Origin of the sequence: Streptomyces canus, assembly GCF_041435015.1 — a bacterium.
Classification (GTDB): Bacteria; Actinomycetota; Actinomycetes; order Streptomycetales; family Streptomycetaceae; genus Streptomyces; species Streptomyces canus_G.
Window position 1 is genome coordinate 8,559,138 of sequence record NZ_CP107989.1, and the last position, 460,352, is coordinate 9,019,489.

The 460,352-nt window shown below is 70.7% G+C and carries 387 protein-coding genes, 15 pseudogenes and 1 riboswitch (2 of these 403 cut by a window edge); of the genes and pseudogenes, 217 read left to right on the plus strand and 185 right to left on the minus strand.

The features are described 5' to 3' along the window. The 3 genes from OG841_RS39100 to OG841_RS39110 form a co-directional block, all read right to left on the minus strand. On the minus strand, positions 1-509 hold the 5' portion of the coding sequence (locus OG841_RS39100) for a 4-hydroxybenzoate 3-monooxygenase (protein ID WP_328637079.1). 709 nt of this gene lie to the left of the window's left edge; 509 of the gene's 1,218 nt are visible here — the first part of the coding sequence; it begins with the start codon at positions 507-509; the stop codon falls past the left edge of the window. An 87-nt stretch (positions 510-596) separates the two neighbouring features. Continuing rightward, a complete protein-coding gene (locus OG841_RS39105) occupies positions 597-2,234 on the minus strand; it encodes an APC family permease (RefSeq protein WP_328637078.1) in 1,638 nt (545 codons plus the stop codon). Positions 2,235-2,385: 151 nt separating this feature from the next. Continuing rightward, complete coding sequence (locus OG841_RS39110) at positions 2,386-2,793, minus strand: CoA-binding protein (protein ID WP_328637077.1); 408 nt, start codon at positions 2,791-2,793, stop codon at positions 2,386-2,388. Positions 2,794-2,988: 195 nt separating this feature from the next. Between OG841_RS39110 and OG841_RS39115 the strand changes: the two genes are divergently transcribed. From OG841_RS39115 to OG841_RS39135, 5 genes are all read left to right on the plus strand, one after another. Further along, a complete protein-coding gene (locus OG841_RS39115; protein ID WP_328637076.1) occupies positions 2,989-3,705 on the plus strand; it encodes a hypothetical protein in 717 nt (238 codons plus the stop codon). Further along, on the plus strand, positions 3,702-4,244 hold the full coding sequence (locus OG841_RS39120; protein ID WP_328637075.1) for a SixA phosphatase family protein: 543 nt from the start codon (positions 3,702-3,704) through the stop codon (positions 4,242-4,244). The genes OG841_RS39115 and OG841_RS39120 overlap by 4 nt, the downstream gene beginning before the upstream one ends. A gap of 44 nt (positions 4,245-4,288) precedes the next feature. Beyond that, positions 4,289-4,915 carry a YigZ family protein gene (locus OG841_RS39125; RefSeq protein ID WP_365121130.1) on the plus strand — a complete coding sequence of 209 codons (627 nt, stop codon included), beginning with the start codon at positions 4,289-4,291 and terminating at the stop codon, positions 4,913-4,915. A 430-nt stretch (positions 4,916-5,345) separates the two neighbouring features. Beyond that, positions 5,346-6,509, plus strand: coding sequence for an exonuclease SbcCD subunit D (locus OG841_RS39130; protein ID WP_365121133.1), 1,164 nt, complete (start codon positions 5,346-5,348; stop codon positions 6,507-6,509). Next, positions 6,506-9,499: an SMC family ATPase gene (locus OG841_RS39135; protein ID WP_328637072.1), complete on the plus strand. Its 2,994-nt coding sequence runs from the start codon at positions 6,506-6,508 to the stop codon at positions 9,497-9,499. Before OG841_RS39130 ends, OG841_RS39135 begins: the two co-directional genes overlap by 4 nt. A 2-nt stretch (positions 9,500-9,501) precedes the next feature. Here the strand turns inward: OG841_RS39135 and OG841_RS39140 are convergent, their stop codons facing one another. After that, the gene (locus tag OG841_RS39140; protein WP_328637071.1) at positions 9,502-9,948 is read right to left on the minus strand and encodes an Lrp/AsnC family transcriptional regulator; all 447 of its coding nucleotides are present in this window, start codon (positions 9,946-9,948) and stop codon (positions 9,502-9,504) included. A gap of 94 nt (positions 9,949-10,042) precedes the next feature. Between OG841_RS39140 and OG841_RS39145 the strand changes: the two genes are divergently transcribed. Continuing rightward, positions 10,043-10,528, plus strand: a complete 486-nt coding sequence (locus OG841_RS39145) for a rhodanese-like domain-containing protein (RefSeq protein ID WP_365121137.1) — start codon at positions 10,043-10,045, stop codon at positions 10,526-10,528. Positions 10,529-10,599: 71 nt separating this feature from the next. After that, entirely contained in the window at positions 10,600-11,115 is a 516-nt protein-coding gene (locus OG841_RS39150; RefSeq protein ID WP_328637069.1) for an immunity 21 family protein, read from the plus strand. A 93-nt stretch (positions 11,116-11,208) separates the two neighbouring features. Here the strand turns inward: OG841_RS39150 and OG841_RS39155 are convergent, their stop codons facing one another. Both OG841_RS39155 and OG841_RS39160 read right to left on the minus strand, forming a co-directional pair. Then, positions 11,209-12,900 carry a DUF885 domain-containing protein gene (locus tag OG841_RS39155; protein ID WP_328637068.1) on the minus strand — a complete coding sequence of 564 codons (1,692 nt, stop codon included), beginning with the start codon at positions 12,898-12,900 and terminating at the stop codon, positions 11,209-11,211. A gap of 33 nt (positions 12,901-12,933) precedes the next feature. Next, a complete protein-coding gene (locus OG841_RS39160; RefSeq protein WP_328637067.1) occupies positions 12,934-13,428 on the minus strand; it encodes an Lrp/AsnC family transcriptional regulator in 495 nt (164 codons plus the stop codon). Between the two features lie 60 nt (positions 13,429-13,488). On the opposite strand from OG841_RS39160, the gene OG841_RS39165 reads away from it, so the two are divergent. After that, a complete protein-coding gene (locus OG841_RS39165; RefSeq protein ID WP_365121142.1) occupies positions 13,489-14,667 on the plus strand; it encodes a trans-sulfuration enzyme family protein in 1,179 nt (392 codons plus the stop codon). On the opposite strand, the gene OG841_RS39170 is transcribed toward OG841_RS39165, so the two are convergent. The 3 genes from OG841_RS39170 to pdxR all read right to left on the minus strand — a co-directional run bounded on the left by OG841_RS39170 (position 14,645) and on the right by pdxR (position 19,386). Further along, the gene (locus OG841_RS39170) at positions 14,645-16,039 is read right to left on the minus strand and encodes a GNAT family N-acetyltransferase (protein ID WP_371569062.1); all 1,395 of its coding nucleotides are present in this window, start codon (positions 16,037-16,039) and stop codon (positions 14,645-14,647) included. The genes OG841_RS39165 and OG841_RS39170 overlap by 23 nt on opposite strands. A gap of 170 nt (positions 16,040-16,209) precedes the next feature. Then, positions 16,210-17,796, minus strand: coding sequence for an alkaline phosphatase D family protein (locus OG841_RS39175; protein WP_371569065.1), 1,587 nt, complete (start codon positions 17,794-17,796; stop codon positions 16,210-16,212). A 132-nt stretch (positions 17,797-17,928) separates the two neighbouring features. Beyond that, entirely contained in the window at positions 17,929-19,386 is a 1,458-nt protein-coding gene (gene pdxR / locus OG841_RS39180; RefSeq protein ID WP_328637063.1) for a MocR-like pyridoxine biosynthesis transcription factor PdxR, read from the minus strand. A gap of 47 nt (positions 19,387-19,433) precedes the next feature. Here pdxR and OG841_RS48675 point away from each other — a divergent pair. Beyond that, positions 19,434-19,787, plus strand: a pseudogene (locus OG841_RS48675) (EamA family transporter); the annotation flags it as partial. A 525-nt stretch (positions 19,788-20,312) separates the two neighbouring features. Here OG841_RS48675 and OG841_RS39190 read toward each other — a convergent pair. Then, a complete protein-coding gene (locus tag OG841_RS39190) occupies positions 20,313-21,143 on the minus strand; it encodes an alpha/beta fold hydrolase (RefSeq protein WP_371569068.1) in 831 nt (276 codons plus the stop codon). A 167-nt stretch (positions 21,144-21,310) separates the two neighbouring features. Between OG841_RS39190 and OG841_RS39195 the strand changes: the two genes are divergently transcribed. Continuing rightward, a complete protein-coding gene (locus tag OG841_RS39195) occupies positions 21,311-22,195 on the plus strand; it encodes an RNA polymerase sigma-70 factor (protein ID WP_365121151.1) in 885 nt (294 codons plus the stop codon). A gap of 122 nt (positions 22,196-22,317) precedes the next feature. Continuing rightward, positions 22,318-23,079, plus strand: a complete 762-nt coding sequence (locus OG841_RS39200) for a GntR family transcriptional regulator (protein WP_328637060.1) — start codon at positions 22,318-22,320, stop codon at positions 23,077-23,079. A 74-nt stretch (positions 23,080-23,153) separates the two neighbouring features. Here OG841_RS39200 and OG841_RS39205 read toward each other — a convergent pair whose 3' ends face one another. The 3 genes from OG841_RS39205 to OG841_RS39215 form a co-directional block, all read right to left on the minus strand. Next, entirely contained in the window at positions 23,154-24,311 is a 1,158-nt protein-coding gene (locus OG841_RS39205) for an ROK family transcriptional regulator (RefSeq protein WP_266568098.1), read from the minus strand. Between the two features lie 85 nt (positions 24,312-24,396). Continuing rightward, a complete protein-coding gene (locus OG841_RS39210; RefSeq protein WP_328637059.1) occupies positions 24,397-25,059 on the minus strand; it encodes a response regulator transcription factor in 663 nt (220 codons plus the stop codon). 14 nt (positions 25,060-25,073) lie between these two features. Then, complete coding sequence (locus OG841_RS39215) at positions 25,074-26,243, minus strand: sensor histidine kinase (protein ID WP_371569073.1); 1,170 nt, start codon at positions 26,241-26,243, stop codon at positions 25,074-25,076. Between the two features lie 108 nt (positions 26,244-26,351). On the opposite strand from OG841_RS39215, the gene OG841_RS39220 reads away from it, so the two are divergent. From OG841_RS39220 to OG841_RS39230, 3 genes are all read left to right on the plus strand, one after another. Beyond that, positions 26,352-27,272, plus strand: a complete 921-nt coding sequence (locus OG841_RS39220) for an ABC transporter ATP-binding protein (RefSeq protein WP_365121162.1) — start codon at positions 26,352-26,354, stop codon at positions 27,270-27,272. Between the two features lies 1 nt (position 27,273). Further along, positions 27,274-28,023 carry an ABC transporter permease gene (locus OG841_RS39225; protein WP_365121165.1) on the plus strand — a complete coding sequence of 250 codons (750 nt, stop codon included), beginning with the start codon at positions 27,274-27,276 and terminating at the stop codon, positions 28,021-28,023. Positions 28,024-28,441: 418 nt separating this feature from the next. Continuing rightward, the gene (locus tag OG841_RS39230; protein ID WP_328637055.1) at positions 28,442-28,888 is read left to right on the plus strand and encodes a hypothetical protein; all 447 of its coding nucleotides are present in this window, start codon (positions 28,442-28,444) and stop codon (positions 28,886-28,888) included. Positions 28,889-28,892: 4 nt separating this feature from the next. On the opposite strand, the gene mug is transcribed toward OG841_RS39230, so the two are convergent. The 10 genes and pseudogenes from mug to OG841_RS39280 form a co-directional block, all read right to left on the minus strand. Next, entirely contained in the window at positions 28,893-29,441 is a 549-nt protein-coding gene (gene mug / locus OG841_RS39235; protein ID WP_365121168.1) for a G/U mismatch-specific DNA glycosylase, read from the minus strand. Positions 29,442-29,454: 13 nt separating this feature from the next. Then, on the minus strand, positions 29,455-30,897 hold the full coding sequence (purB, locus tag OG841_RS39240) for an adenylosuccinate lyase (RefSeq protein WP_328637053.1): 1,443 nt from the start codon (positions 30,895-30,897) through the stop codon (positions 29,455-29,457). Positions 30,898-30,956: 59 nt separating this feature from the next. Continuing rightward, positions 30,957-31,299: pseudogene (locus OG841_RS39245) on the minus strand (DUF4326 domain-containing protein). A gap of 6 nt (positions 31,300-31,305) precedes the next feature. Next, positions 31,306-32,079: an SGNH/GDSL hydrolase family protein gene (locus OG841_RS39250; protein WP_371569078.1), complete on the minus strand. Its 774-nt coding sequence runs from the start codon at positions 32,077-32,079 to the stop codon at positions 31,306-31,308. Between the two features lie 94 nt (positions 32,080-32,173). After that, positions 32,174-33,187 (minus strand): hemolysin family protein, encoded by a 1,014-nt coding sequence (locus tag OG841_RS39255; protein WP_328637050.1) that lies wholly within the window; start codon positions 33,185-33,187, stop codon positions 32,174-32,176. After that, the gene (locus OG841_RS39260; RefSeq protein ID WP_371569081.1) at positions 33,184-34,509 is read right to left on the minus strand and encodes a hemolysin family protein; all 1,326 of its coding nucleotides are present in this window, start codon (positions 34,507-34,509) and stop codon (positions 33,184-33,186) included. Before OG841_RS39260 ends, OG841_RS39255 begins: the two co-directional genes overlap by 4 nt. Positions 34,510-34,558: 49 nt before the next feature. After that, a complete protein-coding gene (locus OG841_RS39265; RefSeq protein ID WP_328637048.1) occupies positions 34,559-34,984 on the minus strand; it encodes a GNAT family N-acetyltransferase in 426 nt (141 codons plus the stop codon). 57 nt (positions 34,985-35,041) lie between these two features. Beyond that, positions 35,042-35,932 carry an LLM class F420-dependent oxidoreductase gene (locus tag OG841_RS39270; RefSeq protein ID WP_328637047.1) on the minus strand — a complete coding sequence of 297 codons (891 nt, stop codon included), beginning with the start codon at positions 35,930-35,932 and terminating at the stop codon, positions 35,042-35,044. A gap of 49 nt (positions 35,933-35,981) precedes the next feature. Further along, a complete protein-coding gene (locus tag OG841_RS39275) occupies positions 35,982-38,549 on the minus strand; it encodes an ABC transporter permease (protein WP_371569084.1) in 2,568 nt (855 codons plus the stop codon). Positions 38,550-38,553: 4 nt separating this feature from the next. Further along, positions 38,554-39,366, minus strand: a complete 813-nt coding sequence (locus OG841_RS39280; RefSeq protein ID WP_371569086.1) for an ABC transporter ATP-binding protein — start codon at positions 39,364-39,366, stop codon at positions 38,554-38,556. A gap of 209 nt (positions 39,367-39,575) precedes the next feature. Here OG841_RS39280 and OG841_RS39285 point away from each other — a divergent pair, with 209 nt between their 5' ends. Further along, positions 39,576-39,800 (plus strand): hypothetical protein, encoded by a 225-nt coding sequence (locus OG841_RS39285; protein WP_007380443.1) that lies wholly within the window; start codon positions 39,576-39,578, stop codon positions 39,798-39,800. Continuing rightward, positions 39,797-40,171, plus strand: a complete 375-nt coding sequence (locus OG841_RS39290) for a fic family toxin-antitoxin system, toxin component (protein WP_328637044.1) — start codon at positions 39,797-39,799, stop codon at positions 40,169-40,171. Before OG841_RS39285 ends, OG841_RS39290 begins: the two co-directional genes overlap by 4 nt. On the opposite strand, the gene OG841_RS39295 is transcribed toward OG841_RS39290, so the two are convergent. From OG841_RS39295 to bioB, 4 genes are all read right to left on the minus strand, one after another. Further along, positions 40,172-40,861, minus strand: coding sequence for a class I SAM-dependent methyltransferase (locus OG841_RS39295; RefSeq protein ID WP_328637043.1), 690 nt, complete (start codon positions 40,859-40,861; stop codon positions 40,172-40,174). It abuts the gene before it with no gap. Positions 40,862-40,985: 124 nt separating this feature from the next. Further along, a complete protein-coding gene (gene bioD, locus OG841_RS39300; RefSeq protein ID WP_328637042.1) occupies positions 40,986-41,702 on the minus strand; it encodes a dethiobiotin synthase in 717 nt (238 codons plus the stop codon). Between the two features lies 1 nt (position 41,703). Beyond that, the gene (locus OG841_RS39305; protein ID WP_328637041.1) at positions 41,704-42,990 is read right to left on the minus strand and encodes an adenosylmethionine--8-amino-7-oxononanoate transaminase; all 1,287 of its coding nucleotides are present in this window, start codon (positions 42,988-42,990) and stop codon (positions 41,704-41,706) included. Then, the gene (bioB, locus tag OG841_RS39310) at positions 42,983-44,182 is read right to left on the minus strand and encodes a biotin synthase BioB (RefSeq protein WP_328637040.1); all 1,200 of its coding nucleotides are present in this window, start codon (positions 44,180-44,182) and stop codon (positions 42,983-42,985) included. Before bioB ends, OG841_RS39305 begins: the two co-directional genes overlap by 8 nt. Before the next feature lie 148 nt (positions 44,183-44,330). Here bioB and OG841_RS39315 point away from each other — a divergent pair, with 148 nt between their 5' ends. Next, positions 44,331-45,458 (plus strand): 8-amino-7-oxononanoate synthase, encoded by a 1,128-nt coding sequence (locus OG841_RS39315; protein WP_328637039.1) that lies wholly within the window; start codon positions 44,331-44,333, stop codon positions 45,456-45,458. Positions 45,459-45,496: 38 nt separating this feature from the next. Here OG841_RS39315 and OG841_RS39320 read toward each other — a convergent pair whose 3' ends face one another. Beyond that, a complete protein-coding gene (locus OG841_RS39320; protein ID WP_328637038.1) occupies positions 45,497-45,718 on the minus strand; it encodes a DUF397 domain-containing protein in 222 nt (73 codons plus the stop codon). A gap of 9 nt (positions 45,719-45,727) precedes the next feature. After that, positions 45,728-46,588, minus strand: a complete 861-nt coding sequence (locus OG841_RS39325) for a helix-turn-helix domain-containing protein (protein ID WP_371569092.1) — start codon at positions 46,586-46,588, stop codon at positions 45,728-45,730. 214 nt (positions 46,589-46,802) lie between these two features. Between OG841_RS39325 and OG841_RS39330 the strand changes: the two genes are divergently transcribed. Beyond that, positions 46,803-47,270 carry an ATP-binding protein gene (locus tag OG841_RS39330; RefSeq protein ID WP_328637036.1) on the plus strand — a complete coding sequence of 156 codons (468 nt, stop codon included), beginning with the start codon at positions 46,803-46,805 and terminating at the stop codon, positions 47,268-47,270. A 188-nt stretch (positions 47,271-47,458) separates the two neighbouring features. Here OG841_RS39330 and OG841_RS39335 read toward each other — a convergent pair. From OG841_RS39335 to OG841_RS39350, 4 genes and pseudogenes are all read right to left on the minus strand, one after another. Next, positions 47,459-47,905: pseudogene (locus OG841_RS39335) on the minus strand (DUF6328 family protein); the annotation flags it as partial. A 67-nt stretch (positions 47,906-47,972) separates the two neighbouring features. Further along, positions 47,973-48,446, minus strand: coding sequence for a C40 family peptidase (locus OG841_RS39340; RefSeq protein WP_326670602.1), 474 nt, complete (start codon positions 48,444-48,446; stop codon positions 47,973-47,975). 3 nt (positions 48,447-48,449) lie between these two features. Beyond that, positions 48,450-48,629: riboswitch (cyclic di-AMP (ydaO/yuaA leader) on the minus strand. 369 nt (positions 48,630-48,998) lie between these two features. Next, the gene (locus OG841_RS39345) at positions 48,999-49,304 is read right to left on the minus strand and encodes a hypothetical protein (protein WP_059207616.1); all 306 of its coding nucleotides are present in this window, start codon (positions 49,302-49,304) and stop codon (positions 48,999-49,001) included. Between the two features lie 7 nt (positions 49,305-49,311). Continuing rightward, positions 49,312-49,947 (minus strand): ATP-dependent Clp protease proteolytic subunit, encoded by a 636-nt coding sequence (locus tag OG841_RS39350; RefSeq protein WP_328637035.1) that lies wholly within the window; start codon positions 49,945-49,947, stop codon positions 49,312-49,314. 70 nt (positions 49,948-50,017) lie between these two features. On the opposite strand from OG841_RS39350, the gene OG841_RS39355 reads away from it, so the two are divergent. Beyond that, complete coding sequence (locus tag OG841_RS39355; RefSeq protein ID WP_328637034.1) at positions 50,018-50,296, plus strand: type II toxin-antitoxin system Phd/YefM family antitoxin; 279 nt, start codon at positions 50,018-50,020, stop codon at positions 50,294-50,296. A gap of 53 nt (positions 50,297-50,349) precedes the next feature. On the opposite strand, the gene OG841_RS39360 is transcribed toward OG841_RS39355, so the two are convergent. Next, complete coding sequence (locus tag OG841_RS39360; RefSeq protein WP_328637033.1) at positions 50,350-51,333, minus strand: ABC transporter permease; 984 nt, start codon at positions 51,331-51,333, stop codon at positions 50,350-50,352. A gap of 125 nt (positions 51,334-51,458) precedes the next feature. On the opposite strand from OG841_RS39360, the gene OG841_RS39365 reads away from it, so the two are divergent. The 8 genes from OG841_RS39365 to OG841_RS39400 all read left to right on the plus strand — a co-directional run bounded on the left by OG841_RS39365 (position 51,459) and on the right by OG841_RS39400 (position 58,485). After that, positions 51,459-52,109 carry a TetR/AcrR family transcriptional regulator gene (locus OG841_RS39365; RefSeq protein WP_328637032.1) on the plus strand — a complete coding sequence of 217 codons (651 nt, stop codon included), beginning with the start codon at positions 51,459-51,461 and terminating at the stop codon, positions 52,107-52,109. Between the two features lie 88 nt (positions 52,110-52,197). After that, positions 52,198-52,500 carry an urease subunit gamma gene (locus OG841_RS39370; protein WP_037782101.1) on the plus strand — a complete coding sequence of 101 codons (303 nt, stop codon included), beginning with the start codon at positions 52,198-52,200 and terminating at the stop codon, positions 52,498-52,500. Positions 52,501-52,509: 9 nt separating this feature from the next. Then, on the plus strand, positions 52,510-52,821 hold the full coding sequence (locus OG841_RS39375) for an urease subunit beta (RefSeq protein ID WP_328637031.1): 312 nt from the start codon (positions 52,510-52,512) through the stop codon (positions 52,819-52,821). Next, positions 52,814-54,535: an urease subunit alpha gene (locus OG841_RS39380; protein ID WP_328637030.1), complete on the plus strand. Its 1,722-nt coding sequence runs from the start codon at positions 52,814-52,816 to the stop codon at positions 54,533-54,535. The genes OG841_RS39375 and OG841_RS39380 overlap by 8 nt, the downstream gene beginning before the upstream one ends. Further along, entirely contained in the window at positions 54,535-55,209 is a 675-nt protein-coding gene (locus OG841_RS39385) for an urease accessory protein UreF (protein WP_328637029.1), read from the plus strand. The genes OG841_RS39380 and OG841_RS39385 overlap by 1 nt, the downstream gene beginning before the upstream one ends. Before the next feature lie 92 nt (positions 55,210-55,301). Then, complete coding sequence (gene ureG, locus OG841_RS39390) at positions 55,302-55,979, plus strand: urease accessory protein UreG (protein WP_280867626.1); 678 nt, start codon at positions 55,302-55,304, stop codon at positions 55,977-55,979. Continuing rightward, positions 55,967-56,743, plus strand: a complete 777-nt coding sequence (locus OG841_RS39395; protein ID WP_371569101.1) for an urease accessory protein UreD — start codon at positions 55,967-55,969, stop codon at positions 56,741-56,743. The genes ureG and OG841_RS39395 overlap by 13 nt, the downstream gene beginning before the upstream one ends. A gap of 128 nt (positions 56,744-56,871) precedes the next feature. Then, positions 56,872-58,485 (plus strand): alpha/beta hydrolase, encoded by a 1,614-nt coding sequence (locus OG841_RS39400; protein WP_371569103.1) that lies wholly within the window; start codon positions 56,872-56,874, stop codon positions 58,483-58,485. A gap of 59 nt (positions 58,486-58,544) precedes the next feature. On the opposite strand, the gene OG841_RS39405 is transcribed toward OG841_RS39400, so the two are convergent. From OG841_RS39405 to OG841_RS39435, 7 genes are all read right to left on the minus strand, one after another. Continuing rightward, positions 58,545-59,570, minus strand: coding sequence for an NAD-dependent epimerase/dehydratase family protein (locus OG841_RS39405; RefSeq protein WP_371570945.1), 1,026 nt, complete (start codon positions 59,568-59,570; stop codon positions 58,545-58,547). A gap of 74 nt (positions 59,571-59,644) precedes the next feature. Continuing rightward, on the minus strand, positions 59,645-60,370 hold the full coding sequence (locus OG841_RS39410; protein ID WP_328637025.1) for a lysophospholipid acyltransferase family protein: 726 nt from the start codon (positions 60,368-60,370) through the stop codon (positions 59,645-59,647). A 236-nt stretch (positions 60,371-60,606) separates the two neighbouring features. Continuing rightward, complete coding sequence (locus tag OG841_RS39415; protein WP_371569106.1) at positions 60,607-61,851, minus strand: PP2C family protein-serine/threonine phosphatase; 1,245 nt, start codon at positions 61,849-61,851, stop codon at positions 60,607-60,609. 57 nt (positions 61,852-61,908) lie between these two features. Further along, positions 61,909-64,341: a SpoIIE family protein phosphatase gene (locus tag OG841_RS39420; RefSeq protein WP_371569109.1), complete on the minus strand. Its 2,433-nt coding sequence runs from the start codon at positions 64,339-64,341 to the stop codon at positions 61,909-61,911. Between the two features lie 110 nt (positions 64,342-64,451). Further along, entirely contained in the window at positions 64,452-65,672 is a 1,221-nt protein-coding gene (rocD, locus tag OG841_RS39425) for an ornithine--oxo-acid transaminase (RefSeq protein WP_328637022.1), read from the minus strand. Continuing rightward, positions 65,669-66,481 carry a dimethylargininase gene (gene ddaH / locus OG841_RS39430; protein ID WP_365121196.1) on the minus strand — a complete coding sequence of 271 codons (813 nt, stop codon included), beginning with the start codon at positions 66,479-66,481 and terminating at the stop codon, positions 65,669-65,671. The genes rocD and ddaH overlap by 4 nt, the downstream gene beginning before the upstream one ends. Before the next feature lie 151 nt (positions 66,482-66,632). Then, positions 66,633-67,121: an Lrp/AsnC family transcriptional regulator gene (locus tag OG841_RS39435; RefSeq protein WP_266524583.1), complete on the minus strand. Its 489-nt coding sequence runs from the start codon at positions 67,119-67,121 to the stop codon at positions 66,633-66,635. A 78-nt stretch (positions 67,122-67,199) separates the two neighbouring features. Here OG841_RS39435 and OG841_RS39440 point away from each other — a divergent pair, with 78 nt between their 5' ends. The 4 genes from OG841_RS39440 to OG841_RS39455 are packed head-to-tail and all read left to right on the plus strand — an operon-like array spanning position 67,200 to position 71,222. Continuing rightward, on the plus strand, positions 67,200-67,949 hold the full coding sequence (locus tag OG841_RS39440; RefSeq protein ID WP_365121199.1) for a LytR/AlgR family response regulator transcription factor: 750 nt from the start codon (positions 67,200-67,202) through the stop codon (positions 67,947-67,949). Positions 67,950-67,951: 2 nt separating this feature from the next. Beyond that, entirely contained in the window at positions 67,952-68,311 is a 360-nt protein-coding gene (locus tag OG841_RS39445) for a hypothetical protein (protein ID WP_057610623.1), read from the plus strand. Beyond that, the gene (locus tag OG841_RS39450) at positions 68,308-70,020 is read left to right on the plus strand and encodes a sodium/solute symporter (RefSeq protein ID WP_328637019.1); all 1,713 of its coding nucleotides are present in this window, start codon (positions 68,308-68,310) and stop codon (positions 70,018-70,020) included. Before OG841_RS39445 ends, OG841_RS39450 begins: the two co-directional genes overlap by 4 nt. After that, the gene (locus OG841_RS39455) at positions 70,017-71,222 is read left to right on the plus strand and encodes a sensor histidine kinase (protein WP_328637018.1); all 1,206 of its coding nucleotides are present in this window, start codon (positions 70,017-70,019) and stop codon (positions 71,220-71,222) included. The genes OG841_RS39450 and OG841_RS39455 overlap by 4 nt, the downstream gene beginning before the upstream one ends. A gap of 2 nt (positions 71,223-71,224) precedes the next feature. On the opposite strand, the gene OG841_RS39460 is transcribed toward OG841_RS39455, so the two are convergent. From OG841_RS39460 to OG841_RS39490, 7 genes are all read right to left on the minus strand, one after another. After that, the gene (locus OG841_RS39460) at positions 71,225-71,401 is read right to left on the minus strand and encodes a hypothetical protein (RefSeq protein ID WP_031053721.1); all 177 of its coding nucleotides are present in this window, start codon (positions 71,399-71,401) and stop codon (positions 71,225-71,227) included. 13 nt (positions 71,402-71,414) lie between these two features. Next, positions 71,415-73,262, minus strand: coding sequence for a serine/threonine-protein kinase (locus tag OG841_RS39465; RefSeq protein WP_371569115.1), 1,848 nt, complete (start codon positions 73,260-73,262; stop codon positions 71,415-71,417). A 46-nt stretch (positions 73,263-73,308) separates the two neighbouring features. After that, positions 73,309-74,685, minus strand: coding sequence for a DUF6777 domain-containing protein (locus tag OG841_RS39470; RefSeq protein WP_371569119.1), 1,377 nt, complete (start codon positions 74,683-74,685; stop codon positions 73,309-73,311). Between the two features lie 86 nt (positions 74,686-74,771). Next, positions 74,772-75,722 (minus strand): cytochrome c oxidase assembly protein, encoded by a 951-nt coding sequence (locus tag OG841_RS39475; RefSeq protein ID WP_328637015.1) that lies wholly within the window; start codon positions 75,720-75,722, stop codon positions 74,772-74,774. 103 nt (positions 75,723-75,825) lie between these two features. Then, positions 75,826-76,851 carry a 6-phosphofructokinase gene (locus OG841_RS39480; protein WP_266551851.1) on the minus strand — a complete coding sequence of 342 codons (1,026 nt, stop codon included), beginning with the start codon at positions 76,849-76,851 and terminating at the stop codon, positions 75,826-75,828. A gap of 197 nt (positions 76,852-77,048) precedes the next feature. After that, positions 77,049-77,777: a type 1 glutamine amidotransferase gene (locus OG841_RS39485; protein WP_266551853.1), complete on the minus strand. Its 729-nt coding sequence runs from the start codon at positions 77,775-77,777 to the stop codon at positions 77,049-77,051. 16 nt (positions 77,778-77,793) lie between these two features. Continuing rightward, complete coding sequence (locus OG841_RS39490) at positions 77,794-79,032, minus strand: MurT ligase domain-containing protein (RefSeq protein ID WP_371569123.1); 1,239 nt, start codon at positions 79,030-79,032, stop codon at positions 77,794-77,796. A gap of 112 nt (positions 79,033-79,144) precedes the next feature. Here OG841_RS39490 and def point away from each other — a divergent pair, with 112 nt between their 5' ends. Then, positions 79,145-79,690: a peptide deformylase gene (gene def, locus OG841_RS39495; protein WP_328637014.1), complete on the plus strand. Its 546-nt coding sequence runs from the start codon at positions 79,145-79,147 to the stop codon at positions 79,688-79,690. A gap of 94 nt (positions 79,691-79,784) precedes the next feature. Here the strand turns inward: def and OG841_RS39500 are convergent, their stop codons facing one another. Then, positions 79,785-80,429: a TetR family transcriptional regulator gene (locus OG841_RS39500; RefSeq protein WP_328637013.1), complete on the minus strand. Its 645-nt coding sequence runs from the start codon at positions 80,427-80,429 to the stop codon at positions 79,785-79,787. A gap of 172 nt (positions 80,430-80,601) precedes the next feature. On the opposite strand from OG841_RS39500, the gene OG841_RS39505 reads away from it, so the two are divergent. Continuing rightward, positions 80,602-81,828, plus strand: a complete 1,227-nt coding sequence (locus OG841_RS39505) for an acyl-CoA dehydrogenase family protein (RefSeq protein ID WP_057610634.1) — start codon at positions 80,602-80,604, stop codon at positions 81,826-81,828. A 75-nt stretch (positions 81,829-81,903) separates the two neighbouring features. Here the strand turns inward: OG841_RS39505 and OG841_RS39510 are convergent, their stop codons facing one another. The 5 genes from OG841_RS39510 to OG841_RS39530 all read right to left on the minus strand — a co-directional run bounded on the left by OG841_RS39510 (position 81,904) and on the right by OG841_RS39530 (position 86,595). Next, a complete protein-coding gene (locus tag OG841_RS39510; protein ID WP_328637012.1) occupies positions 81,904-82,140 on the minus strand; it encodes a DUF6213 family protein in 237 nt (78 codons plus the stop codon). 25 nt (positions 82,141-82,165) lie between these two features. Next, entirely contained in the window at positions 82,166-83,551 is a 1,386-nt protein-coding gene (locus OG841_RS39515) for an NADP-dependent succinic semialdehyde dehydrogenase (RefSeq protein ID WP_371569128.1), read from the minus strand. 71 nt (positions 83,552-83,622) lie between these two features. Then, a complete protein-coding gene (locus tag OG841_RS39520) occupies positions 83,623-84,084 on the minus strand; it encodes an NUDIX domain-containing protein (protein ID WP_328637010.1) in 462 nt (153 codons plus the stop codon). Next, a complete protein-coding gene (locus OG841_RS39525; RefSeq protein WP_328637009.1) occupies positions 84,081-85,619 on the minus strand; it encodes an ATP-dependent DNA ligase in 1,539 nt (512 codons plus the stop codon). The genes OG841_RS39520 and OG841_RS39525 overlap by 4 nt, the downstream gene beginning before the upstream one ends. Before the next feature lie 40 nt (positions 85,620-85,659). Then, positions 85,660-86,595, minus strand: coding sequence for an NAD(P)/FAD-dependent oxidoreductase (locus tag OG841_RS39530; RefSeq protein ID WP_365121213.1), 936 nt, complete (start codon positions 86,593-86,595; stop codon positions 85,660-85,662). A gap of 64 nt (positions 86,596-86,659) precedes the next feature. Between OG841_RS39530 and OG841_RS39535 the strand changes: the two genes are divergently transcribed. The 8 genes from OG841_RS39535 to OG841_RS39570 all read left to right on the plus strand — a co-directional run bounded on the left by OG841_RS39535 (position 86,660) and on the right by OG841_RS39570 (position 94,617). Then, the gene (locus OG841_RS39535; RefSeq protein WP_328637007.1) at positions 86,660-87,232 is read left to right on the plus strand and encodes a helix-turn-helix domain-containing protein; all 573 of its coding nucleotides are present in this window, start codon (positions 86,660-86,662) and stop codon (positions 87,230-87,232) included. Positions 87,233-87,340: 108 nt separating this feature from the next. After that, positions 87,341-88,999, plus strand: coding sequence for a dolichyl-phosphate-mannose--protein mannosyltransferase (locus OG841_RS39540; RefSeq protein WP_371569134.1), 1,659 nt, complete (start codon positions 87,341-87,343; stop codon positions 88,997-88,999). A 61-nt stretch (positions 89,000-89,060) separates the two neighbouring features. Next, positions 89,061-89,897 (plus strand): prephenate dehydratase, encoded by an 837-nt coding sequence (locus OG841_RS39545; protein WP_328637005.1) that lies wholly within the window; start codon positions 89,061-89,063, stop codon positions 89,895-89,897. 129 nt (positions 89,898-90,026) lie between these two features. Beyond that, a complete protein-coding gene (locus OG841_RS39550) occupies positions 90,027-90,995 on the plus strand; it encodes an NADPH:quinone oxidoreductase family protein (protein ID WP_328637004.1) in 969 nt (322 codons plus the stop codon). Beyond that, entirely contained in the window at positions 90,992-92,173 is a 1,182-nt protein-coding gene (locus OG841_RS39555; protein WP_328637003.1) for an acyl-CoA dehydrogenase family protein, read from the plus strand. Before OG841_RS39550 ends, OG841_RS39555 begins: the two co-directional genes overlap by 4 nt. Beyond that, on the plus strand, positions 92,170-93,252 hold the full coding sequence (locus OG841_RS39560) for an acyl-CoA dehydrogenase family protein (RefSeq protein ID WP_328637002.1): 1,083 nt from the start codon (positions 92,170-92,172) through the stop codon (positions 93,250-93,252). Before OG841_RS39555 ends, OG841_RS39560 begins: the two co-directional genes overlap by 4 nt. Positions 93,253-93,433: 181 nt before the next feature. After that, positions 93,434-94,291 carry a phosphatidylinositol-specific phospholipase C/glycerophosphodiester phosphodiesterase family protein gene (locus OG841_RS39565; RefSeq protein WP_328637001.1) on the plus strand — a complete coding sequence of 286 codons (858 nt, stop codon included), beginning with the start codon at positions 93,434-93,436 and terminating at the stop codon, positions 94,289-94,291. Between the two features lie 131 nt (positions 94,292-94,422). Further along, positions 94,423-94,617 carry a hypothetical protein gene (locus OG841_RS39570; RefSeq protein ID WP_328637000.1) on the plus strand — a complete coding sequence of 65 codons (195 nt, stop codon included), beginning with the start codon at positions 94,423-94,425 and terminating at the stop codon, positions 94,615-94,617. 2 nt (positions 94,618-94,619) lie between these two features. Here OG841_RS39570 and OG841_RS39575 read toward each other — a convergent pair whose 3' ends face one another. The 4 genes from OG841_RS39575 to OG841_RS39590 all read right to left on the minus strand — a co-directional run bounded on the left by OG841_RS39575 (position 94,620) and on the right by OG841_RS39590 (position 97,975). Next, positions 94,620-95,858, minus strand: a complete 1,239-nt coding sequence (locus tag OG841_RS39575) for a phosphodiester glycosidase family protein (RefSeq protein WP_328636999.1) — start codon at positions 95,856-95,858, stop codon at positions 94,620-94,622. 74 nt (positions 95,859-95,932) lie between these two features. Next, positions 95,933-96,316 carry a DUF779 domain-containing protein gene (locus OG841_RS39580; RefSeq protein ID WP_328636998.1) on the minus strand — a complete coding sequence of 128 codons (384 nt, stop codon included), beginning with the start codon at positions 96,314-96,316 and terminating at the stop codon, positions 95,933-95,935. A gap of 66 nt (positions 96,317-96,382) precedes the next feature. Then, entirely contained in the window at positions 96,383-96,634 is a 252-nt protein-coding gene (locus tag OG841_RS39585; protein WP_328636997.1) for a hypothetical protein, read from the minus strand. A gap of 174 nt (positions 96,635-96,808) precedes the next feature. Further along, a complete protein-coding gene (locus OG841_RS39590; RefSeq protein WP_328636996.1) occupies positions 96,809-97,975 on the minus strand; it encodes a bifunctional class I SAM-dependent methyltransferase/NUDIX hydrolase in 1,167 nt (388 codons plus the stop codon). A gap of 177 nt (positions 97,976-98,152) precedes the next feature. On the opposite strand from OG841_RS39590, the gene OG841_RS39595 reads away from it, so the two are divergent. The 9 genes from OG841_RS39595 to OG841_RS39635 all read left to right on the plus strand — a co-directional run bounded on the left by OG841_RS39595 (position 98,153) and on the right by OG841_RS39635 (position 110,473). Next, complete coding sequence (locus OG841_RS39595) at positions 98,153-99,802, plus strand: cellulase family glycosylhydrolase (RefSeq protein ID WP_371569141.1); 1,650 nt, start codon at positions 98,153-98,155, stop codon at positions 99,800-99,802. Positions 99,803-99,959: 157 nt separating this feature from the next. Next, entirely contained in the window at positions 99,960-102,011 is a 2,052-nt protein-coding gene (locus OG841_RS39600; RefSeq protein ID WP_328636994.1) for a galactose-binding domain-containing protein, read from the plus strand. A 22-nt stretch (positions 102,012-102,033) separates the two neighbouring features. Then, positions 102,034-102,624, plus strand: a complete 591-nt coding sequence (locus tag OG841_RS39605; protein ID WP_328636993.1) for a TetR/AcrR family transcriptional regulator — start codon at positions 102,034-102,036, stop codon at positions 102,622-102,624. Positions 102,625-102,678: 54 nt separating this feature from the next. After that, positions 102,679-103,026 carry a VOC family protein gene (locus OG841_RS39610; RefSeq protein ID WP_328636992.1) on the plus strand — a complete coding sequence of 116 codons (348 nt, stop codon included), beginning with the start codon at positions 102,679-102,681 and terminating at the stop codon, positions 103,024-103,026. 54 nt (positions 103,027-103,080) lie between these two features. Then, positions 103,081-105,459 carry an excinuclease ABC subunit UvrA gene (locus OG841_RS39615; RefSeq protein ID WP_328636991.1) on the plus strand — a complete coding sequence of 793 codons (2,379 nt, stop codon included), beginning with the start codon at positions 103,081-103,083 and terminating at the stop codon, positions 105,457-105,459. 1,029 nt (positions 105,460-106,488) lie between these two features. Beyond that, the gene (locus OG841_RS39620; RefSeq protein WP_371569146.1) at positions 106,489-107,574 is read left to right on the plus strand and encodes an S-(hydroxymethyl)mycothiol dehydrogenase; all 1,086 of its coding nucleotides are present in this window, start codon (positions 106,489-106,491) and stop codon (positions 107,572-107,574) included. Positions 107,575-107,737: 163 nt separating this feature from the next. Continuing rightward, the gene (locus OG841_RS39625; RefSeq protein WP_059207582.1) at positions 107,738-108,100 is read left to right on the plus strand and encodes a bifunctional 3-phenylpropionate/cinnamic acid dioxygenase ferredoxin subunit; all 363 of its coding nucleotides are present in this window, start codon (positions 107,738-107,740) and stop codon (positions 108,098-108,100) included. Beyond that, positions 108,097-109,257: an NAD(P)/FAD-dependent oxidoreductase gene (locus OG841_RS39630; RefSeq protein WP_328636989.1), complete on the plus strand. Its 1,161-nt coding sequence runs from the start codon at positions 108,097-108,099 to the stop codon at positions 109,255-109,257. The genes OG841_RS39625 and OG841_RS39630 overlap by 4 nt, the downstream gene beginning before the upstream one ends. Before the next feature lie 88 nt (positions 109,258-109,345). Further along, on the plus strand, positions 109,346-110,473 hold the full coding sequence (locus OG841_RS39635) for an aromatic ring-hydroxylating oxygenase subunit alpha (RefSeq protein ID WP_371569150.1): 1,128 nt from the start codon (positions 109,346-109,348) through the stop codon (positions 110,471-110,473). Here the strand turns inward: OG841_RS39635 and OG841_RS39640 are convergent. Next, positions 110,461-111,207, minus strand: a complete 747-nt coding sequence (locus tag OG841_RS39640) for an IclR family transcriptional regulator (protein WP_069762380.1) — start codon at positions 111,205-111,207, stop codon at positions 110,461-110,463. The two genes, OG841_RS39635 and OG841_RS39640, sit on opposite strands and share 13 nt — an antisense overlap. A 159-nt stretch (positions 111,208-111,366) precedes the next feature. Continuing rightward, positions 111,367-113,025, minus strand: a complete 1,659-nt coding sequence (locus OG841_RS39645) for a PucR family transcriptional regulator (RefSeq protein ID WP_371569153.1) — start codon at positions 113,023-113,025, stop codon at positions 111,367-111,369. 234 nt (positions 113,026-113,259) lie between these two features. Here OG841_RS39645 and OG841_RS39650 point away from each other — a divergent pair, with 234 nt between their 5' ends. The 13 genes and pseudogenes from OG841_RS39650 to OG841_RS39710 all read left to right on the plus strand — a co-directional run bounded on the left by OG841_RS39650 (position 113,260) and on the right by OG841_RS39710 (position 132,224). Continuing rightward, positions 113,260-114,528 carry an aspartate aminotransferase family protein gene (locus OG841_RS39650; RefSeq protein WP_328636986.1) on the plus strand — a complete coding sequence of 423 codons (1,269 nt, stop codon included), beginning with the start codon at positions 113,260-113,262 and terminating at the stop codon, positions 114,526-114,528. Beyond that, positions 114,525-117,401 carry an FAD-binding and (Fe-S)-binding domain-containing protein gene (locus OG841_RS39655; protein ID WP_365121240.1) on the plus strand — a complete coding sequence of 959 codons (2,877 nt, stop codon included), beginning with the start codon at positions 114,525-114,527 and terminating at the stop codon, positions 117,399-117,401. Before OG841_RS39650 ends, OG841_RS39655 begins: the two co-directional genes overlap by 4 nt. Next, positions 117,398-118,837, plus strand: a complete 1,440-nt coding sequence (locus OG841_RS39660; RefSeq protein ID WP_365121243.1) for an NAD-dependent succinate-semialdehyde dehydrogenase — start codon at positions 117,398-117,400, stop codon at positions 118,835-118,837. Before OG841_RS39655 ends, OG841_RS39660 begins: the two co-directional genes overlap by 4 nt. 117 nt (positions 118,838-118,954) lie before the next feature. Further along, positions 118,955-119,881 carry a pirin family protein gene (locus OG841_RS39665; RefSeq protein ID WP_365121246.1) on the plus strand — a complete coding sequence of 309 codons (927 nt, stop codon included), beginning with the start codon at positions 118,955-118,957 and terminating at the stop codon, positions 119,879-119,881. 40 nt (positions 119,882-119,921) lie between these two features. Continuing rightward, positions 119,922-120,194 (plus strand): annotated as a pseudogene (locus OG841_RS39670) (GNAT family N-acetyltransferase). 174 nt (positions 120,195-120,368) lie between these two features. Continuing rightward, positions 120,369-121,475, plus strand: a complete 1,107-nt coding sequence (locus tag OG841_RS39675; RefSeq protein ID WP_365121248.1) for an LLM class flavin-dependent oxidoreductase — start codon at positions 120,369-120,371, stop codon at positions 121,473-121,475. Positions 121,476-121,585: 110 nt separating this feature from the next. After that, positions 121,586-122,017, plus strand: a complete 432-nt coding sequence (locus tag OG841_RS39680) for a tetratricopeptide repeat protein (RefSeq protein WP_328636981.1) — start codon at positions 121,586-121,588, stop codon at positions 122,015-122,017. A 153-nt stretch (positions 122,018-122,170) separates the two neighbouring features. Further along, the gene (gene betA / locus OG841_RS39685) at positions 122,171-123,841 is read left to right on the plus strand and encodes a choline dehydrogenase (RefSeq protein ID WP_328636980.1); all 1,671 of its coding nucleotides are present in this window, start codon (positions 122,171-122,173) and stop codon (positions 123,839-123,841) included. 196 nt (positions 123,842-124,037) lie between these two features. After that, positions 124,038-125,507, plus strand: a complete 1,470-nt coding sequence (locus OG841_RS39690; RefSeq protein ID WP_328636979.1) for an aldehyde dehydrogenase family protein — start codon at positions 124,038-124,040, stop codon at positions 125,505-125,507. A gap of 20 nt (positions 125,508-125,527) precedes the next feature. Then, a complete protein-coding gene (locus OG841_RS39695; RefSeq protein WP_328636978.1) occupies positions 125,528-126,616 on the plus strand; it encodes a quaternary amine ABC transporter ATP-binding protein in 1,089 nt (362 codons plus the stop codon). Continuing rightward, positions 126,616-128,625, plus strand: coding sequence for an ABC transporter permease (locus OG841_RS39700; protein ID WP_328636977.1), 2,010 nt, complete (start codon positions 126,616-126,618; stop codon positions 128,623-128,625). The genes OG841_RS39695 and OG841_RS39700 overlap by 1 nt, the downstream gene beginning before the upstream one ends. Positions 128,626-128,638: 13 nt before the next feature. Continuing rightward, positions 128,639-129,604 (plus strand): ABC transporter substrate-binding protein, encoded by a 966-nt coding sequence (locus OG841_RS39705; protein WP_328636976.1) that lies wholly within the window; start codon positions 128,639-128,641, stop codon positions 129,602-129,604. 181 nt (positions 129,605-129,785) lie between these two features. Further along, positions 129,786-132,224: a GcvT family protein gene (locus OG841_RS39710; RefSeq protein WP_371569162.1), complete on the plus strand. Its 2,439-nt coding sequence runs from the start codon at positions 129,786-129,788 to the stop codon at positions 132,222-132,224. Positions 132,225-132,267: 43 nt separating this feature from the next. Here the strand turns inward: OG841_RS39710 and OG841_RS39715 are convergent, their stop codons facing one another. Then, the gene (locus OG841_RS39715; RefSeq protein WP_328636974.1) at positions 132,268-133,059 is read right to left on the minus strand and encodes an IclR family transcriptional regulator; all 792 of its coding nucleotides are present in this window, start codon (positions 133,057-133,059) and stop codon (positions 132,268-132,270) included. Between the two features lie 270 nt (positions 133,060-133,329). On the opposite strand from OG841_RS39715, the pseudogene OG841_RS39720 reads away from it, so the two are divergent. Then, positions 133,330-133,521: pseudogene (locus OG841_RS39720) on the plus strand (transcriptional regulator); the annotation flags it as partial. 80 nt (positions 133,522-133,601) lie between these two features. Here the strand turns inward: OG841_RS39720 and OG841_RS39725 are convergent. Then, positions 133,602-137,207: a LamG-like jellyroll fold domain-containing protein gene (locus tag OG841_RS39725; RefSeq protein WP_328643480.1), complete on the minus strand. Its 3,606-nt coding sequence runs from the start codon at positions 137,205-137,207 to the stop codon at positions 133,602-133,604. 404 nt (positions 137,208-137,611) lie between these two features. Between OG841_RS39725 and OG841_RS39730 the strand changes: the two genes are divergently transcribed. The 5 genes from OG841_RS39730 (at position 137,612) to OG841_RS39750 (ending at position 143,581) form a co-directional block, all read left to right on the plus strand. Then, on the plus strand, positions 137,612-138,643 hold the full coding sequence (locus tag OG841_RS39730; protein ID WP_328636973.1) for a LacI family DNA-binding transcriptional regulator: 1,032 nt from the start codon (positions 137,612-137,614) through the stop codon (positions 138,641-138,643). Between the two features lie 125 nt (positions 138,644-138,768). Then, positions 138,769-140,010, plus strand: a complete 1,242-nt coding sequence (locus OG841_RS39735; protein ID WP_328636972.1) for a sugar ABC transporter substrate-binding protein — start codon at positions 138,769-138,771, stop codon at positions 140,008-140,010. Between the two features lie 20 nt (positions 140,011-140,030). After that, positions 140,031-140,984 (plus strand): carbohydrate ABC transporter permease, encoded by a 954-nt coding sequence (locus OG841_RS39740; RefSeq protein WP_371569167.1) that lies wholly within the window; start codon positions 140,031-140,033, stop codon positions 140,982-140,984. After that, entirely contained in the window at positions 140,981-141,790 is an 810-nt protein-coding gene (locus OG841_RS39745) for a carbohydrate ABC transporter permease (protein WP_371563825.1), read from the plus strand. Before OG841_RS39740 ends, OG841_RS39745 begins: the two co-directional genes overlap by 4 nt. A gap of 57 nt (positions 141,791-141,847) precedes the next feature. Then, the gene (locus tag OG841_RS39750; RefSeq protein ID WP_371569170.1) at positions 141,848-143,581 is read left to right on the plus strand and encodes an amylo-alpha-1,6-glucosidase; all 1,734 of its coding nucleotides are present in this window, start codon (positions 141,848-141,850) and stop codon (positions 143,579-143,581) included. 129 nt (positions 143,582-143,710) lie between these two features. On the opposite strand, the gene OG841_RS39755 is transcribed toward OG841_RS39750, so the two are convergent. Then, positions 143,711-144,118, minus strand: a complete 408-nt coding sequence (locus OG841_RS39755; protein WP_371570949.1) for a RidA family protein — start codon at positions 144,116-144,118, stop codon at positions 143,711-143,713. 295 nt (positions 144,119-144,413) lie between these two features. Between OG841_RS39755 and OG841_RS39760 the strand changes: the two genes are divergently transcribed. The 5 genes from OG841_RS39760 to OG841_RS39780 all read left to right on the plus strand — a co-directional run bounded on the left by OG841_RS39760 (position 144,414) and on the right by OG841_RS39780 (position 151,537). Continuing rightward, the gene (locus OG841_RS39760; protein WP_371570952.1) at positions 144,414-144,704 is read left to right on the plus strand and encodes a hypothetical protein; all 291 of its coding nucleotides are present in this window, start codon (positions 144,414-144,416) and stop codon (positions 144,702-144,704) included. A gap of 77 nt (positions 144,705-144,781) precedes the next feature. After that, positions 144,782-145,768, plus strand: coding sequence for a hypothetical protein (locus OG841_RS39765; RefSeq protein WP_365123218.1), 987 nt, complete (start codon positions 144,782-144,784; stop codon positions 145,766-145,768). Positions 145,769-145,817: 49 nt separating this feature from the next. Beyond that, positions 145,818-147,674, plus strand: coding sequence for an HSP90 family protein (locus OG841_RS39770; protein ID WP_328636967.1), 1,857 nt, complete (start codon positions 145,818-145,820; stop codon positions 147,672-147,674). A 2-nt stretch (positions 147,675-147,676) separates the two neighbouring features. Beyond that, positions 147,677-150,622 (plus strand): hypothetical protein, encoded by a 2,946-nt coding sequence (locus OG841_RS39775; protein ID WP_365123221.1) that lies wholly within the window; start codon positions 147,677-147,679, stop codon positions 150,620-150,622. Between the two features lie 66 nt (positions 150,623-150,688). Continuing rightward, positions 150,689-151,537, plus strand: a complete 849-nt coding sequence (locus OG841_RS39780; RefSeq protein ID WP_328636965.1) for an endonuclease/exonuclease/phosphatase family protein — start codon at positions 150,689-150,691, stop codon at positions 151,535-151,537. 31 nt (positions 151,538-151,568) lie between these two features. On the opposite strand, the gene OG841_RS39785 is transcribed toward OG841_RS39780, so the two are convergent. Beyond that, on the minus strand, positions 151,569-152,789 hold the full coding sequence (locus OG841_RS39785; RefSeq protein WP_365123224.1) for a metallophosphoesterase: 1,221 nt from the start codon (positions 152,787-152,789) through the stop codon (positions 151,569-151,571). A gap of 137 nt (positions 152,790-152,926) precedes the next feature. Then, the gene (locus OG841_RS39790; RefSeq protein ID WP_328636963.1) at positions 152,927-154,393 is read right to left on the minus strand and encodes a non-reducing end alpha-L-arabinofuranosidase family hydrolase; all 1,467 of its coding nucleotides are present in this window, start codon (positions 154,391-154,393) and stop codon (positions 152,927-152,929) included. A gap of 363 nt (positions 154,394-154,756) precedes the next feature. On the opposite strand from OG841_RS39790, the gene OG841_RS39795 reads away from it, so the two are divergent. The 10 genes from OG841_RS39795 (at position 154,757) to OG841_RS39840 (ending at position 165,802) form a co-directional block, all read left to right on the plus strand. Further along, complete coding sequence (locus OG841_RS39795) at positions 154,757-156,187, plus strand: endo-1,4-beta-xylanase (RefSeq protein WP_328636962.1); 1,431 nt, start codon at positions 154,757-154,759, stop codon at positions 156,185-156,187. A gap of 118 nt (positions 156,188-156,305) precedes the next feature. Beyond that, a complete protein-coding gene (locus OG841_RS39800; protein WP_328636961.1) occupies positions 156,306-156,590 on the plus strand; it encodes a hypothetical protein in 285 nt (94 codons plus the stop codon). A gap of 363 nt (positions 156,591-156,953) precedes the next feature. Further along, positions 156,954-157,790 (plus strand): SDR family oxidoreductase, encoded by an 837-nt coding sequence (locus OG841_RS39805; RefSeq protein WP_328636960.1) that lies wholly within the window; start codon positions 156,954-156,956, stop codon positions 157,788-157,790. A gap of 6 nt (positions 157,791-157,796) precedes the next feature. Beyond that, entirely contained in the window at positions 157,797-159,116 is a 1,320-nt protein-coding gene (locus tag OG841_RS39810) for an NAD(P)/FAD-dependent oxidoreductase (RefSeq protein WP_328636959.1), read from the plus strand. Between the two features lie 54 nt (positions 159,117-159,170). Further along, positions 159,171-160,655 carry a cytochrome ubiquinol oxidase subunit I gene (locus OG841_RS39815; RefSeq protein ID WP_328636958.1) on the plus strand — a complete coding sequence of 495 codons (1,485 nt, stop codon included), beginning with the start codon at positions 159,171-159,173 and terminating at the stop codon, positions 160,653-160,655. Then, the gene (locus tag OG841_RS39820; protein ID WP_365123230.1) at positions 160,655-161,695 is read left to right on the plus strand and encodes a cytochrome d ubiquinol oxidase subunit II; all 1,041 of its coding nucleotides are present in this window, start codon (positions 160,655-160,657) and stop codon (positions 161,693-161,695) included. Before OG841_RS39815 ends, OG841_RS39820 begins: the two co-directional genes overlap by 1 nt. Before the next feature lie 53 nt (positions 161,696-161,748). After that, on the plus strand, positions 161,749-162,669 hold the full coding sequence (locus OG841_RS39825) for an aldose 1-epimerase family protein (protein ID WP_365123232.1): 921 nt from the start codon (positions 161,749-161,751) through the stop codon (positions 162,667-162,669). A gap of 76 nt (positions 162,670-162,745) precedes the next feature. After that, positions 162,746-164,524 (plus strand): cation:proton antiporter, encoded by a 1,779-nt coding sequence (locus tag OG841_RS39830; protein ID WP_328636955.1) that lies wholly within the window; start codon positions 162,746-162,748, stop codon positions 164,522-164,524. Between the two features lie 285 nt (positions 164,525-164,809). Beyond that, a complete protein-coding gene (locus OG841_RS39835) occupies positions 164,810-165,229 on the plus strand; it encodes a DUF7144 family membrane protein (protein ID WP_328636954.1) in 420 nt (139 codons plus the stop codon). Between the two features lie 12 nt (positions 165,230-165,241). Continuing rightward, positions 165,242-165,802, plus strand: a complete 561-nt coding sequence (locus tag OG841_RS39840) for a gluconokinase (RefSeq protein ID WP_371569184.1) — start codon at positions 165,242-165,244, stop codon at positions 165,800-165,802. A 118-nt stretch (positions 165,803-165,920) separates the two neighbouring features. Here OG841_RS39840 and OG841_RS39845 read toward each other — a convergent pair. Next, positions 165,921-166,893 (minus strand): annotated as a pseudogene (locus tag OG841_RS39845) (DUF389 domain-containing protein). Positions 166,894-167,023: 130 nt separating this feature from the next. Between OG841_RS39845 and OG841_RS39850 the strand changes: the two are divergent. The 7 genes from OG841_RS39850 to OG841_RS39880 all read left to right on the plus strand — a co-directional run bounded on the left by OG841_RS39850 (position 167,024) and on the right by OG841_RS39880 (position 176,384). Next, positions 167,024-167,956: a cyclase family protein gene (locus OG841_RS39850; RefSeq protein WP_365123236.1), complete on the plus strand. Its 933-nt coding sequence runs from the start codon at positions 167,024-167,026 to the stop codon at positions 167,954-167,956. 320 nt (positions 167,957-168,276) lie between these two features. Beyond that, on the plus strand, positions 168,277-169,140 hold the full coding sequence (locus OG841_RS39855) for a YhjD/YihY/BrkB family envelope integrity protein (protein WP_328636950.1): 864 nt from the start codon (positions 168,277-168,279) through the stop codon (positions 169,138-169,140). A 79-nt stretch (positions 169,141-169,219) separates the two neighbouring features. After that, a complete protein-coding gene (locus tag OG841_RS39860; protein ID WP_328636949.1) occupies positions 169,220-170,806 on the plus strand; it encodes a GMC family oxidoreductase in 1,587 nt (528 codons plus the stop codon). Then, a complete protein-coding gene (locus tag OG841_RS39865; protein ID WP_328636948.1) occupies positions 170,803-172,221 on the plus strand; it encodes a DUF2252 domain-containing protein in 1,419 nt (472 codons plus the stop codon). The genes OG841_RS39860 and OG841_RS39865 overlap by 4 nt, the downstream gene beginning before the upstream one ends. Before the next feature lie 25 nt (positions 172,222-172,246). Continuing rightward, positions 172,247-174,064, plus strand: coding sequence for a glycoside hydrolase family 15 protein (locus OG841_RS39870; RefSeq protein WP_371569189.1), 1,818 nt, complete (start codon positions 172,247-172,249; stop codon positions 174,062-174,064). 312 nt (positions 174,065-174,376) lie between these two features. Continuing rightward, complete coding sequence (locus OG841_RS39875; protein WP_371569192.1) at positions 174,377-174,517, plus strand: hypothetical protein; 141 nt, start codon at positions 174,377-174,379, stop codon at positions 174,515-174,517. Positions 174,518-174,743: 226 nt separating this feature from the next. Continuing rightward, positions 174,744-176,384 carry a thiamine pyrophosphate-dependent enzyme gene (locus tag OG841_RS39880; protein WP_328636945.1) on the plus strand — a complete coding sequence of 547 codons (1,641 nt, stop codon included), beginning with the start codon at positions 174,744-174,746 and terminating at the stop codon, positions 176,382-176,384. Between the two features lie 295 nt (positions 176,385-176,679). Here OG841_RS39880 and OG841_RS39885 read toward each other — a convergent pair whose 3' ends face one another. Then, the gene (locus tag OG841_RS39885; protein ID WP_328636944.1) at positions 176,680-176,847 is read right to left on the minus strand and encodes a hypothetical protein; all 168 of its coding nucleotides are present in this window, start codon (positions 176,845-176,847) and stop codon (positions 176,680-176,682) included. A 22-nt stretch (positions 176,848-176,869) separates the two neighbouring features. On the opposite strand from OG841_RS39885, the gene OG841_RS39890 reads away from it, so the two are divergent. Continuing rightward, complete coding sequence (locus tag OG841_RS39890) at positions 176,870-177,292, plus strand: hypothetical protein (protein ID WP_328636943.1); 423 nt, start codon at positions 176,870-176,872, stop codon at positions 177,290-177,292. Here OG841_RS39890 and OG841_RS39895 read toward each other — a convergent pair. From OG841_RS39895 to OG841_RS39905, 3 genes are read right to left on the minus strand one after another with little or no spacing between them, the layout of a single operon-like run. Further along, positions 177,206-177,724, minus strand: coding sequence for an HIT family protein (locus tag OG841_RS39895; RefSeq protein WP_328636942.1), 519 nt, complete (start codon positions 177,722-177,724; stop codon positions 177,206-177,208). The genes OG841_RS39890 and OG841_RS39895 overlap by 87 nt on opposite strands. 23 nt (positions 177,725-177,747) lie before the next feature. Continuing rightward, entirely contained in the window at positions 177,748-179,460 is a 1,713-nt protein-coding gene (locus OG841_RS39900) for a TIR domain-containing protein (RefSeq protein ID WP_328636941.1), read from the minus strand. Continuing rightward, the gene (locus OG841_RS39905) at positions 179,457-180,551 is read right to left on the minus strand and encodes a toll/interleukin-1 receptor domain-containing protein (RefSeq protein ID WP_328636940.1); all 1,095 of its coding nucleotides are present in this window, start codon (positions 180,549-180,551) and stop codon (positions 179,457-179,459) included. The genes OG841_RS39900 and OG841_RS39905 overlap by 4 nt, the downstream gene beginning before the upstream one ends. Before the next feature lie 354 nt (positions 180,552-180,905). Here OG841_RS39905 and OG841_RS39910 point away from each other — a divergent pair, with 354 nt between their 5' ends. The 7 genes from OG841_RS39910 (at position 180,906) to OG841_RS39940 (ending at position 190,424) form a co-directional block, all read left to right on the plus strand. Continuing rightward, positions 180,906-181,094: a hypothetical protein gene (locus OG841_RS39910; RefSeq protein ID WP_328636939.1), complete on the plus strand. Its 189-nt coding sequence runs from the start codon at positions 180,906-180,908 to the stop codon at positions 181,092-181,094. A gap of 43 nt (positions 181,095-181,137) precedes the next feature. Further along, the gene (locus OG841_RS39915; RefSeq protein ID WP_328636938.1) at positions 181,138-182,295 is read left to right on the plus strand and encodes an FxsB family cyclophane-forming radical SAM/SPASM peptide maturase; all 1,158 of its coding nucleotides are present in this window, start codon (positions 181,138-181,140) and stop codon (positions 182,293-182,295) included. Next, complete coding sequence (locus OG841_RS39920) at positions 182,292-183,071, plus strand: hypothetical protein (RefSeq protein ID WP_328636937.1); 780 nt, start codon at positions 182,292-182,294, stop codon at positions 183,069-183,071. The genes OG841_RS39915 and OG841_RS39920 overlap by 4 nt, the downstream gene beginning before the upstream one ends. A 25-nt stretch (positions 183,072-183,096) precedes the next feature. Further along, complete coding sequence (fxsT, locus tag OG841_RS39925) at positions 183,097-187,014, plus strand: FxSxx-COOH system tetratricopeptide repeat protein (protein WP_328636936.1); 3,918 nt, start codon at positions 183,097-183,099, stop codon at positions 187,012-187,014. 28 nt (positions 187,015-187,042) lie between these two features. Continuing rightward, complete coding sequence (locus tag OG841_RS39930) at positions 187,043-187,876, plus strand: MinD/ParA family ATP-binding protein (protein ID WP_328636935.1); 834 nt, start codon at positions 187,043-187,045, stop codon at positions 187,874-187,876. A 55-nt stretch (positions 187,877-187,931) separates the two neighbouring features. Beyond that, a complete protein-coding gene (locus OG841_RS39935) occupies positions 187,932-188,891 on the plus strand; it encodes a hypothetical protein (RefSeq protein WP_328636934.1) in 960 nt (319 codons plus the stop codon). Between the two features lie 132 nt (positions 188,892-189,023). Then, the gene (locus tag OG841_RS39940; RefSeq protein WP_328636933.1) at positions 189,024-190,424 is read left to right on the plus strand and encodes a hypothetical protein; all 1,401 of its coding nucleotides are present in this window, start codon (positions 189,024-189,026) and stop codon (positions 190,422-190,424) included. A 156-nt stretch (positions 190,425-190,580) separates the two neighbouring features. Here OG841_RS39940 and OG841_RS39945 read toward each other — a convergent pair whose 3' ends face one another. Beyond that, entirely contained in the window at positions 190,581-191,315 is a 735-nt protein-coding gene (locus OG841_RS39945; protein ID WP_365123254.1) for a M15 family metallopeptidase, read from the minus strand. Between OG841_RS39945 and OG841_RS39950 the strand changes: the two genes are divergently transcribed. From OG841_RS39950 to OG841_RS39975, 6 genes are all read left to right on the plus strand, one after another. Beyond that, positions 191,274-191,972 carry an LUD domain-containing protein gene (locus tag OG841_RS39950; RefSeq protein WP_371569204.1) on the plus strand — a complete coding sequence of 233 codons (699 nt, stop codon included), beginning with the start codon at positions 191,274-191,276 and terminating at the stop codon, positions 191,970-191,972. The two genes, OG841_RS39945 and OG841_RS39950, sit on opposite strands and share 42 nt — an antisense overlap. A gap of 320 nt (positions 191,973-192,292) precedes the next feature. Next, positions 192,293-194,353: an alpha-L-fucosidase gene (locus tag OG841_RS39955; protein ID WP_371569207.1), complete on the plus strand. Its 2,061-nt coding sequence runs from the start codon at positions 192,293-192,295 to the stop codon at positions 194,351-194,353. A 173-nt stretch (positions 194,354-194,526) separates the two neighbouring features. Continuing rightward, complete coding sequence (locus tag OG841_RS39960) at positions 194,527-196,161, plus strand: GDSL-type esterase/lipase family protein (RefSeq protein ID WP_371569209.1); 1,635 nt, start codon at positions 194,527-194,529, stop codon at positions 196,159-196,161. A gap of 133 nt (positions 196,162-196,294) precedes the next feature. Next, the gene (locus OG841_RS39965; protein WP_328636928.1) at positions 196,295-196,612 is read left to right on the plus strand and encodes a hypothetical protein; all 318 of its coding nucleotides are present in this window, start codon (positions 196,295-196,297) and stop codon (positions 196,610-196,612) included. 694 nt (positions 196,613-197,306) lie between these two features. Continuing rightward, the gene (locus tag OG841_RS39970; RefSeq protein WP_371569213.1) at positions 197,307-198,353 is read left to right on the plus strand and encodes a GDSL-type esterase/lipase family protein; all 1,047 of its coding nucleotides are present in this window, start codon (positions 197,307-197,309) and stop codon (positions 198,351-198,353) included. Positions 198,354-198,651: 298 nt separating this feature from the next. Next, entirely contained in the window at positions 198,652-200,001 is a 1,350-nt protein-coding gene (locus OG841_RS39975; protein ID WP_365123827.1) for a cyclopropane-fatty-acyl-phospholipid synthase family protein, read from the plus strand. 283 nt (positions 200,002-200,284) lie between these two features. On the opposite strand, the pseudogene OG841_RS39980 reads toward OG841_RS39975, so the two are convergent. Both OG841_RS39980 and OG841_RS39985 read right to left on the minus strand, forming a co-directional pair. Then, positions 200,285-200,404, minus strand: a pseudogene (locus OG841_RS39980) (IS6 family transposase); the annotation flags it as partial. Positions 200,405-200,511: 107 nt separating this feature from the next. Beyond that, positions 200,512-201,342 (minus strand): intradiol ring-cleavage dioxygenase, encoded by an 831-nt coding sequence (locus OG841_RS39985; RefSeq protein WP_328636925.1) that lies wholly within the window; start codon positions 201,340-201,342, stop codon positions 200,512-200,514. Between the two features lie 430 nt (positions 201,343-201,772). Between OG841_RS39985 and OG841_RS39990 the strand changes: the two are divergent. After that, positions 201,773-201,877 (plus strand): annotated as a pseudogene (locus OG841_RS39990) (IS6 family transposase); the annotation flags it as partial. 166 nt (positions 201,878-202,043) lie between these two features. Beyond that, positions 202,044-202,631 (plus strand): annotated as a pseudogene (locus OG841_RS39995) (ISAzo13 family transposase); the annotation flags it as partial. Here the strand turns inward: OG841_RS39995 and OG841_RS40000 are convergent. Then, a complete protein-coding gene (locus OG841_RS40000; RefSeq protein ID WP_371569215.1) occupies positions 202,597-203,493 on the minus strand; it encodes a hypothetical protein in 897 nt (298 codons plus the stop codon). The pseudogene OG841_RS39995 and the gene OG841_RS40000 sit on opposite strands and share 35 nt — an antisense overlap. Before the next feature lie 65 nt (positions 203,494-203,558). Between OG841_RS40000 and OG841_RS40005 the strand changes: the two genes are divergently transcribed. The 7 genes from OG841_RS40005 to OG841_RS40035 all read left to right on the plus strand — a co-directional run bounded on the left by OG841_RS40005 (position 203,559) and on the right by OG841_RS40035 (position 209,556). Beyond that, complete coding sequence (locus OG841_RS40005) at positions 203,559-203,891, plus strand: transposase (RefSeq protein WP_328636923.1); 333 nt, start codon at positions 203,559-203,561, stop codon at positions 203,889-203,891. A gap of 338 nt (positions 203,892-204,229) precedes the next feature. After that, entirely contained in the window at positions 204,230-205,444 is a 1,215-nt protein-coding gene (locus tag OG841_RS40010) for a sensor histidine kinase (protein ID WP_328636922.1), read from the plus strand. Further along, positions 205,441-206,109: a response regulator transcription factor gene (locus tag OG841_RS40015; protein WP_328636921.1), complete on the plus strand. Its 669-nt coding sequence runs from the start codon at positions 205,441-205,443 to the stop codon at positions 206,107-206,109. The genes OG841_RS40010 and OG841_RS40015 overlap by 4 nt, the downstream gene beginning before the upstream one ends. A 169-nt stretch (positions 206,110-206,278) precedes the next feature. Next, on the plus strand, positions 206,279-207,256 hold the full coding sequence (locus OG841_RS40020; RefSeq protein WP_328636920.1) for an ABC transporter ATP-binding protein: 978 nt from the start codon (positions 206,279-206,281) through the stop codon (positions 207,254-207,256). Then, positions 207,256-208,086: an ABC transporter permease gene (locus OG841_RS40025; RefSeq protein ID WP_328636919.1), complete on the plus strand. Its 831-nt coding sequence runs from the start codon at positions 207,256-207,258 to the stop codon at positions 208,084-208,086. Before OG841_RS40020 ends, OG841_RS40025 begins: the two co-directional genes overlap by 1 nt. Positions 208,087-208,423: 337 nt before the next feature. Beyond that, positions 208,424-208,783, plus strand: a complete 360-nt coding sequence (locus OG841_RS40030; RefSeq protein ID WP_371569220.1) for a transposase — start codon at positions 208,424-208,426, stop codon at positions 208,781-208,783. Positions 208,784-208,938: 155 nt separating this feature from the next. After that, the gene (locus tag OG841_RS40035; RefSeq protein ID WP_328636918.1) at positions 208,939-209,556 is read left to right on the plus strand and encodes a transposase family protein; all 618 of its coding nucleotides are present in this window, start codon (positions 208,939-208,941) and stop codon (positions 209,554-209,556) included. 180 nt (positions 209,557-209,736) lie between these two features. On the opposite strand, the gene OG841_RS40040 is transcribed toward OG841_RS40035, so the two are convergent. Continuing rightward, positions 209,737-210,492 (minus strand): helix-turn-helix transcriptional regulator, encoded by a 756-nt coding sequence (locus OG841_RS40040; RefSeq protein ID WP_328636917.1) that lies wholly within the window; start codon positions 210,490-210,492, stop codon positions 209,737-209,739. Between the two features lie 213 nt (positions 210,493-210,705). On the opposite strand from OG841_RS40040, the gene OG841_RS40045 reads away from it, so the two are divergent. From OG841_RS40045 to OG841_RS40060, 4 genes and pseudogenes are all read left to right on the plus strand, one after another. Beyond that, complete coding sequence (locus tag OG841_RS40045; protein ID WP_328636916.1) at positions 210,706-211,503, plus strand: siderophore-interacting protein; 798 nt, start codon at positions 210,706-210,708, stop codon at positions 211,501-211,503. Between the two features lie 218 nt (positions 211,504-211,721). Continuing rightward, positions 211,722-212,878, plus strand: a pseudogene (locus OG841_RS40050) (FAD-dependent oxidoreductase). 36 nt (positions 212,879-212,914) lie between these two features. Then, on the plus strand, positions 212,915-213,064 hold the full coding sequence (locus tag OG841_RS40055) for a hypothetical protein (protein ID WP_328636915.1): 150 nt from the start codon (positions 212,915-212,917) through the stop codon (positions 213,062-213,064). A 43-nt stretch (positions 213,065-213,107) separates the two neighbouring features. Beyond that, positions 213,108-213,425: a hypothetical protein gene (locus OG841_RS40060; protein ID WP_328636914.1), complete on the plus strand. Its 318-nt coding sequence runs from the start codon at positions 213,108-213,110 to the stop codon at positions 213,423-213,425. A 515-nt stretch (positions 213,426-213,940) separates the two neighbouring features. Here the strand turns inward: OG841_RS40060 and OG841_RS40065 are convergent. The 4 genes and pseudogenes from OG841_RS40065 to OG841_RS40080 form a co-directional block, all read right to left on the minus strand. Next, complete coding sequence (locus OG841_RS40065) at positions 213,941-214,501, minus strand: tyrosine-type recombinase/integrase (protein ID WP_328636913.1); 561 nt, start codon at positions 214,499-214,501, stop codon at positions 213,941-213,943. A 297-nt stretch (positions 214,502-214,798) separates the two neighbouring features. Beyond that, positions 214,799-215,789 (minus strand): annotated as a pseudogene (locus OG841_RS40070) (aldo/keto reductase). An 8-nt stretch (positions 215,790-215,797) separates the two neighbouring features. Further along, positions 215,798-216,564 (minus strand): annotated as a pseudogene (locus OG841_RS40075) (SDR family NAD(P)-dependent oxidoreductase). Beyond that, complete coding sequence (locus OG841_RS40080; protein WP_328636912.1) at positions 216,561-217,916, minus strand: L-fuconate dehydratase; 1,356 nt, start codon at positions 217,914-217,916, stop codon at positions 216,561-216,563. The pseudogene OG841_RS40075 and the gene OG841_RS40080 overlap by 4 nt, the downstream one beginning before the upstream one ends. A gap of 799 nt (positions 217,917-218,715) precedes the next feature. On the opposite strand from OG841_RS40080, the gene OG841_RS40085 reads away from it, so the two are divergent. The 7 genes and pseudogenes from OG841_RS40085 to OG841_RS40115 form a co-directional block, all read left to right on the plus strand. Further along, a complete protein-coding gene (locus OG841_RS40085; RefSeq protein ID WP_328636911.1) occupies positions 218,716-220,083 on the plus strand; it encodes an ABC transporter substrate-binding protein in 1,368 nt (455 codons plus the stop codon). Positions 220,084-220,125: 42 nt separating this feature from the next. Continuing rightward, the gene (locus tag OG841_RS40090; protein WP_231884873.1) at positions 220,126-221,139 is read left to right on the plus strand and encodes a carbohydrate ABC transporter permease; all 1,014 of its coding nucleotides are present in this window, start codon (positions 220,126-220,128) and stop codon (positions 221,137-221,139) included. Then, on the plus strand, positions 221,139-221,975 hold the full coding sequence (locus tag OG841_RS40095; RefSeq protein ID WP_328636910.1) for a carbohydrate ABC transporter permease: 837 nt from the start codon (positions 221,139-221,141) through the stop codon (positions 221,973-221,975). Before OG841_RS40090 ends, OG841_RS40095 begins: the two co-directional genes overlap by 1 nt. Next, positions 221,972-224,506 carry a glycosyl hydrolase family 95 catalytic domain-containing protein gene (locus OG841_RS40100; RefSeq protein WP_365123717.1) on the plus strand — a complete coding sequence of 845 codons (2,535 nt, stop codon included), beginning with the start codon at positions 221,972-221,974 and terminating at the stop codon, positions 224,504-224,506. The genes OG841_RS40095 and OG841_RS40100 overlap by 4 nt, the downstream gene beginning before the upstream one ends. Next, a complete protein-coding gene (locus OG841_RS40105) occupies positions 224,491-224,646 on the plus strand; it encodes a hypothetical protein (RefSeq protein ID WP_005476711.1) in 156 nt (51 codons plus the stop codon). The genes OG841_RS40100 and OG841_RS40105 overlap by 16 nt, the downstream gene beginning before the upstream one ends. Before the next feature lie 916 nt (positions 224,647-225,562). After that, positions 225,563-228,349, plus strand: a complete 2,787-nt coding sequence (locus OG841_RS40110) for a BNR repeat-containing protein (RefSeq protein WP_371569228.1) — start codon at positions 225,563-225,565, stop codon at positions 228,347-228,349. 265 nt (positions 228,350-228,614) lie between these two features. Then, positions 228,615-228,978, plus strand: a pseudogene (locus OG841_RS40115) (AbfB domain-containing protein); the annotation flags it as partial. A 206-nt stretch (positions 228,979-229,184) separates the two neighbouring features. On the opposite strand, the gene OG841_RS40120 reads toward OG841_RS40115, so the two are convergent. Then, entirely contained in the window at positions 229,185-230,318 is a 1,134-nt protein-coding gene (locus OG841_RS40120) for a helix-turn-helix domain-containing protein (protein WP_328636907.1), read from the minus strand. A 249-nt stretch (positions 230,319-230,567) separates the two neighbouring features. Further along, positions 230,568-231,542 (minus strand): alpha/beta hydrolase, encoded by a 975-nt coding sequence (locus OG841_RS40125; protein WP_328636906.1) that lies wholly within the window; start codon positions 231,540-231,542, stop codon positions 230,568-230,570. Positions 231,543-231,768: 226 nt separating this feature from the next. Here OG841_RS40125 and OG841_RS40130 point away from each other — a divergent pair, with 226 nt between their 5' ends. Beyond that, positions 231,769-232,227, plus strand: a complete 459-nt coding sequence (locus tag OG841_RS40130) for a hypothetical protein (RefSeq protein ID WP_371571078.1) — start codon at positions 231,769-231,771, stop codon at positions 232,225-232,227. Positions 232,228-232,294: 67 nt separating this feature from the next. Here the strand turns inward: OG841_RS40130 and OG841_RS40135 are convergent. Beyond that, positions 232,295-232,462: pseudogene (locus tag OG841_RS40135) on the minus strand (cellulose binding domain-containing protein); the annotation flags it as partial. Positions 232,463-232,473: 11 nt separating this feature from the next. Between OG841_RS40135 and OG841_RS40140 the strand changes: the two are divergent. Further along, positions 232,474-233,010: a hypothetical protein gene (locus tag OG841_RS40140; protein ID WP_328636904.1), complete on the plus strand. Its 537-nt coding sequence runs from the start codon at positions 232,474-232,476 to the stop codon at positions 233,008-233,010. A 160-nt stretch (positions 233,011-233,170) separates the two neighbouring features. Here the strand turns inward: OG841_RS40140 and adh are convergent, their stop codons facing one another. The 6 genes from adh to xylB form a co-directional block, all read right to left on the minus strand. After that, on the minus strand, positions 233,171-234,694 hold the full coding sequence (adh, locus tag OG841_RS40145) for an aldehyde dehydrogenase (RefSeq protein WP_371569231.1): 1,524 nt from the start codon (positions 234,692-234,694) through the stop codon (positions 233,171-233,173). Positions 234,695-234,749: 55 nt separating this feature from the next. Further along, a complete protein-coding gene (locus OG841_RS40150; RefSeq protein ID WP_328636902.1) occupies positions 234,750-236,030 on the minus strand; it encodes a GAF domain-containing protein in 1,281 nt (426 codons plus the stop codon). A gap of 97 nt (positions 236,031-236,127) precedes the next feature. Then, a complete protein-coding gene (locus OG841_RS40155) occupies positions 236,128-236,727 on the minus strand; it encodes an N-acetylmuramoyl-L-alanine amidase (RefSeq protein ID WP_328636901.1) in 600 nt (199 codons plus the stop codon). 29 nt (positions 236,728-236,756) lie between these two features. Further along, on the minus strand, positions 236,757-237,770 hold the full coding sequence (locus OG841_RS40160) for an acetamidase/formamidase family protein (RefSeq protein WP_328636900.1): 1,014 nt from the start codon (positions 237,768-237,770) through the stop codon (positions 236,757-236,759). 263 nt (positions 237,771-238,033) lie between these two features. Continuing rightward, positions 238,034-239,242, minus strand: a complete 1,209-nt coding sequence (locus tag OG841_RS40165) for an ROK family transcriptional regulator (RefSeq protein WP_328636899.1) — start codon at positions 239,240-239,242, stop codon at positions 238,034-238,036. Positions 239,243-239,249: 7 nt separating this feature from the next. Then, positions 239,250-240,695: a xylulokinase gene (xylB, locus tag OG841_RS40170; protein WP_328636898.1), complete on the minus strand. Its 1,446-nt coding sequence runs from the start codon at positions 240,693-240,695 to the stop codon at positions 239,250-239,252. A gap of 162 nt (positions 240,696-240,857) precedes the next feature. Between xylB and xylA the strand changes: the two genes are divergently transcribed. Together xylA and OG841_RS40180 are read left to right on the plus strand one after the other, a co-directional pair. Further along, positions 240,858-242,024, plus strand: coding sequence for a xylose isomerase (xylA, locus tag OG841_RS40175; RefSeq protein ID WP_328636897.1), 1,167 nt, complete (start codon positions 240,858-240,860; stop codon positions 242,022-242,024). 180 nt (positions 242,025-242,204) lie between these two features. Further along, positions 242,205-242,660, plus strand: a complete 456-nt coding sequence (locus tag OG841_RS40180; protein ID WP_328636896.1) for a hypothetical protein — start codon at positions 242,205-242,207, stop codon at positions 242,658-242,660. A gap of 1 nt (position 242,661) precedes the next feature. On the opposite strand, the gene OG841_RS40185 is transcribed toward OG841_RS40180, so the two are convergent. Then, positions 242,662-244,002 (minus strand): esterase-like activity of phytase family protein, encoded by a 1,341-nt coding sequence (locus tag OG841_RS40185; RefSeq protein ID WP_328636895.1) that lies wholly within the window; start codon positions 244,000-244,002, stop codon positions 242,662-242,664. A gap of 137 nt (positions 244,003-244,139) precedes the next feature. Continuing rightward, positions 244,140-244,820, minus strand: coding sequence for a TetR/AcrR family transcriptional regulator (locus tag OG841_RS40190; protein ID WP_328636894.1), 681 nt, complete (start codon positions 244,818-244,820; stop codon positions 244,140-244,142). 102 nt (positions 244,821-244,922) lie between these two features. Between OG841_RS40190 and OG841_RS40195 the strand changes: the two genes are divergently transcribed. Further along, positions 244,923-245,768 carry a patatin-like phospholipase family protein gene (locus OG841_RS40195; RefSeq protein ID WP_328636893.1) on the plus strand — a complete coding sequence of 282 codons (846 nt, stop codon included), beginning with the start codon at positions 244,923-244,925 and terminating at the stop codon, positions 245,766-245,768. A 52-nt stretch (positions 245,769-245,820) separates the two neighbouring features. Beyond that, positions 245,821-246,996 (plus strand): cytochrome P450 family protein, encoded by a 1,176-nt coding sequence (locus OG841_RS40200; protein ID WP_328636892.1) that lies wholly within the window; start codon positions 245,821-245,823, stop codon positions 246,994-246,996. Here OG841_RS40200 and OG841_RS40205 read toward each other — a convergent pair. Continuing rightward, the gene (locus tag OG841_RS40205) at positions 246,976-248,244 is read right to left on the minus strand and encodes an SWIM zinc finger family protein (protein WP_328636891.1); all 1,269 of its coding nucleotides are present in this window, start codon (positions 248,242-248,244) and stop codon (positions 246,976-246,978) included. The genes OG841_RS40200 and OG841_RS40205 overlap by 21 nt on opposite strands. Continuing rightward, a complete protein-coding gene (locus OG841_RS40210; protein WP_371569238.1) occupies positions 248,241-251,012 on the minus strand; it encodes a DEAD/DEAH box helicase in 2,772 nt (923 codons plus the stop codon). Before OG841_RS40210 ends, OG841_RS40205 begins: the two co-directional genes overlap by 4 nt. A 297-nt stretch (positions 251,013-251,309) precedes the next feature. Between OG841_RS40210 and OG841_RS40215 the strand changes: the two genes are divergently transcribed. Both OG841_RS40215 and OG841_RS40220 read left to right on the plus strand, forming a co-directional pair. Next, entirely contained in the window at positions 251,310-252,368 is a 1,059-nt protein-coding gene (locus OG841_RS40215) for an acyl-CoA desaturase (protein WP_371569241.1), read from the plus strand. Between the two features lie 135 nt (positions 252,369-252,503). Continuing rightward, positions 252,504-252,686: a hypothetical protein gene (locus OG841_RS40220; protein WP_328636889.1), complete on the plus strand. Its 183-nt coding sequence runs from the start codon at positions 252,504-252,506 to the stop codon at positions 252,684-252,686. Positions 252,687-252,739: 53 nt separating this feature from the next. Here OG841_RS40220 and OG841_RS40225 read toward each other — a convergent pair whose 3' ends face one another. After that, positions 252,740-253,717, minus strand: coding sequence for a hypothetical protein (locus tag OG841_RS40225; RefSeq protein ID WP_371569244.1), 978 nt, complete (start codon positions 253,715-253,717; stop codon positions 252,740-252,742). A 135-nt stretch (positions 253,718-253,852) separates the two neighbouring features. Then, positions 253,853-254,149 (minus strand): hypothetical protein, encoded by a 297-nt coding sequence (locus OG841_RS40230; protein ID WP_328636887.1) that lies wholly within the window; start codon positions 254,147-254,149, stop codon positions 253,853-253,855. A 348-nt stretch (positions 254,150-254,497) separates the two neighbouring features. Between OG841_RS40230 and OG841_RS40235 the strand changes: the two genes are divergently transcribed. After that, positions 254,498-255,859, plus strand: a complete 1,362-nt coding sequence (locus OG841_RS40235) for an FAD-dependent oxidoreductase (protein ID WP_371570955.1) — start codon at positions 254,498-254,500, stop codon at positions 255,857-255,859. Between the two features lie 55 nt (positions 255,860-255,914). On the opposite strand, the gene OG841_RS40240 is transcribed toward OG841_RS40235, so the two are convergent. After that, positions 255,915-256,448: a PadR family transcriptional regulator gene (locus tag OG841_RS40240; protein WP_328636886.1), complete on the minus strand. Its 534-nt coding sequence runs from the start codon at positions 256,446-256,448 to the stop codon at positions 255,915-255,917. Positions 256,449-256,556: 108 nt separating this feature from the next. Between OG841_RS40240 and OG841_RS40245 the strand changes: the two genes are divergently transcribed. After that, positions 256,557-257,312, plus strand: a complete 756-nt coding sequence (locus OG841_RS40245; RefSeq protein WP_371569247.1) for an alpha/beta fold hydrolase — start codon at positions 256,557-256,559, stop codon at positions 257,310-257,312. A 6-nt stretch (positions 257,313-257,318) separates the two neighbouring features. On the opposite strand, the gene OG841_RS40250 is transcribed toward OG841_RS40245, so the two are convergent. Then, positions 257,319-257,918, minus strand: a complete 600-nt coding sequence (locus OG841_RS40250) for a class I SAM-dependent methyltransferase (RefSeq protein WP_328636884.1) — start codon at positions 257,916-257,918, stop codon at positions 257,319-257,321. A gap of 153 nt (positions 257,919-258,071) precedes the next feature. Between OG841_RS40250 and OG841_RS40255 the strand changes: the two genes are divergently transcribed. The 5 genes from OG841_RS40255 to OG841_RS40275 all read left to right on the plus strand — a co-directional run bounded on the left by OG841_RS40255 (position 258,072) and on the right by OG841_RS40275 (position 263,143). Then, positions 258,072-258,845, plus strand: a complete 774-nt coding sequence (locus OG841_RS40255) for an MHYT domain-containing protein (RefSeq protein WP_328636883.1) — start codon at positions 258,072-258,074, stop codon at positions 258,843-258,845. Positions 258,846-258,907: 62 nt separating this feature from the next. Then, positions 258,908-261,433, plus strand: coding sequence for a sensor histidine kinase (locus OG841_RS40260; protein WP_371569250.1), 2,526 nt, complete (start codon positions 258,908-258,910; stop codon positions 261,431-261,433). Then, positions 261,430-261,903 carry a roadblock/LC7 domain-containing protein gene (locus tag OG841_RS40265; protein ID WP_371569253.1) on the plus strand — a complete coding sequence of 158 codons (474 nt, stop codon included), beginning with the start codon at positions 261,430-261,432 and terminating at the stop codon, positions 261,901-261,903. Before OG841_RS40260 ends, OG841_RS40265 begins: the two co-directional genes overlap by 4 nt. Positions 261,904-261,925: 22 nt before the next feature. Beyond that, positions 261,926-262,339: a DUF742 domain-containing protein gene (locus OG841_RS40270; protein ID WP_328636881.1), complete on the plus strand. Its 414-nt coding sequence runs from the start codon at positions 261,926-261,928 to the stop codon at positions 262,337-262,339. A gap of 198 nt (positions 262,340-262,537) precedes the next feature. After that, complete coding sequence (locus OG841_RS40275) at positions 262,538-263,143, plus strand: GTP-binding protein (protein WP_328636880.1); 606 nt, start codon at positions 262,538-262,540, stop codon at positions 263,141-263,143. Positions 263,144-263,171: 28 nt separating this feature from the next. Here the strand turns inward: OG841_RS40275 and OG841_RS40280 are convergent, their stop codons facing one another. Beyond that, the gene (locus OG841_RS40280; protein WP_371569257.1) at positions 263,172-263,600 is read right to left on the minus strand and encodes a PPOX class F420-dependent oxidoreductase; all 429 of its coding nucleotides are present in this window, start codon (positions 263,598-263,600) and stop codon (positions 263,172-263,174) included. A 94-nt stretch (positions 263,601-263,694) separates the two neighbouring features. Here OG841_RS40280 and OG841_RS40285 point away from each other — a divergent pair, with 94 nt between their 5' ends. Both OG841_RS40285 and OG841_RS40290 read left to right on the plus strand, forming a co-directional pair. Next, complete coding sequence (locus OG841_RS40285; RefSeq protein ID WP_266524309.1) at positions 263,695-264,108, plus strand: roadblock/LC7 domain-containing protein; 414 nt, start codon at positions 263,695-263,697, stop codon at positions 264,106-264,108. 125 nt (positions 264,109-264,233) lie between these two features. Next, positions 264,234-265,118 (plus strand): DUF6397 family protein, encoded by an 885-nt coding sequence (locus OG841_RS40290; RefSeq protein ID WP_328636878.1) that lies wholly within the window; start codon positions 264,234-264,236, stop codon positions 265,116-265,118. A 1-nt stretch (position 265,119) separates the two neighbouring features. Here the strand turns inward: OG841_RS40290 and OG841_RS40295 are convergent, their stop codons facing one another. Continuing rightward, positions 265,120-265,986 carry an acyl-CoA thioesterase gene (locus tag OG841_RS40295; protein ID WP_371569260.1) on the minus strand — a complete coding sequence of 289 codons (867 nt, stop codon included), beginning with the start codon at positions 265,984-265,986 and terminating at the stop codon, positions 265,120-265,122. A gap of 19 nt (positions 265,987-266,005) precedes the next feature. Continuing rightward, entirely contained in the window at positions 266,006-268,519 is a 2,514-nt protein-coding gene (locus OG841_RS40300; protein WP_328636876.1) for a DEAD/DEAH box helicase, read from the minus strand. A 145-nt stretch (positions 268,520-268,664) separates the two neighbouring features. On the opposite strand from OG841_RS40300, the gene OG841_RS40305 reads away from it, so the two are divergent. After that, positions 268,665-269,459 carry a metal-dependent hydrolase gene (locus OG841_RS40305; RefSeq protein WP_371569263.1) on the plus strand — a complete coding sequence of 265 codons (795 nt, stop codon included), beginning with the start codon at positions 268,665-268,667 and terminating at the stop codon, positions 269,457-269,459. A 23-nt stretch (positions 269,460-269,482) separates the two neighbouring features. Here the strand turns inward: OG841_RS40305 and OG841_RS40310 are convergent, their stop codons facing one another. The 4 genes from OG841_RS40310 to OG841_RS40325 form a co-directional block, all read right to left on the minus strand. Then, positions 269,483-269,743: a type B 50S ribosomal protein L31 gene (locus tag OG841_RS40310; protein ID WP_062051008.1), complete on the minus strand. Its 261-nt coding sequence runs from the start codon at positions 269,741-269,743 to the stop codon at positions 269,483-269,485. Between the two features lie 78 nt (positions 269,744-269,821). Then, positions 269,822-270,292: a DUF5709 domain-containing protein gene (locus OG841_RS40315; protein WP_328636874.1), complete on the minus strand. Its 471-nt coding sequence runs from the start codon at positions 270,290-270,292 to the stop codon at positions 269,822-269,824. A gap of 1,219 nt (positions 270,293-271,511) precedes the next feature. Continuing rightward, positions 271,512-273,293 carry an ABC transporter ATP-binding protein gene (locus tag OG841_RS40320; protein ID WP_328636873.1) on the minus strand — a complete coding sequence of 594 codons (1,782 nt, stop codon included), beginning with the start codon at positions 273,291-273,293 and terminating at the stop codon, positions 271,512-271,514. After that, positions 273,290-275,086: an ABC transporter ATP-binding protein gene (locus OG841_RS40325; protein ID WP_328636872.1), complete on the minus strand. Its 1,797-nt coding sequence runs from the start codon at positions 275,084-275,086 to the stop codon at positions 273,290-273,292. Before OG841_RS40325 ends, OG841_RS40320 begins: the two co-directional genes overlap by 4 nt. Before the next feature lie 179 nt (positions 275,087-275,265). Here OG841_RS40325 and OG841_RS40330 point away from each other — a divergent pair, with 179 nt between their 5' ends. The 3 genes from OG841_RS40330 to OG841_RS40340 all read left to right on the plus strand — a co-directional run bounded on the left by OG841_RS40330 (position 275,266) and on the right by OG841_RS40340 (position 279,210). Next, a complete protein-coding gene (locus OG841_RS40330) occupies positions 275,266-275,991 on the plus strand; it encodes a hypothetical protein (protein WP_328636871.1) in 726 nt (241 codons plus the stop codon). 56 nt (positions 275,992-276,047) lie between these two features. Then, positions 276,048-277,670 (plus strand): peptide-N4-asparagine amidase, encoded by a 1,623-nt coding sequence (locus OG841_RS40335; protein WP_328636870.1) that lies wholly within the window; start codon positions 276,048-276,050, stop codon positions 277,668-277,670. Positions 277,671-277,839: 169 nt separating this feature from the next. Next, entirely contained in the window at positions 277,840-279,210 is a 1,371-nt protein-coding gene (locus tag OG841_RS40340; protein WP_328636869.1) for a cation:dicarboxylate symporter family transporter, read from the plus strand. A gap of 61 nt (positions 279,211-279,271) precedes the next feature. Here OG841_RS40340 and OG841_RS40345 read toward each other — a convergent pair whose 3' ends face one another. Then, positions 279,272-279,709 carry a MarR family winged helix-turn-helix transcriptional regulator gene (locus tag OG841_RS40345; RefSeq protein ID WP_328636868.1) on the minus strand — a complete coding sequence of 146 codons (438 nt, stop codon included), beginning with the start codon at positions 279,707-279,709 and terminating at the stop codon, positions 279,272-279,274. 94 nt (positions 279,710-279,803) lie between these two features. On the opposite strand from OG841_RS40345, the gene OG841_RS40350 reads away from it, so the two are divergent. Together OG841_RS40350 and mltG are read left to right on the plus strand one after the other, a co-directional pair. Then, positions 279,804-281,642 carry an ABC transporter ATP-binding protein gene (locus tag OG841_RS40350; RefSeq protein WP_371569271.1) on the plus strand — a complete coding sequence of 613 codons (1,839 nt, stop codon included), beginning with the start codon at positions 279,804-279,806 and terminating at the stop codon, positions 281,640-281,642. Positions 281,643-281,704: 62 nt separating this feature from the next. Further along, positions 281,705-282,553, plus strand: coding sequence for an endolytic transglycosylase MltG (gene mltG / locus OG841_RS40355; RefSeq protein WP_328636866.1), 849 nt, complete (start codon positions 281,705-281,707; stop codon positions 282,551-282,553). A 13-nt stretch (positions 282,554-282,566) separates the two neighbouring features. On the opposite strand, the gene OG841_RS40360 is transcribed toward mltG, so the two are convergent. The 5 genes from OG841_RS40360 to OG841_RS40380 all read right to left on the minus strand — a co-directional run bounded on the left by OG841_RS40360 (position 282,567) and on the right by OG841_RS40380 (position 286,688). After that, the gene (locus tag OG841_RS40360; RefSeq protein ID WP_371569274.1) at positions 282,567-283,643 is read right to left on the minus strand and encodes an NAD(P)-binding domain-containing protein; all 1,077 of its coding nucleotides are present in this window, start codon (positions 283,641-283,643) and stop codon (positions 282,567-282,569) included. A gap of 45 nt (positions 283,644-283,688) precedes the next feature. Beyond that, positions 283,689-284,714: an ABC transporter substrate-binding protein gene (locus OG841_RS40365; RefSeq protein WP_371569277.1), complete on the minus strand. Its 1,026-nt coding sequence runs from the start codon at positions 284,712-284,714 to the stop codon at positions 283,689-283,691. 42 nt (positions 284,715-284,756) lie between these two features. Next, complete coding sequence (locus OG841_RS40370; RefSeq protein ID WP_328636863.1) at positions 284,757-285,584, minus strand: ABC transporter ATP-binding protein; 828 nt, start codon at positions 285,582-285,584, stop codon at positions 284,757-284,759. Continuing rightward, a complete protein-coding gene (locus tag OG841_RS40375; protein WP_328636862.1) occupies positions 285,557-286,462 on the minus strand; it encodes an ABC transporter permease in 906 nt (301 codons plus the stop codon). Before OG841_RS40375 ends, OG841_RS40370 begins: the two co-directional genes overlap by 28 nt. Before the next feature lie 124 nt (positions 286,463-286,586). Continuing rightward, complete coding sequence (locus OG841_RS40380; RefSeq protein ID WP_365119706.1) at positions 286,587-286,688, minus strand: putative leader peptide; 102 nt, start codon at positions 286,686-286,688, stop codon at positions 286,587-286,589. Between the two features lie 104 nt (positions 286,689-286,792). Here OG841_RS40380 and OG841_RS40385 point away from each other — a divergent pair, with 104 nt between their 5' ends. Continuing rightward, positions 286,793-287,221: a YjbQ family protein gene (locus OG841_RS40385; protein ID WP_328636861.1), complete on the plus strand. Its 429-nt coding sequence runs from the start codon at positions 286,793-286,795 to the stop codon at positions 287,219-287,221. Positions 287,222-287,244: 23 nt separating this feature from the next. Here the strand turns inward: OG841_RS40385 and OG841_RS40390 are convergent, their stop codons facing one another. From OG841_RS40390 to OG841_RS40400, 3 genes are all read right to left on the minus strand, one after another. Beyond that, positions 287,245-287,919, minus strand: a complete 675-nt coding sequence (locus tag OG841_RS40390) for a polysaccharide lyase family 7 protein (protein WP_328636860.1) — start codon at positions 287,917-287,919, stop codon at positions 287,245-287,247. A 169-nt stretch (positions 287,920-288,088) separates the two neighbouring features. Next, the gene (locus OG841_RS40395; protein WP_371569283.1) at positions 288,089-289,576 is read right to left on the minus strand and encodes an extracellular catalytic domain type 1 short-chain-length polyhydroxyalkanoate depolymerase; all 1,488 of its coding nucleotides are present in this window, start codon (positions 289,574-289,576) and stop codon (positions 288,089-288,091) included. Positions 289,577-290,003: 427 nt separating this feature from the next. Beyond that, a complete protein-coding gene (locus OG841_RS40400) occupies positions 290,004-290,384 on the minus strand; it encodes a helix-turn-helix transcriptional regulator (RefSeq protein ID WP_328636859.1) in 381 nt (126 codons plus the stop codon). Positions 290,385-290,828: 444 nt separating this feature from the next. On the opposite strand from OG841_RS40400, the gene OG841_RS40405 reads away from it, so the two are divergent. The 6 genes from OG841_RS40405 to OG841_RS40430 all read left to right on the plus strand — a co-directional run bounded on the left by OG841_RS40405 (position 290,829) and on the right by OG841_RS40430 (position 296,370). After that, positions 290,829-291,644 carry an oxidoreductase gene (locus tag OG841_RS40405; RefSeq protein ID WP_328636858.1) on the plus strand — a complete coding sequence of 272 codons (816 nt, stop codon included), beginning with the start codon at positions 290,829-290,831 and terminating at the stop codon, positions 291,642-291,644. A 124-nt stretch (positions 291,645-291,768) separates the two neighbouring features. Beyond that, on the plus strand, positions 291,769-292,866 hold the full coding sequence (locus tag OG841_RS40410; RefSeq protein WP_328636857.1) for a hypothetical protein: 1,098 nt from the start codon (positions 291,769-291,771) through the stop codon (positions 292,864-292,866). Between the two features lie 55 nt (positions 292,867-292,921). Beyond that, positions 292,922-293,512, plus strand: coding sequence for a TetR/AcrR family transcriptional regulator (locus OG841_RS40415; protein WP_328643474.1), 591 nt, complete (start codon positions 292,922-292,924; stop codon positions 293,510-293,512). Between the two features lie 120 nt (positions 293,513-293,632). Continuing rightward, entirely contained in the window at positions 293,633-293,851 is a 219-nt protein-coding gene (locus OG841_RS40420; RefSeq protein WP_371570958.1) for a DoxX family protein, read from the plus strand. Between the two features lie 226 nt (positions 293,852-294,077). After that, positions 294,078-295,358 (plus strand): MFS transporter, encoded by a 1,281-nt coding sequence (locus tag OG841_RS40425; RefSeq protein ID WP_371569287.1) that lies wholly within the window; start codon positions 294,078-294,080, stop codon positions 295,356-295,358. Between the two features lie 106 nt (positions 295,359-295,464). Further along, complete coding sequence (locus OG841_RS40430) at positions 295,465-296,370, plus strand: helix-turn-helix domain-containing protein (protein WP_328636855.1); 906 nt, start codon at positions 295,465-295,467, stop codon at positions 296,368-296,370. Positions 296,371-296,389: 19 nt separating this feature from the next. Here the strand turns inward: OG841_RS40430 and OG841_RS40435 are convergent, their stop codons facing one another. The 3 genes from OG841_RS40435 to OG841_RS40445 form a co-directional block, all read right to left on the minus strand. Next, positions 296,390-297,214 carry an SAM-dependent methyltransferase gene (locus OG841_RS40435; protein WP_371569291.1) on the minus strand — a complete coding sequence of 275 codons (825 nt, stop codon included), beginning with the start codon at positions 297,212-297,214 and terminating at the stop codon, positions 296,390-296,392. Between the two features lie 207 nt (positions 297,215-297,421). Then, on the minus strand, positions 297,422-300,775 hold the full coding sequence (locus OG841_RS40440; protein ID WP_371569294.1) for a S8 family serine peptidase: 3,354 nt from the start codon (positions 300,773-300,775) through the stop codon (positions 297,422-297,424). 31 nt (positions 300,776-300,806) lie between these two features. Beyond that, the gene (locus tag OG841_RS40445) at positions 300,807-301,559 is read right to left on the minus strand and encodes a DUF3152 domain-containing protein (RefSeq protein WP_371570961.1); all 753 of its coding nucleotides are present in this window, start codon (positions 301,557-301,559) and stop codon (positions 300,807-300,809) included. Between the two features lie 173 nt (positions 301,560-301,732). Here OG841_RS40445 and OG841_RS40450 point away from each other — a divergent pair, with 173 nt between their 5' ends. The 3 genes from OG841_RS40450 to OG841_RS40460 are packed head-to-tail and all read left to right on the plus strand — an operon-like array spanning position 301,733 to position 304,424. Next, complete coding sequence (locus tag OG841_RS40450) at positions 301,733-302,428, plus strand: response regulator transcription factor (RefSeq protein ID WP_328636851.1); 696 nt, start codon at positions 301,733-301,735, stop codon at positions 302,426-302,428. Then, complete coding sequence (locus OG841_RS40455) at positions 302,425-303,885, plus strand: sensor histidine kinase (protein ID WP_328636850.1); 1,461 nt, start codon at positions 302,425-302,427, stop codon at positions 303,883-303,885. Before OG841_RS40450 ends, OG841_RS40455 begins: the two co-directional genes overlap by 4 nt. Next, positions 303,882-304,424, plus strand: coding sequence for a hypothetical protein (locus tag OG841_RS40460; protein WP_371569297.1), 543 nt, complete (start codon positions 303,882-303,884; stop codon positions 304,422-304,424). Before OG841_RS40455 ends, OG841_RS40460 begins: the two co-directional genes overlap by 4 nt. 12 nt (positions 304,425-304,436) lie before the next feature. Here the strand turns inward: OG841_RS40460 and OG841_RS40465 are convergent, their stop codons facing one another. The 3 genes from OG841_RS40465 to OG841_RS40475 all read right to left on the minus strand — a co-directional run bounded on the left by OG841_RS40465 (position 304,437) and on the right by OG841_RS40475 (position 306,208). After that, complete coding sequence (locus tag OG841_RS40465; protein WP_371569299.1) at positions 304,437-304,829, minus strand: PP2C family protein-serine/threonine phosphatase; 393 nt, start codon at positions 304,827-304,829, stop codon at positions 304,437-304,439. Between the two features lie 273 nt (positions 304,830-305,102). Beyond that, a complete protein-coding gene (locus tag OG841_RS40470; protein WP_371570962.1) occupies positions 305,103-305,372 on the minus strand; it encodes a hypothetical protein in 270 nt (89 codons plus the stop codon). 14 nt (positions 305,373-305,386) lie between these two features. Further along, on the minus strand, positions 305,387-306,208 hold the full coding sequence (locus tag OG841_RS40475; protein WP_328636845.1) for a phytanoyl-CoA dioxygenase family protein: 822 nt from the start codon (positions 306,206-306,208) through the stop codon (positions 305,387-305,389). Positions 306,209-306,278: 70 nt separating this feature from the next. On the opposite strand from OG841_RS40475, the gene OG841_RS40480 reads away from it, so the two are divergent. Further along, a complete protein-coding gene (locus tag OG841_RS40480) occupies positions 306,279-307,061 on the plus strand; it encodes an AraC family transcriptional regulator (protein ID WP_328636844.1) in 783 nt (260 codons plus the stop codon). Positions 307,062-307,421: 360 nt separating this feature from the next. Here the strand turns inward: OG841_RS40480 and OG841_RS40485 are convergent, their stop codons facing one another. The 4 genes from OG841_RS40485 to OG841_RS40500 all read right to left on the minus strand — a co-directional run bounded on the left by OG841_RS40485 (position 307,422) and on the right by OG841_RS40500 (position 312,842). Beyond that, positions 307,422-308,321: an amidohydrolase family protein gene (locus OG841_RS40485; RefSeq protein WP_371569304.1), complete on the minus strand. Its 900-nt coding sequence runs from the start codon at positions 308,319-308,321 to the stop codon at positions 307,422-307,424. Between the two features lie 146 nt (positions 308,322-308,467). Beyond that, positions 308,468-309,718 carry a vWA domain-containing protein gene (locus tag OG841_RS40490; protein WP_328636842.1) on the minus strand — a complete coding sequence of 417 codons (1,251 nt, stop codon included), beginning with the start codon at positions 309,716-309,718 and terminating at the stop codon, positions 308,468-308,470. After that, positions 309,715-310,935: an AAA family ATPase gene (locus OG841_RS40495; RefSeq protein WP_328636841.1), complete on the minus strand. Its 1,221-nt coding sequence runs from the start codon at positions 310,933-310,935 to the stop codon at positions 309,715-309,717. Before OG841_RS40495 ends, OG841_RS40490 begins: the two co-directional genes overlap by 4 nt. 59 nt (positions 310,936-310,994) lie before the next feature. Further along, positions 310,995-312,842 (minus strand): hypothetical protein, encoded by a 1,848-nt coding sequence (locus tag OG841_RS40500; RefSeq protein WP_365119727.1) that lies wholly within the window; start codon positions 312,840-312,842, stop codon positions 310,995-310,997. A 121-nt stretch (positions 312,843-312,963) separates the two neighbouring features. On the opposite strand from OG841_RS40500, the gene OG841_RS40505 reads away from it, so the two are divergent. After that, complete coding sequence (locus OG841_RS40505; protein ID WP_328636839.1) at positions 312,964-314,121, plus strand: cytochrome P450; 1,158 nt, start codon at positions 312,964-312,966, stop codon at positions 314,119-314,121. Positions 314,122-314,172: 51 nt separating this feature from the next. On the opposite strand, the gene OG841_RS40510 is transcribed toward OG841_RS40505, so the two are convergent. The 3 genes from OG841_RS40510 to OG841_RS40520 form a co-directional block, all read right to left on the minus strand. After that, on the minus strand, positions 314,173-314,949 hold the full coding sequence (locus OG841_RS40510) for a hypothetical protein (RefSeq protein ID WP_328636838.1): 777 nt from the start codon (positions 314,947-314,949) through the stop codon (positions 314,173-314,175). Beyond that, positions 314,946-316,205 carry a glycosyltransferase family 4 protein gene (locus OG841_RS40515; RefSeq protein WP_365119730.1) on the minus strand — a complete coding sequence of 420 codons (1,260 nt, stop codon included), beginning with the start codon at positions 316,203-316,205 and terminating at the stop codon, positions 314,946-314,948. Before OG841_RS40515 ends, OG841_RS40510 begins: the two co-directional genes overlap by 4 nt. A 74-nt stretch (positions 316,206-316,279) precedes the next feature. Continuing rightward, a complete protein-coding gene (locus OG841_RS40520; protein ID WP_328636836.1) occupies positions 316,280-317,353 on the minus strand; it encodes an alkene reductase in 1,074 nt (357 codons plus the stop codon). Between the two features lie 100 nt (positions 317,354-317,453). On the opposite strand from OG841_RS40520, the gene OG841_RS40525 reads away from it, so the two are divergent. The 7 genes from OG841_RS40525 to OG841_RS40555 all read left to right on the plus strand — a co-directional run bounded on the left by OG841_RS40525 (position 317,454) and on the right by OG841_RS40555 (position 329,234). Beyond that, positions 317,454-317,822, plus strand: coding sequence for a MerR family transcriptional regulator (locus OG841_RS40525; protein ID WP_328636835.1), 369 nt, complete (start codon positions 317,454-317,456; stop codon positions 317,820-317,822). Positions 317,823-317,865: 43 nt separating this feature from the next. Next, positions 317,866-319,062, plus strand: coding sequence for a cysteine desulfurase-like protein (locus tag OG841_RS40530; protein WP_371569312.1), 1,197 nt, complete (start codon positions 317,866-317,868; stop codon positions 319,060-319,062). A 13-nt stretch (positions 319,063-319,075) separates the two neighbouring features. Next, on the plus strand, positions 319,076-319,864 hold the full coding sequence (locus OG841_RS40535) for a DUF427 domain-containing protein (RefSeq protein WP_365119734.1): 789 nt from the start codon (positions 319,076-319,078) through the stop codon (positions 319,862-319,864). A gap of 149 nt (positions 319,865-320,013) precedes the next feature. Next, the gene (locus OG841_RS40540) at positions 320,014-323,391 is read left to right on the plus strand and encodes a pyruvate carboxylase (RefSeq protein ID WP_371569315.1); all 3,378 of its coding nucleotides are present in this window, start codon (positions 320,014-320,016) and stop codon (positions 323,389-323,391) included. A gap of 103 nt (positions 323,392-323,494) precedes the next feature. Continuing rightward, positions 323,495-326,209: an MGH1-like glycoside hydrolase domain-containing protein gene (locus OG841_RS40545; protein WP_371569317.1), complete on the plus strand. Its 2,715-nt coding sequence runs from the start codon at positions 323,495-323,497 to the stop codon at positions 326,207-326,209. After that, complete coding sequence (locus OG841_RS40550; RefSeq protein WP_371569319.1) at positions 326,206-327,651, plus strand: alpha-amylase family glycosyl hydrolase; 1,446 nt, start codon at positions 326,206-326,208, stop codon at positions 327,649-327,651. Before OG841_RS40545 ends, OG841_RS40550 begins: the two co-directional genes overlap by 4 nt. 107 nt (positions 327,652-327,758) lie before the next feature. Further along, entirely contained in the window at positions 327,759-329,234 is a 1,476-nt protein-coding gene (locus tag OG841_RS40555) for an MFS transporter (protein ID WP_371570965.1), read from the plus strand. On the opposite strand, the gene OG841_RS40560 is transcribed toward OG841_RS40555, so the two are convergent. The 9 genes from OG841_RS40560 to OG841_RS40600 form a co-directional block, all read right to left on the minus strand. Next, complete coding sequence (locus OG841_RS40560; RefSeq protein WP_328636828.1) at positions 329,209-329,979, minus strand: response regulator transcription factor; 771 nt, start codon at positions 329,977-329,979, stop codon at positions 329,209-329,211. The genes OG841_RS40555 and OG841_RS40560 overlap by 26 nt on opposite strands. Positions 329,980-330,187: 208 nt before the next feature. Continuing rightward, positions 330,188-333,091 carry a glycosyl hydrolase 115 family protein gene (locus OG841_RS40565; protein ID WP_371570968.1) on the minus strand — a complete coding sequence of 968 codons (2,904 nt, stop codon included), beginning with the start codon at positions 333,089-333,091 and terminating at the stop codon, positions 330,188-330,190. A 167-nt stretch (positions 333,092-333,258) separates the two neighbouring features. Beyond that, positions 333,259-334,920 carry an NlpC/P60 family protein gene (locus OG841_RS40570; protein WP_328636827.1) on the minus strand — a complete coding sequence of 554 codons (1,662 nt, stop codon included), beginning with the start codon at positions 334,918-334,920 and terminating at the stop codon, positions 333,259-333,261. A gap of 137 nt (positions 334,921-335,057) precedes the next feature. After that, a complete protein-coding gene (locus tag OG841_RS40575; RefSeq protein ID WP_328636826.1) occupies positions 335,058-336,113 on the minus strand; it encodes an NAD-dependent epimerase/dehydratase family protein in 1,056 nt (351 codons plus the stop codon). A gap of 401 nt (positions 336,114-336,514) precedes the next feature. Next, positions 336,515-337,768, minus strand: a complete 1,254-nt coding sequence (locus OG841_RS40580) for a glucarate dehydratase family protein (RefSeq protein WP_328636825.1) — start codon at positions 337,766-337,768, stop codon at positions 336,515-336,517. Continuing rightward, positions 337,765-338,673, minus strand: a complete 909-nt coding sequence (locus tag OG841_RS40585; protein WP_328636824.1) for a 5-dehydro-4-deoxyglucarate dehydratase — start codon at positions 338,671-338,673, stop codon at positions 337,765-337,767. Before OG841_RS40585 ends, OG841_RS40580 begins: the two co-directional genes overlap by 4 nt. Positions 338,674-338,700: 27 nt before the next feature. Continuing rightward, on the minus strand, positions 338,701-339,645 hold the full coding sequence (locus tag OG841_RS40590) for a carbohydrate ABC transporter permease (protein ID WP_328636823.1): 945 nt from the start codon (positions 339,643-339,645) through the stop codon (positions 338,701-338,703). Continuing rightward, positions 339,642-340,562, minus strand: a complete 921-nt coding sequence (locus tag OG841_RS40595) for a carbohydrate ABC transporter permease (protein ID WP_328636822.1) — start codon at positions 340,560-340,562, stop codon at positions 339,642-339,644. The genes OG841_RS40590 and OG841_RS40595 overlap by 4 nt, the downstream gene beginning before the upstream one ends. Then, on the minus strand, positions 340,559-341,893 hold the full coding sequence (locus OG841_RS40600) for a sugar ABC transporter substrate-binding protein (RefSeq protein ID WP_328636821.1): 1,335 nt from the start codon (positions 341,891-341,893) through the stop codon (positions 340,559-340,561). Before OG841_RS40600 ends, OG841_RS40595 begins: the two co-directional genes overlap by 4 nt. Positions 341,894-342,084: 191 nt before the next feature. On the opposite strand from OG841_RS40600, the gene OG841_RS40605 reads away from it, so the two are divergent. Beyond that, the gene (locus OG841_RS40605; protein WP_328636820.1) at positions 342,085-342,960 is read left to right on the plus strand and encodes a fructosamine kinase family protein; all 876 of its coding nucleotides are present in this window, start codon (positions 342,085-342,087) and stop codon (positions 342,958-342,960) included. A gap of 263 nt (positions 342,961-343,223) precedes the next feature. Here OG841_RS40605 and OG841_RS40610 read toward each other — a convergent pair whose 3' ends face one another. Together OG841_RS40610 and OG841_RS40615 are read right to left on the minus strand one after the other, a co-directional pair. Next, positions 343,224-345,395 (minus strand): hypothetical protein, encoded by a 2,172-nt coding sequence (locus OG841_RS40610; protein ID WP_365119746.1) that lies wholly within the window; start codon positions 345,393-345,395, stop codon positions 343,224-343,226. Between the two features lie 91 nt (positions 345,396-345,486). Continuing rightward, on the minus strand, positions 345,487-345,870 hold the full coding sequence (locus OG841_RS40615; protein ID WP_057609788.1) for a DUF5997 family protein: 384 nt from the start codon (positions 345,868-345,870) through the stop codon (positions 345,487-345,489). A gap of 58 nt (positions 345,871-345,928) precedes the next feature. Between OG841_RS40615 and OG841_RS40620 the strand changes: the two genes are divergently transcribed. Next, positions 345,929-346,738: a LysR substrate-binding domain-containing protein gene (locus OG841_RS40620; RefSeq protein ID WP_365119748.1), complete on the plus strand. Its 810-nt coding sequence runs from the start codon at positions 345,929-345,931 to the stop codon at positions 346,736-346,738. A gap of 351 nt (positions 346,739-347,089) precedes the next feature. On the opposite strand, the gene OG841_RS40625 is transcribed toward OG841_RS40620, so the two are convergent. Continuing rightward, positions 347,090-348,259 (minus strand): GDSL-type esterase/lipase family protein, encoded by a 1,170-nt coding sequence (locus OG841_RS40625; RefSeq protein WP_365119750.1) that lies wholly within the window; start codon positions 348,257-348,259, stop codon positions 347,090-347,092. 4 nt (positions 348,260-348,263) lie between these two features. After that, positions 348,264-348,845: a TetR/AcrR family transcriptional regulator gene (locus OG841_RS40630; protein ID WP_365119752.1), complete on the minus strand. Its 582-nt coding sequence runs from the start codon at positions 348,843-348,845 to the stop codon at positions 348,264-348,266. Positions 348,846-348,915: 70 nt separating this feature from the next. Here OG841_RS40630 and OG841_RS40635 point away from each other — a divergent pair, with 70 nt between their 5' ends. Next, entirely contained in the window at positions 348,916-349,413 is a 498-nt protein-coding gene (locus OG841_RS40635) for an FBP domain-containing protein (protein WP_365119754.1), read from the plus strand. Between the two features lie 305 nt (positions 349,414-349,718). On the opposite strand, the pseudogene OG841_RS40640 reads toward OG841_RS40635, so the two are convergent. Further along, positions 349,719-349,850, minus strand: a pseudogene (locus tag OG841_RS40640) (GntR family transcriptional regulator); the annotation flags it as partial. A 166-nt stretch (positions 349,851-350,016) separates the two neighbouring features. Between OG841_RS40640 and OG841_RS40645 the strand changes: the two are divergent. From OG841_RS40645 to OG841_RS40660, 4 genes are all read left to right on the plus strand, one after another. Next, positions 350,017-350,469, plus strand: a complete 453-nt coding sequence (locus tag OG841_RS40645) for a hypothetical protein (RefSeq protein WP_365119757.1) — start codon at positions 350,017-350,019, stop codon at positions 350,467-350,469. Between the two features lie 395 nt (positions 350,470-350,864). Beyond that, a complete protein-coding gene (locus OG841_RS40650) occupies positions 350,865-351,983 on the plus strand; it encodes an endonuclease NucS domain-containing protein (protein WP_365119758.1) in 1,119 nt (372 codons plus the stop codon). A gap of 699 nt (positions 351,984-352,682) precedes the next feature. Then, the gene (locus OG841_RS40655; protein ID WP_371569330.1) at positions 352,683-355,364 is read left to right on the plus strand and encodes an ATP-binding protein; all 2,682 of its coding nucleotides are present in this window, start codon (positions 352,683-352,685) and stop codon (positions 355,362-355,364) included. A gap of 100 nt (positions 355,365-355,464) precedes the next feature. Further along, complete coding sequence (locus OG841_RS40660) at positions 355,465-356,880, plus strand: FAD-binding oxidoreductase (protein ID WP_328636811.1); 1,416 nt, start codon at positions 355,465-355,467, stop codon at positions 356,878-356,880. 40 nt (positions 356,881-356,920) lie between these two features. Here OG841_RS40660 and OG841_RS40665 read toward each other — a convergent pair whose 3' ends face one another. Together OG841_RS40665 and OG841_RS40670 are read right to left on the minus strand one after the other, a co-directional pair. Beyond that, on the minus strand, positions 356,921-357,610 hold the full coding sequence (locus tag OG841_RS40665; RefSeq protein WP_328636810.1) for an HAD family hydrolase: 690 nt from the start codon (positions 357,608-357,610) through the stop codon (positions 356,921-356,923). A gap of 20 nt (positions 357,611-357,630) precedes the next feature. Next, the gene (locus OG841_RS40670; protein ID WP_328636809.1) at positions 357,631-358,107 is read right to left on the minus strand and encodes an Lrp/AsnC family transcriptional regulator; all 477 of its coding nucleotides are present in this window, start codon (positions 358,105-358,107) and stop codon (positions 357,631-357,633) included. Positions 358,108-358,335: 228 nt separating this feature from the next. On the opposite strand from OG841_RS40670, the gene OG841_RS40675 reads away from it, so the two are divergent. Then, positions 358,336-359,805, plus strand: a complete 1,470-nt coding sequence (locus OG841_RS40675) for an FUSC family protein (RefSeq protein ID WP_371570971.1) — start codon at positions 358,336-358,338, stop codon at positions 359,803-359,805. A gap of 113 nt (positions 359,806-359,918) precedes the next feature. Further along, positions 359,919-360,950 carry a lactonase family protein gene (locus OG841_RS40680; protein ID WP_328636808.1) on the plus strand — a complete coding sequence of 344 codons (1,032 nt, stop codon included), beginning with the start codon at positions 359,919-359,921 and terminating at the stop codon, positions 360,948-360,950. 77 nt (positions 360,951-361,027) lie between these two features. On the opposite strand, the gene OG841_RS40685 is transcribed toward OG841_RS40680, so the two are convergent. Both OG841_RS40685 and OG841_RS40690 read right to left on the minus strand, forming a co-directional pair. Beyond that, a complete protein-coding gene (locus OG841_RS40685; RefSeq protein ID WP_328636807.1) occupies positions 361,028-361,951 on the minus strand; it encodes a sirohydrochlorin chelatase in 924 nt (307 codons plus the stop codon). Between the two features lie 95 nt (positions 361,952-362,046). Continuing rightward, positions 362,047-363,039, minus strand: a complete 993-nt coding sequence (locus OG841_RS40690) for an N-acetylglucosamine kinase (RefSeq protein ID WP_371569335.1) — start codon at positions 363,037-363,039, stop codon at positions 362,047-362,049. An 80-nt stretch (positions 363,040-363,119) separates the two neighbouring features. Here OG841_RS40690 and OG841_RS40695 point away from each other — a divergent pair, with 80 nt between their 5' ends. After that, positions 363,120-363,797 carry a uracil-DNA glycosylase gene (locus tag OG841_RS40695; protein WP_057609776.1) on the plus strand — a complete coding sequence of 226 codons (678 nt, stop codon included), beginning with the start codon at positions 363,120-363,122 and terminating at the stop codon, positions 363,795-363,797. Between the two features lie 95 nt (positions 363,798-363,892). On the opposite strand, the gene OG841_RS40700 is transcribed toward OG841_RS40695, so the two are convergent. The 12 genes from OG841_RS40700 to OG841_RS40755 all read right to left on the minus strand — a co-directional run bounded on the left by OG841_RS40700 (position 363,893) and on the right by OG841_RS40755 (position 389,385). Beyond that, positions 363,893-366,991: an alpha-N-acetylglucosaminidase gene (locus tag OG841_RS40700; protein WP_328636805.1), complete on the minus strand. Its 3,099-nt coding sequence runs from the start codon at positions 366,989-366,991 to the stop codon at positions 363,893-363,895. Between the two features lie 20 nt (positions 366,992-367,011). Further along, positions 367,012-367,917 carry a beta-glucosidase gene (locus tag OG841_RS40705; protein WP_328636804.1) on the minus strand — a complete coding sequence of 302 codons (906 nt, stop codon included), beginning with the start codon at positions 367,915-367,917 and terminating at the stop codon, positions 367,012-367,014. Beyond that, the gene (locus tag OG841_RS40710) at positions 367,914-368,867 is read right to left on the minus strand and encodes a hypothetical protein (protein ID WP_328636803.1); all 954 of its coding nucleotides are present in this window, start codon (positions 368,865-368,867) and stop codon (positions 367,914-367,916) included. The genes OG841_RS40705 and OG841_RS40710 overlap by 4 nt, the downstream gene beginning before the upstream one ends. Next, positions 368,864-370,312: an alpha-L-fucosidase gene (locus tag OG841_RS40715; protein WP_328636802.1), complete on the minus strand. Its 1,449-nt coding sequence runs from the start codon at positions 370,310-370,312 to the stop codon at positions 368,864-368,866. The genes OG841_RS40710 and OG841_RS40715 overlap by 4 nt, the downstream gene beginning before the upstream one ends. An 11-nt stretch (positions 370,313-370,323) precedes the next feature. Further along, entirely contained in the window at positions 370,324-372,471 is a 2,148-nt protein-coding gene (locus OG841_RS40720) for a GDSL-type esterase/lipase family protein (RefSeq protein WP_371569341.1), read from the minus strand. 9 nt (positions 372,472-372,480) lie between these two features. Further along, a complete protein-coding gene (locus OG841_RS40725) occupies positions 372,481-373,701 on the minus strand; it encodes an SGNH/GDSL hydrolase family protein (RefSeq protein ID WP_328636800.1) in 1,221 nt (406 codons plus the stop codon). Between the two features lie 11 nt (positions 373,702-373,712). Continuing rightward, a complete protein-coding gene (locus OG841_RS40730) occupies positions 373,713-375,710 on the minus strand; it encodes a TIM-barrel domain-containing protein (protein ID WP_371569343.1) in 1,998 nt (665 codons plus the stop codon). Between the two features lie 11 nt (positions 375,711-375,721). After that, positions 375,722-379,447: a beta-galactosidase gene (locus OG841_RS40735; protein ID WP_371569346.1), complete on the minus strand. Its 3,726-nt coding sequence runs from the start codon at positions 379,445-379,447 to the stop codon at positions 375,722-375,724. Continuing rightward, the gene (locus OG841_RS40740) at positions 379,444-383,091 is read right to left on the minus strand and encodes a beta-galactosidase (protein ID WP_371569349.1); all 3,648 of its coding nucleotides are present in this window, start codon (positions 383,089-383,091) and stop codon (positions 379,444-379,446) included. The genes OG841_RS40735 and OG841_RS40740 overlap by 4 nt, the downstream gene beginning before the upstream one ends. Beyond that, complete coding sequence (locus tag OG841_RS40745; RefSeq protein WP_328636796.1) at positions 383,088-384,956, minus strand: DUF4091 domain-containing protein; 1,869 nt, start codon at positions 384,954-384,956, stop codon at positions 383,088-383,090. Before OG841_RS40745 ends, OG841_RS40740 begins: the two co-directional genes overlap by 4 nt. Positions 384,957-385,108: 152 nt before the next feature. Next, positions 385,109-388,069, minus strand: a complete 2,961-nt coding sequence (locus OG841_RS40750; RefSeq protein ID WP_371570974.1) for a TIM-barrel domain-containing protein — start codon at positions 388,067-388,069, stop codon at positions 385,109-385,111. Between the two features lie 416 nt (positions 388,070-388,485). Continuing rightward, the gene (locus tag OG841_RS40755) at positions 388,486-389,385 is read right to left on the minus strand and encodes an SIS domain-containing protein (protein ID WP_371569353.1); all 900 of its coding nucleotides are present in this window, start codon (positions 389,383-389,385) and stop codon (positions 388,486-388,488) included. Between the two features lie 194 nt (positions 389,386-389,579). Here OG841_RS40755 and OG841_RS40760 point away from each other — a divergent pair, with 194 nt between their 5' ends. From OG841_RS40760 to OG841_RS40770, 3 genes are read left to right on the plus strand one after another with little or no spacing between them, the layout of a single operon-like run. Beyond that, the gene (locus OG841_RS40760; RefSeq protein WP_371569356.1) at positions 389,580-390,839 is read left to right on the plus strand and encodes an extracellular solute-binding protein; all 1,260 of its coding nucleotides are present in this window, start codon (positions 389,580-389,582) and stop codon (positions 390,837-390,839) included. Between the two features lie 5 nt (positions 390,840-390,844). Continuing rightward, complete coding sequence (locus OG841_RS40765) at positions 390,845-391,810, plus strand: carbohydrate ABC transporter permease (RefSeq protein WP_371569358.1); 966 nt, start codon at positions 390,845-390,847, stop codon at positions 391,808-391,810. A 56-nt stretch (positions 391,811-391,866) separates the two neighbouring features. Continuing rightward, positions 391,867-392,694, plus strand: coding sequence for a carbohydrate ABC transporter permease (locus OG841_RS40770; RefSeq protein WP_326671072.1), 828 nt, complete (start codon positions 391,867-391,869; stop codon positions 392,692-392,694). A gap of 62 nt (positions 392,695-392,756) precedes the next feature. Here OG841_RS40770 and OG841_RS40775 read toward each other — a convergent pair whose 3' ends face one another. Further along, positions 392,757-393,545, minus strand: coding sequence for a DeoR/GlpR family DNA-binding transcription regulator (locus OG841_RS40775; RefSeq protein ID WP_371569363.1), 789 nt, complete (start codon positions 393,543-393,545; stop codon positions 392,757-392,759). A gap of 176 nt (positions 393,546-393,721) precedes the next feature. On the opposite strand from OG841_RS40775, the gene OG841_RS40780 reads away from it, so the two are divergent. Continuing rightward, on the plus strand, positions 393,722-394,576 hold the full coding sequence (locus OG841_RS40780) for a class II fructose-bisphosphate aldolase (protein WP_371569366.1): 855 nt from the start codon (positions 393,722-393,724) through the stop codon (positions 394,574-394,576). Between the two features lie 104 nt (positions 394,577-394,680). Here the strand turns inward: OG841_RS40780 and OG841_RS40785 are convergent, their stop codons facing one another. After that, complete coding sequence (locus OG841_RS40785; protein ID WP_266552420.1) at positions 394,681-395,766, minus strand: WD40/YVTN/BNR-like repeat-containing protein; 1,086 nt, start codon at positions 395,764-395,766, stop codon at positions 394,681-394,683. Between the two features lie 286 nt (positions 395,767-396,052). Between OG841_RS40785 and OG841_RS40790 the strand changes: the two genes are divergently transcribed. Then, positions 396,053-396,640, plus strand: a complete 588-nt coding sequence (locus OG841_RS40790; protein WP_326671075.1) for an Rv1733c family protein — start codon at positions 396,053-396,055, stop codon at positions 396,638-396,640. A 112-nt stretch (positions 396,641-396,752) separates the two neighbouring features. Here OG841_RS40790 and OG841_RS40795 read toward each other — a convergent pair whose 3' ends face one another. Both OG841_RS40795 and OG841_RS40800 read right to left on the minus strand, forming a co-directional pair. Beyond that, positions 396,753-398,774, minus strand: coding sequence for a HEAT repeat domain-containing protein (locus OG841_RS40795; RefSeq protein WP_365119794.1), 2,022 nt, complete (start codon positions 398,772-398,774; stop codon positions 396,753-396,755). A 108-nt stretch (positions 398,775-398,882) separates the two neighbouring features. After that, positions 398,883-400,538 carry an acyl-CoA dehydrogenase family protein gene (locus OG841_RS40800; RefSeq protein ID WP_371569371.1) on the minus strand — a complete coding sequence of 552 codons (1,656 nt, stop codon included), beginning with the start codon at positions 400,536-400,538 and terminating at the stop codon, positions 398,883-398,885. A gap of 72 nt (positions 400,539-400,610) precedes the next feature. On the opposite strand from OG841_RS40800, the gene OG841_RS40805 reads away from it, so the two are divergent. Further along, positions 400,611-401,369: a PaaX family transcriptional regulator C-terminal domain-containing protein gene (locus OG841_RS40805; RefSeq protein WP_328636788.1), complete on the plus strand. Its 759-nt coding sequence runs from the start codon at positions 400,611-400,613 to the stop codon at positions 401,367-401,369. Positions 401,370-401,433: 64 nt separating this feature from the next. Here OG841_RS40805 and OG841_RS40810 read toward each other — a convergent pair whose 3' ends face one another. Further along, positions 401,434-402,237 carry a pectate lyase gene (locus OG841_RS40810; protein WP_328636787.1) on the minus strand — a complete coding sequence of 268 codons (804 nt, stop codon included), beginning with the start codon at positions 402,235-402,237 and terminating at the stop codon, positions 401,434-401,436. A gap of 47 nt (positions 402,238-402,284) precedes the next feature. Further along, a complete protein-coding gene (locus tag OG841_RS40815; protein WP_371569376.1) occupies positions 402,285-403,262 on the minus strand; it encodes a pectate lyase family protein in 978 nt (325 codons plus the stop codon). 341 nt (positions 403,263-403,603) lie between these two features. Here OG841_RS40815 and OG841_RS40820 point away from each other — a divergent pair, with 341 nt between their 5' ends. Together OG841_RS40820 and OG841_RS40825 are read left to right on the plus strand one after the other, a co-directional pair. Further along, positions 403,604-403,726, plus strand: coding sequence for a hypothetical protein (locus tag OG841_RS40820; RefSeq protein ID WP_328636785.1), 123 nt, complete (start codon positions 403,604-403,606; stop codon positions 403,724-403,726). Positions 403,727-403,831: 105 nt separating this feature from the next. Further along, positions 403,832-405,124: an extracellular catalytic domain type 1 short-chain-length polyhydroxyalkanoate depolymerase gene (locus OG841_RS40825; protein WP_371569379.1), complete on the plus strand. Its 1,293-nt coding sequence runs from the start codon at positions 403,832-403,834 to the stop codon at positions 405,122-405,124. A gap of 4 nt (positions 405,125-405,128) precedes the next feature. Here OG841_RS40825 and OG841_RS40830 read toward each other — a convergent pair whose 3' ends face one another. Then, positions 405,129-405,308, minus strand: coding sequence for a hypothetical protein (locus OG841_RS40830; RefSeq protein WP_328636783.1), 180 nt, complete (start codon positions 405,306-405,308; stop codon positions 405,129-405,131). Positions 405,309-405,595: 287 nt separating this feature from the next. After that, positions 405,596-406,675, minus strand: coding sequence for an NADH:flavin oxidoreductase/NADH oxidase (locus tag OG841_RS40835; protein ID WP_328636782.1), 1,080 nt, complete (start codon positions 406,673-406,675; stop codon positions 405,596-405,598). A 160-nt stretch (positions 406,676-406,835) separates the two neighbouring features. On the opposite strand from OG841_RS40835, the gene OG841_RS40840 reads away from it, so the two are divergent. Beyond that, on the plus strand, positions 406,836-407,189 hold the full coding sequence (locus OG841_RS40840; protein WP_328636781.1) for an ArsR/SmtB family transcription factor: 354 nt from the start codon (positions 406,836-406,838) through the stop codon (positions 407,187-407,189). Here the strand turns inward: OG841_RS40840 and OG841_RS40845 are convergent. Next, entirely contained in the window at positions 407,109-408,497 is a 1,389-nt protein-coding gene (locus OG841_RS40845) for a nucleobase:cation symporter-2 family protein (protein ID WP_328636780.1), read from the minus strand. The two genes, OG841_RS40840 and OG841_RS40845, sit on opposite strands and share 81 nt — an antisense overlap. A gap of 90 nt (positions 408,498-408,587) precedes the next feature. Next, positions 408,588-409,928 carry an FAD-dependent oxidoreductase gene (locus OG841_RS40850; RefSeq protein ID WP_365119802.1) on the minus strand — a complete coding sequence of 447 codons (1,341 nt, stop codon included), beginning with the start codon at positions 409,926-409,928 and terminating at the stop codon, positions 408,588-408,590. A 159-nt stretch (positions 409,929-410,087) separates the two neighbouring features. On the opposite strand from OG841_RS40850, the gene OG841_RS40855 reads away from it, so the two are divergent. Continuing rightward, on the plus strand, positions 410,088-410,543 hold the full coding sequence (locus tag OG841_RS40855; protein ID WP_328636778.1) for a DUF6214 family protein: 456 nt from the start codon (positions 410,088-410,090) through the stop codon (positions 410,541-410,543). A gap of 27 nt (positions 410,544-410,570) precedes the next feature. Here the strand turns inward: OG841_RS40855 and OG841_RS40860 are convergent, their stop codons facing one another. After that, positions 410,571-411,239: a DUF305 domain-containing protein gene (locus tag OG841_RS40860; RefSeq protein WP_365119835.1), complete on the minus strand. Its 669-nt coding sequence runs from the start codon at positions 411,237-411,239 to the stop codon at positions 410,571-410,573. Positions 411,240-411,335: 96 nt separating this feature from the next. Between OG841_RS40860 and OG841_RS40865 the strand changes: the two genes are divergently transcribed. Continuing rightward, positions 411,336-412,838 (plus strand): LVIVD repeat-containing protein, encoded by a 1,503-nt coding sequence (locus OG841_RS40865; protein WP_328636777.1) that lies wholly within the window; start codon positions 411,336-411,338, stop codon positions 412,836-412,838. Here the strand turns inward: OG841_RS40865 and OG841_RS40870 are convergent. From OG841_RS40870 to OG841_RS40890, 5 genes are all read right to left on the minus strand, one after another. After that, on the minus strand, positions 412,826-413,500 hold the full coding sequence (locus tag OG841_RS40870) for a TetR/AcrR family transcriptional regulator (RefSeq protein WP_328636776.1): 675 nt from the start codon (positions 413,498-413,500) through the stop codon (positions 412,826-412,828). The genes OG841_RS40865 and OG841_RS40870 overlap by 13 nt on opposite strands. A 240-nt stretch (positions 413,501-413,740) precedes the next feature. Further along, positions 413,741-414,433, minus strand: coding sequence for an HAD family hydrolase (locus tag OG841_RS40875; protein WP_365119804.1), 693 nt, complete (start codon positions 414,431-414,433; stop codon positions 413,741-413,743). Positions 414,434-414,442: 9 nt separating this feature from the next. Continuing rightward, positions 414,443-414,961, minus strand: coding sequence for a hypothetical protein (locus tag OG841_RS40880; RefSeq protein ID WP_371569385.1), 519 nt, complete (start codon positions 414,959-414,961; stop codon positions 414,443-414,445). Beyond that, entirely contained in the window at positions 414,958-415,629 is a 672-nt protein-coding gene (locus OG841_RS40885) for a phosphatase PAP2 family protein (RefSeq protein WP_365119809.1), read from the minus strand. Before OG841_RS40885 ends, OG841_RS40880 begins: the two co-directional genes overlap by 4 nt. A gap of 144 nt (positions 415,630-415,773) precedes the next feature. Beyond that, a complete protein-coding gene (locus OG841_RS40890; RefSeq protein WP_328636772.1) occupies positions 415,774-416,304 on the minus strand; it encodes a DUF5134 domain-containing protein in 531 nt (176 codons plus the stop codon). A gap of 159 nt (positions 416,305-416,463) precedes the next feature. On the opposite strand from OG841_RS40890, the gene OG841_RS40895 reads away from it, so the two are divergent. The 3 genes from OG841_RS40895 to OG841_RS40905 all read left to right on the plus strand — a co-directional run bounded on the left by OG841_RS40895 (position 416,464) and on the right by OG841_RS40905 (position 421,351). Continuing rightward, on the plus strand, positions 416,464-418,086 hold the full coding sequence (locus OG841_RS40895; protein ID WP_371569389.1) for an FUSC family protein: 1,623 nt from the start codon (positions 416,464-416,466) through the stop codon (positions 418,084-418,086). Further along, complete coding sequence (locus OG841_RS40900) at positions 418,083-418,622, plus strand: MarR family winged helix-turn-helix transcriptional regulator (RefSeq protein ID WP_266552469.1); 540 nt, start codon at positions 418,083-418,085, stop codon at positions 418,620-418,622. Before OG841_RS40895 ends, OG841_RS40900 begins: the two co-directional genes overlap by 4 nt. 125 nt (positions 418,623-418,747) lie before the next feature. Beyond that, positions 418,748-421,351: a cellulosome protein gene (locus OG841_RS40905; protein WP_371569392.1), complete on the plus strand. Its 2,604-nt coding sequence runs from the start codon at positions 418,748-418,750 to the stop codon at positions 421,349-421,351. Between the two features lie 16 nt (positions 421,352-421,367). Here OG841_RS40905 and OG841_RS40910 read toward each other — a convergent pair whose 3' ends face one another. After that, complete coding sequence (locus OG841_RS40910; protein WP_328636768.1) at positions 421,368-422,690, minus strand: diacylglycerol/lipid kinase family protein; 1,323 nt, start codon at positions 422,688-422,690, stop codon at positions 421,368-421,370. Positions 422,691-422,798: 108 nt separating this feature from the next. After that, the gene (locus OG841_RS40915; RefSeq protein ID WP_328636767.1) at positions 422,799-423,191 is read right to left on the minus strand and encodes a VOC family protein; all 393 of its coding nucleotides are present in this window, start codon (positions 423,189-423,191) and stop codon (positions 422,799-422,801) included. Between the two features lie 71 nt (positions 423,192-423,262). Here OG841_RS40915 and OG841_RS40920 point away from each other — a divergent pair, with 71 nt between their 5' ends. Further along, positions 423,263-423,799: a GNAT family N-acetyltransferase gene (locus tag OG841_RS40920; RefSeq protein WP_328636766.1), complete on the plus strand. Its 537-nt coding sequence runs from the start codon at positions 423,263-423,265 to the stop codon at positions 423,797-423,799. Between the two features lie 33 nt (positions 423,800-423,832). Here OG841_RS40920 and OG841_RS40925 read toward each other — a convergent pair whose 3' ends face one another. Next, the gene (locus OG841_RS40925) at positions 423,833-424,516 is read right to left on the minus strand and encodes a glycerophosphodiester phosphodiesterase (RefSeq protein WP_328636765.1); all 684 of its coding nucleotides are present in this window, start codon (positions 424,514-424,516) and stop codon (positions 423,833-423,835) included. 271 nt (positions 424,517-424,787) lie between these two features. Here OG841_RS40925 and OG841_RS40930 point away from each other — a divergent pair, with 271 nt between their 5' ends. From OG841_RS40930 to OG841_RS40955, 6 genes are all read left to right on the plus strand, one after another. Continuing rightward, positions 424,788-426,185: a DUF6421 family protein gene (locus tag OG841_RS40930; RefSeq protein WP_371569397.1), complete on the plus strand. Its 1,398-nt coding sequence runs from the start codon at positions 424,788-424,790 to the stop codon at positions 426,183-426,185. 62 nt (positions 426,186-426,247) lie between these two features. Continuing rightward, the gene (locus tag OG841_RS40935) at positions 426,248-426,997 is read left to right on the plus strand and encodes an SDR family NAD(P)-dependent oxidoreductase (RefSeq protein WP_371569400.1); all 750 of its coding nucleotides are present in this window, start codon (positions 426,248-426,250) and stop codon (positions 426,995-426,997) included. Beyond that, positions 426,994-428,064, plus strand: a complete 1,071-nt coding sequence (locus tag OG841_RS40940) for a threonine aldolase family protein (RefSeq protein ID WP_365119817.1) — start codon at positions 426,994-426,996, stop codon at positions 428,062-428,064. Before OG841_RS40935 ends, OG841_RS40940 begins: the two co-directional genes overlap by 4 nt. A 41-nt stretch (positions 428,065-428,105) precedes the next feature. Further along, on the plus strand, positions 428,106-428,618 hold the full coding sequence (locus tag OG841_RS40945) for a GNAT family N-acetyltransferase (protein WP_328636761.1): 513 nt from the start codon (positions 428,106-428,108) through the stop codon (positions 428,616-428,618). A gap of 61 nt (positions 428,619-428,679) precedes the next feature. After that, complete coding sequence (locus OG841_RS40950; RefSeq protein ID WP_328636760.1) at positions 428,680-429,252, plus strand: transglutaminase domain-containing protein; 573 nt, start codon at positions 428,680-428,682, stop codon at positions 429,250-429,252. 8 nt (positions 429,253-429,260) lie between these two features. Beyond that, positions 429,261-429,950 (plus strand): B3/B4 domain-containing protein, encoded by a 690-nt coding sequence (locus tag OG841_RS40955; RefSeq protein ID WP_371569405.1) that lies wholly within the window; start codon positions 429,261-429,263, stop codon positions 429,948-429,950. 20 nt (positions 429,951-429,970) lie between these two features. Here OG841_RS40955 and OG841_RS40960 read toward each other — a convergent pair whose 3' ends face one another. Next, positions 429,971-430,699 (minus strand): lysophospholipid acyltransferase family protein, encoded by a 729-nt coding sequence (locus OG841_RS40960; protein WP_328636758.1) that lies wholly within the window; start codon positions 430,697-430,699, stop codon positions 429,971-429,973. A gap of 183 nt (positions 430,700-430,882) precedes the next feature. Further along, positions 430,883-431,299: a DUF4395 domain-containing protein gene (locus tag OG841_RS40965; protein ID WP_365119824.1), complete on the minus strand. Its 417-nt coding sequence runs from the start codon at positions 431,297-431,299 to the stop codon at positions 430,883-430,885. A gap of 74 nt (positions 431,300-431,373) precedes the next feature. On the opposite strand from OG841_RS40965, the gene OG841_RS40970 reads away from it, so the two are divergent. The 4 genes from OG841_RS40970 (at position 431,374) to OG841_RS40985 (ending at position 434,555) form a co-directional block, all read left to right on the plus strand. Beyond that, complete coding sequence (locus OG841_RS40970; RefSeq protein ID WP_062051245.1) at positions 431,374-431,787, plus strand: TlpA family protein disulfide reductase; 414 nt, start codon at positions 431,374-431,376, stop codon at positions 431,785-431,787. A 208-nt stretch (positions 431,788-431,995) separates the two neighbouring features. Continuing rightward, complete coding sequence (locus OG841_RS40975; RefSeq protein WP_328636756.1) at positions 431,996-432,505, plus strand: flavin reductase family protein; 510 nt, start codon at positions 431,996-431,998, stop codon at positions 432,503-432,505. A gap of 226 nt (positions 432,506-432,731) precedes the next feature. After that, the gene (locus tag OG841_RS40980) at positions 432,732-433,520 is read left to right on the plus strand and encodes an electron transfer flavoprotein subunit beta/FixA family protein (protein WP_328636755.1); all 789 of its coding nucleotides are present in this window, start codon (positions 432,732-432,734) and stop codon (positions 433,518-433,520) included. 72 nt (positions 433,521-433,592) lie between these two features. Next, positions 433,593-434,555 (plus strand): electron transfer flavoprotein subunit alpha/FixB family protein, encoded by a 963-nt coding sequence (locus OG841_RS40985; RefSeq protein ID WP_328636754.1) that lies wholly within the window; start codon positions 433,593-433,595, stop codon positions 434,553-434,555. Positions 434,556-434,613: 58 nt separating this feature from the next. Here OG841_RS40985 and OG841_RS40990 read toward each other — a convergent pair whose 3' ends face one another. Further along, a complete protein-coding gene (locus OG841_RS40990) occupies positions 434,614-435,477 on the minus strand; it encodes an endonuclease/exonuclease/phosphatase family protein (protein ID WP_371569413.1) in 864 nt (287 codons plus the stop codon). A 218-nt stretch (positions 435,478-435,695) separates the two neighbouring features. Here OG841_RS40990 and OG841_RS40995 point away from each other — a divergent pair, with 218 nt between their 5' ends. Together OG841_RS40995 and OG841_RS41000 are read left to right on the plus strand one after the other, a co-directional pair. Further along, complete coding sequence (locus OG841_RS40995; RefSeq protein WP_328636752.1) at positions 435,696-437,000, plus strand: DUF6986 family protein; 1,305 nt, start codon at positions 435,696-435,698, stop codon at positions 436,998-437,000. Positions 437,001-437,118: 118 nt separating this feature from the next. Continuing rightward, positions 437,119-439,290, plus strand: a complete 2,172-nt coding sequence (locus tag OG841_RS41000; protein ID WP_371569416.1) for a serine/threonine-protein kinase — start codon at positions 437,119-437,121, stop codon at positions 439,288-439,290. On the opposite strand, the gene OG841_RS41005 is transcribed toward OG841_RS41000, so the two are convergent. Beyond that, a complete protein-coding gene (locus OG841_RS41005) occupies positions 439,236-440,036 on the minus strand; it encodes a hypothetical protein (RefSeq protein WP_371569419.1) in 801 nt (266 codons plus the stop codon). The two genes, OG841_RS41000 and OG841_RS41005, sit on opposite strands and share 55 nt — an antisense overlap. Before the next feature lie 6 nt (positions 440,037-440,042). Beyond that, a complete protein-coding gene (locus OG841_RS41010) occupies positions 440,043-441,092 on the minus strand; it encodes a LacI family DNA-binding transcriptional regulator (RefSeq protein ID WP_328636749.1) in 1,050 nt (349 codons plus the stop codon). Between the two features lie 195 nt (positions 441,093-441,287). Here OG841_RS41010 and OG841_RS41015 point away from each other — a divergent pair, with 195 nt between their 5' ends. Beyond that, entirely contained in the window at positions 441,288-442,238 is a 951-nt protein-coding gene (locus OG841_RS41015) for an ROK family protein (RefSeq protein WP_328636748.1), read from the plus strand. Positions 442,239-442,322: 84 nt separating this feature from the next. On the opposite strand, the gene OG841_RS41020 is transcribed toward OG841_RS41015, so the two are convergent. Beyond that, entirely contained in the window at positions 442,323-444,335 is a 2,013-nt protein-coding gene (locus tag OG841_RS41020; protein WP_328636747.1) for an NPCBM/NEW2 domain-containing protein, read from the minus strand. Positions 444,336-444,488: 153 nt separating this feature from the next. On the opposite strand from OG841_RS41020, the gene OG841_RS41025 reads away from it, so the two are divergent. The 7 genes from OG841_RS41025 (at position 444,489) to OG841_RS41055 (ending at position 452,269) form a co-directional block, all read left to right on the plus strand. After that, positions 444,489-444,683, plus strand: coding sequence for a hypothetical protein (locus OG841_RS41025; protein WP_328636746.1), 195 nt, complete (start codon positions 444,489-444,491; stop codon positions 444,681-444,683). Between the two features lie 143 nt (positions 444,684-444,826). Further along, positions 444,827-445,867 carry an NUDIX hydrolase gene (locus OG841_RS41030; protein WP_328636745.1) on the plus strand — a complete coding sequence of 347 codons (1,041 nt, stop codon included), beginning with the start codon at positions 444,827-444,829 and terminating at the stop codon, positions 445,865-445,867. 339 nt (positions 445,868-446,206) lie between these two features. Beyond that, positions 446,207-447,235 carry an ABC transporter permease gene (locus OG841_RS41035; RefSeq protein WP_328636744.1) on the plus strand — a complete coding sequence of 343 codons (1,029 nt, stop codon included), beginning with the start codon at positions 446,207-446,209 and terminating at the stop codon, positions 447,233-447,235. Positions 447,236-447,313: 78 nt separating this feature from the next. Then, positions 447,314-448,981, plus strand: coding sequence for an ABC transporter substrate-binding protein (locus OG841_RS41040; protein ID WP_328636743.1), 1,668 nt, complete (start codon positions 447,314-447,316; stop codon positions 448,979-448,981). Positions 448,982-449,053: 72 nt separating this feature from the next. Further along, positions 449,054-450,046 (plus strand): ABC transporter permease, encoded by a 993-nt coding sequence (locus tag OG841_RS41045; RefSeq protein ID WP_328636742.1) that lies wholly within the window; start codon positions 449,054-449,056, stop codon positions 450,044-450,046. A gap of 28 nt (positions 450,047-450,074) precedes the next feature. Beyond that, entirely contained in the window at positions 450,075-451,151 is a 1,077-nt protein-coding gene (locus tag OG841_RS41050; protein ID WP_328636741.1) for an ABC transporter ATP-binding protein, read from the plus strand. Next, on the plus strand, positions 451,148-452,269 hold the full coding sequence (locus OG841_RS41055) for an ABC transporter ATP-binding protein (protein WP_328636740.1): 1,122 nt from the start codon (positions 451,148-451,150) through the stop codon (positions 452,267-452,269). Before OG841_RS41050 ends, OG841_RS41055 begins: the two co-directional genes overlap by 4 nt. Here OG841_RS41055 and OG841_RS41060 read toward each other — a convergent pair. After that, positions 452,170-453,276 carry a protein kinase family protein gene (locus OG841_RS41060; RefSeq protein ID WP_365123378.1) on the minus strand — a complete coding sequence of 369 codons (1,107 nt, stop codon included), beginning with the start codon at positions 453,274-453,276 and terminating at the stop codon, positions 452,170-452,172. The two genes, OG841_RS41055 and OG841_RS41060, sit on opposite strands and share 100 nt — an antisense overlap. A gap of 202 nt (positions 453,277-453,478) precedes the next feature. Here OG841_RS41060 and OG841_RS41065 point away from each other — a divergent pair, with 202 nt between their 5' ends. After that, positions 453,479-453,649: a hypothetical protein gene (locus OG841_RS41065; RefSeq protein ID WP_365123380.1), complete on the plus strand. Its 171-nt coding sequence runs from the start codon at positions 453,479-453,481 to the stop codon at positions 453,647-453,649. Positions 453,650-453,713: 64 nt separating this feature from the next. On the opposite strand, the gene OG841_RS41070 is transcribed toward OG841_RS41065, so the two are convergent. Further along, complete coding sequence (locus tag OG841_RS41070; RefSeq protein ID WP_328636738.1) at positions 453,714-455,069, minus strand: dipeptidase; 1,356 nt, start codon at positions 455,067-455,069, stop codon at positions 453,714-453,716. A gap of 133 nt (positions 455,070-455,202) precedes the next feature. On the opposite strand from OG841_RS41070, the gene OG841_RS41075 reads away from it, so the two are divergent. Further along, positions 455,203-456,474 carry a geranylgeranyl reductase family protein gene (locus OG841_RS41075; protein ID WP_328636737.1) on the plus strand — a complete coding sequence of 424 codons (1,272 nt, stop codon included), beginning with the start codon at positions 455,203-455,205 and terminating at the stop codon, positions 456,472-456,474. On the opposite strand, the gene OG841_RS41080 is transcribed toward OG841_RS41075, so the two are convergent. Beyond that, positions 456,464-456,913 carry a nitroreductase family deazaflavin-dependent oxidoreductase gene (locus tag OG841_RS41080; RefSeq protein ID WP_371569430.1) on the minus strand — a complete coding sequence of 150 codons (450 nt, stop codon included), beginning with the start codon at positions 456,911-456,913 and terminating at the stop codon, positions 456,464-456,466. The genes OG841_RS41075 and OG841_RS41080 overlap by 11 nt on opposite strands. A 147-nt stretch (positions 456,914-457,060) precedes the next feature. On the opposite strand from OG841_RS41080, the gene OG841_RS41085 reads away from it, so the two are divergent. The 3 genes from OG841_RS41085 (at position 457,061) to OG841_RS41095 (ending at position 459,774) form a co-directional block, all read left to right on the plus strand. After that, positions 457,061-457,747, plus strand: coding sequence for a TetR/AcrR family transcriptional regulator (locus tag OG841_RS41085; RefSeq protein ID WP_371569431.1), 687 nt, complete (start codon positions 457,061-457,063; stop codon positions 457,745-457,747). Between the two features lie 126 nt (positions 457,748-457,873). Further along, positions 457,874-459,112, plus strand: coding sequence for a sensor histidine kinase (locus tag OG841_RS41090; RefSeq protein WP_328636734.1), 1,239 nt, complete (start codon positions 457,874-457,876; stop codon positions 459,110-459,112). Continuing rightward, a complete protein-coding gene (locus OG841_RS41095) occupies positions 459,109-459,774 on the plus strand; it encodes a response regulator transcription factor (RefSeq protein WP_328636733.1) in 666 nt (221 codons plus the stop codon). The genes OG841_RS41090 and OG841_RS41095 overlap by 4 nt, the downstream gene beginning before the upstream one ends. On the opposite strand, the gene OG841_RS41100 is transcribed toward OG841_RS41095, so the two are convergent. Next, positions 459,735-460,022 carry a DUF6332 family protein gene (locus tag OG841_RS41100; RefSeq protein ID WP_371569434.1) on the minus strand — a complete coding sequence of 96 codons (288 nt, stop codon included), beginning with the start codon at positions 460,020-460,022 and terminating at the stop codon, positions 459,735-459,737. The two genes, OG841_RS41095 and OG841_RS41100, sit on opposite strands and share 40 nt — an antisense overlap. 10 nt (positions 460,023-460,032) lie before the next feature. Next, on the minus strand, positions 460,033-460,352 hold the 3' end of the coding sequence (locus OG841_RS41105) for an MFS transporter (RefSeq protein ID WP_371569436.1). Its footprint extends 1,231 nt past the window's final position; only the last 320 of its 1,551 coding nucleotides appear in the window; the start codon falls outside the window, past its right edge; its stop codon occupies positions 460,033-460,035.

A 460,352-nucleotide genomic window follows, 5' to 3' on the forward strand; every position in this document is an offset into this window, starting at 1 on the left:
GCCACGAACTCGCAACCGACCAGCTGTCGTTCGCCCGTGCCGGCATCGGTGTACGACACCGACGGCCGGGACGTCTCCAGGTCGTGCAGCTGGATGTCCCGCACGCCGAAGCGGATCTCGCCGCCCCGGACGTCGGCGTACTCGCGCACCAGGTCCGTCACCAACAGCGGCTGCGGATACACGAAGTGGTGCTGTCCCGTCAGCTCGCCGTAGGCGAAGCGGAAGCGCTCGCCGGCGAAGCGGAACTCGCACTCGGTGTGCAACTGGGCGCGCTCCAGCAGGGTGTCGGCGAGGCCGCGCCGCTGGAGACCGCGTACGGCCCACTCCTCGATGACGCCCGCCCGCGGCCGCTGCTCGATGAACTCGCGGGTCTCCGCCTCCAGCACGAGGCAGTCCACGCCCGCGGCTCGCAGGATGTTGCCGATGGTGAGTCCGGCGGGTCCGGCGCCGACGACTACGACCGGAAAGCGTTGTGGGGCAGCGGAGTTGGAGGGGGAGGCGGAGGTCACCCGAACATTATGTCGGTGCCCTGCGGAGGGTGGGAGTGGTGCCGGGGCGCCGCCACACGCGGAGGCGCCCCGTCCGTACTGCTTTCCTCAGTGCGCGGCCGCCTCGGTGACGACGACCTCGTCGATGCTCCGCTCGATGTCCTCGGGTCGGGAGGCGGTCGCCTTGGCCCAGTAGTAGATCACCAGGGAGAAGGCGGTGACGACCAGCATGTCCCACCACAGGCCCAGATGCCCCTGGCCGCCGAAGCCGCCCTGCCAGGAGATCAGACCGAGACCCAGCAGGTAGACCGGCAGCCACTGTGCGGCCTTCCAGTCGAGCCGGGGCGCGTCGGGCAGTCCGGCGGCCACCGCGTACCAGGCGTACACGCCGAGCAGCAGGTATCCGAGGACGATGGCCACCCCGAGCCGCCACAGGGTGTCCCAACCCGCCCAGTAGATGATCAGGTTGGCCACCACGAAGGACAGCGGGGCGATCACCTTGCCGGCGGGGAGCCGGTACGGGCGCTCCAGGTGGGGCAGCCGCTCGGCGAACACGCCGTACGCGAGCGGCGCGCCGGCGTACATGAGGACGCTCGCCGAGGTGATGAAGCCGACCAGTTCCTGCCAGCTGGGGAAGGGCAGGAAGCAGACCACGCCCGTCACGAAGGACATGATCAGGCCGAACCACGGCACGCCCCGCCGGTCGGTGCGGGCGAACACCTTCGGCGCGTAGCCGTTCTTGGCCAGACCGAAGGAGACGCGGGAGGTCGCGGTCGTGTAGATCAAGCCGGTGCCGCCGGGGGAGATCACCGCGTCGAGGTAGAGCACCGCGCTCAGCCAGCCGAGGCCCACGAGGGTCGCAAGGCCGGCCCAGGGCCCGCTGATGCCCTCGAAGTTCAGCTTCGCCCAGCCGTGGGCGAAGGCGGAGTGCGGGAGGGCGGCGATGAACACCAGTTGGAGCAGGACGTAGATGACGGCGCCGATCGCGACCGAGCCGAGGGTCGCCCGGGGCAGGTCCCGCTTCGGGTCACGGCTCTCGCCGGCGAGCTGGATCGCCTGCTCGAAGCCCAGCAGCGCGAAGATGATGCCGCTGGAACTGATCGCGCTCAGCACGCCCTTGGCGCCGAACGGCGCGAAGCCCTCCGAAGTGAAGTTGCCCGGATGGAAGTTGCCGACCGCGATGACGAAGATGGCGATGAGTGGCACCGCTATCTTCCACCAGGTGGCCGCGCTGTTGGTGAACGCGAGCACCCGGACGCCGAAGAAGTTCACGGCCACGAACACGGCCATGAGAAACACGGCGACCGCGAGACCACTGGTGGTGAGTGTGCCGTCGGCGTGCTGGAAGCCTTGCGCCCAACTCCAGTGCCCGGCGTACCCGATCATCGCCTCGACCTCGATCGGCGCCACGGTCGCCGCCTGGAGCCACGAGAACCAGCCGAAGGACATTCCTGCCAGGCCGCCGAACGCGTAGTGCGGATAGCGTGCCGTACCGCCCGCCACCGGGAACATGCCGCCCAGTTCGGCGTGCACCAGGGCCAGCAGGACAATGGCGACCGCGCCGATGATCCACGAGATGATCGCCGCGGGGCCGGCCATGACGACCGCCTTTTCGGCGCCGTAGAGCCAGCCGGAGCCGATGATGGACCCCACCGAGGCCCACATGAGCCCGATCAGCCCCACGTCCCGCCGCAGGCCGCCGCCCGGCTTTCCCTTTGTCTCAGGTGCTGAATCGACGCTTACCATAAATTAAGGGGCCTCTCACGAATTACACACATTTGCTGTGTGGGCGGCCCCAGATTACGAATCAACCGCCTTTGGGCTAAAGGCGGTTGTCGCATATTTGACTTCTTGGCGGGGAATTCCTTGCGAGTGTTTCAGGAATTCGGGAAAGACATCAGTGCAGGCGGGGGATCTCGATCGCCGGGCACCGGTCCATGACCATGTCGAGGCCGGCGGCGCGGGTCCGGTCGTAGGCCGCCTCGTCGATGACGTCCAACTGGAACCAGACGGCCTTCGCGCCCTTGGTCACGGCCTCGTCGGCGACCGCTCCCGCGAGGTCGCTGTTCACGAACACGTCGACCACGTCCACGTCGAAGGGAATGTCCGAGAGGGAGGCGTACCCCTGCTCGCCGTGCACCGTCTCCGCCTTGGGGTGGACCGGTACGATCCGCTTGCCGTGGCGCTGGAGCACCTCGGCGACCCCGTAGGCCGCGCGCCGCTGGTTCGACGACAGGCCCACGATCGCCCAGGTGTCGCCGAGCTCGGTGAGGATCCTGCGGACAATTGCTGAGTCGCCGTACACGTTCGGCTCCTTGCTCTGGATGCGAGGACTGTTCTGAGCGGGAACAGCCGTCGGGTGCGGTTGATTCCGGGCGGCGGAGAGGGGAGAGCGTCAGAGGCCCGGCCAAGGCGGGCACGGTTGGTTGAATCCCGTACCCGTGTCCGGAATACCGGTCAGTCACCTGCGCGGAGCCCTCCGTCCGCCTACGCTCGCCCCGTGCTGCGCATCACCGACGCCCGAACCGGCCGCCCCGTGGACGCCGTCCCCGCCCGCAGGGGCCTGACCCGAGTCGAAGCCCATGTACGGGGCTACGACCTCTCCGCCCTCCGAGTCCTGCTCGTCGCCGACCTCCTCGCCAGGGCCCTGGAGATCGGCGGCACGCCCGTGTGGGCGCTGCTCACCGGCGATCGCGAACAGGCGGAGCTGCACGCGGCCGCCGCCGCCCTGGGCATCCGGCCCTTCGAGGACCGCCGGGACGTCGGACCCGGGTGGGGCGAGTCCCAGGTCGTCCATGTGGTGGGTGCGGACGGTGCTGCCCCGGACGGCGTACGGGTCGCCGTCGCGCCCGTCGAGACGCCGGACCTTCCGGAGGGCGCCGACCCCGCCGTGGTCCGCCTCGCCCTGCTCGTCCCGCCCCGGAGTACGCCCGCACGGCTCGACGAGGCGATCCTGGGCGAGGCCCACGACACCCTCGTACGCTGGCGCCGGGCCGTCTCCGCCTGGGCACGGCATCCGTCACGGCCCGTCCCCGACAAGGTGCGCGGACGGCTCCGTACCGCCTGGGAGGACGACCTGGACGTACCCGAGGTGTTGAGGGTGCTGCGGTGGGTCGAGGACTCGGACCTGCCGGAGGGCGCCCGCTTCGAGACGTACGCCCACGCGGACCGGTTGCTCGGACTCGAACTCACCCGCGACCTGGGATCCCCGGCATGACGGCGCGCACCGGAGCGGGCCCGCTGCGCCGCCTGGTCGTGCTGAGACACGCCAAGTCCGCCTGGCCCGAGGGCGTCGCCGACCATGACCGCCCACTGGGACCCCGCGGCCGCCGGGACGCGCCCGAGGCGGGCCGTGCTCTCGCCGCCTCCGACCTGCTCCCCGACCTCGCCCTGTGCTCCACCGCCGTACGCGCCAGGCAGACCTGGGAGCTGGCGTCCGCCCAGTGGGGCACCCCACCGCCGGTGCGCCTGGACCCGGAGCTGTACGGGGCCGACGTACCGGAGCTGCTGGCGACCGTGCACGAGACGCCTCCCCAGGTCGTGACGCTGCTCCTGGTCGGACACAACCCCGGTCTGGAGGAGCTCGTCCTCTCGCTGGCCGGGGACGGCCTCGACGACGCGCTGGACCAGGTGCGGGTGAAGTTCCCGACCTCGGCGATCGCGGTGCTGAGCTGGCACGGCATGTCCTGGCGGGCCCTGGAGCCGGGGACGGCGCTGCTCACGTCCGTGATGGTGCCGCGGGGCAGGATGCGATGAGCCCGCCCGTCGGGACGCCCGCGCCGACGGATTAGGCTGACCGGATGCAGGACGCGTACCGCACAGTGGCCCACCCAGGTGTGCACGAGACCGAGGTCAACCGCTCCCGCTTCCTGTGCGCCCTCGCCCCGGCGGCCACCGAGAAGGAGGCCCAGGACTTCGTCGCGGCCGTCCGCAAGGAGCACGCCGACGCCACCCACAACTGCTACGCCTACGTCATCGGCGCCGACGCCGCGATCCAGAAGGCGAGCGACGACGGCGAACCCGGCGGCACCGCAGGGGTCCCCATGCTCCAGATGCTGCTGCGCCGCGACATGCGGTACGTCGCCGCCGTCGTCACCCGCTACTACGGCGGCGTCAAGCTCGGCGCGGGCGGACTCATCAGGGCGTACGGGGGCGCCGTCGGTGAGGCACTGGACGCGGTGGGCACCCTCACCCGCCGCCGGTTCCGCCTCGCCACGGTGACCGTCGACCACCAGCGTGCCGGCAAGGTGCAGAACGACCTGCGCTCGACCGGACGCGAGGTGCGGGACGTGCGGTACGGCGAGGCCGTCACCATCGAGATCGGGCTGCCGGACGCCGACGTGGACGCCTTCCGGGGGTGGCTCGCCGACGCCACCGCGGGGACGGCCGGGTTCGAGCTGGGCGGGGAGGCCTACGGCGACGCGTGAATCAGGTGGGCAAGGGCTCCGGCGTCAGACCCTCCTCGCCGATCTGGCGATCTACCGATCTGCCGATCTGCCGATCCGACTGGTAGATGGTCACGGCCTTGCCGACCGCGCGCGGATCCGCTCCATCGCGCGCGCACCGGCGGCCCAGCCGGACCTGCCCGCCTCCTGCCCCGCCGTCTCCAGCGCTCCCTTCACCACGAGAGCCACACCTGCAGCCGCGACGGCCGTCGCAGTGGTGCTTCTTTTCACATGGGCGGCCCGAAGTCGCTGAACCTGTTTCCCGGCCGGTGCGTGAAGGCCGTTCTGCCAAGCGTTTGCCCAGGCAGGCGAGTTGGCTTGAATGCGGCGAGTGGGCACAAAGAGCGTGGTGGCGGACGATTACGGGAGTAACCGTCCGTGATGTCAGACCCGGCCGTTAGTCTCGGGGATCATGAGGCTGCTGCACACTTCCGACTGGCATCTCGGCCGGGCGTTCCACCGGGTCAACATGCTCGGGGCCCAGGCCGAGTTCATCGGTCACCTCGTGACGACCGTGCGGGAGCACGGGGTGGACGCGGTGGTCGTGTCGGGAGACGTGTACGACCGCGCGGTGCCGCCGCTCGCCGCGGTAGAGCTGTTCGACGCCGCCCTGCACCGGCTCGCCGACCTCGGCGTGCCGACGGTGATGATCTCCGGGAATCACGACTCCGCCCGCCGCCTGGGTGTCGGCGCGGGGCTGATCGGTCGCGCCGGCATCCATCTGCGCACCGACCCGGCGGCGTGCGGGACGCCCGTGGTCCTCTCAGATGTCCATGGTGACGTGGCCTTCTACGGGCTGCCGTATCTCGAACCCGCCCTGGTGAAGGACGGGTTCGGCGTGGAGAAGGCGGGCCACGAGGCGGTGCTCGCCGCCGCCATGGACCGTGTGCGCGCCGACCTCGCGACGCGCGCGCGGGGGACGCGGTCCGTCGTGCTCGCCCACGCCTTCGTCACGGGCGGCGAGACCAGCGACAGCGAGCGGGACATCACCGTCGGCGGGGTGGCCGCCGTGCCCTCCGGGGTCTTCGACGGGGTCGACTACGCGGCCCTCGGGCATCTGCACGGCAGCCAGACCATCACCGAGCGCGTGCGCTACTCCGGCTCCCCGCTGCCCTACTCCTTCTCGGAGACCGACCACCGCAAGAGCATGTGGCTGGTCGACCTGGATGCCGAGGGCGCGGTCACCGCCGTGCGCGTCGACTGCCCGGTGCCGCGGGCATTGGCCCGGATCCGGGGGACGCTGGAGGAACTCCTCGCCGACCCGCGGCTCGTCCCTCAGGAGGAGGCGTGGGTCGAGGCGACTCTCACCGACCCGGTCCGCCCCGCGGAACCCATGTCCCGGCTCTGTGAGCGCTTCCCGCACACGCTCAGCCTCGTGTTCGATCCCGAGCGGACCCCGGACGACCCCGATGTGTCGTACGCCCGGCGGCTGGCCGGGCGCAGCGACCAGGAGATCGCCGAGGACTTCGTGGCCCATGTGCGCGGCGCCGGGCCCGACGAGGGTGAACAGACCGTGCTGCGGGACGCGTTCGACGCCGTCCGCGCGGACGAGACCGTGCGGGAGGTGGCGCGGTGAGGCTGCACCGGCTGGACATCACGGCCTTCGGGCCGTTCGGCGGCTCCCAGACGGTCGACTTCGACGAGCTGTCGGCGGCGGGTCTGTTCCTGCTGCACGGGCCGACGGGGGCGGGCAAGACGTCGGTGCTGGACGCCGTGTGCTATGCGCTGTACGGCGCCGTCCCGGGAGCCCGTCAGAGCGGACAGGGCATGACTCTGCGAAGCGATCACGCCGTCGCGAGTACCCGCACCGAGGTCCGCCTCGAACTCACCGTCGCCGGACGCCGGTTGGAGATCACCCGGCAGCCGCCGTGGGCGCGCCCTAAGAAGCGCGGTTCCGGTACGACGCTCGACAAGGCGCAGAGCTGGCTGCGCGAGTACGACGGGGCAGGCGGGGCGTGGAAGGACCTGAGCCGGTCCCACCAGGAGATCGGTGAGGAGATCACCCAGCTGCTCGGCATGAGCCGCGAGCAGTTCTGCCAGGTCGTGCTGTTGCCCCAGGGCGACTTCGCGCGCTTCCTGCGGGCCGACGCCGAAGCGCGCGGCAAGCTGCTGGGACGGCTCTTCGACACCCATCGGTTCGCCGAGGTCGAGAAGCGGCTGACCGAGCGGCGCCGTGCCGCCGAGGCGCAGGTGCGTGAGGGGGATGCCGCGCTGCTGGCCGACGCGCACCGCATGCAGCAGGCGGCCGGAGAGGCCATGGAGCTGCCCGAGCTGGCGCCCGGTGAGCCGGGTCTTGCCGAGGCCGTCCTGAGCGCGGCCGCCGTGGCCCGCAGCACCGCCCGTGAGCAGCTGACGATCGCCCACTGCGGACTCGGGGCCGCGGAGTCCGCCCAGGCCGCCGCCGAGCGGGCCCTGACCGACGTACGCGAAGTCGACCGGCTGCAACGCCGGTTCGCCCAGGCGCACGAGCGGGCAGCGCTGCTCGAGGAGCGCGCCGACGGCTACCACCAGGCGCAGGCCAGGATGGAGCGGTCCCGCAAGGCGGAGGCGGTGGCGCCCGCGCTGGAGCTGCGGGAGGCGGCGGAGGCGGAGCACCGCCGGGCGGCCGTGGCCGAGGCACGCGCGCGTGGGCTGCTGCCGGACACCTTCGCGGGAGCGGGCGCCGCCGGACTCGCCGCCGCCGCACGCCGCGCGGCCGAGGAGCTGGGCGGCCTGGACTCGGCCCGGCGCGCCGAGCAGCGCCTGGCCGAACTCGTCGCGGAGCGCGCCGACCTGGACCGCCAGGAGCGCTCCGACGAGGAGGTTCTCCAGGAGGCCGAGGCATGGCTGGCCGGGTGGGAGCAGGCCCGCGCGGGTCTTCGCCGCGGCGTCGAGTCCGCCCAGGAGGCGGCCACCCGCGCCGAACAGCTGGCCGTGCAGCGGGAGCCCGCCCGCAAGCGGCTCGCCGCCGCACGCCAGCGCGACCAGTTCGCCCGGGACACCGACGATGCCCAGCAGCGGGTCATCGACGCGACGGACCGCGCGCTGAAGGCCCGCGCCGAGTGGCTGGACGTCAAGGAGCAGCGGCTGAACGGCATCGCCGCCGAGCTGGCCGCACAGCTCACCGCCGGCGAGCCCTGCGCGGTCTGCGGCGCCACCGAGCACCCCGCCCCCGCTCGCAAGGACGCCGGACACGTCGACCGGGAGACCGAGGAGCGCGCGCTCGCCACCTCGCAGCACGCCGACGATCAGCGCGCCGAGGCCGAGCGGCGCCTCGCCTTCGTCCAGCGGGCCCTGGCTGCCGCCCAGGGCGAGGCCGGGGACACCTCCACCGAGGAACTCACCGTCCAGGCCGACGAGTTGGAGCGCGAATACGCCCAGGTCCGCACCGCCGCCTCGGCGCTGCACACCGCGACGGAACAGCTGCGGCAGGCCGAGCGGGAGCGTGAACAGCGTCTGTCGGCCCAGCAGGACGCCGTCGTACGCACCGCGACCCGCGGCGCCCGCCGGGACGCCCTGGACCGGGAACGCACCAGCCTGGAAGCGGAGTTGACCGAAGCACGCGGTGCCGCCGACAGCGTGGCCGCCCGCGCCGCCCAGCTGGAGCGGCAGGCCGCACTGCTCACCGACGCCGCCGACACCGCGCGCGTCGCCGAGGACACCGCCCAGCGGCTCAAGGACGCCGACGCCCGGCTCGCCGACGCCGCCTTCCGGGCCGGCTTCGACACCCCGCAGGCCGCGGCGGCCGCCCTCCTCGACGAGACGGCCCACCGCGACCTGCAGCACCGGCTGGACGCCTGGCAGGCCGAGGAGGCCGGCGTACGAGCCGTACTCGCCGAGACCGACACCGCCGACGCCGCCCAGCAGGAGCCCGCCGACGTGGCGCGGGCGGAGCAGGCCGCCGCCGACGCGGGCCGCCGGGTCCGCGAGGCCGCCTCCGCGTGCGACGCGGCCGCCCGGCGCTGCGCCGAACTCGACCGGCTCTCCGCCCGCTCGGCCACCGGCCTCAGGCTGCTGGCGCCGCTGCGCGAGGAGTACGACCGGGTGGCCCGGCTGTCCGCGCTCGCCGCGGGCACCTCCGCGAACAACGAACGCAAGATGCGGCTGGAGGCCTATGTGCTCGCGGCCCGCCTGGAGCAGGTGGCGGCCGCCGCGACCGCGCGCCTGCAACGCATGTCCTCCGGCCGCTACACCCTCGTCCACTCCGACGACCGCACCGGACGCGGCCGCAGCGGACTCGGGCTGCACGTCGTCGACGCCTGGACCGGACGCGAGCGGGACACAGCGACCCTGTCGGGCGGGGAGACCTTCTTCGCCTCCCTCGCGCTGGCCCTCGGCCTCGCGGACGTCGTCACCGACGAGGCCGGCGGGGTCCGGCTCGACACCCTCTTCATCGACGAGGGCTTCGGCAGCCTCGACGACCAGACCCTGGACGAGGTCCTCGACGTCCTGGACTCACTGCGGGAGCGCGACCGCAGCGTGGGCATCGTGAGCCATGTGGCCGACCTGCGCCGGCGGATCCACGCCCAGCTGGAGGTCGTGAAGGGGCGCTCGGGGTCGGTGCTGACACAGCGGGGCGGAGGCTGAGGTCAGCGCCCCAGGGGCCGCCGGGGGAGCGGGGAGGAGTAGACGACGCTCGTGGTCACCGAGCCCAGCGTGCCGATCTTGCCCGACACCTCCTCCAGGTGACGCATCGAGCGGGCGGCCACCTTGATGACGAAGCAGTCGTCGCCGGTCACGTGGTGCGCCTCCAGGATCTCGGGCGTCACGGCGACCAGGTCGTGGAAGGGCTTGTAGTTGCCGTTGGGGTACCGAAGGCGGACGAACGCCAGGATCGGCAGGCCCAGCCGGTCGGGGTCGACGACCGCGGCGTACCCCTGGATGACCCCTGCCTCCTCCAGCCGCCGCACCCGCTCGGTGACCGCGCTCGCGGACATCGACACGGCCCGGGCGAGTTCGGCATAACTCGCCCGGCCCTCCCGCTGGAGGACTTCTAGGATGCGCCAGTCGGTGGCGTCCGGGGAATACGCGGTCATGCCCGAGAAATAGCAGGGATATCCCGGGCCGAGCAAGGCCCGCGCCGTGGAATCTCCCTTCTGGTCGTTGATCGCCGACCGTAGATTTCTGGCCATGACGACAACCGACGCACTCACCCCGAACGCCGTTCTGCGCGTCGCCCCCGCCACCCCGGCCGAGGCCGCCGCCTACTTCCGTGCCAGTCTCGTCTTCCACGCCGACGTGTCCGACGTCGGCGCCGCGCTCGCCGCCGACGGCGACCCCGGCTTCGTCGTCCTCGACTCCCGCTCCACCGCCGCCTGGGACCAGGGCCATGTCCCGGGTGCGGTCCATCTGCCCACCGCGCTCATCCCCGAGCAGGCCGGACAACTCCTCGACAGGTCCGTGCCCGTCGTGACGTACTGCTGGGGCCCGGGCTGCAACGGTGCCACCCGCGCCGCGTCGGCTCTCGCCGAACTCGGCTTCCAGGTCAAGGAGATGCTCGGCGGCTTCGAGTACTGGGTGCGCGAGGGCTTCGAGTTCGAGACCTGGGAGGGCCGCGAGCGCCGCGCCGCGGACCCGTTGACCGCCCCGTCCGGCTCGGAGGACTGCGGTTGCTGAGCCCCGGGGATTCCGGTGCGGTTCCTGTGCAGGTGCAACCCTGAGGTTCCTGTGCGTGTAGGTTCTGGCGCATGGTGCGATACGCGGAGCCGGGCGCGGTGGAGTGGGTCGAGTCGGGCGGCGGCCCGCTCATAGTGGTTCCGGAGACGGTGCTGCCGTTCTGGGCGGGCGCCGACGGCGACGAGACGGCCTCCGACTACGACCGGGCCTGTGAAGTGGACGGCTTTGTGGGCCTGTTGCCGGTCGGCGACGCCGCCGCTCTGGTCCTCGGGGACGAGCCTGCTTCGACCTCCTACCTCCCCGACCACGACACTTTCGTACGGTGGTGTGCCGCCGACTCCGAGGACGAACTCCTCGCCGAAGTCCCCGCCGCCCTCGCCACGGCCGCCTGGGAGGACGAGGTGAACTGGTCGGTACCCGGCCCGGTCGTCCTCTTCGACGCGGCCTGGCCCGGCAACGACTCCGTGAACACCGACCACTTGAAGGTCTCGCTGGCCCCGGGCCGGTACGCGGTACGCGCCGCCAACGTACGGCCCGGGCCGGAGACCTGGCTGGGTCTCGTCCAGCTGCGCCGGCTCCCGGACTGAGTGCCGTTCACGTGCGCGACGCCGCCGGGTGAACGGCTGCGGCCGGTGACCGACTTGGACCATGGGTTCGAGTCGGTCACCTGATCCGGAGCGTCAGAGCCGCGCCAGTTCGTCCACCAGGTCGTCCAGTCCCAACGAGCCCTGCGACAGCGCCGCCATGTGCCAGGCCTTCAGGTCGAAGGCGTCGCCGTGCCGTTCGCGGGCCTTCTCCCGGCCCAGCAGCCAGGCCCGCTCGCCCAGCTTGTAGCCGATCGCCTGGCCGGGGATCGTGAGGTAGCGGGTCAGTTCACTCTCCACGAAGTCCGCCGGACGGCTGCTGTGCGCACCGAAGAACTCCTGCGCCAGCTCGGGGGTCCAGCGCTCGCCCGGGTGGAAGGGGGAGTCCGCCGGGATCTCCAGCTCCAGATGCATGCCGATGTCGACGATGACGCGGGCGGCCCGCATCATCTGCGCGTCGAGATAGCCGAGCCGCTGCTCCGGGTCCGTGAGGAAGCCCAGTTCGTCCATCAGCCGCTCCGCGTACAGCGCCCAGCCCTCCGCGTTGGCGCTGACCCCGCCCACCGCTGCCTGGTAGCGGGAGAGGTTCTCCGCGACATGGGCCCACTGGGCGAGCTGGAGGTGATGGCCGGGGACGCCCTCGTGGTACCAGGTGGAGACGAGGTCGTAGACCGGGAAACGGGTCTGGCCCATGGTCGGCAGCCAGGTGCGGCCGGGACGCGAGAAGTCCTCCGACGGGGGCGTGTAGTACGGCGCCGCCGCACCACCGGGCGGCGCGATGCAGGACTCCACCTTCCGTACCCGCTCGGCGAGTTCGAAGTGGGTGCCGTCGAGCGAGTCGATCGCCTGGTCCATCAGGCCCTGGAGCCAGTCGCGGACCTCGTCGACACCTTCGATGTGCTTGCCGTGCTCGTCGAGGTGGGCGAGCGCCACCCAGGGCGTCCCGGCGCCGGGCAGGATCTTCTCGGCCTCCCGCTCCATCTCGGCGAGCAGCCGGTGGTACTCGGACCAGCCGTACGCGTACGCCTCGTCCAGGTCGAGGTCCGTGCCGTTGAAGTAGCGCGCCCAGCGGGCGTACCGCTCCCGGCCCACCGTGTTCGAGGCGCCCTCGATCATCGGCGTGTACACGTCCCGCATCCAGTCGCGCAGTTCCACCACGGAGGCCGTCGCGGCGCGGGCGGCCTCGTCCAGCTCCGCGCGCAGCGCCTCGGGGCCCGCCGAGACGAAGTCCTCGAACCAGCCACGGCCGTTGCCGTCGGTGTCCGCCCACTCGGTGAGCTGCTCGACGAAGGTGGCGGTCGGACGCGGCGCCGCGTACAGCTTGCGCTCCAGACCGAGCGCGAGGGACTCGCGGTAACCCGCGTACGCGGTCGGTACCTCCCGCAGCCGCTCCGCGATCGCCGCCCAGTCCTGCTCCGTCTCCGTCGGGGTGACGGTGAAGACCTCGCGGATCGAGTGGGCGGGCGTGGCCATGTTGCCGACCGCGCGCAGCCCCTCGTCCGCCTCGTGCACGGCGAGTTCGGCCGTCAGGCGCTCCCGCAACAGCCGACCGCACCGGCGCTCGATGTCACTGTCCGCGCCGGACCGCCGCTCGGCCTCGTCGAGCTTCGCGAGCGTGGCCCGCTGGAGCTCCGCGAGCGCCTCCTGTCCCGCCGGCGAGGTATCGGGAAGCTTGCTCGAACTCTCCTTCACACCCAGGTAGGTACCGGTGATCGGATCGAGGGCGATGAGCTCGTCGACGTAGGCGTCGGCGACCTGACGGGGCAGCGGGCTCTGAGTCTCAGACATGCGGTCCATCCTCATACGGGGACCTCGCGGGAGTCACCCCGATTCCGCTGTCGGCGTGGCAGGCGGCAGGAGGGGTCCGCACTCCCACTGCTGGAAGATCAACCGGGTCTCCACCCGGGCCACCTCGCGCCGGGACGTGAACTCGTCCAGCACCATCCGCTGCAGATCCGTCATGTCCGCCACGGCCACGTGCACGAGGTAGTCGTCGGGGCCGGTCAGATGGAAGACGGTCCGCGACTCCGGCAGCGCCCTGATGCGCTCCACGAACGGCCCCACCAGCTCCCGCCGATGCGGCCTGACCTGCACCGACAGCAGCGCCTCCAGGCCCCGGCCCAGCTTCCCCGGATCCAGCCGCAGCTGATGACCGAGGATGACGCCCGAGCGGCGCAGCCGGGTCACCCGGTCCAGACAGGTCGACGGCGCGACACCGACCTGCGCGGCGAGGTCGCGGTAGGTGGTCCGGGCGTCGTTCTGCAACAGCCGCAGCAGATGCAGGTCCACCGGGTCCAGTACGACAGATTCGGCCATTGGCCGAACGTAGCACGGGCTTCGGCGCGAGAACGCCGGTCGGTGTTCACTCTTGCGGGCATGGACTCAGCGCGCATCGCCACCGCCTCTCGTACGCCGCTCAGAGCACTGGCCACCGAGGCCGTCCACGCCGGCCGCGACGACCTCGCCCGGCAGGGCCTGCACGCCCCGCCCATCGATCTGTCGACGACCTACCCGTCCTACGACAGCCGCGGCGAGGCCGCCCGCATCGACGCCTTCGCGGCGACCGGAGCCGAGCCGGACGGCCCGCCCGTGTACGGGCGCCTCGGCAACCCCACCGTCGCCCGCTTCGAGACCGCCCTGGCCCGGCTGGAGGGGACCGAGTCCGCGGTCGCCTTCGCCAGCGGCATGGCCGCGCTCACGGCCGTCCTTCTCGTACGGGCCTCCCTGGGCCTGCGCCACGTCGTCGCCGTACGCCCCCTGTACGGATGCAGCGACCACCTCCTGACCGCGGGACTTCTCGGCACGGAGGTCACCTGGACCGACCCGGCGGGGGTCGCCGACGCGCTGCGCCCGGACACGGGCCTGGTCCTGGTCGAAACCCCGGCCAACCCCACCCTCGCCGAGATCGACCTGCGGGCCCTGGCCCACTCCTGCGGCTCCGTGCCCCTCCTCGCGGACAACACCTTCGCCACACCCGTGCTCCAGCGCCCCGCGGAACACGGCGCCCGCCTGGTGCTGCACAGTGCCACCAAGTACCTCGGCGGCCACGGGGACGTGATGGCGGGCGTGGTGGCCTGTGACGAGGGGTTCGCCGGGCACCTGCGGCAGGTTCGCTTCGCGACGGGCGGCGTCCTGCACCCCCTCGCCGGCTACCTGCTGCTGCGAGGCCTCGCGACTCTTCCCGTACGGGTGCGGGCGGCCTCCGCGAGCGCCGCCGAACTCGCCCGCCGCCTGGCAGCCGATCCCCGTGTCACCCGTGTCCACTACCCGCGCATCGGCGGCGCGATGATCGCCTTCGAGGTCGACGGCGACCCGCACGGGGTGATCGAGCGGGTCCGCCTGATCACCCCTGCGGTGAGCCTGGGCAGTGTGGACACCCTCATCCAGCACCCGGCGTCGATCAGCCACCGCATCGTGGACGCGGAGGACCGCAGGGGTGCGGGCGTGAGTGACCGATTGCTCCGTCTGTCGGTGGGCCTGGAGGACGTGGAGGACCTGTGGACGGATCTGGACGCGGCGCTGGAGTGCTCCGTCAGGGCCGCGGGCCTGTATTGACCTGCGGCTCCGCGACTCCCACAGCAGGTTCGGGCTCTCCCTGAGGAGCGATACGCGCGGTGATCACCAGGGTCCCCTCCTCGATCTGATAGTCGAGGGGGAGCCCCAGCCCCCGCATCGCGGCGACCATCCCCGTGTTGGAGGACTGGGTCACGGCGTACACGCTCTCGCACCCGGCCTCGACAGCCAGCGCCACCAGCCGCTCCAGCAACTCCGCGCCGATCCCACGCCGCTGCCACGCGTCCTCGACGAGCAGCGCCACCTCGGTCTCGTCACCGTCCCACAGCAGATGCCCGAGCCCCACGATCCGACCCGAAGCGGTCTGTACGGCCAGGGTGCGGCCGAACCGGGGACTGAGCAGGTGGTTGAGATAGCGGTCGGCGTCACCGACGGGCCCGTGGTAGCGCATGGTCAACGTCCGCGGCGAGCACCGCTCGTGCATCGCCACCGCGGCCTCCAGGTCCTCGGTGTCGGCCCGGCGCACGGTGATGTCGTGGCCTTCCGGCAGCGTCAGTGCGTCCTGGCTGCGCGGCACCCGCGGACCCAGCCGGGCGTCCAGCTCGACCAGGGCCCGGGCCCGGGCGAACTCCGTCGGCGTGAACGGCAGATACGGCCGTTCCACGGTGATCACTCCGCCTTCCGGTGCCCGCAACCGCATCACGGTGTCCTCCAGAGCTCCTTCCACGGGCACACTCTCCGAACCGCGACCGCCTCCCACCGGAACGGCCGGCAAGGACCGGATCGTGCACCGGCCCAGCAACTGCCGCAACGCCAGCGGCAGTTCCGCCGCGTCCAGGGCGGTCCGGGTGGCGAGGCCCAGCACCCGGGTCGGGGCGTCCACCAGGTCGTGCGTGTCGGCCCGCTCGATCCAGGTGTCGGAGCCGCCGGCCAGCGCGACGGCCCGGGTGATCTCGGAGCCCTCCAGCGCACCGGGGGCACGCAGCAGGAACTCGTCGACCGTGCCCTCGGCCAGTGGGTGGGTCTGCAGGCTGAGGATGTCCACCCGGTGCGCGGCGAGGGCCGTGCAGAGGGCGGCCAGCGAACCCGGTTCGTCCTTCACCGTGGTGCGCATCCGCCACAGCGTGCTCTCCGCGGCCACGGGGTCCGAGGTGCGCGACGGCTGGTCGGACGGCCCGGCCTGCTCCCCCTGGGGCAGCGGCCGGGTGCCGGTATCACCCGTCGGGGGTGCGTGACCGTGGCGGCGTGCCCACCATGTGTGGAATCCGGCGGTGGCGGCCAGGGTCACCGCCGAGATCACCAGCAGCGCGGCACCGTCGGGGCCGTGCCCGATCAGGTTCGCGACGGTGTCGACCACCGCGACGGCCGTGAACAGGGCCGCGAGTTCGATCAGGTCGCGCCGCCAGTGGTGCACGGGGCGACCGTGTTTCGCACGGGTCACATCAGACATGTCTCGAGTCATGCAGCCACTGTGGAGGAACGGTGTTGCGTGATCACGAACGCATTGTGACTGATCGGTAAAGCGCGGTTCTGTGCTTTTGTGCCTTTTTCAACTGTTCGGGCGTGAGTGACGTTGCCGAGAAGTCACTGGCCCACCCGACCCGGCTGGAGCGCCTGCGTGAACAGCACCGTGCCGTCCTGCTCGCGCAGACGCACCGTCAGCTCACCGCTGTGGCCGTCGATGTCGACCTCGCCGAAGAACTGGTAGCCGCCCGCGGGGGAGACGTTCGAGGCGGTCGGTGCCTTCACGAACACCCGCTCGGGGCCGAAGGTGCCGTCGAGCGCGCTGGCCGGGAAGGCACCCGCGTTCAGCGGACCCGAGACGAACTCCCAGAACGGCTCGAAGTCGGTGAACGCGGCCCGCGACGGCTGGTAGTGCTGGGCCGAGGTGTGGTGCACGTCGGCGGTCAGCCATACCGTGCCGGTGATCCGCCGGTGCTTGATGTACCGCAGCAGCTCGGCGATCTGCAGCTCACGTCCGAGCGGGGCGCCCGGGTCGCCCTGCGCCACCGCCTCGATGTTCGCCCTGCCCTCCGTGGTGTCGGGCACGACCAGGCCGAGCGGCATGTCGGAGGCGATCACCTTCCACACCGCCCTCGAGCGCGACAGCTCCCGCTTGAGCCATTCCAACTGCTCCCGGCCGAGGATGCCCTGCGGGTCCACGGTCTGGTCGTCGGGCGAGTTGGCGTTGCGGTAGGTCCGCATGTCCAGCACGAACACGTCGAGCAGCGGACCCTGGGGCAGCACCCGGTACACCCGGCCGTCCCGCGCACCCGGCCGCAGCGTGGAGATCGGGAAGTACTCGCTGAACGCGCGCCGGGCTCGGCCCGCGAGCACGTCGACGCTCTTCTCGGTGTAGCGGGCGTCGGAGTCGAGGATCGTCTGGCCCGGGTACCAGTTGTTGCGCACCTCGTGGTCGTCCCACTGAATGACGGACGGCACCTGGGCGTTGAAGGCCCGGAGGTTGTGGTCGAGCAGGTTGTAGCGGAAGTTGCCGCGGAACTCGGCCAGGGTCTCGGCGACCTTGGACTTCTCCTCGGTGGTGATGTTCCGCCAGGTGCTGCCGTCGGGCAGGGCGGCGGTCGCCGCGATCGGGCCGTCGGCGTAGATGTTGTCGCCGCTGCACAGGAAGAAGTCCGGGTCGAGCTGGGCCATCGCCCGGTAGATCGTGTAGCCGCCGAAGTCCGGGTTGATGCCCCAGCCCTGCCCGGCGAGGTCGCCGGACCACAGGAACCGCACCCCGTCACGGCGTTTGTGGGACACCGTGCGGAAGGTGCCGGCGACCGGCTCGCCGGTGCGGCGCGGGTCGTCCGGGTCGGCCAGCAGCACGCGGTAGTGGATCTGCTCGCCCGACGGCAGACCGCGCAGCCGGGTCGTACCGGTGAAGTCGGTGTCCGCGCCGAGCAGCGGGCCGTGCCATCTGCGGGGGTTGCGGAACGACTCGGTCGCCGACGTCTCCACGATCATCCGGGCCGGACGGTCGGAACGCACCCACACCAGGCCGGAGTCGGAGGTCACGTCTCCCGTCTGCACCCCCCAGCCCGCCCCGGGGCGCCCGGAGAGCGCGAAGGCCGGTGCGGCTCCGGAGACCGTCGGCAGGGTGAGGGCGGCCGATGCGGCCAGGGAGCCGCGCAGCACGCTGCGGCGGCCGGGGAACGGACGGTGTGACATGGATGCGCCTCCAAGGACGGGATCCGGCCGGTGTGCGATGCCAGAACTACTGGGGCACCGCAGCGCACACGCAAACCACAGATGAACAACTGGCCGCGGGAACAAGGGAACCCGTGTGCGAAATGGCGTGGGTCAGCCGCGGGCGGCCTCGGCCATCAGGCGTACGCCGTCCCGGATCCGGGTCTCAGGCAGGTGTGCGTAGCCGAGGACCAGCCGCACGCCCCGCTTCTCGTCGGGCTCGGCACGCGCGTGTGCGTAGTCCGTCAGCGGGCGGACGGTCACACCGGCCGCCGCCAGGCGCGCGAGGAACCTCTCCTGGGGGCCGTACCGCTGCGGCAGCGTGGCGATGACGTGCAGCCCGGCGGCGATCCCGGACACCTCCGTGCCGGGGAGGTGCTCGTCCAGCGCGGAGACCAGCGCGTCACGCCGCTCCCGGTAGGCGCGCTGGCAGCGGCGCAGTTGGCGGTCGTAGTCGCCGCGCTCCACGAACCGGGCGAACAGCGCCTGGTCGAGTGTGGGATGACCGAGGTCCATGGTCCGCTTCCGTTCGACGACCTCGTCGGCCAGCGCTTCCGGCACCAGCAGCCAGCCGAGCCGCAGTCCGGGAGCCAGGGACTTGCTGACCGATCCCGCGTAGGCCACCCGATCCGGGTCGAGCCCCTGGAGCGCGCCGACGGGGGCCCGGTCATAGCGGAAGTCGCCGTCGTAGTCGTCCTCCAGGACGAAGCCGTCGACGGAACGCGCCCAGTCGAGCAGTTCCGCACGGCGCCGCGCGGAGTAGGCGATGCCGGTCGGGAACTGGTGCGAGGGCGTCGTGACCACGGCACGCACGCCCGAGTCGTACAGGGGACCGAGGGAGATTCCGTCCTCGTCCAGCGGTATGGGAACGATGGCGACGCCGGCCGCCGCGTACAGGGCGTCGTGCTGCGGGCTGCCGGGATCCTCCACGCCGACGGTCGGCAACCCGCGCGCATGGAGCGCGAATCCGAGCAGCGTCGTCGCCTGCGCCACGCCGGAGACGACCACGATCCGCTCCGGGTCCGCGACCACACCCCTGCGGCGGGCCAGCAGCTCGGCCAAGGCGGCGCGCAGCCGGGGCAGCCCGCGCGGGTCGGGATAACCGAGGTCCTGGTGCGGCAGTTCCGCCAGCACACCGCGGTGTGCCGTGGCCCAGGCGGTGCGGGGGAACAACGACAGGTCGGGCGTCCCGGCCACGAAGTCCGCGCGGCTGCCCCGAGACCGCGGGGCCAGGTCACGCGCGCGTGGGTGAGCGGCCCGCACGGCACCGCCGACCCAGGTGCCCGCACCCCGGCCGCTGCGCAGATAACCCTCCGCCGTCAGCTGCTCGTACGCCTCGGTGACCAGCCCACGCGACACACCGAGGTCGGCCGCCAGATCCCGGCTCGACGGCAGCCGCGTCCCCGGCATGAGCCGTCCGGTCCGCACCGCCTCCCGCAGCGCCGCCTGCAGGGAACGGCCACGCGTGCGTGCCGGCGCGGAGACGGCGGGCAGCAGCAGCTCCCAGGCAGGCGACGCGGCGGATTCCGGAACGTCCGGCTTCCCCTCCGGATTGGTCCGCGATGACGTCATGGGAATGGACCTTAAACCGGACCACCACGCTTCCTAGCGTCACTGCCATGAACACCACCACGCGCGGATACTTCCTCGCCACGCTCGCCTGCGTCCTCGTCGGAGCCTCCTTCACCGCCAACAGCCTGCTCGGCGACTACCCCTACGCGGGCGGCCAGTTCCTGCGCTACGGCCTCGCCGCGCTGTTGCTCGTTCCGTCGGCCGCGAGGGGCGCCGCGTCACGGTTGCGGGCACTCGGGTTCCGTCAGTGGACCCGTCTCGCGCTTCTCGCCGCCGTGGGCATGGTCGGCTTCAACCTCTCCGTCATCGCCGCCGAACGCACCGCGGAACCGGCCGTCCCGGGCGTCTTCGTGGGCTGCGCCCCCGTGCTGGTGGCCGTTCTCGTGCCGCTGCTCGACGGACGCCGACCCCGAGCCCGCGTCCTGCGGGGCGCGTTGCTCGTCGCCCTCGGCGCCTTCGCCGTACAGGGCTGGGGCCGTACGGACGGGACGGGCATCGCTTTCTCCGTGGGCGCGCTGGCCGGTGAGGTCGGTTTCGCGGTGCTCGCCGTACCCGTGCTGCGGCCCCTGGGACCACGGTTGTTGTCCGCCACCGTCTGCGCGGTCGCCGCCGTCGAGGCCGCGGTGGTCGGACCGTTCCTGGACGGCACCGCGTGGCTGCGCCGCCCCGACACCGCCGAGGCCGCCGCGCTGCTGTGGCAGGCGGCGGTCGTCACCGTCGTCGGGTTCGTGTGCTGGTACATGGGCATGCAGCGGATCGGCGCGGAGCGCGCCACGCTGTTCTCCGGGCTCATCCCGGTCGCGGCCGCCGGTACCGCGCCCCTTGTCGGAACGGGTTCCTACGGTGCGGCCCAGGCCGTGGGCAGTGCCTTGGTCGGCGCCGGAGTCGCCTTCGGATCAGGGGCGTTGAGCCGGCGGCGGAAGGACTCAGCGGCTGCCGTCGAGGATGACGCGCGCGACCAGAGCGGGGTCGTCGTTCATCGGGCAGTGGCCGCAGCCGGGCAGCCGCACGAGCCGGGCCCGGGGAATGATCTGCTTGGCCCGCACCCCCTGCCGACGCACGAGCAGCATGTCCCTGGTGCCCCAGGCCACCGTGACCGGCAGCCCCGGGACGTCGTCGCCGAACTGGACGGCGGTACCGGCCCTGAGGGTCGCGTCGAACCCCGTGGCCTGCGCCAGGGCGAGCGTCTCGGCGACCACGGCCTCGGGTGAACGCAGACCCGGGCGCGCATAGATGGTGCTCGTGAGGATCGTACGGCCGGCCGCACTGCGCGACAGCCGCTCGACCAGCGGCAGTGGCAGCCGCCGGGAGATGTGCCGCATCGCGAGCAGTACCCCGAACGCGTAGCGCCGCTCGGCCGGCGACCAGAACCCGGCGGGAGACAGCGCGGTGACGGACCGTACGAGCTGCTCGCGACCGAGTTCCAGGGCCAGCAGACCGCCGAGGGAGTTGCCCGCCACGTGCGGGCGGTCCAGCTCCAGGGCCTCGCAGAACGCCCCGAACACGGACGTCGTGGTGGCCAGGTCGTACGACAGCCCCTCGGGCAGCCCCGGCGACGCGCCGAACCCGGGCAGGTCCACGGCGATCACGTCGCGCTCGGTCGCCAGGATGTCCACCACCGGGTCCCAGGCCTGCCGGTGGTGACCTATGCCGTGCAGCAGGAGCAGCGGCTCACCGCGGCCCACGCGCGCGTAGGAGACGGTCACGGGCTGCGGCCCCTCGGCGGAGGGGACTTTGAAGGAGACGGTGGTGGACATGAGGGCTCCTTGACGGCGACTCACGGGCTGAGGCAGGCGCACGGCGGACGCGCTGTAGACAGCTTGTCAGCAATTGCTACTGGCGGGTAGACCCCTCGGATCCCCAGGGACCCGCCGCCCGGCCATATCGCCTGGACACGAACCGGCGTCTGGGTTGGGATGAACCCGTGGCCACTGACACCGAGACCGATGTCTTCGAAGAGCACCGTCCCGTCCTCATGGGCGTCGCCTACCGCATGCTCGGGCGCGTCACCGACGCCGAGGACGTGGTGCAGGACGCCTGGCTGCGCTGGTCGGCGGCCGATCGGAGCGAGGTGCGCGAACCGCGCGCCTACCTGGTCCGCGTCACCACCCGCCTGGCGATCGACCGGCTGCGCCAGGTCAAGGCGCGCGGCGAGACGTACGTCGGCCCCTGGCTGCCCGAGCCGTATGTGACCGACTTCGGGGACACCGTGCCCGACACCGCCGAGCAGGCCGTCCTCGCCGACTCGGTCTCCCTCGCGGTCCTGGTCGTCATGGAGTCGCTGTCACCGCTGGAGCGGGCGGTGTTCGTCCTCAGGGAGGCCTTCGGCTACCCCTACGCCGACATCGCCGCCATGCTCGACCGCGGCGAACCCGCCGTACGGCAGCTCGCGGGGCGGGCCCGCAGGCACGTCGAGGAACGACGGCCGCGCTACGAGGTCGACCCGGTCCGGCGCCGCGATCTGACGGAGCGTTTCCTCGCCGCCGCGGGCGGAGGCGACCTGGAGGGGCTGATGTCGCTGCTCGCCCCGGACGTCCGGCTCGTCGGGGACAGCGGCGGCAAGACCAAGGCGCCGCTGCGGGTCCTGGAGTCGGCCGACCACGTGGGTCGTTTCCTCGTCGGCGTCGCCGAAAAGGGCGTCCCGGACATCAGCTGGCGCTTCCTGGAGCTCAACGGCGGACCGGCGGTGCTCGTCCTGTCGGGCGGAAAGCCCGACTCCGTCTTCCAGCTGGACGTCCTGGACGGCCGCATCCAGTCCGTCTATGTCATCCGCAACCCCGACAAGCTGCGCTCCCTGCCTGCTGCCTGAGGGATCGAGGATTGGTCTTGACCAAGGGTGGGGGCCGCCCTATGGTCGCAGAGAAGTGCAACAACCTTTAATAAACAAGGGCGCTAAAACGCCGCCGGACCACGGCGATTGCGGAGGACAGGGTGGGGACCACGCAGCTGGAAACGGTGCCGGAACCGAAGTACTGGCATCTCAAGACGGTGCTCAGTGAAGCACTGGACTCCGAATTCTCCGTGGGCGAGATCCTGCCGAACGAGCGCGATCTCGCCGCCCGTTTCGGTGTCGCCCGTGCCACGCTCCGTCAGGCCCTGGAGCAGTTGGAGCTGGAAGGCAGGCTGCAGCGCCGCCGCGGTGTCGGGACGACCGTCGCGCCGCCGCGCGTGGGCGTGGCCGTCGGCAGCGAGCAGCACGCGTGGCCCGGTGCTGCCGGAGACGACTGGCAGGCCGTCGACTGCGCCGCCGCGGTGCCGCCCGCGGCCGTCGCGGACGCCCTCGGGACCGACCGCGAGCAGCCGGTGCACATCGTGCGCCGCTCCCGTATGACCCACGGTCAGCCTGTCGCCGCCGAGCTGCTGTACATCCCCGAGGCGTCGGTGCCGGAGCTCTCCGCCATAGACACTCCGTCCGGGGCGGCACGCGCGCGTGCCGTGCTGCGCGAACTGCAGCGCCTGGAGCTGGAGAGCCGGGAGAACGCCGTCGAACTCGGCTCGGCCCGCGCGGACGACGCGAAGGAACTGGACCGCCTGCCCGGGGCCCCGGTCCTCGTCGTCACCACCCGCTACCTGGCGGGGGGCCGCACCGCGGCCGTCTCGGTGGCCACCTACCGTGCGGACACCTGCCGGCTGACCTTCGGGGACTCCGGCGCGGTGGAGATCCACGAGGGCCCCGAGCGCCGGGCCTCCTGAGCAGCACTGCGGCGGTGCCCCGGACCCCGGTCCGGGACACCGCCGTATGTCATCGCGCGCCGCCCGGGGACGGCTCACCGCCGCGCCGTGACCGTGCCCTCCACCGCGAACAACTGCTCCTCCACATGGTCGAGAGCAAGGCGCAGCGCGCCCGTCGCCACGGCCGCCTCGCCCAGCAGCGACAGGGTGACCTTCGGCGGCCGCAGACAGTAGCGGGCCAACTCGCGCCGCAGCGGCTCCAGTACGCCGTCCAGGCCGGCCGCCCAGCCGCCGACCACGACGAGTTCCGGGTCGAGGGCCAGGACGAGCGCCGCCACGTCGTGGACGAGCCGCTGGATGAACCGGTCCACGGCCGCGCGGGCCCGCTGGTCGCCCTCCCGGGCCTGCGCGAAGACCGCGGCGACCGCCTGCTCGTCGAGCGGGTGCAAAGGCTCGTCCGTGGTGGACAGCAGTGTCTCGGGGGTGACCTCGCGGCCGAGCAGATGCAACGCGCCGATCTCCCCGGCCGCCCCGCCGTACCCCCGGTGCAACCGCCCGCCGATCAGCGAACCGGCCCCCGGACTCAGCCCGGCCAGCACGAACACCACGTCGTCGGACTCGGTGGCGGAGCCCTTCCAGTGCTCGGCGACCGCGGCCGCGTTGGCGTCGTTCTCCACCAGCACCGGGCACTTGAAGGAACGGCTCAGCCGCTCGCCGAGACGCAGCCCCGTCCACTCGGGCAGCGCCGCGCACAGCCGTATGGTCCCGTCCGCCTCCACGATGCCCGGCGAGGCGACCCCCACGGCCCACAGCGAGTCGCGCGCGACCCCGGCCCGGCGCAGCAGTTCGGCGACCGCAGTGCGCAGCCGCTCCAGACGTTCGTCGGCCGAGGCCGTCTCGTCGACGTCCTTGGCCACCGCGCCGAGCACCCGGCCGTCGAGGTCGGACAGGAGCGCGGCGACCCGGTGGGGCCCGATGTCCAGGCCCAGCAGGTGCCCGGCCTCGGCCCGGAACCGGAACCGCCGCGCGGGCCGTCCCTGCCGCCGGGCGACGCTCTCGTCCGCCGCCTTCTCGACCACCAGGCCGCTCTCGATGAGCCCCTCGACGACCCCCTCGACCGTCGGCCGGGACAGGCCCGTCACCCGGGTGATCTCGGTCAGCGTCGCGCAGTCCGTGGCGCGCAGCGCGTGCAGTACCACCGCGGAATTGATTCTTCGCAGGAGTGAGGGATCCCCGCCGGTCAGTCGCCCCAACGTCCGTCCTCCCAGCTCGTGCGCGTGTGGGGCGGATGGTACAGGTCGCTCCGCCGCCCTGCCGCCCCGCCGGCCGATTCGCCGGTCACCCCGGCGCCACGAACCCCGACTCGTACGCCGCGATCACCGCCTGCGTCCGGTCCCGCGCCCCCAGCTTCGCCAGGACGCCGCTGACGTGCGACTTCACGGTCTCCGTGCCGACGATCAACCGTGTGGCGATCTCCGCGTTGGACAGACCGCGCGCCATCAGCCGCAGCACCTCGGCCTCCCGCTCGGTCAGCTGGGCCCGCTCCATCGCGGCCCGGGCGGCACGGTTGCCGCCCTCCTCGCCGTACTGGGCGGCCAGCTGTCGTACCGAGGCGGGGAACAGCAGGGACTCGCCCTCGGCGACCAGCCGCACCGCGTGCACGATCTCGGCCGGCCGGGCCCGCTTCAGCAGAAACCCGTCGGCACCGGCCCGCAGTGCCTCGTACACGTACTCGTCGTTCTCGAACGTCGTCACCACGAGGATCTTCGGCGGCTTGTCGACCGTCCGCAGTACCGCGCGCGTGGCCTCGATACCGTCCAGCAGCGGCATCCGTACGTCCATGGCGACCACGTCGGGCCGCAGCTGCCGTACCAGGGGGATCACCGCCGCCCCGTCGGCCGCCTCGCCGACGACCTCGATGTCGGGCTGCGCCTCGAGCACCGCCCGCAGACCGGCGCGTACGAGGGGTTCGTCGTCGACGAGGAGAACGGTGACCGGCATCCCGTCAGCGTAGATCAGCGGAGCGGCAACTCGGCATGCACCTGCCAGTCACCCCGGTCGGGCCCGGTGCGCGCGCGGCCGCCGAGCAGGGCCGCCCGTTCGCGTATCCCGCGCAGCCCGCTGCCCCGTCCGGGGCCGGGTATGTCGGCCGTCAGCGGATTGCGGACCTCCAGGGCGAGTGCCTCGCCCGTGACCTCGATACGGATCCGGACCGGGACGGCTCCCGCGTGCCGCAGCACATTGGTCAGCGACTCCTGGAGGATCCGGTAGCCCTCCCGGGAGACCGGCCCGGGCACGGTGTCCACCGGCCCGGTCAGTTCGGCCTCCACCTTGGCGCCGGACGCGCGCGCGGACTCCAGGAGCCGGTCGGCGTCCGTCAGCGTGGGCCGGCCGCTCACCGGCCGGTCGGACTCGCGCAGGATGCCGAGGACACGCTCCAGGTCCTCCAGCGCGGCCCGGCCGGTCTCCTCGATGGCGTCCAGGGCACGGTCCGTGAAGGCCGGATCGCCGGCCGCCCGCGCGGCGCCCGCCTGGACGACGGCGACGGTCAGGGCGTGCCCGATGGAGTCGTGCAGCTCGCGCGCGATGCGGGTGCGCTCCAGGAGCTGCTCGGTGCGCTCCTCCATGGCGGCCAGGCGCTCGGCCGGGGAGGGACCGAGGAGCCGGAGCGCGAGCGCGGTGATCAGACGGCCCGAACCGACCACGGTCGCCGCCAGCGCGGCCAGCGACAGGGGCGCGAGCAGGACGTGCCACCACCGGTGGCCGTCGAGGAGGATCAGGACGCCCTCGTCGACGTCACGTCCTAAGGCCGACGCCACCAGGTCCACCGAGCTGATGAGCAGTTGCATGCTCAACATCGCCGTCGCGTAGCCGAGCAGCAGCCGCGCCTCCAGCCACAGGACCAGCCGTCCCCGGTCGCTCCAGGACGCCGACGGCGCGACGACGATGTCGCTGCTCTCGCTGTTGTGCCGGTGCCCTGTCAGCAGCAGCCTCGCCTGCAGCCCCTCCACGGTGCGCATCGCGGGCACCAGAGCCGCGGGCGCGAGCGTCACGGCCGCCACCAGCCAGGTCCACCACGCTTCCTCGACGAACATCCACATGGCCGGCCACACGACGGCGATGAACAGATGCAGCCATCGTGTGTACGTCACCGCCCGACGGAACGGGCGCAGCAAGCGGACCATGTGGTCATCGTGCCAGCCGCCACCGACAACGAGCCTCCCCCGCACGGGGGAGACGATCTCCCCACGCGGGGGAGGCCCCGCCCCCGCGGCACCGGTCAGGCTGCTGCCATGACCAGCATCGAAGTCCAAGCCCTCACCAAGGAGTTCGGCACCCGACGAGCCGTGGACGACGTCACCTTCCGTGTCCTGCCCGGCCGTGTCACCGGCTTCCTCGGGCCCAACGGCGCCGGAAAGTCCACCACCATGCGACTCGTCCTCGGCCTCGACCGCCCGACCTCCGGGACGGCCACCATCGGCGGCCGCGCCTACGTCACACTCGACGAACCCCTGCGCCATGTGGGCGCCCTGCTCGACGCCCAGGCCGCGCACGGCTCCCGCTGCGGCCGCGACCACCTGCGCACGCTGGCGGCGAGCAACCGCATCCCCGACCGCCGGGTCGAGGAGGTGCTGGAGCGGACGGGGCTGGCCTCGGTCGCGAGGCGCCGGGTGAAGACGTACTCCCTGGGCATGCGGCAGCGGCTCGGCATCGCGGCCGCTCTGCTCGGCGACCCCGGCGTGGTCATGCTCGACGAGCCCTCGAACGGCCTCGACCCCGAAGGCATCATCTGGATCCGCGAGTTGCTGCGCCGGCTGGCCGGAGAGGGCCGCACGGTGCTGGTCTCCAGCCACCTGATGAACGAGACCGCGTCCTTCGCCGACCACCTCGTCGTCCTGGGCCGGGGGCGCCTGCTCGCCGACACACCGATGCGGGAATTCATCCACGCACGCGTGCGGCCCGGCGTCCGCATCCGCACGACGGACCCCACCGCCCTCAAGAGCGCCCTCGCCCGGCACGGTCACGACGCCGTGGAGCACGAGGACGGGCACTGGACCGTGCAGCACGCGCGCGTGGACGAGATCGGCGCCCTCGTCTCCGCCGCGCGCGTGCCGCTCCTCGAACTGGCCACACAGGAAGCCACTCTGGAACAGGCCTACCTGGATCTGACCGCGACCGAGACCGAGTTCACCGCACAGCCGCAGGAGGCCTGACATGTCGTCCCCACCCACCCCCCGCTCCTTCGCCCCGGTCCTCCGCTCCGAGTGGCTGAAGATCCGTACGCTGCGCTCGCTCCTCGGCGCGCTGCTCGCCCTGTTCGCGGCGACCACCGCCTTCTCCGCGATCGCCGGAGTCTCGAACACTTCGGACCCCGAGTTCGATCCGCTGTTCATGGCGCTGTCCGGGGTCGCCCCGGGCCAGATCGCGGCCATCTCCTTCGGGGCCATGGCGGTGTCGTCGGAGTTCCACGGGGGTGGGCTCCGGCTGTCGCTGGCCGCGGTGCCGCGGCGGGGGCGGTGGTTCGCGGCGAAGCTGCTCGCGATCGGCCTGCCGGCGCTGGCCGTCGGGCTGGTCACCGCGTTCGCGGCGCTCGTCGTGGCACGGGCCGGGCTCGGGGACGCGGCGAGCGGCCTCTCCATGGGAGAGCAGACGCGCGGTGTGGTCGGCTGCGCGGTCTACCTGACACTGATGGCTTTGCTCGCGGCCGGAGTCGCGGCCCTGTTGCGCAGTGGTGTGGGCGCCCTCTCCCTGATCATCCCGTTCGTCCTCGTCGTCTCGTTCGTGATCGGAGACGCGGCCGGGGGCGGTGTCGCCGACTTCCTCCCCGACAGGGCCGGACAGGCCGTTCTGTACGAGACCCCCGACCGGACTCTGGGACCGTGGGCCGGACTCGGCGTCACCGCCCTGTGGACGGCGGCAGCCGTCGCGGCGGGCGCGTGGAGCTTGCGCCGCCGGGATGCCTGACCCCGGGGCGGGTCCGGGGTCAGGATGTCCGCCACCATGACCGGTCCGTGGCCGGGACGCGTGACCTACGGTTGGCCCGTCGCCTGGGATGTCCGACCCCACGACCGGCCTGAGGCCGGGACACGCGGCCGTGGCGTCTGACTCCACGGTGGGTCTGTCGCCGGGATGCCCTAGCCCATGACCGGTCCGTGGCCGTGGCGTCTGACTCCCCGGCGGTTCGTGGCCGGGGTGCGACCTCACGGCCGGTCGGTCCCCGGGGACGCCAGAGCCTCGCGACCGGTCCGTCGTCGGAACGTGCGGTCCCGGCGGGGCCGTGGCCGCGATGCCCGACCCCGCGACCGGCCTGTCGCCGGGACGCCCGGCCCCGAGTCACTTGACGCTCCGCCAAATGTCAGTGGTGGCCGGTTTACTGGATCACATGGACAGTGCGAAGTACCTCGCCGCGATCGACTCGCTGTGCGCCCGCGACCTGACCGCGGCGGACGGCGAGCCGGTGCCCTACGGGGCGGGACCCGGTTACCGCATCGAGTCGTTAGAGGTGAGCCACGGGACACGGACCGGTGACGCGGCGCGCCGCATGGCGACCGTGGCGGACTTCTACGCCCTGAAGAGCTCCATAGCGCAGCAGTTGGACGACCGCTGGGGCAGGCAGCAGCCGCTCTGGGGCATGGGCACGCTCCGGGTGCACAGCGAGCGGGGCGAGGAGATACCCGAACCCTGGGCCACGACGAGCTCCGTGGCGGACGACCTGGAGCTGTGGCAACCCCCGGGCTCGGACCGCTGGATCGCCCTCGGCGTGGGCTACCGGGACACCACCGACGAGGTCCACGTCCTGGCCGTGGCCTCGGACATCGACCCGGTCTGACCCGCTAGCCGTCCCCCGCCGTCACCCGCAGCCGGGCGAACTCCTCCGCCATCGTCGCCGCCGACCAGTGTGCGTTGAGGCCACTCGGATTCGGCAGCACCCACACGCGCGTCTCCCCGATCGTCCGCTCCTGCGGCCCGACCTTCGCCTTCCTGTCGTCGAAGGCCGCGCGATAGGCGGTGACCCCCACCACGGCCAGCCAGCGGGGCCTGAGCCGCGCCACCTTCTCGGCCAGCAGCCGCCCGCCCTCGCGGTACTCCTCGGCGCTCAGCTCGTCCGCCCGCGCGGACGCCCGGGCCACGACATTGGTGATCCCGAGCCCGTACGACAGCAACTCCCGCTGCTCCGACGGCTTCAGGAGCCTCGGGGTGAACCCGGACAGGTGGAGCACCGGCCAGAACCGGTTGCCGGGCCGGGCGAAGTGATCCCCCGTCGCGGCCGTCATCAGACCGGGGTTGATGCCGCAGAACAGCACACGCAGACCGTCCGCGACCACGTCCGGTACGACACGGTCGCGGGCGGCCTCCAACTCCTCGGGGGTGAAGCGCGTCATCGCGTGAGGAGCGTCAGAGGATCGCCCCGGGCGTGTAACCCGCGGCGGCCGGATGCTGCTTGACGATCTCCTCGATCCGGCCGACGACGACGGCGACCTGGTCGGCCGCGGCGCCCGTGAAGGACAGCTTGTCGGCCATCAGCGAGTCCAGCCCGGCCCGGTCGAGCGGAATGCGCTCGTCCGCGGCCAGCTTGTCGAGGAGTTCGTTGCGCTCGGCGCCCTGCTCGCGCATCGCGAGGGCGGAGGCGACGGCGTTCTCCTTGATCGCCTCGTGCGCGACCTCACGGCCTACACCCGCGCGCACCGCGCCCATCAGCACCTTGGTGGTGGCGAGGAACGGCAGGTAGCGGTCCAGCTCGCGCGCGACGACGGCCGGGAAGGCGCCGAACTCGTCGAGGACCGTCAGGAAGGTCTCCAGGAGACCGTCGAGAGCGAAGAACGCGTCCGGCAGCGCGACCCGGCGCACCACCGAGCAGGACACATCGCCTTCGTTCCACTGGTCGCCCGCCAGCTCGCCGGTCATCGAGGCGTAGCCGCGCAGGATGACCATCAGGCCGTTGACGCGCTCGCAGGACCGCGTGTTCATCTTGTGCGGCATCGCGGAGGAGCCGACCTGGCCCGGCTTGAACCCCTCGGTCACCAGCTCGTGCCCGGCCATCAGCCGGATCGTCTTCGCCAGCGACGACGGGGCCGCCGCCACCTGCACCAGCGCGGTGACGACCTCGTAGTCCAGGGAGCGCGGGTAGACCTGGCCGACCGAGGTGAACGCCTGCGAGAAGCCCAGGTGACCGGCGATCCGCTGCTCCAGCTCCGCCAGCTTCGAGGCGTCCCCGCCCAGCAGGTCCAGCATGTCCTGCGCGGTACCGACCGGGCCCTTGATGCCGCGCAGCGGGTAGCGGGCGAGAAGCTCCTCGACCCGGCCGTAGGCGACGAGCAGCTCGTCCGCGGCGGTCGCGAAACGCTTGCCGAGCGTGGTGGCCTGCGCGGCCACGTTGTGGGAGCGGCCGGCCATGACCAGCTCGCCGTACTCGCCGGCCAGCTTGCCGAGGCGCGCCAGGACGGCCACGCTGCGGTCCCGGATCAGTTCCAGGGAGAGCCGGATCTGGAGCTGCTCGACGTTCTCCGTGAGGTCCCGGGACGTCATGCCCTTGTGGACCTGCTCGTGCCCGGCGAGGTCGTTGAACTCCTCGATCCGTGCCTTCACGTCGTGCCGCGTGACCTTCTCGCGCTCGGCGATGGAGGCCAGGTCGACGGTGTCCAGGACCCGCTCGTAGTCGGCGAGCGCCTCCTCGGGCACCTCGATCCCGAGGTCCTTCTGGGCCCGCAGCACGGCGAGCCAGAGCTGACGCTCGAGCTTCACCTTCTGCTCGGGCGACCAGAGCGTGGCGAGCTCGGCGGAGGCGTAGCGTCCGGCGAGGACGTTCGGGATGCGGGGCTTGGCGGGAGCGGAAGTCACGTGTACGGATTCTACTGGCGATTCGTGCAGGCCAGCGCCCGGGCCCCGTTCGTCGGAACCTACGAGAGGTCTTCCGCGAGCTCCGCCAGCACATCGGCGTGACACGGTTCGGGCGCGCACCAGCAGGCCAGGGCCCTGCCGCGCAGTCTCGGGAACAGAGCGAGCAGATCCGGTCGTCGCAGTAGATACACCCGGTACTTCGCCATGACCTCGGCCCGCGTGCCGTCCCGGCGGCGCGAGGGGGTGTCGTAGGCGAAGGGGTGGTGCAGCGGGTGCTTCGGCAGGTCCCAGCCGCCCATGGTCCAGCGTCGGCCGACATAGGCGAGGTCGGCGGGCGCGTGTTCGAGGCGGGGGCCGTACTCGTGGATACGGCCCCCTGACGTTGACCACGCGCGTGTGCACGGCGTCCTAGGGCTCGTAGGGCCGCAGGTCGGGCCGCTTCGGCGGCAGGCCGTCGCCCGACGACCGCCCCGTCAGCCGGCGGCCGATCCACGGAAGCAGGTGCTGCCTGGCGAAGCGGGCGTCCGCGACGCGCCGCGCGACCCACCGCGGTGGGACCGTCGCCGGGACCGGTGTACGCCACTCCGTGTCCTCGGGGTCGTAGCCGAGCGTCTGCCACACGGCCTCGGCGACGCGGCGGTGGCCCTCGGCCGTCAGATGCAGCCGGTCCACGTCCCACAGGCGCGGGTCGGAGAGCGAGGGGGCGCCGTACAGGTCGACGACCACCGCGCCGTGCCGTGCGGCGAGCTCGTCGACGACCGTGAACAGCTCCTCCATGCGGGGCCGGAACCGCTCCAGGACCGGGCCCTGGCGGCCGGGGCTGCGCATCAGGACGAGCTGTTTGCAGGCGGGGGACAGCCGCTCCACGGCCTCCGTCAGCAGGTCGCGCACGCGGACCATGTCGCACTTGGGCCGCAGGGTGTCGTTGAGGCCGCCCACCAGCGTGATCACGTCCGCCTGCATCGCTGCCGCCACGTCGACCTGCTCGTCGACGATCTGCTGGATCAGCTTGCCGCGCACGGCGAGGTTGGCGTACCGGAAGCCGGGCGTCACGGCGGCCATCCGGCCGGCGAGGAGGTCGGCCCAGCCCCGGTAGGAGCCGTCCGGCAGCAGGTCCGACATGCCCTCGGTGAAGGAGTCGCCGACCGCGACCAGGCTGGAGTAAGTGGGATTAGTCTGCATGGCGGAAGAAATGGTAACCGCTGCACATACCCGGCGGTCGGTCACCCTGGGGCCCGGAACGGCCGTTCAGGCCCCACCCCGCCCGCACCGCCCCTCACACCTGCTGTCCGAACAGTTCCCGCAGCACGTCCTCCATCGTCACCAGCCCCGCCAGCCGACCGTCCTCGCCGAGCACCGCCGCCAGATGGGTACGGCTGCGCCGCATCGCCGTCAGTACGTCGTCCAGTGGCGTGCTCTCCCGGATCCGCGCGATCGGCCGCATGTCCCGCACCGGGAACGGCAGATCCCGCGGCGAGGCGTCCAGCGCGTCCTTGACGTGGAGGTAGCCGACGATCCGCCGCACCTCGTCCACCACCGGGAACCGTGAGAACCCGGACTCGTTCGACAGCGCCTCCAGCTGTTCCGGTGTGACGCCCACGCGCGCGTAGACGACCCTTTCCAGGGGCAGCACCACGTCCCGCACGGGCCGTCGCCCCAGTTCCAGCGCGTCGTGCAGCCGCTCCCGCGCCCGCTCGTCGATCAGGCCCGCCTCGCCGGAGTCCCGCACGATCCGGGCCAGCTCGGCGTCCGAGAAGGTCGCCGTGACCTCGTCTCTGGTCTCCACGCGCAGCAGCTTCAGCAGGGCGTTCGCGAAGGCGTTGATCGCGAAGATCACCGGACGCAGCCCGCGCGCCAGCGTCACCAGCGGCGGCCCGAGCAGCAGCGCGCTGCGCACCGGCTCCGCGAGGGCGATGTTCTTCGGGACCATCTCGCCCAGAAGCATGTGCAGATAGGTCGCCACGGTCAGCGCGATCACGAAGGACACCGCGTGCCCCGCGCCCTTCGGCACACCCACCGCGTGAAACACCGGCTCCAGCAGATGCGCGATCGCCGGCTCCGCGACCACACCCAGGACCAGCGTGCACAACGTGATCCCGAGCTGCGCGGCCGCCATCAGCGCGGAGACGTGCTCCAGCCCCCACAGCACGCTCTTCGCACGCCGGTCGCCCTGATCGGCGTGGGGCTCGATCTGGCTGCGCCGCACCGAGATCAGCGCGAACTCGGCACCCACGAAGAAGGCGTTGACGACGAGACTCGCCAGACCGATCAGCAACTGGACGACGGTCATGACTCCGTCGCCTCCCCGGGCAGGGGTGCGTGCAGCAGTACCCGCGCGGCCCGGCGGCCCTGCGCGTCCACCACGTCGAGCCGCCAGCCGGCGACCTCCACCGAGTCGCCGACGGACGGAATCCGGCCGAGCTCCGTCGCCAGCAGTCCGGCCAGCGTCTCGTACGGCCCCTCGGGCGCCCGCAGGCCCACGCGCGCGAGCTGGTCCATGCGTGCCGAACCGTCGGCCCGGAAGAGCTCCCTGCCCTCCTCGTCGGTGCCCGCGGGAGCCAGGTCGGACGTCTCGTGAGGATCGTGCTCGTCCCGTACCTCGCCGACGACCTCCTCGACGATGTCCTCCAGCGTGGCCACGCCCGCCGTGCCGCCGTACTCGTCGATGACGACCGCCATCGTGCGCTTGCCGGACAGCCGGTCCAGGAGCCGGTCCACCGTCAGCGACTCGGGCACCAGCAGCGGCTCGCGCAGCAGCTCGGCGACCGAGGTGCGGGCTCGGCGTTCGGCCGGTACCGCCAGGACGTCCTTGATGTGTGCGATGCCGACGACCGAGTCGAGGCCGCCGCGGTAGACGGGGAACCGGGACAGGCCGGTCGCACGCGTCGCGTTCGCCACGTCCTCGCAGGTCGCCTGGACGTCCAGGGCGATCACCTGCACCCTCGGGGTCATCACGTTCTCCGCGGTCAGGTCGGCGAGATTGAGCGTCCGCACGAACAGCTCGGCGGTGTCCGCCTCCAGCGCGCCCGCCCGGGCGGAGTGCCGGGCCAGCGCGGCCAGCTCCTGCGGCCCGCGAGCCGAGGCCAGCTCCTCGGCGGGCTCCAGACCGAAGCGGCGCACCACCCGGTTGGCCATGTTGTTGAGGTGCGTGATGAAGGGGCGGAAGGCCGCGCTGAACCAGCTCTGCGCGGTGCCCACCCGCTTGGCCATGGCCAACGGCGAGGAGATCGCCCAGTTCTTGGGCACCAGCTCGCCGACCACCATCAGGAACACCGTCGACAGCGCGGTGCCCAGCACCAGCGCCAGCGACCGGGAGGTGGACGGCGAGACACCGAGCGACTCCAGCGGCCCCGCGATCAGGGCCGCGATCGACGGTTCGGCGAGCATGCCGACGACCAGGTTGGTGACGGTGATCCCGAGTTGCGCCCCGGACAGCTGGAACGTCAGATGCCGTACGGCCTTCAGGGCGCCGGCCGCGCCCCGCTCGCCGCGCTCCACCGCCCGCTCCAGCTGCCCGCGCTCCACCGTGGTCAGCGAGAACTCCGCCGCCACGAAGGCACCGCAGGCCAGCGAGAGCAGGATCGCCACCAGCAGGAGGAGCACTTCGGTCATCGGGTCACCTCCGTCCCATGATCGGACAGGGTCCCCAGGATCGCCCGTCCTAGCCGGCGAAGGGTTTCACCCACCGCCGCCAGTGTTCCTCGGGCGCATACCCCGCCGCGCGCCACGCGTGCTGTGCAGTTTCGTTGCGGACCAGCACCATCGCGTCCCCGCGCCGCCCGCCGAGCCGCACGAACCGCTCCTCCGCGGCCGTGAGCAGTGCCGCCCCGATGCCCCGCCGCCGGCGCTCCGGGTGCACCGCGAGCCGGTACAGATGACACCGCCAGCCGTCGAAGCCCGCGATCACCGTGCCCACCAGTTCGCCGTCGAGCTCGGCGAGGATCAGCGCCTCGGGGTCCCGGGTGACGAGCCGCTCCACGCCGTCCCGGTCGTCGCTGATGCTCGTCCCCTCGGCGGCCTGCTTCCAGAAGGTCAGGACGATGTCGAGGTCGTCGGGCGTCGCGGCCCGTATCCGCAGGTCGGTCATGCGGCGATCCCACCACGCCCGTCCCGCCCGGGACGCGCAATTCCAGGATCCGGACGGTTACCGGCCGCGCAGCTGCGCCATCACCGGTGCGAACGCCTCCATGGAGGCCTCCAGCACCGTCAGATAGGTGAAGCCGTACCGCTCGCGCTGCGCCAGCACCTGGGCGACGATCTCCTCGACCGTGCCGATCAGCATGATGGGCAGGTCCAGCGCCTGCTTCAGGGTCAGGTCCGGCACCCGGTGCAGGAACGGCGTGGCCACCGCCTCGCGGTCGTCGGTGACCACCACCATCTGGATGAGCAGGTTCAGTTCGGCCGGTTCCTTGCGTCCCGCAGCCAGGTGCAGATAGCGCCCGACGCGCTCGTCGAGCTGCTCGGCGGTGGTCGGGGTCAGCTTGCCGGTCGTGTTCCCCGGCACCAGGGTCGCCCCGGTGAAGGCCGCGATGTCGGCGTGCTCGGCGGACAGTTGCAGCATCCGGTTGCCTATGCCGCCGATCAGCAGGGGCACCCGGGGCCGCTGCACCGGCTGCGGCACATGGTCCTCCGAGGACAACAGCCGCTCCAACTCCTCGACCGTGCACCGGAGATGGTCCACCCGCTCGCCCGCAGAACCGAAGGGCAGCCCTGCCTGGTCGTGCTCGGACTGCACATAGCCGGCGCCCAGGCCGAGTTCGAGGCGGCCGCCGGTGAGGGCGTCCACCGTGGCGACCTCGCGGGCGAGCAGCGTCGGGTTCCAGAAGCCCGCGTTGAGGACGAACGTGCCGAGGCGCGGGCGCTCGGTGACCTGCGCCGCCGCGACCAGCGCGGGGAAGGGCGCGACCTTGCCGAGATGGTCGGGGACCAGGATCACGTCGTAACCGAGTTCCTCGGCCCGCCGGCACTTGGCGCGCCAGTCCTCGTCGGTGGCGGCGGCGGTCAGGTTGACGGCGAAGCGAAACGGGCGGGGCATGAACTCTCCTCAGCGATAAGCGACTTGAGTTGTCTGCCCCGCGATTCCATCACTCGTGCGCGATCGCCGCCAGTACGTTCATGCGCGATGCACGCAAGGCCGGCAGCAGTGCCGCCACGATGCCCACCACCGCCGAGCCGACGACCACCGCGACGATCGTGCCCCAGGGGATCGCCAGCGCGTTCAAGCCCTGAAGCGCCAGCACCTGCTGGGTGCACACCCCCCACACCAGCCCGAGCGCGAGCCCGAGGACCGCGCCGAACACGGCGATCACCACCGACTCCAGCCGGATCATCCGGCGCAGCTGACGCCGGGCGAGCCCGATCGCGCGCAGCAGTCCGATCTCCCGGGTGCGCTCCACGACCGACAGGGCGAGGGTGTTGACCACACCGAGCACGGCGATGACGATCGCGAGCCCGAGCAGCGCGTACACGAGGTAGAGCAGGACGGCGATCTGGTCGTGGACCAGGTCCTTGTAGTCGGCGAGGTCGCGTACCTGGACCTGCGGATACGGGTCGAGTGTCTTCTCCAGCGCCGCGCGCAGACGGTCGGCGTCGGCGCCGGAGGCCGTGTTCACATACAGCGCGGAGTCCTGGCCGCCCGGCGCGAACCGCTCCAGGGTGGACAGGCCGAGGTAGATGCCGCCCTGCGTCCCGAACCCGTCAGCGGAGTCCTGCTCGGTGAGGGCGCCCACGGTCAGTTCGGTCCGGCGCCCGCCCTGGAACTCGACCGGGACCCTGCTGCCGACCTTCACGTCGTGGTCGCGCGCGAAGTCCAAATCCATGGCCAGCTGCCCGGATGCGAGCGCGGCCGCGGTGTCGCCCTGCGCGTAGGTGATGTGGGCGACCTCGTCGAGCTGCGGGTCGTACCCCGCGGCGGTGGTCTCGACGCGCTTGCCGTCCGGCAGTCGTACGGCGATGGGCGCGAACCTCGACCGTACGACGAGCCCGGCACCTTCGGTCCTGCGCACCGCCTCCGTGACCTCCTGCGGGAACGGCAGGAAGTTGCCGTTCTGCACGACGTAGTCGGCGCCCAGCGTCTTGTCGATCTGATCGTCGAAGGACTTGGACATCGAGGCGCTGGCCACGGACATCCCGCCGACCAGGGCGAGTCCCACCATCAGGGCGGCCGCGGTGGCGCCGGTACGGCGGGGATTGCGCAGGGCGTTGCGCTGGCTCATCCGCCCGACCGAGCCGAACAGGGCGGGGAAGGCGCCGCCCAGCACCCGGATCACCGGCCGCACCAGCAGCGGGCCCGCGATCACGGTGGCGAGGAGCGTCAGGACGACGCCGAGGCCCAGCAGAGAGGCCGCGGACGCCGTCTTCGACGCGGTGACACAGCCCACCAGCGCGGCCGCGCCCGCCGCGCCGACGATCCCGCCCACGATCGCCCGCGTGCGCAGCGGCTTTCCGATCCCGGCGATCTCGGCGTCCGCCAGGGCGGCCATGGGGGAGACGCCGGCCGCGCGCCGAGCCGGGAGATAGGCCGCGACGAAGGTGACGCCCACCCCGACGACGTAGGCCGCCACCGGTGTTCCCCAGCCGATGACCATCTCGCTCGTTCGGATGTTCATGCCGAAGGCGTTCATCAGCGAGATGAGCCCGACGGCCAGCCCGATACCCGTGCCGAGCCCGACCGTGGAGCCGACCAGGCCCAGCAGGGTCGCCTCGGTGAGCACCGAGCGCCGGACCTGGCGCCGGTCGGCACCCAGCGCGCGCAACAGGCCCAGCTCACGGGTGCGTTGGGCGATCAGCATCGAGAAGGTGTTGACGATCAGGAAGATACCGACCAGGACGGCGATCCCGGCGAAGCCCAACATGACGTACTTGATGACGTCGAGGAATCCGCCCAGTTGGTCGACGTCCGACTTCGCCTGCTCGTCGGCGGTCCGGTACTCGTAGGTGCCCGTCCCGAGCGCGGCGGCCACGCGCTGCTTGAGCCGGTCGTTGCCGACGCCCTTCGCCGCGTCGACGGAGATGCTGGTGGCGGCCTTCGAGGAACCGAGCAGTTTGGCCTGCGCGGTCGGTGGGTCCAGGTACAGCAGCGTGGCACCCGGGTTGGTGGTGGTGAACGTGACGATGCCGACGATCCGGACCTTGAAGGAGCCCGGCGCCGCGATCACGGTGAGTGGGTCGCCGATGTGCAGGCCCTTGCGGTCGGCGGTCTCCGAGTCGAGCAGCGCCTCGGACGGTCCGTGCGGGGCGTGGCCCGAGGTGAGCTTCACGGGGCTGCGCGAGGTCGGGCTCCAGTCGGTGCCGATGGTGGGGGCGCCGGTGGTCGAGCCCACCGACTCGTTCTCGGAGTCGGCGACGGTGATCCCGTCGTCCTCGGCGTCGAAGCGCGCGGCGGCGACCCCCTCGACCCGGGCCACACGGTCCGCGAGCGCGGCCGGCAGGGTGGCCGTCGTCCCGGACGGGATGGCCTCGCTCAGGTCCTCCTTGGGGCTGACCGTGAGGTCCGGCGCGGTCGAGGCGAAGAGCCGGTCGAAGGTGTGGCTCAGCGTGTCGGAGAAGATCAGGCTGCCCGAGACGAACGCCACGGACAGCACCACGGACAGCGCGGAGAGCACCAGCCGTCCCTTGTGCGCGAGGAAACTGCGGAGCGTCGCCTTCAGCACGGCGTCAGGCCTCCCCGGCCTCGGGTGCGCTTTGGGTCTGACTCCGGATCACGTCGAATCGCTTCATGCGTTCGAGTACGGCCTCCGCGGTGGGCTGCTCCATGCGGTCCACGACCCGCCCGTCCCCGAGGAACAGCACGACGTCCGAGTGGGCCGCGGCGCCCGGGTCGTGGGTGACCATGACGACCGTCTGCCCGAGCTGGTCGACGGCCTCGCGCAGGAACCCGAGGACCTCCAGTCCCGCCCGTGAGTCGAGGTTGCCGGTCGGCTCGTCCGCGAAGATCAGCTCGGGCCGGGAGGCGAGCGCGCGGGCACAGGCGACGCGCTGCTGCTGACCGCCCGAGAGCTGCGACGGCCGGTGCTTCAGCCGGTCTCGCAGCCCCAGGGTGTCGATGACCTGGTCCAGCCACTTCTCGTCGGGCTTCTTGCCCGCGATGTCCATGGGCAGGGTGATGTTCTCCGCCGCGTTCAGCGTCGGGATCAGGTTGAACGACTGGAACATGAAGCCGATCCGGTCCCGGCGCAGCCTGGTCAGCTCGCGGTCCTTCAGCCCCGTGATCTCGGTGTCGCCGAGCCACACCTGACCGGCCGACACGGTGTCGAGCCCCGCCAGGCAGTGCATCAACGTGGACTTCCCCGAGCCCGAGGGCCCCATGACCGCGGTGAAGCGGCCTCGGGCGATGTCCACGTCCACCGAGTCCAGGGCGAGCACGGCCGTCTCGCCCGAGCCGTAGGCCTTGGTCAGACCGCGGGCGCGGGCCGCGATCCCGTCGGCCGGAACGGCACCGGGAGCGTGCTCGGCAGCAGCTGTGGACAAGGCTCTCTCCTCGCTCGTGGACGGTGCTCGCGGACCGGGTGGCCCCCATCCGGCCGAGCGTAATGTGATCCACCCCACACCGGGTATCCCCCGTGCGGTCGAGAAGGTCTCCACCCCAGGTCGGGCCCCCGACACCGATGTAAGGGACACATTCCACCCGGGGGTGGACCCTCTTGCGGGTGCTAGCGTTTCGGCGCTAGCTTCGAACCATGGCGAAGACTCAGTTGAACGTGCGGGTGGACGAGGGCACCGCCCGCGCCGCCCGTGAACGTGCCCTCGCCCGTGGCGTGAGCGTCAACCGCTACATCGAGGAGCTGGTCATGAAGGACACCGGTGAAGCGGGCCAGGCCTTCGTGGAGGCCGCGGCCGACTTCATGAAGCAGTACGAATCCGTCTTCGCGGAGGAGTTCGGCAAGGATCACGAGACTCGTTGAGCGATCTGCACATCGATCTCGCCTGGCTTCTGATGCTCGCCGAGCAGAAGACCCCGGGTGATCCCCAGGTCATCGACTGGGGCGCCCTGGTCGCCGCCGTGGCGCGCCACCAGGCGGAGATATTCGACATCCCCGTCTACGACAGCCCGCATCTGCGGGCCGCCGCGCTGCTGCAACTGCTCATCCACGTTCCGGCGTTGGAGCGCACCAACGCGCTCTTCGCATGTGCGGTCGCGTACGCCTATCTCGTCGCGAGCGGACTCAGGGTGGTCACCTCGCCGGAGCTCGTCCGTGACCTCGCCAAGGTGGCCAAGAAGGGCGACGCCTCCGTGCACGACATCGCACGCGAGCTGCAGAGGTGGACCCTGTGATCAGCGCTCCGCCGCCGGGGGCCGCCAGGCGGTGCCCAGCACGCAGAAGGACGTAGGCAGCGTGGGCCCCTTCTCCGGCATCGACACCCGTCGGTAGGGGCCGAGTTCGAACCCGGCGTCCCGCAGCGCGGCGACCGGGTCGCGGGCCAGGTGACAGCCGCCGTTCAGCGGAGGCCACACCGTGCGGTCCAGGGCGCGCTGGGTGAAGCGCATCGCCGGGCCGCCGCCCCTGCCGTGCTCGAAGAACCGTACGGTCCCGCCGGGCCGCAGCACCCGGCGCACCTCGCCGAGCGCGCGCGGCAGATCACGCACACTGCACAGCACCAGGGAGATCACCACGGCGTCAAAGGCCTCGCTCTTGACGGGCAGCGCCTCCGCGGCGCCGGGCACCACGTCGACCGGCACCTCGCAGCGCAGGGCGGCCTCCACCGCCAGCTGCCTGAGCCGGCGCTCCGGTTCGATCGCCACGACCTCGGAGACCGTGCCGGGATAGTGCGAGAAGTTCAGGCCGTTGCCCGCGCCGATCTCGATCACCCGCCCGGACAGCCCGGTGAGCAGCCGTTCACGCACCCGGGCCATGCCCCACCTGCTCTCGGCGGTGACACTGACCCGGGCGTAGTACCGGGCGAACAGCGGATGGTGGACGGGGTCCCGGGACACCTTGCCGGAACCGGCGGACCGCAGCGCCATGGCAGCCTCCCTCACCGGACAGGACCGACCTCACCGCAATTGTCCCCCGCGGGACCCCGTCGCACCCCTGCGGACGCTCACCGCATGAAGCCGCGCACCTGCCCGTGGCTCAGCGGGGGGTGGTTCAGGGAGCCTCACGCACCCCGAACGCCTCCGCGTCCCACGTCCCGTCCAGGCGCGGGGCCAGCCAACCCGGCGCCGCGGCACGGAAGTGGGCCGGGGCCGGCCTGCCGGCGCCGGCAGGCAGGGCGCCGAGCAGCGGAGCCCCGGACACGTCCGGCAGGTCCGCGAGGTTGCAACGGGAGGCGAGATCGGGGGAGTCGGGCCAACTGCCGATCACCACGCCCGCCAGCTCCAGCTTCCGGCGGCGCAGTTCACGGGCCGTCAGCTCCGTGGTGTTCAGCGTGCCCAGACCCGCCGACGCGACGAGCAGCACCGGCGCCCGCAGCAGCTCCGCCGCGTGGGCCAGGGTCCCGCCCTCGTGGTCGAAGCGGACGAGCAGTCCGCCGGCCCCCTCCACGAGCACCAGGTCGTGCGCGGTGGCCAGTTTGGCGGCGGCCTCGGCGACCTCATGAGGGCGCACCGGCTCCAGACCGGCCCGCCGAGCGGCCGTGGCCGGGGCCAACGGCTCGGGATAGCGGGCGACCTCGGCCTTCGTCACGGCACCCGCGAGCCGCGCCACCTCGTCGGCGTCCCCGGGCTCGTCCGGCCCTACGCCGGTCTGCGCGGCCTTGAGGACGGCGACCGTCCGTCCGGCGGCGAGCGCCGCGGCGGCGACGGCGGCCGTGGCGACGGTCTTGCCGACCTCCGTGCCCGTCCCCGTGATCACCAGTACCGGCATGTCATCCCTCCAGAGCGGCGGCGCACACCGCACGCGCGATCCGTGCCACGTCCTCGTCTCCCGTGACGTACGGCGGCATCGTGTAGACGAGGTCGCGGAACGGCCGCAGCCACACGCCCTCGCGTACGGCGGCCTGGGTCGCGGCCTTCATGTCGACGTCGTGGTCCAGCTGCACGACCCCGATGGCGCCCAGGACCCGTACGTCCCGCACGCCCGGCAGGTCACGAGCCGGCTCCAGCCCCTCTCGCAGCCCCGCCTCGATCCTTTTGACCTCCGCGAGCCAGTCCTGACCGAGCAGCAGCCCGATCGAGGCGCAGGCCACCGACGCGGCGAGCGGATTGCCCATGAAGGTGGGGCCGTGGGCCAGTACCGGTACCTCGCCCCGCGAGATGCCGTCGGCCACGCGAGGCGTGCACAGGGTCGCCGCCATCGTCATGTAGCCGCCGGTCAGCGCCTTGCCCACACACATCACGTCCGGCGTGACCGCGGCGTGCTCGGCGGCGAACAGGGCGCCCGTGCGCCCGAATCCGGTCGCGATCTCGTCGAACACCAGGAGCACGTCGTGCGCGTCGCACGCCTCGCGCAGCACCCGCAGATACGCGGGGGAGTGGAACCGCATCCCGCCCGCACCCTGCACCACTGGCTCCACGATCACCGCGGCCAGCTCGTCGGCGTGCCGCCCGATCGCCGCGCGCAGCTCGTCGGCGTACGACTCGTCGTACTCGGCCGGAGGAGCGTCCACGAACACCTGGCGAGGCAGGACCCCGGCCCACAGCTCGTGCATCCCGCCCTCGGGGTCGCACACCGACATGGGCTGCCAGGTGTCACCGTGGTAGCCGCCGCGCCAGGTCAGCAGGCGCTGCTTGCGCGTACGGCCCAGCGAGCGCCAGTACTGCAGACACATCTTCACCGCGACCTCGACCGACACCGACCCCGAGTCGGTGAGGAAGACATGCTCGAGGCCATCGGGAGACATGTCGACAAGGAGCTTCGCCAGCCGGACGGCGGGCTCGTGGGTGAGCCCGCCGAACATCACATGGCTCATCCGCCCGAGCTGCTCCCGCGCCGCGTCGTTCAGTACCGGATGGTTGTAGCCGTGGACGGCCGACCACCAGGAGGACATCCCGTCGACCAGCTCCGGGCCCTCGGCGAGCTTCAACCGCACCCCGCTCGCCGACTCCACGACGAGCGGGTCGACCCGGCCGGGCATCGGACCGTACGGATGCCACACGTGCCGCCGGTCGAGCGCCAGCAGCTCCGTCAGCGGCAGGCCGGGCAGATCAGGCATTGGGCGCGAGATCCGTTCCGGCGCCCCGGCGGCGTACGGCGACCAGATCGGTCCGCGCCTCGTTGGCTGCGGTGGCCGGGACCGCCGTACCGCAGACCCCGTCGCTCTCGTGGCTCGCGTGCGATCCGCACCCCGCGCCCTCGTGGGACCCGCAGCCCGCGGATTCATGGGCCCCGCACCCGCTCGCCGCCCGGTGCTCCGGCAGCGTCACCTCGCCCGCGCCCTCCACCTCGAACCCGGCGTCCGCGATCATCTCCAGGTCGGCCTTGCCGGCCTGGCCCTCGGTGGTGAGGTAGTCGCCGAGGAAGATCGAGTTCGCGAGGTTCAGGGCGAGGGGCTGCATGGTGCGCAGATGGACCTCGCGGCCGCCCGCGATGCGTACCTCGACGTCCGGGCAGACGAAGCGGACCATCGCCAGAATGCGCAGGCAGCGCTGCGGGGTGAGGTTCCACTCCTTGGCCAGCGGGGTGCCCTCGACCGGGATCAGGAAGTTGACCGGAACGGAGTCGGGGTCCAGCTCGCGCAGCGAGTAGACGACGTCGACCAGGTCCTCGTCGCTCTCGCCCATGCCGGCGATCAGGCCCGAACAGGCCGACAGACCGGCCGCGTGCGCCTTGGTCACGGTGTCGACCCGGTCGGCGTAGGTGTGCGTGGTCGTGATGTCGCCGTAGGTCGACTCGGACGTGTTGAGGTTGTGGTTGTAGGCGTCCGCGCCGGCCTCGCGCAGCCGCTCGGCCTGGCCGTCGGAGAGCAGACCGAGACAGGCGCACACCTCGACGCCCTCGTTCTGGTCCTTGATGGCCTTGATGGTGCCGGCGACCCGGTCCACGTCACGGTCGGTCGGGCCGCGCCCGGAGGCCACCAGACAGACCCGTTTGGCGCCCCCCGCGAGGCCGGCCGCCGCGGCCTTGGAGGCCTCGTCCGGCTTGAGCCAGGTGTACTTCAGGATGCCCGTCGAGGAGCCGAGCCGCTGCGAGCAGTAGGAGCAGTCCTCGGGGCACAGCCCGGACTTCAGGTTGACGAGATAGTTGAGTTTCACCCGCCGCCCGAACCAGTGCCGGCGCACCTTCCCGGCCGCGGCCACCACATCGAGCAGCTCGTCGTCGGACGTGGCCAGCACGGCCAGCGCCTCCTCGCGGGTCGGCAGCTCGCGCCGAAGCCCCTTGTCCACCAGCGTGTTCAGCAGGTCCATGAGAGCCGATCCTGTCGTACGGACCCGCCTCGGGCCAAGGTAGGGATCGCACAACACACCCGCTGTGACGTGTGGGTATTGCCACACCGTGGGTAGCGTTTGCTGCCGCTAGGGTCTGTCCGTTGTCTACAAAAGCCCCGGAGGACCCATGGCGTTCGGCTGGATCGACGAGCAGGCGGCGGCGCGCCGACGGGCCGGACTCGTACGGACCCTGCGGCCGCGTCCGGCCGACTCGCCGCTGCTCGATCTCGCGAGCAACGACTACCTGGGCCTGGCCCGCCATCCCGAGGTCGTCGAGGGCGCCGCGGCGGCCGCGCGGACCTGGGGCGGCGGTGCGACCGGGTCGCGACTCGTCACCGGCACGACCGAGCTGCACGGCGAACTCGAACGCGAGCTGGCCGACTTCTGCGGTTTCGAGGCGGCGCTCGTCTTCTCCTCCGGATACGCGGCGAACCTGGCCGCCGTCACCGCGCTCGCGCCGCACGGCTCGCTGATCGTCTCCGACGCGGGCAACCACGCCTCACTCATCGACGGCTGCCGGCTGGCCCGCGGCACGACCCAGGTCGTCGCGCACGCCGACCCGGACGCGGTGCGCAAGGCGCTCGGCACGCACGACGGGCCCGCCGTCGCCGTGTCCGACACGGTCTTCTCGGTGGACGGCGACGAGGCGCCCCTGGCCGGCCTCGCCAGGGCGTGTCGGGAACACGGCGCGGGCCTGGTCGTCGACGACGCCCACGGCCTGGGGGTGCTCGGCGCCGGCGGCCGCGGGGCCCCGTACGCCGCGGGACTCGCGGGCGCCGACGACGTGGTCGTCACGGTCACGCTGTCCAAGTCGCTCGGCAGCCAGGGCGGTGCCGTCCTCGGCCCCGCACGGGTCGTCGAGCACCTGGTCAACGCGGCGCGGACGTTCATCTTCGACACCGGCCTGGCCCCCGCGTCGGCGGGAGCCGCCCTCGCGGCCCTGCGGCTGCTCGGCCGTGAGCCCGAGCGGGCCGCACGCGCGCGCGAGGTGGCGACCGGACTGCACGCACGGCTGACCGCCGCGGGTCTGGAAGCGGTACGTCCGGACGCCGCGGTGGTCTCGGTGCGCGCGCCCTCCCCGGAGGAGGCCGTTCAGTGGGCGGCCGACTGCCGTGCCGCCGGGCTCTTCGTGGGCTGTTTCCGGCCCCCTTCCGTGCCCGACGGCATCTCACGGCTCAGGCTGACCGCCCGCGCGGACCTCTCCGAGGAGCAGATCGAACGCGCTGTGCGTGTGATCGGCGAAACACGACCATGAGTCGGCGTGACACGGCCGTGCTCCTGGTGGACTGAGGGTCAGAACGCGGCTGTGAAGCCCGCCCAGCTCTCGGGGGAGAAGAGCAGCGCGGGTCCGTCCGGATTCTTGGAGTCGCGTACGGCGAGCAGCCCGGCCCATGGCCCGGCCGACGGCCTCGCCGTCTCGACGCAGTTGTTCGCTCCGGTGCTGTAACTGCTGCGCAGCCAGCGCACCTCGGGCAGTTCGGTACTGGAGATGACGTTCCGAGGCAGTGCAGACATGGTGCCTCCTTACGCGCCGTCACCCATCACGGCGAGGTAATCCAACGAGTCCTCGGGCGAAAGGGCGTGGATCCGAAGGGTGTTGAAGGCCTCGGTGTAGGCCTGGAGGTCTTCTTTCCGCTCGAGGTAGAGGCTACTCGTCAAGTGGTCGAGAACAACCACATCCAGATCAGAAGTGCGCGAAAATGAGAAGATTACGAAAGGCCCGGTGATACCCACATGCGCCCCGGCCGTGAACGGCAGTACCTGCAGCCGCACTTGAGGCAGCCGCCCCGCCTCCAGGAGCCTCTTGAGCTGCCGGGCCATCACCTCGGGGCCGCCCACCTCCCGCCGCAGCACCGCCTCGTCGAGCACGGCGCTCAACTCCAGTGGCGGCTGCGCGCGGAGGATGTCCTGCCGGGCCAGCCGGACCTCGACCAGCGCGTCGAGACGTTCGTCGTCGAGGCCGTCCACCGCGGCCCGGGTCACCGCGCGGGCGTACTCGGGCGTCTGCAGCAGCCCGGGCACGACGGACGTCTCCAGCGTGCGCATCGCGCTCGCCTGTGACTCCAGACTGATGAAGTCCCGGTAGGTCGGCGGCAGGACACCGCGGTACGCGTGCCACCAGTGGTGCCGGCCACCGCTCTCGTCGGAGCCCGCCAGTACCAGCAGCAGCTCCCTCAGATTCGCGTCCGCCACGCGGTAGGCGTCGAGGAGAAACCGCACATCGGCCGGCTTCACCCCGCTGGCACCGGTCTCGATGCGGCTCACTTTCGACTGGTGCCAGCCCACTAACCGGGCCGCCTCACCGCTGGTGAGCCCCGCACTCGTGCGCAGCGCGCGCAGTTCGGCGCCCAGCTTCCGGCGGCGCACCGCGGGACCGTGCTGCATGGCGCTACTCCTTACTCCTTACGAGCCGCCCAAATACGGTCTCGCGTCGCAGAGTTCACCGCTTTGAGCGACAGATATATGCACATCTTGGTGGATCGGCACTCGTCACGGCCTCGGTGATGGCACTCTGACGAAGAACCACCAGTCCGGGACCGTACTCGAACCATCCGCACCGTGTCGGGCTTCGGTCCCGTGGGAAAGGGACGACGTCGCCATGGCAGACCACCTGGAAGCATCCGTCACCCTGCCGAGCGAACCCGCTTCGGTCTCCGCGGCCCGCACCTATGTCCTGAGCACACTGGCGGAGTGGGGGCTGCCGTCCACCACGGACGCCGCCGAGACCGTCCGGCTCATCGTCTCCGAACTCACCACCAACGCCGTACAGCACACCTTCGGGCAGTCGCCCACCTTCACGGTGGACATCGAGCTGGACCGTGACGAACACCTGCGCATCGGGGTGACCGACAGCCATCCCCGCTTCCCCAAGCGCCTCCCGGCCGCGGTCCAGCAGGACAACGGACGGGGGATGGTGATCATCCGCTGGCTCGCCGCCGAGTGCGGGGGCAAGCTGAGAGTCAGGCCCACACGGGAAGGCGGCAAGACCGTCTCCATCGAACTCCCGTGGACGGTACCGGTGCAGCCGGTCACGGCGGCGGTACAGCAGGAGCCGGGTCCACGCTGATCGTGGTCGTTCTCGCGGTGGTGTGGAAGCCGGCGGTGGCCGTGCTCGTGGACCGGACGGGGCGGTGGCTGCGCCGGCGTGGGCGGTCCGGGCCGTCGCCGGGGTCGCCGCAGGCGCGTTGACCGTTCCCGGAGTGGTGCTCCCGGCCGAGCCGCTGCTCGCGGCCCGACCATCTCGTGCTTCGCCGACGGAGGCGCCAGGTGCGGCCGTGCCGTCCTGCGCTCCTCGGCGAGTCCCGCCCGCCGGACCAGCCGGGGGAGCAGCCCCCACAGGCCCAGGCACACCGGCAGGGTCGCCGCGCCCGCGGCCACTCCGCCGACCCGGCCCGTCGTCACGTCCACCACGAGCAGCACCGACCCGGTGAACGCGAGCACCAGGACCGCCATGCCGGCCGTGCCGAGCCGGGAGGAGACCTGCACGATGAGGGCCTTGGCGCCGCGTGGGAAGAGCGAGCGGTGCAGGGCGGCGGGCGCGGTGAACAGGGCCGCCGCGAGGACCGCGAAGAGCACTGTGATGACGTACGCGGCGCGCTGGAAGGTGTCGAGGGACGGGAAGCGCTGGGTGAAGGCCAGGGTCAGCAGGAAGGCGAAGAGGACCTGCGCCCCGGTCTGGATGACGCGCCGTTCCTGGAGCAGCTCGCCGAAGTGCCCGGAGACCCGAGGGGGCGGCGGGAGGTCAGGTCGCCGCCGCCCCCTCGGGGCGTCACTTGACCCGGCCGTACCAGACGCTCTTCGTCCAGATCTTCTGCAGCCTCACCACGTCCCCGGTCTTGGGGGCGTGCCAGATCTTTCCCTTCCCGGCGTAGATGCCGACGTGGTAGACGCTCGAACCCGAGTGGAAGAACACCAGGTCGCCGGCCTTACGGCTGCCCGCGCCGATGTGGCGGGTCTTGTTGTACTGCTGAGCCGCCGTACGAGGGAGCTTCTTGCCCGCCTTCTTGAACGAGTACAGCGTGAGCCCTGAGCAGTCGAAGCGGCGGGGCCCCGTGGCGCCGTACCTGTACGGCGAGCCCTTCTTGGAAGCCGCGACCTTGAGTGCCTTCGTCGCCGGCGTCGCGGCGGCGGCGTCGGCTGCGACACCCGGGACCACGACGGAGCCGCCCACGGCGGCGATGGCGAAGGCCGAGGCCGTACCGGCCCGGACCATCAGCGACGGGACACGATTGAGCGCAGTCATGCGCAACCCTTCGTCAGCCGCCTGTGAAGGATGACCTGTCGGATTCGGGCTGACAAAGTTGCCCGGCCGCTGACGCGGCTTCACCCCAAGGGCTGCTCGGCCCGGTCATGGCGTGACCGTCCCGGCGACCCGTCGTGCCTGGGTCCTCCACTCCTGCCGATCCACTTCTGTCGACCGGTCATCCGGGCGGCGGCAGGACTCGGCGTCCGCCCGGACCGCCCCGCCGCTGCGGCGGGGGCTTGTCGTCAGACAGGGATCTTGGCGCACGCATGTCCCAAAAACCCAACGGAACCGGGGGTTTGTGTTGTTACTCACCACTCACCCGTTCGGGTGGACACCTCTTCGAACGAAGGGGTGTCGAGGGCCTCAAGAGCCCCCGGACCAGCACAGGAACTCCTCATTCCGCTTCCGTACTACGCGCGTTGCGCAACTTGAGGGGTCGTGAAAAAGGAGCCGCGCCTCCTGCAAATGGTGGTACGTCGTTTGGTCCGTTTCAAAGGCCCTCCGGACGCCCCGTCAGACCGCTGGACGCCCGGGAGCGCTGGCGGTGCGTCAATTGCCGGGTTCGGGCGGCACGGTGACCCGGGACGTGCGCCGCTCGCCGTCCAGAACCCGAAGCGCTCGTGCCAGCGTCGCGGCGTGCAGCTCGCGCTCACCCCGGCCGTGCATCAGTACGAGCGCGTCGCGCAGCTCGGCCGCCCTGCTCACCAGCGCCTGCGCCGCGCGCAGTCCGCCATAGGTGTCCTCGCGCCGGGCCGGGTTGATCCGACCCAGCAGGTCGACCACGTCGAGATAACGGTCGATCAGCTCGCCCTCGGCGCGCGTGAGCGCGGGCAGCGGTGGAAGGTCCGGCACCATCTACGGCTCACCACGCGTCCGGCGTGATGCGCGAGGACTTGCGGCTCGGGACGATCGCGTCCGCGAGGCCGTAGTCCAGGGCGCCCCGCGCGTCCAGGATCTTGTCCCGCTCGATGTCCACGCTCACCTGCTCGGGGCTGCGCCCGGTGTGCCGGACGAGCATCTCCTCCAGGCGGCCCCGCACCCGGATCAGTTCGTCGGCCTGGATGGCCAGATCGCTCGCCTGCCCCTGGACCGGCTCGCTCAGCGCGGGCTGGTGGATCACCACCCGCGCACCCGGCAGCACGGAACGCTTGCCCGGGGTGCCGGCGGCCAGCAGAACGGCCGCGGAGGAGCCGGCCTGGCCGAGGCATGTCGTCTCCACGTCGCAACTGACGTACTGCATCGTGTCGTAGATCGCCGACATCGCGCTGAACGAGCCGCCGGGGGAGTTGATGTACAGCGAGATGTCCCGGTCCGGGTCCTGGTACTCGAGGTACATGAACTGCGCCATCAGATCGTTCGCCGAGATGTCGTCGATCGGGGTCCCGAGGAAGACGATCCGCTCCTCCAGCAGCTTCGAGTACGGATCCATCGTCTTGTGCCCGGAGCTCGTTCGCTCGTGGAACTCGGGCAGGACGTAACGGGCGGTGGGTCGGGCCATGGCGTACCCCTCCTGGCGGCAGGCTGTCTGTAAAAAATGTACAGGACGTACGTGACGTTATGATGGGGGTATGGCCTACGAGATTCCGGTGACGCAAGCCAGGGCTGAACTCGCCGACCTGATCAACCGGGTGGTGTACGGCGGTGAGCGCGTGGTGGTCACACGGCATGGAAAGCCGCTGGTCGCCCTGGTCTCCGCGGCCGACCTCGAACAGCTGGAGGAGCTCCAGAAGCCCGTCGAGGAGCAGGTGGTCAGTGCGGTCTCGACCGTGCGGGAGGTCGCGTCCGCTCCCCGCGAACAGCAGCGGTTCGGTATCGCGGCGCATCACCGGGGGCCCGGCGCGTCGTAGCGACGCGGGCGCCCCCGACCAGAGGGGCCGGGGGTGCGGAAGAGCGGGTTCGGTCAGCCGACGGAGGTGAGGTCACGCTCGCCGGCAGGCACGGTGCCCTTCGCCCGCGCCTTCAGCGCGTTCCCGAGGATCACGGCGCCCAGGCCCAGCGCGGCCCACCAGGTGAGGGTCAGGACGGGGCCGGTCGCCGTCGCGCCGTCGAAGAACGACACCGAGCGCAGCAGGGTCGCGCTCGCGCCCGGCGGCAGCCACTGGCCGATCGTGCCGACGGGGTCGGGCAGCAGCTGCGGAGCCGAGGCGGCACCCGAGAACGGGTTGCCGAGGAACATCACCACAAGTGCCACCGCGCCGATCCCCGCGTATCCGACGAGGGCGGCGAGTCCCGCCACGGCCGCGCTCACCGCCAGGCTCGACAGCCCGAACGTCCCGGCCTCCGCCCACCAGTTCCCGGTCAGGACGCCGAGCCAGCTGTGGGCCAGTGCGGCCCCGACGACGCCCACCAGTGCGGCGCTGACGACCAGCGCGGTCACCGCGCGGAATCCGCGCAGCCCGTGCAGCGTCACCATGGCGCCCGCGATGATCCCGGCGAGGGCCAGCGGCAGCACGGAGCTGCTCAGGGTGGCCCCCCTCGGGTCGGACGCCGGGGTGGGGACGACGTCCACCGTCCTCACCCCGGTGCCGCTCGCGGCGGCCTGCCGGCCGACGGCCTGCTGGAGGAGCTGGGCCACGACCGGGCTCGCGGCCGATGCCGTGAGCAGCTCCGGGCCCCGCGCGGTCGCGACGACCGCGCCGTATACGGTCCGGTCCTCGATCGCCGTCCGCGCTGCCGCCTCGTCGGCGTAGTGATGGATCTCGAAGGCGCCCTCGTGCTGCCGCAGCTGTTTCTCCATCTGCGCGGTCGCGGTGGCCGGCCCGGCCACGCCGAGCGGCAGGTCGCGGGGGGCGGTGCGGGCGGCGGGCCAGGCGAAGGCCCACAGTGCCAGGGCGGCGAGCAGCGGCACGAGGACGACGACCGCGATCGTGCGACGGGTGGACATGCGGGTCCTCTCCGGGGTCCAGTGGGCCCCGTCGAAAAGAAGGATCGTTCGTTTTAGCTTCGCTTCCCACCGTCCCGCCGTTGCCGCGCCTTGTCAAGAAGGAATGTTCGTTTTAGTTTGTGGCCATGGCTCGCGTATCCCAGGCACACCTCGACGCCCGGCGTCGTCAGATCCTCGACGGCGCCGCGGTCTGCTTCGCCCGCAACGGCTTCCACGCCACGTCCATGCAGGACGTCCTGAAGGAGGCCGACCTCTCGGCCGGGGCCGTGTACCGCTACTTCAGCGGCAAGGAGGAGCTCATCGGCGCGATCGTCGGGGAGGTGCTCGGACAGGTCCACGAGGGTTTCGAGGAGGCGACCCACAGCAGCCCGCCCCCGCCTCCGGACCTCCTGGTGGCGTCCGTGCTCAGCCGCGTCCTCGCCACCAAGGAGTCCCTGACCGTGGACGGGCGGCCGGCGTTTCCCCGGCTGGTCGTCCAGGTGTGGACCGAGACCCTCCGCAACGACGAGCTCGCGGCCCTCCTGCGCGAGGGCTACGGCGCCGTGCGCGAGACCTGGACCCGGATCGTCGGGGCGTACCAGGAGGCCGGGATCATGCGGCGGGACGTGCCCCCGGAGGACGTGGCCCGCACGATGATGGCGGCCGCGATGGGCTTCCTCGCCCAGCAGGCCCTGTTCGGACCGACGCCCGCCGAGTCCCTGCGGGACGGTCTACGGGCGTTGATGAGCATGCGGGATCACGGCTTGGTTAACGTGCCTGAAACCGGATCCAACTAGCCTGCGGATCCACGCCACCAGGGACTTTGCCCCGGGGCTGCGGCAGCCGGACCCCGCACGGTCCGGAGCGAGGACTGTGAGGTGGGACGTGCAACTGACCCCGCACGAACAAGAGAGGCTGCTCATCCATGTGGCGGCCGACGTGGCCGAGAAGCGCCGGGCCCGCGGGCTCAGGCTCAACCACCCCGAGGCGGTCGCCCTCATCACGTCGCACATCCTCGAAGGCGCGCGTGACGGCCGTACCGTCGCCGAGCTCATGGCCTCCGGGCGCAAGCTGCTCACCCGGGACGACGTCATGGAGGGCATCCCCGAGATGATCCATGACGTCCAGGTCGAGGCGACCTTCCCGGACGGCACCAAACTCGTCACCGTCCACGACCCGATCGTCTGAGGGGCCCCGATGATTCCCGGAGAGATCCTCTTCGCCGAGGGGCCGATCGCCTACAACGAGGGCCGTGAGGTCACGTCGCTGACCGTCCTCAACGCCGCCGACCGTCCCGTCCAGGTCGGCTCCCACTACCACTTCGCCGAGGCCAACCCGGGCCTGGAGTTCGACCGCGGCGCCGCGCGCGGCAAGCGGCTGAACGTCGCCGCCGGCACCGCCGTGCGCTTCGAGCCCGGCATCCCGGTCGAGGTGGAACTCGTCCCGCTCACCGGTGCCCGTGTGGTGCCGGGGCTGCGCGGGGAGACCGGAGGTGCCCTCGATGCCTGAGATCTCTCGTGCCGCCTACGCCGACCTGTTCGGCCCGACCACCGGCGACCGCATCCGGCTCGCCGACACCGATCTGCTGATCGAGGTCGAGGAGGATCGTTCCGGCGGTCCCGGACTCGCCGGTGACGAGGCCGTGTTCGGCGGCGGCAAAGTCATCCGCGAGTCGATGGGCCAGTCACGTGCCACCCGTGCGGAAGGCACCCCGGACACCGTCATCACGGGCGCGGTCGTCGTCGACCACTGGGGTGTGGTGAAGGCCGACGTCGGCATTCGCGACGGCCGGATCACCGGCATCGGCAAGGCCGGCAACCCCGACACCATGGACGGGGTCCACCCGGACCTGGTGATCGGCCCGGAGACCGAGATCATCGCGGGCAACGGCCGGATCCTGACCGCCGGCGCCATCGACGCGCACGTCCACTTCATCTGTCCGCAGATCGCCGACGAGGCGCTGGCGTCCGGGGTGACGACCCTGGTCGGTGGCGGCACCGGCCCCGCCGAGGGCTCCAAGGCCACCACCGTCACCCCCGGCCCCTGGCACCTCGCCCGGATGCTGGAGGCGATGGAGCAGTACCCGCTCAACATCGGCTTCCTCGGCAAGGGCAACACCGTCTCGCACGACGCGATGCTGTCGCAGATCCGCGGGGGCGCCCTCGGCCTGAAGCTGCACGAGGACTGGGGCTCGACCCCCGCCGTCATCGACGCCTCGCTGACCGTCGCCGAGCGGACCGGCATCCAGGTCGCCATCCACACGGACACCCTCAACGAGGCCGGTTTCGTGGGGGACACGCTCGCCGCGATCGCCGGGCGGGGCATCCACGCCTACCACACCGAGGGCGCGGGCGGCGGGCACGCTCCGGACATCATGACCGTGGTCTCCCAGCCGCACGTGCTGCCCAGCTCGACCAACCCGACCCGTCCCTTCACCGTCAACACCGCCGAGGAACACCTCGACATGCTGATGGTGTGCCACCACCTCAACGCGGCGGTGCCAGAGGACCTCGCCTTCGCCGAGTCCCGCATCCGGCCCACGACCATCGGCGCCGAGGACATCCTGCACGACCTGGGCGCCATCTCGATCATCTCCTCCGACGCCCAGGCCATGGGGCGCGTGGGCGAGGTCATCATGCGGACCTGGCAGACCGCGCATGTCATGAAGCGGCGCCGGGGTGCGCTGCCCGGGGACGGACGCGCCGACAACCATCGCGTACGGCGCTATGTCGCCAAGTACACGATCAACCCCGCCGTCGCTCAGGGGCTCGCTCACGAGGTGGGTTCGGTGGAGACGGGCAAGCTGGCCGACCTGGTGCTGTGGGAGCCCGCGTTCTTCGGCGTCAAGCCGCATCTGGTGATCAAGGGCGGACAGATCGCCTACGCGCAGATGGGCGACGCGAACGCCTCGATTCCGACCCCGCAGCCGATCCTTCCCCGGCCGATGTACGGGGCGATCGGGCGGGCTCCCGCGTCCAACTCCTTCAACTTCGTGGCACCCCTCGCCATCGAGGACGGGCTGCCGGAGCGGCTCCAGCTCGGGAAGCGGTTCGTGGCCATCGAGTCGACGCGCGGGGTCACCAAGGCCGACATGCGGGAGAACGACGCGCGGCCCGACGTACGGGTCGACCCCGACAGCTTCGCCGTACACATCGACGGGGAGTTGGTGGAGGCCACGCCGGCAGCCGAACTGCCCATGGCCCAGCGTTACTTCCTCTTCTGATGTCCAGGGCTGCACTTCTGGTCCTGGCCGACGGCCGCTTCCCCGCCGGAGGGCACGCGCACTCCGGCGGGGCCGAGGCGGCGGTCAAGGCGGGGCGGATCACCGGGGCGGAGAGTCTGGAGTCCTTCTGCCGGGGACGGCTGCACACGGTGGGGCTGGTGTCGGCCGCGCTGGCCGCGGCGGCCGTGCTCGGCGCCGACCCGCGGCTGTTGGACGAGGCCGCGGACGCCCGCACCCCGTCCCCCGCACTGCGGACGGCCGCACGCAAGCTGGGCCGTCAGCTGATGCGGGCGGCCCGGGCGACCTGGCCGTCGGCCGAACTCGACTCCCTGGCAAGGGAGTTCCCCAAGGGAGCGCACCAGCCGGTGGTCCTGGGGCTGGCAGCCCGGGCGGCGGGCCTCGAGGCCGTGGACGCGGCGTACTGCGCGGTGTACGAGAGCGTGAGCGGGCCTTCGAGTGCGACGGTCCGGCTGCTGAGCCTCGATCCTTTCGACGCGACGGGCGTACTCGCCCGGTTGTCGCCAGAGCTGGACCGGGTCGCGGATCGGGCGCTGGAGGCAGCGCGGAGGGTTGCCGACGAGGGCGTCGACGCATTGCCGTCGGCGTCGGCGCCGTTGCTGGAAATCGGAGCAGAGGCGCACGCGGCATGGCCAGTACGCCTGTTCGCATCATAAGAGGGCCACCGCAACCTGCTTAGGGGCGCGGGGAACTGCGCGACCAGCCCCCACGGACCCGCACCCGACCATGACCCCCCCAGGAGCCGTACATGCATCTCGACCACCATCACGACACCCCCGCCGCTCTCAGCGCGGACGCCCACCGACCCGACGGCACCCGCAGAGCCCTCCGCATCGGCCTCGGCGGCCCCGTCGGCTCCGGCAAGACCGCCACCGTCGCCGCCCTCTGCCGGGCCCTGCGCGACGAACTGTCCCTCGCCGTCGTCACCAACGACATCTACACCCGCGAGGACGCCGAGTTCCTGCTCAGGGAAGCCGTGCTGCCTCCCGAGCGGATCACCGCGGTGGAGACCGGCGCCTGTCCGCACACCGCGATCCGGGACGACATCTCCGCCAACCTCGAAGCCGTGGAGGACCTGGAGGACGAGGTCGGCCCCCTGGACCTCATCCTTGTGGAGAGCGGCGGAGACAACCTCACCGCCACCTTCTCCAAGGGGCTCGTCGACGCGCAGATCTTCGTCATCGACGTGGCGGGAGGAGACGACATCCCGCGCAAGGGCGGCCCCGGCGTCACCACCGCCGACCTGCTCATCGTCAACAAGACCGACCTGGCCCCGTACGTCGGCTCCGACCTCGCGCGGATGGCCGCCGACGCCAAGGCCCAGCGGGCCGAACTGCCGGTCGTCCTCCAGTCGCTCCGCGGCGAGGCCGGGGTCACGGACGTCGCCGACTGGGTCCGGGCGCAGCTCGCCGCGTGGACGGCGTGACCGCGCCCGGGGCAGGGGTACGCGCCACCGCGCGGATCGTCGCGCGGGACGACGGGCGCGGCGGTACGGCTCTGCCCGTGCTGGAGAGCGACGGGCCGCTGGCGCTGCGGCGCACCCGGGGGAGCGGTGCCGAGACGCGGGTCATCCTCGTCGGCGCGATGAGTGGGCCCCTCGGCGGCGACCACTTCACCGTGGAGGCCGACGTCCGGGAAGGTGCTCGACTGCGCCTCGGATCGGCCGCGGCCACCATCGCCCTGCCGGGGCAGACCAAGGGCGAGGCCCGCTACGACGTCAGGCTCACCGTCGCCGACGGCGGCGAACTTCACTGGCTGCCCGAGCAGTTGATCTCCGCCGGGGGCAGCGATCTGTATGTCACCACACGGATCCACCTCGGGGCGACGAGTCGGCTCGTGCTGCGCGAGGAACAGGTCCTCGGGCGGTCGGGGGAGGAGCCCGGGCGGCTCAGCAGCAGGCTCGTGCTGCGCGTGGCGGGACGCACCGTGCTCGATCAGGAACTGGCCTGCGGGCCCGGGGCGCCGGGCGGCTGGGACGGGCCCGCCGTGCTCGCTGGACATCGGGCCGCCGGTCAACTTCTTGTCGCACGACCGGAGTTCGCCGGCAATCCGGTGACGGCTCAGGTGCTCGGCGAGGGCGCCGCCGTCGTACCGTTGGCAGGGCCCGCCGCGCTCGTCACCGCCGTGGCGCCGGACGCCCTGCTGTTGCGCCGGGTGCTGGACGAGGCGCTGGCGACCCTTAGCGCCTAGTCCGCCCAGCGAACGACCCCTTCCGTTTATCGGATTGGCAAAGAAGGTCCCGCCCCCCTGTTCACAGAGTCTCCATAGCCAGGAGGATCCCCGTACGAATCGAAACGACGTACGGGGAGGGATCCCTCTTGAGGGAGACGAGACCGAAGTGGCGGACGACCGCACTCGGTTCGGCCGGAGTACTCATCACGGCCACACTCATATCCGGTGCCGTCGCGGCACCCGCGTCCGGCGCCAACACGCAGGCGGGCGCGAGCCGGCAGGGACAGGACCGTGCGTCCGTCGGTGCCGCGATCGCCGCCGCCCGTGCCGCGAAGGCCGGGATCGACTGGGCCGACTGCCCCGCCGACTGGGGGATCGCGAAGCCGGTCCAGTGCGGCTGGGTCAGCGTGCCGCTGGACTACACCAAGCCGAACGGCAAGCAGATCAAGCTGGCCGTCGACCACATCGGCAACACCGGCACCAAGGCGGAGCGTCAGGGCGCCCTCGTCTACAACCCGGGCGGGCCCGGTGCCTCGGGCATGCGCTTCCCCCTCCGCGTCACGACCAAGAACCCGATCTGGGCCAACGCGGCCAAGGCGTACGACTTCGTGGGCTTCGACCCGCGCGGTGTCGGCCACTCCGCGCCCATCTCCTGCATGGACCCGCAGGAGTTCGTGAAGGCACCCAAGATGGACCCGGTGCCGGACTCCGAGGCCGACAAGCGCGCGCAGCGCAAGCTGGCCCGTGAGTACGCCGAGGGCTGCGCCGAGCGCACCGGCAAGGCGATGCTCGCGCAGATGACCACGCCCAACACCGTGCGCGACCTGGACGTCATCCGCGCCGCACTCGGTGAGAAGAAGCTCAACTACCTGGGCGTCTCCTACGGCACCTACATCGGCGCCGTCTACGGCACGATGTTCCCCGGCCATGTCCGCCGCATGGTCGTCGACAGCGTCGTCAACCCGTCCCGGGAGAAGATCTGGTACGAGGCCAACCTCGATCAGGACATCGCCTTCGAGGGCCGCTGGAAGGACTGGGAGGACTGGGTCGCCGCCAACGACGCCGCCTTCCACCTCGGCACCACCCGTGCCGCGGTCCAGGCGAAGTGGCTCGAACTGCGCGCCACCGCCAAGAAGAACCCCATCGGCGGGGTCGTCGGCCCGGCCGAACTGATCGGCTTCTTCCAGAGCGCCCCGTACTACGACTCCTCGTGGGTGCCGGTCGCGACGGTGTTCAGCAAGTACGTCGCCGGTGACACCCAGGCGCTCGTCGACGCGGCCGCCCCGGACCTGTCGGACACCGCGGGCAACATCTCCTCGGAGAACGGCAACGCCGTCTACACGGCCGTCGAGTGCACCGACGCCAAGTGGCCCACCAGCTGGAAGAAGTGGGACAAGGACAACACCGCGCTCAACAAGAAGTACCCGTTCATGACCTGGGCCAACGCCTGGCTGAACCTGCCCTGCGCCACCTGGCCGGTCAAGCAGCAGACCCCGGTCGAGGTCCGCACCGGCAAGGGCCTGCCGGGCGTGCTCATCGTGCAGTCCGAGCGTGACGCGGCCACCCCGTACGAGGGCGGCGTCGAACTGCACAAGCGCTTCAAGGGCTCCCGCCTGATCACCGAGAAGGACGCGGGCTCGCACGGCGTGACCGGTCTGGTCAACCCGTGCATCAACCCGCGGGTGGACGCCTACCTGCTCACCGGCAAGCTGGACAAGGCCGACGTGACGTGCACCCCGCACGCCACGCCCAAGCCGTAGCACGCACCACGGGACAAGGCGGCCGGAGCCACCGGCCGCCTTTTCTCATGCGCCGGTTCTCATGTGCCGAGCGAGTCGAGATACGCGTCCTCCGCCGCGTAGTCGAAGAGGTCGCCGTAGGTCTGGAACATCCTCGGGTACGCCTCCCGCCAGTCCCCTCCGGCCAGTTGCCGCTCGATCCAGGCGACGGTCTCCGGCAGCCGGTCCGCGTACCGCGCCACCACCGGGCGGTACCCCAGCTCGCGTTCGGCGGCGGACATGTCGAAGACGACCGGTACCGGCACCGACCACGGCGTGTCCCCCACGGTCGGCGAGGGCGGTGGGCCGTCGATCAGCACGCTCTGCGTCTCGACGCCCATCACGGAGTCGATCGCGGCGGCGATCTCCGCCACCGTCGGGGCGTCCGGGTCCACGGCGTTCAGAGCCCTGCTGCCGGGCTTCGCGGCGGCCAGCCGGACGAGTTCGGCGATGTTGTGGACGTTCGCCGGGTGGAACCGGCTCATGCCGCCGTACGGCAGGAGTCGCCGAGGCCGGCCGTCCAGGTTGCGTTTGACGAAGTACAGCTCGCGCGGCGTCCGGCAGTGCGGTCCGTGGATCGCTCCGGCACGCAGCAGTGTCGTGGGCAACCGGTCGCCGGCGGCGAGGAGTTCACGCTCCAGGCCGGCCTTGCGGGTGCTGTAGGAGTCCTCGCCGGGCGCGATCGTCCGCTGGTCCTCCGTCACCCCCACGGGGAACTCGGGAAAGCCCCCCGGCTCGCCCTGGGTGTCGAAGCTGCGGCCCTTGTCGTCCTCGTACACCGACACGCTGGAGATCACCACGGCCGAGCCCACCCGGTCGGCCAGCGATACCAACTGCCGTGCGTGAGCCGGTCCGTAGGCGACCATGTCCACCAGGACCTCGCAGCCGTCGCCCACCGCGGCGGCCAGGGCCGAGTCGTCCGCCCGGTCGGCCCGCGCGGTACGCACCTGCGCGGGCCAGCTCTCGTCCCGTCCGCCGCCCCGGGAGACGGCCGTCACCTCCCAGCCGTCCCGGGCCAGCGCCCCCACGGCCGCCCGCCCGATCTGTCCCGTCGCTCCGATCACCACAGCATGTCGTGTCATGCGGCGACCGTACGGCGGTCAACTCCGGTTCCTCCAGGGGGTTCTGCCGACGGCAGACCTCAGCTCAGCGGAATTCGGGGGAACTTGCGCTCCTTCTCCTTGCGCGCGGCCGTCTCCTCCGCCTTCACCACGGCCGCGTACTGGTCGACATACTCCTGGTCGGACAGCTTCAGGATGGCGTACATGATCTCGTCCGTGATGGCCCGCAGGATCGCCTTCTCGTTCTCCATCCCGGCGTAGCGGGAGAAGTCCAGCGGCTTGCCGAAGCGGATCACCACCGGGTGGATGTTGGGGATGACCTTGCCGGGCGGCTGCGCCTCGAAGGTGCCGATCATCGCGCACGGGATCACCGGCACCTGGGCCTTGAGCGCCATCACCGCGACGCCGACCTTGCCCTTGTAGAGGCGGCCGTCGTGGGAGCGAGTGCCCTCCGGGTAGATGCCGAGCAGTTCGTCCTTGCGCAGGACGCCGAGACCCTCGCGGATGGCGGCCTGGCCCGCTTCCTTGCCGGAGCGGTCGACCGGGATCTGCCCGGCGCTGCGGAAGAAGAAGGCGGTCAGCCGACCCTTGACGCCGGGGCCGGTGAAGTACTCGGCCTTCGCCAGGAAGGTGATGCGCCGCTTGAGCACCGCGGGCATCAGGAAGTGGTCGGAGAAGGACAGGTGGTTGCCGGCGACGATGGCCGCACCCGACTCCGGGATGTGCTCCAGACCCTCTATTCGAGGCCGGAAAACCAGTCTCAGCAACGGCCCCAACAGCACGTATTTGAGCAGGTAGTAGAACAAGAGGGGGCGCTCCTCGGTCGGGCGGACGGCTCAACTCCGCGTTCTGGCTGGTCAACCGGCGTGAGGCGGGGCTGTCAGTGTAGGCGCAGGGCACGACGGCCGGAACAGGGCCGGACGCCTGACCAGCTTGATGCCGGCGGGCGGAGCGCGGCAACCCGACCGGGCGCTGTGGCGTGAAGCGCGGGGGCGGTCGGCCAAAGGGCCGCTCTTGATTCCCGGGCGGGATCCTGTCGCGTTCAAAGCCGCACGATCACCAGCGCCGTGTCGTCCGTGGCGCCGCCGGGCGGGAGCAGCTCCAGCAGGACCGCGTCCGCGAGGGTCTCGGGGTCGTCCTCGCGGTGCCGGGCGAGGGAGTCGGCGAGCCGGGCGAGCCCGGTGTCGATGTCCTCGCGACGCCGCTCCACCAGGCCGTCGGTGTACAGGGCGAGGGTGGCGCCGCTGGTGAAGGTGGTCGCGGCCTGCACCCGGGGCATCGGGTCGGGACGGGCGTCGAGCGGCGGGTCGGTCGCCTTGTCCAGGCACTCCACTCGGCCGTCCGGGTGCACCAGCATCGGCGGTGGATGCCCGGCGCTGCTGTAGGTGAGGGTGCCGTGGTCGAGGTCGATGAACGTGGTGACCGCGGTCGCCGACTCGGCGCCGTCCACGACGTGGGCGTACCGGCCCAGCACGTTCAGGGCCTCGGCCGGACCCCCGGCCACCCGGGAGGCGGCGCTCAGGGCGCTGCGCAGCTGGCCCATCACCCCGGCGGCCGGGAGCCCGTGGCCCACCACGTCACCGACCGAGACGCCGACGCGGTGGCCGCCCACCAGGTCGACGAGGTCGTACCAGTCCCCGCACACGTTCAGCGTGCCGACCGCGGGCCGGTAGCGCACGGCGGCGCTGTGGTGCGACCTCTGCCGGCCGGTGGGCAGCATGGCCTCCTGGAGTGTCAACGCGACCTCGCGGTCCCGGGCGTGGGCCTGCCGCAACCGTTCGTTGACCTCCTGGAGTTCACGGGCGCGGGTGTACAGCTCGGCCTCCAGGACCCGGTCCCGGCCGGCGCGCCCGCGGCCGCGGGCCCGGATCAGCTCGGTGACCTCCTCGACCCGGTGCACGAGCAGCTCGACCTTGCCGTCCGTGCCGAGGATGGGGGCGTTGACGGGGCTCCAGTACCGCTCCTCCCACTCACCCGGCCGACCGGGTGTCTCGACGTCGTACCGCTGAAGGGCCATGGAGTCGCGCTCCCCGGTCTCCAGCACCCGGCGCAGGGAGGCGGCCAGATTGCGCATGCCGGTCGCCGCGGGGTCGTTCGGGTTGTCCGGGAAGACGTCGAAGAGATAGCGGCCCACGATCTCCTCGCGTTGGCGGCCGGCCATGCGCAGGAACTCGGCGTTGGCGTCCGCGTACACCAGGTCGGGCGTGAGCAGCGCGACCATGCCGGGCAGTGCCTGGAACACGGCCGAGTAGTCGATGGCGTCGGTGTCGCCGGGTCTGTCGCTCATGGCTGCCGCCTCACGCCTGGATCGCACCATTTTCCCACGGTATGCACGATTCGGGGATCAGTCCGGCGGTTCCTCGAGCGACTGCTCGGCCCAGATGATCTTCCCTTCGGGCGCGAACCGGGTACCCCAGCGCTGGGCGAACTGGGAGACCAGCAGCAGCCCCCGCCCGCCCTCGTCCGTGGTGCGCGGGTGGCGCAGATGGGGCGCGGTGTCGCCGCTGTCGAACACCTCGCAGACCAGGGACCGCTCCCGGATCAGCCGGAGCCGGATCGGGCCGACCGCGTGCCGGATGGCGTTGGTGACGAGTTCGCTGACGACCAGTTCCGTGGTGAAGGCGAACTCCTCCAGGCCCCACTCCGTCAGCTGCCGGGACGCCGTCTTGCGGGCCTCGGCGACGAGGGCCGGGTCGACGGGCACGTCCCAGTCCGCGACCTGGTCGGGACCCAGCAGCCGGGTGCGGGCCATGAGCAGCGCCACGTCGTCGTGCGGCCGGTCGGGGGCCAGGGCGTCCACCACGGCCCGGCAGTGCAGGTCGAGCGTGGGCGCGGGCCTCTCCAGGGCCTGGCGCAGCCGGTCCCGGCCCGCGTCCACGGCCCACTCCTCGCCGTGGGCGAGCAGCCCGTCGGTGTGCAGCGCAAGTGTGCTGCCCGCCGCCAGGGCCAGCTCGACCGACTCGAAGGGGGGACCGCCGACGCCGAGCGACGGCCCCTGCGGAAGGTCCACGAAGGCGACCGTGCCGTCGGGAAGGATCACGGCGGGCGCGGGATGGCCGGCGGCGGCCATCGTGCACTGCCCGTCGACCGGGTCGTAGACGACGTACACACATCCGGAGCCCTGGGCGCTGTCGGTGTCCTCCGTCCCCGGCCCCACACCCTCCTCGCGCGCCGTCCGGGCGACCAGGTCGTCGAGGTGACCCAGTACCTCCTCGGGGGGCAGATCCAGCGCCGCCAGCGTCCGTACGGCGGTGCGCAGCCGGCCCATCGAGGCGGCGGCGCCGATGCCGTGCCCGGGTACCTCGCCGACCACGAGGGCGACCCGCGCGCCGGAGAGCTGGATGAGGTCGTACCAGTCGCCGCCCAGGCCCGTCAGCTCGTCGGCGGGCCGGTAGCAGGCGGTCACCTCCACGGCGTCCTGCTCGGGCAGCCGGTGGGGGAGCAGACTGCGCTGCAAGACCAGCGCGGCCTCGCGCTCGCGGGTGTAGCGCCGGGCGTTGTCCACGCAGACGGCCGCTCGCGAGACGAGATCCTCGGCGAGGTTCAGGTCCCCCGCGTCGAAGGGTTCCTGGCGGCGCCGGCGGAAGAAGGTGGTGACGCCGAGGGTGACGCCCCGGGCGCGGATCGGCACCACCAGCACGCTGTGCAGGCCCAGCTCCAGAAAGGTGGCCTTCCGCCCGCCGGGGATGTCGGTCGCCCACTCCGCGGCCAGCGGGTCCAGGCGCGCCTGCCGCCAGGGCTCGCCCGAGTCGAGACAGCGCAGCGGGGGCGACCCGGGCCGGTAGGCGGCCACGTCACCGACCTCGACGACGGCCTCCGGAACACCCTCGTTCACCGACTGCTGCCCGGACCGCAGCAGCGGCACATGCGTGGTGGGTTCCGCTCCCCGCAGCACCGACTCCAGCAGGTCCACGGTGACGTAGTCGGCCAGCGCGGGTACGGCCACGTCGGCAAGCTCCTGTGCGGTGCGCCGGATGTCCAGGCTGCGGCCGATGTACTCGCCGGCCCGGTCGAGCAGAGCGAGGCGCTGCCGGGCCCGGTGCCGCTCGGTGATGTCGACGACCGTGTAGTAGACGCCGATCGGGTGACCCCGGTCGTCGTCGATCCGGGTGAACGACATCGTGTGCGCGGTCTCGCGGTGCGGGGCGGAGCGGACCCGGCCGACGTGCTCGTACTCCACGACCGGTTCACCTGTCTCCAGTACGCGCCGCATCTGCGCCTCTATCGCCTCGGCGTCCAGGCCCGGCTGGATCTCCGCGAACCGCAGCCCCAGCCGCTGCTGGGCCGGGGCGCTGCCGAACTGTTCCAGGGCCGGGTTGGACCACACACAGCGCAGGTCCGTGTCCACGATCGCGATGCCGATGGGCGAGCGGGTGACCATCTGCTCCAGCACCCGGCGGCTCATGTCCCAACCGGGGGCCTCCGCCATCTCGGACAGCAGCACCAGCCAGCGTTCCGAGTCGTCGGAGTCGTCGGCCACCGTGATCCGGACCATGACCGGGACCGGCCGGCCGTGTCGGTGCAGGGCGGTCAGCAGCCCCGCCCAACTCCCGTCGCTCCGGCAGCGCGCGGTGATCTCCGGCAGCCGGCGGGCGTCCTCGGGGGCGAGAAGGGCGGCGACGCTCTGTCCTACGGCTTCGGTGGCGGGATAGTCCAGCAGGCGCTCGGCGTCCTTGGTCCAGCCGGTCACCGTGCCGTGGGCGTCGAGCAGCAGGGGCGCGGCATCGGCCACGTCGAACCGGTGCCGCGCGGTCTCGTGCTCCTCCTGAGCGCCCACGGACGACCTCTCTGTCGCTGAGAGTGGTCTATCACCTCTTCGTCACATCTTCACCCGGTCTGGTGGAGTGCGCGGCCGGGGAGGGAGTTCTGCCGTAGGGTGCGTGCGGGTCAGCGCCTGAGTACCTTCTCCAGTACTCCCAGGGCCGATTCCAGTTCCTCCGCCGTGATCGTCAGCGGCGGTGCCAGCCTGATCGTCGAGCCATGGGTGTCCTTGACCAGGACGCCCTCGCGCATCAGCAGCTTGCTGACCTCGCGGCCCGTGCCGAGGGACGGGTCGATGTCGACGCCGGCCCACAGACCCCGTGCGCGGAAGCCGACGACACCCTTGCCCACCAGTCCTGTCAGGCCGTCCCGCAGGACGGTGCCCAGGTCGGCGGCCCGGCGCTGGAACTCTCCCGTCTCCAGCAGCTCGACCACCGCCGTGCCCACCGCCGCCGCGAGCGGGTTGCCGCCGAACGTGGAGCCGTGCTCGCCCGGGCGCAGTACGCCGAGGACGTCACGGCGGGCGACCACCGCGGAGACCGGGACGATGCCGCCGCCCAGTGCCTTGCCCAGGAGCAGGACGTCCGGGACGACTCCCTCGTGCTCCACGGCGAGGGTGCGGCCCGTGCGGCCGAGGCCCGACTGGATCTCGTCCGCGACGAAGAGACAGCCCGTGCGGCGGGTCAGCTCGCGGACGCCGGTCAGGTAGCCGTCGTCCGGGATGACCACGCCCGCCTCGCCCTGGATGGGTTCGAGGAGCACCGCGGCCGTGGTCTCGTCGACCGCCGCCTCCAGCGCCGCCAGGTCGTTGTACGGCACGATCCGGAAGCCCGGCGTGAAGGGACCGAAGCCCGCCCGGGCCGTCTCGTCCGTGGAGAACGACACGATCGTCGTCGTACGGCCGTGGAAGTTCTCCGCCGCCACCACGATCGTGGCCCGGTCGGCCGGGACGCCCTTGACCTCGTACGCCCACTTGCGGGCCACCTTGATGCCGCTCTCCACCGCCTCGGCGCCGGTGTTCATCGGCAGCACCATGTCCAGCCCCGTCAGCTCGGCGAGGCGCTCCGCGAACTCGGCGAGCCGGTCGTTGTGGAAGGCCCTGGACGTCAGCGTCAGCCGGTCCAGCTGCCGGTGCGCCGCCTCGATCAGGGCCGGGTGGCGGTGGCCGAAGTTGAGGGCGGAGTAACCGGCCAGCATGTCGAGGTAGCGGCGGCCCTCCACGTCCTGCACCCAGGTGCCTTCGGCCTGGGCGACGACCACGGGCAGCGGGTGGTAGTTGTGCGCGAGGACCGGCTCCTCGGCACGGATGAGATCGGCGGAGGAACGCGAGGTCACGGGTGCGGTCATGAGCGGATCTCCTGGGTGCAGCACTTGATGCCGCCGCCGGCCTTGTGGAACTCGGAGAGGTCGACGGGGACGGGGACATAGCCGTGGTCGTCGAGGCGCACGGCGAGGGCCTCGGCCTGCGGGGCGATGAAGACGTGCCGGCCGTCGGACACGGAGTTCAGGCCGAACGCCATCGCGTCGTCACGGGTCGCGAGCACCGCGTCCGGGTACAGCCGTGCGAGTACCTCGCGACTGCCCTGCGAAAAGGCCTCCGGGTAGTACACGATGTTGGCGTCGTCGAGAACGAACAGCGCGGTGTCCAGGTGGTAGAAGTGCGGGTCCACCAGCGTCAGGCTGATCACCGGGTGGCCGAAGAACTCCTGCACCTCGCGGTGCGCCTCCCGGGTCGTGCGGAACCCGGTTCCGGCCAGCACGTACCGGCCCGTCCAGACGAGATCGCCCTCGCCCTCGCAGACCGCGACGGGACGGTGGACGTCGTAGCCCGCCGTCTTGAACCACAGGTCGTAGTGCGTGGACTCGGGGCGTCGCTGGGGCGCGTGGAAGAGGGAGCCGAAGACGCGGCCGCCGACGACGACCGCCGAGTTCGCGGCGAAGACCATGTCCGGGAGACCGGGGACCGGCTCCACGGCCGCGACATCGTGACCGTGCGCCTCATAGGTGCGGATCAGCGTCCGCCACTGCTCCTGCGCCAGGTCCACGTCGACATGGGTGTCGGGATGCATCCAGGGATTGATCGCGTACTGCACGGCGAAGTGTCTGGGTTCGCAGACGAGGAAACGCCGTCGGCGCGGCACACGGGAGTCGGTCACAGAGGGGTTCCTCCGCTTCCTGCGGTGTCTACTGAGGGTTGACACCAAGGTAGAAAACGGGTGGCGGGCCCGACAAGCAACAAGAATTGCGCGTCTGTGCAGGAATGCTGCGTGTTCATCCGGTGAAACGCACGGTTGGTGCGTTTAGCGGCTACGCCTCCGGTGCGGGCTGGCTCGCCCCCGCCTCGGGGCTTTCCGGGAGGAGATGGGACAGCACCATCACGCTGATCGTCTTCCGGATGAACGGCTCGACGCGGATGCGTTCCAGCACCTCCTCGAAGTGCTCCACGTCCCGCGCCCGTACATGCAACAGGGCGTCCGCGCCGCCGGTCACCGTCATCGCCGCGGTGATCTCCGGATGGTTGCGGACCACCTCCGCGAGCCGCCGCGGCGGGGCCGCGCCCTCGCAGTACACCTCGACGTACGCCTCCGTACGCCAGCCCAGCGCCGACGGCTCCACCGTGGCCGTGAACCCGGTGATGACCCCGGTCTCGCGCAGCCGGTCCACGCGCCGCTTCACCGCCGTGGACGACAGCCCGATCGCCGAACCGATCTCCGCGAAGGACGTCCGCGCGTTCGCCATCAGCGCGGTGATGATCTTCCGGTCCAGCTCGTCGAAGGCGACGGTCCTGCTGCTCATGTCGGCACTGTATCCAGCGGGGGCGTCCGCACCTCCGCACGTGTCCAGTCGTACGAATTACTCCTACACTCCGGGTTCATGCTGCGCGCCCTGGCTGTCGACGACGAACGCCCCTCGCTGGAGGAACTTCTCTATCTCCTGAGCGCCGACCCCCGGATCGGCAGTGTGGAGGGCGCCGGTGACGCCACCGAGGCGCTGCGCCGCATCAACCGCGCTCTGGAGTCGGGACCCGGCGGGCCCGAGGCGATCGACGTCGTCTTCCTCGACATCAACATGCCCGGCCTCGACGGCCTCGACCTCGCCCGGCTGCTGACCGGGTTCGCCACCCCGCCGCTCGTCGTGTTCGTCACCGCCCACGAGGGCTTCGCCGTCCAGGCCTTCGACCTCAAGGCCGTCGACTACGTGCTCAAACCGGTGCGCAAGGAACGCCTCGCGGAGGCCGTCCGCCGCGCCGCCGAACGCCTCGGCAGCGCGCCCCGGATTCCCGTGCACGAACCCGACCCCGACCACATACCCGTCGAGCTCGGCGGCGTGACCCGGTTCGTCGCCGTCGACGACATCACCCACGTCGAGGCCCAGGGCGACTACGCCCGCCTCCACACCGACAAGGGCAGCCACCTCGTCCGGATCCCGCTGTCCACCCTGGAGGAACGCTGGCGCTTCCGAGGCTTCGTCCGCATCCACCGCCGCCACCTGGTCGCCCTGCGCCACGTCGGCGAACTCCGCCTGGACGCGGGCACGGTGAGCGTCGTCGTCGGCGGCGAGGAACTCCAGGTCAGCCGCCGCCACACGCGTGAGCTGCGGGACCTGCTGATGAGGAGGCCGTAGTCATGCCGCAGGACCCCGTCGAGCGGCGCGTCGTCGTCACCGGCCCGCCCCGCCGCAGCCGCCCCGCGTCCGGCTACTACCGGCCGCGCACCGAGATCGACGAACAGACCACCCTCGGCCACACCTACGTCCGCTCCCTGATGCGCACCCAACTGCGCGCCGCCCTCGCGGTGTTCGCCTTCCTCGGACTGCTCATAGGGCCGCTCCCGCTGCTCTTCGCGGCCATGCCGGACGCCCACCGCCTCGAATGGGGCGTCCTCGGCTTCGGCCTCTACGTCCCGATGGTCCTGCTGGCCCGCTGGTACGTACGCCGCGCCGAACGCAACGAACGGGACTTCGTGCGGCTGGTCGAGGACCGATGAACTCCAGTTACTCGGTCCCCGCCGTCGCGCTCGTCGTGGTGGCCACCGTGCTCGTCGGGGCGTTCGGCCTGCGCATCTCCCGCACCACGTCCGACTTCTACGTCGCCTCCCGCACCGTCGGCCCCCGCCTGAACGCGGCCGCCATCAGCGGTGAGTACCTCTCCGCCGCGTCCTTCCTGGGTATCGCGGGCCTGGTCCTCGTCCAGGGCCCCGACATGCTCTGGTACCCCGTCGGCTACACGGCCGGCTATCTCGTCCTGCTCCTGTTCGTCGCCGCCCCCCTGCGCCGCTCCGGCGCCTACACCCTGCCCGACTTCGCCGAGGCACGGCTCGCCTCCCAGGCCGTGCGACGGCTCGCGGGCGCCTTCGTGGTCGGCGTCGGCTGGCTCTACCTGCTGCCCCAACTCCAGGGCGCCGGACTGACGCTGACCGTTCTGACCGGGGCGCCCCAGTGGCTCGGCGGAGTGATCGTCGCGGCCGTCGTGGTCGCCACCGTCGCCGCGGGCGGCATGCGCAGCATCACCTTCGTGCAGGCCTTCCAGTACTGGCTCAAGCTCACCGCCCTGCTCGTGCCCGCCCTCTTCCTCATCCTCGCCTGGCAGGGCGACGGCGCCCCCAGCCATGCCTTCGAGGAACCGACGACCTTCCGCGAACAGCGGGTGGTCCGCGTCGACTCCACCCTCGACCTCAAGCTGGAGAACCCCCTGACCGTCACGGTCACCGGCACGGTCGACGGCCGCCGCCACGAGGACCAGCAGCTCCGACTCCCCGCGGGCACGCACCACATCGACCGGGGCACCGAGCTGACCTTCGCCAAGGGCACCACCGTCCCCGCCGCCGACCGCGGCACCAGCGACGGCATGTCGACCTCCCTCGCCGCGGGCCGCGAGGACCGGCCCCTGTACGCCACGTACGGACTGATCCTCGCCACCTTCCTCGGCACCATGGGCCTGCCGCACGTCGTGGTCCGCTTCTACACCAGCCCGCACGGCGTCGCCGCCCGCCGCACCACGGTCGCCGTACTCGGCCTGATCGGCTGCTTCTACCTCCTGCCCCCGGTCTACGGCGCCCTCGGTCGCCTGTACGCCCCCGAACTCACCCTCACCGGAGACGCCGACGCCGCGGTCCTGCTGCTCCCGGAGCGGATGATCGGCGGCCTCGGCGGCGACCTGCTGGGCGCGTTGGTGGCGGGCGGGGCCTTCGCGGCGTTCCTGTCGACGGCCTCCGGACTCACCATGGCCGTGGCGGGCGTGCTCACCCAGGACGTCCTGCCCTCGCGCGGCGTACGGCACTTCCGGCTCGGCACGGTCCTCGCGATGTGCGCCCCGCTGGCCGCGAGCGTCCTGGTCGGCGGGCTGCCGGTCGCCGACGCGGTAGGGCTCGCCTTCGCCGTCTCCGCGTCCTCCTTCTGCCCGCTGCTCGTGCTCGGCATCTGGTGGCGACGGCTGACCCCGCCGGGCGCGGCCGCGGGCATGCTGGTCGGGGGCGGCTCCGCGTTCCTCGCCGTGGCCGCGACCATGGCCGGCTTCCCGGCCGGCGGCCCGCTGCACGCCCTGCTCGCCTGGCCCGCGCTCTGGTCGGTGCCGCTCGGCTTCCTCACCATGGTGCTGGTGTCCCTGGCCACCGCGGGCCGGGTACCGGCGGGCACGGCGGCGATCCTGGCCCGCTTCCACCTGCCGGAGGAACTGCGGGAGGAGGTGAAGGCATGAGCGGATTCCTGGCCGGATTGTGTGTGGCGGTCCTCCCGCTGCTGGCCGCCGGCTTCTGGCTCGGCCGGCGTACGGCCCGACCGCAGACCCTGGGCGGCCTCGGCACCCCCGTCGAGCACGCCACCTTCGAGACCCTGCACACCGCCTCCCTGGCGGCGCCCCCGCTGCGGGCGGGGCTGACGGAGGAGACCGCCCGCAAGTCGGCGCGCAGACTGCGCTCACTGCTCGGCACGGACGCGCTGTGCCTCACCGATCAGAAACAGGTCCTGGTCTGGGACGGCGTGGGCAGCCACCACCGCAGCGAGATCATGGAACGCCTCGCGGGCCCGCTGGAGACCGGCCGCGGTGAGGCCTTCCCGCTGACCTGCGACGCCCCCGACTGCCCGGTCCGCTGGGCGGTCGTCGCCCCGCTCACCGTCGACGACCGCGTCCACGGCACCCTGGTCGCCTGCGCGCCCCGCGAGTCGGCCGTCCTGGTCCGCGCGGCCGGGGAGGTCGCCCGCTGGGTGAGCGTCCAGCTGGAGTTGGCGGACCTGGACCAGTCCCGGACCCGCCTGATCGAGGCCGAGATCAAGGCACTTCGGGCCCAGATCTCCCCGCACTTCATCTTCAACTCGCTCGCGGTGATCGCCTCGTTCGTCCGCACCGACCCCGAGCGCGCCCGCGAACTGCTCCTCGAATTCGCCGACTTCACCCGCTACTCGTTCCGCAGGCACGGCGACTTCACCACCCTCGCCGACGAACTCCACGCCATCGACCACTACTTGGCGCTGGTGCGGGCCCGCTTCGGCGACCGTCTCTCCGTCACCCTGCAGATCGCCCCGGAGGTACTGCCGGTCGCCCTGCCGTTCCTGTGCCTGCAGCCCCTGGTCGAGAACGCCATCAAGCACGGCCTGGAGGGCAAGACCGAGAAGTGCCGGCTCCAGATCACCGCCCAGGACACCGGCGCCGAGGCCCTGGTCGTCATCGAGGACGACGGCGCCGGAATGGACCCGGTCCTGCTCCGCCGTATCCTCGCGGGCGAGGTCAGCCCCTCGGGCGGCATCGGCCTGTCCAACGTCGACGACCGGCTCCGCCAGGTGTACGGCGACTCCTACGGCCTCGTCATCGAGACCGCCGTCGGCGCGGGCATGAGGATCACCGCCCGGCTGCCCAAGTACCAGCCGGGCGTGCACTCGGCGGGCCGTCTCACGGACGGCTGACCTCAGGTGCTGCGGGTGGCCACCATCCCGAGGGTGATCAGGCCCAGCACGACCCAGCCGAACCACAGCCAGCCGTTGCTGCCGAGCGCCACCGTGTAGGCGGTCACCGCGACGAGACCGCCGACGGTGAGCACCCCCATCGTGCGGGTCGAGCCATCCGTGGAACCGGTACCGGGCATCGCAACACCCTCCTCAGGATTCGTCCCCCTCCATGGTGCCCCCGTTCTGCCTGCGGACGGTGCACACGACGAAATGTGTGCCGTTCTTCCAGGGCCCCGCACTGGTCCAGGAGCCCGCCGTGTAGACGGACGGATCGAAGCCGTAGTCGCCCGGCGGGACCTCACGCGCGCACGCCGTGTCCGACTCGGTCCGCGCCTCGGACAGCGTGACGTCGGGGTCCAGACGGGTGAATCCGAGCACCTGCTCGTCGTGGGAGCTCCCGCAGGAGGCCAGCCGGGCGTCCCGGTTGGTGCGTACGTCCAGACAGTCCCGCCGCTGCATGGTCGCCGTGTCCGCGAACCCCGAGCCCAGCCTGCGATGGGTACCGATCGGCCCGTACACCGGCCCGTTCCCGCCCAGCACCAGACACGCGGTGCGCCGTCCCGCCGCCTCGAAGCCCCCGTCGGTCGGCACGACGGCCTGGCTGCGGACGTCCGCGAGCCGGTCCCGGATCTCCCGCGTCCGCTCCTCGCACCGCGCCGCTCCCGTCCGACGCGCCTCGTCGGCCGAGGCGGTCGTCACGAACGCCATCACCTGGCCGTCCGGGGCCGTCCCGCAGGTGGGGTCCGGCCGCAGCCGGGGTGTGCCCCGGAAACGCTCCGGGCCCGGCCAGTCGGCGATGACGCAGTCGCCGTCCCGCAGGGGTTTCGTGAGCCCGACCGTCTCGCCGTACGGCTGCCGGGAGCCCTGTTGTCCGCCCCTGCGGTCCGAGGCCCGGTCGGCCATGGCGTACCAGACACCGCCCAGGGCCAGCAGCAGCCCGAGACCGCAGGCGAGGACGGCCCGCAGGGCGTGCGAGCGCTCCCGCCGCCGACGGCCGCCCTGCGGCGAGGGGAGCCCTTCGGTCAGCGGCCGCTGTCCCTTCGGCGGCGCACCGGGCGGCGGAACCTCCGCCCCGGCCCAGGGCGGCTGGGAACCGAGGTCGGTCCGCGTGCGGACGTACGGCTCGGCCTGCGGCGTCACGATCCGCGACAGCGCTGTCTCCGCCTCCGCCGCCGACCATCGCTGCCCGGGATCCTTGGCGAGCAGCGCTCGCAGTACGGGACCCAGCGCACCGGCGCGCACGGCGGGCCGCGGCTCCTCCATGACCACCGCGGTCACCTCGGCGAGATGCGACTCCCGCTCGAAGGCACCCACACCCTCCACGGCGTGGTACAGGGTGCAGCCCAGCGAGAACAGGTCGGCGGCCGGGGTGGGCGCTCCGCCCGTGGCCCGCTCGGGCGCCAGATAGCCCGACGTGCCCACCAGCACCGACGCCAGCGTGTACCGGGTCTCCCCGGCGTCCGGCTGCACGGAGATGCCGTAGTCGGTGAGCAGGACGCGTCCGTACGGCGATCCCACGCGGTCCGGCGCCAGCAGGATGTTCGCCGGCTTCACGTCCCGGTGCATCACGCCCCGCTGATGCCCGGCGGTCAGCGCGTCCAGCACGGCGAGGCCGATCCGGGCGCACTCCGCCGGGGCGAGCGGTCCGCGGGAGTCGACCAGGTCACGCAGGTCCACCGCGTTCGCCACGTACTCCATGACGATCCACGGCAGCCCCTCGTGCTCCAGCACGTCGTGCACGGTCACCACGTGCGGATGGCCGCGCAGCCCCGCCGCGTGCCGGGCCTCCGCGCGAGCCCGTGCCACCCGGGCCTCCCGCTCGTGGTCCGCCTCCACCGGGTCACGGAACACGATCTCCTTGAGAGCGACCTCGCAGTCGAGTCTCCGGTCGTGGGCGAGCCACACATGGCCCATGCCGCCGCTGCCGAGCGGGTTCAGCAACAGATAGCGGCCGGCGATGACCCGGCCCACTCCCGAGATCGGTGATCCTGAAGACATCCGGTGACTCTCCGGTTCTGCGGGTTCCTCGGGTTCCTCGGGGGTGCTACGCGGCGACCGTGGTGCTCGGCCCGTCGCTGAGGGGGGCACTGGTGACGGGCTCAGCGGTGGCGGGCTCGGTGGTCGCGGGACCGCTGCTGGGCGGCTCCCGGGTGGCGGGCGCGCTGGTCGTCGTCGCTGGCGCCGGCGGTGGTGCGCTGCTGGTGACCGGGGCGCCGGTCGGCGGTGAACCGGTCGAGGGAGGTGGGCTCGGCGGACCGTTCGACTTGCCGGGCGACGGCGAGCCGGGAGCCGTACCCGACGACGGCGGTGACGAGGACCCCCCGGGCCTGCCGCTCGACGAGGACGGAGGTGGTGAGGAGGCCTTGCCGGGCCGTCCGCCGGACGATCCCGGGGGCCCCGACGCCGGCGGGGCACTCGTGGGCGGTGTCTTCGCCCCCGAGGAGGGCGGCGGGGGAGTGGTCGTGGGCCCGGTCTCCCCGCCGGAGGTGCTCGTGCCACCCCCTGCCACGGTCAGCATCACGTACTGCCCGAACGGCAGCCGCGCCCCCGCGGGCGGGTCGGTCGCCGTGACCTTCGCGCCGTCGGACGGCACCCCCTGCCCGGTGTACCCGGCCGCCAGCCCGGCGTCGATCAGCTCCCGACCGGCCCGGGCGAAGGTCGTCCCGGCCAGGTCCGGCACCGTGCGCCGCTTCTTCGCGTTGAAGGTGGTGTCCTTCTCGCCGGTGCTGCCGACCGGACGGTTGATGCCGCGGGCGGGTTCCTGGACGTCGACGAGAGCGATCCGTGCCAGTTTCCGGGGAGCGGGCTTCACGGCCACCACCGACTCCCGCTGGTATCCCGCCCACTTCTTGGTGCCGTCCTCGAACTGGACGGAAATCCGGCCGGTGTCACCCTGGAAGGGCCGCAGTGGATTTCCACACGAGCACTTCACAGCCGGAAGCCCTTGTTCATCGACAAGAATCGAGATTCCCGCCTGGAGCAAGGAGTTGTACGGGACGGCCTTTTCCCTCTTGTAGTCGTGGTTCTTGACGAGAGTGTCGTGACGCAGCAGAACCGGTGTGAGTCGATCCAGGTATTCCGGTATCCCGTCCGTGCCGATGTTCAGTACGCCGGCCCACGCCTGTGCCTTTTTGTGATTCCTGGGATCGGTGAGGAATCGTTCGAGTTTGGCGACGTCACAGATGGTCGGCTGCTTGCTGCCGCCGTACAGGCCTGGCGTGTCCCCCTGCTGGAGACTTCCCTGCACGGGCTGCGACCGCACGGTGGTGGTGGCGTCCCTGCCCAGCCCGCTGTTCTCCTCGAAGAACGGAGCGAGCGAGGGCGCACCGGCGGCGACCGCCCTGACCACCGTCAGTGGATTTCCCTTCTCACAACCGCTCAGCAGCAGTGAGAAAATCGCCAGGACGGCGATCCTGTGCATAAATGCGCGAAGTGTCATGACCGCTCCCCCCGGCGGTTCCCCCAACGCGCTTCATGCTACTGAATGCTTCGGAAAGACGAAGCCTTTCAACGCCCGCGTGCGTTCAATGAGGCCAAATACGCGTTGTACGCCTCGAGATCCTTGTCGCCGTCGCGGTCGGCGGCCCGGTCCGTGCGCTTGGCCTGTCGCTGTTCGGAGCCGTACCACTGGAACAGCAGTGCGATCAGGACCAGTACGGAGGGAATCTCGCTGAACGCCCAGGCGATACCGCCGGCGTAGTTCTGGTCGGAGAGGGCGTCGATGCCGAGCGAGGCGGGCGGGTTCTTGAACGTCTCCACCATGGGCTCGGACGCCATCATCAGCGCGATGCCGAAGAAGGCGTGGAACGGCATCCCGGCGAACAGCTCCAGCATCCGCATCAGATACCCGGGCCGCTGCGGTCCCGGGTCGACGCCGATGATCGGCCAGAAGAAGACGACACCGACGGCGAGGAAGTGCACCATCATCGCGACGTGACCGGTCTTCGACCCCATCAGGAAGTCGAAGATCGGAGTGAAGTACAGCGCGTACAGGCTCGCGATGAACAGCGGAATGGTGAACGCCGGGTGGGTGATGATCCGCATGTACCGGCTGTGCAGCAGTGCCAGCAGCAGCTCACGGGGTCCCTTGCGGCCCTTGCCCGCGACGGGCAGCGCCCGCAGAGCCAGGGTCACCGGGGCGCCGAGCAGGATGAGGATCGGCGACAGCATGCTGATCACCATGTGCTGCACCATGTGCACACTGAACATGACCATGCCGTAGTCGTTCAGCCTGGTGCACATCATCAGCCCTATGGACAGCACACCGGCCACGTAGGAAACGGTCCGCCCCACGGACCACGCGTCCCCCCGGCGCCGCAGCCGCACGACACCCCACGTGTACAGACCGAGCGCGAGAAGGCAGGCGACGAGGAAGAAGGGGTCGGCCGACCACTGAAGCCCTCGTCCCAGCGTGAACGGCGCCAAGTCGTGGGTCATGCCGTGCCCGCTGTGGTCCATCGCGGCGGCTCCTGATTCGTGGGGGTTGTGCGAGTCTGTCCGCCCCAGACTAAGACTGCCCCCGGTCGCATCCTGGACCGGGGGCACACAACCGCCGTACGACCTACAGCACGCACTCCGCCTCGGCGTACCGATCCTCCGGCACCGTCTTCAGCGTCTCGACGGCCTCCGCGAGCGGCACCATCACGATGTCGGTCCCCCGCAGAGCCGTCATGTGGCCGAACTCCTCACGGTGCACGGCCTCCACCGCGTGCCATCCGAACCGGGTGGCGAGGACGCGGTCGTACGCGGTCGGCGTACCACCCCGCTGCACATGCCCCAGGATGACCGGCCGGGCTTCCTTCCCCAGCCGCTCCTCCAGCTCGATCGACAGCTGACGGGCGATCCCGGCGAAGCGCTCGTGCCCGTAGATGTCCTTGGCACCCTCGTCGAAGGCCATGGAGCCGGGAGCCGGCTTGGCCCCCTCCGCGGCGACGACGATCGCGAACCGCTTCCCCGCCTCGAACCGCTCCCCGACCCGGCGGGCCAGCTCCTCGATGTCGAAGGGGCGCTCCGGTACGACGATGGCGTGAGCACCGGCCGCCATCCCGGAGTGCAGCGCTATCCACCCGGTGTGCCGCCCCATGACCTCGACGACGAGCACCCGCTGGTGGGACTCGGCGGTGGTCTTGAGCCGGTCGAGAGCCTCCGTCGCGACCCCCACCGCGGTGTCGAAGCCGAAGGTCACATCCGTGACCGCGATGTCGTTGTCGATGGTCTTGGGCACGCCCACGATGGGCAGACCGGCGTCCGACATCAGCCGGGCCGCCTTGAGCGTGCCCTCACCGCCGATGGGGATGATCGCGTCGAGCCCGAGCTCCTCGACATGCCCCTTGGCCCGCTCCACGCCGTCCCGCAGATGCGAGGGCTGGACCCGGGAGGAACCGAGGATCGTGCCGCCGCGGGCCAGGATGCCGCCCACCGCGTCGAGGTCGAGCTTGAGGTAGTCGCACTCCAGGAGGCCCTTCCAGCCGTCCCGGAAACCGATGACCTCGTCGCCGTGGTCGGCGACGGCACGGTGCACGACGGACCGGATGACGGCGTTCAGGCCGGGGCAGTCGCCGCCGGACGTGAGGACACCAATGCGCATAGCCGGAATAACCCTCTCACCGAATCAACGTGGGTCGGGTCCGGACCACGTCGTCCGGCTCGAACCCCGCCACCCTAGCGGCACAGGGGGGCGGGGCCGTAGGACGCGTCCGCCTGCTGGACGAGTCCGCTCACCTGTGCGGACTCCGCGTCAGACGGGCCGGTGACAGACGACTGGCACCTGGGTGAACTTCCTGCTCAGGCGGGCTGCTGAGCAGCGGTGATGCGCTCGTTGCGCAGGGCCTCGTACCAGCGGTCGTCGGTGGGCGGCAGCGCGTTCACGTCGAGCGCGAGCTTCAGCAGCAGGTCGGCGATGAGCGGATTGCGCGCGAGTACGGGTCCGTGCATGTACGTCCCGAAGACGGTGTCGTTGTACGCCCCCTCCGTACCGTCCCCGGTGCCATTGCCCTTGCCCAGCCGGACGTTGGCGAACGGACGGGCGGTGGGGCCGAGGTGGGTGACGCCCTGGTGGTTCTCGAAGCCGGTCAGCGGCGGCAGGCCGAGGCGCGGGTCGATGTCGGCCAGCACGTCACCGACGCAGCGCTCGCCCTCACCGCGCACGGAGACCACGTCGAGCAGGCCGAGGCCGGGCTCGCGCTGGCCGAGGTCGTTGATGAACTCGTGGCCGAGGATCTGGTAGCCGGCGCACACCGAGAAGACGATCGCGCCGTTGCCGACGGCCCGGTGCAGACCGCCGTCCCGGCGCAGCCGCTCGGCCGCGAGCCGCTGGGGCCGGTCCTCGCCGCCGCCGATCAGGTAGATGTCGCCGGAGGTCGGGATCGGCTGGTCGCTGCGCACGTCCAGGCGGGCCACGTCGAGGCCGCGCTGGCGGGCCCGGCGTTCGATGACGAGGGCGTTGCCCTGGTCGCCGTAGGTGCTGAGCAGGTCGGGGTAGATCCAGACGACCCGCAGGCTGTTGTCGCTCACAAAAGTCCCCTGTGTCTCAGTTGCCGACGCGGCGGCGCAGGTCCTGGAAGGCGGTGTAGTTCGCGATGACCTCGATACGGCCGTGCGGGCTCATCTGCACGGCCTGGTCGAGGTTGGCACAGACCTGGAAGTTCTGGTTCGCGACCTCGAGTCGGACCGCGAGGTCCAGCTTCCGGTCGCCGATCACGCAGATCGGGTGGCCGGTGAGCCGGGTGTAGTCGACGTCCCACAGCCAGGAGGTGTCGGTGCCGTCGGCGCCGCGGGCGTTGACGGAGAGGATCACCGGGGTGGGCGGCGGGTCGATCAGGCTGAACGTTTCGAGCCAGCCGGCCGGGTTCTTCGCGAGCAGCAGGCGCAGGTCGCGCTGCTGGAACTGGACGACGTCGTAACGCCCCGCCACGGCCTGCACCTGGTACATGCGTTCCAGGGCGACCTGCGGCGGCACGCCGAAGACGGCGGCCACGGCGGCGGAGGAGGCGGCGTTGGCCTTGTTGGCGCGGCCGGGCAGCTGGAGGTGGATGGGCCAGGCGGAGCCGTGCGGGTCGAGCACATGGTCGCCGGACAGGGCCCAGCTCGGCGTGGGACGCCGGAACCCGCACTCGCCGCAGAACCAGTCGTCGCCCGGCCGCTGCATCACACCACCGCAGGACGGGCACGACCAGGCGTCGTCCTTCCACATCTGTCCGGCGGCGACCCAGATGACGTTGGGGGAGGAGGAGGCGGCCCACACGACGAGCGGGTCGTCGGCGTTGGCCACGACGACGGCCTTCGAACCCGCGAGCCCCTCGCGCCAGTTCTCCGCGAGCATGCGGGTCTCGGCGGCGCGGTCGAGCTGGTCGCGGGAGAGGTTCAGCAGGGCGATGCACTTGGGGTCGGTGTCGCGGGCCACGCCCGCGAGGTACTTCTCGTCGACCTCGATGACGCCGTACCGGGCGTCCGAACCGCCCGCGAGGGCGGAGGTGATACCGGCGGGCATGTTGGCGCCGAGGGCGTTGGAGACGACGGGCCCGGCGGCGCCCAGTGCCTCCGCGATCAGCCGGGTGGTGGTGGTCTTTCCGTTGGTCGCCGAGACGAGAACGACGTCCAGGTTCTGGGCGAGCCGGGCAAGAAGGTCGGGGTCGAGTTTGAGGGCCACCCGGCCGCCGATGACCGAACCGCTGCCGCGCCCCGCGGCTCGGGATGCCGCCGCGACGGCCTTGCCCGCCGTCACGGCCAGCTTGGCCCGCGGCGAGAGCGGGTCCGAGTTGCCTGTCATCAGATCTCGATCCTCCTTGCGTACGCGCCGCGCCTCAGCCTCCGGCCACGTGGTGTGGACCTCAGCCTATCGAGATCCGTAAGCACTCCCGAATCGCCGTACCCTTGCGGCCATGCGAAACGGCTCCATTCCGGGCACGCGGGGGCGCGTCCGCGCGCTCACCCTGCTCGGCACCCCGGTGTTGCACACACCCTGCGAGGACGTCACCGACTTCGGCTCCGAACTGGCGACCCTGGTGGAGGACTTGTTCGCGACGATGTACGCGGCCGAGGGCGTGGGCCTCGCCGCCAACCAGATCGGCGTGCCGTTGCGCGTCTTCGTCTACGACTGCCCGGACGACGAGGAGGTCCGTCACCTGGGACATGTGGTGAACCCACGCCTGGTGGAGGTGGACGGTGTGGTGCTGAGGGGCCCCGAGGGCTGCCTGTCGTTGCCGGGCCTGGAGGCGGGAACGGAACGTCACGATCACGCGGTGGTGGAGGGTTTCACGGTGACGGGCGAGCCGGTGACGCTCCACGGCACAGGCTTCTTCGCAAGGTGCCTGCAACACGAGACGGACCACTTGGAGGGCAAGGTCTACGCGGACCACTTGACGGGCCGGCGCAGACGGAAGCTCCTGCGGCAAGTGGCCCGAACTTCTTGGCGCAGGTCCGGCTGAACCTGCTCAGGGGCGCGGGGCTGTATCGATATGCGGCTCCGCCGCGTGGGCGCGACCAGCCCGCGCCCACCGGGCCGCGCCCGACATGTGACCGTCAGAACCCCGGACCCCCCACCTTGTCCCCCGCCGCGGCGAGCCGCCCCCACAGCAGATCCGCCAGACTCCGTACCAACTCCGCCCGCGGGCAAGGCCGTTCCCCGAGCCACCAGTCACCCGCCGCGTACATCATCCCGACGATCCCGTGCCCCCACACCCGCGACAGCAACTGACTCCCGGGCCCGAGATCGAGCCGGTCCTCGATGACCTGCCCCAACTCTTCACCCATCCTGCGCAGCAAGGGCGCGGAATGCTTACCGACATCGAACCCCTGCTCCCCGACCTGGCCCCCCTCGGCGGGGTGCATCAGGAACCGGTACACCTGAGGCCGGGCCTCGATCGCGGCCAGGTACGTGTCCAACGTCGCCTCGACCCGCTCCCGCCGTTCCGCCGGAGCGTCCAGCGCGGCCCGGAGCGAGTCCAGCAGCGCATCCGTGTGCCGCTTGGCGAGGGCAGCGTAGAGTCCCCCCTTGTCACCGAAGTGCCGATACAGGATCGGCTTGGTGATGCCGGCTTCTGCGGCGATCGCGTTCATAGAGGCCTGCGGCCCGTCGCGCAGCACCACTCTGTCCGCGGCCTCCAGCAGTTCACGCCGGCGGCGGTCGGCGGACCGCTGCTGATCGGTCCGCTGTGTGGTGTCCATGAGCTCTCCCCACCCGTGCTGAATCGGTAACGCCTGCGCAAACTAACACCCGGCGGGCGATTGACATCGAACAGGCTGCTGACTGGTCATCGGGAGTTGACTTTTCCTACCCGTGGGTAACAGACTCGGGTTACCGCAAGTAACATGCACGTGCGTCGCCGCTGGAGGGGACATGGCCGAGTTCACCATGGAGCTCAACGACGAACAGAAGGAGGTCCGGGACTGGCTGCACGGCTTCGCCGCCGACGTCATCCGCCCCGCGGCCGCCGAATGGGACGAGCGTGAGGAGACTCCCTGGCCGGTCATCCAGGAGGCCGCGAAGGTAGGCATCTACTCCCTCGACTTCTACGCCCAGCAGTACTTCGACCCCACCGGGCTCGGTATCCCGATGGCGATGGAGGAGCTGTTCTGGGGCGACGCGGGCATCGCCCTGTCGATCGTGGGCACCGGTCTCGCCGCTGTCGGCGTTCTCGCCAACGGCACCGAGGAGCAGATCGGTACCTGGATCCCCCAGATGTACGGCGACGCGAACGATGTCAAGGTCGCCGCGTTCTGCTCGTCCGAGCCCGACGCCGGCTCCGACGTGGCCTCCATGCGCACGCGTGCCGTGTACGACGAGGCCAAGGACGAGTGGGTGCTCAACGGCACCAAGACCTGGGCGACCAACGGCGGTATCGCCAACGTCCACGTGGTCGTGGCGGTCGTCGACGCCGAGCTCGGCTCCAAGGGGCACGCGTCCTTCATCGTGCCGCCGAACACGCCGGGGCTGTCCCAGGGCCAGAAGTTCAAGAAGCACGGCATCCGCGCCTCGCACACCGCCGAGGTCGTGCTGGAGAACGTCCGGGTGCCCGGCTCCTGCCTCCTCGGTGGCAAGGAGAAGCTGGACCAGCGCCTCGCGCGGGCCCGGGAGCGGGCGAAGACCGGCGGGGAGCGGGTGAAGAACGCGGCGATGGCCACGTTCGAGGCGTCGCGGCCCGCCGTGGGCGCCATGGCCGTGGGCACAGCCCGGGCCGCCTACGAGGTCGCCCTCGACTACGCCAAGACGCGTGAGCAGTTCGGGCGGCCGATCATCGACAACCAGGGCGTGGCCTTTCAGCTCGCGGACATGCGCACCTCCATCGACGCGGCCCGTCTCCTCGTGTGGCGCGCTTCCTGGATGGCGATCAACGGAAAGCAGTTCACCGCCGCCGAGGGCTCGATGTCGAAGCTCTTCGCGAGTGAGACGGCGAAGAAGGTCACCGCGCAGGCGGTCCAGATCCTGGGCGGCAACGGCTACACCCGGGAGTACCCCGTGGAGCGCATGCACCGTGACGCCGCGATCTACACGATCTTCGAGGGCACGAGCGAGATCCAGCGACTGGTCATCGCCCGGACCCTGTCCGGCATGTCCATCCGCTGACGCAGTCCGAAAAGCACGGCTTCGCCGACTCGTCTGCCGGGTCGGCGAAGACGCAGGACAGCGAACGAGCAATCCCTACGGCGCACTACCGCTGCTGTGCGCGATACACGCCACATCGATCCGGTCGGCCAGCTTCGCCAGCTCGATCGTCAGCGTGGCGACCGTATCCTCGTCCAGCCCGTCGGCCCCGGCCTCGACCAGGTGCAACCACCGCCCGCCAAGACTGCGGAGCAACTTGCTCACATCGGCGGCAGCCACCTGAAGGGTCCCGCGGTCATCGACGATCAGAGGGAGAGTCACTTCGCGGTTCACACCGGGGATGTTAGCCGCGCAAGCGTCACGCTCCGTGCCAAACCGTGGTGATGTTGCAGAACTCCCTGATTCCGTGCCCGGACAGCTCACGCCCGTATCCGGACCGCTTGACCCCGCCGAACGGGAACGCCGGATGCGAGGCGGTCATCCCGTTGACGTACACGCCGCCGGCCTCCAGATCCCGTACGAACCGGTCGACCTCGGCCTCGTCCCGCGTCCATACGTTGGAACTCAGCCCGAACGGCGAGTCGTTGGCGATCAGCACCGCCTCGTCGAGGCCGTCCGCCCGGTACAGCGTGGCCACCGGCCCGAACGTCTCCTCGCGGTGGATGCGCATCTCGCGGTCCACGTCGGCGATGACGGTCGGCGGGTAGTACCAGCCGGGCCCGTCCGGCCGCTGCCCGCCGCACAGCACGCTCGCCCCGCTGCGCCTGGCGTCGTCGACGAGTTCCTCCAGGTCGGCCCGGCCCTGCTCGCTGGACAGCGGCCCGACCTCGGTGTCCTCCTCCAGCGGGTCGCCGACCTTGAGGGCCTTCATGCCCTCGACGAACCGCTCGGCGAAACGGTCGTAGACGTCCGTGTGCACGATGAACCGCTTGGCGGCGATGCAGGACTGCCCGTTGTTCTGCACCCGCGCGGTCACCGCGATCTCGGCGGCCCGGTCGATGTCCGCGGACGGCATCACGATGTACGGGTCGCTGCCGCCGAGCTCCAGCACCGTCTTCTTCACCATGTTCCCGGCGGTGGACGCCACGGCCCGCCCGGCGGGCTCACTCCCCGTGAGCGTGGCCGCCTTGACGCGTTCGTCGCGCAGGATGTCGTCGATCGCGCCGGACCCGACGAGCAGGGTCTGGAAACAGCCCTCCGGGTAGCCCGCCTGATGGAAGAGGTCCTCCAGGAACAGCGCGGTCTGCGGCACGTTCGAGGCGTGCTTGAGCAGGCCGACGTTGCCCGCCATCAGGGCGGGCGCGGCGAAGCGGATCACCTGCCACAACGGGAAGTTCCACGGCATCACCGCGAGCACGGGCCCCAGTGGCCGGTAGCGGACCAGGGCGCGGGAGGCGCCGGAGTCCTTGACGTCGTACTCGGCGGGCTCCTCGTCGGCCAGCAGCGACTCCGCGTGCTCGGAGTACCAGCGCATCGCCTTGGCGCACTTGGCGGCCTCCGCGCGGGCCTGCTTGACCGGCTTGCCCATCTCGGTGGTCATGACCCGGGCGATGTCCTGCTGGATGTCGTCGAGGAGCCCGGCGGCCCGGTCCAGGAGACGGGCGCGCTCGTCGAAGGACGTCGTCCGATAGGTACGGAACGTCGCCTCGGCGAGCTGGAGCCTGCGTTCGATCTCCTCCTCGCCCATGGCCTCGTACGTCTTGAGCGTCTCGCCGTTCGCCGGGTTCACCGTCGCGATGGGCATGACCGACCTCCTGAAGAGCTGACTGTGCTTCGACCTTCCCGCGCGGCGGGGGCGACCGCAACGCGTGGGCGTCAGGCCGAGTGCTCAGCCAGCCGGTCGAGAAACGCGGCCTGCGCCTTGACGATCACGGCCCGGGCCCGGTCGAGGCCGCACCACTCCACCCGGTCCAGCTCGGGAAACTCCCGCGTCTGCCCGGACTTCGGTGGCCACTCCATGCTGAACAGGCCCGGAACCACCGTCGCCGGATCCAGGTCCGCCTCGATCGCCCACGCCGTGACGACCTTGCCGTTCGTCTGCCGGACTTCACCCAGCGCCACGGCCTCCCCGTCGGGCGGCGGCAGGCCGAGCTCCTCCTGGAACTCGCGGCGGGCCGCGTCCCAGGGCGACTCCGAGTCCGGCTCGTACTCGCCCTTCGGAACCGTCCACGCTCCCGCGTCCCGCCGGGCGAAGAACGGGCCACCCATATGGCCCAGCAATACCTCCAGGCCGTGATCGGTGTGCCGGAACAACAGCAGGCCCGCGCTGGTCTTCACGGCCTCACCTCGGGATGCGCGGCCAGTAGTGTCTCCACGGTGTCGGCCTCCTCGGGGCGCTTGTCCTCGCGGTAGCGGACCACGCGCGCGAAGCGGAGGGTGACTCCGGCCGGGTAGCGGGTCGACTTCTGGAGGCCGTCGTAGGCGATCTCGACGACGAGTTCGGGCCGTACGGTCACCACGTGACCGCTGCTGTCGGCGGCCAGCTCCTGGAGCCGTTCGGTCTGCCAGGTGAGCATCGCGTCGGTCATGCCCTTGAAGGTCTTGCCGAGCATGGCGAAGCCGCCGTCCGCCGTACGGGCACCGAGGTGCAGGTTGGAGAGCTTGCCGGTGCGGCGGCCGTGGCCCCACTCGGCGGCCAGCACCACCAGGTCGAGGGTGTGCACGGGCTTGACCTTCAGCCAGGAGGCGCCGCGCCGGCCCGCGCTGTAGGAGGCGTCGAGGGACTTCACCACGACGCCCTCGTGGCCGCGCCTCAGGGTCTCGGCGAGGAACTCCTCGGCCGCCACCAGGTCCTGCGGACCGGACACCAGCGTGCGCCGGACCCGCATCGGCTCGGGCACCAACCGGGCCAGCTCCGCGTGCCGTTCGGCGAAGGGCAGGTCGAGGAGGTCGCGGTCGTCGACGGACAGGGCGTCGAAGAAGACGGGGGAGACGGGGACCGTCTCGGCGGCCGTCGTCACGTCCACGCGGGAGCCGACCCGGCCCGCGGTCTCCTGGAAGGAACGGGGGCGCCCGTCCTCGTCGAACGCGATCACCTCGCCGTCCAGGATGAACCGCTCGCCCCTCAACCCCAGCGCGGCAGCCGTCAGCTCGGGCAGCCGGTCGGTGATGTCGTCGAGGGTGCGCGTGTACAGCCGTACGGCATCCCCGTCCCGGTGGATCTGGACGCGGATGCCGTCCAGCTTCTCCTCGACCGCGCAGGTGCCGAGCTTCTCGACCGCCTCGGCCACCGAGGAGGCGCTGTGCGCCAGCATCGGCAGGACCGGGCGGCCGACGGTGAGGCGGAAACGGTCCAGGGCGGACGGGCCGTCGGTGAGCAGGGTCTCGGCCACCGTCTGGAGGGAGCCCGCCAGCATCACGGCACGCCGTACGTCGGCCGGAGGCGCCTCCGTCGCCAGGGCGAGCCCCTCCGTGGCGACCGCGTCCAGCGCCCCCTGCCGTACCTCTCCGCTGATCAGCCCGAACAGGAACCGCTGTTCGTCCTCGGTGGCCGCGCCCAGCAACTCACCCACCAGCCGGGCGCGTTCGGCCTGCGAGCCCGCGCCCGCGACCTTGCCCAGCTCGCTGAGCAGCGCGTCCACCTCGCGCACGGTCAGGGTCGGCTCGGCGGCCGGGGCGACCGGGCGGCTCAGCACCTTCCAGCCGACGCCGAGCCGGCCTTGCGGGAGCCGTCCGGCCAGGTACGGGATGACGATCGGGACGTCGTCCGCCTCGGCGTCCCGGAACAGTTCGGCGAGAAGTGCGATCTTCCGGGACCGCGCCGAGGTGGCGGCGACGTCCTGGGACACGTGTGCCAGCCGGGCAAGCAGCATGCAGCCATCGTGCACCGGAGGCGGCGGGTCCACACCCCGACTAACTTCCTATGGTCGCGTCGAGGTCGCTCATCAGCAGTTCCCCGTTGATCGTGGCCGCCGCCCGGTACCCGGCGCTCGCCGCGTTGATCACCTGCTCCGCGAAGCCGGCCGCGTTGCCCACGGCGTACACACCGGGCACGGTCGTCTGCCCGTTCCCGTCGACCACGGGGTAACTGCCGAAGGGCGTCTCCTGGAGCTCGGCTCCGAGCCGCTCCAGCAGGCCGTTCTGCGGGACGGCCCGGGGCGCGGTGAAGACGACCTCGCGTGCGTGCGTCGTGCCGTCCTCCAGCCGTACGGCCGTGAGCCGGTCGTCCGTCACGATCAGTTCGGCGACCTCGCCGGGCACCACGCCGACACCGGCCGCGGCCAGCCTGCGCAGATCGTCGTCCGAGAGCTCGGACTCGGCGACCGTGTGCAGGAAGAGCGTCACGTCCTTCGACCACTGGGAGACCATCAGCGCCTGGTGCACGCTGAGCAGAGTCGTGGCGAGCACGCCGAAGGCCTGGTCGCGGACCTCCCAGCCGTGGCAGTACGGGCAGTGCAGGACGTCCTTGCCGAAGCGCGCCGCGACACCGGGCACGTCCGGGAGCTCGTCCTTGAGGCCGGTCGCGACGACGAGGCGACGGGCCTTGAACACCCGCCCGCTCGCCAGCGTCACCGCGAAGCCCGGGGCGACCTCGACCACGCGATCCCGGACCAGCTCGACGCCGTACCCCTTGATCTCCTCGCGCCCGATCGCCAGGAACTCGGCGGGCGGCACGCCGTCCCGGGTGAGAAAGCCCTGCATGTGCGCGGCGGGCGTATTGCGTGGTTCGCCCGCGTCGACGACCAGGGTGTGGCGCCGGGCCCGGCCCAGGACCAGGGCGGCGGACAGGCCTGCCGCGCCGCCACCGACCACGATCACTTCGTATGTCTCGCCGTATGTCTCGGTCATGCCGCCACGGTCGCTCCGCGGGCGCGGGATTGACAAACAACTTTGCTGATTCTGCAATACGGGTATGAGTACCGACGACGTTCTCGCCGAAGTGGGTCCCAGGCTCAGGCGGCTGCGGAAGGACCGGGAGGTGACCCTCGCGGCGCTCTCGGAGACGACGGGCATCTCCGTGAGCACGCTCTCCCGGCTGGAGTCCGGTCTGCGCAAGCCCAGCCTGGAGCTGCTGCTGCCGATCGCCCAGGCCCACCAGGTGCCGCTCGACGAACTCGTCGGCGCCCCGCCGGTCGGCGATCCCCGGGTGCGGTCCGCACCGCTCGAACGGCACGGGCGCACCTTCTGGCCGCTCACCCGGCAGCCCGGCGGCCTGCAGGCCTTCAAGGTGCTGGTGCCGCGCCGCGAGGAGGAGCCGGAGCTGCGCACCCACGAGGGCTACGAGTGGCTGTACGTCCTGGCGGGGCGGCTGAGGGTGGTGCTGGGCGAGCACGACGTGGTGATGACGGCGGGCGAGGCGGCGGAGTTCGACACCCGGGTGCCGCACTGGTTCGGGTCGACGGGGGAGGGACCGGCGGAGTTCCTCAGTCTGTTCGGGCCGCAGGGGGAGCGGATGCACGTACGGGCGCGTCCCCGGAAGGCGTGAGCGGGCGTTCTCCCTCTCGTCGGGGACAACTGGACGATCACGCAGGTAGGTTCACCGGATGCACGAGATATCGCCCGGGGTCCACTCCGCGGCAGGGCAGGCCGCCCGGTGACCGATGTGACCCGTTCCCCCGTCGTCGGCACCCGTCCGACGACAGCGCCCCGCGACTGGCAGGCGCGCCTTCGCCGATTCGGGTACGCGGCCCGGCCGGGAACCGACCTCCGCGAACGTCTCGTTCCACGCTTTCCGAAGTCGTCGGTGTGGGACTGGCTGGGGCCGGTGCTGGTCGCCGTCCTGGCCGGGGCGATCCGCTTTTGGCACCTCGGCCGGCCGCGGGCCGTGATCTTCGACGAGACCTACTACGCCAAGGACGCCTGGTCCCTGCTGCGCCTCGGCTACGAGGGCAATTGGCCGGACCGGAAGATCGCCGATCCGCAGATCCTCGCCCACCCGCAGGTCGTCTCGCTCTCCGACACGGGGGCGTTCGTCGCGCACCCGCCGACGGGCAAGTGGGTGATCGCCCTCGGCGAGTGGATGTTCGGCCTCACCCCGTTCGGCTGGCGCTTCATGACGGCGGCCCTGGGCACCCTGTCGGTGCTCATGCTGTGCCGCATCGGACGCCGGCTGTTCCGTTCGACGCTGCTGGGCTGTCTGGCCGGCGTCTTCCTCGCGGTGGACGGTCTGCATGTGGTGATGAGCCGCACCGCCCTGCTGGACCTCGTCGTCATGTTCTTCGTCCTGGCGGCGTTCGGCTGCCTGCTGGTCGACCGGGACCACGCGCGGGGCCGGCTCGCGGCGGCCCTGCCGGTCGGCGAGGACGGCCGCGCGCGCCCGGACGAGCACACCGCCGACCACACCGGAACCGGACTGCGTCCCTGGCGACTCGCCGCCGGCGTCTTCCTGGGGCTGGCGGCCTCCTCCAAGTGGAACGGCCTGTACGTGCTGGTCTTCTTCGTGCTCCTGGCGGTGCTGTGGGATGTCGGCTCCCGCCGCGTGGCCGGGGCCAGTGACCCCTACCGGGCGGTGCTGCGCAAGGACCTCGGCCCGTCGGTCCTGTCCCTGGTCCCGGTCGCGTTGACGACCTATCTGGCGACCTGGACCGGCTGGTTCCTGTCCGACGACGGCTACGGACGCCACTGGGCCGACGGCCGCGGCGGCACCTGGTCATGGATCCCCGCCCCGCTCCGCAGCCTGTGGCACTACGAGTACCTGGTGTACGACTTCAACGTGGGGCTGCACACCCCGCACAAGTACCAGTCCAGCCCCTGGAGCTGGCTGGTCCAGGGCCGACCCGTGCTGTTCGACTACCAGTCGCCGAAACCCGGCCAGGACGGCTGCGCCACGTCGGTCGACTGCTCCCGGACCGTCCTCGCCCTCGGTACACCGCTGCTGTGGTGGGCGGCGTGCGGCGCCCTGCTCTATCTGCTCTTCCGCTGGGCGCTGCGCCGCGACTGGCGGGCCGGCGCCGTCCTGTGCGCGGTGGGCGCGGGATACCTGCCCTGGTTCCTGTACCAGGACCGTACGGCCTTCTCCTTCTATGCGGTGGTCTTCGTGCCGTATCTCTGCCTGGCCGTGGCGATGACGGTGGGCGCGATCCTGGGGCCCCCGGGGGCGGACCGCAGACGGCGCACCCAGGGCGCGGTGGCCGCGGGCGCCCTCGTCCTGCTCATCGCCTGGAACTTCATCTACTTCTTCCCGCTCTACACGGGGGAGACGATCCCGTACGCCGACTGGCACTCCAGGATGTGGCTGGACACCTGGATCTGAGGGCGAGCTTCCCTGATACGTTACGGAGCTTCTGCCGCCCGACGACAAGAGAACCAACCCCGTGACGACCGTCGCTTACCAAGGTGAACCCGGATCCAACTCGGCGACCGCCGCGCACACCCTGTACCCCGGGTGCGCCGAGCAGCCCTGCACGAGTTTCGAGCAGGCTCTGGACGCGGTGACGCTCGGCACCGCCGACCTCGCCGTGATCCCGGTGGACAACTCCGCGGCCGGTCGGGTGGCGGACGTCCACCATCTGCTGCCCGAGTCGGGGCTGTTCATCATCGCCGAGCACTTCCTCGCCATCCGCTTCGACCTGATGGGCGTGCCCGGGGCGACACCGGATCAGGTGGAGTGCGTGCGCAGCCATGTGCATGCCCTCGGGCAGTGCCGCAAGGTGCTGCGGGAGGGCGGCTGGCGCACCCTCGTCACCGACGACACGGCCGGAGCGGCGCGCGAGGTGGCCGAGCTGGGCGACCCGCGGCACGCGGCGCTCGCCCCGCCCGCCGCGGCCGGACTCTACGGTCTCGACGTGCTGCGTCCCGGGGTCGAGGACGATCCGGACAACACCACCCGGTTCGTCGTCCTGTCCCGCGAGTCCGTCGTGGCCCCGCACACCGGGGAACCGACGATGACGAGCCTGTTCTTCTCCGTGCGCAACATCCCCAGCGCGCTCTTCAAGGCGCTCGGCGGGTTCGCCACCAGCGGGGTGAACCTCACGAAGATCGAGAGCTATCAGATCGGCGCGGGGCTGAACGCCAGTCGCTTCTACGCCGAGATCGAGGGCCACCCCGACGAGCAGCACGTCGCCCTGGCCCTGCACGAACTGGGGTTCTTCTCCACCGAGGTACGCATCCTGGGTGTCTACCCGTCCCATCCGCACCGGCTGGAGCACTGAACGGCCGCGTTTCGTTCGTCAGGACACTTTCTCTCCATGGGCTGTTCCCTGATCGGCAAGCGACCGCTTAGTATGCGGGGAACCCCGGTCAGACCCCGGCATGACGACGCAGCCCCGTGGAGGCCCCCCATGCAGGCTTGGCAAGTGCACGAGAACGGCGAGCCGAGCGAGGTGATGCGCCTCGCGGACGTGGCGCAGCCCGTTCCCGGTGACGGCCAGGTCCTGCTGAAGGTGCGCGCCGCCAACATCAACTTCCCGGACGTGCTGATGTGCCGCGGCCACTACCAGGTCCGCCCGCCGCTGCCCTTCACGCCCGGCGTGGAGATCTGCGGCGAGACCGAGGACGGACGGCGCGTGATCGCCAACCCCGCACTGCCGCACGGCGGTTTCGCCGAGTACGCCGTCGCCGACGCCGCCGCTCTGCTGTCCGCACCCGACTCGCTGGACGACGCCGAGGCCGCCGCCCTGCACATCGGCTACCAGACGGGCTGGTTCGGGCTGCACCGACGGGCCCATCTGGAAGCCGGTGAGACGCTGCTCGTCCACGCTGCCGCGGGAGGGGTCGGCAGCGCGGCCGTGCAGCTCGGGAAGGCGGCCGGGGCCACCGTCATCGGTGTGGTCGGCGGTGCCGAGAAGGCGGCCGTCGCCCGGGAGCTGGGCTGCGACGTGGTGATCGACCGGCGGAGCGAGGACGTCGTCGCCGCCGCGAAGGAGGCCACCGGGGGCCGGGGCGCCGATGTGATCTACGACCCCGTGGGCGGCGAGGCCTACACGCAGTCGACCAAGGTCGTCGCCTTCGAAGGGCGGATCGTGGTCGTCGGCTTCGCCAGCGGGACCATCCCGAGCCCCGGTCTCAACCACGCCCTGGTGAAGAACTACGCGATCCTGGGCCTGCACTGGGGCCTCTACAACACCAAGAATCCGAAGCTGGTCCAGCACTGCCACGAGCAGCTCACCGAACTGGCCGCCCGGGGTGCGATCAAGCCGCTGGTCAGCGAGCGGGTGCCGCTCGCCGGGGCCGCGGACGCCGTGCAGCGCCTCGGCGACGGGGTGACCACCGGCCGGATCGCCGTCGTACCCACGGGAGCACAGGCATGACCGACGCAGCCGAACTCAAGCGCCGCACCGCCGAGTTGCTGGCCGCACACCCTCCCGCGACCACGGACCGGCTCGACTTCCTCAAGGCCCGTTTCGACGCGGGCCTCGCCTGGGTGCACTATCCGGAGGGCCTCGGGGGCCTGAACGCGCCCCGCTCTCTCCAGGCCGTCGTGGACGCCGAGTTGGAGGCCGCGGGCGCTCCCGACAACGACCCGCGGCGCAACGGCATCGGCCTCGGCATGGCCGCGCCGACGATCCTCAGGTACGGCACCGAGGAGCAGAAGCAGCGCTTCCTGCGGCCCCTGTGGGTGGGGGAGGAGGTCTGGTGCCAGCTGTTCAGCGAGCCCGGCGCCGGGTCCGACCTCGCCGCACTCGGCACCCGGGCCGTGCGGGAGGGCGACAGCTGGGTGGTCAACGGGCAGAAGGTGTGGACGTCCGGCGCCCACAACTCCCGCTGGGCCATCCTCATCGCCCGCACCGACCCGGACGTGCCCAAGCACGCGGGCATCACCTACTTCCTCTGCGACATGACCGACCCCGGTGTCGAGGTGCGGCCGCTGCGCCAGATCACCGGCGAGGCCGAGTTCAACGAGGTCTTCCTCACCGACGTCCGCATCCCCGACAGCCGCCGGCTCGGCGAGGTCGGCGACGGCTGGAAGGTCGCGCAGACCACGCTGAACAACGAGCGCGTCGCGATCGGCGGCATGCGGCTGCCCCGCGAGGGCGGCATGATCGGCCCGGTCTCCAAGACCTGGCGCGAGCGCCCCGAACTGCGCACCCAGGACCTGCACCAGCGCCTGCTGAAGCTCTGGGTCGACTCCGAGGTCGCCCGCCTCACCGCGGAGCGCCTGCGCCAGCAGCTCGTCGCCGGACAGCCGGGGCCCGAGGGCGCCGGCATGAAGCTCGCCTTCGCCCGCCTCAACCAGGAGATCAGCGGCCTGGAGGTCGAACTGCGCGGCGAGGAGGGCCTGTTGTACGACGACTGGACCTTGCGACGCCCGGAGCTGGTGGACTTCACCGGCCGCGACGCCGGCTACCGCTACCTGCGCTCCAAGGGCAACAGCATCGAGGGCGGGACCAGCGAGGTCCTGCTGAACATCGTCGCCGAGCGCGTCCTGGGCCTCCCGGCCGAGCCGCGTACCGACAAGGACGTCGCCTGGAAGGACCTGTCCCGATGAGCGCACAGCCCGACCTGCTGTACTCGGAGGAGGAAGAGGCGCTGCGGGCCGCCGTACGGGACCTCCTCGCCGACCACTGCGACGCGCCGGGTGTGATCGCCCGTACCGAGTCGGACACCCCGCACGACCTCGCGGCCTGGAAGGCCCTCACCGACGGCATGGGCCTCGCGGGGCTCCTGGTGCCCGAGGACAAGGGCGGTCAGGGCGCCACGCACCGCGAAGTCGCTGTGGTCCTGGAGGAGTTGGGCCGCGCGGTCGCTCCCGTGCCCTATCTCACCAGTGCGGTCGTCGCCACCGAGGCCCTGCTCGCCTGCGACACCGACGACCTCCTCTCCGAGCTCGCGTCCGGGCGGAGGATCGGCGCCCTCGCCGTCTCCCTGAGCGTCGCCCCGGGCGGCGCCTACAAGGTCGTACGCCACGAAGACGGGGGCCTGCACGGGGAGTTGACGGCGATCGCGGACGCTCAGGCGGCCGACGTGCTGCTCGTGCCCGCGGACGACGGCGGGCTGTACGCGGTGGAGGCCGCCTCCGCGACCGTCACTCCGCAGATCTCCTTCGACCTGACCCGTCCGCTCGCGACCGTCACCCTCGACGGGGCGCGGGGCCGCCCGCTGGGCGACGCCGAAGTCGCCGTGCACCGCGCGCTGCGGGCCGGCGCCGGACTGCTCGCCTCCGAGCAACTCGGTCTCGCCGACTGGACGTTGACCGAGACCGTGCGCTACCTCAAGGAGCGCAAGCAGTTCAACCGGCCCGTCGGCGGCTTCCAGGCGCTCAAGCACAGGCTCGCCCAGTTGTGGCTGGAGGTCGTCAACCTCCGTGCCGCCGCCCGGAACGCGGCCGACGCGCTCGCGACGGGTGAGGACGCCGACGTGGCGGTCGCCGTCGCGCAGGCCTACGCGGCCACCGTCGCGGTGCACGCCGCCGAGGAGGCGCTCCAGCTCCACGCGGGGATCGGCATGACCTGGGAGCACCCGGTGCACCTGTACCTCAAGCGGGCCAAGGCCGACTCGATCGCCTACGGCACGGCCGGCGCGCATCGCGCCCGGTTGGCCGAACTCGTCGACCTCCAGGCACCTTGAGCGTCACTCGCTGAACCTCGGTGAAGCCCGCCCCACCTGGGGCGGGCTTTTCCGTGCGCCCGCTCGGAAGGAGTGAACGAGCGACGGCAGTCCGGCCAACTCCTGGCATGTACAGGTTCATTGAGGGCCGAAGTGCCCCATACTCCCTGTGGTTTCGACCCGCCCCACAGGGAGGCAGAACATGGCCCTCATCACTCGTCGCAGAGCCCTCTCCACCCTCGGCGCCGCGGTCGCGGCGACGCTCGCCCCGCCCGTCGGCAGCGCATGGGCCGACAACCGGCCGCACCGCCCCCGTCCGTTGTGGCGCGCCCACGCCCACAACGACTACGAGCATCCGCGCCCCCTCCTCGACGCCCTCGACCACCGCTTCGGCAGCGTCGAGGCCGACATCTTCCTCGTCGGCGACCAGCTCCTCATCGGCCACACCGTGGACGACCTCGACCCGACACGCACCCTCGAGTCCCTCTACCTCGACCCGCTGGCCAGGATCGTCAAGGCCCACCGCGGTTCGGTGTACCGGGGTTACCGCCGTCCCCTGCAACTGCTCGTCGACATCAAGACCGAGGGCTCCTCGACCTACCTCGAACTCGACCGCCATCTGCGGCGCCACCGGCACCTGTTCACGACGTACGTACACGGCAAGGTCGTCCCCGGACCGGTGACCGCCGTGATCTCCGGCGACCGCGCCGCCCGTGTCCCGATGGAGGCCCAGGCCGTGCGCCGGGCGTTCTACGACGGTCGGCTCGCCGACCTCGGCACCTCGGCGCCCGCCTCCCTCATTCCGCTGATCAGCGACAACTGGACGCTCCACTTCACCTGGCTCGGTGAGGGCGTCTTCCCCGACGCCGAGCGGCAGAAGCTGCGGACCATCGTTCAGCAGGCCCACGCGCGCGGACAGAAGGTGCGGTTCTGGGCCACCCCGGACCTCGCGGGCCCCGCCCGGGACGCGCTGTGGGCCGAGCTTCTCGCCGCCGGCGTCGACTACTTCAACACCGACGACCTGGCAGGCCTGGAGGCCTTCCTGGACACCCACGGATAGGCGCCTCGGGACAGGCACGGACACCACTCGTTCGGAGGACCCTCCAGCCGCCCGGACGAACCCTCCGCTACGCCACACTTACGGCCGAACGCCGCGAAACGGACGTGGCGGCGTGGCGGAGGAGGCTGTCCATGGCGATTTCCATTTCTCTGGTGGTGCTGCTGCTGATCCTGGCGGTGATCTTCCTGCGCAGCGGCGGACTCAAGGTCTCCCACGCGCTGGTGTGCGCGCTGTTCGGCTTCTTGCTCGCCGGCACGAGCATCGCGCCCACCATCCACAGCGGCCTCATGGCGACGGCCGACATCGTCAGCGGTCTGCGCCCCTGACCTCAGCCCGTGGAGAAGACCCCGATGCCGTTCGGCACGGGCCGCTCGGCGCCGCCGGAGGGGTGGTTGAGGGCGGCGACGGAGCCCGTGCCCGGCATCCGGGCGGCCATGGTCGTGGAACCACCGCCGTCCAGGCTGAAAGCGTCGACGGAGCCCAACGTCCGCATGGTGTCCGCCACTTCGGCGATCGTCAGCCCACTGCGGTAGTCGGGCGCCCCGTCCAGCGCCAGGAGATACAGCCGCCGTCCGCCGTCCGCGACACCCACCGCCGTGCGCACGGCCGACGTCGTGTCGTCGAGGCCGGGCAGCGGGCGGCCGTCGTCGAGCACCGGGTAGCCGCCGAGCGCGAAGCGGTACGGGAGCTTCGCCGAGGCCGCGACCAGTTGGTGCTGCACCGTCACCGCCGCGCCGACGGACAGCTTCCGCAGGTGCTGCGCGCCGGCCTCCCGGCCGACGAGCACGGTGGTGCCGGCGGCGATCGCTCCGCTGCCCGGGGCGTCGGCCGTGGCCACGACCTTCCCGGCGCGGACCGTCACCTCGTAGGTGTCCGTGCTGCACGGGGCGGCCCGGTCGGTGTCCGTCCCGCAGGTCGACCGCACCCGGGAGGCGCTGCCCCAGTCCGAGGTGAACGCCCCGACCGAGCCCACGGGCAGCGCGTACTGGTTCAGCCCGCCCAGCGGCAGCTGTCCCTCGGGCGTCCGCACCGACCCGTCGAGCGCCAGGTCGTCGAGGCGGGCCAGACCGTCGGTGCCCACGCCGAACACGTCCTTGGTGCTCGTGCCGGACGGCAGCGCGGGCCCGAAGCGCTGACCGCGCGGCACCGCCGCCTTGAGCGCGCGGCCCTGCGCGATCGCCGGGCCCACGCTCGCGCCGGTGGCCTCGACGCCCGGGTGCTGGGACTCCGTGATGTTGAAGAAGTCGCCGTTCACCCCCGCGAGCGCGCCCTGCGCGGTGGCCAGCCGGGACACCGTGGCCCGCGCGGCCACCGCACCCGGATACAACAGCTCCATCCGCACCCCCGGATCGCTCAGGTCCACGCCGATCACATGGGCATGCGTCACGCCCGCGGCCGCGTCGATGTCGAACTCCTCGTACTGCACGCCGGTCGCGAGCCGTGTCCACCCCTGCACGGCGCCGGCCGGTGCCGCCCCCACCAGGGCCGCACCGGCCAGCGTGCCGAGTGCCGCTAGAAACGTCAGTACCGATCTGCCTGCGCCGAGCCGTCTTTGACGATGCGTCACAGCTCTCCCTGATGTCTCGTCAACTGTTGTCAGGACTCAGGAAGAGTGCATCAGACAGCGATGAAAGAGGGGAGCTAAGCGCCGACCACACGCGAACGGATGAGGAAACGCACCCCCTCGGGTGCCTCCAGCGAGAACCCACTGCCCCGGCCCGCGACCACGTCCACGATCAGCCGGGTGTGGCTCCACACCGCGTACTGGCTCCTCGACATCCAGAAGGTCACCGGCTCCTCGACCCCCGGCACGTCCAGCTCGGCGAGCAGTACGTCCGAGCCGCCGGTGCGGAACTCGCCCGCCGGGTAGCACATCGGTGCGCTGCCGTCGCAGCAGCCGCCGGACTGGTGGAACATCAGCGGCCCGTGCGCCTCGCGCAAACGGAGCAACAGCTCGGCGGCCGCGGGTGTGAGCTCGACGCGCGGCACCTCGTCGTACACGGCACGTGCGGAATCCTCGTCCATGGTCGTCGAGTGCAGCACGGGGAAGGTTGCGAGGGGGTTGCAGGCGAAGTGCTTCAGCGTGCGGCCTCACGACAGGTCGATGGGAGCCGGGTTCCACTTGTACCGCGCGTCCTCCTCGTCCTTGAGAAGAACTCCGGCCTGCGTCATCCGGTCCAGGATGTCCACCAGCATGTCGCCCAGCGGATACCCGTCCACCCAGAACATCCGCTTCACCGGGGAGAACTTCTGGTCCGGCGGAAAGACGCCCAGGAACATCCCGAGCCGGAACGCCGCGTCGTCGTAGTCCCGCCAGTCGGCCAGGATGTCCTTGAGCTCCATGCTGTCGTCCGTCCTCATTTTCTTGACCGCCGGCACGGCCGGGATGCAGCCGTCTCCCGGTCGCGCCCGGCGGCGTGCCACGGACGCCTCGCCCACCGCCGCCGATCCCGCCACGGCAGCCGCCCGAAGACATTGCCGAGTACTCCGGCAACTCACCCCGGAGCCGTTCTCCTCCTAGCCGGCGTACGGCGTGAAGTGGGCCGGAGTGTGGTCGATCGGCAGGTCCGGGCGCCATGCGGTCAGGCCCTGGGCGCTGCACACGAACAGGTTCTCGGGGAGCCGGTCCAGGGCGAACCAGCGCCAGTCGCCCACGCGTTCGTCGGGCTGGTCCGAGGGCTCGCCCCGCCAGGCGGTGACCCGGGCGGCCACGGTCATCCGCACCACGCCCTCCACGTCGTCGAGGAGCGTGCCCAGCAGCCGGACATCGGCCGGGCGGGCCTCGATGCCGGTCTCCTCGCGGAGTTCGCGCACGACCGTCTCCGCCAGTGACTCCCCGGCCTCCACCGTGCCGCCCGGCAACTCCCAGGTACCCCGGCGGTGCCGGCCGAGAAGCAGTCCGCGAGGGCCGTACAGGATGGCGCCGACGCCGATCGCCGCGTGTGGGATCGGCCCCCGGTTGGTGCGCGGGCGGGAGGAGACGCGGACCGGCCGGGTCGCCCGGAAGATCCGGTAGGAGGCGTGGTTGCCCTCCTCCGGGGCGTCGAGGACGTCGATACCCGCGACCCGCAGGCCGTGCTCGCCGAGCAGGTCCGTCCAGAGTTCCGGGGTCAGTACCCACATCCGTACGGCGACCTCCCCGCCTCCGGCGAGCCGCAGGATCTCGGGCCGGGACTCGAAGGCCGCCGAGGGACCCTCTCCCACGGAGTTGGTGTGCAGCACGGTGAAGCACAGCGTCCCGCCGGGCCGGAGCGCTGCGGCGAGGGCGGGCAGCAGCCGGCGGGGATCGACGTAGGGCACCGCGTTGACGGAGTAGACGACGTCGTACGGTTCCGCCGTGCCGAGGTGTTCGACGGCGTCCGCCCTGATCAGACGCAGTCCGGGCAGGGACCCGTAGCGTGCGAGGGCCCGTTCGTGCTGCGTGGGGGAGGAGTCGACCGCGTCCACCGAGGCGCCGTACGCCCGGACGAGATGCGCCGCGTGCCGAGCCGGGCCGCACCCGAGGTCCAGCACGCGCCGCCCGGCGAGCTCACCGAGGATCTCCGCGCCCGGCCCGATGCCCCGCAGGCCCCAGTCGAACCGCTCCAGCTCCGGCAGAACCGTGCCGCGCCGCAGATGGTGGTCGCCGTAGGTGTGCCAGGCCTCGGCGTTGACGGCGTCGGGGCCGACGGGTCGCGTGGTCAACGTGCCTCCCGGATGCGGTGGTCGAGGTGGGGAACCCTATGCGAGCTCGGGGCCACCGAGTTGCCGAGGGGCGCCGCCCATTTCTGTCCCTTGTCTTGACGTGTACTTGGCAGAGTGGCTTCTATGGGAGCGCTCCCATGCTTCTTTCCGACCGTCTCACCCATCCCTGGAGCCGCAGTGAGAAGAACAAGAAAGAGCCCCCTGAGCGCGTTACTGGCCCGACTGGCCGCCCTTGTCGGACTGGTGGTGCTCGGCGTCCTGTGCCCGAGCGCGGCCCAGGCCGCCGAGGAGCCCGGCGCCCAGGCCACAGGTCTGCACATCAGCGACGGTCGCCTGGTCGAAGGCAACGGCAACGACTTCGTCATGCGGGGCGTCAACCACGCCCACACCTGGTACCCGAACGAACTGGGGTCGCTGGCCGACATCAAGGCGCAGGGCGCCAACACCGTCCGGGTGGTCCTCGCCGACGGCCACCGCTGGACCGCCAACACCGCCTCGGACGTGGCCAACGTCATCGCCCAATGCAAGGCCAACCGGCTCATCTGCGTCCTGGAGGTGCACGACACCACCGGATACGGCGAGGACAGCGCGGCCGGCACCCTCGACCAGGCCGCCGACTACTGGATCGGCCTGAAGGACGTGCTCGCCGGCCAGGAGAACTACATCGTCATCAACATCGGCAACGAGCCCTGGGGCAACACCGACCCCGCCGGCTGGACCGCCCCGACGATCGCCGCGATCCAGAAGCTCCGGAACGCCGGCTTCGAGCACACGATCATGGTGGACGCCCCCAACTGGGGCCAGGACTGGCAGGGCGTCATGCGCGCCAACGCCCAGGCCGTGTACGCCGCCGACACCACCGGCAACCTGATCTTCTCGATCCACATGTACAGCGTCTTCGACACCGCGGCGGAGATCACCGACTATCTCAACGCCTTCGTCAGCGCCAAACTGCCCATCGTGATCGGGGAGTTCGGCGGCCCCGCCGACCAGTGGGGCGATCCGGACGAGGACACCATGATGGCCACCGCCGAGCAACTCGACATCGGTTACCTCGCCTGGTCCTGGAGCGGCAACACCGACCCGATCCTCGACCTCGTGCTCAACTTCGACCCGGCACAGATGACTTCATGGGGTCAGCGCATCTTCCACGGCGCCAACGGCATCGCGCAGACCGCCAAGGAAGCCACCGTTTTCGGCGGCGGTTCCGGTGACACCCAGGCCCCGACCGCTCCCGGCGCCCCGACCGCCTCGGCGGTGACGGCGACCTCCGCGAACCTCTCCTGGACGGCGTCCACTGACAACGTTGGCATCGCCGGATACGACGTCGTACGGGTCAGCGGTGGCAACGAGACGACGGTCGCGGCCTCGACGGCGAACTCGGTGACCGTGACGGGCCTGACGGCCGACACGGCGTACTCCTTCGCCGTTTACGCCCGTGATGCGGCCGGGAACCGGTCGGCCCGCTCGGCGACGGTGAGCGTCACCACCGCCGACATGCCCGCCGGGAGCTGCTCCGTCGGCTACCGCGTGGTCGGCGAGTGGCAGGGCGGTTTCCAGGGTGAGATCGCCGTCCGCAACACCGGCACGTCCGCCGTCAGCGGCTGGAAGCTCGCCTTCACCTTCGCCAACGGGCAGACCGTCTCCACCATGTGGGGCGGGACCGCCGCGCAGAGCGGTGGCTCGGTGACCGTCACGCCGGCCTCCTACACCAACACGATTCCGGCCGGGGGTTCGGTCACCGTCGGCTTCATCGGCAGCAAGGGCGCCACGAACACCGCCCCCTCCGCCTTCACACTCAACGGGGCGTCCTGCGTGAACGGTTGATGTCCTCGAGGTATCAGGTCAACTGTCCCGGACCCTTGACTCGGAACGTGCTCAGTCGCGATCCTCGACGCAACTATTGCGCCGGTCATGACAAATCCAAGGGCAGTCACAACGCCCTCGGTCGACGGCGCCTCCCGCCGACCGAGGGACGTGGGCCATGGCCGGACGCACCTGCCGCCGACGCAAGAACATCACCATCACCTCCCTGCTCTTCCTGGTACTGGCCACGATCCTGGGCCCCACGCCGAGTTCGGCGGCCACCGACTGGTGGACACCGACGGCCAGGCCCACCCCCGACGCCCAGGTCAACGTGACGGGAGCGCCCTTCACCGGCACCGACTCCGCGGGCGAGGTGAAAGGGTTCATCGACGCCCACAACCACCTCTTCTCCAACGAGGCCTTCGGCGGCCGGCTGATCTGCGGCAAGGTGTTCTCCGAGGCCGGAGTCGCCGACGCGCTCAAGGACTGTCCCGAGCACTACCCCGACGGCACCCTCGCGCTCTTCGACTACATCACCCACGGCGGCGACGGCAAGCACGACCCGGTGGGCTGGCCCTCCTTCAAGGACTGGCCGGCGTACGACTCCATGACCCATCAGGCCAACTACTACGCCTGGGTGGAGCGCGCCTGGCGCGGCGGGCAGCGGGTGCTGGTCAACGACCTCGTCACCAACGGCATGATCTGCTCCGTCTACCCGTTCAAGGACCGTAGTTGTGACGAGATGACCTCGATCCGCCTGCAGGCCAGGATGACGTACGACCTCCAGGCCTTCATCGACAAGATGTACGGCGGCACCGGAAAGGGCTGGTTCCGGATCGTCACCGACAGCGCGCAGGCCCGACAGGTCATCGAGCAGGGCAAGTTGGCGGTCGTGCTCGGTGTGGAGACCTCCGAGCCGTTCGGCTGCAAGCAGATCCTCGACATCGGGCAGTGCAGCAAGGCGGACATCGACAAGGGGCTCGACGAGCTGTACGGGCTGGGAGTGCGCTCCATGTTCCTGTGCCACAAGTTCGACAACGCCCTGTGCGGTGTCCGCTTCGACGAGGGCGGACTCGGAACCGCCATCAACGTAGGGCAGTTCCTGTCCACCGGCACCTTCTGGAAGACCGAGACCTGCAAGGGACCGCAGCACGACAACCCCATCGGTACGGCGGCCTCCGAGGCGGAGGACGACCTGCCGGCCGGTACCGAGGTCCCGGCGTACGACAAGTCCGCGCAGTGCAATGTCCGCGGGCTCACCGATCTCGGTGAGTACGCCGTGCGCGGCATGATGAAACGCAAGATGATGCTCGAGATCGACCACATGAGCGTCAAGGCCACCGGCCAGGTCCTCGACATCTTCGAGGCCGCGAACTACCCCGGCGTGCTCTCCTCGCACAGCTGGATGGATCTCAACTGGACCGAGCGGGTCTACTCGCTCGGCGGCTTCGTCGCCCAGTACATGCACGGCTCCGAAGGGTTCGCCGCGGAGGCGAAGCGCACCGACGCGCTGCGCGAGAAGTACGACGTGGGCTACGGCTACGGCACCGACTTCAACGGCATCGGCGACCACCCCGCACCACGCGGAGCGGACGCCGCGAACAAGGTGACGTACCCCTTCAAGAGCGTCGACGGCGGCTCGGTCATCGACAAACAGACCTCCGGACAGCGCACCTTCGACTTCAACACCGACGGGGCCGCCCATGTCGGCATGATCCCGGACTGGATCGAGGACATCCGGCTCGTCGGCGGCCAGGGTGTGGTGGACGACCTCTTCAGGGGCGCCGAGTCCTACCTCGACACCTGGGGCGCCGCCGAGCAGCACCAGGCGTCCGTCGACCTCGCCAAGGGGAAGACGGCCACGGCCAGTTCGTCCGAGTCCAACCCGTTCACCAGCTATCAGCCGGGGCGGGCCGTGGACGGCGACGACTCCAGCCGCTGGGCGAGCGACTGGAGCGACGACCAGTGGTGGCAGGTCGACCTGGGCTCCACGAACCGGGTCTCCAAGGTCACGCTCGACTGGGAGCGGGCGTACGGGAAGTCGTACCGGATCGAGCTCTCGACCGACGGGACGAACTGGCAGACCGTCTGGTCGACCACCTCCGGGGACGGCGGTCTGGACACCGCCAAGTTCACCGGTACTCCGGCCCGTTACGTGCGCGTCCACGGCCTCGACCGCGGCACCGACTGGGGATACTCGCTCAACGAGGTCGGCGTCCACAGCGCCTGACGTACGACAACGGGGGACACGCATGGCACGTATGCCGTCGGCCGAGCGACGCCGGCAGCTGACCGAGGCCGCGATCAGGGCGATGGCCCGGGACGGCGTCGCGAAGACGACGACCCGGTCCATCGCCGCCGAGGCCGGCGTGTCCCTCAGCGTCTTCCACTACTGCTTCGACTCCAAGCAGGCCCTGATCGAGGCCGTCATCACGACCCTCACCGACCACTCCGTCACCGTGGTCCAGGAGGCGCTGCGCCCCCGGGACACCCTGGAGGAGACCGTCGCCGCCGGGTTCCGGGCGTACTGGGACCATGTCCGCGCCCACCCCGAGGCGCACATGCTCACCTATGAGCTCACCCAGTACGCCCTGCGCGAGCCGGGATTCGAGCACCTGGCCAGGCGCCAGTACGAGCTGTACGGCGAGGCCTACGCCGAGCTCATCGAGCAGCTGCGCCGGGGCATGGATCTGGAGCTGCGGGTGCCCGTCTCCGTGCTGGCCCGCTATCTCGCGGCCATGACCGACGGGCTTACCCTGAACTACCTCGTCCTCGGTGACGCGGCCGCCTGGGCGGACATCCTCGACACGGTCACGGCGCACATCGCGGGTCTGGTGCGCTGAGACCGGTCAGGATTCGAGAAGCGCGGGCCGCGGGCCGTGGCTAGCGTGACGGCCATGGACATCACGATTCGGGCGAGCTTCCTCCCGCACGACGACCCGGAGGCGTCCCTGGCCTTCTACCGGGACGTGCTGGGCTTCGAGGTCCGCGGTGACGTCGGCCGCGACAGAACGCGCCGGCTCACGGTCGGGCCCGTCGGCCAGGCCGACACGTCGGTCGTGCTGCACCCGGTGACCGACGCCGCCGAGCTCCTGCTCGCCACCCCCGACCTCGACTCCGTCTTCGAGCGGCTCCAGGCCCGCGCAGAGGTGATCCAGGAGCCGATCGAGCAGCCGTACGGCATTCGGGACTGTGCCTTCCTCGACCCCGCGGGCAACATGATCCGCGTCCAGGAGCTGCGCTGAGGCGTGCGCGTCGACATAGTGTTCGAAGCTGTCGAATCGGGAGGACACGTCACCATGAGCAAGGCCACGAGGACGGACGCGCAGCACGCTGCCGACAGCCATGACCTGATCCGCGTGCACGGGGCACGCGAGAACAACCTCAAGGACGTCAGCATCGAGATCCCGAAGCGCCGGCTCACGGTCTTCACCGGAGTCTCCGGCTCCGGCAAGAGCTCGCTGGTGTTCGACACCATCGCCGCGGAGTCGCAGCGGTTGATCAACGAGACCTACAGCGCCTTCGTGCAGGGCTTCATGCCGACGCTCGCCCGCCCCGAGGTCGACGTCCTCGACGGCCTGACCACCGCCATCACCGTCGACCAGCAGCGCCTCGGCGGTGACCCGCGCTCCACCGTGGGCACCGTCACCGACACCAACGCGATGCTGCGGATCCTGTTCAGCAGACTCGGGACCCCGCACATCGGCTCGCCCAAGGCGTTCTCCTTCAACGTCGCCTCGATCAGCGGGGCGGGCGCGGTGACCATGGAACGCGGCGGACAGACCGTGAAGGAGCGCCGCAGCTTCAGCATCGTCGGCGGCATGTGCCCGCGCTGCGAGGGCCGGGGCACGGTCAACGACATCGACCTCACCCAGCTCTACGACGACTCCAAGTCGCTGAGCGAGGGCGCGATGACCATCCCGGGCTACAAGGCCGGCGGCTGGAACTACCGCCTCTACAGCGAGTCCGGCTTCTTCGACGCGGACAAGCCGATCCGGAGGTTCACCAAGCGGGAGCTCCAGGACTTCCTGTACCGCGAGCCGACCCGGATGAAGATCGCGGGCATCAACATGACCTACGAGGGTCTCGTCCCGCGGATCCAGAAGTCGATGCTCGCCAAGGACCGCGAGTCGATGCAGCCGCACATCCGCGAGTTCGTGGACCGTGCGATCACCTTCACGGTCTGTCCCGAGTGCGAGGGCACCCGGCTGAGCGAGGGCGCCCGGTCCTCGAAGATCAAGGGCATCAGCATCGCCGACGCCTGCGCGATGCAGATCAGCGACCTCGCCGAGTGGGTGCGAGCCCTGGACGAGCCGTCGGTCGGGCCGCTGCTGACGGCGCTGGGGGAGACCCTCGACTCGTTCGTGGAGATCGGGCTCGGCTATCTCTCCCTCGACCGGTCCTCGGGCACGCTGTCCGGGGGCGAGGCGCAGCGCACCAAGATGATCCGGCATCTCGGGTCCTCGCTCACCGATGTCACGTACGTCTTCGACGAGCCGACCATCGGGCTGCACCCCCATGACATCCAGCGCATGAACAACCTGCTGCTGCGCCTGCGGGACAAGGGCAACACGGTGCTCGTCGTGGAGCACAAGCCGGAGACGATCGCGATCGCCGACCATGTCGTCGACCTCGGTCCGGGGGCCGGTACGGCGGGCGGTTCGGTCTGCTTCGAGGGCACCGTCGAGGGGCTGCGGACCAGCGACACCGTCACCGGGCGCCACTTCGACGACCGGGCCGGTCTCAAGGACACGGTCCGCAAGGCGACCGGCGCGCTGGAGATCCGCGGTGCGAGCACGCACAACCTCCAGGGCGTCGACGTCGACATTCCGCTCGGGGTGCTGACCGTGATCACCGGGGTCGCGGGGTCCGGCAAGAGCTCACTCGTGCACGGGTCGATTCCGGCCACGGAGGGGGTCGTGTCCGTGGACCAGGGTGCGATCCGGGGCTCGCGGCGCAGCAACCCGGCGACGTACACCGGGCTCCTCGAACCGATCCGCAAGGCGTTCGCGAAGGCCAACGGCGTGAAGCCGGCGCTGTTCAGTGCCAACTCCGAGGGGGCGTGTCCCACCTGCAACGGGGCCGGGGTCGTCTACACCGACCTCGCGATGATGGCCGGGGTCGCCACCACCTGCGAGGAGTGCGAGGGGAAGCGGTTCCAGGCGTCGGTCCTCGAGTACCACCTCGGCGGGCGGGACATCAGCGAGGTGCTCGCGATGCCGGTGACGGAGGCCGAGGAGTTCTTCGGGGCCGGTGAGGCGCGCACGCCGACCGCGCACAAGATCCTGGAGCGCCTCTCCGACGTGGGGCTCGGCTATCTCACCCTCGGTCAGCCGCTCACCACGTTGTCCGGCGGTGAGCGGCAGCGGCTGAAGCTGGCGACGCACATGGGGGAGAAGGGCGGGGTGTACATCCTCGACGAACCGACCACCGGCCTTCACCTCGCCGACGTCGAGCAGTTGCTCGGCCTCCTCGACCGGCTCGTCGACTCCGGCAAGTCCGTCATCGTCGTCGAGCACCACCAGGCGGTCATGGCCCACGCCGACTGGATCATCGACCTCGGCCCGGGTGCGGGACACGACGGCGGGCGGATCGTGTTCGAGGGGACGCCGGGGGAGCTGATCGGCGCCGGGTCGACGATCACGGCGGAGCACTTGGCGGCTTACGTGGGGGAGTGACGGGGCGTCCGGTCGGCGGTCGGGGTCGTACGGGGCGATGGCCGGGGGCGCGGTGCCGTACGGCGTCGAAAGCGCCGGGCGCCTTCGGCGGTTGAGCAGGTCCTCGCGCGCGGCCGAAGGGCGCCTGGGTCCGGTCGCAGCCGAGCTCGACGACGCCGGTGTCTCGACGACGACCACGGCGTCCGGACGGCTTCCAGAAACACGCGGGGCCTCGTCGCGGCGCGGCCCCGTGGTGTGATCCCTGCGCCGGCGGTCTCTGATCCGGCCGCGCCTGAGGCGGCGATCCCTGTTGGCGGCGGTCTCAGGGCCCCCTGAAGCGGCGGCACCTGAGGCGGCGCCCCGTGAGGTGGCGGTTCCTGAGTCGGCGGTCTCAGGGGCCGCGGCGCCCGAGGCGTCCCGGCACGCGGCCGCGGCGGCTGGGGAGCGGCTCCGTCATGCGCCGCTTGGTTGGCGAGGCCGGGCCGCACCCCGCTGGCTGCGTCCTCGGCACCCGAGGCGGTGCTCCCTGAGGTGGTGCCCCCGAGGTGGCGGCACCCGAGGTGGCGGTGCCAGGGTCGGCGTCGCCCGGGGCAGCGGTGCCAGAGTTGGCGGCACCCTAGGGTGCTCCCTGCGGCGGGGCTCAGAGGTGAATCCCCAGGAGTGGCGGCACCTGAAGCGGCGGGACCCGAGGCGGTCGTCCCGGAGGGGGCGGCATCCGAGGCGGTCGTCCTGAAACGGCGGCACTCTAGGCGGCGGCCCCGGAGGGAGCGGGGTCCCGGGGGCGTGAGCCCGAGGCGGCGGCCCCGGAGGGAGCGGGGGCCCGGGGGCGTGAGCCCGAGGTTGTCCGTCCTGAGGCGGTCGGGTCCGATACGGCCGTTGGCGAGGAGGCCGCGCCGTGCCGGGCGTGCTGCCCTGCGGGTCCACTTCCAGCACGCCGCCCCGGCTGGAACCGACCCCTTGACCCCTGGCTCACCCTCCCCGATGCTCAGTTGCGCATGGTGATGCGTGTATCGGATGAGGCAACCCGCAGGTCTGTCGGAGGAGTGACCCATGACTCATGAGGTTCGTGCTGTCGTCGCCCGGGCGAAAGGCGCCCCCGTCTCCGTCGAGACGATCGTGGTGCCGGATCCGGGCCCCGGCGAGGCGCAGGTGAAGGTCGAGGCGTGCGGCGTCTGCCACACCGATCTCCACTACCGGGAGGGCGGGATCGGTGACGACTTCCCCTTCCTGCTCGGGCACGAGGCGGCCGGCCGCGTCGAAGCCGTCGGCGAGGGCGTCACCGGCGTCGAGCCGGGCGACTTCGTCATCCTCAACTGGCGTGCGGTCTGCGGTACGTGCCGGGCCTGCGCCAAGGGCAGGCCGTGGTACTGCTTCGCCACGCACAACGCGACCCAGCGGATGACGCTGCTCGACGGCACTCCGCTCACGCCCGCCCTCGGCATCGGCGCGTTCGCAGAGAAGACCCTGGTCGCCGCGGGGCAGTGCACCAAGGTGGACCCGGCCGCCCCGGCGACCGCCGCGGGACTCCTCGGCTGCGGTGTCATGGCGGGCTTCGGTGCGGCCGTGAACACCGGCGCCGTCGGCCGTGGGGACTCCGTCGCCGTCATCGGCTGCGGCGGGGTCGGTATGGCTGCGGTCGTGGGCGCACGGCTCGCCGGCGCGGCCAAGGTCATCGCCGTCGACGTCGACCCGCGCAAGCTGGAACGGGCCACGCGGATGGGCGCCACCCACACCGTCGACGGCTCCACGGCGGACGTCGTGGCAGCGGTGCGCGAGCTGACCGGCGGCTTCGGCGCCGACGTGGTCGTGGAGGCGGTCGGCCGCCCCGAGACGTACGAACAGGCCTTCTACGCCCGCGACCTCGCCGGCACCGTCGTCCTGGTCGGTGTGCCGACCCCGGAGATGAAGCTGGAGCTGCCGCTGCTCGACGTCTTCGGGCGGGGCGGCGCGCTGAAGTCCAGCTGGTACGGCGACTGTCTGCCCTCCCGCGACTTCCCTGCCCTCATCGACCTCTACCTGGGCGGACGCTTCGACCTGGACGCCTTCGTCTCCGAGACCGTCGACCTCGGGGACGTGGAGAAGGCGTTCGAGAAGATGCACCGCGGTGAGGTGCTGCGGTCCGTGGTGGTGCTGTGAGAGGCGGGCCCGATGTGTTCCCTATCGCGCACTCAGTTGCGTACAAGGCAACGTTGAGCAAAGCGTGTGTCCGTCCTCTGGACGCCTTGACAAGGGTTTGTGGGCGCCCTCAAACTGACGTTGCGTTCAACGCAATCCGTTTCGCTATACGCACCGAGGTGTCATGATGATTCCCGCGTGCCGTCTCGTGGATCTTCCTCGAGGCGAGGCCTACCGGCTCGACATCGATCCGCCGGTCTCGGTGTTCCACACCGACGACGGCGAGGTCTTCGCCATCGACGACACCTGCACCCATCAGGACGCCTCGCTCGCCGACGGCTGGCTGGAGGGCTGCGAGGTCGAATGCCCGCTGCACGCCTCGAAGTTCGACCTGCGGACGGGCGCCGTCGACGCCCCGCCGGCCAAGCGCCCGGTCCGCACCCACGAGGTCCACGTCGAGGACGGCATGATCTACGTCCAGCTGTCCCTGGACGCGCCCAACCTGCCGCCCTGCGTCGCGGCCCGGCTCGCCGGCGGACCCGCGTGAGGACGGTCGCCGTGGTCGGCGCCTCGCTCGCCGGTCTGTCGGCGGCGCGCTCGCTGCGGAAACAGGGCTACGACGGCCGGCTCGTCGTCATCGGCGACGAACTCCACCGCCCGTACGACAGGCCCCCGTTGTCCAAGGAGTTCCTGGCCGGCTCGCTGGCCGAGGCCGATCTCGCGCTGGAGCCGGACGCCGAGGACCTGCGGGCCGAGTGGCTGCTCGGCGTCCGCGCCGTCGGTCTCGACGGCCCGCAGCGCGCCGTACGGCTCGCCGACGGCAGCGAGGTACGGGCGGACGGCGTCGTCATAGCGACCGGCGCCGCCGCCCGGACCCTGCCCGGCACGGACGGCCTGGCCGGGGTGCACACCCTGCGCACCCTGGACGACGCCCGCGCCCTGCGCGACGAACTGACCCTCGGGGGACGGCTGGTGGTGATCGGTGGCGGCTTCATCGGCGCCGAGGTCGCCTCCACCGCGTACGCCCTCGGGCTCGACGTGACCGTGGTGGAAGCGGCCCCGACCCCGCTGGCCGGACCGCTCGGCGAGACCATGGGCACCATCGTCTCCGCCCTCCACGCGGACCACGGGGTACGGCTGTTGTGCGGGGTGGGCGTCAAGGGGCTGAGCGGCGAGAGCCGCGTCGACGCCGTCCTGCTGGAGGACGGCCGCAGCGTCCCCGCCGACATCGTGGTGGTGGGGGTCGGCGCCCGCCCGTGCGTCGAATGGCTCGCGGGCTCGGGCATCGAACTCGACGACGGCGTCAAGTGCGGCGCCGACGGCCGCACCGGCCTGGCCGGTGTGGTCGCGGTCGGTGACTGCGCCTCCTGGTACGACCCGCGCGCGGGCCTGCACCGCCGGGTCGAGCACTGGACCGGCGCACGGGAGCGGCCCGACGCCGCGGTGACCGCACTGCTGGCGGGCGGCGCGGTGGAACCGAGCGCGCCGAGGCCGCCGTACTTCTGGTCGGACCAGTACGGCGTGAAGATCCAGTTCGCCGGTCACGCCGCCGGTGCCGACAGTGTGACGATCGAGGAAGGCGCCCGGGACGACCGCAACGTCCTGGCCGTCTACCGGCGTTCCGGGCATCCGGTCGCCGTGCTCGGGATGAATCAGCCGCGGCTGTTCATGCGCTGGCGCAAGCAGCTCGCCACCGCGGCCTGACAGCACCGCCGCTGTCGCCCCGTTCAGAACGCCGTCCGCTCGTCCCGGCGTGCATCACCGGTCCACGACGTTCCCCGAGGAGTGCACTGTGACCTCGACCAGCCTGCCGGACAGTCTGATCGCCACCCTCCCCGGCGCCTCCTACACGGATCCCGGGATCTTCGCCCAGGAGCAGGAGCGCATCTTCGAGACGATGTGGTTCTGCGCCGTCCGCGCCCAGGACCTGCCCAAACCCGGTGCCTTCAAGACGGTTGAGGTGGGCCGCGAGAGCATCCTCGTCACGCGGGCCCGGGACAACTCGATCCGCGCCTACTTCAATGTCTGCCGGCACCGGGGCGCCAAGCTGTGCACCGAGGAGTCCGGCGAGGTCAAGCGAGCCTTCCAATGCCCGTACCACGCCTGGACGTACGACCTGACGGGCAAGCTCGTCGCCGCCCCCAACCTGACGAAGATGCCGGACGTGGGACGTACCGAGTACGGCCTCGCGAGCGTGGCGGTGCGCGAATGGCTGGGCTATGTGTGGGTGTGCCTCGCGGAGGACCCGCCGCCCTTCGACGAGGTCGTCCAGGACGTGGTCGCGCGCCTGGGCGACACCGAGTCGATCGAGCACTACGACATCGGGGGGCTGGAGGTCGGCCGGCGGATCGTCTATGACGTGAAGGCGAACTGGAAACTCATCGTCGAGAACTTCATGGAGTGCTACCACTGCGCGACGATCCACCCCGAACTCACCGAGGTGCTGCCGGAGTTCGCCGACGGATACGCGGCCCAGTACTACGTGGGCCACGGCGCGGAGTTCGGTGAGGACGTCAGGGGCTTCACCGTCGACGGCTCGGAGGGGCTGGACCGGATTCCCGGAGTCTCGAACGACCAGGACCGCCGCTACTACGCGATCACCGTGCGGCCGCAGGTGTTCATCAACCTCGTGCCCGACCATGTGATCTTCCACCGGATGTACCCGGTGGCCGCCGACCGCACGATCGTCGAGTGCGACTGGCTCTATCTGCCGCATGTCGTCGAGAGCGGCAAGGATGTCAGCAGGTCGGTGGAGCTCTTCGACCGGGTCAACCGGCAGGACTTCGACGCGTGCGAGCGCACGCAGCCCGGGATGAGCTCACGGCTGTACGCCAAGGGCGGCGTCCTGGTGCCCAGCGAGCACCACATCGGCGAGTTCCACGACTGGGTCCAGGCCCGGCTGGGGGCTCAGCCCAGGTAACCCATGCGGTGGCTGATCTCCTCGGCGCCCTTGACCAGTACCGGAGCGAGCTCGTGGAGGCGCTCCTCGGAGAAGCGGTACGCGGGTCCTGAGGCGCTGAGCGCCGCGATGACCTCTCCGTCCCGGTCGCGGACCGGCGCGGCCATGGCGTGCAGGCCGAGCTCCAACTCCTCCAGGGCCCAGGCGTAACCGCGCTCCCGGGCCTCGGCGAGGTTCTTCTCGAGCTTCGTCTTCGCGGTGATGGTGCGCGGGGTGACCTTCTTCAGGCCGGTCTCGGTCAACAGCGCGGCGCGCTCCTTGGCGGGCAGGTGGGCCAGCAGGATCTTGCCACTCGACGTGGCGTGCAACGGGGTCAGTTGGCCGACCCAGTTCTGCGCCGTGACGGCGCCCGGGCCGCGCACCTGGTAGAGGTTGACCGCGTAACGCTCCTGCATCACGGCGAGGTTCACGGTCTCGCCGATCTCCTCCGCCAGGTCCTCGCAGACCGGGCGGCTCTGCTGGGTGATGTCGATGCGTCCGGTGACCGCGCCGGCCAGGCGCACGATGCCGAAACCCAGACGGTACTTGCCGCGCTCACCCGCCTGTTCCACCAGGCCGCGCGCTTCCAGGGCGCCGAGGAGCCGGAACGCCGTGGACTTGTGAACGTCTATCTCGGCCGCCACCTCGCTGACGCCGGCCTCGCCGCGCTGGGCGAGGATCTCCATCACGTGAATGGCCCGGTCGACGGACTGCACCCCGCCGCTCGACGACCCTGTCGTTTCGTTATCCGGGTTGTAGTTGCTCACAACGCAACTATACGGGGAGTACGGAACGACCTGTTTACCCTCGTGACGCTGACCAGGGTGTTTTGCCTGGTAGGGGGTGTGCAGGTGTTGTGCGGTTGATCCGGGCGTTCAGTGAGGGGCACGCAGCACATCAAGTGCGGCCAGCGCCACGTGCAGTTCGGTGCGCTGTTCGCCGGACTCGAGGTCGCGGTGGAGGATGCGCTCGATGGCCCGAAGGCGTTGGTAGACGGTCTCCCGGGAGAGGTCGCCGCGGCGGGCGGCGGTGGTCTTGTTGCCGGCCGCGTCGAGGTAGTGGCGCAGGGTCGTCAGCAGGTCCGTGCCGTGCCGGGTGTCGTGATCGACGAGACGGCCGAGCTGCCGCTCGGCGTAGTCCTGGACGCGGATGTCCTCGCGGAGCGCGTACAGCAGTCGGCGCAGGCCGATGTCGGACAGCTCGTGGAAGGACCTGCCGTCGGGCAGGGCAAGCCCGGGCAGGGCGGACTCGGCCACGCGTTCGGCCTCGCGGAAGGAACGGGGGGCGTCGTAGAGGTCCGCGACCTCGGCACCGATGCTCACGACCGCCTCGGGGTCCAGGCCGAGTGCGGCCCGACCGAGCCGCTCCACCGTGGGCCGCCAGGACGGTGAGTGACGCAACGCCAGCAGCACGCCGAGCCGCCCGGGGGCCAGCGCGCCGACGAGTGCGGGCACGCCCGCGGTCCGTAGTTCCTGGGACAGGAGGGACTCCGGCCCGGCGCTGTCGTCTCCGCTGCGCAGGTCCACCAGCACCGCGACGAATCCACCCTCGGTGGGCAGACCCAGCGCGGCGAAGCGGGCGCGGGCGTCCTCGGGGGAGTGGTGGCGCTGTTCGGCGAGATCGCGCAGGGCGTTGCGGTGCGCGGCGCGTTCCCAGGGCGTGGCATGGATGAGACGGGCGATGGTCAGGGCCATCGCCGTCCGCTCCAGAACGGTCACGTCCTCGGGGGTGAAGGCCGGTGGCCCGCCAGAGGTGTCCGGGAGCATGGTCACGCGGCCCCAGCGATCGCCCTGGTACTCCACGGGCGCCATGAGCCAGCCCTCGGGACCGCACACTTCGGTGCGGTCCCGGGAGGGGACGGCTCTGGAGCGCTGTTCCCAGTCGGTGAGCGCCTCTTCGACCGTGCTGCCGGAGGCCTCGCAGATCAGCGCCTGGTGCACCAGGTTCTCCAGCACGACCGTGCGGCCGCTCATCTCCGCCGCCGCTCGCACCACGTCCTCGGGCCCCGCGCCGCGCAGCGTCAGGCCGGTGAACGCCTCGTGGATCCGCTGGGTACGGCGCATCGCGTCCGTCTGGTGACCGAGGAGGAGCGTGTGGACGACCTGGGTGACCTCCAGGAAGTTGACGTCCTTGGCGAGGGTGACGAGAGGCAGGTCGCGGGCCCGGCAGGCCTGGACGAGCGCGTCCGGCGGGCGGTGGTAGCGGCGTACGAGCTCGATGACCAGCGCCGCGGCTCCGACGTCGGTCAGTTCGTCCACGTACCGGCGTACTCCGGTCGGATCCTCGGGCAGGGGCATACCGGTGGTCAGGACCAGCTCGCCGCCCTTGAGGAAGGACGCCGGGTCCGTCAGCTCGGTGATGTGGACCCAGCGCACCGGTCGGTCGAGCCGGGTCACCCCGGTCACGACCTGCGGCTGCCCCATGGCCAGGACGGGCAGGGCCAGAACGTCGGCCACGGTGAGCGGCCGGCCGGCCGTGGCGGAGCCCCGGTCGTCCGGATCCGGCGGCCAGAAGGTGACGCCGTTCTCGCCCATAGTGCCTCCCTGCCTGCCCGGACACTGTGACAAGCCAGGCTGACCTGCGCAAGAGCCGCCCCGTGCGGGGCATCGCACCCCATGTGGCGGACCGCTGCCCGAGCCGCCTGACACAACGTCCGAACTCCGCGTCCCCGCTGGACAGATCAGGCGTTGTCGCCGCTCCGGCACCCCGAGATGCTCGGACCACGGGAGCAGACCACGCAGTCCACCACCCACGGCTTGGAGACGACCATGACCGCACTGTCGCCGCACCTTCGCCAGGCCACGCCCGTCGTGGCGGCCCGGGGCGAGGGCGTCCACCTCTACGGCGAGGACGGCCGCCGCTATCTCGACTTCACCGCCGGGATCGGCGTCACCAGCACCGGACACTGCCACCCGAAGGTCGTGGCGGCGGCGCAGGAGCAGGTGGGCACACTCGTCCACGGTCAGTACACGACCGTCATGCACCAGCCGCTGCGCCGGCTCGTCGACAAGCTCGGCGAGGTGCTGCCGACAGGACTGGACAGTCTGTTCTTCACGAACTCCGGCAGCGAGGCCGTGGAGGCGGCGCTGCGGCTGGCCCGGCAGGCCACCGGCCGCCCCAACATCCTGGTCTGCCACGGCGGCTTCCACGGACGGACCGTCGCCGCCGCCGCCATGACCACCTCCGGCATCCGCTTCCGGTCCGGTTTCTCCCCGCTGATGAGCGGAGTGGTCGTCACCCCCTTCCCGTCGGCCTACCGCTACGGCTGGGACGAGGAGACCGCCACGCGTTTCGCGCTCCAGGAGCTGGACTACACGCTCCAGACGATCTCCTCGCCCGCCGACACGGCCGCGGTCATCGTCGAGCCGGTGCTCGGTGAGGGCGGGTACGTCCCCGCGACCCGTGCCTTCCTGGAAGGGCTGCGCGAACGGGCCGACCGGCACGGCTTCCTCCTCATCCTGGACGAGGTGCAGACCGGCGTCGGTCGCACCGGCCGCTTCTGGGGCCACGACCACTTCGGGGTCACCCCGGACATCCTCGTCACCGCCAAGGGCCTGGCCAGCGGCTTCCCGCTGTCCGGCATCGCGGCCTCCGAGGAGCTGATGAGCAAGGCGTGGCCGGGATCGCAGGGCGGCACGTACGGCGCCAACGCGGTGGCCTGCGCGGCGGCCTGCGCCACGCTCGACGTCGTACGGGACGAGAAGCTCGTCGAGAACGCCGAGGCGATGGGAGCGCGGCTGCGGCAGGGCCTGGAGGCGGTCGCCGACCGGACACCGGCCATCGGGGACGTACGCGGCCTCGGGCTGATGCTGGCCAGCGAATTCGTCACCGAGGACGGCAGCCCGGACCCCGAGACCGCCGCCCGCGTACAGCGCGCCGCGGTCGACGAGGGCCTGCTGCTGTTGCTGTGCGGTGCCTGGAACCAGGTCGTGCGGATGATCCCGGCACTCGTGATCGACGAGACGGCGGTGGACGAGGGACTTCAGGCGTGGGCGACCGCCGTGGCGGCCGGTACCTCGGGAGCGGCGGACCGATGACCGGCGCTCTCGCGTCCCTCGTCGGTCGACTCGCCACGACCGCTCCCGGACTGCGGGTGGAGACCGGTCCGGGCCCCACGGGCCCGTACGCCTACGACGCGTCCAACTATCGGGTGCCGCCGCGGGCGGTGGCCTTCCCGCGCTCGGCCGAGGACGTGGTCGCGGTGCTGCGGGCCTGTCGGGAGACCGGTGTTCCGGTCACCGCGCGGGGCGGCGGCACCAGCATGGCCGGCAACGCCGTCGGACCGGGCGTCGTCCTGGACTTCTCCCGGTACATGAACCGGATCCTGGACATCGACGAGGGGACGGGTACCGCGCGCGTCGAGGCCGGAGTCGTCCTCGACGCGCTGCGGTCCGCGACCGCCCGGCACGGGCTCACGTTCGGCCCGGACCCGTCCTCGCACAGCCGCTGCACCCTCGGCGGCATGATCGGCAACGACGCGTGCGGCAACCGGTCGGTGCGGCACGGACGGACCGGCTCCCACATCGAGGCGCTGGAGATCGTGACGGCCGACGGCGTGCGAGCCGTTGCCGACCGCGTGGGGCTGCACCCGGTGGACCCCGCCGACACCGAGCGCGTCGCCCGCCTCGAAGCGGACGTACGCCGCCTGATCGGCGACAACCTGGCGCCGATCCGGACCGAGCTGGGCCGGATCCCCCGTCAGGTCTCCGGCTATCAACTGCACCATCTGCTGCCCGAGCGCGGGTTCGACATGGCCCGTGCTCTGGTCGGCACCGAGGGCTCCTGTGCGGTCGTCACCGCCGCGACGGTCCGCCTGGTGGCCACCGCACAGGCGTCGGCGCTGCTCACCCTCGGCTACGACGACGTCGTCGACGCCGCCGAGGACGTGACGGAGATCCTTCGCTGGAACCCCACCGCCGTGGAGGGCATGGACGAGGCGATCGTCGCCACCATGCGAGCGCGGCGCGGCCCGGACTCCGTCACCGGCCTGCCCGAGGGCCGCGCCTGGCTCTACGTCGAGCTCGACGGCGACGACGAGTCGGACGTGAACCGCCGTGCCGCCGCACTCCTCGACGTGCTCAAGGCGCAGGGGCGGATGACCGGCGGGCGGGTCGTGCAGAGCGCGGCCGAGCGGCGCTCGCTGTGGCGGGTCCGCGAGGACGGGGCCGGACTCGCCGCACGTCTCGTCGACGGCGGGGAGTCCTGGCCCGGTTGGGAGGACTCGGCGGTCGCCCCCGAGAGCCTGGCGGCCTATCTGCGGGACTTCCGCGATCTGCTGACCGCCCACGGGCTCACGGGCGTGATGTACGGCCACTTCGGCGCCGGATGCGTCCATGTGCGCATCGACTTCGACCTCGTCACGGACGCGGGACGCGCCGCCGCCCGTCGTTTCCTGCACGAGGCGGCCGCCCTGGTCGTCGAGCACGGCGGCACCCTGTCGGGCGAGCACGGCGACGGGCGCGCCCGCGGCGAGCTGCTGGAGGTCATGTACAGCCACCGGATGATCCGGGCGTTCGCCGCCTTCAAGGAGGCCTTCGACCCCGAGGGGCTGCTGAACCCGGGCGTCATCGTCGCGCCGGCCCCGCTCGACGCCGATCTCGCGCTGCACCAGATCCAGCCCCTGGCCACGGAGTTCACCTTCCCGCACGACGAGGACGGCTTCGCGGGCGCGGCCCGCCGCTGTGTCGGTGTCGGCCGCTGCCGCAGCGACGCGGGCGGCGTCATGTGTCCCAGCTACCGGGCCACGGGAGAGGAGAACGACTCCACGCGGGGCCGGGCGCGCCTGCTCCAGGAGATGGTGCGCGGTGACACGGTCCAGGACGGCTGGCGGTCCGCGGAGGTGCGTGACGCCCTCGACCTGTGCCTGTCCTGCAAGGCGTGCTCCAGCGACTGCCCGGTCGGCGTCGACATGGCCACGTACAAGGCGGAGTTCCTGCACCAGCATTACCGGGGCAGGGTCCGGCCGCGCTCGCACTACTCGCTGGGCTGGCTGCCCCTGACCTCGGCCCTCGCCGGATACGCCGCCCGGCCGCTCAACGCCCTCCTGCGCGGACCGGTCGGCAAGCTGCTCGCCCGCCTCGGAGGCGTGACCACGCAGCGCAGGATCCCGGCCTTCGCCTCCCGGCGCGTCCTGCGCGGGGTCCTGCGCGGGACGAAGACCGGCGAACCGGCGAAGGCCCTGCTCTTCGTGGACAGTTTCACGCGCGCCTTCCGCCCCGAGGTGGCCGGAGCCGCCGGGCGTGTCCTTGCCGACGCCGGGATCCCGTGCACGGCGGAGGACGGTCTGTGCTGCGGTCTGACCTGGGTCAGCACCGGCCAGCTGTCCGTGGCCCGCAGGATCATGGCCCGCACGGTCGCCCACCTCGACAACGGCGACGATCGGCCCGTCATCGTGGCCGAACCGAGCTGTGCCGCCGCGCTCAAGCGCGACGTGCCCGAGCTCCTCGGGACGGACGCCGCCCGGCGGGTCGCGGACCGCGTTCACACCTTCACGGGCGCCCTGACCGACCTGGCCGCCGCCGACTGGACGCCCCGTGAGCTCCCGGACGACATCGTCCTGCAGACCCATTGCCACGAGTACGCGACCTTCAAGGGCCGCCGCCCCGCCGACCTGCTGCGCCGGCTGGGCGTGGACAAGGTCGACGAGGCCGAGGGCTGCTGCGGCCTCGCCGGCAACTTCGGCTTCGAGGAGCAGCACTACGACACCTCGATGGCCGTCGCCGACCTGGCGCTGAAGCCTCGCCTCGACGCCATCGACGAGGCCCGGCGGGCCGTTGTCGTGGCCGACGGGTTCAGCTGCGCCACCCAGATCGACCATCTCGCCGGTGACCGGGGCATCCGTGCCCGGCACCTGGCGGAGCTGCTCGACCCCGCCGCCGATCAAGCCGCTCGATCAGGAGAGACCTCATGACCGACACACCCACGCAGCTGTTCATCGGCGGAGCCTGGCTGGACGCCGTCGACGGCGCCACCATGCCCGTCGACGACCCCGCGACCGGCGAGATCCTCTGCGACATCGCGGACGCCGGTCCCCAGGACGCCCGGCTCGCGGAGGAAGCGGCCGTCCAGGCGCAGCAGGAGTGGGCCCGTACGGCACCGCGGGCCCGCAGTGAGATCCTGCGCCGCGCCTACGAGATCATCCTCGAGCGCACCGACGAGCTCGCCCACCTGATGACCGCCGAGATGGGAAAGCCGCTGGCCGAGGCCAGGGGAGAGGTGGCGTACGCGGCGGAGTTCTTCCGCTGGTTCTCGGAGGAGGCCGTCCGTATCGACGGCGGTGCCGGCGTCCTGCCGGACGGCCGCAACCGCATGCTGCTCTCCCGCCGTCCGGTCGGCCCCTGTCTGCTGATCACCCCGTGGAACTTCCCCCTCGCGATGGGCACCCGCAAGATCGGCCCCGCGATCGCGGCAGGTTGCACGATGATCCTCAAGCCGGCCCCGCAGACCCCGCTCTCCAGCCTGGCCCTCGCCGCGATCCTCAAGGAGGCCGGGCTGCCGGACGGTGTGCTGAACGTCGTCACCACCTCCCGTGCGGGGGAGGTGTGCGAACCGCTCCTGCGCGGTGGGCGCATCCGCAAACTCTCCTTCACCGGCTCCACCGCCGTCGGGCGGCTGCTGCTGGCCCAGAGCGCGGAGGCGGTCGTACGGACGTCGATGGAGCTGGGCGGCAACGCGCCGTTCATCGTCTTCGAGGACGCCGACCTGGACAAGGCCGTCGACGGCGCGATGGTCGCCAAGATGCGCAACATGGGCGAGGCGTGCACCGCCGCCAACCGTTTCTTCCTACACCACTCGGTGGCGGAGGAGTTCGGACGGCGCCTGGCCGAGCGCATGGGCGCGCTCGTCGTGGGCCCCGGCACGCGGGACGGCGTCGAGGTCGGCCCGCTGATCGACAGGACGGGGCGGGGCAAGGTGGAGGCCCTGGTCGCCGACGCGGTGGAGCGCGGCGCCCGAGTCCTCGTCGGTGGCCGTACGCAAGAGGGGCCGGGCTGCTTCTACCCGCCGACCGTGCTCACGGACGTGTCCCCCGAGAGCCGCCTCATGGACACGGAGATCTTCGGTCCCGTCGCCGCGATCCTCACCTTCGACGACGAGGACGAGGTGATCCGGCGCGCCAACGACACCCCCTGGGGTCTGGTCGGCTACGTCTTCACCGAGGGCCTGGACCGCGCCCTGCGCGTCAGCGAGCGCCTGGAGGTCGGCATGGTCGGCCTCAACACCGGCCTCGTCTCCAACCCGGCCGCACCCTTCGGCGGGGTCAAGCAGTCCGGGCTGGGCCGTGAGGGCGGCCGGGTCGGGATCGACGAGTTCCTGGAGTACCAGTACCTTGCGGTGCCGGTGCGATGACGGCGGGAGCCCCGGGCCTGGCCGACGTCTCCGAGCGCGTCCTCGGCGAGCTGAAGGAGGAGCGCCTCGCGGCATGATGGTTGATATGACAACCAGAGCGTGTGGGTGGTGGTCCAGGTGAGCACCGTGGAGAGCGGAGTCGATGTGCTGTCCGCGCGGGATGTGCCGCTGGGCGGGCCGCGCGCGCTGCACGTGCGCCGGCCCCTGCCGCAGCGGGCGCGCACCCTGATCGGAGCCTGGTGCTTCGCCGATCACTACGGTCCCGTCGGCGCCACCGGCACGGGCATGGACGTGCCCCCGCATCCGCACACCGGCCTGCAGACCGTGAGCCGGCTGTTCAGCGGGGAGATCGAGCACCGCGACACCCTGGGCACCCACGCGCTCGTCCGGCCCGGCGAGATGAACCTCATGACCGGCGGGTACGGCATCGCCCACTCGGAGGTCTCCACGCCGAACACCACCGTCATCCATGGCGTCCAGCTGTGGGTGGCGCTGCCCGAGGAGCACCGCAACGCCGCGCGCGACTTCCAGCACCATGTTCCTGAGCCGGTGCGGGTCGACGGCGCCGAGGTCAGGGTCTTCCTGGGCTCGCTCGCAGGCAGCTCCTCCCCGGTGCGGACCTTCACCCCCTTGCTCGGCGCCGAGATCATCCTCGACCCGGGTGCGTCGCTCACGCTCGCCGTGGACACCGCCTTCGAGTACGGCCTCCTCGTCGACAGCGGGGACGTCCGCCTGCTCGACACGGCGCTGCGCCCGGCCGAACTCGGCTACGTCCCCCGGGGCACCGACACCCTGACGGTGGTGAACGACTCGGACGCTCCCGCGCGCACGATCCTGCTCGGGGGTCCTCCCTTCGAGGAGGAGATCGTCATGTGGTGGAACTTCATCGGCCGCAGTCACGAGGACATCGTCAAGGCGCGGGAGGACTGGCAGGCCGGCTCCGACCGCTTCGGCGAGGTCGAGGGTCACCCCGGGAGCCCCCTGCCCGCCCCGGAGCTGCCCAACGCCGTCATCACGCCGCGCGGCAATCCCCAGCGCCGCTGACCGCCGTTCGAAGGGCTCCCCAGGAACGAGCCCGCCGGCCATCCGGAGTGTCCAGGGCGTGGACGCCCGTCACGGGTACGAGATCCTGGTCGACGGCCGTCGCGCCGGTCTGGCGGCCTACCGCGACCGCGGTGCCCGGGGGGGGTCTTCTTCCACACGGGGTCGACGACGCCTTCGCCGGCCAGGGTCTGGGCGCCGAGTGCCGGTCTGCCCGTAGGGGGCCAAGTTCCTCAAGCGGTACGAAGACCTCGCCGACCTCGCCGACCCGGTGACTCCGGACGTGCTGAGCCGGCTGGAGGCGGAGCTCCGCTGAGGAGCGCGTCTCGTGCGACCTGCAGGCGGAGTCCCGCCTGTCTGCCGATGACTCCCCGGGTGCTGGTGATCCCTGCGGGGAGGCCGGGCGGCGCCGTGGGCGCGGAATAGCCCGGTGCCGGGCCGTGTTCCCGGGATGCGGTTGATACATCAACCACCAGGAAGGGTGAGGGCGATGCAGTTCGGCATCTTCACCGTCGGTGGCGTGGCCACCGACCCGCACACGGGTCGTACGCCGACCGAGCACGAGCGGATCAAGGCGATGACCGCGATCGCGCGGAAGGCCGAGGAGGTCGGACTCGACGTGTTCGCGACCGGTGAGCACCACAACCGGCCGTTCGTGCCCTCGTCGCCGACGACCCTGCTCGGTTACATCGCCGCGCGCACCGAGCGCATCATCCTGTCGACGTCCACCACGCTGATCACCACCAACGACCCGGTGAAGATCGCCGAGGACTACGCGATGCTCCAGCACCTGGCCGACGGGCGCGTCGACCTGATGATGGGCCGCGGGAACACCGGCCCGGTCTATCCGTGGTTCGGCAAGGACGTCCGCGACGGCATCGGTCTCGCGGTCGAGAACTACGCGTTGCTGCGCAGGCTGTGGCGCGAGGACGTCGTCGACTGGGAGGGGAAGTTCCGCACGCCGTTGCAGGGCTTCACCTCCACGCCGCGGCCGCTGGACGGGGTCCCGCCGTTCGTCTGGCACGGCTCCATCCGGTCCCCGGAGATAGCCGAGCAGGCCGCGTACTACGGCGACGGCTTCTTCCACAACAACATCTTCTGGCCCAAGGAGCACACCGGGAAGCTGATCGACCTCTACCGGCAGCGGTACGCGCACTACGGCCACGGCACGCCGGAGCAGGCCGTCGTCGGTCTCGGCGGCCAGGTCCACATGCGGCACAACTCCCAGGATGCCGTGCGGGAGTTCCGCCCGGTCTTCGACCACTCGCCGGTGATGGGCGGCGGCGTCTCGATGGAGGAGTACATGGAGCAGACCCCGCTGACCGTCGGCACGCCCGAGCAGGTCGTCGAGAAGACGCTCTCCTTCCGCGAGTACGCCGGTGACTACCAGCGCCAGCTGTTCGTGGTGGACGGCGGCGGCATCCCTCTGAAGACGGCACTGGAGCAGATCGACATACTCGGCGAGAAGGTCGTACCGGTGCTGCGCAAGGAGTTCGCGGCGGTGCGTCCGGCCGGAGTGCCCGACGCCCCCACTCACGCCTCCCTGCTCGCCGCCCGCGACACCGGGAGCGCGCAGACCGCCGAGCACGCGGACTGAGACCGTACGAAAGCATCTGACCGACGAACCCGCCGCCCGCGTCATCCGGGCCGGCGGCGAGTCACTCCGGTCCGCGTGAAGACGCGTCCGGGAGAGGAGAGGCAGGAACCATGACCGAGAACGTCAACGCGTACGCGGCCACCGACGGGGTGGCGCCCGACCGCTGGGCCAGCGCGCTGCACCTCTTCGACAACGGCGTCGGCGTGCCGCACGAGGAGACCACCGTCGAGCGCTGGGAGCGTGCCGGGCTGCTGTTCGAGGCGCGGGACTACAGCGGTGCCGCGAAGCTCCTCGCGGTCGTCGTCGAGGAGGCGCCGGAACAGACCGGTCCCCGGCTGTTGCTGGCCCGCGCCTACTACCACTCCGCACAACTGAAGCGCGCCGAGGAGCAGTTGCGCGTGATCGTCGAACGCGATCCGGTGGAGCACTACGCCCACCTGATGCTGGGACGCACGCTGCAGCGTCAGGGTCGCCAGGACGAGGCGGAGCCCTGGCTGCGGATGGCGGGCGCGTTCGCGGGCGAGTTCCCGGACGACGAGTGAGCGGTACGCCCCTCTGGGGCAGGCGGTAGTTCCGTCGGACCGGCCGCCGCCCTCGATGTGTCGTAGAAGTTGCGTGGCGCGCAACCTGGTGCGTATGACGCTACCCGTACTACCATGCCGCGCGTATCTACGGCGCGAGCGAGACGAGGCATCATGGCTCCTCAGCAGTACGACTTCGTCATCGTCGGCGGTGGATCGGCCGGCAGCGCACTGGCCAACCGGCTCTCCGTCGACCCGGGCGCCAAGGTGCTGGTGCTGGAGGCCGGCCGGCCCGACTATCCGTGGGACGTCTTCATCCACATGCCCGCGGCGCTGACCTACCCGATCGGCAGCCGCTTCTACGACTGGAAGTACGAGTCCGAACCCGAGCCGCACATGGGCGGCCGGCGCGTCTACCACGCCCGCGGCAAGGTGCTGGGCGGCTCCAGCAGCATCAACGGCATGATCTTCCAGCGCGGAAACCCCATGGACTACGAGCGCTGGGCCGCCGATCCCGGCATGGAGACCTGGGACTACGCGCACTGTCTGCCGTACTTCAAGCGCATGGAGAACTGTCTCGCGGCCGACCCCGACGACGAGTTCCGCGGCCACGACGGCCCGCTCGTCCTGGAACGCGGCCCGGCCACCAACCCGCTCTTCACCGCGTTCCAGAAGGCCACCGAGGAGGCCGGATACGCGCCCACGGACGACGTCAACGGCTACCGGCAGGAGGGCTTCGCCAAGTTCGACCGCAACGTCCACCGCGGGCGCCGCCTGTCGGCCTCGAAGGCCTATCTGAAGCCCGTCCGCAAACGCCCCAACCTCACGGTCACGACCCGCGCCCTCGTCACCCGCGTCCTGTTCGAGGGCAAGCGGGCGGTCGGCGTCGAGTACCGGCGCGGCAAGGGCGCGCCGCAGCAGGTGCGGGCCAAGGAGGTCATCCTCTGCGGTGGCGCGATCAACTCCCCGCAGCTGCTCCAGCTGTCCGGCGTGGGCAACGCCGGGGAACTGGGCGCGCTCGGCATCGACGTCGTCCACGACCTGCCGGGCGTCGGCGAGAACATGCAGGACCATCTGGAGGTGTACATCCAGTACGCCTGCAAGCAGCCCGTCTCCATGCAGCCGTACCTCGCGAAATGGCGCGCCCCCTTCATCGGCCTGCAGTGGCTCTTCCGCAAGGGCCCCGCCGCGACCAACCACTTCGAGGCCGGTGGCTTCGCCCGCAGCAACGAGGACGTGGACTACCCCAACCTGATGTTCCACTTCCTGCCCATCGCGGTCCGCTACGACGGCTCCGTGCCCGCCGGCGGACACGGTTACCAGGTGCATGTGGGGCCCATGTACTCCGACGCCCTCGGCTCGGTGAAGATCAGGAGCAGGAACCCGGAGGAACACCCGGCGCTGCGCTTCAACTATCTGTCCACCGAGCAGGACCGCCGCGAGTGGGTCGAGGCGATCCGTGTCGCGCGCAGGCTGCTCAACCAGCCCGCCCTCGCCCCCTACAACGGCGGGGAGGTCTCGCCAGGCCCGTCCGTCGAGAGCGACGAGGAGATCCTCGCCTGGGTCGCCAAGGACGGCGAGACGGCCCTGCACCCCTCCTGCACCTGCAAGATGGGCACCGACGAGATGGCCGTCGTGGACCCCGCCAGCATGCGCGTGCACGGAGTCGAGGGGCTGCGGGTCGTCGACGCGTCGGTGATGCCCTATGTCACCAACGGAAACATCTACGCGCCGGTGATGATGATCGCGGAGAAGGCGGCCGACCTCATCCTCGGCAAGGAGCCGCTCCCGCCCTCCGAGGCCGCGTACTACCGGCACCGGGACGCCCGGACGCAGGCGGGGTAACGCAGTTTTTTCACGGGGCCGCTTGCATCGGAAACCCGCCTCGCCGGCCCGCGATCAAGTCGCCCGCGCGGCCGTCCGATTGTCGAAACCGTCATCCCCCAACCCCTTGACGTGGGTTCATGCATTCTCCAGAGTGTTCCACCACAAGCAATGCGGTGCGCGATGCGCAACGAGAATCGCTCGAAGGGCTCCCCAGGTGGCAGACCTGTATGTGGACGGGAAGTGGCGGGAGCCGGTGGCCGGAGGCCATCGGGAGATCCGATGTCCCGCCGACGGCACGCTTTCGGCGACCGTGTCCGAAGGGGCCCGCCCCGACGCCGAGGCGGCGATCGCCGCCGCCCGCCGGGCCTTCGACGAAGGGCCCTGGCCGCGTACCCCCGAGCGTGAGCGGGGTGCCCTGCTGCTGCGCACCGCCGACCTGCTCGAGCGTGACGTCAAGGAGTTCGCCCGCGCCGAATCGCTGGACACCGGCAAGCGGCTGGTGGAGAGCGAGTACGACATCGCCGACGTCGTCTCCTGTCTTCGCTACTACGGCGGGCTGGGCGGCACCGACGCCGGCCGCGTGATCGACACCGGACGGGACGACGCCGTCAGCCGCGTGGTCTACGAGCCGATCGGTGTGTGCGGTCTGATCACACCGTGGAACTACCCACTTCTGCAAGCGAGTTGGAAAGTGGCTCCGGCCCTTCTGGCCGGTAACACCATCGTCCTCAAGCCCAGTGAGCTCACTCCTTCCACCGCGATCCTGCTGATGAAGGCGCTGGAGGAGGCCGGACTGCCCGCCGGTGCGGCCAACCTCGTCCTCGGTACCGGGCCCGAGGTGGGAGCGCCGCTCTCCGAGGATCCCCGGGTCGACATGGTCTCCTTCACCGGGGGCGTGGAGACCGGTAAACGGATCATGGCGACGGCCGCCGCGAGCGTGAAGAAGGTCGCGCTGGAACTCGGCGGCAAGAACCCCAATGTCGTCTTCGCCGACGCCGACTTCGAGACGGCCGTGGACTTCGCGCTCACGGCCGTCTTCCTGCATTCGGGTCAGGTCTGCTCGGCCGGTGCCCGGCTGATCGTCGAGGACTCCCTGCACGACCGGTTCGTCGACGAGGTGGTGCGCCGCGCCCGGCAGATCCGCCTCGGCGGGCCCTTCGATCCCGAGGCCGAGACCGGGGCGCTGATCTCGGCGCAGCACCTGGAGAAGGTCGAGGCGTACGTCGCCGCCGGGCTCGCCGAAGGTGCCGTCCTGCGCTGCGGCGGTGAGCGCCCCGACGACCCCGCCCTCGCGAACGGCCACTACTACCCGCCCACCGTGCTCGACGAGTGCCGGCAGGACATGCGGGTGGTGCACGAGGAGTCCTTCGGGCCGGTGCTGACCGTGGAACGCTTCTCCGATGAGGACGACGCCGTACGCATCGCCAATGACACGGAGTACGGACTCGCCGGTGCCGTCTGGACGCAGGACGCGGGGAAGGCCCAGCGGGTCGCCCGTCGGCTGCGGCACGGCACCGTCTGGATCAACGACTACCACCCCTATGTGCCCCAGGCCGAGTGGGGTGGCTTCGGGCACTCCGGTGTGGGCCGGGAACTGGGACCGACCGGCCTCGACGAGTACCGCGAGCCCAAGCACATCTGGCAGAACATCCAACCCCGGCCGCAGCACTGGTTCCGCGGCTGAACGCCGAGAAGAGGTCGACCATGACCCCAACCCAGACCGAGGTGCCGCCGCACCGCGGCACCCCCGAGGACGCGGCACCCACGCCCGTCATATCCGTACGCGGGCTGTGGAAGGTGTTCGGGCCGAAGGCGAACCAGGTACCGGACTCCGAGGAGCTGCGCGGGCTCACCCGCCGCGAACTCATGGACCGCGTCGGCTGCACCGCCGCCGTGCGGGACGTGAACTTCGAGGTCGCGCCCGGCGAGGTCTTCGTCGTCATGGGACTGTCCGGCTCCGGCAAGTCCACCCTGGTGCGCTGTCTGACCCGGCTGATCGAGCCCACCGCCGGTGAGATCGTCTTCGAGGGCGAGGACATCCGGGACGCCGACGAGCGGCGGCTGCGTGAACTGCGGCGCAGCAAGTTCTCCATGGTCTTCCAGCACTTCGGTCTGCTGCCCCACCGCCGCGTCGTCGACAACGTGGCGTTCGGCCTTGAGATCCGCGGCATGGGCCGGGCCGAGCGCACCAGGCGGGCGCTGGAGGTGGTCGAACTCGTGGGCCTGTCGGGGTACGAGAACTCCTATCCCGACCAGCTCTCCGGCGGTATGCAGCAACGCGTGGGCCTCGCAAGGGCGTTGGCCGGCGATCCGGACGTCCTCCTCTTCGACGAGCCGTTCTCCGCGCTCGACCCGCTGATCCGCCGTGACATGCAGAGCGAGGTCATCCGGCTGCACCACGAGGTCGGCAAGACGATGGTGTTCATCACCCACGACCTCTCCGAGGCGCTGAAACTCGGCGACCGGATCCTCATCATGCGCGACGGCAGGATGGTCCAGTGCGGCACCGGTGACGAACTCGTGGGCGCCCCCGCCGACGACTACGTACGCGACTTCGTGAAGGACGTGGCGCGCGGCGATGTGCTGACCCTGCGCTGGATCATGCGTCCGGCGACACCGGAAGACCCCCTGGACGGACCCGAGCTGGGCCCCGATGTCGTGGTGAAGGAGGCCACCCGGGCGGTGCTCGCGGCCGACAAGCCCGTCAAGGTCGTCGAGAACGGCAAGCTGATCGGCATCGTCGGCGACGAGGAGATCCTCGCGGTGGTCGCCGGGCAGGAAGGCGACGCGTGATGACCGTCGTCATGGAGAAACCCGGGCAACCGGGGCAGACGAAGCAGGCCGAACCGCCTCCGCCCGTAGCCCCCGTACGCAGGATCAGCCGGTCCATGGTGGTCGGCGCGATCCTGGTCGTCTGGCTCGTCCTCTTCGCCGTACTGCGCGGAAAGCAGACCCTGTCGCTGGCCGCGGCCGACCTCACCGATCTGCACCGCTGGCTCAACGACGTCAACGACTCCATCGGTGCCGACCGCAACTCCAACCCGCTCTTCCTGTACGGCTTCAACGAGATCAGGCTGGTCATCGACAACCTGGTGACCTTCGTCCAGGACCTGATCTCCCAGCCGTCCGGTGACCGCCCGCTCCCGCAGATCGGCTGGCTCGGAGTCGTCGGGCTCGCCGGGTATGTCTCCTGGGCGGTGGCCAACTGGCGGGTCGCGCTGCTGGCCGTGGCCGGCTTCACCTTCCTCGGGCTCCAGGGCCTGTGGCAGGAGAGCATGGACACCCTGTCCCTGACCCTCTCCGCGGTCCTGGTCGCGCTGCTGTTCGCCCTCCCGCTGGGCGTGTGGGCGGGCCTGTCCGAACGGGCCAACCGGATCGTCACCCCGTTCCTCGACTTCATGCAGACGATGCCGACCTTCGTCTACCTGGCGCCGCTGACCCTGTTCTTCCTGATCGGCGGGGCCTCCGCCACCATCGCCACCGTCATCTACGCGGCACCGCCGGCCATCCGTATCTCCGCGCACGCCATCCGTTCCGTGCCCGCGACGACGGTCGAGGCCGCCGCATCCATGGGCGCCACCCGCAGACAGTCCCTCCTGAAGGTCCTGCTGCCGATGTCCAAGCGGACCGTGGTGATGGGCATCAACCAGACCATCATGGCCGCCCTGGCCATGGTGACCATCGCCGCCCTGATCGACGCCCCCGGGCTCGGCAAGACCGTCGTCCAGGCCCTGCAGTCCCTCGACGTCGGTACGGCCTTCAACGCGGGCCTCGCCATCGTCGTCATGGCGATCGTCCTGGACCGGGTCACCACCGCGGCGAGCGGACGCGCGGAGGCGGCCAGGCGGTCCGGCAACCCGCTGCTCAAGTGGCGGCGGCACCTTCTCGTGGCCGGGGGAGTGGTGGCGGCCGTACTCGTGTATCTGTCGCACACCTATCTGTGGGCGGCCGAGTTCCCCGGCGACGGCGGCACCGGCAGCAACATCGCCAAAGCGGCCGACAACGTGACCACCTGGGCGCAGGACAACCTGTCGGGGCTGACCAACGGCTTCCGCGACGCCATCACCAACGGCCTGCTCAACCCCTTCCAGACGCTGCTGACCGACTCCCCGTGGTGGCTCGTCGGCGCCGCCCTGATCGGGATCGCGGTGGTGCTGGGCGGTTGGCGCGCCGGCGTCACCACCGCTGTGTGCGTGGGACTCCTGGTCGCCACCGGAGTGTGGTCGGACGGTATGACGACCCTGGCCTCGACCCTCGTGGCGACCGTGCTGGTCATGCTGCTCGGCGTCGTCGTCGGGGTGTGGATGGGCCGCAGCGCGCTGGTGGACCGGATGGTGCGGCCCACCCTCGACGCGGCCCAGGTCATGCCGCCGTTCGTCTATCTCGTGCCGTTCCTCGCCCTGTTCGGCGCGACCCGGTTCACGGCCATCGTCGCCGCGATCGTCTACGCGGCCCCGGTCGCCATCAAGATCATCGCCGACGGGGTGCGGACCGTGCCCGCGACCACGGTCGAGGCGGCGACCTCCACCGGGTGCAACACCTGGCAGATCATCACCAAGGTCCAGCTGCCGATGGCCCGCAGTGCCCTGACGCTCGCGACCAACCAGGGCCTGATCTACGTGCTGTCGATGGTCGTCGTCGGCGGCCTGGTCGGCGCCGGGGCGCTCGGCTACGACGTGGTCGCCGGCTTCTCGCAGGGACAGTTGTACGGCAAGGGCCTGGCGGCCGGGCTCGCCATCGTGCTGCTCGGCGTCATGTTCGACCGGATCACTCAAGCAGCGGCTCGCCGCACCAGTAATTGAGGAGCACGACACGATGGCAAGACACTGGCGAGCCGGCGCGGCCGGCCTGGCCGTCCTCGGCCTCACCCTCACGGCCTGCGGCGGCGCGAAGGTCGGTGACTCCTCGGAGGCCGGCGGCTCGGGCAGCTCCGGCAAGTGCGGCACCTTCAACCTCGCGGTCAACCCGTGGGTGGGCTACGAGGCCGACGCTGCGGTCGTCGCGTACGTCGCCGAGCACGACCTGAAATGCAAGGTCACCAAGAAGGACCTCAAGGAGGAGATCGCCTGGCAGGGCTTCGGGACCGGCGAGGTCGACACCGTCCTGGAGAACTGGGGCCACGACGACCTGAAGAAGAAGTACATCACCCAGCAGAAGACCGCCGTGGAGGCCGGCTCGACCGGCAACAAGGGCATCATCGGCTGGTACGTGCCGCCGTGGCTGGCCAAGGCCCACCCGGACATCACCGACTGGAAGAACCTCAACAAGTACGCCGCCGAGTTCAAGACCTCGGAGTCCGGTGGCAAGGGCCAGCTCCTGGACGGCGACCCGTCGTACGTCACCAACGACGAGGCGCTGGTGAAGAACCTGAAGCTGGACTTCAAGGTGGTGTACGCGGGCAGCGAGACCGCGCTGATCCAGGCGTACCGCAACGCCGAGAAGAACAAGCAGTGGGTGATCGGCTACTTCTACGAACCGCAGTGGTTCCTGTCCGAGGTGCCGCTGGTGAAGGTCGACCTGCCCGCGTACAAGTCGGGTTGCGACGCCGATGCGGCCAAGGTCGCCTGTGACTATCCCGTCTACGACCTCGACAAGATCGTCAGCGCCAAGTTCGCGAAGTCCGGCAGCCCGGCCTACGACCTGGTGAAGAAGTTCAACTGGACGAACGACGACCAGAACACCGTGGCCAAGTACATCGCGGTGGACAAGATGACGCCGGACGCGGCGGCCAAGAAGTGGGTCGAGGCCAACCGCGACAAGGTCGACGCCTGGATCAAGTAGCCCGCTCGTGGACGCCCGGTGGGCGGTGCGCACTCCCGCGCGCCGCCCACCGGGCGTTGCCGTTTTCCGGACCGTTCCGTGACGTCACCGGGCCTCTTGACACCCACCGGCACGGCGGGCACATTGAGTTGCGCAGCCTGAATCGTGTTGCGTACAAAGCAACTTAACCGGAGGTGCGGCGATGGCGGGACCCCGAGTGGTCATCATCGGAGCGGGCGTCGTCGGCGCGGCACTCGCCGACGAGATCTCCGCGCGCGGCTGGACCGAGGTGACCGTGGTCGACCAGGGCCCGCTCCCGGCCACCGGGGGATCGTCCTCGCACGCCCCGGGCCTCGTCTTCCAGGCCAACTCCTCCAAGACCATGACCGAGCTGGCCCGCTACACCGTCGAGAAGTTCTGTTCGCTCGACGTCGACGGACAGCCCTGCTTCCTCCAGGTCGGCGGCCTCGAGGTGGCGACCACGCCCGAGCGCGTCACCGAACTCCACCGCCGGCAGGGCTGGCTCACCTCCTGGGGCGTGGAGTCGCGGATCCTGACCGCCGACGAGTGTGTCGACCAGCATCCCCTGGTCAACCGCGACCGGGTCCTCGCCGGCCTCCACATCCCGACCGACGGCCTCGCCAAGGCCGTCCTCGCCGTCGAGGCGCAGATCCGCCGGGCCACCGGGCGCGGAGTGACCTTCCTGGCCCGCCACGAGGTCCTCGACGTCCTGCAGGCCGACGGGGAAGTGACGGGCGTCCGCACCGACCAGGGCGATCTGCAGGCCGACATCGTCGTGTGCTGCGCCGGCATCTGGGGCCCGAAGATCGCCCGCATGGTCGGCATGAACCTGCCGCTCACCCCGCTCGCCCACCAGCTCGCCTGGACAGGACCGGTCCCGGCGCTCGCGGGGCAGACCGAGGAGGCGGTGCGCCCGATCCTGCGCCACCAGGACGCCGACCTCTACTACCGTGACCGCCACGACACCCTCGGCATCGGCTACTACGGCCACCGGCCCATGCCCATCACCGCCGACGAGATCCTCTCCGTCGACGAGGCCGACGGGATGCCGTCGGTCCTGAAGTTCACCGAGGACGACTTCGCGGACGCCTGGACCGAGACGCAGTCCCTGCTGCCCGCCACTTGCGAGGCCAAGATCGAGGAGGCCATCAACGGCCTGTTCTCCTTCACGACCGACGGCCTGCCCCTCCTCGGCGAGTCCCCGGACGTCAAGGGCTTCTGGGTCGCCGAGGCCGTCTGGGTCACCCACTCCGCCGGCGTCGGACGAGCCGTCGCCGAATGGCTGGTCGACGGCCACTGCTCCTCCTTCGACCTCCACGAGTGCGATGTCAACCGCTTCGAGCCGCACCAGCTCGCCCCGGAGTACGTACGGGCCCGCGACTGCCAGAACTTCGTGGAGGTCTACGACATCCTCCATCCGCTCCAGCCGTCCGGTGCCCCGCGCCCGATCCGCACCAGCCCCTTCCACGCCCGCCAGCAGGAGCTGGGCGCCTTCTTCCTGGAGGCGAACGGCTGGGAGCGGCCGCACTGGTACGAGGCCAACGCGGGCCTGGTGGAAGGCCGTTCGATCGTCACCCCCAACGACTGGGCCGCGCGGTACTGGTCACCGATCGTCGGAGCCGAGGCCCAGGCCACCCGCGAGACCGTCGCGATGTACGACATGACGGCCCTCAAGCGTCTGGAGGTGAGCGGGCGGGGGGCGGGCGACTTGCTGGAGCGGCTGTGCACCGGCAAGGTAGCCAAGTCCGTCGGCTCGGTGACGTACACCTTGCTGCTGGACCACGACGGAGGCATTCGCAGCGACATCACCGTCGCACGGCTGGCCCCCGACCTCTTCCAGGTCGGCGCCAACGGCAATCTCGACCTCGACTGGTTCACCCGCCACCTCCCCGCCGACGGCACGGTCCAGGTCCGTGACATCACCCCCGGTACCTGCTGCATCGGCCTGTGGGGACCGCTCGCCCGGGACGTCCTCCAGCCGCTCACGGACGAGGACTTCTCGGCCGCGGGCCTGAAGTACTTCCGCGCCCAGCACGCTTACATCGGGTCCGTCCCGGTGACGGCCATGCGACTGTCGTACGTCGGTGAGCTCGGCTGGGAGCTGTACACCACCGCCGACCAGGGCCTGAAGCTGTGGGACACGCTGTGGCGGGCGGCCCGTCCGCTGGGCGGCATCGCGGCCGGGCGGGGGGCGTTCAACAGCCTCCGCCTGGAGAAGGGTTACCGCTCCTTCGGCACCGACATGACCTACGAGCACGACCCGTACGAGGCCGGGGTCGGCTTCGCCGTCAAGGCCGACAAGGAGGACTTCGTCGGGAAGGCGGCGCTGGAGCGACGCAAGGCCGACGTGCGGCGGAAGCTGACCTGCCTGACGATCGAGGACCCGCGGGCCGTCGTCATGGGCAAGGAGCCGGTGTACGACGGGCAGCGCCCGGTCGGTCATGTCACCAGCGCGGCCTTCGGCCACACGATCGGCAAGGGCATCGCGTACGCCTGGCTGCCCGCGGAGCTCGCCGTGGCCGGCCGCGCGCTGCACATCGGTTACTTCGACCAGCGCGTGGAGGCGGTCGTGGCCGAGGAGCCGCTGTTCGACCCGACGATGTCCCGCCTTCGGGGATGAGCGGGTCGTAGCCACGCTCCGGGCGCCCGGACGGCGCCCGGTGTCAGCCCAGATAGCCGAGCCGGTGGCTGAGTTCGTCGGCGCCCTCGATCAGCACCGGTGCCAGCTCGTGCATCCGCTCCTCGGTGAGACGGAAGGCGGGACCCGAGGCGGTGAGGGCGGCGACGACCTCGCCGTCACCGGAACGAACCGGCGCCGCCATGGCGTTGAGGCCCTCCTCGTACTCCTCGACCGTCAGGGCGTAACCCTGCTCGCGGACCCGGACCAGCTCCGCCTCCAGCTTCTGCCGGGAGGTCAGCGTGCGTGCGGTCATCCGGTCGAGCCCGGCCGCGGCGACGAGCTCGTCCCGGCGCTGCTCCGTGAGATGGGCGAGCAGGACCTTGCCGCTCGACGTGCAGTGCATCGGCGTCAGCCGGCCGACCCAGTTCTGCGCGGTGATGGCGGACCGGCCGCGCACCTGGTCGAGGTTGATCACGTGGTGGGACTCCAGGACCGCGATGTTCATCGTCTCGCCCAGTGTGTCGGCGAGGCGCTCGCAGATCCCGCGGCCGTGCTTGGTGACGTCGATGCGCCCGGTGACCGCACCGGCCAGGCGCACGATGCCGAAGCCGAGGCGGTACTTCCCGCGCTCGCCCTCCTGCTCCACCATCCCGTGCGCCTCCAGCGCACCCAGCAGACGGAACGCGGTGGACTTGTGGACGTCGATCGCCTCGGCCACTTCACTGACGCCTGCCTCGCCACGCTGGGCGAGGATCTCCAGCACGGTGACAGCCCGGTCGACGGACTGCACACCGCCGCTCGACGTGCCCCCGGACTCGGAACCGTTGCTGCTCATGGCGGAACTCTATGCGAGCAGGTCAACAGTCGTCGGACTGGTCACCCTCCGGCGTTCCCGGCGCTCCCTTCCGGGCCCGGTGGGCCCCGTCGGTCCTCTTGCGAGCGTCAACGGCCGGGTGGCCCCCGGCAAAGGCGGAGGCAAGATTTGCCCTCGTGGGCCGCCACTCCCGGCGCGACGGCCCGCTGGCCACACGGCGTTCACCCAAGTGCCGCCGAGACGCGCCAGGGTGCGGTCGTCGTCAGCCAGGGAGGGCACCATGACCGCACCGCCGTGGCCCGGGAAGGGCTGCGGCTCCTGGTGCAGGCCATCGAGAAACCGGACGCCGAGCCGGCACCGGCGGGCGACCCACCGGTCGAGCTCGTCGTACGCGCCTCGACGGCGCCCCCGCCGACGGGCGGACGGCGTCCGTCAACCGACTCGCGCGGTGCGGCCCACGCGTCCCCGACCGCCACCGGCTGAGCGACCGGAGCGGTCTCCCTCCCCGTCGGACAAGAGGGCCGGCACCGGCCGGCGGCGCCTGACGGCGCCGCCGGTGGTGATCACTTCTCCCGCGAGTACGGCGCCACGGTGATCCGGTCGATCAGCGGCGCGTACCGGGATCGGAGCAGCACCCCGGGGAAGGTCTCCGACGCGTAGGTCGTGCCGTCGAAGTTCGGCAGCTCCTCGGAGCGGAAGGCGATCGTGTTCTGTCCCTTCTTCAGGGTGACGGGGACGGTCAGCTCCCAGAAGTTGTTCTCGTGGAAGCTGTGCGGGAAGCCGACGCGCCGCGTCTCGCCGCCGTTGACGGTGATGTCGGCATGGCGGGCCAGCGGGTCCGGGTTGTAATGGGTGGCCTCGGACTGCTCCGGGTTGGAGTAGCGGACGCGCAGCGCGTACAGCCCGGCCCGGTCCGCGGTGACGGTGAACGTCGCGGTGTTGCCGTTGCCCGGGTCGCCGCCGATGCCGGTGATGGCCGTGCCGTCGGTCGCCAGGGACAGCGGGGTGAGTGTGGCCGAGCCGGCGAGTACCGCGTCCTGGGCCTCGTACGTACGGGCTTTCAGCGCGCCCCCGGTCGGTGTGACCGTCAGGCGGTCGACGAGCGTGGCCGACGAACCGCCCGTCAGCGTCACCTTGTTGACGCCGCCGGAGAGGGAGACCGCGACGCCGCTCCGGCCCTTGGCCAGACGCCGGACGTCGTGCCCGTTGACGGAGAGCCGTGCGCCGGAGCCATCGAGGGTGTCGACCTCGAGCGTGGCCTCACGGTCGGCGGGGGAGTACACCCAGAACGTCGCCGTCTGACCCTTGCCGATCCGGGCCGCGCCCGAGCCGGTGGCCGCCCGCTTGGGCAGGGTGTAGACGGGCTGTGCCCCGCCGCTCAGCCAGGCCAGTTCGCCCTCGTAGACCTGGGTGCCGGCCGAGGCCGCGGGAAGGGCGAGGGTGAGGCGGTCGACGATGGCGTCACCCTTCGTCGCACGCTTGCCGTCCAGGCTCTTCGCAGCGAGCGTCAGGGTGTGCTTGCCCTTGGTGAGCTTCACCTTGGTGTCGGTGTGGTCCCACACCACCCACTTGTAGCCGAGCGGCAGATACAGCTGCTGCTCGCCGGCGGCCTGGCCGTCCACGCGCAGGAAGACATTGGTGGGTCCCTGCTCCTTCACCTTGTCGAAGGTGTTGAGGGAGTTGGCGAAGACGCTCAGGTCGTAGGTGCCGTCCTCGGGCACGTCCACCGTGAAGTCGAGCGTGACGTCCGAGCCGGTGCGCAGTCCGCCCACGTCGTAGCCACCGGAGGTGTAGAACTTCGACACGTCGGAGGTGGAACCCTCCGGGCCGTTCTTCGTGTAGCCGGACCCGGTGTGGGCCGCGTCCTCCGCCTCGTACGAGCCCTGCCAACGTACCGGCGGCGACTGGGTGTTCGCCGACTTCCCGGCCGGGCTGAGGACGATCTCGTACGCTGAGGACTCCTTCAGCTTCGGCAGCGTGCCGTCACCGAAGTCGACGGTGACCGTGCCGTCGTCCGCGACCTTCAGGTTCGTCTCCGTGAGCAGCTTCGGGCCGGAGGAGTCGCCGACCTGTCCGCTCCACTCGATCTCCCGCACCCAGGCGTGCACACGGTCACCGAAGAGCTTCTTCGGGACGCCCGAGAAGGTGATGTGACCCTTGCCCGTGGAGCCGCCGAAGAGCAGCCGGGCCTGCTTCTTCTTCTGGTCCAGCGTGGCCACGCCCTGCATGGTGTAGTTCTCGCCGGGGAAGGGCGGGGTCACCGCCACCGTGTGCCCGCTCATCGAGGCATACGAATGGAGCAGCCACCACTGGCCGTTGCCGCGGTTGGACTGCACCGCGGAGTCGGAGAGGTTGCCGTCGATGTTCCAGTACGCGATGTCGGCGTCCACCTTGGACTCCTCGATCGCGGAGACCCACTGGATCATCTGACCGGGGACGGAGGTGTGGTAGTTGAAGGCGTACTCATTGATGTTGACGGGGAGTTGGGTGCCCTCGCGATCGGTGCCCTTGAACAACTCCTTCTCCCACATCCGGTACTTGGCGACGCTCGCGCGCACCGCCTCCGGGTGGCTCAGCTCGTGCCAGGTGATGACGTCCGGGAGGGTGCCTGCGGCCAGGGCATGGGTGAGGAAGCCCTTCACCTGGTCGTAGAGGATGCTGGTGTTGGGACCGGCGATACGGGCGTCCGGCATCTTGGTCTTGATGAGCTTGTACGCGGAGTCCCAGGCGGCGAAGTAGTCGTCGGGGTCGCTCAGCCAGCTGACCTTGTTGTAGCTCCACTGGCCCGTGCCGAACATGTTGCCCTCGGGCTCGTTGAACGGCACGAAGACGATGTTGTCCTGGTACTGCTTCGGCAGCTGGAGCACCTGGTCGACCTGCTTGGCTATCTTCTCCTCATAGAGCTTGAGCTTCTCCGCGGGGGTGTCGCCCGGCCACTCGTACGGGAAGCCGCGGTGGATGTCGGTCATGTAGATGTACACGTCGCCGTCGGTGGAGTCGGCCAGCGGCTTGACCACGTCCAGTGCGTCCGCACCGGGGTGCTGCGGGCCGTCCTGCGCCTTGGTGGAGACGGTGCGCAGGCCCATGCCCTCCATGAGGTTGTTGGTGGGGACGTCCGGTCCGTACACGCCGTAGAGGGTGCCGGAGGCGCCGCCGTGGAACGCGCCGGTGTCCGAGCCGAGGTCGACGTTGAGCTGCCCCTCGCGGACCACGGTGACGTTCGCCCGCACCGCGCGTCCCGCCGCCGTGCCGGCCACCGCGAAGGTCCCGGGCTTGGCGTACTTCTCGGGCGGTACGGCGTCCCAGGTGACAGGCGTGTCGCGGTCGTAACCGTCGGAGAAGCCGGCGCGGACGGCCGCCGGGAGGGTCGGGGCGGTCCCGTCGGTCGTACGGACGTCGAAGCTCGTCTTCGAGAGGTCCTGGAGGGTCGGCACCGTACCGACCAGGCCGGCCACCTGCTCGGCGGTGAGCGCCGAGTGCCACACGGCGAAGTCGTCGACGGCGCCCTTGAGCAGCGGGTCCGGGTAAAGGGACTTGCCTATGTAGCCGGCGGCGGTCGCCGAGCCGCTCAGCAGGTCCTTGGCCTTGATGGCGGTCGCGGCGGAGGAGACCGCCACCCCGTCGAGGTAGGTGGTGAGCCGGCCGGCGGTGGTGTCCAGGGTGACGGTGACCGTCCGCCATGCGTCCGCCGGCAGTGCCGCATAACCGCGGACCTGGGTCTCCGCCCCGCCTCCGCCGGTGGTCACGGAGGTCTGGAACAGCCCGTTGCCGTTGTACGGCGTGCTGAAGAGGTACTTGGTGGTGTCGGTGCCCAGATCGAAGATCCGCTGCCAGGACGACGTGTCGCCGCTCCACTTCACCCGGGCGGAGACCGTCAAGTCGGTTGCGTCGCCGACCACTTCACGGGGCAGGCGGACGTAGGCGCCGTCGGAGGTGGGGGCTCCGCCGGGCAGGGCCAGCGCCTTGCCGCCGTCCGTGCCCGCCACGGACCGGGCCGTCGAGCCGTTCACCAGGCTCGCCGTCAGGCCGTTGCCGGAACTGTCGGTGATCTTTCCGGAGGCGAGGTCGTCCTGGTCGAAGGTGTAGCGGGCGGCGGGCCCGGGCGCCTCGGCCGCGTGCGCGGATACGGCGGGCGCGGCCAGCAGGCCCGCGCCGAGGGCCAGCGCCATGGCGGCCGGCGCGCGTCGGCGCGTGGATCTGTCAGCGGATGACATGGATACGTCCTCAATCGTCGAGTAACGGGTTCCGTCGTCCCGTCTCAGTCGCCGTCGAATCGGTTCGATCCAGGCAGGTGCAGGGGGGAGGGGGTGTGTAGGGGGGATGTGGGTGCGGGTGCGGCGGCTCTGTGACGGTAGGTGCGAGGGAGTCCGCCCTGGGCGGCTGTGTCGAACCGGTTCGGCGAAGCTAGCACCGGGACATCGGGCCAGCAATCCCTTCGACACGGGGGATCTCGCCGTCTTTCCCACCCCGTCAGTGAATACGTTCAGGGTATTGACAGGCGTCGGGGCAGTTCCTACGTTCACTTCCACGCGAACCGGTTCGACAAGCCGGTCGCCCGTCCCAAGGAGTCGCCGTGAACATCGGTGAGATCGCCCGGCGGGCCGGTGTCTCGCGCAGCACCGTGTCCTACGCACTGAGCGGCAAGCGCCCGGTGTCGGAGGACACGCGCCGGAAGATCCAGCAGGTCGTCGACGAACTGGGCTACCAGCCCAGCGCCAGCGCCCGCGCCCTGGCCAACGGGCGGACCAGCACCATCGGCCTGGTCTTTCCGCCGGCCGGGAACCACTACACGGGGATGCAGCTGGACTTCATCGGCAGCGTGGTGGAGGCCGCCGCGGCCTACGACTACGACGTGCTGTTGTCGCCCAGCGGCATGGACAGCGACCGTTCCTTCCAGCGGCTGCTGGGGGAGCGGAGGGTCGACGGCGCGATCCTGATGGAGATCAGGCTGGAGGACGACCGGGCCGACCACCTGGCCGCGCTCGGCTTCCCCTCCGTCGCCATCGGCCGCACCGCCCACCCGGAGGACGGCTGGTACGTCGGCCTGGACCACACCGCGCTGGCGGCGGCCTGCGTCCATCACCTCGCGGACCTCGGCCACCGCCGAGTCGCCTTCGTCAACCGGCCCGAACAACTCCTGAGGACCGGATACGAGTCCGCCCACCGCGGACTGGACGGCTTCACGAAGGCCGCGGCCGAACGCGGGCTGACGGTGCGGACGTACTGCTGCGGGGACGACGCCGCCGCGGGCCAGGCCTGCGTGGAACGGATCCTGCACGACGACCCGGCCACCACGGCCCTGGTCACCCTGAACGAGGCCGCGCTGGGCGGCCTCTACCGGGGCCTCGCCCACGCGGGCCGCCATGTACCGCGCGACTTCTCCATCACGGGGGTCGTCGCCAACCGCTGGGCGGAGACGGTGACCCCGCAGCTCACCGCGGCGGACGTACCGGCGGCCGAGATGGGCCGGCTCGCCGTCGACCTGCTGGTGGAGCGGCTGGACCACTCCGACGCGCCGCCCCGGCAGCATCTGCTCATCCCACCGATCTCGCTGCGGGCCAGCACCGGGCCCGCGGGGCCTCCGCGGGCCGACACGACGGCCTGATCGCACCCCGGCACCACTCGTCACACCGCCGCACGTCCGCACACCACGGCGCTGCTCGCGGTGCCCTCATCTCCGTGTGACCCCCTGCCGCGGCACCCGCATGCCACAAACCGAAGGAACCCACCATGAACAGCTTCTCCAGACGGCGCCGTCCGGCCGCCGCGGTCCTGATCTCCCTGGCCGTCGCCACCGGCGTCACCGCCTGCGGCTCCGGCAGCAGCGGCACCAAGGGCGCCGACAGCGGCACGTACACCGTCTGGGACCCCTACCCGCAGTTCGCCAAGGGTTCGGCCTGGACGAACCTGCTGGACAAGTGCGGCACCGAGGCGGGCGTGAAGGTCAAGCGGACCGGCTTCGACACCAGCGATCTGACGAACAAGGCCCTGCTGGCCGCCCAGCAGGGCAACTCCTCTGACATCCTCATCGTCGACAACCCGGTCGTCTCGACCCTGGCCGAGGCGGGCGTCCTCACCACGACCGACGACAACAAGCTGGACACCTCGAAGGTCGACCCCAACCTCCTCGCGGCCGGCCAGTCGGGCGGCAAGACCTACGGCACCCCGATCGGCGCCAACACCCTCGCTCTCTACTACAACAAGAAGGTCCTGAAGGAAGCCGGCGTGGACATCGCCTCGGTGAAGGACTGGGCGTCCCTGACGGCGGCTCTGGAGAAGGTGAAGAAGGCCGGCAAGAAGGGCATCACCTTCTCCGCGATCGGCACCGAGGAGGGCAGCTTCCAGTTCCTGCCGTGGTTCTGGGGCGCGGGCGCGAAGCTGACCCAACTCGACTCCGCCCAGGGCGAGTCGGCGCTCTCCCTGTGGAAGGACTGGCTCAAGGGCGGCTACGCCCCCAACTCGGTCCTCAACAACACCCAGACGACCAGTTGGCAGGAGTTCGCGACCGGCGACTACGCCTTCGCGGAGAACGGCACCTGGCAGCTCGGCAACGCCAAGAAGGCCGGCTTCGACTACGGCGTGCTCCCGATACCCGGCGCCTCCGGCGGCAGCGCCGCCGCCCCGACCGGCGGCGAGTTCGTCACCCTCCCGGTACAGGACGACACCGGCCGCTACACCACCTCCCAGAAGCTGGCGACCTGCCTGACCAGCACCCAGAACCTGTACGACACCGACACCACCCTGTCCTACGTGGCCCCCACCAGCGAGGTCCAGGACAAGCAGGTGGCCGCGAACGCGGAGCTGAAGCCCTGGGTGGACGCGGTCAAGGCGGCCAAGGGACGGACCAGCGACGACCTCGGCACCAAGTACCCCAAGATCTCCGAGCAGATGTGGAAGGCCGTCCAGTCCGCGCTCAGCGGCTCGAAGTCCCCGAAGGACGCGCTGACCGACGCCCAGTCCGCCGTCAAGTGAGTGCACCTCGGGGCCAGTTGATGAGCCAGACGACACAAGTGCCGCGCCCGCGGACCGACTCCGAGGGCGCGGCCCCCGAGGCGCGGCGCCGCCCCGTCTCCCCGCAGTGGGCCGCCTGGGCCTTCCTGGCCCCGGTGACCCTCTACCTCGTCCTGTTCTACGCCTATCCGCTGTACCGCAACCTCGACCTGAGCCTGCGCCACTACACCGTGCGCTCGTTCGTGCGGGGCGATGCCCCGTTCACCGGCCTGGCGAACTACCGGACGGTCTTCGACGACCCGACCTTCGCCCCGGCCCTGCTGCACACGGTGGTGTTCACCGGCGTGTGCCTGGTCTTCCAGTACAGCATCGGCCTGGCGCTGGCCGTCTTCTTCAACCAGCACTTCCGGCTCTCCGCCACCCTGCGGGCGCTGTTCCTGGTGCCGTGGCTGCTGCCGCTGATCGTGTCCGCGTCGACCTGGTCGTGGATGCTCAACAGTGACTCCGGCATCGTCAACGCCGTCCTGCACGCCATCGGGATCGGCCCGGTGAACTGGCTGACCTCGCCGTCCTGGTCGCTGACCTCGGTGATCATCGCGAACATCTGGATCGGCGTCCCCTTCAACCTGGTCGTCCTCTACAGCGGCCTGCAGTCCATCCCCGGCAGCCTGTACGAGGCGGCGGCCATCGACGGCGCGGGCTCCTGGCGGCGCTTCTGGAGCATCACCTTCCCGCTGCTGCGCCCGGTCTCCGCCATCACCCTGCTGCTGGGCCTGGTCTACACACTCAAGGTCTTCGACATCATCTGGATCATGACCAAGGGCGGTCCGGCCGACTCGTCCACCACCTTCGCCACCTGGTCCTACCAGCTCGGCTTCGGCAACCTGCTGCCCGCCTTCGGCCCCGGCGCCGCCGTCGGCAACCTGCTGGTGGTCGCCGCCCTGGTCTTCGGCCTGGTCTACGTGCGGGTCCAGCGAAAGCAGGCGCTGTCATGAGAACACGGCTGAAGACCGTCCTTGGCCTGCTGCTGACCGGGATCATGCTCTTCCCGGTGTACTGGATGCTCAACGTGTCCCTCACCCGCGACCAGGACATGCGCAAGAGCCCACCGGACCTGTTCCCCTCCCACGTCACCCTGGAGGGCTACCGGGCCGTCGTCGACCAGCAGTTGCCCTACCTCGGCACCAGCCTCGTCATCGGTCTGGGCACCGTCGCCCTGACCGTGGCGCTGGCCGCCCCCGCCGGCTATGCGCTGGCCAAGCTGCGCCCGCGCGGCGGCGGAATCATGAGCTTCGTCCTGCTGGCCGCCCAGATGATCCCCGGGATCATCATGGCGATGGGCTTCTACGCCATCTACCTCCAACTCGGCCTGCTCCAGACCGTTCCCGGCCTGATCGTCGCCGACTCCACCCTGGCCGTCCCCTTCGCCGTCCTCATCTTCACCGCGTTCATGTCCGGCATCCCCGGCGAACTCCTCCAGGCCGCGAAGACGGACGGCGCGGGACCCCTGCGCACCTTCCGGTCCATCGTGCTGCCGATGAGCCGCAACGCCGTCGTCACGGTGTCCCTGTTCGCGTTCCTGTGGTCCTGGTCCGACTTCATCTTCGCCAGCACCCTGGTCAACGGCGGGACGCACGAGCCGATCACCCTGGGCATCTACCACTACATCGGCAACAACAACCAGCAGTGGAACGCCATCATGGCCACCGCCGTCGTGGCCTCCCTGCCCGCCGCGGTCATCCTCGTCCTCGCCCAGCGCTACGTCGCCGCCGGCGTGACCGCCGGCGCCGTCAAGGACTGACCTGCGCGGCGCAGCCCCTCCCCCTGACGATCCCTGCTCGAGAAACGAGTGCCCTTCATGACCGCCGCCCGATCCGGCCCGGCCTTCTCCGTCCACGACATCCCGTTCAGCACCTACGGATCCTGGTTCGGCATCTCGCCCGTGGTGGCGGAGAAGACGTACGCCGAGGACCTCCACCTCGTCTCCCACCAGAACGGCATGCACGCCGTCCTGGGCCTCGTGCCGCTCGACCCCGTGACCGGCGAACGGGCCGAGACCCGCGTCGAGGCGACTCCGGGCCTGCTCAGCTGGACCGGTGCGGACGGGCGCATCGACCTCGCCTACGAGTCGCCGGACACCGTACGACTGCGCGGTGCGGGCGCACCGCTGCGGATCTCGGCGGCGGCCCGGACGCTGACCCCGTTCAGCGGCACGTACTTCTACCGCGAACCGGCCGCCGACGCCTACGTGTTCACGTCGTACGAGACCGGACGGCGGTACCGTGTCACGGTGCTCTCCGGCACGGTCGCCGACGTGTTCGGCAGCCAGGCCCTGGGCAGCGCCGACCGCGGTGTCACCGTCGCCGACGCGGACGGCGGATGGGAGATCGCCCTCGAGGAACTCGACACCGCCCGCCCTCCCTACGTGTCGACGGCGGCCTTCGGCAAGGTCGTCGAGGCCGCGCGGAACTCCTTCGCGGACTTCGTCGACACCGTGGCCCCCTGGCGCTCGGCCGCCACCCCGGCCGCCGAACTCGCCGCCTACGTCCTGTGGTCGGCGACCGTACGCCCGGCCGGTCTGGTCACCCGGCCCGGCGTCCTGATGTCCAAGCACTGGATGGACAAGGTCTGGAGCTGGGACCACTGCTTCAACGCCCTGGCCCTGGCCCCCGGTTGCCCCGAACTTGCCCGGGACCAGTTCCAGTTGCCCTTCGACCACCAGGACGAGACCGGGGCGCTGCCCGACTCGGTCACCCACTCCGAGGTGCTCCACAACTTCGTCAAACCGCCCATCCACGGCTGGGCGTTCGGCCATCTGCGACGCCGGCTGCCCACGCCTCCCGACCGCGCGGAACTGACCGGTACCTACGACAGGCTGGAACGCTGGACGGACTTCTGGCTCACCGCCCGCCGTGCCCCCGGCGCGGCCCTGCCGCATTATCAGCACGGCAACGACAGCGGCTGGGACAACGCCACCACCTTCGATCCCGAACGCATGGTCGTCACCGCGGACCTCGCCGCCTTCCTCACCCTCCAACTGCGTGAACTCGCCGACCTGGCAACGCTTCTGGAGAGACCGGACGACGCCCGCCGGTGGACGCGGGCCGCCGAGGAGACGCAGCAGGCGATGCTCGACCAGCTCTGGACGGGCGACCGGTTCGTCGCCCGGGGCGTCGACAGCGGCGACACCTGGGGCACCTCCAGCCTGCTCGACCTGATGCCCATCGTGCTGGGCGAGCATCTGCCACCCGAGATCGGTGAGGTGCTGGCCGGCCGTATCGCGGCCCATCTCACCCCGTACGGCCTGGCCACCGAGCTGCCGGACTCGCCGCACTACCTCGCCGACGGCTACTGGCGCGGCCCGATCTGGGCCCCCGCCACGGTCCTCGTCGAGGACGGCCTGCGGCGCGGCGGCCACCACCGGCTGGCGGACGAGATCAGCGCCCGCTTCCGCGTTCTGTGCGAGGAGCACGGCTTCGCGGAGAACTTCGACGCCCTGACCGGCACGGGCCTGCGCGACCGCGCCTACACGTGGACGGCGGCTGCCTACCTCCTCCTCGCCGAGGCGCACGCACAGCGAGAGGGCCTGTGAGACCGATCAGGCCGGAGTGACCCCGACCGGCAGCTTCTTGACGCCGTTGACGACGTTCGAGCGCCCCCGGGGGGCCGCCGCATCGGCGACCTCGCGCGGGTGCGGCGCTCGTCCCGGCGGGACCCGTGCTCAGTCGAGGACCGCGGTGGCCTCGATCTCGACCAGGTGATCGAGGACGTCCAGTGCCGCGACGCCCAGCAGCGTGGCCGGCGCGACCGGGGTGACCCCCATTTTCGCGGCCGCCCGCGAGATCCCCTCCAGGAGCTGGGGCATCTTGTCGGGCGTCCAGTCGACGACGTGGACGTTCAGCTTCGCCACGTCGTCGAAGGAACCGCCGGCCGCGGCCAGGGCCGTGCCGACGTTGAGGTAGCACTGCTCGACCTGCGCGGCGAGGTCGCCCTCACCGATCGTGCGGCCCTCGGCGTCCCAGGCGACCTGTCCTGCGACGAAGACCAGCTTCGTACCGGACGCGATCGAGACCTGCCGGTAGACATCGATCTCCGGCAGTCCGCCGGGATTCAGCAAGGTGATGGCCATTCTCTGCTCCTCCATGGTCGGGCACCATGAGCCCGTGGTCTCCAGTGGTTACTGGGAAACCGTAGGAGAGCGGCCGCTGACATGGAAGAACGCACTTTTCAGTGACTGGGGAACCCGATGGTGACCCAGCAGCTCAGCGCCCTTCCCTGGGGGCGGCGTGCACGGGTGAGCGACCGTCCACCGCACCGTGGTGGCCCGTCGGCCGAGCAGCAGCGCCGACAGCGGTGAGTTCTCCGACGGCTTCAATACCACCGCAGCCGGCCGGCGTCAGCGGGAGGTTGCAGGGGAGGCCAACCTGCCGCCAGGAGAGCACAACGTCGTCTCCGGCAACGGACCCGTGCCCGGACGGGCCCTCGGCCTTCACCTCGACGTCGACATGCTCTCCTTCACCGGCCCCACCGCCTCGAACTCCCGGTCCTGCCAGCATGGTTCACCGCCGTCCAATGGCACTCGACACTCCCGTGCGCACCGCGCGACACGGCGGCTGACGCGGCCTGAGGGGCATCGCCCCCCGGGGACCGCACCTCCCTCACGAGCCGGAGTCGTAGAGCTGTCCGCGGGGACCGGACCGGTGAAGTGCTGGTGAAAACCCGGTGGAAGCGCTGTCAGTGGGGCCGCTTATGCTGCACCGGACGATCACGCGGGACCAGGGGAGGGCGCGGCATGTTCGGCAAGCTGTTCGGCAGGGATGCGGAGAGACCCGCGGCGGATCCGCACGCCCTGCCCGTCCCGCGCAGACCGAAGAACGGGATGTACACGCTGCGCGCGCTCGGGGACACGCGGGTGCTCGCGCTGGTGGAGACCGCCGACGCCGGTGACTGGGAGGCGGTCAAGGAAGCCCTTGCCCCCTTCGATCTCGGCCGCGACCACGCGGTCCTGGGCGAGCTCGCCGACCTGGACGGTGTGCAGGACTGGATCGGCCGGGCCGTACAGGAGGACAAGGAGCACCGGGCGACCGCCCTGCTGATATCCGGGGCGCGGCACATCAGCTGGGGATGGGAGGCGCGCACCTCCGCGCGCGCCGTGAACGTCACGCAGGAGCAGTGGCGCGTCTTCCACGAGCGGCTCGAGATCGCCGAGGAACAGCTGCTCGAGGCCGCCGAGCTGCGGCCGGACTGGGTCACCCCGTGGCGCCGCCTTCTCACCTCCGGCCGTGGCATGTCCCTGGGTCCGGCCGTGAACGAGACCCGGCGCGACGCCGCCCTGCGCCGCGACCCGCTGGACCTGGAGACCCACATCGAATGGGTCTCCCAGCTGCAGCCCCGATGGAGCGGTGAGCCGGGCCAGGCCCTGGCGTTCGCCCGCGAGGCCTTCGCCGGCGCGCCCGACGGGCACCGCCTCGGCTGTGTGATCGCCATGGCGCACATCGAGGAATGGGTGGAGTCGGACCGCAAGGACTGCCTCGTGACCCCCGAGATCCAGGACGAGTTGCTGGACGCGGCCGAGCGCAGCATCCTCCACCCCGCCTACGTCCGCCGCCCGGGCTGGCAGGGGGACTTCAACACCTTCGCGATGGCCCTGTCCCTGGCCTCCGAGAGCATTGCGCTGGCGCGCGTCTTCCAGGAGCTGCAAGGCGCCTACACGCCCTGGCCCTGGGAGTACATGGCACAGCCGGAAAAGATGTACGCCCGCGCCCGGCGCAACGCCTGACTCCGCCACCCCGCCTGCCACCCCTCGATCACCCACCCCGGACTGCCCGATGACTCTGCCCGACACCCCTTCGAGCCCGGCCGGCGCCGACCGCACCTTCCAGGTGGATCTGCGCGGCCTCGTCGATCTCCTCTCCCACCACCTCTACTCCAGTCCCCGCGTCTACCTGCGCGAACTCCTCCAGAACGCGGTGGACGCGCTGACCGCCCGGCAGAGCCTCGCGCCGGCCGGCCCCGCCGAGGCCTTCGGCATCCGCCTGTTCGCCGACGGCTCCGTGGTGCGCGTCGAGGACGACGGCGTCGGTCTCACCGAGGCCGACGTGCACAGCTTCCTCGCGACGATCGGCCGCAGCAGCAAGCGGGCCGAGCGGATCGCCGAGCAACGCGCCGACTTCATCGGCCAGTTCGGCATCGGCCTGCTCTCCTGCTTCCTGGTCGCGGACGAGATCCACGTCGTGAGCCGCTCCGCCCGCACCCCCGACGCCCCCGCCGTGGAATGGCGCGGACGCGGTGACGGCAGCTACACCGTCCGCACCCTGCCCGCCTCCGCCCGCCCCAGGCCCGGCACCACCGTCACCCTGACGCCCCGCGCCGACGCGGGCGAATGGACCCGCCCGGCCCAGGTGCACGCGCTGGCCCGGCACTTCGGCTCCCTGCTGCGCCACCCGGTGACCTTCGACGACGGCACCGGCGGGCCCGGCGGTCAGGGCGCGCCCGTCAACCCCGATCCCGCGCCCTGGGCGCGCACCCATCCCACCCCCGGAGCCCGCTCCCGCGCCCTGGCCGCCTACGGCGAGGAGGTCTTCGGGTTCACGCCGCTGGACACCATCGAGCTGGACCTGCCGGCCGTCGGTCTGAAGGGCATCGCGTGCGTGCTGCCCGAGGCGGTACCGGCCGGGCGCCGCCACGGCCACCGTGTGCACGTCAAAGGCATGCTGCTGTCCGAGCAGGCCGAGGAGATCCTGCCCGACTGGGCGTTCTTCGTCCGCTGTGTCGTCGACGCCGAAAGCCTGCGCCCGACGGCGTCCCGCGAGTCCCTGTACGAGGACGACACCCTGGCCGCCGTACGCGATGCGCTCGCCGAACGCCTGCGCGCGTGGATCGCCCGGGCCGCCGCCAGCGACCCCGAGTTGCTCGGCCGCTTCCTCCAGGTTCACCACCTGGCCGTGAAGTCGCTCGCGGTGCACGACGACGAGATCATGCGGATGCTGCTGCCGTGGCTGCCGTTCGAGACCACCGACGGGCACGCCACGCTCGACGAGTTCGCGCGCACCCACCGCACCGTCCTCGTGACCTCGAGCGTGGAGGAGTTCCGCCAGGTCGCCGCGATCGCCTCGGCCGCCGGGCTCGGCGTCGTCAACGGCGGCTACACCTACGACCGTGAACTGGTCCACCGGCTGCCCGAGATCAGGCCCGAGGTCAGCGTCGCCGACCTCGACCCGGGGACCCTCACCGCCCACCTCGACCCCGTCGACCGGGAGACGGAACTGGCCGCCGCGGCCTATCTCGCCCAGGCCCGCGACGCGCTCGCCGTCTTCGACTGCGACGTCGCGCTGCGCACCTTCCAGCCCGCCTCCGCCCCCGCCCTCCTCCTCGACAGCCGTGAGGCCCGGCACGAACGCACCCGCTCGCAGTTGGCCCGCGAGCAGCAGGGCGGCGTGTGGGGCGACATCCTCGGCGCCCTGCGCCAGGAGGCCCCGCGGGCCCAGCTGATCCTCAACCAGCTCAACCCGCTGGTGCGCACCGCCGTCACCATCGGCGAGCCCGAGCTGGCCCGCACCAGCGCCGAAGCCCTGTACGGGCAGGCCGCGATGCTGTCCCGCCGCCCGCTCAGGCCCGCCGAGTCGAGTCTCATCAACCGCTCCTTCCTCGACCTCCTCGCCCACGCCCTCCGCAAGGACAGCTGACGATGCCTACCGCGATCCAGACCACCGACGAGCTGTACCAGGCGCTCCAGGACAACGACGCGCGTCCCTACGGCCGTACCCGCACCGTCACCGCCGAGGAACTCGTCGACGCCGCCGAGCAGTTCGAGGAGCCCGTCCCACTCGTCCACGCCCTCCTCGAACTCCAGGAGGCGTACACCTACGGCTCCGAACCGCGGAAGTCTCCCGTCGTCTTCGCCCGTCTGCTCACCCTTTTCGACGAGCACCCCGACGTCTTCGACGACCGCCTGCGCCACCAGCTGTTCTGGCGTTTCAAGTGGGTGGGCCACGCCCTGCGCCAGCTGCCCGAGATACCGCTGGCCAGCCTGCGTCAGTGGCTGACGGAGATGCGCGACCGCTACGAGAAGGCCGGCCTCGGCCTCCAGCCCTACTACGGACAGGCGTACCAGCTCGCCGCCCATGTCGGCGAGGACACCGCTCTCGCCTACGAACTGTGGGCGGGCCGCGCCCGCACCCGGCTCAGCGACTGCGAGGCCTGCGAGATCTGCGAGCGCGCGCTGTTCCACCTCGCCGCCGGCGACGACGAACGGGCACTGCGCACCTGGGAGCCCGTCCTGGCGGGGAAGGAGTCCTGCCGGGAGGAGCCGGCCCGCTCCCTGTCGTACGCGCTGCTGCCCCTGCTGCGCACCGGCCACGCCGACCGGGCGCGCGAACTGCACCTCGTCGGCTACCGCGGCTGCCGCCGCAACCCCGCCATGTCCGGCGAGGTCGGCCGGCACCTGGAGTTCTGCGCGCTGACCGGCAACGAGGCCCGCGGCCTGGAACTGCTCGCCGAGAACCGGAACCTGTTCGACGAGGTCGACTCGCCCCTGGACCAGCTCGACTTCCTCACCGGCGTCGAGGTCCTCCTTCAGCGCGTCGAGCTCCTCGGCCACGGCGAACTGCCCGCGGCCGGATACGCCGGCCGTACCTGGACGGTGTCCGGGCTGCGTGCCGAGGTGCGGGGTCGCGCGGACGACCTCGCCGCCCGGTTCGACGCCCGCAACGGAACCTCGACCCACACCGACCGCCGCCGGGCCCGCCTCGACCGGGCACCCCTCCTGGACGCGCTGGAACTGACCCTGCGCACCCGCAGCCTCGACGATGTGGCCCCGGCCGCCCCAGCCGCCCCGGTCGCCGCGCCGGTCTCCCGTACGGCCGCCGCCGTTCCCGATGCGCTGCCCGAACTCATCAGCCAGGCAAGGAAGTTGGAGGAGCAAGGGCATCCGGACGCCGAGGCTTGCTTTGCGCGGCTGCGCACGCTCGTCGCCGCCCGCGACTACACCCACCCCGACGACCCTGCCGTGGGCCCGCTGGTCCGGCTGCGCGCCGACCTGCTGGCCGAAGAGGCGACCTCGGCGGCCGGCAAGGACGACTTCGCCGAGGCCGCCGCGCTCAACGAGGAGGCCGCGGCCCTCTACGACGACGCCTCGGAGCCCGGTCACGCGGCGGTCGCCCGCGCCGGCGCCCTGCTCGCCACCGCCCAGATCCCCGCGGAGGAGGCGGACGGAGCCGAGGCGAAGGCAGCCGCGCTGACCGCCGCCCACACGTCCATGGTCCGCCTGCACGAGGAGACGACCGGCAGCCTCGCTCCCTACCAGGAGGCCCGCCTGCTGCGGCTGCGGGCCACCGCGCTCGGCCTGCGCCTGCAGTTGACGGGAAGCAAGGAGTACGTCACGCCGGTGTTCGCCGAGACCGACCTGCTGCACGCGTTCGCCACCCGGCACGACATCGCCGGGCAGATCTCCGGCGCCCTGATGCTGCGGGCCAGCACACACGCCATCTCCGGCGACCTGCCCACCGCGGTCACCGAGATCGACGCCCTCCTCGGCCGGCTCAAGGCGCACGGCCCGGCCTGGCACCTGCCCCGCACCCTCGGACTGCGCGGCCGGCTCCAGCTGGCCCTCCGGGTCCCCGAGGCCGCGTACGCGGACCTCACCGAAGGTCTGCGACTGGCCGCCGACTGGCCGGCCGACACGGTCGACACCAGCCGCCTGCACGGCGATCTGGCCGAGGCCTGCATGCACCTGAGCCGCCCCGACGAGGCATTGCGGCACCTGACGCGTTCGGCGGAGGCGGACCTTCGCCACGGCAGCCGGATCGAGGCGTTCTGCACCTACAGCAACGCGGCCCAGCTCAGCCTCGACCTGGGCCGCGTCGAGGACTGCATCGCCCTGCTCGACTCCCTGCTGGCCGAACCGGACGTCGCCTCAGGGGAGTTGGACGACCGCCTCGCCGCGCAACTGCGCCTGACCCGGGCCCGGGCCCTGCGCGCGGGGGAGGACCTCAAGGCCGCCACGGCGGAGTTCGCCGCGCTCGCGGCCGAGTCCGCCGGCTGGGACGACGACCCGGGCAGCCACGCCATGATCGCTGCGGAGACGGCCGTACTCCTCGGCGAGTCCGGCGAGTTCGGCCCGGCCCGTGAGGCCGCTGACCAGGCCATCGCCGCCCATGCCCGGGACCCGCGCTACGAGCTGCTCAGCAACTCCCTGCGCGAACTCGCCCGCCTCCAGGCCCAGCAGCAGGGCGCCGAGGGCCTGGCCGACGCCCTCGCCTTCCTCGCCGACGCCGGCCGGATCGCCGACGAGGCCCGCGCCGCCGGGTACGAGGCCCGCGGCCGCTCCCTGGACAGCGCCCTCGCCTACGAACACGGGCGGGTCAACGCCTACGCCGGCGCGTACGAGGACGCACTGACCGCCCTGGAGAAGGCCCTCGCCCTGCTCGGCGAGCCGGCGCAGCAGGACGACCGGGTCGGCGAGTGGGCCGAGTGCGTGCGCCTCGCGGGCGCCGTGGAGGGCCTCTACCTGAAACGCCCCGCTCCCGCCCTCACCCGCCTCGACGCCGCCGTCTCCCACCTGACCGCCCTCGGCCACACCGAGGAGACCGAGCCGCTGACCTCCCTGGCGAGCCGGCTTCGCGACGAGGAGTGAGCCCCGTCCCATAAAATCGTTCATGCGGACGTCAGTTGCCCCCCATGGTTCCGCGTCGAGGAGGCGATGGTGCTCGGAAAGGGCACGTGGTTGGTCGTGGGCGCCCTGGTCCTGGCCTGGATGGTGCTCTCCGGACCCAGTGCACCCAGCGGTGCCCTCGACGCCAGGTCGCTGCCCGACAAAGCCGTCCGGGACGTCGTATCGAACCGGGTCGTGACGTGGAACCTCTGCAACCCCTGTGAGACGGGAAACGACGACCGGGCGGCGGAGATCGCCACGTTCGCGCCCCAGGTCATCGGTCTGCAGGAAGCGTGCGTCGGTGACGTCGAGAAGATCCGGGAGTATCTGGAGAACCTGCACGGGCTCGTCTACCACGTCGAGTACGGGCCGGTTCTCCAGAGCTGGGGCCGCTGCGGGGGAGCGCCGTGGGACCCGGGGGGCTACGGCGAGGCGATCCTCTCGGCGGCACCGATGACCGACGTCGTCACCGAGGAGTATCCCGACGGTGGCTCCGAGGACCGTGGGTACATGGCGGTCACCACCACGGTGGGCGGCCGCCAGGTCCGGCTCTTCAACACCCACCTCGCCGAACGACGTCAGGAGACGGTCCGGGCGGGCCAGGTCGGCGTACTCGCCAAGGAGGTCGCCCGGTACGACCGCGCGATCGTCATCGGTGACTTCAACGCGGTACCGGACGCCTCCGAACTCACCAGGATGTGGGCCCTGGCCAAGGACGCGGACCCGCAGTGCCACCCCTCGCCGACCGGCACCTGCGAGCCGACCACCGACTGGCAGAGCAAGTTCGACTACGTGTTCCTGCGAGGCTACGTCCCGATCGAGCAACGCGTGCATCCGAACCCGGTCTCGGACCACCACCTGGTGTACGCCGACCTGAACCCGGCTCCGCGCCGCTGACCTGCGTAAAACGTGGTTGGCCCGCCCGGTGCTACGGCGAGGTGGGCAGATGCGGGGAGCGGAGCACCAGCAGGGTGATCTCGCTGGGGGCGAAGACGCGGAACGGCGGGCCCCAGAAGCCGGTGCCGCGGCTGGTGTAGAGGAGGGTGCGGGCGCCGTGGTGGCTGAGGCCGGCGAGGGCGGGCTGGTCGATGCGGACCAGGTGGTGGAAGGGCCAGATCTGGCCGCCGTGGGTGTGGCCGGAGAGCTGGAGATCGATGCCGGCGGCTGCCGCCCGGTCGACGAACTTGGGCTGGTGCGCCAGGAGCAGGACGGGCAGGTCGGGGTCGGAGCCGTTCAACGCTCCGGCGAGGTGGGCGCGGTGGCCTGCCAGTCCGGAGGACTCGGCGGTGACGTCGTCCACGCCGGCGACCACGAGGGTGTCGCCTCCCCGTTCGAGCAGCAGATGGCGGTTGCGCAGCGGCTCCCAGCCCAGCTCGCCCATCAGGTCGACCCAGCCCTGGGCCTCGCTGTAGTACTCGTGGTTGCCCGTGACGTACACACAAGCCCGGGTGGCTTGCACGGTGCCGAGGGGGACGGCCTGGGTGCGACGGCGTTCGGCCGTGCCGTCCGCGATGTCGCCGGTGTGGCAGACCAGGTCGGCTTCCAGAGTGTTCACCGTCTCGCACACCCGAGCCGACCAGCGGGCGCGGTCGAGCGGGCCGTAGTGGGTGTCCGTGATGAGGACGACGCGGAGGCCGTCCAACCCGGCGCCCAGCCGCGGGAGTTGTACGTCGAGGCGGCGCACGCGCGGCACGCGGCGGGCCTCGGCGTACCCCCAGGCGAGCAGTACGGCGCTGGTCCCGAGGACGGCCCACGTGACGATGCGGGCCCGGTCCTGGCCCTCGCCGACGCCGAACACGGTCAGGGCGAGCCGTAGCAGGACGCCGAGGAGCACGGACCAGGTGAACAGAACCCACCCGGCGCCCAGCAGGGTGTCACCGACGATCGCCGCCCGGTCCTGCTGGCGACGACCGTGACCGCGCATCATCGCGAACGGCATGCCGACGAGGCCGAGGGCGAACAGGGCGGTGCCGGCGAGCGTGACGGGCAGCGGCCAGTGCTGGCCGGTGTACAGGAGCACCCAGCAGGGCACGGCCCACAGCAGGACGGGGGCGATCAGGGGCAGGTAGCGGATCAGGCGGAGCAGCCGGCTCTGCCGCGGAGCTTGCGCTTCGCTGTCGGCGGGTCGGGTGTTGCTGGTGTCGGTCACGCTTCGCCTCCTGACCAGGCTGCCGTCTCGCGCACTGTATCCGGTAGCCCTCGGGCCGACCGGACCGGCGTTCACCGAAGCCTGGCCTTGTCGCGTGACCCGGGCGGGCTCGGCCTTGCGCCGAGCCCGCCACGCCGTCAGCGCTGCAGTGTCAGCAGACCCGGACGGTAGGGCAGGAGGCCGTAGTCACCCCCGGAGTTGGGGCTGCGCCCCTGGTAGAGCAACTGCAGATTGCAGGGATCGACGGTCATGGTCTGGTCGGCGCCGGTGCGGATCAGTTCGCCATGGCTGATGTCGTTGGTCCAGGTGGCACCACTGTTGGCCTTGCCGGCGAAGGGATTGCTCTCGGTCGCGGCCTGGGGTGTCCAGGAGCCGTTCAGACTGGTGGCCGTGAACGAGCGGAAGTAGCGGCCCTGCGAGCCGATCGCCTCGACGATCATGAGATAGCGGTTCTGGCCTTGCAGCTTGTAGACCTGCGGGGCTTCGAACAGGTTGTTCGTCGTATCACTCATGACCACTGTCGAGGTCGCGCCGAAGCTGCCCGGGAAGTTCCCGATCGGCATACTGGCCCGGTAGATCTTGCCGTTGTCACCGGCGAAGAACAGGTACATGTTCGTCCCGTCACCGATGAGCGTCTGGTCGATGGGGCCTGTTCCGGATCCGGAGATGCTTCCGGAGAACAGCACCTGCGGGGACGACCAGCCATTCGGGTTGGTGGGGTCGCTCGACGTCCGGTAGGAGAAGGCGGTCCCGCCCCACTGGTAGGCGAGCACCCAGATGTTCTTCGGCGCGAAGTAGAAGAGTGTGGGCGCGACGGTGGAGGACGACATCTTGTTCTGGCTTGCCGAGGCCATCTCCGACCAATTGGTGAACAGGCCGAAGTTCATCGAACCCCAGCTCGTCCCCGTGTCGTGCGTCGTCGCATAGACGAGTTGCCTGCCGTTGTAAGGGACGACGGTGAAGTCCTTGAGCGAGACCCATCCCGACTTGGGCTGCGCCAGCGCGCCCGTCGATGTCCAGCGATAGGCCGACGGAAGATCGCATGTGCCGGGGGTGTCGCTGCCGGCCTTGACGAGCTGCCACTGCTGGTTGGTGCCGCCCCAGTCGTCGTACTGGACGATGTTCGCGCTGTCGGCGGTGGAGGCGCCTTGCACTTCGAGAGCCTTGTTGCTGTGGCGCGAGATGAGCCTCACGTAGCCGTCCGCGCTGTCGGCCAGCCGCCACTGCTGGTTGGTGGCGTTCAGGTCGGTCCACTGGACGATCGCGCCGCCGTTCGCGGTGGACCAGTTGGAGACGTCCAGCACCTTGCCCGAGTGGCGGGACTTGATGCGGTAGTAACCGCCCCCGGCATCGACGAACTGCCACTGCTGCTGGGCTTGGTCGTTCCTGGACCACTGGGTGATGCGGGCTCCGTCGTCGGTCGCCAGGTTGTAGACGTCCAGGGCCTTGCCGCTGTTGCGGTTGACCAGCACATACGAGGCGTTGGGGTCTACGGTCGCCGCGCCGGCGGGCTGGGCACCGAGGAAGGTGGCCACGAGCAGCAAGGGTGCGAGGACGACGAGTAAGCGTCTGAGACGGGCCGGGGGCGGGGGGCGAAACCACATCAGAGGGCCTCCTTTGGGGGCCGGGGGCGATCTCGAAAGTTTCGAAGAAATCCCGGATGCTTCGACGCCACAAGCTAGGAATGTGGGGGTCTCCGGTCAAGGTCTGTAGCCGATCTGTCTACAAACAGCGCCTCCATCGGCGCGCAGGAGTTTCGAATGTTTCGAACCAGAGGCGGAAACTTTTTCTGTGGCGAGTATTGACGATGCATCGTCAACGCCTCAATCATCCTGGTCTGAGAACCCGCATGGTTCGTATATCGAACAAGGTCGGCGTTGAGATCGTCCCGGGTTGCGGCCCGCCCCGTCCGTCTGCATTGCCCTGCGCTCCAGTCCTTCCGTGATTTCTACCTTGGAGGCACAGTCATGGGCTCGTATGCCCTTCCCGGATCCGGTGTCCGCCGGAAGATCCGCGGCCTGCTGTTGGCGCTGGTCGTCGGCGTGCTCGGTGCGGCCGCCGCACTGGTCGCGCCACCGAACGCACACGCCGCCGAGAGCACGCTCGGTGCCGCGGCGGCACAGAGCGGCCGCTACTTCGGCACCGCCATCGCCTCGGGCAGGCTGGGCGACTCGGCGTACACGACGATCGCGGGCCGCGAGTTCAACATGGTGACGCCCGAGAACGAGATGAAGATCGACGCCACCGAACCGCAGCGGGGCCAGTTCAACTTCACCGCCGGTGACCGCGTCTACAACTGGGCGGTACAGAACGGCAAGAAGGTGCGCGGCCACACCCTGGCCTGGCACTCCCAGCAGCCCGGCTGGATGCAGAGCCTCAGCGGCAGCACGCTGCGCCAGGCCATGATCGACCACATCAACGGCGTGATGGCCCACTACAAGGGCAAGATCGCCCAGTGGGACGTCGTGAACGAGGCCTTCGCCGACGGCAGTTCGGGAGCCCGGCGCGACTCCAACCTGCAGCGCACCGGGAACGACTGGATCGAGGTCGCCTTCCGCACCGCACGCGCCGCCGACCCGGCCGCCAAGCTCTGCTACAACGACTACAACGTCGAGGACTGGACCTGGGCCAAAACCCAGGCCATGTACGCCATGGTCCGGGACTTCAAGCAGCGCGGAGTGCCGATCGACTGCGTCGGCTTCCAGTCGCACTTCAACAGCGGCAGCCCCTACAACAGCAACTTCCGCACCACCCTGCAGAACTTCGCCGCTCTCGGCGTCGACGTGGCCATCACCGAACTCGACATCCAGGGCGCCTCGGCCACGACCTACGCCAACGTGACCAACGACTGCCTGGCCGTCTCGCGCTGCCTCGGCATCACCGTGTGGGGTGTGCGCGACACCGACTCCTGGCGATCGCAGGACACGCCGTTGCTCTTCAACGGCGACGGCAGCAAGAAGCCCGCTTACACCGCCGTCCTCAACGCACTCAACGGCGGCACCTCCACGCCCCCTTCGGGCTCGGGAACGATCAAGGGCGTCGGGTCGGGCCGCTGCCTGGACGTGCCCAGCAGCAGTACCACCGACGGCACCCAGCTCCAGCTGTGGGACTGCAACAACGGCACCAACCAGCAGTGGACGTACACCGCCGCCGGTGAGCTCACGGTCTACGGCAACAAGTGCCTGGACGCCGGCGGCACCGGCAACGGCACCAAAGTCCAGATCTACAGCTGCTGGGGCGGCGACAACCAGAAATGGCGCCTCAACTCCGACGGATCCATCGTCGGAGTCCAGTCCGGTCTCTGCCTCGACGCCGTCGCGGGCGGCACCGGCAACGGCACCCTGATCCAGCTCTACTCCTGCTCGAACGGCAGCAACCAGCACTGGACCCGCACCTGAGGGAGACCGTGCGGCGCCGCCGGGTGGCGGGTTGCCTGGAGGCCGACGCGGCCTCCAGGCAACCCGCGAGGCCGTTGGTCGGGATGCGAGGCGGCTCTCTCCGTCGGATGGTGGAGCCATGAACAAGGACTACCGCCAGTCTCAGCGGATGATCGAGATCGACACCCGGCTCATCAGGACCGGCGCCGTGCTCACCGCGGCCGGTGCCGCGGTGGCCTGCGCCGGCATGGGCGTCGCGGCCTTCGCCGTGTTCTCGGCAGGTCGACGCATGATCCGCGAGATGGACGTGCCCCCCTCCCAGCAGGCAGCCATGAAGTGGCGACAGGCCAAGGAGGCGTCCCTGGCGGGCGCGCGGGCGTGGCAGGCCGCGTCCGACGCCCAGAACGGGTCGCTCGCCCGCTAGGTCCGGCGCCGTCTCCCGGACGTGCCACGCGTGGACGCGATGGCCACGCGTTCCTCCGTTCGTGGCCGTGGTGGCCGTGGTGGCTGTGAGCCGGAACGCCTTTGCGGCGCCCCCGCGGCCGGCCGCCGTGGTTCTGGCCGTCATCAGGCCCGGTAGCCCGACGGTGTGACATGCCCCGCCGAAACCGGCGGCACCGTGTGCCGGTCGGTGCCGCCCGCCCCGCGGGGTGCTTTCGTCTGAGGCCGGGTGTGCGACGGCCGGCTCCTGTGTCTGTCCTGCCGGGTCGGCCGAGGCCCGGCCTTGCCTCATGCCTCGCCCGATTCCTGAGGGCGTGCCGTCCGAAACGCCCAAGGAGACATCGCGATGACAACGAAAGTCGAGAACCGCGGGACGACGTCCGCGCAGCTCCTCAAGGGCCAGAAGGCACTGGTGACCGGGGCCAACTCGGGCATCGGCCTGGCGACCGCCGTTGCCCTGGGCCGGGCCGGAGCGGACGTCGTGGTGAACTACGTCGCCGGAGCGCACGAGGCGGAGAACGTCGTGAAGGAGATCGAGAGCTTCGGCGTCCGTGCCTACGCCCACGAGGCCGACGTGTCCGACGAGGACCAGGTGACCGCCATGGTCGCCCGGATGGTCGAGGAGTTCGGCACCATCGACATCATGGTGGCCAACGCGGGCCTGCAGCGGGACGCGGCCGTGACGGAGATGACGCTCGCCGAGTGGCAGAAGGTCATCGACGTCAACCTGACCGGTCAGTTCCTGTGCGCGCGGGAGGCGGCCAAGGAGTTCATCCGGCGCGGCGTGGTGGAGGAGGTCTCCCGTTCGGCGGGAAAGATCATCTGCATGAGCTCGGTCCACCAGATCGTCCCGTGGGCGGGCCACGTGAACTACGCCTCCTCCAAGGGCGGTGTGGGCATGCTGATGCAGACCCTCGCCCAGGAGCTGGCGCCCCAGCGGATCAGGGTCAACGCCGTCGCACCCGGCGCCATCCGCACACCGATCAACCGCGACGCCTGGGACACCCCCGAGGCCGAGGCCGAGCTGCTGCGCCTGATCCCGTACCGCCGGGTGGGCGATCCGGACGACATCGCCAACGCCGTCGTCGCCATGGCGTCCGACCTGCTCGACTACGTCGTCGGCAGCACCCTCTACGTCGACGGCGGAATGACGCTCTTCCCCGGCTTCGCCACCGGGGGCTGATCTCCGATGCAGGATCACATCACGCCCCGCCGGGTGGTGATCCTCGGCGGGGGGTTCGCCGGACTGTTCGCCGCCCGTGCCCTGCGGAAGTCACCGGTCGCGGTGACCGTGGTCGACCGCCGCGCCCACCACCTCTTCCAGCCGCTGCTGTACCAGTGCGCCTCCGGGATCCTGTCCGAGGGGCAGATCGCCCAGCCGCTGCGCGGGGTCCTGCGGCGCCACCACAACGTGAGGTGCGTGCTCGCCGAGGCCACCGACGTGGACGCCGGCGCCCGGCTGGTCCACGCCCGGCGACCCGACGGCGGTGCCGTCGTGCTGCCGTACGACGAACTGATCCTCGCGGTGGGGATGCGCCAGTCCTACTTCGGGCACAACGAGTTCGCCGCGCACGCCCCCGGTATGAAGACCCTGGACGACGCGCTCGACATCCGCCGCCGGATCTACCGGGCGTTCGAGATGGCCGAAACGGCCGCGGACGACCGGGAACGGCAGCAGTGGCTCACCTTCGCGCTCGTCGGTGGTGGGCCGACCGGTGTGGAACTCGCGGGACAGATCCGGGAGATCGCAGGCCACACCCTCGACCGGGAGTTCCAGAAGATCGACTCCGCCAAGGCACGGGTGCTGCTCTTCGAGGGCTCCGACGCCGTGCTGGGCGCGTTCGGCCCGGCACTGGCCCATCGTGCGGCCCGAACCCTGGAGGGGCTCGGTGTGGAACTCCACCTGGGCGCGAGGGTCACCGACATCGACGCGCACGGCCTGACGGTACGAGACCACGAGGGCGCGACGACCCGGTTCGACGCGCGCACCGTGCTGTGGACGGCGGGCGTCGAGGCGCCGCCGATCGCGGCCGCCCTGGCCCGTGCGACCGGTGCCGAACAGGACCGGGCCGGACGCATCCTGGTCGACCCCGACCTCACGGTCCCCGGCCATCCGGAAATTTTCGTCACCGGCGACGTGATGAGCCTGAACCGTCTGCCGGGCCTGGCCGAGGTCGCCATGCAGTCGGGCGCCTACGCGGGCCGGACGGTGCGACATCAAGTCGAAGGCAGGACGAAGAAGCCGAAGCCCTTCACGTACGTGGATCTCGGCAGCGCCGCCTACATCGCCCGCGGTCGGGCCGTCGTCAAGGCCGGTCCGCTGCACCTCTCGGGGTTCACCGGCTGGCTGGCCTGGCTCTTCATCCACCTGGCCTTCCTCACCGGCTTCCGCAGCAGGCTGGGAGCGGTGCTCAGCTGGTCCGTCGCCTTCGCCACCAGCTCGCGTCGCGAACGCGCGTTCACCCTGACCGACACCGACGCTCCGGCCGCCGGGCCGCCCCCTCAGTAAACCCGTCCTTCCTCAGCCCCACCTGCTCATACGGGGCAGACCTCCGAGGCGCACATGTTCAGCACAGCGGTCCTTCTCGCGAACACGCCGGACCAACTCCTGCCCGCTCGTGAGCTGATGGCCTTCACCCTGGCCTCCCACATCCTGCTGGTCCCGTTCGGTGTGGCACTGCCGTTCATCACCCTGCTGATGCACCACCGGGGGCTGCGTCGCAACGATCCCGTCGCCCTGCTGCTCGCCCGGCGCTGGTCGGCGGTGATGGCCGTCCAGTTCGCCATCGGCATCATCACCGGCACCGTGCTGTCCTTCGAGTTCGGCCTGCTGTGGCCCGGCATGATGGGCCGCTGGGGCGACGTCTTCGGCCTCGGGTTCGGCGTCGAGGCATGGGCGTTCTTCCTGGAAGCCGTGCTGATCGCGATCTACCTCTACGGCTGGCGCCGGCTCAAGCCCTGGACGCACTTCTGGCTGGCCGTACCGCTGCCGCTGGCCGCCCTGATGGGGGCGTTCGGCATCATCGCGGCCAACTCCTGGATGAACACCCCCCAGGGCTTCGGCCTCGACGCCCAGGGCAAGCCGATCCACGTCGACGTGCGGCAGGCGATCTTCACGCCGATGTTCGGCCCGGAGTACTGGCACTTCGTGGTCGCGATGCTTCTGACCGCCGGCTACGTGGTCGCCGGCGTGTACGCGGTCGGCTGGCTGCGTGGGCGCCGGGACCGATACCACCGGCTCGGATTCACCGTGCCGTTCACCGTGGCCGCGATCCTCACGCCGGTCCAGTTCATGCTCGGCGACTCCGCCGCTCGCTCCGTCTTCCACAAGCAGCCGGTCAAGTTCGCCGCCCTGGAGATCGTCTGGAAGACCGACACCCACGTACCGGAGTACCTGTTCGGGCGTATGCATCCCGACGGGACGATCTCCGGCGGGATCAAGATCCCCCAGCTGGACTCGATCCTCGCCGGCTTCAAGCCCAGCACCCAGGTGACAGGCCTGACCTCGGTCCCCGCGAGCGACCGCCCGACGGCGACTCAGGCCACCATCGCCCACTGGGCGTTCGACATCATGGCCACCATCGGCAGTGTGCTGATCCTGCTTGCGCTCTGGTACGCCTGGTCCTGGTGGCGACACCGGGACAACCCCCGTGGCCGCTGGTTCTACCGCTGCGCCGCCAGCGCGGGCGTTGCCTGCCTCTTCACCGTGGAGTGCGGGTGGATCACCACGGAGGTCGGCCGCCAGCCCTGGATCGTCTACCAGCACATGCGGGTCTCGGAGGCGGTGACCAGCACCCACGCCGCGGGGATCTGGACCATGCTCGGCATCGTCATGGCCGTGTACGTGCTGGTGTTCGGGGCGTTCCTCGCCGTCGTCCTGAAGATGCGCACCCGATGGCGCATCGCCGACGAGGGCTCGGCCGCCGCGCGCGCCGATCTTCCCCCTGAGGCCGACACCCCGTACGGGCCCCGAAGCGAGCCCGAGCCCGCAGCCACCGGGGCCGCGCCCGATGGCGGGTCCGGCCACACGTCCGGCGGTGCGTCGTAATGGCCGAGTTCATCGCATGGGTACTGGTGCTCGCGATCGCCGCCTACGCCTGCGCCGGAGGCACCGACTACGGCGCGGGCTTCTGGGACCTCCTGGCCGGGGGCGCGGAGCGCGGCAAGCGGCCCCGCTGGCTCATCGACCACGCCATGGCACCGGTCTGGGAGGTCAACAACGTCTGGTTGATCTTCGTCCTGGTCATCATGTGGACCGGCTTCCCGACGGTGTTCCAGGCCGTCTTCTCCGCTTTGTGGCTGCCGCTCGCCCTCGCCGCCGTCGGCCTGGTGCTCCGCGGCGCCGGGTTCGCCCTGCGCAAGCCGACCCGACGTCTGGCCCAACGACGGGTCTACGGGGCGATGTTCGCCGTCTCGTCACTGGTGACGCCGTTCTTCCTGGGGGCGGTGCTCGGCGGCATCGCCTCGGGCCGGGTCAAGGTCGGCACGACCGCCTCCGCGGACGCCTGGGCCAACGGAACCTCCGTCCTCGTGGGCCTGCTGGCCGTCGCGGCCACCGCGTTCCTCGGGGCGGTCTTCCTCTGCTCCGACGCCCTGCGGTTCGGCGCGCACGATCTCGTCGACTACTTCCGCGTACGGGCGCTCATCGCCTTCAGCGCCGTGGTGGTCCTCGCGCTCATCGCCCTGCCCGTCACCCACGACGACGCCCGGTACGTCTGGGACGGCCTCACCGGGGGCCTGGGCCTGCTGCTGATCATCCTCGCCGCGGTCTGCGGACTGGCCACGGTGCTGCTTCTGCTGCGCCGGTCCCACGGCTGGACCCGCTACACCTCGGTGGCGAGTGTCGCCCTGACCGTCGGCGCCTGGGGCTGCGCGCAGCGGCCCTATGCGCTGCCCACCTCGCTGACGGTGGCCGAAGCGGCCGGCGCCGCTCACACCCTGCGGTGGCTGATGATCGTCACCGCCGTCGCGATCGTCCTGGTCGGTCCGGCGCTGGTGGTGCTCTACCGGCTCGACACGATGGGCGAGCTGGAGGAGCTCACCGACAGCGACACCGGGGCCGTCAGAGCAGCGGGGGACAACCTGTAGCGACCTCAGCCTGACACCACTGCGTCGAACCGTGCAGACCGAGGAGGTCACGCGTGCAGGAGACCCGCACCGGACGGCAACTGACCCTCCGTCACGGCACCCACCGTGCCGTCATCGTCGAGTTGGGCGCGGCCCTTCGGTCGTATGCGGTCGGTGAGCGCACCGTGGTCGACGGATTCGCCGCACAGGACCGGATCACCGGCGGGCGCGGCCAGATCCTGGTGCCGTGGCCCAACCGGATCCGCGACGGCCGATACCCCTGGGGCGGGCAGGATCTGCAACTGCCGCTCACCGAGCCGGCCGGCGGCAACGCCCTTCACGGGCTGCTGCGGTGGACCGCGTGGCGGATCGTGGAGGTGAGCGACAGCCGCGCCGTCCTGGAGGTCCCGCTGTGGCCGCAACCGGGCTATCCGTTCCACCTCCAGGTCCGCGCCGAGTACGCGCTGGGCGAGACCGGGCTCGCAGTCTCCGTCACCGCGCGCAATCTTGACGCGAACCCGGCACCGTACGGCTTCGGCCAGCATCCGTACGTCACCGCGGGCACCGCAGCCGTCGACCAGGCGGTGCTGACCGTTCCCGCACGGACATGGTTGCGCACCGACGAGCGCGGACTGCCGCTGACCGCCGAGCCGGTCGCCGGGACCGAGTACGACCTGCGAACGCCCCAAGCTGTCGGTGCGCGCCGGCTGGACACACCTTTCGGTGACCTCGACCGGGGCGCGGACGGCCGGGCCGTCGTACGCCTGGCCCACCCGTCGCAGGCGTTCGGTACGGACGTGTGGCTCGGTGAAGGCGCCGACTACGTCCAGCTCTACACCGGCGACACCCTCCCGCCGGGAGAGCGTCGCCGCGCGGTCGCCATCGAACCGATGACCTGTCCCCCTGACGCCTTCCGCAGCGGTACCGGGCTCGTCCGCCTCGGCCCCGGCGAGCAGCACACCGTGCGCTGGGGGATCGCGCCGTGGGGAGAGTGAGGGCCCGTCACGGCCTCCGACCCTGATCCACGGCAGGAGCACCGACTCGTCCCACCACGCATCGAAAGGCCACCTTGTGACAACCGACCAGGTGCTCATCGGCGTGGGCCTGATCCTCGTCCTGGCCGTCGGATCACAGGTCCTGGCCGACCGCCTGCGCATCCCTGCCCTCATTCTGCTGCTGCCGGTCGGCTTCGCCGCGGGCGCGTTGATCGACGACGTCGATCCGGAGCAGCTGCTGGGGGCGGCGTTCTCACCGCTGGTGTCGCTGGCCGTCGCCGTGATCCTCTACGACGCGGGCCTCGGGCTGGACCTGGCGCGGCTGAAGGGCCACACCCGCCGCGTCGTCGTCCGGCTGATCTGGATCGGTGTCCTGATCACCTGGTTGCTCGGCACGCTCCTCGCCGCGCCGCTGCTGGGGATGTCCCGACGGGCGGCCATCATGATCGGCGCGATCCTCGTGGTCTCGGGGCCGACGGTCGTGGGACCGCTGCTCGGCTTCGTGCGACCGAAGGACCGTCTCCAGCACATCCTCATCTGGGAGGGCTCCCTCATCGACCCGGTCGGTGGCGTCCTGGGGGCCCTGGTCTTCCACGCGGTCGTGGCGAGCTCGGGGCACCACCTCGGCAGCGGGACGGCGCAATTCCTGGCCAGCGTGGGCATCGGGGCGGCCGGAGGGGCCCTCGGGGCGGCTTTGCTCTGGCTGATGTTCCGGGTGCTGCGGCTCGGCGAGGTCCTCGGCACCACGGCACAGCTCGCCGCGGTGATCGGTGTGGCGGCCCTGTGCGATGTGCTGCGTGACGACACGGGACTCATCGCCGGCGTGGTGATGGGCCTGGCCGTCGCCAACCTCCCCGGCATGGGTGCACCCGCACGTCGGCCGTTCTTCGAGACCCTGGTCAGCCTGATCCTCGGCCTGCTGTTCATCTCCATCTCTGCCACCGTCACCCCGCACTCGCTGCGCCATGTGTGGCTGCCCGCGCTCGGGCTCGCCGCCTTTCTGGTGCTGGTCGTCAGGCCGCTGGTCGCGGCCGTGTCCACCCTCGGCACCGACCTGACGCGCGGCGAGCGCGGCTTCATCGGCTGGATGGCCCCGCGCGGCATCGTCGCGGCCGCCACGGCCTCGACGTTCTCGGCCGGCCTGGTCGCCAAGGGGATCGGCGGCGCGTCGAAGATCCTTCCGGCCACCTTCGTGGTCATCGTCGCGACCGTGACGCTCTACGGCCTGACCGCCTCGCCCGTCGCCCGGCGCCTGGGCGTCGTGCGCCCGTCCCGCTCCCGGCCCTTGCTCGTCGGGGGCGACCCCTGGGTGGTCGACCTGGGCGTGGCCCTGAGATCGGCAGGGCTGGAGGTCCTGATGTGGGCAGGGGAAGAGGAACAGCGCGAGCGCATCCGGCAGGCCGGGCTCGAGCTCGCGCCCGGTGAGCTGCTGGCCGCCGCCACGGGTGGGGCCGCCGAGCTGCAGGGCATCACGGCGGTCTACTTCCTCACCGCCGAGGACGACTTCAACGCATTGGCGGCGGTGCTTCTGCGAGGCGGCGTGGAGGGCACGGTCCACCGCCTGAACGCACCGGCCGACAGCCACGGCGTGGTGGCGCCGTTCATCGGCGGCGAGGTTCTGTTCGGCCCGGAACTGACCTGGCCGACGTTCTCCCGTAGATACGAGGAAGGGGCAGCCGTGCTCGGGCAGCCCGCCGCCGACGCCGTGCGGCCCGGCAGCGATCCGCTGTTCCTCGTACGGCGGGACGGCCGCCTCGATCCGGTCACGGCAGGCAGCACACCGCTGCCCCGGCCGGGGGACACGGTCGTCCTGCTGACACCGGGCGGACGGGCCGACGAGAGCCGGCCAGGGTAGGCAGGCCGTCTGCCGCTCGAGGCGAGTCACTCCCGGCGGGCCGTACTGCCGCGCCCTGTGCCGAGTGGCGGGCGCCGGCCCCCCGGTACGAACCGTGTGAACCCAGTTGCAATAAACAGCCGACTTCCGGCCGGGGTGCAATTCTCGGTGCACCGGTCTCTTTTATGGGAACACCGTATGCGTCTACTCATGTTCTGCCGGTCGGCGATTCTCGTGGCAAGCTGAAATATGGGCCACTGATCGGCTGCAGGTCAGTGGCGAGGTCTACGCTGGAGGATCCGGGAAATGACTACAGCGGGAATGCACCAACGCCGAACCGGGGGAGTGTGGGCGTCCGGTTGGACCGCTTTCGCCGGGGTCATGATGATCTTCGGCGGAGCGATGGCGATATTCGAAGGTATCGCCGCCATCGCCGAGGACGATGTTTTCGTCACCACTCGCAACTACACCTACAACTTCTCTCTGACGAGTTGGGGCTGGATCCACCTCGCCCTCGGCGTCCTCGTCGTGGCCGCCGGCATCGCCCTCTTCGGCGGAGCGGTCTGGGCGCGCGTGATCGGCATCGCGCTCGCGGGCCTGTCGATGATCGCCAACTTCATGTGGCTGCCGTACTACCCCGTCTGGGCCGTCGTGCTGATCGCCGTGGATGCCTTCGTCATCTGGGCGCTGTGCGTCGGAAGGAGCCGGGAGGCCCGCACCGGCTAGGACGGCTCAGCCGTGACGACCTGGGATCCTGCCGACACCGCCGACGGGCCACCGATCGTGGTGGTCCTGGGGGTCTCGGGTTCCGGGAAGACCACCGTCGGCAAGGCGGTCGCCGAGCAACTCGGAGTGCCGTTTCTCGAGGGTGACGACTTCCATCCGGCAGCGAACATCGCCAAGATGAGCGCCGGCCATCCTTTGGACGACGCCGACCGCGAGCCCTGGTTGCGTGCCCTCGCCGAGCGCATCCGTCAGTCCGCCGAGGCCCACGAGGGGCTGGTCATCGCCTGTTCGGCCCTCAAGCGTGCCTACCGCGACGCACTTCGGTCGTCGGCCGCCGGTGCCGGGCTGTGGTGTCTGTATCTCGCCCTGGACCGGGCCACCGCCTGGGACAGGGTGTCCCGGCGTACCGGTCACTTCATGCCCGCCGGGCTGGTCGCGTCGCAGTTCACAACGTTGGAGCCGCTGCAACCGGACGAGCCGGGCATGACCCTGGACGCCACCGCCGATCTTCCGGCGCTTCTCGGCCGGGCGCGGGCCGCTGTCACCCGCCGCGACGGGCTCGCAGGCAGCTGAAGGCCTGGTCGAGTCGGTCGGGTGTGGGGGCGGGGCGCGGTCGGCCGGTTCGCGCATCGCTACAAGCAGTGGAGCGGCGGAATGATCCTGGACATCGACGGCGATGGCAGCCCCGCTCCTACGCCGTCGGCCTGACCGCCCGTTCGCGTCGGCGTGCGCTCACCCGGCGCCAGATCGCCCGCTGACACTTGAGTGTGCCGGTCCCGACCACGATCAGTACGACGATGTTGAGCAGCAGTTGCAGCAGTGAGCCCCGGGCCTCGTCCCAGCTGGCGAACGCCGACGAGACGCCGATGTCCGCCGCCGCCGGAATCGTGGTCACCGAGATGAAGACACCGAGCAGCGCGCTCGTGCGGGCCTCGGCCAGCGAGACGATGCCGACGATCCCGGCCAGCACCGCCACCGCGGCGGAGAAGAAGTTGGGGGTGTCGATCAGACTCGAGACGGGCCTGAGCCCCAGCTCGAAGGCCCTCGGCTGGAGTCCGAGGCCCCGGACCGACAGGGCGAAGAGGAAGGTCGCGGCAATGGCCAGCAGGAAGCCCACGAGCAGCGCCATCAGGCCCTGCTCGATTCGCGGCCGCGCCCGGTGGCGCCCGGTGGTCGAATCCGAGCGCGACGCTGGTGATGGCCCCGTACTCGGGTCCGACCACCATGGCCGCGACGATGAGGATCTGCGAGTTGGTGATGATGCCCACCGCGCCGATGAGTCCGGCGATGACCAGGAACAGGTAGAAGCTCGGGGGGTACCTGCCCTCGGCCCGGATCCGGGCCTCCACCTGCTCCCACACCGGCGCACGCAGCCGGGCCCCGAGTTCCTCTGTCCCGGTCTTGGCCGCGAGGTCCGAGAACACCGTGTCCACCGGATCGAGGACGAGGGTGCCACGGTGTTCAAGGCCGAGGTCCCGCAGACCGCGCAGCACCTCGTTGGCGGCTCCGGTCAGCACGTCGCACTCGATGGCGTCGCCCTCGGGGTGGCGTACCCGGCCCGTCTGCAGATACAGGTTCAGCACGCATGCCTCGGCGCTCAGCAGGGCCATGGTGCGTTCGGTGAGGTCCGGCGGACACACCGCTCGGACATGGATCATGTCCATCCGGACCTCCGCGGATCGGTTCGCTGCGGCGGCCTACGGCCCCGGACGGGGCGCCCATCCATTAACGCGGCGGTCCCCGGCCCCGGCAACTCGGGGTGCCGGTGTCCGGCGTCCGTCGGAGAGTGGGGGTATGCGAACGTCCGACGAGCTGAGCGAGGCCGAATTCCGGTCGCTGTATCGCCACCTGCGCGCCACGGCCCCCGGCGGTGGCACTCCCCGGGGTGCCCTGGACACGATCACCGGGGAACAGGTGCTGGCGGCCGTCCGCGAGGTGCGGTCGGGACGTACGGTGTCGCTCGCGGCCCCGGTGAACACCCGTCCCGGACCGGACGACGCCGATCCGGCCGAACACCGGCTCACGGCTCCGGCAGACGCCGAACCGGCGGAGAAGGGCCTGGAATTCGCGCGGGACCGCCTCGCCATGAACATCCACGGTGACGTGAACAGTCACCTGGACGCACTGTGCCATGTCATCTACGACGGCACCCTGCACGGCGGTGCACCGGCGGCGGGTGCCCTGTCCCCGGCCGGAGCGAGCGCGCTCTCCGTCGACCTGGTCCGCGACGGCATCGTCGGACGCGGAGTCCTCCTCGACGTTCCCCGGCTGCACGGCGTCCCCTGGCTCGAGCCCGGAACGAGCGTGACAGCCGAGGACCTCGCCGCGGCCGAGGCCCGGCAGGAAGTCCGGGTCGGCCGGGGCGACATCGTCCTCGTGCGCGTCGGACACCGCCGACGCCGTGAGGAGCTCGGCCCCTGGGACGTGTCCGACGCCCGTGCCGGACTCCACCCGACCGCCGTGGAGTTCCTGGCCGAGCGGGAGGCGGCCGTACTCGGGAGTGACGGCAACAGCGACACGGCCCCCAGCCCGGTGGAGGGGGTCGCGTTCCCGGTGCATGTGCTCGCCGTCCACGCGATGGGACTGCATCTGCTCGACTACCTGCGGTTCGAGGACCTCGCGCCGATCTGCGCGCGGGAGGGCCGCTGGACGTTCCTCTGTGTGATCGCCCCCCTCCGGCTGCCCTCGGCCACCGGCTCCCCGGTCAACCCCCTCGCGATCCTGTGACGGCAGATGGCCGACGAGCGAGAGGTCGACATGCACTGTGGAGGGCCAACCCGGCCGCCGTCCACGGGGAGATCCGGACCTCGCCGGAGAGCGGGAATCACGCAAGGTCCCCTCGTCTCCCCGATGTCATCCGGAACGCCGCCACCGCTGGCCTCACCCGTACGGCACAGTCGTGCACGTGCCGCGGCCATCGTCGGCCGCCCGGGGCGGCACTCTGGTGAGGCGGTCACGCCCCGGGCGTGACGCCCGGACCGGACAGCGGGAGCAGCATGCGCGCAGACAGAGAATCCGGCCCGCCCGCAGATGGGGGGAAGAGCCGTTTGCGCGATCGGGCGGCGGATCTGAAGGTCCGGCTGCTGAGGCTGCGCAGCACCGCCGAGGAGCGGTTCCCGGTGATCACCCGCCTCACCGCCCACCTGATCGCGGTGAACCTGCTGGACTCCGCGACGCGGCTGGCGGCCCAGGCCTTCCTGACCGCCGTACCCCTGCTCTTCCTGGTCGCCTCCATCGCCCCGCAGAGCGTGCGCAACCAGATCATCAATTCTGTGCACGACCTCTTCGGCATCCATGGCGCCGCCGACCACGAGCTGAAGAAGGTCTACCAGGCCAACCCCGCCAATCTGCAGCAGAGCACCGGCGTGGTCAGCGCGCTGATGGTGCTGCTCTCCGCGACCGCCTGCAGCCGCGCGATGCAACGGTTGTGCCAACGCGCCTGGCACATGCCGAGTGCGGGCGCCCGGGTCGCCGCGTGGAGATGGCCCGTGTGGCTCGCGGTCTGGCTTGTCGTCGTCGTTCTGCAAGGGCCGTTGCGGGAGGGATTCGGCGCCGGACTGTGGCTGGGCGTGCCGCTTCTGCTGACCGTGGAGGTGGCCGTGTGGTGGTGGACCCAGCACCTGCTGCTGGCCGCGCGGCTCCCCTGGATGCCTCTGCTGCCCGGGGCGCTCCTCACCGGGGTCGCCATGACCGCCCTGTCGGTGATCGCGAAGTTCTACGTGCCGGCCGCGCTCAACCGCAGCCTGGACCGGTACGGGTCGCTCGGCGCGGTCTTCACCGTGCTGTCGTGGCTGATCGGGCTCTGCGTCGTGGTGGCCCTCGGCATCACCGTCGGCGCGGTCATCGCCCGGGAACCCGCCGTGGCCCGACGTCTTGGATCACCCGCTTGGCCCAACTCGCCGGAAAAGTGACCCAGGGATACGTTGGTACTGGATCAGGTGCCCCTTTCACCCGGCGGGACCGGAGCATGCTCCGAGGACGGTGGCCGGCATGACCGACGAGCTGCATTACGACGTCATCATCATCGGTACCGGTGCGGGCGGCGGCACCATCGCCCACCGCCTGGCCCCCACCGGAAAACGGATCCTCCTTCTCGAACGCGGCGACTATCTGCCCCGAGAACGAGACAACTGGGAATCCACCGCGGTCTTCGTGAAAGGCAAATACCGCGCTCCGGAGTTCTGGTACGACAAGAACGGAAACCAGTTCCCGCCCGAGGTCAATTACTACGTGGGCGGCAACACCAAGTTCTACGGCGCCGCGCTTTTCCGTCTGCGCCCCGAGGACTTCGGCGAACTCCGGCACCACGACGGCATCTCCCCGGCCTGGCCACTGAGCTACGAGGAGCTCGAGCCGTACTACACACAGGCCGAGCACCTCTACCTCGTCCACGGCCGGCACGGCGAGGACCCGTCCGAGGGCCCCACCAGCGCCCAGTACGCCTACCCGCCGGTCCAGCACGAGCCGCGCATCCAGCAGCTCAGCCACGATCTGGAGAAGCAGGGGCTGCACCCCTTCCACCTCCCGATCGGGGTGAACCTCACCCAGGACGACCGGGGCCGGGCCACACACACCAGCGCCTGCATCCGCTGCGATCGGGTCGACGGTTTCCCGTGCCTGGTCGGCGCCAAGTCCGACGCACAGGTCATCTGCGTCGATCCCGCCCTCGAACACGCCAACGTCGAGATGGTCACCCATGCGGACGTGCGGCGCCTCGACACGGACGGGACGGGTCGCAGTGTCACCTCGGTCGTCGCGACGGTGGGGGACGGGGACCCCGCCACCGTGGAGTTCAGTGCCGACGTCGTGGTCGTCGCCTGCGGTGCGGTCAACTCGGCGGCCCTGTTGCTGCGTTCGGCCAACGACCGGCATCCGCAGGGCCTGGGCAACAGCTCGGACGTGGTGGGCCGGCACTACATGCGGCACAACAACCTCGCCCTGATGGCCGTGTCCAAGGAACCCAACGACACCAAGTTCCAGAAGACCCTGGCGCTGCACGACTGGTATCTGGGATCCGACGACTGGGACTACCCCCTCGGCGGCATCCAGATGCTGGGCAAGTCCGACTCCGAGCAGATCCACGGCGAAGCGCCCCGCTGGGCCGGGGCCGTCGCCCCCGACATGCCCTTCGAGGTGCTCGCCCACCACGCGGTCGACTTCTGGTTGTGCGGAGAGGATCTGCCCCTCGCCGAGAACCGCGTCACCCTGGACCGGGACGGCGGCATCCACCTGGCCCTCGACGAGAAGAACAACATCGCCGGGCTGAAGCGCCTCCAGCACAAACTGCAAGGCATGCTCAGCCACTTGGGCATGCACGAACACCATCTGCTGTCGCACAGCATCTACCTGCACAAGGGCATGCCCATCGGCGCCACCGCGCATCAGGCGGGCACGGTCCGCTTCGGCCACGACCCCGAAAGCTCCGCCCTCGACGTCAACTGCAAGGCCCACGACCTCGACAACCTCTATGTCGTCGACACGAGCTTCTTCCCGAGCATCGGAGCGGTCAACCCTTCGTTGACCGCCATCGCCAACGCCCTTCGGGTCGGCGACCACATCGCGGAGCGACTTCAATGACGTCGAATCATCCGGACAACAGCCAAATCCGGCACCGCACCCCTCAGGAACGAGCCGAACGCGGCAAGGCCGCCCGGTCGTCCGTACCCCGCTCCAGCCACGCCGAGTTCGCGCCCACGGTGAAACGGCCCGACCCGGTGGACATCATCGACGCGCAGTCGGCGACGCGGGTTCCCGAGCTCGTACCGATCCGCTACGGGCGGATGACCGAGTCGCCGTTCCGCTTCTACCGCGGTGCCGCGGCCATCATGGCCGGAGACCTCGCCGACACCCCCGTGTCCGGGATCAGGGCGCAGTTGTGCGGGGACGCGCACCTGCTGAACTTCCGGCTGCTGGCCTCGCCCGAGCGCCGCATGATGTTCGACATCAACGACTTCGACGAGACGCTGCCCGGCCCGTGGGAGTGGGACGTCAAGCGTCTGTCCGCGAGTTTCGTCATCGCGGGCCGGGCGAACGGCTTCAGCACCAAGGAGCGGGCCGGCATCGTCCGGGCGACGGTGCGGTCCTACCGCGAGTGGATGCGACGCTTCGCCGAGATGGGCAATCTCGAGGTGTGGTATGCCCAGTTCGACCAGGCGTGGGTGCGGGAGCACTTCGGCGCGGAACTGAGCGCACGGGGCCGCGACCGCTGGTCGCAGGCGGTGACCAAGGCACGCAGCCGGGACAGTCTTCAGGCCTTCGGCAAGCTCACCCACGTCGTCGACGGGCAGGTCCGCATCGCCGCGGTCCCGCCGCTGATCACCCCGCTCCAGGACCTGCTTCAGGGCGTGGAACGCGACGCGCTGGAGAAGGAGATCCACCGGCTGATCGAACGGTACGGCCGCACCCTGCAGTCGGACCGGCGGTCCCTTCTGGAGCAGTACCGGGTGGCCGACATGGCCCGCAAGGTGGTCGGAGTCGGCAGTGTGGGCACCCGCTGCTGGATCGTGCTCCTGCTCGGCCGGGACGACCGGGATCCGCTGCTCATGCAGGCCAAGGAGGCCGACCAGTCGGTGCTGGCCCCCTTCGCCGGCGCCAGTTCCTACGGAACGCAGGGCGAGCGCGTGGTCTCCGGCCAGCGGCTCATGCAGGCCACCAGTGACATCTTCCTCGGCTGGGAGCGGGTCGAGGGGATCGACGGTCGCCGACGTGACTTCTATGTACGGCAGTTGCGGGACTGGAAGGGCATCGCCGAACCCGAGGCGATGGTGCCGGCCGGAATGCGGACCTTCGGCGAGCTGTGCGGTGCCACGCTGGCCCGCGCACACGCGCGGTCGGGCGACCGGATCGCCATCGCCGCGTACCTGGGCGGGGGTGACTCCTTCGACCGAGCGCTCGTGACCTTCGCCGAGCGCTACGCCGACCAGAACGAGAAGGACCACCAGGCACTCGTCGACGCCGTCCGCACGGGACGGGTAACCGCTCAAGCAGCCTGACGAGGCGATCAGCAGGGAGAACGCCATGGAACGCTACCCGCCCATCGCCGATCACGGACTCGTCGGGGATCTGCAGACCGCAGCCCTGGTGTCGTCCCAGGGCGTGATCGACTGGTTCGCGGCACCGCGCTTCGACTCGCCGAGTGTCTTCGCCGCTCTCCTGGACCACGACGGTGGCGGCCATTTCCTCCTCGCACCCGATCACCCCGAGGGCACCTGGAAACAGCTCTACTACCCGGACAGCGCCGTCGTGGTGACCCGGTTCATGTCACCCGACGGAGTCGGCGAGATCGTCGACCACATGCCGGTCCTGCCGGGCACGACGGCGACCGACCGGCACCAACTGGTGCGCGTCGTCCGCGCGGTGCGCGGCACCGTGCACTTCGCTCTCGAATGCCGGCCGCGGTTCGACTACGCGCGGGCCACCCACGACCTCGACCTGACGGACGGCACGGCCACCTTCCGGGCCCCGGGTACGACCGCCTACCTCCAGGGCAGCATCCCGCTCGAACGGGACGGCCAGGACGTCAGGGGCGGCATCACCCTCAGCGACGGAGACTCGGCAGCCGTGGTGTTCACGGTGTGCGCGCAGGACGGGCAGGCGCCACCGCCACCCACCACGGAGCAGATCACCGAAGGCCTCTGGAAGAACGTCGACTTCTGGCAGAAGTGGGTGCGCACCTCGAACTACCGCGGCCGCTGGATGGAGATGGTGCACCGCTCGGCGATCACCCTCAAGCTCCTCACCTACGCCCCCAGCGGCGCGCCGGTCGCCGCCGCCACCATGGGACTGCCCGAGCAGGTCGGTGGCGAGCGCAACTGGGACTACCGCTACACGTGGGTCCGGGACGGCTCCCTCTCGGTGCGGGCGCTGCTCGACCTCGGCTTCGTGGAGGAGGCGACCCGCTTCACCCACTGGCTCGGCGACCGTCTGGGGGCACGCGAAGGACCGGACGACGAGCCCCTCCAGATCATGTACCGGGTCGATGGCGACCCGCATCTGACCGAGGAGATCCTGGACCACTTCGAGGGCTATCGCGGCTCCTTCCCGGTCCGGGCCGGCAACGCCGCCTCCGACCAACTCCAGCTCGACATCTACGGCGAGGCCCTCTACGCCCTGGCCGAGGGCCGCCAGGTCGGCGAACAGGCGGGCTACCACGGGTGGAAGGGCATGACCCGCACCCTCGACTGGCTCGCCGACTCCTGGGACCGCCCCGACGAGGGCATCTGGGAGACCCGGGGCGGACGCAAGGACTTCACCTACAGCCGGGTGATGTGCTGGGCGGCCTTCGACCGCGGCCTGAAGATGGCAGCGGAGTTCAGCAGGCCGGCCGACACCGTGCGCTGGACACGGGCCCGCGACGAGATCCTCGAACAGGTCATGGAACGCGGCTGGAACAAGAAGGAGCAGGCATTGGTCCAGCACTACGGCGGAGACGTCCTGGACGCCTCCCTGCTGCTGGCCCCCCGGGTGGGTTTCGTGTCCCCCCGCAGCCCCGGCTGGCTCAACACCCTCGACGCCATGGAGCGGGTCCTCGTCTCCGACAGCCTCGTCTACCGCTACGACCCCCAGGCCTCCCCCGACGGACTGCGCGGTTCCGAAGGAACCTTCAGCCTGTGCACGTTCCTGTACGTCGACGCCCTGGCCCGCGCGGGCCGGCTCCCGCAGGCCCGCTACACCTTCGAGAAGATGCAGACGTACGCGAACCACGTCGGCCTGTTCGCCGAGGAGATCGGCCCGAGCGGCGAGCAACTCGGCAACTTCCCCCAGGCCTTCACCCACCTCTCCCTCATCATGGCCGCGACGACGCTGGACGAGGCGCTCGACCGGGCACCGCGCTGAACGGGGGGATTCCCGGCCTCACTCCGCAAGCCCGCACGGCGGCAGAGACGACGCGATGACCTTCACCTACGAGGCCCTGCCGATGCGGATGGTCTTCGGCACCGGCAGCCTGCGCCAACTGCCCTAGGATACCGAGCGGTTGGGCCTGCGGCGGCTCCCGGGACTGTCCACGCGGGCATGCTCCCGTACGCCGCCGCCTTCAACCTTCCCGCGGCACCGGCCGTCGAGCAGACCCTGCGACGTGCGCCGGCCACCGACGACGTGGCGAAGCACCTCGCGTGAGCCTCCGCCGAACTCGACGCCCCCCGCTCGATGGCCGAACTGGGCCTCGCCGAGCGCGACTTCGACGAGATCGTCGCCCAGACCCAGACCTACACCAACCCGAGCCCGGTCACCGGGCAAGCTCTCCGCTCCCTCCTCAAGGAGGCCCGGAAGGGAAGCCTCGCACCCTGACACGCAGCAGGGCCTGCGGTCCGCCCACCGGCCACGAGAGGGCGGTGTACGCGTCGATGCAGCCGATGCCGCCAGATTTCTGTGTTCATTGAACGGACAGCCCCCATTGTGGGTTGTCCGCGCGACTTCGATACTCACGGTCACCGGTCGCCGACCCGGCGGGCGGCCCGTGTCGTCGAGGGAGACACCCGTGTCAGGGACCGAGCCGGACCCACGGAAGGCCCGCATGATCAGGAACCAGCCGACCGAGCACGCTGCGGTCACCCGGCCGCGGAGCGTCCGCGACGCCGTACTCGATGTGCTGCGTCGCTTCGGGACGACCACGGTCTTCGGCAACCCGGGATCGACCGAGATCTCCTTCCTGGTCGGTTTCCCCGACGACGTGGAGTTCCGGCTGGCCCTGCACGAGGGTTCGGTGGTCGGCATGGCCACGGGCTGGGCGATCGCCCGGGGCCGGCCCGCGTTCGTCAACCTGCACACCACCGCCGGACTGGCCAACGCCGCCAGTGCGCTGGCCACCGCACGCGTCAACCGCGCACCGCTCGTGGTGGTGGTCGGCCAGCAGGACCGGCGGCACCTCGCCCACGAGCCGTTCCTCGCCGGACACCTCGACGGCCTCGTCGGCGAGTATCCCGTGTGGTCGAACACGCCATTGCGCCCGCAGGACGTGCCGGCCGCCGTCGCGCGAGCCCACCACGAGGCGATCACCGGAGCCGGACCGGCGATCGTCGTGGTCCCGATGGACGACTGGGAACAACCGGCCGCGCCCGAACGCGGTGCCGCGCCCCTGGCGGTGCACCGGGCCGCGCCCGCGGTGACCACGGTGATCGACGAGGTGGCCGAACTCGTCGACGCCGCCCGCAACCCGGTGATCGTGGCCGGTGCCGGCAACGACAGTGAACCGGCCTGGTCGGCGCTCGTGGACCTCGCGGAACGACTGGGTACGCCCGTGTGGCAGGAACCGTTCGGCGCACGCGCCGGCTTTCCCCAGGACCACCCGGCCTTCGCCGGCCACCTGCCGCCGGGCCGGGCGGGAGTGCGCGAGGTCCTCTCCCGCCATGACGCCCTGCTGGTGGTCGGCGCGCCGGTGCTGCGGCAGTACGCCTGGGAACCCGGTGATCTCCTTCCCGAAGGACTACGGGTCGTGCAGATCACCCAGTACTCCGAGGAAGCCCACGGCAGCGCAGCCGATCTCGCGCTGATCGCGGACCCCACCGAGGTCTGCCGTGCGCTGGCCGCCAAGGTCACCCCCCGCGCGGCCCGAGTGACCGGGCGGTCCGCGCCCGAACCGGTCCCTGCCCCGGGACCGGGCGAGCCGCTGATGCCGGCCCATGTCTTCGATCTCCTCGCCCGGCATCTCCCCGCCGATGCGATCCTGGTCGAAGAGTCCCCGTCCAGCCGCCCGGAACTGCACCGGCGTGTCCCGGCCCGCGCGCCCCTGGGATTCGTCAGCGCCGCTGCGGGCGGTCTGGGCTTCGGCCTGCCGGCAGCGATCGGACTGAAGATGGGCGCCCCGAGCCGCCCCGTCGTGGCCGTCCTGGGCGACGGGTCCTCCCTGTACGGAATACAAGGGCTGTGGAGCGCAGCCCACTACCGGACCGGTGTTCTCTTCGTCGTCATGTCCAACGGTGGATACGCGATCATGGACAAGCTCGCCGAGAACTCGGGTCGTGGCAAGGCTCCTTGGCCCTCGTTCGCCGAGATCACGATCTCCGGTGTGGCCGAGGCCCTGGCATGCCCGGCAGTGCGGGTCACCACCCACGGGCAGCTCGAGGCGACGCTCGCCGACGTACTCCCCGGCCTCGCTGAACGCAGCGGGCCTCTTGTGCTCGACATCCAGGTCGCCCGGGACCGCACCTACGGCTGAACGACACGTCAGCAAGTATCAGGTCGTGGAACGGCAGGCCGTCCTTGCCACCGGGGCCGGACTCCGGGTGTGCCGGGAGGAGTTGGAGGGGGTGCCGTTCACGACGGCGCCCCCTTCAGCCCGAACGCGGCCGGCCGGTCGCCGCGCTGTCGATCTCACGCTCGAAGAGCCGCATGTCCCCGAACGTCTCATCCTGACAGTGGCCGAACAGTAGGCGAAATCCCCGGCCAGAACGCTGACAGGCCCCATCATTCAGACCTGCACGACGGCGCTTGCTCGACTCCCACAGACGTCATCAGGACAGCAGGCCGCTGTGGTAGCGGTGCGGTCTGCGGAGGTTGCCGCGGATGCGGCCGCAATCGCGCGGGACGCGGGCCGGCCGGTCGGCGGTGCCGAACGTCATCAGGTCGCTGGCCTGGTCATCTTCCGCTACGTCGTCGAGACAGTAAGCTGCACAGCACATGAGTTGACACTGTGGGGGGCCGATGTCAGCAGACGATCAGTCACGACTGGACGACGACCGGATCCGGCATCTGGAGCTGATCCAGACGATCGTGGCCCGGATGGGGAACAACTCGTTCCTGATCAAGGGCTGGTCGCTGACCGTCACTGGTGCGCTGCTCGCCTACGCCGTAGGGAACGACAAGGGCTCCGTCGCCCTGGTGAGCTTCCTGCCCGTGCTGGCTTTCTGGCTCCTGGACGGCTACTTCCTGTACCAGGAACGGCTGTTTCGGCGGCTGTACGACCGGGTGCGACGCCAGGACACCTCCGTCGAGCCGTTCGCGATGGACGTGACACCGGGCCGAGAGGAGGCGGGCGTACTACGAGCGGCTGTCTCTCCCACCCTGTCGGGCTTTTACGGCGGCCTGGTTCTGGCCCTGGTATTCGCGCGGCTGTTCGTGCTGTGACGCGGTCTCCGCGCGCAGCCGCCGCGCGGACTCGTCCAGCAGCTCAGGTTCCGGCTCGATGTGCCCGGGCCACAGTCGTGGCATCCGGTCGCCCTCGTAGCGCGGCACGACATGGACGTGCAGATGGGGTACGGACTGCGTGGCCGCCGCCCCGGACGACTGGATGACGTTGAGGCCCTCGGGGCGGTGGACGGCCCGCACCGCGTGGGCGGCCCTGAGCACAGCCGCGCCGACCGCTGCCGCCGTAGCCGTGTCGAGCCCCCAGATGTCCGCGACATGGCGCCGGGGCACGACGAGCACATGCCCCGGGTGCACCGGATTCCGGGGCAGGAACGTCAGCGTGTCCGCGGTCTCGGCGACGACACGGGCCGGTTCGGACCCCGCTGCGATCCCGCAGAAGAGGCAGTCGGCGTCGTGATGATCGGGAGTCATGGGTCGACGATAGGGCGCCGGCGTCAGCGGCTGCTCTCGTTGACATCGCGGAACGCCAGAGGAACCCGCATCACCTTGTGCCGGTCGAGCTGGGGCAGAGGCGTAGCGGCTGCTTTGACCATGGCCCTGACGAGCGAACGCACATACTCCGTAAGCGGCTGGCCCTTGTCCCTGACCAGGTCGTAGACGTGCCCGTCGTACGCCTTCTCGCCGTCCCAGCGCACCCGGTGCTGGTACAGGCCGAAGTCCTCCGGCGTCCGCCACCCTTCCATCGGCCTGACCCAGAAGACCGGCAGGATGGCGATCGGCTCCTGGGACTGTGCGGCGTCGACGTTCGCCATGCGTTGCACCATGACGGCCCACTCGCGCCGGCACCACTCGCGGGTGAAGTAGTCCTCGGTGATCAGAGGGACCAGAATCCTCGTGGTGCGAATCGCCTCGACCAGCAGGGACTCCCATTTCGTCCCGGGCTCCATGTTCCAGTCGAGGAATCCGGTCTTCCCGAGCCGGGCCGGCAGTTTGACCGCCACCTCCTTCTCCAGTAACTGGTGGAAGTACTGCACCTCGTCTCCGTCGGCGTCCCGGTTGTGCCAGCTGGTGAAGAAGAAGGGGTACTCCTTCTCAGCCGTCGGCTCCGGCACCGACCGGGGCGGCGGCAGGGAGCGAGCTCGGGCCGGGTGATGGGCGAGTGGCGTCGGGGGAGCAGAGGTGCCGCGCTGGTCCTCCAGCAGTTCGTCGACGATCCGCCGTACGGTGGCGGCCATCTGCCGACCGGAGCCGGAACTCTCCGTCTCCTCCTCCACGGCGTCGGCCAGGACCCGCAGCGCTGCGGGGTCCTCCTGCTCGAACACCGCGTCCAGCAGCACATCGACCCGCTCCGCCATGGTCATGTCGGAGGTCAGCACATCGCGTGGGACGATTCCCGTCGTCCGTCGGCGCAGGGCCTCCGTGAAGCGCCCGTAGCTGCCGGAGTCCCGGCACACGGCCGAACGCAGCAGACAGGAGCGCAGGCTCGTGCGCACGCCGTCCGGCACGCCGGCCCGGCGCTGCGGGGGTGCCAGCCAGGCGATCTCCACCACGGTGGCGATCTCTTCCGCGGTGACCCGGCCCGCGAGGACGGCCTCGCCGGCCCGCACGATCTGCTTCGGGTGGCCGCCGAAGGTGTCCGCGAGGTGGGCGGCCTGCAGCTGGTCGAGGCTCATGTTCTCCTTGAGGAGCCGAACCGACTCCGCACGACCCAGCGGACCCACGCACACCCGTTCCCGCTCGTCCCACGTGCCGGTGAAGCGTGAGGTGACCAGGATGCGGGCGTTGCCCTCCGGGAAGTGGCGCCGTATGCCGTCGGGCTCCGCCACGTTGTCGTAGATGAAGAGCCAGTCGGCGGCTGTGGGACCGTCCAGCGGCTCACCGAGGCTCTTCTCGAACGCCTCGCTCAGCCGCTCCGTCTCCTTCTCGACACGGTCCGCCAGTCTGGCCGGGTCCGTCTCCTGGCCGCAGTCGAAGAGCCAGATCAGCTGGTAGTGCAGGGTGTAGAGGTGGCCATAGGAGATGGCCAGCTGGGAGGTGCCGTAGCCGTGCGGGCGGCCCTCCGGGTCGTGGACCAGCACGGTGACATGGTCGGTGAGCCGCTGGTGGGTGTCCGCGATCTCTTCGTCCCTGCCGACGAACGGCGCGGGGAGGGGCGGGAGGTTGGATATCGGCGGAAGCTGCCGGGGCTGGCGTCTTGGCACGCTCACCGGCCGCCCCTGCGATCCTGTGATGGCCGGCGTGTTCCGGGCAGCACCTCACCGATCCGCTGCTCGGCCTCCGCCAGATCCGTTCCCGCCAGGACGACGACCTGTGCGTCCCGCACCAGCAGCGGCCGGGGAGCGGCGTCGATCTGGACCAGCACGGAAGGCGACGGCCGGTCGGAGGCAGGAACGAACGCCTCCTCCCATTCGGTGGGGGCGGTGTCACCGGCGGCGAAGTAGTTGTGCGAGAAGATGACGAGCAGACTCTCGGCTGAATTGCGCGCCCGGGCGACCGCGTCGGGCAGCCGCTCCCGGCCGGCCCGCCAGCGCCACAGCTCGACCTCGTGACCCCGTTGCTCCAGCACGCCCATCATCCAGTCGGCCCACGGTTGGTCGGCACCCACATAACTGATCGCGACCGAACCCGGCCCGTGGCCGCGGGCGGCGGGGTCCCGGGCATCGAGCCAGCGACGTGCCCACCGCTCGCCGCCCTCCCCTTCCGGGAGCGGTCCGGGCGGCGGCGCGCTCTCGCTGCCGAACGCCGGAGGCAGCGTCCGCGCATCGGTCACGCCCAGTGGCTCCAGTTCCGTACCCCCGGACTCGGCAATAGTTTTGGCCAATTGTTCGACCAGGGCGTAGTACCGTACTTCGCCCTCTGCCTGTGTCGACGCGGCCAGCGACTCCAGGCCGTCCTGCCGCAGCCAGTCGAACGGACCGGGCTGCTCCACCGATTGACGTACCGATTCCGGTAAGTCGCCGTCGCGGACGGGCTTCCAGCACAGCGGGATCAGGCAGCCACGTGCCGCCATGCCCCGGGTGTCCTCGTGATGGCGCATCCGGGCCCCGAAAATCGCCCATTCGAGGCCCGCGCCCCGGTCCTTGAAGTACCGGGGCGAGTACAGTGCGATCATCACTCCGGCCCTGGTCACGTCGGACTCACGGGCCGATTCGGGCTCCATCAGCGCACCGATGACGCCGCTCACGCCGAACCCCTCCTGGATCCGCAGGTGGTACTCCAGGTCGGTGTGAAAACGCGTCAGCGCACGCCAGCCGTCAGCCCGTACACAACTCGTATAGAAGAAAGCGGCTGGATCCACGAGCCCCTCACAAGGTACGCCGGCAGTCCGGTAGGACGGACATTCGCGCAGACTCGGTCAGAACTGTTGCCCGATCGGTCAGCAACGGCTCCTCGGAGGCCGGTTCACTTACCCTCAGTATTCGTGAGGATAGGCTTACTCGGATACCGCCGATACACTCCGAAGTGTCCGAACGGGAGCGTTCGGCAAGCGCGTCGAGGTATTCACGAGCGGGGGCGAGCGGTCCGAGGACGCACGAGTCCTGGACTGTAGCAGCAACCACACAACTCCCCTGGCGCCTCGTCCGTTTGTTCGCGCACTCCTGCTCGGGCTTCGCTGAATCGCGCGGGTCCGGGACAGTCGGGGGGAGCCTGCATGATGGGACGTGAGGCGTTACTGCGCGCGGCGGACGGATCGGGACCGTCCGTGGAGAGCACCGTGCAGGCACTGCCGGACGCTCTGGATCTGCTCCGGCTGCCCCGCACCGCACTCGTCGAGGCCCTGCTGCGCAACGCGGGCCAGGACAGCGGACCCGAGCGGCCGAGGTGGCTCAGTGCGGTGTGAGACCGCGCCCCACGCCACCTCGCCGCCCGAAGAACCGGCGGCGATGTTCACTCAGTTCGTCGTCAAGCTCTACAGCCGCTGCAACTTCGGCTGCCCCGACTGCTACGTCTACGAGCACCGCGATCGCGGCTGGAGAGCCGAGCCGCTGATCATGAGTCCCGCCACGATGCGGCGGTTGTGCATCAGGATCGCCGAGCACCTGCGCCGCCACCGCCCGCAACGGGCTCAGGTGGCCTTGCACGGCGGCGAACCCTTACTGGCCGGACCTTTGGCCGTGGAACGCTTCGCTCGCGGTCTGCGCGACGAGACCGAGGGCCTGCCGACCCAAGTCGACCTCCTCGTACAGACCAACGCCTCGCTCCTCGACCGCGCCTTCCTGGACGTCTTCCGCCGCTACGGCATCACCGTCGGGGTCAGCGTCGACGGCACCCCGGAATCCCACGACCGGCGCCGCCCCGACCGAGGCGGCCAGGGCACGTACACCGAGGTGGCTCGCGCGCTGTCGCTGCTGCGCACACCACGTCACCGGCCCCTGTACCGGGGGCTGTTGTGCGTCATCGACATCGAGGCCGATCCGGTGGCCACGTACGAGGCGCTGCTGGAGCACGAACCACCCGCCGTCGATCTGCTGCTGCCGCTGGCGACCTGGCAGTTCCCTCCGCACCGTCCCCCGGGGGCCGGAGACGCGCCGTACGGCCATTGGCTCGCCGCCATGTTCGACCGCTGGTTCGACGCCGACCGCCGGGAGACCTCGGTCCGGCTCTTCGACTCCCTGCTCGACGTGCAGCTGGGCGGCACCAGCAGCAGTGAGATGTGGGGTCAGTACGGGGCGGACGTCGTGGTGATCCAGCCGTCCGGGCTGATCGAGTACAACGACGTTCTCAAGACGGTGAGTTCACTGGCCGGCCGGTCCCCGCTGCACATCGCCGCCCACGACTTCGACCACGCGGCCGCGGACCCCGGGTTCGCCGCGGAGCGCGCCGGTCTCGCCGGGCTCTGCGGGCAGTGCCGGTCCTGCCCGGTCGTCGACATCTGCGGGGGCGGGCTGCGCGCTCATCGCCACCGCCCGGACAACGGCTTCGACAATCCCTCGTGCTACTGCCCGGACCTGCGCTTCCTGATCGACCACGCGCGGAATCGGCTGACGAAGGGCGTCATCTCCCTGCGCGCGCGTCTTGACCGAAAGGGGATGAGCGCATGACCGGCCACCCCGGCAGTCCCAGCGCCCCCTACTACTACGTCAGCCACGCTCTGCCCGCGCCGACGGATCCATGGCTGCGGATGTTCAACACCGACCTTCAGGCCGAGATACACCGGCGCCTGGGCCCCGACCCGAGCCACACCGGCCTGCTCCCGGAACCCTCCCGCGACCTCACACCGGGGGAGTGCGACGTCACGCCCGCCATGCGCTGCCGTACCTTGCTCGCGTTGCTCACCGATCGCTACTACAAGGAACCACGCACACTGCGCGACCTCGCGGTGTTCCGCCGACGGCTGCTGTGGGAACAGCATCAGACCGGACAACGCTCGACGGCTCTGATTCCGATCCTGTGGACCACCAAGGGACTGCCTCCGCGCCAGGATCCGGACACGGTGGCAGTGCCGGTCGGCGACTACACCGCATCCGGTCTTGCCGGTCTGGTGGGAGCCCCGCACGTTCGCGGCGGATACCTCAGAGTGCTGCGTGCGGTCGTAGAACGGATCGTCACCGGAGCCCGTCTCTCGCCTCCCGTCATGAACCCCCAGGACCTCTGCTTCACCCTGTCCCCACAGGTATCTGGAATGCCGCGAATTTCGCTCTCGGACAGTTGCTTCCCCAATATGCCTTACACGCCGGTACGGGTACCGTGGCAGCCAACGCACGCCGCACGACCGTCCCTTCACCCGGAACCCCGGCGGGACGCATCCCCCCACAGATCCTGGTTCTCCCCCGTGGAGAACGACGACCGGCCGATCCTGCGGGGGCCTCACAGCTGACGCACCGAGGTTGGAGCGACAACCGATGAGCAGTGCCGCGCAGTCTGGGTCCGAACAGGGCCGCAACCGGGCGACTGTCGTGACCTTCTACTCGCACAAGGGCGGAGTCGGGCGGACCATGGCTCTGGCCAATGTCGCCTGGCTTCTGGCTGATGCGGGGCATCGCGTCCTCATCGTCGACTGGGATCTGGAATCGCCCGGGCTGAACCGCTTCGTGCGGCCGTTCCTGCCCGACCCCGAACTGCGCGAGTCAACCGGCGTGGTGGAGATGATCCTGGACTACGGCCGGGCTGTGGACGCCCTGGAGGCCCGGGGGCTGTCCGGGGAGGTGTTCAGCGCCCGGCTGGCAGAGCTGCTTGAGCGGCATACCCAGGTCGGCAACCACACCGACCGGCTCAAGTACCGGTTCACGCGGCCCGAGGGCCGTATGGACTTCCTCGGGCCGGGCCTTCAGGACAGCCTCTACAGCGAACGGGTCGCGACCTTCGAGTGGAACCGCTTCTACCGGGAGCAGGGAGGCCGGCGCTTCGCGGAAGCACTGCGAGAGAGCCTGCGCACCAGCGACTACGACTACGTCCTCATCGACAGCCGCACCGGCCACTCCGACAACGCGAGCCTGTGCACGCTGATTCTGCCCGACGTGGTCGTCGTCGGATTCAACCTCAGCAACCAGTCCATCGACGGCTCGGCCTCCGTCGCCCGCCAAGTGCGGGAACGGTCCGCCGGTGGCGTCAGGGTCCTGCCGGTCCCCATGCGCGTGGACGACTCCAAACCGGAACAGGCCGAGCGGCGCAGGGCACGCGCCAGAAGTCAGTTCGAGGGCGCGTGCGGGCCGATTCTGCACAGCGGTGAGCTGCAGTATTGGCGCGAGGTCGAAGTCAAGCACCTGCCGAACCTCGCCTATGAGGAGGTACTCATCCCGTTCGCGCTGCCGAACTTCGAGCCCTCGGTGCAGAAGCAGGCGTACGAACGTCTCGCCCAGGAGATCAGCGGCGACCGCACGCTGCGCTTCGCGCCCCTCCCGGACACCGTCCGCTCCCAGTACATGGGGGCGTTCACCGAGGTGCCCGCACCGCCCCGCCTGGTGCGCTTGGTGTTCGAGCCGCAGGATCGTGCCTATGCGGACTGGATCCGCGCGGAGCTCAACGCGAACGCGGTGCCCTGCGACTTCGACCCGGGCCCCGGGGACCGGGCCGCCCGCACGGACGCGCCGGGCACCTTTCTCGTCCTGATGTCCTCTGCCATGGTCTCCTCCCCCCAACTCACCGCACTGGCAGCGCACTTGCCCAAGCAGGACGCCCTGGCCAACGGGGCGTGGGTGGACGTCGCCTGGCTCGAGGACGTCGAGGTCCAGAAGGCGTTTCGTAACCGGCCGGGTCCCAAGCTGTACACGCTGGACGAGGCATCCGCACGTACCGCCCTGCTGACCCACTACATCTCCGCCGAGCGGCGCCCCGCGGCCTGGGCGGACCGGCTGGGGCGCGGACCGCGCTTCCCCCGCAGGCACCCGCGGGAATGGCATGTTCCGCATCAGCGCCAAGGCGAGTTCCTGGGCCGGGAAGGGTATCTGCGCACCCTGCGGAACGCCCTGCAGCCCGGCGAAGCGGCCCAGCCGGTCGTGCTGCACGGGCAGGCCGGGGTGGGCAAGCGGACCCTCGCCACGGAGTACGTCCACCGGTTCGGCGCGGACTACGACGTCGTGTGGTGGATGCCGGCCGACAGCGCCGATCGAGTCGAGCGGGAGCTGGTACAGCTGAGCGTGCGCCTCGGTGCCGCCCGGCCGTCCTCACCGCGGGCCGTCGAGGCGCTGCGCGAGCAGCTTGAAGGCCGCCGCGCCGGGGCCGAACGCCTCCTCCTGGTCTACGACGACGCCCGCCACCCGGAGATGATCGCCAGCCTGCTGATCAACAACCCCCACGTCCACCTGCTGATCACGTCCGAACATCCGGACTGGGGAGCCCTGGGCCGCCGTATCGATGTCGAACCGCCCACAGCGGCCGAAGCCGTACGGTACCTGCGACGCAAAGCCCCCGACCTGACACCCGAACTCGCCGAACAGCTTGTGCAGTTGGGCGAGCCGCTGCCACAGCTGCTGGACCAGATGGCCGCCTATCTCAGGAGCACCGCCCGCCCAGCGCAGGAAGTGGTGGCCGAGCTCGCCCAGTCGATCGAGAGCCGACAGGCCGTGGGTCAGCACACCGCCTCGGCGGTGTGGCAGTCCGTCGTCGAGGACCTGGGCAAGGAACGTCCGGCCGCGCTGGACCTGATGAAGATGCTGACCGTTCTGTCCCCCGAGGGGGTGGGCTGGGAGTTGCTGGAATCACCGGCCGCCCTGGCCTTCCTGGGGCTGCCCGAAGGTGCCGAAGGCCGTCGCCAGCTGGGCTTCGCGGCGCGCGGCCTCGTCAGCCGGTCCCAGGGCCGCATGTGCGAGAACGGCAAGCGGTTCAGGGCGGCTCGAATGAACCTCGCCTCGCAGCGTCAGGCCCTCACCGACCAGGAGACGGCGGAACTCGCCTCGCGCGTCCGACAGGTCCTGGCCGCCTACTCGCCCCCGGATGACCGCGTCGACGACCAGGACATGAACCCGCGCTACGCGGAACTGGACGCCCACGTCGACCCCTGCGGAGCGGCGGAGGACGACAACCTGGACGTGCGCCGCTGGCTGGTCAACCAAGTGCGCTACCGGCGCCGCAGCCAACGCCTCGACGCCGCGTTCACCCTGGCCCGCCGCCTGGACGAGGTATGGACCGCCCGGTCCTCGCCCGACGACGACACCCAGCAGTTGCTCCTGATGAGGCTGCGCGCGGAACTGGCCAACATCCACATGGACGCCGGACGCTACGCCGAGGCCAACCGTGTCAACGGCAAGGCGCTGGAGGAACTGCGCCGGCTCCAGGATCTGGACGGCCACTTCACCCTGCGCAGCGCCCTGCCCCGCGGAGCCCAGCTCCGTGCGCTGGGCCGGCCACAGGACGCGCTCGCCGAGGAGCAGTCGACCCGGGAGGTCCTGCGTGCCCGTTACGGCCTGGACAACCACTTCACCCTGATGGCGTCCCACAACCTCGCCCTGTCCCTCGCCATGGTCGGTCTGCCCCAGGACTCCATGGAGCAGCACGAGGACGTCTACACACGCCGGATACGGGTCAGCGGCGAACAGCATCCGCTGACTCTGCTCTCGTCCCTCTACGTGGGAAGCCGGCTGCTCGAAGTCGGCCGCTACGAGGCCTCACTGACCCGTCTGCAAGAAATCAACCGGGTCGTCAGGAGCCATGAGGACTTCGGCCCGTCCGACCTGATCACCCTGCGCACCGCCTTCGCGCTGGGCTCGACACTGCGGCACATCGCCGCGCTCTCCCCGAGCCTGTCCGACGGCGAACGACTCGACAAGGCGGACTCCGCCCGGATGTGCGACGTACAGGCCGTGGACGGGTTGGAGGCGTACGGCGGTCCCGAGCACCCCGAGACGCTGGCCGCGCGCGTCGCACTCGCCGCCGACCTGCGGCTCGTGGGCCGGACGTCGGAGGCGATCGACAGGGCGGAGCGGAACCTCGCCGCGTACCGGACATGGGGGGACGAGCACCTCTTCACCCGTATCTGCGAAGTGAACCTCGCCCTGTGCCTGCGCGACGCCGAGGACGAGACCGCCGCTGAGTACAGTGAGCGTGGCCTGACCGGCCTGCGCCGGATCCTGCACGTCGACCCGCGCCACCCGCTGGTCCTGATGGCCGCCGTGTGCCACGCCGACATGCTGGTCTTCGCCGGCAACTCGCTGGCGGCACGGGAACTGTACGAGCGCACCCACCGGGACCTGGGGGAGAGGCTCGGCACTGAGCACCCCCTCACCCTGGCCGTGGCCGCACAGCTGGGGCTGCGGGAGGACGCGGGGGGCCGAGCCCGCCCGGACGGCCGGGTCGGCGTCGAACTGGACATCCCCACCATCTGAGGTAAACGCACAGAGCAAGGAGTATCCGATGGAGTACCCGTGGACGACGTCCATCGGTGTCCCGCACACGGTGGCAGTGCTCTCCGCCGCGCCTGGCAGTGGAGCGACACGGCTGACGGCTGCGGCCGGTCTGCTCATCGACTACGCAGTGGGCCGCGTAGGACAGTCCGTGATCCTGATGGACGCGGACACGGAGACCGACGGCGGCGGGCTGACCGACCTGACCCGCTTCTGGAAGACGGTGTCCGACGCCGAGGTGGATGGTCTCCTCGGATTCGCCCAGGACCGCATCGGACTGGCCGAGCGCTCCGTGCTCCCCTACATGCGCCACGTCTACACCGGTTCGCGACGTCAGGACATGGCACTGTTCGCCCTCGGCCCCGAGGACGACCTCGGCGGACTCCCGTCGGACGAGACGCTCTTGCCCGTCGTCGGTGCCGCGCTCACCAGACTCGCGGAGCTCCAGGGCTGCCTGATCGTCGACTGCGGCGCCGGCCGTACCGCGCTCACCCTGGAAGTGTGCCGCCGCCTCGAACACATCATCGTGATCGGCGGGCCCGGGCCACAGGGCGGCGAGGACACCGCCGGGCTCCTGTCCTGGCTGACGGAACACGGCCTGGGTGGCAAGGTGCTCGGCTGGGTGTGCAACGACCCGAGCGGTACCCACCCCGGCACAGCCGGCCCCGCCGAGGCGGGCCCCGCGCTGATGCGGCTGCCGTACGACCGGCGAGCCGCCGACACGGTCGCCCAGGGGCGGCTGCCGGAGCGCACGACAAGTCCACTTCTTCAGGCTCTGTGCGAGCAGTTGCTGGCACTGTGGCCGGACGTTCTGAACGACGGGTCATGGGGGAGAGATGAGTGACACCAGGGGACGACAGCCTTCCGTGGTACCACCGGAGGTTCGCCGCGCGCCTCATGTGACCGACGACAGCAACGCGAACATCAGGCTGTGCGGCACGACGCTGAGCGAGAACGGTCTCCATCATGTCGCGGAGTACCGCTGGGGCGTCTTCAACTACTCGGTCGACATCCTGGACCGGCTCCCCGCGTCCGCGGGCAGCGGATTCGGCGGTACGGAGATCGAGAGCCGACGGGAGACGTTCATCCGTCTGGGCCGCCAGCTCCACTACATCCTGGGCCGCATGGACCACGTGCTGCGCTCGGTCGACAGCGGCCGGCTCATCCGCAGCGTGCTCCAGTTCGGCGACGGAGCGGTCTTCCACTACCACTTTCGTGCGGACAACTACTTCGCCGGTGTCTCCCTCGGCGCGGACGCCGTCGAGGCGGGCGACCGGGCCATGGCCGACCTCGTAGCCGCGTTGAACGACCGGATCGGCGTCCCGAGGCCCAACCCGGGCGGCTTCCTCACCGAGTCGTCCCCTCCGCGGACGGATCCGTGGCTCTCCACCAAGAAACGGCACCTGGTCAGGGAAGGAGACTGGGGAGAGTCGGATTCCCCCGTCCTCACCCACTGCCGCGACGCGGTGACCGCGCAGGCACTGCACTACGCCGGCTACTTCGCACCGGGCATCGGCCGCTTGAGCGCGGACGCCTTCAACCATCCCGACCTGTCCGCGTTCTTCGACGGCCTCACCCGCGACGAGCGCCGCACCCACTACGCGGAGCTGGGCGAACGCCTGCATTACGTGGTGGCCCGGCTGAACCAGTCCCTGCGCGCGGTGATGCCGGGCAGACTCACGCGTGTCGTGCTCGACGTGGAAGAGGGCGCCCTGTTCTACGTCGACCGGGCCGACGGCCACTTCCTGCTGGGCGTCACCCTCGACCAGAGCCGAGTGGCCCTGGCCGACCAGCAGATGAACCGGCTCGTACAGAGCATGTCGGCCACGCCGGGTGAAAAACCGGACGAAAAGCTCTGACTCGGATCGCCGCGGGTGACCAAACGCTCACGCGGGTACGTCGTACGTGCGAACCGTGTGCATTCGGTCCCGGCGCGCACCCCCAGCTGGGATGCTCATCGCTGTGGGGAGTCGGCCGGATCGGAGCGAGCCGTGACAAGCACGCTGAAAGCCGCACGTCATCTGAGCGTCATGCTCGCGGTGCTCGGCCTCGGTTGGGCAGTGTCGGCCGCCACCGGCCTCGACACCCTTACCGACACCGCGGCTTATCCGCTCGCCATCGCGGCGCTGCTCGCAGTCGGCCTGTTCGGATCGACCTCGGCCATCGATCTCGCCGAGGCACGCGACGACCTGCGCACACTGATCCTCGCGGTCACCGTCGGGGTCCTCGCCAAAGCGGCACTGATCGTTCCCGTGCTGTGGCTCACCGTCGACCAGCCGGCCTACGTCCTCCTCGCGATCACGGTCGCCCAGATCGACCCCCTGTCGGTGGCCGCGCTCCGGACACGGTCCAGGATGTCCGAGCGGGCAAAGACGGTGTTGTCCGTCTGGGCCGCCTTCGACGACCCGGTCACCGTTCTGCTCACCGCCTACCTGGCGCCGCTGGCGTTGAGCACCCTGAACGGCGGCGACTCCTCAGAACTGCCTGTGCCACCAGACTCGTACGCCCTCACCACGGTGGGGAACACGGGCCTGGCCGTCGTGGCCGCGCTCGCTTGGCACCTCCTGCGGAATCGGGACGGACGGCCGGCCTCCTGGTGGCGCACCGCTGCCTCCCTCATCGTGCTCGGCGGCATCCTCACCGCGGCCACCGCGTACGGGTGGATGCTCGGCGTGGCGGTCGTCGGCCTCTACTACCGCCCGCCCGCCCTGCTCGCGGCCCTCGACCGGATCATGCGCACCGCCTACTATGCGGCGCTGCTGGGCCTGGGCATGCTGCTGGTCGACGGCGTCGAGCCAGGACCTGGCATCGTGCTGGGCGTGGCCGCCTTCGTCGCGCAGATGATCGTCGGCTGGATCATCGCCCGGAACCTGAAGCCCTTCGACCGCATCTCCCTGGCACTCGGCCAGCAGAACGGCGTGACCGCCGTGGTCCTGGCCCTCTCCCTCAAACCGGCCCTGCCCCGCACGGTCGCCCTCGTCGCGCCGGCCATCGTCACCATCAATATCCTGCACCTTCTGACGAACGAGGCCTGGAACCGGCGCCCACAACCCCCCGTCGAGCCGGAGCCGGACGGCCCGCCACCGCCGGGCCCCCACGGGGTCAACAACGATGCCGACGACCCTGTCCCCCCGGCCGCCGACCAGCCCGCGCCCTCCGATCCCGGTGACGACCGCCCGCGCACCGATTCTGAACGGCCGGGTAGCGGCCGCGGCGCGCCGCGGGAAGCCGGAGCCCGCGCCCGCGCAACCGAGGGTGCGGACCTGGCGGTCCACGCGCACTTCGCGGACCTGCACGGGGTGTACGACATCAACGGCGGCATCCGCCCGGGGCAACAGGTCATCGCCGGGCGCCCGGCCCGCGAGTCCGACGACAGCGACGAGGGCTTCTGAGGGGGACGTCAAATGTCCCTGCTCGGCCGGCACTCAGCCACCCGACCTCCAGACCTCGTCGAGGCGACCAGCCTGCGGCCCCTCGTTGAACGAGGGGCCGCCGCGGTTGGCGATGTATTTCCTGACTGCTGAGCATCGCCAGCCGATTCTCAGCAGTCAGCAGCGGGTGCTGTCGGACAGCACATCCCAGTGCCAGTGCTCGTTCCTGTACTGGTGGAACCCGAACCTGGCTGCGTTGGTGCGCAACCACCTCCACGTCGGCCCCGATCCGTTGGCGCAGCCGGCCGAACTGTCGATGCCTGCAAAGTCGATGGCCAATCCCATCTGATGGTTCGAAGTCCCAGGGCGGGCCACACGGCTGTAGTTGCCCTGTCGGCAGAGGGAATTGGCGTTGCACAGGGCCTGCTGGTGCGCCATGGTCCGAAACGCGCTGGAAGCGTTCAGGGTGAGTCCTGACGCCTTTGCCGAGCGGAGCATGGCTGCGACGGCACCCGATACGCGAGAATTCACCACAGCCTCACCGTTCGCGCCGGGCACCCGATAGGCGGTGTTCCCGCTCTCTTCACTCGTGCTGCGCAGACCTGCCACCGCGCACAGGCGGATGAGCACCCTGGCGGAGTTGTGGTAGCCGTCCGCCACTCCAAGGTCTCGAGTCCCCGATGCGCAGGGCACGTTACGGGAGTCGTTGTAGAGAGGAGTGATCGGAGTCGCTGACGTACCTCCGCCCGACGTGCGTGACGCCCAGACGGCAACATGCCCTGGATCGCGGTAAATTACCGCATTTCCGTCGTTCTGCAGTTCGAGGTAGGCGCCAGGGTGGCCTGCGGTGCTGCTGGCCCAGATCGGCACATGACCTGGCGCGTAGAGCGCGAGATTGCCATCCGTCTGCATCTGCGCCACGGTGCCCGGACGGCCCGCGGTGCCGCTCGCCCAAAGGGCGGGATTGCTGCCTCCCTGTCCGTTGTTCCCCGCTCCGAGCGCCCCGACGATCTGCCACGTCCGCGTGGTCGCCGCGCCGACCACGCGGGAGAGGACGTCGTGGGGCTGTTCGCCGAGCGTGCCGCCGAGTACCGCGCCACAGTGGTCCGTGTTCCGGCAGCCGGTGCCGCGGCGGCCGTGGGCCGCGCTCTGAGCCGTACCGGAGCGCTTTGCCTCGTGGGGCCGTCCGGATTCCCCGAGGGCCTGGTCCCGGACGGCCCCTGGTCGCTGCCGGCGGACGTCCCGCCGCTGACTATCGGACAGCTCGACACGGCGGACGCCGTCGTCACGACGGTCGCCGCGGCCATCGCCGTCACCGCCACCGTGGTCCTCGACCACGGTCTGGGCCAGGGACGGCGGGCCCTGGCGCTGCTCCCGGACCAGCACATCTGCCTGGTCCGGGCCGATCAGATCACACCCGACGTGCCCGATGCGCTCCGCCGCCTCGACCCGTCGCGGCCGCTGACACTCATCTCAGGCCCCTCGGCGACCGGCGGCATCGAGCTGGAGCGGGTGGAGGGCGTACACGGGCCCAGGACCCTCGACATCATCGTGCTGGGGGACGCGTAGCCGCCGGAGCGGACATCACGGTTTCGCCGTGCGGTCAGGTGGCCGCGCTGCGAAGCCGTGTGCATTTCACGCATCGACCTTGATAGATCCTATCTATTCTTGCGTGTTGACCTGATCGTGGGGCAGTGACGAGGAGAAGATTCCTGATTTCCGTCCTTAGCTCTAGACAAGACGTGGGGGCGTACCCCTTAATACATCCGATGTCCGAGAAGGATGTGGCCTGAGCGGACACGAGCCGCCGTTTCCCCGCCGTCCGGGCTGAGTCACGGACAAACCACTGGCGACACGCCCCGTGTCCTTCACCCCTTCTGGAGCCGCACATGACCTCCGCTCACCTCAGCAGGCGCTCCCTCATCAAGGCCGCCGCGCTCGCCGGCGGCACCGTGGCCTTCGGACTGCCGCAGGCCCTGTGGCCCACCGCCGCCGAGGCGTACTCGGTCTCCTCGAAGATGGACTGGTGGTACCAGGCCCGGTTCGGGATGTTCATCCACTTCGGGTCCTACTCCTACCTCGGCCACGGCGAATGGGCCTTCAGCTCCGAGAGCTGGTCCAAGGCCAACTACCAGACCCAGGTGTCCGCGCACTTCAACCCCACCGCGTTCAACGCGGCAGCCATCGCCCAACTGGCGGCGGACGCCGGCATGAAGTACCTGGTCATCACTGCCAAACACCATGAAGGCTTCGCCATGTGGGACTCCAACGTCCCCGGCTTCACCGACACCACCGGCACGAAGCTGTACAACCTGCACGACTACGCCGGTGTCCAGGGTGATCTGCTGGCGGCGCTCAAGACCGAGTGCGAGGCACGAGGCGTCAAGTTCGGGCTCTACTACTCGATCCTGGACTGGAACCACCCCTCCCAGACCATCCGAAGCGGTCTCACGACGATGGCCTCGCAGGCCGCCCGCACGGGTTATATCGCGGACATGAAAGCCCAACTGCAGGAGCTGCTGGACCGCTACGACCCGGCGCTCCTGTGGTTCGACGGCGACTGGTTCGGCGAACCCTCCAGCCCCACCCTCGAGGACTGGTGGCTGCGGTCGGACGGTGTCGACCTCTACAACTGGCTGATCGCCCGCAAGCCCCAACTCGTCGTCAACGAACGGGTCAAGCGGGACCTCGGTCTGGGCGACTACACGGTCGCGGAGTTCGGTGTCCCCAACGCGCCGCTGGACCGTCAGTGGGAGAGATGCGACACGATGAACGGTGCCTGGGGTTACCAGGCGGGCCGAGAGAACTCCTACCGGCCCGTCAGGGATTTCGTTCAGGAGCTCGTCACCTGCGTCTCGCGGGACGGCAACTTCCTGCTGAACATCGGCCCCAAGGGCGACGGCTCGGTCACCGCCGGATCCGTGACCATCCTGCGCGGCCTGGCCTCCTGGATGGCGACGTACGGCGACAGCGTGCACGGAGCCACGGCAAGCCCCTTCACCACCGACCCCACCTGGGGCAGGGCCACCAAGAAGGACGGCAAGCTGTTCGCCCACGTCTTCACCTGGCCCACGGGCGGCGTGCTGCAGATCCCGGCGATCACCAACACGATCAGCCGCGTCTACCTGATGAACAACCCCTCGGCCTCGCTCACCTACACCGTCAGCGGCGGCCAGATCAGCGTCACCGTGCCGGCTACCGCCCCGGACGCCAATGACTCCGTGGTCTGCGTCGAGGTCAGCGGCGTCCCCACGGCCGCCGGCGGAGCCCGGGTGACCGTGTTCCAGGACGTGAGTTACTCCTCGGCGAGCGCCGTCCTGACGCTGGGCAATTACACCTCCTCCCAGCTGTCGGCCGCGGGGGTGGGGTCCGCGACCATCTCCTCGCTGAGGGTGCCCCAGGGCTACCGGGTGACGGGCTACTCCGGCGACAACTTCACCGGCACGGCCTGGACGTTCACCGCGGACAATCCCGACCTGCGGGTGACCGGCAACAACGACGCCATCGTCTCGCTGAAGGTCACCTTCAATCCGGCCTCGTACTTCCGTCTGATCAACGTCACGGACGGTCTGGCCCTGGACAGCGGCGGCAACGTCGCCAGCGGCTCGAACCTCAAGCAGTGGACGCCGGTCGACAGCCCCAACCTCCAGTGGCAGGCCGTCGACCTCGGCGACGGCTACTACAGGCTGGTCAACCGCGCCAACGGCATGGTCGCCGACGGCTGGGGCTCGACCAGCAACGGCGCTCCAGCTCAGCAAGAGGCCTGGAACGGCGGCCCCCACCAGCAGTGGAAGATAACCGACCGCGGCAACGGCCAGTACTCGATCGCCAACCGCACCACCGGACTCGTCCTCGACGGCGGCGGACAGGTCCCCTCCGGGTCCGTGACCAAGCAGTGGACCTGGGTGACCAACAACAACCTGCTGTGGACGTTCCAGCCCACCTCCTGACCACCCGTCACGGCCGCGCCGCCCGTACCTCTTCCCGGGCCACAGGGCCACAGCGCCACGACCAGCCTCCTGCGTGGCCGCTGCGGGCCGGGGCCCCTCCGGCCCGCGGTCTCCACGAAGGCACGTCCCCAGGCGGAAGCCGCACGTCCCCACCCAGCAAAGAAGGGCCGCCCATGCACACCTCCCGAAGACTCGCCGCCAGACTCACGGCCACGGCATCCGCCACCTGCCTGGCCGCTGCCGGACTCGCCCTCGTCCCGGCGGCAGACGCCTCGGCCGCGGGCGCGCCGCAGGGCGGCCACGTCTACGCGCTGACGGCGGCCAACAGCGGCAAGAACGCCGCCGTGCTGTCGGACTCCCTGGCCAACGCAGCGGCGGTCGTGCAGAAGACCGCCTCCGGCGGCCCCGGCCAGCTGTGGGAGGCGGTCGACCACGGCGACGGCACCTTCTCGCTGGTCAACATCAACAGCGGCAAGTGCATGGACGTGCAGAACGGCTCCGTGACCGCGGGAAGCCCGATCATCCAGTGGCCCTGCACCGGCGCCGGCAACCAGAACTGGACCTTCAGCGGTTCGGCGATCGTCTCCGCCCGCAGCGGCCTGTGCCTGGACGTCTCCGACGGCTCCACCGCGCAGGACCACGCGATCATCCAGTGGACCTGCAAGAACACGACCAACCAGCACTGGGGCCTGACCGAGCGCCCGCGCTCGGCGACCTGGGGCCCGGCCATGGTCAGCGGCGGCCAGAGCTTCACCTCGCAGACCATCCGGATGGTCGTCCACAACAACACCTCCGGCGCGGGGCTGCGCATCCGGCTGTCCAACCTGCGCAGCACGACCGCCCTCTCGGTAGGTGCCGTCACCGTGGCCGTCCAGTCCAGCGGCGCCACCGCGGTCGCGGGCACCACACACACCGTCACCTTCGGCCGGTCGGCCACGCCGACCATCCCCGCCGGGCAGGAACTGACCAGCGACGTCATCCCGATGCCGGTCGCCGCGGAGCAGAACCTGCTGGTGAGCGTCTACCTCCCGGGCACCACCGGCGCCTCCACCTACCACCACGACGCCCACCAGACCTCGTACCTGTCCGCCGCGAGCACCGGCAACCACGCCGCCGAGGAGGCCCCGACGAACTTCACCACCACCACGGCCAACTGGTTCTACGTCGCCGGACTCGACGTCGTGTCACCCACGGCCAAGGGAACCGTCGTGGCCATCGGCGACTCCATCACCGACGGCTCCAGCGCCACCGACAACGCCAACCAGCGCTGGCCCGACTACCTCGCCCGGCGGCTGCAGGCCGAGTCCGGCGGCCAGCGCCTCGGCGTGGCCGATGCGGGCATCGGCGGCAACCGCGTGGTCACCGACAGCCCGAACACGGGGCAGGGCATCGCGGCCGTCACCCGCTTCTCCCACGACGTCCTGACCCAGCCGGGCGTGAAGGACGTCATCCTGCTGGAGGGCATCAACGACATCAACGCCACAAGCGTCACCGCCGACCAGATCAGCGCCGGTTACCAGACCATGATCAACCAGGCGCACCAGGCCGGTGTCCGGATCCTCGGCGGGACCATCCTGCCGAACTCCACGCAGACCACCGACAAGGCCGCCATCCGCGCCCAGGTCAACCAGTGGATCCGCACCAGCGGCGCCTTCGACGCGGTGATCGACTTCGACGCGGCGCTCCGGGACCCGGCCAACCCGGCGCAGCTGCTCCCCGCCTACGACAGCGGCGACCATCTGCACCCCAACAGCGCCGGCATGCAAGCCATGGCCAACACGGTGAACCTCTCGCTGCTCACCTCCTGAGCGGTACCCACCTCCCGGACGCCGTAGTTCTGTTCGGCGCCCCCTCTCCGCGTACGGGGCACCGGACGGAACGGCCCGTTGCCCGTAAAGAACATGGCGGACAGCGGCGGCCGCCGCTGTCGCGGCCGCCGTTATGGCGGTTGCAACCCCGGCCGCGAACGCCGCCGGAACGACGCTCGTCCTGGATGCCCAGGAGAACTACTACCTCCCCACCGAGGACGAGGGCCCGAACCTGGACCTCGGCATCACCGCCTCGGGCGGGGACGCCTATCCGGACGTGACGGTTTCCCGTCATCCAGCTCTCCGTGATCAGGGCGTGAATGATCCGGCCGACTGCGCGTCGTGGATGCGGTCATGGCAGGCGTCGCAGGCCGCGACGGTCATGCCGCACCAATCCAGCATGACCCGCGCCCAGTCGGACGGCGTCTGTCTGGCTTTGAAGGCGGCGTAGGCTTTCCTCACGGCAGAGCTCGACCGGTTACCAAGACGCTCGTAGCGTTCATCGGCGAGTTCAAGAAGGTGTTCGGGGTCGAGAGCCGAACTGCCGCGGGCTATCCAACTCCGCGGAATGGGTGGACCGGATTAACCTCCAGTGTCTGCATTCTGCGATCGGTGCTATTCGGCCCGTCCAACAAGGGGTCAACTGCTGCGCTCAACACCAGCCCCCAAACCGGCAGTTGGACTTAACCTGTAGGGCATCCACTGATCCCGGAGCGGTTCAGCTCGTGCAGGTGGGTGGCCGCCCGCGAGGCGAGTTGCCACCCAGCTGATCACTCAACGAATGGTTACCAGCGAGTCTGGTGAGCAATTCCCGGCCGCTCGAGCCCTTCTGTTGGTTATACGTGTCGATGTGATCGTTACGTTGTCGGACCCCCATATCCAACTCGGTGTCAGCCTTGCTAGATTGACACCCGCGTCTCCGAAGCGAAGGCGGGTAGATCCCGCAGCGTCACGGAGGCAGAAATCCCCCTATGCCTTCACCAAGGCCTTCTTCGGGTGCCCGGAAACCGTTGCGGCTGAGTTCCGCTGCTTGTAGCCACGTCTCAGGCCAATGCCTTTCGGCACCCAACATCCCCCCGCAACTGGAAAGCATGTAAGTGATGAGATCCCTTCAGCGTTTCGGCCCCCCGTTGGCCGTCTCTGCCATGACGCTCGTGCTGAGCGCGCCCGGACTGGCCGTCGCCGACGAGGTGACCGGCGCCAAGGACACCACGTACTACATCTCGCTCGGTGACTCCTTGGCCTCCGGCTACCAGCCGGACGTCGACAAGGACACCGATGTCGCCTACACCGACCAGCTCTTCGCGCAGCTCAAGCAGCGCACCCCCGGGCTGAAGCACATACGCCTCGGCTGCACCGCTGAGACCACCGAGTCCCTGATCAACGGCGGAAAGTGCGACTACCCGCACGCCAAGTCGCAACTGGACGCCGCCCTGCAGGCCATGGCCAAGGACCACGGCAAGGTCGCCTACGTCACCCTCAGTGTGGGCGCCAACGACATCCTCCTCAACTGCGTCAGCCCGGCCGGCACCCTCGACGGGGCATGCCTGAACAGCAAGAGCCAGGCCATGGCGAAGAACCTGGCCCAGATCGCGGGCACGCTCCGCAAGGCCGGCACGGACAACACGCAGTTCGTGGGCTCGACGTACCACAACCCGTTCCTGGGGGCCTGGCTGCAGGGCGCCGCGGGGCAGCAGGCCGCCAAGGAGTCGGCACCCCTGGTCAAGGCCGCCAACACGGGGATCGCCCAGGTGTACAAGTCCACCGGCTTCAAGGTGGCGGACGTGGCCGGGGCCTTCTCCTCGGACGACTTCACCACCCAGGTGAAGGTGCCCGGCGCGGGCGAGGTGCCGGCGAACGTGGCCAAGATCTGTCAGCTGACCTGGGCGTGCACGAAGAAGGACCCCCACCCCAACGCCGACGGCCACAAGGTGATCGCGGGCGCCTTCGCGGCGGTGCTCGCCGAGAGCGACGCGCCCGGTGGGGGCGCGTCCCCCACGCCCAGCGCGTCGGGCACGCCCGCGCCCGGCAAGGACACGGGGGCGAACGACCCGACCACGAACGGAGATCTCGCCGAGACCGGCGCGTCGAGCAGTAGTCCCGTCCTCGCGGGTGCCGGTCTCGCGGTCGTGGTGGCCGGAACCGCCGCGGTCTACTTCGCGCGCAGGCGCCGTACGGGTGAGGAGAGCTGACGGGCAGTCAGTAGACCGGACTTGCGCAGCGGGCCGCTCGCGGTGTCGCGGGCGGCCTGCTCGGCTCGGCAAGGGACGGCCGGGGTGCAGACCCCGGCCACCCGGGGGGACCGAATCCTGTCGTGACCCGGGCCGGATAACCGGCCGTGCCTCCATCGACTGCTCAAAACAGAGACCCCTTTAGCTTTCAATCAATGTCCGCTTACACTCACCGGCGCCAGCCGCCCCGGTGGACGTTGCCTGGCCCAGCCGCCGTACGAGACGCGCGGGCCCCCTGCGTTGAACGGAGAGGATTCGCATGTCCGAAGCAGCCGCAGCAGTTCTGGCCCGGTTCAGTGAACAGGTGCTTGGTCTCCCCCTGCCCGTGGGCATCCGCCTCTGGGACGGCAGCACGGCCGGTCCCAAGGACGGGCCGGCCTTCGTCCTGCGCGACCGCGAAGCCCTGCGGCGTCTGCTGTGGCGGCCCGGCGAGCTGGGGCTCGCCCGCGCCTGGGTGGCCGGAGACCTCGAAGTCGACGGTGACCTGTACGAGCTGCTGAAGCGCATCTCGACGCTGGTGTGGGAACGGGACGAGCCCGGCAGCCGCACGGCGGCGCTCCGCGGAGCGCTGGGCGTGCTGACCGCGCCCGGCAGCCTGCGTGCGGTGAGCCGGACGCTCGGCCTCGCGGGGATGGGGCTCCCGCCGGCTCCGCCCGCCGAAGAGGTGGTGCGCCGTCGCGGTCCTGCGCACAGCCTGCGCCGTGACAAGGCGGCCATCAGTCACCACTACGACGTGGGCAACGACTTTTACGCCCTGGTGCTGGGTCCCTCGCTCGTCTACTCCTGTGCCTACTGGCAGGGCGACCCGTCCTCCGGCTCCGGCGACACTCTGGAGCAGGCCCAGGAGGCCAAACTGGACCTGGTCTGCCGCAAGCTCGCCCTGCGCGAGGGGCAGCGGCTGCTGGACGTGGGCTGCGGCTGGGGCTCGCTGGCCATGCACGCCGCCGAACGCTACGGCGTACAGGTCGTGGGGGTCACCATCTCGGTCGAGCAGGCGGCATTGGCTCGCGAGCGTGTCGCCGCGGCGGGGCTTGAGCACCTGGTGGAGATCAGGGTGCAGGACTACCGGCAGATCGACGACTCCACCTTCGACGCGATCTCCTCGATCGGCATGGCCGAACACGTGGGCGGGAAGCGGTACCGCGCGTACGCAGACATCCTGCACCAACTGCTGAAGCCCGGCGGGCGGTTGCTCAACCACCAGATATCGCGGCGCCCTGTGCGGGACGAAGGGGAGTACCGAATGGACCCCTTCATCGACCGGTACGTCTTCCCCGACGGCGAGCTGGCTCCCGTCGGCTCCACCGTGTCGCTGCTGGAGGAAGCGGGCTTCGAGGTGCGCGACGTCGAGTCCCTGCGCGAGCACTATGCCCTCACGCTACGTGAGTGGGTGACCAACCTCGAAGCGCACTGGGACGAGGCGGTCAAGCTGACCTCGCCAGGGCGGGCGCGGGTGTGGCGCCTGTATATGGCGGCCTCGGCGGTCGGGTTCGAGAACAACACGATGGGCGTCAACCAGGTGCTGGCGGTCAGGACCGACGGTGACGGCCGGTCCGGCATGCCGTTGCGCAGGGACTTCCTGGGGACCTCGGCCTCGGAGCTCGCCTGACGCGGTGTCGGTCCGGTGCCGTCGGTGGGTGGGACACGCCGCAGCCTCCCTGACGTTCCTGCCTGCTGACACCGTCCTGCTCAACGGCTATGTCTGGACCGCGGACGCCCGCGACCGGATCCAGAAGTCCGTCGCGATTCGCGCGGGCCGATCGTCTGTGTCGGCACCGACGCGGGCGCCCGCCGGTACGTCGGCGAGCAGACGGAGGGGCGTTGTCACGTTGTTGGCTGTGACTGCCTGACGGCGCGTCGGGGCAGGGTGGGCTTGGGAGCCGGGCCTGTGCTCAGGCCGCGGTGGCAGGGCCGGCGACGCCGGTGATCTGCTCCCAGATGGCGAAGCGGACGGTCATCTCGGCTCGGTAGTCGTGGGCGGGCATCAGATGGCGGCGGGGCCGGAAGTCGGGCGGAGCCAAGTGGCAGCTCAGTGCCCCTGTCGGTGGGGCGGGGTGGGAGCCGGAGAGGCTGGATGTAGAGCGCGCGAATGAACCCCGAGCCGTTCAGCTGTGACGGGTCACACCGGAACCGTCAGCGTCGCGGTGCACCCCTGCTCGACGGTGCCGGTGACTTTCGCGAGCTGCTGGTTGTAGCCGTCGCTGAAGACCATGTCCGACTCCAGGGAGAGCTCGCTGAGATTCCTCACGCTCTCGCTGTAGCCGTCGGTGGCGTACACCCTCTCGCTCACGTCCTTCGGCAGCGCGAGCTGCGAGGTGTTCGTGATGGACCTGGCCGCGGTGGCGTCGGCCAGGCTGTCGTAGACCTCGAAGTGGACGTGCGGCCAGCGGCCCGGGTAGCAGCCGGGGAAGATGCTCTTGAACGTGACCTGTCCCTTGCCGTCCGCCTCCTGGACGCCGCGCAGGTAGTTCTCGTCCGTCACGCCGTCGTTGTACAGGGAGTACCTGCCCTCCCGGTCGCATTGCCAGATGTAGACGGCGGCGCCCTTCTTGGGGGTGCCGCAGCCGGAGGCGGCGTCCACCACCGTGAGCGTGATCGTCAGGGGCACGCCCTCGGCGGTACCCCCCGCGGAGTCGCCGAAGCTCTGCGTGATGTCGCTGCGGACGACACCGCTCTCCCTCAGGACGTTGACGCCGTTGGAACCGTCGCCGGGGAAGGGGCCTTCGGTCTCCTTGGGGATCGTCTCGCACTGAACGGGCGACGACACGGACGACGGGGAGAGCGACGGGGACGAGGACGCCGTGGTCTCCTCCTCGGAAGTGCAGCCCACCAGCGGCACCAGGCTCACCCCCGCCAGCAGCCGTACCATCCGGCGACGGGCGAGAAGGGGAAGGTCGTAGGAGAGGCCCCGGTCGTGCGCGTGCACTTCTTCCTCGTGGTTTGCGGTCATGACAAGACGGTATGGACCGGTTGCTGTAGGCCACCAGGCATCTGGCCTGTCGGTCCCCTACCGATCGACTGTCACCTGCCTGTCACTGCCCGGACCCGTCTGTCGGTGACCAGGCGGGTGACGGTCTTGTAGTGATGGCCGAGTGCCTTCGCGATGACGGGGGCCGGGGCCTGGAGGACGAGCTGACGGATCGCGGAGGTCCTGCGCACTGCGGAGGGACGCCGATCTGACGCAGGTGGACTTGGAGCTGACCGGGCTCTCCGGGCTGGCGGCCGGAGAAGAGCCACTGCGAGCTGGCTATTGCCGGACGTGGGAAGGTCTTGGCGGCTTCGGTACGCAGTGTCAGTGCCACGGAGACGGACGTGGGGCGCTGTCACGTTGGCTGGGCGGGCGGGATGATCGCCGGGCTGATCATGCTGGAGGGGTGCCCGTGGAGAGCAGGTCGCCGTCGTACAAGGGGCACCGGTACCCGGCCGAGGTCATCTCCCACTGTGTGTGGCTGTACTTCCGCTTCCCGCTCAGCTTCAGTGAGTTGGTGCCATCGTGATTCCCGCTGCTCAGCGGAGCTGGTGTGACGTTTGGGCGAGGTGCTCGTGCTGGTCGGGGTGGAGATCGGTAGCACGTGATCGTCCAATGCCTCGAAGTTAGGGCTCGCAGAGCATTAACCCGTAGCTTCCCGCTGGCCGACTCGTTGGCGTGGTATGGGCGCATCGGAGGGGCAACGGGCAGCTCTGGCAGCCAAGTTCGAGGCGATCTTCCCGCATCTCGACGAGCGGCAGCGGCGTCTGCTGATAGGAGCGGAAGCCCGGTCGATCGGCCATGGCGGGATCAGGCTGGTCGCCCGGGCCGCCGGGGTGCGGGAGGCCACGGTGTCGCTGGGTGCGGATGAACTGGAATCCGGGAAGGCCCCGTTGGGGCGGGACCGCCGGGCGGGCGGAGGCCGCAAGCGGACGGTCGATCTGGACCTGGGACTTCGTCCGGCGCTGCTGGCCCTGGTCGAGCCGGATGTGCGGGGTGATCCGATGTCGCCGTTGCGGTGGACGACGAAGTCCACTCGTCATCTGGCCGCCGAACTCACTCGCCAGGGTCACCGGATATCCGCCGACACCGTCGCCGACGTGCTGCGCGAGGAAGGCTTCAGCCTCCAGGGGAACGCCAAGACCATCGAAGGCCGGCAGCATCCAGACCGGGACGGCCAGTTCCGCTACATCAACGAGCAGGCCAAGAACCATATCGACGCCCGGGACCCGGTGATCAGCGTCGATGCGAAGAAGAAGGAAATCGTGGGGCCGCGAACGAGATGCGGTCCGGGTCGATGCCGTGGTCGTCGGCGAGTTGGGTGATGACGCTCGTCAGGCAGTGGTGCACGACGAGGTGCGCCCATGCTTCCTGCCGGGCGAGATCCGGGTCGGCCGACCGCAGCACAGCCTGTCGGCCGCGCGCCTGGCCTCTCCCTACGACCCCGATGCCCGCTGGGCGGCCAAGGGCGAAGACCTGTTCTGGATGGGCTACAAGGTCCACCTCACCGAGACCTGCGAGACTCCCGCCGAAGCCGAAGCCGAAGCCGAAGCCGAAGCCGAAGCCGAAGCCGAAGCCGAAGCCGAAGCCGAAGCCGAAGCCGAAGCCGAAGCCGAAGCCGAAGCCGAAGCCGAAGCCGAAGCCGAAGCCGAAGCCGAAGCCGAAGCCGAAGCCGAAGCCGAAGCCGAAGCCGAAGCCGAAGCCGAAGCCGAAGCCGAAGCCGAAGCCGAAGCCGAAGCCGAAGCCGAAGCCGAAGCCGAAGCCGAAGCCGAAGCCGAAGCCGAAGCCGAAGCCGGGATCCCGGCGGCACCGAACCTGATCACGGACGTGTTCACCACCGACGCCACCGTGCCCGATGTGAAGGCGACCGCGCCTGTCCAACAACGCCTGGCCGAGCACGGGGTGAAGCCCGGAGAGCACTACCTCGACTCCGGCTACCCTTCCGCCGCTCTCATCACCGCCGCGCTGAAGCGGGGCACCCGCATGGTCACTCCCGTCCTGCTGGACCACTCCGCCCAGGCCAAGGCCCACGCGGGCTTCGACAGGAACGCCTTCGCCATCGACTGGAAGGCCCGTCAGGTCCGCTGTCCCGCCGGGAAGAGCAACGCGCACTGGAACCCGGTGAAGCAGCACGGCGCGGACGCGATCGTCATCACCTTCAGTGTCCGCACCTGCCGCCCCTGCCCCTTCCGGGAGCAGTGCACCAGTCCGCGCTGGGCCGGCGCATGCTCACTCTGCGTCCCAGGGAACCGCACGAGGCCCTCGTCCGGGCCCGCGCCGAGCAGAAGACCGAGACCTGGAAGGCCAAGTACGCCCTGCGCGCAGGGGTGGAGGGCACCATCAAACAGGCCCTGGACATCACCGGCATCCGCCGGGCCCGCTACCGCGGACTGCCGAAAGTCCGCCTCCGGCACGCCTTCTCCGCAACCGCACTCAACGTGATCCGGCTCGACGCGTACTGGACCGGCCACGACCGGCACCACACCCGCAGAAGCCGCCTCGAACACCTCGCCTACCGACTCACGGCCTGACCCCGAAATTGCGCAGCAGAGTCGACCGGGGGACAAAACCCGGCGTCCAGCCCGACTCGTCTGCCGCTTCCTTCCGACCGTCAGAACGGGTCCGTCGCGACGGGGGTGACAGAAGGGGCCGGCCCGCCACGTACTGGGCCATCGTGAGTGGGGAGAAGGCCGAGAACGCTGCCGGTTCAGGCCGGGACCGAACCGCCGGTCAGCGTGGGGCGGGTGTGCGGTGCCGCGAAGGCCAGCGGTGTGCGCCCCTTGCGGGGCGCCTGCCACGGATGCGGTAGGTGGACGTACCACGGTGGGGGGTGGACGCCAGGTCAGGCGGCTGCACGTATGGTTGCCGCATGACTGGTCCTGCGGCCTGGCGCCAGGCTGCGCGGGCACATCCGCTCGTCGTGGACGGGGTGCTTGCCGCGGCGCTGTACACAGCCAGCCTGCTGGCGCCGGTCCTCCCCGGCGACCCGCCTCAGCGGGTCCCGCTGACCGCTACCGTCGCAGTGCTGGCGGCACTGGCCTGCTGCGCGCTCGTTTTCCAGCGGCGGTGGCCGATTCCGGTGCTGGCCGTCACCACCGGGATCGCCTGCGTCTCCATGATCGTCTCGGATGCGCAGGGCGTGTTCCTCGGAGCCCCGGTGATCGCCGCGTACACCGTCGCCGTCCGCACCGACCGCCGGACCGCCTGGACGGCCGGAGCCGCCGCCGCGCTCGTCTACGGCGTCACTTCCCTGGCCACCGCCGGGTCGGCCTGGTCCGGCATCGGGACCCAGAACCTGATCGTGTGGATCGGCATGGCGGTGGCCGCCGGAGACGCGGTCCGCAGCAGGCGGGCGTACGTCGGCCTGCTGGAGGAGCGGGCCCGTCGCGCCGAGCAGAGCCGCGAGGAGGAGGCGGCCCGCCGGGTTGTCGAGGAACGGCTGCGCATCGCCCGCGAGCTGCACGACGTGGCCGCCCACCATATCGCCGTGATCAGCGTCCAGGCCGGGGTGGCCGGGCACACGCTGCGCACCGATCCGGACGTCGCGGAGGAGTCGCTCACCCTGGTACGCCAGGCCAGCCGGAGCGTGCTGGAGGAACTCAGCGCGCTGCTCGGCGTACTGCGCCGGGACGATGACCCGCGGGCCCCCGTGCAGCCCACTCGGGGCCTCGACGGGCTGGAGGAACTCGCCGGCTCGTTCGCCGCGGCAGGCTTGGAGGTGGCCTGGACGCTCTCCGGCCACCCGCGCCCGCTGCCCTCGGCGGTAGACCTGGCGGCGTACCGGATCGTGCAGGAATCGCTCACCAACGTGCACAAGCACAGCGGGAGCTCCTCAGCGAGGGTCGGCGTCGAGTACGCGCCCGACCGACTCGTCGTCCGCATCCACGACGCGGGAGGCGGCGTGGCGGCCCGCAAGCACACGGCTGTCGGCGGGCACGGCATCCTGGGCATGCGCGAGCGCGCGATCGCCGTCGGCGGGCAGTTCGAGGCGGGCCCCGGGCCCGACGGCGGTTTCACCGTGCGGGCACAACTGCCCTTGCCCCCAGCGTCGGTGAAGGTATCCGGAGAAGGAGAAGACGGATGACCATCCGGGTCCTGCTGGCCGATGACCAGAACCTGATCCGTGCTGGTTTCCGGGTGCTCATCGATGCGGCGCCCGACCTGGAGGTGGTGGGCGAGGCGACGACCGGCCGGGAGGCCGTCGAACTCACCCGCAGCACCCGCGCGGACGTCGTGCTGATGGACATCCGGATGCCGGGGCTCGACGGCCTCGCCGCCACTCGGGAGATCACCGCCGACGATGACCTGGCAGGGGTTCGGGTGCTGATCCTGACCACCTTCGAGATCGATGAGTACGTCTTCCAGGCGTTGCGCGCCGGGGCCAGCGGCTTCCTGGGCAAGGGCGTCGAGCCTGCAGAACTGCTGGCCGCGATCCGGACCGTGGCGGGCGGTGAGGCGCTGCTGTCGCCGAAGGCAACCCAGAGCCTGATCGCCCGTTTCATGGCCTCCCCCGACGACCGGCCCGCCACGACAGCGGCGCAGCTCGACGCCCTGACCGGGCGGGAGCGCGAGGTGCTGGGCCTGGTCGCCACGGGCCTGTCCAACGACGAGATCGCCGAGCGGCTGTACGTCTCGACGTCCACCGCCAAGACGCATGTCAACCGGGCGATGACGAAGCTCGGCGCACGGGACCGGGCCCAACTCGTCGTCATCGCCTACCAGACCGGCCTGGCCCGCGCTCCGCAGTGACCGGCCACGCCCTGGGCAGACGTGCGGGCGGAGGCGCGCTCATCCTTTGGTCTTGTCCGCAGGCCCCTCAGTACCGCGCCCGCGGTAGATCCGTACCACGGGCATGGGAGGACAGAGTGTCCGCGCCGGGCTGACGACCGGGAGATCCGCGCTCGGCAGTCTGGACCGCATGATTGAAGTCACCAACCTGACGAAGCGCTACGGCGACAAGACGGCCGTCGACTCGCTCACCTTCTCGGTCCGGCCTGGCATGGTCACCGGCTTCCTCGGACCCAACGGGGCGGGCAAGTCCACCACCATGCGCATGATCCTCGGCCTCGACCGGCCGACCGCCGGGACCGCGACCGTGAACGGCCGCCCCTACGCCGAACACCGGGCGCCACTGCACGAGATCGGCGCGTTGCTGGAGGCCAAGTCCATCCACCAGGGCCGGTCCGCGTTCAGCCACCTGCGGGCGATGGCCGCCACCACCGGCGTTCCGCGCCGACGCGTCGAGGAGGTGATCGACCTCGTCGGCCTGACCGAGGTCGCCCACAAGCGGGCGGGCGGTTTTTCTCTCGGCATGGGCCAGCGCCTCGGTATCGCCTCGGCGCTGCTTGCCGACCCCCGGGTGGTCATGCTGGACGAGCCGGTCAACGGCCTCGACCCGGAGGGCATCCTCTGGATCCGCAACCTGCTGAAGGGGCTGGCCGAGGAGGGCCGGACCGTCTTCGTCTCCTCGCACCTGATGAGCGAGATGGCACTCACGGCCGAACACCTCATCGTCGTCGGCCGCGGGCGGTTGATCGCCGACGTGTCGGTGGCAGACTTCACCGCACGGGCGGCCCGCACCACCGTACGCGTGCGCTCGCCGCAGGCCGCGCAGATCCGGGAACAGCTGGCCGGGCCGGATGTCACGATCGCCAGCCTCGAACCCGGGGTCCTGGAGATCAGCGGACTGACGACCGATCAGATCGGCGATCACGCGGCGGAATCCGGCTTCACGCTGCACGAGCTGTTCCCCCAGCAGGCATCGCTGGAGGAGGCGTTCATGGAGATGACCCGGGACGCCGTCGAATACCACGCCACGACCACGACCGCTGACAGGGCCGGCACCGGGCCGGGCACCCGTGGTGACGAGCTCACCGAGGCCGGGAGGGCCGCCTGATGACTACCACCTCGGCACCAGACCTGACAGTGCGCCCCGAGCGCGACGAGCGTCCCGAACTGCGCGTCACCACGCGACGCGTGGTCACCTCCGAGTGGATCAAGTTCTGGTCGCTGCGGTCCACGGCCTACACCCTGCTCGGGGCCGTCGTGGCACTGGTCGCCTTCGCGCTGATCGCCGCCTCTGTCACCTCGGGCGGCGGCACCATGGAGGGCCTTGAGGGAACCACTGATCCGACCGGCATCAGCCTGGCCGGTACCGAGATGGCCCAGCTCGTCATCGGTACCCTCGGGGTCCTGCTCGCTGCAGGCGAGTACAGCACCGGCCTGATCCGCTCCACTCTCGCCGCGGTGCCCCGGCGGCTGCCGGTGCTCTGGGCCAAGACGGCGGTGCTCGCCGGGGTCGTCCTCACGGTCGGTGCGGTCGCGGTCTTCGGTGCCTTCTTCGCCGGGCAGGCCCTCCTCGGCTCCGACGGCGCCTCCCTCACCGACCCCGGCGTCCTGCGCGCGGTCAGCGGCGCTGTCGTCTACCTCACCGGTATCGGACTGCTGGGCATGGCACTTGGCGCCCTGCTGCGCAACACCGCAGGCGCGGTGACCACCCTGTTCGCCTCGAACTGGCTACTGCCCGGCCTGATGAAGGTCGCCCTCCCGCACAGCTGGAACGACACGATCGGCCCGTTTTTCCCCTCCAACGCCGGCTCCGCCTTCATGACTGTTTCCCCCGGCTCGGACCTGCTCTCCCCGGGGGCGGGCCTGGCCGTGTTCGTCGGTTTCCTGGCCGTGCTGCTGGGCATCGCCGCGCTGCAACTGAAGCGGCGGGACGCCTGAGAGAGTGCCCCATCCTGAAGCCGGGGACGCGTCCGAGCTGACCCGGTGGGTGCTACAGGGAGCCGCCTTCGTCACCGAACCTTGGGAAGCAGTGGCGTCCGTCCGGTCGGTCGGTCGAGGGCGAGCCCCGTCCCGGCGGGGAATCCGCTGAGGAGGCTGTGCCGGTACTGGAGCGCTTTGAGCCGCCTGCGGACTCTGCTGCGCAATTGCGTGCGGGGCGACGGTTGGGCGCGGGTGATCGTCCGTGCGGTCGTTGCCCTGTCGTGCGGCCGCGGGGGTGATGCGGTTGTCGATGAGGCCGAAGGGGCTGCCGAAGGTTCCGGCACAGACTGCGGCGGTGGCCCGGGCGGCGTTCCCGCAGGGGAGCCTGGCGATCCGGGTGCGGGACCGGCTCGCGGAGGTCTTCGCGGATGAGCCGTTCGCCGACGCGTTCGGGGTGCGCGGTGCCCCGGGACTGTCACCGGGAGTGTTGTCGCTGGTCACGGTGTTGCAGTTCGCCGAGGACCTGACCGACCGGCAGGCCGCGGCGATGGCGGTGCGGGCGATCGACTGGAAGTACGCGCTCGGGGCCGAGCTGACGGACACGGGCTTCGACGCGAGCGTGCTGAGCCGGTTCCGCACCGGCTGGCCGGGCACGGCATGGAACGGGTGGTCTTCGACCGGCTCCTGGAACACTGCAAGGACGAGGGCCTGGTGACCGCCCAGGGCTCGTACGTTCTCGGGCGGTGAGATGCCGCTGCCGGGTGGGGACGGGTTGTCGGGGTGGGGGTAGGTGATCAACTGAAGGAAGCGGTTCGTGATGATGGAGGTGTCTGACGCCTCATCACAACGAACCGCTTCTGGATGCCATCCTTGCTGATTACCGCTGTGTCCCGCCACCTCGACCACGATGCGGGCTCCATCCCCGACGACCCCGACCGCCTGCTGGACCTTGCCGACGTCCTCGACATGCTGCCCGATCCGCGCCGTCGACAGGGCCGCCGTTACCGGCTCGGCCAGGTCCTGGCACTGTGCACGATCGCCGTACTCGCCGGCGCCACCACCCTTGCCGCCATCGCAAGGCATGCCGCCTATCTGCCCGACGAGGTCCGTCACCGCCTGGGGCTGCGGGCCGCACCGCGGGCGACCACGTTCGGCCGACTCCTGGCACGTCTGGACGGCGACGCGGTGGACGCGGCGGTGGGTGCGTGGCTTGCAGGACACTGCAGCCGCTCCGCGACCGACGCTCAGCTCGCCCGAGCGGTGCGCGAGCACTGGCACGTCGAAGCCCATCACCACGTCCGGGACACCACCCTCGCCGAGGACGCCTCCAAGATCCGCACCGGGAACACCCCCCGCGCAATGGCCACTTTCCGTAACATCGCGATCGCCCTGGCCCGCCTCACCGGCTGGACCAACACCGCCCACGCCACCGACTACTACAAGTCACACCCCGACCATGCACTCGACCTCATCCAACCCGGCAGGTGAGCACGCAGGCGCCTTGGGCCCACACCTGGGCTTGATCCCGTTTGGCGGATATCGAAGATCAGTGGCTGCCGCTCCAGAAGGATGATGTCCGTCAAAGGGGACCAAGCCCAGTACAGCTGACAACCCGCTCAACCCGAGCGTCACATCATGTGACACCAAACCGCACTCGCTGCATGGCTCCTACTCGCCCCCGTAGGTACCGGGCGTCTGCCCGGTCACGCGCTGAAAGGCGGCGATGAAGGCGCTGGGCTTTCGGTATCCCACAGCCCGCGCGGTGGCCTTGACGGACGCGCCGGCCGCGAGATGGCCTACTGCGGCGCGGACACGGATCCGAGTCCTCCACTGCGAGAAGGTCAGCCCCGTCTCGGCGAGGAAGAGCCGTGACAGAGTACGCACCCCGCTGTGCACCTCCGCCGCCCACATCGCAAGTTCTCGCTGATCTCCGGGCGAGTCGATGAGCCGCTCGGTGATCGTACGCAAGCGCGGTTCGGCGGGCATGGGCACCTGGATCGAGTGGGTCGGCAGCGGCTGGAGGACCTCGAAGAGGAGGGCTTCGGCATGCCGGCGGCTCGCCGCGTCCGGCTCGGCCCGCAGGTATCGGATGAGCTCACGAAGCAGCGGTTGGACGGCGACGCCGGTGGGCTGCGTCCAGTCGATGGGGCAGCGCGTGGCCATGAACCGGATGACGCACAGTTCACCGGCGTGCCGTGTCGTCCCCGTGTGCTCGACACGGCCGGGAATCCACAGGCCGTGCCCCGGAGGCACCAGCCAGTCGTGCGAGACCGTGCGCAGGGTGACGGAAGTGGTCGACGCCCACAGCAGCATTGGCTCCGAATGGGTATGGGGTGCCACCTGGAGAGGCGGATGCGCATGCTGGTGCTCGATGGTCAGGATCGGCGAGGCGGCTCCCTCGCCCAGAGCTGTCACCTGAGCCATGACGCTCGCCTCTCCATCCGCCGATCCGTCCCGTCCTGGCCCAGCAGTTCCGTTCGCCCCGTGCTCCGATCACGATCTGGCCGTTCCGGGGTATCGCGTGGCCACCATGCGCACGAGCGCCATTCTACGGTTAGGCATGCCTAACTTGATGCCCGGGCGTGGTGCGTACCCACCTTCCGTTGCGGCGTCGATGCATGGGAAGAGGACGTCACCATGAACCGGATCAAGCCCGTCAGCCGTCGGATGCTGTCGGTCGAAGTCGTGCGCAAGGAGTGGAGGCCCGGAAACTTCCTGCTGGTGACCGTGGGCGGAGAGGACCTCAAGGACTTCCGGCCGATCGGAGTCGACCAGGCCTTCAGGCTCCTGTTCCGGCGGCCCGGCCAGGGCCGGCTCTGGCTGCCCTCCCGGTCCGACGCCACATGGATGGCGCAGTACATGATGACGGGCAAGGCGGCACGCCCCTACGTCCGTTTCTACACGGTCCGGCACTTCTGGCCCGACCGCAACGAACTGGACATCGAGTTCGTGCTCCACGAAGGGGACAGTCCGGCCTCCACCTGGGCGCGGGGTGCCCGCCCCGGCGAACCGGTCGGCATCCTCGACGAGGGAGCCACCTACAACCCGCCCCATGGCGTGGAATGGCAACTGCTCGCAGGGGACGAGACCGCGGTGCCGGCCATCTTGTCCATCCTGGACTCCGACGAGGGCGCGTTGCCCAGCGAAGTGTTCCTCGAGGTACCCAGCAGCGCAGACATCCAGCAGTTGAACACACCACAGAACGTCAGCGTGCACTGGCTTCCGCGCGACGGCCGCCCCGGACTTCCGGGGCGCTACGCACTCGACACCGTGATGAAGGCCGCCCTGCCGGCAGGGCGCTTCGCCACCTTCGTGGCGGGTGAGAATCACCTGCCCACGACACTGCGGCGGCACCTCGTCCATGAGCGCGGCGTCGACAAGTCCGACATCACTTTCGTCGGTTACTGGCGGCACGGCAGGGCGACTCCGGGATGACGGCCGCGGTGTCCGGTCAAGGCCGCCCGCGTGGACCGCCCTATTCACCCAGTCTGGCGGCAGATCTCGCTCTGCCACCCATCGTCACCCAGCGACGTTCCCTCCGCGGGTCGGGTTCTGTTCACGAAGCACCTCCATGACCGAGGCGACCTCTGAGCGCCGCCGCCCCGCCCTGTTCGCCCGGTGACTCCCCTCTTCTCCGACCGAAAGGAACATCCTTGAAGTCCCCAGAACCCGCTGACGCCAGGATCAGCATCATCGGCGCCGGACCCGGCGGACTGATCTGCGCACGCATCCTCCAGCAGCGCGGCATCGCGGTCACCGTCTACGACCGCGACCCGGGCCGCGACTCCCGCAACCAAGGCGGCACCCTCGACCTGCACGCTGACCACGCCCAGGTCGCCCTGCGCGAAGCCGGCCTGCTCGACGAGTTCTTCGCCCTCGCCCGCCCCGAAGGGCAGGAACTGCGCCAGATGGACCCGACCGGCGCGATCACGTTCCGCCAAGTCCCGGCGGCCGACGAACTCTTGAAGCCGGAAATCGACCGCGGCGACCTGCGCGACCTGCTGCTCGACTCCCTGGAGACGGGAACCGTGCGCTGGGGCCGCTCCCTCGACACGATCAGCGGACCGCCGATGGGCCGCGGCAATTGCACTTCGCCGACGGCACGAGCATCGAGACCGATCTGGTCATCGGCGCCGACGGCGCCTTCTCCCGGGTACGTCCGGCCGTGTCCACCGCCGTCCCCGAGTACACCGGGATCAGCTCCCTGGAAGCATGGTTCTCCGACGTCGACGACCGGCACCCCGAGATCGCCGAACTGGTCGGCTCGGGCGGCGCCCACGCGGCTGATGGCGAACGCAGCCTGTTCGCCCAGCGCAACAGCGGAAACCAGATCCGCGTCTACATCATCCAACGCCTTCCCGTCGACTGGATCAGCGCCAAGGGTCTGACCGCCGAGGACACCGATGGCATCCGCGCCGTGCTGCGCGACGAGTACGCCCTCTGGTCGCCCCGCATGCGCCGGATGATCACTGAGAACGACGGCCTCTACATCCACCGCCCGATCTTCGTGCTCCCTGTCCCGCACGCCTGGGACCACAACCCGACGGTGACCCTGCTCGGCGACGCCGCCCACCTCATGCCCCCGCTCGGCACCGGCGTCAACCTCGCCATGCTTGACGCCGGCGAACTCGCCCTCGCCCTCGCGAACGCAGCCACTGTCGACGACGCCATCCGCGTCTACGAGAAGACCATGCTCCCCCGCTCCATCGAGACGGCCCAGGCCATCGAGCATGGCACCGAACAGCTGCTGTCCGCCGATTCCTCCGCATGGCGGCTGAGCACCGTAGTGGCCAACTCGCTCGCCAAGTAAAACGCTCAAAGGACGGTGTGAGAGGGCGTGGCTGCCATGGAGCAGATCTCACGCAACACGGTGACCTACCGTGTACAGCAGGCGTTCACCCTGTGCGGCCACTCCGGGGACGCCCCGACCGACAAGCTACGCGCAGCCCTCACCGTCGCCGAATGGCTCCTCCACTCACCGCACACAGGCCAATAGCATCCGCCGACGCAGCCTGACCAGCACAAGTAACGTGCCGAGGTTGCTCAAATCGGCGACGCACCAGGTCCTCGCTCAGCTGCCGACGGTGCCCGGCAGCGCCGGGGTGAAGGCGCTGGCTGTCGTGGCCGGGATGGTCCTGTTCCGCGCGGACGCCGCGTTCTACGCCGCCGAGGTCGTGGCCGCCTGCCGCCGCGCCGGCGACCACTTCTCGCTCACCGTGCGGCTCAACCCGACAATCCACGCCGCGATCGCCACGATCGACGAGGACGCCTGGATCCCGGGTGACGGCGAGGTGGATCGCGCGGCGTTTGCCGGCCTTCGTGTCGCCGTGTGGGTCTTCGCGACGGCCAGCACGTAGTCGAGCTGGCGGCGGGCGAGCGCGGCGCGCAGTGCCGGGTCGTTGCCGTAGACCTCGTCGTCGGCGGCCCAGCGGGCGGGGGTGACTACGTGGTCAAGCCCTTCGACGTCGAGGAGGCCTTCGCCGGCCGCGCGCCCTGCTGCGCCGCAGCAGCCCGGAGAACGGCGTTGCGAGCACCGTTGCCGAGACCGATCTGTGCGAGGCGCCCGGCTGCCCGGAGTTCCTCACCGTCGATGTTGTTTGCGGGCGGTGCGCCACCGGGCCCGCCCCCGATGACCGACTCCGCCTGGGGCTGTGGAAAGTCCTCGGCCTGGTGGACTCCGCCGTGGTACCCGTCACGCCCTACGACCTGACGACGACGGACCTGGTGAGGTCTCTGCGATCGCCGTCTCTCACGTGCGCTGGGCCCTGGAATCCGGTAAGCACGCGTGCACCACCACCAAGGGACCGGTCGCCCTCGCCAGCCCAAGGCGCCTGCGTGCTCACGGCTGCCTGTCGCCTGCGCAGGGGACGATTCATTCGGACCCAGGCAGGCGGCGGGCCGGCATCCCTGGTTCGACGGTCGGCCTCCGTGCCCGTCGTTGGGTCTCCTCGCGTTTCCCGCGTAGGAAAGTGAGCGTGAGGTTGATGCCTTCGGCCTTGCCGAGCCAGTTCTCATCCTCAGCCCGCCGGAGGCGGGCAAGAAGGTCGGATTCGAGTTCTTCGAGCCGGCCGAGCATCTTCGGGTTGATGTGGAGCATCGGGCATCGGATGCAGGCGTGCTCGTGCCGACGAGGGGTGCCGTAAGGGCGTCCGCAGGAGCCGAGTTCGACCTTGCGACGGTCGAAGTGCTCCTCGAACTCCCCCCATTCCTGGACCGTCGTGTCGCGATACTCGCCCTCGGGCCGAATCTGGCGGCGGTGGTGCAGATGCTCCTGGTAGTGCCGAACGACGTCCTCGTCGAAGACCGCGACGTAACCGCGGGTGGTCTGGATGTTGAGGTGACCCAACAGGGCCGCTCCGATGTGGATCGGCAGGCCGCTGTTTACGAGTTCGGTGGCGAAGATCCTTCGGAAGTCGCGCGGGGTGAACTTCAATCCGCGGAACCCCGGATGGGCTTCGGCAAGGGGCCTGCCCGCGTCGACTGATCATCTCCTGGATGGTGCCCGTGCCCTGCGCAACCTCGCGATCAGCGTGTTCCGCCAGGACGGCCGGACCAACATCGCCGCCGCCTGCCGTCATACCGCCCGCCATCCACAGCGACCCCTGAGAGCCCTCGGCATCAGCTGATCAACCTGGACAGATCGACTGCACGCAATGGCCCTGGGACGGGGACGGGGACAACGGTGTCGTTGCAACAGGTGACCAACTGATGAATCGGGCGATAGGCACGGTCAGATTCTCTTCGGCGTGGGCACTCCAGTGGGCAGGTGGCCGGCGGCGAGCAAGTCGTTCCACAGGGCTGCCGGAAGTGGCTGGGACAGGAGGGCGGCCGCGTCACGTACTTCGTCGGCGGAACGGGCGCCGACCAGCACGCTCGTCACCGCCGGATGACCGAAGGGGAACTGCAGCGCGGCGGCGCGCAGTGCGACCCCGTGGCGCTCGGTGGCTGCCTGCAGGTCCACAGCGCGTTGGACGAGTGAGGCCGACGCGGGTGCGTAGTCGTAGGTCGCACCCGGGCGCGGTGCGGCCAGCAGGCCGGAGTTGAAGACCCCGCCGATGACCACGCTTGTGCCGCGTGCGGCGGCGGCGGGCAGCAGATGGCCGATGGCCTCGTGATTGAGCAGGGTGTAGCGGCCGGCCAGCAGTACGGCGTCGACATCGGTCTCCGTCACGAACCGGGTCAGCGCGGCGCTCTGGTTCATTCCCGCGCCGATGGCGCTTACCACGCCCTCGCTGCGCAGTCGCTCCAACGCGGGGTATCCCTCGCTGAGAGCCTGCTCGAGGTGGTCGTCGGGGTCGTGCAGGTACACGACATCGAGCGCGTCAAGGCCGAGGCGGCGAAGGCTGGCGTCGATACTGCGCAGTATTCCGTCGGCGCTGAAGTCCCAGATCCGGCGGTGCGTGGCCGGAACGGCGAACCCTTGCGCGCAGTCGTCACCGGTGGGGTGGTCGACGGGTTCCAGTAGGCGGCCCACCTTGGGTGGACACGGTGAACGAGCCGCGAGGCCGGCCTGTGAGGGCCCGGCCCAGTCGGATTTCGGACAGACCGAGTCCGTAGTGCGGGGCGGTGTCGAAGTAGCGGATGCCGGCTTCCCAGGCGGCATCCACTGTGGCGGCGGCGCTCTCGTCGTCGACGGGCGTGTGGAGGTTGCCGAGGGCGGCAGCCCCGAAGGCCAGTTCGGTGACGGCGACGCCACTGCGTCCGAGGCGTGTGCTGCGCATGTGGCTCCTCACTTCTCCGCGGGGCGCAGCCTCAGCCCCGCCATGCCGCCGTCGACGGCGAGAGCGGTACCGGTGACCGATGCGGCGGCGGGGCTCGCCAGATACACGATGGCCGCGGCCACCTCTTCGGCGGTCACCAGGCGCCCCATGGGCTGTCGGGCGTTGAGCGCCGCCCGTTCCACCGTCGGGTCGTCGGATGCCGCCAGCAGCGCGCTCACCCATGGGGTGTCGGCGGTGCCGGGATTGACGCAGTTGACGCGGATCCCTTCGCGGACGTGGTCTGCGGCCATGGCCATGGCCATGGCCAGGGTCAGGGCGAGGACCGCGCCCTTGCTGGCCGAGTACAGGCACGCTGCGGCAGGCCGGCGGTGGCGGCGATGGAGCAGGTGTTGACGATCGCAGCGTTGTCGGAGGCGCGAAGGCTCGGCAGTGCGGCCCGGCTGGTGCGGACGACGCCGAGTACGTTGACGTCGAGAACGCGGTGCCACTGCTCGTCGGGATTGTCCTCCACTGTGCCCGCGGCGCCCACTCCGGCGTTGTTGACCAGGATGTCGATTCCGCCCAGTCGTGCCGACGCCTCGGCCATGGCGGCGCGCACCTGGGCGTCATCGGTGATGTCGGCCCGCAGCGCGACGAGTGGCTCATCCACGCCGGTACTGTCCCGGTCCAGTACGGCCACCCGTGCTCCCTGAGCCGCCAGCAGGTCGGCCGTCGCGCGGCCGATACCTGAGGCGCCGCCGGTCACCACCGCCCGCAGACCGTCCATGCGGGTCATACGGCGAGCTCCTGGCCGTCGGTGGTGCGTGCCGCCAGGTCATCGGCCCAGAACTGGCCGTGTGGGTAGGTGTAGCGGGTGATGGAGCCGGGATGCATCTGTGCGGAGTATCCGGGGGCCGTGGGCGGGAGGTAGCGGCCGCCTTCGATGCGTACGGGATCGGTGAAGTGCTGGTGGAGGTGGTCGACGTATTCGATGACCCGGTCCTGGACGGTGGTGGACACGGCGAGGTAGTCGAACATCGACAGGTGCTGGACGAGTTCGCACAGGCCGACGCCGCCGGCGTGGGGACAGACGGGTATGCCGAACTTGGCGGCAAGCAGGAGGATGGCGAGGTTTTCGTTGACGCCGCCGACGCGGGCGGCGTCCAGTTGCAGCACGTCGATGGCTTCGGCCTGGAGCAGCTGCTTGAAGACGATGCGGTTTTGGACGTGTTCGCCGGTGGCGACCTGGACGGGCGCGACGGCCTTGCGGATGGTGGCGTGGCCGAGGACGTCGTCGGGGCTGGTGGGCTCTTCGATCCAGTAGGGATCGAACTCGGCCAGCGCGGTGGTCCAGGTGATGGCTTCGTCGACGTTCCAGCGCTGGTTGGCGTCCATGGCGATGCGGATGTCCGGGCCGACTGCGGCACGGGCAGCCCGGAAGCGCCGGATGTCGTCGTCGAGATCCGCCCCGACCTTGAGCTTGATCTGCCGGAAGCCGTCGGCCACCGCGCGCTGTGCCAGGCGGGTCAGCTTCTCGTCGGTGTAGCCGAGCCAGCCGGGCGAGGTGGTGTAGGCGGGATAGCCGTGGGCGAGGAGGTCGCTTTCCCGTGCGGTACGTCCTTCCCGGCCGCGTTGCAGGATCGTTACTGCTTCCTGGCGGGTGAGTGCGTCGGTGATGTACCGGTAGTCGATCTGGTCGGCGAGCCATTCGGGGTCGGCGTCGGCGAGGAACTTCCACAGGGGCTTGTCGGCCCGCTTGGCGGCCAGGTCCCATACGGCGTTGATGACGGCGCCGATGGCCATGTGCATCACACCTTTTTCGGGACCGAGCCAGCGCAGTTGACTGTCGCCGGTGAGGTCGCGCGCGAGGCTGCCTGGGTCGTCACACAGATCCTCTACGGACCGGCCCACGACGTGGGCTCGCAAGGCGTCGAGCGCCGCGACCTGCACGTCGTTGCCACGACCGATGGTGAAGGCGAAGCCGTGGCCCTCCAGGCCGTCTTCGCTGTCCGTCCGCAGTACGAGATAGGCGGCCGAGTAGTCGGGGTCGGTGTTCATCGCATCCGACCCGTCCAGCTCCCGGGACGTGGGGAACCGTATGTCGTACGTGTCGAGACCGGTGATCCGGGAGACGCTTGTTGAGGACACGCTGAGCCTTTCGTGATCGGTGAGACTGACGGACAGTGCCAGGGCCGGCAGCCGCCACCGCATCGCCGGGACCGACCCCGCTGACAGATGGGTCCGGCTGAGCCGGGTACCTGAGGCCACCGGCGGAAGCACACGTGGGGAGCCTCCTGTGCGGCCGTGTGCCGGCCACGCCGATCGACCCCGTCGGCGAGAAACAGTGACCTGGGCCCGTGCTTCGGACGCCCTCGCCCAGATGTGTGGACGGGGCCGGGAAGGTCACGGGCGGGGAGCGCGCCGACCTTCGACGCGGTCCCTTGCGGCCCGTCCCTCGATACTTCGGATGATTTTTCTGCGGCGGTGCCTGACAGTACGACCGCCGGCCCGTTGGCGCAATCAGTCCTCCGATGTCTATGGTCGAGGACGGGTCCTGAAAGTGATCAGATGGGCGTTTTATCCTGGTGATCTATCTCGGTGTTCGTGCCGTCGGTCACGATCCTGCGCATACATCGGATGAGGCTCTTGCCAAGTGTGGCAATGCGCTCGTAACGTCACGCCACGCTCCACAGGCAGCCGAGGAGGGCCCTCGGTGGTGAGACGGTTGCACGCCTGAGGTCGCCCCCGGCAAGGCATCGGATGTCTAGTCGTATCGCTGGGGGAAGCTTTCGGCCTGACGGTGGAGAAAACAACCTTGTTTCGGCCATTGCTCGTTGCTGGAACGCGGTTGTAACGTTTCACGCCTTAGCCGCATGGACTGAGTAGATCCGATGTTTTACCCGGCTTCGCGAATCCGAATCGCGCCCTATCGAGGGGTTTCCCGACCATGAGACGTTTCAATGAAGCACGCCGAAACCCGCTGCCTCGCGCCCTGACGGCGCTGTCCGCGGTCGCCGTTCTCACCTCCTCTGCCGTGGCGTGTTCGTCGTCGGGGAGTGAGGGGAGCGACACCACGGGCTCGGCGCCGGTCACTCTGACCGTTCAGCAGCAGACCGGGCAGGAGACCTTGTTCGGCTACTTCGCCAAGGCCTTCCACAAGGCGCACCCGAACGTGACGGTCAAACTGCAGACGATCAGCCAGGAGCAGAAGGCCGGCTCGAACCTCACTGTGCTGGGCTCGGGCAACGCGCCCGACGTCGGCTTCGTCCCGGTCGGCTCGTCGCCCTACACCGCTCTGACCAGCCGTGGCGGGCTGACCGATCTCAGTGACGTGTGGAGTTCCGGTGACCTCGCCAAGCGCTACGGCAGCGGCGTCTCCGGGTCGCTGAAGGTCGGCGGCAAGCCCTACGTCGTCGCCTTCTCCCAGGCCATCTACAACGTCGTCTGGTACAACCCGGCAGCCTTCGCCAAAGCCGGCGTGACCGTGCCGACCGATCACCGGTTCGCGACGCCGGAAGACCTCATCGCCGCGGCCAAGAAGCTGAAGTCGGCCGGGTACGCACCGCTGCAGCTCGGCGGCGCCTCCGGCTATCAGGCCAGCTGGATGGTCGACGCCCTGCTGCCGACCTCGGCGTCGCCGGCGCAGCTCGAGAACTACCTGGCGTCTTACAACAGCAAGACCGCCGTCACCGCGAAGTACACCGACCCGGCCTTCACCAAGGTGCTCTCGACGCTTGAGAACTACCGCAAGTCGGGCGTCTACCAGGACGGGTTCCTCGGTCAGAAGTACCAGGACGCCGAGACGCCGTTCCTCGCGGGCAAGGCGGGAATGTTCCTCGGCGGCAACTTCACGGCGGCCGACTTCGTGCCCGCGAAGACCTCGGTGAAGCCCGACTGGCTGCTCCTGCCGCCGGTCAACGCCGGGACGAAGACCACGCAGACCGGCTACTACGGCGACGCCCTGGGCATCCCGGTGAGGGCGCAGCACAAGGCGTGGGCGAAGAAGTTCCTCGAGTTCGTCATGTCCGAGAAGGCGCAGTCGGAGGGCGTGGTCGGCACCGCCAACCTGCTCCCCGGGGTGAAGGACCTGCCCGCCTCCGTCTTCGCCAAGATGGACGCGAATTCGCAGAGCATCCTGGCCGACATCACCAAGAACGGCAGCGCGGCCGGCTGGACGTCGGTCGTGCCGAACGCGCTCGCGCAGACCTTCATCGACCCGAAGATCCAGGCGATGTACTCCGGCAGCCTCTCGCCGGCCGCACTGGCACAGCAGCAGCAGGACGAGCTGCTGAGCTTCCGCAAGTCCGCGAGCTGAGCCGACCGTGAACGAGCCGTATCCCAGTTCGAGGAGAGGTGTATGAGCACGCATTCCGTGATCACGGCGTCGGACCCGGGGGCCGCCGCCGGCGACGCCGCGAAGTCCACGGGCGTCGTGCCCAGCCGGGCGCGATCGCGATCCGCGAGGCGTCCCGGCGCGGGCGGGAGGGGGTCGGGTCGCCGGTCGAGGGCCACCACCTCACCGTTGGTGACCCGCCTGGCACTGGTGCCCGCGCTTGTCCTGCTAGCCGTCTTCGTCCTCGGCGCGATCGTCCAGACGGTACGCATCAGTACCACGGACTGGGTCGGCTTCGGTCCCATGCACTCCGTGGGGCTGGACAACTACCGCACTGTTCTCAAGAGTTCGGACACCTACCAGTCGCTGGGCGTCACTCTCGTGTACGCCGCCGCGTCGGCGGTGGCGACGATCGTCATCAGCAGCCTTCTCGCCGCGGCGGTCAGCCACGGCGTGAAGGGCGGGCGCTTCTACCGGGTCATCTGGTTCCTGCCCGGTGTCGCGCCCGCGGCCGCCGTGTCGATCTTCTGGACGGCGAGTTTCCAGCCGCACTCGGGCGGCGTCAACCAGGTCCTCGGCCACATCGGACTCGGCAACGCGCACGCGTGGCTGGGTGACGCCTCCACGGCCGTCTGGCCGGTGGTGTTCGTGACCGTGTGGGCGGGCGTCGGCTTCGCGTTCCTGCTGCTGCTCGGCGCGATGGAACAGGTCCCCGTCTCCATCTATGAGGCCGCGCGCATCGACGGCGCCTCGACGGCACGACAGTTCTTCAGCATGACTCTCCCGATGATCCGGCCGGTGTTCGTCATGACGGCCCTGCTCGAGTTCATGTGGGCGTTCAACGGATTCACGACCGTGTGGGCGATGACGCAGGGCGGTCCGGGCACGGCGACCTCGATCCTGCCGGTGCGGATCTACCGGGAGGCGCTGCTGAAGGGGCAGTTCGGCCCGGCGTCGGCACTGGCCGTGCTCTCGGCAGTCGTACTCATCGCGGTCGGCCTCGTCGGCGTACGGGCCAGCCGCTCGAAGGAGGCGTGATGCGTAATCTGCTCGGTCGAGGCACCGCACGGGCCGCCCTCGTGCTCTGGACGCTGCTCGCCGTCGTGCCGTTCGTGCTGATCCTGCTGCTCAGCGTCAGGTCCAACGCGGACATCTACCTGAACGGCCTCGGTATCACCGGAAAGATCCTGCCCGGCAACTACGCGCGGGCCTGGCAGGGCTCGGCCGGGACGGCCGGACTGACCAGCTACTTCAGCAACAGTCTGATCGCGGCCGTCACCGCGCTCGTCTTCAACCTCGGGGCCGGAGTGACGGCGGCGTACTTCGCGACGCACCTGTCGGACCGCAGCCGCATCTGGTTCACCCGGCTGTTCGTGTCGTCGACCGTTCTGCCGATCGTGCTGATGATCGTTCCCTACTACCAGGCGTTCAACGCGTTCGGCGTGCTCAACATGCCGGTGGTCATCGGCATCGCGTACGGCGCCCTGGCCCTGCCGACCACCGTGCTGATCATGCACTCGTTCTTCGTCGACTTCCCGGTCGAACTGCTAGAGGCAGCCGCACTCGACGGCACAGGGGCCTGGCGCACGTACGTCCGCATCGTCCTCCCGCTCGCCAAGGGAGCGGTGACGGCGGTGGCGATGCTCACGCTCGTGTTCGTCTGGGGCGAGACACAACTCGGCGTGGTGCTGCTGCAGTCCGGTGAGTCGCAGACCGTGCCGGTCGGTCTGCTCTCGTTCCAGGGCCAGTACACGACCGACCAGGGGGCGCTGTTCGCCGGGCTCTCGCTGGCGTCCATCCCGATCATCCTGCTGTACCTCGTCTTCCACAAGAACGTCACCAAGGGCATCGCGCTCGGCGGAGTGTTCAAATGACCACCAACCCCCTGTACGCGCCACTGTCACAAGCGGTCGACGGCCTCGATGTGAGCCGCCGCCACCCCATCGTCCGCACGCCGGCCGCCGGCGACTTCTTCGAGGGCGCCCTGCTGGGCAACGGGGAGTTCGGGGCGGTCGTCGTGCCGCGGCCGGACGCCATCGTGATCCACCTCGGCCACAACGCCGTCTGGGACAAGCGGGCCCAGGTCGTCGACCCGGACCGGATGGGGACGTTCGCCAACGTGCTCACCGCCGCCGAGGAGGCAGCCCGGCACGGACGCCCGGACGAGGACGAGGAGTTCGCCCGGTACCTCGCCGACACCGAGGAGGGCTACGGGGCGCCGTACCCCAAGCCGTTTCCGTGCGGCTCGGTCCTGCTCAGCCTCGACACCCGGCGCTGCGAGGTCCTCGGCTATCACGTCGACATCGCCACCGGGATCTGCAGCGTGCAGCTCACCATCGACGGCGCTCCGTCCACGGTCGAGATCTTCGTCGCGGCGGATTCCGACACCGCGTGGGTGCGCTGGTCGGCGCACGGTACCGCGACGCTGCCGGTACGGGGCCTGCGCGTACTCCCCGACCCGCTCGGTTACGACGGCGCGGACGGGCCCGCCGACCCCATCGAAGCGGGCAACGCCTACACGCGCCCGAAGTCGGCGTTCACGCCGAACGAACACCTCACCCACGAGCAGTGGTCCCATCACCTCGCCTTCGTGCAGGGCCTTCCCGTCACCGGCGAGGCTCTGCCCGACACTCCGGCATTCCGGCTCGGGCTCACCTCCGACACCGAACTCACGGCCGGAACCGTCGCCGGTTTCAAGGGGCGACGCGTCGCTCTCGACCCCCTCGCCACGCATGTCGCACCGACCCGCGAACTCAACCTGCGGATCGATCTGACCCAAGACGAACTGTCGGCGCTGTCGGCCGCCCCGGTCGCCGTCGAGATGGGTGACCAGGACACGGCCAGGTCGGCGACGACGGCCTCATGGCGCGACTTCTGGGCCCGCTCGGCGATCGACGTCGGTGGCCACGAACTCGAGGCGCTGTGGTACCGCAACCTGTACTGGACGCGCTGTGCGCTGCGGGACGGCGGTGTCGCGCCCGGCCTGTTCGGCCCGTGGACCTACCGGGACATCGGCTCCGGCTTCCACGGCGACTACCACTTCAACTACAACGTGCAACAGCTGTACTGGGGCCTGTTCGTCACCGGCCACGAGGACCTCCACCACCCCTACCTGGATCTGCTGGACTCGCTGCTGCCACAGGCCCGGCGTACCGCAGAGCAGTACTACGGCATGCCCGGTGCGGCCTTCTCACTGATCGGCTGGCCGCTGGAGACCACGCTCGCGCCCTACCTGTGCCCGAAGTGGGCGTGGGAGGCGTTCATCCCGGCCTGGGCGGTGCAGACCCTGTCGTGGCACTACCTCTACACCGGTGACGTCGACCTGCTGGCGGACCGCATCGCACCCTTCCTGGTCGACGTCGCCCAGTTCCTGCTCGACTATCTCGACGCGGGCACCGAGCGCCTGGCCCGCGACGACGGACGGTTGCACGTCTACCCCACGGTCGTCCCGGAGGTGTACGGCCTGTCCGACGGGCTGCGCCTCAACGTCGACGGACACGTCGACATCGTGTTCTTCACCTTCGCCTTCCAGGCACTGGTGGACGCGGACGAGGCGCTGCGTACTGCCGGACGGGACGCTCTGCCCGAAGACCTCGTGCAACGCGCCCGCGCCGCGGTGTCCCAGCTTGTCCCGCTGCCGACGACAGAGACCGACGAGGGCACCGTGTGGGTGAGCGTCGCAGGCGAGGACCCGGACGTCGTCTACAACGTCCCGGCCGCGGCGATGGCGGTCTTCCCGTGCGAAGCCGTCTCGCTCTCGTCACCGGCCGACCAGGTCGACATCGCCCGCCGTACGGTCCGCCGCCAGCGCACCGAGGGAGGCAACGACCTCGTGTTCGTCGCCATGCAGGAGGCACGGCTCGGTCAGCTCGACCTCGAGCGGTGGCTGCGCCACGTCCGGTACTGCACGATCCCCAACGGCACGGCGACAGCACGGGTCCAGTGCGCTGGCGGCCGGTACGACGACGCGACACCCTTCGACTTCATGGCGCGGATGGGGGTGTGGACCGAGAACTTCGCGGTCGGCGCCGTGATCTCCGAGTGCCTGCTGCAGAGCCACGACGGCGTGATCCGCATCCTGCCGAACTGGCCCCTTGATCTCCCGGTCAGCTTCACCGAACTGCGAACTCGCGGGGGTCACCGGGTTTCCTTCACCCGGCGCCCCGGCGAGGCAGACCGGCTCGAGCTGACCGGAGGGCACGAACGTGAACTGACGGTCGTGCCGCCGTGGTCCGGACCGAGCACCGTCCACCCGGCCGCGGACAGCACCGAAGAAGCGCAAGCGATCCACCATCCGCCCGGGCCGATCCGACTGTCGGTGCAGACCGGGACGGTCGTCCGTATCTCACCTGTTCCGTCCCTCAATGACGAGCTCGAAGGAACCACCACATGCGCGATTTCCTGAGACCACGCCAGCTCCCAGCCGTCGGAGCGGCCGCCGCCCTGGTTGCGGGGCTGTTCGCCGGTGCCGACAGCGCGGCCGCGGCCAACAGCACCTACTACGTCAACAACCAGGCCGGAGGGGAGGGGGCTCCGTGGCGCTGAGCGGCCGTCTGCCGGGCCGGAGTTCTGGCGGGCCGCCGTACCCCCGCCGTCACGAATGCGGGCGCGTGAGGCGACCCGGGGCCCGTCCTGGGCTGATGGGGAGCAGCTGCTGCCGCGATGCAGCTGAGGCCGTCACGCTGGTCAGCCGTGCGGGCATCGCCGTGGCTAAGCGTCCGGCTGCACAGAGTCCGTGGTGGTGTTTTGGGTGTCAGGTGGCCGACCGTGGACCGAGGCAGCCTACCGACCCACCCATGTCGCGGACGGCTCCGCATCCGCGATTCACTATGTCATCGGCATGCAGCGATAGCGGTATCGGAACCGGCCTGCCTTCTCGCCTGCCAACCTGCGCGGTTCTTCGCCGAACAGGCGGCACGAGCCGCGACATGGCGCAAGGTCGGCCACACGAACGCGGTTGGCACGGCCGCGGTCGGGGCACGGCGCCGCCCGCCATGCGCTCGACGGCCTCTCGGCTCATCGGTGGCGAGGCCATGTCCTCCTTGGCCGCCCGGACCATGTCCCCGGCCAATCACTCAGCGGTGAGGAAGGTGTGGGGCGGCGGTCACGAGGGGGACGGGTGGTGCCGGCACGGCCAAGAGTGGCCCTGGAAGGTCAAGTCCCAGGCCGCGACGGACGGTCGACGGCCTTGCCCGGGGACCGCGCGCGCACGGCGGCGAAGCGAGAGCGCAACCCGACCTATCGGCTGAATACATCCTATGTTCGGGGCGGTTAGCCCTGAGGGTCGGACGCGTCTGCCAGCTGCACTCTCGGGTCTCACCTGGCGATTTCTGTCGAGGTCCTAGACGGACCACCGATTGGTGTCCCAGTAATACATCCGATGTTACCCCCGCCGACACATGCTGTTTGTAAGGCCAGTCATGACATCGTGTGCTGTCCTGCGAACTGCCAAGAGAAGGCCTTGTCGGAGCCGATCACCCGCCGAACGGGCGCTCGGCGGCATGGCGGTCACCCGCGGCGGGCTTCGCCCATGCGTCCGCAGCCCTGTCTCACGTCAGGTACTACCGACACAGAAGGAACGATCATGCCCATGACACAAAGACGTCGAAGGTTCCTGCCGCGGCTGCGGGCCACGCTGATCGCCAGTGCCGCCGCCCTGGCGTGCATGCTGATCACGCTTTCCGCGCCCTTTCCGGCGTCGGCCGTCGACCAAGTGACCAGGACCGATGACTTCGAACGCGCCAACGGCTCCCTTGGGGCGAACTGGGTCTCCGACCGGGGAGCGTGGTCGATCGCATCCGGTGAAGCTCTCTCCGCTGCCACCCCGACGAACGCTGTCGCCACCTACCGTCCGGTTCAGCTCGGTAGCTCGTACACCGTGAGTGCTCAGATCAGGATCGTCAGCAGCTCGCCTTCCGGTGCGGAATGGAGCGGTATCGCGGCGAACGTACAGGGAACGACCTCGCTGGACTACTACGTCCTGCGCGTGTCGACCGCCGGTGGGGCCCGCACGGGGCAGTGGCAGCTGCTGAAGATGGCGGCCAGCACCACACCGACCGTGCTGGCCCAGGGAAACATGAACGCGCCCTACGGCTCATCTCTCGAACTGAACCTCGGTCGCGACGGGACCCGTTTCACCGTCTCGGTGCGCAACAGCGACTCCGGGGCCACCCTCGTCGACACGTCGTACACGCTGCCCACCACCGACCCGACCCGTGTGGGCGGCTCCGCCGGCCTCTACTCGAACACGGGCAACCTGCGCGCGAAGTCGTTCTCCCTGACGACTTCCACCCCGGCCATCTCACCTACGGCCACGCGCTCCGAGGACTTCGAACGCGTCAACGGCTCCCTCGGGGCGGACTGGGTCTCCGACCGGGGAGCGTGGTCGATCGCATCCGGTGAAGCTCTCTCCGCTGCCACCCCGACGAACGCTGTCGCCACCTACCGTCCGCTTCAGCTCGGTAGCTCGTACACCGTGAGTGCTCAGATCAGGATCGTCAGCAGCTCGCCTTCCGGTGCGGAATGGAGCGGTATCGCGGCGAACGTACGGGGAACGACCTCGCTGGACTACTACGTCCTGCGCGTGTCGACCGCCGGTGGGGCCCGCACGGGGCAGTGGCAGCTGCTGAAGATGGCGGCCAGCACCACACCGACCGTGCTGGCCCAGGGAAACATGAACGCGCCCTACGGCTCATCTCTCGAACTGAACCTCGGTCGCGACGGGACCCGTTTCACCGTCTCGGTGCGCAACAGCGACTCCGGGGCCACCCTCGTCGACACGTCGTACACGCTGCCCACCACCGACCCGACCCGTGTGGGCGGCTCCGCCGGCCTCTACTCGAACACGGGCAACCTGCGCGCGAAGTCGTTCTCCCTGACGACTTCCACCCCGGCCATCTCACCTCCGGGAACGCTCGATTGCACGGTGGACAAGGGCTCCTACGACTTCCCCGATGCCCAGCAGCAGGTGCTCCAGACGATCCCGGTGGACACGACGTGGGCCGGCATGCCGGTGACGCAACGGGTACTGACACACAATGACGATCAGTACGTGGCCTACTACGACGGCGCGCGCCGGATGACGATCGCGCACCGCAGCCTCTCGGACAACAGCTGGACCAAAAAGGTGCTCCCCTCGACGTTGGGCTGGGACAGCCACAACTACATCTCGCTGGGACTGGACCGCGACGGCAACCTCCATGTGTCCGGCAACATGCACAACGCGGCGTTGGTGTACTTCCGCACCACCGTGCCCGGCGACGTGACGTCGCTGACCCGAGTGACCACGATGATCGATGCGTCGACCGAGAACTCGGTGACCTATCCCGAGTTCGTCAACCGCCAGGACGGCAGTCTCGTCTTCAGCTATCGCAATGGTGGGTCAGGTGACGGCGTGACCTATTTCAACGTGTATAACGAGGCCTCCTCCACCTGGTCGCGGCTGGTCGACGAGCCGCTCTTCGACGGCAACGGATCCGCCGACAATCCGAGCGGGACGTGGAACGCCTACTTCGAAAACCCCACCCTCGGACCAGACGGATGGTTCCACATGATCTGGGTCTGGCGTGACACTCCCGACGCCGCGACCAACAGTCGGCTGAGCTATGCCAAGAGCAGAAACCTCGTCGATTGGTTCGACAGTGCCGGCCATGCGCTGACGACCCCTTTCCGGTACGGCGAGGCGGATGTAATCGACCCGGTGCCGGACGGCGGCGGTCTGCTCAACGGCAACGCGAAGCTCGGCTTCGACGCCGAGGGCACTCCGATCATCAGTTATCACAAGTACGACGGTGACGGGAACTCCCAGATCTACGTCGCGCGCCCCGACGGATCAGGCGCGTGGGACATCCACCAAATCAGCGACTGGAAGGGCCGCTGGAGTTTCGGCGGTGGCGGCAGCCTCGCCTTCACGGTGTCCATGCTCGGCTCCGAGGTGATGGAGGATGGCAACATCCGCGTCGACTTCACTTGCTCGGGTGAACCGCGGAGCATCGTCATCGACGGTGGCCTGCACCCCGTGGCGGAGGCTTCGACCCCGGAGCTGCCCGCCGAGATCACGGATGTGCGCGGCACCTACCCTGGCCTGGCGGTGCGACTGCAGACCGACCTGGCCGGCCGCAACGACACCGGCACCTACTATCTCCGCTGGGAATCCCTGCCTGCAAACCAGGACAGTCCGCGCACGGACTGGCCTGAGGAGGGAAGCGCGCTGGAGGTGGTGCTCCTGGGCCCGCCGTCCGCGCAGTAGAAGACGGCTGCTCTCCGCAGCGCCGGTTCTGCGGGGCGAGCTCAGGCGAACCCGTCCCGCTGAGCGGCGGCAACAGCACACACACGTCTGCGGCCTTCGTACCGGTCCCCTGTGTTTCCAGACCTGGAACACAGGATCAGGGCGAAGGCCGCCGTGCACTGCGGGGACCAGGCAGACGCAGCGATAGACCGGTTCAGAACGAGGCAGCTGTCGGTGCAGGGGGCCACATTGGAATGGAGGCCTCGCCGAACGTGGGCCTTGCCCCTTGATCACCCCCCCCGTGGTGATCACTTCCAGCACCACCGCGCTCAAGCAGGCGTCCACCTTCACGGCCGTCGCCGGACTGGCCGACGCGGGCGGCTACTCGTTCCGCGACAGCTCCGGCAACTACCTTCGCCACTACGACGACCGAGCCCGCTTCGGCGCCAACGACGGTACGTCGACCTTCGCGAAGGGCGCCACGTTCATCGCCCGGACGGGCACGGCGTCGGGCTCGGTCCGCTTCGAGTCGTACAACCACCCGGCTACTTCCTGCGCCACTACAACTAACAGCTGCGCGTGGACGTGACGGACGGCACGGGCAACTTCCGCCAGGACAGCTCGTCGTGCCGGTGACCGGCTGGGCCTGAGCAGCGCCCTTGCCGGCCCGGGCAGTCGCGCCGGCGGTCGGGGAGTTTCCGTCAGACGCTGTTTCCGGGAAGACGGATTTCCGCACCCCTTGGACGAAGGGCTGTACCACCCGGAAGACCTGCGGCCCTGACCGAAGGCTTTCACCGGACCGTCCCGGTGACCGCCTGGTATGGGTCACCTCCCCTGTACCTCGCCTGTATCTCCCCTATGCGCGCCCCAAATGCCGCATGGCCAGGGCCAGTTGCAGTCTGAGTCGGCCCTGCGGGGTACGGATGGGCCACCCGAGCAGCGCCTCGGCGTGGCCCAACCGGTCCTGGAGCGTGGAGTGGTGGACGTTGACCTCGACGGCGGCTGCCCGCAGGCTCGCCGTCGAGGCGACCGCGTGCAACGTCGTCAGCATCCAGGGCGCGTCCGCGACCGCCGCATCCAGCGCCCGCACATCGGGCGGCGGATCGGCCCCCGGCGCGACAAGCTCGGCGAGCAGCCCGATACCGCCGAGCTCATCGGCGTACACGACCCGGGGGCCGGGAGCGTTCGGGGTGCCGTCGGCGGTGAAACGAAGCGCGGTCCGGGCGGCGGCCCAGGAGCCCGGCAGTTCGAGCAGGGGCACGGCCGGGCCGACACCGACCCGGCCCGGCGGGAGGGCGGTGCCGGCGGATCCGGCGTCGAGGTGCGCCGGTCCCGGGTCCGCGGTGGCGGATCCGGCGTGGGTCGGTGCGGTGCCCCGGGCCGGTACCGGTGCCGGCCCGGGGGTGGACGGCCGGGCGTGCGGGTGGATCGGCCCGCGCCGGGCGGAGGCGTTCACGATGCGGGGCGGGCCGTCGAACGGCGCGGCCACGCGGGCCCGGGTGGCCGGGTCCAGGCCCAGCTGCCGGGCCGCGTGCAGCCGTACCTGCTCGGGTGCGGTGGCGTCGAGGAGGGTTTCCACGAGCGCCGGGTCGTCGGCGTGGGCCGTCGGTGCGCGGCCACGGGTGCGGTCGAGGACGACGCGGATGGCAGCCGCCGCCCGTTCGAGGATCACCGAGTCGACGACGCTGGGTGCCCCCGCCCGCTCCAGCCACAGCGCCGGAGCACCGTCCGGCGACAGCGCGGCGGACGGCCACGCGGGGTCGGGAGGCTGGTCCGTGTCCCGGCGGTGCCCATCGGTCTCGACCCGCAGACGTACCCGCCGCCCGGCGTCGGCGAGCCGCGCCGGACACCCTGCCAGCACGGCGACCCCGCGCACCATCGCCTCAAGACCGGCCCGGTGCTCGGCCAGCCGGTCGAAGTAGGCGATGACCCGGACGGCGGCGCCGGCATCCGGATCCAGTGCGGTCAGCCGCCCCGCCAGCTCTTTCATGGCCCCATGGTGCGCCATGGGGCCACGTTTCGTGGAGTGTGTGCGCTCACAGGTCGCGGGGGGGAGTGCGGCACGGGCCGCCTCCCCCGCGCGACCGCCGCGTACGCGCCCCTGAAGGGGCGCGGGGAACTGCGCGACCAACCCCCTCCGCAACCCGCGGCGAAAGAAACCGCCTCCCCCACCACGCGTTGGCAGGCGGGTGCGCGGAGGCAGCCGCGCGTCAGCCTCACCCCCCGGTACCCGGCCCCGTCAGTCTGCGAGGAGCCTGCGCAGCCACGCCACCTGGGCCGCCTGGCATGCCTGGGAGAGGACCGCCTGCGGGGCGAAGCTTTCGAAGCCGTGGAAGCCGCCCGGCCACACGTGCAGTTCGGCGGCACCGCCGGCCTGCCACAGGCGGGTGGCGTAGGCGACGACCTCGTCGCGGAACGTCTCGGCCGAGCCGACATCGAGGAAGGCCGGGGGCAGCCCGGACAGGTCCTCCGCGCGAGCCGGGGCGGCGTACGGGGAGACGTCCGGGCCGCCGCGCCGCTCACCCAGCAGCGCGGTCCAGCCGGTGTCGTTTGCCGTGCGGTCCCACGCGCCGAGGCCCTCCATCTGGTACACGGAGGGGGTGTCGTTGCGGTCGTCGAGCATCGGGCACATCAGCATCTGGCCGACGGGGCGCGGACCCTTGCGGTCCCTGAGGAGCAGGGCCAGCGCGGCCGTCAGGCCACCGCCCGCGCTGGCCCCCGTGATGACGATCCGCTCGGCGTCGGCGCCGATCTCCTCGGCGTGGTCGGCGATCCACAGCAGCCCGGCGTACACGTCGTCGATGGGCGCCGGGTACGGGTTCTCCGGTGCCAGGCGGTACTCGACGGACACCACGACCGCGCCCAGCTCATTGGCCCAGCGCAGCGGGGCGTCCACGCCGACGCGGTTGTTGCCGAGCACCATGCCGCCGCCGTGGACGTGGTAGATCACGGGCAGCGGACCGTCCGTCGCCGGATCGACCGGCCGGCAGATCAGCAGCGAGATGTCGGGCGCGTTCTCGGGACCCGGCACGACCCGGTCCTCGACCTCGAACGCCCCGCCCAAGGTCAGGTCCATGTCCGCCCACATCTCTATACCGGGACCGTTACGGGTGGCTTCGATCTCGTCCATGGTCAGCTGGGTCAGCAACGTGTCCTTGATCATCTCCAGGGCGGCGGCGAGTTCCGGGTCGAACGGGGGCGGCGTGAGCGTCATTGCCTGTGCTCCTCATGCTGCGTGTGGCGGATCGTACGGCGATGATCCGCGCGTCCGCAGGTTCCGGCCCGCCGCCGTACGGCGGGACTTGCCCGCCGTTTGGCGGGTAGCGCGGATGTAAGTGGTCATCTCGGGAGACGAGGAGGCCGTTTTGCTCCTCTAAAAGTACCTATTCGTTCTGCCGTAGACATGCCATGTTTCGCAGAGGACCGGGCGCGATACAAAGGTGCCGCGCAGGTTCAGGTACGGCGCATACGGCTACGAAGGCGTCACCTGCGTCGTCGCCTCCGGCAGCAGCACATCGGCCACCGCCAGCGGGCAGACCCTCGTGGTCGCCAGGGCCATCAAAGTGCTGCTGACCAAGCTCGGCCGGTGTGAGACGTCCAGCGACCGGAACTCCCAGTCTCCGCAGGCTACTCTCGCGGACCTCGCGGACCTCGCGGACCTCGCGGACCTCGCGGACCTCGCGGACCTCGCGGCCGAGTACGCCACCCTGCTCAGCCGCCACGCCCCGCGGCACCGGGCGATGCATGGCCGCTCCAGCCGCGACCTGAAGGTCTCCGGCGCCGACTGTCAGCCGTCCACCCGCGCACTGATCGCCCGGCGGAACGGCAGCACCTCCTCACCTTGGCACAGACCCTTCCGGCAACCGGCCACGTCGCTCCTGTCCCGGTCGGCGGCCTGATCCAGCACTGAGGCATCGCCAACATCTGCCTGGCCTGCTTGCCCCGGTGACGTTCGTGAGAGCCGGAGATCGGCGCGCTCCCCGTGTTGGTGATCGTCACGTCGGCGTTGAAGCCGCCGTTCCAGCGGTAGGTGACCCGGTAGCTGTCAATCCCCTGGTTTGACCAGGGGTTGACAGATCTGCTGTGGCTGCCGCGGAAGGTGCCGATACACCGTCGCACGGCCGTGACCTGCATAAATTCATGGGGTGCAGGACTTTGAAACCGCCCTGCTCCTCAACCTGAAGGGCGGGGTGGTCACGGCGGGGAAGGAGTGGACGAATGACGGTGCCGTTCACGAGGTCCACTCACTGAAGCGACGGGCGGCCAAGGCGACGAGGCTCGTGCCCGTCCCGCCTGTGCTGGTGCGCATGCTGCGCGAGCACATAGAGAGTTTCGGTGTCGCGCCCGATGGACGTCTGTTCCGCAATGCAGCGGGAAACTACGTCGATCCTTCCGCGTACGGCATCACATGGGGACGTGCGCGTGAGGCCGCACCGACTCTCGATGAACACGCCCTTGAGCTTGCGAAACGCCCCTACGACCTGCGCCACGCAGGAATCTCATTCTGGCTTGCCTCCGGTGTCGACCCGGCAGAGTGTGCGCGCCGCGCCGGACAAAGCATCCAGGTTCTCTTCCGCTACTACGCCAAGTTTCTGGCCGAGGCACGGAACCATGCCAACAGCCTGATCGAGGAGTCGATGCGAAGGTGGGTGGGGCAGGACGGCAGTGCAGAGGACGCATGAACCGAGCCATGGCCCGGAAATGCCCCGGAGCGGCTGGTCAGAGGTGGGATAGCAGTGGGACATATCAGGAGTTACTCTGCACTTCACCCCGTGGCTTAGACGCAGGCCGGGAAGGGCGCCTGTCAGGTGAAATGCCTGGTCAGGCGCCCTTTTTTGGCGTCTAGAAGAAGCCCAGTTTCTTCGGCGAGTACGACACCAGAAGATTCTTCGTCTGCTGATAGTGCTCCAGCATCATCTTGTGCGTCTCCCGCCCGATCCCCGACTGCTTGTACCCGCCGAACGCGGCGTGCGCCGGGTACGCGTGGTAGCAGTTGGTCCAGACGCGGCCCGCCTGGATCGCCCGACCTGCCCGGTACGCCGTGTTCATGTCCCGGGTCCACACGCCCGCCCCGAGCCCGTACAGCGTGTCGTTGGCGATCTTCAGGGCGTCGTCGAAGTCGTCGAAGGAGGTCACCGAGACGACGGGGCCGAAGATCTCCTCCTGGAAGATCCGCATACGGTTGTCGCCCTCGAAGATCGTCGGCTGGACGTAGTAGCCGCCCTTCAACTCGCCGTCGTACTCGATGCGTTCGCCGCCGGTGAGGACTTTCGCACCCTCCTGCCGGCCGACGTCCAGGTAGGAGAGGATCTTCTCCAGCTGGTCGTTGGAGGCCTGGGCGCCGATCATCGTGCCGGTGTCGAGGGGATGGCCCGGCTTGATGAGCTCGGTGCGGGCGACGGCGGCCTCGAGGAACTCGGCGTAGTTGCCGCGCTGGATCAGTGCCCGGGAGGGGCAGGTGCAGACCTCGCCCTGGTTGAGGGCGAACATCGTGAACCCTTCGAGCGCCTTGTCACGGAAGTCGTCGTCCCGGGCCCAGACGTCGTCGAAGAAGATGTTCGGTGACTTGCCACCGAGTTCGAGGGTCACCGGCTTGATGTTCTCCGAGGCGTACTGCATGATCAGCCGCCCCGTGGTGGTCTCGCCGGTGAACGCCACCTTGGCCACCCGCGGACTGGACGCGAGCGGCTTGCCCGCCTCCACACCGAAGCCGTTGACGATGTTCACCACGCCCGGCGGCAGCAGGTCCGCGATCAGGCTCATCCAGTAGTGAAGGGAGGCCGGGGTCTGCTCGGCGGGCTTGATGACGACCGCGTTGCCCGCCGCGAGAGCCGGGGCCAGCTTCCACACCGCCATCAGGATCGGGAAGTTCCACGGGATGATCTGCGCGACGACACCGAGCGGCTCATGGAAGTGGTAGGCCACCGTGTCGTCGTCGATCTCGCCCAGCGAACCCTCCTGCGCGCGGATCGCCCCCGCGAAGTACCGGAAGTGGTCGATCGCGAGGGGGATGTCGGCCGCCAGCGTCTCCCGCACCGGCTTGCCGTTCTCCCAGCTCTCGGCGACCGCCAGCTTTTCGAGGTTCGCCTCCATGCGGTCGGCGATCTTCAGCAGGATGTCGGACCGCTCGGTCACCGAGGTACGGCCCCATCCCGGAGCGGCGGCGTGCGCGGCGTCCAGCGCCCGCTCCACGTCCTCCGCGGTGCCCCGCGCGACCTCGGTGAACGGCTGCCCGTTCACCGGGGACGGGTTCTCGAAGTACTGCCCGCGCACCGGCGGCACGTACTCGCCACCGATGAAGTGGTCGTAGCGCGCCTGGTAGGAGACGATCGCGCCCTCGGTGCCGGGTGCCGCGTAACGGGTCATGCTGGCCAGCCTCCTTCAGCAGCGCTGCCCGCCGTTGGGCAGCTCTGGCGTGAGGCTAGGAGCGGGGACGTTGCAACCACGTTGCCGTCGGCGCGGCCAGCTCGGACTCCAGCGCGGCCAGCCGGGCCCGGACGCTCGCCGTGGGCCGCACGGCGGCGAGGGCCCGCCACACGTCGACGTCGTCCTCGCCCCACGGCGCGTGTGCCCATTCCGACAGCAGGTCCGGGTCGCGTCCGGTGACCAGCGCCGTCCGCAGCCCGTCGGCGATCCGGCGCCTGAGCCTGACCACCGCCGGTGCCTGTGAGGCCGGCAGCAGTGGACCGGTGTATCCGCGCGCCGCCGCGCTGACCGCCCCGCTCTCCAGCCGCCTCTCCACGACGGCCACGTCCGACTCGACCCGCACGGTCAGCCGGTACGGCCGCGACGACAGCAGCCCCGGCCCCAGCACCCTGCGCAGCCGGGCCAGTTCGGCCCGCAGCGTCACCGGTGTCACCGACTCGTCCTCGTAGAGCGCGCACAGCAGCTCGTCCCCGGTCAGACCCTCCGGGTGCCGGGACAGCAGCACCAGGATCTCGCTGTGCCGGCGGCTGAGCCTGACCCTCCGGCCGGCGCCGACCAGCAGTGCCTCGTCCCGGCCCAGTGCACTCAGTTCAGACGTGTCGGTGGCGGGCTGCTGCGGGAGGAGCAGCGCCAGCTGCGACTCGGCGGCCCGCGCGACCGCCTGGACGAAGCCCAGGCTGTGCGGATGCGCGAGCCCGTCCCCGCCGGTGATGTCCACGGCCCCCAGGACCCGCCCGGTCCGTGGATCGTGCACCGGCGCCGCCGCGCAGGTCCACGGCTGCACCCGGCGGATGAAGTGCTCCGCCGCGAACACCTGCACCGGCCGGTCCACTGCGACCGCGGTACCCGGCGCGTTCGTCCCGACAGCGGTCTCCGCCCACCGCGCGCCCGGCACGAAGTTCATCCACTCCGCCTGTCGCCGGGTCCTCGTATGACCCTCGACCCAGAGCAGCCTTCCGTGCTCGTCGCACACCGCGAGCAGATGCTCCCCGTCGGAGGCGAAGGTCCCCATCAGCTCACGGAACAGCGGCATGACCCGTGCCAGCGGGTGCTCGGCCCGATACGAGCCGAGGTCCCCGTCGCTCAGTTCGACGCTCGCGGTCCCGTCGGGCCCGACACCGGCCCGCGCGGAACGCTGCCACGAGTCGGCCACCACCGGGCGCACCGGCCGCTGCACCGTGCCCGCCTCGGTGAACGTCTCGTGTGCGCGCCGCAGCAGCCGGACATGTTCGGCAGGGTCGGCCCCCGGTTCCAGGGCCACCCATGGATCGGTCAACTCGGCCTCCCGGAGCGCGACGCGGCTGCGACCATCGTCACTCCGGGTGCGCGCGCAAACAACCTCCTCGACCGGCCTCACTCGAACGATGCGCGGCTCACACGGCTTCGACCATGCGCAAGTAGCGCTGCCAGTCCCAGTACGCCCCCGGGTCGCTGTGGTCGGTGCCCGGCACCTCGTAGTGCCCGATGATGTGCGCGCGGTCCCTGGGGATGCCGTATCTCCCGCAGATCCCCGCCGTGAGCTTCGCGGACTCCTGGTAGAGGGCCTCGGTGAAGTAGGCGGGCTTGTCCACCCATCCCTCGTGCTCGATGCCGATGCTGCTGGTGTTGTAGTCCCAGTTCCCGGCATGCCAGGCGATGTCCGCCTCCCGCACGCACTGCGCGATGTGCCCGTCGGCCGATCGCACGACATAGTGCGCGGACACCTTCTTCGCCGGGTTCTGGAAGATAGCCAGGGTGCCGGTGTAGTCGGTCTGCGTGACGTGGATGATCACCCGGTCCACCCGGTGGGACCAGGGGCGCTCCGCCGCCGTGAAGTTGGACGGGTTGGCCGGCTGCCACTCCGCGAGCGGGTGGTCGACGGGTTGCGGGGCCGCCCCGGCCTGGGCTTCGGGAAGCAGCGCGTACGGTACGGCGGCCAGGACGGCCCCCTTCAGCAACCGCCGTCTGCCGAGCAGCGGTCTGGCGCGTTCCATGAATCAAGTCCCTTTCTTCTCAGCGGTGTTCAGCCAAGCAGGGCCACCGCGGTCTCACGAAGCCGGTCATGTACTCCGCGGTGAGTCTCGCGCGCCGGCAGCCATTCCTTGCGGATCTTCGCCACGCAGGTGTAGTTGGTGTCGCACACGTTGGCCAACGGCGACTCCACCGCTTGGGTGGCGAACTGGTACGCGTCCAGTTCGCTGAACCCGTAGTCGCGCACCAGCCACTGCACGAGGTCGAGCTGGGATATCCGGAACGCGTCCTCCAGCGGGCGTGCCGAACCGGTCGAGATGATGTGGGTGTCCGACTCGATGCGTGGCCAGGGCGTGGCGAGCCCCTTGAGCAGCTCGACGATCACCACGGTGTTCATCGCGCACTCGACGGCGACCCCGCAGGTCTCTCCCTCGCCCTGGCGGGCATGACCGTCGCCGAGGCTGAGCAGGGCGCCCTCCACATTGACCCCGAGGTAACAGGTGACACCCGCTCGCATCTCCGGTGTGTCCATGTTCCCGCCGTGCGCGTCGGGCACCAGTGCCGAACGCACCTCCAGATTGGCCGGTGCCACCCCCACGGTGCCGTGCATCGGGTCCATGGGCAGCTCGATCTCTATGTCACTGTCGCGCGCCCGGAACAGTGCCGTGCGCCGGGTCCGGTCCAGCTGCCAGATCCACACGGTCTCGGGAAGCGGGGGCTGCAGCGTGGCGGTCGTGTGCGTCGAGGTGAGCGCGCCGAACAGGGGGACCGTGGTGGACGCGGCCCAGTCCCGGGCCGGTTCGATCGACACGAAGTGCACGGCGACCGTGTCACCCGGCTCCGCTCCCTCGATGTGGAAGGGGCCGGTCTGCGGATTCAGGAAGGGGAACTCGCACACCTCTGACACCAGGTCCTTCTCGGACCGCACCCGCCCCGCGAAGCAGTCCTCCGTGTAGAGGTCGAGGACCGTGCCGGGCGCGATGTGGGCCACGGGCGGTGCGCCGCCGAACGTCCAGGCGTACTCGTCGGGTTCGGGCCGTACGGTCAGGATCCGGGGGTCGCTCATCGCTGTGCAGCTCCGTTCGGTGAGGGCTCGGCGAGGTGGACACCGGCGGTGTCGGCCACGTGTTCCGGGGGGCGCCGTATCGACGCGATCAGCATCACGATCCCCACGTCACCCCCCGATTCCCGCCGTTCGAGGCCACCGGGGACCTCGCGTGAATCACGGTACGGTGCCTGCCGGTTGGGCAGGAGAGCGCTTGGTGTTTCGGTGGACAACCTTGGGGTTGTGGACAACTCCCTCACCCGATGGGGTGAGGTCGCCGCGGCTCAGGCCCGTTCGCCCACAACCGCCGGGTCGTCCAGCACGGCCCGCACCACCGAGTGGGCGGCCCCCAGGAGCGGACCCTGAGAACCCAGGTGGGACACGGACACCGGGCAGGCCGGACCCGCCGTGCGCCGGGACAGCTCGTCCCGCAGGGAGGGCAGCAGCCAGGGCGCGAGCCCGGCCAGCGCACCGCCCAGCACCACGGCTTCGGGGTCGAGCAGATTGACCGCCCCGGTCAGCGCGATGCCGAGCGCCTCGCCGGCCTCGCGCAGGGCACCCCGTACGTCCTCGTCGCCCTCCGCGGCGCGGTCCGCGAGCAGTCCGACGCGGTCCTCGCCCGGCTCCAGGCCGGCCGCCCGCAACACCGCCTCCTCGCCGGCGTACTGCTCCAGGCAGCCGCGCCCGCCGCACGGGCACCGGGGGCCGTCTGGGCGGACCGGCACATGGCCCAGCTCGCCCGCGAAACCGCGGGTGCCGCGCAGTAGTTGCCCGTCGACGACGAGCGCCGCGCCGATGCCGATCTCCGCCGAGACGTGCAGGAAGTCGTGGGGGGTGGCGTCGCCGAGCCAGAGTTCGGCCAGCGCGCCGAAGTTGGCCTCGTTGCCCACGGTCAGCGGGAAGTCCTCGGGCAGCAGGGTGCCCAGGTCCGTGTCGTGCCAGTCGAGGTTCGGGGCCCGGACGACGGTCCGGGCGTCCCGCGCCACCAGACCGGGCACCGCCACCGCGAGGCCCGCGGGCCACAGGCCCTCGGCCTCCGCCTCGGCCACCACCTGGTGTACCAGGGAGGTGAGTTCCGCGATCACCGGCTCGGGGGAGCGGCCCCGGTTCGCGGCGTACCGCACCACCCGCGAGCGCACCTGCCCGCGCAGATCGACCGCGCAGACCGCGAGGTGGTCCACACCGACCTCGGCGCCTATCCCGGCCGGCCCCCGCCCGCTGACGGCGAGCGCGGAGCCCGGCCTGCCGACCCGGCCGGGACGCTCGGGGCCCAGCTCCTCGAGCAGCCCCGAGCGTATGAGCTCGTCGACGAGGGTCGACACCGCGGCCCGGGTCAGCCCGATGCGCGAGGCGACCGCGGCACGCGACAGCGGTCCCTCGGCACTCACGGTGTGCATGACTCTGGCCAGGTTGCGGCGGCGCATGCCCTGCTGGGTGTCGGGCAGGCCACGCCCCGGACCCGCCGGGTGGGCGTCGTGCAGCGGTGCCGTCATGCCTCCCTCACCCCTCAGAGGTCCCCCGCTCCAGCAGCGGCGCCGCGTCGGAGAGTACCCCGGCGATCCTGGCCAGCGTCTCGTCGTCCCGCTCCACGGCCTCCAGTACCGGCCCGGCGGCGGTGTTCCAGCGCCGGGCGACCGCGCCCGGGTCCTCGCCGGTGAGCAGTCCTGCGGCCTGCGCGGCGGCGCCGAGCGCGACCAGCTCCTGGGCCTCGGGCACCTGGACGGGACGCCCCGAGAGCCGCCGTACGGTCTGCTGCCAGGCGGCGCCCTGCGCGCCGCCGCCGATGAGCAGCAGGGGCGTCGAACGATCCGCGTCCTGGTCGAGCACCAGGTCCAGCGCTCCGAGCAGTGCCTGTACGGCGCCGTCGTAGGCCGCCTGGAGGAGCTGGCCGCCGGTGGTGTCGTGGCGAAGGCCGTGCAGTACCCCGGAGGCGTTCGGCAGGTTCGGGGTCCGCTCGCCGTCCAGGTAGGGCAGCAGGGTGACCCCCGAGACCGGCTCGACGGCCTCGCGGTCCAGGCCCAGCAGCGCCGCGATGCGGTCCACGGCGAGCGTGCAGTTCAGGGTGCAGGCCAGCGGGAGCCAGTCTCCGTGGGCGTCGGCGAAGCCCGCCACGGTGCCGGTCGGGTCGGTGGGGCGGTGCTTCGAGACGGCGTACACCGTGCCCGAGGTGCCCAGGCTCATCACCGGCGTGCCGGGGCGCAGCCCGAGGCCGAGCGCGGCCGCCGCGTTGTCGCCGGTGCCGGGGGCGACCAGGGTGCCCTTGGAGAACGGCAGGTCATGGCCGTCGCGCACGGTGCCGGCCACCTCGCCGGGCCGGACCACGCGGGGGAGCAGAGCGGGGTCGAGTCCCACGCGCGCGAGGATCTCGTCGTCGTACGACTCCGTCGCCGACGCCCACCAGCCGGTGCCGGAGGCGTCGCCCCGGTCCGTCGTGCCCTCGCCGGTGAGGCGCTCGGTGAGGTAGTCGTGCGGAAGACGCACGGCTTTCGTGGCGCGCAGGGCCTCCGGCTCGTGCTCGGCGAGCCAGGCCCACTTCGTGACCGTGAAGGAGGCGCCCGGCACGCTGCCGGTCCGCTCGGCCCAGGCCTTCGGGCCGCCCAGTTCCTCGATCAGACGCCGAGCCTGGGGCGCTGAGCGCACGTCGTTCCACAGGAGGGCCGGCCGCACCGGCTCGCCCCGCGCGTCGAGCGTGACAAGGCCGTGCTGCTGTCCGCCGATCGACACCGCGGCGGCTTCGCGGGCCGCGTCCCCGCACTGGCGCAGTGCCTCGGACAGCGCGTCCCACCACTGGCGGGGGTCGCTCTCACGGCCGGCTCCGGAGGACACGGTGTGCGGCGCCTGGCCTCGCGCGACGACCCGGCCGGTGGCCGCGTCGACCACCAGCGCCTTGGTGGACTGGGTGGACGTGTCCACGCCGACGACGAGCGGACCCTCGGCTGCTGACATCGGGCTCTCCCTTTTTGCGGCTCTTGACCGTCATGCGGCTCTTGACCTTGATGCGGCTCATGTCTCCACCCGGAGACACCTTGTGTCTTCCCGGAGACGTGTGTGCATACTAATTTGTAAACCGCCATGACGAAATAGTCCGCAGCAGCAAGGAGCCGCGTCATGAACTACCAGCCCACCCCCGAGGACAGGTTCACCTTCGGCCTGTGGACCGTCGGCTGGCAGGGAAGGGACCCGTTCGGCGACGCCACCCGCCGTGCCCTCGACCCGGTCGAGACGGTGCAGCGTCTGGCCGACCTCGGCGCGCACGGCGTGACCTTCCACGACGACGACCTGATCCCCTTCGGAGCGTCCGACAGCGCGCGCGAGGGTCACATCAAGCGCTTCCGTGAGGCCCTGGACGCGACCGGCATGAAGGTGCCGATGGCGACCACCAACCTCTTCACGCACCCCGTCTTCAAGGACGGCGCGTTCACCGCGAACGACCGCGATGTGCGCCGTTACGCGCTGCGCAAGACGATCCGCAACATCGACCTGGCGGTCGAGCTCGGCGCGGAGACCTACGTCGCCTGGGGTGGCCGCGAGGGCGCCGAGTCCGGTGGCGCCAAGGACGTGCGGGTCGCCCTCGACCGCATGAAGGAGGCCTTCGACCTCCTGGGCGAGTACGTCACCGAGCAGGGCTACGCCCTGAAGTTCGCGATCGAGCCCAAGCCGAACGAGCCGCGCGGCGACATCCTGCTGCCCACCGTCGGCCACGCCCTGGCGTTCATCGAGCGACTGGAGCGCCCCGAGCTGTACGGCGTGAACCCCGAGGTCGGCCACGAGCAGATGGCCGGGCTGAACTTCCCGCACGGCATCGCGCAGGCCCTGTGGGCGGGCAAGCTCTTCCACATCGACCTCAACGGCCAGTCCGGCATCAAGTACGACCAGGACCTCCGCTTCGGCGCGGGCGACCTGCGGGCCGCCTTCTGGCTCGTCGACCTCCTGGAGAGCGCCGGCTACGCCGGTCCCAAGCACTTCGACTTCAAGCCGCCGCGCACCGAGGACCTCGACGGTGTGTGGGCGTCGGCCGCGGGCTGCATGCGCAACTACCTCATCCTCAAGGAGCGTGCGGCCGCCTTCCGCGCCGACCCGCAGGTCCAGGAGGCGCTGCGTGCCTCGCGTCTGGACGAGCTGGCGCAGCAGACGGCGGCGGACGGCCTGAAGTCGCTGCTCGCGGATCGCAGTGCCTTCGAGGACTTCGACGTGGAGGCGGCCGCCGCGCGCGGCATGGCCTTCGAGCAGCTCGACCAGCTCGCCATGGACCACCTGCTGGGTGCGCGCGGCTGAATGAGCCCCACGCGCGTGTGCCGTCGGCCGTGAGTGGCCTCCGCCGACGGCACGCGCGCGTGCGGACGTGCAGCGATCCTCGCGGGGAATGTGCCGGAATCATGCGATCCACGGCATGGGGGCGTATCAACTTCCGCGCGGGGGGCGCCCCCTGACCGGTTCGAGGCGACTCTGGACGGTATGGCCATGCCGCCGGTACCGCCCCAGCCGCCCGGACCGCCGGGTGACGCACCGCCTCCGGGCGGTGGCTTCGGACCACCTCCTGACGACTTCGGGCGCAACGGCCCGAACCCGTACGGGGGCCTGCCGTCGACCCAGCAGATGGGTCAGGTCGGCGACCCCGGACCGGGCGGTCCGAGAAGGCGCCGGAGCCCGCTGTTCGCCCTGCTCGCCGTGATCGCGGCGGCCGTGGCCGTCGCCCTCGTGGTGGTCTTCATGGCCTCGGGGAACGACGACTCGCCGGACAAGAACCCCGCCCCGGCGACCAGTACGAACGGTTCTCCCAAGCCGTCGTTCAGCCTGCCCACCCGGCTCCCCAGTGAGTTGCCCAGCGAGCTCCCGTCGCAGTTCCCGAGCGACATCCCCAGCGAGTTCCCGAGTGACCTGGAGTCCTTGCTCCCGTCCCTGATCGGGTGAGTCAGAGGCGGTGCGGCAGCCGGACGTACGACACCGTCGTCTCCACCCCGCTGTCGACCAGTCGGCCGTCGGCGTCGAACGCGCCCGCTCCGTCCGTCATCCCGAAGTCGTTGTCGTTGACCAGAGCGAGGGTGTCGTGGTCCACCCGTGCGACGCCCTCGATCTTCCCGGGCACCCCGGCGACCGTGCCCAGGTCGACGACCAGCTTCTTGGCGAGTACGGGCACGCCCGAGGCCGCCGGATCGTCGAGCTGCTCCAGCGACGGAGACGTGGTGTCGTCGTCCCAGGTGCCGCCGAGGATGTTCGAGGACCGGTCCAGGCGCACCAGTTGAAGCCGTGCGGCCTTGTCGGTGCGCTCCTCGACCAGCAGCCGGTCACGGCCCACCGCGACCACCGAGGAGATCTTGAGCTCGGAGGTGTCGTCCTCGCTCGGGTCCACGACGTTCACCGGGTCGAAGCGGTACGCGTACTCGGCGGTGACCGTCTTCTTCTTCGGCGAGAAACGCAGCAGCCGGATGGTCCTGGAGGCCTCTCCGGCGCCCGTGTCCGGCAGGGACAACGGGCTCTGCACCGCCAGCACCAGATCGCCGCCGGGCAGTTGGGCGAGCCCCTCGAAGCCCCGGTTGATCTTCCGGTGCAGCAGGACGGCGGGCAGCGCCTCCACCACCGGATAGCCGGTGCCGGTGAGGTTCAGCCCCTTGGGCCCATAGCGCGTGAGGACCTTCCCGCGCGCGGCGACGTGGACCAGGCTCGGCCCGTACTCGTCGACAAGCCAGAAGGTCCCGTCCGATGCCCGCACGATGCCCTCGGTGTCCAGGCCGTTCGGGTTGTACGACAGCGCTGTGAGCGCGTTGTAGTCGTACGGTGCCTCGTCGCGCCCCTGCTGGTTGGGTAGCCCCGTAACGGGCTTGCCGGAGGAGGTGGTGACCGGGATCGCGTCCAGCACCTTCACGGCCTCGCCGCAGACGCGGATCTTCACGATCGCCGGGTCGAAGCCGGGGACCGGGAACGTGCGGCGCTTGGTGCCGGCCACCTTGATCTGACCGTTGGGCCCGCGGTCGGTGACGGTCCAGAACTCGCCCTTGCGGCCCGTCGGGTAGATGTCGCTGCCGATGCCGCCGAGGTCCACCCCGCGGTCGTCGGCCACCGTGCCCGGCAGGAGCGTGTTGCTGAACGTGCCCAGCGGGATGTCGCCGAGTGTCGCCGACCGGACGACACGTGCCTCGCCCGACGGGGCACCCATGGCCGGCCCCGCCGCGATCAGGGCGGCGATCAGGGCGAGGGGTACACCCGCCGCTGCGGTGCCTCTGGCGGGGCGTCGGCCGCCGGCGTGCGGGGACATGGGGCCTCCTGGAACCAAGTTCGGTGACAGCGGCCACATTTGGGCCCTGTCCGGAACGCCGGACGACCGAAGGGTGAACGTGTGGCGTCGGCCGTGCGTCGGCCCGGGATCGCGGCACGCGCGCGCGTGCCGCGTGCTCAGCCGGGCGTCTTGCGTGGTGGCCGGTGCGGTCCCAATCCTTGGAGTACATCGCCGAGTTCGTCCGCCGTGAGTGCGGGGGACGGGAGGGGTGCGACGGTCGGCGAGGCGCGCAGAGCGTCGAGGAGCAGGGCGAGAGGGCGACGCCAGGCTTCGGGGCCGACGGCCGTGGCGAGGGAGGGGACGGCCCGGCCCAGCGCGGCGAGCGCGAAGAGAACGTCCTCCGTCGTGGCGTCCGCCCGGATGCTTCCCTCGTCGCGCCCACGGCGCAGGAGCAGTTCCATGGTCGCCCGGTTGTGGGCGTGCACGGTTTGCAACGACTCGACGCCCTCGAGGTGCGTGGTCATCAGGTCGTTCGTACCGCGATCGGTGGCCAGGACGGCGAACACCGCTTCCACGTAGCCGACGAGTCCCTCCCAGGGGTCAGCGGCGGCCCGGGCCTGTTCGCCGACGGCCATGGTGCCCGCCAGTGGGTCGCGGAAGACCGCGTCGACCAGGGCGGCACGGCTCGGAAAATGCCGGTAGAGCGTGGCGTTTCCCACCCCCGCCCGCCGTGCGATGACGTCCAGGGGTGCCTCCAGCCCCTGCTCCGTGAACACCTCATGAGCGGCCTCGACCAGCAACTCCCGGTTGCGTCGCGCATCGCGACGCCGTACCGGCGCCGTCGCGTCGTCCGCCATGATCGCCCCTTCGCGCTATCGGGGAGTGTTCCCCGGTAGTGATGCTATCGTCGTCCAGGTAAGTGGGGTGCACTCCCCATTTACCTGAGAGGGGGGTGGGGCATGGGCAGCAGGGCGCTCGTCCTCGGCGGGGGTGGCCTCGTCGGCGGAGCCTGGATGACGGGAGTTCTCGCCGGCCTGTGCGAAGCCGGTGTCGACCCGGCCCGCGCGGATGTCGTCATCGGGACCTCGGCCGGTGCGATCTTCGGTTCGCGTCTTCTCACGGGCGAGCCCGCGCGCGAGCTGTACGAACGCCAACTGGCCGGCGCCGACAGGGTGGGCCTCGCTGTGACGCCTGCTCAGACGCTTCGCTTTCTGTGGGCCGCACTGGGCTCCCGCGATCCGGAGCGTTCCGTTCGGCGCCTCGGGCGAGCGGCGGTGAAGGCCCGCACGGGTCCCGAGTCCGATGTCCACGACGCCCTGCGTCCACTGCTGCGCAGCGTGGGGGACTGGCCCGAGCGCGCACTGCGGATCACGGCCGTCGACGCGCTCTCCGGGGAACTGACGGCCTTCGACGCCGACTCGGACGTCACGCTCCTCGATGCCGTCGCCGCAAGCTGCGCGGTGCCCGTGGTCTGGCCCCCGATCACCTTGACCGGGCGCCGCTGGATGGACGGGGGCAGCCGCTCCACGGCCAACATCCACCTCGCGCGTGGCCATCACCACGTCCTGGCCATCGCCCCGATCCCCGCCGCCGTGGGTCCTCATCCCGGTGCCGAACAGCAGGCGTCCGTCCTCGCCGCCGAAGGCGCCCACGTCACCCTCGTGACCCCGGACCGCGCCGCACGGCAGGCCATGGGCCGCGACATGACGTCCGATGCGCGCCGCCCCGCGGCCGCCCTTGCCGGCCACGCCCAGGCGACGGCTCTCGCTGCCTCGGTGCACCCGCTCTGGCGCGCGGAGCGGTGAAGGCCGGGCCGGGACGCCATAAGCCTGACGACCGCTACCGAAAGGAACCCCTGTGCCCGCGCCCACGCTGGAGGAGCTGACCCCGGACGGTCATGACTTCGCCTCGAACCCGTACCCCGCCTACGCCGCTCTGCGGGCCAAGGGCCCCGTGCACCGCGTCCTCGTGCCCGGAAGCGGTGAGAGCTGGCTCGTCGTCGCCCATGAGGCGGCGCGAGCCGCGCTGACCGACCCGCGCCTGCGCAACGACATCCGGCATTCCTCCTCCTGGCGCAGTGACGGCGGACACGCCGTCGGCCGCAACATGCTCCAGAGCGACCCCCCGCAGCACACCCGGCTGCGTCGACTGGTGGCGGCTCACTTCACGGCAGGAAGGGTCGCCGCGTTGCGCCCGAGTATCGAAGCCACGGCCCTCGAACTCCTGGACGCGCTGCCGGAGCGGGGAACGGCGGACCTGGTCGCCAGGTACGCGCTGCCGCTCCCCGTCACCGTGATCTGTGACCTCCTGGAGGTGCCCGCGGCCGACCGTGCGGTGTTCCACTCCTGGGCCGACGAACTCGTCATGCCCGCCTCGGCCGCAGCGGCGACCGCCGCCGCGGCCTCACTGACCGAGTACCTCGCCGGTCTGCTCGCCCGAGGACGCGATCGGCGCGCGACAGGCCTGCTGGGCGACCTCGTGGCAGCCTCGGACCTCACCTCCGAAGAACTCCTCGGCATGGCGTTCCTGATCCTCGTCGCCGGACACGAGACGACCGTCGACCTGATCTCCGGAACCCTCCACGCGCTGCTGGCCCACCCGGACCAACTCGCCCTGCTCCGCGCCGACCCGGACCTCACCGGCCCGGCCGTCGAGGAGTCCCTGCGCTACAACGCACCCGTGCACGCCACCGCGTTCCGCTACGCGGCCGAGCCGCTCGACATCGACGGCACCCGGATCCAGGCGGGCGACTCCGTACAGGTCTCGCTCGCCGCAGCCTCCCGCGATCCGCAGCGTTTTCCCGACCCCGACCGCTTCGACCTACGGCGCCCCACGCGCGCGCACCTGGCATTCGGCCACGGCCCGCACCACTGCCTGGGTGCCCCACTGGCCCGCGCTGAGGCGGCCGTTGCTCTGCGCCTGCTGCTGCGCCAACGGCCCGCTCTCGCCTTCGCGACCGACCCGGGCACGCTGACCTGGCGCACCAGCACGCTCCTGAGGGGCCTGACCGAACTACCGCTGCGGTTCGGCTGAGGAGAGCTCTGCCGAGGACAGAGCCGTCGCCGGATCCAGGGCCGCCGGGCCCGCGAGTACCCAGCGTTGCCGCTCCTGCCGGTACGGCCACCACCGCCCGTCCCGCCCCAGGCGCACCTGGGCCGGTGCGTCGACGGCCGTCCACCGGTTGCCCTCTGCCCTGAGCGACGGCCTTTCGTCCTCGTCCCAGGCCGAGTCCAGAGCGGCACGCGCGCGTGCGAGTGTGTCGCCCGAGGGCGCCCATTGCTCCTCCAGCACCGACAGCGCTTCGGCACCACCGAGCCGCCACGCGCGCGTGGCGTCCGCCAGAGATTGCGGATCACGCCCCGATCCGTTGGCGAGGCGTTCCGTCAGTGCCGGGTCGGGCGCGTCGACGGCGAGACGCACGGCGTCCTGAGCGACCGTCAGTCCGGCTACTACGGCAGGCTGTTCGGACGATTGCCGGAGAGCCTCCGCGAGCAGCCGATGCGCCTCCACGGCGGTCCGAGCGGCCAGATGGCGGACGGCAACCGGGTCGACTCCCGGTCCGGCCGGGGTCGCGGTGTCCAGCGAGGGCGGCGAGCCGGGCTTCTCGGGCAGTTCCGGGGTCTCGGCCAGGGGCGGCAGGATGTCGCCGGCCGCATACGCCTCGGCGGCATCCACCCCTTCCGGTTCGGGAGCTTCCTCCACTGGCGCGGAGCTGCGGTCCTGTAGGTCCTCGAGCAGGGTGTGTTCGCCGCGACCGCGCATCAGCAGCAGTACGAAGGGGTCCTGGTCCAGCAGCCGGGCCACCTGATAGCAGAGAGCTGCCGTGTGTCCGCAGTGGTCCCAGGCGCCGCAGTCGCACTCCGGTTCCAGATCACCCAGTCCCGGCAGGAGTTCGATGCCTTCGGATGCCGCGTCCTCGACCAGATGCGGCGGCATCTCACGGTCCAGCAGGGCCGCGACGTGACCGGCCCGCTCGACGGCCATGCCGAGGAGTCGGTCCCACTGCTCGGCCGACAGCTCGGCCAGCAGAACGTCGGCGCGGTGCGCGGTGCGATCGACGTCCTGGACGACCGCCGTGATGCGCCCGGGACGTACCGACACAGCGCCCACAGCGCCCGCGCGTGCGATCCTGCGGCCCGTCTTCACCTGCCCCGAGTCCAGCGCGGCGTCCTCCAGCGCCCGCAGCCAGGCCCGGCCCCACCAGGTCTGGGCGAAACCCTGCCCGTGCGCGGGCGGCAGCGCCGCGAACGTGCGCTCCGTGTCACCGTCGTGTCCGGTCATCGTGCGCCCCCTCGAAGTTCGACCAGGTCGGCCAGCTCCGCGTCCGTCAGCTCCGTCAGCGCCGCGTCGCCGGAACCGAGTACCGCGTCGGCCAACTCCCGCTTGCGGTGCAACATGTCGGCGATGCGGTCCTCGACGGTCCCCTCGGCGATCAGCCGGTGCACCTGCACGGGACGCGTCTGGCCGATGCGGTACGCGCGGTCGGTGGCCTGCGCCTCGACGGCCGGGTTCCACCATCGGTCGTAGTGCACGACGTGCTCGGCCCGGGTGAGGTTCAGGCCGGTGCCGGCCGCCTTCAACGACAGCAGGAACACGGGCACTTCACCCTCCTGGAACCGCCGCACCATGGCTTCACGCCGGGCCACCGGTGTCCCGCCGTGCAGGAACTGCGACGGCAGGCCACGCGCCGCGAGGTGCTGCTCGATGAGACGGGCCATGCGCACGTACTGGGTGAACACCAGGACGCCCGCGCCCTCGGCGACGATGGTGTCGAGGAGCTCATCCAGCAGTTCCAGCTTGCCGGAACGGCCGGCGATCCTCGGCCGCTCCTCCTTGAGGAACTGCGCCGGGTGGTTGCAGATCTGCTTCAGTCCGGTCAGCAGCTTCACGATCAGGCCGCGCCGCGTCATGGTGTCCGCCCCTGAGATCTCGGCCAGGGTCTCGCGCACCACTGCCTCGTACAGGCCGGCCTGTTCCGGGGTGAGCGACACAGCACGGTCGGTCTCGGTCTTCGGCGGCAGCTCCGGGGCGATTCCGGGGTCCGACTTGCGGCGCCGCAGCAGGAAGGGGCGTACCAGCCGGGCGAGACGTTCGGCGGCGGCCGGGTCCTGACCGCTCTCAATGGCCTGCGCGTACCGGGCGCGGAAGGCGCCGAGGCGGCCCAGCAGACCGGGAGTCGTCCAGTCGAGGATCGCCCACAGCTCCGACAGGTTGTTCTCCACCGGGGTTCCGGTGAGCGCCACGCGTGCGCGTGCCCCGATCGAGCGCAGTTCCCGGGCGGTCGCGGAGTACGGGTTCTTCACGTGCTGCGCCTCGTCCGCCACGACCATCCCCCACGCGGCCTCGGCGAGCCGGGGCGCGTCCAGGCGCATCGTGCCGTACGTGGTGAGCACGAACTCCCCGTCGGCCAGGCCGTCGAGCCCGCGCCGCGGACCGTGGAAGCGGCGCACGCGCGTACCCGGGGCGAACTTCTCGATCTCGCGATGCCAGTTGCCCATCAGGGACGTCGGGCACACCACGAGAGTGGGGCCGGCGGTGGCTGTGTCGGTCTGCCGGTGCAGATGCAGCGCGATCAGGGTGATCGTCTTGCCGAGTCCCATGTCGTCGGCGAGACAGCAGCCGAGTCCCGAAAACGTCATACGGGCCAGCCAGTTCAGGCCCCGGCGCTGGTAGTCCCGCAAGGGGGCGGCGAGCGCGGCGGGTTGCGGGACCGGCTCCTGCCCCTCCGGGTCCGCCAGCCGGTCCCGCAGCGCCGCCAGCCACCCGGTGGGCTGTACCTCGACCCTGCGGCCATCGACCTCGGCCGAGCCCGTCAGAGCGGCGCTCAGCGCGTCGACGGGTGTCACCTTGTGGTCCTGGCGGGCATGCGCTCGGCGCACTTCGTGCGGGTCGACCAGCACCCACTGGTCACGCAGCCGCACCACGGGCCGGTTGGCCTCGGCGAGCCGGTCCAGCTCCTCGCGCGTGAGCGGCTGGTCGCCCAGCGCGAACGACCAGTCGAACGCGAGCAGCGCATCGGCGGACAGGAACGACGGAGTGTCCGACCGGCGCCGGTCGTTGTCGTCCGGCGGACCGACCATGGCCCGCGTGGTGAGCTCTCTGGCCAGCTCTTTCGGCCAGTGAACCTCGACGCCCAGGTCGGAGAGACCTCGCGCGCCCGCTCCGAGCAGATCGGTGATCTCCTCGTCGGCGAGTTCCACCGCGTCCGGGACGGCGGCCGAGAGCAGCGGGTTGAGCGGGGCCCACGCGCGTGCGGCCCTGCGGAGCCCGAGCAGGCAGTCCATCTGCGCGTGCGGGCCCAAGGCCGTGGAACCGGCCCACACGTCGGCGGCGTCCGCGATGATCGTCGGATCGCTCACGCTGTGCACTTGGAGAACGGCGCGGAAGGAAGGCGCCTCACCAGTGGCCAGGCCGTGCACCTCGATGCGCACCGAGACGCGTACGCCCGCGTCGTGGCCCGCGGCGACATCCGCCGCCCACGCGCGCTGCTCGGGCAGGTGCTGCGGTTCCTGGGCGGCGTAGGCGGGTCCGCCCGTCACGAGGGGCGCCGCGGGGGAGCGGGGCAGGGTGTCGGCGACCGCGTCCAGGAAGGCGCGCACCAGCCGCTCGGGGTCGGGCAGCCGGAGCGGTTCGGCGGCGCTCAGGGGTACGGCGTGCGCCTCGGGCGGCATCGCCGCGGCGAGTCGGCGGACACGCTCGACGTCGGCCGCTTCCAGGGGACCCATGCGCCAGGCGTCGCGGTCTGCGGGGGACAGCCCGGGCAGCAGCAGCCCACGGGCCGCGCACTGCAGGGCCAGCACGGCGGCGGCACCCCAGAAGAGGGTCGCCCGGTGCCCGTGCGCGGAAGCACGCGCACGCGTGAGGACCGGCAGAGCGGCGCGGACCGGCAGCAGCACCGCGGGCAGGCTCGCCAGATCCACACCGTCATGGCCGGGCACCACGAGCGTCAGATCCTCGACCGTCCCTGCCGCGACAGCGGGAGGAGGAGCGCCGTCGGGCCGCCAAAAGGCCACACTGCCCGTGCGGGCCGGGTCGCCGGGCACGAACACGGCACAACACAAAGCCAGTTCGGAGATCTCGGACGGTGATGCCGCGGGAAACCTCTGGACAGAGATCGCGGAACTCCTCAAACTTGACTACGCCGACGGAGTGGCCGAGGGTACATCACCTCCCGGGCCCCCGCGGAGTGGCTTGTATCACATTCAAGCCAGGGTGTTGTCAACCCCCCTGTGCGGCCGGTGCTGCCCCCCGCGCGTAGACGGGGGGTTGCCACATGGTCGCGACCGGTCACCGGTCCGTACGTTTCCTCAGGTCAGCACGTTTCCTGAGAGAGCCGGAGCCCGGACATGCCGCAGAGCACCGCAACCGTCGCACGCCACCCGCGCGGTACGTCCAACGCTCCGCCCGCCGGAAGCGAATTCGCACCCGTCCTGCGCGCCGTGAAGGGCCAGGGTCTCCTGGACCGCCGCCACGGCTGGTACGCCCGGGCCATCACCGTCAACGCACTCGCCCTCGCCGGACTCGTCACCGCCGTCGCCCTGTCCGGCGACTCCTGGCGCACCCTGCTGCTGGCCCCGCTCCTCGCCCTGTTCTCCGCCCGCACCGCCTTCATAGGCCATGACGCGGGCCACGCGCAGATCACCGGCGACAAGGCGGTCGGCCGCGCCATCGGTCTTGTCCACGGCAATCTGCTGCTCGGGATGAGCTACTCCTGGTGGAACCACAAACACCATCGCCACCATGCCAACCCCAACCACATCGACAAGGACCCCGACGTCGTCGCGGACGTCCTCGTCTTCACCGGCGAACAGGCCAAGGGGCGCACCGGCTTCCGGCGCTGGCTCACCCGCCGTCAGGCATGGCTGTTCGTCCCGCTCACCCTCCTCGAAGGCGTCGCCCTGAAGGTCCAGGGCTTCCGGGACCTGCGCCGACAGGCGCCGGGAGAGCGTGCCGTGGAGGGCTTCCTCCTGGTGGGCCATCTCGCCGCCTACGCCGCCCTGCTGCTGACGACCATGTCCCCCGGCAGGGCGCTGGCCTTCGCGGCGATCCACCAGGCGCTGTTCGGCCTGCACCTCGGGATGGCCTTCGCCCCCAACCACAAGGGCATGGAAATGCCGGACCCGGACGGCGAGTCCTGGGGCCACCTGCGTCGCCAGGTGCTCACCTCCCGCAACATCCGCGGCGGCATCCTCACCGACTGGTTCCTCGGCGGCCTCAACTACCAGATCGAGCACCACCTCTTTCCCAGCATGCCGCGTCCCCATCTGCGTCTCGCGCAGCCGCTGGTGCGCGCCCACTGCCGGGATCTGGGTATCTCCTATACGGAGACCGGACTCGTCGACTCCTACCGACAGGCCCTGAGCCACATGCACGAGGTGGGCGAGCCACTGCGGGCGGACCGTTAGGAGGAAGCGCGCGCATCCGGGTCGTCTCAGGGCGAGGTCTCAGGGTTGTCTCAGGGTCGCGATTCGGAACTGCAGGAGGCGCGGACCCGTTTTTCTGGACAGAGAGCGGCAACCGCCGCGAAGGAGGCGACGCACATGTCGAAGAACGCGAAGATCGCCGCAGGGGGAGTGGCGGTCGGACTGCTCCTGCTGATCTGGCTGCCCTGGTGGGCCTCGGTCCTGATCATCCTGGGCGTCCCGGCCGCCGCGTACCTGACCCTGGACCCCTCGCAGCGGCGCCGGCTGCGCCGCGCCACCCGCAAGGAGCTCGGCCGCTGACGCACCCGCACCGGCCGGGAGCACGACAGGCCCGGACGGTGCGGCGCGGCGACTCAACTGGGACGTACGGCCATCTTGTCGAGCGCTTCCAGCAGCCCCGGCAGTTCCGGGCCCCGGCCCACCGGCAGGACCTCCCCGGGCTCGTCGTCGAGCAGCACGAATGCGATGTCGTCGGTCCTGGCCACCAGCGACCAGCCCGGACCGTCGGCGCGCAGCGTCCGCGCGTCGCCCGACGCGAAGGACGACCGGACCCGCCCGAGGGGCGGCGGCGAATCTACGTAGGCGCGAGCCTCCGCGAGAACGCGCCGGATGCCGTTGTGGCCCTTGCGAGCCTCCTTCTCGGCCCCGCCGGAGATCTTGTCTTCCGCAGCTGCGTCTTCCGCAGCCCTTTCTCCTGTGCCCGCGTCTCCCGAGCCCACGTCGTCCGTGGCCGTGTCCTCCGGAGCATCGCGGTCCGCGGCCTCGTCGTCGGAGACCTTGCCGGCCACGGCCTTGTCACCCCCGGTGGGCCCGCCGTTCGGGCTCGGGAAGGCCGCGTCGTCGATCTGCTCCCGCCACATCGCCCACTGGAGCGCGATCTCATCGGCGCCCAGCCGCCGCTGGGCGGATCCCCAGGTGGAGGTGTCCGGCGGCGTCAGCGGCGGGCCCTCGGCCGTCTCGGGATCGGGGTCGTGCGGCGCCGGCACACCGGGCGCGGCGACGGCGACCGCGAGCGGCCAGCCGGGCAGTGCGGCCACGACCGTGCGCTCGTCGGGCGACAGGTCGTACTCCATGCCGCAGTCCCAGGACGCGATGGCGACCGCGACCAGCGAGACGTCGTCGATGACGACCGTCCATCGCGCGCCGCCGCCGTCCTGGCCGAGCACCAGGCCGTACCCTTCGGCCAGCGGTGCCAGACCGAGCGCCGCGCAGGCCTCCGGATAGTCGTCGCCCAGCACGCTCGGGAACTTCGCCGGCGTCAGCAGCACCGCCGTCAGCACATAGAGCGCGTCGTCCGCAGCGGCGACGGCGTCCTCGTCCGTCCCGGCCATCCCAGCCTCCCCATCGGTTCGTCCAACGGCGCGCACCCTAGTGTGCGCGGAAGGCCCTTGTCACGACTCCCAAGCACACCCGGAGCTGCAGTTTTCCGGCTGGACGGGGCGAATCGACCATCCCTTGCCGGCCGGTCAGGCCGTCGGCAGTCCGAGGAGCGCACGTGCCACCGTACGCGGCGACTCGTCGCGCTCCCGCGCGAGGGCGACGACGGCCCGGCACGCGAGCTCGTTGACCCCGAACGACAGTGCCTCCGGCGATACCCAGGCCGAGGCCTCGTCGATCCGGTCCTGATCGTCCTCCGCGCAGGCCGAGACATACGCGGCGGCGGCCTCGAACAGATTGTGTGTACGGGCCTCCCCGCCGGCGGGTGCCTCGGTGCGCAACGCACTGACGAATCTGGTGCTGGACTTGCGGATCCTGCCCCACATGCCGACGACCTTCCCCCTGAGCGACGTGCTCCTGCCGAACGTTCATTTCCTGCTACTCAACGTTAGTCGGAGTCCTGGCCGCAGGAGAGGGACGGGGCGGCGAAGCCTCAGTCCGCTCGTCGACCGACGCCCGGTGCGGAGCACCCGGATGGTCGACGGAGCCGACGGCCCGGGGCGGTCGTACACGTGACGCCCGGAAGGGCCGGAAAACGGTCAACCAGCTTCGCGGAGCCGGATACTTGTGTCTTCTCACGACATGGCTACCAGGGGAGTGGTGAGGTGAACTCTGGCGGAGAGAGTGGTCGTTGGGGCGTGGGCAGCGGTCGGGGCGGTCGGCACGCCGTGGTCGTGGGCGGGAGCCTCGCAGGGCTTCTCGCGGCGCACGTCCTGGCCGGGCACGCCGACCGGGTGACCGTCGTCGAGCGCGACCGGCTGCCGGACGGTCCCGAGCCGCGGCCGGGCGTGCCGCAGGGCCGGCATCCGCACGTCCTGCTGCAGGGCGGGCAGGTGGCCATGGAGTCGCTGCTGCCGGGGTTCCTGGCAGAGCTGCGGGAGGCGGGCGCGCCTCGGGTGGGCATGCCGTCGGACATGGTGATGTGGCAGACCGGCCGCTGGTTCCGCCGACTGCCCGCGACGACACACATCTACACCGGTTCCCGTGCGCAGCTGGAGGACCTGGTGCGGCGGCGGGTTCTCGCCAACCCGGTGATCAGCGTGTTGGAGGGGACCGACGTCGTCGGGTTCCTCGGTGACGCCTCGCGCGTGCGGGGTGTGCGGGTGCGGGACCGCTCCGGCGACGCCCGTGCGGAGTCCCGGCCCCTGGAGGCCGATCTGGTCGTCGACGCCTCCGGCAGTGGCACGAAGGCTCCGCAGTGGCTTGCGGCGATCGGCGCCGAGGGCCCGCAGGAGGAGACCATCGACACGGGACTCGCCTACGCCTCCCGCGTCTACCGCGGCACGAACGGCGCCCTCGACGGCGAGACCCGCGGCTACTACGCCTATCCCGACCCCGAGCAGGTGCACGCCGGTGGCGCTCTGCCGCTGGAGGACGGCAGCCACCTGGTGATCGTCTCGGGCCTGCGCGGTGACGAACCGCCCATGGACGACGACGAGTTCGTGACGTACGCCAAGAGGTTGCCGCATCCGCTGCTGCACCGGTGGCTGGACGAGGCCGAACCGCTTTCCCCGTCCTTCGGCTTCCGACGGACCGCGAACATCCGCCGCCGCTACGACCTTTCCGGCCACCCGGCGGGATTCCTCGCCACCGGCGACGCCCTGTGCACCTTCAACCCGATCTACGGGCAGGGCATGGCCGTTGCCGCGATGAGCGCGGTCGCCCTGCGGGACGCGCTGGCCGACCGGCGCCGGACGCCCACGACACAGCGTGTGCAGCAGGCGCTCCTTGCGGCGTCCCGGCTGGCGTGGGACATCTCCGCCGGGGCGGACCGCAAGATGCCGGGTGCGGTCGGCACGGCGATCGACGGTGGGCCCGCGGATCAGGTCGCCGGCTGGTACCTGAGCCGCGTCCAGGAGCGGGCCCCGGGCGACCCTGTCGTGGGGCGGGCCTTCCGTGCCGTGCTGACCCTCTCCGCGCCCGTCACCGCCCTGTTCGCTCCGCCCGTGGCCCGGGCCGTCCTCTTCCGGCCACCCGCGCCGACGCCCACCGAGCCGCCCGCGGCACCGGAGGAGTCCGGGTCCCGGGCGCAGTGATCAGCTCACTCGGGCTGTGCGTTCCGGTCCCGATCCTCCGGCGCTCGGCCAACGCCTAGGAAGAGGCCCCGTCGAGTGACGCGATCGTCTCCCGCAGCCAGTCGAGCTCGGCCCGGGAGGTGGCGCGTGCGATGGTCAGCACACCGCGCCGAAAGGGATCGTCCAACTCCTCGGCGCTCAGCGGCCGGTCGCCCTCGTAGAAGAAGCTCGCCGGCTCCTCCAGGAAGGCGAGTCGGCGCCGCAGTACGGCTGCCTGCGCGCCCGCGTCGTCCAGGTGCCGGAGGAAGGCGAGGACGGTGAACCATCGGTTCTCGTCGGTGATGTCGCGCGCGGCCGGTTCGGCGAGCCGGCGGCGCAACTCCTGACGGCCTTCATCGGTGAGCGTCAGGACATGGCGGGGCGCGGCCACGGCACCAGGTTCCGTCGCGCGCGCCAGCAGCCCTGCCTTCTCCAGCCGCTTGATCGCCGGATACAGCGTGCTCTCGGCCACGGGCCGCACGTGACCCGCCAGTGCCGTGATGCGTTTGCGCAGCTCATAGCCGTGCAGCGGGGTGTCGTAGAGGAATCCGAGGATGGCGAGCTCCAGCATGCATGCATTCTGCCGTATCGGCGCTGTACATCCCTGTCGTATTACCTCCTCTACGCTATACATCGGTGACGATGTATCGTCCTGGGTGACGCATCGAGGGAGGGCACCATGAGGCAGGCCGAGTTCGACGGCAAGGGAAGCTGCATCCGCTGGACCGAGACGCCCGGCGAGGAGCCGGCACGCGTGTACGTGCACGGGCTGGGATCGATCTCGACCGTCTATCACGCGCACATCGCGGCCCGGCCCGAACTCGCGGGCCGGCGCAGCTTGTTCGTCGATCTGCCCGGACACGGGGTGAGCGATCGTCCCGAGGACTTCGGATACACGCTGGAGGACCACGCGGACGCCCTGGCCGCCGCGCTGGACGCCGCGGAGTTGACCGACGTCGAGATCGTCGCGCACAGCATGGGCGGGTCGGTCGCGCTCGTGCTCGCCCACCGCCGGCCCGAGCTGGTCTCCCGGCTGGTCCTCACCGAGGCCAACCTCGACGCCTCGCCTCCGGCCACGGCGGGCAGCACCTGGATCGACGCCTATGAGGAGGACGACTTCGTCGCCGGCGCCCACGCGCGCGTGCTCGAGAAAGTTGGCCCCCTGTGGGCGGCGACCATGCGGCTGGCCGACCCGCGCGTCCTGCACCGCAGTGCGACCGGGCTCAGGCGCGGATCGGCGCCCATGATGCGCGCGATCCTCGAAGGGCTGCCCATCGACCGCGTGTATCTCCAGGGCGAACTCAGCGGTGAACTGGAGGGGCGACAGACGCTGGAGGCGACAGGAGTGCGGGTGGTGACCGTCCCCGGCGCCGGGCACAACGTCATGCTCGACAACCCCGACGCCTTCGTGGCGGCGGTCGCCGGGACGGTGTGAGCCCGGTCAGTCCTCGCGGACGGCCAGGGCCAGGAAGCGGGCGTCCTCGTCGGCGTACGACGTCATGCGCCAGCCCGAACCGGCCAGCAGAGGACGGAGGTTGGGCTCCGCGCGCAGGTCCTCCGGGGTGATCTGCCGCCCCTGGCGTGCGGCGAGCGCCGCTCTGCCGATCGGATGGAACAGGGCAAGGACGCCGCCGGGCCGCACCACCCGGGCCAACTCGCGCAGATTCTCGGCCGGTCGGGGCAGATGGGAGATCAGGCCCGCTCCGAAAACGGCGTCGAGCGACCGGGAGCCGAGCGGCAGCGCGGCCACGTCGGCGAGCAGCAGTCGCCCGTCCCGATCCCGTCCGGCCCGTACGGCGGCCTCCACCATGGCCGGGGTCAGGTCGGCTCCCACGACCACTCCAGAGGGCCCCACGGCCGCACGCAGGGGCGGCAGGGCCCGTCCGGTGCCGCAGCCCGCGTCGAGCACGCGGTCGCCCACGCGCAGTCCGAGTTCCGCGACCGCGGCGGCGTAGGCCGGACCGTCGTCCGGGAAACGGCTGTCCCAGTCGGCGGCACGGGCCGAGAAGAACTCCTGGACATGCGTGTGGTCGTCGCTCATGTTCCGCATGATCTCTCACTGACACGGATGGGGGGCCGTGTGCGCACGTTCGAGCGTGACGCGATCGTTCAGGTGCATCTCTGCGCCATATTGCAGCACCTTTCGAAATGCGCCCTCTTTGTGCGCCCCTGCCCCCACTAGCGTCCCTTGGCCATGGGACACCTGGACCACGCTGCCCTGGGCTGGCTGACGCCCACGCTCTCGTACGTCATGGCCTGTATCGGCGCCGCGCTCGGCCTGCGCTGCACCGTCCGCGCGCTCGGCGCCACCGGGCGTTCGCGCCGCAACTGGCTCATCACCGCGGCCTCGGCCCTGGGCACCGGCATCTGGACCATGCACTTCGTGGCCATGCTCGGCTTCAGTGTCAGCGGTACCGACATCCGCTACGACGTACCCCTGACCATCGCGAGCCTCCTGGTCGCGATGCTCGTCGTCTCCGCAGGGGTCTTCGCGGTCGGCTACAGCCGTGACCGGGTCCGCGCGCTCTTCCTGGGCGGGCTCACCACCGGCCTGGGCGTGGCGAGCATGCACTACCTGGGCATGGCGGCCGTACGGCTGCACGGCGGCGTCCACTACGACCCGGTGCTGGTCGGACTCTCCGTCCTCATCGCCGTCGTCGCGGCGACGGCGGCCCTGTGGGCGGCGCTCAACATCAAGTCACCCGTCGCCGTCACCCTCGCCTCCCTCATCATGGGCGCCGCGGTCAGCAGCATGCACTACACCGGGATGTTCGCGGTGAGTGTGCGGGTCTCGCCCTCCGGTGCCGTCCTGCCCGGGGCCACGGCGATGCAGTTCATCTTCCCGCTCGCCGTCGGCCTCGGCTCCTACCTGTTCCTGACCTCGGCCTTCGTCGCCCTGTCACCCACGACAGGAGAGCGCGAGGCAACCGCCTCGGCCCAGCGCACGGTCGAGAGCATCCCCTCCTAGCGGCGGATCCGGGCCGGACGGCCCGGCGACACGCCCCCGAACCACTCCCGAGCGAGGAGGCCATGCGTACACCGCGTAGGACCCCCACAGACGGCGTCGAGACGCCGCTCCAGACACCCGCGCGCGGGCGACGCGCCCACGCCGGACGACCGGCCGACGAAAGCCCGGACGACCCTGCGGGCCCCCTGCCGGAGGACATACCCGTGCGCGCGGGATCCTGGCGGATACGCCCCCGCACGGTCCGCGCCAAGATCGTCTGCCTCCTCATGGTGCCCGTCGTCTCGCTGCTCGCCCTCTGGGCGTACGCCACGGTCACCACCGCCCAGGACGTGGCCCGGCTGCGGCAGTTGCAGCGCGTGGACGACGCCGTCCGCTCTCCCGTCACCGACGCCGTGACAGCGCTCCAGGCGGAGCGTTCCGCCGCGGTCCGCTACGCGACCGACCCGTCCGCCGCGCAGAGCGACGACCTCCGCAAGCTCGCCGAGCGCACCGATCAGGCCGTGGCACGGCTGCGGCTGGGTGACGGCAACACCGTCGCCGACAGCGAGGAACTGCCCGCCGGTGTCGCCCAGCGGCTCGAAGTCTTCGTGACCGGCGCCGAACAACTGCGCTCCGTGCGCACCGCCGTCCTGGACCGCAGCGCCGGATGGGACGAGACGTACGGTCGCTACACCAGGACCATCGCCGGTGCCTTCGCGGTGGGCGGCGCCCTCACCGGCATCCAGGACGCCGACCTCGGCTCCGACGCGCGCGTGCTGCTCGAGTTCTCTCGCGCCGGCGAGTCGCTGGCCCAGGAGGACGTCGTGCTGGCCAGCGCGCGCCTGGCGGGCGTACTCGCCGGTGAGCGGCTGCGGCTGTTCACCGGAGCCGTCGACACCCGCCGGGCCCTCACCGAGGGCGCCGTGGCCGACCTGCGTGGCTCCGACCGCGCCGCCTGGCAGAAGGTCGCCGACAGCGGCGCCTACACCACTGTGACAGCCGCCGAGGACCGGACACTCGCGGCCGCCCCCGGCGTACGCGCCGTCGAGTCGACGCCGCAGGCCACCTGGCAGGCGGCACACACGCGTGTGCAGAGCGGCATGCGGACCGTCGAACAGGCGGCGGGCAGCGGCGTCGCCCACCGCGCCGACCCGTTCACCCGGGGGCTGCTCACCCCGGCCGGCGCCGCGGTCCTGCTCGGTCTGATGGCCGTCGCAGCGTCGCTCGTCATCTCCGTGCGTATCGGGCGCGGACTCGTCGTCGAGCTGGTGAGCCTGCGCAACAGCGCCCTCGAGATCGCCCGCCGCAAGCTGCCCGAGGCCATGGGGAGGCTGCGGGCCGGCGACGAGATCGACATCCAGTCCGAGGCCCCGCCAGGGCCGCCCGCGGAGGACGAGGCCGGTCAGGTCGCCGAGGCCCTGACCACCGTGCACCGCGCGGCACTGCGGGCCGCCGTGGAGCGCGCCGAACTCGCCAGCGGCATCTCCGGAGTCTTCGTCAACCTCGCCCGCCGCAGCCAGGTCCTCGTCCACCGCCAGCTGAGCCTGCTCGACAGCATGGAGCGCCGCTCCGACGACCCGAACGAACTGAGCGACCTCTTCCGGCTCGACCACCTCACCACCCGCATGCGTCGCCACGCGGAGAGTCTGATCATCCTCTCCGGAGCGGCACCCGGCCGCGCCTGGCGCATGCCGGTGTCGCTGACCAACGTGGTCCGCGCGGCCGTCTCCGAGGTCGAGGACTACGCGCGCGTGGAGGTGCGTCAGCTGCCCGACGCCTCCGTCGTCGGCGCGGCGGTCGCCGACCTCACCCACCTGCTGGCCGAGATCATCGAGAACGCCGCCCAGTTCTCACCGCCCCACACGCGCGTGCGGGTCACCGGCGAACCCGTCGGCAACGGCTACGCCGTCGAGGTCGAGGACCGCGGTCTGGGCATGGGCAAGGAGACCCTCGCGGAGGCCAACCGGCGCATCGAACAGTCCGAGGCCCTCGACCTGTTCGACAGCGACCGGCTCGGTCTGTTCGTGGTCAGCAGGCTCGCGGCCCGGCACGGCATCAAGGTGCACCTGCGCACCTCGCCCTACGGCGGCACCACCGCGGTCGTCCTGCTGCCCACGGCGCTGCTGCACATCAAGGCGGCGGAACGTTCCCCCGCCAAGGCCGCCGACCGGGAACGGCTCACGGAACGCGAGTACGCGCGCGTGGCCGCCGCCGAACGGGACCAGGAGTCCGTCCCCGCTCCGGCCGAGCGGCCCGCCCTGGTGGCTCCCCTGGCGGCCTCGGCGGACCGGGGAACGACCGACACTCCGCCCTCCGGAGTCACCGCCCTGCGTCTGCGCCGCCCGCCCGACGAGCCGGGGGAGTCCGACGACCTCCCCCGCCGGGTACGCCAGGCACACCTCGCTCCCCAACTGCGCGAACAGCGCTCCGAGGAGCCGGCCCCGGCAGCCGCCGGCCGGGACGACGACGGCCGTACCCCCGAGATGGTCCGGGACCGGATGGCGGCGTACCGGGACGGCTGGGCGCGCGGCGGCGGCAGGCAGCCCGGTCGTGGTGCCACCCCTGATTCCCCAGCGGGCAGAGACAGCAGCGAAGGAGACCGAGGATGATCCAGGACCCGAGCACGAGGGCCGACATGGGAGTCCCCCCGCGCGAGCGAAACCGCGAGTGGGGAAGGTCCGGCGAACTCGACTGGCTGCTGGACGACTTGGTGCTGCGGGTGAGCGAGGTACGGCATGCCGTGGTGCTCTCCAACGACGGCCTCGCCGTGGGGGCCTCGACGGACCTGCGCCGCGAGGACGCGGAACACCTCGCCGCGGTCTCCTCCGGCTTCCACAGCCTCGCCAAGGGGGCGGGCCGGCACTTCGGCGCTGGAGGAGTGCGCCAGACCATGGTCGAGATGGACGACGGGTTCCTGTTCGTGGCCGCCGCGGGAGACGGCTCCTGCCTCGCCGTCCTCACCGCTGCGACCGCGGACATAGGCCTGGTCGCCTACGAGATGGCACGGCTGGTCAAGCGGGTCGGCGAGCACCTCTACACGCCACCGCGCGTGGGCGCGCGGCCGCCCGCGGCAGGATGAGTGGGAAGGGCGGTCGGCTCGGATGACCGAGGACATGGAGGGCGTCCCGTACGAACCGGGCAGCCAGTGGTACGACGGCGAGGCCGGCCCCCTCGTCCGCCCCTACGCGATGACCGGCGGACGCACCAAACCCGGCCCCACCGGGGTGCGTTTCGATCTGATCGCCCTTGTCACCCTGGACGTGGGCGCACCCGGAGCCGACGACGACACGGCGCTCGGGCCTGAACACCGTGCCCTGATCGACCTGTGCCGTACGGAGACGCAGTCGGTGGCGGAACTCTCCGCCGACGCCGACCTGCCCGTGGGCGTGGTCAGGGTGCTCCTGGGAGACCTCCTGGAACTCGGCTGTGTCACCGTCAGCCGCCCGGTGCCGCCCGCGCAGCTGCCCGACGAACGGATTCTGCGCGAGGTGATCGAAGGGCTCCGGGCGCTGTAGATGAACGTTCAGAACCACCGCGGTCCAGTACGGCACCGACTCGTGCACCCTTTCCGACACCGATCGGGCGCGAGTCGGTCACAACGGGCAATAAGCGGTCCAACCACTCGAAGGGGAGCTCCAGTTGTCATGATGCTGCCTTCGCGACCCCCTACCGATGTAGCCGCCCGTTGCCGGCCCTCCCGAGAGAAGTGATCGATGGTCTCCGAGAACTCCGATGCCCAGGGCGGCGAGACGACCGCCCTCGCGCTGAAGATACTGGTCGCCGGCGGTTTCGGCGTGGGCAAGACCACCCTGGTGGGCGCCGTCAGCGAGATCCGGCCGCTGCGCACGGAGGAACTGCTCAGCGAGGCGGGCCAGTTGGTGGACGACACCGGCGGTGTGGACCAGAAGGTCACCACCACGGTCGCCATGGACTTCGGGCGCATCACCATCCGCTCAGGCCTGTCCCTCTACCTCTTCGGCACCCCGGGGCAGGACCGCTTCTGGTTCCTGTGGGACGAGTTGTCGCAAGGAGCCCTGGGCGCCGTCGTCCTCGCCGACACCCGGCGACTGGAGGACTGCTTCCCGGCCGTGGACTACTTCGAGCACCGGCACATCCCCTTCGTGGTGGCCGTCAACTGCTTTGCCGGTGCCCGCACCTACGGCGCCCACGACGTCTCACGCGCCCTCGACCTCGACCAGGGCACACCCGTGGTGCTGTGCGACGCGAGGGACCGTGACTCGGGCAAGGAGGTGCTGATCCGACTGGTCGAGTACGCCGGGCGGATGCACACCGCCCGGCTGCTCGACTCGGTGGGCTGATCAAGAGGTGGGCCCACTCACCCGCGCGTCACTCTGCGAGGGCCTTCTCTGCCAGCACCTTGTCGATCTTCACGCGGACGAGGAGTTCTCCCGGAACGCCGTTGCGGGCGCCGAACTCCTCGGCCCGTTCCTCGCCCATGTACCGCGCCCCGATCCGCCCGGCCCAGTGCCTGACCTCGTCGAGAGCCTCCGACAGCCGGGCCTGGCCCCGGAGTACCACGTAGCCGAAGGGCGGCCGGTCGTCGTCCACACACAGGGCGACGCGTCCGTCCCGCGCCAGGTTGCGCCCCTTCACGGTGGCCTTGCCGGTGTTGAACACCACGTCGTCACCGTCGAGTACGAACCAGACCGGTGCCACGTGCGGGCTCCCGTCGGCCCGGACGGTCGACAACTTGCCGGTGCGGGTGCCGTGCGAGACGAACTCCCGCCATTCCTCATCGGTCATCTTCTGTGCCATGTCCCCATTCTCCTTGCCCCGCCGACAGCCGTGGGGAAGGCTTGTGTGGAGATCCTCCGGGCAGGAGGAGACGTCACACGGGGAGACGGGACACATGCCGCAGAAGCAGGGGCTCGGCTGGCTGCTGGACGATCTGACCGAGCGCGTCGACCATGTGCGGCACGCGCTGGTGCTGTCCAATGACGGGCTGGTCACGGGCGCCAGCACGGGGCTGCGCCGTGAGGACGCCGAACATCTCGCCGCCGTCTCGTCCGGACTGCACAGCCTGGCCAAGGGTTCGGGACGCCACTTCGGCGCGGGCAAGGTACGGCAGACGATGATCGAGTTCGACGACGCGGTGCTCTTCGTCACCGCGGCGGGCACCGGCAGTTGCCTGTGCGTGCTCAGCGGCTCGGACGCCGACATCGGCCAGATCGCCTACGAGATGACGCTGCTCGTCAACCGGGTCGGCGAGCACCTCGACGTGGACGCCCGCCAGCCCGAGCGGAGCCCGGCGCCAGACCTCTGACCTGCGCGTTCTTTGGTCCACGGGGAGTTATCCACAGGCTCGCCACGCATCTCGCCGCACCGGCTACGGTTTTTGTCACGGCGAGCGCACACAGCGTGAGCGACGACTCCACGGGGAGAGCGACCATGTCGGGCAGCCTGACCACCCAACGCCAACACCAGCCGTACACGCCCAGCCGAGCCGCCCGTGAACTGGGCCTCAAGCGAAGCGAGTTCGACCTCGCGGTGCACCTCGGGCAGATCCGGACCGTGCCCGACGAGGGAGGCGGGGGGCGACGCGTCACCGGCTCCGAGATCGACCGGCTGCGGGCGACGGACGGTTTCCCGGACTCGTTGCTTCAGCGTGTGCGGGTCGTGGGCACCACCGAGGGCGCGAAGGTCATGGACGTCCCGGCGGGCAGGTTCACCCGCTTGGCCCGCCTGGGCCTGTTCTCGCCGGTGCGCTTTTATCTCAACCGGTACCGAGCCGTGGTGTGGATGTATCTCGCCGAAGAACTCGAGGAGTTCACGGCCGTCGAGGAGAACACCCCGCTGCTCACCGCACGCCGTATGCCCGAAGGACTGCGCGACATGCTGGACGCGGGCGTGGACCTGCGGGCCCGCAACTGGCGGGGACGCCACCGCGGATTCCTCCTGCGGCTCGCCGAAGACCCCTGGGAGAGCGCAGGCGCCCTCGCCGCCTTCCTCGACCCCGTCCAGATCGCGGAGCTCGTCCCCGACCCGTACGAGCGATCCCACCTGAGCCGCTTCCGGCCGGGACCACCGGCCCAGGGCGCGCAGGGATCGCCCGCCGCACACCTCATCGAGAAGATCATGACGGCGGACCACCCGGACGAGATCGAATGGCTCAGGACCGACCTGACCCGCGCCCTGGAGGACGCCCGGACGTTTCGGCCCGCGCCGCGCCCCACGGCCCGGCGGTCGATCTCCACCCAGCCGCAGGACCTGTCGACGCCCCAGGAGGAGCCGACCCGCGGCCTGCTGGGCTGGCTCCGGCGCAGAAGCTCATGACCTACAGCGGGCGGAACAAGCCTTCCTGGACGACGGACACCAGCAGACGCCCCTCCAGGTTGTAGATCCGGCCACGAGCCAGACCTCGTCCGCCCGTCGCGATCGGCGACTCCTGGTCGTACAGGAACCACTCGTCCGCGCGGAACGGCCGGTGGAACCACATGGCGTGATCCAGCGACGCGATGTCGAAGCTCCGCGGGCCCCACAGGGGCTGGACCGGGATGCGGACGGCGTCCAGGAGGGTCATGTCGCTCGCGTAGGTCAGCGCGCAGGTGTGCACGACCGGGTCGTCCCCGAGCGGCCCGACCGCGCGCATCCACACCGCGCTGCGCGGCTCGGCGTCCTTGACCTCCTCGGCGCTCCAGCGCAGCCGGTCCACATACCGGATGTCGAAGGGCTGGCGACGCGCCATCCGCTCCAACTGCTCGGGCAGTTCGCCCAGATGCTCCCGGATCTCGTCGCCGACCCTCGGCAGGGACTCCGGCGCCGGGACCTTGCGGGCGGGCGGCAGCTGGTGCTCGAAGGGACCTTCCTCAGGCTTGTGAAAGGAGGCGGTGAGATTGAAGATCGTGCGGCCCTGCTGCACGGCGGTGACCCGGCGCGTCGTGAACGACCGTCCGTCCCGCACCCGCTCGACCTGGTACACGATCGGTACGCCGGGCCGGCCGGGGCGCAGGAAGTACGCGTGGAGCGAGTGCACCGGGCGCTCGCCGTCCGTGGTGCGGGCGGCGGCGACCAGCGCCTGGCCCGCCACCTGGCCGCCGAAGACCCGCTGGAGGGACTCGTGCGGGCTTCGGCCACGGAAGATGTTGACCTCGATCTGCTCCAGGTCGAGCAGGTCGACGAGCCTCTCGGCCGGGTTCGTCATGGGTGGGATTCTCCTGTGCTCACAGCTGGCCGACATCGGTGACCCGGACGACCGCGCGGCCCTCCGCGTCGGAGGCGGCAAGGTCGATCTCCGCGCTGATGCCCCAGTCATGGTCGCCGTTCGGGTCGGCGAAAGTCTGCCGTACGCGCCACAGCCGATTCTGCGGCTGCTCCTCGATCTGCAGCAGCTTGGGACCGCGGGCGTCGGGTCCGGTGCCGAGGTCGTCGTACTCGTCCCAGTACTTGTCCATGGCCTCGCCCCACGCGTCGGCGTCCCAGCCGGCCTCGGCGTCCATCTCGCCGAGCACCTCGACCTGGTCGAGGGCGGCGAGTTCGACGCGACGGAACAGGGCGTTGCGGACCAGGACGCGGAAGGCGCGCGCGTTGGTGGTGACCGGCTTGACCTCGTCGGCCCTCTCCTGGGCCTCCTCGGCGGTCATCTCCTCGGGGTTGGCGAGCTGCTCCCACTCGTCCAGGAGGCTGGAGTCGACCTGGCGGACCGTCTCGCCGAGCCACTCGATCAGATCCTGCAGATCCTCGGACTTGAGGTCGTCGGGGATGTTGTGGTCGAGCGTCTTGTAGGCGCTCGCGAGGTAGCGCAGGACAATGCCCTCGGTGCGCGCCAGCTCGTAGAAGGAGACCAGCTCCGTGAAGGACATGGCCCGTTCGTACATGTCACGGATGACGGACTTCGGGGAGAGGGGATGGTCGCCGACCCAGGGGTGGCTCTTGCGGTAGGTGTCGTACGCGTGGAAGAGGAGCTCCTCCAGGGGCTTCGGGTACGTGATGTCCTGGAGGCGTTCCATGCGCTCCTCGTACTCGACACCGTCCGCCTTCATCGCGGCCACGGCCTCGCCCTTCGCCTTGTTCAGCTGGGCGACGAGGATCTGACGGGGGTCGTCCAGCGTGGACTCCACGACGGAAACCATGTCCAGGGCGTAGGACGGCGATTCGGGGTCGAGCAGCTCGAACGCGGCGAGCGCGAAGGTGGACAGCGGCTGGTTGAGCGCGAAGTCCTGCTGGAGGTCCACCGTGAGGCGGACGATGCGGCCACTGGCGTCGGGCTCGTCGAGCTTCTCGACGATGCCGCCGTCCAGCAGCGAGCGGTAGATGGCGATCGCCCGCCGGATGTGCTTCAGCTGCTGCTTGCGCGACTCGTGGTTGTCCTCCAGGAGATGCCGCATCGCCTCGAAGGCGTTGCCCGGACGGGCGATCACCGACAGCAGCATCGTGTGAGTGACGCGGAAGCGGGACGTCAGCGGCTCCGGTTCGGAGGCGATCAGCTTCTCGAAGGTGTTGTCCGTCCAGCCGACGAAGCCCTCGGGCGCCTTCTTGCGGACGACCTTGCGGCGCTTCTTCGGGTCGTCGCCGGCCTTGGCGAGCGCCTTCTCGTTCTCGACGACGTGCTCGGGTGCCTGGGCGACGACGAAGCCTGCCGTGTCGAAGCCCGCCCGGCCCGCGCGGCCCGCGATCTGGTGGAACTCACGAGCGCGCAGGGTGCGGACGCGGTTGCCGTCGTACTTGGTCAGCGCCGTGAACAGCACGGTGCGGATGGGCACGTTGACGCCGACACCGAGTGTGTCCGTGCCGCAGATGACCTTCAGCAGACCGGCCTGGGCGAGCTTCTCCACCAGCCGCCGGTACTTGGGCAGCATGCCGGCGTGATGGACCCCGATGCCGTGCCGTACGTAACGGGAGAGGTTGCGGCCGAACTTGGTGGTGAAGCGGAAGTTGCCGATCAGGTCGGCGATCTTGTCCTTCTCCTCGCGCGAGCACATGTTGATGCTCATCAGCGCCTGCGCCCGCTCCACCGCCTGCGCCTGCGTGAAGTGCACGATGTAAACGGGTGCCTGCTTGGTCTCCAGGAGTTCCGTGAGGGTCTCAGTGAGCGGGCTGAGCTTGTACTCGTAGGAGAGCGGCACGGGGCGGGTCGCCGAGCGGACCACCGACGTGGGCCGGTTGGTGCGCCGGGTCAGGTCCTTCTCGAACATCGAGACGTCGCCGAGCGTGGCCGACATGAGGACGAACTGCGCCTGGGGCAGCTCCAGGATCGGGATCTGCCAGGCCCAGCCGCGGTCCGCCTCGGCGTAGAAGTGGAACTCGTCCATGACGACCTGGCCGACGTCCGCGCCCTTGCCGTCGCGCAGCGCGATCGAGGCGAGCACCTCGGCGGTGCAGCAGATGACGGGAGCGTCGGCGTTGACGGACGCGTCGCCGGTCAGCATGCCGACGTTCTCCGTGCCGAACATCTTGCACAGCTCGAAGAACTTCTCCGACACGAGCGCCTTGATGGGCGCGGTGTAGAAGGTGACCTCGTCACGGGCGAGGGCGGCGAAGTGCGCACCCGCCGCGATCATGCTCTTGCCGGAGCCGGTGGGCGTCGACACGATCACGTTCGCGCCGGAGACCACCTCGATCAGCGCCTCCTCCTGATGAGGGTAGAGCGTCAGCCCCCGCTCCTCGGCCCACGACTCGAAGGCGTCGTAGAGGGCATCGGGGTCGGCGGTCGGCGGCAGCTGATCGATGAGGGTCACCCACCCATCTTGCCTGCCCGGATGCCCGATGGGGGAATCGGATGCGAGTGGGAAGATCACGACCAGTACGCTGTGTCACCGACGGAGCGTCAGCGCAGCCGGTCAACTGGACAGTGGCACACGAGGAATGGGGCGGGCAACGCCGATGATGGGACCAGCACACTCACTGTCGGGCGCCGCGGCCTGGCTGGGCGTAGGAGCGGCGGCTGCCGCCACGGGACACACCATGCCGTGGCCCGTACTGCTGGCTGGAGCCCTGATCTGCGCGGGCGCCGCGCTCGCTCCCGACCTCGACCACAAGGCGGCCACGATCTCGCGGGCCTTCGGGCCGATCTCACGGGGCCTGTGCGAGATCGTCGACAAACTCTCGTACGCCGTCTACAAGGCCACCAAGAAGCAGGGCGACCCGCGTCGCTCCGGCGGACACCGCACACTCACCCACACCTGGCTGTGGGCCGCGCTGATCGGCGCGGGGTGCTCGGTGGCGGCGATCACCGGCGGTCGCTGGGCGGTGTTGGCGATCCTGTTCGTGCACATGGTGCTGGCCATCGAGGGCCTGCTGTGGCGTGCGACCCGAGGTTCCAGCGCCGACGTCCTGGTCTGGCTGCTGGCCGCGACCAGCGCGTGGATCATAGCGGGTGTTCTGGACAAGCCGGGCAACGGCTCGGAGTGGCTGTTCACGCAGCCGGGCCAGGAGTACCTGTGGCTGGGACTGCCGGTCGTGCTGGGCGCGCTCGTGCACGACATCGGGGACGCGCTGACGGTCTCCGGCTGCCCGATCCTGTGGCCGATCCCGGTGGGCCGCAAGCGCTGGTATCCGATCGGCCCGCCGAAGGTCATGCGGTTCCGGGCGGGCAGCTGGGTCGAGCTGAAGGTGCTGATGCCGGTGTTCATGCTCCTCGGGGGAGTGGGCTGCGCGGCCGCGCTCAACTTCATCTGAGGCCGGGGCGACGGATTCGTCCGTCAGCTCCCCTGACCGGTCCCGCCTCCGTAGCGCCGCTCGAAGGCGGCCACACGTCCCTCGGAGTCCACCGTCCGTGCCTTGCCGGTGTAGAAGGGGTGGCTCTCGGAGGAGATCTCGACGTCCACCACCGGGTAGGTCTCGCCGTCGTCCCACTCGATGGTCCGGTCGCTGGTGGCGGTGGACCGGGTCAGGAATGCGTAGCCGGCAGAGCGGTCACGGAAGACGACCGGGTGGTAGTCGGGCTGCTTGTCCTGCTGCATGGCTGCTCCTTCGGCGCTGCGGGATGGGGCGTGGGCAGTGCGGTGGGCGGTGCGGGACCTGTCGGTCGGCCACGGCGGTCAGCCGGACAGAGGCTCCTCGTCGACGATGTGCATCGCGGCCTCCTCCGCGGATGCCGCGGCACCGTCGATGCCCACGTCCGTGGCGATCAGCGCGCTCTCCTCGTCCTCGTGGGCCCCTTCGTCCGGGGCCACGAGACGGCCGGAGCGCATCGCGCCGACCTCGTTGTCCAGGAGCTCGCCGTCGGAGCCGTCGTAGTCACCGAGGCCGTCACCGTCGGACGGCGCGAGGTCGGGCGTCTCCTCCGCGAGCCGTTGGTCCAGCGTCTCGCCCTGTCGGCGCTCCGCGGCCGTCACACCGCTGTGCTCCACCGCCCACGGCCTCTCCGGCGGGGACCAGCCGCGGTCCAGAGGGTCGCCGACTCCGTCGTCCTCCAGGGTGTCCTCCGCGTCGAGCAGACCCGCGTCGTCCTGGATCTCGGAGCCGTCGGGCTGGTAGACGTCGTCTCCCCATCCGTCGGAGCTGTCCACGGGTACCTCCAAGTGAAGGGGACGGACCCGGTCCTTCCGCGGCCCGGGGCGGACCACGGACTCACGGGGCACTTGCCGCGCCCGCCGTCGAACCATGCCGTCCGCGGACGCTCCCAGAGCCGGTGCTGCTGTCCAGCCTTCCACCCCCCTTCGGGACGGCGCAACGCCAAGGGGGCGCTGCGCTGGCTCGAGTGGCGGTTGGTGGGGGGCGGGGTCTGGGTTGCGCCGGTTGTCGGAGGGGGCGGGGGTGAGGGTCGGAATCGGTCGTTGGAGGGGCCGGGGTGTGTGGAGCGGCCGGTTGGTGGGGGGCGGGGTCTGGGTTGCGCCGGTTGTTGGAGGAGGTCCGGGTATGGATCGGACTCGTCGTCGGAGGTGGCGGGGGTGCGTGCTGGGCTGGCCGGTGGAGTGGGTCGTGGTGCGGGCCGGACCGCGCGCACTCGTTGCAGGGGCAGGGGGTGTGGGCTGCGGAGGGATGGGCTGGGTCGGCCGATGGAAGGGCCGGGATTCCGGGTGCGGCCGCAGGGCGACTGGCCAGGCCCGCCTACCTTGCCGACACAGCAGCGGCCCGCGAGACTGCACAGCCGCCGAGCCGCCGAGCCGCCGAGCCGCCGAGCCGCCGAGCCGCCGAGCCGCCGAGCCGCCGAGCCGCCGAGCCGCCGAGCCGCCGAGCCGCCGAGCCGCCGAGCCGCCGAGCCGCCGAGCCGCCGAGCCGCCGAGCCGCCGAGCCGCCGAGCCGCCGAGCCGCCGAGCCGCCGAGCCGCCGAGCCGCCGAGCCGCCGAGCCGCCGAGCCGCCGAGCCGCCGAGCCGCCGGGGTCATGGGCCTCAGGGCTCACGGACCCCGAGGCTCAGCAGCCCAGCCGACATCCCGCTCAATCGGCACCCCCGCCAGCTCCAAGGACGCTCGGCACCTCCGGCACGCCGGGCACCCCCGCACTTCCGGCACGCCGGGCACCCCCGCACTTCCGGCACGCCGGGCACCCCCGCACTTCCGGCACGCCGGGCACCCCCGCACTTCCGGCACGCCGGGCACCCCCGCACTTCCGGCACGCCGGGCACCCCCGCACTTCCGGCACGCCGGGCACCCCCGCACTTCCGGCACGCCGGGCACCCCCGCACCTCCGGCACCCCCGGCACTCACACTCCCAGGCGCCCGCGCCCCCGTCCCCGTGCTCATCCGCACAGCCCCCACCCCCCCCCAACCCTCGATTCCCCCATCCCTCACCCGTGCCACGACCTCCACAACGCCGCGTACGCCCCGTCCGCCGCCACGAGTTCGTCATGGCTGCCCAGCTCGCTGATGCGGCCGTTCTCGACGACGGCGATGACGTCCGCGTCGTGGGCGGTGTGCAGGCGGTGGGCGATGGCGACCACGGTGCGGCCGTCGAGGACGCGGGCGAGGGAACGTTCCAGGTGGCGGGCAGCCCGAGGGTCCAGCAACGACGTCGCCTCGTCCAGGACCAGGGTGTGCGGGTCGGCCAGCACCAGCCGGGCCAGCGCGACCTGCTGGGCCTGGGCCGGTGTGACGGTCAGGCCGCCCGAGCCGACCTCGGTGTCCAGACCGTCGTCGAGCGCACCCGCCCATCCGTCCGCGTCGACCGCGCCGAGGGCGGCCCAGAGCTCGGCGTCCGTGGCGTCCGTCCGGGCGAGCAGGAGGTTGTCGCGCAGGGAGCCCACGAAGACGTGGTGCTCCTGGTTGACGAGGGCCACGTGCTCGCGGACGCGTTCGGCGGGCATCCGGGACAGCTCGGCGCCGCCGAGGGTGATCCGGCCGTCCCGCGGCGCGTAGATCCCGGCCAGGAGACGGCCCAGCGTGGACTTGCCGGCACCCGAGGGACCGACCAGCGCCAGCCTCGTGCCGGGGGCGACCTCCAGGGACACCTTGCGCAGGACGTCCACGCCCTCCACGTAGCCGAAGCGCACCCGGTCCGCGTGCACGTCCCGCCCGTCGGGAGCGAGCCCGGCGTCCCCACTGGAAGGCTCGATGTCCCGGACCCCGACCAGCCGGGCCAGCGACACCTGGGCCACCTGGAGCTCGTCGTACCAGCGCAGGATGAGCCCGACCGGGTCGACGAGCATTTGCGCGATCAGCGCGCCCGTCGTCAGCTGGCCGACTCCGATCCAGCCCTGGAGCACGAACACCCCGCCGACCATCAGCACCGACGAAAGGATCATCACGTGGCTGACGTTGATGCACGGGAAGAGGACCGACCGCAGCCACAGGGTGTAGCGCTCCCAGGCGGTCCACTCCTTGATCCGCCGTTCCGACAGCTCGATGCGGCGGGCGCTCAGCCGCTGCGCCTCGACGGTGCGTCCGGCGTCCACGGTCTCCGCGAGCGCGGCGGCCACGGCGGCGTACCCGGCGGCCTCCGAGCGGTAGGCGGACGGCGCCCGCTTGAAGTACCAGCGGCAGCCGATCACCAGCACCGGCAGGGCGAGCAGCACGGCGGCGGCCAGCGGCGGCGCGGTGATGACGAGCCCGCCGAGCAGCAGGGCCGCCCACACCACGCCGATCGCCAGCTGTGGCACGGCCTCGCGCATCGCGTTGCCGAGCCGGTCGATGTCCGTCGTGATCCGGGACAGCAGGTCACCGGTCCCGGCCCGCTCCAGGACGCCCGGCGGCAGACCGACCGACCGTACGAGGAAGTCCTCGCGCAGGTCGGCCAGCATGCGCTCGCCGAGCATCGAACCACGCAGCCGCACCTCCCGTACGAACACGGCCTGGACGATCAGCGCGATCACGAACAGCCCGGCCGTCAGCTCCAGATGGAGTTCCTTCGCCCCGTCCGACACCCGCTCGACGAGGTCACCGAGCAGCCAGGGGCCGACCATGGAGGCGACGACCGAGACCGTGTTGACGCCGACGAGGACCGCGAAGGCGCGGCGGTGCCGCTGGAACAGTTCGCCCACATAGGCGCGTACGGTCGCGGTGGCTCCGACGGGCAGGGTGTTCGCCGTCGTCGGTGCCGCCGGGTCGTAGGCCGGTGGCGCCACGCCGATCATGCTGTCTCCTCGATCTCTTCCAGTTCGTTCAGTACGTCGTCGAGGGCGGCCTCTTCGTCCGTCTCGCGGGTGACGACCGCCCGGTACCGCGGTTCGTTGCGCACCAGGTCGCGGTGCACGCCGACCGCCGCGACCTCGCCCTCGTGCACGAGCACCACGCGGTCGGCGTGGTCCAGGAGCAGCGGCGAGGAGGTGAACACCACGGTCGTGCGCCCGGCCCGCAGGTCCCGCACCCCCTGTGCGATCCGTGCCTCGGTGTGCGAGTCGACGGCGGAGGTCGGTTCGTCCAGGACGAGCACCTCCGGGTCGGTGTACAGGGACCGGGCCAGGGCGAGCCGCTGGCGCTGGCCGCCCGACAGGGACCGCCCACGCTCGGTGATGCGCGCGTCCATCGGGTCCTCGGTGCTCAAGGACCCCTGGACCAGGGCGGCCAGCACGTCCGCGCACTGCGCTGCCGCGAGCGCCTCCTCGGCGCCGACGGCACCCGAGGCGGGCACGTCGAGCAGCTCGCGCAGGGTCCCGGACAGCAGGACCGGGTCCTTGTCCTGGACCAGGACCGCCGTGCGCGCCGAACCGAGCGGCAGCTCGTCCAGGGGCACCCCGCCCAGTAGCACCGACGTGCCCTCTTCCGAGGGGTGCCCGCCGAGGCGCTCGGCCAGCAGCCCCGCCGCGTCCGGGTCGCCGCACACCACCGCGGTGAGCCGGCCGGAGGGAGCGAGCAGACCGGTGGCCGGGTCGTACAGATCCCCGGCCGGCAGGCCGTTCCCGGCCCTGTCCCGCGAGCCTTCGGCGGACATGGCCCGCTGCAGTGACAGCACCCGGGCGGCCCGCGTGGCCGAGGGCCGGGAGAAGGAGTACGCCATGGCGATCTCCTCGAAGTGCCGCAGCGGATAGGAAAGGATCATGACCGAGCTGTAGACGGCGACCAGGTCGCCGATCTCGACGCGGCCCTGACGGGCCAGGTGGACGCCGTACCAGACGACCGCGATGAGCAGCAGTCCCGGCAGCAGTACCTGGATCGCGGCGATCAGGGACCACATCCGGGCGCTGCGCACGGCCGCGTGGCGGACCTCCTGGGAGGCCCTGCGGTAGCGGTCGAGGAAGAGTTCCTCGCCGCCGATGCCGCGCAGCACCCGCAGACCGGCGACGGTGTCGGAGGCCAGCTCGGTGGCGCGGCCGGCCTTCTCGCGCTGGACGTCGGCTCGCCGGGTCGCCCGGGGCAGCAGCGGCAGCGCCGCGAGGGCCAGGACCGGCAGGCCCACGGCGACCAGCCCGCCGAGTTGCGGCTGGTAGACGACCATTCCGGCGCAGACCACGACGACGGTGACCGCCGCCGCGGTGAACCGCGACCAGGCCTCCACGAACCAGCCGATCTTCTCGACGTCGCCGGTGGAGACGGCCACGACCTCGCCTGCCGCGACCCGCCGGGTCAGCGCCGAGCCCAGGTTGGCGGCCTTGTGGGCCAGCAGCTGCTGGACGCGCGCGGCGGCGGTGATCCAGTTGGTGACGGCGGTGCGGTGCAGGAAGGTGTCGCCGAGTGCGCTGCCGATGCAGCACAGCACCAGCAGGCCGCCCGCGAGGGCGAGTCGGCGGCCCGAGTGGTCGACGACCGCCTGGACGGCCACGCCGACGCAGAAGGGCAGCACGGAGATGGAGAGGAAGTGCAGCAGTCCCCAGGCAAGTGACTTGAGCTGTCCGCCCAGTTGGTTCCTGAAGAGCCACCACAGGAACCGGGAGCCCGAGCGTGCGTCGGGCACACCCGGGTCGGGATACGGAAGGTCTTGGATCTGCATGACGGTGATGTCCAGTGGCTCGTGTCAGGGGGTGGGAGGAAGCCGCAGACGGCGGCTGCAAACCGTGAAAGGGTCGCGGCAGAGCGTGGTCGGAGGCAACAGGTTTTCCGCCGCGCCGTACAGAACCGGCTGCGCTCGCGGAATCCGTCTTCTCCCGCCCGCGGTGCGACCATGGAGCGATGCGAGGCGGAGGCACACGATGTGCCGCGGTGACGACGACGCTCCTGGGAGCGCTGCTGATCTCCCTGGGAGGATGCGGCGGCCCGGGCCCGGCAGGCACCGGCGACCCCCACACCGAGTCCGCCGACAAGCCCGCGGACGAACCGACCGGCATCCCCGGGGTGGGCGACCGCCTCCAGCGCGGCATCCCCGCCGCTTCCCGCCAGGTCGTCGTGGTCTACGGCGACGCCAAGGACTCCGCGGACGCCACCGTCGTGCTCTACACCAAGCACGGTTCCGCCTGGCACCGCGTCGGCAACTGGCCCGCGCACAACGGCAAGAAGGGCTGGACCACCGACCACCACGAGGGCGACAAACGCAGTCCTGTCGGCGTGTTCACGCTCAGTGACGCGGGCGGTGTGCTCCCGGACCCCGGGGCCCGGCTGGCGTACACGCGATCCGCCGGCATCGCGGCCCCACGCTGGTGGCCCCGGTCCTACTGGCATGACTTCGACTACGTCATCGCCATCGACTACAACCGGATCGAGGGCACCCCGCCCAACAACCAGGCCCGGCCCCGTGGGTATGCCAAGGGCGGCGGCATCTGGCTGCACATGGACCACGGCACTGGTACGTCGGCCTGTGTGAGCGTGTCCAGGGCGGCGATGCGGTATCTGCTGCGCACGCTCGATCCGGACCGGCATCCTGTGGTGGTGATGGGGGACAGGGCGGACCTGAGGTCCTGAGGCCGCCGGGGGAGGCGGCATTGCGGCGGATGACCGACTCGCCGTAGAACACGGCCATGAAGAGACGGATCGTCATGTCCATGCTTGCAGGGGTGACCCTCCTGGCGAGCACGCTGCTCGGGGCGACCCCCGCCCAGTCCGCGGTGGCTCCCTCCGCGGTGGCCCAATCCGCCGATCTCCCCGCCGAGTTCGGCACCGACTGGCACGACCCCGTCACCGCGGCACCACCCGTCGCCAAACCCTCTGGCAAGTCCTGCCACCTCACGGTCGCCGAAGCGCGGTTCCGCGATTTCACCCCGTACACCGGCACCTACGCACCGCCCGAGGGCTGCGGCGAGCGCTGGAGCAAGGTCGTGCTGCGCATGGACGGCAAGGTCAGGGGACGGCAGTTCGACCGGCTCGGGTATCTGCACATCGGCGGGGTCGAGGTCTTCCGCACGTCCACACCGCAGCCCTCGCCCGACGGTATCCAGTGGTCCGTCGAGAAGGACGTCACGCGCTACAGCGACACCCTTCGCACCGGTCACGACGTCGAGATGCTCATCGGAAACGTCGTCGACGACACGTACACCGGGGTCATCGACGTGAAGGTCACGCTCACGTTCTACGAGGGGCGACAGGCCCCGGCGCCGGACCGGGTGCTGCCCCTCGACGACAACAACACCCTCACCACGCCGCGCAACAGCGAGCGCATCCTCGCCGAGGTGTACGCCACCGGTTCGGGCGGCGGCTGCGAGGAGTACTGGTACCTGACCGTGCCGTCCGCAGCGCCGTACTCCTGCCAGGCCGACGACGGCCCCTACCGTGAGGTGCAGATCAAGGTCGACGGCCGACTCGCGGGGATCGCCGCTCCGTTCCCCACGGTGTGGACGGGTGGCTGGTCCAATCCCTTTCTCTGGTACGTCGTCCCGGGTCCCCGCGCCTTCGACATCAAGCCGATCGAATACGACCTGACCCCCTTCGCCGGGATCCTCAACGACGGGCGCCCGCACCGCGTGGAGGTCGCCGTCGTCGGCGTCCCCGAGGGGCAGCCGGGCTGGAGCGCTCCCGTGAACATCCTCGTCTGGCAGGACGCCAAGAGCGCGCACGTCACCGGGAAGCTCACCACGCACCGGAACGGCGACCTCGCCAACTCCTCGACGTACACACCGGGTTCGGAACACCGCGTGGACACCGAGGGTGACCACCGGCTCACCGTCGCCGGATATGTCGACACCTCGCACGGCCGCGTCACGACCACCGTCCGCCGCTCGCTGGCGAACACGTCCACCCACCGCTGGGGCGACGGCGAGAACCCCGACGCGCTCAAGGCGACCTGGAGGGACGACGAGTCGGTCACCGTCGACGGTCGCGGACCGGCCCGCATCACCCGCGCCCACCGCACGTACACGATGGACGGCACGACCATCATCGGTGCGGGCGACCGGCTGCGCACCGTGCTGACCCTAGGTGACCGTGCCGACGTAACGGTGACCCGAGCGGGCCGGCGCACGGAGTGGTCCCGGCTCGACGACACCTACGCGGGCGACGCCACGTACACGATCAATGTCCCGCGCGACCAGCGGCATGCGGTCGGCACGACGAGCGAGCAGTACCGGATCCGCGGTTCGGCCGGCTGCTACGACCGTTCTCTCACCACCGCCCAGGGGGTGCTGACCGGAGAACGCAGCGGCTGCTGAGGCAAGTTGTGTGCGATGTGTCACAGGCGGCGTGATTTACGCGGCTGAAACGCGACGGTCTTGCGCGCGATCAACGGCCCCTCCAGAGTGATCGCCACGGAAGCCGCTTTCCGTATCGCAGAAGTCTCCCCCAGGCTTCTGCGCGTCCCCCGTCGCTCAAGGAGTGCCCGTGCCGCCGTCCGTCCCGTCCCTGCCGCGACGCGTCGCACACATACTGCGTACCTCTCTCTTCGCGCAGGTCGCCTGCGCGCTCGTGCTCGGCATCCTCGTCGGAAAGCTGTGGCCCGGTTTCGCCTCGGACCTTCAGCCGCTCGGCGACGGTTTCACCCGGCTCATCAAGACGATCATCTCGCCGCTGGTGTTCTGCGTGGTCGTCGTCGGCATCGCCAAGGCCGGTGACCTGAAGGCGTTCGGCCGGATCGGGCTCAAGGCGCTGATCTGGTTCGAGGTCGCGAGCACGCTGGCGCTGATCATCGGTCTGGTCGCCGCCAATGTGATCCAGCCCGGCTCGGGGATGCACGTCGACCCGGCCACGCTCAACACCGCCGCCGTCGACGCCAAGACGGGCGGCGGCCACCTTCCCTCGACGACCGAGTTCATCGTCAACGCGCTGCCCACCAGTTTCATCGGCGCCTTCGCGGAGAACTCCCTGCTGCAGGTGCTCATCCTGGCCTGTCTGGTCGGTGCCGCGCTGCTGCACCTCGGCCACACCAAGGTCCCGCAGGTGCTGCCCGCCATCGAGCAGGCCCAGGAGATCATCTTCGCGGTCGTGGGCTTCGTGATGCGCCTCGCGCCGATCGCGGTGTTCGGCGCGATGGCCGTCCTGATCGGCCAGTACGGCCTCGGCGTCATCGAGACCTACGCCAAGCTGATCGTCCTGTGCTACGTGGCCGCCGCCCTGTTCATCGGGCTGCTCGCCGTCGCGCTCAAGGCGGTCACCGGGCTCAGCCTCTGGAAGTTCCTGCGCTACATCCGCGAGGAGATGCTCCTCGCGCTCGGCACCGCGTCCACCGAGTCCGTCATGCCGCGCGTGATGCAGAAGCTGCGCAAGGCCGGTGCCCGCGACGACGCGGTGGGCCTGGTACTGCCCACCGGCTACTCCTTCAACCTCGACGGTGCCTCGCTCTACCTCTCCATCGGCACGCTGTTCATCGCCCAGGCGGTGGGCGTCGACCTCAGCCTGAGCCAGCAGATCACCGTGGTCCTGGTGCTCATGCTGACCAGCAAGGGCATGGCGGGCATCCCCGGCTCGGCCTTCCTCGCCCTGTCCGCCACGGCGTCCTCGCTGGGCGCCATCCCCGCCGGGGCCGTCGCCCTGCTCCTCGGCGTGGACCGCATCATGGACTCGATGCGCGTCGTGACGAACCTGCTCGGTAACTGCGTCGCCGTCTTCGCGGTCTCCCGCTGGGAGGGGGCGCTGGACATCGACCGGGCGAAGAAGGTGCTGGGCGGCGAGACCGTCGAGCCCGTGGTGGAGGAGCAGCCCGCCGAGGTACCGGCCGAGACCGCCAAGGAGCCTGCGGTCTCCGAGGCCGGCTGACCGGCGTTCCCGAACAGGCCGCGGCCACCGCTCCAGGGTTACGGAGCGGTGGCCGGCCTGTTCAGCAGTGTGTGTCCACCAGCGTGTCCAGGAGCCCGCCGAGCGCCCGGCGCTGCGCGTCCGTCAGGGGAGCGAGGATCTCCTCCGCGGCCGCCCTGCGTACGGAGTGCAGTTCCTGAAGAACCTTCACCCCGTCGTCGGTCAGCTCGATGCGGATCACCCGGCGATTGGCCGGATCGGGCACTCGGCGCACCTTGCCGCTCGCTTCCAGCCCGTCGACGAGCGTGGTCACCGCGCGCGGCACCACCTCCAGCCGCTCCGCGAGATCGGCCATACGGGGTGGCGTCTCCCAGTGCGCGAGGGTGCGCAGCAGCCGGGACTGGGCCGGAGTCACACCGAGACCGCGCTCATGAAGCTGGCGCTTCTGGATGCGGTGCACCCGGCGCGTGAGCCTGAGCAACTGCTCGGCGAGCAGGCTGTCGGAATCGGGCGTGTCCATGCGGGAACAATATCAGGACCTCGTTCATTGTGAGCATAGGTAACAATGAGCTAGGCTCCGCTGGTCCTCACCCTCTCACCCTCCGTAGGAGACCATGCCCCGCGATCACATCGACTGGACCCCCACCCCGGGCACCTCGACCGACCAACCCCGTCAGGTGCGCCGTATCCTCCGGCTCTTCAAGCCCTACCGCGCCAAGCTCGCCGTGGTCGGCCTGCTGGTCGGCGCCTCGTCCCTCGTCACCGTGGCCACCCCGTTCCTGCTGAAGGAAACGCTGGATGTGGCGATCCCCGAGGGCCGCACCGGACTGCTCAGCCTGCTCGCGCTGGGCATGATCCTCAGTGCCGTCCTCACCGGCATCTTCGGCGTCCTGCAGACCCTGATCTCCACGACGGTCGGCCAGCGCGTCATGCACGACCTGCGCACCGCGGTCTACGGCCGCCTGCAGCGCATGTCGCTCGCGTTCTTCACCCGCACCCGCACCGGCGAGGTGCAGTCGCGCATCGCCAACGACATCGGCGGCATGCAGGCCACCGTCACCTCGACCGCCACGTCCCTGGTCTCCAACCTGACCAGCGTCATCGCCACGATCGTCGCGATGATCGCCCTCGACTGGCGCCTGACCGTCGTCTCGCTGCTGCTGCTCCCGGTGTTCGTGTGGATCAGCCGCCGGGTCGGCAAGGAACGCAAGAAGATCGTCACGCAGCGCCAGAAGCAGATGGCCGCGATGGCCGCGACCGTCACCGAGTCGCTCTCCGTCAGCGGCATCCTGCTCGGCCGCACCATGGGCCGCTCCGACTCGCTCACCCGGGCCTTCGCCGACGAGTCCGAGGGCCTGGTCGACCTCGAGGTGCGGTCGAACATGGCCGGCCGCTGGCGCATGGCCGTCATCGGGATCGTCATGTCCGCGATGCCCGCCATCATCTACTGGACCGCGGGCTTCGCCCTCCAGACGGGCGGCCCGGACATCTCCATCGGCACCATCGTCGCCTTCGTCTCGCTCCAGCAGGGCCTGTTCCGTCCGGCCGTGAGCCTCCTGTCGACCGGCGTCCAGATCCAGACCTCGCTCGCGCTCTTCCAGCGCATCTTCGAGTACCTCGACCTGCCGATCGACATCACCGAGCGGGAGGACCCGGTCCACCTCGACCGCGTCAAGGGGGAGGTCCGCCTGGAGGGCGTGGAGTTCCGATACGACGCCGACGACGACCAGCGCGGCCCCATTCTCGGTGGCATCGACATCGACGTGCCCGCGGGCAGCAGTCTCGCGGTCGTCGGCCCGACCGGTGCCGGCAAGTCCACGCTCGGTTATCTCGTCCCGCGGCTCTACGACGTGACGGGCGGCCGGGTCACCGTCGACGGGGTCGACGTCCGCGACCTCGACTTCGACACCCTGGCGCGCGGCATCGGGGTCGTCTCCCAGGAGACGTACCTCTTCCACGCCTCGGTCGCCGACAACCTCCGGTTCGCCAAGCCGGACGCGACCGACGAGGAGATCGAGCAGGCGGCGCGGGCGGCCCAGATCCACGAGCACATCGCCTCGCTGCCGGACGGGTACGACACGGTCGTCGGCGAGCGCGGCCACCGGTTCTCCGGCGGTGAGAAGCAGCGCCTGGCGATCGCCCGGACCATTCTGCGAGACCCGCCCGTCCTCATCCTGGACGAGGCGACCAGCGCGCTGGACACCCGGACCGAGCACGCCGTGCAGGAGGCCATCGACGCGCTCTCGGCCAACCGCACCACTCTCACCATCGCGCACCGCCTGTCCACCATCCGCGACGCGGACCAGATCGTGGTCCTCGACTCGGGCCGGGTGGCCGAACGCGGTACGCACGAGGAACTGCTGGAACAGGACGGGCGGTACGCGGAGCTCGTACGCCGGGACGCCCGACTGGACGCCGCACACGGGGACGCGCAGCTGGAACCGACCAGCTGAACCGCATCCGACAAGCCGAAGATATGCCTGTTTTATGACGATATGCGGGTTACCGTGCCCGCATGCACATGAACACTCCGCCACGGAGCACGATTCGACTGACGCGCCGGGGCCGACTCGCCCTCATCGCGACCGGGGCCGTCGTGGCAGGCACCGCCGTGGCGGTACCGCTGCTGAGCCTGGAGAGCGAGGGGGAGAAGAAGCCCACCACGCTGGTGATCCCGGAGGGCTGGCGGGCCGGGCAGATCTACGACGCCGTGGACAAGGCCCTCGCCCAGCCCCCGGGCACCGCCAAGAAGTCCCTGGCCAAGCTGTCCCTCAAGCTGCCCAACGAGGCGGAGGGCAACCCGGAGGGTTACCTCTTCCCGGCGACGTATCCGCTGGAGCGCGACGGGAGGAAGACGACGCCCGAGGCGCTGCTGTCGTTCATGGTCGACACCGCGAACCAGAAGTTCAAGGGCGCCCCCGTCGCGGCCGGCGCCCAGCGCAACGCGATGAACGTCTACCAGGCCGTCACCATCGCGAGCATCATCCAGGCCGAGGCCGCGACCAAGGCCGACATGGGGAAGGTGGCCAGGGTCATCTTCAACCGCCTGGAGCGGGGGATGCCGTTGCAGATGGACTCCACCATCAACTACGCGCTGAACCGCTCCACGCTGAGGACGACCAGCGCCGACCTCCGGATCGACAGCCCCTACAACTCGTACCAGCGCATGGGTCTGCCGCCGACCCCGATCGACAGCCCTGGCGAGGACGCGATGCGCGCGGCGATCAGCCCGCCCCCGGGGGACTGGCTGTACTTCGTGACGGTGAAGCCGGGGGACACCCGCTTCACGAACAGCTTCGAGGAACACCGGCGCAACGTGGCCGAGTTCAACAAGAACCAGCAGAAGTCGGCCAAGGCAGGGTGACTTCGACGGTACGTCAGGCGGCGACGGGTTCCGTCGCCAGCAGCCGCCTGATGTCGCGCACGGCCGCACGGCCCGCGCGGTTGGCGCCGATGGTGCTCGCCGACGGGCCGTAGCCGACCAGATGGATCCGCGGGTCGGCGACCGCGCGCGTGCCCTCGACCCGGATCCCGCCACCCGGCTCGCGCAGCCTCAGCGGAGCCAGGTGATCGATGGCGGCCCGGAACCCCGTCGCCCACAGGATCACATCGGCCTTCAGACGCCGTCCGTCGTTCCACTCCACGCCCTCGGGCGTGATCCGGTCGAACATGGGCTGCCGGTCCAGGACCCCGTCCGTGATCGCCTGCCGGACCGCGTCGTTGAGCGGAAGCCCGGTCACCGACACCACGCTCTTCGGCGGCAGCCCCTGCCGAACCCGCTCCTCGACGAGCGCCACGGCCTCCCGGCCGACGTCCTCGCTGAAGGGGCCCTCACGGAAGACGGGCTCACGCCTGGTCACCCACGTGGTGGCGGCCGCGTACGGGGCGAGCTCCATGAGGTGCTGGGTGCCGGACGCGCCCCCGCCCACCACGACCACCCGCAGCCCGGCGAACGCCTCGGGCCCCGGGTACTGCGCGGTGTGCAACTGCCTCCCCCGGAAGGTCTCCTGGCCGGGATAGCGCGGCCAGAACGGCCGGTCCCAGGTGCCGGTGGCGTTGATCAGTGCCCGGGTCGACCAGGTCCCGTCCGAGGTCTCGACGAGCAGCCGTCCGTCGTCGCCCTCGCGCACGGCACGGACGTCGACGGGGCGCCGTACCCGAAGGTCGAAAGTGCGCTCGTACGCCGTGAAGTACTCGGCGATCACCTCCGACGAGGGTCGCTCCGGATCGGCGTCCGTGAGCTCCATCCCCGGCAGCGCGTGCATGCCATGGACCTTGCCGTACGTCAGCGAGGGCCACCGGAACTGCCAGGCTCCGCCGGGCGCGGGGGAGTGGTCCAGCACCACGAAGTCGCGCTCCGGCTCGAAACCGGTGCGGCGCAGGTGATAGGCGCTGGACAGACCTGCCTGACCAGCGCCTATGACGACTACCTCGACCTCGCGGAAGTTGTTCACCTTTCTACCAACGGCGCGGAGGCCCTGGATCTTCCCGCGACCGTGTCAGTCCGTCTCCGAGGGGCGGGGCGTGGTGGTGGACGGCGGGAGGTCACCGTTGAACCGCGTGTCCGTGAAGTCGCCGAAGTCGACCTTGCGGGGGATGAGCTTCAGACCGGTGAAGGTGTCCGCGATCTCCTGTTCGGAAGCGATGAGCCGCTGGTCCACCGCCACCGCGACCCGGGTGGTGTAGGTGCGCTTCACCGCGGCCAGCGCCACGTCCTCGGGCAGCCCCGTCTCCTTCGCCCAGACCTTCGCCCACTCCGGCTCGTGGGAGTAGACCCACTTGTAGGCGCGTCGCAGCCGCTCCAGGTAGTCGTTGATGGCGGCGGCCTTCTTCTTGTCCTTCAGCGCGCCCGGCGCCGCCACCTGGAAGGTCAGGCCGTTGGTGATGCCGTCCCCGGTGGTCAGCACCCGACCCTGCTTCGCCTGGAGGATCTGCGAGGTGTACGGGTCCCACACCGCCCACGCGTCGACCTTGCCGGAGGTGAACGCGGCCAGGGCGTCGGCCGGTTGGAGGTACTTGACCTTCACGTCACTCGGATCGAGCCCAGCCTTCCTGAGGGAGGCGACCAGTTGGTAGTTGGCGGACGAACCCTGCGCCACGGCGACGGACTTGCCCTTCAGCTGCGCCGGACCGGTCAGCTTGGAGTCGTTCGGGACGAGGATGGCGTCCCCCTTGGACGTACCGTGCCAGGCCGCCACCACCGTGATCTTCGAGTCGGCGCCGGCCGCGAACACCGGCGGGGTGTTGCCGACGCCGCCGATGTCGACGGCCTTGGCGTTGACGGCCTCCAGAAGGGGCGGGCCGGAGGTGAAGGTCGACCACTTGATCTTGTAGTCGAGGTGGTCGAGCTCCCCGGCGGCGCGCAGGATCGCCTCCGAACCACCCTTCTGGTCAGCGACGTTGAGCGTGAGGGAGCCCTTGCCGTCGGTGTCGGAGCCCGTGCCGGCGGACGCGTTTCCGCCGCAGGCGGTGAGCAGAAGGGCGAAGGGAAGGAGCAGTGCGGCGGGGGCGAGGCGACGTCGCATGGGGGATCCGTTCTGTGGAACTTGGCTTGTGGGTGGGGGAGTTCAGGCGGCTTCGGCTGCGGTGTCGACGCCCAGGCGCTCCAGGAGCTGCCCGCGGATCTCCGCGAACCGGGGATCGGTGATGTCGCGGGGCCGGTCGAGGTCGATTGCCTGCTCGTGCGCGATGACGCCCTCGTCCATCACGAGGACACGATCGGCGAGCAGGACGGCCTCCTCGACGTCGTGCGTCACGAGCAGCACCGCGCAGCCGCGCCGCTGCCACAACTCCCCGACCAGACGCTGGGCCTTGATCCGGGTGAGGGCGTCGAGCGCGCCGAACGGCTCGTCCAGCAGCAGGAGATCGGGCTCGCGTACCAACGCCCTTGCCAAGGAGGCGCGTTGAGCCTCGCCGCCGGAGAGCGTCTTGGGCCAGGCGTCCGTGCGGTGGCTCAGGCCGACCTCCCCCAGGGCCTGGTCGGCGACGGCGCGTGCGGGCTTGCCGGGCAGGCCGAGCAGGACGTTGCGCCACACCTTCTTCCACGGCATCAGCCGGGGTGCCTGGAAGGCGACCGCCTTGCGGCGCGGCACCAGGACGGTGCCCTCGATGTCCCGGTCGAGTCCGGCGAGGATGCGCAGCAGGGTGGACTTGCCGCAGCCGCTGCGGCCCAGCAGGGCCACGAATTCGCCTGCGCGGACGTCGAGTCGGAGGTCGTCGATGACGGCACGGCCGTCGAAGGAACGGGTCAGCCCTTCGACGCGCACGGCCTGCGCGGGGCGGGGTGCCCGGGGCTTGGACGCCTCGGGCCTGGGTTCCGTGGCGGCCGTGGCTTCCTCGGCCGCGGATATCTCGGTCACCTGGTGGTTCACCGGCCGGTGAACGTCGGTCGCCATTGCAGCAGCAGCCTTTCGAGGGAGCGGACGACGAAGTCGGCCAGCAGGCCGAGGAAGGCGTAGACGATCAGGCAGACCACGATGACGTCGGTGCGCAGGAAGTCCCGCGCCTGCACCATCAGGAAGCCGATGCCGGAGTCCGCGTTGACCTGTTCGGCGAAGACGAGCGCGAGCCAGGAGATGCCGAGCGAGTAGCGCAGACCGGTCATGGCGCCGGGCAGCGCGCCGGGCAGGATGACATGCCGTACGAGCCCCCACCGCGAGAGGCCGAGGGACTCCCCGGCCTCGATCAGCTGAGCGTCCACGCCGCGGATGCCCGCGTAGACGTTGAGGTAGAGCGGAAAGGTCACGCCGAGCGTGATGATGGCGATCTTCGGGGCCTCGCCGATGCCGAACCAGATGATGAACAGCGGGATCAGACCGACGAACGGCACGGTCCGCAGCATCTGCACCGGCGCATCGACGATGTCCTCGCCGATCCGGAACAGACCTGAGACGAGGGCGAGTCCGGTGCCGATGAGGGCGCCGAGGAGCAGCCCGCCCGCGACCCGCTGCAACGAGGTCGTCATCGCCGAGGTCAGCGATCCGTCGGAGATCAGATCACCCGCGACCTGGGCGATACGGCCGGGGGAGGCGAGGACGTCGTCGGTCAACACGCCGGTGCTGCTGAGGAGTTGCCACAGTGCCAGCAGCAGGAGCGGACCGGTGGTGCGGCGCAGCCAGCGGGGGACCCGAGTGCGGTGGGAGGAGGCGGGGACGATCGGTTCGAGGTCGAGGTCGGGAGCGGGGCCGGGGGCAGCGGGTTCGGTGGCGTCCGGGTGGGAGGTTTCCGGAATGTCGGTTTCGGGGGTACCTGGCGGGGCGTGGCTGATGCTCATGATGCTCCACGGAGGGGGAGAGCGACCGGCGAGGGGCACGCCTCGACGCCGCCCGAGCGCGGCACGGATCAGCGTGCGCGCCGGTTGACGGAGCGAGGGTGCGGGAAAAGTGGGGAGGAGGGCGTCAGCAGCCGCGACGACACGCGGCGGAGGCCACCCGCAGCAGGTCGATGTGACCGCGCGTGGTGAGCAGGGCTGAACGCAACATGGGGCCGAAGCTAGCCATTCGGCGTGTCCACGGTCAATGGCGTCTCGCGGACTGGACCCGCCGTATCGCAGGATGGTCCAGGAATGACGAGTGAATCCGGCCTCAGGGGTGAGGATGGGGGCATGGCAGACGCTTTCACCACCCGAGTCCTGAACGTCGCCTCCGGTTCGGCGGAGCGGATCGTCGACCTCACCGGCGACTGTGAGGCCTTCCTGAGGGAGGTCGCCGCAGGCCGCGACGGCCTCCTCAACGTCTTCATCCCCCACGCGACAGCCGGCGTCGCGCTCATCGAGACCGGTGCCGGCAGCGACGACGACCTCCTCGCGGCCCTGCATACCCTCCTCCCCGCCGACGACCGCTGGCAGCACCGCCACGGCAGCCCCGGCCACGGCCGCGACCACGTCCTCCCGGCGATCGTCCCGCCCCATGCGACGCTGCCGGTGGTGAACGGGCAGCTGGAGCTGGGGACTTGGCAGTCGGTGTGCCTGGTGGACACCAACAGGGACAATCCTCAACGGAAGGTGCGTTTCACTTTCCTTGCCGGTTCCTGATCAGCTCAGTCGGCTCGTCGTGATCAGCGCGTCCAGTACCGGATGTTGCGGAAACGGGCCTCCGCGCGCCCCGAGCCGTGGTTGTAGACGCCGTTCTTGAAGTAGCGGGTGGCCGGGCCCCGGTCGGCGACCGTCAGGACGAGGGAGTCGTCGAAGTAGACCTTGACCGTGCCCGTCCCCGTGCTCGCCCGGTGGGCGATCTTCACGTTGAACCAGGTGCCGTAGGCCCCGGTCTTGAGGGCCGTGCCGTCGTAACGGCGCACGGTGCCCCCGCCGGTGTCGTAGACGTTGAGCATGATGTCGGTGGCCGGAGTCCCGGAGGGGTGGACGCTCCGCAGGATCTGGACGAAGGAGGCGCCGTCCGAGCCGGAAGGGAGATAGACGTCGGCGTCCCACATGTGATCGCCCGTGGTGTAGTCGACCTTCCAGCGCATCTCGGTGCGCGGATCGGTGGAACTGCCCTCCTCGAAGGGCTCGTCGGTGGCGTACACCCACATCCGCTGGACTCCGCCGCTGGAGCTGTGCCGCTCGCTCAGATCGAGATTCCAGGGCTTCTGCCAGCTGTAGGTGAACGACGTCTGACTCCAGCCGTCGGTCGGGCCGGCGGCCACCGCCGCGCCCGCGGGCCGGGGGAGGGCGAGTGCGGGGCCGCCGGCCAGCAGTCCGGCCGCTGTCCGTAAGACGGATCTCCTGTTCATCGGGTGTCCTTTCCGTTGCGGGAGGGGAGGTCGATCCGGTCGGGAGGGAACACCAATACATCGGAGGAGTCAATGACTTCGACCGCACCGTGTGCGCTGGCGCGTGAATATGGAGTGAGAGGGGTGGGTGTGCGTCTCCAAATACACCCGATGTATCGACGGGCCGGGATCAGGCCGGGCAGCCGGAGTCCGCTACGACGTAGTAGCCGGGCGCGGTCTGCTCGAGGGTGTGCCCGTTGAAGGTGTTCCACAGCCCCATGGGCTCGTCGGAGCCGTTGGCATAGGTCTGGCCGCCGCTCTGATGCGCGCGTCCGGCGACCGTGTGGTCGTAGGTGCTCGACGTGTGACACGTGGGTGTGAACCCGGTGGTGGATGCGGTCACCGCGGCGGAGACCGCCCCCGCCGCGCCCGCCGCGTCCACGGCCGCCACGGTGTAGCCGTACGTCGTGCCTGCGGTCAGGCTGGTGTCGGTGTAGGCGGTCGACTCCGTGGTGCCCACCTTCGAGCCGTCTCGGTAGACGGCGTACGAGGCCGCGTCGGGCGCCGCGTTCCAGCTCAGGGCCGTGGTGGTGTCGGTGGTCCCGGTGACCGTCAGTCCCGTGGGCGCGGGCAGGGCACCGGTGCCCTGGTCGTGGCCGTCGAGGCCCCAGAAGCGGACGGTGTGGTAGCTGGAGCAGATGGTGTCGAGGTAGTACGTGCCGGTGGCGCCGCACTGCTCGGTGCCGCTGCCCGGGTCGACCGCGAGCCCGTGCGCCATACCGGCGACCGAGTAGACCTCGACCGCGGGTCGGCCGGAGGCGTCGTCGTAGGTGGTCAGTGTGGTGCCCCCGCTCAGGCTTTCCGTGCGCGAAGGCGTCTGGCCGATGCCCCACACGTCGGTCCACTGGTCGCGCAGCTCCGTGGCGTTGGCGGGCCGGACCGTGGTGTCGGCGGAGCCCTGCCAGATCGCGACGCGCGGCCAGGACGTGGTGCCGACGGGAGCGGCGGAGCGCACCAGGTCGCCCCACTGGGCGGGGGTCCTGTCCGGTGGGCTGTACATGCAGGTGTACGCCGCGGGCACGGTGGTCGCGCAGTACGCGGGCAGACCGGAGTCGATGGCCCCGCCCGCGAAGACGTCGGGGTACGCGGCCAGCAGGTTCGCGGTCATGCCGCCGCCGGCGGACAGACCCGTGACGTAGACCTGTCGGCTGTCGCTGCCGTACTGCGAGACGGCCTTGTCGACCATCTGCCTGATCGACAGTGCCTCGCCCCGACCGCGCGAACTGTCCCCTGGATCAAACCAGTTGAAGCAGGAGTTGGCGTTGTTGGCGCTGCTCGTCTGGGGGAGGACCAGCGCGAAGCCGTAGCGGTCGGCGAACGTCGGCCAGCCGGAGTGGGCGTAGTAGTCGCTCGCACTCTGTGTGCAGCCGTGCAGGGCGATCACGAGCGGGGCGCCGGACGGCAGGGCGTCCGGCGCATAGGCGTACATGGACAGGTTGCCGGGGTTGGTTCCGAAGCCGGTGACCTGGGTCAGACCCGCGGTGGACGCCTGCGGGCCCATGGCGACCAGGCCGGCTGTGAGGGCCAGAGTGCCCGCGGCGGCGGCGACCCGGCGGCGGACGCCTCTGACGAGGCGGCGGCCCTTCGTGAAGCGGAACGGAGGATGCGACGGTCCCATGACGACTGCCTCCTGATCTCCGGGCGGGGCCCGTTGGTCGGTGTGCCGTGCATCATCGGGGCGCACCCGCCGGCCTTGGCATGGGCTGAACAGCCAGGACCGAGTGAAGCGTTGTGTGACGGCCGCCCATAGTCGCTCTCGCGCTCGGCCGTGCAGGGGACGTGTCTCCCGTCCGGGGTGGTGTCCCGCACCATCGCCGACAGGCTGACGGTGGTTGGCCGACCCGTCCGAGGCCGAGTCGCGACACGCGGTGACGCACCTTGCGCCGCTTGCCCACGGCAGCGGCGACTCGAGAACTGCCGACGCCCGGATGGTGGTGAACTCCCGCATGCAGGAGGTCACCGCCGAGATACGGCGACCCTCGCCGCAGGGGCTGATCGTCGTCCAGCCGAACAAGGGCGCCGGCGCCGCCACCGAAGGCGGACGGTCAGCCGATCAGATGCAACCCGTTGCCGAAGTCGATGCGCGCGAGATCGGCGCGCGAGACGATACCGAGCTTGGGGAACACGTTGGCCAGGTGATGACCCACTGTACGAGGACTGATCAACAGCTGTGCCCCGATCTCCCGGTTGGTGAGCCCCTGCGCGGCCAGCCGTGCGACTCGCAACTCCTGTGCCGTGAGGATGCTCTCCCGGGCCGGTGCGGAGTCGCGGCGCAGGTGCTGCCCGGTCAGTTCCTGTTCGGCCCGGGCGCGGGCGAGCAGGGGCGCCGCGTCCAGGCGCCGGAAGATCTCCGCGGCTTCGGCCGGTTGTGTCCGGGCGTCGATACGGCGACCGGCCCGCCGTAGCCACTCGCCGGGCCCAGGCATTCCTGCCCCGGTTCGAGAAGCTCGCTGCCGAAACGGGTCCCGAGGAGCTGGAACTCCGCTTGGGCCACTGCATCGGCGCCGCACATCGGGAGAGCCGGTGCACACCGATGGCGAAGCCCCGTTCGCGACCAGCGGATGACGCCTTCGGATCACCGCCGACGCCACGATCACAACGGCCTCCATCTGTTCGACACCGGCGACCGGCGGGCGGCCGGGCCGACGCTCGTCGAACGGACCGGCCAGCCGTTCAGCCAGACCCGTGGCCAAGTACGGACCGTGTCCGCCCAGGCCGGTGTCCGGCCCACCCGCGCCCCCTCCGGGCGGCTGAGAGCTCAGATCTTTCTCGGATCGCCGGGCGTGACCACTTGCCATCGACACGGCAACGGTCCTATGGTCATACGAACGTAAGGCATACGAACGTACTTCAAAATCAGGGAGCTCGTGATGGCGACAACTCGACCGGTGGCACTCGTGACGGGTGCCTCATCCGGGATCGGCAAGGAGACGGCCCGCGCCCTCGTCGAGGCGGGGTTCGAGGTGATCGGAACCGGCCGCAAGACCTCCGGGCTCACCCCGCCCGCAGGCGTGACGTACCTCGATCTCGACGTGGGCAGTGACGAGTCGGCCACTGCCGCGGTCGCAGAGGTGATCGACCGGTTCGGCCGCATCGACGTCCTGGTCAACAACGCCGGCATCGGCGCGTCGGGCGCCGTCGAGGAGAACTCCGTCGCCCAGGCCCAGAACGTCCTGAACATCAACGTCCTGGGTGTCATCCGTATGACGAAGGCCGTCCTGCCGCACATGCGCGCCCGGGGCGGCGGACGCGTCATCAACATCTCGTCCGTCCTCGGCGTCGCCCCCCAGCCCTTCATGGCCCTCTACGTCGCCTCGAAGCACGCCATCGAGGGCTACTCCGAGTCGCTGGACCACGAGGTCCGCGAGCACGGCGTGCGGGTCCTGCTCGTCCAGCCCGCCTACACCAAGACCAGTTTCGACACCAACGCCGCACAGCCCGACACCCCGCTGCCCTTGTACACGGAGCGCCGGCGCGTCTTCGACGAGGTGATCGCGGAGGCGATGAAGGCCGGTGACGATCCCGCCGTCGTGGCCAAGGTGATCGTCACAGCGGCCACCGACAAGAAGCCGAAGCTGCGCTACACCGCCGGCCCGCTGGCCTCACGCGTCACCACCGCGCGTCGCCTCGTCCCGGCCGGCACGTTCGACAAGCAGATCCGCAAGAACAACCGCCTGCCCGGCTGACCCCCCGGTCCGGCTTCACGGGCGCTCATGCTGCTCGACCTCCGCGACCTCCCCGATGTCTCCCCGCGCCCATTGATCAGTCACCCGATTGACCACTCGCTTGTTGATTTGCCTAGGAGAGTCCATGCAGCGGCAACCCCAGCACACGGCCCGGCGCAGCGCACTCGGCGCACAGCGTTTGCTGAAGAAGAAGGTCGCCGTCGCGCTGGCGGTCACCGCGACGGTGGCCGTCCTGGCGTCGGCGCCGTCCGCGTCCGCATGGACGGGAGGCTCGTACGGCGGGCACTCGTACGGCGGGTCCGTGGTCACCGACGTACAGACCGCGGCGAGGTTCGACTTCGCGGCCGGCGAGATCCCCGAGAACATCACCGCCAACCCCGACGGCTCGGTGACCCTGTCCATGCTCGGCAGCTGCGCGGTGTGCCAGCGCACCCACGGTCCGGAGCTGATGCGCATCTCCGCCTCCGGAGAGCGCACGGTGCTTGCCACCGGGCAGGTGGGCGAGGCGATCAGCGGCAACGCCCGCGGCAGTGACGGAACCGTCTACTACGCGTTGTGGGCGCCGGGCAACGCGGACCGCAACGGCGTGTACAAGCTGCTCGGCGACGGCACCCCGCAGCGCGTCGCCGCTCTGCCCGCCGACTCGGGCCCCAACGGGCTGGCCGTCGATGCGGCCGGACGCACCCTCTACATCGCGGACAGCCTCAAGGGCATCATCTGGTCCGTTCCGGTCGCCGGCGGATCGGCGACGCCGTGGCTGACCGACGCCGCTCTCGCCCCGGTGCCCACCGAAGCCCTGCCGATCGGCGCCAACGGACTCAGGTTCCACAACGGCGCCCTGTGGATCAGCAACTTCAACAAGGGAACCCTGCTGCGCGTGCCGATCACCTCCGCCGGCGCGCCCGGCGCCATCCGCCAGGTCACCGGCGGCCTGCCCAACATCGACGACCTCAGCTTCCTGACCCCGTTCTCCGATGTGGTGTTCGCCGCGCAAAACGGCTCCTCCTCGAACAACGGCCCGGACAGGGTCGTGGTCATCTACCCGAACGGCACCTACAAGCCCGTCCTGACCAGCGCGGACGGCCTCGCCTCGCCCTCAGCGACCGCGGTGCGCGGCGATCGCCTGTACATCACCGACGGCGGTGTCCCCGACCCGCACGACCCGAAACTGCAGACCGCCAGGATCAACTTCCCCGCCCTCCTCGCAGGCGCGACCCACTGACCCGACCAGGATGGCAGCCGGGGCGCACGCCCCGGCTGCCGCGATGGAGGAACGCATCGTGCGGTACCCGAAAGAACACAAACACCAGACACGGCAGCGGATCATCACGACGGCCGGCCGCCGGCTCAAGCGCAACGGCATCGACGGCTCCGGAGTCGCGACGCTCATGAAGGACGCGGGCCTGACAGGAGGCACCTTCTACGCCTACTTCGCCTCCAAGGACGACCTCGTCGCCACCGCGGTCGCCGACCAGTTGCGCGCCCAGCACGAGAACATCGTCGCGCAGGCAGCCCCCGGCCGCGCCGGACTCGAACAGATCATCCGCTGGTACTTCTCCCCCCGACAGCGCGACAGCGTCGAGGACGGCTGCCCCAACGCCGCCCTGCTCGACGAGATCGGACGCTCCACGGATCGCACCAAGCAGGCGTACACCGATGGCGCGCTGACCCTCATCGACGGCTTCGCCGCCCGCCTGGCACCCCGCGACCCGCCCTCGGCACGCCCGAAGTCACTCAGCCTCCTCGGCATGATGGCCGGCACCCTGCAACTCTCCCGCGCCCTCACCGACCGGCAACTCGCCGACCAACTCCTCGAACAGGGCATCGACAACGCCCTCGCCCTGATAGACGCCGAACAGCACAACTGACTACGCCATCGTCGCCGTCGTGCTGTCCCTGCTGCTGGTCTTCTCCGCCGTTCCCGACATCACCCGCGACCCGAAGATCACGGACGGGCTCTAGGCGCTCGGGGTGCCCGACAACTGCTCCTGCCTCTCGGCCTGGTCAAGATCGCGGGCGCTCTGGGGCTGCTCGCCGGCATCGCCTACCGACCGTTGGGCATCGCGGCGGCGACCGGTGTCGTCCTGTACTTCCTGGGCGCCGTGATGACGCACGTCCGTGGAGGCGACAAGAAGGGAAGCGCCACCCCGGCCGTCATCATGCTCCTTGCCGTGGCGCCGCTGGTACTGGGGGTCGCGACGGTCTGATCGTGCGCCACCACGTGACGTCGACGGTTCCGACGGCGCACGTCGACCCCCGCCGAGCAGCGCCGGCCGGCCGCGCACATGCCGTCGCCACCCGCAGCTTCCTGCGTGCTGCGCCGGGAACTGGCCCTCGGCTTGACACAATTGTGGCTCTTGCTTTGCTCCTCATACGTTGTTCGCGTCGTTGCCCGGACCTAGCCTCACCTGCGAAACCGTGGGAAGGGCCGGCATGCTGAATACCGTTCGGGAACAGGCGAAGGGGCTCACCAAGGACCAGCGCAACGCGTTCGTCGCCGCCTATCTGGGATGGGCGATGGACGCGTTCGACTACTTCCTTGTGGTCCTCGTCTACAGCGAGATAGCCGACGACTTCGATGTCTCCCTCACCGACATGGCCTTCCTCACCACCGCCACGCTCGTGATGCGGCCGGTCGGGGCCTTCGTCTTCGGCATGTGGGCGGACCGCAGGGGCCGCCGGCTCCCGCTCATGGTCGACGTGGTCTTCTACTCGATCGTCGGATTCGCCTGCGCCTTCGCGCCCAACTACGCCGTGCTGCTGGTGCTGCGTCTGCTGTACGGCATCGGCATGGGCGGCGAGTGGGGCCTGGGCGCGGCGCTCGCCATGGAGAAGATCCCCGCCGAGCGGCGCGGCTTCTGGTCGGGCCTGCTGCAGAGCGGCTACTCGCTGGGGTATCTGCTCGCCGCCGTGGCGTTCTTCGTTATCGAACCCGTCTTCGGCTGGCGCGGGTTGTTCGCCTTCAGTCTGGTGCCCGCCCTGGTCGCCCTGTGGGTGCGCAGCCGGGTGGAGGAGAGCGAGGTGTGGGAGAAGAGCGTCAAGCTCAACCGCACCCCCGCGTACCGGGTGTTCAGGGACCCGGCCGTGCTGAAGCGCTTCGTGTACCTCGTGGCGCTGATGACCGCCTTCAACTGGATGTCGCACGGCACCCAGGACATCTATCCGACCTTCGTCAAGAAGGGCCTGGGTCTGTCCCCGGACACCTCCATCGCCATCGCCGTCGTCTACAACATCGGCGCCATGATCGGAGGCGCGCTGCTCGGTGCCTTCTCCGAGAGGCTGGGGCGCCGTCGCACGATCATGATCGCGGCGGCCGGTGGTCTGGTCGTGGTGCCCTTCTTCGTGCTGTCGACGACCGTGGGCTGGCTGATGCTCTCCTCCTTCCTGATGCAGATGTGCGTCCAGGGAGCCTGGGGCGTGATCCCCGCGCACCTGACCGAGATGAGCCCGGACGCGATCCGGGGCTTCTACCCCGGTGTCACCTATCAGCTGGGGAACCTGATCGCGGCACTCAACCTGCCCATCCAGGAAGCCCTCGCCGAACGGCACGGCTATCCGGCGGCGATGGCGTGGACCGTGGTGCCGGCCCTGGCGGTGGTGATCGTGCTGAGCGCCGTCGGCAAGGAGGCCAAGGGCATCCGGTTCGGCGGCTCGGGCGCCACGGGTACCCCGGGCGGCCCGGCCCCGAGCACCGCGGCGGTCGACAGCGCGTAGGCCCGCTTCCACGTACCGGTACGGGCCGGGCCGTCAGCCCCTACGATGGCAACTCGCAGTGTCTGTACGTGTGCACAGTCGAGTTTCACCGCAGGGAGCAATGCCCATGGGTGCCCATGAGTCCGCGGGAACACCGATCGACAGCGGGATCCTGGGCGGGCGGTCCGCAGGGCCCATGGTGCCGCGGCTGCTGCTGGGCGCGCGGCTGCGCAGGCTGCGGGAGGAGCACGGGGTCTCCCGTGAGGACGCGGGGCATGTCATCCGCGGCTCACGGTCGAAGATCAGCCGTATGGAGGCCGGCCGTCACGGCTTCAAACTGCGGGACGTGGAGGATCTGCTCACTCTCTACGGCGTCACGGACGAGGCCGAACGCGCCACCCTGCTGACCTTGGTCGAGGAGTCCAACACCCCCGCCTGGTGGCAGTACTTCAACGATGTCGTGCCTGCCTGGACGCAGACCTATCTCGCTGCCGAACAGGCGGCGAGTCTCGTCCGCTGTTTCGAGGTCCAGCGTGTTCCCGTCCTGCTGCAGACCCCCGACTACGCCCGTGCCTCCCTCCGGCTCGCCCACGCGGACGCGTCCCCGGCGGAGATAGAACGACGTGTCGCGTTACGGATGTCACGCCAGCGGATCCTGCACAGGCAGCCGGCGACCACGCTCTGGGCCGTGCTCGACGAGGCGGCGCTGCGGCGGCCCGTGGGCGGCAGCTCCACGATGCGCGCCCAGCTCAGGCACCTCATCGAGATCTGCCGGCTCCCGCAGGTCTCCGTCCAGATCCTGCCGTTCCTCACCGGCGGCCACTCGGCGGAGGGCGGCCCGATCACCATCGTGCGGCTGCCCGGCAGCGAGTTGCCCGATGTCGTCTACCTCGAACAACTCGCCACCGGCCTCTATCCCGACCGTCCCGCCGAGATCGAGTGCTACTGGGACGCCATGAACCGCCTGTCGGTCGAGGCCGAGTCACCGGACGAGACGCCCACGATCCTGCACCGCATCCTCCAGGAGACCTGATCCCAGGCCGGGAGCGGTCTCAGCCCTTGCGAGCCACACCGCCGTACTGGTGCACCTCCGCGGGAAGCCCCAGCGCCTCGGTGTCGGGGCGCCAGCGCGAGCACGACGCCACGCCCGGTTCGAGCAGCTCCAGTCCGTCGAAGTAACGCGCGAGCTGCTCGGGGCTGCGCAGGATGTAGGGGAGCGAACCGCCCTCGTTGTACTGCTGGATCGCCTGGACGTAGGCCTCGCTGGTGGCGGTGCTGTCGTACTGCACGAGGAAGCTGCCGGAGGGCAGCCCGGCCACCAGCTCCCGCACGATCGCGCACGCCTCGTCGTGGTCCTCGATGTGGCCGAGGATGCCCATCAGCATGAGGGCGACGGGCTTGTCGAAGTCCAGGGTCTTCCCGGCCTCCCGCAGGATCGTGGCGGGGTCGCGCAGGTCGGCGTCGACGTAGTTGGTGACCCCCTCCGGGGTGCTGGTGAGCAGCGCGCGGGCGTGGGCCAGCACCAGCGGGTCGTTGTCGACGTAGACGATCCGGGACTCCGGGGCCACCCGCTGGGCGATCTGGTGGGTGTTGTCGACGTTCGGCAGCCCGGTGCCTATGTCCAGGAACTGCCGGACGCCCTCCTCACCGGCCAGATGACGGACGGCGCGGGCGAGGAAGTACCGCGCCGCGCGGGCGCCGGTCTCGATGCCGGGGAAGATCTCGCAGAAGGCGTCACCGGCCACCCGGTCGACCTCGTAGTTGTCCTTCCCGCCCAGCCAGTAGTTCCAGATCCGGGCCGACTGCGGCACAGAGGTGTCGATCTTGGGCAAGGCCTCCTGCTCGGACTGCTCGGAGTTCTCTGCCTGATCAGCCATGGACGCTCCTGCGTGTGCGCGACGGGGAAACCCGCCGAACGGTCGAACACCGGTCGTGGACACCCACGTTAATCCCCGAGGCTCACCTCATGTGCATCATCGGCCCCAACAGGCCTGGGCCTGCTGCCTGTTGGGCCCTGGTCGCCGAGGTGAACACGGCTGCCCGGGACAGCGGCGAGGCCGTCCCGGGCACGTGGGTACAGGGGGTTACGGGGTGGTCAGGTAGGCCCTTTCGATCGTCTGGGTCAGGGTGTTGCCCGCCCGGTCCGTCAGCTCCGCGCGCAGGGAGACGGAGCCCGCCGTCGCCGGATGCTTGAGCGACAGGTGCGTGCCGCCGACGGTCTTGGCGGGCTGCCAGGTCTTCCCCTCGTCGTAGGACACCTGGAAGGCGAGTTTCGCCGGGCGCTGTCCCGCCGCCGCGCCCTCGACGGTGAAGGGCACCTCGAAGCGCTTGCCCGCCTTCGCCGTGCTCGCCAGGGTCAGGTCAGGGCTGTAGCGGACCGTCGACAGCGGCAGTGCGGTGAAATCGTCGTCGGGGGTCTTCGCCGAGCGGAAGGTCCACTCCGCGCGGACCCGGGTGCTGACCGGATACACGGCCGGGTCACGGGAGTTGTCCACCGTCAGCTTGTAGGTGGTGTCCTCCGCGGGAACCGTGTACTCGGTGAGCCCGTCGGTGGGAGGGATGCCGTAGTCGTCGGCGATCTCCTTGCCGTCCGCCTCCAGCCTGGTCGTCACCGCGGTGGTGTTGCTGGTGCCCCAGTGTCCGGCGCCGTCGCCGAACAGCGGGACATACGCCCTGACGGTGTTCCCCATGCGGGCGACGCCGGGGAAGCCCCTGGCCGGTCCGAGCTGTCCGGTGCCGGCCGGTGCCGGGCCGAAGACGCCGACGTTGAAGCGCTCCTGGTAGCGGTGACCGGCCTTCCAGGTCTGCGGCATCCTCATGAGGAAGTTCTCGAAGACCGAGTCCTGGCTGTCGCCCGAGACCTGCCAGGTGCGCAGGGACCACTTCACACCGTTGTCGAGGATGTACTCGGTGCTCCGGAACGGCAGGTCGCCCCGCATGTCGGTGAAGCCGAAGACCAGTTCGCCGTCGGGCAGGTGCGGGCTCACCTCGGCCTGGACGCGGCGGCCGTCGACGGCCTCGCCCACCTGGAGGTCGACCTTCGCCAACTGCTTCCGCCCGACCTTGGCGGTGAAGCCGTCCACACTGCCCTCCCGGAACCAGGCCGCGTGGTAGTTGACCCGGTCGCCGTCCGCTCCCCGGCCGCTCCAGCCGCCGGAGTACAGGGCGTTGAGCCCGTCCACGGGCTCCCCGCCGCCGAGCCGCCCGAACCGTGAGCCCTGGAAGCTCGGCATCAGGTACTGGAGTGAACCGTCACGCTTGCCCTCGCCGCGCCCGAAGCCGATCACGACGGTGGCGTCGGTGTTCTCGGCCGTCGGGTCCGGCACGGTGATGTCCACCGGCTTCGCCTGCCGGGCGTCCACGGTGACGGTCCTGTCGCCGTCCAGCCGGAACCTCGGCTCCACCAGAATGCCGTGGGCGGGCGACGAGGTCTCCGGGTGAATGATCCCGCTGAGGATGTAGTCGCCCTTGGGCAGCCGCACCGTCAGTTCGCCGTCCTGCTCGTCGGCGTACTCGGCGTAGAAGTCGCCGTCGAAATCGGCGACAGCGGTGGCGGCGTCCCCGGTCGGCCGGCCGTTCTCGTCGATGTGCTTGAGCGTCAGGCTGTACGACTCCACCTCGCGCGCCGCACCTACGGCGGACCGCACCTGGACCTTGCCGTCGGCCGACGTGGCCTGCACCGAACCGCCGAAGCTGCCGTCGGCGCTCCCCGCGCGGGTGTCCGCCGTGACCTCGGCGCTCGCGGTGCCGCCCGCCGGGACGGTGATCCGCTGCGGGGACACGCTGAACATGCCCTCGGCGGCGGGCTTCCCGTCCACCGCGAAGGCGTCGACGGACAGGTCGAGGGTGACCGGCTCGGTGCCGAGGTTGCGGTAGGTGAGCTGCTGGGTGGACGGCTTGTCGTCGTCGTGCGGCCACTGCTGCTCGCCGAAGTCGAGCGGCCCCTGCTCGGTGACGACGTTCTGGTCCAGCGCCCGGACCAGATCGGTACGGCCGGTGCCCTGCTGGAAGGAGCTGTACGTCCCCGGCTTCGCGGAACCGGTGAGGACCGCCTTGAGGCGCTCGCCGCTCCAGTCGGGATGCTGCTGGGCGAGGAGGGCGGCGGCGCCCGCGACATGCGGGGTCGCCATGGACGTACCGTCGAGGGTGGCGTAGCCGGGGACGCCGGAGGGGTACTCCTTCTCGATGAGGCTGCCGGCCGCCGCCGCTGCCGTGATCTCGACACCGGGCGCGGTCAGGTCCGGCTTGACGCCGCTGTCCCCGACCCGCGGGCCGCGACTGGAGAAGTCGGCGAGCGCGTCGGACTTGTCGACCGCGCCGACGGTGAGCGCGGCGTCCGCGCTGCCGGGCGAGCCGACCGTGCCCTCGCCGAACTCGCCCTCGTTGCCCGCCGCCACGACGAAGAGCGTGTCGGAATCGGCGGAGAGCCGGTCCACGGCCTCCTCCATCGGGTCGGTGCCCGGCAGGTCGGTGCCGCCGAGGCTGAGGTTGACGACGTCCGCCTTCTGGGCCACCGCCCACTCCATGCCGGCGATGATCCCGGAGTCCGAGCCGAAGCCGGTGTCGTCCAGGACCTTGCCGTTGAGGATCTTCGCGCCCGGCGCGACCCCCTTGTACTTGCCCCCGGACTTGGCGCCGGTGCCGGCCACGGTGGACGCCACGTGCGTACCGTGGCCGAACTTGTCGCCGGTACCGTCGGAGCCCGAGAAGTCCTTCTCCTCGACCACCTGGTCCGCCAGATCGGGGTGGGAGGTGTCGACTCCGGTGTCCAGGACGGCGACCTTCACCCCGGTGCCGTCGTACCCGGCGGCCCACGCGGCAGGTGCGCCGATCTGCGGGACGCTCCGGTCGAGCGAGGCCTTGCGCCGGCCGTCCAGCCAGACCTTCTCGACAGCCCCGGACTCGCCGGCGGTGACGGTGTCCCAGAAGTCGGCCGTCCGCTTCTTGGCGGAACGCATCGACTTGCCGTTGACCACCGGCAGCGCACGGCCCATCCGGGCCCCGGCCTCGGTGAACGGGCTCATGGAGGGCGTCTTTTTGCCCTTGAACGTGACGATCAGCGGTACGTCGGACCGGCCCGCGTCGTCGTAGCCGTCCTTGAGCAGCTGGGTCACGTCGAACAGCCTCGCGTCCAACTTCCCCTGGGCGAGCAGCAGTTCGGCGTCGCCGGGAACGACCCGGGTGTGTCCGGCGACCTCCCGGACCGAGAACGGCACGTCCTTTCGGCCCGGTGCCCGCTCCACTCCGGAGACCCGGCCCTTGTCGCCGACCAGGACCCGGTCGCCGGTGACCAGCGTGACCGTCCGTACCGCGGCGGCCGTACGACCGCCCCCGGTGTCGACGGCTCCCGCGCCGGCCGGCAGACCGGCGAGGACCAGCGTCACGGAAGCCACTCCCGCGGCCATGGCCGCAGGTCTGTGGCGTATGCGTAACTCCATCTGAACTCCTGACAGTTGGGGGATCAATGCGTCACGGGGCGGAGGGACCCGTGAGGAGACGGCCGTCGCTGTCGTACGGCCAGACATTGGGGACGCAGCCGAGCAGGCCCTTGATCTGCTGCATCATCGCGGGGGCCGGCTGCCCCTTGCCGGGGCAGGTGACATGGCCGTGGCCGAGGAAGTGGCCCACCTCGTGGTTGATGATCAGCGAGCGGTACCCGACGACGTCCTTCGGGTAGAACTCGGTCGCCAGCACCCAGCGTCTGAGGTTGACCATCACGTTCTGGTTCACGCTGCAGTTGACCTTGCCGCCGGTGTCGAGACCGCCCTCGGCGCAGATCTTGTCGACGGTCACCGGGGTGGCGAGGCGGACCCGGAAGTCGGTGGGGCCAGTGGACACCCGCTGGAACGCCGAGTGGCCGTCGGCCGTCCAGCCGCGCGGGTCGGCCAAGGTCCGCTCCACCTGCGCGGCGACCTCCTCGGGGGAGATCGTGATGCCCTTCTCCACTTCGACCCGGTAGCGCAGGGGCGTGCCCTTGCCGACCCGCCCGCTCCCGCCGGGCGCGGTGACGAAGGTCCCCGGGCCGCTCTGGGGGAGAGGAGTCGTGGAGGGGCTGGGAGGCGCGCCGGACTCTTGCGGTTCCGGTGACTCAGGGGTCCTGCGAGGGTCCGGACTCGCCACGGGTGAGAGGGCCGCGGACGTGCGACTCGCGTCGGACGGCAGCCACGCCACCACCGCACCGCCGACGGCCGCGGAGGCCACCAACGCGGCCAGGCCGCCCATCAGTTGGCCCTTCACGCTCCGCTCGGAGCGCTTCCGGCGACGACGGCCGGCGGGGTTTCGTTTGTGCGCTGTCACGGTGGTTCACGATGTGATCGCCATGTGATCGGACCTGGCCCGGAAGATAACGAACCGATAACCCTCCTCGTGGTCATGGTCGTGTGGATACTGTGCGCATGTCACGTGTACTGCTGATCGAAGACGACCCCGCCGTGCGGGAGGGGGTCGCCCTGGCCCTGCGCCGCCAGAACCATGACGTCGCCGCCACCGCGACCGGCGAGGAGGGGATGGACCGGCTGCGGGCCTTCCGGCCGGACATCGTCGTCCTCGATCTGATGCTGCCCGGCATGACCGGCCTGGACGTGTGCCGGGGTATACGGGCCGTCGACCAGACCCTGCCGATCATCATGGCGACCGCACGAGGAGAGGAAGTGGACATCGTCGTCGGCCTGGAGGCGGGCGCCGACGACTACGTCGTCAAACCCGTCCTGGCCCGTGTGCTCGACGCGCGCATACGCGCGGTCCTGCGCCGGGCGTCCGGAAGCGCCCCCCGCGCCGAGGGCCTGCCGAAGATCGACACCTACGGCGACCTGGCCGTCGACCGGGCCGGCCTGACCGTCGCGCTGAACGGTGAGCCGATCGCCCTCGCCCCCTCCGAACTACGGCTTCTGCTCACCCTGTCCGCCTCGCCGGGCCAGGTGTTCAGCCGTCAGCAACTCCTGGAGGCGGTCTGGGAGCACGACTACCACGGCGACGCCCGCCTGGTGGACGCCTGCGTCAAACGACTGCGCACCAAGATGTCCGAGCCGCCCCGCGCACCCCGCTACATCCACACCGTGCGCGGTTTCGGCTACCGCTTCGCGGCGCCGTGAGGAAGCGCCGGCTGCGGGGCCTGCGGGCCCGCCTGGTGGTGGCCTTCGGGCTCGTCGCCGCCGTCGCGGCCATCTCGACCGGGGCCCTGACCTTCCGCGAGGCGCGCACCGGAGTGCTCCAGCAGAGCCAGGACGCCACCATCAGGCAACTGCGGGCCCAGCTCAACCAACATGCCACCGAACTCGCCGTGCCTCCCGAGGAATCGGCGCTGCGGGAGTTCGCGAAGGACGTGGCGGCCACCGAGTCGCAGGGCAGCTGGCGGGTGCTGGTGACCTACGGGGATCGCAGCGGCTCCTCCGCCCCGGGAGACCCCTTCACCGAGGTGACGCCCGCCCTGCGGGAGGCCGTCGGGTCCAGCCAGGCCACCGTCTTCCAGCGGGTGCGCGGCGAGGGGCGCACCTCCCTCGTCGTCGGCATGTCGATCCTCTTCGGCGGCCGGGACACCGCTGCCGCGGTCACCGGGGTCCACGTGTTCCTCGTCGTTCCGCAGACCACGGAACAGGCGTACGTCGACGCCCTGGTCACCGCTGTCGAGCGGGCCATGGTGGTGGCCCTCGCGCTCGCTGTCGTACTCGCGCTCCTCGCCGCCCGCGGGGTGCTGGTGCCGGTGCGCAAGCTGCGGTTCGCCACCCGCAGGATCGCCGAAGGGCGCCTGGACACCCGGCTAGCGGTCAACGGCTCCGACGAACTCGCCGACCTGTCCCACACGTTCAACGAGACGGCCGCCGCACTGGAGACATCGGTGGCCGAACTGCGCGAGATGGAGGCGCGGGCCCGTCGCTTCGCGGCCGACGTCTCGCACGAACTGCGCACCCCGCTCGCCGCCATGTCCGCCGTCACCGACGTCCTCGACGAGGACGCCGCCCGGCTGGACCCCGACACCGCCACCGCGGTCAGGCTCATCAGCGAAGAGACGATCAAACTCGCCCGTCTCGTCGACGACTTGATGGAGATCTCCCGGTTCGACGCGGGCGCCGCGGTGCTGCACCTGGACGAGATCGACCTCGCCGAGTCGATCCGGCGCACCCTCGCCGCCCGCGGCTGGACGGACACGGTGGCGACCGATCTGCCGCCGCCGCACGCGGTACGCGGACGCGTCGACCCGCGCCGCGTCGACGTGGTCGTCGCCAACCTGGTCGGCAACGCGCTCAAGCACGGCGCCCGCCCGGTACAGGTGCGTCTGAGCGTCGGCGGCGCGGGGGCCGTCATCGAGGTACGGGACAGCGGCCCCGGCATCCCCCACGACGTCCTGCCCCATGTCTTCGAGCGGTTCTACAAGTCGGACACCGCCCGGATCCGCTCGGAGGGCAGCGGCCTCGGTCTGTCCATCACCGCCGAGAACGTCCGCATCCACGGCGGCACCGTCCGCGCGGCCAACCACCCGGCGGGCGGCGCCGTCTTCACCGTAGAACTTCCGCTGTGGCGGGACGAGTCGCCCGAGGAGAACCCGTCATGAAGGCCCTGCGCAGCGTCCCGCTGCTGACGCTCCTCGCCCTCACCTCCTGCGGGATTCCCGCGACCGGAGTGGTGGAGGCCGGCGGTCCCGCGAGCGGGACTCTCCCGATGACGCAGGTCTACTTCGTCGAGGACGGCGCGCTCGTCGCGATGCCGCGCACGACCGAGCTGCCCGGTGACCCCGAGGCGGCGCTGCGGCTGCTGATGGCCGGTCCGCTGGCCGGGGAGGGGCGTTCGGGGCGGCTCTCCACCGAGGTACCGGGCGTGCCGACCGCCATGGCACTGCCGCCCGCCACCGACGGGCCGGGGAACCCTCCCTCGCCGGACACCCCGACGGTGACGGTGAAGAGGGACGCGATGACGATCCGACTCCCTCCGGGCATGGACAGGTTGAGCGGCATCGGGGTACGGCAGATCGTCTGCACGGCCGCCGCCGCGTACCGCCTCACGCGTCCGTCCGACGCCACGGTCACCGCTGAAGTGACCGACGGCGGCGGACGGCGGGTCACGGCGTCGGACGAGGACTGCCCCGATCGGTGAGGAGGCCAAAGGTCACCGGGGGCCGAGCGGCTCCCGTAGGGTGCGCGCCGCCAGAAGCGTGACGGCGTCGTCCGAGTTGGCCGGGGCCGGCCGGTCGAGGACGGTGTTCAGGATGACCGGCAGGGCGTTCCCGGCGGTGACGGATGCGTGGGTGAGGGCGGCGAGGCCCGTGTCGATGTCCTCGCCGCGCCGCTCCACGAGGCCGTCGGTGTAGGCCGGCAGCAGGGTGCCCGGCGGCAGCGGGCAGTGCCGGCTCTCGTATCCGCCGAAGCCCGTGCCGAGGGGAGGGCCGACGGGCAGGTCCGCGAGTTCGGGCGCGGTGCCCGGCCTCACCACCAGCGGCGGGACATGGCCGGCGGTGGCCAGGACGGCGAGTTCGGCGGCGGGGTCCAGGAGGACCAGCACACATGGCGCAGGTCCGCGTCCAGGCCGCGACGGCCGCCGGTGTCCCGTCCAGGAACCGGCCGGCCGTCCAGAGCTCGTCCAGCACCTGACCCGTCTCCGCCGCCCGGGCCGCCTCCGACAGCTCCCGCAGCGTCGCCGAGGGGAGGAAGGGGGCGGAGGGCGCGGACAGACGGGGGTGGGTCATCTGGTCTGATTCCTCGAGAGGCAGAAGTCCGATTCATCGCACTTACGGCGATGGACCATATTTGCCATGTTGAGGCTATGGGCTGGGTCTCATCCGCCGCTCACGAGCTTCTCGAAGAAGAACTCGTGCTTGAGGAACGACGTCTCGTGCTCGGTTCCCGGATACGGCGGGACGAGCTGCGCGGCCTGGAAGAGCCGCCAGCCGTCCTGCAGAGCGGCGACGCCCGTCTCGTACGGCGGCTCGTCGCTGTCCCCGGTCGTGGGGCGGGTGGTGCCCGTGCCGTCGTAGCGGGCCCAGCCGACGACCCGCGAGTCGAGCGCCGAGGTGTTCAGATACAGGACCAGAACCTGCTGGCGCAGGGGGTTCGAGTGGGTCACGCCTTGCTCCTCTGTGCGGCGGGCCGGTTGGCGATGCGGGTGGCCCAGTACTCGATGTCGAATGCGGGATCGGCGGTCAGGGCACGCCACAGCCTGATCCGGTTGAGGATCTCCAGCCGGCCGGTGGCCTGCTCGTACCAGGGGAAACCGCGCCCCAGTTCCTCCCGGACGGCAGGCGCGTCCAGGTCCGCCGTGTCCCACAGCCGCACCTGGGGCACGGTCGGGTTGAAGCGGATCTTGTACATGTGGCGGACGATGTCGCTGTCGTTGCGCCGTCCGCCGTGCCAGATCCCGTGGTGCAGCAGCGCGACCGTGCCGGCCGGGCAGGTCAGCCGGGTCTGGCCGCGCAGGTTCTGGTAGCGGCCGGTGTCGGACTCGTTGGTGCGGCGCAGATGGCTGCCCGGGACGATGAGCGTGCCGCCCATCTCCGCGGTGACCTCCTGCGGGTAGTACATGAGCTGGACGTCGAAGGCGTCGGACCGCAGATCGATGACGGCGTCGGCGTGCAGCGGCTGGGCGCTGCCCTCGCGCGGGTCACGGGTGTGCACGAAGTGGTGGTCGACGGTCGGATCCGGGCCCACCAGACTCTCCAACGCCCCCGCGACGGCGGGCAGTTCGACGAGTCGGCGGGCGAATGAGCCGTCGGGGAACGCCTTCGGTACGGGAGTCCCGTACGGCACGGAGGGCAGCCCGGCGGCGAAGACACCGAGCGCCTCCTCGTTCATCTCCCGGGGCACGATGCCGTCCAGGCGCAGGAAACCGTGGGCCACGAACCGCGCCACCTGGGCGGAGCTCAGCAGCTGTCGTGTGGTTGACATACGGCAACCGTAGGAACAGTCACCGGGGATGTGGTGGGCTGTAATCGGCGACCACTGGTAATTTTCCACTATGACCCAGCACGTCGACCTCACCCTCGACCTGCCGCCCCACGTGGAGAACGCCGGCGTCGGTGTGCACGGCTCCGCGGGCCCGCACGACGTGTTCCGGCTCCCACGGCTGTGGCAGCTCCATCTCTACGGCTACTCCGGCACCCTCGAGCTGGGCGGCTCCCGGCACCCGATCCGTCCGGGGCACGTGAGCCTCGTCCCGCCCGGCACCGAGGTGCACTTCCACTACGGCGCGACGCGCTGCGAGCACCTGTACGCCCACTTCCGGCTGCCGGGCGGCGGCGAGCGGCGCCGGGTCCCGGTGATGCAGGACGCCGGGGCGGACGCGGCGGTGCTGACCGGGCTGCTGAGGCAGACGGTCGCCGCGAGCGCGCAGTCCTCGGCCCGGGCCTCCGCCGAACTGTGGACGGTGCTGTGGCGCACGACCGGCCTGACCGCCGCCGGCGAGAACCGTCCCGGCTCCCGGCACCCCGCCCTGCGGACAGCCGTCGCCCACATCGAGGAGCATCTGGCCGGGCCGCTGAGCGTCCCCGGCATCGCTCGCGCCGCCGGGGTCTCGCACACCCATCTGACCCGGCTGTTCCGCGAGGACACCGGACACACCGTCGTCGCCTACATCCGGCGCCGTCGCACGGAACGCGCCCGGCACCTGCTCATCGCCTCCACACTGGCCATCCCCGCGATCGCGGCGACCGTCGGCATCCCCGACCTGCAGGCCTTCAACAAGGCCTGCCGCAAGGAGCTGGGCGCGTCGCCGCGGGCCGTCCGGGAGGGACACGGATAGAGCGTGCCTCAAGTCCGAGCCGTACGCCGGGCGCCCCAGCGCCAGGTCCGGTATCGGCCGACGGCAGCGCAGACGACGTAGAGGACGAACGACATCGTCGTGACGTACGGGCTGATCGGGATGCTGCTGCCCGGGGCCAGCAGGATGCCGCCCTTGCACCGGGACCCCGCGGGCCTCGGCCTCGTCTGTACGGGGCGAGGAGGACCACCCCGAGGCCCAGTCCGAACGGCACCAGGATGACGATCACCGAGTTGCGGGCACGCGCGCGCGTGCCGAGCGGGCCGATCGCGCCGGCCGCCAGGACGGACCCCCGGGTGGAACTGCGCGCTCCGGTAGAGAACGCGCCCCTTCACCGCGCTGTCATTCCTTCCCGGTGAGCAGTCGCCGCGGGTTGGCGATCCGGAAGGCGTAGGCCGCCGCTCCGCCGAGCCCGTGGCCGGGGTGCTGCGGCGGCTCGGCGTACGGCCGGTCCGAACCCTGGACCAGGGCGTCCACGCCCAGCGCACGCACAACGGACTCGACGGCACGCGGCCCGTACGAGGACGTCTCGACGAACACCAACGGGTCCGGCTCCGTCCTGCCGTCCCCGCGCGCGGCGAACCGCTCCCCGTGCAGCGGGGCGAGCCCGGCCAGCAGTGCGAAGCAGACCCGCAGCCGCGGATGGCGGGGGCGGCCGTAGGCGCGGAAGGCGAACCAGGCGGCGTGCATCTGCTGGACGTAGGGGACCATCGCGGGCCACCACCCGGGCCCCTCGGAGCCACCGGCCGCGGGCCCCGGGTGCACGAACAGCGGGAGGTCGCGCTCTTCGAGCAGCTCGAGCAGAGGGGCGCACCGGGCGTAACCGGCCGCGTCCGCCAGGGCGTCGGCGGGCAGCTGGAGGCCGGCGAATCCCAGGTCCAGGCAGTCCGCCGTCGCCTTGGCGTCGACGTCCCGCACACAGGCGGCGGCCCACGCCCCGAACGGCGCGGGGAGCGCGGCCGCGCCCTCGTGATAGGCGTCCAGCAGCGGCCGTGCCTCGGCCGCGGGCAGCCACTCCACGCCGATCGGCGCCGAGAGGGAGACGAGCGCGAGGCCGAGGCCGTCGGTGGCGGCGAGTTCCGCGCGCCGGACCGCGTCGTGGTCGGCGGGCGGCAGGCCGTAGGGCGGCTCGCCCTTCAGATACAGCGTCCAGCCGTCCAGATACGGCGGCTCGCGGCGCGCCCTCAAGGCCGTCACCAGCGACGGGCTCCACAGATGCTGGTGTACGTCGACATTGGTCATGCCGCTCCTCCCACCCAGGCCCGCGATGTGCTCCGGACTCCCCGGCCTCCATGATCTCGCGGCCGACCACCTCCGCGTCCACCCCGCGGCGACTGCGAGATCGGCCGGCCTGCTCGGAGCTTGGTGGCTCATCGACCTCCGGATGCCTAGCCGATCTCCACCACGCGGGCCCAGGCGGGCGGTGAGTCCGGCACGTACTCGGGGTTGTTCTCGCGTCGTGCCCGGCTCCTCCCCGGCCGGGGGAACAGACCGATGACGGTACGGCATGAGGGCCGCGCGCTCGGCCAGGGCGTCTGCCCGTCGGTCAGGGCCACGACGACGTCCGGACGGGGCCGCGAACGCAGCGCCTTCTCGAAGCCCGTGCGCAGATCCGTACCCCCACCGCCGACCAGCGGGATGCCCTCGGCCCGGCACAGGGGACTGACGACCCCGGCCGCCGCGTCGCACGACAGCACGTTGACCAGATCACGTCGGCCGCCCACGGCGTGGGAGATCGCGGCAACCTCCAGGAGCGCGCTGCCCAGCTCGCCGTCGCTGACGGAGCCGGAGGTGTCGATGATCACGCAGACCCGGGGTGGTCGGCGTCGCAGGCTCGGCAGCACCGTGCCGGGCACCCCCGCCGAGCGCCGCGACGGACGGCCGTAGCTGTAGTCGTCGCCCGCGCCGGAGCCGGAGACCGCCGAACGAAGCGCCGCGCCCAGCAGGTCCCGCCATGGCTGCGGCGGATGGAACGCGTCCTCCGCCCACCGCCGCCAGCCCTGCGGGGTGTCCCCCGGATGCGCCTTGATGCCCTGCGCCACCCGGAAGCGGACCGCGTCCCGCTCCTGCTCGCTCAGGCCGTCCGCCCCGTCGGAGCCCAGGTCCCACGCGCGTTCGAGACCGTCGGCACCGCTGCCGCAGTCCAGCCAGGACAGGTCGAGGGTGAGCGGACCGAAGCTGATCCCGCTCAGGTACTCCTCCATCAGCTGCCCCTCGGGCAGCCTCAACCGCCAGGGCCGGACGGCGCCTTCGGGTGCGACGAGTCCGTCTCCGTACACGTCGTCGTTGATCTCGCAGTCCGCGGCGATGTTCATCCGCAGCCGGTCCCCGACACCGGTCAGCCCGCGCTCACGGGCCACCCGGTCACCGCGCCCGTGGTGGTCGCGCAGCAGGTGGGACACCTCGTGCACCCACACCCCCGCCAGCTCCTCCACCGGCATGCGGTCCACGAACGCCGGTGAGACATAGCACCGCCAGTGCCGGTCGACAGCCATCGTCGGCACCTGCTTCGACTCGACGGTGTGCAGGGCGAACAGCGCGGTGGCCAGATAGGGGCGGGCGCGGGCGGCGTGGAGACGGGCGGCGAAGAGCTTGTCGCGGTCCAGGCGTCCCCCCTCTTCGGGGGTGTTCGTGCTCATCGGCGGGCCTTGGAGGCGACCGCCGCCCGGTCCGCCCGCCGGGACAGCGCCACCGTCCCGGCGAGCCTCTCGATCGCCGCCGGCACATCCCAGTCCTGCTGCCGCAGCGAGGCGAGCGTGGTCGCGGGCACGACCACCAGGTCCGGGGCCCCGGTCTCCAGCGCCCGCACCAGCACCGCCCACGCGGAATCCCAGCGGGCCCGGTCCGGACGTGCGCGTACGGCCGCCACCACACCGTCGAGCACGGCCTGCCGGAGGTCTCCCCGCTCGGGCAGGACGGCCCCCGCGGGATCGGCGAGCACGTCCTCGGGGTCCGGGAGGTCCAGCCGGTCCAGGCTCGCCAGCAGCTCCAGCCCCGGGCCGTCGCCCACCGTGCCCCGGACCAGCGACGAGAGCACGTCCCTCGCGGAACCGGCCGCGGTCGCGAAGGCGATCAGGGACAGGGTCATGTCCCAGCTCCGCGGCGACGGCCAGGGACCGCCCCGCCCGGTCTCGTTGGTGGGCAGCCGGTGCACGAGCGTGGGCCGCGCGGCGAGCAGCCCGCACACCGCGCGGCGGGCGAAGTCCACGGCCTCCGGCAGCTTGCGCGGGTCGAGCTGTGGCAGGGTGGCCCGCGGCCAGGTCCCGCCGAGCCCGCGTACGACGGTCTCGTGGTCGTGGGTCCACTGGAGATGGACGAACCGGTTGGCCAGCGGCGGGCTCAGCTCCCAGCCGTCGGCCGCCGAGGACCTGGGGTTGGCGGCGGCCACGATCCTCACACCGGGCGGCAGCCGGAGTGCGCCGATCCGCCGCTCAAGGACGAGGCGGAGCAGCGCGGCCTGGACGGCGGGCGGTGCGGTGGACAACTCGTCCAGGAACAGCAGCCCCCGGCCGGCCCGCACCAGCCGTACCGCCCAGTCCGGCGGGGCCATCGGCACGCCCTGGGTGGCGGGATCGTCCCCGACCACGGGCAGGCCCGAGAAGTCGGACGGCTCGTGCACGCTGGCGATCACCGTGGTCAGCGGCAGGTCCAGGGCGGCGGCGAGCTGGGTCAGGGCCGCGGTCTTGCCGATGCCCGGCTCACCCCACAGCAGTACGGGCAGATCGGCGGCCACGGCCAGGGTGAGGGCCTCCAGCTGGGAGTCGGGGCGCGGTTCGGTGGTGGAGTCGCGCAGCAGGGTCAACAGGTCGGCGGCGACGTCGAGTTGGGAGAGGGGAGCAGGGGCGGTCATGGGCATGAGTGATCACCTGTGGGCTAGGAGTGGGCCAGGAGGAGGGGACGGTGTCCCCGGAGGATTCAGGTCGCGTGACGCGGATGGGTACGCCGGTTCCGGGAGTCGCGACCGCTCGGACGTGGTCGGAACCAAGTGGGTCCGGGTTCTGTCAGGCCCGCCCTGAACAGGCCGTATGTGATGCGCCGTAGCGCGGCCGCCTCCAGTTCGTCCCGGAGGGATCCGGTGCGCAGCAGCGCCTCGGGGCCGAGCAGTCCTTCCACGACGGCCAGGGCGCCGGCGGTGTCGCCGTGCACGAGACGCTCGCGGACGCCGGCCAGGCAGTGCGGACGGCGGTGTGCCTCGTCGATCGCCTGGAGGCAGGGGAGCGGGGTGCCGGTCAGCGCGACCAGCAGTTCCTCCCGCCGGATCTCGTCAGGGTCGTGGTCCAGCGGGGCCAGCACCCCGTCGACCAGGCCGATCCGGTGGCGGGCTCCCCGGCACTCCACGAGACGCGGCTGTCCCGGCCGGTCCGGCGTGCGGGGCGGCCCGGTGGCCGCGCGGTCCGGTGCCAACGCGGCGGCGACCAGGGGGTGCAGCCGGTCCGCCTCGATCGCGCCGGCGCGCAGCAGTTGGAGGTCGGGCAGCACCCAGGTCGCCGCGTCCGGCAGGACGGGGAGCGCGGAGACGGTACCGGCGGAGGGGGTCGGCACGGGACGTATCACGTCGTCGTCCGCGGCGAGCTCCAGCACCAGCCGCTGCCGCCCACCGAGCCGCACCAGCAGGGCTCCGCCGGTCCGCCCTTCGTCCGCGAGCAGTATCCGCGCCTCCGCCGCCCACCGATCGACGGCACAACCGGGCGGCACCGGCAACTCCGGTCCATGGGAGGCAAGTCGGCGGGCGCTCGACCGGATCGAGGGCTCACCAGCCTCCGACCCTTGCCGCAACTCGTCGGTTCCGCTCGGGTTTGGGGTCTGACTGATCGCGGTCTGGCCGCGTGCTTCATCGGTCCCGGCCTGGTGGCGGGTCTGACTGGTTCCGGTCCGGTCGTCGTCTTCAGCGGTGCCGGTCTGGTGGTGGGTCTGGCTGGTTGCGGTCTGGTCGCGTGTTTCACCGGTGCCGGTCCGGTGGCGGGTATCACCGGGCCCGTTCGGGTCGCGGGTCTGGCCGGTCGCGGTCCGGTCGTGGTCTTCAGCGGCTGAGGTCCGGTCGGGGATCTGATCGGGGGTCTGACTGGTTCCGTTCGGGTGGCGGGTCTGGCTGGTTCCGGTCCGGTCGTCGTCTTCACCGGTCCCGGTCCGGACCCTGAGATCACCGCCCCCGTCCCAGGAGCGGACTTCACCGCCCCAGTCCCGCTGCCGCTCCCGCACCTCACCGGCCCCCGAGCGATCCCGCACCTCACCGCCCCCCGACCGCGCCCGCAACTCCCCGACTCTGCCCGCATCCCACAGATGCCGGTGCAGATCCAGGCGGAACCGTCGGTTCGGGCGTGGGTGCGGATGTCCTGCGGCGTCGGCCGTGGACCGGGACCACAGCGCGAGGCTGATGCGCTGCCCGGCATCAGCCCAGGCCGGCGCGGTCCGGGCCACGAGATGCACAGGGCCCTCGAGTGCGTCGTACCGTGCCAGTGTCAGGGTCACCCCCGGCCGCAGCAGCCCGTCCGGGGCGATCCTCGGCATGTGCCAGCGCAGCAGGTCGGGAGCGAGGGCGCGGAGATCGGACCGGACCCGGGACGCCAACTCCCGGCCGTGATCGCGCGCCACGGCACGGAGGTTGAGATCGACGTCGAAACCCGCGGCGGCACACGCCCCCGCCCAGTCCCCGGCGAGGCGACGGGCGGTCGCGGTCTCGATCATGGAGGCCGGCACGGCGAACTCGCGCACGCGCGGCCAGAAGGATGTACGGATGTCCTCGTTCGCGGTCGAAGTGAGCATCAGCACTCACCTTGCGCGGACGGGACCCCCAATCGTTCAGGAGTGTGAGTCGTCATCGTGGAGCAGCGTAAGCCGCCCCGTGCCCATCTTCCACGTATTTTCCGCCGGGTTAGCCTGGGGCGTGATCGGATTCCCGCTCGGCGCCACCACCACGCTGGCCGAACTCGCCAGTGATCCGCATCCGCGGCTGGCCCGACTGCGTGCCCACGAACCCGTGTCCTGGCTGCCCGAACTGAACGGCTGGCTGGTGACCCGGCGCGATCTCGCGCTCGACGTGATGCGGGACGCCGAGACCTTCACCGTGGACGATCCCCGCTTCTCGACCGCCCAGGTCGTCGGCCCGAGCATGCTCTCCCTGGACGGCGACGCACACACCCGCCACCGCGAGCCGTTCACCGCACCCTTCCGCCCGCGTGAAGTACGGGACGGCTTCGCCGAGTTCATCGTGCGGGAGACCGACCGCCTCGTCACCGCACTCGAACCGGCGGGCACCGCCGAACTGCGCCGCGACTTCGCCGGCCCCCTCGCCGTCGCCGTCGTCACCGAGGCACTCGGACTGGTGGGCGCCGGCACGGACACGGTGCTCACCTGGTACGACGCCATCGTGCGGACCGTCTCGGACCTCACGGCGGGCCGTACGGCCGGACCCGCGGGCCCGGAGGCGTACGCCCAGCTTCGGACAGCGGTCGAGACCACGGTCGCGAAGAAGGGCGCCACCTCGCTCCTGACCTCCGCCGCGGACCGGTTGGCGCTGCCGGAAGTGGCCTCCAACGCCGCGGTGCTGATGTTCGGAGGCATAGAGACCACCGAGGCGATGATCACCAACGCCCTGCTGCATCTCCTCCGGCACCCGGATCAACTCGCCTTGGTCCAGGCCGACTCCGCCCTGCTGGACGGCGCGATCGAGGAGTCCCTGCGTCTCGAACCCGGCGCGGCCGTCGTGGACCGCTACGCCACCCGGGACCTCACCCTCGGCCCGGCCTCGATCCACCAGGGCGACCTCGTCACCGTCTCCCTGACGGGTGCCAACCGCGACCCCGCCGTTTTCCCCGACCCCGACCGCTTCGACGTCCGCCGCGCGAACGCCCGCCTCCAGCTGGCCTTCGCCCACGGCCCCCACTACTGCCTCGCCGCCCACCTGGCCCGTCTGGAGACCCGCATCGCCCTACGGCACCTGCTCGACCGTCTCCCCGCTCTCCGCCTCGACCCGGACCACCCCACCGCCCCGTACGGTCTGGTCTTCCGCAAGCCACCCACCCTGCACGTGCTCTGGGGATGATCTCCAGCGCGCCGTCGTCGGCGGGGCCATGCCGTCGGCCCGAGTGACCGCTCAGCCGGCGGCCTGCTTCACCTCCAGGGACAGGTCGTTGTCGACCGTGTAGTACGGCCGCACGACGATTCCCCCGGCCGGGGCGCCCGGGTAGACGAAGACATTCTTGCGGTCCGCCACGTCGTCCAGAAGCCGCGCGAGCCGGATCATCGGGGCTCCGGGAGCGGGCCGTACGAACATGTCCCAGATGCCGATGTCCAGGGTCTCGTCGGCGACCGTGAACGAGAAGTGCCGGCCGCCTTCTGCGACCAGTGGCTCGAGCGTACGTACGGTCCCTCTGTCCCGCCGCAGCCGCAGCCGCACCTCGGCGCCGGCCGGCAGCGAGGCACCGTGCAGCCGGGCCGAGACCGTCAGCTCCCCGCCTGTGACGTCCACGCGGCCGACCTCCGCGTGCGCGGGCCGCAGCCAGGTCCGCACCGCGAGAAAGCCGTCCTTGGTGACATACGGGACCCGGACGGCCAGCGGCACGTGCCGGTCCCGCAGGTGTCCGTCGACCAGGGCCCGCAGGTCACGCGGGCCCGGACGCAGCCGTGTGCGCTCGGAACCGTCCAGCAGATACACGTCCCAGCGGCCCTCCGCGAGCACGGGATCGGCCCCGAGCACGGCACGTCCGCGCCCCACGTCGGCCGGCTTCAGGTCGAGGACGTGCAGGGTCTCCTCGGGCAGCCCCTTCTTCGGACGCAGCCGCAGCAGCAACCGGCGGCCATGGGCGTCAGGCACCTCGAAGATGATCCTGCCGTCCGCGTCGACCGCGCACCCGGCGCGTGTCGTCGTCACGGCCTCCCCTTTCGTACGATGCGCAGCGCACCGCTCGCCGCGACCAGAGCCGTGTCCCGGGCGGCGAAGCCCCGGGCGGCCAGATGTGTGCTCCGGCGTTCCCGCACGACCGGCCGTCCCGCCCGCCGCGCCGAGACCGCCTCGGTGATGAGCCGCTCGGCCTGCTCGACCACGGGTCCGGGAGCGAACCGCCGCGCGTTCTCCAGGGCCGCCCGGCTCATACGGCGGCGCAGCTCGTCGTCCCCGACCAGTTTCAGCAGGGCCGCGGCCATGGCGTCCCGGTCCCCGACCGGCACCAACCGCCCGTCGACCCCGTCCGCGATGATCTCGGCGGGGCCGTGGGGACAGTCGGTGCTCACCACAGGCAGCCCGCAGCGCATCGCCTCGACGATGGTCATGCCGAAGGGTTCGAAGTCGGAGGCGGCCACCCCGATCGAGCCCTTGACCCACTCCGCCTCCATGGGAGCCGCGGGGCCCATCAGGAAGACGTTGTTCCACAGGCCCAGGTCGTTGACGAGCTGCCGAAGCCGGTCGCCTTCGTCCCCCTTGCCGTAGATGCGCAGCTGCCAGTCCGGATGCTCGGCGGCGACCGCGGCGAAGGCCTCGACGAGAAGGTCGTACCGCTTCACCGGGACCAGCCGACCGGCCGCGACGACCACCTTCGCCGAGCCGTCAGCCGCGGGCAGTACGGGATCCGGCACGCTGTTCGGAAGCGCCTCGACCCGTACGCCCGGAAGCCGCATTCGGCGCCGGTAGGCGCCCGCGTCCGCCTCGGTCACCGTGGTGAGCACGTCGAGCCCCCGGTAGGCCCGCCGCAGCGCGGTGCGCAGCCGGGGCGAGTGGTTGTCCAGGGTGAGGTGCTCCTGACCGATCCGGGCGACACGGGGTGGCGCCTGACCCGCGAGATGCACGTTGAGCCCGGGCCGGGTGCCGATCACCGCGTCCGCGTCGATGGTGGCGAGGGCCTCGGATATGCGCTGGTCGGTCAACTCGCTGTACTGCCCGTACCGGTACTCGGAGCGCGGGAACACCCGCGCCGGTCTCCGATGTAAAGGGTGCTCCTTCTCCTCCCTGAGATCGACCAGCGGTCGCAGCGAAACCCTCGGATCCAGCACGAAGTTGGGCAGCTGCCGGTGCCGCAGCACGGAGACGATCTCCACCTCGTGCCGTTCGGCCAGGGCCTGGGCCAGATTGAAGGTGGTGGTGATGGTGCCTCCGATCGCGTAGGCGTTGTGGAGCAGGAAAGAGATCTTCATGTCGGGCTAGACCACCCGGCATTGCCTGCGGTTGACCCTCGTTACCCATTCGTGGTGTCCTCGCCACCAGGACGTCATGCCGTGTACTGGTATGCGGGATAAGTGAGGTAGCCGCTGTCTCCGCCCTGGAAGTAGGTGGCCTCGTCGGCGGGGGCGATCGGCAGATCGGTGCGCAGCCGCTCGACCAGGTCCGGGTTGGCGATGAAGGCGCGGCCGAAGCTGATGAGATCGGCGCCGAGACCGAGCCAGTGGTCGGCCTCGGAGCGGCCGGCCTGCTTGGCGCCCATCGGCAGTACCGGATTCATGACGAGGGCACCGGGCCAGACCCGCCGCAGGTCCAGGAGCGTCTCCTCGGGGGCGGTGGCCTCCAGATGAACGTAGGCCAGCCCGAGACGGGACAGCTCGGTCAGCAGCGCGGTGTACAGCTCTGCGACCTGGGTCTCCTCAACTCCCCAGAACGTGCCGCCCGGTGAGAGTCGGATCCCGGTCCGCTCGGCACCCACGGCGTCGACGGTCGCGGCCGCCGCCTCGACGGCGAAGCGGATCCTGTTGGTCACCGAGCCGCCGTAACGGTCCGTGCGCAGATTGGCGTTGGGGGCCAGGAACTGCGAGATCAAGTACCCGTTGGCGCCGTGCAGTTCCACTCCGTCGAACCCGGCGTCGACGGCGCGGCGCGCCGCCCCGGCGTACGACTCGGCATGCTCGGGGACCTCCTCCGTGCCCAGCGCGCGCGGAACCGGCGCGGGCTGCGGTCCGGTGGGCGTGAACACCTCGCCGGTGGCGGGGACGGCCGAGGGGCCGATGGGCCGCAGGCCGTTGGTGTCCGGGTGGGAGACCCGACCGCCGTGCATGATCTGTGCGAAGATTCGGCCCCCGTTGGTGTGCACGGCCTCGGTCACCGGGCGCCAGGCGGCCACCTGCTCGTCGGTGTACAGCCCCGGCGTCCCCGGATTGGACTGCCCGATCAGGCTCGGCTGCACCCCTTCGGTGACGATCAGGCCCGCCGTGGCGCGCTGGGCGTAGTAGCGCGCCATCGACGGCGTCGCCAGACCGCCCTCGGCGGCCCGCACCCGTGTCATCGGGGCCATGACCACCCGGTTGGGCAGCCGCAGTCCGCCGAGCCGGAAGCCGGTGAAAAGGGTCGTCACGTCATGTCTCCTTGGAGATCCGTCGTACCCGTGTCCCGGGCACACGGGTACGCTAAAACCTGACGTCGACGTGAGGGTCAAGTCCGCGAGGGAGGAACGCGTGCGCATCGGGGAACTGGCGGCACGGGCCGGGGTCAGCGTCCGGGCCCTGCGCTACTACGAGGAGCAGGGTTTGCTCACCAGCACACGCAGCGCGAGCGGGCAGCGGCACTACACACAGCCCGCGGTCGAGCGCGTGACGTTCCTCCAGCGGATGTACGCGGCCGGTCTGTCCAGCCGTACGATCGCCGAACTCCTGCCGTGCGTCGACTCGCCCAGCGAGGAGACGTCCGACGCCGCCCTGGAGCGGATGGCCGAGGAACGCGACCGGCTCTCCGACCACATCGAGGAGCTGATCCGGACCCGGGACGCCCTCGACGGGCTGATGGCCACGAACCGGGCTCACCGCGAGAGCCTGCGAACGGCGTGACAGGCTGAGATCACCTGGAACCGGTCGGACCGAGGAGCCCCACGTGACGTACGACATCGCCGCCATCCGCTCCCACTTCCCGGCCCTGGCCGCCGGTATCGCCCACTTCGACGGCCCCGGCGGCACCCAGACCCCCGAGCCCGTCATCCGGGCCATCGCCGACGCCATGGCGCAGCCCCTGTCGAACCGGGGACAGGTGACCCTGGGGGAGCGCAACGCCGAGGCCCTCGTCACCGGGGCCCGCCGCGCGATGGCCGACCTGCTCGGGGCGAGTCCCTCGGGGATCGTCTTCGGCCGCAGTGCCACCCAACTCACCTACGACGTCGCGCGCACCCTCGCCAAGACCTGGTCACCCGGCGACGAGGTGGTCGTCACCCGCCTCGACCACGACGCCAACATCCGCCCCTGGGTCCAGTCCGGAGCCACCGTACGGTGGGCCGAATTCGACCCGGAGACAGGTGAGTTGACGGTCGACGCCATCCGGGCCGTGCTGTCCGAGCGGACCCGCCTCGTCGCTGTCACCGCGGCCTCCAACCTGATCGGCACGCGCCCCGACATCCCCGCCATCGCCCGGGCGGCGCACGAGGTCGGCGCGCTCGTCCACGTCGACGGCGTCCATTACACGGCCCACGACCTGGTCGATCTCGACGCGCTCGGCGCGGACTTCTTCGTCTGCTCCCCGTACAAGTTCCTCGGCCCGCACCAAGGAGTCCTCGCCGCCCGCCCGGAGTTGCTGGAGACCCTGCACCCGGACAAACTCCTGCCCTCCACCGACGCCGTCCCGGAGCGCTTCGAACTGGGCACGCTGCCCTACGAGTTCCTCGCCGGCACGACAGCGGCGGTCGACTTCCTCGCCGAGCGGCTGGACCCGGCGGCCACCGGCACCCGGCGGGAGCGGCTGACCGCCGGGTACGCCGCGCTCGAAGCCCACGAACGGGTCCTGCGCGCGCAGATCGACGAGGGGCTCGCCGCGCTCGACGGCGTCACCGTCCACTCCAGGGCCGCCGACCGCACTCCGACCGTCCTGCTGACCTTCGAGAACCACAGCACGGCCGACGCGTACGGCTTCCTCGCGGAGCGTGGCGTCCAGGCCCCGGCCGGCTCCTTCTACGCCATCGAGGCCTCCCGCCACCTCGGCCTCGGCGACACCGGCGGCCTGCGCGTCGGCCTCGCCCCCTACAACGACTCACCGGACGTCGACCGGCTCCTGACGGGACTGGCCGACTTCCTGAAGAGGTGAAGGAGAGACGCTCATGACCAGCTTCCCCACCGCACGAGAGGTACGGATCACCCCGGAAGGCCTGCTGTGGGAACCCAGTGAACGCTGGGTGCGCGGCCGCAAGGGAGACGTCACCGTCGTCGACAGCCGGCACCCCGTCCTCGTCTGGGAACCGGACGTCCCCGTCCCGCTGTACGCCTTCCCGCGCGCCGACGTCCGCGAGGACCTGCTCCGGCCCGCGAAGAACCCGGCCACCGGCACCCACACCGGATCGCGGATCTTCTACGACCTCGAGGCCGACGGCGAGCTCGTCGAGAACGCCGCCTGGACCTTCCCGGCCGCCGACCTGGCCGGCCACATCGCCTTCGCGTGGTTCCGGCGCTGGGGCACCGGCCTCGACCACTGGTACGAGGAGGAGGAAGAGATCTTCGTCCACCCTCGTGACCCGCACAAACGCGTCGACGCCATGCCCAGCAGCCGTCATGTCCGGGTCGAGATCGACGGGACGGTCGTCGCCGACACCCACCGTCCCGTCCTGCTCTTCGAGACGGGCCTGCCCACGCGGTACTACATCCCGCGCGAGGACACCCGCCTCGACCTGTTCGAAGCCACCGACCACCACACCGACTGCCCCTACAAGGGCACCGCCGAGTACTGGTCGACGGGTGGCCACGCGAACATCGTCTGGAGCTACCCGGACCCGCTCCCCGCGGTGGGCGTCGTCAAGGGGCTGCTCGCGTTCTTCAACGAAGTCGTCGACATCACCGTGGACGGGGAGCGCCTGGAGCGGCCGGTGACGCCCTTCACCGGGACGGTGGAGTGATCAGAACGTGCCCGCAGAAGGCCGTACAACCGTTGTACCTGCGCAGATCACCTCCAAACCGTCAGCGACACGTGACCTGACTCTCATGGCCACCGGCGGTCTTTGCCGAGACCATGGGGGGCGTCACCGGCAGGCCGAAGGGAACGGGAATGCTCCGCAAGGTACTGGTCGCCAACCGAGGTGAGATCGCGATTCGCGCGTTTCGCGCGGGCTACGAGGTCGGCGCGAGGACGGTCGCCGTCTTCCCGCACGAGGACCGCAACTCACTGCACCGACTCAAGGCCGACGAGGCCTACGAGATCGGCGAACCGGGCCATCCCGTGCGGGCGTATCTGTCCGTCGACGAGATCATCCGTGCCGCCCGCCTGGCCGGTGCCGACGCCGTCTACCCCGGCTACGGCTTCCTCTCCGAGAATCCCGAGCTCGCGCGCGCCTGCGAGGAAGCGGGCATCACCTTCGTCGGACCCAGCGCCGACATCCTCGAACTGACCGGCAACAAGGCCCGCGCGGTCGCCGCCGCCCGCGCCGCCGGCGTTCCGGTCCTGGGCTCCTCGGCGCCCTCCACCGACGTGGACGAGCTGGTCGGGGCCGCCGACGACATCGGCTTCCCGGTGTTCGTGAAGGCCGTCGCCGGTGGTGGCGGACGCGGTATGCGCCGGGTCGAGGACCCCGCCCAGCTGCGTGAATCCATCGAGGCGGCCGCGCGTGAGGCGGCCTCGGCCTTCGGCGACTCGACCGTCTTCCTGGAGAAGGCCGTCGTCGAGCCCCGCCACATCGAGGTGCAGATCCTCGCCGACGGGGACGGCAACGTCATCCACCTCTACGAGCGCGACTGCTCGGTGCAGCGCCGCCACCAGAAGGTCATCGAGCTCGCCCCCGCACCCAACCTCGACCCCGGCCTGCGCGACCGGATCTGCGCCGACGCCGTCCGTTTCGCCCGCGAGATCGGCTACCGCAACGCGGGCACCGTGGAGTTCCTCCTCGACCGCGAGGGCAACCACGTCTTCATCGAGATGAACCCGCGCATCCAGGTCGAGCACACGGTCACCGAGGAGGTCACCGACGTCGACCTCGTCCAGGCCCAGCTGCGCATCGCCGCCGGCGCCACCCTCGCCGACCTCGGCCTGTCCCAGGAGACGGTGCGGCTGCACGGCGCGGCCCTCCAGTGCCGTATCACCACCGAGGACCCCGCCAACGGCTTCCGCCCCGACACCGGCCGCATCAGCGCCTACCGCTCGCCCGGCGGCTCCGGCATCCGCCTCGACGGCGGCACCACGCATGCCGGTACGGAGATCAGCGCCCACTTCGACTCGATGCTGGTCAAGCTCTCCTGCCGGGGCCGGGACTTCACCACCGCCGTCAACCGGGCCCGGCGCGCCGTGGCCGAGTTCCGCATCCGGGGCGTGGCCACCAACATCCCGTTCCTCCAGGCCGTCCTCGACGACCCGGACTTCCAGGCGGGCAACGTCACCACGTCGTTCATCGAGCAGCGCCCGCACCTGCTGACCTCCCGGCACTCGGCCGACCGCGGCACCAAGCTGCTCACCTACCTGGCCGACAGGACGGTGAACAAGCCGCACGGCGAGCGGCCCGACGTGATCGATCCGGTCACCAAGCTGCCCCGGGTGGATGCCGGGGTGGAGCCGCCGGCGGGCTCCAAGCAGCGGCTCACCGAGCTGGGCCCCGAGGGCTTCGCCGGCTGGCTGCGCGAGTCGCCGACCATCGGCGTCACCGACACCACCTTCCGCGACGCCCACCAGTCGCTGCTCGCGACCCGCGTGCGCACCAAGGACATGCTCGCCGTCGCCCCCGCCGTCGCCCGCACCCTGCCCGAACTGCTCTCCCTGGAGTGCTGGGGCGGTGCCACCTACGACGTCGCCCTGCGCTTCCTCGCCGAGGACCCCTGGGAGCGGCTGGCCGCCCTGCGCGAGGCCGTCCCCAACATCTGCCTCCAGATGCTGCTGCGCGGCCGCAACACCGTGGGCTACACCCCGTACCCCACCGAGGTGACGGACGCCTTCGTGCAGGAGGCGGCGGCCACCGGCATCGACATCTTCCGCATCTTCGACGCGCTCAACGACGTCAGCCAGATGCGCCCCGCCATCGAGGCGGTACGGGCCACGGGCACGTCGATCGCCGAGGTCGCCCTCTGCTACACCTCGGACCTGTCCGACCCGAACGAGCGCCTCTACACCCTCGACTACTACCTGCGCCTCGCCGAGCAGATCGTCGACGCGGGCGCCCACGTCCTGGCCGTCAAGGACATGGCGGGCCTGCTGCGCGCCCCCGCCGCCGCGAAGCTGGTGTCGGCCCTGCGCCGAGAGTTCGACCTTCCGGTGCACATCCACACCCACGACACCGCGGGCGGCCAGCTCGCCACCTACCTGGCCGCGATCCAGGCGGGCGCGGACGCCGTGGACGGTGCCGTGGCCTCGATGGCCGGTACGACCTCGCAGCCCTCCCTGTCGGCGATCGTCGCCGCGACCGACCACTCCGACCGGCCCACCGGCCTCGACCTCAGGGCCGTCGGCGACCTGGAGCCGTACTGGGAGAGCGTCCGCAAGATCTACGCGCCCTTCGAAGCGGGCCTCGCCTCCCCGACCGGGCGGGTCTACGACCACGAGATCCCCGGCGGCCAGCTCTCCAACCTGCGCACCCAGGCCGTCGCGCTCGGGCTCGGTGACCGGTTCGAGGACATCGAGGCGATGTACGCGGCCGCCGACAAGATCCTCGGCCACCTGGTGAAGGTCACCCCGTCCTCCAAGGTGGTCGGCGACCTCGCCCTGCACCTGGTCGGCGCCGGGGTCACCCCGAAGGAGTTCGAGGAGACCCCGGACCGCTTCGACATCCCCGACTCGGTGATCGGCTTCCTGCGCGGCGAGCTCGGCACCCCGCCCGGCGGCTGGCCCGAACCCTTCCGCACCAAGGCGCTGCAGGGCCGCGCCGACGCCAAGCCCGTCCAGGAGCTGAACGCCGAGGACCGCACCGGACTGGAGAAGGACCGCCGCTCGACCCTCAACCGGCTCCTGTTCCCCGCCCCGACCCGCGAGTACGAGACACACCGGCAGTCCTACGGCGACACCAGCCTCCTGGACAGCAAGGACTTCTTCTACGGCCTCAGGCCGGGCAAGGAGTACGCCGTCGACCTGGAACCCGGTGTCCGACTCCTCATCGCGCTGGAGGCGATCGGCGAGGCCGACGAGCGGGGCATGCGCACGGTGATGTCCACGCTCAACGGCCAGCTGCGGCCCATCCAGATCCGTGACCGCGCGGCCTCCTCCGACATCCCGACCACCGAGAAGGCCGACCGCTCCGATCCGGGCCATGTCGCCGCCCCGTTCGCCGGTGTCGTCACGCTGGCGGTCGCCGAGGGCGACGAGGTCGACGCCGGGGCGACCGTGGCCACCATCGAGGCCATGAAGATGGAGGCCGCGATCACCGCGTCGAAGGCGGGTCGCGTCTCCCGGCTCGCGATCAACAAGATCCAGCAGGTGGAGGGTGGCGACCTGCTGGTCGAGATCGCCTGAGCCGGAACGGTGACGCCCGTTTCCGGACGGGTCATGGCCATTGCGGTCCCGTCGGACCCGTTCGAGTCTGGACCCATGCGCCGGGCGGCCGGGAGGACGGGCGATGGAGACGGACAGCAGCGCACCGGACGCCGAACGGCGGCGCCTGGCGGAAGCCGACGCGGGTGCGGTGCCCTGGCGACGCTGGGGCCCGTACCTGAGCGAACGTCAGTGGGGCACCGTCCGCGAGGACTACAGCGACGACGGCGACGCCTGGTCGTACTTCACCCACGACCAGGCCCGCTCCCGCGCCTACCGCTGGGGCGAGGACGGCATCGCCGGTGTCAGCGACGACAAACAGCGACTGTGCTTCGCGCTCGCCCTGTGGAACGGCCGCGACCCCCTCCTCAAGGAGCGGATGTTCGGCCTGACCAACGCGGAGGGCAATCACGGCGAGGACGTGAAGGAGTACTACTTCCACCTCGACAACACGCCCACCCACTCGTACATGAAGTACCTCTACAAGTACCCGCAGGGCGAGTTCCCCTACGGTGACCTCGTCACCACGAACCAGGGCCGCGGGCGCGAGGACCTCGAGTACGAGCTCCTCGACACCGGTGTCTTCGACGAGAACCGCTACTTCGACGTGTTCGTCGAGTACGCCAAAGCGGGCCCGGAAGACCTCCTGATCGAGATCACCGCCCACAACCGGGGGCCCGGCGAAGCGGTACTGCATGTGCTCCCGACCCTGTGGTTCCGGCACACCTGGTCCTGGGCGGGCGGTGTGGCGGTCCCGAACCTGTCCCTCACGCAGAGCGCGATTCGGGCCGATCATGAGGAGCTCGGCACCCGCAGGCTCTACTTCGACGGCGCCGAGGCCCTCTTCACCGACAACGAGACCAACAACGAGCGGATCTTCGGCAGCCCGAGCAGCACGCCGTACGTGAAGGACGGCATCGACCGTTTCGTCGTCCACGGCGTGGAGGAAGCCGTCAACCCCGCGCGCACCGGCACCAAGGCCGCCGTCCACCACGCGCTGACCATCCCCGCCGGAGACAGTGCCCGGATCCGCCTGCGCCTGACCGACACCGAACTCGCGGACCCCTGGGGCGAGTTCGACGCCACCATGGAGATGCGCCGAACCGAGGCCGACACCTTCTACGCCGGCGTCACTCCGCCCGCCACCGGAGAGGAAGAAGGGCGCCTCGTCCGCCAGGCTCTCGCCGGCATGCTCTGGAGCAAGCAGTACTACTACCTCGACGTGGAGCGCTGGCTCGCCGAACACGGCGTCGACCCGCTCTCCGCCGACCCTCGCCTCCGCAACAGCGCCTGGTACCACATGGTCAACGACGAGATCATGTCGATGCCGGACACCTGGGAGTACCCGTGGTTCGCGGCCTGGGACCTCGCCTTCCACACGCTGGCCCTCTCCATGGTCGACATCGGCTTCGCCAAGGGCCAGTTGGAGCTGCTGCTGCGCCGCCTCTATCTGCACCCCAACGGCCAGATCCCGGCCTACGAATGGAACTTCGGGGACGTCAACCCGCCCGTGCACGCCTGGGCCGTCCTCTTCGTCTACGAACTGGAGAAGCACCGCACGGGCCACGGCGACCGCGCCTTCCTGGAGAACGCCTTCCTGAAGCTGATGAAGAACTTCACCTGGTGGCTCAACCGCAAGGACGCCGACGGCAACAACGTCTTCCAGGGCGGCTTCCTCGGCCTCGACAACATCGGCGTCTTCGACCGCAGCGCACCCCTGCCCACCGGCGGCCAGCTCGACCAGGCCGACGGCACCGCCTGGATGGCGCTGTACTGCCAGAACCTCCTCGACATCGCCATCGAACTCGCCGTCGACAACCCCGTCTACGTCGAGCAGGCACAGATGCTCTTCGAGCACTTCGCCTGGATCGCCGTCGCCATGAACCGCATCGGCAAGGACAACGCCAGCCTGTGGGACGAGGAGGACGGCTTCTTCTACGACGTCCTCCGGCTGCCCGACGGCACCGCGACCCGGTTGAAGGTGAGGTCCCTGGTCGGCCTGATACCGCTCGCGGCGACGAGCGTCATCGGTGGCCGCGCGGACCGCGCCTTCCCCGAACTGGTCGAGGGAGCAAGGAACTTCATCCGGCGACACCCGGCTGTGGAGGCCTTCGTCTCGCAGCACGCGAACACGGACCCCAGCACCGACGGCCGCTACCTCTTCGCGCTGTTCGGCGAGGACCGGCTGCGCCGCATCCTGGCCCGGATGCTCGACGAGGACGAGTTCCTCGGCCCGCACGGCATCCGCTCCCTGTCCCGGTACCACGCCGAGCACCCGTACACCTTCGACGTGCACGGCCGGACGTTCGGTGTCGGCTATCTGCCGGCCGAGTCCGACTCGGGCATGTTCGGCGGGAACTCCAACTGGCGCGGCCCGGTGTGGTTTCCGATGAACATCCTGCTGATCCGCGCCCTGCTGAACCTGCACGCCTACCACGGCCCCGACTTCACCGTGGAGTGCCCGACCGGTTCCGGGCGGCAGCTCAACCTGTACGAGGTCGCCCGCGAGATCTCCGACCGGCTCACCGCGACCTTTCTGCCCGACACCGACGGTCACCGCCCGGTGCACGGCGACCGGACCGTGTTCGCCAAGGACCCTTACTGGAAGAACCTGGTCCTCTTCTACGAGTACTTCCACGGCGACAACGGCGCCGGCCTCGGTGCCTCCCACCAGACCGGCTGGACGGGCCTGGTGGCGGCCACCGCGACCCTGTTCCACTCGATCAGCGAGGAGGACTGGCACCGGGGCGGGCGGGAGTCGCTCCGGCCGCCAGACGACCGGGAGGAGCCCCTGTCATGACGGTGATCCTCGAGATCAACACCCTCGTCTGGCTGAATGAGTTGAGCAGTCGCTACGGCCGTCCCGTCACCCTCGGTGGCGTGCCCGGCGAGGTCTGGGACTCCGTCGCACTGCCCGGCGTCGACACCGTCTGGCTGATGGGCGTATGGGAGCGCAGTCCGGCAGGACTGGAGATCGCCCTGCACGACGAGGGGCTCAGGGCCTCCTTCCGCGAGGCCCTGCCCGACGTCACCGACGCGGACATCGCCGGATCGCCGTACTGCGTACGCGACTACGTCGTCGACGCCTCCCTCGGAGGACCCGAAGGGCTGGCCGCCGCCCGCACCCAACTCGCCGCACGAGGACTGCGGTTGATCCTTGACTACGTTCCCAACCACGTGGCCCCCGACCACCCTTGGCTCACGTCGAGCCCCGACCGTCTCGTCCGGGGCACCGCCGACGACCTGGCCCGCGCACCGGCCGACTTCATCGAGGCCGGGGGACAGGTCTACGCCCGCGGCCGTGACCCCTACTTCCCGCCCTGGCCGGACGTGGTCCAGCTGAACGCCTTCGGCGACGCGCTGCGCGAGGCGACCGTGGACACCCTCGTGTCCATCGGAGACCAGGCCGACGGCGTGCGCTGCGACATGGCCATGCTGCTGATGAACGACATCTTCGGGAAGACCTGGGGAGACCGCGCGGGCACGGCCCCCGCCGAGGACTTCTGGCCGTACGTCATCCCGCGCGTGCAGGCCCGCCACCCCGATCTCCTCTTCGTCGCCGAGGCCTACTGGGACCTTGAAGGGGCCCTCCAGCAGCAGGGCTTCGACCACTGCTACGACAAGCGCCTCTACGACCGTCTGCTGCACGAGAGCGCCGATTCCGTCCGCGCCCACCTGGGCGCCGACCTCGCCCACCAGCGCGGTCTCGTCCGCTTCCTGGAGAACCACGACGAGCCCCGGGCCGCCGCCACCCTGCCCGGCGACCGGGGCCGGGCGGCGGCCGTGGTCGTGGCGACGCTGCCGGGCGCGACCCTCTGGCACGAGGGCCAGTTCGAGGGCCGCCGGGTGCGGCCACCGGTGTTCCTGAGGCGCAGGCCGCAGGAGCCCGTCGACGAGCCCCTGCGCGACTTCTACGGCCGACTGCTGCCCGCCGCTGCCGCCGTACGCAGGGGAGACTGGCGGCCGCTGACACCGACGGGCTGGCCGGACAACGACACGTACCGCGACCTGCTCACCTGGACCTGGACGCACGCCGACGCCCGCCACCTGGTCGCCGTGAACGACTCCGACCGCCCGGCCCAGGCGAGGCTGCCACTGCCCTGGGACGACCTGCGGGGCCGCGTGTGCCGCGCGACCGACCTGCTCACCGGGGCGGTGTACGACCGTGACGGAGACGAACTGGCCGACTGCGGTCTGTTCGTCTCCTTGGAGGGCTGGGGGTGCCACGTCCTCAAGTGGTGACGGCCACGGCAGCGGCGTACGGTCGAACGGAGACCATGAGCAGCGACCCGCAGGCGAGTTCTGCACCACGGACGACCCCACCGGACTCCGGCGGCGGCGGCAAGGCCATGGCCCTGCTCGTCATCGCGTCCTGCCAGCTCATGGTGGTGCTCGACATCACCATCGTGAACATCGCGCTCCCGGACATCCAGCGCTCCCTCGGCTTCTCCACCACCAGCCTTGCCTGGGTGGTCAACGCGTACACCCTCACCTTCGGCGGGCTGCTGCTGCTGGGCGGCAGGACCGGCGACATCCTCGGCAGACGCCGCATGTTCATCTGCGGAGTACTGCTGTTCGCGCTCGCCTCGCTGCTCGGCGGGCTCGCCCAGAACGAGGGTCAACTCCTCGCCGCACGTGCCCTCCAGGGCGTCGGCGGGGCCATCGCGTCCCCGACCGCCCTCTCCCTGGTCAGTACGACCTTCCGAGAAGGCCCCGAGCGCAACCGGGCGTTCGGCGTCTTCGCCGCGGTCTCGGCCGGCGGCGGCGCGATCGGACTGCTGGCCGGCGGAGTCCTCGTCGAGTGGCTGAACTGGCGGTGGGTACTGTTCGTCAACGTCCCGATCGGGCTGCTCATCGCGCTCGCCACGCCCCGCTGGATCCGTGAGTCGGAGCGACATCCCGGCAACTTCGACATCATCGGCGCGCTGACCGCCACCGCGGGCATGGTGCTGCTCGTGTACGGCTTCATCCGGGCCGCCCAGGAAGGCTGGAGGGACGCGCTCACACTGGCCTCGTTCGCCGGGGCGGTCGTCCTCCTCGTGGTGTTCGTGCTGGTCGAGAAGCGTTCCCGGCAGCCGATCACCCCGCTGCACATGTTCGCCGACCGCAACCGAGCGGGCACCTACGGCATCATGCTGTGCCTCGCGGCCGCGATCTTCGGCATGTTCTTCTTCCTGACCCTCTTCACACAGAACGTGCTGGACTTCAGCCCACTGGCGACCGGGTTCGCGTTCCTGCCGGTCAGCGTGGTCATCGCGATCGGCGCCGGTCTCGCCTCGCGGTTCCTGCCCGTGTACGGACCCAAGCCCTTCATGGTGGGGGGCGCGATCCTCGCGGCGGCCGGGCTGGCCTGGCTGACCCGGACCGACGTCCACTCCACCTACGCGGGCAGTGTCCTCGGACCGATGCTCGTCTTCAGCCTCGGCATGGGCATGGAGTTCGTGTCGTTGACCCTGATGGCTCTCTCCAACGTGCCCACCGAGGAGACCGGCGCGGCCTCCGGGCTTCTCAACGCCACCCAGCAGGTGGGCGGTTCGCTCGGGCTGTCCATCCTGGTCACGATGTTCGGCACGGCCAGCACCAACGAGGCGGAGAAGCAGGTGCCGCGCTTCCTCGCCCAGGCCACCCCGGCCGAGCGCCGCCTGTTCGAGCGCACCGGTGAACTCCCGGGCTCCTGGGGCGACGAGGTCCTCACCGCCGGCGTCTCGGCCGCGTTCGTGATGGCCGCGATCTTCACGGTGCTCGCCGCGCTCATCGCCGTGGTGGTCATCCAGGTCCGCCCCTCCGACCTGGAACGCCTCAAGGGCGGGCCGCCGCTGCCCTAGGGACGAGCCCGAGCCGCTGGGCGTGCAGCACCGTACTGACGCGGTCGTGGGTGCCGAGCTTGCGGTAGATGTTCGCGATGTGCTTGTGGACCGTACGCTCGGATATCCCGAGCCTGCGGCCTATCGACACGGCCGTCAGGGCGTCGCCGAGCAGGAGCAGCACCGTTGTCTCCCGGGGCGTGAGCGCCACGTCGGCCGCCTCCTCGGAAGGGGCGTCGAGCCGCCGTAGAAGGTTGCGCTGCTGCTCGACGGCGGCCAGCAGGGGCTGCAACTGCTCGGCCAGGCGCAGTTCGTCGTCGGTGAAGTCCCGTCCCGAGCGGTAGACCATGCACCCGGTGACCGGGGTGGTCGACTGCGGCAGCGGAACGCCCAGCACATGGTCGACGTCCAGGAGGTCGTCGAGCAGCCGCGCGGTCGGGCTTCCCGACCAGGAACGGCCGGCCACCCGGCGGGCCGTGACCGGCGCCCGGTCGGGTCGGTCCGCGTAGTGCCGGGCCAACGGGTATCCCGACCGCAGCAGCGCGGTGTCCTCGTCCCCGAGCGCGACGAACTCCGCGGTGACCTCGGGGGACAGACCGAGCGTGCCCTCGCTCTCGTCCCAGTTGTCCAGCTTGTAGATCAGGGCGTCGCCACCGCACAGCACCGGCAGTTCGGCCGCCAGCAGGGGCCACAGTCGCTCAGGGTCACGTTCGTGGAGCGCGGCCACGGCGACCGACAGCACCCGCTCATACGCAGTTGTACCCATACCGGCGTAGTACCTCGCTGACCCACACTTCATCCGAGCACCATCGACGTTCTCGGATGTACTCCAGCACATCGAAGCTCCGGCGGGCCGCAGTGGGGGGAGGGCGGCCCGTCGGATACGCCTGTCCCCCCGCGGGGACGGCAGCGCCGGCCGCGACGCGTGGGGGCCGCCGGCACGGGGGACCGGCGGCCCGCACGAAGCCCCCGGTCTACTGGTCCGGCGCCTCCAGACCCGGGCCCGGCGCGGGTTCCGGGTTGAACACCGGGTGATAGCTCTCCGGCGGCGCCAGGTAGGTGGCGGGCAGGCCGCCCGTGTCGATCACGATCTGGTCCACCGCGATCGCCGGATCGACCATGAAGATCCGCAGCACATGCTCCCCGGCCGCAGCGACCGTCACGGTGGCGGTCAGCCGCTCGACGCCGTCCTCCACCTGGCGGGCCCAGGCGTCCCCCCGGTTGCCGGTCGCGACGGCCTGCCCGGACAGGACGGTCACCGGCTGGTCGTCGAGCCCGACGGCCACCCGCCGCTGCCCGCGCTCGTCCAGCGAGGGCAGCCGGAAGACGGTGACGGGGAAGGTGCCGGCGCTGCTGAACCGCACCCGGTACCGCAACTCCGGTGCGCGGGAGGCGAAGCCATCGGTGATCGGAGCCGCCGTGGAAGGAACGGCCTCGACGGCTCCCGTACGACGTCCGAGGCCCCGCACGGTCCGCCAGCGGCAGCCGCCCCGGCCCACCCACCGGTCGGCGTGCGCCGCGTCGATCGACACATACCCGTGGGCCTCGACGAAGCCACGGGCCCGTCGGCGCCCGTTGACCACCCGCAGCGGCACGTCGAAGCGTTGCCCCGCGCCGGTGAAGGCGACCGTGGCCTCCTGGGCACCCTCGGGCGCGCGCTCCCAGTCGATCTCCACCCAGACCCGCCGCTGCTCGGTGAGCGAGCCACCGGCCGTGCTCAGCTTCACCCACAGGTGACTGGCCTCGGCCGCCCAGTCCAGGGGCAGGAACCCGGTGTTGAAGACGTCGACGAAGCGCCGGTCGCGAGTGTACGAGGAGAACGACAGCGGTCGGCCGGTCCCGGTCTCGTTCCCCTCGGCCGCCACCCCGAGCCCGCTGGTCTCCTGCCGGGTCACCCTCGTGACGGTCGGACGCCCCGGCGCCTTCGGGATCTGCGACGGGTACGGATTGATGAACCCGTCCCATTTCCCGCCCGCCACCTCGGTGTTGTACCGGCTGGTGAGAGCGGCCTCCGCCGTGTGCGCGGCGAGCGCGAGGTCCGCGAAGCGGTTGGTGCCGGCTCCACGGCCCTGCCGGGCGGCGAGCGCGTTGCGGTCCGCCCAGTAGTACTTGAGGTTCATCAAGTACGCGCCGTGCACCGGATATTCGACCAGTTCGTAGAAGGCGTCCCGATAGGCGTCGGGCAGCTCGGCGCCCACCGCCCGGACCCGCGCGAGGAGTCGGTCGTACGCCGCCATCCGGCGCCCGGACTCGTCGCCGTGGTGGACGACGGAGACGAGGCCCGCGGCGATGAACTCGGGGCGCAGCTCCCCGGCGAGCCGGTAGTACTCCGTGCGGATCGCGGCGATCTCCCTGGCATGGCTTCGCCCGAACTGCCTCCCGGCCCACTCCGCCAGGAAGCCCTCGACCTCGTCGGCCTCCCAGCGGTCCACGTCCCAGGCCATGTCCATCGCGAAGGACAGGCCGGTCTCGATCGACTTGACGTCACCGACGTTGAAGATCCACATGCGGTCGGTGCCGTGCTCGTAGACCCGCCGCAACTCCTGCCAGACCTTGGCCACTTGGGTCGTGTCCAGCCACAGGTAGCTCTTCGGACGGCCCCAGTAGGAGAGGTGGTAGTAGATCCCGTTGCCGCCCGACCGCGCCCGCTCCGCCTCGTTCGGCAGCTGGCGCATGTTGCCGTGGTTGTCGTCCGGCCAGATGAGGGTGACGTCGTCGGGGACCTGGACACCGGCGTTGTAGAGGTCCAGGACCTCCTTGTACGGGATGAAGATCTGCGGCTCGGCCGCGGAGCCGACCTCTTCGGCGAGGATCCGGCGCTGGTCGGCGATGATGTCGTTCATCACCACGACCTTCTCCGGGATCGTGGTGGCGTACTTCGTCTCCAGCGCGCTGTCGTGCAGGCCGCGCATACCGAGGGTCCAGCTGCTCTCGTACGCGGCGTTCTGTCGCGCCCGCGCTCTCCAGTAGTCGGAGATGACAGCGGGATTGACCGTGTAGTCGTAGACCGGCGCAGTTCCGTCGGCGTTCGGGTGCTCCGCGATCCACGGCTCCCATTCGTGGACACCGTTGCGCAGCAGGGCCTCGGGGTGGCTGGAGCCGACGACGATGCCGTAGCGGTCGGCGAGTTCGGGGTTCTCCCGGTACTTGTTGAAGAAGTCGGAGTACGGATGCATCGCCGGCCACAGGTAGTTGGCCTTCAGGCGCAGCAGCAGCTCGAAGACGCGCCGGTACGTCTCGGGGCCGATGTTCTTGTCGGTCTCCTGGGTGCGGTGGGACCAAGTGGTCAAGTTCTGCTCGTCGTTGATGAAGACGCCCCGGTAGCGGACCGACGGCTCCCGGCGCTCGAAGCGGCCCGCGGGGACCGTCACGGTGTCCCGGCGCTCCACGGGGACGTCGGCCCACCAGTACCAGGGGGAGACGCCGATGCGTTCGGAGGTGTCGTAGATCCCGTAGACCGTGCCGCGCCGGTCGCTGCCCGCGATCACCAGGGCGCGGTCCACGCCGGGCAGCGGACGCTCGATCACCTGCGTCACGGACGCCTCCCAGCGGCCCTTCACCCGGGAGACGTCCAGGCGGCCCTGCGAGACAAGGCGGTCGATGGCGGGGCTCGCGCCGAGGGTGCCCACCAGGACGAGCAGGGGGGCGCTCCGCGGCAACGCGCGGAGCAGGTCGGGTCTCGCCCCCGAGACCCGTTCGACGTCCGACTGGAGGTCGCCCGCGGCACGGACGACGGCAGGGTCGTCCGCCGCGTCCACGAAGATGCCGACGGCCGTGCCGTCCGCCGCGAGCGGGAAGGCGGGGCGGTCCGAGGAGGCAGCGTGAGCGCTGGTCGGGATCAGGCCGGGGAGGAAGGGGGCCGCGCCGACGGCGGCCATTCCCCGGAGGAAGGACTTGCGGGTCCATTGCTGGTGCGGCACGAGACGCTCCCCCTGGTTGGCATGGTCAGGCCAGAAAGCGCTTTCTCCGGAACCCTAGGCGAGGTCTTCGCGGGGCGTCCAGAGGCGTGCGTGAAGGGAGTGCCGTGATGTGCTCGCGTGGCGTCTCAGACGGGCCGAATCGCGCCGCGGATGATCGACTCGCCGGTCGGGTAGATCGACTCCTCGCGGATGGCCGCACCCGGGCCCGGCGCGTGGATCATCATGCCGTTGCCGGTGCACAGGCCCACGTGGCTGAAGTCGTCGTGGAAGAAGACGAGGTCGCCGGGTTGCATGGCGTACAGCGATACCGCCGTGCCGGTGCTCGCCTGGCCGAGAGCGGTGCGGGGGAGGGAGACGCCGGCGACCTTCCAGGCAGCCTGGGTGAGGCCGGAGTTGTCGTACGAACCCGGACCTGCGGCGCCCCAGACGCAGGGCTTGCCGATCTGGGAGCGGGCGAAGGCGAGCACCTGGATGACCTTCGAGTCGTAACCGGGGTCGACGGTGGGGAGCTCGACGCCCGGGGCCGCGGCCGGCTGGGGTGCCTGCCAGTCCGGCTCCGGGGCGCGTGGGGCCGGGATGGCCGGGATGCTCTGGACGGCGGCCGGGACGGTCCGGAAGGTGTCGGCCGGCGGGGGTGCGACGGCGGCGAGGGGGGCGGTGAGGGGTGAGGAGTACTCGGGGTATGCCGCGGTGGGTTGCGCGGAGTACTCGGCGAAGGCCGTGGTGGTCTGTCCGGTGTACTCGGGGAACCCCTGGGTGGTTTGTGCGGCGTATTCAGGTATGCCGGTGCTGGTTTGACCGCTGTAGTCCGCGAACCCCGTGGTGGTTTGTGCGGTGTACTCGGGCTGTCCCGTGCCGAGTTGCCCGGTGTAGTCGGGGTATCCCGTGCTGATCTGCGGGCTGTACTCGGGGTATCCCGCGCTGACCTGCGGGGTGTACTCCGGGAAGCCGGTGGCGGGTTGGGTGGTGTACTCGGGTGCCCCGGCCGTGGGTTGCGGCGTGTAGTCGGGGATCGCGGAGGCCGATTGCGGGGCGTACTCCGGGAAGCCGGTGACGGGCTGGGTGGTGTACTCGGGAACCCCGGCGAGAGGCTGGGCGGTGTACTCGGGGGCCCCGGTGGCGGGTTGCGGCGTGTACTCAGGGACGCCGGTGACCAGTGGGGAACTGGTCAAGGCGCGCATTTCGCCGGTGCCGGTGAGGTTCTGCGAGGCCGGTTCCGGTGACCACGAAGGTGACTGGGCCGGCGCGGGGGCGGGCACGCCCGGTGCCGTCTCCGGTGCGCTCGGCAGGGCGAGCATGGGTGCGGCGGTCAGTTCCGGCATGGCGCGTTCGGCCGGCTTCGGTTCGCGTGCCGGGGGAGCGTCCGACGGGCGCTGGCGACGTGTCTCGGCAGGGCGGGCGGCAACGCGGTCGGAGGGCAGGGTCGCCTCGATCATCGGGCCCGTCTTCGCGCGGGCCATGCCGTACCACTGCTTGGCGATGTCGTCGAGAGCGGGTTCGCCGCCGGTCCTGCGCCCGCCGCCGGTCGTCGGACCGGTACGGCCGCGGGTGCTGGACGCCGTTCCGGCCGCGCGCGTGGCGTTGTAGGTACCGGAGTCGGTCTCGGCCCGGTCGTAGAGATTGGTGACCCGTCGGCTCACCTCGTCGTGGCTCGGCCCCTCGTCCGCCGCGGCGTTCCCGGTCTGCGAGAGGAGGGCCGCGGAGGCGATGGCGGCCGTCGCGAGTGCGGAGTTGCGCTTGGCCGGGAGGCTGAACCCTCCATTGCGCGAAGTTCGATCCGGCGCCATGAAAGATGTGCCCCTTCCGTCGTGCTGCTCGCCGTCAACTTAGCCAACTTGTGAGGCTCTCGTGAAGGTTGAAGTGTGAAAAGCGTGAGATGTAACTGTGACCTTCGTCGCGTGCGGGCCGGTCCTCCTGGTGCGGATCAGCGTTTTCCCTGCTGAGCGAGCCACGCCTCGTAATGATCGAGGACCGTCTCCTCGACCGGGCGGTAGACGAGGCCCAGTTCGTTCACGCTGCGGCTGTTGTCCACCGTGAAGCGGATGCCGAGGTGTTTGCGGATGTAGTCCTGGGTCAGTCCGAAGGCGGGGCCGAGGACGCGCACGGGCCAGTGGGGGAGCGCGGTGCGCGGGATGCGCAGGCCGAGGGGATGGCGGGTGCGGATGATGCGGGACATGTCGTGGAACGACGTCATCGTCGGCGCGGCCAGGATGTAACGGCCCTTCGCGTCGGGCTTCTCCGCCGCCGCGATGTGTGCGTCGGCGACGTCACGGACGTCGACCGTGGTGAAGCTGAAGTCCGGGGCGCCGTAGAAGAAGTAGCCCTTGAAGAGTTCCTCCAGGAGGAAGAGGCTGCCGGACTCGGAGGCGGGCGTGAGCGAAGGGCCCAGGATCAGGCCGGGGTTGACGGACACCATGCGCCAGCGGGTCTGCGCGGCCTCCGCGTCCCAGGCCGCGCGCTCGGCGACCGTCTTGGCGTAGTGGTACGGGTTGTTCTCCACCGTGCTGCTGGTGTTGACGTACGTCTCCGACAGGACCTGCCCCTCCATGTCCCGAACGTCGGAGTAGTCACCGAAGATCGCGCCGACCGTGGAGGTGAAGACCAGCCGCTCGACCGTCGGCGTCCGCTCGATGCCGGCCAGGACGTTGCGGGTGCCGGTCAGGGCCGGGCCGACCATGTCCTTCTGGCCGTCCTTGATCTTCTCCGGCATGAAGAACGGCGAGGCGACATGGAAGACGACGCGGCAGCCCGCCATCGCCTCGTCGAAGGAGCCCTCATCGAGGAGGTCGGCCTCGAACAGCGTGAGCCGGCCGGGGAACTCTGCTTCCATCTGCCGCAGCGGCCGCACCTTCGCCGCGTTCGCGAGACTGCGCACGGTGGCGTGCACCTCGTCACCCCGCTCCAGCAGCCGCCGCACCAGATGACTGCCGACGAACCCGCTGCCGCCGGTCACCAGAACGCTGCCCGAATCCGCACCCATGCGTCGCTCCTCTCACCGGGGAGTGACATTGAAGCACCGGCGGATCTTCGGCGGGAGGTGAGTGGACTCGGAGCGTCGCGCAGTTCAGGTCCCAGCTGCCGCCGGGGTAGTGGCCGGTGGAGAGCAGGGAGACGCCGGCGAAGAAGGTCAGCAGGCCGATCGGCGCGCGGATGCCGCCCGCGAGGCCCGGGACCGGATAGCGGGGGATAGTCGACAGCCACCACTTCACCAGGACCAGCCCGCGGGACAGGTGCTCGGGACATCTCGGGAGGATCCGGGATCCAGCCGGGCCGTACGGCTCGCCCGGTAGCGCGTGTCCGCCGTGGCCGGCCCCGCTCCCAAGGTGTCGGCAAAGACAAGACGCCCGGGTTCGCCGGGCGCCTTGTCTCATGGGGGTTCTGTCACCAACGGGGGAGCCTGAGTTCGTAGTCGGGCTGGAAGCGCCGCATGTATCCGGTGTCGTCGCGGCTGCGTACCCCGGAGTCGACGTAGAGGCGATGCAGCCGGGCCAGGGCCTCGTGGTCGAGTTCCACACCGAGGCCGGGTCCGGTCGGTACCTTGACCTCGCCGTCGCGGAACTCCAGGACACCGGGGAGGACGATGTCGTCCGCCGAGTTCCACGGGTAGTGCGTGTCGCAGGAGTGGTCGAGGTTCGGGATCGCCGCCGCCACATGGGTCATGGCGGCCAGGCTGATGCCCAGGTGCGAGTTGGAGTGCATGGACAGGGCGAGCCCGAACGCCTCGCAGACGGCGGCCAGTTCACGGGTGCGGCGCAGGCCGCCCCAGTAGTGGTGGTCGGTCAGCAGCACCTGGATCGCGTTCTGTTCGATCGCGGGCCTCAGATGCTCCCAGGCGATCACGCACATGTTGGTGCCCAGCGGCATCGGCGCGTCCTTCGCCACCGCCGCCATGCCCTCGATGCCCTTGGTCGGGTCCTCCAGGTACTCCAGGACACCGTCGAGTTCATGGGCCACGTACCTGGACGTGTCCACCGTCCAGGCCGTGTTGGGGTCCAGGCGCAGCGGCTGCCCGGGGAAGGCCTCCGCGAGCGCCTTGATCGCGGCGATCTCCTCGTCGGGCGGGAAGACACCGCCCTTCAGTTTGAACGACCTGAACCCGTACCGCTCCTGCATCAGCCGGGCCTGCTCCACGATGCCGGCCGGGTCCAGGGCCTCGCCCCAGTCGTCGCCGACGGCGGCGCGGCCGTCGAGGGCCGGATGCTCGGCCCATTTGTAGAAGAGATACGCGGCGAACGGCACCGAGTCCCGAACCGTCCCGCCGAGCAGGTCGCTGACCGGGCGGCCGAGCAGCTTGCCCTGCGCGTCGAGACAGGCCACCTCCACCGCCGAAGTGGTCCAGCCGCGCTCGTGGGAGCTGGGCACGGTCGGGAGCAGGGCGGCGTCGATCGCGGCTCCGACGGCGGTCGTGTCGAAGACGTCCATGCCTGCGACGACCTTCGCGGCGGCCTCAAGTCGTTCCAGTCGGGCGACGCCGCCGGGGGACTCACCGAGGCCCACCGTGCCGTCTTCCAGGACGAGTTGGAGGATGATGCGCAGGGCGAGGGGCTCGTGCACGCCATTGGAGTTGAGCAGCGGCGGGTCGCGGAAGGCGATCGGGGTGACGATCAGCTCTTTGATCCGAGTCGGGTCGCTCATGCGCCGACCACCTCCAGGCCGTGGTCGATGAGCTTGGACAGACGCGCGATGTGCTCCGGGGCCGGATCGACCAGGGGCGCCCGTACGCCACCGGCGTCCAGTCCACGCAGGGCCACTCCCGCCTTGACGAGCGCCACGGCATACCCCGGCACCTCGTCGCGGAGCTGGACGAGGGGGCCGTAGAACTCGTCGAGGAGGGTGTCGAGAAGCGGTCGGTCGCCCGCGGGGAGTGCCCGATGGAACGCGAGGGCGATCTCGGGCGCGAAGGCGAACACGGCGGAGGAGTACAGCGGGACGCCGATGCCCTGATAGGCGGGCGCGGTCATCTCCGCCGTCGGGAGGCCGTTGAAGAACTGGAAGTCCTCCGTGCCCGGCACGGCACGCACCGCGCGCACGATGCGGTGCATCCGCTCGATGTCGCCGAGGCCGTCCTTGAGGCCGACGACCCTGGGCAGTGCGGCGATCGCGGCGGCCGTCGCCTCGGTGAGGCGGGCGGTGCCGCGCTGGTAGAAGATCACCGGGAGCTCGCTTGCGGCGGTGACCTCCTCGACGTAGCGCACCAGACCCTGCTGCGGGGCCGTCACGAGGTACGGCGGGAGCAGCAGGATGCCGTCGGCGCCGGCCCGCGCCACGCGGGCGGCGTGGTCGCGGGCGACCGGGGTGGGGCCGCCGGCCGCGGCCAGGACGGGCACCCGGCCCGCGGTCGTCTCGACCGCGACCCGGGTGGCCCGCTCGATCTCGTCGGGCGTCAGCGCGTGGAACTCACCGGTGCCGCAGGCGACGAACACGCCGCCCGCACCGGCGGCGACGCCGCTGTCGATGTGCTGGGCGAGCCGTTCCTCGTCCAGCGAGCCGTCCGCGGCGAACGGGGTCACCGGGAAGAACAGCACTCCTTGGAACTTCATGTCTCCCTCACACGTGGGGGGTCGGGGTCAGCCCTTCGTGGCACCGGCGGCGATGCCGGTGACCAGGGAGCGCTGGAGGAGCAGATAGACGATCAGGCTGGGAATCAGGGCGATGACCGCACCGGCCAGGACCACGCCGGAGCCGACCTCGGGGTCGGTGCGCAGGATGGACAGGGCGACGGTGACCGTGTAGTCGGTGGGGTCCTTGGAGGCGATCAGGGGCAGCAGGTACTGGTCCCAGATCATGATGAAGCCGAGCACCCCTGCCACGCCCAGCGCGGGCCTGCACAGCGGCAGGATGATCTGCCAGAGCATCCGCAGTTCGCCGACGCCGTCGAGGCGGGCCGCCTCCTCGATCTCGGCGGGGATGTCCCGCATGAACTCGGTCAGCATCATCACCGAGAAGCCCCAGGCGCCCAGGGGCAGGATGACACCCCAGACCGTGCCCTTCAGGTCCAGGTGGACCACGGGGACGTCACCGAGGACCAGCGACAGGGGGATCGCGATGACCTCCTCGGGCAGCATCAGCGTCATCATGAACAGCATCATGATCAGCGCCTGGCCACGGAACCGGTGCCGCGCCAGCGCGTACGCGGCCAGCGTGCACACCACGAGCTGGAGCAGCAGTCCGCCACCCGCGATGACCAGGGAGTTGCCGAGGTAGTCCCAGATGCCGCGCTCGCCCGCCACCCTGAAGTTCAGCAGGGTGCTGTCGTGCGGCAGGAACGACAGCGAGGATCCGCTGGGGTTGGTGGTGAAGGCGCCTGAGAAGATCGTCAGGAAGGGCGCCGCGAAGACGGCGAGGGCGATCAGACAGAGCAGGATGCGCAGGGCCCAGGCGAGACCGGGCCGGTCGTTCCAGCCGAGGGCGGTGTCGAAGCGGGCCGGCGTGGTCCGCTGCGCCTTGCTGGTCCGTCCGGCCGGGGTGTCAGGTGCCGCCGGCCGGACGGGGTCGATGACGGGGGCGCTCATCGCGCTTCTCCCCTCTTGCGGAGGTGGTTGACCAGGACGGTGAGCAGCAGCGTCACGCAGAGCAGGACGACCGAGGCCGCCGAGGCGCCGCCGATGTCGTTGCGGCTGAAGCCCAGGGTGTAGGCGCGGGTCATCCAGACATCGGTGGACCCGGCGGGGCCGCCGCCGGTGAGGACGTAGACCTCGGTGAACACGCGCAGTCCGCGGATCGTGGCGAGCGTGAGCACGATCATGAGCGCCGGACGGATCGCGGGAAGCGTGACGAAGCGCAGCCGCTGCCACAGCGAGACACCGTCCATCGCCGCTGCCTCGTACAGCGAGCGGTCCACGCCCGCGAGACCGGCGAGGAAGATCACCATGTTGTACGGCGCCCAGATCCAGATGCCCATCACCATCGTCGAGTACAGCGCGATGCCGGGGTTGTCGAGGAACTGGACGGTCCCGACTCCGAAGAAGTGCAGGCCGCTGTTGAGCAGGCCGTCGGAGGTCGGGTAGTACATCAGCCGCCACAGCTCGCCGACGACCGCGGTGGCCGTGACGGCGGGCAGGAAGACCGCGGTGCGGAGGAACTTCAGCGAACGGGCCTGGCCCTCGAGGAGCAGCGCGAGAGCGAACCCGAGCAGGATCGCGCCGACCGACTGGCCTATGCCCAGGATCAGGGTGTGCCCGATGGCGTCCTGGAAGCGGTGGTCGGTCAGGACCCGGCTGTAGTTCTCGAGGCCTGTCCACTTGTCGCCGAGGAAGGGCCTGACGTCGAAGAAGCTGAGCCATATGCCCTTGGCCATCGGCCAGAACTTGAAGACGAGGGCGAGCAGCAGACCCGGAGCCAGGAAGAGCCAGGGGACGACGGCCTTCTTGTCGAAGGCCCTCCTGCCCGTGCCTTCGCGCGCCCCGGGGGCGGGAACGGTAGCGGTCATGTCAGCAGGTCCTGGTCCTTGAGGTCACCGGCGAGGGTGTCGTTCAGCTCCTTGAGCTGCGAGCGGACGTCACCGCCGCAGTACGTGAAGATCGAGTTCAGCGCGTCGGCGGTGTCCTGCTTGATCGGGGCGAAGTCCGGCGCGTTCGGGAACTGCTCGGAGGCGTGCTCGTAGGCCTTCTGTACGACACTCCAGCGGGCGTCGTTCCTGACCTTCGCCGCGTCCAGCGTGGAGTTCACGGGGATACGCACGACGGGCTGGTGGACGCCGGTGCCGGCCATGGCGATCTTCTGGCCCTCGGCCGAGACCAGGAACGAGGCCAGCGCCAGCTCCTTTTCGTCCTTGCCGGTCCTGGCACCGAGGTAGACGTTCTCGCCGTCGGCCAGCACATCGCCTCCGGCCGGGCCGGAGGGGGCGGGGACGACCTCGTACTTGTCCTTGCCGGGCGTGGCGTCGAAGGTGGTGATGTTGTACGGGCCGGTCATGTACATCCCGGCGTTGCCGTCCTGGAAGTTGGTGGCCGTCGCCGTGACGGCGGTGATCGCGCCGGGCTGGACGACACCCTTCTTGCCGCAGAAGAGGTTGTCCTTCATCCAGGTCACGGCGTTGATCGCGGCGGTCGAGTCCATGGCGGGGGTGTACGTGCCCTTGCCGTCCGGCGCGATGATCTGCGCGCCGCCCTGCCACAGGAAGCTCGCGCCCCACATGGCGGCGTAGCCGTTCTGGGCGCTGGCCGGTGCGACCATGCCGTAGGTGTCGGCCTTGCCGTCGCCGTCCGGGTCCTCGGTGGCGAAGGCCTGGGCGACGGAGAGCATCTCCTGCCAGGTCGTCGGCGCCTTCAGCCCGAGCTTCTTCAGCCAGTCGGACCTGATCATCAGAGTCTGCGCCTGACGGGAGTACGGGATGCCGTAGTGCTTCCCGTCGATGCCGACCGTGGAGGACCAGGACTTGTCGGTGATCCGGTCGCCGCCCGCGATCGAGGCGGGGTCGATCGGCTTGAGCAGACCCTGGCTCTGGTAACTGCCCATCAGCGCCGTGTCGTTGATCATGACGTCCGGCAGGTCCTTGGTGGACGCCCGGCTCTGGAGCTGTTGGTCGAAGTTGACGACCGGCTGATAGTCGATCTTGATGCCGGTCTTCTTGGTGAAGGCGGCGAAGACCCGGTCGTAGGTGGCGGCCGAGTCCGGATCGCTCCGGGTCCAGACCTCCAGCGTGTTCGGATCGCTGTTGCCCGCGCTGTCGGAGCCGGAGCCACAGGCGGCCGTTCCGAACATCAATCCCGCGACGGTGGCCGCCGCGGCCAGGCGGTGTCGTCGTCGGCGATCGCCCATGGACGCTCTCCGTTCCTGTCCGTGCTCGTTCATATCCGTGAACTCGCTTCACGAATCTAAATGATCGGCCAAGCTACGGATCGTTTCTTCCGTATGTCAAGACATGACGGGGAGTCTTCACAGAGGCTGTGCACGAGCTCTTCGGGAAAGCTGGTGCGAAAGCTGTGGTGTGAGTGATCAGGGAGACGCAGGTGTACGACGACAGCGACGGCCCGCGTGAGGCGGCGGAGCGGCTCACAGGCCGTACGGCGACGGATGAGCGCCCGCTGTCCGGCGCGCTGGCCGAGGTGGTCCTCGACGACGGCCGGACGGTGATGGTCAAGCGCGCCGACAGTCTTGAGGAGGCCCGGGCGGAGGCGGCGGGGCTGCGCTGGCTGGCCGGTGCCGGCACCGTCCCGGTGCCGATTGTGTACGGCCAGGACGGCCAGGGCGGCCACTGGCTGGTCACCGACCTGATCGCGCGGGGGCGGCCGAACCGGGAGGCTGCGCTCGGCCTGGGCCGGGCGCTGGCGGGCTTGCACCTCGCCGGGGCGCCCGCCTTCGGCTCGGCGCCGCCCGGTGGCCCCCGGGAGGCCTGCATCGGGCGCGCACCCATGCGGAACGTCGAGGGCACCGACTGGCCGGAGTGGTACGCCGAGCACCGGGTGCTGCCGTATCTGCGGAGCGCGGTGAACGACGGCACCATGACGCTTTCGGAGGCCGAGGTGATCGAGCGGCTCTGCGAACGGCTGCCCGGTCTCGCGGGCCCCGCCGAGCCCCCGGCCCGGCTGCACGGCGACCTGTGGAACGGAAACGTGCTGTGGGGCGCCGACGGCCACGCCTGGCTGATCGACCCGGCCGCGCACGGCGGCCACCGCGAGACCGACCTCGCGATGCTCCACCTCTTCGGCTGCCCGCACCTGGGCGAGGTGCTGCGCGGCTACGAACAGGTGGCACCGCTCGCCGACGGCTGGGCCGAACGCATCGGGCTCCACCAGCTGTTCCCCCTGCTGGTGCACACCGTGCTGTTCGGGCGGGGCTACGCCGAACAGGCCCTCAGCACGGCGAAGGCGGCCCTGGAACGGTGAGTACACCGGTCCAGGGCCGCCTGAGCGGGTGACATCGCGGGCGAGGAGAGCGAAGGAGCTGATTTCACGCCCCGAAGGGCAGTCGCTGAGAAGGAAGCTCCCTCATGGCCTCGCCACGGGCGGTACGGCCGCGGTGACCCGCGGGTGCCGCCCGGTGCGATGTCGACGGCGAGGAAAGCGAAGGGGCTGGAGCTTTGGAGGCCCGGTTGTCAGCCGGTGAGAAGGAAGCCCCTTCATGGCCTCGCCACGACAGACGCTAGCAGTCACTCGGGGATCAAGTCGCGCAGATTTTCCGGGGTGATGACCACCGAGTCCGGGTGCAACCCCTCGGGCCGCTCCAGGCCGATGTAGGTCACGGGCACGTCCGGCACCGACTCGGCATCCCAAGGTGCCACATCCGTACCGCCGTTCGCCATCAGCTCGGTCAGATACCCGACCGTGAGCTGTTCGCGCTCGACGACGGCACGCAACAGTGTCGCCACCGACACCTGGTTGCCCTCGACGCGGTTGTACGCCGGATGACCCTTCAGGTATAGGTGCAGCCACTTGGCGTGCCAACTCCCGTCCTCCGCACGCCGGAACGCCAGCGGCAGCGCCACCCGGCCCGGCCCGCGCAGCTCCGACTTCATCCGCACGGTACGCGCCTCGAAGGGCCGCCCCTGCTGCTCGCCCTCGCGCAGCATGAACCCGAAGAACGACTCCTCCGCCTCCTCGAACCCCTCCCCGGAGTAGATGTTGACCTGCGGGACGATGTACGTGCCCCGCACCGCACCGAGCCGCAGATTGATGAACTCCGAAGCGCCGTCGGGGGCGTTGGTGATGTCACCCGAGTGCTCGCCCTCCACCTCACGGAGGTTGGTGTACGACAGCCACGACACCGTGTCGTACTTCGCGTCCAGGAGCAGCGCCGACAGGTCGTAGTCGGTGACCCGCTGGGCCTGCTTCCAGTACACGAAGAACCGCAGCAGCTCCCCGTCGACCGGCGAGACGGAGCCGCGGGGCAGCACACCGAGTCCGGCCGAGGTCGCCCGCCCGCTGAGCGGAAGCGCCACGTCGAGGACGTCGGGGCCCACCAACAGCCGCTCCGGGGACGGGAGTCGACGGCCGATCTCCGCGTCGAGGGCGGCGATCAGACGCTCACGGTCCGCCTCCGGTACCGCCGTACGCGTGTCGTCGGCGACGTGCGCGCGGCCGAGACGGTTGATGAACACCCGCTTCCGGCCCTTCTCCGCGGCCCGGTTGTGCAGGTACTCACGCACCGACAGCACGACCCGCCCGGACACCTCCGGGGCGGTCTGCTCTACGGCGGCCACCACGGCGTCCCGCTCCTCCTGCGTGCGCGCGGTGCGCAGCAGTCGGTCCAGCGCGCGGAAGAGCCTGCCCGGCGCGGACTTGAGCAGCTCCGCCGCCCCGGTGACGTCGTCCGCACCGAGCAGTGCCTCGATGCGCGCGTCGAAGGTGTGGGCCTTCATCTCGCCCCGGGCGACGGCGAACACCTCGGCGGCGCGTGGCCACTGGGGGTACTCGTGCGGGTGCAGACGCTCGCCGAGCCGCTTGAAGGCCTCGCGGTGCGCGAGGACGTCGGCGAGCTTGGCCGGGGCCGCCGCGACGACCGAGTCGAGCCCCGCGAGCAGGGCCCGGCGGACCGGACGCGACAGTGCGCGGAACCGGGTCGGCTCCTGGAGGGACACATCCCCGCCCGACACCGCGCAGGCGAGCCGCAGCACATCGGTGACGGTGTCCAGCAGCAGATCCGAACCCGCCTTCAGCCGGGCCTCGTTGACGACGGCACGGTTCTCCCGCACCGGGATCCCCTCCGGCTGGGGCCCGTCGGCGCAGTGCTCGGCGAGCACCTTGAGGTCGGCCAGGTGCTCGTCGCCGAGCGGCGTGGTGCTTCCGGCCAGCGCCAGGTACAGGGCGGTGACCTCGTCGTCCAGGGCGCCGCCTGGGTGCAGGACGGTCAGGCGGTCGCCCACCGCGGCCGTCAGCTCGTCGTGCGCGGCGAGCATCTCGTCGTACGTGTGCTGGTAGGTGCCGTACGCCGGCAGCGTGAGCAGGTTGATCACGCCGTTGCGCAGCTGGGCGAGGACGCCGGAGCGGGCCTTGCCGTCCTCCAGGGCCTCGCGCACGCAGCGCATCCAGAACTCGAAGGTGTCCGGGACGTTGGCCGGGAAGTCCTTGAAGTAGACGTTGTGCCGCACATGGTCGCCGGCCATCTCACGGACGGTGGCGAGCGTGCCGACGGCGGTGTCGACGACCGTGGCCTCCGACAGCCCCGACAGTTGCCTGAGCGCATCCGCCGACAGCTTGAAGCCGACGGACATCAGCGCGGCGTCGAACTGCCGCGCCGCGACGGCGCCTTCCCCGACGGGACCCGCGAGGGAAGGGAGACGGAGGGTGTGCCGGATGACCAGGCGTTCCAGGCGGTGGACCATTCCGGAATGGTCGCAGAGGTGTTCGATCCGGCGCACCGGAGTTTTCGGGGCCCCGGCCTTCCGCGGGCTCTGGATCTTCCGCGCGCCAGGGTCAGGACTCCTGGCCCTGCTTCTTCTCCTTGATGCGCGCCGCCTCCTTGCGGACCTCCGCCTGGGTGGCGCGCTCCTTCTCCAGCCACTCGGGACCGTCTTCCCGCAGCGCCTCGATCTGCTCGGTGGTGAGGGGCTCGGTGACCCCGCCGCGCGCGAGGCCCGCGATGGAGACGCCCAGCCTGGCCGCGACGACCGGGCGGGGGTGCGGGCCGTTCTGGCGCAGGTCCTGGAGCCACTGCGGCGGATTGGCCTGAAGTTCGTTCAGCTCGGCGCGCGAGACCACGCCCTCCTGGAACTCCGAGGGGGTGGCGGGGAGGTACACACCCAGCTTCTTCGCCGCGGTCGCGGGCTTCATCGTCTGGGTGCTCTGATGCGACTTCATGGAGTCCAGACTATCGGCCGCGCACGAGGCCTCCGACCACAGTGGGTAACCTTGCCGCGTGACAGACTCGCCAGAACCCCCCTCCTTCCGGCTCGCGTACGTCCCCGGGGTGACGCCCGCCAAGTGGGTGCGGATCTGGCACGAGCGGCTGCCGGACATCCCCCTTGAGCTCCTCCAGGTGAGCGCCGCGGAGGCCTCCGACGTGTTGCGTGACCGCGGTGCGGACGCCGGTCTCGTACGGCTGCCGGTCGACCGTACGGTGTTCAGCGCGATTCCCCTCTACACCGAGACGTCGGTCGTCGTGGTCCCCAAGGACCACGTGGTGACCGCGGCGGAGGAGGTGACCCTGGAGGACCTGGCCGACGAGGTCGTCCTCCACCCCCTCGACGACGTCATCGGCTGGGACCGGCCGCCCGGCGAAGCGGCCTTCGAACGTCCCGCCACCACGGCGGACGCGATCGAGCTCGTGGCGGCGAACATCGGCGTCCTCGTCGTCCCCCAGTCCCTGGCCCGTCTCCACCACCGCCGTGACCTCACCTACCGCCCGGTCACCGACGCCCCGCAGTCCGACATCGCCCTGTCCTGGCGGGAGGACGCCACGACGGACATGGTGGAGGACTTCATCGGCATCGTCCGGGGACGGACGGTCAACAGCTCACGGGGTCGCACCCAGCCGGAGCCGGAGCGAAAGCAACGGCCCGAGAAGGGCGGCGGCCGCAAGCCCGCGGCGGGTGCGGGTGCGGGTGCGGGGAAGGGCGCGGCGCGGGGGTCCTCCGGCGCGGGCAAGGGTTTCCGCGGCGGGTCCGGCGGGTCCGGCGGCTCAAAGGGCGGCGGCGCCCGACGGGGGAAGCCCAAGCGCAGGGGCTAGCTTTTCTTGGGGCTTGGGGCTTGGGGCTTGGGGCTTGGGGTTCATGGCTGGGTGATGGATGCTCGGCGTCCGAAGCCTGGGGCGGCGCGGGCGCGGCGGCGTCGGGCGGTCGGGGACGCAAGCCCGGAGCCGGTTCCCCTCTGCGTCACGGCCCCGCCGCCCAGCGGCCCTGGTCTGGTCATCCCCACAGGCGGCGCCGACGTACAGGAGCCCGGAGCCCGGCGTCGGGAGCCGGTTGCCCGAGGCGTCGCGGCCCCGCCGTCCTGTTCGGTCTCCGCAAGTGGCGCCGACGGTGGTGATGTCCCGGCGGGCGATGCGATCCGCCTGCGCCCCGACGCGCGGTTCGCCGCTTCAGTCGGTGCCGAACACCCCGTCGGGCCCGAACGTCACCCCCGCGAACCGTTCCCCCATCCGTCGGTGCGTCGCCGCGTCCGGATGCAGGTCGTCCGGTAGCGGCAGCTCCGCCGAGTCGTTCTCCCCGTACAGCTCGCGCCCGTCCAGGTAGTGCAGGTTCGGGTCCTCGGCGGCCCGCTGCTTCACGATCCGGGTCAGCTCCTCGCGGATCACCTGGAGGGTCAGCTTCCCGCTCGCGCGTTCCGCCGGGTCGCCCAGCGTCCTGAATCGCAGCCGGCCCTCGCCGAGCTCGCTGACGTCAGGGAAGCAGGGCCCCGGAGTGTCCTCGTGCATCGGGCACAGGATGGGCGAGACGACCAGCAGCGGCGTGTCCGGGTGGCCCTCGCGGATCGTGTCGAGGAAGCCGTGAACCGCGGGACCGAAGGCGCGCAGCCGCATCACGTCGTGGTTGACGATGTTGATCCCGATCTTGACGCTGATCAGGTCGGCGGGCGCGTCCCGTACGGCCCGCGCGGTGAACGGGTCGAGCAGCGCGCTCCCGGCCAGGCCCAGGTTGACCAGCTCCACCCCGCCCAGCCTCGCGGCGACCGCGGGCCAGGTGTTCCTGGAGCTCGCCGCGTCGGAGCCGTGGCTGATGGAGCTGCCGTGGTGCAGCCACACCCGGCGATCAGCGGGCGGCGCGGGCTCGACGGGGGCGTCGGTGTGCAGGGAGATCAGTTCGGTGGTCTCGTTGTGCGGCAGCCAGATCTCGACGTTCTTGACCTCGCCGGACAGCCCGTCGAAACGGACGGTGCCGTGCGGCCCGGGCCGCACCTCGGACGTCCCCTCGGCCATGTCGACGGTGATGACATTGCCGCCGAGCACACTGCCCTGCCCGGCCGGCCGGCCGTCGACGACCAGGTCGTACACGCCGTCGGGACGGGGCGGCGCACCCACGTAGGCCCGCTTGGTCGGCAGTGCGTCCAGCTCCACCGCGGTGGCCCGGGTGCGGAACACCAGCCGTACCCCGGAGGGCTGGGACTCGGCCATCGCCAACTGCCCGTCGGTGTTCTGGGCACGGGCCCGCGCGGGCAGCCGGTGCGGCAGCACCCCGTGCTCGGTGTGCTCCACATCGAGGGCGCCGCGCAGCAGGTCGGCGGTGACGGGTGTGGTGATCCAGTCGTGCATGTCCTCAGCCTGTCGAAGGAGGGGTGGGCCAGTTGCGCAGCAGCGCGTCGAGGGCGTCCAGGATCCGTGTCCAGGACTCCTCGGAGTCGGGGGAGCTGTGGCTGAACCCTCCTGCCCCCTCCAGGCTCGCGTAGCCGTGGAAGGTGCTGCCCAGCAGTCTTACGGCATGGGTCTGTTCGGGTTCGGGCAGGTCGTAGCCGCGCAGGATCGCCCGCATCATCTGCGAGTGCCGTACGCCCGCGCTGGCCGCCGCGGTCTCGGGGTCGAGCCTCAGCCGGGCGGCGGCGGCACGGCCGGGGTGCGCGTGGGCGTAGTCGCGGTAGACGTTCGCGAAGGCGGTGAGGGCGTCCTTGCCGGCCCGTCCGGCCACCGCGTCGGCGGAGAGGTCGGCGAGCTCCTCCAGGGCGAACAGGGCAATCCGGGTCTTGAGGTCCTGGGAGTTCTTCACGTGCGAGTACAGGCTCGCGACCTTGACGTCGAACCGCCGGGCGAGCTCCGAGACGGTCACCTGCTCGAAGCCCACCTCGTCGGCCAGGTCCGCGCCCGCACGGACCAGTCGCTCCGTGGTCAGCCCTACTCGTGCCATAGCAGTCCTCTCGTTTGCCAGAAACAATTATGTATTTGCCTAAAGCTTTTAGGCAAACTAGCGTGAGGCTATGGAACCGCTGACCGAGCAAGAGATCCGTGCCGCCTTCGTGAACTGCACCAAGGGCGAGGCGAAGCGGCTGTCCGTACCGCGTGACCTGGCCGAGCGTCCCTGGGAGGACCTGGACTACTTCGGCTGGCGCGATCCGCAGGCCCCCGACCGCGCCTACCTGGTGGCCGTGCCGGACGGCCGCCCGACAGCGCTCGCGCTCCGCGGCTCCGCCGCCGGCTCCTGGCAGACGCGGCGCAGCATGTGCTCGTTGTGCCTGACCACCCACTCCGGCGGGGTCTCCCTGATGGTCGCGCGGAGGGCGGGCAGGGCAGGGCAGCAGGGCAACTCGGTCGGCGCCTACATGTGCGACGACCTCGCCTGCTCGCTCTATGTGCGGGGCAAGAAGGACGCGGGCGCCGGTGCGCGGCTGCACGAGACGCTCACCCTGGACGAGAAGATCCGGCGGACGGTGACGAACCTCGCCGCCTTCGTCGCCAAGGTGACGGGCGCCGCGTAAGGCGCTTGGTGAGATCACCGGTGCATGCCCTCTGACCTCGTGTTCTTCGGCCGGTGACTGCGGACCTGCGGCACCTTCTACACGCATTCGGCAGAGGGGCGGGCGATGCGTGTCGGCTGGAGCCGCCCGCTCGGGGTATCCGCCTGAACATGCTTGCTCTGATTGCCTACCGCTCGTACCACGGCGCAACGACCGTGTGGGCCTTCGTGGTTGCCATTCTCGTCGCGCTGGTGGCGGGCTGGTACATCCGTCGTCAAAGGTAGGCGCGACACCCGCAGACCTGCTTGCCCGGGCACCGCAGGCCGCTACGGACGGTTGATCGGGATCTCGTAGACGATCTCGCAGTGAGCGGCGGGCACCACGATGTCCGTCGTCTCCACGGGCCGTCCCCCGTCGCTGTAGTACGTCCGCCGGATGTGCGTGACGAGGGCGGTCCGGGTCGCAACCAGCCGCGGTCACCTCCTCGGGGTGAGCGCACCGCACCGTTTCTGAAACCGCGGCCGCAGGCTGGTCCCACGGCCATGCCGAATTCCCCCGGGCGGGGCGTGAACCATGCCCGGCGTGGCACCATGCCCCCTTCAGCACACCGTTCATGGGGGACACATGCGTACCCGCGCCACCATCGCGCTCACCACCGCCCTGCTTGCCACCCTCGCCGCCTGCTCCTCGTCCAGCGACGACAAAGCCGACACCCCGAACAGCAGCCCCACCACGGCCGCCGAGACGCCGACCACCACCCCGAGGGCGCCCGACGCCCCCGAACTGGAGCGCGTCGCGGACACGTACGTGAACCTCTACTTCGGAGGGGCCGGGGAGGGGGCGTACGCCTTCCTGTCGAAGCGCTGTCGCGCCAAGGCGGACCCGGCCACGTACGCGGCCACCGTGGGGGAGGCCGCGAAGGACTACGGCCCCGACCATCGGGCGACGGACGTGCACGCGACGGTTTCAGGGGACATGGGCCGCGTCTCGTACAAGGTGAAGGGCTTGCCGAAGTTCGACCAGCAGGGGCAGCCGTGGACGGTTGAGGGCGGCGCCTGGAAGTACGACGCCTGCTGACCCCGCGCGCCACCCCGGGCCCCGTCGGCCAGCGTCGGCGGGGCCCCTGTCGTGCCCGGCGGATTGCAGCACTCACGATCCTGCGGCGCCCGCCCCAGCCGACGACAGCCCGCCCCGACGGCGGGTGCGCCAACGGACAAGCGGGCCTTTGGGCCTGACGGCTTGCTGGTGGAGAACGACGGCGTTCAGCTCACGACCTCATCGTCCGGAACTCTCGGCTGGGGAGCCATCGGGGGCGGTCACGATGGTTGCTGTACTTCGCTGCTGTACCGCAACGGCCATCATGTAGTACTGGTCCACCGGTCGTTCACTGGTCATCGGTGTTTCGGCGTCATACGCTCTGTCGCTACGCCTGGGCAGCCGGGCTCTGTGGTCTGAGCGGAGGGGGAGCTGCGATGCCGCTGGAGTTCGGACTGTGGAGGGTGGACGACAAGCCGGTGCGAGTCGCTACGCGGCCGATGCCCTTGGAGTCTCGGCTTGAGGAACTCATCGAGGCCGATCCAGGCATTTTGGGGCATCCGCTGCTGCTGATCGGCCGGCAGGTGCTCACGCAGCATGGCAAGGTCGTCGACCTGCTGGGCATGGATGCCGAGGGGAGCCTGCACGTTCTGGAGCTCAAGCGGGATCGCACGCCTCGTGAGGTGGTGGCTCAGGTTCTCGACTACGGTTCCTGGGTCCAGGAGCTCACCAACGACCAGATACGCGACATCTATGCGTCCTACGCCCGCAGCAGGGGATTGGCTGAGGAGCTGGACGAGGCGTTCGCGCTGCGGTTCGGCGGCACTCCGCCGGAGGCGCTCAACTCGACTCACGCTCTCACCATCGTCGCGAGTGAGATTGATGCGGCGACGGAGCGGATCGTCACCTACCTGGCGTCTGGGTTCCAGGTTCCGGTCAACGTGCTCTTCTTCCGCTACTTTGAGGACGAGGGGCGTTCCTACCTGGCACGCACCTGGTTGATCGACGAGGTCGAGGCCGTGGCGCCGTCGACTGGGTCGAAGGGACGCGGGAAGCAGGAGCCGTGGAACGGGACGGATTGGTACGTGTCCTTCGGCGACGAGCCCGGTGGCCGGAACTGGGGCGACGCCCTCAACTACGGATTCGTTTCGGCCGGCGGTGGAGAGTGGTTCTCACGGACGATTCGGTCCCTGCCCCTTGGCGCGCGGGTGTTCACGCACATCCCCAAGGTGGGCTATGTGGGCGTCGGCACGGTCTCCGGCGAACCGCAACCGTTCGAGGACGCCGCCCTCAGCATCGACGGTGAAAGCCGACGGCTGGTTGATCTCCCGCTGGAGGGCACGTACCGACGCTCTGAGGAGGCAGCGACGGATGGGGAAGATCCTCGTGAGTGGATAGTCCCGGTTACCTGGGAGCGGGTCGTGCCGCGCGAAGAGGCACTGTGGCGTACGGGCTTCTTCGCCAACCAGAACTCCGCCTGTAAGCTCCGCGCCCGCTTCACGATCGAAGAGGTCTCCCGCCACTTCGGCATAGAACAAGGCATCCCTGACGCTTGACAGCAGCGTCATGGCTCCACTTCATCAGCCCACGGTCCAGCCGCACACGTGACGGCGGCAGACGCACGTCTTCGGCCTCCCCCGCAGAGCCCGTCCGGAACAATCCAACTCCGCGTACCCCGCCCCATGAGGCCGCGGGGGATCTCCCCCCAGCCGCCCGGTGCGGGCTGACACGTCCCTCGCCGAAAACTTCGACACGTATGCGACACAGCCACCCGCGAAATCCCGGTGACAGCCGGGCAGCCCCGGAACCTCCCCATGCACGTAGGGGGAGGTTCCGGGGCTTCGCCATGGCGCGCGGAACGTGCTCTGACCTGCAAAAATGCCCTCCCGATGGGAGGGCGGGGACTTGCCTCTCCGGCAGGACTCGGACCTGCGGCCAAGCGCCTGGAAGACGCCCGCGCCCTGGGGGAGTTCACTCGGGAGGTCAGGGGGTACGTCGCCTCCCGTGCCGTGTTTGCCACCGCCTGGCCGTTCGCCGGGGTGAGCGAGCCGGCCGCCACCCAGGATGCGGCACATCGCGCCCAGCCCTCGCGCCCCGCTCCCTCGCCCCGCGAAGCCGTACGCCGATGCGGCGCGCCCCCTCCGTCCCTGCCGAACCGCAGCCGACCTCGACGACGTGCTCGACGACGTGCCGAGCGAGTCGGACCGTCAGTGGAACAGGGGCGTTCCGGTGCCCCCGGTGGCAGAATCGGGCGCGTGGACCGGGGGATCCTCGAGCGGGAGCCCGAGCTGGCGCGACTGGCCTCGGCCGCGCGGGAGGCGGCGGACGGGGCCGGATCCGTGGTGCTCGTCTTCGGAGAGGCCGGTATCGGCAAGTCGAGCCTGGTGAAGGCCCTTCCCGGCCATCTGCCGGACGGCACCCGGATCCTCGTCGGCGAGTGCGACGACCTCGACACCCGCAGGCCCCTCGGCCCCTTCCGCGACCTGATCGGCAGCGTCGGCGGCGAACTCGCCGGAGCCGTGACGGAGGGCGGCGACCGCCATCGCGTCCACGAGGCTCTGCTCGAAGAACTACGCGGAGCGGTACTCGTCGTCGAGGACGTCCACTGGGCCGACGAGGCCTCCCTGGACGCCCTGCGCTTCCTGGTCCGGCGGATGGAACGGCTGCCCGCCCTGCTCGTCCTGACCTACCGTGACGACGAGTTGAGCCGTGAACACCCCCTACGGCATCTGCTCGGCCAGGTGTCCCGGGCGCCCCGCGTGCACCGGCTGCCGCTGTCCCGCCTGTCCCTGGACGCCGTACGTTTCCTCAGCGCCGGCCGCGTCGACCCCGCCCAGGTGTACGCCGTCACGAACGGCAACCCCTTCTTCGTCGCCGAGATCGTCGCCGCCGGTGGCACCGGCAGGGTGCCCCCGACCGTCGTCGACGCCGTGCTCGCCCGCCTGCGAGGTCTGCCCGGCGCCACCGTGGACGCGTTGGAGCAGTTGGCCGTCGTTCCCTCGGCCGTGGAACGCCAGCTGGTCGACGCGCTGCTCACGGACGGGGCGTCCGCCCCGGCGGCGCCGCGGGAACCCGGCCCGCGCGCGACCGCGGTGTCCGCCCCGGCGGCGGACCACCACGGCCCGCTCACCGACGGGGTGTCCGTCCTGGCCGCCGCCGAGCAGCGCGGTCTGCTCACCGTCACGCCGGAACGGGTGGCGTTCCGGCACGAGCTGATCCGCCGGGCCGTGGCCGACTCCCTGCCCGCCGCCCGCCGCATCGGCCTCAACCGGGCCGTTCTCGCGGCTCTGGTCGCCCGGCCCGGATCCGACGCCGCCCGGATCGTCCACCATGCGGCCCAGGCCGGCGACCAGGACGCCATCGCCCGTTACGGCCCCGACGCGGCGAAGGACGCCTCCGCCACGGGCGCCCACCGCGAGGCCGCCGCCCAACTCCGGCTCGTCCTGCGCGACCGGCACCGCTACGCCCCCGCCGAACTCGCCGACCTGCTCGAACGCTACGCCGTCGAGAGCTACACCATCGCCGACTCGGCCGCCGCCGTCGCCGCCCAGCGCGAGGCCGTCGCCCTGCGCCGCGCCCTCGGTGACACCCTCGCCCTCGGCGCCGACCTGCGCTGGCTGTCCCGCATCCACTGGTGGGCCGGCAACGCCGACCAGGCCCAGGACGCCGCCCGAGAGGCGGTGGCGGTGCTTGAACACGCGGGCGACGACCGCCTGTTGGCGCTTGCCGTCAGCAACACCGCCCAGCTGCGCATGCTGTCCGAGCGCTACGCCGAGGCCGTCGAACACGGCGAGCGCGCCATCACCCTGGCCCGCAAGGCGGACGACCCGGCGATCCTCGCGCACGCCCTCAACAACGTGGGCACCGCCCGCTGGCGCTCCGGAGACCCCGGCGGGCGGGCGGAGTTGGAGGAGAGCCTCGACGTCGCGCTCGCCGCCGGCGAGGTCGAGCACGCCTGCCGTTCCTACGCCAACATCATCTGGACCCTGCTCGACAACCTCCAGTACGACGAGGCCGACAGGTTCCTGCCCCCGGCGATGGAACTCGCCGACCGCGCCGAGCACTTGGGGTTCCTCAACTACCTCCACGTCGAACTCGCCATGCGCAGGCTCGCCGCCGCCGACTGGGACGACGCCGAGAAGCACGCCGAGTACGGCATGCACGACTTCATCCCGGCCCGCTGTCCCGCCCTGACCGTCCTGGCCAGGGTCCGCATCCGGCGCGGCCGCCCCGGCGCCGACGAACTCCTCAGTGAGGCCTGGGAGATCGCCGTAGGGACGAAGGAACTGCAGCGCACCGGACCGGTGGCGGTGGCGCGGGCGGAGTCGGCCTGGCTGCGCGGGGACGCGCAAGGGGTGATCGAGGCGGCCGCACCCGTCCACGCCCAGGCGAGCCGGCTGCCCGGTGCCCCCCACCGGCCCGAGCTCGCCTACTGGCTCACCAAGGCGGGTCATCGCGTCCCACCGGACGACTCCGACCATCCGTACGCCCTGCAGGCGCGCGGGCAGTGGCGCCGGGCCGCGGCGCTCTGGCAGGCCGCGGGCTGTCCCTACGAACATGCCGCCGCGCTCGCCGAGAGCCCGGAACCCGCCGCCAAGCTGGAGGCCCTGGCCGCCTTCGACGCACTGGGCGCCGAACCGGCGGCCCACCTGCTGCGCGTCGAGCTTCGACGGCTCGGCGTGCGCCACGTCCCGCGCGGCCCCCTCGCCGCGACCCGCGAGAACCCCGCAGGCCTCACCGATCGCCAGCTCCAGGTCATACGGCTGCTCGCCGAAGGGCTCACCAACGCGGAGATCGCCGCCCGGCTCGTCGTGTCGGTCCGCACGATCGACAACCATGTGCGAGCGGTGCTCGACAAACTCGACGCACCGGGCCGCCGCCAGGCCGCCGTGCGCGCGGCGGAGCTCGGATTGCTGCCCGGCGGCTCCCCGACCTAGGTATCCCGGAGCGCCGACCTGGGTGACGGTCACGGATACCCGCTGCGGTGTGACGCGAGTAGAACGGACGAATCTACCCGATTCGGAAACGGGGGACTTCATGTCCAGCACGCCCGCCCAGGCCGCACGTCGTGAACTGACCGGATTCACCGGGGAGCTCATCGGCCCCGAGGACGCCGGCTACCAGGAGGCCCGTACCGTCTACAACGCGATGATCGACAAGCACCCCGCCCTCGTCGCCCGCTGTGCCGACGCGGACGCGGTGTCCCGCACGATCGGCTTCGCCCGCGCCCACGGCCTTCCCCTCGCCGTGCGCGGCGGCGGGCACCATGGCGCCGGGCTCGGCACCGTCGACGGGGGAGTGGTCGCGGACCTGTCACCCATGAAGGACATCCGGGTCGACCCCGAAGCGCGCACCGTGCGGGTCGGCGGCGGCTGTGTCTGGGGCGAGGTGGACCGCGCCACCAACGCGCACGGCCTGGCCACGCCCAGCGGCATCGTCTCCACGACCGGTGTCGGCGGCATCGCCACCGGCGGCGGGCTCGGCCACCTCACCCGCAGCTGCGGGCTGACCATCGACAACCTGCTGGAGGCCGACGTCGTCCTGGCCGACGGCCGCCGGGTACGGGCGAGCGCCGACGAGAACAGCGACCTGTTCTGGGCGATCCGGGGCGGCGGCGGCAACTTCGGCGTCGTCACCTCGTTCGTCTTCCGGCTGCACGAGATCAGTACGGTGATCGCCGGGCCGACCTTCTGGCCCGTCGAGGACAGCGCCGAAGTCCTCTCCGCCTACCGGGAGTTCATCCTGAACGCGCCCCGCGAGCTGGGCGGGTTCTTCCTGCACGGCACCGTGCCGCCCGCCCCGCCGTTCCCCGAGGAGATCCAGCTCCGCAAGACGGCCGGCGTGGTCTGGTGCTACACCGGCGACGACACCGAGGCCGCGGCACGCGAGATGGCCCCGCTGCTCGACGCCCTGCCCGCGCCGCTGCTGCACGCCCCCATGGTCATGCAGCACCCCGACCTGCAGGCCATGTTCGACGGGCTCTACCCGCCCGGCCACCAGTGGTATTGGCGGGCCGACTTCGTCGAGACCATCCCGGACGAGGCGGTCCAGCTGCACGCCAAGTTCGGCGCCGAGGTGCCGACCGTCCAGTCGACCATGCACCTCTACCCGATCGACGGCGCCGCCCACGACGTGGGCCAGGACGAGACCCCCTGGGCCTACCGCCACGCCAACTGGGCTTCCGTCTTCGCCGGCGTCGACCCCGATCCGGCCAACGCCGAGCTGGTCAAGCGGTGGACCGTCGACTACTTCGACGCCCTGCACCCGCACTCGGCGGGCGGCGCCTACGTCAACATGATGATGGACGAGGGCCAGGAACGCGTCCGCGCCAGCTACCGCGGCAACTACGACCGCCTGGCCCGCATCAAGGCCGACCGGGACCCGGACAACGTGTTCCGCCTGAACCAGAACATCCAGCCGGCTCCGAAGCCCTCGCACGGGGCGCGACCGTAGCGCGGGTCGCTCGGCGGAGCCGGGGACGGGCGCTGTGCCGTCAGCCCCGGTTCCGCACCAGCCAGTCATGAGCCGCCCGTGCCGTGAACTCCTCCTGGCCTCCCCGCAGGAGGAGACCGGCGCGGGCGAACTCCGGGGCGTCGGCCTGCGCCGCGACGTACGGGATCGCTATACAGCGCATCCCGGCGGCGTGCGCGGCGGCGGCGCCCGGGGCGGCGTCCTCCAGGACCACGCAGTCGGCCGGGTCGGCACCCAGCCGGCGGGCCGCCTCCAGGAAGACGTCCGGCGCGGGCTTGCCGTGGGCGACCTCGTCGGCCGAGACGGTCGTACGGAGATACGCGTCGAGGCCCGTCCCGGCCAGGATCGCGTCGATGGCCTCCGGAGAGGACCCCGAGGCCACCGCCATCGGCACGCCCTCACCGGCCAGCAGCTCCACGAACTTCCGCATCTCGGGGTACGCGCGCGTGGCGGTGCGGGCCAGCTCCAGATAGCGCCGGTTCTTGTCCGCGAGGAGTTCCGGCACGGACGCCCGCAGCCCGTACAGCGACTTCCACCGCGTGACCGTCTCCTGCGTGCTGATCCCTACGTACCGCTCGTGGTCGGTCCAGGTGAAGTCCGGGACGCCGTGCTCGGCGAGGGTCTGCCGACCCGCTTCGTAATAGTTCGGCTCGCTGTCCACGAGCGTGCCGTCGAGATCGAAGATGACCGATATGCCGCTGAGCCTGCTCATGGCCCCCAGGATGTCAAAGATCAACTCCGGGCAGCGCGCCCGACCGACTCCACCAGCGGCAGCAGCCGGTACGCGACCCGCTCCCGCAGCGCCACCTCGGTCCGCGTCCGCACCACTCCCGGCAGGCTGATCACCTTCTGGATGACGTCCTCCAGATGCGCGTTGTCCCGCGCCACGACCCGCGTCAGCAGATCCCCGCCGCCCGCGATCGAGAACGCCTCGACGATCTCCGGCACGGCGGCCAGCGCGTCCCCCACGGCGTCGAGCCGCCCCTGGGTCACCTCGATGTGCACGAACGCCAGCACCGGATGACCGAGCGCGGCGGGCGACAGCGAGGGCCCCGTACCGGTGATCACCCCGTCCCGCTCGAGCCGGTCGAGCCGCGCCTGCAAGGTGCCCCGCGCGACCCCGAGGATCCGCGCGTACTCCCGCACGCTCGTCCGTGGCCGCTCCAGCAGCAGTCGCAGGATGCGGGTGTCGAGCTCGTCCACGGCCATGGCGTGCGGCCTCCTCGTCCATGGTCCGTTGGCCCGCCGGTGGATGCTCCAGGACCGCTTTCACTGTGCCGATGGCCCAGCATATGCGATGTCACTTGAGCCGACAGTGGCAAGGATGCTGCAATGAGCCCGTCGATGGCGCTGCGGACCCCGCGGCGCCTTTTCCATGCCGGTGTCCAGCCGGTGTCCAAGACTTTCAGGGGGCGGTACGTGCTGAAGAGGGCGTTCATGGCGGCGGACCCGGGCCGGACCCGGCTGCGCTTCGCCGCGCGGGCGGTGCTCGGCATCGGCCTCGCGGTCGTGGTGTGCGGCCTCGCGGGACATTCGCTCGCCGGTGCCGTCACCGGCGGTCTCGCCGCGCTGCTCGCCCTGTTCACCGTCACGGACGCCACCGTCCGCGGGCAGGCGCTCACCACCGCCCTGCTGCCCGCCGTCGGCCTGCCCGTCCTCGCCGCCGCGGCTGGGCTCCACGACCACCCCGTCGCCCGCGACCTCGTCCTCCTCGCCGTGGTCGGCGCGGGCGTGTACGCCCGACGCTGGGGCCCACGCGGGCACAGCCTCGGCGTCTTCGCGTTCATGACCTTCTTCGTGGCGCAGTTCCGGCACGCGACCACCGACCAGCTGCCCGAGCTCTACGCCGCCGTCCTGCTGTCCGTGCTCACCGCCGCCGCGGTCCGCTTCGGCCTGTGGTGCTACGAGCGCCGGCTCCCCCCGGCCCCCGTGCCCGCCCCGCCCGCCGGGACCGGCCTCGCCCGTGCGACCACCCGCCAGGCGGTCCAGGCCATGGCCGGCGCGGGTTTCGCCCTCGTCGTCGGCCAGCTGATCTCCGGCCAGCGCTGGTACTGGGCCGTCGGCGCCACCTGGTGGATCTTCGTGAACACCACCTCGCGCGGCGAGACCCTGGTGCGCGGCTTCCGCCGGGTCCTCGGCACGGTGATCGGGATCGGCCTCGGCCTGCTCGTCGCCCTACCGCTGCACGGGGCGCCGGCGCCCACGGCCGTCCTGCTCGCCGTCTGCGTCTTCGGCATCTTCTACACGGCCGCCGTCTCGTACACGTGGATGATGCTCTGGGTCACGCTGCTGGCCGAGCTCCTCTACGGCCTTCTCGGCGTCCTGAACCCCGGGCTGCTGGCCCTGCGGTTCGCGGAGACCGGCGTGGGCGCGGTCGGGGCCGTCCTCGCGGTGCTGTTCGTCCTGCCGATCACCACCCACGCCGTCACCGACGCCTGGATCCGGCGCGCCCTGCGCTGCGTCCACGCCTGCACCGCCGAGGCCGCCGCCCGCCTCGCGGGAGTGCCGGGCGCCGACCCGGCCGTCCGGGTGACCGAACTGGAGCAACTGCTCGGCCGGGTCCGCCTCTCGGTGGCCCCGCTGGTCCACCCCCTCAACCCCATGCCGGCCCGCAAGCGCCGCGCCCGCCGCGTCCTCGCCCTCCTCGACGACTGCGCCTGGGAGATCCGGGGCCTGGTCACCGTCGCGGCCGACCCCGAGGCCTCGCACGACGCCCGTCTGACCGCCGCGTGTCGGCGGGTGGAGGCCGCTGTGGAGGCCCTCACGGACGGCAGGGACTTCCCGGTGGCGGACCGCCCTCTGGCCGAGGAACCCGCCCTGACTCATCTGCACGGACTGGAAAGGGCGCTCGCGGAGCTGGCCGCGCCCTTGCGCACGCCGACCGGCTCACCGCTGGTGGGAGCCTGAACCCACGCCGCCATGCCCGTGACGTCCTCGTGAAGATGACCGGAGCTGGTCTAGACCGGTGCTGATCGACTGCTACCGTCGCCCCGAACGGCACAGACCGAGAGGGGACGACTGTGGCAGACGGCGGCGGGCGGGGACGGGCCTACATCGGGTCGTTCACGGCGGCGGGAGGCCCCGGCATCGTGACGGCGGCGGTGGCCCCGGACACGGGCGCGTTGAAGGTGCTGAGCGGCCTGAACGGCGTACCCGATCCGTCGTATCTGGCGCTGTCGGCCCGCGGGGACGTGCTCTACGCGGTCAGCGAGACGGCCGAGGGCGCGGTGGCCGCGTACCGGGTGAACGGCGACCGGCCCGAGCCGGCCGGCCCGCCGGTGCCGGTCGACGGGAACGGGCCCACGCACCTCGCCGTGCACGCCGGACACGTCCTGACCGCCAACTACGGCTCCGGCAGCGTCACCACCGTGCCCCTGCGCGCCGACGGCTCCCTCGCGGGTGCCCCCTCCGGCGTGCTGCGCCACACCGGCTCGGGCCCGCACACGCCCCGCCAACAGAGCCCCCATGCCCACCACGTGCAGCCCGACCCGAGCGGGCGGTGGATCGTCAGCGTCGACCTCGGCACGGACTCCGTGCGGGTGTGCACCCTGACGGACGGTGCGCTCGACGTACACCGCGAGGTCGCCCTGCGCCCCGGATCGGGCCCGCGCCACCTGGCCTTCCATCCCGACGGGACCCGTGCCTACGTCCTCAACGAACTCACCCCGACCCTCATCAGCTGCCGCTGGGACGCCGAGGAGGGCTCCCTGAAGCCCCTGAGCGAGATCCCTGTGCTGGCGGGCGCCCCGCAGGGCGACGCCTATCCTTCGGGCGTCGTCACGTCCCCCGACGGCCGTTTCGTGTGGACCGCCACCCGGGGTGAGGACGTCCTGTCCACGTTCGCCGTCGAGGGCGACGACCTGCGGCTGGTCGGTACGGTCATCTGCGGCGGCCGCTGGCCCCGGGCCCTCGCGGAGTCCGGCGGATTCCTGTACGTGGCGAACGAGCGCTCCGGCGAGGTGACCTGGTTCGCGGTGGACCCGGCGACCGGCCTGCCCAGGTACGAGGGCTCGATCGAGGTCCCGGCGGCGTCCTGCGTGGTCTTCGACTGATCCACCGGCTGCACACCGAAGGGCCCGCTCCGACGGATGGAGCGGGCCCTTTCGGTGACGCGGTCGCAGGGGGGCGCTCAGCGCACCGGTGCGCCCTGCGCCTGCTGCGGGGCGATGCCCAGCGCGGTCGTGTACTTGGCGAGGACGAGCTTGCCGATCGCCGGGTAGGGGCCGAGCGGCTCGGCGGCGGAGCAGCCGGCCTCCTTGGCCGCCTCCTCGATCACGGCGGGGTCGATCTCCGGCCCTATCAGATACGGCGCGAGCGCCAGCTGCTGCGAACCGGAGGACCGCAGCTGATCGGCGATGGACGCGATCGAGCCGTCCTGGTCGAGCGCCGCCGCCATCACCGGCACGGCGAGACGCGCGGCGAGCAGCATGCCGGTGATCCCGGCCGCCTGCACGGCCTCCTCGCCGCCCACCGCGCCCAGGATGATGCCGTCCGCGGCGGTCGTCACGGCGAACAGGCGAGCACGGTCGGCACGGGCCAGCCCGGCCTCCGACAGACGGACGTGCAGCGCCTCGGCGAGCAGCGGGTGCGGGCCCAGCACATCGGTGAGGTCGGCCGCGATCCGGCTGTCCATCACCGCCTGGCGGATCCGGCGCAGCAGCGCGCTGTCCGGACCGGCGAGCAGCGGCACCACGACGGCGACGGGGCCGTCGGGCTCCTTGACGTCCATCCCGGCGGCCTTGGCCTGCTCGTAACGGGCGGCGCGCTCCTCGGCGGCATGGATCAGGACGGCCTGAAGCGTGGGGAACTCCGAGTCGTCCCCGTCGAGGTACCCGATGCGCGCGTCCAGGCCGGGGAGCTCGGAGCGGGCGATGCTCACGACCTCCTCGGCAAGGCTGCGCGTGGCGGCCGCGGGCGTGCCCGGAACCGCGAGGACGAGCGCGGGCGCGCCCTCGGGAGCCGCCAAGGGCTCGGGTCGGCGGTGCCGCCCGGGCTGGCGAGGTCGCGGCATTCGTACTGGCAGGCCGGACGCGGGCCCAGTGGGGGAGCTCATGGCGACGCATGTTACTGGCTTCCGGGGCTCCCCTGTTCGGGGAGGGTGCAGGTGAGCGGTATCCGTCCGGTTTTGTCTGATGAGTTACGTCCGCTTCAGCCCCTCTTTGGGGTCACCACGTACAACATCGACTCGTCACTCGGAAGGGTGAGCGAACGCCGCGCCAGTTCTGTGGCGATCTGTACGGATCCCTCCAGCGGTCCGCCCGCCGCCGTGACCTGCCGGGCGTGCGGCAGACGTCGCTTCAGCTCCTCCTCCAGCGGTACGACGAGGGCGGCACCCATCCTGAACAAGCCACCGGTGAGGCTGACATGCGGCTCGCCCTCCGCCGGACAGACCGCGGCCGCCGAGTCCGCCATGTGCCGGGCCGCCTCGCGCAGGATCCTCTCGGCGACCGGGTCGCTCCCGGCGCAGGCCGCCACTTGGGGCGCGAAGGAGGCGAGCACGGCGGGCCGGTCCGTACGCGGGTACAGCCTGCCGGGCAGCTCCCGCACCGGTCCGAACGACTCCTCGGCCAGGGTCAGCAGCGCCACCGAGCCGCCGGACCGCCCGTCATGGGCCCGCAGTGCGGCCTCCAGCCCGGCCCGCCCGATCCACGCCCCGCCCCCGCAGTCGCCCAGCAGATGACCCCAGCCGTCCGCCCGGCGCCAGGACTCGAGGTCCGTGCCGATCGCGATGAGACCCGTACCGGCCGCGACGACCGCACCCGGGCGCGGGCCGAGAGCGCCGGTGTACGCCGTCACCGCGTCCGCGACGAGCGCGACGGTCCGGACCCCGAACTCCCTCTCCAGCGCGGTGGGAAGCTCGGCCCGCAGCGCATCGCCCAGGGTCGCGAGACCGGCCGCCCCGACGACGGCGGTGTCCAGTCCGGTCACTCCGGCCTCGGACAGCAACGCCCGCACCATGGGGGTCAGCTGCTCCATCAGGTGCCCCGGGTCGATCCCGCGCGCACCCGTCCGCACGGGCACCCGGGACTCCCGCGGGGCCGTGTTCCCCCGGCCGGGGAGGCCGACGAGGACCCGCAGTCCGGAGCCGCCGGAGTCGACGGCGAGGAACCCTTCCCCCGTACCGGTCCCGTGAAGTGACAAGCTCCCCGCCTTCCCGGTGATGCGGCATCCATATACGAGTGTGTGCTTGGCCCTGGCGCCTGCCAGTAGAGTGACACGCCGTGGCACCACGACCCTTGCACGAACTTGTTGAAGCAGGCTGGGCGAAGGCTCTCGAGCCCGCGGCCGAACGCATCGCCGCCATGGGGGACTTCCTCCGGGCCGAGATAGCGGCGGGCCGGACCTATCTGCCGGCCGGGGCGAACGTCCTGCGGGCCTTCCAGCAGCCGTTCGACGACGTCCGCGTTCTGATCGTCGGTCAGGATCCCTACCCGACGCCGGGGATGGCGATCGGGTTGAGTTTCGCCGTCTCGCCCGAGGTGCGTTCCCTGCCGGGCAGCCTGGAGAACATCTTCCGGGAGATGCACTCCGACCTGGGGCTGCCCCGGCCGTCGAACGGGGATCTGACGCCCTGGGCCGAGCAGGGTGTGCTGCTGCTCAACAGGGCGTTGACGACGGCCCCGCGCAAGCCGGGCGCGCACCGCGGCCAGGGCTGGGAAGAGGTCACCGAGCAGGCCATCCGGGCGCTTGCCGCTCGAGGGAAGCCGCTGGTGTCGGTCCTGTGGGGGCGTGACGCGCGAAATCTGCGGCCGCTGCTGGGGGATCTTCCGGCCATTGAGTCCGCTCATCCCTCGCCCATGTCGGCCGACCGCGGATTCTTCGGCTCGCGACCGTTCAGCCGCGCCAACGACCTGCTGCTTCGCCAGGGTGCCCAGCCGGTGGACTGGCGACTGCCGTAGGCCCCCTCGACCGTGCGGTGGAGGGGGGGTCGGGCCGCCGTCTCGTGACCGCGTACGCCCGGGAATGCCGGCCGCGGGCGTCGCGGTCGCCGCGCTCAGGTCACCGTGAATCCGTCGAACGTGGCGATGCCCCGTCCGTCGGTCCAGCCGTTGGCCGCGGTCATGAAGACCCCGACGTCCTGTGCGGCGGCCGCGCCTGACGGCGTGGCCGTGCCCACCGTCGTCCAGCTGACTCCGTCCGTACTCGCCTCACCGGTGTACGAGGCGCCGGACCTGGTCAGCCGCAGCCGCACCGGCGCGGTGAAGGAGCCCGACAGTTCGATCGAGTCGAAACGGCCGTCGCCGTCCGCGTCCCAGCTCAGCGCGCAGCCGTTGGACGGGGTGATCGCCAGGTTCACATAGCCCGCGCTCCCCTGGGAGCCCAGGTCGTTGCGGACGATGAGGCCCGCCCGTGCCCAGCCCCCGGACGCGTCCTGGGACGTGACGGTGACCTGGGCCACCGTTCCGTCCTGGTACCCGCCCGTCCGGTACACCGCCCCGAACTCGTTGGTGCCGCCCCACAGGTCGGCCCCCGCGCCCTCGATGGCGATCTCGTCGCCGGCCTGACCGAACACCGCGTCGTTGTAGGAGGCCGTGCGGTACGGGTCGCCGACGCCGGCCGCCGCCATCAGCCGTACCGGCGCCACCGCCTTCCCGCCCCCCGCGTACGCCGCCGACGCGACGACCTGGCCGACCAGTTCCGTGGGCGCACCGGCCAGCGAGACCTCGAAGCGAGCGGCGAACGTCTCGCCGGACGCCACCGACGCCTTGCCCACCGGATCGAGCGCCTTCACCGCCAGGCCCTCGGGCGCGGTGACGGAAAGGGTCACGCCGCGCGCCGCCGCGAACCCGTTCCTGTTGGTGAAGGTGACCGTCACCGTCGCGGGCGTGCCCTCGGCCACCGCTCCCCGGTCGACACCCGCCGTGAGGGCCGCCTGGTGGGGAGTGCCGGCGAGCAGGTCGCGCACGCTGCGAGCCAGGGCGTACGGGGAGCCGTGGGGATCGGTCGGATACGTCTCGTGCGCGTGTGCCCAGCGGTCCTCCAGGGCGAACCAGTCGATCGTCGCTGGGTCCTTTCCCGTGGCGAGCGCGTTGAAGTACGTCTGCCAGCGGGTGCGGTACAGGCCGCCGACCAGTCCGGACCACTCCCGGTTCGCGTAGTCGTGCAGGCCCTCCTCGCTGCTCTGGCGTCCGCCCCAGGTCGTGATGAGGGAGCGGACGTCGTATTCGAGGCGGTCCTTCTCGGCCCGGTCGGCGCCCCAGGAGCGCGCGTCGGCGAGCCACCGCCCGAGCAGATGCGGGCCGGAGGTGGCCAGCAGGTCGTCGAGGAGGTCCATCCAGCCCAGCCAGGTCTTGGTCAGCCTGCCGAAGAGGGCCGTGTCCCCGGCGTCGTGTGCGGCCTTGATCTGCGGCAGCAGGACCCGGCTGCGGTTGGACAGGACCTGCCGGGCCACATCGACGACGTCGTACCGGTAGGCCGAGTTGTCCCTCAACTCCACTCGTACGGCGAGGAGTTCGGTGAGTGCGGCATCGAACGCCGTGGTGTCGTAGCGGTCCTTCTCCGGCCCCCAGGCGGCGGCCTTGTTCGCCGTCAGGCTCGGACGGGCGCCGAACAGGCCGTCGGGTGCCTCGCTCCAGGAGTCCGCCCGGGACATGTTGTACGCGGTGTCGCGGATCGTCTGCCAGGCCGCGGCGGCATGCCGGTCGGGGCCGCCGTAGCGGGAGAGGGCGTACGCGGCGAACCAGTCGTCCAGGTCCACGGTGCCGGGCGTCCAGGCCAGGTCGGTGAGAAGGGCCAGGGCGGGCGCGTTGTTGTCCGCCCCCTCGGGCATCGCCGCGATACCGGCGAGCGAACTGCCCTCCCTGTCGCGCCACTTGGGGTACTGCTCCACCCAGTCCGGGGCGTTGGCGCCGATCGGGGTGTGGCCGCCGAAGTTCCAGATGCTGCCGAAGGCGTACGGGGTGCCGCCCCAGTCGCTCTCCCGGTCCGTGACGGTGGTGTAGCGGTCCGACAGGCCGTCCACGATCAGCATCCGGCTCTTGTCGACGCCGTCCAGCAGCGCCTTGGCCGGGTTGTTCTGCCAGCCGAGGATCGCCCACACGGCCCCCGGGTGGGCCTTCTGCAGTGCCGCCTCGACGGCCCCCGCGGCCTCGCCCACCGGCACGTCACCGGCGTTGCCGCCCTCGTGCAGCAGGTCCATCTTGTACATCGTGCTCTCGCCGAACCGCTCCTTCTGGGCACGGTAGAAAGCGGCGGCCACGTCGTCGAAGGCCGCGGTGCGCGGGTCGAGCCAGTCGGGGCGTTTGAAGGCGCCCCAGGTGCCCTGCGCCACCACCGCCGCGTCCCCGCCGTGCTTGGCGGGGAAGTCGTCCGGGACGCTGCCGTAATAGCCCGGCAGGACCGGCGTCATGCCCAGGTCACGTACCCGGTCGATGATCTTCTCGGCGAGCGCGGCGCGCTTCTCGATGAGCTGCCGGGAGATGGGCCCGCCGAAGCCCGACATGTTCTGCAGCAGCCACCAGGGCTGGTGGGCGGGGGCCGGGATCCAGGCGCGCATCTCGGCGTCGGTGTACCGGAACTGACGGAACGTGTCGTAGTAGACGGCGTCGCCGCCGATGTAGATGAGGACCCGGTTGACTCCGTGCACGGCCAGGACGTCCAACTCGCACTGCCAGGCGTCCCAGTCGCGGTAGGCGCCGGTGTAGCCCTCGTTGGTGTCGTTGAAGGCGAAGCGGTGCGGCACGTTGGCCGCTCCCGTGATCGCCGCGGCGGGCGCGGGGAGGATGCGCGGCAGGTTCACCTGCTCGCCGGTCCAGGAGACGGAGGCGTGCGCGGTCCGCCGCAGGTAGGTGTGGAGGCCTGTGAGCAGCACGGCGGGGCTCGTGCCCTCCACCGTGATCTGCCCGGCCCGGCCGGTGACCCGGAAGCGGTCGGTGCCGTCCTTGACGGCCCGCAGGGTGAGCTGCCGGTAGTGGTCGGGAAGCAGCCGCTTCAGCGCGGCCGCGGCGGGCGCGGTGTCGAAGAGGACTCCGTCGGCCGCGTACGCGCCCTGCGGGAGGGGCAGCAGCGCGGCGCCGCCCAGCGCGACCGCGCCCGTGAGGATCCGTCTGCGGGTGACGCCTGGCAGGTCGAGGTCGCCTCGGTTGTCGTGCATGAACGTCCTTCCGGCAGGGCTCAGTTGATCGTCGTGATCGTCATGGCGAAGATGTGCAGGGCGGCGGCGCCCTCCTGGATGCCGTCGCTGACCTTGGGCAGGACGACGGAACGCAGTTCCTTCCCGGCTGTCAGATCGACGCCGAACGTGAACAGGCTGACGGGGTTGTCGTCCCGGCCGGAGCTGAGGTGGCGGTAGGGCAGCACCACCGCGGCGGAGGAGTTCGCGCCGTACCAGTCGGGGACGGCGACCGAGAACGCCTGCTCGGTGCCGTCGGCGTAGACGACCTTGCCCTCGCCCTTGCCCTCGCCCCAGGTGCTGGTGCCGAGGAAGGACAACCGCGAACCGGAGCCGGACAGCAGCACGGTCTGGCCGTAGGAGATGACGTTGTCCTTGGCCCCGGGCTGCGTGTCCGGCCAGGTGAAGGGCACCCCCTCGTAGGTGACCGTGGCACCCGGAGTCAGCCCCACCGACGCCAGCGCCTCGGCGGACAGGCTGGAGTTCGAGCCGTCGATGTTCGCGACGGTGAGGGCGCCCTCGGTGGAGATCCCCGCGTTGTCGAACGCCTTGGGCAGCGAGCGGTACGGCAGCAGGACGGGGGTGGTGGCGCGAGTGCAGTCGGAGCCGTTCCGGTGCACGTCGAAGAGGGCGTGCGCGGTGAACACGACCCGGCCCTCCGCGTCGTCGGCGAGCCGGGTCCGCCAGGCGCGGGTCACCGACCGTCCCGGCGCGAGGTCGCCCAGGCCGTCCTGTTCGGCGGAGGCGTCCACGGCGAGATAGAGCACGGTGCCGCGCAGCGCGATCCTGGTGGAGTTGGTGAGGGTGGCCGTCAGCGTCACGGTCTTGCCGGCCTCGGGCGCGGACGGGGTGACGGTGAGGGAGACGGGCGGCGAGAGGAAGTCCTCCTCGGGACGGTAGGCGGTCACGCCTCCTCCACGGTGAAGTGGTCGAACACGGCCTGGACGGTCGTCCCGGGGTAGTTGAGGTTCACGGCGCTCGCCACCACGCCCGCGTCCAGGGCGCCGCTCGCGGAGGGCACGGTCGCGCTCGCGATCTCGTTCCAGGAGAGTCGGTTGTTGATACTGGTGTACGCGGTGTAGGTGGTGCCGGAACGGACCAGGCGCAGCCAGGCGGGATGGGTGGAAACGCCGCCGCCGGCCCAGGTGTCGAGGTGTCCGTTGCCGTCGCTGTCGGTCATGAACTCCACGCCGTACGACTTCGACATGGTGAGCACGGCGTAGCCGCCCTTCTCCGGGGCGGTCAGGTCGTTGGCGACGGCGATCCCGTACTTGGCGGTGGGGTTGTCGCTGCCGGTGAGGCTGACCGTCTCGACCTGCACCACGCTCGACTCGGCGGCGGCGCCGGGAAGGAGGATGCCCCCCTTCTCGTCGGTGCCGCCGGAGAAGTCGGCGCCGCCCGCCCAGATCACCAACTGACTGCCGTACTGGCCGAACTTCGCGTCGTCGGTGGTGGCGAACGTCCGGTACGGGTCCCGCACCCCATTGGGCTCGTAGGGCACCGTGAACGTCTTCGAGGACCGCGCGCAGTCGCTGCTGCGCTCATCGACGTCGAAGACCACGTGCGCGGTGAACGACACGTCCCCCGCCACGTCGGCCGGGATCGCCGTCTGCCAGCTCCGGGTTGTCTTCGCGCCGGGCCGCAGGTCGCCGAGCGGGATGGTCTTCGCGGCCGTGGTGGCTCGGGGGTTGATCAGATGGAGCACGGCGTTGAGGAGGGGGAAGGAACAGTCGTTGGTGAGGACCGCGGTGGCGGTGACCGCGTCGCCACTGGCCGGCTCGGCCGGCTGCGTGGTGACGGTGAGGGTGGGGCCCAGGGTGTCGAACCGGGTGCCGTTGCTGATTCCCACGCCGCTCACCGGGCCCAGTCGACGGTGAAGACGTTGGCGATGTCGCTCGGCAGGGAGGACGGGACGGTGATGTTGATCTTTCCGTCGCGGCGGGTCCAGCGCAGACTGCCGCTCGTGCCGAGCAGTCGAACCCGGGACGCGGCGCTGATGGGGATGTCGCCGGGCACCGAGAGAGTGCCGCTGGGCCTGCCCAGCACGATGATGTTGAACTTGCCCGGGGAGACGGTGTAGCGGATGCCGAGCGGGCTGCCCTCCTCCTCCGCGCGCACCCAGGGCGTCGATCCGTAGATCGCGGGGCCGTTGACCTTCAGCCAGGCGCCGATGTCCTTCAGCCGCTTCTGCATGACCTCGGGGATCGTGCCGTCCGGCCTGGGGCCGATGTTGAGCAGCAGGTTGCCGTTCTTGCTGACCACGTCGGCGAGCAGCTGGATCAGGAACTCGGAGGTCTTGTAGTCCTCGTCCGGCTCGTGCTTGTTGTAGCCCCAGGAGTAGCCGATGGTCATGCAGCATTCCCACTTCTGGGGGTCCATCGTGGGGTTGGTGCGCTGCTCGTACGTCGCGAAGTCGAAGTGGGTGTCGAACCGGTCGTTGATCACGACACCCTTGGGGTGCGTACGGTTCTTGGCCCGGTTGTAGTAGTGGGCCATGGGTTCTTCGCTGCGCCACGGCGGGTTGCCGGTGGGCCGGAACCACTGTCCGTCGGCCCAGAGCAGCTCCGGGTCGTAGCGGTCGATGATCTCGTACAGCTGCTTGAGCTCGTAGTCGCCGACGTAGTCCTGGACCGGCTTGTAGCCGGTCATCGGGATTTCCTGGTCGGTGTAGAAGTTGCGCATCGGCCGGCCGATCGCCGGGTTGAAGAACTCGCCGAGCGAGTAGTACAGGCCCGGCCGCACGGTGCCGCGCTTGCGGGCCGCGGTCATCAACTCACCGACGAGGTCACGCTTCGGGCCGTACGCCAGGGAGTGACGGTCCGTCACCTTGCTGGGGTAGAGGGCGAATCCGTCGTGGTGCTTGCTGGTCAGCGCGAAGTACTCGGCGCCCGCCTGCTCGAACAGTCGCACCCAGGAGTCGGGGTCGTACTTCTCGGCCTTGAACTGGGGGATGAGGTCGTCGTAGGTGACGTTCTCGCCGTAGGTGTCGCGGTGGTACTTCCACTCGGCGCTGTCCTTGGTGCTCTGGTACCACAGGTACCACTCGGAGGCGCTTCTCGGTGTCGCGCCGCCGATCACCGAGTAGATGCCCCAGTGCACGAAGATGCCGAACTTGGCGTCCTTGTACCAGCGCGGCACCGGGTGGGTGTCGAGGGATGGCTTGGTGGGCTGGTAGTCGGGGATGCCCGAGGCGGCGACCGTCGCACCCTGGGTGAGGGCCTGGGCGGTGCCGGGCGGGGCCAGCAGCACCGCACCGCCGAGGGCGGCAGCGGTGGTCATGAAGTGTCTGCGGTTGACTGCCATCTATGGGCCTCTTACTCGTGGGTGGAGAAGGAGTCGAAGAGTGCGGTCGTGATCTGACCGGGGTAGTTGAGGTTGACCGCGCTCGCGACCAGACCCGCCTCGCCGGTGCCGCTCGCGGACGGCACGGTGGCGGTGGCCACCTGCTGCCAGTCGGTGCCGTCGGAACTGGCGTACGCGGTGTAGCTGGTGCCGTCGCGGACGAGCTTCAGCCAGGCGGGGTGGTACGAACTCCCGCCCCCGGCCCAGGTGTCGAGCTTCCCGTCACCGTCGCTGTCGGTCAGGAACTCCAGGCCGTACTGCGCGGACATGGTGAGCACCGCGTAACCGCCGGCCTCGGGCGCCGTGAGGTCGTTGGCCACGGCGATCCCCGCCTTGGCGGACGGGCCGCTGCCGGTCTGACCGATGACCCGGGCGGTCACCGTGCCGGACGGCGGCGCGGCGTCGGCGAGGTAGACCGCCGCCTTCTCGTCCTTCCAGCCGGACAGGTCCTGGCCGCCCGCCCAGATGGCGAACTGGTCGCCGTTCTGGGCGTATTGGGCCATCTCGGTCGTGGTGGCGGTCGTCAGATACGGCGCCCGCACCTCGGACGGAGCGGGGGTCACCGTGGCGTCCACGCTGTCGGAGTCGTGGCGTGTCCGGCCGTCCTGGACGAAGGAGGTGCGTACGCCGATCGCGTGGGTGCCCCAGATGGCGTCGGCCGCCGGCGTCACCGTCCAGGTGACCTCGGCGCTGTCGCCCGGGGCGAGGGAGCGGGTCCTCGTGCTGCCGACCGGTTCGGCGGACCAGCCGTCGGGGAGGCCGAGGCGAGTGCTGACCTGAGTGACCGCCCTGGGACCGGTGTTGGTGACGGTCGACGTGATCTCCGTGCCGTCGCCACCGGCTTGCAGGGTCGGCCGGTAGGGGGTGATCCGGACGCGGGCCGAGGGGCAGTCCCGGGCCACCCGCAGGCCGGCGAGGTCCACCGCGTCGGCGAAGGCCTTCATCCCGGTGTCGTTGGGGTGCAGATGGTCCCCGGAGTCGAACGCGGCACCGTAGCGGGTGGGATCGTCCGGATCCCGCACGGCCTTGTCGAAGTCGGCGTAACCGTCGAAGACACCGCCGTCACGGACGAACGTGTTGACCTTCTGCCGGTCGGCCTCCTTGGCCTCGGTCCACCAGTCGCCCCAGCCGCGATACGGCACGACCGTCGCGCCGATCACCCGCAGCCCGCGTTCGTGGGCGCGGCGCACGAACTCCTTCATGCCGTCGATCACCTGGTCGCCGGTGGCGCCGCCCCAGCTGAGGTCGTTGACGCCCTCGAAGAGGACCACTGTCCTGGCGCCCGGCTGCGACAGCACATCGCGCTCCAGCCGGTCCAGCGCCGACGGGTTGCCGTCCACGCCTGCGGTGATCCGGTTGCCGCTGATGCCCTCGTTCAGCACCCCGGCGGTGGTCGAGCAGGCCGACAGCCGCCCCGCCAGATAGTCGGGCCAGCGCCGGTTGGCGTTCGACGTGGAGGCCGCGCCGTCGGTGATGGAGTCGCCGAGCGCCACCACGGCACCCGCCGCGTTGCCACCCTGTACGTCGACACCGGTCAGGAACGGGAAGGTGGAGTCGGTCTTGGTGAAGGCGTCCCCGCCGGCGTCCGAGGCGTGGTCGCCGCCGCCGTCGGGTGTCCAGTAAACGGTCTGGAGGCCCATCCAGTGCTGGCTGATGTGGGTGAGCCGACCGGGGAAGTACAGGCTGACGACCAGGTCGCTGCGGGCGGGCACGGTGAGCCGGACCTGATCGCTGGCCGCCTGCTCGCCGGCCGCGATCGTCACTCCGCTCTTCCCGCCGAACCGTAGCTTCTGCGGCTTCGTGACGGCGGAACCGCCATCGCGGAGTCCGACCGTCGCGTGTCCGATCGTCACCGCCTCGGTGGTGAAGTCGTTGGTCAGGCGGATGCGCACGCTCGACCCACCCGCGCTCACCCGCACCGGTATCCGCACCGTCACCTCCGAGGTGCCCGGGTCGTACGCGGCGTGTTGGGCGGTCGCCCACGTCCCCGTCCAACCCGGCTGCGCGGTCTCGGCAGCGGCCGGCGCCACCGGAAGCAGGGCTGCCACCGTGGCCGCCAGCGCTGTGGCCAGGACTGCGAATCTTCGGTGCCCCCGCAGGTGTTCAAGCCGTCCGGACACGGTTCCTCCTCAGGTGCAGCCGCGGCCGAGGCCGAGCGACGTCAGGTCGATGGAGTCGGCGAATGCCTTCATCCCGGTGTCATTGGGATGCAGATGGTCACCGGAGTCGTATGCGGCGCCCAGCCGGCGCGGATCCGCCGGGTCCCGGACCGCCCGGTCGAAGTCGGCGTAGTCGTCGAAGACCTTGCCGGAGGCCCGGACGAACGCGTTGACCTGCTGCCGTCGCGTCTCCGTCTCCTCGGTCCAGCCACCCCAGGTGAAGTCCTTGTACGGGGTGATCGTGGCGCCGACGACCCGCAGCCCGCGCTGGTGGGCCCGGTGGGCGATCGTCTTCATCCCGGCGATGATCTGCTCGGCACTCGCCCCGCCGAGATCGTTGATCCCCTCGAAGAGGATCAGAGTCCGCGCCCCCGGCTGGGAGAGCACGTCCCGGTCGAGCCGGTCGAGCGCCGAGGGGTTGGTCGCGGTCCCGGCGGTGATCCGGTTGCTGGTGATGCCCGCGTTGAGCACTCCGGCGCCGGGCAGGCAGGCGTTCAGCCGGGCCGACAGCAGATCGGGCCAGCGCTGGTTCGTGTCGGCCGTCGAATAGGACCCGTCGGTGATCGAGTCGCCGAGCGCCACCACCGACCCGGTCCTCGGCGCGGTCACGTCGACACCGCTGAGGAACGGCCAGCTCGTGGTGGTCCAGGTGTAGGCGTCGCCGGAGGTGTCGGCGGCGTGGTCACCCGCACCGTAGTCCGTCCAGTACACGGTCTGCTGCGCCCACCAGTGATCGGTGATGTGCGTGACCCGGCCGGGCAGATGGAGACTGACGACCAGGTCGGACAGGGCCGGCACAGCGAGTCCGACCGGGTCGCTCACAGCCTGGCCGCCCGCCGGGATGGTGACCGCGCCCTTTCCACCGAACCGCAGGTCGTACGGGCGGGCCACGGCGGAACCGCCGTCGCGCAGACCCACCGTTGCGTGCCCGATCGTCACCGGGTCGGTGGCGTAGGCGTTGGTCAGCCGGATGCGTACGGCTGAGCCGCCGACGCTGGTGTGCACCGGCATCCGTACCGTCACCTCGGACATCCCCGAGACCTCGTAGTGCTCACTGGCCGCCGTCGCCCAGGTTCCGGTCCAGCCGCGCCGAGCCTCCTGCTGACCGGCCTCGGCGGGTGCCACCGTCCCGGCCACGACGGCCGAGACCGCCACGAGCAACGCCGCGAGTCTGCCGCGTATCCCACGCATCTGACGCCCCTTTACTGTGCCGCGCCGGTGCGCGAGAGAGCCTGGTACGCCTTGGTGGCGCCCTTGGCCTTGAGGTTCACGAATGCCGGTGTCACTCCGAGCGGCGCCGCGTACCCCTTGAGCGTCACGGGGCCGCGGACGACCTTGCCGGTGGTGACGTCACGCCACGTTCCGGTGGGCAGGAAGACGTCCCGGGTGGTGCCTTCGTCGAGCTTTGGTGCGGCCAGCACGGCGGGGCCGAGCATCCACTCGTCGGCGACCGTGTAACTCGCCTCGTCCTTCGGGAAGTCGAAGAACAGCGGCCGCATGATCGGATCGCCGGTCTTCAGGGTGCTCTGCACCTGGTCCCAGATGTAGGGGGCGAGCTTCTCGTGCGTCTTGATCGCCTGCCGGTAGAGGTCGACCGTCTCGCGGCCGTACCCGACCCACTCGCCGGTCGTCGCGTCCCGCACGCCGGTGGGCGAGGTCGAGGCGTACATCAGCGGCATCAGGGACGCCGCCTGCGCCCAGCGGGCCAGGACCTGCTTGGTCGGCGGCGGGTAGCCGAGCGAGCCGCCGATCATGTCGGTCTCGACGAACGGGTAACCGATCGTGGAAACCGCCAGGTTGGCCGAGACCGCGGCGCGCAGCCCCGCGAACGTGGTCGGCTTGTCGGCCGTGCGGGTGGCGAAGCCCTTGGCCTGCGCGGCGTTCCACGCGACCCGCAACCCCGCCCCCTGCTGGTCGAACGCGTCGGCCAGCTCGGTGCCGTACTTCACGTAGTCGGCGCGGGTGGCCCCCGGGTAGGGGGCGCACCGGTCGTCGAAGAAGGCGGTGTCGAACTTGAACCCGGCGACCCCCAACTCGCTTGTCTGCGCCTTGAGATCGTCGGTGTACCACTGCCGGGCGGCCGGGTTCGCCAGGTCGATCAGCCCGGTCCGGTGGCCGTTCCACCAGGTGAACAGGCACGGCTTGGACGGGTCGGACGGGTCCTTCAGCAGATACCCGTTGTCGACGGCTTCGGAGAAGTTGGCGGCGGTCTCGGGCATGTACAGGCCCGTCCACATGCCGAGGTCGAAGCCGAGGCGGCCGAGTTGCCTGGACAGCGCGGGCAGATCGGGGAAGCGTTCGCCGAAGTCGGAGGCGATCACGCTCTCCTCGATCTGCACCGCGTGCCCGCCGAGCCCGGCGCCGGCCAGCGCACGGGCCCAGGCGAGAACGTTCGCCTGGGTCTGCTCGCCGTAGAGCTGCGCCCAGGAGTTCCAGAGCGGGGTGGCGTACTGCTCGTAGGGGGTGTCGGAGCGTTCGGGCTTGCCGACCAGCGCGATGTGGTCGCGGTACACCTCGGCGGGGGTGTCCTCGACGAACACCGTGGAGGCGGCGGGTCGGTCTCCGGTGACGGTGAACTCGCCGAGCCCGTTGCCGCCGGAGTTGATCCGCACGTCCATCGGGTCGTTCGTGTCCGCCCACAGTCCGGTGGCGCTGGAGGTGTACCAGAAGGGGGAGACCACCTGGTAGGACGCCGGGCTGAACCCGGTGTCCACCACCTGCCCGGAGTCCAGCGGCCACGGCTGGACCGTCTGGTCGCTGTTCTCGCCGTGCCCGTACCAGTGCCCGGCGCTGCTGAGGTCGTACGCCGTGCTGAGCGCGTCGGCCTGTGCGCCCGACAGGGACCAGTTCATGTCGTACCGGTCGGAGCGCAGGGTGATCCGCAGATCGACGTTGACGCCCGGCAGGTCGGTGGCGGCGGTGACGCGCAGGGTGTTGCCGTCACGGGTGCTGCCGGTGACCTCCCGGACGATGTGCCAGTCGGCGCCGATCCGGAACCGGAACGCCGCGGGCGCGGTGGCCAGCACGGTCCGGCCCGCCCGTACGGTGGTGACGGTCAACCAGTCTGTGGCGACGCGCAGTTCGTAGGTGGGTGTCGTGACGGTGACCGGCCCACCGGAGTCGGCGGCGGCCGGTGCCGTGCCGAGCAGCGGGGTGGCCAGCACCAGCGCCGCCGAGCCGCCGCGGACGGTTCGCCTCACCGTAGGCAGCATCAGGCACCGCCGCCGCAGGTCAGCTTGGCGTCAGCCCAGTCGGCGTGGTCGAGGGCATTGCCGTCCCCGGCGTCCGAGACGACGAGTTCGAGCCGCCGCGCTCCTTCCACGCCGACGTCGATGTGCTTCGTCGCGCTGCCCCGGTCGACGGTGCCGCTCTCGTAGACGGGCGTTCCGTCGGCGAGGACGGTGTAGGTGACGGTGGCCGGGCCGTCGGACCGGCCGTAGGTCTCCTGGTCGAGGCCGAGCGCGGCGTGGAAGGTGCTGCAGGTGCCGCCGAGCCACACCTGCACGCTGCTGGCGGCGTGCGTGCCGAGGCCCTTCTCGTAGACGGTGTCGTGGAGGGTGAGCGGCAGGCCGTCGCCCTCGGCGTTCTCACCGACGGACTGGTCGCGTTCGACCGGGCCCCAACCGTTGCTGCTGGAGACGAACGGCAGATCGCTGACGTAGTGTCCGCCCGCCGTGAGCGGCGGTGGCTGCGCCGCCACCACCTGTTCCCCGGTCACCGAACCGGGCTTGCCGGCCCAGGTGAAGTCGGCGGTGGCGCGGAGCATCGCGAAGGTGCCGGTGTTCTGGTCGGCGGGCACGGTGACGGTCCACTGCGCTTGAGCCGAGCCACCCGGTTCGAGGGTGCCGAGCTTCACCGGATCAGCCGGGGCCGCGGTCCAGCCGTCGGGCAGCTTCGGGCTCAGGGTGAGGCCGCTGAGCGTCTTGCCGTTTGCGGGTACGGAGGCCGTAGCCGTGACCTGGTAGGAGTTATCCGGCTCGACGGTGTAGGGGGCGTCGACGGTCACCCGCGCCGGGGTGGCCGGGTCGGCGTACGTGGTGGCGTCGTAGGCCGGAGCGGCCACATCGGCGACCCGCAGCGAGGACGTGACATTGCCGAGCGTGGTCAGGCCGACCTTGCCCAGGCCGCCACTCTTGGCGTCCTCGCTCCACGAGGCGACGGCGATGGTGTTCTTGCCGTCGGCGCGCAGGATGCCGTTGGGAATGGGGAAGGTGTGCTGGGGGCCGGTGTCGTTGACGTAGTTCCCCATCAGCCAGCCGTTGACGTAGATGAGGGCGCGGTAGTCGCGGTCGGGGCTGTCGGTGATCGTGACGCCGACGGAGACGTCCTGGCCCTTGGGCAGCCTGGGGTTGAAGGTGGTGCGGTACCAGGCGATACCGGGAGTGGTGTCACTGGTCGGCAGAGAGGCCGCCTTCCAGGACCCGTCAGGGAATCCGGGCAGGGTCCAGCCCGAACGCTCCCCGTACAGGCCGCCGTTGTTCATGTGCCCGCGCACGGTGTCGACGGGCTTCTCGCCGCCTCGTGCACCCTGGATGCGCCAGGTGATCTGGGCGTCGGAACCGGCGAGATACGCCGTGGTCAGGCCGCGCGGTTGCTTGTGGTCGTCGCTGTTCCAGGTGAAGTCCTCGTTGTGGCCCATGGTGCCGACCAGGACGGAGATCACGTTCTCCTTGCCCTTGTGCAGCAGACCGTCGGCGATGGGGAAGGTCTTGCGGCCGGTCTGACTCGTCCCGGCGAACTTCCCGTTGATCCACACCGAGTACGCGCCCACCGCGGCCGAACCGGTGTCCGGGTTGGTGGCGTAGGCGGTCAGGGAGAGGGACTTCTCGGTGCCGGTGGCCTTGAAGCGGCCCCGGTACCAGACGTAGCCGTAGTGGTAGCCGTACTCGTCCTGATAGAGCACCGGCAGAGTCCCGGGCTTGGTCGGGTTGTCGGTCGTCAGCTTGTCGGCGTACGTCCAGGACGAGTCGTCGAAGCCGGGGGCGGCCTCGGGGGTTTCCGCGGACGTCTTCCAGCCGGTCAGCTCGGGGAGCTTGACGTCCTTCGGGCCGGGCACGGTGCCCAACAGGCTGCCGGAGGAGGTCGGTTTCACGCTCAGGGGTGCGCCGTTCCAGGTGACGTTCCGTACGCCGGACGGGGCGAAGATCTCCAGCGGGCCCGCCTTCTTCGCGTCGCCGGTGAGGGCGAGGGTCGTTCCCAGGCCGGTGACGGTCGCCGTGCGGACCAGTTCGGTGCCGCGTTCCAGGACCGGACCGGCTGCCGTGTCCTGCCGCCAGAAGCCGGCGGCCTCGGCGTCGGTGCCGATGAGCAGCAGCAGGTCGGGGCGGCCGGCGCTCTGGACGAGGACCCGGGTGAGTCCGGAGTGGGTGTAGTCCAGCTTCAGGTCGCCGCGCTCGGCGTCCCAGGTCGCGTCCGCCTTGCCGTCCAGCACGGTGACCTTGGGCTTGGCGGAGTAGCGGAGCATCGTCTGCCCGGGGTCGCCCTCACCGCCGTACAGCACGGCTTGGGTACGGCCACCGGTCTTCGCGCTGGTCAGCAGCTCGCTGGTGGAGTAGACGAGCCGCTGGCCGCCGCCGAGGTCGTGGCCGGCGACGAGGATTTTGCCGGTCTTGCCGTTGAGCCGTGCGGTGACCGGATAGGTGCCGTCCGGGGTCTTCCAGTCGAAGGTGGTGGTGGCGTCGGCGTCGGCCATCGGGTCGCCGTGCCGGAGGTAGAGGAACTGGGTCTTGGTGTCCGGGTTGGCACGCGCCTCGATGTGCACGGCGTCGTTGGACGAGGCGGGGGCGTCGGCCGGATCGGTGGCCGTGAGCGGGGCCGTGGTGGTGTAGAAGAGGCCCTGCCGCTTCATCTCGTCGTAGTCGGCGCCGGTCTGGCGCGGCTCGCTGATCGGTGCGCCGTAGTCGTACGACGTGTAGACCTGGCGCGGGTCGGCGAGCCAGCCCCAGTTGGTGCCGCCGTAGGTCATGTACAGGTTCTCGATCGTCGCGCCCTGCATGACCTCGTGCTTGTTGACGATCTTCTGGTAGGCGGGGCCCATCTTCTCCGGGCACTTCTCGTAGCCGGTGTCGCCCCAGGTCTGGAACCAGCCGGTGCCCGCCTCGAAGATCGACAGCGGTGCGTCGTCCTGTTGCCGCTTGAGGGTGGGCAGCCACCACTCGCCCTTGCAGAAGGAGTTGTACTGGTCCAGCTCGCCGACGAAGTCCAGGCCCTCGCCGCCCGCGTACTGCGGCATCGGCTCGTTGCCGACGAGGGGCACGGTGATGCCGTCGGCACGTACCTGCTGGGAGAGATCGGCGATGTAGTCGCGGCCTTCGGGGTCGTACAGCTCGTTCTCGACCTGGTAGAGCAGCACCGGGCCGGTGCCGTTCGTGACCTGGTGGCGGGCGAGGATCTTGTCGATCTGCTTGAGCCACGCGCGGGCGGCGTCGAGGTATGCGGGGTCGGTGGAGCGGGCCTGTCCCTTCTGTGTCATCAGCCAGCCGGGGAACCCTCCGCCGTCCGTCTCGGCGTTGATGTACGGGCCGGGCCGGGCGATGACATAGAGCCCGGCCTCCTCGGCCATGTCGAGGAGCTTGTCGACGTCACGGATCCCGGTGAAGTCGTAGCGGCCCTTCGCGGGGGAGTGGTAGCCCCAGTCGAAGTAGATCGAGACGGCGTTCATGCCGCTCGCCTTGATCTTCTGGAGCACGTCGCGCCACAGGTCGGGGCTGGGGAGCCGCCAGTAGTGGAACTCCCCCGACCAGACGAAGAGTCGCTTGCCGTCGACCTTGACGGAGTACTTGTCGTAACTGACGGTGTGGGGCGTGGGCTTGGCGGCCGCGGCGTCGGCCGGGACCGTGGCGTGTGCGGGCACCGCGGCGGCGAGGACCGCGAGCAGTACGGACACGAGCGCCGCGGACAGCAGGGCTCTCGGTCGTCCGACTCGGGCGAGGTTCACGAGGCGCCTCCCGCGCAGGTCAGCCTGGCGTCGGCCCAGTCGGCATGGTCGGAGGAGATGTCGCCGTCCCCGTCGACCGACAGGTCCAGCCAGCGGGCGCCGGTCACCTCCACGTCGATGTCGGTGCCGCCGTCGGAGCCCCGCACCACCGGCGTGGTGGTGAGCGAGCGGCCGTCGGCGACCACATGGAAGGTGACGCTGCCGCCGTCGCCGACCTCGTCGTCCACCCCGGCGGTCGCGGTGAAGCGGGTGCAGCCGCCGCCGAGATAGACCCGGACCTGGCTGTTCGCGTGCACGCCGAGGCCCTTGGCGTACGTGGTGCCGCCGATGCTCAGGGGACGACCGTCACCCGCCGCGTCCTCCCCGTTGGAGGAGTCCTTCTCCACCGGCCCCCAGCCGTTGACCGCCTTGACCAGGGTCAGGTCGCTCACATAGGCGTCGGCGGACAGTCCCGGCGGCGGCACCTGTACGGCGCGTACCCCGGTGACGGTGCCCGGACGGCCGGGCTGGGTGAGCTTGGCGGTCGCGGTCAGGACGGCGTAGTGAACCGGATCGCCGGGCGGGGTGACGGTGTAGTCCGCGGTCACCGTGTCGCCGGGCCGGACCCGGCCGAAACGGGTGGTGTCGTCGGTGGTCGCGGTCCAGCCGTCCGGAACCTTCAGCGTCAGGCCGACGTTCGAGGCAGTCGGCGCGTCCTTCGGCACACTGAGGGTGACGGGGACCTCGGTCGCGGTGCCGGTGGCCAGGAACGGCTCGGCGTCGACCGTGACCCGGGCGCCCGCGGTCGGTATGGCGTACGTCTTGGCGTCGTACGAGGGCGCCGGCACCGTACCGACCTTGATCCCGCCCGCCGAGGCGCCGAGGTCGACGAGCTTCGCCGAACCCGGGCCCGCGCCGGCCTTGGTGGACCACACCGCCAGGGCGATGGTGTTGTCGCCCTGCTCACGCAGGAGCCCCTTGGGGATGACGAACCGTGTCTGGGGTCCGGTGTCCGGCAGGTAGCGGCCGATCAGCCAGCCGTTGACGAAGATCTCGGCGCGATAGCCGGTGCTGCCGCCCGTGGCCTCAGCCAGGTCCAGCGCGAGCGCGTTGTCCTGGCCCTGCGGCAGGTCGAGCCGGGCGGAGGTGCGGTACCAGCGCACGCCGGGCCCGGTCTTGGCTGCCTGCCCGGAGAGGGTGGTGCTCTTCCAGGTGCTGTCGGTGAAGCCCGGCAGCGACCAGCCGGCCCGCTCCCCGTACAGCCCGCCGTTGTTGTACGGGCCCCGTGCGGTGTCCACCGGGTCCTCGCCGCCCCGGTCGCCCTGGATCTTCCAGGTGAGGGTGGAGGCCCCGCCGATCACCTCGGCACTGAGCACACCGCGCGGTTCCTTGGAGTAGTCGTGGCCCCATTCCTCGTTGTGGCCGGCGTTCTCCACGAGGACGGAGAGGACGTTGTCGCCACCGGCCTTCAGTGTGCCCGCCGGGATGTCGAAGGTGTGCGCGCCGTCGCCGGAGCTGCCGAGGTAGCGGCCGTTGAGCCAGGCCGCGTACTGGCCCGTGTTGCCGGTCTTGGCGGCGAGTGCGAGCGCGGTCGCGGCACCGGTGGTCTTGAACCGGCCGCGGTACCAGACGTTGCCGTGGTGGAAGCCGTACTCGTCCATGGCGAGGACCGGCAGCGATCCGGCCAGCGCCGCATTGTTGGCGGTGAGGTGGTCGGCGGTGGTCCAGGCGGAGTCGTCGAAGCCGGGCGCGGACTCCGGCGCCTCCTCCTTGTACTTCCACGTGGTCAGCCTGGGCAGCTCGACCGGGCGCGGCGCCTGGGTGACGGCGACCTCGCGGCCGTTCCAGGTCACCTTCCCGGCGTCCGCGATGACCTCGATCTTCGCGGCCTTGGTGGAGTCGCCGGTCAACTTCAGGGTGCCGTCCGCCTGTTCGGCCGTACGGACCAGGGACGGCCCCCGTACGAGGACCGGGCCCGCGGCGGTGTCCTGCCGCCACCAGTGGGCGGTCTCGGCGGTGTCGGCGATCAGCAGTTCCATGCCGTTCACCAGCACGCGGGCCAGGCCCTTGTGCGTGTAGTTCAGGCGCAGGTCACCGCGTGCGGCGTCCCAGGCGGTGGTGACATCGCCGTCGAGGACGGTCACCTTGGGCCGCTCGGCGTACCGCAGCACGGTCTCGCCGGCCTCACCCGCACGTCCGTAGAGCAGCGCCACCTCCCGATCGCCGATCTCGGCGTGCGTCATGATCTCCGAGGTGGAGTAGACGAGCCGCTGCTTCGCACCCAAGTCGTAGCCGGCGACGAGGAGTTTGGCGTCCCGGCCGTCGACCGTGATCGCTCCCTGCTGGGGTACGCGTGGGTAGTCGCCGTCCGCACCCTTCAACGCGAGGGTCGTCTCGTCCCTGTCCTTCACACGGGTGTCGGCGTGCCGCACGGTGAAGAACTGGGTGCCGTCGTCGGGGTTGACGCGCCGGTCGATGCGCAGGGCGTCGTCGGTCGGAGTCGGGGCCTCGGCCTTGTCGGTGCGCGCCAGCGAGGTGACGGAGTTGACCATGTACCCGAGACGCTTGAACTCCTGGTACTTGTCCGTCAGTTGGCGGGACTCGTTGATCGGGGCCCCGTAGTCGTACGACGTGTAGACCGCGTTGGGGTCGGCGAGCCAGCCCCAGTTGGTGCCGCCGTACGTCATGTAGAAGGACTGGCCGCTCACCCCGGCGGCGATGTTCATCTTGCTGAACACCCGGGTGAAGTCGGTGCCCGTGAGCTTCGCGCAGTCCTGGTAGCCGGTACCGCCCCAGGGGTCGAAGGCGCCGCCCTGTGCCTCCGGGATGATCAGCGGGGACTCGGGCTTCCACTCGTTGACGTATGAATAGTCGGGCAGGTTCTTCCAGGTGTCGGGGTCCTTGCAGTCGAAGCCCTGCGGGTAGGCGTCGAAGCCGTAGATGTCCGGGGCGCCCTTGCCGCTCACCCAGTTCTGGTTCGCGCCGCCGTCGTTGACGAATGTGGGCACATCGATGCCGTCCTCCTTCGCCCAGTCGATGAGGGTCTGCATGTAGTCGGCGTCGTGACGACCGCCCTGGTACTCGTTCTCGACCTGGTACAGGATCACCGACCCTGTGCCACGGGTGAGTTGGTGGCGCGCGATGATCGGGTTGATCCGGCTCATCCACTCCTGGGCCGCCTTCAGGTACTCCGGCTCGGAGGTGCGGTTCACGCCGGCCTGGGTCGACCGCCAGGCGGGCATGCCGCCGCCGGAGACCTCCGCGTTGATGTACGGGCCCGGCCGGGCGATCACATACAGACCCGCGCGCTCGGCCTCGTCGAGCAGCCGCTCCACGTCACGGATGCCGGTGAAGTCGTACGAGCCCGGCTTGGAGGAGTGGTAACCCCAGTCGAAATAGAGCGAGACCGCGTTGAATCCGCCCGCCTTGATCTTCTGCAGGACGTCGCGCCACGCGTCGGGGCTGGGCAGCCGGAAGTAGTGGAGCTCGGCGCCCCAGATGTACAGGGGCTTTCCGTCGACCAGTACGGAGTGCTGGTCGTAGGATACGGTGTGCCGCGCCGGGGTCTGTTGCTCCGCCTGGGCCGGTGTCACCACACCCGCGCCGGACAGGGACATGGCAGTCAGCGCTCCGGCGAGCAGCAGAGATCTCCACCTGCCTTTCATGACGTCAGCCCCTTCACGACTGCCGCCCGCGCGGTCTCGATGTCGCCCACGTCCTTCGTCCGGCCGTCGAGGTTCCTCGTCGCCGTGGTGAGGGCCTCGGTCAGGGCGTCGCTGTCGGTGCCGCCGTCCTTCTTGCGCAGCTGGGCGATGAGTTCGTAGTCCTCGATGCCCTCCTTCAGCTGCTCCCAGCGGATGCTGGACATCGGGCCGTCCTTGCCCGGGTAGACCAGGTACTCGTCGCCCTGCGTGAAGATGTGCACCGGCTGCTTGAAGGGATCGCTGGTCCAGCTGTTGTACGACCAGCGCAGGAAGCCGTCCAGATCCCGCTGGGCGGAGATCCAGGGCAGCATCCGCGACTCGACGGCGGGGGAGTAGGACAGCGTGTTCGGGTGCGCCGGCGAGCCGTACACGTAGAAGGTCGTGATCTTGCCGGCCTTGCGCCGCTCCGCCACCTTCTCCTTCGTCATCGCGTCGATGCCGCCCCAGTCGACGGACAGGTTGGACGCGACGCCTTCGGTGTTGATCGAACCGGCCACGGAGATACGGTCGTCGAAGGCCGGCGCGACCTCGTGGACGAAGTTCTTGACGACCGTCATGGTGTCGATGGGCCGCTCGTCGAAGGACAGCCAGGTGTGGTCCAGCCAGCCCTTCGCCTTCACGTGCTTCTCGAAGGCGGGGAGGAAGGCTCCCCACGCCTGCCGCCAGCGGTCGCCGCCCAGATCGACGTTCTCGTAGACGGTCTTGCCGGTGCTGGTGTCGGTGTAGGTGAGGTGCTCCTGGTCCTGGAAGGCGAGCATGGAGAAGGCGCCGATGTCGGGCCCGAGACCGGCGCGTCTGGCGGTCTCGACGTACTTGTCCCAGCGGCTGAAGTCGAAGGAGAACGTCTTTCCGTTCCAGGTCCAGCCGACCATGCTGGTGTACGGCGTGGCGGTCTGCGACTCCCGGGTGCCGAGCGACCACTGGTGGTGCCAGGGGTTGTCGACGATGGTGGTGTTGATGACCTTCTGGCCGCGCGAGGCCAGGTCGCGGTCGTACCTGGCGATCAGCTTCCAGTGCTCGTCGGACCAGAGCTTGACGCCGTGGTTCTTGGCCATCGTCTCCGGCTGCGCCCAGACGTCGAGGAAGAAGCTGTAGTCCTTCGGGTCGGGCACGCTGGCGTCCGCGACCTCGATGGTCAGCGGGTACGTGCTCTGAGTACGGCCGTCGGCGTTGACCTTCACCGTCCCGGTGTAGGTGCCGGGCTTGGCCCCCTTGGGGATGTGGAAGGTGAACCAGAGCGGCTGCGCCGCGTACGCGGGTACGTCCACCGAGGACCCCTCCTGCAGGGGGTCGCCGACCACATCGGGGTTACGGTCGCCGGACACCTCCTTGCCGGAGCTGACCTGGTCGATGGTGGCGGACCAGTCGACCTCGCTCTTGGAGCGCTGCACGGGCACGTACTTGACGAACCGGACCTGAGTGCCGGCACCGGACAGCTTCGCGCCGCCGGGCCCGGTGAGGTCGCCGACCACGGCCTTGACGTCGTCGAGGTCGTGGCCGGAGGCGATCGCCAGCTGCGCCGATACCTGCTCGTTGCGCACGGCGGAGAGCTTCAGCTCCTTGGTGTCCTTGCCCTGGATGGGGGTCATGGGGTAGCGCGGGACCCGCTCCTCCGCGGAGCCGGCGAAGGAGCCGGTGGGGACCCAGGTGATGGTGTCCCTGGTGCCCATGGCGTCGGCGACCTTGACGGTCAGCCAGGTGGTGGTGGCCTTGGAATTGAGGTCGGTGCCGGTGGTCGCCGTACCGGTGACGGCGATCGCGGTGGTGCTCGCGGCCACGACGACGCCGGCGACGAAGCCGGCGGCGAGTGAGGACGTACGTGCCATGGGGCTGGGGTCCCTCTCTCACGGAGGTGCAGGGAGTGGTCCTCGGCGGGTCCTGGGGGGCGGGAGGACTGCCGGGAAGCGGGGATGGCCCCCGGCAGGCCCTCAGGGGAAGGAGGGGCCTGCCGGGCAACCGGGAAGGTGATACCCGTGGGTCAGGAGGTGACGGTGAATCCGCTGAAGACGGCTTCGATGTCCTGGCCGGGGTAGTTGACGTTGGCCGCGCTGGCGACCATTCCGGCGTCTTCGGTGCCGGAAGCCGATGGCACCTGGGCGGTGCCGACCTGCGACCAGGTCTGCCCGTCCTTGCCGGCGTACGCCGTGTAGGTGGTGCCGTCCCGGGTCAGCTTGAGATACGCCGGGTGGTAGGTGGCGCCGCCGCCCGCCCAGGTGTCGAGCTTCCCGTCGCCGTCGCTGTCGGTCATGAACTCCAGGCCGTAGCTCTGGGTCATGACCAGCACCGCGTAACCGCCCTTCTCGGGCGCGGTCAGGTCGTTGGCGAGGGCGACGCCCGCCTTGCCGACCGGTGAGGCGCTGCTCTGCGACACCAACTGGGCCTGCACGGTGGCCTTTTCGCCGGCCGCGTCGTCGCGGTAGATGACACCCTTCTCGTCCTTCCAGCCGGACAGGTCCTGGCCGCCCGCCCAGATGGCGAACTGGTCACCGGCCTGGGCGTATTGGGGGTCCTCGGAGGTGGTGTCGGTCGTCAGGTACGGCGCCTGCACGCTGCTCGGGGCGGCCTTCACCTTTGCCTGCACGGTGTCGGACACCTTCGTCGCGCCCTTGGACCCGGTGTAGCTGGCGGTGCCGGTGAGGTCGTGGCTGCCCCAACGGGCGTCCTCGGCCGGGGTCACCGTCCAGGTGGTGGTGAGGGTGGCGCCGTTCTTGAGGGAGCTCGCGGTGGTCGGACCGGCCGACTTGGCGCTCCAGCCGTCCGGCAGGTTCAGGGCCGCCTTGACGGTCTTGATGGTCCCGGTGCTCCAGTTGGTCACGTCGGTGGTCACCTGGAACGGCTTGCCGGCGTCGGTGGCCGGGGCGTCCGGGGTGATCAGAACGGAGGCGGCCGGCGCGTCGTCGCGCTTGAGCGCCCTGATGGCCTTGTCGGCGCCCCTCGCCTTGAGGTTGACGAAGGCCGGGGTGACGCCGAGCGGCGCCGCGTACCCCTTGAGGGTCTGGGGACCGCGGATCACCGTGCCCTGGTTGACGTCGTACCAGGTGCCCGGCGGCAGATGGACGGAGCGGGTCGCGCCGGTGCTCAGCTTCGGCGCGGCCAGTACGGCGGGGCCGAGCATCCACTCGTCGGCGACCGTGTAACTCGCCTCGTCCTTCGGGAAGTCGAAGAACAGCGGCCGCATGATCGGATCGCCGGTCTTCAGGGTGCTCTGCACCTGGTCCCAGATGTAGGGGGCGAGCTTCTCGTGCGTCTTGATCGCCTGCCGGTAGAGGTCGACGGTCTCCTGGTCGTAGTCGACCTTCTGCCCGGTGGTGGTGTCGTTGGTGTCCACCGGCGAGGTCGATGCGTACATCAGCGGCATCAGTGAGGCGGACTGCGCCCACCGCACCAGGACGTCCTTCGTCGGCGCGGGCTGGCCGCCGGAGCCGCCGATCATGTCGGACTCGACGAACGGGTAGCCGATCGTGGAGATGGCCAGGTTCTGGGAGGCGGAGGCGCGCAGCGAGTCCCAGCCGGTGCCCTTGTCGACCTGGCGGGTGACGAAGCCGGCCTCGTGGGCCGTCTTGTTCCAGTGCACCCGGATGCCGGCGCCCTGGAGGTCGAACTCGTCGGCGAGCTGCGTACCGAGCTTCTGGTAGTCCGTTACCTGGGAGCCCTCGCGCGGCGCGCACCTCTCGTCGAAGAAGCGCGTGTCGAACTTCAGCCCGTCGATGTCGTACGTGTCCATGAGGGACTTGAGGTTGCCCTCGTACCAGGCCTTGGCCTCGGGGTTGGCCAGGTCGATGATCCCCGCCTCGCCGTTCCACCAGGTCACGTCACACGGCTTGGTCTTGTCCTTGGCGTCCATGAGCAGATAGCCGTGGTCGACCGCGTACTGGTAGTTGGCGGAGTCCAGGTTGATCCACAGGGTGACCCAGACCCCGAAGTCGAACCCCATGTCGTGGATCTTCTTGGAGAGGCCCTTGGGGTCGGGAAAGGTCTTGGGATCCCACGTCAGGTTGCCGTAGTTCGACTCCCACTTGTCGTCGAGTTGGATGGTGTGCCCGTCCAGCCCGTTGTCGTGGAGGTCGGTGGCGTAGTCGAGCAGTTTCTCCTGGTCGACCTTGGTGTAGAACTGCGCCCAGGAATTCCACAGCGGCTTGGCGTACTGCTCGTAGGGGGCGTCGGACTTGGTGGGCTTGCCGACGATGCCGATGTAGTCGCGGTAGACCTCCAGCGGGGTCGACTCGACGAACACGGTGGCCTTGTAGGTGTCGGGCGACTCGACGACGAAGCTGCCGAGGCCGTCCTTGCCCTTGTTGAGCGCCACGTCCATGACATTTCCGGTGTCGACGCGCAGACCGGTCGACCTGGAGGTGTACCAGAACGGGTCGATCACGTGGTACGACGCCGGGCCGAAGGTCGGGTGGTCGACCTCGCCGGCGTCCAGCGGCCAGGGCTGGTCGGTGCCGGGACCGCCCTGCGGGGTCTCCGCCTCGCCGTGGCCGTACCAGTGGCCGGCCGACGACAGGTCGTAGGAGAGGCCCAGTTGCTTCGGTGCGCCGCCTCGGACGTCCCAGTCGAGCTGGTAGCGGTCGGCGCCGGGGGTGATCCGGGCCTCCACCGTGGCGCCGTCGAGCGTGCTGTCGGCGGTGACGGTCAGGACGCCGTTCTTCCACGTCCAGTCGGTGACGCCGGTCGCGTGCTGCCATGTGCCGTCGGCCGTGGTGAAGCGCAGGGCGCCGGTGTCGCCGGATGCGGTGGCGAGCACGGTCTTCCCGGCGCGGCGCGTGGTCAGGGCGAGTTCGTCGGTGGCCACGTCGAGGGTGTAGCCCGGGGTGTTGGCCGAGGCCGGCACGGAGACCGTGACGGCGTTCGCGGTGCGGGTCACCTTCGGACCGGCGGTGGAGGTGGCGGCGGCCGTGGCCGCGGCGGTGGAGCCGGTAAGGGGTGCCACCAGCATGGCGGCGGTCAGTGCGGCAGCGAGCAACAGGCCGCCGGGACTGCTCAATCGGGCGTGCACTCGTGTCCTCCTGTCGGACAGGACGGTGGCTCAGGAGCGGCGGTGCGTGGTGCCGATGGCGTGCGGAGCGCACGGTCACGACGAAGCGCGGTGCCCGCCGGGGCTGCGGTCTGCTTGATTCTGCGTGCAGATGCAAGATTCGAAGCGATTTCGCACATGCTCTTGCGGGAACCGCCACCTGTCAACATGCGGGGCACACGGCGTCCCGAGTGCCCCGAGGGCTGTCGTGGAGCGGCTGTTGTCCCTGGTGGCGGTCGGTCACGGGGCCCGCCGACCGGCCTCGGCGGGCCCGGAAACCGTTCGTAACGGGCACGTAAATTCTGCGGCCCCCGAGATCCTTCCGGGGGGACGCCCGGTCAGGCCAGGATCACGGAACGGGTCAGATGGCGCGGATTGTCCGGGTCCAGCCCGCGTGCCGAGGCGAGGGCGGAGGCCAGCCGGTGCACCACGACCAGATCTGCCAGCGGGTCCCGGCCGAGTGCCACCAACTGCCCGCCGGTGTCCGCGATCTCGTCGGCGAGACCGGACGGCAGGGCCGCCGGGTCCCCGAACCACCAGGCGACGCGGCCGGGTGCGGTGACGCTGATCGGACCGTGCCGGTACTCCATCACCGGGTAGGCCTCGGTCCAGGCGCCCGCCGCCTCGCGCAACTTCAGCGCCGCCTCCTGGGCGATCCCGTAGGCCCAGCCCTGCCCCAGGAAGGTGAACTGCTCGGCCTCCAACACCCCGGCCGGCAGCGGTTCGTCCAGCGCAGCGCGCCCCTGCTGCGGCAGATGCTCCAGGTCCTCGCCCAAGTGGGCCCGCAGGAGCACCAGTTCGGTGCTGGCGAACCGGGTCTGGACGACCGAGGTCTCGTCGGCGAAGTCGAGCACGACGACGGCGTCCGCCGGCCCCGTCACCGGTGACTGCGGCACCGCGGTCACCGCGGTCGTGGGAGTGTGCCCGCGCAGTCGGCCGAGCAGCTCCAGTACTTCGGTCGTGGTGCCGGACCGGGTCAGCGCGACCACCCGGTCGTAGGCCCGCCCGTCCGGCATCTCGGAGGCGGGGAAGGCATCGGTCTCACCGTGGCCGCCCGACTCCCGCAGTGCCGCGTACGCCTGGGCGATGAACCAGGACGTCCCGCAGCCGACGACGGCGACCCGCTCGCCGGGCCGGGGCAGCGAGGCGGAGACGGGACCGTCGGGCCGCCGGGCCAGTGCCACGGCCTGCCTCCAGCAGTCGGGCTGCGTGGCGATCTCGATGTCGGTCTGACTCATCGGGGACTCCCCTCTCGGGCGCACGGCGTGACCGATACGTGATGCGACGGCCCTTGACACTGTGCGCGTTTCATTGAGCATCATGTCGTTCGATGATTGATAGCACCAGCAATCGAGCATAAACAAGCAAGCGGGCGCGCAATCAGGCGAGCACGCGCTTGACCAAGCACGCCATGCGTGCGGAGAGGTACTCCGTGAAACGGCACCTCGCGGGCCTCGCCGGGGGTACGGCCCTGGCACTGGCCCTCACCGGCTGCGGCAAGGGCAGCTCCTCGGACAGCGGCGGATCCGACGGCAAGACGATCAGGTTCGTCGCGGCGAAGTACGACGACGACACCCAGGCCTACTGGACTGCGCTGATCAAGGACTTCGAAAAGGCGAACCCCGGCTACCGGGTGAACCTCGAAGTCGTCGACTGGGAGCAGATGGACTCCAAGGTCAAGACGTACGTCCAGACCAAGCAGGAACCGGACGTCCTCAACTACAACAAGTTCTCCGACTTCGCCCGGGACGGCCTGGTCTACAAGGCGCAGGACGTCGTCTCCCCCAAGGTGCTGGCCGACTTCCTCCCGCTGTTCCGGCAGAAGGCGCAGTACAAGGGGGCCCAGTACGGGCTGCCCTTCATCTCCAGCGCGCGCCTGTTCTTCTACAACAAGGACATCTTCGCCAAGGCGGGCATAGCCCGGCCGCCGTCCACCTGGGCCGAGGTCGAGGCCGACGCCAAGAAGATCAAGCAGGCCGGTTACATCGGCCTCGGGCTGCCCCTGGGCCCCGAGGAGGCGCAGGCCGAGTTCCAGATCTGGGCGATGAACAACGGCGGTGGCTGGACCGACGCCTCGGGCAAGTGGGCGATCGACCAGCAGGCCAACGTCGACACGCTCAGCTACCTGCGGAAACTGACGAAGGAAAAGGTCACCCAGCCCAACCCGGAGGCCACCAACCGCAAGGACGTCTTCAACCAGTTCGCCCAGGGCAAGATCGGCATGCTCAACGGGGCGGTCTTCATGCGGAAGGGCTTCATCGACCCGGTCGACGCGAAACTGAACTACGGCGTCGCGGCGCTGCCCAGCAAGGACGGCAGCACCCACAAGACGCTCGGCGTGCAGGACTACCTCGTCGCGTTCAAGAAGAGCGACGGGTCGAACAAGGCGGGGGTGAAGAAGTTCCTCGACTTCTTCTACCAGAAGGAGAACGCCGCCAAGTTCGTCTCCACCGAGGGGTTCCTGTCGGTCACCGAGTCGGCTGGTGCGGTGCTCAGCTCCGACAGCAAGAACGCCGCCTACTACAAGCCGTTCGTCGACGCCCTCTCCAGCGCCGAGTTCGCCCCCGCCGACGACCCGGCGTGGGCCGCGGTCGACGGTGCGGTGAAACAGCGCATCGGCACGGGGGTGGCGGGCGGCGACCCGGCCAAGGTCCTGGGCGAGATCCAGAAGACCGCGCAGAAGGGCGACTGACTTCGGTGGCCGTACACGATGTCACCGCAAGCGCCACCGGGGCCGAACACCCGGCCCCGGTGGCGCCGGCGCCGTCCCCGCCGCGCCGCCGTCGCAGGACATGGCGCGCGCTCGAACCCCTGTTGTGGCTCGGGCCCGCGACCCTCCTCATCCTGACCATGGTCGTCTGGCCCATCATCGAGATGATCCGGACGTCCCTGACGAAGGTGAGCTCCACCGGACTGTCCGAGGGGTTCGCCGGCCTTGGCAACTACACCGATCTGTTCGCCGAGGGCGACCTGCCCGGAGTGCTGCTGCGCACCGTCGTGTGGGTCGTCGGGGTCGTCACCGTCACGATCCTGGTCTCCCTCGGCCTGGCCCAACTGCTGAACGCGAGCTTCCCGGGGCGTCGGCTGGTGCGGTGGGCGATGATCGTGCCCTGGGCCTCGTCCGTGCTGATGACGGCGCTCATCTGGCGCTGGATGCTCAACAACTTCTACGGCGTGGTCAACCGGCTGCTCATGGACATCGGGGTGCTCGACGCCCCCGTCAACTGGCTGGCCCATCCGGGGCAGGCCCTCGTGGCGATGATGGGCGTGGCGGTGTTCGTCTCACTGCCGTTCACCTCGTTCGTCCTGCTGGCCGGTGTGCAGAGCATCCCCGGCGAGGTCTACGAGGCGGCGCGGGTGGACGGCGCAGGCCCGGTCCGCGCCTACCTGAGCATCACCCTGCCGCTGCTGCGGCCCTCGCTGGTGGTCGCAGCGATCATCAACGTCATCAACGTGTTCAACTCGTTCCCCATCATCTGGGCCATGACGCGCGGAGGCCCCGGCTTCAGCACCGACACGACCACCACCTACCTGTACAAACTCGCCTTCGACAACCAGTCGGTGGGGGAGTCGGCCGCCATGGCCGTCGTCAACTTCGGGCTGGTCCTCGCCGTGGTGCTGGTCTATCTGCGCGTCGTCCGCCGACAGGAGGACTCCGCGTGAGCAGAACCGCCGTCAGTCCCCGCACCTCCGCGCCGCGCAGGAGGCGGCCACGACCGATGAAACTGCGCACCGTCCTGCTCACCGCGGCCGGCTGGCTGGTGGCGCTCGCGTTTCTCGCGCCCTACGCGGAGATGCTGCTGACGGCGCTCAAACCGACGCCCGAACTGATGAAGTCCCCGCCGTCCTATCTGCCTTCGCACTGGCAGTGGTCGAACTTCACGCAGATCTGGTCGCTCACCGACCCGCGCGTCGGGGACGCGCTGCTGTTCTCGCTGTACGTCGCCGGGGCGTCGACGCTGCTCGCCCTGGCCGTCGGGCTGCCCGCCGCGTACTACACCGCCCGGCACCGTTTCCGCGGGCGCGGCGCCTTCCTGATCCTCGTACTCGTCACCCAGATGTTCGCGCCGACCGCGCTCCTGGTCGGTATCTACCGGGAGATGGTCAGCCTCGACCTGACCGACACCGCCGAGGGCCTCATCCTCGTGAACGCGGCGTTCAACCTGCCGTTCTGCGTGTGGATCCTCAACGCGTACTTCGCGAGCATCCCCAAGGAACTGGAGGAGGCGGCCTGGCTCGACGGCACCGGGCGGTTCGGCGCCCTCACCCGTGTGATCCTGCCGCTCGCGATGCCCGGTGTGGTGACCGCGCTCGTCTACACCTTCATCGGCGCGTGGAACGAGTACGTCGTGGCGCTCACGATCACCTCGTCCGGCAACCGGATGACGCTGACCAGGGCGATCCCCGGCTTTGTCACCTCGTACCACGAGCAGTGGCAGTACCTGTTCGCCACCTCGATCGTCGCGATCGTGCCCGTGGTCGTGCTGTTCGTCTTCGTGGAGCGCTACCTCGTCGCCGGCCTGACGGCGGGCGGCGTGCGCGGATGACCCCGGGGTCCGCGTCGGAGCCGGGGCCGTCGCGGGGGCCGGTACGGGAGCGGCGCCCGGTGTCAGGCGCGGATGACCTCCACACCGGCCGCCTCGAACGACTCGGTCAGTTCGTCCGAGGCGGCCTTGTCGGTCACCAGGACGTCGATGTCCGCCACCGGGCAGATGCGGGCGAAGGCCCGCCGGTCCAGCTTGGAGGAGTCGGCGACCGCGACGACCTGCTGCGCGCGGCGGGCCAGTGCTCGGTTGATGCTGGCCTCGCCCTCGTGGTGGGCGGTCGCCCCGTGGGCCACGTCGATGGCGTCCACCCCGATGAAGACCTGGTCCAGTGCGATCTCCGCGAGCAGTTCGGTGGCCAGCGGTCCGATGAGCTCATAGGACGCAGGCCGGGCCACCCCGCCGGTCACCACGAGCTTGACGTGACGCCGTACGACCAACTCGTTGGCGATGTTCAGGGCATTGGTCACCACGGTGACCGCTGTCTCCGCGCCGCCGGAACTCAGGTCGGCGCGGGTGGCCAGAGCTCGCGCCACCTCGGTGGTCGTGGTGCCGCCGTTCAGCCCCACGACCGCGCCGGCCTTCACCAGCCCGGCGGCCGCGTCCGCGATCCGCTCCTTCTCCGGAGCCTTGCGTGCGGCCTTGTAGCGCAGGGGCAGGTCATAGGCGATCGCGTTGATCACGGCTCCGCCGTGCGTGCGGGTGACCATCTGCTGGCGGGCCAGCTCGTCCAGGTCGCGCCTGATGGTCGCGGCGGAGACGCCCAACTCCTCGGCGGCCGACTCGACTTCGATCCGCCCGTCGCGCGTCAGCATCTCCAGCAGCGCGCTCCACCGGGCCTGCGGTGCCGCCATGTCTCACAACTCCCTGTCGGTGGTGTGCGCCGCGAAGTGCGCACCTCAATGAAACCACAGCGCATGATTGGGTGCTTTATGGACGCCAAACGAGCAAAACCCTGCACTTCCCGCAAACTTCTGCCTCTGCCTCTGCCGCTGTCACGGCCCTCGCACGCCGCGACAGGAGGCCGTCCGTGCCGCTGACTCCCACCGCCGACCTGGTGAGCTCCGCGTACCGCGACGGAGAGGCCGTCGGCGCGTTCAACGTCATCACCCTGGAGCACGCCGAGGCCGTGGTCACCGGGGCGGAAGCCGCGGGCCGCCCGGTCATCTGCCAGATCAGCGAGAACGCCGTGCGGTTCCACGGCAGCCGGCTCGCCCCGATAGCCCGCGCCACCGCAGCGCTCGCCGAGGCGGCCGCCGTGCCCGTGGCGCTGCACCTCGACCACGTCACCGACGAAGCGCTGCTGCGCCGCGCCGCGGACTGCGGCTTCGGATCCGTCATGTTCGACGCGTCCGCGTTGCCGCACGCCCAGAACGTCGCCGCCACGCGCGCGGCGGCCCAGTGGGCGCACGCACAGGGTCTGTGGCTGGAGGCGGAACTCGGCGAGATCGGCGGCAAGGACGGAGTGCACGCACCCTCCGCACGCACGGACCCCGACCAGGCGCGCGACTTCGTGTCCGCCACCGGGGTGGACGCACTGGCCGTCGCGGTCGGCAGCTCCCACGCGATGACCACGCGCACCGCCCGGCTGGACCACGGTCTCATCGCCCGCCTCGCCAAGGCGGTCCCCGTGCCGCTGGTCCTGCACGGCTCGACGGGCGTGCCCGACGAGGAGCTCCGGCAGGCGGTGGCGGCCGGCATGGTCAAGGTCAACATCGGTACGGCACTGAACGCCGCCTTCACCGGCGCGGTCCGCGACACACTCACCGCCGCGCCCGCGGCCGTCGACCCCCGGCCCGCCCTCACCGCTGCGCGCCGGGCGATGGCCGATGCCGTGACCTCGGCGCTGCGGACCCTGTCGGGCGGTGGGTACCGGAAGGGGTGACGGGTTCCGATGTCGGGGTGCGAGACGATCGCCGACGTTCGGCGCTCCAGACGTTCAGGCCTCCTGACCGACGATCAGTACCCGTACCTCGTCGAAGGGCTGGGTCACGCCACCACCGCCGCCCGTACACACAGCACGTCCGGCAGATGCGAGGCCAACTGCCGCCAGCTGTCGCCGTCGTCGGCCGAGGCGTACACCTCGCCGTTGCGGTTGCCGAAGTAGACGCCGGCCGGGTCCGCGTCGTCCGTGCACATCGCGTCCCGCAGCACCGTGCCGTAGTGGTCCTCCTGCGGCAGACCCGCTGCGAGCGGCTCCCAGCTCTTGCCCGCGTCCGCCGTGCGGAAGACCCGGCACCGGTGACCGGCCGGGACGCGGTCCGCGTCGGCGGTGATCGGGAAGACGTACGCCGTCTCACCGCGGTGGGGATGGGCGGCCACCGCGAAGCCGAAGGTGGACGGCAGCCCTTCGCCGATGTCCGTCCAGTGCGCCCCCGCGTCGTCGCTTCTGTACACACCCCAGTGATTCTGGAGGTACAGCCGGTCCGGATCGGCCGCGTCCCGGGCCACCTTGTGCACACACTGGCCGAACTCCGGGTTCGGGTCGGGCAGGAAGACCGCGGAGACACCGGAGTTGGACGGCTCCCAGCTCGCGCCGCCGTCCTTGGTGCGGAACACCCCGGCGGTGGAGACGGCCACGGTCACCGCGCGCGGATCCCGCTTGTCGGTCAGGACGGTGTGCAGGCCCTCACCGCCACCGCCCGGCACCCACTTCGAACGCGTCGGATGCTCCCACAGGGGACGGACGAGCTCGAAGCTCTCCCCGCGGTCCTCGGAGCGGTACAGCGCGGCCGGCTCCGTGCCCGCGTACACCACGTCCGGCTCGGCCGCCGCCGGGTGCAGCTGCCAGACCCGCTCCAGGGAGGCCTCGGTGTCCTTCGGGAACTTCACCGCGGGCTGGGCCGGCTCCGTCCAGGTGCGGCCCAGGTCGTCGGAGTGGAACACGGAGGGGCCCCAGTGCGCGCTGTCACCGCCGGCCAGCAGCCGGGGACGCTCGCCCCGGGTGTCGATGGCGACCGAGTACACGGCCTGCGCGTTGAAATACGGGCTCTCGTCGAACTCCCAGGTGCCGCCGCGCCCACGCCCGATGAACAGACCTTTGCGCGTCCCCACGGCAAGCAGCTTCTCAGTCATACCGATCACCTCCGTGACGTCTTTGTCCCAGACACCGGCCAGTCTGCACCCCGCCACTGACAGTCACCTCTGGAAAGGCCTTCATCGCAGGTCAGGGCGGGGATGGTAACCGTTTGCGGCGATTGACGGGCGGCTTTCGGCAAGATGCCCGCAGCGGCGGGCGGCCCGGTGGGACCGTCGTGACGGAGAACTCGCCGTGAGCCGTGAGCATCGAGGACGGCTCCCCCGTATGGGAGGTCGGTCCGGCATGTTCGTGCGCCCGTCGCTCATGAGGAGGATGCCTTCGATGGCGTTCCGTGGTCCCAAGGTCTGGCTGTGGCGCTGGCGGCGCAATCCACTCAGACGCCGCGCCGACACCGTCGAGGCGTGGGTCGTACTCGGTGCCTGGCTGCTCACCCTGCTGGCCGGGGTGTTAGCCGGTCTGGGGGTGAGCCGGTCCGTCGAGCACCAGCTGGCGCTGGAGCGCGTCGAGTGGCGGCCCGTCGTGGCCCGTCTCGTCGACCAGGCACCCGGCACGGCCGACCCGGGCACGTCGAGCGGTGAACGGGTATGGGGCAAGGTGACCTGGACCGGTGGCGACGGCTCGGCCCACGAGGGCCAGGTCCGCGTCGATCCCGGCAGCACCCAGGGCACACCGGTCACCGTCTGGACCGACGCCCGGGGCCGTCTGATGACCCAGCCCGCCACCGAGGGGCAGGCCCGGATCCGCGCCGCGATGATCGGCATCCTGGTCGGCTTCAGCACCGCGGCCGTCCCCTTCGTGGGCGGTCGGGTCCTCCGCGGCCGTATGGAGCGCCGCCGCCTCGACCAGTGGGACACGGACTGGGCGTTCTTCGGACCGTTGTGGGGCGGGAGGCGGGCCGACGGGAGGTAGAACCGGCGGGTCGCGTGGTGCAGCCAGGGCTGCCCGGGGTGCGGGCCGCGCGAGACACCTCGCGGACCGCACCCGGGACCTCTTTGCACCCCCTGCCGGTGGTCGGGGTCCCCTAAGCGCCCCCCAGAACCTCCCCACAAGCCCGCACCAACCGCTCGTCGTCCAGCACGTCATGGCTGCCGTACCCACCGGACGGTGACGCCAGGTGCCGGCGCCTGGCCGCCAGTTCCGTACGAAGGAGATCGTGGAGGGGGTCTCCTGCAGGGCCCAGGACGGCCAGGCAGGCGGTGATGGTCCGGCGCGTGGACGGCTTCTGCCTCCAGGCCGTCCGCAGGACCGGCGCGGCGAGCTCGCCGTCCCCCGAGATCCGCCAGACCGCACACGCGGCGGACACCCGCTCCCACGGATCCTCCGCCCGAACCAGCCGTCGCAACCCCGGCAGCGCCGGACCGGCCTCCGGCCCAAGCCGCGCCAACGCGTCGGCGGCCGCCCGTCGTCGTGGCCTTCCGTCCGTCAACTCGCCGATCAACACGGGCAGTACGGCCGACGGGTCCCTCTCGACGGACCACAACGCCTCCGCCGCGACCGCCGCGCACTGCGTCCCCAGCAGCTCACGCAGCACCGGTATGACCTCGGAGGCCGCGGCGTCCCCGAACGTGCCGAGAGCACGAACGGCCGACTCCACCACGGCGTCCCGCGGTCGCAGCCCCATGGGCAGCCCCCGCACCAGTCGCAGCACCTCCGGCACCGCCTCCGTGTCGCCCAGCGCCGTGAGCGCCGACACCAGCGGTAGGGCCCGTTCGAACGTCCCGGGGGAGTCCCACACGACCTCGCCCAGCCGACGACGCAGTGCGGGCGCGAGCGGGGCGGCCCCTGTGCCCAGGTGTCCGATCACCTGGCCCAGATCGTCCGGTACGACCGGAGCGGCCAGCACCTCCGCCAGCACCGGCGTCGCCCGGGAATCCCCGCTCCTGGCAAGGGCCTTGAGCGGACCGCCCAGGGTCGGCGCCCCACGCTCCCGGCGCCGTACCCACAGGTCGGGCCGGGAGGCCACCAGGGCGGCGAGGTCGTCGGCGGCGGGTGCGGCCAGACCGAAGAGGTCCTCCAGGACGGACACCGCGGCATCGCGCAACCGGTCCTCCTCGGCGCCCAGTTGAGCACCGACGAGAGCGACCGGCTCGGCCCAGTCGGCACGCCACTCGCGCAACAGCCCCGCCGACATCCATACGGCGTTGCACCGGTCGACGGCGTCCGGACTGGTCAACTGCCCCTTGAGGAGGGCGGTTCGCTCGTCGAGCCGGTCACCGAGTCCGCGGTGCAGGGTCCGCAGCAGCTGTGAGCCCTGCTCGTCCGAGGGCCGCAGCCGCCGCAGCCGCGTCACGAGGGTGCCGGAGTGGGGGCAGTCGACGCCGTTCCGTCTGCCGGCCCGCCGTGCGGACCGCTCCCTGAGCAGCCCGACGGCGACCGTCACCAGGTCGGACGGAAGCCGGTCCGGAGCGCAGTCGGCGAGCTGACCGAGGGCGGCGAGCCGCAGGCCGGGGTCGTGCGGCGCGCTGCTCTGCGCCGTCAGCAACTCCAGCGCCCCGGCAGCGTGCCCGGGATGCAGCCGCACGAAGAGACCCAGGCTCTCGGTGAGGGCGTGCAGGACCCGGTCGTCCCGCTCCAGCACGCAGCGCTCGCGCAACAGGCCCAGCACGCGGGCCGGTTCGTCCAGGAACCGCACGACGGCCTCCGGGGCGGCCCGGCGGACGGAGGGGTCGGCGTCCCCCGTCAGCCGGACGAACACCTCTGCTCCGGCGCACACGCCGATCCGGGCCCGCGCGCCGAGCCCGCTCTCGACGCCGTCCTCCCGTGCTGTGTCCTCCGCCCCGATGCCGACGAGGAGTTCGACGAGGCCGGCCCGGTCCGCGATCTCCCCGCTCGCCGCGAGCGCGAGCAGAAACGGAACGCAGGCCAGTGTCGAGTCGTACACGTCTCCCTGGTGGTGCAAGGCCCCGTACATCCCGTCCAGGGCCGTCTCCCGCTCGGCCGGGTCCGCGGAGGCGAGCCCCCGCAGCAGCCCGGGCACGTCCTCCGCACTGCCGTACGCATGCCGCAGCGAGGCCCAGTCGACCTCGTCGATCCCCGTGAACACGCTGTCCTCCCCAGGCGAAGTACCAACTGATCGGAGTCTGCACCACGGGACTGACAACCAAGCGGAATCGACGGGTGACTGTGAGCGATCCGGACAGTGGGGGAGGGATCAGTTCCGGCCAGGCAGTGCTCGGTCGAGGATCGCGCCCGCGTCCGCCGCGTCGGGCAGGGTGCCGAAGGCGTGCCCCCAGTCGCCACCGAGCCGTGTGGCGCAGAAGGCGTCGGCGACCGCGGACGGGGCGTGCCGGACGAGGAGGGAGGCCTGGAGGGTGAGGGCCATGTGCTCGACCAGCCGGCGGGCGCCCGCCTCGGACGTCGTGGCCAACAGGTCCTTGAGCCGGGTGACGGCCGCGTCCAGACGGGCGTCCGCCCCCTGGGCCAGGGCGAGTTCGCCGAACAGCGCCTGAGCGGTGTCCGGCGCACGGCGCAACGCCCGCAGGACGTCGAGGGCGTTGACGTTCCCGGACCCCTCCCAGATCGACAGCAGCGGTGCCTCCCGGTAGTGCCGGGGCATGCCCGAGTCCTCCACGTAGCCGTTGCCACCGAGGCATTCCAGGGCCTCCGCGGTGAAGGCCGGTCCCCGCTTGGTGACCCAGTACTTGCCGACGGCGGTGGCGATACGGCGGAACGCCTGCTCGCCGGCGTCCCCGCGCACCGCCCGGTCGGCGGCGCCCGCCAGCCGTAGCGTGAGGGCGGTGGCGGCCTCGGACTCCAGCGCCAGATCGGCCAGGACATTGCGCATCAGCGGCTGGTCCACCAGCCGGGCGCCGAACGCGCTGCGATGCCGGGCATGGTGTCCCGCCTCGACGAGCGTCCTGCGCATCAGCGTCGCCGACATCATCACGCAGTCCAGCCGCGTGCAGTTGACCATCTCGATGATCGTCTTGACGCCCTGTCCCTCGGGACCGACCAGCCAGGCGACGGTCCCGTCGAACTCGGGCTCGGAGGAGGCGTTCGACCGGTTGCCGAGCTTGTCCTTGAGGCGCTGGATGCGGAAGGTGTTGCGGGTGCCGTCCGGCAGGACGCGCGGGACGAGGAAGCACGACAGCCCGCCGGGCGCCTGCGCCAGCACCAGGAACACGTCGCACATCGGTGCCGACGTGAACCACTTGTGCCCGCGCAGCGTGTACACGCCCGACTCCGCGGTGGGCGTCGCCGCCGTGGTGTTCGTGCGGACGTCGGATCCGCCCTGCTTCTCGGTCATCCCCATGCCGGCGAGCAGACCGCGCTTCTCGGCCGGCACCCTGAGCTCCGGCTCGTACGCGCGGCCGGTCAGCAGGGGTTCGTAGACCTTCGCCAGTTCCGGCTCCTTGCGCAGCGCCGGGATCGCCGCGTACGTCATCGACGTGGGGCAGCCGTGGCCCGCCTCCGTGTGCCCCCACACCAACCCGCCTGCCGTACGCGCGACATGGGCGCCGGGCCGGTCTTCGGACCACGGGGTTCCAGCCAGCCCCTCGGCGACCGCGGCCCGCATCAGGTGGTGCCAGCTCGGGTGGAAGTCGACCTCGTCGACGCGGTTGCCGTACCGGTCGTGCGTGCGCAGTACCGGCTCGTGCCGGTTGGCCTGATCCGCCCACTCCTGGGATTCGGCGCTCCCGGCCCGCAGACCGAGCCGCCGGATGCCCTCCTCGGCCCAGCCGGCGCCCTCGCGGCGCAGCCCTTCCAGCAGGACGGGATCATCGGAGGCGTCATACGGAGTCAGTGGCGGCGGCTGGTTGGTGACGGCGTGGGTGGCGGCCTGTTCCTGCGCGGGTATGGAGACCATGGCACCTATGTTGCACTCCTGCTGCGGTCGTAGCAATAGTGCAACAATGAGGAAGTCGTACAGTACGTGACCATGCGGAGCAACGTGTCGGAGCAGCCTGACGAGGTCGACCTGCGGCCGTTGTCCGCGCGGTCGGTCGTCCTGAGTCTGCTGCTGGGGGCGCATCCGCCGGAGATGCCCGTGAAGGACCTGCTCCGCGCGGTGGAGCCGTTCGGGGTCGGCGGCTCCACGCTGCGTGCCGCACTCAGCCGGATGGTGAGCGCCGGTGACCTGCGACGCGCCGATACCGTCTACGGCCTCAGCGACCGGCTGCTCGCCCGGCAGCGCCGCCAGGACGACTCCGTGCACCCTCGCACGCGCGCGTGGAGCGGCGACTGGGAGATGGTCGTGATCACGGCGACGGGCCGTGGACCGGCCGAACGCGCCGAGCTGCGCGCGCGGCTGACCGCCCTCCGGCTCGCCGAACTCCGTGAGGGCGTCTGGCTTCGCCCCGCCAACCTGCTCCGAGCGCTTCCGGACGACCTCGACGCGGTCGCCCAGCGCTACACGGCCCGCCCCGGTCGCCCAGGGCCGGAACTGGCCGCCGAGCTGTGGTCCCTCGGCGGCTGGGCGGCCCGGTCCCGGGCGCTGCTCACCCATGTCGCGCGCGCGGATCGGCCCGCGGACCGGCTCACCGGCTTCGCGGCCGTCGTACGGCATCTGCTGACCGACCCGGTGCTGCCGCCCGAGCTCCTGCCGCCCGACTGGCCGGGCGCGGAACTGCGCTCCGCATACGCCGCCTATCAAGGGGAGCTGGCGGACACCGTGCCCCAGAGCCGGCTCCGCACATGACACGGCGGCCGTGCGAAGCGCCGTGCGGGGACGCTTCGTACGGCCGCCTTCACCTGGCGAGCGGCTACTTGTAGGTGATGTCGGACGTCGCGTACTTGCAGTAAGTACTGTCCGGTCCTGAGCCGTTCGTGGTCGGCTCCTTGCCCGAGTTGTTCCCGATGTACTTCTGGCACGGGACGATCTTCTTGCCGGAGTCGCCGACGATCGTGATCTTCTTCAGGGTCGCGCTGTCGCCGTAGTTGGTGTTGATGCCGACGAGCTTGTTGCCCGAGTAGGTCGCCTCGATGGTGTTGAGGTTGATCGTCCGCTTGTACTGCGTCGAGCAGTTGCCGCAGGACCGCACGAAGGTGCCGAAGTTCTGCACCGCGAAGTTGGAGACGTTGAGCGTCCCGGCGCCGTTGAACTGGAACACCTTGTCGCTGGCCGACCGCGCGCCACCGCCGGAGACGGTGTACACGTTCGACGACGAGGAGCCGCGGAACGTGGCCGCGTCCTCGCCGACGTCCTCCCACCACACGTTCTGCAGCGTGCAGCTGCCCGCGCAGTGGATGCCGTCGGCGGCGGGGGCCCCGATGATGACATTCTTCAGGACGGTCCCGGCGGCCAGGTTCAGGATCGGCCCCTGGTCCTCGTCCTGGCTGTCGCTGCCCAGGTCGCCCGTGCCGTACAGGCGCTTCATCCCGTAGTCCTTGGTGCCGGACAGCTGGATGGTCGACGAGACCCCCTGGCTGCCGTTCGCGGTCGGCCAGGTGGCGGCGCCGGCCGTCGGCGCGTTCAGTGTCATGATCATGCCAACCGAGAGGCCGAGTGCGGCCATGGCTCCGGTCAGGGCGCGGGTACGCGCGCGTGGACGTGCCGAAGAAGTCATGTCCCGATTCCTTCTTCCGTGTCGGGGGGTGGACGGGTTGGGGGTGGTCAGATCTTTCCGGCGCCCGCGCCGCCCGTCACCGAGGCGACGACGGAGGAGGCGGGCTCGGCGGTGTAGCGGTACGGAGCGGTGGTGAAGGTGCCGACCCGGGAGACCTCGGTGGCGGCTCCACCGAGGTCGTTGCCGCGCAGGTTGGCGAAGCCGTCCACGTCACTGTTCCGGTTCGTGGTGACAGCGACTCCGGTGCTCCGGAAGACGTTGTTCTCCACGAGCATCTGGGCGCCCATGCGCGAGTGCACGGCGGTCTCGGCGCCGACGACGTAGTTGTCGTAGAAGTGCCCGGTGCCGAAGCGCAGACTGGGGATGCGCGAGTTGACGTTGCTGAACCAGTTGTGGTGGTACGTCACCTTCAGATGGCCGGTGTCCTGGCTCGCGTTGTTGTCGCTGTGGCCGACGAGCGATCCCTTGAAGTGGTCCTTGAAGGTGTTCCAGGACACCGTGACGTTGTCGGAGCCGTGGTTGATGTCCAGCAGCCCGTCGTAGTAGTCCTTGTCGTGATCACGGTCCGCCGAGAAGGAGTTGTGGTCGATCCACACCTTCGTCGAGGCCTGAACCTCAATGCCGTCGGCGGGCGCGAGGGGCTTGCTGATGTTCAGGTTGCGGACGACGACGTTCGTGACCTTCTTCAGCCGCAGCCCGCCGCCGGTGAATCCGGAGGACGAGCCGACGCCCAGCACCGTGGTGTTGGAGCCGACGTCGACCGAACCGCTCAGTGAGATCAGGCCGTTGACCTTGACGACCTTCGCCGTGCTGCCGGTGACGGCCGTCTTGAAGGCGCTCAGCGTGGAGACGGTGACCGCGGAGGCGCTGCCGCCGCCGGTCGTTCCGGCGCCGAAACCGATGGGGGAGGTCTCGGCGGCCCCGGCCGGCTGCGGAACGGCCAGCGCGGCCGCCGTCGCGAGCGCGGCCGCACCGGCGGCCAGAGCGGATCTTTGCGCGTGTGTACGTGGGGGGCGAGTACGCATGCGGGTGCGTCCCTTCCGTGGTGCCTGCATGGTGCCTGGTCGGCCATGTACGTGAAGATTGTTCGCCATGTTGAACGACGTGTGCAGTGCAGAGCGGCAATGTGCGGCCCTGTGGGGTGGGGCCCGATCACATCGCTGAACGGAACGTAGAGGGTAAGCGCTTTCTGGTCAACGCTTTGCGCAGAAGACATTCGGCCGTCCAGGTGGCGGAGGGTCGGCACGGGCGAGCGAATTCTTTCGACGTGTGGGAGCGCTTCCATGGCGGCCATGCGCATGCCACGATGCTCGCCGGACGCTTCCCTTCCGCGAGATTTCCGAGAACTTCCGAGAGGGGCGAGTCGGTGGCGACTCCACTTGTGCGTACGTTCATCAGCGGCCTGGCGCTCACCTCGCCCGCGCTGGGGATAGTGGCGATCGACCCCTGCCGACTGCGCTGCCGCTACCGGGGCCTGGACCGTCCGTGAGCGCAAACTGTTCCCCACTGCCCAGGCGGCTGGCCCTGTTGACCTGACCCGGACGCACTTCTCCTGCTGATCGTTCCGATACCGCTGACCGAAAGGGGCAAGGACGTGTCCACCACCCCCAGGAGACCGCTTGGTTCGGTGCTGCTGGCACTGCTGTCGTTACTCGCGGCGGCGCTCTTCGCCGCACCCGCGGCCTCGGCCCGCACCGAGGCGGTGCCCACCGCGACCCTCACCGAGGTCACCAACTTCGGCACGAACCCGAGCAACCTCCAGATGTACCTGTACGTACCGGACAACGTCACCGCGCACCCCGCGGTCGTCGTGGCCGTGCACTACTGCACCGGCTCCGGACCGGCCATGTACAACGGCACCGAGTGGGCCCAACTGGCCAACACCTACGGTTTCGTGGTGATCTACCCCTCGGTCACCCGGTCCAGCAAGTGCTTCGACGTGTCCTCGCCGCAGGCGCTGAAGCGGGGCGGCGGCAGCGACCCCGTCGGCATCAAGTCGATGATCGACTGGACGGTGAGCACCTACTCCGCCGACACCGGCCGGATCTACGCCACCGGCATCTCCTCCGGCGCGATGATGACGAACGTCCTGCTCGGCGACTACCCGGACGTGTTCGCGGCGGGCGCGGCCTTCTCCGGCGTCCCCTTCGGTTGCTTCGCGACGACCGACGGCTCGGAGTGGAACAGCGCCTGCTCGGGCGGCACGATCACCCACACCCCGCAGGAATGGGGCGACCTGGTCCGCGCCGCCTACCCCGGCTACACCGGCACCCGGCCGCGCATGCAGGTGTGGCACGGCACGGAGGACGACGTGCTGCGCTATCCCAACTTCGGGGAGGAGATCAAGCAGTGGACGAACGTCCTCGGCGTCAGTCAGACGCCTGCCGCCACCGACTCGCCGGTCTCCGGCTGGACCCGCACCCGCTACGGTGCCACCGGTGACCGGGCGCCCGTCGAGGCGATCAGCCTCCAGGGCGTCGGCCACAACCTCTACACCACCGGCATGGCCGCCCGCGCCCTCGCCTTCTTCGGCCTCGACAGCTCGGGCCCGGCCCCCCAACCCCAGCCGGGCGCCTGCAAGGTGACGGCCACGACCAGTGCCTGGAGCACGGGCCTGACGGCGTCCGTGGCGATCACCAACACCGGTACCACCGCGATCAACAGCTGGCAGCTGGCCTTCACCCTGCCCACAGGCCAGACCATCACCAACGGCTGGGGCGCCACGTACGCCCCGTCCTCCGGCGCGGTGACGGCGACGAACGCGACATACAACGGGACGATCGCGCCGAACGCGAGCGTCAGCATCGGGTACCAGGCGAACCACGGCGGGAACAGCGCGGCGCCGGGTGCCTTCACGCTCAATGGCAAGGCCTGTACAGCGAGTTGATGGCTCACCGGCCGTCGGGGTCCTCCGGCGGGATGTTCCGGCGCAGTGCGCGGGCGTCCCGCCGGACGGCGTGCCAGGAGCGCAGCAAGCCCCGCACCTGGTCGAGCAGTCCGGTGAGGGTGTACAGCAACACGGACACCACGCTTGCCGCGCCCAGGATGTCCAGGACGATCCGCGACTCCATGCTCGGGGCCTCCTCCGAGAGGGAGGGCGATCGAACCGAGAGTGAGCCGCAGGCGGGATGGCAGGTGTCTCAGGCCGACCACCCGATACCGACGGTGATCAACTGAGGCCCTGCCGGCGTGCAGGCCGCGTGTGAAGTTGTCGCGATTGACGCGCCGCCGATCCGCTCGGCGGACGCGCCCGAAAGGGACGCCGGACCCATTCCCCGTCACAGTCGGCGAACCGACCGTGCGCAGGGGAGCTTACTTCCCGTGCCCCCTGCGCCGAAGGTCCTTTGCGGAAATGGCGTCAGACCGACCGGTGGTACTGCTCCGGAACATGCACCTCTCCGCCCAGCTCCCGCGCGGCATGCCGCGCCCAGGACGGGTTCCGCAGCAGTTCGCGGCCCAGCAGCACCGCGTCCGCCTCGCCGTTGGCGAGGATCTTCTCGGCCTGTCCGGTCTCCGTGATGAGGCCGACCGCGGCGACCGGGAGGGTGGTCTCCGCCTTGACGCGGGCGGCGAAGGGAACCTGGTAGCCGGGGCCGACCGGGATGCGGACGCCCGATGCGTTGCCACCGGTGGAGACGTCCAGGAGGTCGATGCCGTGGGCCTGAAGGTCGTGGGCGAAGCGGACGGTGTCGTCCGGGGTCCAGCCGCCCTCCTCCAGCCAGTCGGTCGCCGAGACGCGGAAGAAGAGGGGCTTGTCCTCGGGCCAGACCTCGCGTACCGCGTCGACGACCTCCAGAGCGAAGCGGGTGCGGTTCTCGTAGGAGCCGCCGTACTCGTCGGTGCGGTGATTGCTGTGCGGGGAGAGGAAGTTGCCGATCAGATAGCCGTGGGCGCCGTGGATCTCGGCGACTTCGAAACCGGCGGCGAGGGCGCGACGGGCAGCGTCCGCGAACTGGCCCACCACTTGAGCGATGTGATCAGCCGTCAGCTCTGTCGGAACCGGGTGCTTCGTGTCGTACGCAAGCGCGCTGGGGCCCAGCGACTGCCATCCTCGCGCGTTCGGGGCGAGCGGTGCGCCGCCCTTCCACGGCTGGTCGGTGGAGGCCTTGCGGCCGGCATGCGCGAGCTGGATTCCCGGGACCGTGCCCTGGGAGACCAGGAAGCGGGTGATACGGCGGAACGACTCGACCTGGGTGTCGTTCCAGATGCCGAGGTCGTAGGGGGAGATACGGCCCTCGGGGCTGACGCCGGTGGCCTCGACGATGATCAGGCCGGTGCCGCCGGCCGCGCGCGCCGCGTAGTGCGCGAAGTGCCAGTCCTTCGGGGCGCCGGCCTCGGGACCCTCAGGAACGGCCGAGTACTGGCACATCGGCGGCATCCACACCCGGTTCGGGATCGTCACGTCGCGGAGGGTGAAGGGCTCGAAGAGTGCGCTCACGGCGGGCTCCATCCATCAAGGCCGGTGGTGGTCGACTCGTACGATAGGCATCGTAGTACGTCGAATGTCAAACTACGAAAGGTCTCGTACAATGGCATTCCCGAGGACCGGTCCCACCGGGTCCGGAGAGCCCCGGGAAGCCTGGAGAAGTGGAGCCGCCGTGACCTCCCCCGCCGTCAGCAACCGTGCCCTCCCGCACCCCGAGCGCGGCGAGATCCGGCTGGAGGGCATCCTGCACGCCCTCTCCGACCCGATGCGTCTGCAGATCGTGCGAGAGCTCGCCGCGGTCAGCGACGAGCTCTCCTGTTCGCACTTCGATCTGCCCGTCACCAAGTCGACCACCACCCACCACTTCCGGGTGCTGCGCGAGAGCGGAGTGATCCGGCAGGTCTACCGGGGAACCGCCAAGATGAACGGCCTGCGCCGGGACGACCTAGACGACCTCTTCCCGGGACTTCTCGACGCCCTCCTCGGTGCCGCCGTCCGCCAGTCCGTCCGGCTCGGCACCGGCTGAACCGGTCTTCGCGGGCAGGTGGTTGAAGAGCAGGTTCAGCACGATCGCCGTCAGGCAGCCCGCGCTGATGCCACTGTTCATCACCGTCTGGAACCAGTCGGGGAACTTCTCGTAGATCGTCGGCACGCCGACCGGCAGTACGCCCATGGCCACCGAGACGGCCACCACGGTCAGGTTGTTGTTGCCCTTGAAGTCCACCTGGGTGAGGGTCCGCAGGCCGCTCGCCGCGACCGTTCCGAACATCACCAGGCCCGCCCCGCCCAGCACCGGAGCCGGTACGGCCGCGACCACGGCGCCCAGCTTGGGCAGCAGGCCCAGCAGGACCAGGATGCCGCCGGCCGTGGCGACGACCCAGCGGCTGCGCACCCGGGTCATGCCGACGAGACCGACGTTCTGGGCGTACGCCGTGTACGGGAAGGTGTTGAAGACGCCGCCGAGCACGGTCGACAGGCCGTCGGCGCGCAGGCCGTCCGACAGGGAGCGCGGCTCGATCCCGCGGTCCGTCATCTCGCCCACCGCGATCAGGTCACCGGTCGTCTCGGTCATCGTCACCAGTGCCACGACCAGCATCGACACGATCGCCGAGAACTCGAAGGTCGGCGCCCCGAAGTGGAACGGCGTGCTGATCCCGACCCAGTCCGCGTCACCGACCCCGTCGAAGTCCGTGAACCCGAAGGGGACGGCCGCCGCCAGGCCGACCCCGATGCCGATCAGCACCGCGATCCGGCTCAGGAACGCCGGCGCGAACCGCTGCACGCCCAGCACCACCACCAGGACGAACAGGGCGAGCGCGATGTTCTTCGGGGCGCCGAAGTCGGCCGATCCGACACCGCCCGCGACCCAGTTGCCGGCGACCGGCAGCAGCGAGATGCCGATGATCAGGATCACCGTGCCCGTGACCAGCGGCGGGAAGAAGCGGAGCAACGTGCCGAACACGGGGGCGAGCAGCATGATCGCGAGGCCCGCCACGATCACCGAGCCGTAGATCGCCGGGAGTCCGCCGCCCGTCGTGCCGATCAGGACCATCGGTGACACGGCGGCGAAGGTGCAGCCCTGCATGATCGGGAGCCGTACGCCGAAGCGCCAGAAGCCGACGCACTGGATGAGCGTGGCGACACCGCACACCAGGAGGTCGGCGGTGATCAGATACGCCAGATCCGCGGGCGACAGTTTCATCGCGCCGCCGACGATCAGGGGGACGGCCACGGCGCCCGCGTACATCGCGAGGACGTGCTGGAGGCCGAAGGCGGCGAGCTGCCGTACCGGGGGAACTTCGTCTACGGGGTGCACAGGGGTGGTTTGAGCCATGTCCGAGACCGTAAGCGTGTTGAACAGTTTGTTGATTTCGGGGGTGTTGCCGGTTCGTTGCCCGGTGCGGGCCACGGGGTGCTCGCGCCCCTAGGAGGCATTGCCGTGCACCGCGTTCATCAGGGACTGCCAGTCCGGGAGCTTCACCACGCCCCGGCCCAGGGACGCACCGAGCTCCGCTTCCGCTCGCTCGATCGCACACCAGCCCGCCCACTCCACCGGTTCGGCGCCCTCCGCCCGCAGCGCGTCCAGTGGGTCCTCGGGCAGGTCGTTGTGTACGAGCGTGGGGGCGTCCTCGAGCAACGAGGTCACCGTCTCCTTGGCGTCCGGGCGGTTGGTGCCGATCACGCCGGTCGGGCCGCGCTTGATCCAGCCGGCCACGTACTCTCCCCGGACGGCGGAACAGCCGTGCACGACGCGCCCGTCGACGTTGGGTACCGTGCCGCTCTCCGCGTCGAACGGCAGTCCCTCCACCGGCATGCCCCGGTAGCCCACCGAGCGCAGCACCAACTGGGCCTCGATCTCCTCGAATTCACCGGTGCCGCGCACGCCGCCGCGCCCGTCGAGCACCGTCCTCTCGAAGCGGACCGCGCCCACGCGGCCGCCGTCGGCGAGGAGTTCGACGGGGCGGAGGAAGAAGCGCAACGAGATCCTGTGGGAGGTCGGTCGTGACTCCGCGGCCGCCCAGCCTCGCAGCACCTCCACGTTGCGGCGCTGCGGCGCCGACAGGGCAGAGGGGTCGAGGTACGCCGGGTCCAACGCCAACTCCGCCGCGTTCACGGCCACTTCGGTGTCCGGCAGGGAACCCAACTCGCGCAGCTCCTTGGTGGTGAAGCGGGCCTGGGAGGGGCCCCGCCGACCTACCATGTGGACCTCCGTCACCCGGCTGGCGGCCAGCGCGGTGAGCGCCGGATGCGGCATGTCGGTCGGGCTGAGCTCCGTCACCCCGCGGGCCAGCATCCGCGTCACGTCGACCGCGACGTTCCCCACCCCGATGACCACCGCCGACCGGGCACCGACCACGAAGCCGTCGGCCGCGGAGTCCGGATGCGCGCTGTACCAGGACACGAACTCCGTCGCCGACCAGCTGCCCGGAAGATCCTCGCCCGGGATCCCCAGATGCCGGTCGGTCGCGGCGCCCACGCAGTACACGACGGCGTGATACAGCTCGCGCAGCCGCGAGGTCGGCACCCCGCCCGGGCCGACATCGATACCGCCGAGAAACCGCACGCGCTCGTGCTCCAGGACCGTCCGCAGGTTGTTCTGGAGCGATTTGATCTTCTCGTGGTCCGGTGCCACGCCGTAGCGCACCAGGCCGTACGGGCACGGCAACCGGTCCAGGACGTCGACGAGCACGTCGGGATCCTGCTGGACGAGGCTCTGGGCGGTGTAGCACCCGCTGGGCCCGGAGCCGACGACGGCGACACGCATGCTTCCAGGATCGCACCGCCACCGCTCCGCTGACAGGGTGCCGCGCGTGACACGCGTACGCGTGTCCGTTCGTATGGAATGTGATCATGCGGTTACGTTGCGTGCGTGCTGGAAGCATCCGTTCTTCATCTTTCTGAACGTCGTCCGACGGACGGCAGCGTGTCCGTGTGGCCCGCGTGGAAAGTGCGGGAGGACGGGGGCGTGATGGCGTGGTTCCACGTCCGGCTGGCCTTCGCCGACGGTGCCCGGGTGGACACGCTCGCGGTGGTGGCCGAAGGCGGCGTGTCCCTGGAGGACGTACGGGCACGGCCGGCGCTGTCGCTCGAGGACCTGGGCGCCCTCGCCGACTGGATCGAGGGCCCGCTCTTCGAGGCCTGTGGAGTGACGCCTCCCCGGGCCGCGGAGCAGCTGGTCGGCCGGGCCCGCCCCGCCTGGCCGCGCGGTAGGGAAGGGCGCTGGTTGATCGCCCAGGAGTACCGAGCCGCCCAGGACGACGGCGTCGACCCGGTCCTCGCGGTCATGTGCGCGACCGGGCACAGCCGCCGCAAGTCGCTCCGGCTCATCGCCCGGGCGCGCGACGCGGGCTTCCTGACACCACGTCACGCAAGACGCTGAACCGGCGAGTTCACCGGAGCATCCCGTTCAGAGCATGTCCCGCATCCGGTTGATCTCGCTCGTCTGCTGGGCGACCACGTCGTCGGCCATCTCCTCGATCCGGATGTTGTTGCCCTGCCCCTTCACGTCCGTCGCCATGGTGATCGCCCCCTCGTGGTGAGTGATCATCAGCGTGAGGAAGAGCTCGTCGAACGCCTTCCCCTTCGCCGCGCGCAGCTTCTTCAGCTGGGCCTCGGTCGCCATGCCGAGCATCGTGGCGTGCGTGTGGTCCTCGCTCTTCTCAGGCTCGTCGTACTCCTTCAGCCAGGCCCGCATCGCGGCGATCTCCGGCCCCTGGGCGGCCGATATCCGCTCGGCGAGCCCCTTGAGTCTCGCCGACTCGGCGCGTTCGGGGGCCAGTTCGGTCAGTTCCAGCGCCTGGGCGTGGTGCGCGATCATCATCCGCGCGTACGAGACGTCCGCCGAGTTGGGAGTGTCGTCGTCGGCCCGCTGCTCCTCGGCGTCCTGGGCGGACAGTGTGCGGTTCGCCTCGCCCGGCTTGCCCGGCGCGAGCACCGAAGGCCCGCTCCCCGACGCCGACTTGGGATCCGCCTCGGAGTCGCAGCCCCCGAGGGCCAGGGCTGCCACGGCGGCCAGGGCCGCCGTCAGCAGGGGCGCACGGCGGAAAAGCACAGTGGCCGCCCATGGTCCCTTCATTACAGGTTCGTTGCCCTCTGTTGATCTGTGCATGGTGAAGACGATACTGCGGTGACGCGTGAACCGTTCCACATGAACGGCACAGGGAGGAAAACAGTGATCCTGTTGAAAGAGTCCCGAACCCGGCGCAGACGCCTGGGAGTTGCCGCGGCCGCCGCGGGTCTCCTGGCCGCCCTGCTGACCGCAGGACCGGCCGTGGCGACCCCCGACCCCGGGGACGGTCCGGCCGCGGGCAAGGGGGTGTCCAAGAGCGCCGAGGCCGAGGTGAAGGCGGCGATCGCCGACGGCGAGATACCCGGCCAGGACGAGATCGTCCACTCCGACAACATCGAACACCTCGTCAACATCCCCAAGGACGCACTGCCCGGCACCAATTCGGACCTGGCCTTCCAGGGCAGGTACGCCTTCTCCGGCAACTACGACGGCTTCCGCATTTTCGACATCAGCAACCCGAAGGCGCCCAAGACCGTCGCCCAGGTGCTGTGCCCCGGATCGCAGAACGACATCTCCGTCTCCGGGAACCTGCTGTTCCTGTCCACCGACTCCTCGCGCAGCGACAGCAGTTGCAGCAGCACCACCCAGCCCGCGACCGAGAAGTCGTCGTGGGAGGGCATGAAGGTCTTCGACATCACCGACAAGACCAACCCGAAGTACGTCGCCGCCGTGGAGACCGCCTGCGGCTCGCACACCCACACGCTGGTGCCCGAGCGCAGGAACGTCTACCTCTACGTCTCCTCGTACTCGCCGAGCGCGACCTACCCCGACTGCCAGCCGCCGCACGACGGCATCTCTGTCATCAAGGTGCCCCGCAACGCGCCCGAGAAGGCGGCGGTCGTGGACTTCCCGGTGCTCTTCCCCGGCGAGGGCCCCGACGGCGGCGGCAACCCCGGTTCGCCCACCAACCCGGGCGTCGCCAAGACCACCGGCTGCCACGACATCACCGTGCTGCCCTCGAAGGACCTGGCGGCGGGCGCCTGCATGGGTGACGGCATCCTGTTCTCCATCAAGGACCCGGAGCACCCGAAGGTCATCGACCGTGTGCAGGACAACGTGAACTTCGCGTTCTGGCACTCGGCCACCTTCAACCAGAACGCGAACAAGGTCGTCTTCACCGACGAGCTGGGCGGCGGCGGCGCGGCCACCTGCAACGCGGAGATCGGTCCGAACCGCGGTGCCGACGGCATCTACGACATCGTTGGCAAGGGCGACAAGCGCAAGCTCGTCTTCCGCAGCTACTTCAAGATCCCCCGCCACCAGGCGGACGTCGAGGTGTGCGTGGCCCACAACGGCTCGCTGATCCCGGTCAAGGGCAAGGACATCATGGTCCAGGCCTGGTACCAGGGCGGTGTCTCCGTCTGGGACTTCACGAACTCCTCGCGCCCGAAGGAGATCGGCTACTTCGAGCGCGGCCCCGTGACCACCGAGCGGCTGACGACCGCCGGCTCCTGGTCGGCGTACTACTACAACGGCTACATCTACTCCAACGACATCGCCAAGGGCTTCGATGTCCTGAAGCTCAGCGACCGGCGCACGGATCCCGCCAAGAAGGTGCGGCTCGGCGAGCTCAACGTCCAGACGCAGCCGGACTACTTCGACTGATCCCCGGGCTCCTGGCCCGTCTCGAAGAATCGCGACAGATCCCCGTCGTACGTCCCGTCGGGTGCCTCGGTGCCCGGCGGGACGCCCTGCTCCCAGTCGAGCCGGTAGCGCGTGAACAGCTCGGCGCGCAGCGTCGCCATCGACATCGGGACGTTCGGTACGACCATCGCGTAGACCGCGCCCATGAGTTGCGAGCGCAGCATCGGGTAGTCGGTCTCGACCGTCTGTGAACCGTGCCGTTCCATCGTGTCCCGCAGCAGCTCGGCGAGGCGCTGTTGCTCCGGGCACTGCACGAAACCCTCGGTGTCCAGCAGGCCCGCCATGTGCTGGCGCATCAGAACGGTCCGGTCCCGGGCCAGGCCCAGGACCGCGTCTATGGCCCGGGCCATCCGCTCCCGGCCGTCCTCGGTGCGCGGATCGCGCTCCAGCGCCTCCTCCAGCGTGCGGTGCATGAGCCGGTGCACGGCGGACTGCACGAGCCGCCGCTTGCCGGGGAAGTAGTACGACACCAGACCGCGAGCCGAACCGGCCCGGTCCGCGATGTCGCCGAGGGTCGTGGCCTCGTAACCGCGCTCGGAGACCAGTTCGACAGCGGCCTGCAGGAGCCGCTCCCGGGAACGACGGCGCAACTCTTCGTTGACCGAGGCGCTGCGCGGGGACATGCTGTAACTCCTGCGTTGACTGGCTCTCAGCCAACTATACTCAAATGCGTCCGGACCGGCCCGAGAAAGGCCTGGTCGGGGCAGCCGCCTGCTCTGGGCGACGCGGGGGATCGTCCAGGGTGGGCGGGTATACGACCCAATGGTGTCCTCAGGCGACCACCTCGGCGGGGTGACCAACCGGTTTTCGGACACCTTTCTGGAATCGATCCCGGGTGTCGACCCCGCGTGCCGACCGGGGTCTCAGCCCGCCAGATCGAGAACCGGCCGCAGCCCGTCGGGCCGCTGCGCCGTCGGCAGATGATCCACGAAGTGCACCCCGCAGCCCAGGGCCGCCGCACCGCCGTCCGCCCGCCGGTCGTCGCCGACCATCAGGACGTTCCGGGGCTCGACACCGAGCGCCGCGCAGGCGGTCTTGAACAGCCGGGGGTCCGGCTTCTGGACGCCGTGTTCGTACGACAGCACATACACGTCGACGTACGGATCGAGCCCGTGCGCGCGGAAGACGGGTCGCAGGTCCCAGCCGATGTTGCTGACCACACCCACCCCGATCCCGCGCTCCCGCAGCCCCCGCAGGACCTCGGCGGCGTCGGGATACGGCTGCCAGGCGACGGGGGACATGTGCCGGTCGTACAACGCGTCGTGCAGGGCGGGATCCGGCAGCGGGACCAGTCGCGAGAGCCCGGTGTACGCGGCACGGTGCAGCTCGGCACTCTCGTCCCGAATTCCCCACACGGCGGCGACCTCGTCCGGCAGCGGCCCCCGGGGCGCCATCCCGCCGGGCAACGCCCCCACCCTCTCCAGCTCCAGCGCGGCCCGCGTCAACTCCGCCTCGGCGAGGGCAAGTCCCGCCTCGGCGAGAACAGCCCTCAACCAGGACTCGGTGGACTCGATCCGGAAGAGGGTTCCCGAGAAGTCGAACAACACGGCAGACATGCGATGATCCTACGAGCCTGCGTTCCACTCGACGGGGAGCTCGCCCCCGCAGAACACGCAGACGAAATCCGCCTCGCGCACGATCGACCGCTCCCCGCACTCCTCGCAGCGCCGGAACACCACCTCATGCGTGAACCGGCCAGGATGCTTGATACGGGCCTGGTCGAGCGCGCGCCCGACCGCCTCCCAGGAACCGAGGTCCGGGCAGTAGCCGGTGGAGTGGTTGGTGACCTCGTGGACCGCCCAGCGGCCGGCGGCCCGGGTGAATCCCATCTCGCCGGCGGCCGTCACATCCGCGCCGCCCGCGCAGGCCACGTGCTCACTCCTGCGGGGCGCGAGCCGCAGGAGGCCGTCGAGGGCGACGACGAAGGTGAAGGGCTCCGAGGTCTCGGCCGGCCCGCGCCCGGACAGCCAGGCGTCGAGGTCGGCGGCGGAACGGATGATCCTGCCCTCGCTGTCCGGCCGTACCGTCGAGCGCAACTCGGGTGGGCCCACATAGCCGTAGCCCCGGACCGGGCTGTCGTTCACGGCCGGTACCGCTGGTGGACCATCACCGCCAGTGTCACCAGCATCGTGCCCAGGAGCCAGCCGCCGAGCACGTCGGAGGGCCAGTGGACGCCGAGCCAGATACGGGTCAGACCGACGCCGACCACGGAGATCACGGCGACGGTCAGAGCCGTGAACCACAGGGCGCGGCCGGCGCCGTAGTGGTGGAGGAGCCACAGGAGGAGACCGCAGACGACCGTGGCCGTCAGGGCGTGGCCCGACGGGTAGGCCGCGAAGTGCGCGGTGTCGACGGGGTCGGGCCAGACGGGGCGCGGGCGGCCGACCGCGGCCTTCAGGATCTGCTGGAGCAGTGTGCCCAGCGCACAGGTGGCCGCCAGCCATACGGCGGTCCACCGGGCGTTGCGCCGCCACACCAGCCAGATCACGGCGATCGCAGCCAGGATGCGCATCGCCCAGGGGTCCCAGACCCAGTCCGTGAGGATGCGGAAGGCGTGGGTGACACCCGGCTCGTCGACCGCCCAGCGGTGGGTCGTGTCGGCGATGTCGCGGTCCACGGTGAGCAACGGATGCCACTCGACCACGACCAGGACGAGCAGCAGCACCGAGCACAGGGCGAGGACACCGGTCGCGCGGGCGGCGGTCCGGTGCTCCGGGGGGCGGGGCGGGGAGTCGACGGACGGCGTGTGCATACTGCGATCCTCGCCGACCGGTGCGGCTTGAGGCCAATTCCGGGGCGGGGCGGAGGCCGAACACGTACCGGTTCTCGTCGAGTTCGAGTCGTATGTTTCGAGCCGTATGGGGCGTACGCCGCCCCCTCCTCCCGTCCGGCCGCCTCAGAGCGTCAGGAGCATGGTCACCATCGCGATACCCATCGACAGCCGACACGCGCGCGCGAGTTCGGGACGGTCGCCCCAGCCGACGGGTCCGCCACCGGCGGTCGCCGGTATCAGGCGGACGCCGGACAGCAGGACATAGCCCGCGAAGTAGAGGAGCAGTACGCCCGTCACCACGGGGACTCCCGCGCCGCCGTGGTGCCCGGGGGAGGCCGCCATCACCGCCGCCATGTAGACCATGGCCCCGGCTCCCACCAGGTGGTGCAGATGATGGGTGCTCGTGCGTGCCGCCCACAGCGCGCGCAGCGCGGCCCCGCCGAACACGGCCGCGCAGAGCGGCCATGCCCACGACGGTGGTGTGAACACGGCGGCGGGTACGGCCATCGCGGCCATCCCGAAGCCCATCAGCGCCTCACCGCCCGCGGCCCGGCGCTGTTCCTCGACGCTGCTGCGCATCCGCAGCAGGCAGTACGCCCCGGTCGCCGCACAGAGCGCCACCAGCAGCCAGCCGGGCGAAGCCGGTCCGTGCACGCCCACCTCCCCGCTCGACGTCGGTCAAGAAATGCCCGGGCCATGCGGCGCGCAATCGAGCGCAAGGGTGTACGCGGGGAGCGTGCGACGGAGCACAGCAGGTCAGAGGGGTCACGTAGCCATGGTTTACGAGTAAAACACCTGTTAAGGTATTGACTCATGAGCAGTGCGACCCCCTTTGCCCGCACCCCGCGCGTCCGCCGTCTCCCCCTGGCCGGTGTGCTGCGCCTCGGCAGGCCCTCCGACATCTGGTTCAAGCCCGCCCTGAGTGTGGTCGTCGCGGTCGCCCCGCCGAACCTGACCTTTCTGGCCCTCGGCCGACTCGACCTGGCCATGTACACCATGGCCGGGTCCCTGTGCGCGCTGTACGCCCACCACCGGCCCTACGCCGCCCGGGCCCGCGCCCTGGCCGGGGTGGTGCTGGGCATGGTCGCCGGCCTCGGTGTCGGTCTGGTCGCCGCTTCGCTCACCGGCAGCGCGGTGGTGCTGGTCACCGTCGGCGCACTGGTGGCCGCCGTACAGAAAGCGCTCTGTGACGCGACCCGGATCGGCCCGCCGGGCCATGTGGTCCTCACCTTCATCAGCTCCGCCTCCCTGTTCGCCCCGCAGACGCTCGCCCAGGTGCCCGGCCACCTCGCCCTGGCCCTCGCGGCGGGCACCTGGGCCTGGTTGGTCGGCATGGCACCCGGTCTGTTCCGGCCGCACGGCCCGGAGCGACGGGCCACCGCCCACGCCCTGAACGCGGCTGCCGCGTACGCGGAGAACCGGCGCCCGCATACGAGCGGAACCGCCCATGCCGCCGTACAGGCGGCGTGGCAGACCCTCTTCTCGGCCGGCGCCCGCTCCGAGACCCGGCAGGCCCTCGAACGCCTCGTCGTCCGCGCCGAGGTCGCCCTCGCCGCTCCCGCCGACGCGGACCCGCACCGCCTGCGCGCCTGGGCCCGCGAACTGCGCGGCACGGGGCCGGTCCCGCGGGCGGCGTACGACGGCGAACTCCTCGGCGTGGAGGCCGCACTCGCCGCCCCGGCCCGCCGGTGGTGGCGGGCCCTCGGACCGCTCGCCCCGATCGCGATGCGCACCGCCCTGGGCTGCGCCCTCGCCGGTTACGCCTCCCTCGCGCTCGGCATCGGCCGCCCCTATTGGGCGCTGGTCACCGCCGCCTCGCTCTACCAGGCCAACGTCACCCTCACCTGGAGCCGGGGCGTCCAGCGCGTTGTCGGCAATCTCGTCGGGGTGCTGGTGTTCGCCGCCGTGGTTCCGCTCGCCCACCTCGGGCCCGCCGCCCTCGTCCTGTGCTGCCTCGCCTTCAACTTCGGCGCCGAGGCACTCATCGGCCGCAACTACTGGCTCGGCAGCATCTGTGTGACCCCGATGGCGCTGCTCATCACGGAGTTCGCCGGGTACCAGGAGCCGGGCCGGCTGATCACCGAGCGGGTCGTGGACACCTTCGTCGGGGCGCTGGTCGGGTTCGCCGCCGCCATGGCCGTCACCAACCGGCGCGCGGGAGATCGCGTCGAGCAGGCGCTGGCCACCGTGGAACGCGCCCGCGCCCGCGCCGCCCGCCTTGTCGCGGAGCCGCACCTCGCTCCCGGCAGCCTGGACGCCGCCCGCCGCGCCCTCGCCGCCGCCCTGGTCGACCTGCGGGCCGGCGTCGAGGCCGCGTCCGGCGAATGGTGGCAGCGCGCCCTGCCCCAGGAGAGGGTCGTACGCGCCGAACAGGCCGGACACCGTACGCTCGCCGCGACGATCCTGCACCACAGAGCGGAGGGCGCACGCCCATGACGGCACCGAACGGACGACCGGAGGAACCGGCGAGGCACGACACCGTCGCCGCCGTCGTCCGGCAGTGGCAGACCGTCCACCCCGGCCTCGACACCGGCCCCATGGAGATCATCGGCCGCGTCAACCGCTGCGCGGCCCTCCTCCAGCAGGCCGAGGACGCTCCCCTGCGCAGGGCCGGACTCAGCCGTCCGGAGTTCGACCTGCTCGGCGCCCTGCGCCGCACCGGCCACGAGCTGACCCCCGGTGACCTGGCCCGTGAGACCTTCTCCTCCGGCGCCGCCGTCACCAAGCGGCTCAAGCAGCTGACCGAGCGGGGCCTGGTGGAGCGCCGGGGCGACACCCGTGACCGCCGCGTCGCCCACGTCCGGCTCACCGAGGCCGGCCGCGACCTGGTCGACGGGATCCTGCCCGAGCAACTGGCGTACGAGACGGCCGTGCTGTCCGTCCTGACCCCCGAGGCGCGGGACGAACTCGCCGGCCGGCTGGGGGAGCTGCTCGGCCGACTGGAGGGCAGCCTGGGAGTGCTGCGCGCCTGACGGCTCCGACCTGCGGTTTCGGAAGTTTCGAAGCCCGCTGCCTGTTGACGCGGTCCCTCCGCGCTTTCTACGTTCGTCCAGGTCGGTGCGGATCATCGACCGTCGTACGGAATGCCGAACGAAGGATGGATGCCGTGGCAGCCGAAGGCCCCGCCCCCGAGAAGCTCACCATCGATCTCGGGACCGAGACCGGACCCTTCCACGGGGGAGCCAGCGGCACGCTCTACGGGCTCTACGGCGACGGCGTGCCCAGCCGCGTCGTGGTCGAGGGCATGTACCCGCGCACGGTGACGACCAAGGCCCAGGACGGCACCCAGCATCCCGGCGGCGACGCCCTGGAGATCCTGCCGGCCTTCGTCGCGGCGGGCGGCAAGGACGTCTACGTCTACCTTCCCGACTTCCACCGGGGGTTTCCGTACGAGTGGCCGGGCGCCACGGGCGAGGAGCGGCTCGCCGGACATCTGGACGTGATCCGCCGTCAGGTCGAACACGTCCTGACCCTCGGGGAGTTGAAGGACCACGTCGTGTACGTGCCGTTCAACGAACCCGAGGGCAACATGTTCGGCGAAGGGGAGTGGAGCTACGACCAGGTCTCCTGGCGGACCGAGCCGGACCACTACTTCGCCGCCTGGGAGGCCGCGTACCGCCTCATCAAGGAGCTCGACCCGGACGCTCGCGTGGCCGGACCCAACACCTGCATTCTGTACCCCGAGGTCAGGGAGTTCCTGGAGTTCGCGACGTCGCACGACGTGCTGCCCGACATCGTCACCTGGCACGAGCTGTCCTCGCCCGCCGAGGTCCGCACCAACATCGCCAAGTACCGTGAGCTTGAACGGGAGTTGGGAATCGGCCCGCTGCCCGTGAACATCAACGAGTACGCGCACAACTACCACGTCTCCGTGCCCGGACAGATGATCCAGTGGATCGCCGCCATCGAGGAGTCGAAGGTCGACGCCGACATCGCCTACTGGAACATCGCCGGGAACCTCAACGACTCGGCGGTCGAGGCGAACAAGGCCAACGGCCAGTGGTGGCTCTACAACGCCTACGGGCAGCTGACCGGAAACACCGTCCGGGTGCTCGCCCCGCACCCCAACGAGCAGTACACCCTGCAGGGCGTCGCCACCCTCGACCGGGACAAGCGGCAGGCGCGGGCGCTGTTCGGGGGAGCGGACGGCGCGGCGGACGTCGTCTTCGAGGGCGTGGACGCGGAGGTGTTCGGTGCCGTGGTCCACGCCCGTGTCGTGGAGATTCCCTGGACGGGTCAAGTGGGCGCGGCAGAACAGCCGTTGCGGCTGCGGGACGAGGAACTGCCGGTCGCGAACGGCACAGTGACGCTCGGTCTGACCGAGCTCGACGCGATGTCCGCCTACCACGTGATCCTGTCGCCGGGCGGCAACGGGACCGCGGCCCTGCCGCCCGCGGTCCGCTGGAGGCGGACGTACGAGGCCGAGGACGCCACCTACACGGGAGGCGGTTACTCGAAGAACGGACCCGAGGGGTCCCCCTCCGCCGTCGATCGGTTCGCGACCTCCGGTGGCTACCACGTGGGCGGTCTGCGCACCGGATCAGACGGCGTGCTCGCCTTCGACGTCGAGGTGCCGCAGGACGGGACGTACGACCTCGCGGTGTTCGCGGGCTCGCACAATCTCGCCGACCTGGTGCGTGAGCAGGGCCCCACCAACGTCTTCCTGCGCGTCGACGGCGAGAATCCTCGCGAACTGCGGCTACCACTCGGCTACAAGCCGGCGGTGTGGGGGCACACCGACACCCGGGTGGAGCTGACCGAGGGCCGGCACCGGATCACCCTCGCCGCCCAGGACCCCGACCTCGGCGTCACCAAGGGGGACGCGGTCGTCGACAAGCTGGACCTCCTGCTGCGGAGCGAGGACGAAACCGCCCTGTACGACGCCGAGTTCGCGGACCTCGGTGGCGGGGCCCGGGTCAGTCACGCCCACCGCGGCGCCTCGGGGCCCGGAGTCGCCGTGCTCCCGCGTGGCGGCACCGTCACCTTCTGGACGTACGCGGCCGAGGACGGCGAGGCCTCCGTGACGGTCGACCTGCTCGGGCCCGGAGAGGGCGTGTGGAGCGTCAACGGCGAGGAGATCGGACGCGTCGAGCGTGGCGCCGTACCGCTCTTCCTGGCCGGGGGCGTCAACAAGGTGACGGTCACCGGGACATCGGACCGGCTGATCGTCGACCGGCTGCGGATCGCTCCTTCTCGCGGCCTCCTGCCCAGCACCGCGTACGCCGCCGAGGAAGGCGTCCTGACCGGCACGGCGAGGGTGACCGGACACCCGTACGCCGTCGGTGGCAAGGCGGTTGACGGCATCGGCGCCGGGCCCGCGAACGCGCTCACCCTGACGGTCACGGCGGATCGCGCCGGACGCCACGCGCTGACGATCCGCTACTCCAACGGCGAGCAGCCCCCCTCCACCCACTACAACCCGGACCCGGTCTGCCGCCACGCCGACATCTGCGTCAACGGCGCCCCCGCGCACCGCGTCCTGTTCCCCACCACCTTCCACTTCAACAACTTCTGGAACCTCTCCGTACCCGTCACCCTGCGCCCGGGACTCAACACGATCACGTTCACCGCCGACGAACTCCCCGACTTCGCCGGCGACACCAGGAACGCATTCGGCCAACGCTCCGCCCACGCCCCCGTCATCGACCAGGTCACGGTGACACCGCTCGCCCCCGCGGAGGCTGACGTGCGTTCCCTCTAGAGCATGGGGAACCGGGTCACGCCCGCCCGGCCGTCGCCGCCAGTTTGCGCAACTGGCGCCAGTTCAGGCGGGGTTGCGCCTCCGGTACACCCGGTCGAGTCCTCGGGACGTGGACGCGAAGCGCCCCGGGAACGATGCGGCAGTGGACCGGGGTGGGCAGGATCAGGGCCTCGCCGTCGACGCCGACCTCGATCTCCGACTGGTCGGCGTCGATGACCACCTCCCGCGCGGACAGGACCGCGAGACCCTCCGGATCGGGGTCCAGCAGCAGCGCCGCGGCCTCGGCCGCACTGTCCACCTTGACGCCGAGGATGCCGAGCAGCCCCGAGTCGAGCCGCTCGCGGCGGCCGAGGCCCACCGGATCGTCGGTGCGGTAGGCGTTGTTGCTCACCAGCACGGCTTGCGGGCCGTCGAGTGTCGTGGCGTCGATCCGCGCGGTCAGACGGGGACCGTGCCGGCGGGTGAGCAGGTCGGGCAGGAGCTCCAGAGTGGTGCCGATCTTGTCGTCGCGGTAGGCGGGACTCTGGACGACCGCCGCGTACGCGCCGAAGGAGGCGTTGTTGACGAAGGGATGATCCGCGGCGAAGCCGAGATCCACCCGGAGTTCGACGCCGTCGGTGAGCGCGTCGAGACAGGCCGCGGGGTCGGCGCGGTCGAGGCCCAGGTCCATCGCGAAGTGGTTGCGCGTACCGGCGCAGACGACGAGGAACGGCAGGTCGTGTTCCGCGGCGACGGCGGCGACCAGGGCCTGGGTGCCGTCACCGCCCGCGACGCCCAGCAGGTCCGCGCCCTCCGCCACGGCCGCCCGCGCGAGCGCGGTCACGTCCTGGTGCTCCTCCGGGTCGAGCAGGACGACCCGCGCGCCCAGCCGTTCGGCCTTCTCCCGCAGACCGAACCGCGCCACCTTCCCGCCTCCGGAGCGGGGGTTCATGATCAGGAAGGGCCGCCGCACCGACCGCACCCGGTGCTCCTTCATACGCTTGGGCCGGGTGCCGGTGCTGCGCAGCGCGTACCGCCCGCTCCACACGGCCACGGCCCACAGCACCGGCGACAGCACGAGCACCCATCCCAGGGTGACCACGAAGAGGACGACGACCACGGTGGGGGTGACGGCCGCGAGCACCGCCGCCAGCCAGCGTGCCGGGCCGCGCCGGGTCAGCGTCCACCACACCGCCGCCGCGGTGACGGCCCCGCCCGCGAGCCCGGCCGCCAGCAGCAGCACGCCGTCGAGGCCGCCGTACCCGAGGGGGAGCAGCATCGCGAGGGCGGCCGCCGCCAGGGCGGTCCTGGCCGCCCATCGCTGCCCGTGCCAGGCCGGGGCGTTCACGTCCACGCTCATGTGCTCCTCCACTGCTCGACGCCCTCGGGGCCATGGCGGTCGGCGGAGCATATCCAAGTCGGCGAAACGGCCGACGTCAGGTGTGATGTCGGCCGGAAGACGCCGTGTTCAGATTCCGGGCCGGTACCGGATCGGATGGTCCGCCGGCACCTCCACCAGCACGATCGGTGTGCCGTCCGGGTCTGCCACCCACATCTCGACCAGCCCCCACGGCTCCTTCACCGGGGGCCGTACGATCTCGACACCCTTGGCCCGCAGTTCCTCGTGCGCCGCGGTCACGTCCGCGACCTGGAGCCACAGCCGCACGTCCGCGGCCGGTGGAGCCTCGGACCGTCCCGACAGCTCCAGGAATCCACCGCCGAGGAAGTAGACGGTGCCCCGCTCCGGGCCCGTGCCGAACTCGCGGTACACGGCGAGGCCCAGCTGATCGCCGTAGAAGACTCGGGAACGCTCCGGATCCGTGGGCCGCAGCAGGACGCGGCCGCTCAGTACGTGCACCATGCGGGGGAGCCTATCCGGGGCGCTACTCTCGACCGTGCCCCAGTCGTGCCCCTGAAGTGGAGACGCGCCCCATGGAGACCACCGCCGGCCTCACCTTCCGTGACGCCACCGACGCCGATGTGGACACGCTCGTCGCGCTGGTCGAGTCGGCGTACCGCGGAGACGACAGCCGCGCCGGGTGGACCACCGAGGCGGACATCCTGGAGGGGCAGCGGACGGATCCGGAGGGTGTACTCGCCGTCATCAAGTCGCCCGACAGCCGGCTGCTCACGGTGGAGCAGGACGGCCAGGTCGTCGCCTGCTGCCAGATCGAACACCGGGGCACCCACGCGTACTTCGGGATGTTCGCGGTCAGCCCCACCCTCCAGGGCGGCGGCCTCGGCAAGGTGATCATCGCGGAGGCGGAGCGGATCGCCCGGGAGACCTGGGGCGTCACCGAGATGCACATGACCGTGATCTCGGTGCGCGACGACCTCGTCGCCTGGTACGAGCGGCGCGGCTACCGCCGTACGGGAGAGATGACGCCCTTCCCGTACGGCGACGAGCGCTTCGGCGTTCCGCAGCGCGACGACCTGCAGTTCGAGCTGCTGGTCAAGCCGCTGGTGTGACGTTCCTGCCCCGGTTCATGTGGTTCCCGTGGTTCACGCGGTGAAGCGGCCGGTGCGCTTGATCTCCGGGTAGTCGGTCGTCGCGCCGTCCAGTTCCAGGGCCCGGACCAGCCGCAGATGGTCCTGGGTGTTCACCACCCAGCCGATGATCTTCAGATCTGCCTTGCGGGCCGCCTCGACGACCTCCAGGGTCAGCCGGCGGATGTTCAGGCAGACCGTTCCCGCACCGGCCTCGACGGCACGCTCCACGATGTCGGGGCCGAACCGGCTGCCGATGAGCGCGGTCCGTACGCCGGGCACCAGGCGGCCGATCTCGGCGATCGCCTCGTCGTGGAACGAGGACACCTCGACCCGGGAGACCAGGTTGCGCCGGAGCATGACCTCGGCCAGCGCCCGTGCCGCCGCGATGTCCTTGATCTCGGCCTGGAGCGGTGACTGCACGGCGTCCAGGACCTCCTCGAACACCGGGACGCGTTCCCCGCGTCCCGCGTCCAGGGCGCGCAGTTCGCTGAGGGTCTTCTCGGCGATCGGGCCGGTTCCGTCGGTCGTGCGGTCCACGTCGGTGTCGTGCATGACGACGAGGGCGCCGTCCTTGCTCAGATGCAGATCGAGTTCGATGAGGTCGAGGCCGGCCTGCTGGGCGGCGACGAAGGAACGGAGGGTGTTCTCGGGTTCGGTACCCATGACTCCGCGATGACCGATGGTAAGGAAGTTCAAGGTTCAACTCGCTTCCGTCGACGGCGGCTCGGTGCAAAGCCGCAGCCTAACGGCTACGCCGTGTGATGGACCCCTACGTACACGAGGGATCGAGGTGACGTGCGGGGGAGTGAAGTCGCTTACCCGGAATCCCCGTGTTCATGGCACTCGACAGGAAAAAGTTCGGTGACCATCGGTGTGGGCAGGATAACTTCCCGAGTCCGCTCTTGCTGGACGGAAGCTCGTATGTATACGGTCTTCATACGCGAGTTTCTCCCGTGGAGGATGGGACATGACGGAAATTCTTGTGCAGGCGGCTTCGGGGGACCAGGTTCCTCCCGTGACCAGGGTGGTGGAGCACCCGGCATGGCCCGTGCTCAAGGATGCCGTGGAGCGGATCCGGCCATGGCAGTCCAAGGACGGGTCGATCGACTTCGGGGCCGAGAGCGCACCCGCGCGCGGGGACGCCGAGGACGCCGTACGGCGTGTCGTCGACGCGGTGCAGGAGTTGTCGCCGTCGCTGCCGCACGACGCCGACTACCACGCCGCCCTGGTCAAGGACCTCCGGCGCTGGTCCGAGGGCGGCTTCGAGGTGCCCGACTTCCTCGACTCCCTGCTGGCCTTCCAGCCCGCCGCGAACCGCGCGGACGGTCTCCAGCACCTGGTCGTCTTCCCGATGTACACGCAGAACGGCAACCCGGACCGCAATCTCGAGGCGGTCGTGCTGCGCATGGTCTGGCCCGAGTGGCTGGCCGACCTGGAGCGCACCCGCTACGACAACCCCCTGTTCTGCGGCATCAAGTTCGAGGACTTCACCGCCGGTTACGACACCAACTCGGCCGTCCTCTTCCCGGAGACGATCGCCGTGCGCGAGGCGCCGGAACGCTTCTCCTGGGGCGGTATCTTCTGCGACCGCGAGGCCGCCCGGTTCCGCCGGGTCACCGACGCGGCCGTCGACATCCTGGGCCTGGAGCTGCCCGAGGACATCGCCGCGATGGTCCACGACCAGAAGCGCTGCGAGGAGGCCTTCGTCCTGTGGGACATGGTCCACGACCGCACCCACAGCCACGGCGACCTGCCCTTCGACCCGTTCATGATCAAGCAGCGCCAGCCGTTCTGGATGTACGGCCTCGAAGAGCTGCGCTGCGACCTCACCGCCTTCAAGGAGGCCGTGAAGCTGGAGAAGGACGGCGTTCCGCAGGCCCGTGACGTGCAGTACGCGGTCCTCTTCGACCGGATGTTCCGCTTCCCGGTCACCGGCGAGCGCGTGCGCAACTACGACGGGCTCGGCGGCCAGCTCCTCTTCGCGTACCTGCACAAGCACGACGTCGTCCGCTGGACCGACAACAAGCTGTTCATCGACTGGCAGCGCGCCCCCGAGGTCACCAACCAGCTGTGCGCCGACATCGAGCAGCTCTACCGTGACGGCATCGACCGCCCCAAGCTCGTCCACTGGTTCGCCGGCTACGAGCTGGTCTCCACCTACCTCGCCCCGCACCCCGGCTCCAAGTGGGCCAAGGGTCCCGACGCCCTCGACCTGTCGCTGCCGCCCCGGAAACTCGTCGACGACGTGCTTCCGGACGAGTTTCCGCTGAGCATGTTCTATGAGGCCCTCTCCAAGAAGCTTCGCCATGTGATCGCCTCGACCCGGGGCATCACGGCGCAGAACGCCGAGCGGGTCGCCGCGTGAGCGATCGCGGCACCGGGAACACTGCACAGGCCGTCGAGGCGGCTGCTCAGGAGGCGAAGAACATGGCGGGGAACGGAGCTCTCAGCGGTGCGGTGATCGCGGTGGCGGGCGCGGGCGGGCCCGCGGGCCGGGCGGCACTGCTGCGGCTGGCCGAGGCGGGCGCGACCGTCGTCGGCGCGGACAACGACCCGGAGCGGCTCGCGGAGGCCGTGGACGCGGCACGCTACGCGTCGGGCGGCGCCAGCGTCACCGGCGAGCCGGTCGACCTGCTGGACCTGGGATCCACCCGCGACTGGGCCGCGCACATCGAGAAGGACTTCGGCCGCGTCGACGGCCTGGTCCACCTCGTCGGCGGGTGGCGCGGCAGCGAGACCTTCATCAAGTCGAGCCTGGACGACTGGGACTTCCTGGAACTGCTGCTCATCCGCACCGTGCAGCACACCTCGCTCGCCTTCTACGAGGGCCTGCAGCGCAGCGACCGCGGTCGTTACGTCCTGATCAGCGCCGCCGGCGCGACGAAGCCGTCCGCGGGCAACGCCCCGTACGCCGCCGCCAAGGCCGCGGCCGAGGCCTGGACGCTCGCTCTCGCGGACGCCTTCCGCAAGGCCGGGGGCGCCGACGGGCCGACGTCCGCGGCTACGATCCTGGTGGTGAAGGCACTGGTGCACGAGGCCATGCGCGCCGACCGGCCCAACGCGAAGTTCGCGGGCTTCACGCACGTCGCGGACCTGGCCGAGGCCATCGCCGGTGTCTGGGACAAGCCCGCCGCCGAAGTGAACGGAAACCGTCTGTGGCTGACCGAGAAGCCGTGAACCCCCCGAAGACCGACGCCCGTCGCCATCACGACCCGCAGGTCCGCGGCTTCGCCAGCGACAACTACGCCGGGGCCCACCCGGAGGTGCTCGCCGCCCTGGCCCTGGCCAACGGCGGGCACCAGGTCGCGTACGGCGAGGACGACTACACCGAGAACCTCCAGGGCGTGGTCCGCAGCCACTTCGGCGCTACGGCCGAGGCGTTCCCGGTCTTCAACGGCACCGGCGCCAATGTCGTCGCGCTCCAGGCGGTCACCGACCGCTGGGGCGCGGTGATCTGCGCCGAGAGCGCGCACATCAACGTCGACGAGGGCGGTGCCCCCGAGCGCATGGGCGGCCTCAAGCTGCTCACCGTGGCCACCCCGGACGGCAAGCTCACGCCCGACTTGATCGACAAGCAGGCCTGGGGCTGGGAGGACGAGCACCGCGCGATGCCGCAGGTCGTCTCGATCACCCAGTCCACGGAGCTCGGCACTCTCTACACGCCCGACGAGATCCGCGCGATCTGCGACCACGCCCACGCGCACGGCATGAAGGTCCACCTGGACGGCTCCCGCATAGCCAACGCGGCCGCTTCCCTCGACGTCCCGATGCGGACGTTCACCAACGCGGTCGGCGTCGACATCCTCTCCCTGGGCGGGACGAAGAACGGCGCCCTGTTCGGCGAGGCGGTCGTGGTCATCAATCAGGACGCGGTCTCCCACATGAAGCACCTGCGCAAGCTGTCGATGCAGCTCGCCTCCAAGATGCGTTTCGTGTCGGTGCAGTTGGAGGCCCTGCTCGCCAAGGACCTGTGGCTGCGCAACGCCCGCCATGCCAACGAGATGGCCCAGCGCCTGGCGGAAGGCGTCCGCGCCGTCCACGGTGTCGAGATCCTCTACCCGGTCCAGGCCAACGGCGTCTTCGCCAAGCTCCCGCACGACGTGAGCGAGCGCCTCCAGAAGCGCTTCCGCTTCTACTTCTGGGACGAGTCCGCCGGCGTCGTCCGCTGGATGTGCGCCTTCGACACGACCGCGGACGACGTGGACACGTTCGTGGCGGCGCTGAAGGAGGAGATGGCGCGCTAGGCGCGTACCGAACCGGAGGCGGTCTGTGTTTGCATGCCGGGGTGGACAAGACACGGTGCCGGGTCCGGCCGAGGACGGATGACGACGTCGAGGCATGCGTGCGGGTGCTGGCGGAGGTGCACCGTCGCGACGGCTATCCGGTGAACTGGCCTGCCCGGCCCGGCGAGTGGCTGTCGCAGGATGCCGCACTCGGCAGCTGGGTGGCCGAACTGGACGGCCGTGTCGCGGGCCACGTCAGCCTCTCCCGCAGCGCCGAAGGCGACGTGGCTCCGGTCCTGTGGAGCGAGCGGAACGGTACGAACGGGGAACAGGCCGCGGTGGTCGGCCGGTTGTTCGTCGCCCCGCAGGCGAGAGGGCACGGGATCGGTGCCCTGCTGATGGGCAGAGTGGTGGCGGAGGCCCAGCACCACGGTCTGCATCCGGTGCTCGACGTCGTCGCGTCCGACACCGCCGCGGCGGCCCTGTACGAACGGCTGGGCTGGACGAGGCTGGCCACGGTGGAACAGCGCTGGAGCCCGTCCCAGGTGGTCGCCGTGCATTGCTACTCTGCATAAATATACCGTGCTCTGTAAATCAATTGACCTCAGGGTGATCGTCTTCCTATGCTCTGCGGGCATGGAGCTGATCCAGAACACCCCTGACCTTTCCGCATACCTGGCCGCCGACGAGGTCATCGACCACGACCACCGGGTCGTCCGAGAGGCGGCCGCGCGTCTCGCCAAGGAGGCGGTCGACTCGTATGCCTATGCGCGACTGGCCTTCGAATTCGTCCGCGACGCCATCCCGCACTCCCAGGACTCCGGCGATCTCCGCGTCACCTGGCGGGCCTCCGACGTCCTGGAGCAGGGCACCGGCATCTGCTACGCCAAGGCCCACGCGCTGGCCGCCCTGCTGCGCGCCGAGGACATCCCGACCGCACTCTGCTACCAGAAGTTCGACGTGGTGCACGGCCTGGTCGCCGTGCGGTTCAACAGCGCCTGGCACCGCCAGGACCCCCGGGGCAACAAGCCCGGAGTGGACGCCCAGTTCTCCCTCGACGGCGAACGGTTGGCCTTCACGCCCGATCCAGGGTCCAAGGAGATGGACTACCCGGTCCTGTACGCTGAACCACATCCGGCCGTCCTGAGCGTCCTCAAGGCCGCCCCCGACCGGCCGTACCTCTGGAAGACACTCCCCAGCGCACTCTGAGGCACCCGATGACCCTCACCCTGACCGTGTCCGACGAAGTGCGCGCCCTCGCGCCCGGCTTCAGGTACCTCGCCGTCGAGGCCCACGGACTCGTCAACGGGCCGAGCACCGACGCCAGTTCGGCACTCCTCGAGGAGGCGGCCCGCCGTCTCGCCGTACGTCTGGACGGGCGCGCCCCGCATGAGGACCCGCACATGGCGGCCTGGCGGGAGGTCTACACGGCGTTCGGCTCGAAGCCGTCACGCACCCGCAACTCGGCGGAGGCGCTGGCGAAGAGGGCCCTGTCGGACGCGGGCCTGCCCCGCATCAACCTCCTGGTCGACCTCTACAACGCGATCAGCGTCGCGCACCTCGTGCCCGTCGGCGGCGAGGATCTCGACCGCATCCGGGGTGGGATGCGGCTCGTACGGGCCGCCGGCGACGAGGACTTCGTGACGGTGACCGCAGGGGAGGAGTCCGTGGAGCATCCCGACGCCGGCGAGGTGATCTGGCGGGACGAGGAAGGGGTGACCTGCCGCCGCTGGAACTGGCGCCAGGGCCCGCGCACGAGGCTCACGGAGAAGACGGTCTCGGGAGTCTTCCTGCTGGAGGGCATGGCCCCGATGCCGCTCGCCGACATGGAGAAGGCGGCCGCCGAACTGGCCGAACTGCTGGAGAAGTTCAGTCCGGGCGCGCAGATCACCACGGCGTCGCGGTAGCCCTCGCCCCGGACAGCCCACTACCGGGCGTCGGCCTCGCGCACCTGCTCGGGCGTGGGCGCCGTACCCCCGAGATGCGCCGGCATCCACCATGTGTCGTCCGGCCCCTTGGGGCGCACGGGGTAGGCCCGCTGGGCCGCTTCCAGCAACTCGTTGACCCGCTCCCGCAGTTGCCGCGTGATGGCCCCGGCGTACTTGTCCCGAGAAGCCTCGATCGCCTCGCCCACCCTCATGGTGACCGGGATGTGGCTGCGCTTGAAGTTGCGGGGGTGCCCCTTGGTCCACAGTCGCTGCGTACCCCAGACGGCCATCGGGATCAGGGGGACACCCGCCTCCTGCGCCATCCGCGCCGCACCCGACTTGAAGCTCTTCAGTGTGAAGGACTGGGAGATGGTCGCCTCCGGGAAGACCCCGACGATCTCGCCCGACCGCAGCGACTCCAGAGCGTGGGCGTAGGCCGTCTCACCCTGCGTGCGGTCGACCGGGATGTGCTTCATCCCGCGCATCAGCGGACCGGAGACCTTGTGGCGGAAAACGGACTCCTTCGCCATGAAACGCACGAGACGCTTCTGCGGGAGCGCGGCCAGGCCGTTGAAGACGAAGTCCAGGTAGCTGATGTGGTTGCTCACCAGCACGGCGCCGCCCGAGCGCGGGATGTTCTCCGAACCCCGGCAGTCGATCTTGAGGTCCCAGGCCTTGAACAGGGCCTGGGCGAATCCGACGACGGGACGGTAGACAAGCTCTGCCATGGGCGGGGTGAGCCCTTCCTGCTCTGCCTGGGAAGCTCCCGGCATTAAGTTACGCAGCCGTAGGTTTACGGCATCTCGCAGATCGTGCCCCAAGAACGGACGGGGAGCCAGTCCTGGTGCCCGCCCGGCGCGAGATTCTCGTCACTTCCGCCCTGTGATCCACCTTGGGCTTTTAAGCCTCCTTTACTCCGCGCGTACCGTCACCCGCCGTACGAGCAGGTACATCTCGCATCCCAGGCAGTACCCGAACGTGGCGTTCAGGAAGGCGGCCGCGAGTGCCGCTCCGGTCGCTGCGAGCCCGAGCCACTCCGGTCCGACCCCGAAACCCACGAGTCCCAGCCCCGCGAAGGCGAGCCCCACCGCCTGCGCGAACCGCGGCGGTTCCGGCGCCTCGAACTCGGTCGGCGGCCCGATCCGTGGGCGTACGGCCTTGCGGAACAGCCAGCCGTACGGCGAGCGGCCCACCCCGCCCGCCGCGCCCAGGGCGAACGCCAGCGTCTGCCAGGCCAGCAACCAGGCGCTGCCCGTGATCAGAACGGCCGCCAGCACGACGGTCGTCACGGCCGCGCCGAAGCGCGGCCCCCTTGCATCAATGTCCATGAATCAAGCATTCCGCAACGGGGAGACTTGGAGGGGGCGGGAATCTTTGCAGTCTCGTGAATGCTGTGCAGGTGATGACCGGACTTGTGGTGTGCGTGGCGGTGCTCGCGGCGGCGAGCGCCTATGGGGTGCTGCAGCGGCGGCGGAGCGGGAGAGTACGGGTGCGCGGGCGCGACGACGGCAAGAGGCTCGGCGCGGCCGAGTTGGGCGAGGAACTCGGCGAACGCGCCACGCTCGTCCAGTTCTCCAGCGCCTTCTGCGCGCCCTGCCGGGCGACCCGGCGGGTGTTGGGCGAGGTCGCCGGCATGGTCCCGGGCGTCGCCCATGTCGAGATCGACGCGGAGAAGAACCTCGACCTGGTCCGCGAACTCGACATCCTCAAGACGCCGACCGTACTGGTCCTCGACGCCGACGGCCGGGTCGTGCGGCGGGCCACCGGCCAGCCACGCAAGGCGGACGTCATCGCGGCGGTCGGGGAGGCGGTTTGACACGGGTTGCGCCCACGGTGAGGCATCTCCCAGATGCCGGAACGTACTTGACTGTGCACCGCACCTATCGTCAACCTGACCGTATGCCTACGGAACTCCTTCTGTTCGGGCGGGTCCACGTCGACCTCGCCCGCACCGCGAGCGCGCGCTGTCCGGCTTGTTGAGCAGCCACGGTCCAGCTCGACACTCCTCGCAGAAGGACATCCCCATGACGGCCACGCCCGACCTCGGCGCCCCTCGACTCGCCTCCCCCGACCTCCTGCGGTCCGTCTTCCGGCGGCACGCGGCAGGCGTCGCCGTGATCACCGCGAGCGGTGACGCAGGCCCGGTCGGCTTCACCGCCACGTCCCTCGCCTCGGTCTCCGCCGAACCGCCGATGCTCTCCTTCGGGATCGGCACGGGCGCCTCCAGCTGGCCCGCGATATCCCGGGCGGAGCACGTCGGCGTCCACGTACTCGGTGAGCACCAGGAAGAACTGGCCGCCACCTTCGCCCGCAGCGGTGCCGACCGCTTCGGCGCGCCCACCGCCTGGCGCGAGGGGCCCGAGGGGGTGCCCGTCCTCGACGACGTCCTCGCCTGGCTGGTGTGCCGGGTCGTCGCGCGCGTGCCCGCCGGGGATCACCGCGTCGTGCTGGCCGAGGTGCGGCTCGGCGACCCCGCCGGCGCCGGCCGGCCGCTCCTCTACCACCAGGGCCGGTTCAACGGCCTGCGCGACTGATCGGCTCATCGGCCCTTCCGCTGTGGTGCGGGGCCGTCGAGTTCCGATTACGCTGCGTTGCGAAGGTCACAGTTCAAAGCGCTTGCTTAGCGGGCAGGAACTGTATGTACTGGTGAGTAATATTGCGGTCGGAGCGCAGCCCGCCCCGACCGGGATCGGCCGCTTGGGGCGCCTATGCTGCCTGCAAGAGGCAGCCGAAAAATGACGATGCAGTAGGAGAGCCGGCGTGAGCTTGAGGATCGTTGTCACTGTGAAGTACGTGCCCGACGCCACCGGCGACCGGCACTTCGCCGATGACCTGACCGTCGACCGGGACGACGTGGACGGTCTGCTCTCCGAGCTCGATGAGTACGCGGTCGAGCAGGCGCTGCAGATCTCGGAGAACTCCGACGACGACATCGAGGTCACGGTCCTGACCGTGGGCCCCGAGGACGCCAAGGACGCGCTGCGCAAGGCGCTGTCGATGGGCGCCGACAAGGCCATCCACGTCGAGGACGACGACCTGCACGGCACCGACGCCCTCGGTACCTCGCTGGTGCTGGCCAAGGCCGTCGAGAAGGCCGGTTACGACCTGGTGATCTCCGGTATGGCCTCCACCGACGGCACGATGGGCGTGGTCCCGGCGCTGCTGGCCGAGCGTCTGGGTGTGCCGCAGGTGACCCTGCTGTCCGAGGTTTCCGTCGAGGGCGGCACGGTCAAGGGCCGCCGCGACGGCGACTCCGCCACCGAGCAGCTGGAGGCCTCCCTCCCGGCCGTGGTGTCGGTGACCGACCAGTCGGGCGAGGCGCGTTACCCCTCCTTCAAGGGCATCATGGCGGCGAAGAAGAAGCCGGTTGAGGCGTGGGACCTGTCGGACCTGGACCTGGAGGCCGGGCAGGTCGGCCTGGAGGGTTCCTACACCACGGTCGACTCCGCCGCGGAGCGCCCGGCCCGTACCGCGGGCACGATCGTCAAGGACGAGGGCGAGGGCGGCAAGCAGCTCGCCGAGTTCCTCGCGAGCCAGAAGTTCATCTAAGGGTCACTGGCCCGCTGAGGCTCAACCCCGTACCGCCCCCTCAGACTTCGCAATCCGCAGGAGAGCATTCCCATGGCTGAAGTTCTCGTCTATGTCGATCACGTGGACGGTGCCGTCCGCAAGCCCACCCTGGAGCTGCTGACCCTGGCCCGCCGTATCGGCGAGCCGGTCGCCGTCGCGCTGGGTGCCGGTGCCGCCGACACCGCCGCCGTGCTGGGCGAGCACGGCGCCGTCAAGGTCCTGACCCACGACGCCTCCGAGTACGCCGACTACCTGGTCGTGCCCAAGGTCGACGCCCTGCAGGCCGCCGTCGAGGCCGTGTCCCCGGCCGCCGTGCTGGTGCCGTCCTCCGCCGAGGGCAAGGAGATCGCCGCCCGGCTCGCGCTGCGCATCGGCTCCGGCATCATCACCGACGCCGTCGACCTGGAAGCCGGCGACACCGGCCCGGTGGCCACCCAGTCGGTGTTCGCCGCCTCCTTCACCACCAAGTCCCGCGTCTCCCAGGGCACCCCGGTCATCACCGTCAAGCCCAACTCCGCCGCCGTCGAGGCCGCCCCGGCCACCCCCGCCGTCTCGGAGCTGAGTGTGGCCTTCTCCGCGCAGGCCACCGGCACCAAGGTCACCGGCCGGACCCCGCGCGAGTCGACCGGGCGCCCGGAGCTGACCGAGGCCGCGATCGTGGTCTCCGGCGGCCGCGGCGTCAACGGCTCCGAGAACTTCGCCATCATCGAAGCGCTCGCCGACTCCCTCGGCGCGGCCGTCGGCGCCTCCCGCGCCGCGGTGGACGCGGGCTGGTACCCGCACACCAACCAGGTCGGCCAGACCGGCAAGAGTGTCTCGCCGCAGCTGTACATCGCCAACGGCATCTCCGGCGCGATCCAGCACCGGGCCGGCATGCAGACCTCCAAGACCATCGTGGCGGTCAACAAGGACGCCGAGGCCCCGATCTTCGACCTCGTCGACTACGGCGTCGTCGGCGACCTCTTCGACGTCGTCCCCGCCCTCACCCAGGAGATCAACACCCGCAAGGGCTGATCCCGCTCCGGGCGTACGAGGCCCCCGTGACCGCCGACGCGGTCGCGGGGGCCTCGGCTCATCCCAGGGTGACGGTGGCCTGCACCGGCAGGTGGTCGCTCGGGAACTGTCCGTTCATCTCGAAGGTGTTGATCGCGGCTCGGTGGACGGTGGCGCCGGGCGAGGTGAGGATCCAGTCGATGCGGTCGCCGTCGGGGGTGAGGGGTTTGTAGCCGTGGAAGGTGGCGTACTGCCTGCCACGTTCCGCGGCCGCGTCCCAGGTGTCGACGAGACCCGTGGCGAGGAGGGTGTCGTACGCCGGGTTGTGGTGGGCCGCGGCGTTGAAGTCGCCGGTCACCACCACCGGTGTCGAGCGGTCGAACTCGGCGATCTTCCGACCGAGGAACACGGCCGACCGCTCGCGCGCGTACTGGCCCAGGTGGTCGAAGTGGGTGTTGAGGACGTGGAACTCCCGTCCGCCGACGGCCCGGTCGCGGAAGCGGACCCATGTGACGATCCGGGGGAGTGCTCCACCCCAGGTGTTCGAGCCGATGACCCTGGGCGTGTCGGAGAGCCAGTACGTGTCGTGCTCGACCGGGGCCAGGCGCCGGGTGTCGTAGAAGATCGCCGTGGACTCGTCGTGGCTGCCGCCCTCGCGGCCGGTGCCGATCCAGTCGTAGTGCGGTCCGAGGTCGGCGTGGATGTCGCGCAGTTGCTGGTAGAGGCCTTCCTGGGTGCCCATCAGGGTAGGGGCCTCCTGACGTAACAGTCGGCGCATCACCGGTCGGCGGGCGGCCCAGCTGTTGGGTTCGGAGGTGCTGGCGAAGCGGAGATTGAACGTCATGACATCGAGTCGGCGGTTGGACGGTTTGGCGGCGGAGGCCGGCAGCGTGCCCATCAGCGGCACGGTGACGGCGGCGGCCATGGCGGTTCTGAGGCCCATACGACGCGTCATTCTGTGGGTGTCCGACATGTTGTTCCCTCCCGACGGGACAGGATGAATGTTCGAACCGGAGTGCGGTAGAGGGCGTAGGGGTTCTCGGCACCTCGAATGAACGGGGTGGCTCATGCTGTGGACGGGGTGTTGACCGTCCGGAAGCTTCATGGATAACTTCGCTACGGATTGTTGATTCCGTAGAGCGGAAAACTGGAGGGTGTGGGATGGGTCAGGGCCAGCAGGAGCAGGTGGCGACGAGCCTCGCGGGTGCCGTGAGCGAGGAGATCAGCGCCTCCCTCGCGCCGGTCGACGCCGAACTGGAGCGCCGCTACCCCGGAGACCCCGGCACCCGCCAGCCCGTGCACACCGTCTACGTCCCCGGTGACGTCTTCGCCTCCGACACCATCCGCTCCTGGGGCGACAAGGCCCTCGCCGCCCTCGACGAACACGCCCCGGACGCCGCGTCCTTCGCCGCCGTCCTCGGGTTGTCCGACGACCTCGCCGAGCCCGTCTACACGCGCGTGCGCGCCAAGTTGGAGCACGAGCCGATCGAGGACCTGCGCGTCGACTTCGAGGACGGCTACGGCCCGCGCCCGGACGCCGAGGAGGACGAGACGGCGGCCCGCGCGGCACGAGTGATCGCCGAGGCGTACAAGAACGGCACGGCGGCCCCGTACATGGGCATCCGCATGAAGTGCATGGAGGCGGCCGTCCGGGACCGCGGCATCCGGACCCTCGACGTCTTCCTCACGGGCCTCATGGCGGCGGGCGGCCTGCCCGAGGGGCTGGTGCTGACCCTGCCGAAGGTGACCTACGCCGAGCAGGTCACCGCGTTCGTCCGGCTCCTGGAGGCCTTCGAGAAGGCGCACGGACTGGACTCGGGCCGACTCGGCTTCGAGATCCAGATCGAGACCAGCCAGTCCATCCTCGCCACCGACGGCACCGCCACCGTCGCCCGTATGATCCAGGCCGCCGAGGGCCGCGCCACCGGACTGCACTACGGCACCTTCGACTACAGCGCCTGCCTCGGCGTCTCCGCCGCCCACCAGGCGAGTGACCACCCCGCCGCCGACCACGCGAAGGCGATCATGCAGGTCGCGGCCGCGGGCACCGGCGTACGGGTCTCGGACGGCTCCACGAACGTCCTGCCGATCGGCCCGACGGCGAAGGTCCACGACGCCTGGCGAGTGCACTACGGCCTGACGCGCCGGGCGCTGGCCCGCGCCTACTACCAGGGCTGGGACATGCACCCCGGTCACATCCCCACCCGGTACGCGGCCGTGTTCGCCTTCTACCGAGAGGGCTTCGAGCAGGCTGCCGGCCGGCTGGCCCGGTACGCGGGCCGGGTCGGCGGCGACGTCATGGACGAGCCGGCCACCGCCAAGGCGCTCAGCGGCTATCTGCTGCGCGGCCTGGACTGCGGCGCCCTCGACATCGCCGAGGTGGCCCGGCTGACCGGTCTGACCCGGGCCGACCTGGAGGGGTACGCGGCACCCCGGCGCGGTGACCTGACCGTCTCCACGAAGTAGCACGAAGGAGGCGGAGAAGTAGCGGCCCTGTCACGGTCGCAACCACCGGCTGAAGTCGTCACTCCTGCCCCGTAGGCTGTACGGCACGCATTGACGTGTTCACAGGAACGGGGCAGCGGTGTCTTCGGGGGAGACCAACGGAAAGGGCCAGGACGAAGCCGGTCGGCTGCTGGCCGGGCGCTATCGTGTCGTGGCCCAGCTCGGTCGCGGCGGCATGGGTGTGGTCTGGCGGGCCGTCGACGAGGTCCTCGGCCGCGAGGTTGCCGTCAAGGAACTGCGCACCTATACCGACGCCGACGGACCCGAACTCGCGGATTTGCGGCTGCGGATGCAGCGCGAGGCCCGTGCGGCGGCCCGGGTCCGGCATCCTGGCGTGGTCGCGGTGCACGACGTCGCGGAGGTCGACGGACGTCCGCTGATCGTCATGGAGCTGGTCGACGGGCCGTCCCTGGACGCCGTGCTGCGCAAGGACGGCCCCCTCGACCCGCGTGCGGCGGCCGGCATCGGCGCCAAGGTCATGGACGCGCTGGCCGCCGCCCACGAAGCCGGCGTACTGCACCGGGACGTCAAGCCCGGCAACATCCTGCTCGACCGCTCGGGCCGGGTCCTGCTGACCGACTTCGGCATCGCCACCATGGAGGATCCGGGCGACGGCTCGGCCACGAACCTCACCCGCACCGGCCATCTCGTCGGCTCTCTGGACTACATGGCCCCCGAGCGTGCCCAGGGTGCCGATCCGGGACCGGCCTCCGACGTGTGGGGCCTGGGCGCCACGCTGTACGCGGCGGTCGAGGGGGCCTCGCCGTTCCGCCGTACGTCGACGTTCTCCACGCTCACCGCGATCGTCGGCGAACCGCTCCCCGAATCCCACCGTGCCGGCCCCCTCGGCCCGGTTCTCCAGCGCCTGCTGGACAAGCGTCCCGAGGCACGCCCGGGGGCCGGGGAGGCGCGCGGGCTGCTGCAGGCGGTGGCGGACGGGGCAGGCCCGGACAGCCCCACGACGACCTTGCGGGGCCCGGCGGGTTCGACGGGTACGCCGGTTTCGGCGGGGCAGCCCGAGACGGCACCCGACGTTCCGGCGGCGCTGGCGGCGCCGGTGGTATCGGCCGGTCTCGGGCCGACGGACCCGACGAGGCCCGGGGCGGCGCCGGGGGCCGAACAGGACCAGGGGCCAGGTGAGCACGAAACGGCGGGGACCGTGGCGGCCTCCAGGCAGGGGGCCGCGCAGCCGACCGCGCCCGAGGCGGCTGCCCTGCCCGGGACTCCCGGGCAGGGCACGCCGGGTGCTCAGGACAGCGGTGCCTCCGGACAGCACGGGCAGCCTGCTGCGGGTGCTGCGGGTGCTGCGGGTGCTGCGGGTGCTGCGGGTGCTGCGGGTGCTGCGGGTGCTGCTGGGCAGGCCGGGGCCCCGGCGCCGTGGTGGGTGGCGTCCGCATCCCACGACGGCGGTCCGGGGCAACCCGGGCCCTACGAACACGGCTCGGGGGCGTTCGTCGCCGCTCCGGGACAGCCCGGGTCTCCGGCATACGGTCACGGCGCGTCCGGCCTCCACGACCCGCTCCCGACGGGCCCCATGACGACCGCCCCCCGGCCCCGCCGCAAGGGCCGCGCCCTGCTTGTCGCCGCGGCCGTCACCGCCGTTCTCGCGGTGGCCGGAACAGCCGTCGCCATGCTGAACAACTCGGGTGACGCCGAGGCCGACGCCCGTCCGACCGCGACCGCCGGCACGGCGACGGCCTCCACCTCCGCCTCCGCCTCCGCCCGCACCGACGCCGACCGATCCAGCAGTCCTGGGCCGACGGACGGGGACGACAAGAAGACTCCGAGCGCGAAGCAGACGTCCGGCGACGACGGGGGCTCCGAGCCCACGAGCCGGGCCTCCGCGTCCGCGACGGCCAACTCCTCCGGCGGCGGCACGACCGGGGGCGGCGGCTCGGACGGTTCGTCCGGCGGCAGCGGCTCCGGGGACGGTGGCACGACCGGGGGCGGCGGCTCCAGTATCCCTGCCCCGGCCTGCACCGCCATCGGCGGCGGCAAGTACAACTGCACCGTCTGGAAGACCGCCACCTCCTACACCGCCTCCGGCGCCGAGGCCGGTGTCCTCAACGCGGGCACCAACTACTTCTACTGCCAGTCGAACCTGGGCCGCCGCGAGACGTCCGGCCAGTGGACCAACGTCTGGTGGGCGAAGACGGACGACGACAGCGGCAACACCGGCGTCTACGTCAGCGACGTCTACCTCAAGGGCGGGAACAACGACGAGCCGGTGCCGGGACTCCCGGTCTGCTGAACCGTCACGTACCGCTCCAGGCCGGACTTCGTGACCCGCTTCTCGTCGGCGAGCACCCGGGTTCCCGCCTCGCACAGCCGCCGGTCGGCGCGGGCCCGTGTCACGAACTCCTCCGGCGTGACGCCGAACAGCGCACGCAACCGGGCCGAACCCACGAGGAGTTCGGTCAGCAGCTCCCGCTGGCCGGGGTGCGTGCGCGCGACGCCGGTGCCGTCGTGCAGGACGCCGTGGCGGTTGACGTACGAGTGGACGCCCGACAGGGTCACGCCGCCGGGCAGCTCGACCCGCACCTCGGGCGCGGGCAGCCAGGCGCGCCCGAAGTTGCCGTTCGGCAGCGGTACCCCCTCGCTCGCGTCGATGATCGCCAGCTGCTCGGCGTCCAGCCAGATGACGAACAACTCCCGTACGGCGTCCGGGGCGTGGAAGGGAGACGCCGACACGTATCCCATGCGGCTCACGTGTGCGGACACGCCCACGCCGACGCCGCTCACCCGTGCCTTCACCATCGGGATCGGCGAGATGATCCCGGACTCGGCCATCTTGTGCCGCAGTTGTCCGGGACTGGCGTTGGAGCCGACCGCGAGGAGGGGAGCGCGCTCCTCGTGCACCAGCCGGTCGTGCGGCAGAGGCACCAGCCGGTCACCGTCGAGGAGCGCGGAGTCCGCCGGCCAGGCGCCGGGATACAGCAGCGGGTGATCGCGAGGGGCCTCGGCCAGACCGAGGGTCTCCAGGGTGAAGTCCTTCATGGCAGCTCAGTCCGCCGGCGGCAGCTCGCCCGAGCCCCGGGTGATCAGTCGGGTCGGCAGTTCGATCCGCTCCGGCGTCAGCAGCGTGCCGTCCAATTGGCGGAACAGCCGCTCGGCGGCCGTACGTCCCAGTGTCGCCGCGTCCTGGGCGACGACCGTGACGCCCGGCTGCAGCAGATCGGCGAGTTCGATGTCGTCGAAGCCGACGAGGGCGACTCTGCGGGTGTGTTCGGCCAGGACACGGATCACGGTGACCGTCACCCGGTTGTTGCCGGTGAAGATCGCGGTGACGGGGGAGGGGCCGGAGAGCATCCCCTCGGCTGCCGCGCGCACCCGCACCGGGTCGGTGACGCCCAGCGACGTCCAGGCGTCCGCCACCTCGATGCCGGCGTCCTCCATGGCGGCCCGGTACCCGCGCAGCCGCTCGGCCGCCGTGTGGATGCGGGGCATGTCGCCGATGAAGCCGATGCGCCGATGGCCGTGGGCGATGAGGTGGGCCACGGCATCGCGGGCACCGCCGAAGTTGTCGGAGAGGACGACGTCGGCGTCGATCCGGCCCGCCGGACGGTCCACGAACACCGTCGCCACGCCCGCCTTCAGCTCCGGCTCCAGATAACGGTGGTCGTCACCGGCCGGGATGACCACGAGGCCGTCCACGCGCCGGGCGCACAGCGCCAGCACCAGTTCCTGCTCGCGCTCCGGGTCCTCGGCACTGGAGCCGTTGATGAGCAGGGCGCCGTTGGCCCGGGCCACCTCCTCCACCGCGCGGCTGAGGGGACCGTAGAACGGGTCGGCGAGGTCCTCCAGGACCAGGCCGATGCTGGCGGTACGGCCCTTGCGCAGGACGCGCGCGCTGTCGTTGCGGCGGAAGCCGAGGGCCTCGATGGCCTCCCGCACCCGGTGCTCCGTCTCGGGTGTGACCCCCGGTTCGCCGTTGACCACGCGGGAGACCGTCTTGAGCCCGACGCCGGCCCGCGCGGCCACGTCCTTCATGGTCGGACGGTTGCCGTACCGGGTCGTGGCGAGGCGGTCTGCTCGGCTGTGGGTGTCGGGCACGATACGGCGTCCTGTCCTGTGGTCGACGGGGATGCGGCGGTCCATGATTTTGTATGAGGATGTGGCGTCGAGCATAGAGCCTGGACAACGTTGTCAGATGCGGGAGACACTGTCCACCGCAATCTGTCGGCCGGCGCCCCCACCGCGAGACCGGCCTGTCCATTCCTCAAGGTTGACCGGGGAGAACTGACACTGATGCACACCGACCTCGTGGCTGCGCTCGACATCGGCGGCACCAAGATCGCCGGAGCGCTGGTGGACGGCCACGGCCGGATCCTGCTCCGGGCGCAGCGCGCCACGCCCGCGCAGGAGGACGGCGACACCGTGATGCGCGCCGTCGAGGAGACCCTCGGCGAACTCACGGGCTCGCCGCTGTGGGGACGCGCGAACGCCCTCGGCATCGGCAGCGCGGGCCCGGTGGACGCCTCCACCGGCACCGTGAGCCCGGTGAACGTGCCAGGCTGGCGCGACTATCCGCTGGTCAGCAGGGTTCGCGAGGCGGCCGGCGGGCTCCCGGTCGAGCTGATCGGCGACGGGGTGGCCATCACGGCGGCGGAGCACTGGCAGGGCGCCGCCCGTGGGCACGACAACGCGCTGTGCATGGTCGTGTCGACCGGTGTGGGAGGCGGGCTGGTGCTGAACGGCCAACTGCACGCCGGGCCCACCGGGAACGCCGGGCACATCGGGCACATCAGCGTCGACCTCGACGGCGACCCGTGCCCGTGCGGGGCGCGCGGCTGTGTGGAGCGCATAGCCAGCGGTCCGAACATCGCCCGGCGCGCGTTGGAGAACGGCTGGCGGCCCGGTCCTGACGGCGACACGTCCGCCGCCGCGGTGGCCGACGCGGCCCGGGGCGGCGATCCGGTCGCCGTGGCCTCCTTCCAGCGGGCCGCGCAGGCACTCGCCGCCGGCATCGCCGCCACCGCGACCCTCGTCGAGATCGACATCGCCGTCATCGGCGGCGGGGTCGGCAAGGCGGGTGACGTCCTCTTCGAACCGCTGCGCAAGGCGCTGGGCGACTACGCGACCCTCTCGTTCGTCCAGCGCCTGACGATCGTGCCCGCGCAGATGGGCACGGACGCGGGGCTGGTCGGCGCGGCCGCGGCGGCGCTCGCGAAGCAGACGGACACGGCGGCGGCGGTCTGACACCGGGGCGGTGCGCGATGCCGACGATGTCGGCAGAAACGTTCACTTGGCGGCCGGGCCCGGGGCCCCGGCCGCCAAGCCCCGTCAGCAGCTCAGCCGCGCGTGCGCCCAGTCCGCGTGGTCCGAGTCGATGCCGTCCCCGCCGTCGGTGACGACGAGCCGGACCAGCCGGGCGCCGGTGATGTCCGCGCTGAGCGGCTCGGCCGGCATGGCGTTGGTGAGGACGCCGGTGGACGCCACCTTGGTGCCGTCCGCCCAGACCTCGAAGGCGACGGTGCCGTTCGCGCCCTTCTCGTCGTCGACACCGACGTCGGCGGTGACGGTCTCGCAGGCCGCGGCCGTGTAGTACTCGACGGCGCTCTCCGCGTGCACGCCGAGCCCCTTGGCGTAGACCACCCCGCCCAGGGTGATCGGATGACCGTCGCCGGCGGCGCTCTCCCCGTTGCTGGTGTTGCGTTCCACGGGACCGTAGCCGTTGGCGGCCGACAGCCACGGAAGGTCACCGAGCCCTGAGGTCCCCGGCGGCGGCGGCACCACCACGGTCGCGGTGAACGGCAGCACGTTCTCGGCCCGGACACCGGCCGGTGAGCGGTAACTCGCCTTGAGCGTCAGGTCGTACGACCCCGTCGGCGTCCCCTGTGGCGCGGTGACCGTCCACGTCGTGCGCAGCGAGCGGCCCGTGGACAGGGTCGCGGAGGTGGTCGGCGAGGTGGGCTTCACGGTCCAGCCCTCGGGGCGGGACAGCCGTACGGAGACTTGCCGGGCCGGGGTGCGTCCCAGGTCGGTGACGGTCGTCGTCAGCCGGGACCGCGTGCCGGCCTGGACCAACGGGCTGCCGTCCAGGCCGAGTTCGACGGCGGGCGGGTGCTGGTTCCACCTGCGGTCGGCAGATACCCGTACGAGGACCGTGCCGTGTGCCGGGACGGTCGCCGAGATGGTGCCCGCGGTGTTGTAGCTCTTGTGCTGCCACAGGTCGCGCAGGGTGTACGCGGCGGCGTCGGGCAGGCCGACGGCCGCGGCGGTGGTGGCGATGCGCTGCGGGCTGCTCGTCTCGTTGAACAGGGCGACCGCGCGGCTGCCGTCCTTCATCTCCTTGGCGACGACCCAGCGTCCGCCCTCGGAGGTGATGACGGAGCCCTGCTTGCCCAGCGGGTCCTGGTCGACGGCGATGACCTCCTTGTTGCCGAGGATCTCGAAGGTCTCGTCGGAGGCCGTGCGCAGGTCGCTGCCGATGAGCAGGGGGGCCGCCATGACCGACCACATCGAGAAGTGCGAGCGGTACTCGGTGGCCGTCATGCCGCCGTTGCCGACCTCCAGCATGTCGGGGTCGTTCCAGTGGCCGGGGCCCGCGTGGGGCGCGAGGGGCAGGTTCTGCTTGAGGATCGACAGCATCGAGCCCCAGGTGTCACTGATGTCCCCGGTGGTGCGCCACAGGTGTCCGACGTCCGCCGCCCACTCCCAGGGCTTGTTCTGGCCCCATTCGCAGATGCTGTAGACGATGGGTCTGCCGGTCGCCTCGAGGGCGTCGCGCATGGTCGTGTAGCGCAGTCTGGCGTCCACGCCCTGGTTGTTGCAGTTGTCGTACTTGAGGTAGTCGACGCCCCAGTCGGCGAACTGCTGCGCGTCGCTGTACTCGTGGCCCAGCGCGCCCGGGAAGCCGATGCTGCTGCACGTCTTCGTGCCCGCGCTGGTGTAGATGCCCAACTTGAGGCCCTTGGAGTGCACATAGTCGGCGACGGCCCTGATCCCGTTCGGGAAGCGGGCCGGGTCCGGGACGAGCTTGCCGTTCGCGTCCCGGTCCGGCAGGGCCCAGCAGTCGTCGAGGTTGACGTACTGGTACCCGGCGTCCTTGAGGCCCTTCTCGACGAAGATGTCCGCGATCCCCTTGACCATGGACTCGTTGAACTCCGCCCGGCAGTGGGTGGAGTTCCAGTTGTTGAAGCCCATGGGAGGGGTGAGGGCCAGGCCGTCGGCCAGGGCGGGTGACGCCGGTCCCTCCTCGTCCGCGACGGCGGGAGCCCCGGGCACCGCGAACAGCAGCACGGTGAGTGCGGTGACCATCCTTCGGCGGGGTGTGCGGGTGTGAAGGTGACGCATCGTTACGTTCCTCCGAACCGGCAGAAGGTGCGATGACGGCATGTACGCGTCATCCAGTGTGGGTTAAAGGTAGGACGTGTTGAACTGTGGTGGAAGAGAGCGGCACGGCACACGGCAGCGTGACCCATTCCGTCCGGCGACGTTGATCAGGCCATGAAGAAGCGCAGCATGCTCGCCATCGCCTCCCTCGCCACCGGCTTCGTCGTCGCAGCGGTCACTCCCTCCCACGCCCTGGGTGAGAACCTCGACCACGTCGACGTCGACAAGACCGTCAGCAGCCTCGACCACACCGTCGCCAGCGACAGTCTGGACGGCGTGGACGGGTCCGCCCTCGGGGGGAACGGCTGACAAGGCCTGCGCGCACCGCGGCGCCGGGGCCCCTTCGGACGAGGGGCCCCGGCGCCGCGTTTGTGCGCCCTCATCTGCGGCTGGTTTCCGTGGCAGGGTGGAGCGGGCAAGCCTCAGGGGGCCAAACAGAAGAGGGGGAGTCCGTGATCGTCTGGATCAACGGCGCGTTCGGTGCGGGGAAGACCACCGCCGCACGGGAACTGATCGAACTGATCCCGAACAGCACGCTCTTCGACCCCGAGGACATCGGCGCGGCGGTCGTGCGTCTGCTGCCGCCCAAGCACCTCACCGAGGTCGGCGACTTCCAGGACCTGCCGATCTGGCGGCGTCTGGTGATCGACACGGCGGCCGCGATGCTCGCCGAACTCGGCGGGACCCTCGTGGTCCCCATGACCCTGCTGCGCCAGGAGTACCGCGACGAGATCTTCGGCGGCCTCGCCGCCCGCCGGATCGCCGTCCGGCATGTTCTCCTCGCTCCGGCGGAAACGATCCTGCGCGAGCGAATAGCCGGGCGGGGGACCCCGCCGACCCTTCCGCTCGGCGAGATGGGGCAGGGGCATTGGGCGTACGACCACATCGAGCCCTACCGGGCCGCCCTCGCCTCCTGGCTCGCCGCCGACGCCCACGTGATCGACACCGGCGCGCTCACCCCGTACGAGACGGCCGCCCGCATCGCCGAGGACCTCGGCGCCGGGACCGTCCCGGTGTGCGACATCGTGCAGACCCCCGAGCCCACCGCCGAGACCGTGGCCGCCGGGGTCCTCCTGTTCGACGAGCGGGACCGGGTGCTGCTCGTCGACCCCACCTACAAGGCCGGCTGGGAGTTCCCCGGCGGTGTCGTCGAGCCCGGCGAGGCGCCTGCCCGGGCCGGCGTACGCGAGGTCGCCGAGGAGACCGGCATCCAGTTGGAGGACGTACCGCGTCTCCTCGTGGTCGACTGGGAGCCGCCCGCGCCTCCCGGATACGGCGGACTGCGCCTCCTCTTCGACGGCGGCCGACTCGACTCCGACCGGGCACGGGCGGTGCTGCTGCCCGGTCCCGAGCTGCGCGGCTGGTGTTTCGCCAGCGAGGAGAAGGCCGCCGAGCTGTTGCCGCCGGTGCGCTACGAGCGGTTGCGGTGGGCGCTGCGGGCCCGGGAGCGCGGGGCCGCGCTGTACCTGGAAGCCGGGGTTCCGATCGGCTGACGTCCGGGAGAGGCCCCGTCGGCATACGGCGCCGACGGGGCCTCGCCATGTTCGGGGCATGTTCGACTCAGGCAAGTGAAGGGCGAGAACCCGCCAAGGGAATCGTCGCGATACCTCCATGTCAGAGCTAACGAAACATCCCGCCCCCGTCAACTCTTGGCAACGAGCGCAAACAATCCCCTTTTCGGTCATTTTCCGCCTTGACCGGTCTCTCGGCGTGTTGCGACAGTCCGCTGAGTCTCACGGCGCCGCCAACGGCCGCCCCATGACGAGACCCTGTCCGCCGGCGAGGGCGAAAACTCCGCGCCGGCCCCAGCACAGACCCGGGACGTCCGCACGATGACGACGCAACAGCAGCCGATGCCCGCCGACACCGGCACCACGCAAGCCGGTGAACCGTCGCCGCACTCGCGCAGCGACGACACGGTCATCACCGGGCGTTCGCCCGCCCGTATGGCCTGGCGGCGCATCAGACGGGACAAGGTCACCCTGGTCGCGTTCGTGATCACCGTCCTGTTCGTCCTGGTCGCGCTGCTGGCTCCGGTCCTGACGGCCATCACCGGCTGGGGGCCGATCACCCCCGACGGCAAGGCGATCGACCCGGACACCGGCAACTTCCCGCGCGGCGCGCTGGGCGGCATCGGCCTCACCCACCTGCTGGGGGTCGAACCGGGCACGGGCTACGACCTGTTCGCCCGGATCGTCTACGGCCTGCGCACCTCGCTCCTCGTGGGCTTCGCCTCGGCCGTGCTGTCCACCGTCGTCGGTGTCGTGGCGGGCCTCGCGGCGGGGTACTCCGGCGGCTGGGTCGACTCCGTGCTGTCGCGGATCATGGACGTGATGCTGGCCTTCCCGCAGTTGTTGTTCATCATCGCGCTGACCCCGGTCATCCAGAACGCGATGCAGACCAACAGCCACGGCGGCACCGACGAGACCCTCCGGCTGCTGGTCCTCGTCCTCAACATCGCGGTGTTCGCCTGGGCCTACACCGCCCGGCTGGTGCGCGGGCAGGTCCTGTCGCTGCGTGAACGGGAGTTCGTCGACGCAGCGCGGATCATGAGCGCCGGGCGGTGGCACATCCTCTTCCGGCAACTGCTGCCGAACCTGTGGGCGCCGGTCCTGATCTCCTTCGCGCTGGCCGTCCCGCAGAACATCACCACCGAGGCGGCCCTGTCGTACCTCGGCGTGGGTGTCATCCCGCCCAACCCGGACTGGGGGGCGCTGCTGTCGGACGCCTCCCAGTACTTCCTCCAGGACCCGATGTACCTGTTCGTCCCCGGCGTCCTGCTCCTGGTCCTCGTCCTCGGACTCAACCTCCTCGGAGACGGAGTCCGGGACGCCCTCGATCCCCGCGCGGCCCGCAGCTGACGCGGTCCCCTCAACACCGGCACGCACGGCCCCACCCGGGTCGCACCGCCGAGCCGTAGAAGAACGGAGTGTTACCCAATGACGCGCAGAAGGCGCTCGATCGCGCTCGCGGCCACCGCCGTGGCGATCGCCCTGGGGGCCACCGCATGCGGGGGCTCCTCCAGCACCACCGGGAGCGGCTCCCCGACCAAGGGCGGCACGCTGACCGTCCTCGACCACGCCGACTTCGACCACCTCGACCCCCAGCGCGTCTACACGACCGAGGGTTCGAGCATGGACCAGGAGCTCGTGCGCACCCTGACCGGATGGGACGAGACCGGCTCCCAGCCCAAGCTCGTCGGCGATCTGGCCACCGACACGGGAACGCCCAGCAAGGGCGACACGGTGTGGACCTTCCACCTGCGCAAGGGCGTCGTGTGGCAGGACGGCACGGCCGTCACGGCGCAGGACGTCAAGTACGGCGTGGAGCGAACCTTCTCGCCCGACATCAACGGCGGTCCGCCGTACGCCAGTCAGTGGCTGGTCGGCGGCTCCTCCTACAAGGGGCCCTACTCGGGCAAGGAGCTCGCCTCCATCCAGACGCCCGACGCGTCCACGATCGTGTTCCATCTCGTCGAGCCCGTCGCGGACTTCAACGAGACGACCGCCATGCCCGGCTGGTCCGGGGTGCCCAAGGCCCACGACACGGGGTCCACGTACGACACCCACGTCTGGTCCGACGGACCGTACATGATCAAGTCGTACACCAAGAACAAGGAAGTCGTCCTCGTCAAGAACACGCACTGGAAGCAGTCGACCGACCCGATCCGGCAGCAGAACGTCAATGAGATCGACGTGAAACTCGGCCAGGACCAGTCGGCGATCGACCAGCAGATCAAGTCCGACGCCGGCACCGCCCAGACCTCGATCATGCAGTGGCCGATCGCGGGCTCCGACCTGACGACGATCTCCAGCGACCCGTCACTGAAGTCACGCCTCTACAAGATCCCGGCCCCGGGCATCAACTACCTCGCGATCAACACCACCCGGGTCAAGGACCTGAAAGTCCGTCAGGCCATCGAGGACGCGATCGACAAGACCACCGTCCGCGGCGCGTTCGGCGGCTCGGCGTACGGCGACTACGCGAGCACCATGATCAGCCCCGGCATCGGTGGCTACCAGAAGTTCAACCTCTACAGCACCAACCCCGCGGGCGACCTCACCAAGGCCAAGGCGCTGATGAAGCAGGCCGGAGACCCCAAGCTCACCATGTCACTGGCGGTGGAGAACACCACGACCGAGGAGCACTTCGCCGACGCGGTGAAGACCTCGCTCGGCAAGATCGGCGTCACCGTGAACATCACCCCGATCGACGCGGCCAACTACTTCAGCACGATCGACAACGTGAAGAACCAGTACGACCTGACCTGGGGCGACTGGATCGCGGACTGGCCGAACGCCTCCACCGTGCTGCCCGTGCTGTTCGACGGACGGCAGATCGCCAAGCTGCCGCAGTCCAACCAGGACCTGGCGTACCTGAACGACCCCGCGGTCAACGCGCAGATCGACAAGATCGCCAAGATGACCGACGTCAAGCAGGCCGACGCCGGCTACGGCGCCCTGGACGAGCAGATCATGAAGGACGCCGCGGTGGTCCCGCTGATGTACATGAACTTCAGCGAACTGGCGGGCTCCAAGGTCGGCGGGGTCATCCCGGACCCCATCCTCGCCGAGCCCAGTCTCGTCCACGTGTACGTCAAGAGCTGACACACCCCTCCTCGGCCCGCCGGCGGTCCCCGGCCGGCGGGCACCCCCTCTCACGTCAGGGTCCAGCACGACATGGTTCGTTACCTCATCCGGCGCCTGCTGGCAGCGGCCGCGATCCTGCTGGTGATCACCGTGATCACCTTCGTGATCTTCTTCGCGCTGCCGTCCGATCCCGCACTCCTGGCCTGCGGCAAGACCTGCTCGCCCTCCCGGCTGACCGAGATCAAGCATTCGCTCGGGCTCGACAAGAGCTTCCTCACCCAGTTCTGGGAGTTCTTCAAGGGCCTCTTCGTCGGCCGTGACTACGGAGACCAGAGTGTGCGCGTGCACTGCGGCGCACCCTGCCTGGGCATCTCCTTCCAGACCGACACCCCGGTCCTCAGCACCCTGCTGGGCGACTTCCCCGCGGACCTCTCGCTCGGGCTCGGCGCCGCGGTGTTCTTCCTGATCCTGGGCGTCGGCCTCGGCACGCTCGCCGCCGTCCGCCGGGGCAGGGCCGCCGACAAGGCGGCGGTGGGCCTCGCCCTGCTCGGTGTCTCCGTGCAGATCTACTTCGTCGGGCTGCTGCTGCTCTACCTGTTCGTCGACAAGTGGCAGATCCTGCCCGCCTCCGGCTACACCCCGATCACCCAGGACCCGAGCGCCTGGTTCGAGGGCCTGATCCTGCCGTGGGCCACCCTGGTCATCGTCTACCTCGCGCTGTACACCCGGCTCACCCGCTCCTCCATGCTGGAGGTCTTCGCCGAGGACTACATGCGCACCGCCCGGGCCAAGGGTCTGTCCAGCGGAAAGGTCGTCCTCAAGCACGGCCTGCGGGCCGCCATCACCCCGATCCTGACCATCTTCGGCATGGACGTCGGCTCGCTGATCGGCGGCTCCGCGGTCATCACCGAGTCGGTGTTCGGCATCAACGGCATCGGCAAGCTCGCGGTCGACTCGGTGCAGAACTCCGACCTGCCCGTCATCCTCGGCACCACGCTCTTCGCGGCCACCTTCGTCGTGCTCGCCAACGTGGTCGTCGACGTGGTCTACGGCCTCGTCGACCCCCGTGTCCGCCTCGCCTGAGCCCCCTCACCGCAGCAAGGAAAACCCCGTGTCCCTCCAGACCTCACCGCAACCGGCGGACGTCGATCCCTCGGCCGCCCCCTTCCTCGACGTACGGGACCTGCGCGTGCACTTCCCGACCGAGGACGGGATCGTCAAGTCCGTCGACGGAGTCTCCTTCACCCTGGACAAGGGCAGCACCCTCGGCATCGTCGGCGAGTCCGGCTCGGGGAAGTCGGTCACCTCGCTGGCCCTGCTCGGGCTGCACAAGGGCACGCGCGCGGTCGTCTCCGGGGAGATCCGGCTGGACGGCAGGGACCTGGTCGCCCTTCCTGAGCACGACATGCGCGCGCTGCGCGGCCGGACCGTCTCCATGATCTTCCAGGACCCGCTGTCCGCCCTGCACCCCTACTTCACCGTCGGCGCCCAGATCGCCGAGGCCTACAGGGTCCACCACAGGGTCTCGAAGAAGGAGGCCCGGGAGCGTGCCGTGGAGATGCTGAAACGGGTCGGCATCCCGCAGCCCGAACGCCGGATCCGGGACTATCCCCATCAGTTCTCCGGCGGCATGCGACAGCGTGCCATGATCGCCATGTCCCTGGTCTGCGACCCCGAACTGCTCATCGCCGACGAGCCGACGACGGCCCTCGACGTCACCGTCCAGGCACAGATCCTGGACCTGATCCGCGATCTCCAGGAGGAGTTCGGCTCCGCCGTCATCCTCATCACCCACGACCTCGGCGTGGTGGCCGACATCGCCGACGACATCCTGGTGATGTACGGCGGCCGCCGAATCGAGTACGGCACCGTGCACGACGTACTCAAGGAACCCCAGCACCCCTACGCCTGGGGGCTGTTGGAGTCGATGCCGCAGATCACCGGGGACGTCGAACGGCGGCTGAACCCGATCGCCGGATCACCGCCCAGCCTCATCAACCCTCCCGGCGGCTGCGCCTTCCACCCTCGCTGCACCTACAAGGGCTGGGTGCCGGAGGGGCGTTGCGCGACGGAGCGGCCCGAACTGGTGGCCGTCCGCGGCACCGGCCGGCACCTCGCCGCCTGCCACCTCACCCCGGAGACCAGGCAAGAGATCCGCCTGCGTACGGCTGCCGGGACCTCGCAGTGACCGCGGCGGACGAACAGGAGCATGCCGTGAGCACCACTCAGCCCGTTGCCGGGGAGCACCTGCTCGACGTCAGCGGCCTCACCAAGCACTTCCCGATCCGCCACGGCATCGTCTTCCAGCGGCAGATCGGCGCCGTGCACGCCGTCGACGGCATCGACTTCACGGTCGGCGCGGGCCAGTCGCTCGGTCTGGTCGGCGAGTCCGGCTGCGGCAAGTCGACGACGGGCCGCCTGATCACCCGGCTGCTGGAACCGACGGCCGGGAAGGTCGTCTTCGACGGCGAGGACATCTCCCACACCCCGGAGAACCGGATGAAGGAGGCGCGCCGGAACCTCCAGATGATCTTCCAGGACCCGTACTCCTCCCTGAACCCCCGGCACACGGTCGGCACGATCGTCGAGACGCCGATGCGGCTCAACGGCATCAACCCGCCGCAGGGCCACAAGAAGCGCGCCCAGGAACTGCTGGAGACGGTCGGCCTCAATCCCGAGCACTACAACCGCTACCCGAGCGAGTTCTCCGGGGGCCAGCGTCAGCGCATCGGGATCGCCCGCGCGCTCGCGCTGCGGCCCAAGCTCATCGTGGCCGACGAACCGGTGTCGGCGCTGGACGTCTCCATCCAGGCGCAGATCGTCAACCTGCTCCAGGACCTCCAGCGGGAGTTCGGCATCGCGTTCGTCTTCATCGCCCATGACCTCGCTGTCGTACGGCACTTCTGCGAACGGGTCGCGGTGATGTACCTCGGCAAGATCGTCGAGGTCGCCGACCGGCAGACGCTGTACACGCGGCCGAGGCATCCCTACACCCACGCACTGCTGTCCGCGGTGCCCGAGGCCGATCCGGACGGCGTCCGCCGGCGCGAGCGCATCCGGCTCGCCGGGGACGTGCCCTCGCCGGTGGACCCGCCGTCCGGCTGCCGCTTCCGTACCCGCTGCTGGAAGGCCCAGGAAAGGTGCGCGACCGAGGAGCCGCCGCTGGTGCGGGTGGCGGGGAACGCGGAGGGCCACCTGACAGCTTGTCACTTCCCGGAGGAGCCGAGCGTCGAGGCCCGCGAGGAGGACATCGTGCTCGATCCGGCCCTGACCGCACCGGGGGACAGCGCCTCGACGGCGTCGTGAGGGTACGGGGTGAGCCTGCTCTCCTGTTCCAGTCGCCGGTTGAAGTCGCCGACCACGACTGCAAGTCGGGCGTGCCGCGAGATGAGTGCGGCCGCCGCTGCGGGGATCGCGTCGGGGCGCTTGCCGTCGGCGCAGGCGCGGATGAACTCCTCGCGCTCGTCGCGGCCGAGGCCGTACTGGTCGACGACCAGCCAGTGCACCAGATAGGAGAGGGCGTAGGCGCGGTCGTAGCCCTGGTGGCGGTCGCAGAAGTCGCGTTCTTGCGGGGTGAGTTGGAAACGGCTCGACAAGGACAGCCCGTAGTCGGTCAGGTGGAGCCGGTGTCCGTCGGTGAGGATGTTGCCGAAGTGGGCGTCGAAGTGGATGAGTTGCCGCTGTTCACGGAGGAAGCCGGTGACGGCTTCGAGGCCCTGTTCCACGAGGGCGCAGGCCGACTCGGCGTTCTCCGTGCGCAGTTGGGCGGAGAACCAGTCGTGGAGGGTGTGCGGCAGGTACTCCAGGAACAGGGTCAGGCTCGCGGACGCCGTGCGCAGGGCCTCGACGCGCTCGCGGCCACCGCCCCAGTAGGCCACGCACCGCTCCACGTCGGCGAGTTCGGCGGGGAGCGGCTGTGGGAGGCCGGGCAGTACCCGCCAGTGGTGCAGCAGCGGGAAGCCCGGAAAGCTGCCCGAGCGCACCCAGTCGGTCGTCATCTCGTGCACGGCCAGCTCACGCCAGGCGCCGAAGCCGGGGCTGCCGATCGCGCCGATGCCGTAATGGAAGTGGGGCGGCAGGTCGAAGAGGTTCGCGGTGGAGCGGACGTGGTCCGGCTCGAGCTCGGTGGCGGTGAGCGGCACCTGCTTCACGAAGATCCGTACGCCGTCCACCTCCAGCAGGGTCGCCCGGCCGCCGACGCCGGTGCCTGCCGGTGTGCCGGATGCCACCAGGTCGGCGAGCGCGTCGTCGCTCAGGAATGCGAGGGAGGCGGTGGTGTCGGCGTGAGCGCTGAGACGCGTGGGGGAGACCATGGCCCCATGATCGGTCCCCTGTGGCCGAAACACGCGGGGCCCGCTTGGGCCCGGTACGTTGAACATGCCGAGTCACATTCCAGTCGACCGGCCACGGCGTCTGCGCCCCACCGCCGAAGCCGAGCAGCACACCGTCGGACAGTTCGGTGGCCTTCGACGGCCTCGCGAACTCGCCCTGCGACAGGTGCCGTAGGGCTTCCGCGTGCAGGGGGCGCTCCCGGTCCTGGAACACCGGCGGCCGGCCCGGTACTTCGCCTCGTGCGACGGGGGCGTCCAGCGGGTGCGCCGACACCTCGGCGCCGGTCAGAGCGCCCAACTCGCTCGCTCCGGCGACATGGTCCTCGTGGAAGCGGGGGAGCACGACCCGTCGTAGACGGGCGGCGATCGACGCGGCGGATCCTGCCGGGCCGGCTTCGGTGTCGACTCGGGCAGGCGGTTCAGCCCGCCGCGTAGTTGCGCAGGAACAGTGCCTCCGCCACCGACAGGTGCTCCAGCTCCTGCGGGGAGACGCTCTCGTTCACGGCGTGGATCTGGGCCTCGGGCTCGCTCAGGCCTATCAGGAGGATCTCGGCGTGCGGGTAGAGCGCCGCGAGGGTGTTGCACAGGGGGATGGAGCCGCCCTGGCCGGCGTACTGCATCTCCTGGCCCGGGTAGGCCACCGCCATCGCGTCGGCCATCGCCGCGTACGCCGGGCTGGTGGTGTCCGCGCGGAACGGCTGGCCCTGGCCGATCTGCTCGGTGCGCACCCGCGCGCCCCACGGCGTGTGCGTCTCCAGGTGCGCCTGGAGCAGCTTGGTCGCCTCGGCCGCGTCGATGCCCGGCGGCACCCGCAGGCTGACCAGCGCCCGGGCGCTCGCCTGCACGGACGGGGTGGCGCCGACGACCGGCGGACAGTCGATGCCGAGGACCGTCACGGCGGGGCGGGCCCAGATGCGGTCGGCGACCGTGCCGTCACCGATCAGGTCGACGCCGTCCAGGACCTTGGCGTCCGCCCGGAACTGCTCCTCGTCGTACTGGAGGCCGTCCCAGGACGCGTCCGGGGTGAGCCCGTCGATCGTCGTCGTGCCGTCCTTCGCGCGCAGCGAGTCCAGTACGCGGATCAGCGCGGCCAGCGCGTCGGGGGCGGCGCCGCCGAACTGGCCCGAGTGCAGGTTGCCCTCCAGGGTGTCGACCTGGACGCGGAGCATGGTCATGCCGCGCAGAGTGGCGGTGACCGTCGGCAGACCGGTGCGGAAGTTGCCCGCGTCGCCGATGACGATGGCGTTGGCGTCCAGCAGCCCCGGGTGCGCCTCGGCGTACCGCTCCAGACCGCCCGTGCCCTGCTCCTCCGAGCCCTCGGCGATGAACTTGACGTGGACCGGCACCCCGCCGTTGGCCTTGAGAGCGCGCAGCGCGAGCAGGTGCATGATCACACCACCCTTGCAGTCGGCGGCCCCGCGCCCGTACCAGCGGCCGTCGCGCTCGGTGAGCTCGAAGGGCGGGGTGGTCCAGCCGGCCTCGTCCAGCGGAGGCTGCACGTCGTAGTGGGCGTACAGGAGGACGGTCTTCGCGCCCTCCGGGCCGGGCAGGTAGCCGTACACGGACTGGGTGCCGTCCGGGGTGTCGAGCAGTGCCACGCCCTCGAAGCCCTCGGCGGTGAGCGCGTCCGCGACCCAGCGGGCGGCGGCCTCGCTCTCGCTCTTCGGGAACTGGTCGAAGTCCGCCACCGACCTGAACGCCACCAGCTCGGTGAGCTCCACCTGCGCCCTGGGCATCAGCGAGGCGACGGTCTCGGCGACCGGATTCGACGACATGGGCACGCTCCTGGTGGGTGCGACGTTGTACCTGTGAGTGCCGTAGATCCTCCCACAGTGGTCCGTGGGCGGGCCCGCCGTAGGATGCGGGAGACAGGTGCGGCAATGGCTTGATCGGGAGCAGCAGACCATCGTGAGCAGCGAGAACTCTTCGGCGGACGACTCTTCGGCGGACGGCGTGCAGGACGACGGACAGCGGGTGTGGGACGTCGTCGTGGTGGGCGCGGGACCCGCGGGGGCCTCGGCCGCCTACGCGGCGGCGGTGGCCGGACGGCGTGTGCTGTTGCTGGAGAAGGCCGAGCTCCCGCGGTACAAGACGTGCGGCGGCGGCATCATCGGCCCCTCGCGGGACTCGTTGCCGCCCGGCTTCGAGCTGCCGTTCCGGGACCGGGTGCACGCGGTCACCTTCTCGAACAACGGCCGCTTCACCCGCACCCGGCGCTCCAAGCAGATGCTGTTCGGGCTGATCAACCGGCCCGAGTTCGACCAGCAGCTCGTCGAGCACGCGCAGAAGGCCGGCGCCGAGCTGCGCACGGGCGTCACCGTCCAGCGCGTGGAGCAGCACGGCTCGTCGGTGCCCGACCGGCGTACGGTCGCCGTGCTCCTCCAGGGCGGCGAGACGGTGCTCGCCCGGGCGGTCGTCGGGGCCGACGGCAGCGCCAGCCGGATAGGAGCGCATGTCGGGGTGAAGCTCGACCAGGTGGACCTCGGCCTGGAGGCGGAGATCCCGGTGCCGGAGACCGTCGCCGAGGACTGGAAGGGGCGGGTGCTCATCGACTGGGGCCCGATGCCCGGCAGTTACGGCTGGGTCTTCCCCAAGGGGGACACCCTCACGGTCGGGGTGATCTCGGCGCGCGGTGAGGGCGCGGCCACCAAGCGGTACTTGGAGGACTTCATCGGCCGGCTCGGTCTCGCCGGGTTCGAACCCAGCATCTCCTCCGGTCACCTGACCCGCTGCCGTGCCGAGGACTCGCCGCTCTCGCGCGGGCGGGTGCTGGTGTGCGGTGACGCGGCGGGGCTGCTCGAGCCGTGGACCCGCGAGGGCATTTCCTTCGCGCTGCGCTCCGGGCGGCTCGCGGGGGAGTGGGCGGTGCGGATCGCGGAGGCCCACGACGCGGTGGACGCCCGCCGCCAGGCGCTGAACTACGCGTTCGCCGTCAAGGCGGGACTCGGTGTGGAGATGAGCGTCGGCAAGCGGCTGCTGACCGCGTTCGAGCGCCGTCCCGGCCTGTTCCACGCGGCACTGACGGGCTTCCGGCCCGCGTGGAACGCGTTCAGGGAGATCACCCAGGGTTCGACCTCGCTGGGCGAGCTCGTCCGGGGCCGGCCGATGGCCCAGCGGGCGCTGGCCGCGCTGGACCCGCGTCCCGCCGAGCGCGCTGCGGACGACGGAGTCACTTCGTGAGCGTGACGTGGAAGACGGGGTGGTCGGGGGCGATGCGGAGCAGGTCGGCGTCGGAGGAGTCGGGACCGACGCCGTTGAAGAAGACGCCGACCTCGGCCTTCCAGCGCTTGAGATAGGCGCGCAGGAGCGGGACCTTCTCGGCGTCGGCGACCTCGGTGGCGGTGAAGGCGTCCACCTTCTTGCCCAGGTGCAGCTCGCCGCCGCCGGCCGCACGCATGTTGTGGGTCCACTGGACGTGGCCGCGCGGGGCGACCAGGTACTGTTCGCCGTCCACGCTCAGCAGATTCACCGGGGTGGTGCGCCACTCGCCGCTCTTTCGGCCGCGGACCGCCAGGACGCGTGAGCCCCAGACGCTGAGCCCGCGGCGGGTCAGCCAGGCAACGGTGCGGTTGAGGATGTTGACCGTGAACCAGCCGGGCTTCTGGACGTGCGTGGACATGGAACCCCCAATATGCGGGAGAGCGTTGCTCTCTTTTGTGAGCACTGCTCTCTTCCGGTGTTCAGTCTGGCACGAGGTGGGGCGTCGGAGCAAGAGCGGTGCTCTCGTTTGTGTGCACCGCTCTTATTTCATGGGACACTGAAGCCTATGAGTACAGCACAAGGCGCCCGCGCCCGAGCCCGGATCGAGGTCACCGCCACCATCAAGGACGAGGCGCGCAGACAGCTCGCCGCGGAAGGCGCCGTCAAGCTCTCGCTGCGAGCCGTGGCCCGTGAGCTCGGCATGGTCTCCTCCGCCCTGTACCGCTACTTCGCCAGCCGCGACGACCTCCTGACCGCCCTCATCATCGACGCCTACGACTCGCTGGGCGAGAGTGCGGAACACGCGCACGCAGCCGTCGCGCAGGCGGGGCCGATGGAACGCTGGGTGACGGTGTGCGAGGCGGCACGCGGGTGGGCGCTCGCACACCCCCACGAGTACGCGCTGATCTACGGATCCCCGATCCCCGGCTACACCGCACCGCAGACGACGGTCCCGGCCGCCTCCCGCGTGGGACTCCTCCTCATCGGCATCACCCGTGATGCGCACCGCGGCCCTGGTCTGACCGGGCCCGCACTCGCCGATGAACTGCGCCCCGAGGCCGAACGCATTGCCGCCGACCTCGCCCCCGACCTCCCGCCCGAGGCCGCCACCGCACTCGTCGCCGCCTGGGCTCAGCTGTTCGGCCTGATCGGGTTCGAGCTGTTCGGCCAGTTCAACCGGGTGGTGGAGGACCGCGAACAGTTCTTCCGGCATGCGGTGACGCAACTCGCGCGGGGCGTGGGGCTGGCATGACGGGTGGGCGCCGCGTCCGCCGCGCCGCCCTCGCGTCAAGAAAGCCGTCGTACTTCGCCGGGAGTAGGCGTGATCACCACGCTCGGGGGACGTCCTGGTCGGACCGGGGCGTCTAGCGTGGCTGTCATGGACGGTGAGCAGGGCGGGCGCGGGGGAGGTTCGCCGCGCTGGTGGCGGCACGGGCCGCCGTGGTGGCGCAGTGCCGGCGGCGACGGGCAGGGCGCCCGGTGGCCGTGGCCGTCCACCCTGCTGCTCACGTTCTTCGTGCTCGGCGGGTCGAACTACGCGGCCCATCAGCAGGTCGGCGAGCGGGCCGCGCTCGATCCGTTCGCGCGGGCGCTGCTGGTGATCGGCTCCGGGCTGCTGCTGTGGCGGCATCGCCGGCCCGTACTCGTCGCCTTCGGTACGGCGGCTGCCGCGATGGTGTACCTCGGGGCCGGGTATCCGTACGGGCCCGTGTTCCTCGCCGTCGCCCTCGCCTGCTTCAACGCCATCGTGGCCGGGCACCGCAAGGCCGCCTGGACCGCGCTCGGGATGCTCTGGGCCGGGCATGTCCTGGTGGCCCACTGGCTCTATCAGTGGCTGCCGCCCTCCGGGGACTCGGCCGCCCCCTGGGGGCAGGAAGGGGTGATCGCCGCCTGGGTCGTTGCGATCGTCGCCGTCTCGGAGCTGGCCCGGACCCGGCGCGAACAGTGGGCCCGGGACCGCGCCGAACGCGCCCGGGCCGCACAGCGCCGCGCCGACGAGGAGCGGCTGCGGATCGCCCGCGAGCTGCATGACGTGCTCGCGCACAGCATCTCCGTCATCAACGTCCAGGCCGGCGTCGGCCTCGCTCTTCTCGACACCGACCCCGAACAGGCCCGCACCGCGCTCACCACCATCAAAGCCGCCAGCAAGGAGGCGCTCGGCGAGGTGCGCCAGGTGCTCGACACCCTGCGCACGCCGGGTGACGCGCCGCGCGCCCCCGCGCCGGGCCTCGACCGGCTGACCGAGCTGGTGTCCCAGGCGGCGGGCGCGGGCCTCACGGTCGAGCTGGAGGGATCGGCACCGGACCTGCCTCCCGGCGCGGACCTCGCCGCGTTCCGTATCGTCCAGGAGGCGCTCACCAATGTCGTACGGCACTCGGGATCGCGGCACGCGCGCGTGCGGCTCGAACACGACGGCGGTGCGCTACGGCTGCGTATCGACGACGACGGACCCACGACCGGCACCGACGCGGGCGGCAGCGGCAACGGTCTGGCCGGGATGCGGGAGCGGGCCGCCGCACTCGGTGGCACGATCGAGGCGGGCCCGCGTCCCGACGGAGGGTTCCGGGTGCTCGCCGTACTGCCGCTCGAGGTGAAGGCCAAGGAGGACGACCGGTGATCCGCGTACTGCTCGCCGACGACCAGTCACTCGTGCGGGCCGGCTTCCGGGCCCTGCTCGACGCGCAGCCGGACATCGAGGTGGCCGGTGAGGCCTCCGACGGCGAGGAGGCACTGGCCAGGGTGCGTGAACTGCGGCCGGACATCGTCCTGATGGACATTCGGATGCCGCTGCTCGACGGCCTCGCCGCGACCCGGCGCCTCACGGAGGACGACGCGTTGAAGGACGTGAAGGTGGTCATGCTCACCACCTTCGAACTCGACGAGTACGTCTTCGAGGCGATCCGTTCCGGCGCCTCCGGCTTCCTGGTCAAGGACACCGAACCGGAGGAACTCCTGCGCGCCGTAAGGGCGGTGGTGGACGGCGACGCGCTCCTCTCGCCGGGCGTGACCCGCCGTCTCATCGCCGAGTTCGCGGCCCGCTCCAAGGAACCCGCGGCCGAAGGTGCCCTCGCCGAACTCACCGAGCGGGAACGGGAGGTGATGGCCCTGGTCGGCATCGGCCTGTCCAACGAGGAGATCGCCCGCCGCCTGGTCGTCAGCCCCCTCACCGCCAAGACCCACGTCAGCCGCACGATGGTCAAGCTCGGCGCCCGCGACCGTGCCCAACTGGTGGTGCTGGCCTACGAGTCGGGGTTGGTGCGGCCGGGCTGGCTGGGCTGAGGGATCTGCTGCCGGAAGCGCACGAGGACACTGATCACCCGGGCGACGAAGACCACGGGCGCGATCGTCAGCCCGGTGCGCAGCAGCAACCTCTCGACGGTTCCGGGCAGTTCGAACAGCAGCGCCGGTCCGGCCACCGCCCCGAAGAGCACGGCCGCCGCGAACAGCGCACTGCACAGCGCGTATCCGATCTCGACGGTGATGGCATCCGTCTCGGCCTTGTTCCGGCGTCCCCCGTAAGTGTCCACGCTTGAAGTCTCACAGCCGTGTGCCCGGCGGAGCAAGCAGCTCGGCCGGGCACACGGTGTCGGAGGCGTCCCCCTCGTCGCGTACGGTGACGCGCTCCGCCTCCCGCACAGTGGACTTGGCGACCACGACGGACCGCTGCGGGCGACGCGGAGTGCGCAGTCCCGTGAGGGTGATCAGCAGTCCGGCCGCGGCGATGGCCGTGACCACGACAAGGCCGGGGCGGTAGCTGTCGAGGACGGCCTGCGGGGTGGCGTTCTCGGGGGCGCCCGCCGTCACCACGGCGGTCACGACGGCCAGGAAGATCGCACCGCCGACCTGGACCGAGGTGT

Bases quoted from the DNA above. Each gene is read 5' to 3' on its own strand.
- OG841_RS40745 (WP_328636796.1), bottom strand. From the start codon at position 384,956: ATGGCACGTACGTCCTCACTCGCCGCCGGCTTCGTCGCCGGCGTCGTC.
- OG841_RS39145 (WP_365121137.1), top strand. From the start codon at position 10,043: ATGACGACAACCGACGCACTCACCCCGAACGCCGTTCTGCGCGTCGCC.
- OG841_RS40935 (WP_371569400.1), top strand. From the start codon at position 426,248: ATGGCGGGGAACGGAGCTCTCAGCGGTGCGGTGATCGCGGTGGCGGGC.
- OG841_RS40025 (WP_328636919.1), top strand. From the start codon at position 207,256: ATGACTACCACCTCGGCACCAGACCTGACAGTGCGCCCCGAGCGCGAC.
- OG841_RS40285 (WP_266524309.1), top strand. From the start codon at position 263,695: ATGCCGCAGAAGCAGGGGCTCGGCTGGCTGCTGGACGATCTGACCGAG.
- OG841_RS39725 (WP_328643480.1), bottom strand. From the start codon at position 137,207: ATGGCGCTGGCCCTCGGCGCGGGCCTGCTGGCCGCGCCCGCCGTATCC.
- OG841_RS40905 (WP_371569392.1), top strand. From the start codon at position 418,748: ATGGATGCCGTGGCAGCCGAAGGCCCCGCCCCCGAGAAGCTCACCATC.
- OG841_RS41025 (WP_328636746.1), top strand. From the start codon at position 444,489: ATGAAGAAGCGCAGCATGCTCGCCATCGCCTCCCTCGCCACCGGCTTC.
- OG841_RS39505 (WP_057610634.1), top strand. From the start codon at position 80,602: ATGGCCGAGTTCACCATGGAGCTCAACGACGAACAGAAGGAGGTCCGG.
- OG841_RS39230 (WP_328637055.1), top strand. From the start codon at position 28,442: ATGGACAGTGCGAAGTACCTCGCCGCGATCGACTCGCTGTGCGCCCGC.
- OG841_RS40885 (WP_365119809.1), bottom strand. From the start codon at position 415,629: ATGCACACGCCGTCCGTCGACTCCCCGCCCCGCCCCCCGGAGCACCGG.
- OG841_RS39870 (WP_371569189.1), top strand. From the start codon at position 172,247: ATGGAACGCTACCCGCCCATCGCCGATCACGGACTCGTCGGGGATCTG.
- OG841_RS39985 (WP_328636925.1), bottom strand. From the start codon at position 201,342: ATGACCGCAAACCACGAGGAAGAAGTGCACGCGCACGACCGGGGCCTC.
- OG841_RS41015 (WP_328636748.1), top strand. From the start codon at position 441,288: ATGCACACCGACCTCGTGGCTGCGCTCGACATCGGCGGCACCAAGATC.
- ureG (WP_280867626.1), top strand. From the start codon at position 55,302: ATGCATCTCGACCACCATCACGACACCCCCGCCGCTCTCAGCGCGGAC.
- OG841_RS40900 (WP_266552469.1), top strand. From the start codon at position 418,083: ATGACGGCACCGAACGGACGACCGGAGGAACCGGCGAGGCACGACACC.
- OG841_RS40555 (WP_371570965.1), top strand. From the start codon at position 327,759: ATGGCCCTGCTCGTCATCGCGTCCTGCCAGCTCATGGTGGTGCTCGAC.
- OG841_RS41020 (WP_328636747.1), bottom strand. From the start codon at position 444,335: ATGCGTCACCTTCACACCCGCACACCCCGCCGAAGGATGGTCACCGCA.
- OG841_RS39190 (WP_371569068.1), bottom strand. From the start codon at position 21,143: ATGTCCACCACCGTCTCCTTCAAAGTCCCCTCCGCCGAGGGGCCGCAG.
- OG841_RS40950 (WP_328636760.1), top strand. From the start codon at position 428,680: ATGGAGCTGATCCAGAACACCCCTGACCTTTCCGCATACCTGGCCGCC.
- OG841_RS40570 (WP_328636827.1), bottom strand. From the start codon at position 334,920: ATGGCGCCGGATCGAACTTCGCGCAATGGAGGGTTCAGCCTCCCGGCC.
- OG841_RS40345 (WP_328636868.1), bottom strand. From the start codon at position 279,709: ATGGACACGCCCGATTCCGACAGCCTGCTCGCCGAGCAGTTGCTCAGG.
- OG841_RS40770 (WP_326671072.1), top strand. From the start codon at position 391,867: ATGAAACTGCGCACCGTCCTGCTCACCGCGGCCGGCTGGCTGGTGGCG.
- OG841_RS39930 (WP_328636935.1), top strand. From the start codon at position 187,043: ATGGAGTACCCGTGGACGACGTCCATCGGTGTCCCGCACACGGTGGCA.
- OG841_RS39820 (WP_365123230.1), top strand. From the start codon at position 160,655: ATGGCCGAGTTCATCGCATGGGTACTGGTGCTCGCGATCGCCGCCTAC.
- OG841_RS40090 (WP_231884873.1), top strand. From the start codon at position 220,126: ATGAGCACGCATTCCGTGATCACGGCGTCGGACCCGGGGGCCGCCGCC.
- OG841_RS39815 (WP_328636958.1), top strand. From the start codon at position 159,171: ATGTTCAGCACAGCGGTCCTTCTCGCGAACACGCCGGACCAACTCCTG.
- OG841_RS40250 (WP_328636884.1), bottom strand. From the start codon at position 257,918: ATGAGCGACGACCACACGCATGTCCAGGAGTTCTTCTCGGCCCGTGCC.
- OG841_RS40350 (WP_371569271.1), top strand. From the start codon at position 279,804: ATGCCCCGCGATCACATCGACTGGACCCCCACCCCGGGCACCTCGACC.
- OG841_RS39585 (WP_328636997.1), bottom strand. From the start codon at position 96,634: ATGGAGCTCAAGGACATCCTGGCCGACTGGCGGGACTACGACGACGCG.
- OG841_RS39535 (WP_328637007.1), top strand. From the start codon at position 86,660: ATGAGTACCGACGACGTTCTCGCCGAAGTGGGTCCCAGGCTCAGGCGG.
- OG841_RS40685 (WP_328636807.1), bottom strand. From the start codon at position 361,951: ATGAGCTCCCCCACTGGGCCCGCGTCCGGCCTGCCAGTACGAATGCCG.
- OG841_RS39285 (WP_007380443.1), top strand. From the start codon at position 39,576: ATGGCGAAGACTCAGTTGAACGTGCGGGTGGACGAGGGCACCGCCCGC.
- OG841_RS40100 (WP_365123717.1), top strand. From the start codon at position 221,972: ATGACCACCAACCCCCTGTACGCGCCACTGTCACAAGCGGTCGACGGC.
- OG841_RS40960 (WP_328636758.1), bottom strand. From the start codon at position 430,699: ATGGCAGAGCTTGTCTACCGTCCCGTCGTCGGATTCGCCCAGGCCCTG.
- OG841_RS41060 (WP_365123378.1), bottom strand. From the start codon at position 453,276: ATGGTCTCCCCCACGCGTCTCAGCGCTCACGCCGACACCACCGCCTCC.
- OG841_RS39835 (WP_328636954.1), top strand. From the start codon at position 164,810: ATGACTACAGCGGGAATGCACCAACGCCGAACCGGGGGAGTGTGGGCG.
- OG841_RS40600 (WP_328636821.1), bottom strand. From the start codon at position 341,893: ATGGGCGATCGCCGACGACGACACCGCCTGGCCGCGGCGGCCACCGTC.
- OG841_RS40535 (WP_365119734.1), top strand. From the start codon at position 319,076: ATGACCAGCTTCCCCACCGCACGAGAGGTACGGATCACCCCGGAAGGC.
- OG841_RS39455 (WP_328637018.1), top strand. From the start codon at position 70,017: ATGAGCGGATTCCTGGCCGGATTGTGTGTGGCGGTCCTCCCGCTGCTG.
- OG841_RS40190 (WP_328636894.1), bottom strand. From the start codon at position 244,820: ATGGCGGACGACGCGACGGCGCCGGTACGGCGTCGCGATGCGCGACGC.
- OG841_RS39515 (WP_371569128.1), bottom strand. From the start codon at position 83,551: ATGCCCATCGCGACGGTGAACCCGGCGAACGGCGAGACGCTCAAGACG.
- OG841_RS39695 (WP_328636978.1), top strand. From the start codon at position 125,528: ATGACCCCAACCCAGACCGAGGTGCCGCCGCACCGCGGCACCCCCGAG.
- def (WP_328637014.1), top strand. From the start codon at position 79,145: ATGCGAAACGGCTCCATTCCGGGCACGCGGGGGCGCGTCCGCGCGCTC.
- OG841_RS40725 (WP_328636800.1), bottom strand. From the start codon at position 373,701: ATGCGTGGGATACGCGGCAGACTCGCGGCGTTGCTCGTGGCGGTCTCG.
- OG841_RS39210 (WP_328637059.1), bottom strand. From the start codon at position 25,059: ATGCCGGTCACCGTTCTCCTCGTCGACGACGAACCCCTCGTACGCGCC.
- OG841_RS40845 (WP_328636780.1), bottom strand. From the start codon at position 408,497: ATGGCTCAAACCACCCCTGTGCACCCCGTAGACGAAGTTCCCCCGGTA.
- OG841_RS41045 (WP_328636742.1), top strand. From the start codon at position 449,054: ATGGTTCGTTACCTCATCCGGCGCCTGCTGGCAGCGGCCGCGATCCTG.
- OG841_RS39415 (WP_371569106.1), bottom strand. From the start codon at position 61,851: ATGAGCGACAGACCCGGCGACACCGACGCCATCGACTACTCGGCCGTG.
- OG841_RS40975 (WP_328636756.1), top strand. From the start codon at position 431,996: ATGACGGCCACGCCCGACCTCGGCGCCCCTCGACTCGCCTCCCCCGAC.
- OG841_RS39270 (WP_328637047.1), bottom strand. From the start codon at position 35,932: ATGCCCCGCCCGTTTCGCTTCGCCGTCAACCTGACCGCCGCCGCCACC.
- OG841_RS39615 (WP_328636991.1), top strand. From the start codon at position 103,081: ATGAGCAAGGCCACGAGGACGGACGCGCAGCACGCTGCCGACAGCCAT.
- OG841_RS40310 (WP_062051008.1), bottom strand. From the start codon at position 269,743: ATGCAGCAGGACAAGCAGCCCGACTACCACCCGGTCGTCTTCCGTGAC.
- OG841_RS40910 (WP_328636768.1), bottom strand. From the start codon at position 422,690: ATGAGCGTGGACGTGAACGCCCCGGCCTGGCACGGGCAGCGATGGGCG.
- OG841_RS39175 (WP_371569065.1), bottom strand. From the start codon at position 17,796: ATGTCACACCGTCCGTTCCCCGGCCGCCGCAGCGTGCTGCGCGGCTCC.
- OG841_RS39355 (WP_328637034.1), top strand. From the start codon at position 50,018: ATGGCCTACGAGATTCCGGTGACGCAAGCCAGGGCTGAACTCGCCGAC.
- OG841_RS40040 (WP_328636917.1), bottom strand. From the start codon at position 210,492: ATGGCTCAGGTGACAGCTCTGGGCGAGGGAGCCGCCTCGCCGATCCTG.
- OG841_RS40635 (WP_365119754.1), top strand. From the start codon at position 348,916: ATGGAACCGCTGACCGAGCAAGAGATCCGTGCCGCCTTCGTGAACTGC.
- OG841_RS40220 (WP_328636889.1), top strand. From the start codon at position 252,504: ATGTCGAAGAACGCGAAGATCGCCGCAGGGGGAGTGGCGGTCGGACTG.
- OG841_RS39565 (WP_328637001.1), top strand. From the start codon at position 93,434: ATGGCCCTCATCACTCGTCGCAGAGCCCTCTCCACCCTCGGCGCCGCG.
- OG841_RS39745 (WP_371563825.1), top strand. From the start codon at position 140,981: ATGAGAACACGGCTGAAGACCGTCCTTGGCCTGCTGCTGACCGGGATC.
- OG841_RS40410 (WP_328636857.1), top strand. From the start codon at position 291,769: ATGCAGCGGCAACCCCAGCACACGGCCCGGCGCAGCGCACTCGGCGCA.
- OG841_RS39315 (WP_328637039.1), top strand. From the start codon at position 44,331: ATGGCGTTCGGCTGGATCGACGAGCAGGCGGCGGCGCGCCGACGGGCC.
- OG841_RS39920 (WP_328636937.1), top strand. From the start codon at position 182,292: ATGACCGGCCACCCCGGCAGTCCCAGCGCCCCCTACTACTACGTCAGC.
- OG841_RS39710 (WP_371569162.1), top strand. From the start codon at position 129,786: ATGGCGGGACCCCGAGTGGTCATCATCGGAGCGGGCGTCGTCGGCGCG.
- OG841_RS40160 (WP_328636900.1), bottom strand. From the start codon at position 237,770: ATGAGCGACCCCCGGATCCTGACCGTACGGCCCGAACCCGACGAGTAC.
- OG841_RS40870 (WP_328636776.1), bottom strand. From the start codon at position 413,500: ATGTCCCCGCGCAGCGCCTCGGTCAACGAAGAGTTGCGCCGTCGTTCC.
- OG841_RS39620 (WP_371569146.1), top strand. From the start codon at position 106,489: ATGACTCATGAGGTTCGTGCTGTCGTCGCCCGGGCGAAAGGCGCCCCC.
- OG841_RS39890 (WP_328636943.1), top strand. From the start codon at position 176,870: ATGTCAGCAGACGATCAGTCACGACTGGACGACGACCGGATCCGGCAT.
- OG841_RS40475 (WP_328636845.1), bottom strand. From the start codon at position 306,208: ATGTCAACCACACGACAGCTGCTGAGCTCCGCCCAGGTGGCGCGGTTC.
- OG841_RS39945 (WP_365123254.1), bottom strand. From the start codon at position 191,315: ATGCAGACGGATGGCAATCTCGCGCTCTACGCGCCAGGTCATGTGCCG.
- OG841_RS39380 (WP_328637030.1), top strand. From the start codon at position 52,814: ATGCCTGAGATCTCTCGTGCCGCCTACGCCGACCTGTTCGGCCCGACC.
- OG841_RS39795 (WP_328636962.1), top strand. From the start codon at position 154,757: ATGGGCTCGTATGCCCTTCCCGGATCCGGTGTCCGCCGGAAGATCCGC.
- OG841_RS40590 (WP_328636823.1), bottom strand. From the start codon at position 339,645: ATGAGCGCCCCCGTCATCGACCCCGTCCGGCCGGCGGCACCTGACACC.
- OG841_RS39810 (WP_328636959.1), top strand. From the start codon at position 157,797: ATGCAGGATCACATCACGCCCCGCCGGGTGGTGATCCTCGGCGGGGGG.
- OG841_RS40815 (WP_371569376.1), bottom strand. From the start codon at position 403,262: ATGCGTACTCGCCCCCCACGTACACACGCGCAAAGATCCGCTCTGGCC.
- OG841_RS40180 (WP_328636896.1), top strand. From the start codon at position 242,205: ATGGCCATGCCGCCGGTACCGCCCCAGCCGCCCGGACCGCCGGGTGAC.
- bioB (WP_328637040.1), bottom strand. From the start codon at position 44,182: ATGGACCTGCTGAACACGCTGGTGGACAAGGGGCTTCGGCGCGAGCTG.
- OG841_RS39550 (WP_328637004.1), top strand. From the start codon at position 90,027: ATGCAGGCTTGGCAAGTGCACGAGAACGGCGAGCCGAGCGAGGTGATG.
- OG841_RS40365 (WP_371569277.1), bottom strand. From the start codon at position 284,714: ATGCGACGTCGCCTCGCCCCCGCCGCACTGCTCCTTCCCTTCGCCCTT.
- OG841_RS40305 (WP_371569263.1), top strand. From the start codon at position 268,665: ATGATGGGACCAGCACACTCACTGTCGGGCGCCGCGGCCTGGCTGGGC.
- OG841_RS39970 (WP_371569213.1), top strand. From the start codon at position 197,307: ATGACGCTCGTGCTGAGCGCGCCCGGACTGGCCGTCGCCGACGAGGTG.
- OG841_RS40875 (WP_365119804.1), bottom strand. From the start codon at position 414,433: ATGTCTGCCGTGTTGTTCGACTTCTCGGGAACCCTCTTCCGGATCGAG.
- OG841_RS40380 (WP_365119706.1), bottom strand. From the start codon at position 286,688: ATGGCTAGCTTCGGCCCCATGTTGCGTTCAGCCCTGCTCACCACGCGC.
- OG841_RS39755 (WP_371570949.1), bottom strand. From the start codon at position 144,118: ATGGCCATCACCTTGCTGAATCCCGGCGGACTGCCGGAGATCGATGTC.
- OG841_RS39650 (WP_328636986.1), top strand. From the start codon at position 113,260: ATGACCGCACTGTCGCCGCACCTTCGCCAGGCCACGCCCGTCGTGGCG.
- OG841_RS39450 (WP_328637019.1), top strand. From the start codon at position 68,308: ATGAACTCCAGTTACTCGGTCCCCGCCGTCGCGCTCGTCGTGGTGGCC.
- fxsT (WP_328636936.1), top strand. From the start codon at position 183,097: ATGAGCAGTGCCGCGCAGTCTGGGTCCGAACAGGGCCGCAACCGGGCG.
- OG841_RS39345 (WP_059207616.1), bottom strand. From the start codon at position 49,304: ATGGTGCCGGACCTTCCACCGCTGCCCGCGCTCACGCGCGCCGAGGGC.
- OG841_RS41085 (WP_371569431.1), top strand. From the start codon at position 457,061: ATGAGTACAGCACAAGGCGCCCGCGCCCGAGCCCGGATCGAGGTCACC.
- OG841_RS40965 (WP_365119824.1), bottom strand. From the start codon at position 431,299: ATGGACATTGATGCAAGGGGGCCGCGCTTCGGCGCGGCCGTGACGACC.
- OG841_RS40775 (WP_371569363.1), bottom strand. From the start codon at position 393,545: ATGGCGGCACCGCAGGCCCGGTGGAGCGCGCTGCTGGAGATGCTGACG.
- OG841_RS39360 (WP_328637033.1), bottom strand. From the start codon at position 51,333: ATGTCCACCCGTCGCACGATCGCGGTCGTCGTCCTCGTGCCGCTGCTC.
- OG841_RS40225 (WP_371569244.1), bottom strand. From the start codon at position 253,717: ATGGCCGGGACGGACGAGGACGCCGTCGCCGCTGCGGACGACGCGCTC.
- OG841_RS39770 (WP_328636967.1), top strand. From the start codon at position 145,818: ATGACTCTGCCCGACACCCCTTCGAGCCCGGCCGGCGCCGACCGCACC.
- OG841_RS39645 (WP_371569153.1), bottom strand. From the start codon at position 113,025: ATGGGCGAGAACGGCGTCACCTTCTGGCCGCCGGATCCGGACGACCGG.
- OG841_RS39605 (WP_328636993.1), top strand. From the start codon at position 102,034: ATGGCACGTATGCCGTCGGCCGAGCGACGCCGGCAGCTGACCGAGGCC.
- OG841_RS39600 (WP_328636994.1), top strand. From the start codon at position 99,960: ATGGCCGGACGCACCTGCCGCCGACGCAAGAACATCACCATCACCTCC.
- OG841_RS39915 (WP_328636938.1), top strand. From the start codon at position 181,138: ATGTTCACTCAGTTCGTCGTCAAGCTCTACAGCCGCTGCAACTTCGGC.
- OG841_RS40830 (WP_328636783.1), bottom strand. From the start codon at position 405,308: ATGGAGTCGCGGATCGTCCTGGACATCCTGGGCGCGGCAAGCGTGGTG.
- OG841_RS39375 (WP_328637031.1), top strand. From the start codon at position 52,510: ATGATTCCCGGAGAGATCCTCTTCGCCGAGGGGCCGATCGCCTACAAC.
- OG841_RS39910 (WP_328636939.1), top strand. From the start codon at position 180,906: ATGATGGGACGTGAGGCGTTACTGCGCGCGGCGGACGGATCGGGACCG.
- bioD (WP_328637042.1), bottom strand. From the start codon at position 41,702: ATGCCGGTACTGGTGATCACGGGGACGGGCACGGAGGTCGGCAAGACC.
- OG841_RS40990 (WP_371569413.1), bottom strand. From the start codon at position 435,477: ATGGGCCTCAGAACCGCCATGGCCGCCGCCGTCACCGTGCCGCTGATG.
- OG841_RS40095 (WP_328636910.1), top strand. From the start codon at position 221,139: ATGCGTAATCTGCTCGGTCGAGGCACCGCACGGGCCGCCCTCGTGCTC.
- OG841_RS40085 (WP_328636911.1), top strand. From the start codon at position 218,716: ATGAGACGTTTCAATGAAGCACGCCGAAACCCGCTGCCTCGCGCCCTG.
- OG841_RS39800 (WP_328636961.1), top strand. From the start codon at position 156,306: ATGAACAAGGACTACCGCCAGTCTCAGCGGATGATCGAGATCGACACC.
- OG841_RS40615 (WP_057609788.1), bottom strand. From the start codon at position 345,870: ATGAAGTCGCATCAGAGCACCCAGACGATGAAGCCCGCGACCGCGGCG.
- OG841_RS39610 (WP_328636992.1), top strand. From the start codon at position 102,679: ATGGACATCACGATTCGGGCGAGCTTCCTCCCGCACGACGACCCGGAG.
- OG841_RS40660 (WP_328636811.1), top strand. From the start codon at position 355,465: ATGTCCAGCACGCCCGCCCAGGCCGCACGTCGTGAACTGACCGGATTC.
- OG841_RS39155 (WP_328637068.1), bottom strand. From the start codon at position 12,900: ATGTCTGAGACTCAGAGCCCGCTGCCCCGTCAGGTCGCCGACGCCTAC.
- OG841_RS40155 (WP_328636901.1), bottom strand. From the start codon at position 236,727: ATGGAACGCGCCAGACCGCTGCTCGGCAGACGGCGGTTGCTGAAGGGG.
- OG841_RS39105 (WP_328637078.1), bottom strand. From the start codon at position 2,234: ATGGTAAGCGTCGATTCAGCACCTGAGACAAAGGGAAAGCCGGGCGGC.
- OG841_RS39765 (WP_365123218.1), top strand. From the start codon at position 144,782: ATGTTCGGCAAGCTGTTCGGCAGGGATGCGGAGAGACCCGCGGCGGAT.
- OG841_RS39490 (WP_371569123.1), bottom strand. From the start codon at position 79,032: ATGACAGGCAACTCGGACCCGCTCTCGCCGCGGGCCAAGCTGGCCGTG.
- OG841_RS39350 (WP_328637035.1), bottom strand. From the start codon at position 49,947: ATGGCCCGACCCACCGCCCGTTACGTCCTGCCCGAGTTCCACGAGCGA.
- OG841_RS40715 (WP_328636802.1), bottom strand. From the start codon at position 370,312: ATGGCAGTCAACCGCAGACACTTCATGACCACCGCTGCCGCCCTCGGC.
- OG841_RS39780 (WP_328636965.1), top strand. From the start codon at position 150,689: ATGGTGCTCGGAAAGGGCACGTGGTTGGTCGTGGGCGCCCTGGTCCTG.
- xylB (WP_328636898.1), bottom strand. From the start codon at position 240,695: ATGTCAGCAGCCGAGGGTCCGCTCGTCGTCGGCGTGGACACGTCCACC.
- OG841_RS39555 (WP_328637003.1), top strand. From the start codon at position 90,992: ATGACCGACGCAGCCGAACTCAAGCGCCGCACCGCCGAGTTGCTGGCC.
- OG841_RS40325 (WP_328636872.1), bottom strand. From the start codon at position 275,086: ATGCAGATCCAAGACCTTCCGTATCCCGACCCGGGTGTGCCCGACGCA.
- OG841_RS40125 (WP_328636906.1), bottom strand. From the start codon at position 231,542: ATGACGCTCACGCCGCCCCCGTTCGACCCGGAACTCGCCGCCGCCCTG.
- OG841_RS40165 (WP_328636899.1), bottom strand. From the start codon at position 239,242: ATGACGGCACCGCTGCACGACGCCCACCCGGCGGGTCCGGGGCGTGGC.
- OG841_RS39965 (WP_328636928.1), top strand. From the start codon at position 196,295: ATGGCGGTTGCAACCCCGGCCGCGAACGCCGCCGGAACGACGCTCGTC.
- OG841_RS40185 (WP_328636895.1), bottom strand. From the start codon at position 244,002: ATGTCCCCGCACGCCGGCGGCCGACGCCCCGCCAGAGGCACCGCAGCG.
- OG841_RS40560 (WP_328636828.1), bottom strand. From the start codon at position 329,979: ATGGGTACAACTGCGTATGAGCGGGTGCTGTCGGTCGCCGTGGCCGCG.
- OG841_RS40665 (WP_328636810.1), bottom strand. From the start codon at position 357,610: ATGAGCAGGCTCAGCGGCATATCGGTCATCTTCGATCTCGACGGCACG.
- OG841_RS39805 (WP_328636960.1), top strand. From the start codon at position 156,954: ATGACAACGAAAGTCGAGAACCGCGGGACGACGTCCGCGCAGCTCCTC.
- OG841_RS39790 (WP_328636963.1), bottom strand. From the start codon at position 154,393: ATGTGGTTTCGCCCCCCGCCCCCGGCCCGTCTCAGACGCTTACTCGTC.
- OG841_RS40930 (WP_371569397.1), top strand. From the start codon at position 424,788: ATGACGGAAATTCTTGTGCAGGCGGCTTCGGGGGACCAGGTTCCTCCC.
- OG841_RS40400 (WP_328636859.1), bottom strand. From the start codon at position 290,384: ATGCCTGGGCCCGGCGAGTGGCTACGGCGGGCCGGTCGCCGTATCGAC.
- OG841_RS39715 (WP_328636974.1), bottom strand. From the start codon at position 133,059: ATGAGCAGCAACGGTTCCGAGTCCGGGGGCACGTCGAGCGGCGGTGTG.
- OG841_RS39850 (WP_365123236.1), top strand. From the start codon at position 167,024: ATGCGAACGTCCGACGAGCTGAGCGAGGCCGAATTCCGGTCGCTGTAT.
- OG841_RS40805 (WP_328636788.1), top strand. From the start codon at position 400,611: ATGCGGAGCAACGTGTCGGAGCAGCCTGACGAGGTCGACCTGCGGCCG.
- OG841_RS40895 (WP_371569389.1), top strand. From the start codon at position 416,464: ATGAGCAGTGCGACCCCCTTTGCCCGCACCCCGCGCGTCCGCCGTCTC.
- adh (WP_371569231.1), bottom strand. From the start codon at position 234,694: ATGACCCGTTACGCGGCACCCGGCACCGAGGGCGCGATCGTCTCCTAC.
- OG841_RS39960 (WP_371569209.1), top strand. From the start codon at position 194,527: ATGCACACCTCCCGAAGACTCGCCGCCAGACTCACGGCCACGGCATCC.
- OG841_RS40915 (WP_328636767.1), bottom strand. From the start codon at position 423,191: ATGGTGCACGTACTGAGCGGCCGCGTCCTGCTGCGGCCCACGGATCCG.
- OG841_RS41090 (WP_328636734.1), top strand. From the start codon at position 457,874: ATGGACGGTGAGCAGGGCGGGCGCGGGGGAGGTTCGCCGCGCTGGTGG.
- OG841_RS39365 (WP_328637032.1), top strand. From the start codon at position 51,459: ATGGCTCGCGTATCCCAGGCACACCTCGACGCCCGGCGTCGTCAGATC.
- OG841_RS39530 (WP_365121213.1), bottom strand. From the start codon at position 86,595: ATGACCGAGACATACGGCGAGACATACGAAGTGATCGTGGTCGGTGGC.
- OG841_RS39625 (WP_059207582.1), top strand. From the start codon at position 107,738: ATGATGATTCCCGCGTGCCGTCTCGTGGATCTTCCTCGAGGCGAGGCC.
- OG841_RS40550 (WP_371569319.1), top strand. From the start codon at position 326,206: ATGACGGTGATCCTCGAGATCAACACCCTCGTCTGGCTGAATGAGTTG.
- OG841_RS40810 (WP_328636787.1), bottom strand. From the start codon at position 402,237: ATGACTTCTTCGGCACGTCCACGCGCGCGTACCCGCGCCCTGACCGGA.
- OG841_RS41005 (WP_371569419.1), bottom strand. From the start codon at position 440,036: ATGAAGGACTTCACCCTGGAGACCCTCGGTCTGGCCGAGGCCCCTCGC.
- OG841_RS40625 (WP_365119750.1), bottom strand. From the start codon at position 348,259: ATGCACGACTGGATCACCACACCCGTCACCGCCGACCTGCTGCGCGGC.
- OG841_RS40785 (WP_266552420.1), bottom strand. From the start codon at position 395,766: ATGACTGAGAAGCTGCTTGCCGTGGGGACGCGCAAAGGTCTGTTCATC.
- OG841_RS39250 (WP_371569078.1), bottom strand. From the start codon at position 32,079: ATGCAGACTAATCCCACTTACTCCAGCCTGGTCGCGGTCGGCGACTCC.
- OG841_RS40445 (WP_371570961.1), bottom strand. From the start codon at position 301,559: ATGGGCGGCCTGGCCGCGTTGGTGGCCTCCGCGGCCGTCGGCGGTGCG.
- OG841_RS39955 (WP_371569207.1), top strand. From the start codon at position 192,293: ATGACCTCCGCTCACCTCAGCAGGCGCTCCCTCATCAAGGCCGCCGCG.
- OG841_RS40275 (WP_328636880.1), top strand. From the start codon at position 262,538: ATGGTCTCCGAGAACTCCGATGCCCAGGGCGGCGAGACGACCGCCCTC.
- OG841_RS40985 (WP_328636754.1), top strand. From the start codon at position 433,593: ATGGCTGAAGTTCTCGTCTATGTCGATCACGTGGACGGTGCCGTCCGC.
- OG841_RS40230 (WP_328636887.1), bottom strand. From the start codon at position 254,149: ATGTGGGGCAGGATCCGCAAGTCCAGCACCAGATTCGTCAGTGCGTTG.
- OG841_RS40575 (WP_328636826.1), bottom strand. From the start codon at position 336,113: ATGGGTGCGGATTCGGGCAGCGTTCTGGTGACCGGCGGCAGCGGGTTC.
- OG841_RS39680 (WP_328636981.1), top strand. From the start codon at position 121,586: ATGACCGAGAACGTCAACGCGTACGCGGCCACCGACGGGGTGGCGCCC.
- OG841_RS40375 (WP_328636862.1), bottom strand. From the start codon at position 286,462: ATGAGCATCAGCCACGCCCCGCCAGGTACCCCCGAAACCGACATTCCG.
- OG841_RS39150 (WP_328637069.1), top strand. From the start codon at position 10,600: ATGGTGCGATACGCGGAGCCGGGCGCGGTGGAGTGGGTCGAGTCGGGC.
- OG841_RS40045 (WP_328636916.1), top strand. From the start codon at position 210,706: ATGAACCGGATCAAGCCCGTCAGCCGTCGGATGCTGTCGGTCGAAGTC.
- OG841_RS40260 (WP_371569250.1), top strand. From the start codon at position 258,908: ATGCGTACACCGCGTAGGACCCCCACAGACGGCGTCGAGACGCCGCTC.
- OG841_RS39880 (WP_328636945.1), top strand. From the start codon at position 174,744: ATGATCAGGAACCAGCCGACCGAGCACGCTGCGGTCACCCGGCCGCGG.
- OG841_RS41035 (WP_328636744.1), top strand. From the start codon at position 446,207: ATGACGACGCAACAGCAGCCGATGCCCGCCGACACCGGCACCACGCAA.
- OG841_RS40435 (WP_371569291.1), bottom strand. From the start codon at position 297,214: ATGGCTGATCAGGCAGAGAACTCCGAGCAGTCCGAGCAGGAGGCCTTG.
- OG841_RS40790 (WP_326671075.1), top strand. From the start codon at position 396,053: ATGGCGTTCCGTGGTCCCAAGGTCTGGCTGTGGCGCTGGCGGCGCAAT.
- OG841_RS39435 (WP_266524583.1), bottom strand. From the start codon at position 67,121: ATGAGCAGCAGGACCGTCGCCTTCGACGAGCTGGACCGGAAGATCATC.
- OG841_RS39950 (WP_371569204.1), top strand. From the start codon at position 191,274: ATGACCTGGCGCGTAGAGCGCGAGATTGCCATCCGTCTGCATCTGCGC.
- OG841_RS40995 (WP_328636752.1), top strand. From the start codon at position 435,696: ATGGGTCAGGGCCAGCAGGAGCAGGTGGCGACGAGCCTCGCGGGTGCC.
- OG841_RS40955 (WP_371569405.1), top strand. From the start codon at position 429,261: ATGACCCTCACCCTGACCGTGTCCGACGAAGTGCGCGCCCTCGCGCCC.
- OG841_RS39570 (WP_328637000.1), top strand. From the start codon at position 94,423: ATGGCGATTTCCATTTCTCTGGTGGTGCTGCTGCTGATCCTGGCGGTG.
- OG841_RS39740 (WP_371569167.1), top strand. From the start codon at position 140,031: ATGAGCCAGACGACACAAGTGCCGCGCCCGCGGACCGACTCCGAGGGC.
- OG841_RS40055 (WP_328636915.1), top strand. From the start codon at position 212,915: ATGGAGCAGATCTCACGCAACACGGTGACCTACCGTGTACAGCAGGCG.
- OG841_RS39165 (WP_365121142.1), top strand. From the start codon at position 13,489: ATGGACTCAGCGCGCATCGCCACCGCCTCTCGTACGCCGCTCAGAGCA.
- OG841_RS40700 (WP_328636805.1), bottom strand. From the start codon at position 366,991: ATGCACGACAACCGAGGCGACCTCGACCTGCCAGGCGTCACCCGCAGA.
- OG841_RS39775 (WP_365123221.1), top strand. From the start codon at position 147,677: ATGCCTACCGCGATCCAGACCACCGACGAGCTGTACCAGGCGCTCCAG.
- OG841_RS40565 (WP_371570968.1), bottom strand. From the start codon at position 333,091: ATGGCCGCCGTCGGCGCGGCCCCCTTCCTCCCCGGCCTGATCCCGACC.
- mug (WP_365121168.1), bottom strand. From the start codon at position 29,441: ATGACGCGCTTCACCCCCGAGGAGTTGGAGGCCGCCCGCGACCGTGTC.
- OG841_RS40320 (WP_328636873.1), bottom strand. From the start codon at position 273,293: ATGATCGGCGTGGCGCCACCGGCCTACGACCCGGCGGCACCGACGACG.
- OG841_RS40010 (WP_328636922.1), top strand. From the start codon at position 204,230: ATGACTGGTCCTGCGGCCTGGCGCCAGGCTGCGCGGGCACATCCGCTC.
- OG841_RS40195 (WP_328636893.1), top strand. From the start codon at position 244,923: ATGGGCAGCAGGGCGCTCGTCCTCGGCGGGGGTGGCCTCGTCGGCGGA.
- OG841_RS40630 (WP_365119752.1), bottom strand. From the start codon at position 348,845: ATGGCACGAGTAGGGCTGACCACGGAGCGACTGGTCCGTGCGGGCGCG.
- OG841_RS40370 (WP_328636863.1), bottom strand. From the start codon at position 285,584: ATGGCGACCGACGTTCACCGGCCGGTGAACCACCAGGTGACCGAGATA.
- OG841_RS39305 (WP_328637041.1), bottom strand. From the start codon at position 42,990: ATGCCTGATCTGCCCGGCCTGCCGCTGACGGAGCTGCTGGCGCTCGAC.
- OG841_RS40430 (WP_328636855.1), top strand. From the start codon at position 295,465: ATGGGTGCCCATGAGTCCGCGGGAACACCGATCGACAGCGGGATCCTG.
- xylA (WP_328636897.1), top strand. From the start codon at position 240,858: ATGAACTACCAGCCCACCCCCGAGGACAGGTTCACCTTCGGCCTGTGG.
- OG841_RS40255 (WP_328636883.1), top strand. From the start codon at position 258,072: ATGGGACACCTGGACCACGCTGCCCTGGGCTGGCTGACGCCCACGCTC.
- OG841_RS39125 (WP_365121130.1), top strand. From the start codon at position 4,289: ATGCAGGACGCGTACCGCACAGTGGCCCACCCAGGTGTGCACGAGACC.
- OG841_RS39220 (WP_365121162.1), top strand. From the start codon at position 26,352: ATGACCAGCATCGAAGTCCAAGCCCTCACCAAGGAGTTCGGCACCCGA.
- OG841_RS39130 (WP_365121133.1), top strand. From the start codon at position 5,346: ATGAGGCTGCTGCACACTTCCGACTGGCATCTCGGCCGGGCGTTCCAC.
- OG841_RS39655 (WP_365121240.1), top strand. From the start codon at position 114,525: ATGACCGGCGCTCTCGCGTCCCTCGTCGGTCGACTCGCCACGACCGCT.
- OG841_RS40515 (WP_365119730.1), bottom strand. From the start codon at position 316,205: ATGAAGATCTCTTTCCTGCTCCACAACGCCTACGCGATCGGAGGCACC.
- betA (WP_328636980.1), top strand. From the start codon at position 122,171: ATGGCTCCTCAGCAGTACGACTTCGTCATCGTCGGCGGTGGATCGGCC.
- OG841_RS39340 (WP_326670602.1), bottom strand. From the start codon at position 48,446: ATGACTGCGCTCAATCGTGTCCCGTCGCTGATGGTCCGGGCCGGTACG.
- OG841_RS40450 (WP_328636851.1), top strand. From the start codon at position 301,733: ATGTCACGTGTACTGCTGATCGAAGACGACCCCGCCGTGCGGGAGGGG.
- OG841_RS39895 (WP_328636942.1), bottom strand. From the start codon at position 177,724: ATGACTCCCGATCATCACGACGCCGACTGCCTCTTCTGCGGGATCGCA.
- OG841_RS39500 (WP_328637013.1), bottom strand. From the start codon at position 80,429: ATGGACACCACACAGCGGACCGATCAGCAGCGGTCCGCCGACCGCCGC.
- OG841_RS40585 (WP_328636824.1), bottom strand. From the start codon at position 338,673: ATGAAGTTCCAAGGAGTGCTGTTCTTCCCGGTGACCCCGTTCGCCGCG.
- pdxR (WP_328637063.1), bottom strand. From the start codon at position 19,386: ATGACGTCATCGCGGACCAATCCGGAGGGGAAGCCGGACGTTCCGGAA.
- OG841_RS40755 (WP_371569353.1), bottom strand. From the start codon at position 389,385: ATGAGTCAGACCGACATCGAGATCGCCACGCAGCCCGACTGCTGGAGG.
- OG841_RS39975 (WP_365123827.1), top strand. From the start codon at position 198,652: ATGTCCGAAGCAGCCGCAGCAGTTCTGGCCCGGTTCAGTGAACAGGTG.
- OG841_RS41070 (WP_328636738.1), bottom strand. From the start codon at position 455,069: ATGTCGTCGAATCCGGTCGCCGAGACCGTCGCCTCGCTGATGCCCAGG.
- OG841_RS40500 (WP_365119727.1), bottom strand. From the start codon at position 312,842: ATGCTCACTTCGACCGCGAACGAGGACATCCGTACATCCTTCTGGCCG.
- OG841_RS39445 (WP_057610623.1), top strand. From the start codon at position 67,952: ATGCCGCAGGACCCCGTCGAGCGGCGCGTCGTCGTCACCGGCCCGCCC.
- OG841_RS39260 (WP_371569081.1), bottom strand. From the start codon at position 34,509: ATGACCGAAGTGCTCCTCCTGCTGGTGGCGATCCTGCTCTCGCTGGCC.
- OG841_RS40800 (WP_371569371.1), bottom strand. From the start codon at position 400,538: ATGGTCTCCATACCCGCGCAGGAACAGGCCGCCACCCACGCCGTCACC.
- OG841_RS40480 (WP_328636844.1), top strand. From the start codon at position 306,279: ATGACCCAGCACGTCGACCTCACCCTCGACCTGCCGCCCCACGTGGAG.
- OG841_RS40015 (WP_328636921.1), top strand. From the start codon at position 205,441: ATGACCATCCGGGTCCTGCTGGCCGATGACCAGAACCTGATCCGTGCT.
- OG841_RS39865 (WP_328636948.1), top strand. From the start codon at position 170,803: ATGACGTCGAATCATCCGGACAACAGCCAAATCCGGCACCGCACCCCT.
- OG841_RS39660 (WP_365121243.1), top strand. From the start codon at position 117,398: ATGACCGACACACCCACGCAGCTGTTCATCGGCGGAGCCTGGCTGGAC.
- OG841_RS39860 (WP_328636949.1), top strand. From the start codon at position 169,220: ATGACCGACGAGCTGCATTACGACGTCATCATCATCGGTACCGGTGCG.
- OG841_RS40750 (WP_371570974.1), bottom strand. From the start codon at position 388,069: ATGCTGGTGGCACCCCTTACCGGCTCCACCGCCGCGGCCACGGCCGCC.
- OG841_RS40395 (WP_371569283.1), bottom strand. From the start codon at position 289,576: ATGGGACCGTCGCATCCTCCGTTCCGCTTCACGAAGGGCCGCCGCCTC.
- OG841_RS39325 (WP_371569092.1), bottom strand. From the start codon at position 46,588: ATGCAGCACGGTCCCGCGGTGCGCCGCCGGAAGCTGGGCGCCGAACTG.
- OG841_RS40280 (WP_371569257.1), bottom strand. From the start codon at position 263,600: ATGGCACAGAAGATGACCGATGAGGAATGGCGGGAGTTCGTCTCGCAC.
- OG841_RS39480 (WP_266551851.1), bottom strand. From the start codon at position 76,851: ATGCGCATTGGTGTCCTCACGTCCGGCGGCGACTGCCCCGGCCTGAAC.
- OG841_RS39440 (WP_365121199.1), top strand. From the start codon at position 67,200: ATGCTGCGCGCCCTGGCTGTCGACGACGAACGCCCCTCGCTGGAGGAA.
- OG841_RS40580 (WP_328636825.1), bottom strand. From the start codon at position 337,768: ATGAGCGACCCGACTCGGATCAAAGAGCTGATCGTCACCCCGATCGCC.
- OG841_RS40650 (WP_365119758.1), top strand. From the start codon at position 350,865: ATGCCGCTGGAGTTCGGACTGTGGAGGGTGGACGACAAGCCGGTGCGA.
- OG841_RS40240 (WP_328636886.1), bottom strand. From the start codon at position 256,448: ATGCTGGAGCTCGCCATCCTCGGATTCCTCTACGACACCCCGCTGCAC.
- OG841_RS40970 (WP_062051245.1), top strand. From the start codon at position 431,374: ATGACCGGACTTGTGGTGTGCGTGGCGGTGCTCGCGGCGGCGAGCGCC.
- OG841_RS40335 (WP_328636870.1), top strand. From the start codon at position 276,048: ATGAAGAGACGGATCGTCATGTCCATGCTTGCAGGGGTGACCCTCCTG.
- OG841_RS40330 (WP_328636871.1), top strand. From the start codon at position 275,266: ATGCGAGGCGGAGGCACACGATGTGCCGCGGTGACGACGACGCTCCTG.
- OG841_RS39525 (WP_328637009.1), bottom strand. From the start codon at position 85,619: ATGCTGCTTGCCCGGCTGGCACACGTGTCCCAGGACGTCGCCGCCACC.
- OG841_RS39885 (WP_328636944.1), bottom strand. From the start codon at position 176,847: ATGTGCTGTGCAGCTTACTGTCTCGACGACGTAGCGGAAGATGACCAG.
- OG841_RS40440 (WP_371569294.1), bottom strand. From the start codon at position 300,775: ATGGAGTTACGCATACGCCACAGACCTGCGGCCATGGCCGCGGGAGTG.
- OG841_RS39750 (WP_371569170.1), top strand. From the start codon at position 141,848: ATGACCGCCGCCCGATCCGGCCCGGCCTTCTCCGTCCACGACATCCCG.
- OG841_RS39460 (WP_031053721.1), bottom strand. From the start codon at position 71,401: ATGCCCGGTACCGGTTCCACGGATGGCTCGACCCGCACGATGGGGGTG.
- OG841_RS40020 (WP_328636920.1), top strand. From the start codon at position 206,279: ATGATTGAAGTCACCAACCTGACGAAGCGCTACGGCGACAAGACGGCC.
- OG841_RS40645 (WP_365119757.1), top strand. From the start codon at position 350,017: ATGCGTACCCGCGCCACCATCGCGCTCACCACCGCCCTGCTTGCCACC.
- OG841_RS39700 (WP_328636977.1), top strand. From the start codon at position 126,616: ATGACCGTCGTCATGGAGAAACCCGGGCAACCGGGGCAGACGAAGCAG.
- OG841_RS40920 (WP_328636766.1), top strand. From the start codon at position 423,263: ATGGAGACCACCGCCGGCCTCACCTTCCGTGACGCCACCGACGCCGAT.
- OG841_RS39385 (WP_328637029.1), top strand. From the start codon at position 54,535: ATGTCCAGGGCTGCACTTCTGGTCCTGGCCGACGGCCGCTTCCCCGCC.
- OG841_RS39255 (WP_328637050.1), bottom strand. From the start codon at position 33,187: ATGACCGTCGTCCAGTTGCTGATCGGTCTGGCGAGTCTCGTCGTCAAC.
- OG841_RS40205 (WP_328636891.1), bottom strand. From the start codon at position 248,244: ATGACCGGACACGACGGTGACACGGAGCGCACGTTCGCGGCGCTGCCG.
- OG841_RS40740 (WP_371569349.1), bottom strand. From the start codon at position 383,091: ATGAAAGGCAGGTGGAGATCTCTGCTGCTCGCCGGAGCGCTGACTGCC.
- OG841_RS40295 (WP_371569260.1), bottom strand. From the start codon at position 265,986: ATGACGAACCCGGCCGAGAGGCTCGTCGACCTGCTCGACCTGGAGCAG.
- OG841_RS40245 (WP_371569247.1), top strand. From the start codon at position 256,557: ATGAGGCAGGCCGAGTTCGACGGCAAGGGAAGCTGCATCCGCTGGACC.
- OG841_RS41080 (WP_371569430.1), bottom strand. From the start codon at position 456,913: ATGTCCACGCACGTCCAGAAGCCCGGCTGGTTCACGGTCAACATCCTC.
- OG841_RS39465 (WP_371569115.1), bottom strand. From the start codon at position 73,262: ATGTCTTCAGGATCACCGATCTCGGGAGTGGGCCGGGTCATCGCCGGC.
- mltG (WP_328636866.1), top strand. From the start codon at position 281,705: ATGCACATGAACACTCCGCCACGGAGCACGATTCGACTGACGCGCCGG.
- OG841_RS40105 (WP_005476711.1), top strand. From the start codon at position 224,491: ATGCGCGATTTCCTGAGACCACGCCAGCTCCCAGCCGTCGGAGCGGCC.
- OG841_RS39140 (WP_328637071.1), bottom strand. From the start codon at position 9,948: ATGACCGCGTATTCCCCGGACGCCACCGACTGGCGCATCCTAGAAGTC.
- OG841_RS40545 (WP_371569317.1), top strand. From the start codon at position 323,495: ATGGAGACGGACAGCAGCGCACCGGACGCCGAACGGCGGCGCCTGGCG.
- OG841_RS39330 (WP_328637036.1), top strand. From the start codon at position 46,803: ATGGCAGACCACCTGGAAGCATCCGTCACCCTGCCGAGCGAACCCGCT.
- OG841_RS40610 (WP_365119746.1), bottom strand. From the start codon at position 345,395: ATGGTCCACCGCCTGGAACGCCTGGTCATCCGGCACACCCTCCGTCTC.
- OG841_RS40540 (WP_371569315.1), top strand. From the start codon at position 320,014: ATGCTCCGCAAGGTACTGGTCGCCAACCGAGGTGAGATCGCGATTCGC.
- OG841_RS39215 (WP_371569073.1), bottom strand. From the start codon at position 26,243: ATGGTCCGCTTGCTGCGCCCGTTCCGTCGGGCGGTGACGTACACACGA.
- OG841_RS40405 (WP_328636858.1), top strand. From the start codon at position 290,829: ATGGCGACAACTCGACCGGTGGCACTCGTGACGGGTGCCTCATCCGGG.
- OG841_RS39120 (WP_328637075.1), top strand. From the start codon at position 3,702: ATGACGGCGCGCACCGGAGCGGGCCCGCTGCGCCGCCTGGTCGTGCTG.
- OG841_RS39475 (WP_328637015.1), bottom strand. From the start codon at position 75,722: ATGGACCACAGCGGGCACGGCATGACCCACGACTTGGCGCCGTTCACG.
- OG841_RS40120 (WP_328636907.1), bottom strand. From the start codon at position 230,318: ATGAAAGAGCTGGCGGGGCGGCTGACCGCACTGGATCCGGATGCCGGC.
- OG841_RS39160 (WP_328637067.1), bottom strand. From the start codon at position 13,428: ATGGCCGAATCTGTCGTACTGGACCCGGTGGACCTGCATCTGCTGCGG.
- OG841_RS39705 (WP_328636976.1), top strand. From the start codon at position 128,639: ATGGCAAGACACTGGCGAGCCGGCGCGGCCGGCCTGGCCGTCCTCGGC.
- OG841_RS39875 (WP_371569192.1), top strand. From the start codon at position 174,377: ATGGCCGAACTGGGCCTCGCCGAGCGCGACTTCGACGAGATCGTCGCC.
- OG841_RS40460 (WP_371569297.1), top strand. From the start codon at position 303,882: ATGAAGGCCCTGCGCAGCGTCCCGCTGCTGACGCTCCTCGCCCTCACC.
- OG841_RS40385 (WP_328636861.1), top strand. From the start codon at position 286,793: ATGGCAGACGCTTTCACCACCCGAGTCCTGAACGTCGCCTCCGGTTCG.
- OG841_RS40390 (WP_328636860.1), bottom strand. From the start codon at position 287,919: ATGAACAGGAGATCCGTCTTACGGACAGCGGCCGGACTGCTGGCCGGC.
- OG841_RS39470 (WP_371569119.1), bottom strand. From the start codon at position 74,685: ATGCACAGGATCGCCGTCCTGGCGATTTTCTCACTGCTGCTGAGCGGT.
- OG841_RS40485 (WP_371569304.1), bottom strand. From the start codon at position 308,321: ATGACCAATGTCGACGTACACCAGCATCTGTGGAGCCCGTCGCTGGTG.
- OG841_RS41040 (WP_328636743.1), top strand. From the start codon at position 447,314: ATGACGCGCAGAAGGCGCTCGATCGCGCTCGCGGCCACCGCCGTGGCG.
- OG841_RS40270 (WP_328636881.1), top strand. From the start codon at position 261,926: ATGACCGAGGACATGGAGGGCGTCCCGTACGAACCGGGCAGCCAGTGG.
- OG841_RS39265 (WP_328637048.1), bottom strand. From the start codon at position 34,984: ATGACCGACCTGCGGATACGGGCCGCGACGCCCGACGACCTCGACATC.
- OG841_RS40215 (WP_371569241.1), top strand. From the start codon at position 251,310: ATGCCGCAGAGCACCGCAACCGTCGCACGCCACCCGCGCGGTACGTCC.
- OG841_RS40675 (WP_371570971.1), top strand. From the start codon at position 358,336: ATGGCGGCGGACCCGGGCCGGACCCGGCTGCGCTTCGCCGCGCGGGCG.
- OG841_RS40265 (WP_371569253.1), top strand. From the start codon at position 261,430: ATGATCCAGGACCCGAGCACGAGGGCCGACATGGGAGTCCCCCCGCGC.
- OG841_RS39560 (WP_328637002.1), top strand. From the start codon at position 92,170: ATGAGCGCACAGCCCGACCTGCTGTACTCGGAGGAGGAAGAGGCGCTG.
- OG841_RS40290 (WP_328636878.1), top strand. From the start codon at position 264,234: ATGTCGGGCAGCCTGACCACCCAACGCCAACACCAGCCGTACACGCCC.
- OG841_RS40860 (WP_365119835.1), bottom strand. From the start codon at position 411,239: ATGAAGGGACCATGGGCGGCCACTGTGCTTTTCCGCCGTGCGCCCCTG.
- OG841_RS39320 (WP_328637038.1), bottom strand. From the start codon at position 45,718: ATGTCTGCACTGCCTCGGAACGTCATCTCCAGTACCGAACTGCCCGAG.
- OG841_RS39735 (WP_328636972.1), top strand. From the start codon at position 138,769: ATGAACAGCTTCTCCAGACGGCGCCGTCCGGCCGCCGCGGTCCTGATC.
- OG841_RS39295 (WP_328637043.1), bottom strand. From the start codon at position 40,861: ATGGCGCTGCGGTCCGCCGGTTCCGGCAAGGTGTCCCGGGACCCCGTC.
- rocD (WP_328637022.1), bottom strand. From the start codon at position 65,672: ATGACCGCACCCGTGACCTCGCGTTCCTCCGCCGATCTCATCCGTGCC.
- OG841_RS39225 (WP_365121165.1), top strand. From the start codon at position 27,274: ATGTCGTCCCCACCCACCCCCCGCTCCTTCGCCCCGGTCCTCCGCTCC.
- OG841_RS40425 (WP_371569287.1), top strand. From the start codon at position 294,078: ATGCTGAATACCGTTCGGGAACAGGCGAAGGGGCTCACCAAGGACCAG.
- OG841_RS40490 (WP_328636842.1), bottom strand. From the start codon at position 309,718: ATGAGCACGAACACCCCCGAAGAGGGGGGACGCCTGGACCGCGACAAG.
- OG841_RS40670 (WP_328636809.1), bottom strand. From the start codon at position 358,107: ATGGCCGTGGACGAGCTCGACACCCGCATCCTGCGACTGCTGCTGGAG.
- OG841_RS40495 (WP_328636841.1), bottom strand. From the start codon at position 310,935: ATGCCCATGACCGCCCCTGCTCCCCTCTCCCAACTCGACGTCGCCGCC.
- OG841_RS39675 (WP_365121248.1), top strand. From the start codon at position 120,369: ATGCAGTTCGGCATCTTCACCGTCGGTGGCGTGGCCACCGACCCGCAC.
- OG841_RS40850 (WP_365119802.1), bottom strand. From the start codon at position 409,928: ATGCGTGTCGCCGTCGTCGGCTCCGGGCCCAGCGGGTGCTACACCGCC.
- OG841_RS39580 (WP_328636998.1), bottom strand. From the start codon at position 96,316: ATGGACGAGGATTCCGCACGTGCCGTGTACGACGAGGTGCCGCGCGTC.
- OG841_RS40595 (WP_328636822.1), bottom strand. From the start codon at position 340,562: ATGACCGCTACCGTTCCCGCCCCCGGGGCGCGCGAAGGCACGGGCAGG.